Source organism: Konateibacter massiliensis (genome assembly GCF_900184995.1).
GTDB classification, from domain to species: Bacteria; Bacillota; Clostridia; order Lachnospirales; family Lachnospiraceae; genus Lachnotalea; species Lachnotalea massiliensis.
Genome location: NZ_LT860099.1, coordinates 1,450,626 through 1,911,998 on the forward strand (window position 1 = coordinate 1,450,626; position 461,373 = coordinate 1,911,998).

Annotated in this window: 421 protein-coding genes, 1 tRNA gene, 1 other RNA gene, 1 riboswitch and 2 other annotated features (2 of these 426 running past the window's edge); of the genes, 42 read left to right on the top strand and 381 right to left on the bottom strand. The window is 40.8% G+C overall.

Annotation, left to right across the window (positions count from 1 at the left end):
• From CTY48_RS12510 to rho, 12 genes are all read right to left on the bottom strand, one after another.
• Window positions 1-201, bottom strand: partial view of a hypothetical protein gene (locus CTY48_RS12510; protein ID WP_143452724.1) — the 5' portion only. It extends 423 nt beyond the left edge of the window; 201 of the gene's 624 nt are visible here — the first part of the coding sequence; the start codon lies at window positions 199-201; its stop codon lies off the left edge, out of view.
• Between the two features lie 229 nt (window positions 202-430).
• A complete protein-coding gene (locus CTY48_RS12515) occupies window positions 431-1,192 on the bottom strand; it encodes a hypothetical protein (protein WP_099468819.1) in 762 nt (253 codons plus the stop codon).
• 25 nt (window positions 1,193-1,217) lie between these two features.
• Complete coding sequence (locus tag CTY48_RS12520; protein ID WP_099468820.1) at window positions 1,218-2,312, bottom strand: hypothetical protein; 1,095 nt, start codon at window positions 2,310-2,312, stop codon at window positions 1,218-1,220.
• Window positions 2,313-2,450: 138 nt separating this feature from the next.
• On the bottom strand, window positions 2,451-2,822 hold the full coding sequence (locus CTY48_RS12525; protein WP_099468821.1) for a hypothetical protein: 372 nt from the start codon (window positions 2,820-2,822) through the stop codon (window positions 2,451-2,453).
• Window positions 2,823-3,406: 584 nt separating this feature from the next.
• Window positions 3,407-3,958: a GNAT family N-acetyltransferase gene (locus tag CTY48_RS12535; protein WP_099468823.1), complete on the bottom strand. Its 552-nt coding sequence runs from the start codon at window positions 3,956-3,958 to the stop codon at window positions 3,407-3,409.
• A gap of 24 nt (window positions 3,959-3,982) precedes the next feature.
• Window positions 3,983-4,804 (bottom strand): HAD family hydrolase, encoded by an 822-nt coding sequence (locus CTY48_RS12540; protein WP_099468824.1) that lies wholly within the window; start codon window positions 4,802-4,804, stop codon window positions 3,983-3,985.
• A gap of 21 nt (window positions 4,805-4,825) precedes the next feature.
• Window positions 4,826-5,683 (bottom strand): metallophosphoesterase family protein, encoded by an 858-nt coding sequence (locus CTY48_RS12545; RefSeq protein ID WP_099468825.1) that lies wholly within the window; start codon window positions 5,681-5,683, stop codon window positions 4,826-4,828.
• A gap of 288 nt (window positions 5,684-5,971) precedes the next feature.
• The gene (gene prfA / locus CTY48_RS12550; protein ID WP_099468826.1) at window positions 5,972-7,048 is read right to left on the bottom strand and encodes a peptide chain release factor 1; all 1,077 of its coding nucleotides are present in this window, start codon (window positions 7,046-7,048) and stop codon (window positions 5,972-5,974) included.
• A 67-nt stretch (window positions 7,049-7,115) separates the two neighbouring features.
• The gene (prmC, locus tag CTY48_RS12555) at window positions 7,116-7,943 is read right to left on the bottom strand and encodes a peptide chain release factor N(5)-glutamine methyltransferase (protein WP_099468827.1); all 828 of its coding nucleotides are present in this window, start codon (window positions 7,941-7,943) and stop codon (window positions 7,116-7,118) included.
• A gap of 15 nt (window positions 7,944-7,958) precedes the next feature.
• Window positions 7,959-8,912 (bottom strand): DUF1385 domain-containing protein, encoded by a 954-nt coding sequence (locus CTY48_RS12560; RefSeq protein WP_099468828.1) that lies wholly within the window; start codon window positions 8,910-8,912, stop codon window positions 7,959-7,961.
• 193 nt (window positions 8,913-9,105) lie between these two features.
• Window positions 9,106-9,315 (bottom strand): 50S ribosomal protein L31, encoded by a 210-nt coding sequence (gene rpmE, locus CTY48_RS12565; RefSeq protein WP_099468829.1) that lies wholly within the window; start codon window positions 9,313-9,315, stop codon window positions 9,106-9,108.
• 114 nt (window positions 9,316-9,429) lie between these two features.
• Entirely contained in the window at window positions 9,430-10,827 is a 1,398-nt protein-coding gene (gene rho / locus CTY48_RS12570) for a transcription termination factor Rho (protein ID WP_099470152.1), read from the bottom strand.
• Window positions 10,828-11,130: 303 nt separating this feature from the next.
• Between rho and CTY48_RS12575 the strand changes: the two genes are divergently transcribed.
• From CTY48_RS12575 to CTY48_RS12585, 3 genes are all read left to right on the top strand, one after another.
• Window positions 11,131-12,870: an Rqc2 family fibronectin-binding protein gene (locus CTY48_RS12575; protein WP_099468830.1), complete on the top strand. Its 1,740-nt coding sequence runs from the start codon at window positions 11,131-11,133 to the stop codon at window positions 12,868-12,870.
• Window positions 12,871-12,960: 90 nt separating this feature from the next.
• Window positions 12,961-13,158: a binding site (T-box leader), on the top strand.
• 90 nt (window positions 13,159-13,248) lie between these two features.
• On the top strand, window positions 13,249-15,210 hold the full coding sequence (gene thrS, locus CTY48_RS12580) for a threonine--tRNA ligase (RefSeq protein ID WP_099468831.1): 1,962 nt from the start codon (window positions 13,249-13,251) through the stop codon (window positions 15,208-15,210).
• A gap of 80 nt (window positions 15,211-15,290) precedes the next feature.
• On the top strand, window positions 15,291-15,605 hold the full coding sequence (locus tag CTY48_RS12585) for a DUF1540 domain-containing protein (RefSeq protein WP_099468832.1): 315 nt from the start codon (window positions 15,291-15,293) through the stop codon (window positions 15,603-15,605).
• Window positions 15,606-15,639: 34 nt separating this feature from the next.
• Here CTY48_RS12585 and CTY48_RS12590 read toward each other — a convergent pair whose 3' ends face one another.
• The 69 genes from CTY48_RS12590 to mtaB form a co-directional block, all read right to left on the bottom strand.
• Window positions 15,640-16,827 (bottom strand): CapA family protein, encoded by a 1,188-nt coding sequence (locus tag CTY48_RS12590; RefSeq protein ID WP_099468833.1) that lies wholly within the window; start codon window positions 16,825-16,827, stop codon window positions 15,640-15,642.
• Window positions 16,828-17,023: 196 nt separating this feature from the next.
• Window positions 17,024-17,614, bottom strand: coding sequence for a zinc dependent phospholipase C family protein (locus CTY48_RS12595; protein ID WP_099468834.1), 591 nt, complete (start codon window positions 17,612-17,614; stop codon window positions 17,024-17,026).
• A gap of 270 nt (window positions 17,615-17,884) precedes the next feature.
• Complete coding sequence (gene rpoD, locus CTY48_RS12600) at window positions 17,885-18,997, bottom strand: RNA polymerase sigma factor RpoD (RefSeq protein ID WP_099468835.1); 1,113 nt, start codon at window positions 18,995-18,997, stop codon at window positions 17,885-17,887.
• Window positions 18,998-19,105: 108 nt separating this feature from the next.
• The gene (holA, locus tag CTY48_RS12605; RefSeq protein ID WP_099468836.1) at window positions 19,106-20,083 is read right to left on the bottom strand and encodes a DNA polymerase III subunit delta; all 978 of its coding nucleotides are present in this window, start codon (window positions 20,081-20,083) and stop codon (window positions 19,106-19,108) included.
• Window positions 20,084-20,857: 774 nt separating this feature from the next.
• Window positions 20,858-25,324 carry a PolC-type DNA polymerase III gene (locus CTY48_RS12610; RefSeq protein WP_099468837.1) on the bottom strand — a complete coding sequence of 1,489 codons (4,467 nt, stop codon included), beginning with the start codon at window positions 25,322-25,324 and terminating at the stop codon, window positions 20,858-20,860.
• On the bottom strand, window positions 25,325-26,383 hold the full coding sequence (gene ispG / locus CTY48_RS12615; protein ID WP_099468838.1) for a flavodoxin-dependent (E)-4-hydroxy-3-methylbut-2-enyl-diphosphate synthase: 1,059 nt from the start codon (window positions 26,381-26,383) through the stop codon (window positions 25,325-25,327). It abuts the gene before it with no gap.
• 192 nt (window positions 26,384-26,575) lie between these two features.
• Window positions 26,576-27,604: an RIP metalloprotease RseP gene (gene rseP / locus CTY48_RS12620; protein ID WP_099468839.1), complete on the bottom strand. Its 1,029-nt coding sequence runs from the start codon at window positions 27,602-27,604 to the stop codon at window positions 26,576-26,578.
• Window position 27,605: 1 nt separating this feature from the next.
• On the bottom strand, window positions 27,606-28,748 hold the full coding sequence (gene dxr, locus CTY48_RS12625; protein ID WP_099468840.1) for a 1-deoxy-D-xylulose-5-phosphate reductoisomerase: 1,143 nt from the start codon (window positions 28,746-28,748) through the stop codon (window positions 27,606-27,608).
• A 21-nt stretch (window positions 28,749-28,769) separates the two neighbouring features.
• Window positions 28,770-29,570, bottom strand: coding sequence for a phosphatidate cytidylyltransferase (locus CTY48_RS12630; protein ID WP_099468841.1), 801 nt, complete (start codon window positions 29,568-29,570; stop codon window positions 28,770-28,772).
• A 3-nt stretch (window positions 29,571-29,573) separates the two neighbouring features.
• The gene (locus CTY48_RS12635; RefSeq protein WP_099468842.1) at window positions 29,574-30,281 is read right to left on the bottom strand and encodes an isoprenyl transferase; all 708 of its coding nucleotides are present in this window, start codon (window positions 30,279-30,281) and stop codon (window positions 29,574-29,576) included.
• Window positions 30,282-30,376: 95 nt separating this feature from the next.
• Window positions 30,377-30,931 (bottom strand): ribosome recycling factor, encoded by a 555-nt coding sequence (gene frr, locus CTY48_RS12640; RefSeq protein ID WP_099468843.1) that lies wholly within the window; start codon window positions 30,929-30,931, stop codon window positions 30,377-30,379.
• Window positions 30,932-30,943: 12 nt separating this feature from the next.
• Window positions 30,944-31,639, bottom strand: a complete 696-nt coding sequence (pyrH, locus tag CTY48_RS12645; RefSeq protein ID WP_099468844.1) for a UMP kinase — start codon at window positions 31,637-31,639, stop codon at window positions 30,944-30,946.
• A 13-nt stretch (window positions 31,640-31,652) separates the two neighbouring features.
• Complete coding sequence (locus tag CTY48_RS12650; RefSeq protein WP_099468845.1) at window positions 31,653-32,438, bottom strand: bactofilin family protein; 786 nt, start codon at window positions 32,436-32,438, stop codon at window positions 31,653-31,655.
• 16 nt (window positions 32,439-32,454) lie between these two features.
• A complete protein-coding gene (locus tag CTY48_RS12655) occupies window positions 32,455-33,414 on the bottom strand; it encodes a polysaccharide deacetylase family protein (protein WP_099468846.1) in 960 nt (319 codons plus the stop codon).
• A 240-nt stretch (window positions 33,415-33,654) separates the two neighbouring features.
• Window positions 33,655-34,578, bottom strand: coding sequence for a translation elongation factor Ts (gene tsf, locus CTY48_RS12660; RefSeq protein ID WP_099468847.1), 924 nt, complete (start codon window positions 34,576-34,578; stop codon window positions 33,655-33,657).
• A 128-nt stretch (window positions 34,579-34,706) separates the two neighbouring features.
• Window positions 34,707-35,447 (bottom strand): 30S ribosomal protein S2, encoded by a 741-nt coding sequence (rpsB, locus tag CTY48_RS12665; protein ID WP_099470153.1) that lies wholly within the window; start codon window positions 35,445-35,447, stop codon window positions 34,707-34,709.
• A gap of 140 nt (window positions 35,448-35,587) precedes the next feature.
• A complete protein-coding gene (locus tag CTY48_RS12670; RefSeq protein ID WP_099468848.1) occupies window positions 35,588-36,172 on the bottom strand; it encodes a hypothetical protein in 585 nt (194 codons plus the stop codon).
• Window positions 36,172-37,050, bottom strand: coding sequence for a DUF6115 domain-containing protein (locus tag CTY48_RS12675; RefSeq protein ID WP_099468849.1), 879 nt, complete (start codon window positions 37,048-37,050; stop codon window positions 36,172-36,174). The genes CTY48_RS12670 and CTY48_RS12675 overlap by 1 nt, the downstream gene beginning before the upstream one ends.
• A 9-nt stretch (window positions 37,051-37,059) precedes the next feature.
• Window positions 37,060-37,374 carry a hypothetical protein gene (locus CTY48_RS12680; protein WP_099468850.1) on the bottom strand — a complete coding sequence of 105 codons (315 nt, stop codon included), beginning with the start codon at window positions 37,372-37,374 and terminating at the stop codon, window positions 37,060-37,062.
• Between the two features lie 99 nt (window positions 37,375-37,473).
• A complete protein-coding gene (locus tag CTY48_RS12685; protein WP_099468851.1) occupies window positions 37,474-39,063 on the bottom strand; it encodes a FapA family protein in 1,590 nt (529 codons plus the stop codon).
• A gap of 22 nt (window positions 39,064-39,085) precedes the next feature.
• The gene (locus CTY48_RS12690) at window positions 39,086-39,853 is read right to left on the bottom strand and encodes a FliA/WhiG family RNA polymerase sigma factor (RefSeq protein WP_099468852.1); all 768 of its coding nucleotides are present in this window, start codon (window positions 39,851-39,853) and stop codon (window positions 39,086-39,088) included.
• Window positions 39,854-39,878: 25 nt separating this feature from the next.
• On the bottom strand, window positions 39,879-40,145 hold the full coding sequence (locus CTY48_RS12695; RefSeq protein ID WP_099468853.1) for a hypothetical protein: 267 nt from the start codon (window positions 40,143-40,145) through the stop codon (window positions 39,879-39,881).
• Between the two features lie 100 nt (window positions 40,146-40,245).
• Window positions 40,246-40,731: a chemotaxis protein CheD gene (locus CTY48_RS12700; protein WP_099468854.1), complete on the bottom strand. Its 486-nt coding sequence runs from the start codon at window positions 40,729-40,731 to the stop codon at window positions 40,246-40,248.
• A 19-nt stretch (window positions 40,732-40,750) separates the two neighbouring features.
• The gene (locus tag CTY48_RS12705) at window positions 40,751-41,365 is read right to left on the bottom strand and encodes a chemotaxis protein CheC (protein ID WP_099468855.1); all 615 of its coding nucleotides are present in this window, start codon (window positions 41,363-41,365) and stop codon (window positions 40,751-40,753) included.
• Window positions 41,366-41,378: 13 nt separating this feature from the next.
• Window positions 41,379-41,843 carry a chemotaxis protein CheW gene (locus CTY48_RS12710; RefSeq protein WP_456298590.1) on the bottom strand — a complete coding sequence of 155 codons (465 nt, stop codon included), beginning with the start codon at window positions 41,841-41,843 and terminating at the stop codon, window positions 41,379-41,381.
• A 4-nt stretch (window positions 41,844-41,847) separates the two neighbouring features.
• On the bottom strand, window positions 41,848-43,959 hold the full coding sequence (locus tag CTY48_RS12715) for a chemotaxis protein CheA (protein ID WP_099468857.1): 2,112 nt from the start codon (window positions 43,957-43,959) through the stop codon (window positions 41,848-41,850).
• Window position 43,960: 1 nt separating this feature from the next.
• Window positions 43,961-45,055: a protein-glutamate methylesterase/protein-glutamine glutaminase gene (locus CTY48_RS12720; RefSeq protein ID WP_099470154.1), complete on the bottom strand. Its 1,095-nt coding sequence runs from the start codon at window positions 45,053-45,055 to the stop codon at window positions 43,961-43,963.
• A gap of 5 nt (window positions 45,056-45,060) precedes the next feature.
• Window positions 45,061-45,789: a flagellar brake protein gene (locus tag CTY48_RS12725; RefSeq protein WP_099468858.1), complete on the bottom strand. Its 729-nt coding sequence runs from the start codon at window positions 45,787-45,789 to the stop codon at window positions 45,061-45,063.
• A gap of 11 nt (window positions 45,790-45,800) precedes the next feature.
• Window positions 45,801-46,682, bottom strand: coding sequence for a MinD/ParA family protein (locus CTY48_RS12730; protein WP_099468859.1), 882 nt, complete (start codon window positions 46,680-46,682; stop codon window positions 45,801-45,803).
• A gap of 3 nt (window positions 46,683-46,685) precedes the next feature.
• A complete protein-coding gene (flhF, locus tag CTY48_RS12735) occupies window positions 46,686-47,900 on the bottom strand; it encodes a flagellar biosynthesis protein FlhF (protein WP_099468860.1) in 1,215 nt (404 codons plus the stop codon).
• Window positions 47,900-49,933, bottom strand: coding sequence for a flagellar biosynthesis protein FlhA (gene flhA, locus CTY48_RS12740; protein WP_099468861.1), 2,034 nt, complete (start codon window positions 49,931-49,933; stop codon window positions 47,900-47,902). The genes flhF and flhA overlap by 1 nt, the downstream gene beginning before the upstream one ends.
• Window positions 49,934-49,973: 40 nt before the next feature.
• On the bottom strand, window positions 49,974-51,080 hold the full coding sequence (flhB, locus tag CTY48_RS12745) for a flagellar biosynthesis protein FlhB (RefSeq protein ID WP_099468862.1): 1,107 nt from the start codon (window positions 51,078-51,080) through the stop codon (window positions 49,974-49,976).
• Window position 51,081: 1 nt separating this feature from the next.
• Window positions 51,082-51,861, bottom strand: a complete 780-nt coding sequence (gene fliR, locus CTY48_RS12750; protein WP_099468863.1) for a flagellar biosynthetic protein FliR — start codon at window positions 51,859-51,861, stop codon at window positions 51,082-51,084.
• Between the two features lie 4 nt (window positions 51,862-51,865).
• Window positions 51,866-52,138 carry a flagellar biosynthesis protein FliQ gene (gene fliQ, locus CTY48_RS12755; RefSeq protein ID WP_331463175.1) on the bottom strand — a complete coding sequence of 91 codons (273 nt, stop codon included), beginning with the start codon at window positions 52,136-52,138 and terminating at the stop codon, window positions 51,866-51,868.
• A 20-nt stretch (window positions 52,139-52,158) separates the two neighbouring features.
• Entirely contained in the window at window positions 52,159-53,007 is an 849-nt protein-coding gene (fliP, locus tag CTY48_RS12760; protein WP_099468864.1) for a flagellar type III secretion system pore protein FliP, read from the bottom strand.
• A gap of 13 nt (window positions 53,008-53,020) precedes the next feature.
• Window positions 53,021-53,389, bottom strand: a complete 369-nt coding sequence (locus CTY48_RS12765; protein ID WP_099468865.1) for a flagellar biosynthetic protein FliO — start codon at window positions 53,387-53,389, stop codon at window positions 53,021-53,023.
• 130 nt (window positions 53,390-53,519) lie between these two features.
• Window positions 53,520-53,882 (bottom strand): response regulator, encoded by a 363-nt coding sequence (locus CTY48_RS12770; RefSeq protein WP_099468866.1) that lies wholly within the window; start codon window positions 53,880-53,882, stop codon window positions 53,520-53,522.
• Between the two features lie 40 nt (window positions 53,883-53,922).
• Window positions 53,923-55,098, bottom strand: a complete 1,176-nt coding sequence (gene fliY / locus CTY48_RS12775) for a flagellar motor switch phosphatase FliY (RefSeq protein ID WP_099468867.1) — start codon at window positions 55,096-55,098, stop codon at window positions 53,923-53,925.
• Between the two features lie 4 nt (window positions 55,099-55,102).
• Complete coding sequence (fliM, locus tag CTY48_RS12780) at window positions 55,103-56,083, bottom strand: flagellar motor switch protein FliM (RefSeq protein ID WP_099468868.1); 981 nt, start codon at window positions 56,081-56,083, stop codon at window positions 55,103-55,105.
• Window positions 56,084-56,123: 40 nt separating this feature from the next.
• Complete coding sequence (locus CTY48_RS12785; protein ID WP_099468869.1) at window positions 56,124-56,639, bottom strand: flagellar basal body-associated FliL family protein; 516 nt, start codon at window positions 56,637-56,639, stop codon at window positions 56,124-56,126.
• A gap of 139 nt (window positions 56,640-56,778) precedes the next feature.
• Window positions 56,779-56,967 carry a flagellar FlbD family protein gene (locus tag CTY48_RS12790; RefSeq protein ID WP_099468870.1) on the bottom strand — a complete coding sequence of 63 codons (189 nt, stop codon included), beginning with the start codon at window positions 56,965-56,967 and terminating at the stop codon, window positions 56,779-56,781.
• A 164-nt stretch (window positions 56,968-57,131) separates the two neighbouring features.
• Entirely contained in the window at window positions 57,132-58,532 is a 1,401-nt protein-coding gene (locus CTY48_RS12795; RefSeq protein WP_099468871.1) for a flagellar hook protein FlgE, read from the bottom strand.
• 87 nt (window positions 58,533-58,619) lie between these two features.
• Window positions 58,620-59,027 (bottom strand): TIGR02530 family flagellar biosynthesis protein, encoded by a 408-nt coding sequence (locus CTY48_RS12800; protein ID WP_180272724.1) that lies wholly within the window; start codon window positions 59,025-59,027, stop codon window positions 58,620-58,622.
• A 25-nt stretch (window positions 59,028-59,052) separates the two neighbouring features.
• Window positions 59,053-59,586: a flagellar hook assembly protein FlgD gene (locus tag CTY48_RS12805; RefSeq protein WP_099468872.1), complete on the bottom strand. Its 534-nt coding sequence runs from the start codon at window positions 59,584-59,586 to the stop codon at window positions 59,053-59,055.
• 14 nt (window positions 59,587-59,600) lie between these two features.
• A complete protein-coding gene (locus CTY48_RS12810; protein WP_099468873.1) occupies window positions 59,601-61,124 on the bottom strand; it encodes a flagellar hook-length control protein FliK in 1,524 nt (507 codons plus the stop codon).
• Window positions 61,125-61,176: 52 nt separating this feature from the next.
• Window positions 61,177-61,971, bottom strand: a complete 795-nt coding sequence (locus CTY48_RS12815; protein WP_236354920.1) for a MotE family protein — start codon at window positions 61,969-61,971, stop codon at window positions 61,177-61,179.
• A 17-nt stretch (window positions 61,972-61,988) separates the two neighbouring features.
• The gene (fliJ, locus tag CTY48_RS12820) at window positions 61,989-62,432 is read right to left on the bottom strand and encodes a flagellar export protein FliJ (RefSeq protein ID WP_099468875.1); all 444 of its coding nucleotides are present in this window, start codon (window positions 62,430-62,432) and stop codon (window positions 61,989-61,991) included.
• Between the two features lie 11 nt (window positions 62,433-62,443).
• On the bottom strand, window positions 62,444-63,757 hold the full coding sequence (gene fliI, locus CTY48_RS12825) for a flagellar protein export ATPase FliI (protein WP_099468876.1): 1,314 nt from the start codon (window positions 63,755-63,757) through the stop codon (window positions 62,444-62,446).
• 13 nt (window positions 63,758-63,770) lie between these two features.
• Window positions 63,771-64,574, bottom strand: coding sequence for a FliH/SctL family protein (locus CTY48_RS12830; RefSeq protein ID WP_099468877.1), 804 nt, complete (start codon window positions 64,572-64,574; stop codon window positions 63,771-63,773).
• Entirely contained in the window at window positions 64,567-65,577 is a 1,011-nt protein-coding gene (fliG, locus tag CTY48_RS12835) for a flagellar motor switch protein FliG (protein ID WP_099468878.1), read from the bottom strand. The genes CTY48_RS12830 and fliG overlap by 8 nt, the downstream gene beginning before the upstream one ends.
• 6 nt (window positions 65,578-65,583) lie before the next feature.
• Entirely contained in the window at window positions 65,584-67,185 is a 1,602-nt protein-coding gene (locus tag CTY48_RS12840; RefSeq protein ID WP_099468879.1) for a flagellar M-ring protein FliF C-terminal domain-containing protein, read from the bottom strand.
• 70 nt (window positions 67,186-67,255) lie between these two features.
• A complete protein-coding gene (fliE, locus tag CTY48_RS12845) occupies window positions 67,256-67,570 on the bottom strand; it encodes a flagellar hook-basal body complex protein FliE (RefSeq protein ID WP_099468880.1) in 315 nt (104 codons plus the stop codon).
• Window positions 67,571-67,582: 12 nt separating this feature from the next.
• Window positions 67,583-68,023 carry a flagellar basal body rod protein FlgC gene (gene flgC, locus CTY48_RS12850; protein WP_099468881.1) on the bottom strand — a complete coding sequence of 147 codons (441 nt, stop codon included), beginning with the start codon at window positions 68,021-68,023 and terminating at the stop codon, window positions 67,583-67,585.
• 15 nt (window positions 68,024-68,038) lie between these two features.
• Complete coding sequence (gene flgB / locus CTY48_RS12855) at window positions 68,039-68,428, bottom strand: flagellar basal body rod protein FlgB (protein WP_099468882.1); 390 nt, start codon at window positions 68,426-68,428, stop codon at window positions 68,039-68,041.
• 337 nt (window positions 68,429-68,765) lie between these two features.
• On the bottom strand, window positions 68,766-69,554 hold the full coding sequence (gene codY, locus CTY48_RS12860; protein WP_099468883.1) for a GTP-sensing pleiotropic transcriptional regulator CodY: 789 nt from the start codon (window positions 69,552-69,554) through the stop codon (window positions 68,766-68,768).
• Window positions 69,555-69,699: 145 nt separating this feature from the next.
• A complete protein-coding gene (gene topA / locus CTY48_RS12865; RefSeq protein WP_099468884.1) occupies window positions 69,700-71,775 on the bottom strand; it encodes a type I DNA topoisomerase in 2,076 nt (691 codons plus the stop codon).
• 24 nt (window positions 71,776-71,799) lie between these two features.
• Window positions 71,800-72,894 carry a DNA-processing protein DprA gene (gene dprA / locus CTY48_RS12870; RefSeq protein ID WP_099468885.1) on the bottom strand — a complete coding sequence of 365 codons (1,095 nt, stop codon included), beginning with the start codon at window positions 72,892-72,894 and terminating at the stop codon, window positions 71,800-71,802.
• A gap of 9 nt (window positions 72,895-72,903) precedes the next feature.
• The gene (locus CTY48_RS12875) at window positions 72,904-74,451 is read right to left on the bottom strand and encodes a YifB family Mg chelatase-like AAA ATPase (protein WP_099468886.1); all 1,548 of its coding nucleotides are present in this window, start codon (window positions 74,449-74,451) and stop codon (window positions 72,904-72,906) included.
• A gap of 97 nt (window positions 74,452-74,548) precedes the next feature.
• Window positions 74,549-75,187: an RNA polymerase sporulation sigma factor SigK gene (gene sigK / locus CTY48_RS12880; protein ID WP_099470157.1), complete on the bottom strand. Its 639-nt coding sequence runs from the start codon at window positions 75,185-75,187 to the stop codon at window positions 74,549-74,551.
• A gap of 88 nt (window positions 75,188-75,275) precedes the next feature.
• Complete coding sequence (locus CTY48_RS12885; RefSeq protein ID WP_099468887.1) at window positions 75,276-76,502, bottom strand: peptidase U32 family protein; 1,227 nt, start codon at window positions 76,500-76,502, stop codon at window positions 75,276-75,278.
• Window positions 76,499-77,152: an O-methyltransferase gene (locus CTY48_RS12890; protein ID WP_099468888.1), complete on the bottom strand. Its 654-nt coding sequence runs from the start codon at window positions 77,150-77,152 to the stop codon at window positions 76,499-76,501. Before CTY48_RS12890 ends, CTY48_RS12885 begins: the two co-directional genes overlap by 4 nt.
• The gene (locus CTY48_RS12895) at window positions 77,149-77,541 is read right to left on the bottom strand and encodes an endolytic transglycosylase MltG (protein WP_099468889.1); all 393 of its coding nucleotides are present in this window, start codon (window positions 77,539-77,541) and stop codon (window positions 77,149-77,151) included. Before CTY48_RS12895 ends, CTY48_RS12890 begins: the two co-directional genes overlap by 4 nt.
• A gap of 21 nt (window positions 77,542-77,562) precedes the next feature.
• Window positions 77,563-77,961 (bottom strand): YlbF family regulator, encoded by a 399-nt coding sequence (locus CTY48_RS12900; RefSeq protein ID WP_099468890.1) that lies wholly within the window; start codon window positions 77,959-77,961, stop codon window positions 77,563-77,565.
• Window positions 77,907-79,571: a ribonuclease J gene (locus CTY48_RS12905; protein WP_099468891.1), complete on the bottom strand. Its 1,665-nt coding sequence runs from the start codon at window positions 79,569-79,571 to the stop codon at window positions 77,907-77,909. Before CTY48_RS12905 ends, CTY48_RS12900 begins: the two co-directional genes overlap by 55 nt.
• Before the next feature lie 37 nt (window positions 79,572-79,608).
• Window positions 79,609-80,073 carry a Fur family transcriptional regulator gene (locus CTY48_RS12910; protein WP_099468892.1) on the bottom strand — a complete coding sequence of 155 codons (465 nt, stop codon included), beginning with the start codon at window positions 80,071-80,073 and terminating at the stop codon, window positions 79,609-79,611.
• A 62-nt stretch (window positions 80,074-80,135) separates the two neighbouring features.
• A complete protein-coding gene (locus tag CTY48_RS12915; RefSeq protein WP_099468893.1) occupies window positions 80,136-80,390 on the bottom strand; it encodes a DUF1292 domain-containing protein in 255 nt (84 codons plus the stop codon).
• A 35-nt stretch (window positions 80,391-80,425) separates the two neighbouring features.
• On the bottom strand, window positions 80,426-80,860 hold the full coding sequence (ruvX, locus tag CTY48_RS12920) for a Holliday junction resolvase RuvX (protein ID WP_099468894.1): 435 nt from the start codon (window positions 80,858-80,860) through the stop codon (window positions 80,426-80,428).
• A 7-nt stretch (window positions 80,861-80,867) separates the two neighbouring features.
• Window positions 80,868-81,131, bottom strand: a complete 264-nt coding sequence (locus CTY48_RS12925; protein ID WP_099468895.1) for an IreB family regulatory phosphoprotein — start codon at window positions 81,129-81,131, stop codon at window positions 80,868-80,870.
• 63 nt (window positions 81,132-81,194) lie between these two features.
• Window positions 81,195-82,508, bottom strand: coding sequence for a tRNA (N(6)-L-threonylcarbamoyladenosine(37)-C(2))-methylthiotransferase MtaB (gene mtaB, locus CTY48_RS12930; protein ID WP_099468896.1), 1,314 nt, complete (start codon window positions 82,506-82,508; stop codon window positions 81,195-81,197).
• A 252-nt stretch (window positions 82,509-82,760) separates the two neighbouring features.
• Between mtaB and CTY48_RS12935 the strand changes: the two genes are divergently transcribed.
• The gene (locus CTY48_RS12935; protein ID WP_099468897.1) at window positions 82,761-82,991 is read left to right on the top strand and encodes an HPr family phosphocarrier protein; all 231 of its coding nucleotides are present in this window, start codon (window positions 82,761-82,763) and stop codon (window positions 82,989-82,991) included.
• A 209-nt stretch (window positions 82,992-83,200) separates the two neighbouring features.
• Here the strand turns inward: CTY48_RS12935 and thiI are convergent, their stop codons facing one another.
• The 13 genes from thiI to CTY48_RS13000 all read right to left on the bottom strand — a co-directional run bounded on the left by thiI (window position 83,201) and on the right by CTY48_RS13000 (window position 102,207).
• Window positions 83,201-84,379: a tRNA uracil 4-sulfurtransferase ThiI gene (gene thiI / locus CTY48_RS12940; protein ID WP_099468898.1), complete on the bottom strand. Its 1,179-nt coding sequence runs from the start codon at window positions 84,377-84,379 to the stop codon at window positions 83,201-83,203.
• A 14-nt stretch (window positions 84,380-84,393) separates the two neighbouring features.
• Window positions 84,394-85,548 carry a cysteine desulfurase family protein gene (locus CTY48_RS12945; protein ID WP_099468899.1) on the bottom strand — a complete coding sequence of 385 codons (1,155 nt, stop codon included), beginning with the start codon at window positions 85,546-85,548 and terminating at the stop codon, window positions 84,394-84,396.
• A 15-nt stretch (window positions 85,549-85,563) separates the two neighbouring features.
• The gene (locus CTY48_RS12950) at window positions 85,564-86,301 is read right to left on the bottom strand and encodes a 16S rRNA (uracil(1498)-N(3))-methyltransferase (protein ID WP_099468900.1); all 738 of its coding nucleotides are present in this window, start codon (window positions 86,299-86,301) and stop codon (window positions 85,564-85,566) included.
• A gap of 7 nt (window positions 86,302-86,308) precedes the next feature.
• The gene (gene prmA, locus CTY48_RS12955; RefSeq protein ID WP_099468901.1) at window positions 86,309-87,262 is read right to left on the bottom strand and encodes a 50S ribosomal protein L11 methyltransferase; all 954 of its coding nucleotides are present in this window, start codon (window positions 87,260-87,262) and stop codon (window positions 86,309-86,311) included.
• Window positions 87,263-87,279: 17 nt separating this feature from the next.
• On the bottom strand, window positions 87,280-89,589 hold the full coding sequence (locus CTY48_RS12960) for a cyclic nucleotide-binding domain-containing protein (RefSeq protein ID WP_180272725.1): 2,310 nt from the start codon (window positions 89,587-89,589) through the stop codon (window positions 87,280-87,282).
• 168 nt (window positions 89,590-89,757) lie between these two features.
• Window positions 89,758-91,923, bottom strand: coding sequence for a 1,3-beta-galactosyl-N-acetylhexosamine phosphorylase (gene gnpA, locus CTY48_RS12965; RefSeq protein ID WP_099468903.1), 2,166 nt, complete (start codon window positions 91,921-91,923; stop codon window positions 89,758-89,760).
• 186 nt (window positions 91,924-92,109) lie between these two features.
• Window positions 92,110-93,291 (bottom strand): molecular chaperone DnaJ, encoded by a 1,182-nt coding sequence (dnaJ, locus tag CTY48_RS12970; RefSeq protein ID WP_099468904.1) that lies wholly within the window; start codon window positions 93,289-93,291, stop codon window positions 92,110-92,112.
• 117 nt (window positions 93,292-93,408) lie between these two features.
• A complete protein-coding gene (gene dnaK / locus CTY48_RS12975) occupies window positions 93,409-95,268 on the bottom strand; it encodes a molecular chaperone DnaK (RefSeq protein ID WP_099468905.1) in 1,860 nt (619 codons plus the stop codon).
• 12 nt (window positions 95,269-95,280) lie between these two features.
• The gene (grpE, locus tag CTY48_RS12980) at window positions 95,281-95,931 is read right to left on the bottom strand and encodes a nucleotide exchange factor GrpE (protein WP_236354922.1); all 651 of its coding nucleotides are present in this window, start codon (window positions 95,929-95,931) and stop codon (window positions 95,281-95,283) included.
• A gap of 17 nt (window positions 95,932-95,948) precedes the next feature.
• The gene (hrcA, locus tag CTY48_RS12985; RefSeq protein WP_099470159.1) at window positions 95,949-96,986 is read right to left on the bottom strand and encodes a heat-inducible transcriptional repressor HrcA; all 1,038 of its coding nucleotides are present in this window, start codon (window positions 96,984-96,986) and stop codon (window positions 95,949-95,951) included.
• A gap of 133 nt (window positions 96,987-97,119) precedes the next feature.
• Entirely contained in the window at window positions 97,120-98,496 is a 1,377-nt protein-coding gene (locus CTY48_RS12990) for an ATP-binding protein (protein WP_099468906.1), read from the bottom strand.
• The gene (locus CTY48_RS12995; protein WP_099468907.1) at window positions 98,493-99,200 is read right to left on the bottom strand and encodes a LytR/AlgR family response regulator transcription factor; all 708 of its coding nucleotides are present in this window, start codon (window positions 99,198-99,200) and stop codon (window positions 98,493-98,495) included. The genes CTY48_RS12990 and CTY48_RS12995 overlap by 4 nt, the downstream gene beginning before the upstream one ends.
• Window positions 99,201-99,324: 124 nt before the next feature.
• Window positions 99,325-102,207 carry a glycoside hydrolase family 3 protein gene (locus tag CTY48_RS13000; RefSeq protein ID WP_099468908.1) on the bottom strand — a complete coding sequence of 961 codons (2,883 nt, stop codon included), beginning with the start codon at window positions 102,205-102,207 and terminating at the stop codon, window positions 99,325-99,327.
• A 227-nt stretch (window positions 102,208-102,434) separates the two neighbouring features.
• On the opposite strand from CTY48_RS13000, the gene CTY48_RS13005 reads away from it, so the two are divergent.
• Window positions 102,435-103,760, top strand: a complete 1,326-nt coding sequence (locus CTY48_RS13005; RefSeq protein WP_099468909.1) for an HlyC/CorC family transporter — start codon at window positions 102,435-102,437, stop codon at window positions 103,758-103,760.
• Window positions 103,761-103,847: 87 nt separating this feature from the next.
• Here the strand turns inward: CTY48_RS13005 and CTY48_RS13010 are convergent, their stop codons facing one another.
• The 4 genes from CTY48_RS13010 to CTY48_RS13025 form a co-directional block, all read right to left on the bottom strand.
• Window positions 103,848-104,693 carry an RNA polymerase sigma factor region1.1 domain-containing protein gene (locus CTY48_RS13010; RefSeq protein WP_099468910.1) on the bottom strand — a complete coding sequence of 282 codons (846 nt, stop codon included), beginning with the start codon at window positions 104,691-104,693 and terminating at the stop codon, window positions 103,848-103,850.
• Between the two features lie 115 nt (window positions 104,694-104,808).
• Window positions 104,809-106,380 carry a DUF4153 domain-containing protein gene (locus tag CTY48_RS13015; RefSeq protein ID WP_180272726.1) on the bottom strand — a complete coding sequence of 524 codons (1,572 nt, stop codon included), beginning with the start codon at window positions 106,378-106,380 and terminating at the stop codon, window positions 104,809-104,811.
• The gene (locus CTY48_RS13020; protein WP_099468912.1) at window positions 106,364-106,594 is read right to left on the bottom strand and encodes a helix-turn-helix domain-containing protein; all 231 of its coding nucleotides are present in this window, start codon (window positions 106,592-106,594) and stop codon (window positions 106,364-106,366) included. Before CTY48_RS13020 ends, CTY48_RS13015 begins: the two co-directional genes overlap by 17 nt.
• A 9-nt stretch (window positions 106,595-106,603) precedes the next feature.
• Entirely contained in the window at window positions 106,604-107,050 is a 447-nt protein-coding gene (locus CTY48_RS13025; protein ID WP_099468913.1) for a DUF2975 domain-containing protein, read from the bottom strand.
• A gap of 316 nt (window positions 107,051-107,366) precedes the next feature.
• Between CTY48_RS13025 and CTY48_RS13030 the strand changes: the two genes are divergently transcribed.
• The gene (locus tag CTY48_RS13030; RefSeq protein WP_099468914.1) at window positions 107,367-108,188 is read left to right on the top strand and encodes a helix-turn-helix domain-containing protein; all 822 of its coding nucleotides are present in this window, start codon (window positions 107,367-107,369) and stop codon (window positions 108,186-108,188) included.
• Window positions 108,189-108,268: 80 nt separating this feature from the next.
• On the opposite strand, the gene CTY48_RS13035 is transcribed toward CTY48_RS13030, so the two are convergent.
• The 8 genes from CTY48_RS13035 to CTY48_RS13070 form a co-directional block, all read right to left on the bottom strand.
• A complete protein-coding gene (locus tag CTY48_RS13035; RefSeq protein ID WP_099468915.1) occupies window positions 108,269-114,301 on the bottom strand; it encodes an immunoglobulin-like domain-containing protein in 6,033 nt (2,010 codons plus the stop codon).
• 43 nt (window positions 114,302-114,344) lie between these two features.
• Window positions 114,345-117,218 carry a LamG-like jellyroll fold domain-containing protein gene (locus CTY48_RS13040; RefSeq protein ID WP_099468916.1) on the bottom strand — a complete coding sequence of 958 codons (2,874 nt, stop codon included), beginning with the start codon at window positions 117,216-117,218 and terminating at the stop codon, window positions 114,345-114,347.
• 20 nt (window positions 117,219-117,238) lie between these two features.
• Window positions 117,239-119,434 carry a family 43 glycosylhydrolase gene (locus CTY48_RS13045; protein WP_099468917.1) on the bottom strand — a complete coding sequence of 732 codons (2,196 nt, stop codon included), beginning with the start codon at window positions 119,432-119,434 and terminating at the stop codon, window positions 117,239-117,241.
• 40 nt (window positions 119,435-119,474) lie between these two features.
• Entirely contained in the window at window positions 119,475-124,601 is a 5,127-nt protein-coding gene (locus CTY48_RS13050) for a family 43 glycosylhydrolase (RefSeq protein WP_180272727.1), read from the bottom strand.
• 479 nt (window positions 124,602-125,080) lie between these two features.
• Window positions 125,081-125,701, bottom strand: coding sequence for a superoxide dismutase (locus tag CTY48_RS13055; protein ID WP_099468919.1), 621 nt, complete (start codon window positions 125,699-125,701; stop codon window positions 125,081-125,083).
• A gap of 204 nt (window positions 125,702-125,905) precedes the next feature.
• Window positions 125,906-126,403 carry a DNA-deoxyinosine glycosylase gene (locus CTY48_RS13060; RefSeq protein WP_099468920.1) on the bottom strand — a complete coding sequence of 166 codons (498 nt, stop codon included), beginning with the start codon at window positions 126,401-126,403 and terminating at the stop codon, window positions 125,906-125,908.
• Window positions 126,404-126,434: 31 nt separating this feature from the next.
• Window positions 126,435-126,617 carry a DUF6472 family protein gene (locus CTY48_RS13065; protein WP_099468921.1) on the bottom strand — a complete coding sequence of 61 codons (183 nt, stop codon included), beginning with the start codon at window positions 126,615-126,617 and terminating at the stop codon, window positions 126,435-126,437.
• 1 nt (window position 126,618) lies between these two features.
• A complete protein-coding gene (locus CTY48_RS13070) occupies window positions 126,619-127,401 on the bottom strand; it encodes a pseudouridine synthase (RefSeq protein ID WP_331463178.1) in 783 nt (260 codons plus the stop codon).
• Window positions 127,402-127,578: 177 nt separating this feature from the next.
• Between CTY48_RS13070 and CTY48_RS19725 the strand changes: the two genes are divergently transcribed.
• Complete coding sequence (locus CTY48_RS19725; protein WP_180272728.1) at window positions 127,579-127,746, top strand: hypothetical protein; 168 nt, start codon at window positions 127,579-127,581, stop codon at window positions 127,744-127,746.
• Window positions 127,747-127,800: 54 nt separating this feature from the next.
• Here CTY48_RS19725 and CTY48_RS13075 read toward each other — a convergent pair whose 3' ends face one another.
• From CTY48_RS13075 to CTY48_RS13125, 11 genes are all read right to left on the bottom strand, one after another.
• Window positions 127,801-128,346 (bottom strand): glutathione peroxidase, encoded by a 546-nt coding sequence (locus CTY48_RS13075; RefSeq protein WP_099468923.1) that lies wholly within the window; start codon window positions 128,344-128,346, stop codon window positions 127,801-127,803.
• A 15-nt stretch (window positions 128,347-128,361) separates the two neighbouring features.
• Window positions 128,362-128,835: a glutathione peroxidase gene (locus CTY48_RS13080; protein ID WP_099468924.1), complete on the bottom strand. Its 474-nt coding sequence runs from the start codon at window positions 128,833-128,835 to the stop codon at window positions 128,362-128,364.
• 96 nt (window positions 128,836-128,931) lie between these two features.
• A complete protein-coding gene (locus tag CTY48_RS13085) occupies window positions 128,932-129,747 on the bottom strand; it encodes an AAA family ATPase (RefSeq protein WP_099468925.1) in 816 nt (271 codons plus the stop codon).
• Window positions 129,748-129,756: 9 nt separating this feature from the next.
• Complete coding sequence (locus CTY48_RS13090) at window positions 129,757-130,098, bottom strand: arsenate reductase family protein (protein ID WP_099468926.1); 342 nt, start codon at window positions 130,096-130,098, stop codon at window positions 129,757-129,759.
• A 92-nt stretch (window positions 130,099-130,190) separates the two neighbouring features.
• Window positions 130,191-131,924 (bottom strand): S8 family peptidase, encoded by a 1,734-nt coding sequence (locus CTY48_RS13095; RefSeq protein ID WP_099468927.1) that lies wholly within the window; start codon window positions 131,922-131,924, stop codon window positions 130,191-130,193.
• Between the two features lie 195 nt (window positions 131,925-132,119).
• Window positions 132,120-132,761, bottom strand: coding sequence for a deoxyribose-phosphate aldolase (gene deoC / locus CTY48_RS13100; RefSeq protein ID WP_099468928.1), 642 nt, complete (start codon window positions 132,759-132,761; stop codon window positions 132,120-132,122).
• A gap of 1 nt (window position 132,762) precedes the next feature.
• Window positions 132,763-134,049 (bottom strand): amidohydrolase family protein, encoded by a 1,287-nt coding sequence (locus CTY48_RS13105; RefSeq protein WP_099468929.1) that lies wholly within the window; start codon window positions 134,047-134,049, stop codon window positions 132,763-132,765.
• Between the two features lie 9 nt (window positions 134,050-134,058).
• Window positions 134,059-135,012, bottom strand: coding sequence for an ABC transporter permease (locus tag CTY48_RS13110; RefSeq protein WP_099468930.1), 954 nt, complete (start codon window positions 135,010-135,012; stop codon window positions 134,059-134,061).
• Window positions 135,009-136,094 carry an ABC transporter permease gene (locus CTY48_RS13115; RefSeq protein WP_099468931.1) on the bottom strand — a complete coding sequence of 362 codons (1,086 nt, stop codon included), beginning with the start codon at window positions 136,092-136,094 and terminating at the stop codon, window positions 135,009-135,011. Before CTY48_RS13115 ends, CTY48_RS13110 begins: the two co-directional genes overlap by 4 nt.
• Window positions 136,087-137,628: an ABC transporter ATP-binding protein gene (locus CTY48_RS13120; protein WP_099468932.1), complete on the bottom strand. Its 1,542-nt coding sequence runs from the start codon at window positions 137,626-137,628 to the stop codon at window positions 136,087-136,089. The genes CTY48_RS13115 and CTY48_RS13120 overlap by 8 nt, the downstream gene beginning before the upstream one ends.
• A 109-nt stretch (window positions 137,629-137,737) precedes the next feature.
• On the bottom strand, window positions 137,738-138,907 hold the full coding sequence (locus CTY48_RS13125; RefSeq protein ID WP_099468933.1) for a BMP family lipoprotein: 1,170 nt from the start codon (window positions 138,905-138,907) through the stop codon (window positions 137,738-137,740).
• 365 nt (window positions 138,908-139,272) lie between these two features.
• Between CTY48_RS13125 and CTY48_RS13130 the strand changes: the two genes are divergently transcribed.
• Together CTY48_RS13130 and CTY48_RS13135 are read left to right on the top strand one after the other, a co-directional pair.
• On the top strand, window positions 139,273-140,058 hold the full coding sequence (locus tag CTY48_RS13130; protein WP_099468934.1) for a DeoR/GlpR family DNA-binding transcription regulator: 786 nt from the start codon (window positions 139,273-139,275) through the stop codon (window positions 140,056-140,058).
• A gap of 121 nt (window positions 140,059-140,179) precedes the next feature.
• On the top strand, window positions 140,180-141,733 hold the full coding sequence (locus CTY48_RS13135; RefSeq protein WP_099468935.1) for an ABC-F family ATP-binding cassette domain-containing protein: 1,554 nt from the start codon (window positions 140,180-140,182) through the stop codon (window positions 141,731-141,733).
• 167 nt (window positions 141,734-141,900) lie between these two features.
• On the opposite strand, the gene CTY48_RS13140 is transcribed toward CTY48_RS13135, so the two are convergent.
• Entirely contained in the window at window positions 141,901-142,479 is a 579-nt protein-coding gene (locus CTY48_RS13140; RefSeq protein ID WP_099468936.1) for a flavin reductase family protein, read from the bottom strand.
• Between the two features lie 221 nt (window positions 142,480-142,700).
• Between CTY48_RS13140 and CTY48_RS13145 the strand changes: the two genes are divergently transcribed.
• The gene (locus tag CTY48_RS13145) at window positions 142,701-143,027 is read left to right on the top strand and encodes a winged helix-turn-helix transcriptional regulator (protein WP_099468937.1); all 327 of its coding nucleotides are present in this window, start codon (window positions 142,701-142,703) and stop codon (window positions 143,025-143,027) included.
• 79 nt (window positions 143,028-143,106) lie between these two features.
• Here CTY48_RS13145 and CTY48_RS13150 read toward each other — a convergent pair whose 3' ends face one another.
• The 7 genes from CTY48_RS13150 to CTY48_RS13180 form a co-directional block, all read right to left on the bottom strand.
• Entirely contained in the window at window positions 143,107-145,269 is a 2,163-nt protein-coding gene (locus CTY48_RS13150; RefSeq protein ID WP_099468938.1) for a methyl-accepting chemotaxis protein, read from the bottom strand.
• 448 nt (window positions 145,270-145,717) lie between these two features.
• Window positions 145,718-145,939, bottom strand: a complete 222-nt coding sequence (locus tag CTY48_RS13155; RefSeq protein ID WP_099468939.1) for a YdbC family protein — start codon at window positions 145,937-145,939, stop codon at window positions 145,718-145,720.
• A gap of 18 nt (window positions 145,940-145,957) precedes the next feature.
• Entirely contained in the window at window positions 145,958-147,760 is a 1,803-nt protein-coding gene (locus tag CTY48_RS13160; RefSeq protein WP_099468940.1) for an Ig-like domain-containing protein, read from the bottom strand.
• A 160-nt stretch (window positions 147,761-147,920) separates the two neighbouring features.
• On the bottom strand, window positions 147,921-151,988 hold the full coding sequence (locus CTY48_RS13165; RefSeq protein WP_099468941.1) for an autotransporter outer membrane beta-barrel domain-containing protein: 4,068 nt from the start codon (window positions 151,986-151,988) through the stop codon (window positions 147,921-147,923).
• 13 nt (window positions 151,989-152,001) lie between these two features.
• Window positions 152,002-152,190 carry a hypothetical protein gene (locus CTY48_RS13170; RefSeq protein WP_099468942.1) on the bottom strand — a complete coding sequence of 63 codons (189 nt, stop codon included), beginning with the start codon at window positions 152,188-152,190 and terminating at the stop codon, window positions 152,002-152,004.
• A 77-nt stretch (window positions 152,191-152,267) separates the two neighbouring features.
• Entirely contained in the window at window positions 152,268-152,591 is a 324-nt protein-coding gene (locus tag CTY48_RS13175) for a hypothetical protein (RefSeq protein ID WP_099468943.1), read from the bottom strand.
• 490 nt (window positions 152,592-153,081) lie between these two features.
• On the bottom strand, window positions 153,082-153,576 hold the full coding sequence (locus CTY48_RS13180) for a flavodoxin family protein (protein ID WP_099468944.1): 495 nt from the start codon (window positions 153,574-153,576) through the stop codon (window positions 153,082-153,084).
• A gap of 333 nt (window positions 153,577-153,909) precedes the next feature.
• Between CTY48_RS13180 and asnB the strand changes: the two genes are divergently transcribed.
• Window positions 153,910-155,757 carry an asparagine synthase (glutamine-hydrolyzing) gene (asnB, locus tag CTY48_RS13185; RefSeq protein WP_099468945.1) on the top strand — a complete coding sequence of 616 codons (1,848 nt, stop codon included), beginning with the start codon at window positions 153,910-153,912 and terminating at the stop codon, window positions 155,755-155,757.
• A gap of 162 nt (window positions 155,758-155,919) precedes the next feature.
• On the opposite strand, the gene CTY48_RS13190 is transcribed toward asnB, so the two are convergent.
• The 7 genes from CTY48_RS13190 to CTY48_RS13220 form a co-directional block, all read right to left on the bottom strand.
• A complete protein-coding gene (locus CTY48_RS13190) occupies window positions 155,920-157,023 on the bottom strand; it encodes an SLC13 family permease (RefSeq protein WP_099468946.1) in 1,104 nt (367 codons plus the stop codon).
• Between the two features lie 51 nt (window positions 157,024-157,074).
• Window positions 157,075-158,121, bottom strand: coding sequence for a dipeptidase (locus CTY48_RS13195; RefSeq protein ID WP_099468947.1), 1,047 nt, complete (start codon window positions 158,119-158,121; stop codon window positions 157,075-157,077).
• 143 nt (window positions 158,122-158,264) lie between these two features.
• Window positions 158,265-159,647: a methyl-accepting chemotaxis protein gene (locus tag CTY48_RS13200; protein WP_236354924.1), complete on the bottom strand. Its 1,383-nt coding sequence runs from the start codon at window positions 159,645-159,647 to the stop codon at window positions 158,265-158,267.
• 287 nt (window positions 159,648-159,934) lie between these two features.
• Complete coding sequence (locus CTY48_RS13205) at window positions 159,935-160,837, bottom strand: ROK family protein (protein ID WP_099468948.1); 903 nt, start codon at window positions 160,835-160,837, stop codon at window positions 159,935-159,937.
• Between the two features lie 4 nt (window positions 160,838-160,841).
• Window positions 160,842-161,714 (bottom strand): carbohydrate ABC transporter permease, encoded by an 873-nt coding sequence (locus CTY48_RS13210; protein ID WP_099468949.1) that lies wholly within the window; start codon window positions 161,712-161,714, stop codon window positions 160,842-160,844.
• Window positions 161,714-162,619: a carbohydrate ABC transporter permease gene (locus tag CTY48_RS13215; protein ID WP_236354926.1), complete on the bottom strand. Its 906-nt coding sequence runs from the start codon at window positions 162,617-162,619 to the stop codon at window positions 161,714-161,716. The genes CTY48_RS13210 and CTY48_RS13215 overlap by 1 nt, the downstream gene beginning before the upstream one ends.
• A gap of 62 nt (window positions 162,620-162,681) precedes the next feature.
• Complete coding sequence (locus tag CTY48_RS13220; RefSeq protein ID WP_099468950.1) at window positions 162,682-164,043, bottom strand: ABC transporter substrate-binding protein; 1,362 nt, start codon at window positions 164,041-164,043, stop codon at window positions 162,682-162,684.
• Window positions 164,044-164,210: 167 nt separating this feature from the next.
• Here CTY48_RS13220 and CTY48_RS13225 point away from each other — a divergent pair, with 167 nt between their 5' ends.
• The 4 genes from CTY48_RS13225 (at window position 164,211) to CTY48_RS13240 (ending at window position 169,111) form a co-directional block, all read left to right on the top strand.
• Window positions 164,211-165,947 (top strand): sensor histidine kinase, encoded by a 1,737-nt coding sequence (locus CTY48_RS13225; protein WP_180272729.1) that lies wholly within the window; start codon window positions 164,211-164,213, stop codon window positions 165,945-165,947.
• 78 nt (window positions 165,948-166,025) lie between these two features.
• Window positions 166,026-167,588, top strand: coding sequence for a response regulator (locus CTY48_RS13230; RefSeq protein ID WP_099468952.1), 1,563 nt, complete (start codon window positions 166,026-166,028; stop codon window positions 167,586-167,588).
• A gap of 38 nt (window positions 167,589-167,626) precedes the next feature.
• Window positions 167,627-168,388, top strand: a complete 762-nt coding sequence (locus tag CTY48_RS13235; protein WP_099468953.1) for a Fic family protein — start codon at window positions 167,627-167,629, stop codon at window positions 168,386-168,388.
• 48 nt (window positions 168,389-168,436) lie between these two features.
• Window positions 168,437-169,111 carry a Crp/Fnr family transcriptional regulator gene (locus CTY48_RS13240; RefSeq protein ID WP_099468954.1) on the top strand — a complete coding sequence of 225 codons (675 nt, stop codon included), beginning with the start codon at window positions 168,437-168,439 and terminating at the stop codon, window positions 169,109-169,111.
• Between the two features lie 95 nt (window positions 169,112-169,206).
• Here the strand turns inward: CTY48_RS13240 and CTY48_RS13245 are convergent, their stop codons facing one another.
• Entirely contained in the window at window positions 169,207-171,438 is a 2,232-nt protein-coding gene (locus CTY48_RS13245) for a glycosyl hydrolase (RefSeq protein WP_180272730.1), read from the bottom strand.
• Between the two features lie 362 nt (window positions 171,439-171,800).
• On the opposite strand from CTY48_RS13245, the gene CTY48_RS13250 reads away from it, so the two are divergent.
• Window positions 171,801-172,214, top strand: a complete 414-nt coding sequence (locus CTY48_RS13250) for a DUF3788 domain-containing protein (RefSeq protein ID WP_099468956.1) — start codon at window positions 171,801-171,803, stop codon at window positions 172,212-172,214.
• A gap of 37 nt (window positions 172,215-172,251) precedes the next feature.
• On the opposite strand, the gene CTY48_RS20010 is transcribed toward CTY48_RS13250, so the two are convergent.
• The 9 genes from CTY48_RS20010 to CTY48_RS13295 form a co-directional block, all read right to left on the bottom strand.
• Entirely contained in the window at window positions 172,252-173,628 is a 1,377-nt protein-coding gene (locus CTY48_RS20010) for a redoxin domain-containing protein (protein ID WP_099468957.1), read from the bottom strand.
• Window positions 173,629-173,876: 248 nt separating this feature from the next.
• On the bottom strand, window positions 173,877-174,188 hold the full coding sequence (gene trxA, locus CTY48_RS13260) for a thioredoxin (protein ID WP_099468958.1): 312 nt from the start codon (window positions 174,186-174,188) through the stop codon (window positions 173,877-173,879).
• 133 nt (window positions 174,189-174,321) lie between these two features.
• The gene (locus CTY48_RS13265) at window positions 174,322-174,870 is read right to left on the bottom strand and encodes a folate family ECF transporter S component (RefSeq protein WP_099468959.1); all 549 of its coding nucleotides are present in this window, start codon (window positions 174,868-174,870) and stop codon (window positions 174,322-174,324) included.
• Window positions 174,871-174,956: 86 nt separating this feature from the next.
• Window positions 174,957-175,055: riboswitch (THF riboswitch) on the bottom strand.
• Window positions 175,056-175,134: 79 nt separating this feature from the next.
• Window positions 175,135-176,259 carry a diguanylate cyclase gene (locus CTY48_RS13270; protein ID WP_099468960.1) on the bottom strand — a complete coding sequence of 375 codons (1,125 nt, stop codon included), beginning with the start codon at window positions 176,257-176,259 and terminating at the stop codon, window positions 175,135-175,137.
• Window positions 176,260-176,414: 155 nt separating this feature from the next.
• A complete protein-coding gene (locus tag CTY48_RS13275; RefSeq protein WP_099468961.1) occupies window positions 176,415-176,738 on the bottom strand; it encodes a rhodanese-like domain-containing protein in 324 nt (107 codons plus the stop codon).
• Window positions 176,739-176,867: 129 nt separating this feature from the next.
• Window positions 176,868-179,066: a transglycosylase domain-containing protein gene (locus CTY48_RS13280; RefSeq protein WP_099468962.1), complete on the bottom strand. Its 2,199-nt coding sequence runs from the start codon at window positions 179,064-179,066 to the stop codon at window positions 176,868-176,870.
• 51 nt (window positions 179,067-179,117) lie between these two features.
• Window positions 179,118-180,254, bottom strand: coding sequence for a tocopherol cyclase family protein (locus tag CTY48_RS13285; protein WP_236354927.1), 1,137 nt, complete (start codon window positions 180,252-180,254; stop codon window positions 179,118-179,120).
• A 77-nt stretch (window positions 180,255-180,331) separates the two neighbouring features.
• On the bottom strand, window positions 180,332-181,309 hold the full coding sequence (locus tag CTY48_RS13290; RefSeq protein ID WP_099468964.1) for a tRNA dihydrouridine synthase: 978 nt from the start codon (window positions 181,307-181,309) through the stop codon (window positions 180,332-180,334).
• Between the two features lie 355 nt (window positions 181,310-181,664).
• Window positions 181,665-182,180 carry a C-GCAxxG-C-C family protein gene (locus tag CTY48_RS13295; RefSeq protein WP_099468965.1) on the bottom strand — a complete coding sequence of 172 codons (516 nt, stop codon included), beginning with the start codon at window positions 182,178-182,180 and terminating at the stop codon, window positions 181,665-181,667.
• 225 nt (window positions 182,181-182,405) lie between these two features.
• Between CTY48_RS13295 and CTY48_RS13300 the strand changes: the two genes are divergently transcribed.
• Both CTY48_RS13300 and CTY48_RS13305 read left to right on the top strand, forming a co-directional pair.
• On the top strand, window positions 182,406-183,647 hold the full coding sequence (locus CTY48_RS13300) for an ammonium transporter (RefSeq protein WP_099468966.1): 1,242 nt from the start codon (window positions 182,406-182,408) through the stop codon (window positions 183,645-183,647).
• Between the two features lie 16 nt (window positions 183,648-183,663).
• A complete protein-coding gene (locus tag CTY48_RS13305) occupies window positions 183,664-184,008 on the top strand; it encodes a P-II family nitrogen regulator (protein ID WP_099470162.1) in 345 nt (114 codons plus the stop codon).
• A gap of 131 nt (window positions 184,009-184,139) precedes the next feature.
• Here CTY48_RS13305 and CTY48_RS13310 read toward each other — a convergent pair whose 3' ends face one another.
• The 12 genes from CTY48_RS13310 to CTY48_RS13365 form a co-directional block, all read right to left on the bottom strand.
• Window positions 184,140-184,961 (bottom strand): formylglycine-generating enzyme family protein, encoded by an 822-nt coding sequence (locus CTY48_RS13310; protein ID WP_099468967.1) that lies wholly within the window; start codon window positions 184,959-184,961, stop codon window positions 184,140-184,142.
• A 6-nt stretch (window positions 184,962-184,967) separates the two neighbouring features.
• A complete protein-coding gene (locus CTY48_RS13315) occupies window positions 184,968-186,233 on the bottom strand; it encodes a right-handed parallel beta-helix repeat-containing protein (protein ID WP_236354929.1) in 1,266 nt (421 codons plus the stop codon).
• A 324-nt stretch (window positions 186,234-186,557) separates the two neighbouring features.
• A complete protein-coding gene (locus CTY48_RS13320; protein ID WP_099468968.1) occupies window positions 186,558-188,252 on the bottom strand; it encodes a [FeFe] hydrogenase, group A in 1,695 nt (564 codons plus the stop codon).
• A 14-nt stretch (window positions 188,253-188,266) separates the two neighbouring features.
• Window positions 188,267-190,138 (bottom strand): NADH-quinone oxidoreductase subunit NuoF, encoded by a 1,872-nt coding sequence (nuoF, locus tag CTY48_RS13325; RefSeq protein WP_099468969.1) that lies wholly within the window; start codon window positions 190,136-190,138, stop codon window positions 188,267-188,269.
• Entirely contained in the window at window positions 190,135-190,614 is a 480-nt protein-coding gene (locus tag CTY48_RS13330; protein WP_099468970.1) for a complex I 24 kDa subunit family protein, read from the bottom strand. Before CTY48_RS13330 ends, nuoF begins: the two co-directional genes overlap by 4 nt.
• Before the next feature lie 234 nt (window positions 190,615-190,848).
• Window positions 190,849-191,136 carry a DUF2325 domain-containing protein gene (locus tag CTY48_RS13335; protein ID WP_099468971.1) on the bottom strand — a complete coding sequence of 96 codons (288 nt, stop codon included), beginning with the start codon at window positions 191,134-191,136 and terminating at the stop codon, window positions 190,849-190,851.
• A gap of 61 nt (window positions 191,137-191,197) precedes the next feature.
• A complete protein-coding gene (locus tag CTY48_RS13340) occupies window positions 191,198-191,629 on the bottom strand; it encodes a flavodoxin (RefSeq protein ID WP_099468972.1) in 432 nt (143 codons plus the stop codon).
• Entirely contained in the window at window positions 191,626-192,246 is a 621-nt protein-coding gene (locus tag CTY48_RS13345; RefSeq protein WP_099468973.1) for a DUF3793 family protein, read from the bottom strand. The genes CTY48_RS13340 and CTY48_RS13345 overlap by 4 nt, the downstream gene beginning before the upstream one ends.
• 198 nt (window positions 192,247-192,444) lie before the next feature.
• The gene (locus tag CTY48_RS13350) at window positions 192,445-192,933 is read right to left on the bottom strand and encodes a transcriptional repressor (protein WP_099468974.1); all 489 of its coding nucleotides are present in this window, start codon (window positions 192,931-192,933) and stop codon (window positions 192,445-192,447) included.
• A 32-nt stretch (window positions 192,934-192,965) separates the two neighbouring features.
• Entirely contained in the window at window positions 192,966-195,158 is a 2,193-nt protein-coding gene (gene feoB / locus CTY48_RS13355; protein WP_099468975.1) for a ferrous iron transport protein B, read from the bottom strand.
• A 93-nt stretch (window positions 195,159-195,251) separates the two neighbouring features.
• Complete coding sequence (locus CTY48_RS13360; RefSeq protein ID WP_099468976.1) at window positions 195,252-195,473, bottom strand: FeoA family protein; 222 nt, start codon at window positions 195,471-195,473, stop codon at window positions 195,252-195,254.
• 44 nt (window positions 195,474-195,517) lie between these two features.
• The gene (locus CTY48_RS13365) at window positions 195,518-195,727 is read right to left on the bottom strand and encodes a FeoA family protein (protein WP_099468977.1); all 210 of its coding nucleotides are present in this window, start codon (window positions 195,725-195,727) and stop codon (window positions 195,518-195,520) included.
• 179 nt (window positions 195,728-195,906) lie between these two features.
• On the opposite strand from CTY48_RS13365, the gene CTY48_RS13370 reads away from it, so the two are divergent.
• Window positions 195,907-196,269: a metal-dependent transcriptional regulator gene (locus CTY48_RS13370; RefSeq protein ID WP_099468978.1), complete on the top strand. Its 363-nt coding sequence runs from the start codon at window positions 195,907-195,909 to the stop codon at window positions 196,267-196,269.
• 98 nt (window positions 196,270-196,367) lie between these two features.
• Here CTY48_RS13370 and CTY48_RS13375 read toward each other — a convergent pair whose 3' ends face one another.
• From CTY48_RS13375 to CTY48_RS13400, 7 genes are all read right to left on the bottom strand, one after another.
• On the bottom strand, window positions 196,368-198,446 hold the full coding sequence (locus CTY48_RS13375) for a heavy metal translocating P-type ATPase (RefSeq protein ID WP_099468979.1): 2,079 nt from the start codon (window positions 198,444-198,446) through the stop codon (window positions 196,368-196,370).
• A 95-nt stretch (window positions 198,447-198,541) separates the two neighbouring features.
• Window positions 198,542-198,820 (bottom strand): DUF6110 family protein, encoded by a 279-nt coding sequence (locus tag CTY48_RS13380; protein WP_099468980.1) that lies wholly within the window; start codon window positions 198,818-198,820, stop codon window positions 198,542-198,544.
• Window positions 198,821-198,838: 18 nt separating this feature from the next.
• Complete coding sequence (locus CTY48_RS20095) at window positions 198,839-198,919, bottom strand: DUF6219 family protein (RefSeq protein ID WP_408609854.1); 81 nt, start codon at window positions 198,917-198,919, stop codon at window positions 198,839-198,841.
• Window positions 198,920-199,030: 111 nt separating this feature from the next.
• On the bottom strand, window positions 199,031-199,831 hold the full coding sequence (locus CTY48_RS13385; protein WP_099468981.1) for an ABC transporter ATP-binding protein: 801 nt from the start codon (window positions 199,829-199,831) through the stop codon (window positions 199,031-199,033).
• A gap of 13 nt (window positions 199,832-199,844) precedes the next feature.
• On the bottom strand, window positions 199,845-200,972 hold the full coding sequence (locus CTY48_RS13390) for a taurine ABC transporter substrate-binding protein (protein ID WP_099468982.1): 1,128 nt from the start codon (window positions 200,970-200,972) through the stop codon (window positions 199,845-199,847).
• Window positions 200,973-200,995: 23 nt separating this feature from the next.
• Window positions 200,996-201,631: an ABC transporter permease gene (locus tag CTY48_RS13395; protein ID WP_236354931.1), complete on the bottom strand. Its 636-nt coding sequence runs from the start codon at window positions 201,629-201,631 to the stop codon at window positions 200,996-200,998.
• A 381-nt stretch (window positions 201,632-202,012) separates the two neighbouring features.
• Window positions 202,013-202,912, bottom strand: a complete 900-nt coding sequence (locus CTY48_RS13400; RefSeq protein ID WP_099468984.1) for a LysR family transcriptional regulator — start codon at window positions 202,910-202,912, stop codon at window positions 202,013-202,015.
• A gap of 261 nt (window positions 202,913-203,173) precedes the next feature.
• Here CTY48_RS13400 and CTY48_RS13405 point away from each other — a divergent pair, with 261 nt between their 5' ends.
• Window positions 203,174-205,228 carry an alkaline phosphatase family protein gene (locus CTY48_RS13405; protein ID WP_099468985.1) on the top strand — a complete coding sequence of 685 codons (2,055 nt, stop codon included), beginning with the start codon at window positions 203,174-203,176 and terminating at the stop codon, window positions 205,226-205,228.
• A gap of 103 nt (window positions 205,229-205,331) precedes the next feature.
• Here the strand turns inward: CTY48_RS13405 and eno are convergent, their stop codons facing one another.
• The 6 genes from eno to CTY48_RS13435 form a co-directional block, all read right to left on the bottom strand.
• On the bottom strand, window positions 205,332-206,624 hold the full coding sequence (eno, locus tag CTY48_RS13410) for a phosphopyruvate hydratase (RefSeq protein ID WP_099468986.1): 1,293 nt from the start codon (window positions 206,622-206,624) through the stop codon (window positions 205,332-205,334).
• Window positions 206,625-206,777: 153 nt separating this feature from the next.
• Entirely contained in the window at window positions 206,778-207,290 is a 513-nt protein-coding gene (locus CTY48_RS13415) for a ferritin (protein WP_099468987.1), read from the bottom strand.
• Between the two features lie 35 nt (window positions 207,291-207,325).
• The gene (gene rbr, locus CTY48_RS13420; protein ID WP_099468988.1) at window positions 207,326-207,865 is read right to left on the bottom strand and encodes a rubrerythrin; all 540 of its coding nucleotides are present in this window, start codon (window positions 207,863-207,865) and stop codon (window positions 207,326-207,328) included.
• 160 nt (window positions 207,866-208,025) lie between these two features.
• Complete coding sequence (locus CTY48_RS13425) at window positions 208,026-208,796, bottom strand: HD domain-containing protein (RefSeq protein ID WP_099468989.1); 771 nt, start codon at window positions 208,794-208,796, stop codon at window positions 208,026-208,028.
• A gap of 28 nt (window positions 208,797-208,824) precedes the next feature.
• Complete coding sequence (gene dtd / locus CTY48_RS13430; protein WP_099468990.1) at window positions 208,825-209,259, bottom strand: D-aminoacyl-tRNA deacylase; 435 nt, start codon at window positions 209,257-209,259, stop codon at window positions 208,825-208,827.
• A 17-nt stretch (window positions 209,260-209,276) separates the two neighbouring features.
• Window positions 209,277-209,855, bottom strand: a complete 579-nt coding sequence (locus tag CTY48_RS13435) for a TetR/AcrR family transcriptional regulator (RefSeq protein ID WP_099468991.1) — start codon at window positions 209,853-209,855, stop codon at window positions 209,277-209,279.
• Between the two features lie 304 nt (window positions 209,856-210,159).
• On the opposite strand from CTY48_RS13435, the gene CTY48_RS13440 reads away from it, so the two are divergent.
• Window positions 210,160-212,055 (top strand): heavy metal translocating P-type ATPase, encoded by a 1,896-nt coding sequence (locus tag CTY48_RS13440; protein WP_099468992.1) that lies wholly within the window; start codon window positions 210,160-210,162, stop codon window positions 212,053-212,055.
• A 20-nt stretch (window positions 212,056-212,075) separates the two neighbouring features.
• Here the strand turns inward: CTY48_RS13440 and CTY48_RS13445 are convergent, their stop codons facing one another.
• Window positions 212,076-212,678 (bottom strand): hypothetical protein, encoded by a 603-nt coding sequence (locus tag CTY48_RS13445; RefSeq protein WP_099468993.1) that lies wholly within the window; start codon window positions 212,676-212,678, stop codon window positions 212,076-212,078.
• Between the two features lie 261 nt (window positions 212,679-212,939).
• Here CTY48_RS13445 and CTY48_RS13450 point away from each other — a divergent pair, with 261 nt between their 5' ends.
• Entirely contained in the window at window positions 212,940-213,950 is a 1,011-nt protein-coding gene (locus tag CTY48_RS13450; protein WP_099468994.1) for a glycoside hydrolase family 5 protein, read from the top strand.
• 162 nt (window positions 213,951-214,112) lie between these two features.
• Here CTY48_RS13450 and CTY48_RS13455 read toward each other — a convergent pair whose 3' ends face one another.
• The 7 genes from CTY48_RS13455 to CTY48_RS13485 form a co-directional block, all read right to left on the bottom strand.
• Window positions 214,113-215,333 carry an alginate O-acetyltransferase AlgX-related protein gene (locus CTY48_RS13455; RefSeq protein ID WP_099468995.1) on the bottom strand — a complete coding sequence of 407 codons (1,221 nt, stop codon included), beginning with the start codon at window positions 215,331-215,333 and terminating at the stop codon, window positions 214,113-214,115.
• 15 nt (window positions 215,334-215,348) lie between these two features.
• Window positions 215,349-216,833 carry an MBOAT family O-acyltransferase gene (locus tag CTY48_RS13460; RefSeq protein ID WP_099468996.1) on the bottom strand — a complete coding sequence of 495 codons (1,485 nt, stop codon included), beginning with the start codon at window positions 216,831-216,833 and terminating at the stop codon, window positions 215,349-215,351.
• The gene (locus CTY48_RS13465) at window positions 216,830-217,993 is read right to left on the bottom strand and encodes a hypothetical protein (RefSeq protein WP_099468997.1); all 1,164 of its coding nucleotides are present in this window, start codon (window positions 217,991-217,993) and stop codon (window positions 216,830-216,832) included. The genes CTY48_RS13460 and CTY48_RS13465 overlap by 4 nt, the downstream gene beginning before the upstream one ends.
• 15 nt (window positions 217,994-218,008) lie before the next feature.
• Window positions 218,009-220,288 (bottom strand): glycosyltransferase family 2 protein, encoded by a 2,280-nt coding sequence (locus tag CTY48_RS13470; protein WP_099468998.1) that lies wholly within the window; start codon window positions 220,286-220,288, stop codon window positions 218,009-218,011.
• 364 nt (window positions 220,289-220,652) lie between these two features.
• On the bottom strand, window positions 220,653-221,987 hold the full coding sequence (gene gdhA, locus CTY48_RS13475) for an NADP-specific glutamate dehydrogenase (RefSeq protein ID WP_099468999.1): 1,335 nt from the start codon (window positions 221,985-221,987) through the stop codon (window positions 220,653-220,655).
• Window positions 221,988-222,147: 160 nt separating this feature from the next.
• The gene (locus CTY48_RS13480) at window positions 222,148-224,019 is read right to left on the bottom strand and encodes a heavy metal translocating P-type ATPase (protein ID WP_099469000.1); all 1,872 of its coding nucleotides are present in this window, start codon (window positions 224,017-224,019) and stop codon (window positions 222,148-222,150) included.
• Window positions 224,020-224,098: 79 nt separating this feature from the next.
• On the bottom strand, window positions 224,099-226,018 hold the full coding sequence (locus tag CTY48_RS13485) for a glycoside hydrolase family 127 protein (RefSeq protein ID WP_099469001.1): 1,920 nt from the start codon (window positions 226,016-226,018) through the stop codon (window positions 224,099-224,101).
• A 140-nt stretch (window positions 226,019-226,158) separates the two neighbouring features.
• On the opposite strand from CTY48_RS13485, the gene CTY48_RS13490 reads away from it, so the two are divergent.
• Window positions 226,159-227,022, top strand: a complete 864-nt coding sequence (locus tag CTY48_RS13490) for an AraC family transcriptional regulator (RefSeq protein ID WP_099469002.1) — start codon at window positions 226,159-226,161, stop codon at window positions 227,020-227,022.
• Between the two features lie 84 nt (window positions 227,023-227,106).
• Here CTY48_RS13490 and CTY48_RS13495 read toward each other — a convergent pair whose 3' ends face one another.
• The 19 genes from CTY48_RS13495 to CTY48_RS13585 all read right to left on the bottom strand — a co-directional run bounded on the left by CTY48_RS13495 (window position 227,107) and on the right by CTY48_RS13585 (window position 246,090).
• Window positions 227,107-227,382 carry a metal-sensing transcriptional repressor gene (locus CTY48_RS13495; RefSeq protein ID WP_099469003.1) on the bottom strand — a complete coding sequence of 92 codons (276 nt, stop codon included), beginning with the start codon at window positions 227,380-227,382 and terminating at the stop codon, window positions 227,107-227,109.
• 85 nt (window positions 227,383-227,467) lie between these two features.
• Window positions 227,468-228,673 (bottom strand): DUF438 domain-containing protein, encoded by a 1,206-nt coding sequence (locus CTY48_RS13500; RefSeq protein ID WP_099469004.1) that lies wholly within the window; start codon window positions 228,671-228,673, stop codon window positions 227,468-227,470.
• A 10-nt stretch (window positions 228,674-228,683) separates the two neighbouring features.
• Window positions 228,684-228,911 (bottom strand): DUF1858 domain-containing protein, encoded by a 228-nt coding sequence (locus CTY48_RS13505; protein WP_099469005.1) that lies wholly within the window; start codon window positions 228,909-228,911, stop codon window positions 228,684-228,686.
• A gap of 179 nt (window positions 228,912-229,090) precedes the next feature.
• On the bottom strand, window positions 229,091-230,233 hold the full coding sequence (locus tag CTY48_RS13510; RefSeq protein ID WP_331463179.1) for a 5-methyltetrahydropteroyltriglutamate--homocysteine S-methyltransferase: 1,143 nt from the start codon (window positions 230,231-230,233) through the stop codon (window positions 229,091-229,093).
• A 118-nt stretch (window positions 230,234-230,351) separates the two neighbouring features.
• On the bottom strand, window positions 230,352-231,695 hold the full coding sequence (locus CTY48_RS13515; RefSeq protein ID WP_099469006.1) for a hemolysin family protein: 1,344 nt from the start codon (window positions 231,693-231,695) through the stop codon (window positions 230,352-230,354).
• A 92-nt stretch (window positions 231,696-231,787) separates the two neighbouring features.
• Window positions 231,788-232,777, bottom strand: a complete 990-nt coding sequence (locus CTY48_RS13520; RefSeq protein WP_099469007.1) for a Gfo/Idh/MocA family protein — start codon at window positions 232,775-232,777, stop codon at window positions 231,788-231,790.
• Window positions 232,778-232,814: 37 nt separating this feature from the next.
• Window positions 232,815-233,357 (bottom strand): hypothetical protein, encoded by a 543-nt coding sequence (locus tag CTY48_RS13525; RefSeq protein WP_099469008.1) that lies wholly within the window; start codon window positions 233,355-233,357, stop codon window positions 232,815-232,817.
• An 89-nt stretch (window positions 233,358-233,446) separates the two neighbouring features.
• The gene (gene rplT / locus CTY48_RS13530) at window positions 233,447-233,803 is read right to left on the bottom strand and encodes a 50S ribosomal protein L20 (RefSeq protein ID WP_099469009.1); all 357 of its coding nucleotides are present in this window, start codon (window positions 233,801-233,803) and stop codon (window positions 233,447-233,449) included.
• 32 nt (window positions 233,804-233,835) lie between these two features.
• Window positions 233,836-234,033, bottom strand: a complete 198-nt coding sequence (gene rpmI, locus CTY48_RS13535) for a 50S ribosomal protein L35 (protein ID WP_099469010.1) — start codon at window positions 234,031-234,033, stop codon at window positions 233,836-233,838.
• Between the two features lie 82 nt (window positions 234,034-234,115).
• The gene (gene infC, locus CTY48_RS13540) at window positions 234,116-234,610 is read right to left on the bottom strand and encodes a translation initiation factor IF-3 (protein WP_099469011.1); all 495 of its coding nucleotides are present in this window, start codon (window positions 234,608-234,610) and stop codon (window positions 234,116-234,118) included.
• Window positions 234,611-234,837: 227 nt separating this feature from the next.
• Window positions 234,838-236,004, bottom strand: a complete 1,167-nt coding sequence (locus CTY48_RS13545; RefSeq protein ID WP_236354933.1) for a DEAD/DEAH box helicase — start codon at window positions 236,002-236,004, stop codon at window positions 234,838-234,840.
• A 99-nt stretch (window positions 236,005-236,103) separates the two neighbouring features.
• On the bottom strand, window positions 236,104-236,604 hold the full coding sequence (locus tag CTY48_RS13550) for an SEC-C metal-binding domain-containing protein (protein WP_099469013.1): 501 nt from the start codon (window positions 236,602-236,604) through the stop codon (window positions 236,104-236,106).
• A gap of 235 nt (window positions 236,605-236,839) precedes the next feature.
• Window positions 236,840-238,438, bottom strand: coding sequence for an O-antigen ligase family protein (locus tag CTY48_RS13555; RefSeq protein WP_099469014.1), 1,599 nt, complete (start codon window positions 238,436-238,438; stop codon window positions 236,840-236,842).
• 43 nt (window positions 238,439-238,481) lie between these two features.
• Window positions 238,482-240,509, bottom strand: a complete 2,028-nt coding sequence (locus tag CTY48_RS13560) for an Ig-like domain-containing protein (RefSeq protein ID WP_099469015.1) — start codon at window positions 240,507-240,509, stop codon at window positions 238,482-238,484.
• Window positions 240,510-240,837: 328 nt separating this feature from the next.
• A complete protein-coding gene (locus CTY48_RS13565) occupies window positions 240,838-241,167 on the bottom strand; it encodes a helix-turn-helix domain-containing protein (RefSeq protein WP_180272731.1) in 330 nt (109 codons plus the stop codon).
• Between the two features lie 169 nt (window positions 241,168-241,336).
• A complete protein-coding gene (locus CTY48_RS13570; RefSeq protein ID WP_099469017.1) occupies window positions 241,337-241,678 on the bottom strand; it encodes a hydrogenase maturation nickel metallochaperone HypA/HybF in 342 nt (113 codons plus the stop codon).
• 3 nt (window positions 241,679-241,681) lie between these two features.
• The gene (locus CTY48_RS13575) at window positions 241,682-244,411 is read right to left on the bottom strand and encodes an FAD-dependent oxidoreductase (RefSeq protein WP_331463180.1); all 2,730 of its coding nucleotides are present in this window, start codon (window positions 244,409-244,411) and stop codon (window positions 241,682-241,684) included.
• A 4-nt stretch (window positions 244,412-244,415) separates the two neighbouring features.
• Window positions 244,416-245,078, bottom strand: a complete 663-nt coding sequence (gene hypB / locus CTY48_RS13580; protein WP_099470166.1) for a hydrogenase nickel incorporation protein HypB — start codon at window positions 245,076-245,078, stop codon at window positions 244,416-244,418.
• A 25-nt stretch (window positions 245,079-245,103) separates the two neighbouring features.
• A complete protein-coding gene (locus tag CTY48_RS13585; RefSeq protein WP_099469018.1) occupies window positions 245,104-246,090 on the bottom strand; it encodes a DUF5692 family protein in 987 nt (328 codons plus the stop codon).
• Between the two features lie 395 nt (window positions 246,091-246,485).
• On the opposite strand from CTY48_RS13585, the gene CTY48_RS13590 reads away from it, so the two are divergent.
• Entirely contained in the window at window positions 246,486-247,196 is a 711-nt protein-coding gene (locus tag CTY48_RS13590) for a FadR/GntR family transcriptional regulator (protein ID WP_099469019.1), read from the top strand.
• A gap of 61 nt (window positions 247,197-247,257) precedes the next feature.
• Here the strand turns inward: CTY48_RS13590 and CTY48_RS13595 are convergent, their stop codons facing one another.
• From CTY48_RS13595 to CTY48_RS13640, 10 genes are all read right to left on the bottom strand, one after another.
• The gene (locus tag CTY48_RS13595; protein ID WP_099469020.1) at window positions 247,258-247,878 is read right to left on the bottom strand and encodes an ABC transporter ATP-binding protein; all 621 of its coding nucleotides are present in this window, start codon (window positions 247,876-247,878) and stop codon (window positions 247,258-247,260) included.
• Complete coding sequence (locus CTY48_RS13600; RefSeq protein ID WP_099469021.1) at window positions 247,868-248,788, bottom strand: oligopeptide/dipeptide ABC transporter ATP-binding protein; 921 nt, start codon at window positions 248,786-248,788, stop codon at window positions 247,868-247,870. Before CTY48_RS13600 ends, CTY48_RS13595 begins: the two co-directional genes overlap by 11 nt.
• A gap of 12 nt (window positions 248,789-248,800) precedes the next feature.
• Window positions 248,801-249,643: an ABC transporter permease gene (locus tag CTY48_RS13605; protein ID WP_236354935.1), complete on the bottom strand. Its 843-nt coding sequence runs from the start codon at window positions 249,641-249,643 to the stop codon at window positions 248,801-248,803.
• On the bottom strand, window positions 249,640-250,626 hold the full coding sequence (locus CTY48_RS13610; protein ID WP_180272732.1) for an ABC transporter permease: 987 nt from the start codon (window positions 250,624-250,626) through the stop codon (window positions 249,640-249,642). The genes CTY48_RS13605 and CTY48_RS13610 overlap by 4 nt, the downstream gene beginning before the upstream one ends.
• Window positions 250,627-250,631: 5 nt before the next feature.
• On the bottom strand, window positions 250,632-252,275 hold the full coding sequence (locus tag CTY48_RS13615) for an ABC transporter substrate-binding protein (protein WP_236354938.1): 1,644 nt from the start codon (window positions 252,273-252,275) through the stop codon (window positions 250,632-250,634).
• A 350-nt stretch (window positions 252,276-252,625) separates the two neighbouring features.
• The gene (locus tag CTY48_RS13620) at window positions 252,626-253,168 is read right to left on the bottom strand and encodes a DUF5626 family protein (RefSeq protein WP_099469022.1); all 543 of its coding nucleotides are present in this window, start codon (window positions 253,166-253,168) and stop codon (window positions 252,626-252,628) included.
• 131 nt (window positions 253,169-253,299) lie between these two features.
• Entirely contained in the window at window positions 253,300-253,725 is a 426-nt protein-coding gene (locus tag CTY48_RS13625) for a helix-turn-helix domain-containing protein (RefSeq protein WP_099469023.1), read from the bottom strand.
• Between the two features lie 259 nt (window positions 253,726-253,984).
• The gene (locus CTY48_RS13630) at window positions 253,985-254,410 is read right to left on the bottom strand and encodes an aspartate carbamoyltransferase regulatory subunit (RefSeq protein ID WP_099469024.1); all 426 of its coding nucleotides are present in this window, start codon (window positions 254,408-254,410) and stop codon (window positions 253,985-253,987) included.
• Window positions 254,411-254,433: 23 nt separating this feature from the next.
• Window positions 254,434-255,354: an aspartate carbamoyltransferase gene (gene pyrB, locus CTY48_RS13635; protein ID WP_099469025.1), complete on the bottom strand. Its 921-nt coding sequence runs from the start codon at window positions 255,352-255,354 to the stop codon at window positions 254,434-254,436.
• 11 nt (window positions 255,355-255,365) lie between these two features.
• Window positions 255,366-255,899, bottom strand: a complete 534-nt coding sequence (locus CTY48_RS13640; RefSeq protein ID WP_099469026.1) for a nitroreductase family protein — start codon at window positions 255,897-255,899, stop codon at window positions 255,366-255,368.
• Window positions 255,900-256,175: 276 nt separating this feature from the next.
• Here CTY48_RS13640 and CTY48_RS13645 point away from each other — a divergent pair, with 276 nt between their 5' ends.
• Entirely contained in the window at window positions 256,176-256,574 is a 399-nt protein-coding gene (locus CTY48_RS13645; RefSeq protein WP_099469027.1) for a putative ABC transporter permease, read from the top strand.
• Between the two features lie 41 nt (window positions 256,575-256,615).
• Here the strand turns inward: CTY48_RS13645 and CTY48_RS13650 are convergent, their stop codons facing one another.
• The 16 genes from CTY48_RS13650 to CTY48_RS13725 all read right to left on the bottom strand — a co-directional run bounded on the left by CTY48_RS13650 (window position 256,616) and on the right by CTY48_RS13725 (window position 273,231).
• Window positions 256,616-257,680 carry a C40 family peptidase gene (locus CTY48_RS13650; RefSeq protein WP_099469028.1) on the bottom strand — a complete coding sequence of 355 codons (1,065 nt, stop codon included), beginning with the start codon at window positions 257,678-257,680 and terminating at the stop codon, window positions 256,616-256,618.
• 142 nt (window positions 257,681-257,822) lie between these two features.
• Window positions 257,823-258,752: a bifunctional riboflavin kinase/FAD synthetase gene (locus CTY48_RS13655; protein ID WP_099469029.1), complete on the bottom strand. Its 930-nt coding sequence runs from the start codon at window positions 258,750-258,752 to the stop codon at window positions 257,823-257,825.
• Window positions 258,753-258,757: 5 nt separating this feature from the next.
• Window positions 258,758-259,663 (bottom strand): tRNA pseudouridine(55) synthase TruB, encoded by a 906-nt coding sequence (gene truB / locus CTY48_RS13660; protein ID WP_099469030.1) that lies wholly within the window; start codon window positions 259,661-259,663, stop codon window positions 258,758-258,760.
• A gap of 55 nt (window positions 259,664-259,718) precedes the next feature.
• Window positions 259,719-260,672: a DHH family phosphoesterase gene (locus CTY48_RS13665; RefSeq protein ID WP_334293747.1), complete on the bottom strand. Its 954-nt coding sequence runs from the start codon at window positions 260,670-260,672 to the stop codon at window positions 259,719-259,721.
• A 61-nt stretch (window positions 260,673-260,733) separates the two neighbouring features.
• Complete coding sequence (gene rbfA / locus CTY48_RS13670; protein ID WP_099469031.1) at window positions 260,734-261,084, bottom strand: 30S ribosome-binding factor RbfA; 351 nt, start codon at window positions 261,082-261,084, stop codon at window positions 260,734-260,736.
• A 22-nt stretch (window positions 261,085-261,106) separates the two neighbouring features.
• The gene (gene infB, locus CTY48_RS13675) at window positions 261,107-263,683 is read right to left on the bottom strand and encodes a translation initiation factor IF-2 (protein ID WP_099469032.1); all 2,577 of its coding nucleotides are present in this window, start codon (window positions 263,681-263,683) and stop codon (window positions 261,107-261,109) included.
• Window positions 263,684-263,695: 12 nt separating this feature from the next.
• On the bottom strand, window positions 263,696-264,010 hold the full coding sequence (locus CTY48_RS13680; RefSeq protein ID WP_099469033.1) for a L7Ae/L30e/S12e/Gadd45 family ribosomal protein: 315 nt from the start codon (window positions 264,008-264,010) through the stop codon (window positions 263,696-263,698).
• Window positions 264,000-264,278, bottom strand: a complete 279-nt coding sequence (gene rnpM / locus CTY48_RS13685; protein WP_099469034.1) for an RNase P modulator RnpM — start codon at window positions 264,276-264,278, stop codon at window positions 264,000-264,002. Before rnpM ends, CTY48_RS13680 begins: the two co-directional genes overlap by 11 nt.
• Before the next feature lie 32 nt (window positions 264,279-264,310).
• Entirely contained in the window at window positions 264,311-265,387 is a 1,077-nt protein-coding gene (gene nusA, locus CTY48_RS13690; RefSeq protein WP_099469035.1) for a transcription termination factor NusA, read from the bottom strand.
• Between the two features lie 26 nt (window positions 265,388-265,413).
• Window positions 265,414-265,881 (bottom strand): ribosome maturation factor RimP, encoded by a 468-nt coding sequence (rimP, locus tag CTY48_RS13695; RefSeq protein WP_099469036.1) that lies wholly within the window; start codon window positions 265,879-265,881, stop codon window positions 265,414-265,416.
• Between the two features lie 257 nt (window positions 265,882-266,138).
• Window positions 266,139-266,210: transfer RNA gene (locus CTY48_RS13700), tRNA-Glu, on the bottom strand.
• A 168-nt stretch (window positions 266,211-266,378) separates the two neighbouring features.
• A complete protein-coding gene (locus tag CTY48_RS13705; RefSeq protein ID WP_099469037.1) occupies window positions 266,379-268,133 on the bottom strand; it encodes a glycoside hydrolase family 13 protein in 1,755 nt (584 codons plus the stop codon).
• The gene (locus CTY48_RS13710; RefSeq protein ID WP_099469038.1) at window positions 268,133-268,975 is read right to left on the bottom strand and encodes a sugar ABC transporter permease; all 843 of its coding nucleotides are present in this window, start codon (window positions 268,973-268,975) and stop codon (window positions 268,133-268,135) included. The genes CTY48_RS13705 and CTY48_RS13710 overlap by 1 nt, the downstream gene beginning before the upstream one ends.
• Complete coding sequence (locus tag CTY48_RS13715) at window positions 268,972-269,862, bottom strand: carbohydrate ABC transporter permease (protein WP_099469039.1); 891 nt, start codon at window positions 269,860-269,862, stop codon at window positions 268,972-268,974. Before CTY48_RS13715 ends, CTY48_RS13710 begins: the two co-directional genes overlap by 4 nt.
• 95 nt (window positions 269,863-269,957) lie before the next feature.
• A complete protein-coding gene (locus CTY48_RS13720; RefSeq protein WP_099469040.1) occupies window positions 269,958-271,205 on the bottom strand; it encodes an extracellular solute-binding protein in 1,248 nt (415 codons plus the stop codon).
• Window positions 271,206-271,245: 40 nt separating this feature from the next.
• Window positions 271,246-273,231 (bottom strand): alpha-amylase family glycosyl hydrolase, encoded by a 1,986-nt coding sequence (locus tag CTY48_RS13725; RefSeq protein WP_236354940.1) that lies wholly within the window; start codon window positions 273,229-273,231, stop codon window positions 271,246-271,248.
• 185 nt (window positions 273,232-273,416) lie between these two features.
• On the opposite strand from CTY48_RS13725, the gene CTY48_RS13730 reads away from it, so the two are divergent.
• Window positions 273,417-274,436: a LacI family DNA-binding transcriptional regulator gene (locus CTY48_RS13730; RefSeq protein ID WP_180272733.1), complete on the top strand. Its 1,020-nt coding sequence runs from the start codon at window positions 273,417-273,419 to the stop codon at window positions 274,434-274,436.
• 69 nt (window positions 274,437-274,505) lie between these two features.
• Here CTY48_RS13730 and CTY48_RS13735 read toward each other — a convergent pair whose 3' ends face one another.
• The 28 genes from CTY48_RS13735 to CTY48_RS13865 all read right to left on the bottom strand — a co-directional run bounded on the left by CTY48_RS13735 (window position 274,506) and on the right by CTY48_RS13865 (window position 302,372).
• A complete protein-coding gene (locus tag CTY48_RS13735) occupies window positions 274,506-275,474 on the bottom strand; it encodes an effector binding domain-containing protein (RefSeq protein WP_099469042.1) in 969 nt (322 codons plus the stop codon).
• Between the two features lie 43 nt (window positions 275,475-275,517).
• Complete coding sequence (locus CTY48_RS13740) at window positions 275,518-276,255, bottom strand: aminoglycoside phosphotransferase family protein (protein ID WP_099469043.1); 738 nt, start codon at window positions 276,253-276,255, stop codon at window positions 275,518-275,520.
• An 89-nt stretch (window positions 276,256-276,344) separates the two neighbouring features.
• Window positions 276,345-277,076, bottom strand: a complete 732-nt coding sequence (locus CTY48_RS13745; protein ID WP_099469044.1) for an amino acid ABC transporter ATP-binding protein — start codon at window positions 277,074-277,076, stop codon at window positions 276,345-276,347.
• Window positions 277,066-277,722 (bottom strand): amino acid ABC transporter permease, encoded by a 657-nt coding sequence (locus CTY48_RS13750; RefSeq protein WP_099469045.1) that lies wholly within the window; start codon window positions 277,720-277,722, stop codon window positions 277,066-277,068. Before CTY48_RS13750 ends, CTY48_RS13745 begins: the two co-directional genes overlap by 11 nt.
• Before the next feature lie 132 nt (window positions 277,723-277,854).
• Window positions 277,855-278,643, bottom strand: coding sequence for a transporter substrate-binding domain-containing protein (locus CTY48_RS13755; protein WP_099469046.1), 789 nt, complete (start codon window positions 278,641-278,643; stop codon window positions 277,855-277,857).
• 26 nt (window positions 278,644-278,669) lie between these two features.
• Window positions 278,670-279,014: RNase P RNA component class A (gene rnpB, locus CTY48_RS13760), an RNA gene on the bottom strand.
• A 53-nt stretch (window positions 279,015-279,067) separates the two neighbouring features.
• Window positions 279,068-279,991, bottom strand: a complete 924-nt coding sequence (locus CTY48_RS13765) for a ketopantoate reductase family protein (protein ID WP_099469047.1) — start codon at window positions 279,989-279,991, stop codon at window positions 279,068-279,070.
• 39 nt (window positions 279,992-280,030) lie between these two features.
• Window positions 280,031-281,698, bottom strand: coding sequence for a nucleoside kinase (locus CTY48_RS13770; RefSeq protein ID WP_099469048.1), 1,668 nt, complete (start codon window positions 281,696-281,698; stop codon window positions 280,031-280,033).
• 21 nt (window positions 281,699-281,719) lie between these two features.
• Window positions 281,720-282,490 (bottom strand): Nif3-like dinuclear metal center hexameric protein, encoded by a 771-nt coding sequence (locus CTY48_RS13775; protein WP_099469049.1) that lies wholly within the window; start codon window positions 282,488-282,490, stop codon window positions 281,720-281,722.
• A complete protein-coding gene (locus CTY48_RS13780; RefSeq protein WP_099469050.1) occupies window positions 282,480-283,178 on the bottom strand; it encodes a tRNA (adenine(22)-N(1))-methyltransferase in 699 nt (232 codons plus the stop codon). The genes CTY48_RS13775 and CTY48_RS13780 overlap by 11 nt, the downstream gene beginning before the upstream one ends.
• Window positions 283,179-283,214: 36 nt before the next feature.
• Window positions 283,215-284,318 carry an RNA polymerase sigma factor RpoD gene (gene rpoD / locus CTY48_RS13785; RefSeq protein WP_099469051.1) on the bottom strand — a complete coding sequence of 368 codons (1,104 nt, stop codon included), beginning with the start codon at window positions 284,316-284,318 and terminating at the stop codon, window positions 283,215-283,217.
• Between the two features lie 36 nt (window positions 284,319-284,354).
• The gene (gene dnaG / locus CTY48_RS13790) at window positions 284,355-286,133 is read right to left on the bottom strand and encodes a DNA primase (protein ID WP_099469052.1); all 1,779 of its coding nucleotides are present in this window, start codon (window positions 286,131-286,133) and stop codon (window positions 284,355-284,357) included.
• A gap of 29 nt (window positions 286,134-286,162) precedes the next feature.
• Window positions 286,163-287,173 (bottom strand): deoxyguanosinetriphosphate triphosphohydrolase, encoded by a 1,011-nt coding sequence (locus CTY48_RS13795; protein ID WP_099469053.1) that lies wholly within the window; start codon window positions 287,171-287,173, stop codon window positions 286,163-286,165.
• 198 nt (window positions 287,174-287,371) lie between these two features.
• Window positions 287,372-287,494 (bottom strand): hypothetical protein, encoded by a 123-nt coding sequence (locus CTY48_RS19980; RefSeq protein ID WP_268876715.1) that lies wholly within the window; start codon window positions 287,492-287,494, stop codon window positions 287,372-287,374.
• Between the two features lie 266 nt (window positions 287,495-287,760).
• Window positions 287,761-289,206: a glycogen synthase GlgA gene (glgA, locus tag CTY48_RS13800; RefSeq protein WP_099469054.1), complete on the bottom strand. Its 1,446-nt coding sequence runs from the start codon at window positions 289,204-289,206 to the stop codon at window positions 287,761-287,763.
• A 136-nt stretch (window positions 289,207-289,342) separates the two neighbouring features.
• Window positions 289,343-290,155, bottom strand: coding sequence for a sporulation transcription factor Spo0A (spo0A, locus tag CTY48_RS13805; protein ID WP_099469055.1), 813 nt, complete (start codon window positions 290,153-290,155; stop codon window positions 289,343-289,345).
• Between the two features lie 251 nt (window positions 290,156-290,406).
• Window positions 290,407-291,696, bottom strand: coding sequence for a SpoIVB peptidase (gene spoIVB, locus CTY48_RS13810; RefSeq protein WP_180272734.1), 1,290 nt, complete (start codon window positions 291,694-291,696; stop codon window positions 290,407-290,409).
• Between the two features lie 346 nt (window positions 291,697-292,042).
• Window positions 292,043-293,749, bottom strand: a complete 1,707-nt coding sequence (gene recN / locus CTY48_RS13815; protein WP_099469057.1) for a DNA repair protein RecN — start codon at window positions 293,747-293,749, stop codon at window positions 292,043-292,045.
• A gap of 236 nt (window positions 293,750-293,985) precedes the next feature.
• Window positions 293,986-294,438 (bottom strand): arginine repressor, encoded by a 453-nt coding sequence (gene argR / locus CTY48_RS13820; RefSeq protein WP_099469058.1) that lies wholly within the window; start codon window positions 294,436-294,438, stop codon window positions 293,986-293,988.
• A gap of 16 nt (window positions 294,439-294,454) precedes the next feature.
• The gene (locus CTY48_RS13825; protein WP_099469059.1) at window positions 294,455-295,321 is read right to left on the bottom strand and encodes an NAD(+)/NADH kinase; all 867 of its coding nucleotides are present in this window, start codon (window positions 295,319-295,321) and stop codon (window positions 294,455-294,457) included.
• 11 nt (window positions 295,322-295,332) lie between these two features.
• Entirely contained in the window at window positions 295,333-296,136 is an 804-nt protein-coding gene (locus tag CTY48_RS13830; RefSeq protein WP_099469060.1) for a TlyA family RNA methyltransferase, read from the bottom strand.
• A gap of 24 nt (window positions 296,137-296,160) precedes the next feature.
• Window positions 296,161-298,035, bottom strand: coding sequence for a 1-deoxy-D-xylulose-5-phosphate synthase (gene dxs, locus CTY48_RS13835; protein ID WP_099469061.1), 1,875 nt, complete (start codon window positions 298,033-298,035; stop codon window positions 296,161-296,163).
• A 13-nt stretch (window positions 298,036-298,048) separates the two neighbouring features.
• Window positions 298,049-298,936, bottom strand: a complete 888-nt coding sequence (locus tag CTY48_RS13840) for a polyprenyl synthetase family protein (protein ID WP_099469062.1) — start codon at window positions 298,934-298,936, stop codon at window positions 298,049-298,051.
• Entirely contained in the window at window positions 298,926-299,135 is a 210-nt protein-coding gene (gene xseB, locus CTY48_RS13845; protein ID WP_099469063.1) for an exodeoxyribonuclease VII small subunit, read from the bottom strand. The genes CTY48_RS13840 and xseB overlap by 11 nt, the downstream gene beginning before the upstream one ends.
• Window position 299,136: 1 nt before the next feature.
• Window positions 299,137-300,366 carry an exodeoxyribonuclease VII large subunit gene (gene xseA / locus CTY48_RS13850; RefSeq protein WP_099469064.1) on the bottom strand — a complete coding sequence of 410 codons (1,230 nt, stop codon included), beginning with the start codon at window positions 300,364-300,366 and terminating at the stop codon, window positions 299,137-299,139.
• Between the two features lie 9 nt (window positions 300,367-300,375).
• Window positions 300,376-300,777 carry a transcription antitermination factor NusB gene (nusB, locus tag CTY48_RS13855; protein WP_099469065.1) on the bottom strand — a complete coding sequence of 134 codons (402 nt, stop codon included), beginning with the start codon at window positions 300,775-300,777 and terminating at the stop codon, window positions 300,376-300,378.
• 225 nt (window positions 300,778-301,002) lie between these two features.
• Complete coding sequence (locus CTY48_RS13860; protein WP_099469066.1) at window positions 301,003-301,386, bottom strand: Asp23/Gls24 family envelope stress response protein; 384 nt, start codon at window positions 301,384-301,386, stop codon at window positions 301,003-301,005.
• Between the two features lie 356 nt (window positions 301,387-301,742).
• Complete coding sequence (locus tag CTY48_RS13865) at window positions 301,743-302,372, bottom strand: single-stranded DNA-binding protein (protein WP_099469067.1); 630 nt, start codon at window positions 302,370-302,372, stop codon at window positions 301,743-301,745.
• Window positions 302,373-302,585: 213 nt separating this feature from the next.
• Between CTY48_RS13865 and typA the strand changes: the two genes are divergently transcribed.
• Window positions 302,586-304,412 carry a translational GTPase TypA gene (gene typA / locus CTY48_RS13870; RefSeq protein ID WP_099469068.1) on the top strand — a complete coding sequence of 609 codons (1,827 nt, stop codon included), beginning with the start codon at window positions 302,586-302,588 and terminating at the stop codon, window positions 304,410-304,412.
• A 129-nt stretch (window positions 304,413-304,541) separates the two neighbouring features.
• On the opposite strand, the gene CTY48_RS13875 is transcribed toward typA, so the two are convergent.
• The 6 genes from CTY48_RS13875 to CTY48_RS13900 form a co-directional block, all read right to left on the bottom strand.
• A complete protein-coding gene (locus CTY48_RS13875; RefSeq protein ID WP_099469069.1) occupies window positions 304,542-305,570 on the bottom strand; it encodes a LacI family DNA-binding transcriptional regulator in 1,029 nt (342 codons plus the stop codon).
• Window positions 305,571-305,649: 79 nt separating this feature from the next.
• The gene (malQ, locus tag CTY48_RS13880) at window positions 305,650-307,131 is read right to left on the bottom strand and encodes a 4-alpha-glucanotransferase (protein WP_099469070.1); all 1,482 of its coding nucleotides are present in this window, start codon (window positions 307,129-307,131) and stop codon (window positions 305,650-305,652) included.
• A 13-nt stretch (window positions 307,132-307,144) separates the two neighbouring features.
• The gene (locus CTY48_RS13885) at window positions 307,145-307,984 is read right to left on the bottom strand and encodes a carbohydrate ABC transporter permease (protein ID WP_099469071.1); all 840 of its coding nucleotides are present in this window, start codon (window positions 307,982-307,984) and stop codon (window positions 307,145-307,147) included.
• Window positions 307,984-308,829 (bottom strand): carbohydrate ABC transporter permease, encoded by an 846-nt coding sequence (locus tag CTY48_RS13890; RefSeq protein WP_099469072.1) that lies wholly within the window; start codon window positions 308,827-308,829, stop codon window positions 307,984-307,986. Before CTY48_RS13890 ends, CTY48_RS13885 begins: the two co-directional genes overlap by 1 nt.
• 83 nt (window positions 308,830-308,912) lie before the next feature.
• Window positions 308,913-310,352 carry an ABC transporter substrate-binding protein gene (locus tag CTY48_RS13895; RefSeq protein WP_099469073.1) on the bottom strand — a complete coding sequence of 480 codons (1,440 nt, stop codon included), beginning with the start codon at window positions 310,350-310,352 and terminating at the stop codon, window positions 308,913-308,915.
• A 334-nt stretch (window positions 310,353-310,686) separates the two neighbouring features.
• Window positions 310,687-312,498 (bottom strand): methyl-accepting chemotaxis protein, encoded by a 1,812-nt coding sequence (locus CTY48_RS13900; protein WP_099469074.1) that lies wholly within the window; start codon window positions 312,496-312,498, stop codon window positions 310,687-310,689.
• 208 nt (window positions 312,499-312,706) lie between these two features.
• Between CTY48_RS13900 and CTY48_RS13905 the strand changes: the two genes are divergently transcribed.
• Window positions 312,707-313,294: a TetR/AcrR family transcriptional regulator gene (locus CTY48_RS13905; protein WP_099469075.1), complete on the top strand. Its 588-nt coding sequence runs from the start codon at window positions 312,707-312,709 to the stop codon at window positions 313,292-313,294.
• A complete protein-coding gene (locus CTY48_RS13910; protein ID WP_099469076.1) occupies window positions 313,291-313,896 on the top strand; it encodes a hypothetical protein in 606 nt (201 codons plus the stop codon). The genes CTY48_RS13905 and CTY48_RS13910 overlap by 4 nt, the downstream gene beginning before the upstream one ends.
• A 93-nt stretch (window positions 313,897-313,989) precedes the next feature.
• On the opposite strand, the gene xylB is transcribed toward CTY48_RS13910, so the two are convergent.
• Both xylB and CTY48_RS13920 read right to left on the bottom strand, forming a co-directional pair.
• Window positions 313,990-315,459 (bottom strand): xylulokinase, encoded by a 1,470-nt coding sequence (xylB, locus tag CTY48_RS13915; RefSeq protein WP_099469077.1) that lies wholly within the window; start codon window positions 315,457-315,459, stop codon window positions 313,990-313,992.
• A 9-nt stretch (window positions 315,460-315,468) separates the two neighbouring features.
• Window positions 315,469-316,941 carry an L-fucose/L-arabinose isomerase family protein gene (locus tag CTY48_RS13920; protein WP_099469078.1) on the bottom strand — a complete coding sequence of 491 codons (1,473 nt, stop codon included), beginning with the start codon at window positions 316,939-316,941 and terminating at the stop codon, window positions 315,469-315,471.
• Between the two features lie 127 nt (window positions 316,942-317,068).
• Here CTY48_RS13920 and CTY48_RS13925 point away from each other — a divergent pair, with 127 nt between their 5' ends.
• The 3 genes from CTY48_RS13925 (at window position 317,069) to CTY48_RS13935 (ending at window position 322,055) form a co-directional block, all read left to right on the top strand.
• Entirely contained in the window at window positions 317,069-318,205 is a 1,137-nt protein-coding gene (locus CTY48_RS13925) for an ROK family transcriptional regulator (protein WP_099469079.1), read from the top strand.
• 240 nt (window positions 318,206-318,445) lie between these two features.
• Window positions 318,446-321,070, top strand: coding sequence for a bifunctional acetaldehyde-CoA/alcohol dehydrogenase (gene adhE, locus CTY48_RS13930; protein WP_099469080.1), 2,625 nt, complete (start codon window positions 318,446-318,448; stop codon window positions 321,068-321,070).
• Window positions 321,071-321,305: 235 nt separating this feature from the next.
• Window positions 321,306-322,055, top strand: a complete 750-nt coding sequence (locus CTY48_RS13935) for a phosphotransferase (RefSeq protein WP_099469081.1) — start codon at window positions 321,306-321,308, stop codon at window positions 322,053-322,055.
• An 82-nt stretch (window positions 322,056-322,137) separates the two neighbouring features.
• Here CTY48_RS13935 and CTY48_RS13940 read toward each other — a convergent pair whose 3' ends face one another.
• The 5 genes from CTY48_RS13940 to CTY48_RS13960 all read right to left on the bottom strand — a co-directional run bounded on the left by CTY48_RS13940 (window position 322,138) and on the right by CTY48_RS13960 (window position 328,517).
• Window positions 322,138-323,898: a DUF2264 domain-containing protein gene (locus CTY48_RS13940; RefSeq protein ID WP_099469082.1), complete on the bottom strand. Its 1,761-nt coding sequence runs from the start codon at window positions 323,896-323,898 to the stop codon at window positions 322,138-322,140.
• Between the two features lie 72 nt (window positions 323,899-323,970).
• On the bottom strand, window positions 323,971-325,131 hold the full coding sequence (locus CTY48_RS13945; RefSeq protein WP_099469083.1) for a glycoside hydrolase family 88 protein: 1,161 nt from the start codon (window positions 325,129-325,131) through the stop codon (window positions 323,971-323,973).
• Window positions 325,132-325,153: 22 nt separating this feature from the next.
• Window positions 325,154-325,915 (bottom strand): carbohydrate ABC transporter permease, encoded by a 762-nt coding sequence (locus CTY48_RS13950; protein ID WP_099470172.1) that lies wholly within the window; start codon window positions 325,913-325,915, stop codon window positions 325,154-325,156.
• An 89-nt stretch (window positions 325,916-326,004) separates the two neighbouring features.
• Entirely contained in the window at window positions 326,005-326,916 is a 912-nt protein-coding gene (locus CTY48_RS13955; protein ID WP_099469084.1) for a carbohydrate ABC transporter permease, read from the bottom strand.
• Between the two features lie 224 nt (window positions 326,917-327,140).
• Window positions 327,141-328,517, bottom strand: coding sequence for an ABC transporter substrate-binding protein (locus CTY48_RS13960; protein ID WP_099469085.1), 1,377 nt, complete (start codon window positions 328,515-328,517; stop codon window positions 327,141-327,143).
• Window positions 328,518-328,751: 234 nt separating this feature from the next.
• On the opposite strand from CTY48_RS13960, the gene CTY48_RS13965 reads away from it, so the two are divergent.
• Genes CTY48_RS13965 through CTY48_RS13975 form a run of 3 tightly spaced genes read left to right on the top strand, consistent with a single transcriptional unit; the run spans window position 328,752 to window position 333,973 of the window.
• The gene (locus CTY48_RS13965; RefSeq protein WP_099469086.1) at window positions 328,752-330,557 is read left to right on the top strand and encodes a sensor histidine kinase; all 1,806 of its coding nucleotides are present in this window, start codon (window positions 328,752-328,754) and stop codon (window positions 330,555-330,557) included.
• On the top strand, window positions 330,558-332,159 hold the full coding sequence (locus tag CTY48_RS13970; protein ID WP_099469087.1) for a response regulator: 1,602 nt from the start codon (window positions 330,558-330,560) through the stop codon (window positions 332,157-332,159).
• Between the two features lie 17 nt (window positions 332,160-332,176).
• The gene (locus CTY48_RS13975) at window positions 332,177-333,973 is read left to right on the top strand and encodes a heparinase II/III domain-containing protein (RefSeq protein WP_099469088.1); all 1,797 of its coding nucleotides are present in this window, start codon (window positions 332,177-332,179) and stop codon (window positions 333,971-333,973) included.
• Between the two features lie 133 nt (window positions 333,974-334,106).
• Here CTY48_RS13975 and CTY48_RS13980 read toward each other — a convergent pair whose 3' ends face one another.
• From CTY48_RS13980 to kduI, 3 genes are all read right to left on the bottom strand, one after another.
• Window positions 334,107-336,737 (bottom strand): cation-translocating P-type ATPase, encoded by a 2,631-nt coding sequence (locus CTY48_RS13980; RefSeq protein ID WP_099469089.1) that lies wholly within the window; start codon window positions 336,735-336,737, stop codon window positions 334,107-334,109.
• A 309-nt stretch (window positions 336,738-337,046) separates the two neighbouring features.
• Window positions 337,047-337,850, bottom strand: coding sequence for a gluconate 5-dehydrogenase (locus CTY48_RS13985; RefSeq protein ID WP_099469090.1), 804 nt, complete (start codon window positions 337,848-337,850; stop codon window positions 337,047-337,049).
• Window positions 337,851-337,959: 109 nt separating this feature from the next.
• Window positions 337,960-338,787, bottom strand: coding sequence for a 5-dehydro-4-deoxy-D-glucuronate isomerase (gene kduI / locus CTY48_RS13990; protein ID WP_099469091.1), 828 nt, complete (start codon window positions 338,785-338,787; stop codon window positions 337,960-337,962).
• A gap of 214 nt (window positions 338,788-339,001) precedes the next feature.
• Between kduI and CTY48_RS13995 the strand changes: the two genes are divergently transcribed.
• Window positions 339,002-339,862: a helix-turn-helix domain-containing protein gene (locus CTY48_RS13995; RefSeq protein WP_099469092.1), complete on the top strand. Its 861-nt coding sequence runs from the start codon at window positions 339,002-339,004 to the stop codon at window positions 339,860-339,862.
• Window positions 339,863-339,970: 108 nt separating this feature from the next.
• On the opposite strand, the gene CTY48_RS14000 is transcribed toward CTY48_RS13995, so the two are convergent.
• The 42 genes from CTY48_RS14000 to CTY48_RS14205 all read right to left on the bottom strand — a co-directional run bounded on the left by CTY48_RS14000 (window position 339,971) and on the right by CTY48_RS14205 (window position 367,376).
• Window positions 339,971-340,513 carry a bL17 family ribosomal protein gene (locus CTY48_RS14000; RefSeq protein WP_099469093.1) on the bottom strand — a complete coding sequence of 181 codons (543 nt, stop codon included), beginning with the start codon at window positions 340,511-340,513 and terminating at the stop codon, window positions 339,971-339,973.
• Between the two features lie 108 nt (window positions 340,514-340,621).
• Window positions 340,622-341,581 (bottom strand): DNA-directed RNA polymerase subunit alpha, encoded by a 960-nt coding sequence (locus tag CTY48_RS14005; protein ID WP_099469094.1) that lies wholly within the window; start codon window positions 341,579-341,581, stop codon window positions 340,622-340,624.
• A 166-nt stretch (window positions 341,582-341,747) separates the two neighbouring features.
• A complete protein-coding gene (gene rpsD, locus CTY48_RS14010) occupies window positions 341,748-342,341 on the bottom strand; it encodes a 30S ribosomal protein S4 (RefSeq protein ID WP_099469095.1) in 594 nt (197 codons plus the stop codon).
• Between the two features lie 17 nt (window positions 342,342-342,358).
• Window positions 342,359-342,754: a 30S ribosomal protein S11 gene (gene rpsK, locus CTY48_RS14015; protein WP_027296203.1), complete on the bottom strand. Its 396-nt coding sequence runs from the start codon at window positions 342,752-342,754 to the stop codon at window positions 342,359-342,361.
• 27 nt (window positions 342,755-342,781) lie between these two features.
• The gene (gene rpsM / locus CTY48_RS14020) at window positions 342,782-343,150 is read right to left on the bottom strand and encodes a 30S ribosomal protein S13 (protein ID WP_099469096.1); all 369 of its coding nucleotides are present in this window, start codon (window positions 343,148-343,150) and stop codon (window positions 342,782-342,784) included.
• 405 nt (window positions 343,151-343,555) lie between these two features.
• Window positions 343,556-343,669: a 50S ribosomal protein L36 gene (rpmJ, locus tag CTY48_RS14025; protein ID WP_003497809.1), complete on the bottom strand. Its 114-nt coding sequence runs from the start codon at window positions 343,667-343,669 to the stop codon at window positions 343,556-343,558.
• A gap of 122 nt (window positions 343,670-343,791) precedes the next feature.
• On the bottom strand, window positions 343,792-344,010 hold the full coding sequence (gene infA / locus CTY48_RS14030; RefSeq protein WP_099470173.1) for a translation initiation factor IF-1: 219 nt from the start codon (window positions 344,008-344,010) through the stop codon (window positions 343,792-343,794).
• Between the two features lie 50 nt (window positions 344,011-344,060).
• The gene (locus CTY48_RS14035; RefSeq protein WP_099469097.1) at window positions 344,061-344,345 is read right to left on the bottom strand and encodes a KOW domain-containing RNA-binding protein; all 285 of its coding nucleotides are present in this window, start codon (window positions 344,343-344,345) and stop codon (window positions 344,061-344,063) included.
• A 41-nt stretch (window positions 344,346-344,386) separates the two neighbouring features.
• Window positions 344,387-345,151 carry a type I methionyl aminopeptidase gene (map, locus tag CTY48_RS14040; RefSeq protein ID WP_099469098.1) on the bottom strand — a complete coding sequence of 255 codons (765 nt, stop codon included), beginning with the start codon at window positions 345,149-345,151 and terminating at the stop codon, window positions 344,387-344,389.
• Window positions 345,152-345,154: 3 nt separating this feature from the next.
• Window positions 345,155-345,799 (bottom strand): adenylate kinase, encoded by a 645-nt coding sequence (locus CTY48_RS14045; protein ID WP_099469099.1) that lies wholly within the window; start codon window positions 345,797-345,799, stop codon window positions 345,155-345,157.
• Window positions 345,800-345,971: 172 nt separating this feature from the next.
• Window positions 345,972-347,291, bottom strand: a complete 1,320-nt coding sequence (gene secY / locus CTY48_RS14050; RefSeq protein ID WP_099469100.1) for a preprotein translocase subunit SecY — start codon at window positions 347,289-347,291, stop codon at window positions 345,972-345,974.
• A 2-nt stretch (window positions 347,292-347,293) separates the two neighbouring features.
• Window positions 347,294-347,734, bottom strand: coding sequence for a 50S ribosomal protein L15 (gene rplO / locus CTY48_RS14055; protein ID WP_099469101.1), 441 nt, complete (start codon window positions 347,732-347,734; stop codon window positions 347,294-347,296).
• Window positions 347,735-347,757: 23 nt separating this feature from the next.
• Window positions 347,758-347,940 carry a 50S ribosomal protein L30 gene (gene rpmD / locus CTY48_RS14060; RefSeq protein WP_099469102.1) on the bottom strand — a complete coding sequence of 61 codons (183 nt, stop codon included), beginning with the start codon at window positions 347,938-347,940 and terminating at the stop codon, window positions 347,758-347,760.
• A gap of 14 nt (window positions 347,941-347,954) precedes the next feature.
• On the bottom strand, window positions 347,955-348,464 hold the full coding sequence (rpsE, locus tag CTY48_RS14065; protein WP_099469103.1) for a 30S ribosomal protein S5: 510 nt from the start codon (window positions 348,462-348,464) through the stop codon (window positions 347,955-347,957).
• A 15-nt stretch (window positions 348,465-348,479) separates the two neighbouring features.
• Window positions 348,480-348,848, bottom strand: a complete 369-nt coding sequence (rplR, locus tag CTY48_RS14070; RefSeq protein WP_099469104.1) for a 50S ribosomal protein L18 — start codon at window positions 348,846-348,848, stop codon at window positions 348,480-348,482.
• A 17-nt stretch (window positions 348,849-348,865) separates the two neighbouring features.
• Window positions 348,866-349,405 (bottom strand): 50S ribosomal protein L6, encoded by a 540-nt coding sequence (rplF, locus tag CTY48_RS14075; protein ID WP_099469105.1) that lies wholly within the window; start codon window positions 349,403-349,405, stop codon window positions 348,866-348,868.
• Window positions 349,406-349,651: 246 nt separating this feature from the next.
• A complete protein-coding gene (rpsH, locus tag CTY48_RS14080) occupies window positions 349,652-350,053 on the bottom strand; it encodes a 30S ribosomal protein S8 (protein ID WP_099469106.1) in 402 nt (133 codons plus the stop codon).
• 24 nt (window positions 350,054-350,077) lie between these two features.
• Window positions 350,078-350,263 carry a type Z 30S ribosomal protein S14 gene (locus CTY48_RS14085; RefSeq protein ID WP_094377154.1) on the bottom strand — a complete coding sequence of 62 codons (186 nt, stop codon included), beginning with the start codon at window positions 350,261-350,263 and terminating at the stop codon, window positions 350,078-350,080.
• 16 nt (window positions 350,264-350,279) lie between these two features.
• Entirely contained in the window at window positions 350,280-350,819 is a 540-nt protein-coding gene (gene rplE, locus CTY48_RS14090; protein ID WP_099469107.1) for a 50S ribosomal protein L5, read from the bottom strand.
• 23 nt (window positions 350,820-350,842) lie between these two features.
• On the bottom strand, window positions 350,843-351,154 hold the full coding sequence (gene rplX, locus CTY48_RS14095) for a 50S ribosomal protein L24 (protein WP_099469108.1): 312 nt from the start codon (window positions 351,152-351,154) through the stop codon (window positions 350,843-350,845).
• 12 nt (window positions 351,155-351,166) lie between these two features.
• Complete coding sequence (gene rplN / locus CTY48_RS14100; RefSeq protein WP_099469109.1) at window positions 351,167-351,535, bottom strand: 50S ribosomal protein L14; 369 nt, start codon at window positions 351,533-351,535, stop codon at window positions 351,167-351,169.
• Between the two features lie 33 nt (window positions 351,536-351,568).
• Entirely contained in the window at window positions 351,569-351,823 is a 255-nt protein-coding gene (gene rpsQ, locus CTY48_RS14105) for a 30S ribosomal protein S17 (protein WP_099469110.1), read from the bottom strand.
• Window positions 351,824-351,864: 41 nt separating this feature from the next.
• Window positions 351,865-352,065: a 50S ribosomal protein L29 gene (gene rpmC / locus CTY48_RS14110; protein WP_099469111.1), complete on the bottom strand. Its 201-nt coding sequence runs from the start codon at window positions 352,063-352,065 to the stop codon at window positions 351,865-351,867.
• On the bottom strand, window positions 352,055-352,492 hold the full coding sequence (gene rplP / locus CTY48_RS14115; RefSeq protein WP_099469112.1) for a 50S ribosomal protein L16: 438 nt from the start codon (window positions 352,490-352,492) through the stop codon (window positions 352,055-352,057). The genes rpmC and rplP overlap by 11 nt, the downstream gene beginning before the upstream one ends.
• Entirely contained in the window at window positions 352,492-353,148 is a 657-nt protein-coding gene (rpsC, locus tag CTY48_RS14120; protein WP_099469113.1) for a 30S ribosomal protein S3, read from the bottom strand. Before rpsC ends, rplP begins: the two co-directional genes overlap by 1 nt.
• A gap of 11 nt (window positions 353,149-353,159) precedes the next feature.
• Complete coding sequence (gene rplV / locus CTY48_RS14125; RefSeq protein WP_099469114.1) at window positions 353,160-353,549, bottom strand: 50S ribosomal protein L22; 390 nt, start codon at window positions 353,547-353,549, stop codon at window positions 353,160-353,162.
• A 29-nt stretch (window positions 353,550-353,578) separates the two neighbouring features.
• The gene (gene rpsS, locus CTY48_RS14130) at window positions 353,579-353,860 is read right to left on the bottom strand and encodes a 30S ribosomal protein S19 (protein WP_099469115.1); all 282 of its coding nucleotides are present in this window, start codon (window positions 353,858-353,860) and stop codon (window positions 353,579-353,581) included.
• Window positions 353,861-353,896: 36 nt separating this feature from the next.
• Window positions 353,897-354,745, bottom strand: coding sequence for a 50S ribosomal protein L2 (rplB, locus tag CTY48_RS14135; protein ID WP_099469116.1), 849 nt, complete (start codon window positions 354,743-354,745; stop codon window positions 353,897-353,899).
• A gap of 71 nt (window positions 354,746-354,816) precedes the next feature.
• Window positions 354,817-355,116 carry a 50S ribosomal protein L23 gene (gene rplW, locus CTY48_RS14140; protein ID WP_099469117.1) on the bottom strand — a complete coding sequence of 100 codons (300 nt, stop codon included), beginning with the start codon at window positions 355,114-355,116 and terminating at the stop codon, window positions 354,817-354,819.
• Complete coding sequence (gene rplD / locus CTY48_RS14145; RefSeq protein WP_099469118.1) at window positions 355,116-355,736, bottom strand: 50S ribosomal protein L4; 621 nt, start codon at window positions 355,734-355,736, stop codon at window positions 355,116-355,118. Before rplD ends, rplW begins: the two co-directional genes overlap by 1 nt.
• 28 nt (window positions 355,737-355,764) lie before the next feature.
• A complete protein-coding gene (gene rplC / locus CTY48_RS14150; RefSeq protein ID WP_099469119.1) occupies window positions 355,765-356,445 on the bottom strand; it encodes a 50S ribosomal protein L3 in 681 nt (226 codons plus the stop codon).
• 112 nt (window positions 356,446-356,557) lie between these two features.
• The gene (gene rpsJ, locus CTY48_RS14155) at window positions 356,558-356,875 is read right to left on the bottom strand and encodes a 30S ribosomal protein S10 (RefSeq protein ID WP_094377168.1); all 318 of its coding nucleotides are present in this window, start codon (window positions 356,873-356,875) and stop codon (window positions 356,558-356,560) included.
• Window positions 356,876-357,363: 488 nt separating this feature from the next.
• Complete coding sequence (locus CTY48_RS14160) at window positions 357,364-357,921, bottom strand: hypothetical protein (protein ID WP_099469120.1); 558 nt, start codon at window positions 357,919-357,921, stop codon at window positions 357,364-357,366.
• 5 nt (window positions 357,922-357,926) lie between these two features.
• A complete protein-coding gene (locus CTY48_RS14165; RefSeq protein WP_099469121.1) occupies window positions 357,927-359,489 on the bottom strand; it encodes an ArnT family glycosyltransferase in 1,563 nt (520 codons plus the stop codon).
• 19 nt (window positions 359,490-359,508) lie between these two features.
• The gene (locus tag CTY48_RS14170; RefSeq protein WP_099469122.1) at window positions 359,509-360,369 is read right to left on the bottom strand and encodes a class I SAM-dependent methyltransferase; all 861 of its coding nucleotides are present in this window, start codon (window positions 360,367-360,369) and stop codon (window positions 359,509-359,511) included.
• A 5-nt stretch (window positions 360,370-360,374) separates the two neighbouring features.
• Window positions 360,375-361,616, bottom strand: a complete 1,242-nt coding sequence (locus CTY48_RS14175; RefSeq protein WP_099469123.1) for a S41 family peptidase — start codon at window positions 361,614-361,616, stop codon at window positions 360,375-360,377.
• Between the two features lie 23 nt (window positions 361,617-361,639).
• A complete protein-coding gene (locus CTY48_RS14180) occupies window positions 361,640-362,905 on the bottom strand; it encodes a murein hydrolase activator EnvC family protein (protein WP_099469124.1) in 1,266 nt (421 codons plus the stop codon).
• An 8-nt stretch (window positions 362,906-362,913) separates the two neighbouring features.
• Window positions 362,914-363,822, bottom strand: coding sequence for a permease-like cell division protein FtsX (gene ftsX, locus CTY48_RS14185; protein ID WP_099469125.1), 909 nt, complete (start codon window positions 363,820-363,822; stop codon window positions 362,914-362,916).
• Window positions 363,812-364,498: a cell division ATP-binding protein FtsE gene (ftsE, locus tag CTY48_RS14190; protein WP_099469126.1), complete on the bottom strand. Its 687-nt coding sequence runs from the start codon at window positions 364,496-364,498 to the stop codon at window positions 363,812-363,814. Before ftsE ends, ftsX begins: the two co-directional genes overlap by 11 nt.
• A gap of 29 nt (window positions 364,499-364,527) precedes the next feature.
• Window positions 364,528-365,613: a PucR family transcriptional regulator gene (locus tag CTY48_RS14195; protein WP_099469127.1), complete on the bottom strand. Its 1,086-nt coding sequence runs from the start codon at window positions 365,611-365,613 to the stop codon at window positions 364,528-364,530.
• 222 nt (window positions 365,614-365,835) lie between these two features.
• The gene (locus CTY48_RS14200) at window positions 365,836-366,696 is read right to left on the bottom strand and encodes a YitT family protein (RefSeq protein ID WP_099469128.1); all 861 of its coding nucleotides are present in this window, start codon (window positions 366,694-366,696) and stop codon (window positions 365,836-365,838) included.
• Between the two features lie 2 nt (window positions 366,697-366,698).
• A complete protein-coding gene (locus tag CTY48_RS14205) occupies window positions 366,699-367,376 on the bottom strand; it encodes a WecB/TagA/CpsF family glycosyltransferase (protein ID WP_099469129.1) in 678 nt (225 codons plus the stop codon).
• A 253-nt stretch (window positions 367,377-367,629) separates the two neighbouring features.
• Here CTY48_RS14205 and CTY48_RS14210 point away from each other — a divergent pair, with 253 nt between their 5' ends.
• The gene (locus tag CTY48_RS14210; protein ID WP_099469130.1) at window positions 367,630-367,821 is read left to right on the top strand and encodes a YjfB family protein; all 192 of its coding nucleotides are present in this window, start codon (window positions 367,630-367,632) and stop codon (window positions 367,819-367,821) included.
• 17 nt (window positions 367,822-367,838) lie between these two features.
• Here the strand turns inward: CTY48_RS14210 and CTY48_RS14215 are convergent, their stop codons facing one another.
• The 12 genes from CTY48_RS14215 to CTY48_RS14270 form a co-directional block, all read right to left on the bottom strand.
• Window positions 367,839-368,867, bottom strand: coding sequence for a CPBP family intramembrane glutamic endopeptidase (locus CTY48_RS14215; protein ID WP_099469131.1), 1,029 nt, complete (start codon window positions 368,865-368,867; stop codon window positions 367,839-367,841).
• 103 nt (window positions 368,868-368,970) lie between these two features.
• On the bottom strand, window positions 368,971-369,204 hold the full coding sequence (locus CTY48_RS14220; RefSeq protein WP_099469132.1) for a polya polymerase: 234 nt from the start codon (window positions 369,202-369,204) through the stop codon (window positions 368,971-368,973).
• 226 nt (window positions 369,205-369,430) lie between these two features.
• Window positions 369,431-369,805 carry a RidA family protein gene (locus CTY48_RS14225; protein WP_099469133.1) on the bottom strand — a complete coding sequence of 125 codons (375 nt, stop codon included), beginning with the start codon at window positions 369,803-369,805 and terminating at the stop codon, window positions 369,431-369,433.
• A 66-nt stretch (window positions 369,806-369,871) separates the two neighbouring features.
• Window positions 369,872-371,662, bottom strand: a complete 1,791-nt coding sequence (locus CTY48_RS14230; protein WP_099469134.1) for a glycosyltransferase family protein — start codon at window positions 371,660-371,662, stop codon at window positions 369,872-369,874.
• On the bottom strand, window positions 371,659-372,729 hold the full coding sequence (locus CTY48_RS14235) for an acyltransferase family protein (protein WP_099469135.1): 1,071 nt from the start codon (window positions 372,727-372,729) through the stop codon (window positions 371,659-371,661). The genes CTY48_RS14230 and CTY48_RS14235 overlap by 4 nt, the downstream gene beginning before the upstream one ends.
• A gap of 11 nt (window positions 372,730-372,740) precedes the next feature.
• On the bottom strand, window positions 372,741-373,907 hold the full coding sequence (locus CTY48_RS14240) for an acyltransferase family protein (protein WP_099469136.1): 1,167 nt from the start codon (window positions 373,905-373,907) through the stop codon (window positions 372,741-372,743).
• On the bottom strand, window positions 373,908-375,128 hold the full coding sequence (locus CTY48_RS14245; RefSeq protein ID WP_099469137.1) for a hypothetical protein: 1,221 nt from the start codon (window positions 375,126-375,128) through the stop codon (window positions 373,908-373,910).
• A complete protein-coding gene (locus CTY48_RS14250; protein ID WP_143452725.1) occupies window positions 375,121-376,308 on the bottom strand; it encodes a hypothetical protein in 1,188 nt (395 codons plus the stop codon). The genes CTY48_RS14245 and CTY48_RS14250 overlap by 8 nt, the downstream gene beginning before the upstream one ends.
• 23 nt (window positions 376,309-376,331) lie before the next feature.
• Window positions 376,332-376,730 (bottom strand): DUF2304 domain-containing protein, encoded by a 399-nt coding sequence (locus CTY48_RS14255; protein ID WP_099469139.1) that lies wholly within the window; start codon window positions 376,728-376,730, stop codon window positions 376,332-376,334.
• 23 nt (window positions 376,731-376,753) lie between these two features.
• Window positions 376,754-377,440, bottom strand: a complete 687-nt coding sequence (locus CTY48_RS14260) for a glycosyltransferase family 2 protein (protein WP_099469140.1) — start codon at window positions 377,438-377,440, stop codon at window positions 376,754-376,756.
• A 31-nt stretch (window positions 377,441-377,471) separates the two neighbouring features.
• Complete coding sequence (locus CTY48_RS14265; protein WP_099469141.1) at window positions 377,472-378,215, bottom strand: glycosyltransferase family 2 protein; 744 nt, start codon at window positions 378,213-378,215, stop codon at window positions 377,472-377,474.
• Window positions 378,216-378,218: 3 nt separating this feature from the next.
• Window positions 378,219-379,421: a glycosyltransferase gene (locus CTY48_RS14270; RefSeq protein WP_099469142.1), complete on the bottom strand. Its 1,203-nt coding sequence runs from the start codon at window positions 379,419-379,421 to the stop codon at window positions 378,219-378,221.
• 113 nt (window positions 379,422-379,534) lie between these two features.
• Between CTY48_RS14270 and CTY48_RS14275 the strand changes: the two genes are divergently transcribed.
• Entirely contained in the window at window positions 379,535-380,311 is a 777-nt protein-coding gene (locus tag CTY48_RS14275; protein WP_099469143.1) for an O-fucosyltransferase family protein, read from the top strand.
• 53 nt (window positions 380,312-380,364) lie between these two features.
• Here CTY48_RS14275 and CTY48_RS14280 read toward each other — a convergent pair whose 3' ends face one another.
• From CTY48_RS14280 to CTY48_RS14495, 44 genes are all read right to left on the bottom strand, one after another.
• A complete protein-coding gene (locus tag CTY48_RS14280) occupies window positions 380,365-381,405 on the bottom strand; it encodes a glycosyltransferase family 2 protein (RefSeq protein ID WP_099469144.1) in 1,041 nt (346 codons plus the stop codon).
• A gap of 12 nt (window positions 381,406-381,417) precedes the next feature.
• Window positions 381,418-382,425: a glycosyltransferase family 2 protein gene (locus CTY48_RS14285; RefSeq protein WP_180272735.1), complete on the bottom strand. Its 1,008-nt coding sequence runs from the start codon at window positions 382,423-382,425 to the stop codon at window positions 381,418-381,420.
• Window positions 382,426-382,530: 105 nt separating this feature from the next.
• The gene (locus CTY48_RS14290; protein ID WP_099469146.1) at window positions 382,531-383,562 is read right to left on the bottom strand and encodes a glycosyltransferase family 2 protein; all 1,032 of its coding nucleotides are present in this window, start codon (window positions 383,560-383,562) and stop codon (window positions 382,531-382,533) included.
• 9 nt (window positions 383,563-383,571) lie between these two features.
• Window positions 383,572-384,114 carry an acyltransferase gene (locus CTY48_RS14295; protein WP_236354944.1) on the bottom strand — a complete coding sequence of 181 codons (543 nt, stop codon included), beginning with the start codon at window positions 384,112-384,114 and terminating at the stop codon, window positions 383,572-383,574.
• Between the two features lie 25 nt (window positions 384,115-384,139).
• Window positions 384,140-385,675, bottom strand: coding sequence for a lipopolysaccharide biosynthesis protein (locus tag CTY48_RS14300; protein WP_099469147.1), 1,536 nt, complete (start codon window positions 385,673-385,675; stop codon window positions 384,140-384,142).
• Window positions 385,676-385,732: 57 nt separating this feature from the next.
• Entirely contained in the window at window positions 385,733-387,778 is a 2,046-nt protein-coding gene (locus CTY48_RS14305; protein WP_099469148.1) for a DUF2142 domain-containing protein, read from the bottom strand.
• Complete coding sequence (locus CTY48_RS14310) at window positions 387,766-388,434, bottom strand: hypothetical protein (RefSeq protein ID WP_180272736.1); 669 nt, start codon at window positions 388,432-388,434, stop codon at window positions 387,766-387,768. Before CTY48_RS14310 ends, CTY48_RS14305 begins: the two co-directional genes overlap by 13 nt.
• On the bottom strand, window positions 388,427-388,690 hold the full coding sequence (locus tag CTY48_RS14315; RefSeq protein WP_099469150.1) for an HPr family phosphocarrier protein: 264 nt from the start codon (window positions 388,688-388,690) through the stop codon (window positions 388,427-388,429). Before CTY48_RS14315 ends, CTY48_RS14310 begins: the two co-directional genes overlap by 8 nt.
• 204 nt (window positions 388,691-388,894) lie before the next feature.
• Window positions 388,895-390,244, bottom strand: coding sequence for a phosphoglucosamine mutase (gene glmM, locus CTY48_RS14320; protein ID WP_099469151.1), 1,350 nt, complete (start codon window positions 390,242-390,244; stop codon window positions 388,895-388,897).
• 19 nt (window positions 390,245-390,263) lie between these two features.
• Window positions 390,264-391,547: a CdaR family protein gene (locus CTY48_RS14325; protein WP_099469152.1), complete on the bottom strand. Its 1,284-nt coding sequence runs from the start codon at window positions 391,545-391,547 to the stop codon at window positions 390,264-390,266.
• Window positions 391,525-392,406 carry a diadenylate cyclase CdaA gene (cdaA, locus tag CTY48_RS14330; RefSeq protein ID WP_099469153.1) on the bottom strand — a complete coding sequence of 294 codons (882 nt, stop codon included), beginning with the start codon at window positions 392,404-392,406 and terminating at the stop codon, window positions 391,525-391,527. The genes CTY48_RS14325 and cdaA overlap by 23 nt, the downstream gene beginning before the upstream one ends.
• A gap of 20 nt (window positions 392,407-392,426) precedes the next feature.
• Window positions 392,427-393,428, bottom strand: a complete 1,002-nt coding sequence (locus CTY48_RS14335) for a hypothetical protein (RefSeq protein WP_099469154.1) — start codon at window positions 393,426-393,428, stop codon at window positions 392,427-392,429.
• A complete protein-coding gene (locus tag CTY48_RS14340; RefSeq protein WP_099469155.1) occupies window positions 393,406-393,861 on the bottom strand; it encodes a hypothetical protein in 456 nt (151 codons plus the stop codon). The genes CTY48_RS14335 and CTY48_RS14340 overlap by 23 nt, the downstream gene beginning before the upstream one ends.
• A 122-nt stretch (window positions 393,862-393,983) precedes the next feature.
• Window positions 393,984-394,397: a flagellar protein gene (locus CTY48_RS14345; protein WP_099469156.1), complete on the bottom strand. Its 414-nt coding sequence runs from the start codon at window positions 394,395-394,397 to the stop codon at window positions 393,984-393,986.
• Between the two features lie 12 nt (window positions 394,398-394,409).
• Entirely contained in the window at window positions 394,410-395,144 is a 735-nt protein-coding gene (locus tag CTY48_RS14350; protein ID WP_099469157.1) for a ComF family protein, read from the bottom strand.
• Between the two features lie 36 nt (window positions 395,145-395,180).
• Complete coding sequence (recD2, locus tag CTY48_RS14355) at window positions 395,181-397,394, bottom strand: SF1B family DNA helicase RecD2 (RefSeq protein WP_099469158.1); 2,214 nt, start codon at window positions 397,392-397,394, stop codon at window positions 395,181-395,183.
• 117 nt (window positions 397,395-397,511) lie between these two features.
• Window positions 397,512-397,847, bottom strand: coding sequence for a rod-binding protein (locus CTY48_RS14360; RefSeq protein WP_099469159.1), 336 nt, complete (start codon window positions 397,845-397,847; stop codon window positions 397,512-397,514).
• Window positions 397,848-397,865: 18 nt separating this feature from the next.
• The gene (flgG, locus tag CTY48_RS14365) at window positions 397,866-398,678 is read right to left on the bottom strand and encodes a flagellar basal-body rod protein FlgG (RefSeq protein WP_099469160.1); all 813 of its coding nucleotides are present in this window, start codon (window positions 398,676-398,678) and stop codon (window positions 397,866-397,868) included.
• A gap of 39 nt (window positions 398,679-398,717) precedes the next feature.
• Window positions 398,718-399,491, bottom strand: coding sequence for a flagellar hook-basal body protein (locus CTY48_RS14370; RefSeq protein WP_099469161.1), 774 nt, complete (start codon window positions 399,489-399,491; stop codon window positions 398,718-398,720).
• Between the two features lie 14 nt (window positions 399,492-399,505).
• Window positions 399,506-400,498 carry a rod shape-determining protein gene (mreB, locus tag CTY48_RS14375; protein WP_099469162.1) on the bottom strand — a complete coding sequence of 331 codons (993 nt, stop codon included), beginning with the start codon at window positions 400,496-400,498 and terminating at the stop codon, window positions 399,506-399,508.
• A 555-nt stretch (window positions 400,499-401,053) separates the two neighbouring features.
• A complete protein-coding gene (gene uvrA / locus CTY48_RS14380) occupies window positions 401,054-403,888 on the bottom strand; it encodes an excinuclease ABC subunit UvrA (protein ID WP_099469163.1) in 2,835 nt (944 codons plus the stop codon).
• 377 nt (window positions 403,889-404,265) lie between these two features.
• Complete coding sequence (locus CTY48_RS14385; protein ID WP_099469164.1) at window positions 404,266-405,204, bottom strand: glycerophosphodiester phosphodiesterase family protein; 939 nt, start codon at window positions 405,202-405,204, stop codon at window positions 404,266-404,268.
• A gap of 60 nt (window positions 405,205-405,264) precedes the next feature.
• Window positions 405,265-406,677 carry a sensor histidine kinase gene (locus CTY48_RS14390; protein ID WP_143452726.1) on the bottom strand — a complete coding sequence of 471 codons (1,413 nt, stop codon included), beginning with the start codon at window positions 406,675-406,677 and terminating at the stop codon, window positions 405,265-405,267.
• The gene (locus CTY48_RS14395) at window positions 406,664-407,338 is read right to left on the bottom strand and encodes a response regulator transcription factor (protein WP_099469166.1); all 675 of its coding nucleotides are present in this window, start codon (window positions 407,336-407,338) and stop codon (window positions 406,664-406,666) included. Before CTY48_RS14395 ends, CTY48_RS14390 begins: the two co-directional genes overlap by 14 nt.
• A 272-nt stretch (window positions 407,339-407,610) precedes the next feature.
• Window positions 407,611-409,593 carry an excinuclease ABC subunit UvrB gene (gene uvrB / locus CTY48_RS14400; protein ID WP_099469167.1) on the bottom strand — a complete coding sequence of 661 codons (1,983 nt, stop codon included), beginning with the start codon at window positions 409,591-409,593 and terminating at the stop codon, window positions 407,611-407,613.
• A gap of 226 nt (window positions 409,594-409,819) precedes the next feature.
• Window positions 409,820-411,265, bottom strand: a complete 1,446-nt coding sequence (locus tag CTY48_RS14405; protein WP_099469168.1) for a purple acid phosphatase family protein — start codon at window positions 411,263-411,265, stop codon at window positions 409,820-409,822.
• A gap of 142 nt (window positions 411,266-411,407) precedes the next feature.
• The gene (locus tag CTY48_RS14410; protein WP_099469169.1) at window positions 411,408-412,034 is read right to left on the bottom strand and encodes a nitroreductase family protein; all 627 of its coding nucleotides are present in this window, start codon (window positions 412,032-412,034) and stop codon (window positions 411,408-411,410) included.
• Between the two features lie 201 nt (window positions 412,035-412,235).
• Window positions 412,236-413,429 (bottom strand): elongation factor Tu, encoded by a 1,194-nt coding sequence (tuf, locus tag CTY48_RS14415; protein ID WP_099469170.1) that lies wholly within the window; start codon window positions 413,427-413,429, stop codon window positions 412,236-412,238.
• Window positions 413,430-413,595: 166 nt separating this feature from the next.
• Window positions 413,596-415,713 carry an elongation factor G gene (gene fusA / locus CTY48_RS14420; RefSeq protein ID WP_099469171.1) on the bottom strand — a complete coding sequence of 706 codons (2,118 nt, stop codon included), beginning with the start codon at window positions 415,711-415,713 and terminating at the stop codon, window positions 413,596-413,598.
• A 137-nt stretch (window positions 415,714-415,850) separates the two neighbouring features.
• On the bottom strand, window positions 415,851-416,321 hold the full coding sequence (gene rpsG / locus CTY48_RS14425) for a 30S ribosomal protein S7 (RefSeq protein WP_180272737.1): 471 nt from the start codon (window positions 416,319-416,321) through the stop codon (window positions 415,851-415,853).
• A gap of 178 nt (window positions 416,322-416,499) precedes the next feature.
• On the bottom strand, window positions 416,500-416,919 hold the full coding sequence (gene rpsL / locus CTY48_RS14430) for a 30S ribosomal protein S12 (protein ID WP_099469173.1): 420 nt from the start codon (window positions 416,917-416,919) through the stop codon (window positions 416,500-416,502).
• 149 nt (window positions 416,920-417,068) lie between these two features.
• Entirely contained in the window at window positions 417,069-418,052 is a 984-nt protein-coding gene (locus tag CTY48_RS14435) for a hypothetical protein (protein WP_099469174.1), read from the bottom strand.
• A 146-nt stretch (window positions 418,053-418,198) separates the two neighbouring features.
• The gene (locus tag CTY48_RS14440) at window positions 418,199-419,227 is read right to left on the bottom strand and encodes a sugar kinase (RefSeq protein ID WP_099469175.1); all 1,029 of its coding nucleotides are present in this window, start codon (window positions 419,225-419,227) and stop codon (window positions 418,199-418,201) included.
• 247 nt (window positions 419,228-419,474) lie between these two features.
• Window positions 419,475-421,169, bottom strand: a complete 1,695-nt coding sequence (locus tag CTY48_RS14445; protein ID WP_099469176.1) for a peptide ABC transporter substrate-binding protein — start codon at window positions 421,167-421,169, stop codon at window positions 419,475-419,477.
• A gap of 72 nt (window positions 421,170-421,241) precedes the next feature.
• Window positions 421,242-422,234 (bottom strand): ABC transporter ATP-binding protein, encoded by a 993-nt coding sequence (locus CTY48_RS14450; protein ID WP_099469177.1) that lies wholly within the window; start codon window positions 422,232-422,234, stop codon window positions 421,242-421,244.
• Window positions 422,231-423,229, bottom strand: a complete 999-nt coding sequence (locus CTY48_RS14455) for an ABC transporter ATP-binding protein (protein WP_099469178.1) — start codon at window positions 423,227-423,229, stop codon at window positions 422,231-422,233. The genes CTY48_RS14450 and CTY48_RS14455 overlap by 4 nt, the downstream gene beginning before the upstream one ends.
• Before the next feature lie 14 nt (window positions 423,230-423,243).
• Window positions 423,244-424,290, bottom strand: a complete 1,047-nt coding sequence (locus tag CTY48_RS14460; RefSeq protein ID WP_099469179.1) for an ABC transporter permease — start codon at window positions 424,288-424,290, stop codon at window positions 423,244-423,246.
• 22 nt (window positions 424,291-424,312) lie between these two features.
• Complete coding sequence (locus tag CTY48_RS14465; RefSeq protein ID WP_099469180.1) at window positions 424,313-425,230, bottom strand: ABC transporter permease; 918 nt, start codon at window positions 425,228-425,230, stop codon at window positions 424,313-424,315.
• 556 nt (window positions 425,231-425,786) lie between these two features.
• The gene (gene rpoC, locus CTY48_RS14470) at window positions 425,787-429,488 is read right to left on the bottom strand and encodes a DNA-directed RNA polymerase subunit beta' (RefSeq protein ID WP_099469181.1); all 3,702 of its coding nucleotides are present in this window, start codon (window positions 429,486-429,488) and stop codon (window positions 425,787-425,789) included.
• A 16-nt stretch (window positions 429,489-429,504) separates the two neighbouring features.
• On the bottom strand, window positions 429,505-433,359 hold the full coding sequence (gene rpoB, locus CTY48_RS14475; protein WP_099469182.1) for a DNA-directed RNA polymerase subunit beta: 3,855 nt from the start codon (window positions 433,357-433,359) through the stop codon (window positions 429,505-429,507).
• A gap of 186 nt (window positions 433,360-433,545) precedes the next feature.
• The gene (gene rplL, locus CTY48_RS14480) at window positions 433,546-433,920 is read right to left on the bottom strand and encodes a 50S ribosomal protein L7/L12 (protein ID WP_099469183.1); all 375 of its coding nucleotides are present in this window, start codon (window positions 433,918-433,920) and stop codon (window positions 433,546-433,548) included.
• Window positions 433,921-433,959: 39 nt separating this feature from the next.
• Window positions 433,960-434,448, bottom strand: a complete 489-nt coding sequence (gene rplJ, locus CTY48_RS14485; protein ID WP_099469184.1) for a 50S ribosomal protein L10 — start codon at window positions 434,446-434,448, stop codon at window positions 433,960-433,962.
• Window positions 434,449-434,482: 34 nt separating this feature from the next.
• Window positions 434,483-434,619, bottom strand: a sequence feature (ribosomal protein L10 leader region).
• A gap of 25 nt (window positions 434,620-434,644) precedes the next feature.
• Window positions 434,645-435,838, bottom strand: coding sequence for a hypothetical protein (locus CTY48_RS14490; protein WP_099469185.1), 1,194 nt, complete (start codon window positions 435,836-435,838; stop codon window positions 434,645-434,647).
• A 1-nt stretch (window position 435,839) separates the two neighbouring features.
• Window positions 435,840-437,030, bottom strand: coding sequence for a glycosyltransferase 87 family protein (locus tag CTY48_RS14495; RefSeq protein ID WP_099469186.1), 1,191 nt, complete (start codon window positions 437,028-437,030; stop codon window positions 435,840-435,842).
• Between the two features lie 241 nt (window positions 437,031-437,271).
• Between CTY48_RS14495 and CTY48_RS14500 the strand changes: the two genes are divergently transcribed.
• The gene (locus tag CTY48_RS14500; protein WP_099469187.1) at window positions 437,272-438,870 is read left to right on the top strand and encodes an ArnT family glycosyltransferase; all 1,599 of its coding nucleotides are present in this window, start codon (window positions 437,272-437,274) and stop codon (window positions 438,868-438,870) included.
• A 9-nt stretch (window positions 438,871-438,879) separates the two neighbouring features.
• Window positions 438,880-440,955 (top strand): glycosyltransferase family 39 protein, encoded by a 2,076-nt coding sequence (locus CTY48_RS14505; protein WP_099469188.1) that lies wholly within the window; start codon window positions 438,880-438,882, stop codon window positions 440,953-440,955.
• Between the two features lie 118 nt (window positions 440,956-441,073).
• Here the strand turns inward: CTY48_RS14505 and rplA are convergent, their stop codons facing one another.
• From rplA to CTY48_RS14540, 7 genes are all read right to left on the bottom strand, one after another.
• Complete coding sequence (rplA, locus tag CTY48_RS14510; RefSeq protein WP_099469189.1) at window positions 441,074-441,766, bottom strand: 50S ribosomal protein L1; 693 nt, start codon at window positions 441,764-441,766, stop codon at window positions 441,074-441,076.
• 65 nt (window positions 441,767-441,831) lie between these two features.
• Complete coding sequence (gene rplK / locus CTY48_RS14515) at window positions 441,832-442,257, bottom strand: 50S ribosomal protein L11 (protein WP_099469190.1); 426 nt, start codon at window positions 442,255-442,257, stop codon at window positions 441,832-441,834.
• A gap of 100 nt (window positions 442,258-442,357) precedes the next feature.
• Window positions 442,358-442,873: a transcription termination/antitermination protein NusG gene (nusG, locus tag CTY48_RS14520; RefSeq protein WP_099469191.1), complete on the bottom strand. Its 516-nt coding sequence runs from the start codon at window positions 442,871-442,873 to the stop codon at window positions 442,358-442,360.
• A 56-nt stretch (window positions 442,874-442,929) separates the two neighbouring features.
• Window positions 442,930-443,136: a preprotein translocase subunit SecE gene (secE, locus tag CTY48_RS14525; protein WP_099469192.1), complete on the bottom strand. Its 207-nt coding sequence runs from the start codon at window positions 443,134-443,136 to the stop codon at window positions 442,930-442,932.
• 26 nt (window positions 443,137-443,162) lie between these two features.
• A complete protein-coding gene (gene rpmG / locus CTY48_RS14530; RefSeq protein WP_094377599.1) occupies window positions 443,163-443,312 on the bottom strand; it encodes a 50S ribosomal protein L33 in 150 nt (49 codons plus the stop codon).
• A gap of 226 nt (window positions 443,313-443,538) precedes the next feature.
• Window positions 443,539-443,982 carry a hypothetical protein gene (locus tag CTY48_RS14535; protein ID WP_099469193.1) on the bottom strand — a complete coding sequence of 148 codons (444 nt, stop codon included), beginning with the start codon at window positions 443,980-443,982 and terminating at the stop codon, window positions 443,539-443,541.
• 115 nt (window positions 443,983-444,097) lie between these two features.
• Window positions 444,098-445,834, bottom strand: coding sequence for a flagellin N-terminal helical domain-containing protein (locus tag CTY48_RS14540; protein WP_099469194.1), 1,737 nt, complete (start codon window positions 445,832-445,834; stop codon window positions 444,098-444,100).
• Window positions 445,835-446,133: 299 nt separating this feature from the next.
• Here CTY48_RS14540 and fliD (CTY48_RS14545) point away from each other — a divergent pair, with 299 nt between their 5' ends.
• Both fliD (CTY48_RS14545) and CTY48_RS19505 read left to right on the top strand, forming a co-directional pair.
• A complete protein-coding gene (fliD, locus tag CTY48_RS14545) occupies window positions 446,134-447,435 on the top strand; it encodes a flagellar filament capping protein FliD (RefSeq protein ID WP_180272738.1) in 1,302 nt (433 codons plus the stop codon).
• 180 nt (window positions 447,436-447,615) lie between these two features.
• Window positions 447,616-447,831 (top strand): hypothetical protein, encoded by a 216-nt coding sequence (locus CTY48_RS19505; RefSeq protein WP_143452728.1) that lies wholly within the window; start codon window positions 447,616-447,618, stop codon window positions 447,829-447,831.
• 55 nt (window positions 447,832-447,886) lie between these two features.
• On the opposite strand, the gene CTY48_RS14550 is transcribed toward CTY48_RS19505, so the two are convergent.
• From CTY48_RS14550 to flgK (CTY48_RS14605), 12 genes are all read right to left on the bottom strand, one after another.
• The gene (locus tag CTY48_RS14550; protein ID WP_099469196.1) at window positions 447,887-449,518 is read right to left on the bottom strand and encodes a CgeB family protein; all 1,632 of its coding nucleotides are present in this window, start codon (window positions 449,516-449,518) and stop codon (window positions 447,887-447,889) included.
• A gap of 13 nt (window positions 449,519-449,531) precedes the next feature.
• Entirely contained in the window at window positions 449,532-451,160 is a 1,629-nt protein-coding gene (locus CTY48_RS14555; protein ID WP_099469197.1) for a CgeB family protein, read from the bottom strand.
• Window positions 451,161-451,255: 95 nt separating this feature from the next.
• Window positions 451,256-452,065, bottom strand: coding sequence for a flagellin N-terminal helical domain-containing protein (locus CTY48_RS14560; RefSeq protein ID WP_099469198.1), 810 nt, complete (start codon window positions 452,063-452,065; stop codon window positions 451,256-451,258).
• Window positions 452,066-452,273: 208 nt separating this feature from the next.
• Entirely contained in the window at window positions 452,274-452,756 is a 483-nt protein-coding gene (locus tag CTY48_RS14565) for a flagellin biosynthesis protein FlgN (RefSeq protein ID WP_099469199.1), read from the bottom strand.
• 21 nt (window positions 452,757-452,777) lie between these two features.
• Window positions 452,778-453,149 (bottom strand): flagellar export chaperone FliS, encoded by a 372-nt coding sequence (gene fliS, locus CTY48_RS14570; RefSeq protein WP_099469200.1) that lies wholly within the window; start codon window positions 453,147-453,149, stop codon window positions 452,778-452,780.
• Window positions 453,150-453,169: 20 nt separating this feature from the next.
• Complete coding sequence (gene fliD / locus CTY48_RS14575; protein ID WP_099469201.1) at window positions 453,170-454,708, bottom strand: flagellar filament capping protein FliD; 1,539 nt, start codon at window positions 454,706-454,708, stop codon at window positions 453,170-453,172.
• A gap of 12 nt (window positions 454,709-454,720) precedes the next feature.
• Entirely contained in the window at window positions 454,721-455,137 is a 417-nt protein-coding gene (locus CTY48_RS14580) for a flagellar protein FlaG (protein WP_099469202.1), read from the bottom strand.
• Between the two features lie 102 nt (window positions 455,138-455,239).
• Entirely contained in the window at window positions 455,240-455,461 is a 222-nt protein-coding gene (csrA, locus tag CTY48_RS14585) for a carbon storage regulator CsrA (protein ID WP_099469203.1), read from the bottom strand.
• Between the two features lies 1 nt (window position 455,462).
• Complete coding sequence (gene fliW, locus CTY48_RS14590) at window positions 455,463-455,927, bottom strand: flagellar assembly protein FliW (RefSeq protein WP_099469204.1); 465 nt, start codon at window positions 455,925-455,927, stop codon at window positions 455,463-455,465.
• A 95-nt stretch (window positions 455,928-456,022) separates the two neighbouring features.
• On the bottom strand, window positions 456,023-457,741 hold the full coding sequence (locus CTY48_RS14595) for a flagellin N-terminal helical domain-containing protein (RefSeq protein WP_099469205.1): 1,719 nt from the start codon (window positions 457,739-457,741) through the stop codon (window positions 456,023-456,025).
• Window positions 457,742-457,754: 13 nt separating this feature from the next.
• Window positions 457,755-459,809, bottom strand: a complete 2,055-nt coding sequence (gene flgK, locus CTY48_RS14600; protein WP_099469206.1) for a flagellar hook-associated protein FlgK — start codon at window positions 459,807-459,809, stop codon at window positions 457,755-457,757.
• A gap of 16 nt (window positions 459,810-459,825) precedes the next feature.
• A protein-coding gene (flgK, locus tag CTY48_RS14605) for a flagellar hook-associated protein FlgK (protein WP_099469207.1) crosses the window boundary here: on the bottom strand, window positions 459,826-461,373 show its 3' portion. It continues 267 nt past the right edge of the window; only the last 1,548 of its 1,815 coding nucleotides appear in the window; the start codon falls outside the window, past its right edge — the gene reads right to left on this strand; it ends in the stop codon at window positions 459,826-459,828.

Consider the following 461,373-nt stretch of genomic DNA (forward strand, 5'->3'; position numbering starts at 1 on the left):
AGTTCCAATCACTTTTCCCCATTGTAATTGAACTGTAACTCTTGGTAAAATAACAGCAATGCTGCTTATAAACACAAAAATGGTATATAAAAAAGAAGCAAACACGATATATAAGGTCTGTCCAAGTCCCCATGCCACTCTACCGCTTCGAAGTACAACCGATACATATAGCTTGTCAATAAAAGGTGCATTGCAAAACAATAATAGAACTCCAAAGTAAAGTAACACCTTCAAAAGCCCCATACTAACTATATAATCCGAATAAATAGACGTAAATATCCAAATTGAAATAGGTTCACGAATTAATTTGGAAAACGAGTAAATATCTCTTGTATAATAAAATAGCAATATCAAAACCGAAAAAAAGAGTAGTATAACTGTACGATCTTTTTTCCACTGTCTGAACCGAAGACAACAGCAAAAAACAGCTTTATTTATAGTTTTCATGCTCAATTCTCCTTTTTAGACCTATATAAAATCCCACAGACAGCATCAACGTGAAAATTAAAAAAATAATACTTTTTCTTGCAATATTTAAAAGACCGACTTCTTGTATTTCCGATAGATTGGAAGACATAAGCCCTAAAAAAAACAAACCGTTTTCTCCGGTATTAAAGGTCAATGCACTGAATAAATAATTTCCTAAAAAAGGAATTGTATAAACAATCAACTTATCCGGCACAAAAGCGGAAAAAAATAATCCAAGGGTAGTCAGAAAAACACTTCCTAAGCTAAAAGGAAGTATAATATAAATCAAACTCCCTATACCCCCTTGATAGCCGCTAATCGTTATTCCATCACCTGCAACATACATGGGTATAAACTGTGATAAAATCAATGAGAACATCAAAATTCCAGTCATTACAGTTAAAAAAACTCCGATTCCATTGACAAACACCTTTGTAAATGCATACTTTTTTAACGAAGCTCTTGTTCCTATAAAGTGATAATAATTATTTTGGCAATCGTCACAGAAACTTCCCGAATAGATAAAAGCAACTGCCAGAAGAATTAAGGACTTAAAACGGTCAAAATTTACCATTTGCTCTACAACCGATAATACGGAATATACTCCATAACGATTGTTTATTATGTCTCTCCACGAACCAATAGGATATAAGCAGCAAGCAACTAGCACAAGACAAATCCAGACCCATATATGCCCTGAGCCAAAGCAACGCATCAGCTCCATTTGAAATGTCCCTCCTTTTTTCATCTTAACTTAACACCTCACCTGTAACTGCATTGATTATCGTATACTCAACAACTGCTGTGCTATCATCTTCTGCCGTTTCTAAAGCATCTTCACCAATCACAGTTTGAAATTTCCATGCCGGCATGAGTATTATCGTTTCGTCTTTTGCAACAACAGGAATATAGATATATTCAACATGATTGATGCAGGTTGATGTCGTAATAAAACGATTTTCATACATTTGAATTACTTTTTCCAACGCTTCTGCCATAGTTATAACTGTTACGTTTTCCCGCTCTACTTCTTCGCCTATTAAGGCAGCTACATTCATATAAATAAGTCCGTTTTTATTCAGAATGCTCCAAGCATATCCAAAATCATTTTCTTCTACTTTTCCGTCTGTTGAATAAGAAATATTATAAATCGGAACTTCATCCAAGCTTGACTGATTAATAAGTACATACGCTTCTTGTTCTTCTTCCCAATCTCTAAACCGTCCATTTGGCAAAGAACCCATTTTTCTTAATTCTTCATATGTTTCGTCCGGAAGCAAAACCTGTTCTAATTGATTTAGTCCGTCCTTATCAAGAGCATAATATTCTGTCAACACCATAGAAATACCCAACTTATCCATGTAAGCATCATTTATCTCTTTCACATATTCCAACTCCAGTGATAATAAATCTTCTTTTGGAAAATAGTCTCTTAAATCATTTCGTACAACCCCCGGAGCTATAGCATTATCCCTATTCACCAAAAATAAATAATTTTCATAATCCGGCAAATATACATATGTGAACGTATTATCATTTTTTCTAAGTTCGAATTTATCATTATAAATACTAAATCCGGAATTATTTGTCCACATACGTTTTTGTACATTATTATCTGGAAAAAATGCACTCTGTACCAATTCCTCCGTAAATCTTTTTCTTTCTACTGTAATCTGACTATACTCCTCTACCTTTTTTTCATAATTCACATCTACCGACAAATAGTCATTGATTTCTTTCTGCACTTGTTGTACTTCTTCTGATTTCGCCGTAGAATTATTGCAGCCAGATAGTAGAATAGTTCCGCAGCATAGTAAACACATATAGATTTTTATTTTATCCATATTTACCTACCCTCTCCCCAAAAACATTTCTTCTCATGCCATACTATAAGTTCTAGTACTAAATGATATACTTCCATTTAGTACTAGATTATAGCATATCTTTAATACATAATAATTTATTCTATTTCTGAATATGGATTATGGAGTGGTCCAAACTCCATTCGCATATACTCCCGTTGCATTAGGAGATCCCTTTAAATAAAGATATCCTTCGTAAAAAGTAGTAAACCTACACGATTTGCTTGTACCAAGTGTTTTAACACCTGTTATCGCTGAATAGTCAGTAGCCACAAGAGTCATATTAATATTCTTTGTGCTAGATAAGTTTGATTCTTGAGCAACAACAGTTACCGTCGGAATAAGATTGTTCTTATATCCTTTAGCACTGTATTGCGCATTACTTGAATAAGAAAAATTAAAATTAAATGTGGCTTCTGCATAGCTGGTAATTCCTATTGCTCCTGTCATTAACATCGCCGCTATTACACTAACTATTATTTTTTGTTTCATAACTCACCCTCCTAAATTTTGTAATGTTTTTTCTTCTAACACTTTTTAAATTGTTCCGACCATAATTAATTTTATATCTTCATTGGTATCACCTCCCTTTATATAGCAAAACAAATTGGCTTACTCAATTATTTTTAGAAATTGATCTATACGATTCCTATATTCCATATATAAAATAAAGGCAATATCATATTTGAATATAACATTTTGTTTTGCTTTTATTTATACATTCCTTTTAATTATCAGTCTTATGTCGCACTATTCGTCTAATATCACTACTACTAACTAATATCCGCTTTACTTTTTCTATAATATATCAATTGTATGTACTTTTCAATATTTAACACCTGAATGGATGATTTGAGAGCACAAATGGACAATCTTATTAAAAAAGACAAAAAGAAAGAAAAGAAGGGAAAGAGAAACGAAAAAAATATATCTAAAATTTTATTAATGCTTGTAAATTCAAGAGGCATCTTCAATTTCCTCATTCCCAGTAATACTATATGCATACGCATAGAGTTCAATTTCATATCAAATACCGACTACACGCAATACTTCATTAAACCACCATTATTTAAATCTTAACACTCCGACTTCAAAATAGAATAATAACTCGTATCACAAATTCCTTGGTTATTCCTATCAGACTGGCGCAATATACCTTCAAAGGTCATTCCGCACTTTTTCATTACCGAACCGGAATTTTGATTATTTGTATCGTGCTTTGCTTCAATTCGGTTTGCTCCTACCTGCTCAAACAAAAATGTAATAACTGCCTGCAATGCTTCGGATGTTATTCCCTGATTCCACCATTTCTTACCGATACAATATCCTATTTGCACCTTGTCAACAGCTTCATTTTGCTCTACAATGCCAATACTTCCAATTGGATTATCTGTCTCATTTTTTAATGTAATTGCCCAATTATATGTATTTTGATTATTATATTCTTTTTCCCACACCTCAATCAACTGTTTTGTTCCCTCAGCCGAACCATGTGACGGCCACGTCAAAAACTTTGTAACTTCATCATCTGATGCCCAATTTCGATACATCCTCTCTGCATCCTCCACGCAAAATCTGCGAAGTATCAATCTGTCTGTAGTCAGTTCTACTGTTCCGCAATGTTTCATTCTAGCACTCCTTTACAAATTTTATTAAATAGTTACATTATCCCTTAACCACTCTGCGACGCCGTCCTCTTCATTACTTCCGATTACTCCGGTGGCAAGTGCTTTCAGCTCGTCAACGGCATTCTCCACAGCATAGCACTCATCTGATAGTTCAAACATCGGTATATCATTGATTGCATCTCCAAAAGATACGACCCTTTCACATCCCATTATTTCTTTTAATTTCTTGATTGCCTCCGCTTTTGTTGCTTTTGCCGGCATAATATCACACCAATATTCGGGGCGGTATAATTCTTGTTGGATTGTACAGCGAAATCGCTCATCCTTTGAAAATATTTCATAAATCGGAAGCAGTTCCTCTTTCTCTCCTATGCAGGTGAAATAAAACATATCTCCCATATAAAGCTGCGTACTGTTACTTAAAGGACGTAATCTTCTGTCATTTTTTCGCAAACTCAAATATCTTTTTATCCCGTCATTTTCTCTGCTTGTCAGCCAAGATACCTTTTCCTCGTTGTCAACATAAGCATATACCAGCGGGCTGATATCATACTTTTGTAAAACCGTTATGACTTTTTCTGTATCTTCTTTCGAAAATTTAGAGGATAACAAAATCTCATCTGTTGAAGGATTTATAATAAATGCGCCATTATATGAAACAACCGGTATATTAGCTGATAATCCTTTCGTAACTACGGACGCAGATACAAGAGAGCGAGCAGTGGCATATGTAAACGTCATCCCTTTTCCTACGAGCTTATTGATGATATCAAGACTTTTTTGGCTAATTCTATCCTGCCTGTTTAACAATGTACCATCTAAATCTGTTACATAAAGTGTTTTCACTGACTATTCCCCTCTTTCCATTTATTTAATCATTTCCTTCACTGCTTGTGCCCAATACTTCTCCGGAATATTTGGCCAGTTACAGCTTCCATTCTCCTGAGCGCACCGTGCCATGGCTTTTGCTAAGACGTTGGAATGCGGGATATCCCCATTTTGCAATAAATTTTCAGATACTTTACACCAATAGGGAGCACTCTCACACAGCCCAGATTCGTGCAAATCCGATATTACCTTTGCAACATCATAAGGGAGACTGACAAACTCTTCCTTCCATTCGCCGTTTTCAGCATGCAACAATAAAAATTGTGCTTTTCCTTCACTATACAAAGGAACACCAGCCGCTCCCGGATTCAACACAACCTTCCCTTCCTGTTCAATTTTTGTCTGAATATGAGTATGCCCGCATAAAATAAGCGACGCTTTCTCTTTCTTCATAACTTCAAAAGTTTTTTCATCATCAGGCAGCAGTTTTTCATTTACTTGATTGGGAGAGCCATGACAGATCGTCATCAATGGCATACTTTCAATTTGAATTTCTTGCTTATGAGATAATCTTCCAAAAAAACTTATATCTCTTTCTGTCAAATTGTTATATGTATAGAGTAATGCCCCTGTTGTAGAGTCCTTCTCTTTCCATCCCTTTTTGCCGCCAGCAATATAATCCAGCCAGTAATCTTCTTTATTCCCCTTAACAAAATAACATGCATATTGCGAATTTAGGCTATATATCATTTCCATTGTCCTCTGCGGATACGCCAATTCTCCAACGTAATCTCCCAAAAACAGAAATGTATCGGCACCTCTTTCCAGCGCATATCCAATACATTTTTCTAAGGCAATATAATTTCCATGTATATCTGACAATACCGCAATAACCATTTCATATTCTCCCCGAATTTTTATTTATTTTAGTCAATCGCTATGCAAAGTATATCACAAACATCTACGCCCTACAACGTCATATTCTTGCTTATACTCTGTGCTATGTCTTACCTTTAATTAAGAAATTGTGAGGGCTGCTCACACTTCGCGCCTGAGCGGGTTACGAAGCAACAACTTCGTCTCCGTGAGGTGCGTATAAATAAAAAGCGTTCTACCAATACACAGTAGAACGCTTTTCATAACTTTAATTATAATTAAAAAATAAATCTAAAATTTTTAACGAATTTACATCTCTTCATTCAGCTTACTCAACCGTGCTGCCTGATCCGCCGCAATCAAACTGTCAATAACCTCAAACAAATCTCCATCCATCACAGCATCCAATCTGTGAAGTGTCAGCTTGATTCTATGGTCGGTCAATCTTCCCTGCGGGAAGTTGTAGGTTCTAATCTTTTCGGAACGGTCTCCTGTTCCTACCTGACTTCTTCTTGACTCTGCCTCGGCATCGTTTCTCTTTTGAAGCTCTATCTCATACAATCTGGAACGAAGTATCTTTAATGCCTTATCTTTATTTTTAAGCTGTGACTTCTCATCCTGACATGAAATTACGATACCGGACGGAATATGGGTCAGACGAACTGCTGAGTCCGTCGTATTAACGGACTGTCCGCCGTTTCCAGAGGAACGGAATACGTCAAATTTACAGTCATTCATATTCAAATCAAAATCCACTTCCTCGGCTTCCGGCATAATCGCAACCGTAATTGTTGAAGTATGGATACGTCCTCCTGACTCTGTCTCAGGAACACGCTGCACGCGGTGTACACCGCTTTCGTATTTGAGTTTGGAATAGGCTCCCTGACCGTTAATCATGAAAACCACTTCCTTAAAGCCGCCGATACCGTTCTCATTTAAGCTCATCATTTCGGTTTTCCAACGGTTTCTTTCCGCAAATCTGGCATACAGACGATACACCTCTGCCGCAAACAATGCTGCTTCATCTCCACCTGCGCCTGCACGGATTTCCACGATAACATTCTTCTCATCATTCGGGTCTTTTGGAAGTAAAAGAATTTTAAGCTCTTGCTCGAGCTCCTCGATACGTGCTTTGGAGTCATTTAACTCCTCCTTCGCAAGTTCTCTCATCTCCTCATCGCTTTCTTCTTCAAGTATGAGCAAGCTGTCCTCTACGTTCTGCTTTGCAGCCTTGTATTCCTTATATGCATCTACAATCGGTGTTAACTCGCTTTGTTCCTTCATCAGCTTGCGAAAACGGTTTTGATCATCCGCCACGCCAGGTTCATTTAATTCGCTCATGATTTCCTCAAAGCGGATCAACAAATCTTCTAATCTGTCAAACATTTTATTTCCTCCATCATTATAACATTTATCATCTTCTTTTTATTATCTAGTCATCGCGGCAGCACAGCTATGTATTTCCCACCACAACTCTGTCAAGTCCTGCCAAATCCTTTATAACCGCAACATCTTGAAACCCTACTTCCCGCATAAGAGCCGAAACCTCTTCTCCCTGGTCGTGACCTATCTCAAAACAGAGAAAACCACCCTGTTTTAGATAGCCTCGCGCTTTTTGAATGATTTCCCGGTAAAAATACAAGCCGTCCTCTTTTCCGTCAAGGGCAAGCATGGGTTCATGCTCCTTTACTTCCTCCATCAGACCGCCGATTACCTCTGTCGGAATGTACGGCGGATTTGATACGATAATATCAAAAGCCCCTTGAATTTCGGCAAACATATCACTTTTCACAAATGACACATCTGTGTCATTTCTCTTTGCATTTTCCTTAGCAACCTCAAGCGCTTTATCGGAAATATCACTTCCAAAGGCAGTTATATCAGATTTCTGATGCTTCAGACTGATGATAATACACCCTGAACCGGTGCACATATCCAGAACCGTCATGCCTGATTTTAGACGTTTTTGCACCTCTTCGACCAACACTTCCGTATCCTGTCTCGGAATAAGGACATTTTCATTTACCTGAAAGGTCAGTCCCATAAATTCCTGCTCTTTTGTAATATGCTGCAGCGGAATGTGGTTGCCGCGAAGCTGTAGGCAAGCCATGTAATCTTTTTCCTGATCTGCCTCCAATTCCTCCTGCTGATGAAGAAGAAAATAGGATCTGTCCGCCTTTATCGTGTACTCCAGCAAATACCACGCATCAAGCTGATAGTCCAAAATATTTTTATCTTTCAAATAATTCTTTCCATAATCAAATGCTTCCTGCAAAGTCATATCAGCTTCCCCTATCTATTCATTTACAAGCTGGGAAACTTCTTCCTCTGCATCCTGCGCAAGATATTCTTTCCAGTCAAACACTGCCTCCACCGATGCAATTGCAACCTCAATCATATCGTCGTCAGGCTCTCTCGTTGTGAGATTTTGAAGCCATAAACCTGGTTTACTGAGTATCTCAACAATTTTATTCTCACTTCTGCCCGCAAGTCTGATAAATTCATAAGCCACGCCCGCGATAACCGGTACTAACAATATTCTCACAATAACCCGAAGCGCCGGTGAATCGACTCTGATAAACAGAAAGAAAATAATACTAATCACAATAACAATCAATAGAAAGCTTGTTCCACAGCGTTTGTGCTGCTTGGAGCTCTTTCTGACATTTTCCACGTTAAGCTCCAAACCGTGCTCAATGCAGTTGATACATTTATGCTCGGCACCATGGTACATAAACACCCTCTGTATATCCTTCATAAGAGAAATCAGACAAATATATCCAATAAATAACAGTAGTCTGACCACACCCTCAATTGCCGCAATTGCCATGTCTGACAAAATAACTGCCCGAAACAGGTCAGAGATAAAATAAGGAAGCACCATAAACAACGCAATGGCAATAACAATGGAAAAGCAAACGGTGAGGCCCATAATAAATTTTTCCGTCTTATCCTTCAATACCTTTTCAAGAAACTGATCCGCCTTGCTCGTTGTCTCTTCTTCCTCCTCAAAAAAGCTCGCTGAAAAAGTAAGTGACTGCATACCAAGCACCATAGAATCGATAAAGCTAAATACACCTCTCAAAATTGGTATCTTCTTTAGCTTTTCACTTTTGACAACACTCTTAAATTCCTTTGTTGACACCTCTATTGTCTGATCCGATTTTCTGACAGCCACTGCATATTTATCGGCATTTTTCATCATAACGCCTTCCATAACAGCCTGCCCGCCAATTCCCGATGACTTCATTAAATTCTCCTTCCTATGGTAAAATAAAGTGTGAGCGTTGCTCACACTTCGCGCCCGAGCGGGTTGCGTAGCAACTACTTCCTATCCGCGAGGTGCGCATAAATAGTTTTTTGTATCATAGGAAATTCAAAAGAGTTTCCTATGATACAAAAAAGGTTGAGATACATCGACCCCAACCTTACCTGCTCAAATCCTATTTGTCTTCGTTCATACCATACTTACGATTGAACTTATCAATACGTCCGCGAGCAGCAGCAGCTTTCTGCTGTCCAGTATAGAATGGATGGCACTTTGAACAAATTTCAACGTGAATTTCACCCTTTGTTGAACCGGTTACGAATGCGTTTCCGCAGTTACAAGTAACCTCTGCTTGATTATATTCTGGATGTATTCCTTCTCTCATCTTATTCACCTCTTTATAAAGTAATCATATAAAAACCAACACAGTTGGTCTCATTTCTCATAAACAGCTTATTCATTGTACCATATGTCTGTGGCCAATGCAAGTACTTTATTCTTAATTTAATTTTGTTTTTTTAACCATTTGAACAAACTCATCATTATTCTTGGTTCTCACAAATAAATCAAGAATCTTCTCTACGGCATCATCGGTACGCATTCCGTTTAGAGCACGTCTCATAATGTAAACAGCTTCCTGCTCTTCTCGATTGAGAAGCAAATCCTCTCTTCTCGTTCCTGATTTCGGAATATCAATCGCAGGGAATACTCTCTTCTCAGAAAGCTTACGGTCTAATACAAGTTCCATATTACCCGTACCCTTAAATTCCTCGTACACAACGTCGTCCATCTTACTTCCCGTGTCAACCAATGCCGTTGCAAGAATGGTAAGGCTTCCGCCCTCTCTCATATTTCTCGCCGCACCAAAAAACCGCTTTGGCATATGTAACGCCGCCGGGTCCAAACCACCCGATAAGGTTCTTCCGCTTGGCGGTACCGTAAGGTTGTAGGCTCTCGCCAGTCTTGTAATACTATCTAACAGGATTGTCACATCTTTTTTATGTTCAACAAGTCTCTTGGCTCTTTCGAGTACCATTTCAGACACTCTCTTATGATGTTCCGGCAATTCATCGAAGGTAGAGTAAATTACTTCCACATTATCCCCTTCAATTGACTCCTTAATATCCGTTACTTCCTCCGGTCTTTCATCAATAAGCAGTATAATCATATGCATGTCTTTATTATTTGCAATAATGGATTTTGCCATCTGCTTTAACAGCGTGGTTTTACCCGCCTTCGGAGGTGATACAATCATACCTCTCTGACCTTTTCCCACAGGAGATATCAAATCAACAATTCTCATCGCTGTTCCGTTTGAGCTTGTTTCCAGTCTCAGGCGCTGATTTGGGAAAATTGGCGTCATATCCTCAAAGTTTCTTCTTTTCGCAGCTTCCGCAGGATGGAAACCATTGATGGATTTTACAAACAGCAGAGCACTGAATTTTTCTGCCTGCGTTTTTACTCTTGTATTTCCTTCTATAATATCGCCCGTCTTCAATCCGAAACGGCGGATTTGGGAAGGTGCCACGTAAACATCATTTTCGCCCGGCAGATAGTTTGCACAACGAATAAATCCATAGCCATCCGGTAATACCTCAAGAATTCCTTTTGCACAAATTCCACTGTCCAGTTTATCTGTGTCTGTTTCAGAACATCTTCCTTCCGGCCTGCATTCTGGTCTGCTTCCTTCCATTTTGTTTCTTTCCGTTCTGGAAGCATCTTCCTTCTTTGCACTTTCCTCTTCTCTTTGCTGCTTTGCACTCACTTCTTTTTCATCCTGCTCCAGCATCACTTCAACCAATTCACTCTTTTTCAATGTGGAAATATTCTTCATTCCACGTGCCTTTGCCACATCCCTCAATGCAGTTACAGACAATGATTCATACTTTTCTCTCATAGAGTCTCCTTCTTTCGAGTTTCTACCCATTATTGCTCCTCCAAATATATTCAATTCCAATGTACACTATCGTTTGGTTGGATTTTTTATATCAGACTTGATGATGATTTAACTATAACATTTACATTATACACTAAATTTTTAAAAATAGAAACAAATTTTATTTAATTCTCGTTCTATCGGGCACATTATGAATGGTATGACTGAACTTTAAATGCCCGGCATCAAAATAGCAATTGTCAAGTTTTCATAATCATATTATACTTAAGAGTATGACGCAACAAAACCAAAAGGAGATATATCATGGCATTTGACGGAATTGCAATTGCAAACCTTGTTTATGAACTAAGTGAAAAACTACCAAACGGCAGAATATATAAAATAGCACAGCCTGAAACAGATGAATTAATTCTTACCTTAAAAACAACCACTGGGCAGTATCGTTTACTCATTTCTGCCAGCGCCAGTCTGCCGCTTATGTATTTGACGGAAAATAATAAGCCAAGCCCTATGACTGCGCCTAACTTCTGTATGCTTCTTCGAAAGCACCTCAGTAACGGCAGAATTACCTCTATCACCCAGCCGGGTCTGGAGCGAATCGTCCGTTTTGAGATTGAGCATTTGAATGAATTAGGTGATTTATGTAAAAAATATCTGATTGTAGAAATCATGGGAAAACACAGTAACATTATTTTTTGTGACGATAACAATATGATTATTGACAGCATCAAGCATGTCTCGGCTAATATGAGTTCCGTCCGTGAAGTTCTGCCCGGAAGAGATTATTTTATCCCGCAGACACAGGATAAAAAGGAGCCTTTTTCTGTCACACGAGAGGAATTTTGTAAAATTCTCCTTGCAAAGCCTATGGCGGTTTCCAAGGCAATTTACACCTCATTTACAGGTATCAGCCCTGCTGCTGCCGAGGAAGTATGCTACCGGGCATCTCTTGATTCCTCAAAACCTGCCAATGTTTTGGTGGAAAATGAAGCGGTCCATTTATATACTATTTTTTCAAATCTGATGTACGACATTCAAAATCATGATTTTAAGCCGAATATTATTTATAAAGAGAACGAGCCTATTGAATTTTCCAGTATTTTGCTCTCCCACTATGAGGATATGAACGCCGTCTCCTACGAAAGTATCAGTGCCGTGCTGGAAACCTATTACGCTTCCAAAAATGCGATAACAAGGATCCGCCAGAAGTCCTATGATATCCGCCATGTCGTTCAAGTTGCCTTGGAGCGCAGTGTTAAAAAATACGATTTACAGCTCAAGCAGCTTCAAGATACCGAAAAGCGTGATAAATACAAGGTATACGGCGAACTTCTCAACACCTACGGCTATAATCTGGAGGAGGGTGCCAAGGAATTAGAGGCACTTAACTACTATACAAATGAAATGATTAAAATTCCTCTTGATACACAGCTTACGGCGAAGGAAAATGCCAAAAAATATTTTGACAAATACAACAAATTAAAGCGTACCTTTGAGGCACTTACAACACTCATTGAGGAGACAAAAGGTGAAATTGACCATTTGGAATCCATCAGCACTGCCCTTGACATAGCACTGACCGAGGATGACTTGGTACAGTTGAAGGAAGAATTGATGGAATACGGTTATATCAAGCGAAAAGGCTTTAATAAAAAGGTTAAGAGTAAAAGCAAGCCATTTCACTATATTTCCAGCGATGGCTATCACATTTATGTCGGTAAAAATAATTTTCAGAACGAGGAGCTTACCTTTAAATTTGCCACCGGAAATGACTGGTGGTTCCACGCAAAAGGTATGCCAGGCTCTCATGTTATTCTAAAGACAACCGGTGATGAGGTGCCTGACAGAACGTTCGAGGAAGCGGGACGTCTCGCTGCCTACTACTCCAAGGGAAGAGGTTCTGACCGTGTAGAGATTGATTATATTGAGAAAAAGCATGTAAAAAAACCAAATGGTTCAAAGCCCGGCTTTGTCGTATATTACACAAACTACTCGCTCTTAATCGACTCCGATATCACAGGAATTACACTTGTAAGCGATTGACACCCTAATCATGATAGGATTTTCCTATTATGTAAAAATTTATAATTGACAAACGATTTTGGAATGCTATAATAAGAATTAAACTATTTAATTAACACGTTGACGAGACGAGTAAAATGTCTAGGATTACAGAGAGAGATGCAGTTTGCTGGAAGCATCTTATGACGAAGCATTTGAAAACTACCTCCGAGTGGCTCTAATCCAGCCCGGTGATTCCGTTATCATCTGATTGAGCGGCGTTTTTTTAACGCAATAAGGGTGGAACCGCGAGTACAGCTCGTCCCTTCTGTAATAATATGCAGAAGAGACGAGCTTTTTTGTATGCTAAGAAATTCTTCTGCTCCACTTTATAACATAGAATGCGAAAGGAGTTTTATTATGAAAATCACACTAAAAGACGGTTCTTTTAAAGAATACGCAAATTCCATGTCCGTTATCGATATCGCTTTCGATATCAGCGAAGGGCTTGCCAGAATGGCATGTGCCGGAGAAATCAACGGTAAAACAGTGGATTTAAGAACAATTGTAAATGAGGACTGCGAGTTAAGCATTTTAACTTTCAACGATGAAAAGGGAAAAGCGGCATACCGCCATACTACCTCCCATGTTTTGGCTGAGGCTGTAAAAAAACTTTACCCTGATGCCAAGCTTGCCATCGGGCCTTCCATTGATACGGGCTTTTATTATGACTTTGAATCTAAGCCATTCACAAGAGAAGACTTGGACGCTATTGAAAAAGAGATGAAAGCCATTATCAAAAAGGGCGATAACTTGGAGAAATTTACACTTCCAAGAGAGGAAGCCATCGCACTGATGAAAGAGAGACAGGAGCCATATAAAGTAGAGTTAATCGAAGATTTGCCGGAGGGCGAAGTTATCTCCTTCTACAAGCAGGGTGATTTTGTGGACCTTTGTGCCGGTCCTCATCTGATGAGCACAAAAGCAATCAAGGCCTTTAAGCTTATCTCCGCTTCCGGTGCTTACTGGAGAGGCAATGAAAAAAATAAAATGCTTACCAGAATATACGGTACAGCATTTGCCAAAAAATCAGACTTAGACGAATATCTCGTTCATCTGGAGGATATCAAAAAGCGTGACCATAACAAGCTTGGACGTGAGATGGAGCTTTTTGCAACGGTTGATGTAATCGGACAGGGACTTCCTCTCCTGCTTCCAAAGGGTGCTAAGATGATACAGGTTCTTCAACGATGGATTGAGGATGAGGAAGAAAAAAGAGGATATCTGAGAACAAAAACTCCTCTTATGGCAAAGAGCGACCTGTATAAAATCTCCGGTCACTGGGATCATTATAAGGAAGGTATGTTTGTCCTTGGTGACGAGGAAAAAGATAAAGAAGTATTTGCACTTCGCCCTATGACATGTCCATTCCAGTATTATGTATACAAAAATAGTCAGAAATCTTACCGCGATTTACCGCTTCGCTACGGTGAGACATCTACACTTTTTAGAAATGAAGATTCCGGCGAAATGCACGGATTGACTCGTGTTCGCCAGTTTACAATTTCAGAGGGACATCTTATTGTAAGACCGGACCAGATGGATGAGGAATTTAAAGGTTGTCTTGATTTAGCAAGATACTGCTTCCAGACTTTGGGACTTTCAGATGAGGTAACTTATCGCTTGTCTAAATGGGACCCGAACAATCGTGAAAAATATATTGGTGATGCCGAAGTCTGGGAAGAGACACAGAGTAGAATCCGCAATATTTTGATTGAGCTTGGAATTGAATTTACAGAGGAAGAAGGCGAAGCTGCTTTCTACGGTCCTAAAGTGGATATTCAGGCGAAAAATGTGTATGGCAAAGAGGATACCATGATTACCATCCAATGGGATGCTTTGATTGCAGAACAGTTTGATATGTATTATATCGACCAGAATGGTGACAAGGTTCGTCCTTTCATCATCCACAGAACATCTCTTGGTTGCTATGAGAGAACCCTTGCATGGTTAATTGAAAAATATTCCGGTTTATTCCCGACATGGTTATGTCCGGAACAGGTTCGTGTTCTTCCGATTTCAGAAAAATATCATGACTATGCACATCAAGTAGAAAAAGAATTAAAAGAAAACGGAATTCTTGCTACTGTTGATGAGCGAGCTGAGAAAATCGGTTACAAAATCAGAGAAACAAGATTAGATCGTGTACCTTACATGCTTGTAGTCGGACAGAAAGAAGAGGAAGACGGTTTGGTATCTGTCAGAAGCCGTTTTGCTGGCGATGAAGGTCAAAAAACACTTGATGAATTTATTAATGCAATCTGCAAGGAAATCAGAACGAAAGAAATTCGTGAGGTTACCGTGACAGAGGAAAGCAAGTAAGCACTCGCATAATTTCCGTGAAAACGGTGCATAATATCTCCGTATAGCATTTATTTTATCCTAAATAAGGAGGTATTATTATGACACTATTAGATTGTAATGTTACCGATTGTCATTATAATGACAGCAAACTATGCAGCAGAAATAACATTGTGGTAGGCGGCGAAGAGGCCTGTTCCTCCGATTGCACCTGCTGTGACAGCTTCATGCTTAGGAGCACAGACTCCTTCAGCAACCAGACCGGCGAGGCAACCCGGCCAACAAGTGTCACATGTGAGGCAATTCACTGTGTCTATAATGAAAGTAACCTATGCGTAGCAGATCAAATCGGCATTAACGGCCACGGCGCCAACGCAGCAGAGCAGACCCAGTGTGCAACCTTTAAACCACGCTAAAATCAAAAAAGAATGTGCTTTTGCACATTCTTTTTTATTCCTTTTGTGAAATAACTCCCTCACTGTCAATCACCGCATTTTCTGATATATCCGTCAAATACTGATAAATCTCCTGTGAATTGGAGGCTTTGTTTAATACATAGCTCGCGTCTGTCGCACAGGCTTCCACCTGCAATGCTACATTATTGTCTGCTCCTATCTCCAGCTTTAATAACACTGTTTTGGGAATCTGGTTTCCAAATATAAAATTCCCCAAACTATATACAATAGGCTTTCCTTCATAATATTCAATTCCCTGAAGTACATGAGGGTGGGCACCAATGATAACATCTGCTCCTGCATCAATATACTGCTTGGCAAGTTCCCTCTGATAATCCTCCGGATACTCACTCTTTTCAACACCCCAGTGCACATAGACAATTACTGTGTCACAAGCGGCATCTGCCTTTTTAATTTCCTCAATTAAATCCGTGGGATCATACGTCGTAAAAACTCCCGCTGATGTTCCTGCTGTCCAGTCAGATACAGGAATAACCCGGCTTGCTGCCAGAATTCCGACCTTTTTTCCGTTTAACTCGAATTCCTTCAGTGCCTTTGCCTCATCCTTATTGTTTCCGGCACCGACATATTGAATCCCTGCATTATCAAGCGTCTCAAATGTATCAATTAAGGCTTCCCGCCCATAGTCAAGTACATGATTATTTGCCAGTGTAACAAGGTCTATTCCCAAGTCCTGAAACACATTAACCCTTGCTGGGTCTATACGAAACGTAAATTGCTTGTCCTCCATCGCAGTTCCCCTGCTGCTGAAAGGAAATTCCTCATTCACCACCGTTAAATCCGCACCGGTCATTTCCTCTGCTATCTCTGAGGAAACCATTCCGGTGATCCCGCGGTTATCATATTGGGACAACAAATATCCGGTGAGCAGAATATCTCCCGTAAAAACCAGCTTTGCCGTCTGTTCCGGTTCTTCTTCCACAATCTCTGGCGGCTCTGTGCTTTCTTGCTCCTGCTGCACAGGCGGCACAACTTCATTTTCTTTGGCAGGCTTCTCCTCCGCCGTGTTGTTCTCTTGGGTTACCTCCGTAGAAACAGCCGGAATCTTCTGATTTTTTATGTAATCCAATATATTGCTGCGATATTTTATACAGCCGATAATAAGCACAATAAACAATATTCCAATACTTATTTCCAGCGCATGTATCAACACCTTTTTCATAATGAAACTGTTTCCTTTCTGTTTACTACTTTTATTATACTTTGATATTCCTATTCTGTAAATGAGGCTTTTTTCTTACATTAAAATGAATACCCCTTTAGAATCCAAAAACGCTACCCCCATTCATTTATATGATAGAGACAGCGTTCTTATGTTTATAGAACAAAGAATGTGCAAAGCACATTCTCCGTATTTCTTATGCCGCAAAATGATATGCTTTTATGTTCATCTGCTTTTCCAACAAGTATACAATTGATGCTACTACCTGAAGTGCCATGTTGACAATGTATTGGCAATCCTCCTGAACGGAGCGCTTAAATTTCAAATATTCTTCATGTGCCTTCGCAATAAACTGAAAAAGTGCTTCCAGTGATTCCACCCGAACGAATGTCACACTATTTCTCTCTGCCTCACCGCTTTTGATATACTCTCTTAAACGGTACTTCAAATGCTTCTCATAAATACAGTGGTCCTTCAAAGAGCCTTCATAAGTATCATTGTGGGGAAACGTAAAATAATCTGCAATATAATGAATAATCTGTCCTAAATTTCTCCAAAATGCTCTTTTGTTATTTATGTTATTGTCATTTGCTATCGTCAGCTTTTGCATGTCCTCTTTCAGCTTCTCAAATGTAGTATTATACTCATGCTTTGTCGTTAAAAAGGTTGGCTTACAATCCGGAAGTATGTTTCCTAAATAGAAAGCCTTCTTGTGTTTTGCTAAATCTTGGATGTCAACGCTGTTTACAATATAACCAGCTAAAGAAATATGGGATTTTTTTCTCACTTTATTCTCCTTATACAATCGAAAAAAACGTGTCCTAAGTACTAGTATTACTCAACAATCCCATTCTATTCTTTCTTCTAGGAAATAGCAAGCACTTTTATGTTAATATTTTATGAATTTTACGTGTCTTTTTATATACTGGGAAATTCCTCTGAATTTTCCAGTATATAGAAAAACACTTCGTGCTAAAATGCGCACTTCACGGAATGGAAGCCGTTGCTAGGCAACCCGCTCGGGCGCCGAGAATGTGCTTTGCACATTCTTTTTAGACTATTCTAAAAACTCTTTTAACTTGCGGCTTCTATTTGGATGACGCAGCTTACGAAGTGCCTTGGCTTCAATCTGCCTAATTCTTTCTCTTGTAACATTGAACTCTTTTCCTACTTCCTCCAATGTTCTTGGCGTTCCGTCCTCCAGACCAAAGCGAAGCTTAATCACTTCTCTCTCTCTGTCATTCAGTGTGGAAAGCGCCTCGGAAAGCTCCTGCTTCAGCATCGTAAAGGCTGCCGAATCTGCCGGAGACAATGCATTGTCGTCTTCGATAAAATCTCCAAGATGGCTGTCTTCCTCCTCACCGATTGGTGTCTCTAGGGATACCGGGTCTCTTGAAATTTTAAGAACCTCTTCCACCTTTGCTACCGGAATATCCATTCTCTGTGCAATTTCATCACTGGTTGGTTCACGTCCTAATTCCTGCATTAAGACTCTTGAGGTACGAAGTGTTTTATTGATTGTCTCAACCATATGCACCGGAACACGAATTGTTTTGGCAAAGTCTGCGATTCCTCTTGTGATTGCCTGTCTAATCCACCATGTTGCATACGTACTGAATTTATAGCCCTTCTGGTAGTCGAACTTGTCTACCGCCTTCATCAAGCCGATATTTCCCTCCTGAATCAAATCCAGAAAAGAAAGACCTCTTCCCACATACTTTTTAGCGATGCTGACTACAAGTCTTAAGTTTGACTCGATAAGCTTTTTCTTCGCCTCATCATCACCCTCGCTCATCCTTTTGGCAAGACTGATTTCATCCTCCACGGAGAGCAGAGAAATATTTCCGATTTCTTTCAGGTACATTCTGACCGGGTCTTCAGTACTTACCCCTTCTAATACATCCGTTTCATCTATAATCTCGACTTCTTCGTCATCTTCTTCAGAAAGGATGAACGGATCTTCCTCCTCTTCCTCCGAAACCTTTGCCGTCAATACGTCTACATTCTGCTTTTCAAAATATTCCAACACCCAATCAAGCTTCTCAGGTGTCAGCTCTATTCCTTCAAATGCATCGTTAATTTCCTCCAGCTCCAGCATATTATTGTTTGCTTTTGCTGTCTTTAATAAATTTTCCATAACCTTTGTAAATTTTGCTACTGCTTCATCCATTTATTTCACCCTTTTATTCCATATAATTTCGACTTATTTTGACAAACGACAACATTATAGCATACTTTCCAGCCGTTGAATACTGAAATTATTAAAAAATTTCTAAAATCAACCGCTAAAAGCAACAATCAAAAGTTCTAAGCTCATTACATCATTCATTCTGCCTGTTTTTACTGATTCCTCGGAGTCTGCACAGGCGTTCAGTGCCGACTTCAGCCAATCCACCGTAAACCTTGCTGACTGTGCCACATATTTGTTTACAACAAAACCGGGCAGTCCAACCTTTTTTGCAATGTCACCTGATGAAAAGCCCAAACGTTTTAGATCTTTAATTTGCAACAGCAAATTAAATTGTCTTGTAACCAGAAAAAGAATTCTCATCGGAGGCTCCTTCAGCGCCAGCAAATCATAGTAAAGATTAAGCGCCTGCTTTTGCTTTTTGTCCGCCACCGCACTCACCATATCAAATATATTATTTGTAATTCTCGTTGTGCATATGGTTTCAACATCTGTCTCCGTTATGCTTTCTCTCTCTCCCACATAGCAAATCAGCTTCTCAAGCTCCTTATAAATGTTGTCCATATCCGTGCCTGTCTTTGATAAAAAGAGCTGCATTGCACTCTGTGTGATTTTCTTTTCTTCTTTTCCAAGTAACCCCAATATCCATTTTGTCAGGCTGCTTTCCTCCTGATAATTTAACTCCACTGCTCTTCCTTTGTCTTTTACCCTTTTAAAAAGTCTTCCTCGCTTATCCACCTCGTTTTCAACAAATACAAAGCATGTTGTCTCTGATGGACTTTCTAGATAGTCCGCCAGCTCGTCACATTTTTCTTTAAAGAATCCACTGTTCTCAATCATAATTACTCTTTTTTCCGCAAAAAAGGGCATGGTCTCTGCTAAATCTATTAATTCATTAGGATTAATTCCCTTGCCTTCATAATAACTGTAGTTCATGGTATCATCTGAAGCAACTAATGTTGATTTCAGCTTATTCTTGTACAATCGCTTTAAATATGATTCTTCACCATAAAGCAAATACATATTCTTAAAATTATTATTTTTCAAATCTTCATTTAAAGTTTTCATCTAATACCTCCGCCACTCTTCTACATTTTAATGCAGAATTTGACTCTTTGTCAACTACCCGAACAGAAATCCTCGTAACAAAATCGTTTCACAACTTTTACTATGTATTCATAGTTCGTTCATATTTTCTCCATATTCATTTTTTATAATCTAAAACATAGTAATAAAACTTTTTCATATTCAACCGCCAACCTAGTTGGCAAAATTCTCCCTTTTATTATAGTAACAAAACAATAGCGAGCCGCTGGATACCCACCAGCGGTTATTGTTTTGTCTTTTTTCAATACCGACGGTAATATCTGACTTTTGCTATATAATAAATTTTATTTACACTTTTGTTGATTCTTTTATTATATTTTTTAATTTTTTGTTTACTTTTTCCTCTTTTTATTTTATAATTTTAGTAAGTTTCAAGTAATTCAGCATAATACTGGAGGGGAATTATATGAATGAGAGCGAACAGATCGCGAAATTGCAATCCGAACTAAGGAATCTGGAATATGAATGTGAAATGTGGCGAAAAACTTCTAACCAGTTAACAGAGACATTAAATAAACTAATATCTACATTTATATTTAACAAGGATAAAGCCTGATTGTAAAAATCGGCTTTATTTTTGTCAATGACAAAATGTGCGTTGCATGGTCTCTGATAAGAAAGTGTGAGTATTGCTCACACTTCGCGCCCGATCAGGCTGCGAAGCAACAACTTCTACTCGCACTTTCTTAGCAGAATTGCACCCTCGGTGCTTTTAACATCCACTTCTCACTTCTTCTACAAATCAAATAATGACAACTGATTCGATTCCGGCAAATCTTCCAACAATCCCAAATCCGCCATTAGGTCAATTACAGTTTTACTCACCTTTGTTCTCTGACGGAAGTCGTCCTTTGACAGGAACTTACCGTCCTTTGCAGCTTCCACTACCGCATCTGCCGCCTTATCGCCCAGTCCTTCTATTGTGCTTAAGGACGGCATCAATTTCCCGCTCACCAGCTCAAAGCGGTGTGCTTTCGCACTGTAAATGTCAATCGGCTCAAACTCAAAACCTCTTGCGTACATTTCCTGCACAATTCGCATATCCTTTAAGGTATCCTGCTCTTTTTTGGTGAGCGTGTCCGCTCTCTTTTTGTAATCATTTAAATAGTATTCCAGCTTATCCTTACCCTGACACATCAGTTCATAGGTGAAGCCTGACGCACGGATACTAAAATATGCTGCATAATAAGCAAGCGGATAAAATACTTTAAAATAGGCAATTCTCCATGCCATCATAACATATGCCGCAGCATGTGCTTTCGGAAACATATATTTTATCTTTTTACAAGACCATATGTACCAATCGGGAACATTGTTTTCGAGCATCGCCTCTTCCCATTCCGGCTTTAGCCCCTTTCCCTTACGCACACTCTCCATTATGGTAAAAGAAAGCTCACTCTCCACTCCCTGATTAATCAGGTAGGTCATGATATCATCTCGCGTACAAATAGCGGTTGAAATTGTCGCCTTCCCATCCTGGATTAAGGTCTGTGCGTTTCCAAGCCAAACGTCCGTACCATGAGATAGTCCTGAAATACGAACCAGATCAGAAAAAGATTTTGGCTTTGTATCAATTAACATCTGGATAACGAAGTCCGTACCAAACTCCGGAATTCCGAGAGCCCCCAAAGGGCAGCCGCCGATATCCTCCGGCGATATATTGAGCGCCTTTGTGCTGCTAAACAGCGACATAACCTCTTTGTTGTCAAGAGGAATGGAAAGTGCATCAACTCCCGTAATATCCTCAAGCATACGAATCATCGTCGGATCGTCGTGTCCCAGAATATCAAGCTTTAACAGGTTGTGGTCAATGGAGTGGTAATCAAAGTGTGTCGTTATCGTATCGGTGCTCATATCGTTTGCAGGACGCTGCACCGGGGTGAAGGAATAGATTTCCTCCCCATGAGGTAAAACGATAATTCCTCCCGGATGCTGTCCGGTTGTTCTTCTGACACCTACACAGCCGCCTACAATTCTTACAATCTCGCAGGTTCTCTTTCTGATGCCGCGCTCCTCATAGTAGTTTTTTACATAACCAAACGCCGTTTTATCGGCTAATGTACCAATCGTTCCGGCACGGAAGGTCTGACCCTTTCCGAAAATAACCTCTGTATAGCGATGGGCATTGCTTTGATAATCACCCGAGAAGTTTAAGTCGATATCCGGCTCTTTATTTCCCTTAAATCCAAGAAACGTTTCAAACGGGATATCAAAGCCTTCTTTTTTAAGCGGCTCACCGCATTCCGGGCATGCCTTGTCCGGCATATCACAGCCTGCACCGCCTGAATACTTCCTCACCTCATCGGAGTCAAAATCACTGTAATGGCATTTCGCACAGTAATAGTGCGGGCGCAGCGGATTTACCTCCGTGATTCCAGACATCGTCGCTACAAAGGAGGAGCCTACCGATCCTCGCGAGCCTACCAGATATCCATCATCATTTGACTTCCACACCAACTTCTGCGCAATAATATACATAACGGCAAAACCATTGGAAATAATAGAGTTAAGTTCTCTTTCAAGTCGTTCTGTAACAACCTCCGGAAGTACCTCTCCATATATCTCATGTGCCTTGTCATAGCAGATATCTCGAAGTGTCTGGTCCGAATTTTCAATGACCGGAGCACACTTATCCGGTCGTACCGGCGATATTTTCTCTACCATATCCGCTATTTTGTTTGTATTTGTGATGACAACCTCTTCCGCCTTCTTGCTTCCCAGATAATCGAACTCCTTCAGCATCTCCTCCGTCGTTCTAAAATAGAGAGGCGCCTGATCATCCGCATCCTTAAAGCCCTTTCCTGCCATAATAATACGTCTGTATACCTCATCCTCCGGATCTAGGAAGTGAACATCGCAGGTCGCCACTACAGGCTTTTTAAACTGCTCTCCAAGCTCCACAATTTTACGGTTTATATTTTTTAAATCTTCCTCCGAATTAATCTGAGAAAACCTGTCCTCTCTTAGCATAAACTGGTTGTTGCCCAGCGGCTGGATTTCCAGATAATCATAAAAACGGGCAAGCCTTGCGATTTCCTCCTCCGGCTCACTTCGAAGCACCGCTTGATAAAGCTCTCCTGCCTCGCAGGCAGAGCCGATGATAAGCCCTTCTCTGTGCCTTAAAAACTCGCTCTTTGGTATTCTCGGTCTTCTGCTGTAATAATTGATATGAGAATACGAGATAAGCTTATAGAGGTTCATTCTTCCCACATCATTCTTTGCAAGAATAATTGCATGATAGGTCGGCAGCTTCTTTATCGTCTCAACGGACATTCCGCCTGAGTGGTTGATGCCTGCCAAGTCCTGTATATCCCTCTCTCTCAGCATTTCAATAAACTTCATAAAAATTTCTGCAGTACAGCCCGCATCGTCAACCGCCCTGTGATGATTTTCCAGAGATATTCCGAGTGCCTTCGCAACGGTATCCAGCTTGTAACGATTTAAGCTTGGCAGTAAAAATCTTGCCATCGCCACTGTATCTGCCACCGTGTAATCACATTCCAGTCCAAGTCTTGTGCAATTTACTTTGATAAAACTCATGTCAAAGCCGGCATTGTGTGCCACCATAACCGCACCCTCGCAAAACTCCATAAATTCCGGCAGCACTGTTTCGATAAGAGGCTCATTGATAACCATACCATCCGTGATACCCGTCAGCTTCTCAATTTCAAATGGGATCGGTACCTGTGGATTTACAAAGCTGCTAAATTTTTCAGCAATCTCTCCGTTTACCACCTTCACGGCACCGATTTCTATGATACGGTTTTTCACAGGGCTAAAGCCTGTCGTCTCAATGTCAAACACCACAAAGGTATCGTTTAAGGTCTGTCCTTTCTCATTTTGGACGATTTCTTTTAAATCGTCTACCAGATATGCCTCAACGCCGTAAATCACCTTAAAATCGTCATTTTTGTCCACAACATGATGCGCATCGGTAAATGCCTGTACAACCCCGTGGTCCGTGATTGCCACAGCCTTATGCCCCCACTTTTTCGCACGCTTAATGATGTCTTTTACCTCGGAAACGCCGTCCATATCACTCATCTTTGTATGGCAGTGAAGTTCCACCCTCTTTTCCGGATTCGTATCCATTCTGGAGGTTGTAAAATCCGGTATTTTCTTCATTCCGACAATAGAGGCAATCGTCAGTTCACTATCAAAGCGATCTACCGTTGTGATACCCTTTATCTTTAAGAATACACCGGCTTTTAATTCACCTAAAAGCTCGTCTTTTTGCTCATTTTTAATAAAGATTTTTACTGTCATTGTATCGGTGAAATCCGTTATATTAAACATAACGATTGTCTTCTCATTTCGGATTTCCCTTGTATCCACAGACAATACCTGTCCCCTGATGACAACCTCTCCGATTTCTCCTACAATACTCTCGATGGTAACCTCGCCCTCTTCGAAATCTCTTCCGTAGATGACATCCGGATTCTCACTCTTCTTATACTGCCCATAGCCACCCTTTTGGAAGCCCCTCTTCTCTCCGGCGCCTTTCCATTCCTTTGGCTTTTGTGCCGGCTGTTCCGGCTTTTTCACTTCTCTTTTCTCTGTCGGATTGCTATCGTCCTGAGGAATTTCCGGCTCATAGCCGCCATCCTCATCGTCACGTTTTATAGAAGACTGGCTTACAATATAGGCAATTTCCTGCTCGATTTTTCTCTCACTCATCGCTCTTGCCTTGCTCGCCTTTGGCTCCTCATATTCAACGTCAATCTGTATTTTAAAACCACAGCGCTCATTGAAAATTTTATCTAAGACCCGCACAAGCTCATCCGTCTTACTTCTGGCAACCACGGAATCCTCCAGCTTTAGTTTCAGGATTTTTTCGTCGATAAACTCGTATTTCGCCATATTAAACAGATTATATTCCAGCATACTATATTCCTTCAACTCGTTTAATATGCTGCCACGATAGGCATTCATGAGCTTAGAAGGGGTATACTGCTCCGAGAGCTGAAAGGTTTCCAGTATTTTAATTGTCATCTCCACATTTGGAAACAACTGACTTTTTATTTGCCTCTCGATGCCGAATATATCCTTTTTTTCAATCAATCTCTTACTGTTTAAGTAGATGCGGATAAAATCTTTTTTGCTGTTGGAGGAAATCTTTGATATTTCCACTTCCTCCATCAGGCTTTTCAGACCGTTATCCAGCTCTAAATTTGTAAATGCTTCAAAAAACAGTTTACCCATTTATGATTCACTCCAATTAAGTAATTCTTCTCTTAATGTGCTAAGTAATTGATCCTCCGGTACTTTTTTGACAATTTCTCCATGCTTAATGAGAAGTCCTTCTCCAACTCCTCCGGCGACTCCGATATGTGCCTCTCTTGCCTCTCCCGGTCCGTTTACAGCACAGCCCATGACCGCTACTTTAATGTCCAAAGGAATGTCTGCAACCATGTTTTCAACGTCAGTGGCAAGCTTTATGAGGTCTATCTTGGTTCGACCGCAAGTCGGGCAGGAAACAACTTCAATTCCGCCTTTTCGAAGTCCCAGCGTCTTTAAAATAAGTTTTGCAGATTTTATCTCCTCAATCGGATCTCCTGTCAACGATACACGGATAGTATCCCCGATGCCCTGATGCAAAATAATGCCAAGCCCCACAGAGGATTTGATATTTCCGGACAAAACCGTGCCTGATTCCGTAATGCCGACATGAAGCGGATAGTTCGTCTCTCTTGCAATGAGTTCATGTGCCTTGATGCACATAAGTACATCAGAGGATTTGATACTGATAACCAAATTGTCATAGCCCAAATCTTCAATCATTTTCACCTTATTTAAAGCGCTTTCCACAATTCCCTCTGCGGTAACGCCCTTATATTTCTCCAGCAAGTCCTTCTCAAGAGAACCGCTGTTTACACCGACACGGATTGGGATGTTTCTCTCCTTTGCCGTCTCTACCACAGCCTTCACCTTTTCAATACCGCCGATGTTTCCCGGATTAATACGGATTTTGTCTGCCCCGTTTTCCATCGCCTCGATGGCAAGACGATAGTCAAAATGGATGTCCGCAACAAGCGGAATGATAATCTGCTTTTTTATTTCTTTGATTGCAGCTGCCGCCTTTTTGTCCGGAACCGCGCAGCGGATAATATCACAGCCTGCATTGGTGAGTGCCTGAATCTGCTTTACCGTCGCTTCCACATCATCGGTTCTTGTGTTGGTCATAGATTGGACTAATACCGGATTCCCACCGCCAATCACCTTATTTCCTATCTGAATTACCTTTGTATTTTCTCTAAACATTGTTGCCTCCTGCAAAATTCCTTATAAGAAAGTGTGAGCTTGGCTCACACTTCGCGCCCGAGCGGGTTGCGAAGCAACAACTTCCACTCCGCGAGGTGCGCAAAAATAGTTATTGTACCATAGGAAAGTTCGGAGAACTTTCCTATGGTACAATAAAAAGCCCGCTCACAGCGAACTTTTTATTATAAACATCTAAAACAACCGTTGTATATCATTGAACATGACAAATATCATAAGCGCCATCAAAAGCATAAGCCCGACAAAATGTACCATGCCCTCTTTTTCCTGATTAATCGCTTTTCCCCGGATTGCTTCAATAAATAAGAATACCAGTCGTCCTCCGTCCAGTGCCGGAAGTGGGAGCAAGTTCATAACTCCTAGATTGGCACTTAGCCAGATGGATATATTAAGCATATTGAGCCACACATAAAAGGCCCCGTCTGTTTTGCTCGTCTCGTAGGTGTCACCAATCATGTTTACCATTCCCACAGGACCTGCCACATCGTCTTTGGTGACCTTTCCCTCAAATATCATACCAAGACTCTTAATCGTAAGATTAATCCAGTATTTTACCTCGTAGGCACTATATTTAATAATCGTGAGAGCATTTCCCTTGGTTCTCTCTCCTGCTCCCTGAAAGCCATATAAATAGCTCCCATTTTCTTCATTTAGCTTCGGAACCAATGTGACTGTACTTTTCACACCGTCTCTCTCATACGTTATGTCTGCTGTCTTTCCTTGATTAAGCTGTACATAGACTGAAATTTCTCTGTACAGATTAATTTTTTCATTGTTTATCGCAACAATTGTATCTCCTGTCTGTATGCCTGCTTCCTGAGCCGGATATCCGTCCATAACCCGTACAATCGGAGCATCATATCCGATGCTGCCCACGATAAAGAGTGACAGAATGAATGCTAAAATAAAATTAAAGATAGGACCTGCCGCAATAACGGCAATTCTTGCCCAAACCGGTTTTTTGCCAAAGGCGCGGTCATCATCACTTGATTCATCCTCTCCAAGCATCATACACGAACCGCCAAAAGGCAATATCTTTAGAGAATACCTTGTCTCGCCTCTCACAAAGCTCACGAGTCTCGGCCCCATACCGACCGAAAATTCTGTTACACAAATACCGTTTTTCTTCGCCAGAAGAAAGTGCCCCAGCTCATGTATTACAATAATTAAGCTAAATATCAATAACGCTAACACTATTTTCAAACTAACACCTGCTTTCAATTAACTCATATATTGATTTTTCAATTTCAATAATTTGGTCTACAGTAGGATTTTTCACTATTTTATGTTCCCTCATGCACGTTTCAATTATGTCTGCAATGTCTAAATATTTTATTCTTTTCCCCAAGAAGAGGCTGATCGCCTTTTCATTTGCCGCATTGAAAACAGTCGGCATAGATTCCCCTATACTGCCGGCTTCATACGCCAAACAAAGACCCTTAAAGGTTTCTATATCCGGATTTTCAAATGTAATGCTGCCCAATTTGGCAAAATCCAGTCTCTCACCTGGCATTGTTCTTCTCTCTGGATAAAAAAGTGCATATTGTATCGGAAGCTTCATATCCGGCAATCCAAGCTGTGCTATAATACTGCCGTCCACATACTCTACCATAGAGTGTATGATGCTCTGTGGCTGTACTACAACCTGTATCTGCTCCATTTTCACATCAAAAAGCCATTTTGCTTCGATTACTTCTAAACCTTTGTTGACCAAGGTTGAGGAATCAATGGTAATCTTTTTTCCCATCGCCCAATTCGGATGTTTTAAGGCATCCTCAAGCGTTACCTTCTCTAAATCTTTCAGCTTCCTGCCGCGGAACGGACCGCCCGAAGCTGTCAAAAGAATTTTACTGATCTCTTTTGGATTCTCTCCGTTTAAGGATTGAAAAATCGCACTGTGTTCACTATCCACAGGTAATATTTTTACACCGTATTCCTTTGCCAGAGGCATAATGATATGTCCTGCCGTGACAAGTGTTTCTTTGTTGGCAAGTGCAATATCTTTTCCTGCCTTTATTGCTGCAACGGTCGGGCGAATTCCAATCATGCCGACGACCGCCGTGACAACGATATTTACTTCCTCCAATTCAGAAATTTCAATGAGTCCGTCCATACCGCTCACTACTTTTGTATCGGTATCCTTTATTGCCAAGGCAAGCTCTCTTGCCTTTTCCTCTTCCCAAACAGCAGCATATTTCGGTTTAAATTCCCTAATCTGCTCCTCCAAAAGCCGGATATTGGAGCCTGCCGCAAGTGCGGTTACACTTAAATCTAAGTTTTCTCTAACCACCTCTAAGGTCTGTGTTCCAATCGATCCCGTACTTCCTAAAATTGCCAGTTTCTTCATGTCTTCCTCCAATTTATCAGACTACAGCATCACAACTGCTAAAAGATAAATGACCGGAGCGGTAAAGATAACGCTGTCAAAGCGGTCCAAAATGCCGCCATGTCCCGGTATCAATGTTCCGTAATCTTTGATGTCATGGTTTCTCTTAATGGCACTTGCCGCCAAATCTCCTATTTGGGAAATTACTCCGCCCGCTGCACCGATTATCGCATACCACAAAATAATATTATCTTTATTCGGCAAAAATCTGCCGATCACAAATGCATAAATCGCTCCGATAAGAGCCGCACCCGCAACGCCTCCGATACCGCCCTCCACAGATTTCTTCGGGCTTAGCTTCGGTGCCATCTTGTGCTTGCCAATCAGCATTCCCACACAATAAGCGCAGGTGTCACAGCCCCATGAACAGATAAAGATAAGCCATACGATAAAGGCTCCCGTCTCCAACTGTCTCGTCTGATATATATAGGATAACATAATTGACACATAGAATAAACCAAAAAATGTTACCATAATATCTTCCGATTTGAATTTGGGGAATAACAGTACATATTCCATCATAAGCAAAATCAAAAATGCCATAACAAAGTACATCAAATACTCTTTTAATTCCAATCGGAGCATGATATAATAGCCGATTGTTGCGGCATAGCCGGTTATACCTAATATTTTTTTGTCAAGCTTTACAATTTTATATAATTCCGATAAACCGATTAAGGATATGATCAAAGTTGTTCCAAATAAAATATCTCCTCCGCTGATTATCGTAAGCAGCGCAATGATAATTAAAATAATGCCGCTTAACAATCTGGTCTTAAACATAAGTTATTCTCCCTTCACGCCTCCGTAACGTCTGTCTCTACTATTATATTGCTCAATTGCCTTGACCAATTCTTCTTTTGTAAAATCAGGCCACAGCACGTCTGTAATATAAAATTCCGCATATGCAAGCTGCCACAGTAAAAAATTCGACAGCCGAAGCTCTCCGCTTGTTCTTATCAGTAAATCAGGTTCCGGTATATCTTTTGTATCTAAATATTGTGCAAAAACTTCTTCATCTATCTCATCTATCGTCAGCTTATTTTCATCTTTATCTTGTATTATTTTCTTAACCGCACGGAGCATCTCGTTTCGGGAACCATAGTTAATTGCTACCTGAAAACTCAATCCGTCGTTGTTTTTCGAAGATTCCTCTAAGTTTGCTATACTCTTTTGCAAATCGTCATCCAGTCTCGTTTTATCACCAATTACTCTGACCTTCATATTATTTTTGGCTGCGGTTTTTGTACACGTCTTCATGTAATTTCGAAGAAGTGTCATCAACGCATCCACCTCACCCTTTGGACGATTCCAGTTCTCCGTAGAAAACGCATAGACTGTCAAATATTTGACACCCATTTTATAGGCATCCTCACAAATCTTTTCTACCGTCTTTGCCCCCTGCGTATGTCCGTAATTTCTCGGCATCCCTTTCTTGGCAGCCCATCTGCCGTTGCCATCCAAAATAATGGCAATATGTTGTGGAATATTCATAAAGAACCCCTTTCCATCTTATCCTATTGCTAAAGAAAAAAGGAGGGGCCTTAATCTGGTCAGTGCAACCGACAAGAGACCCTCCATTAAATTGTTTATACAGTCAGTATTTCTTTTGATTTTGCTTCGACGGATTTATCAACCTCTGCGATATACTTGTCTGTTAATTTTTGTGTTTCATCCTCTAACTGTTTAATTTCATCTTCTGAAATATCATTTGATTTACTTAACTTTTTAAATGCATCATTGGCGTCTCTTCGAACATTACGAATGGCAACTTTCGCAGCCTCGCCCTTTTTCTTTACATCCTTTACCAATTCTTTTCTTCTGTCCTCGGTAAGTTCAGGGAATACCAGGCGAATTGTCTTTCCATCATTCGTAGGATTAAGTCCCAAATCAGACGTTAAAATTGCCTTTTCAATTTCCTTTAACATGCTTCCTTCCCAAGGCTGAATCTGAATCATTCTCGCCTCCGGAACATTTACATTCGCCACCTGCTGAATTGGTGTAGGTGTTCCATAGTAATCTACTTTTAATCTATCTAATATATGCGGATTAGCACGTCCGGCTCTGATTGAAGCGAAATCTCCCGCCAGATTATCCATCGTCTTTTCCATCTTATCGTTATATTGATTTAATCTCTCATCCATCTTAATTCCTCCTTATACGGTTACTCTCGTTCCGCTAAATTTTCCCTTTACTGTATTCACAATGCTGTTTTCCTCACCAAGAGCAAATACAAGCATTGGAATTTTATTTTCCTTACACATAATAGAAGCTGTCATATCAACCACAGCCAAACTCTTCTCTATTACTTCCTCAATGGAAATTTCATCGTATTTTACCGCATTGGGATTTATCTTAGGGTCACTGTCATATACACCGTCCACTGCTTTTGCAAGCAAGATACAGTCTGCCTCAATCTCAACTGCACGTAAAACAGTACTGGTGTCCGTGGAAAAATAAGGATGTCCTGTTCCGCCGGCAAAAAATACTACCATATCCTTTTCAAAATACTTCATGGCTCTGTCCTTGGAAAACAGTTTACTGAATGTACTACACTCAAAAGGAGTTAAAATCTGTGTTTTCATTCCTTCTGTACGGAATATCTCCGATACATAAATACAGTTCATCACTGTGGCAAGCATACCAATCTGATCCGCCTTGGTTCTGTCAATATTCTCGCTCGTTCTTCCTCGCCAGAAATTTCCGCCGCCGATTACAATCCCCACCTGAATTCCTGAATCCACAAGTGATTTCACCTGTTTTGCAACCATCACAACCGTTGCCTCGTCAAATCCGGTTTTTTTCTCACCTGCCAGCGCTTCTCCACTCAGTTTCAATAAAACTCTTTTCATATCGCACCTCTAATTATTTATTCTGCTCAAAAAAGTCCTTTGCATTAACATCTGCATATGTCTGTGAAACAAAACCTTCAATTACTGCACCATTGTTAATCTGAACAGATTTAGAATGGATATCTCCCATAACAATTGCTGTAGAATCAATAACTACCGGTCCCTTAACATCAATATCACCTTTGACAGCACCTGCAATTACCGCTGATGTCGCAGTTATGTTACCGATAATAATGGAGCCTACTCCTACTTTAGCGGTACCTTCACTCACTACTTCACCGTTAATCTTAGCTTCATCTGCAAAAAATTCACTTGCTTTGGAATTTCCGGTTACTGTTCCTGTCACAATAAGCTTACCGCTACAAGCAACATTTCCGACTACTGTACCAACAATTTCCAGTGAGCCGTCTGACTCAATATCACCGTTGATGGTTGTTCCTTTTGTGATAACTGCCGCCTCATCTGATACTGACTTTTCTTCGCTCTTTGTCTCTTCTGCAGGCTCTAAATTCACAGTTTCCGCCACTATGTCTTCAGCTGCTTCCTCTTCCTCTGCTTCTATCGCCTTTTCCAGTTCTTCTTCCAGCGCTGCATCCTCTGCGAATTTTTCCTCTTCTTCATCACTGCTGCCAACTGCTTTTAACAAGTTATCAAAATCATCTAAATCTATACTGTCATCAGAATCATCCAATAATCCCTCATTTGTATCTGCCTCTTCTGTATCTAATAATTCTTCCTCCGGTAATAAATCACTTACAGCCTCTGATAAATCTTCCTTAAACTCTTTAAAAAAACTCATCCTGTAGTCCTCCATTCTAATTGTTTATTGGTTCCGCCTCAATCTGCTGGATGTGCGGAACATTTTCATCCAGCGGTTTCATTTCAATACCTAACCCCTGAAGACCTTCAATAATTCTGCTTAAGGCTTCAACTGATGTGGTTTTCTCCGTATCATCATGCATCAGGATGACAGAAGTTTCATAGCTCTCCACATTATTAAGTACATTGTCCACTAATGTATCAACATCCACGTTCTGACTCGTTGCGTCCCCACTTGCAATATTCCAGTCAAAATATGTAATGTTTTCACTGTTCAGATATCGAATAAATTCTGTCATATCAATATTGCTGACTAAGTTACCGCTTCCTCCCGGAAAGCGATACAGCGTAGGGCGCACACCCGTTGTCTCATATAACATATCACTCAATTTCTTCTCATCATTTGCAAAGGATTCCACCGAATTATAGATGTCACTATAGCGGTGGGAATAGGAATGCATACCAAGTGTATGTCCTTCCTCCACAATTCTTTTGTAAAGCTCTTTTGCCTCTTCCGTGTCATTCCCCACGACAAAAAAAGTAGCCTTTATATCATATTCTTTTAATATATCAAGTATTTGCGCGGTATTCTCACTCGGTCCGTCATCAAACGTCAGATAGGCAGTTGTCTTTTCCGGTTCTCTTACTGCACTTTCAACATTCTCGTTTGTATTTTCTGCTGTCTGCGCTTCCTTGGGAAGCTCCGTCGCATAGACACCGTCTGCTAAATTTGTCGGCTCGCTTGTCTCACCTGACTCCACTTTCGCCTGAAAAAGCTGGTTCAGCTCATTTACCTGTTTTTCCAAAGAAGTTATTTTAACCATTAAAAATAGACTTAAAACAGTAGGAAACAAAAGTAAGACAATTGCACTTCCTATAATCAAATTTTTCAGTCGTTTTACTCTCGCCTTTCTTCGGCGGCTTTTTTCCTCAATCGACATTATAACGTCACTCATGGTATTCCCCCAGACATTCTTTCACCATTTTATTGCTTATTTATTATTGTATTACATTTTTACAAAAAGGGTATTAAATTTTTATTAAATCGACAATTTTTTTCTAAAATTTAATTCCTTTTCTTAAATGTTATACTGGTGCTGTCTTGCCGAGCGCTTCGATTTATAAATGTTTCTGTATTTTTATATGGAAAAACGGCTTTGCAAAAAAACTTTCGCAAAGTCGTCCTTTTCCATTTATTACTGACCCATCTGCTTTGCTACTTCTTCTGCAAAGTTTTCTTCCTTCTTTTCAATTCCTTCACCGGTCTCAAAACGTACAAAGCGCTTTACGCTTAAGTTAGCGCCTGCTTCCTTCGCTACCTGAGCAATATACTTAGAAACTGTTAGGTCTCCGTCTTTTACATAAGCCTGATCTAATAAGCACACTTCTTTTAATTCTTTGTTCAAACGGCCGATAATCATTTTTTCAATGATATCATCGTTCTTGTCCGGATTCTCATTCTTAGCCTGTGCTTTTAAAATTTCTTTCTCATGCTCCATATATTCAGCAGAAACTTCGTCTCTGGAAACATATTTTGGCGCAAGAGCTGCAATCTGCATTGCTACGTTTCCTAATGCAGCCTTAACTTCGTCATTTACAACATCTGTTTCAGCCTCAACCAAAACGCCGATTCTTCCGCCGCCGTGGATATAAGAAGCAACACAGCCCTTTTCAGCAGAAATCTTCTCAAATCTTCTGATGTTTAAGTTCTCACCGATTACTGCAATCTTCTCATTCAATACTTCTTTTACTGTTTTTGAAGTATCTGCCAACCATGCTTCCGCTAAGAAAGCATCGATATCTGCTGCCGTTGTATTTAACGCCTGATTAGAAACATCCACTACAAAAGTCTGGAACTCTATATTTTTTGCAACAAAGTCTGTCTCACTGTTTACTTCAACGATAGCTGCCTCTTTGTCTTCTTTGATAATCGCACTTACAAGACCTTCTGCCGCAACTCTTCCTGCTTTCTTCTCAGCCTTTGCCTGTCCATTTTTTCTTAAATATTCAACAGCTGCTTCCATATCGCCGTTTGTCTCATTCAGTGCTTTTTTGCAATCCATCATACCAGCACCTGTTGCTTCTCTTAAATCTTTTACCATTGCTGCTGTAATAGCCATTCTATTCATACCTCCGATTAATTTATTGGTGTTCCTATCTTAAAAATGCTCCAACCTGATTATACAGGTTGAAGCATTCTATACTTAATCTCAATTGCCAAAGACTATTTCCCGGCTAGATTGATAACTTAAGCTTCAACTGCTGCTTCTTCCTCTGCCTCTGCAACAACTTCCTCTGTAACCTGGCTTCCCTGGTTTGCCTCGATAACAGCATCTGCCATTTTGGAAACGATAAGTTTTACTGCTCTGATCGCATCATCATTTCCCGGAATAACATAATCTAATTCCTCTGGATCGCAGTTTGTATCTGCAATACCAATCAATGGAATACCTAAAGTATGAGCTTCCTGAATACAAATTCTTTCCTTTTTCGGATCTACTACGAAAATTGCATCCGGAATTCTCTTCATATTTTTAATTCCGCCAAGATTCTTTTCAAGCTTCTCTAATTCTTTCTTTAATTCAATTACTTCTTTTTTAGGAAGAACATCAAAAGTTCCATCTTCCTGCATTGTTATAATCTCTTTTAATCTCTCAATTCTCTTCTGAACTGTCTTGAAGTTAGTAAGCATTCCGCCTAACCATCTCTCATTTACAAAGTACATTCCGCAACGCTCTGCCTCAGATTTGATAGCATCCTGTGCCTGCTTCTTTGTTCCAACAAAAAGAATCGTTCCGCCGTCTGCAACTACGTCTGCAATTGCCTTGTAAGCTTCGTCTACTTTACCAACAGACTTCTGTAAGTCGATAATGTAGATTCCGTTTCTCTCTGTGTAGATGTACTCTGCCATCTTAGGGTTCCATCTTCTTGTCTGATGTCCGAAATGAACACCTGCTTCAAGTAACTGTTTCATTGAAATAACACTCATTTTATTACCTCCGTGGTTGTTTTCTTCCGCATACTTCATATCTTCAAGCTACCTTTCGGCACCGGCTTAAAAATCGGCATACGTGTTTTTTTACCATCATGTATTATAGCATAAAGACTTGCCATAGGCAAGACCTTTTTCTATCTTCCTGTTAATTTTCCAAGTATCGTATCGTAACTCTCTCCCGACTTCACTTCATATTCACCGACCTGTATGTTATTTACATTGCCGGTTTCTACAATATAATTATTAAAATCGCCTGCATCGGGAATAATTCCTTTTTCCTGCAGAAGTTTTGACACCGCCTCTGCACTCATACCTTGTATCACGCTGAATTTGAGTGTCGTCTCATTTTCTGAGCCTTCTGTGTAGGTCTCCTCCGTCGTCACTCCGTCACTCTCCGTTGTGGTGGTAACCGGCTCGTTCGGCTCCTCATTTTGAGTCTGCTCTTCCTCCGGTGTGTTTTCATCGGCCGCCTGGCTGTCATCTATTTCTCCCGCCTCTTGTAACTGGCTCTCCAGATCAGTTATGCTGCTTTTTGCATTTGACAGTTCCTTTTTCACGGAATTATAGTCATCTTCACTCACCATTCCAAGCTCCTGCGCCCGTATGATAATCTGTTCTGTTGTCATTTCTTTTTTGCCTGAACCATTTGCAATTCCGGCAAGCAATGCGGTTACAACAATTCCAATACCAAGTCCTCTTAAATAGTATTTGAATTTCATCATCTTCCCCCTTTAAACAGGTCAATGACCAATTGCACTTCGCCAACACCAAGTCCCAATGTCTTTGCAATTTCTAAAGCGCTTTGTCCTTCCTGGCTCATGTCTAATATTTTATAATTATAATTGGAAACATCCATTTTTGTTTCCTCTTCTTCTCTGTAGATGAAGCCCTCGAGCAAATCTTCCACATCACTCTCCGCTGCCTCATCCTCTTCCTCGACAAAATCTTTTTCCGGCAACTCTTCTTTTTCAGAATCTGTCCCATAATAATAGCCCTCTGTCGTTTCCTCCATATCCTTTGAAAACTGCAGTGCCATCTGCTCAATATTTTTAATCTGCTTCTCCAGCAGTTCAATTGCCTTCGTGCTTTCCTCCATGCGCTCCAGAGAGCCTTCCTGGCTATTTCTGTATTCATTCAGAAAGCTGATTTGAGACTCCATTTTTTCCGTTAGCATCTGTGCCTCAGCCAGCTTTTTATTTATGCTCTTATTCGCCTTTGTGATAAGCTCAGCCGTATCTTTTATCTCTTTGTTCTTATCGTTTAGCATTCCATATAAAAACATAACCTCATTATGATTTTTATGAATTGATTCCATCACGGTATCGGAATACTCATTAATTGCCATTATCTTTTCATTCGATAACTTTTCCATGGAGCGTTTGACACTGACGGTCGAATCCTCCGCTGCTTCATTTACCATTTCAACGATATCATCGTTCATATTATCTATCTGTGTCTGCAGCAGTGACTTTAATTCCTTTTCATCGATAGCCGCCTTCAACTGTTCTCTGGTGGCCGTTATTTTCTCCGATACCATAAAACTGCCGCCAAACAGAATCAGTCCTATTATTACTAAAAATATCTCAAATACTGTCATTTTTGCCTCCTAAATACTAACATCAAATCCGCGGCTTTTCTCGTTCTTTTTACCGCTTTCCTGCTCCTTTTTACTGCCTTTTTTCTGATTGGGATTGGAAAAATAAGAACCGTTTCCCTTTTCCTTTGCATCATATTTCTTCTGGTAGTTATCACTGTCATCAGCAGTTCGAACCGCCTTTTGATGATGGTCAATCTCTTTCTTTGCATGGTCATGAAAATTATTCTGATTTACCATGTGTTTATTGTCTTCATTTTGTTTGATTGCCCCTATATCTTGTGCTCTTGATATTGCTCCATTGATTTCAAACGGTCTTATTGACATATTTAAACTCTCCTTTCCCCGGGAAAAGAATGTGCTAAAGCACATTCTCACACCAAACGCAGTCGGTGCAGCCAATCTATCCCCTCGCACAAACGGCGATTATAACATTAGCATTTTTACCTCTCCCTGCTCTCTTACAAATTGACAATGATCTCTCTCATCTCTGACATACAGGGCACAGTCGGAAATTGTCAGCTTCACATCGGCATATACTCTCTCCAATACTTTTATTCTCGCATTGCTTGCCATCTCAAAGGTAGCGTTCATATCATCTATCTCTGCCTGGCTGTTATCCAACTGTTTTCGCAGCTCTTTGTATTCGTCTGATATCTGCTTAATATAGGCAGTCTGCTCTTTCGTCAGCCTTTGCCCCTGACTGACCTTTTTCATATAATTTGTGATAATCGGCTCTATCACATTTATTTTTTTCCTGGTTTCATCTATTTCCTTAAGCAAAGTCTGCTGTCTTTCCTTGAGTGCCGGATCAATACCAACCTCAACTTTTGTATCAGCCCCCATTGGAGAGCCTATTGTGCGAGCTGTAACTCCCACAAGAGAAATTACGCTGCCGCCGGCAATAAAGCCTTTCTTGCCTTGAACGACAATCTCTCCTTTTGCAGATACCTTGCTGTGCAAAATGGATTCTGTCTGAACAAAGCCCTCTGCCTCCACATGAGCGCTTTCAATAAACTTTGTAATAACGTTGCCGCCTGCTTTTAAAATGCCATGGTGCCTTCCCTGAATACCACGCTCCACAACAATATTTCCGCCAGCTATCAACACAGCGCCTTCCACAACGCCATGTACTTGGATATTTCCCTTTGCAACAATTTCAAAGCCGCTCAATACATTTCCTTTTACAATGACATCTCCCTCAAAAGAAATATTTCCCGTGGAGGTATCTACGTTTGCCACTTCATAGACATTCGAAACAAACACCTTCCCCTCTACCAGTGAAGCATGTCCGTCCACCGTTGACGTGATGGTACATTTGTCTTCGGAAAGCTCTATATTTTTACCGAATCTCAATTTTAATTTATTATAATTAGGCTGCCTGATTATTTCGCCAAGCACATTTAGACCCGGCTTTCCCGGATCCTCTGGTGTCAGTGTCGCAAGTGCCTGTCCCTTATGGATATGTCCGATATTGTCAAGACGGTGAAAATCAACCGTTCCATCTTGATTCATCTTAGGTTTAACCGTCAGGTTCGTGTTGAAATGATACGTTATGACAGCATCCTGTCCCAATGTTACCGGTATCCCCTTTGCTACCACATAATTGCAGCAATATTGTTTTACCGCTAATATTTTCTCAATTACTTCCCGTTCAACACCTACTTTAACGCCCTTCAATGTAAGTGTGCTGACAATTTCGTCATACTCCACATTTTTTCCCTTATCGGAAGGGGAATAAAAGCGAATAATCGCCTGCATTTTATCTTGGCTGATGCTGATTGCTATTTGTTCTGAAGTAGGAAGAAGTGCATCGTCATTTAACTTTATTGTCGTTTCTTCCTTTAAATCCTGGATTGCGGTGTTTACTTCTTTAATATCATATTCGTAAACTCTCACCATGTTTAAATACTCATTGATATCATTAATACTAATTGCTTTGCCGCCGTCTGTCGGCGGAATCAGTTTTAAATAGGTACCCTCTGTTTTACCTATTAATTGAAAATAACCATTCATGCTACTTCTCCCTTTTAATGTACTAAATATCTGTTAGTATCTCAAAATATTTCCCCAATTTCACTTTCATCTTCTGTATTGCTTTCGTATGCAACTGTGATATCCTTGATTCTGACACTTCCAATATTCTGCTGATTTCCTTTAATGTCAGCTCTTCATAATAATACAACAAAACAACTTTCTTTTCCTTTTCCGTCAATTCCTCCAGTGCTTCTTTCAGCATTTGCTTTACTTCATCATTTTCAACCGTTTTTTCCGGCATCTCAAAGCTAGTTCTATCTTTATTTTCAAAGGAAGTTTCACTTCCCTGTTCCAAAAATTCATCCAGAGAAACCATGTTTGTAACTTTTGTTTTATTTCTCCAGTCATCTAATTCGTCCCCACTTATTCCGATGACCGCGGCAATTTCCTCATCCGTCGCTTCTCTGTTTGTCCGCTGCTCAATCTCCTGCATCGCCATTTCAATTTTTTTCTGCTTTTGTCTGACGGTACGCGGTATCCAATCCATCTTTCTTATTTGGTCCAAAATTGCTCCTCTGATGCGAAGACTGGCATATGTCTCAAATTTGACCATTTTAGCAGAATCAAATTTATCAATCGCATCAATCAAACCAAATATTCCATACCCCACCAAATCATCATATTCCACACAATGACCCAGGTACATGCTCAATCTTCCTGCCACTATTTTAACAAGCGGAGCGTATTCAATTATTATCTTTTCTCTAATTTCCGGCGCCTTGTCCTTTGCATAACTCTCCCATAGCTTTAATTTCCCTGCTTCGTCCATTTATACGCCTCCCAGTCACTATTCTCTATATATCTTGCTCCGGCTGCTCTTCCTTTTCCCCATCAGCTTCTTCCGTTGCCGTTTCTTCGCCTTCTTCCTCTTTTGGTTTCGGGAAACAAATTTTTATAATAACAGTACGCGCAATCAATCCGATTATATAAAAAGAAACCAGCACAATTAAAAGTGCCGTCAGCGCATATATATTATCAAATCCCTTTACAAAAGAAATAACACAGGTAATCAGACCCGCAGTTAACATAATAATGATTGGTAATAATTTTATCCTCTTCATTTTACCACCTTTTCATAAAATACGGAAAAATAGAATCATCATTTATCAATGACATTCTATCTTTCTACATTTTATATTCAGTTCCTTCAAATAGTATCCTTTATATCACTTTTCTCTCTTTTCCAACCGACTTAATAACAAACTCTCCCGTTTCTGTATAAAATTCTACGGTTCGTCCATAATTTAGTCCCGTATCTTCTGCCAATAGACGAATTCCCAATTCCTTCAGTTTCAGTTTCGATGCCTCTACATTTCTTGCACCGATACGAACCATATCTGACTGACCGTTAAAAGCAAACATTTGGGCTCCCCCTGCTATTTTAGCAACCATTCTGTTCTTGCTAGCCCCCGACTTCGTCATCAAATCAATTAAATCCGCAATTCCCGTATCAGCAAATTTTGCCCGGTTAGAATTGTTTCTGATTTGTGTACTGTCAGGCAGCATAACATGCGCCAATCCGCCGATTTTACTGGTCGGATCATAGAGTGCTATTCCCACGCAGGAGCCCAATCCCAACGTTGTAATTGCATTGGGATATGGGCATACCTTTAAGTCAGCCATACCCACTTTAATCATTTCATCCATATGTATATTACCACCCGTACTATAATCCTAATGAAGCGAGAATTTTATCGTATGATGCTAATTCAGGGATTAATATGAAATATCCGTTAATCAGAACTTCATCCCCAAACTGCGTTTCAATTAGCAGTGCCTTGTCTCCAAGCTTTCCAAATTCAATTGCCGGAACACTCAATATTGCAGCCGCCATATCAATGCTCATATAAGGTATTGATGCCGCAATTGTCAGACTTGTCAATGTCGATAAGGAAGACAGATAAGCACCTGTAATGATGTTTCCGATTTCCTGTAATGCCGACAAATCCATATCATCAAATTCCCGTTCTTCATTCACAGGTCTTCCCATTAACTGATTTACAAGACAGGTTGCAGCGGTTTTCTCCACCATAAACATCATACTGCCTTCAATATCTCCTTCCAGCATCAAATAAATGCCGACTACAAGTTCTTCTTCATCACAAATAGACGGAGCCAGTTTATCAAAGCCTACCAAATCAACCTTTGGAACCTTCATATCAAGCTTCATATTAAGCAGCTGGGACAATGCTGTTGTTGCATTGCCCGCGCCTATATTACCCAATTCTTTTAATACATCATAATGAACCGAATCTATTTCATCCAAATTAATTTTTGACATTATGTTTACCACCCTACACTAATTCTTTTTCTGAGATTACACCATTGATATCCAACAGAGAAATTAATTCGCCGTCATGCTTGCCAATACCATTGATATAAGAAATTCTCTCGTCCTTGGAATCATATGCCATCTTCTCAATCTCAGCATTTTCCAGAGTTACTACTTCTCTTACTTCGTCTACGATAATACCGATTAATGCCTGTTCCATTTTTAAAATAATAATACGGCTGCTATTACTGAACTGGTCGTCCTCCAGCTGCATTTTTAATCTTATGCTCATAACCGGTACAATGACACCTCTTAAGTTGATAACACCTTTAAAATAATGCTGTGCCTTTGGCACTCTGATAATTTTCTGCATACGAACAATATTGTCAACATAACTGATATCAATTCCGTATTGCTCGTTTCCGATTTTTACAACAATATATTGAGTTGAACTAAATTCTACTTTATTTTCTTCCACTGTCGGCACCTCCTTATACTAATGTATTCACATCAAGAATCAATGCGATTTCGCCGTCACCAAGTATCGTTGCTCCGCTGATTACTTTATCAATGTTGATATATTTGCCCAGCGACTTAATAACGATTTCCTGCTGTCCCATCAGGTTATCAACCACAAGACCAGCCAGTCTATCGCCCTTCTTCACGATAACTACCGTTAAGTTTTCCGGCTCTTCTTCATTCTTCTCGATTCCAAGTACCTGATCCAAACGGATAAGCGGTATAACTGTCTCTCGAATATGTATCACTTCTTTTGCTTCAACATATTTTATGTCATGAATTGAAATATCTTCGATTGTCTGTATGCTTCCGAGTGCTATCGCATACTTCTCATCTCCAAGTTCAACCATAAGTGCCTGAATAATGGCAAGCGTCAACGGAAGTCTGATTGTCCATGTACTTCCTTCTCCGAGCTTACTCTTTACCTCAACATCTCCGCCAAGAGCTTCAATCTTGGATTTTACAACGTCAAGCCCAACGCCTCGTCCCGATACGTCTGAGATAACCTTCGCTGTTGAGAAGCTTGGCAGGAATAGTAAGTCGATGATATCTTTATCATTCATGGACTCTGCCTGCTCCGGTGTGATTGTTCCTCTATCCAAAGCTTTTCTTCTGACAGCAGAAACATCAATACCGTTACCGTCATCTCTAACTTCGATGATTACGTTATTTCCTTCCTGATATGCATCCAAGAAAATCGAGCCAACTGCCGGCTTTCCTCTCTCTTTTCTCACTTCCGCTGACTCAAGACCGTGGTCTGCAGAGTTACGAAGCAAATGCATAAGAGGATCACCGATTTCATCGATTACTGTTCTGTCAAGTTCTGTATCCTCACCTGACATATACAGTTCCATTTTCTTATTTAGTTTTTTATTTAAATCACGAATCATACGAGGGAAACGATTTACCACGCTCTCAATCGGCACCATTCGTGTTTTCATAACTGATTCATGGAGATTTGTCGTTACTCTCTCCAGATATTCAATCTGCTCATGGAAGCCTTGAGAACTCTCGCCCGCTTCACTGGAGCTTACAGATACCAATCCGTTTTTCGCAATAATCAGCTCACTCACCAGATTCATCAAAACATCCAGCTTCTCAATGTCCACTCGCACTGTACGGTTTACCACAGGCTTCTGTGTTGACGAATTGCCGTTTGCCTTACCAGCTGACTGAGCCTTTGGTGCCTCTTTAGGAGCAGATACATTTCCGGAAGACTTTTCAGTTTCCTCTGTGTGCTCGTCCTGATTCTCATCATCATCTTTATCCATACCTAATATGCTTTCATAGGTAAATTCTTCACCAATTACTGTATCAATTTCAGATACATTTTTTATAACAGCCTCTACGGTCTGATAAGACTCTTTGGAAATAATATACATACTAAAATGGAAGTCAAATCTTTCATCTTCAATATCCTGAACACTTGGGATGGATTTGATTGTCTCACCTACATCCTCAACGCCCTTAAACACAAGAAACGCTCTGGCCGCTTTCAATATACAGGTTTCCTGAATATACACCGTCATACCATACACATGTAAGCCTTCTTCAAAAGCTTCACTGATTGCATGCTGTTCCTGTGGTTCCAGTTTGATATCCTTATAATGTGCTATAAATTTGGAAGACGTCTGCGCAGCCGAAGGCTCTGATACAGCTTGTTTGTTTTCAATCGGTGCTGCCTCAGCGGCTGCTCCGGTCTCTACACTTAAAATCGCATTCAGCTTTGTGATAATCGGCTCGTTATCGTTTGTTCCTTCTCCCGCTGTCTGCTGAATGGTCTCAAGATAGCCTTCCAAAGCATCCAAGCACTGGAACAACACATCAACCAATCCTGCGCTTACTCTCATTTTGCCGTTGCGGATTTCAGAGAATATATTCTCCATATCATGGGTCAGTCTCTGCATTCTCTTGTAACCCATTGTTCCTGCCATTCCCTTCAAGGAATGTGCCGCTCTGAATATTTCATTAATCACATCTTCATTGTCCGGTTCTTTTTCCAGAATCAATAACTGCTCATTTAAGCTTTGCAAATGCTCTTTTGTTTCATCGATAAAAATCTCTAAATATTGACTAACATCCATATTATCGTACTCCTACATTCTTCGTTATGGTCTGCGAAACCTGGTTGAGAGGAACGACTTCATCCACCAATCCGGTTTCAGCAATGGTCTTAGGCATTCCATATACCACGCATGTCTTTTCATCTTGTGCAATTACATAGACCGGTTTACTGTTGCTTAACATTTTGATACCGCTTGTACCATCAGCTCCCATGCCCGTCAAAACAACACATACCACTTCATCATAAGAGGATTCCGCCAGCGATTCATACATCAAATTCGCACACGGTCTTAATCCGCCAATCGGTTCTTCTTTTGTAAGCTTTATCTTATGATTTACGCCGTCCCTTATCGCCTTCATATGAAATCCACCGGGTGCAATATATACCCAGCCTTTTTCAATGATATCACCCTCGGCAGCTTCTTTTACTCTGATTCGACTCATCTCATCAAGGCGTTGTGCCAGTGAATTTGTAAAGCCCGCAGGCATATGCTGCACAAGCAATACGGCGGCATCTAAATCGGCAGGCAGTGCCGGTATGACGTACTGTAAAGACTTTGGTCCGCCTGTTGAGCATGCCAGGGCAACCACTTTATTGGTCGCTGTCTTAGGCTTTGGAATGCGTTTTATTTCCCGCTTTCCTTCTTTGACCGACTGTTCACTCATCTTCTGAGAAAACAGCGTCCCTAGCGTATCTTCCGTCTTCCTCTCTGGCATCACATTTGCAGCTACCTCAATTGCAGACATCAGTCGGTCTTTAAAGTCATTCCCTTTTGCTTCAATAAAGTTTTCCGGCTTTGTTACGAAATCAAAAGCACCCAGCTCCAAAGCAAGAATTGTCTCTTTTGCACCTTCTTTTGCCAAGGTACTCACCATGATAATCTTTGTCCTGATTTTGTACCTCTGCAACTGCTCAAGCAACTCTAACCCTGTCATTTTAGGCATATTAATGTCACATACAACCACATCATATTTTTTGTCCAACAACAATTCAAAAGCCTCTGCACCATTTTTTGCAGTGTCTGTAACTTTAAAATTATTATTTAAACCTATTATATCACATATAATCCTTCTCATGAGTGCAGAGTCATCAACTACTAAAATATTTTTTTGCATATTCATCAACTCTTTCTATTTTTTCGTACTTTTCGCTCTTCTTCAAAAATATATCGCACAATTTCTTCTTTTTCGTCGGTTCTCATGCTGATATATTTTGCTCTATTTTCATATTGTCCGCTTCGATTCAATATTTTATCCGAAGAAATGACTTTTACCGTAGTCGAAAACTGTTTCATTATGTGTTTTACTATAATTGTAAATGTAATAATGGCATAGGATCCCTCTTCAAACCTTTCGCCTCCGGTAAACCTTATCCCTCCGCCGCTGATATCCACGATAAAGCCTTCCTGCCATTCTAGTTTTTGTCCCCGCAGTTCTTCCATAATTTGTGGGTCTTCAATCTGGCATTCCGTTTCATTTATCTTTGCATATTTCATATCAATGATGCAATTCAGGCGATAAAATTCTCTTCTTTGATTTTTTAGTATCGGCTGGCTCAACTCAAATATAACAGTAAAGAGATTGCCTTCCTTTTTTCTCTCAACAACCTTACCCTTAGACTGATAAAGTCCATTCTCTGTGTAGAAAAATATTTCCAAAGACACTTCTGTCGGAAGCAGCACAAGGTTTCCGCCTTCAATCGGCATTGCCAACTTAATTGTTTTTTCATCAATTTCATCAATTATTTTACTTTTGTAGGTTCTATATTCTTTTTCTGTCGTATCCGTAATCTGTCTGTTTTTTACAATTCTCAATTCAACTTTATTTCCGATACTAATTATATCTGACATAACAACCACTCCTATCTGGATAATCTGGATTTAAGTAGTTCATTAAACATACCGGCAATTCCTTTTTTGCTTTTTGGTTCCATAATATCATTCACCATCAATCTCGCAAGTTCCTCATATGCCTTGGAAGCCTTCGAATTTGGATGCAACAATGAAACCGGTTTCTGCTTAATAATTGCCTTTTGAACATTTTCATCCTGCGGCACAACGCCAAGCAGACTTATGTTCAGGTTTAAAAATTTTTTCACTACTGCATTTAACTTGCTATAACTAGTTATTCCTTCTTGATAGGAACTAGCCCTATTTGACAATACCTTAATTTTCGTTTCGTCAGGATGAAATCTAGGATTATTATTTAAAACCTTTAGCAGAGCGTAGGCATCTGTCATGGATGTAGGTTCCGGTGTAATAACAAGAAATACCTCCCTGCTCACCAAAATAAACTCCAATACCGCATCAGAAATACCTGCTCCTGTATCGATAATAATATAGTCTGCAAGTCCATCAAGCTCTGCCAGGTTATGAACCAGCATATCAATCTGCCTTCGATTTAAATTAGCAAGCTTGCTTATTCCCGACCCTCCCGATACAAATCCAACGTCCTCAGGTCCCAGTGTAATAATTTCCTTTATGTTTTTCCCTTTGAAAATCAAATCCTCCAAATTATATTTTGGAATACTGCCAAACATAACTTCAACATTGGCCAATCCAAAATCTGCATCAAATATAATAACCCGCTTACCAAGCCGCCTCAACTGAACCGCCAGATTAACAGAAGAATTACTTTTTCCTACACCGCCCTTCCCACTCGTTACGGTTATAACTCTTGCTGACTGGTCCATTCTCTGACTCGACAATTTAATAATATTTCTTAGCTGCTGGGCTTGGTCCATATTTTACTGACCTCCCAGCAATTGCTTCACCAGGCTCTGCGCATCAAATATTTCAATATCATCCGGTACATTCTGTCCAGATGTCACATAAGCCAGTTCTTTTCCTGAATACATCTTAATATTCAAAATATTTCCTAAACTTGTTGTTTCATCCAATTTAGTAAATATAATACTATAATCTACCATATTGTTGTAAGTGTCAACAATTTTAATCAAATCTTTATACTTTGTTGCCGCACTGATTACAAGATAAATCTCTTTCTCTACCTCATCACCAAGGCAATCAACCAACTGCTTGATATCATCGGTCTGCTCTTTATTCTTATGAGAATGTCCTGCCGTATCAACCAAAATAAAATCATAGTCTTTATAACGCTCGAAAGAAGCTTCCAGTTCATCAGATGAATATATGATGTCAAAGGGAACTCCTAAAATATTGGCATAAGTCCTAAGCTGTTCTGCCGCAGCAATACGATAGGTATCCGCCGTGAGCATTGCAATCTTCTTATTGCCTTCCACATGAAATTTTGATGCTATCTTTGCCAGTGTAGTCGTCTTTCCCACTCCGGTAGGTCCGATAAAAAACACTACCTTTGGCTTCTTTTTTGCCTCGCTGATAAGCTTTGCCTGACCAAGTTTTAAAATCATGCGCTGGTAAATATTTGCGAGCACATGGTCGATTGTCAGATCTTTATTTTTAATCAATTCAATTTCACCTATGAATTGATTAATATACTTTTCGTCTACCTCCATATCAAGCAGCGTTTTATAAATCAGCTGTGAAAATACTGCCGTCTCACTCTTTTCTTCCGGCTCCTTCGGCTTTTCTTTCTCCGCTGGCTTTGTCTCAATCTGCTTTTCTAAAAGAAGTTGTAAATCAGAGAGTCTTTTTTCAATCGCTGAAGTATCTTCCCTTTTGCTTTTTACAGGGGGGTCTTTCTTTACCGGCTCCATCATGTCCAACTCCTCCTCGACAAGGATATCAAAACTGCTTTTGGTTGAGGCCGGAGAAGCCGCCGGTTTTTCCGGCTTTTTCTCTTCTTTTTTCCCCTCTTCCAATGCCACGGTAACTTCCACGGTTGTAGGCTTGAAGAGCTTGAAAACTCCTCTTTGCTTCATTGTCTTCACATTTAATACAACCGCATCGTTCCCAAGCTCTTCCTTCGCCTGTAAGACAGCTTCCATCTCAGTTGCACCTTGATATTTTTTAATTATCACTATACTGTCACCATCCCTACTGACTGTAATTCAATATTTGATTCAATTTCATTGTAGGATACTACAACCAAATCTTTAAAATAATCTTGTGTAAGCTTCTTAAAATACATTCTCACGATAGGTGATGTAATAATAATTGCGCTTTTTCCAAGATTTTGTAACTTATTCATTTCCGCTTCCACAGAAGCAATAATCGTCTTTGTTTTTTCCGGCTCCAATGTCAGAAAAGCTCCCTGTTCGGTCTGCTTTACCGATCCCATGATATCCTGCTCCACCTTTGGATCCAGTGTGATAACCTGCGTCGCTTCTCCCTGTTCAAAATACTTCGCAGAGATTGCTCTCTTTAGACTTTGGCGCGCATACTCAGTCAAAATATCCGGATCTCTCGTCGTTGATGAGTAGTCCGCCAGCGTTTCACATATGGTAAGTAGGTCTCGGATTGAGATGCCTTCTTTTAACAGGTTCTGTAAAACCTTCTGCACTTCTCCGATGCCAAGCTGCTTTGGTATAAGCTCCTCAATAAGTGTTGAATTGTTCTCTTTCACATTGTTGATAAGATTCTGAACATCCTGTCTTGTGAGAAGCTCATCAATATGGTTTCGAATAATCTCCGTTAAGTGTGTTGCAATGATAGACGGCGGATCTACTACGGTATAACCCATACTTTCCGCGCGCTCTCTCTGGCTCTCTGTAATCCAGATTGCCGGAAGATGGAAGGATGGCTCGAAGGTAGGAATACCTGTAATCTCCTCCTCTACATAGCCCGGATTCATCGCCATATAATGGTCAAACAGTATTTCACCCTCACTTACCTGAACACCTTTTATCTTAATGATATATTGATTCGGATTTAACTGAATATTATCTCTTAAACGAATAATCGGAACAACCGTACCTAATTCAAGTGCAATTTGGCGTCGTATCATAACAACACGGTCTAGCAAATCACCGCCCTGGTTTACATCGGCAAGTGGGATGATACCGTAGCCAAATTCCAATTCAATCGGATCTACATGGAGAAGAGATACCACATTTTCAGGTCTTCTGATTTCATCCGCAACCGATTCTCCTGCATCCACTTCTTCCTCAATCGCTTCAACACCAATCTGTCTGGACATCGCCGCACCCGTAAGGATAAATACAAGTCCGAGAAGTCCGAACACCAAAATATTCAGCGGGGTTGCTACACCAAGTAACAGTAACGTAGCTCCAACCATATAAAGCACCTTCGGTATCGAAAACAACTGCTTTACAAGCACATCGCCAAAGTCTGCCTCTTTCGAGGTTTTTGTAACCAGAATACCGGTTGACAGCGATATCATAATGGATGGTATCTGACTTACAAGACCATCACCGATTGTCAATATAATATATTTATTTAACGCCTCGTTGAGATCCATACCCTGTCTTAGCATACCCATGGCAAGACCACCTACGATATTTATCACAACAATAATAAGACCTGCTATCGCATCTCCTTTTACGTACTTTGTCGCACCATCCATGGCTCCAAAGAAAGCAGATTCCTGCTGTATCTTTTCTCTTCTTTCTACTGCCTGTTTATCATTTATAGCGCCTGTATTCAAATCGGCGTCAATCGCCATCTGCTTACCCGGCATAGCATCGAGCGTAAATCTTGCGGTTACTTCCGCAACTCTTTCAGAACCCTTATTAATTACAATAAACTGCACAAGTATTAAAATAACAAATACAATTGCACCGATAATCAAATCTCCGCCACCAACAAATTCTCCGAAGGTCTGAACAACATTACCCGGATCACCTGATGAAAGGATAAGCTTTGTCGTAGAAACGTTCAAAGATATTCTAAAAATTGTCGTAAATAACAATATCGTTGGAAAAGATGACATATTTAATACCTCTTTTGTAAAAAGAGCATTAAATAAAATGGTTAAGGTTATTGCTATATTACATGCTAACATGATATCAAGTAAGAAAGCAGGCATGGGAATAATCAAAAACACAATTGCTGCTAATAAAAATGCTCCTACGCCTATATCTGTCTTCTTCATGTTTTACCTCCTCTACATGTTATTCCTATTATATACAAATTTAACTATGTTTTAAACTATAAACATACGCTAAAACTTCAGCCACTGCCTGATACAACTCAGGCGGTATCTGCTCACCCACATCTACATTATAGTATAACATTCTCGCCAACGGCTTATTTTCTACAATTTCAATATGATATTCTTTTGCGTTTTCCCTGATTTTCTGCGCCAAATAGTCCTCGCCCTTCGCAACGACAATCGGTGCACTTGCGTTTTCAGCATCATATTTCACCGCCACCGCAAAGTGGGTAGGGTTTGTGATAACAACATCTGCGGTAGAGAGAGACTGCATCATTCTTCTTCTGGAAGCTTCCTGCATTTTGCTTCTTATCTTTCCTTTTATCTCCGGATTACCTTCCGCATTTTTATATTCATCTTTAATTTCCTGCTTGGTCATTTTCATGTCAGTCGTAAATTTATATTTTTGATAAATGTAATCTGCCAAGCCTACAATCATATAGACTGCACTCAGTTTTATACCCAAATCTATTATAATTTCTCCGATATATGTCAAGGCCAGCTTAAGCGGTATATCATATAACCGGAAAATGATTTCCTGCTCTGATTTCAAGGTGGAATATGCAACATAAGCAATAATCCCTATTTTAAATACACTTTTGAAAAGTTCAAAGATAGCCCTTGTCGAAACAATCTTTTTTAATCCATTGATGGGACTAAATTTATTTAACTTCGGTTGCAGGGGTTTCATAGTCGGCTTCCATTTTACCTGAGCCAAGTCCGCTATCAGACTAATCATAAATCCCACAAGAAATATGGGTGCCACCATCTGAAGCATAATAAACATTGTCTCATTCACAATACGGGTATACATCCTTGTTTCCATCATTTGATCCTTATTCAGAACCATTTCAGGTATCAGATTATAGATAGCGGAAAAAGACTCCAGAAACTTAGTTCCCAAAGTTCCTATCCATATTTTAAGAATAATAAAAAATCCAAACAGCATAAGTGCACTGTTTATTTCATTACTCTTTGCAACCTGCCCTTCTTTTCTGGCATCTTCCAGCTTCTTCGCAGTAGCCGGTTCCGTTTTTTCCCCGCCGGGTCCATCTTTTGCAAAATACTGAAGATTATATTTTATCATACTAATACATTCCTTGTATCATGGACACTATCATTTTTTTCATTTCCGTAAAAATGTAATTTGCCACATTATTAAACATTCCTATTGTAAGAAAAATCGTAATCAGTCCCATCATGATTTTTAATTGAATACCAATTACAAACATATTCATCTGCGGTGCAACCTTTGCCAATACACCAAGAACGACATTTGTTACCAAAATAACCGCAAATATCGGCAATACAATCCGAAATCCTATAATTAGATAATCTGCCATGTACGCAAGAAAGCTGTCATATAGACGGTCCATATTAAACTGAACATTTCCCAAAGGAACCAGTTGATATGCATCTACAACTGCTCTAAGCAGATAATGCGGCATATCGGAGCATACCATAACAAGCATAAATATATAGTTATAAAAGCTACCACTGATGGATGTTTCTTCCTTACTGATAGGGTCAAGCACACTTACCATCGAAAAACCGATGTCCATGTCAATCATTCTTCCGGCAAAAGCAATAATAGAATAACAAATACTGGCAGACAGTCCTAACAAAAGTCCTGCTATCCCCTCTCTGAGAACAATCGCTCCATACTCTATCACCGTGGAATATGCCAATGCCCCCCGCGGTAATACCGGATAGACAACTAAGGTTATAAAAAATGCCAGTCCCGCTCTCACTCTTCTAGGTACATTGCTGATCGAAAAATAAGGTGCTATAAAAATAAATGCACTAATTCGAACAAATACCAGCATTAACTGTTCTAATTCCCCCTGCGTAAACTGTATATCAACCATAACGCTAACCTACGTATATGCTGAAATTAGACCAAAGGCGGATCATAAATTCTACAATATTATTTAAAATCCAGCCTCCGAAAACCATTATCGCAAGAAAAATACAAATAATCTTAGGAACAAAGGTCAAGGTCTGCTCTTGAATGGATGTAGCCGTCTGAACAATACTGATAACCAGCCCGACAATCAAGGATACAAGCAGCAAGGGAGCCGACGAAATAATAATTGTATATACTGTGTCTTTTGCTATATCTATAACAATTTCTGAAGTAATCAAATTCCTTTCGCTCCTTTATATCAATAAAATGTCTTGACCAAATTGCCGATAATCAGATTCCAACCGTCCGCTAAGATAAACAGCAATAGTTTAAACGGCATGGAAATTGTAGTCGGCGGCAGCATCATCATACCCATCGACATCAAGGTAGATGCAACTACCATATCAATGATAATAAACGGGATATAAATTAAAAATCCCATAATAAAAGCAGAACGCAACTCGCTTATAATAAAACTAGGTATCAAAACAGTAATCGGAACATCATTCTGACTTTCTATCGTTGTGTTAACCTGAGCAATATCCAAAAATAATTGGATATCCCTTGTCTGGGTCTGCTCAAACATAAACTCCCGCAAAGGTTCAAGCCCTATCTCCAATGCCTGCTCCTGCGTAATCTCGCCTGCATCTAACGGCTTAATTGCCGTATCATTGATTTGCGTAAAAATCGGCCCCATAATAAACAAGGTTAAGAACAATGCCAGTCCCACCAACACCTGATTAGGAGGTGCTGTCTGTGTAGCGAGCGCAGCTCTTGTAAAATGGAGTACAATAATAATTCTGGTAAAAGACGTAAGCATAATCAAAATAGAAGGTGCCAGCGAAATAATCGTCAAAAACAGTAATATTTTAATGCTTGCCGAAAGTCCGCCTTCTCCGTCCGTATTATAATTGATGCTCAATCCACCTACTGTATTGCTTGGACTCAAGGTGTCCGGATTGGAACCTCCCGTCCCCTCCGTGAGCCCTTCTGTTGTTGTTCCTGTTGCATAAGCAGTGTTTGGCGCAAAACTAACCATTAATAAAATTCCCAAAAATATACCTAACAGTTTATATCTATTTCTCTTTACTCTTCTTTTTAATGTCATTTGCCCAACCCGCCTACTTCTTGTGTTTTAACTCTTTTATTTTGTTTAATATTTCGTTAAAGCTCTCTTTCGGAGCATCCCCTTGCCCCATTAAATCAAGCTGCTCTTCCTCTATCTCGGTCAGCATCGTAATACTGTCCTTACCTATAGCAATCACCAAATATTTTTCTCCGGTTCTGATAATCTGAATATATTTGTTCGTTGTAACCTTAAAGGTTTCAATCACCTCTATGTTTTTGTTATAAGTCCTCGTCTTCTGTATTTGAGATATCCATTTCGTTGTGTAATAGGACAGACCCAACACAATAACAAAGATAACCGCAACTGTAAAGAGCTGCCATATACTCTCCAAACCGGAGCCTTGCGAAACTGCTATATACATAATGTCCTCCAAGAGAATAAATTAAGCGTGTAACTGTAAAAGTGCTAAACAGCCACAAAATTAATCACTTACAATAATAGAAAGCTCGCTACGCTCACTTTCTATTATCTAATCATTCCTATATTCTTTGTTAACCTACTACCTTTTTCACAGCCTCTAATACACGATCTGCCTGGAAAGGCTTAACAATAAAATCTTTTGCTCCTGACTGAATTGATTCAATGACCATAGCCTGCTGTCCCATTGCTGAACACATAATAACAAGTGCCTTCGGATCTCCTGCTACAATTTTCTTTAATGCCTGAATTCCGTCCATCTCCGGCATTGTAATATCCATCAATACCAAGTCCGGTTTTGTTTCATTGTATTTTTCCACCGCTTTTGCTCCATTTTCAGCCTCACCAATTACATTATAACCATTTTTAGTTAAAATGTCCTTTATCATCATTCTCATAAATGCTGCATCATCGCAAATTAAAATATTTTTAGCCATGTTTTCAACTCCTATTTTTCTTCGATATTATTGATTTGTTTTATTTAACAATTTCGGTTATTCTCACACCAAAACTCTCTTCAATTACTACAACTTCACCTTTTGCTACATACTTGCCATTTACCAATACATCAATTGGTTCACCTGCAATTTTATTTAATTCAATAATAGTTCCCGGTGAAAATTCCAATATTTCCTGGATTGATTTGCTTGTACGTCCCAACTCTACGGTCACCTGTAACGGCACATCCATGATAAGACCAATGTTCTCGCTTCCACTTACAAAACCTGTGTTTGTAAACGGCTGGAACTGTGCAGGTTGGATATTTTGGGCAGGCTGCATATATGGCTGTGGCGCGTAAGGCTGCGCCTGCATATAAGGCTGCTGCATATACGGTTGCTGCATTGACATTCCCTCCATGTTCATCATCTGCTGCGGCTGTGAATACATCTGCTGCTCCATCGGCTGCTGTTGTTGTATTTGCTGCGGTGCCGGCTGTGGTGCTTCTTCTACCGGCTGCTTTTGTACTTCCATTCCACCGTTTGAACCGATAAACTTTTCATACAATTCTTTCGCAAACTCAACTGGATATAACTGCATGATGCTGCTATCCACTAACCCCTCAATTTCCATTTTAAAAGCAACTTTAATGAAAGTTCCTGATAAAAATGACGCTATCTCCTCCTCATTGACAGTTTCATTCAAATCTACTACTGTCGCCACAGGCGGGCTGATATCTACCACCTTATTCAACATAGAGGATAAGGATGTTGCTGATGATCCCATCATCTGGTTCATCGCTTCACAAATTGCACTGACATGAAGCTCCCCAAGCTCTCCCTCTACATTAGTACCATCACCGCCCATCATAAGGTCTGTGATAACTTTTACATCTCTCTCTTTTAGAATTAGAATATTTTTTCCATCCAATCCGTCCTTATAAGAAATTTGTATAAAAACACAAGGCCTGTCATAATCCTTCGCTATATCGTCCCATGTTGCATATGTAACAACCGGCGTTGTGATGGTAACTTTGGTATTTACAAGTGAAAATAAGGTTGTTGCCGCAGTCCCCATACTGATGTTTGCAATTTCACCTACAGCGTCCTTCTCAGCATCTGTAAGTAATTCCGCAGAACTGCTTTCACTGCTTATCTCTTCTGCTGTACCATTTAACAATGCATTAATTTCTTCCTGTGATAACATTCCGTCCATTACTTCACTGCTCCTCTCTTATTATTGATGTAACTCTTACCGCGTAGGCATCTCCAGATGAACCGGGCAGGGCAGTAAATTTTTTAATATTCCCTACAAATACATCTAACTCTTGATCAACTTTTGAATCTAATTTTATTATATCACCAATTTGCAGATTGACAAAATCGTTTACTGCTATTGAACTTGTTCCAAGAACAGTGCGAACTGGTATGTTAGCCCGACCAATTAAGCTTTGAATTGCTTCTTCATAGCTTTCCTCATCATCTCTTTGCATTGTTGAGTACCAATATTTTGTATTCAACTTATCCATAACATCTTCCAACGTGATGAACGGCAAACATATATTCATTAGACCTTCTATATCACCGATACGGATGTTCAGTGTAACAATCGCTATCATCTCACTCGGCGAAATAACCTGTGCAAACTGTGAATTCGTCTCAATTCTTTCCAGTCTTGGCTCAATTGCCACTACATTCTGCCACGGCTCTCTGAGCAAATTCGTACAGATTACCATAATTCTTTCTATTACTGACAACTCAATCTCTGAATAGTCTCTATTCTTCTCAAGCGGTCGTCCATATCCTCCGAGCATACGGTCTACAATCGCATAGCCTAAGTTAGACGCCAGCTCCAAAATAATATTCCCCGTCAACGGAGCAAAATTAACAACTCCAAGAATAACCGGATTGGATAATGCGTTGGTAAATTCAGAATAGGTAACCGCTTCCGAATTCATAACTTCCACTTGTATATTTTTTCTCAAATATCCCGGCAAATTAGTTGAAAGCAATCTACCATAATGTTCAAATATAATTTCCAACGTTCTCAGGTGTTCCTTTGAGAATTTTGACGGTCTGGCAAAGTCATAATTTCTTACCTGCTTTTCCTCGGGACCATTCATTTCCTCAACATCTATTTCACCAGAATTCAAAGCATTGAGCAAATTATCAATCTCGCTTTGGGACAATACTTCTCCCATTTTACTCACCTCCTAGATTGCTCTATTTATTGTATCATTCTTATTGTAATACAATATCTCTGAATGCTACATCTATGAAAAGATCTGCATCAAACATTTCGTTTAACCGCTGTTCGATGCTATCCAACACACCTGCTCTGTCTGTCTGTATTTGCTCCATTGTATAACTGGAAACTACATCAATAATCTTGCTCTTAATCAAACTCTCCTTTGCAGCTACTGACTCGCCGTACTCTGCATACTCATCACTCTTACTATTCATAGACAAAGTGATAGAAAAGACTGCAAAATGATCCCCTCCATCTGTATCCTTCTTTAAATTCACGGTTATTGTGTCTGCAATATCGTATGTTTCAATCTGTTCAATCGGAATAATCTCCCCGCCCGCTTGTGCTTTCTTTGCCTGCAGTTCCAGATTAAGTGCTGTACTTACCTGTGTTATCAAAGTGTTTGTCTTGTTTGCAGATGGAACCACACTAAACATCATAATAGCAGTTAATACCAAATTCACAATTACCAATGCTAAAATCACAATACTAAAAATGTTTTTCTTCATTACTCTGCTCCTTTATTAGTCATTCTATAAACTCTCTCTTTTTCTAATATTAATTAAATTTCTTTGAGAAATTAATTTTCAAAATCATCCAGATACGACAAAACGTTGCATCTTTCTCTGTAAAAAATCACGAAACCTATTATATTCCTGCAAAAATCTCCTTTTTATATGATATTACTAAATTTTTAATCTCTTGTCTACTTTCTTTTACAACAATCTTTTTTGATGTCGTAAACGTAATCACGGTATCAGGGGTTTCTTCCACCGTTTCAATCAAATCCGCATTGATTAAAATTTTTATATCATTGAGTTTCGTAACCTCTATCATATTTACTGTTCCCCTCCCTGAGTTTTGAAATTTATCCTGCCTCTGCTATTCCACGTCAGAAGTGCTCTTTACTTCTAAATAATATAACAAAATTAAATATTTCCAAAATGCCCTTAATATTCCTATCGCGCTTAAGAGCATTTTGGAAAATAAGTTTACATCAATTAGCTTCTCTTCAGATTAACCAACTCTTCAATCAGAGTATCTGATACTGTTATAATTCTTGAGTTTGCCTGGAAACCTCTCTGTGTTGTTATCATTTCTGTAAATTCATTAGAAAGGTCTACGTTTGACATTTCAAGTACGCCTGTCGCCATACTGCCGCCGTCACCGGATACATCAACACCGATGCCATCGAAATCACCGGAGTTCAATGTAGAAGAGTAAAGGTTCTCACCTTCCTTTGCAAGACCGGACGGATTTGAGAACTGTGCAACTGCAATCTGCCCTAACAGTTTGTTGTCACCGTTGCTGTATGTTCCGTAAATCTTACCATACTTATCAATTGAGATACCTGTCATTTTTCCAAGAAGTCTTCCTTTTCCGTCTGCGTCGGCATCACCCGGTGTCATAGCCGCTGTCATAACACCGCTGTTTCCTGCTACCTTACTGCTTGATAAGTCAATAGAAATAGTAGAGAATTTTACTGCATCAGTGGTTCCTGTAAACGAAAGATCTGTTGCTGTTGCTGTAGTAGAACCATCAACAGACTTCAATTTACCAGTTGCCAAATCATACTCAACTAAAATTGCATTATTTATAGTTGTGCCATCATCAAGCGTGATTGTACTGCCGAATGTCGCTCCTGAAGATGTTGTCACGTCCGTACTTGTTGAGTCTGCAATCGAATCAAGTGCCAGATAGAACACATTTTCACCCAGTACAGTACCATCATCCAATGTTAGGCTTTCTGCATTATGCAACGAGAAATTTGCAGTGTATTTGTATCCCACTGAATCATAGAAAGATAAGTTCATTACAGAACCGTTAGCGGAATTTAAATCAGTGTTATCTGTATCAATAATACCGCTAAGTTGTGCCTTTGAAGTAGCCTCCGGGCTTGAAGTTAAGTTATCGGTTGCCATTACTTTTAATGGAGAAACAGTTCCTTTAACAATATCTCCGGTTGCAGCACTTACCTGCCAACCCATAACATTGTAACCTGTTGTAGACATTACTAAGTTACCGGAAGCATCAACTGTAAAGTTACCTGCTTTTGTAAAGTAGTTCTGTGTTCCGTCATTTACGATAAAGAAGCTATCGCCTGTAATCTTAATATCAAACGGGTTGTTTGTTGTCTGTGTAGCACCTGCTGTTGTGATTGAAGTGCTTATTGCACCTGTTGTAACACCAAGACCAATCTGCTTTGCGTTTGTACCACCTACGCCTGTTGTTGCGTTTGGTCCTGAAGCCGACTGGGTTGTCTGATACATAACATCCTGAAAAGTTACTGTCTGTGCCTTATAAGCTACTGTATTAACGTTCGCAATATTATTACCTATTACGTCCATCTTGGTCTGGTGTGTTTTAAGTCCTGCTACACCAGAGTAAAGTGATCTCATCATAATTAAATGACCTCCTAAGTATTTTTTGTCTGAAACAGCATGTCTTATCTGTCATTCAAAGACATTAAGCCTCCATACGGGTCCGGCTTACATAATTACTGCCCCATCAATATTGGTATAAACATTTTCTGCAGAATCGCTTTGATCCATCGCCGTGATTACTGTATTGTTCTTCACATTAACAATAAATGCGAGGTTATCAACCAGTACAAGTGATTCGTTGATTCCCTTCTCATTGGCCTGTTTGGTTCCACTTAGCAGCCTTGTCATCTGTTCTTCCGATATATCGATATTTCTCGATGCCAGTCTTTCGTTTGCATGCTTTGAGAATTTGAGCTCAGAAGCTGCTTCCGACTTATCAGTCTGTTTTTGCTTTAATATCTCTTGGAAGGATTGTGCCTGGCCTGCTTCGTCAGTCCTGTTAACAACATTTTTGTTCAGGTACTTCCCTGTAACCTGCTCAATGGAAGTGAATTGAGTATTATTCAGCTTCATAATTACCTCCATTTTGACTCACACCTTATTCTTCTGTAGTTGTTGTATCGGTTGAGTCTGTCGTTGTATCAGTTGTTGTGTCTGTTGTCGTATCAGTTGAATCCGAAATACCATTGATGTATTCCTTATAGTAATCATCGTCGAGCACTGTATTTAAGTCATCCAAAGAATAGTAAGCGCCATTGATATACAAATAAGGCTTTCCGTTTTCTATTACAACTGCGTCAACATATCCTGCGATATAATAAGTATCTCCTGTTGAGCTTGATGTCGGAGCCATGATAACCGGTTTTCCAACTAACGCTGATGCCTGATTCTTATTAAATGTACTCTCAAGGTTCTGTGTTGCCTCCAACTGTGAAAAAGTCGCTAACTGTGCAATATACTCTGTATTGGATGTCGGCTCCAACGGATCCTGATACTTCATCTGTGCTACCAAAAGCTGTAAGAACGCCTGCTTATCCAAAGTGGAATTGCTTGTTGACGTTGTCGATGTACTTGATACACTAGATGCACTTTCTACTAATTGTCCATCTGATACCTGTTGTACTAATGCCATAATTTCACCTCCTGTTACGCTGAGTAATTGATTGAATTTCCATTTCCAATCATCATTTCAGCAATTAATGCCTCATCGGCTGTTAAATCCTCCAGTGATTCAGGTTCATTGTAATTGAACTGTCTTCTGGTATTCTTTTGTTCCTGCTCATAAGGTTCCTTGTTTTGGTTCTGATTGCCTTCTTCCAGATTTCTCTCGAATTCATGGCTCTTTACTGTAACCTCAACCTCACTTACCTTAATTCCCTGATTGTTCATATTTTCTCTAAGTTGAACAATCTGGCTTTCCAGAGCTTCTTTAACCGCTTGATTCTGCGCTGTAATATGAGCTGTTACAATACCCTCTTTTGATGCGAGCTGAATGGTAAGCTTGCCAAGATGCTCCGGATTTAATTGAAATTCCAATCTGGTTGTATCAAGGCTTGTGGATAGCTTTATCTGGTTTTGTATCTGTTTCATGAGGCTTTCGGTATCTACCTTAGCAGTTGCTCCCGCCTTTGCATCTGCCAGAGCCGCTTCACTTACATTGCTCTGCGTGGCTTCCGGCTGAGCCTTATCAAAAACATATTTCTGATAATTCTCCACTCCGTCATCTTGGGCTTCCGGCTTTTTAGGTTCTGCTGCTATAACCGCTTTTTGCTCCTCGGTCTGTGCTTCACTATTGTTGCCGTTATTTTGTGTTTGAGCTGTCGTTGTCGCCGCCTTCGCATTTCCTGCTTCATTTGAAGCGGCAGATGTTACATTTTGGTCAGTTTTTTCCTGTTTTACAACAATCTCATCGCTCTTCACACCTAAATTCGTTAAAGCGTTTTCCAGCGGCTTTGCTGTCTTATCTGTAACAACTGTTGTCTCTTCCGTCACCTGTCCTACTTGCGTCTGCACTACGGCTGCATTTGATTTTGCCTCTTTTGCCTGAACAAGCAGCGCATTAAGCTCTTCGTCCGTAATGCCCAAATCAGCAAGAATACTTTCCTTCACACCGCCTATCAGTGCCAAGCTGTCATTAAACTGCTGATACAGTCCTTCACTTGTGATTAGTGTTGAAATATCTGCACTTCCGGATATGGCTGTCAAAAGCTTTGCCAGATTAGTCTGGTCTAAGCAATCCAAGAAGTTCAAACCTAAACTCTGCATTGCAAGTTCCAAATCTTCCTCAGAAATCTGAAGTGTATCCAAAAGAATGTTTTTGATCTTTTCGGAAGCTTCATCTAATTTGCTCTCTGAGTCAAGTTTTTCTCCCACAAGGCTCTCATCCTTTACCGAAGTAACCTGCGTTTCATCCGTCTCCGTATGGTCCACACCATCGCTTGCAGACTCAAGTTTTTCTTTCCAATCGGTATTTACATCTTTTTTCGAAGCTGCCTGCCCACTCTTTGTCTGCTCTAAAGAATCGACCGTGTTTTTTTGCCCCGTATCTGTCAGATTGTCAATGATGTCACTAAAATTAGTCTGTGGCTGGCTTGAACTCTCTGTTTTGATACTAAGACTATTTGAAACAGTGCTCACCAAACCCGTCGTGTCCATAAAAGATGTCTTCATTTTCCTCCTCCTTTCTTTCGTATTTTTAACTCAGGCCAAGGCCTTTCGTTATTTATTCTTTAGGTGCCATGATTTTCGTGATCTTCGCCGCTATAGCGGGATCCATCGCACCGAGAATACTGCCTCTTGCGTCAGCGCTCATATTGCTTAGTATTTCAGATACTAAGTCCAGATTATTTGTCATTGTCTCAAATATACCCGCTGCCTGAGCCGGTTTCATCTCGCTGTACGTCTTTGCATAGTCCTTAACTTCTTCAGAATAAGAAGTCTGCTGTACCACCTGCTTGTATAATAACTCTGCATTTTCCGGAGAAATGCTTTCGTAATATGCTTTATATTGAGACGGATCCGGCGCATTTTCATTGAACACAACATCCTCGTCAAACTGTGCCTTCAACTGCTGATACTGGGTCTGCTGGTCTTCAAACACCTTCAACCGATCAATTTCTGCATTTAATTCAGAAACCGTCTCGTTATTTGCCGCTATCTGCTCCTGTGCAGTACTTAATTGCTGCTCCAGACTCTTAATCTGCTCTACCGCCTCTGCCAGCGTATCATACGGATAATCTCCATCCGCTGCAGCATCCGGCGTCTCTGTCTCCGGTAAAACAGCACTGATTACCGGCACATCCTTCAAAAGAGGAGACAATACCGTAGAACCGAATCCACCGATATCCAATTTTATTAAAACTGCAAAAATCCCAAGCCATACGGCTATGATAAACACGACGATGATTGCTGCTCCAATTTTGCCGCCTACGGTTTCTTCTTTTTCTAATTCTAAAACCCCTTGTTCCTTGGCCGCTTTTCTTTCTTTTCTGCTAAGTTTTACTTTTTTTTCTGCCACTTTATACACCTACCCATCTATCTAGCCTTACCATATGTATAGCTTACTAATTCATCTATTTCCTTGCTTTCCTGCTGGTTGACTTCCTTCTTGAAATCTTCAAAGGCATTTTCTTTTAGCTTTTCATGGATTTTTCTGTCATTCATAACCTCATAAAGCTTTATTCTTGCCTGTTCCAAGTTTCTTTCTGCGAGCGTCACCTGAAGAATTTGCTTTTTCACATCTTCTTTTGCTTTCTCAATGGCTGCTTTGCATATCTTAATCTCTAAGACATCAAGCCTGGCACTCACCAAGCCTCTCATCTGATCCTCATAAGCCGCCTGCCTCGCAATAAGACTTCTGAGCTTTTGTTTTTCTTCATTCAGCTTTGCCGCTGCGTTGGCATAATTGGTCTTTGCCTGATTTTCTAATTTATATTTAATTTCAAGAATATTTTCCATTTTATATATAAATTTAGACATATGTGCACCCGCTATTCCTCAAAGATATTACCTAACATTTCTACAATTTCATCAAAGCCATATTTTGTCTCTACATCCTGCATCAGAAACGTGTTTACTTCGTCAATCTTGCTGATTGCATAATCAATATTGCGGTTCGAGCCACTTTTATATGCGCCAATGTTAATCAGGTCTTCCGCCTCGTTGTAGGTTGCCAGCACATTTTTTAATTTACCTGCAACCATCTTGTGCTCCTTGTCCGCAATCTGGGACATAACACGCGAAATACTCTGTAATACATCGATTGCCGGATAGTGGTTTTTATGTACTAGTTTTCTGGACAGCATAATATGTCCATCCAGTATACTTCTTGCAGTATCGGTAATCGGCTCATTAAAATCGTCACCATCCACCAATACCGTATACAATCCCGTTATTGAGCCCACATCAGAGTTTCCTGCCCTTTCAAGAAGCTTTGGCATCTCTGCATATACGCTCGGCGGATACCCTCTTGTAACAGGGGGCTCGCCGGATGCAAGTCCGATTTCTCTCTGTGCCATAGAAAATCGGGTTAGGCTGTCCATCATGAGCAGCACATCTTTTCCCTGATCTCTGAAATATTCTGCAATAGCGGTAGCGGTCTTTGCCGCTTTATTTCTGATCAATGCCGGTTTATCCGAGGTTGCAACGACAACAACGGAGCGTTTTAGTCCTTCTTCCCCCAAGTCGCGCTCGATAAATTCCCTTACCTCTCGCCCACGCTCTCCTATCAGAGCAATGACATTGATATCTGCCTTTGTATTTCTCGCAAACATGCCGAGCAGCGTACTCTTACCAACACCGCTTCCTGCGAAAATACCAATTCTTTGTCCTTTTCCGACGGTAATCAAACCATCTACAGCTTTTACACCCAAAGGAAGCACTTCTCCAATAATTTCACGTTCCATAGGGTCCGGCGGCATCGCCTCAACCGGATATGTCGCCTCCGTTACAATTTCAGACATGTCAACCGGTCTTCCGAGTCCGTCAAGTGTTTTTCCCAGAAGCTCTTTTCCAACCGGAACAGACAGCGGGTGCCCGATATTTTCAACCATACACCCAAGTCCGATACCTTCCACATTTTCAAAAGGCATAAGCAATATTTTTTTATCCTTAAACCCTACAACCTCAGCCAGTATACTCTTATTCTGGTCACCATCTGCAATGATTCTGCACAAATCATTAAGCTTTGCATCCGGACCTACCGACTCAATCGTCAGCCCGACAATCTTGACTACCCGCCCCAGCTTTTTATAAAAGGTATCGTCTGTTAAGTTGTAGTATTTTTTTAAATTAATTGCTGCCATCAATTGCCACCTTTTACTCCTGTGATAATATCTTTAACGTCTTGATTAAGTTATCAAGCTGAACATCCAAACTGCAATCAAATACCCCGCCGTCTGTTTCTACCAGACATTGGTTTTTAGATAAGCTGATGTCCTCCATGATATTAAGGGAAGAAGCACCAATAACCGACTTATCCAAAACCTCCTTGTATTTTACAACAAAGGGATAATCATTTTTCGAAACCTTAATCACAAAATCTTTACTGCTCTGAATTTGTCCCAGTGCAATTTTAAGAAGATGAACAATCATATTTCGATTATCTTCAAATTTAATCTTAAATACATTTTGCACTACTGTAGTAATCGCATCTACAAGCATCGGCTCCATTTTGTTCAACTCTTCCTGATATTCCTGGAATTGTTTTTTCCTTGCAGCCTCCAGTTCTTGCTTTTGGACTTCCACATCGACAAGCGCCTGTGCATATCCTTCATCATACCCGGCTTTGCTTCCTTCCTGATATGCGGACTGCTTTATTGCCTCCGCCTGCTTTCTTGCATCCTGAAGCATTTGTTCTGCATTTGCTCTTGCTTCCTCTAATATTTCTTCCGGAGTAACCTCCGGTTCTTCTATTATTTCTTCTGCTTCTTCCGTAATCGCCACTTCTCTTGCAGCAAGTCCTACCTTAAAACCATCACCGTCTAAGCCATCTTCACTTTGTTCAGAATTCTTTGTCACATTTTGAAGCTTGCTCAGCTTCTCAGCAATAAGCTCATTGTAGTCGATTATCTTTTTTTCTTCATCACACTGAACCGTGTTATACTTAAACAAATTAGACAACTATCTCGTCACCTCCGCCTCGTGAAATAACAATTTCTGCGGAATCTTCCAGTTTTCTAATAATATTAACAATCTTCTGCTGCGCCTCTTCAACATCCTTCATACGCACAGGTCCCATAAATTCCATGTCTTCCTTTATCATTGCAGACAGACGCTTGGACAAGTTATTGAAGATTGCAGTCTGAACCTCTTCGTTTGCGCCCTTAAGAGCAACCGCAAGGTCATTGTTGTCAACATCTCGAAGCACTCTCTGAATCGCCCTGTCATCAAGAGAAAGAATATCTTCAAATACGAACATTTTCTTCCTGATTTCATCTGCCAATTCTGGCTCGTCAATTTCAAGAGTTTCCATAATATGTTTTTCTGTACCTCTATCTACCGTATTCAAGATTTCTACGATAGCATCCACACCACCGACAATTGTGTAATCCTGATTTACTAAGGATGCTAATTTTCTCTCCAACACTCTCTCTACCTCTTTAATTACATCCGGTGAAGTACGATCCATCTGCGCAATACGCTTTGCAACATCTGCCTGCTTATCCGGTGCCAGTGAACCGATTACTGCGGACGCCTGGCCGGAGGACAGATAGGATAAAATCAATGCGATTGTCTGCGGATGTTCATCCTGTATAAAGTTAAGCAGCTGAGATGCGTCAGCCCTCTTAACAAATTCGAACGGTCTAACCTGCAAGGAAGCGGTCAGCTTGCTGATAACATCAACTGCTTTTTCAGAACCAAGGGCTTTTTCAAGCAGCTCTTTTGCATATCCGATACCGCCTTCTGCGATATACTGCTGTGCCAGACACACTTCGTAAAACTCATCTATCACTTTCTCCTTGAGAGAAGGCGAAACACTTCTTGTATTCGCGATCTCCAAGGTTAATTCTTCTATCTCGTCTTCTTTTAAGTGTTTAAATATAACAGAGGACTTTTCCGGTCCAAGGGCAATCAAAAGTATTGCTGCCTTCTCTAATCCACTCATTTCTTCTGTTTTAGCCATACTTTATCACTCCCAATCTTCATTCAGCCAATTACGCAGCAATTGCGCCACTGCGGCTGGATTTTCATCAACAAATTTTTCAATAAGTTTTCTTGCATCCGATTTCTCATTGAAGTCAATATCATCAAGAGGTGTCGTTGTCTCTTTTGTTGACGCAAGCAAAGCTTCCACGGATAATTCCGGTTCTGTCTCCAATACCTCAATCGGTCTTGTACTCTTAAATATTACAAATCCAAGCAAACCAAGAATTAATAGGATAAGAGCAATCATCAGATAATCTGACCAGCTTCTTCCGGAACCCGTTGACGGCTGGAAAAGCGGAACATCATAGGCAACAATCGAAATATTTGCTTCTGCTATTCCCGTCGCTGTTGACACCATTGTGTAGAAATCCTGATCTACTGTCGTCTTCGTCTTCACATCATTCGCCGCCATAAATTCAGCAAATGTAGTCCCATCTAACTTGCCTTGTGCTTTCATATCATCTTCATTGTAGACAATATAATTTGTAGCCACAACCGAGACGGACGAACTATCATAATTCACACTGCCCGGTGCATATTGGGTATTTGTAACCTTCTGATTAGGAGTGTAATCCCTCGAAGTTTGTGTTGTTGCACTTGTGGATGTATCGCTTCCTTCAATCACATATGTAGTATTTGAATTGGAGTCCGTTCCAGGTACACCTGCTGTTCCGCCGCTTGTCTCATTTTCATATATCTCTTCATGGCTCAGCAGTCCCTGCTCCTGCCCTTCTGCCGGCGTATAAGTCTGCTCTGTTTCACTTACCACATCAAAGCTGATATCAAGATTTGGTGCCACCTCAATATTGTCATATACGTTCGTGCCAAGCATAACATCTTTTACTTGCTTTTTAACAACTGCCTCTGCCTGATTTTTTACTTCAAACTGGCTTCCTGCATTTCCCACCGTACTGTCTTCGTCTCCGCCGGAGAATAATAATTTACCGTTAGAATCAATGATAACAATACTTTCCGTTGTCTTGTTTCCAACTCCGGTTGCAACATATTTCGCCATTACGGTCGGTGCGTCGCTCGACAATTCACTGCTTAATGTCAATAATACGCTTGCATAAGTATCCTGCTCCTGCGTGATTATTGTTCCGTCATTTTCAGGTATTGTCAGGCTTACAGACGCTTCCTTTACGCCATCCATCGTCTCAAGCGTTTTTTCCAGCTTTGACTCTAAGTATAATTTATATTTTTTTTCTTTGTCTGCTTCTGTTGTGCTGAAACCACCGCTTAAGGCATCCGTAATCGAATAGCCGTCTGCCGGTATACTGTTTTCACCTAACAAAATTGTTGCATTTGCAATATCTTTCTTATTTACAGATATAACCTTTCCGTCTGAAGAAATCTCCATCGAAATCCCTTCACTCTCCAGGATATCCTTCACCTCCGCAGCTTCCTTGGTAGATTCCGCAGTAATCAATGTAACCATTGTCGGTCTTGTGAGAACAAATCCTAAAATTATCAAAGTAAATATTACAATTGCACTGACGCTAATGATTGTAGCTTTCTGTTTAGCAGTATACTTATTCCAAAATGCCACTACTTTGTTTAGTATACCTTTCAGTCTTTCTTCCATCAGTTATCTCCTAACCCTTTTTATGTAGAAATATAGCTTGCAAAGAGCTATTATATATTTCCCCTCAATCTTATATTTGAATATTCATTATCTCTTTGTAGGCTTCAATAAACCTATCTCTAACTGCAATGGTATACTGCATTGCAGTTGACGCCTTACTTTGTGCAATTGTCAAATCATGTGTGTTATCACTATACCCCAATGCCACATTTAATTTCTCTGCATTATAATCCTGCTGTAATTGGTTTGTCTCGTTAATCAAATCTACTGCTGACTGCAAAAATGTGCCAAAATTATTATTGTCTGTATTTGAAACAGTACCGCTAAGCGCTGTATTTTTCACCAAATCTGAATTAATACTGCTGATTGCTGCTATATTACTCATTTTCTATCCTCCTTATTTTCCTATTTCAAGCCCCTTTAATGCAATGCTTTTACTCGTATTAAAAGCAGTTACATTTGCCTCATATGCCCTGCTTGCATCGATCATGTTAGTCATTTCCGTAACGGTGTTCACGTTAGGATATGACACATATCCATCTTCATCTGCATCCGGGTGGGATGGATCATATTTTTTTACGAAATCACTTGTGGTATCTTCTGAGATAGAACTAACCTTTACACCGCTTCCTGTGTACTGGCTATGAGCGTTAGATAAAATATTTGAGAACGCCGTACTCTTTTTTTCTTCGAACGTAACCACCTTTCTGCGATAAGGAGTTCCGTCCTCCGTCCTTGTTGTACTTGAATTTGCGATATTTTGAGATATAACATCCAGTCTGAGTCTCTCCGCCGTCATACCGGATGCATTAATATCAAATGAACTAAAAATAGACATATTTTTCCTCCCCCGTTATTTCATTACGTTTTGCAACGACTTAAAATCATTATTGATGATATCTGTCAGCATATTATACTTAATCTGGTTCGCCGCCAGCTCTACATTCTCTGTACTGATATCCACGTTGTTACCATCTACCCTATATGAGTACCCCGCCGAATCTGTGTAAATCTGTGCATCCAAGTTATCTATGGACACATTGGCAACCTTTTTACTCAACGAAACCGACCGTGCCCCGGTCAACTCACGTTCCAAAACATCTTCAAATTTTACATCCTGCCTCTTATAATTTGGTGTTGTTGCATTTGCTATGTTATTTGCTATAACGTCATTTCGTATCCAAGCAGCATCCGCCGCCTTATCCAAAATGTTTATATAATTAAACGCATCTGAACCAATCATATTTTTCACTCCTTCTACACTTTATTATCACATACGAATCACAATCTTACTTAATTATAAAATATCCTGCAAATTTTACAAGCTAAAAATGTGTTTTTTTTTATTTTTTTCGAATATTTCAGCTAATTTTCAACGTTTTTCATGACTTAAGTACCAACGTTTTATTTATTTTCTCGACTTTATAAACTAATTGTAAACAGATGTAATATTTTCGTAACATTTGACGACAAATGGAATTTACTGCCATAGTACAAAACTAGGAACTTCTTCCTATTATAATATCAGACTATATATATAAATAAAAAAGGCATATGCTTTTTCTGCATACGCCTTATTATTATGCTTTTTTCATTTTATTTTTCTTAATCTCTTCCAACTCATCAAAAATCACATCATTCAAAACCTTAATATAGGTTCCCTTCATTCCTGATGATCTAGATTCAATTACGCCTGCACTTTCGAACTTGCGAAGTGCGTTGACAATAACCGATCTTGTAATGCCGACTCTGTCTGCAATCTTGCTTGCAACAAGAATGCCTTCCTTGCCGTCGAGTTCATCAAAGATGTGGGTGATTGCTTCCAGCTCTGAGAATGAAAGTGTGCTGATTGCCGATTTTACAATCTGTACCTTTCTCGTCTCTTCCGCATTCTCCTCGTTCACAGAACGCATCATTTCCAATCCGACAACTGTTGTTCCATACTCACTTAAGATAATATCATCAATTTCATAGCTTGCATCACTCTTGTAAATAAATAACGTTCCTAAACGTTCTCCTGCAATATCAATCGGTGTTATAATTGCCTCATATTTCTTCACATCATCAAACACAAACCCCAAGGTCTCCAGATTGACATTTTCCTTCGTCGATAAAACTCCGAGAAGCCTTTCATTTAAAAGCGGATCAATATAGCCTCCTACTTCATCTTCAATGAGTTCTTTAATTTCATCTACACCATCGCAGATACTAATCCCTAGTACTTTTCCTTTTTTGCTGATAACGAGAATATTTGACTTTAAGATTTCTGTTAAGACATCGCAAATATCATTAAATACCACTTTTGAAGTACTGTTGTTATGCAAAAGCTTATTTATCTTTCTCGTTTTGTCTAATAATTGTACGCTCACCTTTTTGTGCCTCCTTTGCTTTTATAAGCAATGAAATAATTATATATCTTATTCAATTGTCATTAATTTTTATTCAATTTTTGTCTATTTCTTATTTTATCACACACATTATGCAAAAGCAATCCTCATTGCAAAACTTTCACACTTATTCCTCTTTTTTCTTCTCTTCCACATATCCGCACTGCTCGTCAATACATACCAGCTTGTTTCCCTTTTCTACCATGATACCGCCGCATTGCTTACAGCTGATTTTAGACGGTTTCTGCCATGACATGAAATCACAAGCCGGATTATCCTCGCAGCCATAATACTTTCTTCCCTTTTTCGTCTTTCGAAGTACGATATCCTTGCCGCATTTCGGGCAAGATACACCTATCTTCTCCAGATATGGCTTTGTATTTCTGCAGTCAGGGAAGCCAGGACATGCAAGAAACCTTCCGTGAGGACCATATTTAATTACCATGTTTCTGCCGCACATTTCACAGATTACATCGGTAACTTCATCTTCTATTTTATATTCTCCAAGTTCCTTTTCCGCATTCAAAACAGCCTCATCTAAATCCGGATAAAAATTACTGATTACGGTCTTCCAATCTACGCTGCCCTCTTCCACCTTATCCAGAAGCATTTCAAAATTAGCCGTAAAGTTTACATCCACAATACTTGGAAATGCTGCTTTCATAATGGAGTTAACAACCTCGCCCAGCTCTGTCACATAGAGATTTTTATTCTCCTTGGCAACATATCGTCTGGCAATGATTGTCGTTATCGTAGGCGCATAAGTACTCGGTCTTCCGATGCCAAGCTCTTCCAATGTCTTTACCAATGCTGCTTCCGTATAATGAGCCGGCGGCTGTGTGAAGTGCTGTTTTGAATCGTACTCTTTCAAGGAAATAGCCGTACTTTCATCCACGTTATTTAACAGTACATTGCTTTCCTCTTTTTCATCCTCTTCCTGAATATAAACCGACATAAAGCCTTCAAATGCTATTTTTGAGGTCGCTACTGTAAACACATACCCATTCCCCTCAATTTTGATTGTGATTGTCTCATATTTTGCCGCCTGCATTCTGCTCGCAGTAAACCTCTTCCATATAAGCTGATACAATCTAAACTGGTCTCTAGATAAGGAATCCTTAATATCATTCGGAAGTCTTGTAATCTCCGTAGGACGGATTGCTTCGTGGGCGTCCTGTATTTTCTTCCCCTTCTGGGTACTCTTCTCTTCTTTTGCCGCGTATTCTTCTCCATAGGTTTCTCTGATGTATTCTCTTGCCGTTTTGTCGGCTTCATCGGCAATTCTGGTGGAGTCCGTACGCAGGTATGTAATAATACCAACTGTACCGCTGCCTTTGATATCGACACCTTCATACAGCTGCTGCGCCAGTCGCATCGTTTTTTGCGTGGAAAAATTAAGCTTTTTGGAAGCCTCCTGCTGCAAGGTACTGGTTGTAAACGGCAAAGGAGCCTTTTTGATTCTCTCTCCCTTTTTCACACTTGCAATCTTAAACTTGGCATTTTCCAGCTTCTTTAGTATTTCATCCAACTCTTCTTTCGAATTAATGTTGATTTTTCCGTTACTGTCCCCGTAAAATTTCGCAGTCAAAGGCTTCTTTTCACCCTTCAACTTAAAATCAGCCTCCAAAGACCAGTATTCCTCCGGTATAAATGCATTGATTTCTTCTTCTCTGTCGCAGATAATTCGAAGAGCCACCGACTGAACTCTTCCTGCACTCAAGCCCCTCTTTACCTTTGCCCACAAAAGCGGGCTGATACGGTATCCCACAATTCGATCCAGCATTCTTCTCGCCTGCTGCGCATCTACCAAGTCCATATCAATATCACGTGCCTCTTTAATCGATGCCTTCACTGCATTCTGAGTAATCTCATTGAAGCTGATACGATACATTTTATCGTCAGACAGCTTTAATGCCTTAGACAGATGCCATGAAATCGCCTCCCCCTCACGGTCGGGGTCCGTTGCGAGATAAACCTTATCTGCTTTCTTTGCCTCCTTTCTGAGGTTTGCTAATATATCACCCTTCCCACGTATTGTAATATATTTTGGCTCATAATCATGCTCCACATCAATGCCCAACTGGCTCTTCGGCAAATCTCTTACATGCCCGTTTGATGCCGCTACCTGATAATTTGCTCCCAAAAACTTCTTTATTGTCTTAACCTTTGCAGGTGATTCCACAATAACTAAATACTTAGCCATAATATACTTCCTCCATTAACCTACTTATGGTTGCTGCTCTATTCTCACATAATAATTTTTTGACGTTTCTCTAATTAACCCTTTTATTTCCAAGTCCACTAATGTCATCATAATCTCCGAATATGTTAAATCAACGCTGTATAAAATTTCTTCCAGACTTTTGGGGTTCAAATCTAGACCACTATACAACATATTTTCTTTTCTTTCAAGTAAATTATTACTTTTTTTTAATAACTTTTCATTTTTTTCATATTTTATCCCCAATTCTTCCATGACCTGAAACGGTGAATATAAAATCGACGCACCTTGGCTGATAAGCCAGTTACAGCCCTTGCTCAGCTCATCTGTCACCCTCCCGGAGACAGCAAAAACATCCCTTCCCTGCTCGAGTGCAAAGTCCGCTGTGATAAGCGATCCGCTCTTCTCTCGCGCTTCCACTACTATTATAATATCTGCCAGTCCGCTTATGATTCGATTTCTTTCCGGAAAAAACATCGGGCGAGGCTGAGTTTGAACCCCGTATTCCGATATCACCCCTCCCCTTTGAAGCATCTCCTCATAAAGCTGCTTATTCTCCCTCGGATATACCACATTTACACCACAGCCGAGAACCCCTACTGTCTCACCGCCTGCTAAAAGTGCTCCTCGATGTCCATATTCATCAATCCCCCTTGCCAGTCCGCTTATAATGAGAATATCATTTCGTGCCATCTCCCTCGCAAACGACAATGCAATTTCTTTCCCGTAATTACTGCAATTTCTTGCGCCGACAATTGCTACTGACGGCTTGTCTTGCGGCAAATTCCCTTTTATATATAAACATATCGGATAATCAGGAATACTCCGAAGCCTTGCCGGATACTTCGGATGATTGCAACTGATAAACTTTATTTTTTGTTCTTGCAATTTATGATAATTCTCCAGAATTTCACCGCTGTCTTTTGCAATAATCAAAGCATTTTGCTCCTCTTCGGTCAGAATACTTATATTTCTTATCTCCTTCTTGGCCATCTCATAAATATGCTTGGGAGATTGATACAGTGCTATTAATTTTTTAAGCTTTCTCCGATAAATACCCGGTATCTGGCAGAGCCAATAAAAACTTTCTTCCTCTGTCATACTTTTTCCTCATCTTTTCCAATATTTTTTATCCATCGTTTTATAGCAGAGTGCTTCCCCAATATGGGAGATCTCAATCTCCTTCGCACCTTCAAGATCAGCAATGGTACGTGCCACCTTTAATATTCTATGATAGACGCGAGCACTTAAATCCAGCTTGTTAAAAATTTTCTTTGCATACGCCTGCACCTCTTTTGACAATCTGCAATACTCATGTATCTGAGCTCCTGTCAGATTGGAGTTGAAAAATATATCCGTTCCTTCATACCTCTTTGCCTGCCTTTGATGTGCCCTTATGACTCTCTCCCGAATTGTTTTAGAGCTTTCATTTTGCCCTCCGCCCTTTGATATCGGAATCAGCTCCTCGTATTTCATCTGCGGCATTTCAATACAAATATCAATTCTGTCCAAAAAAGGGCCGCTTATTCGGTTTAAATAGTGAAGTACATTGGTCTCGGTACAGCGACATTTATTCATATCAGGATAGTATCCGCAGGCGCACGGATTCATTGCGGCTGCAAGCATGACATTCGAAGGGAACTGGTAACTGCGGGTTGCTTTTGAAATGTTTACCCGCTTGTCCTCCAATGGCTGTCTCAAACTTTCCAGCACGGATTTGTTAAATTCAGGCAGCTCGTCCAAGAAGAGTATACCCCTGTGGGAAAGGCTTACCTCACCCGGTTTTACAGATGCACTGCCGCCTATGAGAGCCGTCTTTGTAATTGTATGATGCGGATTTCGAAACGGCCTTTGTATAACTAAGGGAAATTCATGATTTAAATCACCGGATATACTTAAGATTTTTGTAATTTCGATGCTCTCCTCCAAAGAGATAGGAGGAAGAATGGTGGGAAGACGTTTTGCAAGCATAGTTTTGCCCGAGCCGGGAGGCCCTATGTACAGAATATTGTGCATTCCGGCAGAGGCAATCTCGCTCGCCCGCTTCGCAGGTATCTGACCGTTTATCTCTCGAAAGTCTATTGTATACAATTCATTTTGCTTGTGAAATATCTCTTCTATATTGATTGATTCTTTTTCAAATTTTTTCTGATTTTTCATAAAGGCAATGAAATCTCCTAGTGTTTCTACCCCGATTACCTCTAATTCTTTTACAACCGCCGCCTCCTTTGCGTTTGCTTTCGGCACAATAAATCTCTTACATTCATACCTCTGTGCCGCAAACGCCATCGGAAGCACCCCTTTTACAGGCTTTATCTCTCCATTTAAGCTCATCTCGCCTACAATTAGAATATTCTCTAGGTTTCCTCCGTCAATAACTCCCAGTGCCGCAAGAAGCGCCCCTGCAATCGCTAAATCAAAGAGGGACCCTGACTTTCTCAAGTCTGCCGGAGACAGATTAATCGTTATCCGCTTAGGCGGCATTTGAATTCCGGTATTTCGAATTGCCGCCCGTACTCTTTCCTTTGCTTCCTTCACTTCACCGGATAAGTAACCTACCATTTCAAATTGAGGCATACCATTGCTCACATCTGCCTCCACGTAAACAAGATTGCTCTCCATACCAGTCACGCATGCTGACATAACCGTACTAAACATAGTGTATACTCCTTCCTTTATTCAACTGTATCTTGGAAATTCAAGCAGCGAACGCCGCCCTTTCAACGAAACCAGACTGGTTTCTATATGCATATAATCATAGCATATAATTGTATTTTTCAAAAGCCTTTTTTATTTGATTCAGCGCATTTTTTTCAATTCTCGAAACATAGGAGCGGGATATTCCTAAATACTTGGCAATTTCATGTTGCGTGTACTCTTTATTATTGTATAAGCCATATCGAAGTTCGACAACGAGCTTTTCTCTCGGTTTCAAACTGTTCTCAACGATCTTATATAAAATTTCAATATCCTGTTTTAAATCCACCTCGTCATATACACTGAGTGAATTTGCTTCCACGACATCTAAGAGACTGATTTCATCGCCCTCTTTACTCATCCCAATCGGCTCATAGAGCGAAACGTCCTTGGCTGTTTTTTTCTTTGTTCGAAGGAGCATGAGAAGCTCGTTATCAATACACCTTGCTGCATATGTGGCAAGACGGTTTCCCTTCGCATTATCAAACGTAGAAACCGCTTTGATAAGCCCAATCGTGCCGATTGAAATCATGTCCTCTATTTCCTCTTCCATAAAGCTGTATTTCTTGACAATATGTGCAACTAACCTCAAATTTCTTTCAATAAGAATATTTCTTGCCTCTATGTCCCCTTCCTTTACTCGTTCCAAATACTGTTTTTCTTCATCTGCACTCAATGGCATGGGAAAGGTTCTCAACTGAAGCACCTCGGGCATTCTTTGTTATATTCTATGTTTCATGCCCGGCCTTTGTGCCTTTCCATAAAAAAAGAATAGAGCCTAGACTCTATTCTTCCTTTACTCTCAAAATATCAAATTCATCAAGCTCTATGCCTAAATCAATAAAAAGAACCTGCTTTGGATGAGGTGCACTTTCTACTTCCTGCCCTTCCTCATCTACCATTCGCTTTACAACCACACTGATGTTCTCGCCGTTTGGTTTCATAACCTCAATCGAATCGCCTACACTGAATTTATTGCGTTGCTCAATCCGATAAAGCCCCTGCTCGTTCTTCTGCCCTACAATACCGAGATAAGTATATTCTTTTACATAGACATTGTTGTCGTAAATCTGCGTCTCCTCTGTCGGTTTTCCAAAGAAAAAGCCTGTTGTAAACTTTCGGTAAGTACACTTTCCAATTTCCTCTAGATACCAAGGCATGTTTTCCTTGTATTTATCAGGGGACTCCAGATAGTCATCAATTGCTTTTCGATATGTTCTTGCAACCGTTGCCACATAGAGAGCTGTTTTCATTCTGCCCTCGATTTTGAGGCTGTCAATTCCCGCACTCAACATCTCGGGAATATGCTCTATCATACACAAATCCTTTGAATTAAAAATGTAGGTTCCCCTGTCATCTTCATAGACAGGGAAGTATTCTCCCGGTCTTTTTTCCTCCACAACGGAATATTTCCAGCGGCACGGATGAGTACATTCTCCTCGGTTTGCATCTCTGCCTGTAAAAAAACTGCTTAACAGACATCTGCCTGAGTAGGAAATACACATTGCTCCGTGAATAAAGCTTTCAATCTCCATATCCTCCGGAATATTCTCTCGTATCTCCTTGATTTCCGCAAGTGAAAGCTCTCTCGCACTCACAACGCGCTTTGCACCAAGCTTATTCCAGAACTGATATGTTTTGTAATTTGTATTGTTCGCCTGCGTACTGATATGGATTTCCATATCAGGCAATACCTCTTGAGCGATAGAAAAAATACCCGGATCCGAAATAATAACCGCATCAGGCTTCATTTCTCCTAACTCCTTAAAATATTCTTCCACGCCCTCTAAATCTGTATTATGACCTATGATATTCGCTGTCACATATACCTTTACATTGTGTGCATGAGCAAATTCAATTCCCGCTCTCATGTCTTCCTTGGAAAAGTTCTTTGCCTTGGCACGAAGTCCAAAAGCTTCCCCGCCGATATAAACGGCATCTGCCCCAAACGTTACAGCTATTTTCAGTACCTCAAGGCTGCTTGCAGGTACAAGTAATTCTGGATGTTTCATCTTTGCCTCTTTCTAAATACACTAATTGTGACTCCATCACCGATCGGCAATATCGTCGTATCAAAATCTTCGGAATGGGTCAATTCATATAAATATTCCCGCATTCTTGTGTGAATGGTTCTATTTCTTCTTGTCACAGCATAACGGGACTCTATAATATCTCCGTCCTGCATCACATTATCAGAAATCAGAACACCACCGTCTGCAAGAAGTCTTTTTACCTCGGGGAGAAAATTAATATACTGCGCCTTCGCTGCATCCATAAAAATCATGTCGTACTGCCCGTTTAAGGAAGACATAATTTCTTGTGCATCCCCTTCCAGAAGTGTTATCTTATCCGTCATATTTGCCCGTTTAAAATTCTCTTTCGCAATCGGAATCCGCTTCTCATATTTTTCTATTGTTGTAATATTGCAGGAAGCGTCCGTGTATTCTCCCATGAGAATTGCCGAAAAACCGACCGCAGTCCCAACCTCTAGGATGTTCTTTGGATTTTTCATCGCCAACAGCACCTTTAAAAGGCTTTGCATTTCTTTTCTTATAATCGGCACATAACTTTTGATTGCCTCTTGTTCTATCTCATCAAGCAAAGGCGTATTTCCCGAATCCAGCGAGTTAATATACGCCCTTATTCTCTCGTCTACTATCACTGGTCTTCCTCTTCTTCGCTCTCCTCAGGCTCCGTTGTAATGGTCTGGATAATCTGCTCCACCGTCATCGACGTATTAAGCGTATATCTTCCCGCAATTACATCACCACTGACACCCGTTAGCTTCATCTGCACATAAAACACCTTCGCATCATGAATCAAGCCTTTTTCCTCCAGCAGTTCTCCCAATTCATAGGTAGAAAGACCGCTATCGATTGACACGTTAATATCTCTGCCCGGCTCTGACGACATCGGCTGCTCTGCAAAGACGGAAAAGCCAAAGGAATAAGCCTTTAGGCCACCATTATAAATCAATATAATAATCAATGCCGCAAAAATAACTTCTATTGATACACTTATGATTGTCCCTGCTACCTTCTTTGCACTCATTTCCACACCGCCTTATTGCCGTCAAAACTTAAGCTCCAAATCTACAAGTTTCACTATGGTCATATTAATTTCCTGTATCATTTTACACAGTTTCAGCTCTGCCGCCAAAAAGTCCATCACCTTCTCGTCCTTTTTCATATCGGCAAATTCCTGCTCCAACATATCTAGTTCATCAAAATAGTCCTCGGTATCCGTGTAGCTTTGCAGTTGAAAACTTCGCAAGCGATACTCATTCAACCGTATCGCAAGCTCCGTGTTTCCATGAATGGCTTCTTTCGCCTCATTATACGCCCTGTATTCTTCACTTTTTACAATCGCGTCTGCCAAGCTGTCGGTACATTGTAAAACTTGATTCATCACATCACCTATACTTCCATGATAATCGGTAAAATCATCGGATTTCTCTTTGTCTTCTTCCATATATAATCACTCAAAGAATCCTTAACCGTATTCTTTATCTTGCCCCAGTCTGAGACATTTTTACTGATACAGCTGTCAAGCGCGTCACTCACTACCTGTCTTGCTTCTTCCATAAGTCCTTCTGATTCTCTTACATACACAAAGCCTCTGGATACAATATCCGGTCCCGCCAGCACCTGATTGCTGTATCTCTCCAAGGTCAATACTACAATCATAATGCCATCCTCTGCCAGGTGCTGTCTGTCACGAAGTACAATATTTCCGACATCGCCTACGCCAAGTCCGTCCACAAAAATTGCTCCCGTCTGAACTTTTCCTGTTACGCCAACGGTTTCTTCATTAAGCTCTAATACATCTCCTGACTGCAGGATAAAAACATTTTCCTTCGGTATTCCAATGCTCTTTGCCACTTCGGCATGAGCCTGTAAATGTCTGTATTCACCATGAACCGGAATCGCATATTTCGGGCGTACAAGGGAGTAAATCAGCTTTATTTCCTCCTGACACGCATGTCCTGAAACGTGGGTATCCTGAAAGATTACCTTGGCTCCGCTTCTGGATAACTCATTGATTACCTTCGATACTGCCTTCTCATTACCCGGAATAGGGTTAGAGCTGAAAATTACGGTATCTCCCGGCTTAATTGCAACTTTTTTATGAATATGCGCTGCTATTCTGGAAAGCGCTGCCATTGACTCACCCTGACTACCAGTTGTGACAAGCACCGTCTGCTCATCAGGATAATTTTTCATCTGTTCAATATCAATTAAAGTGTTGTCCGGAATATTAATATAGCCAAGCTCTGTTGCAATGCCGATGATGCTTACCATACTTCTTCCCTCTACAACAACTTTTCTGCCATATTTATATGCAGAGTTAATAATCTGCTGCACTCTGTCTACGTTAGACGCAAAGGTAGCTACAATAATTCTGGAATTTTTATTTTCTGCAAAAATATTATCAAATGTCTTTCCTACTGTCTTCTCAGACATAGTAAAGCCAGGTCTCTCCGCGTTGGTACTGTCGCACATCAGTGCAAGCACACCTTTTTTACCGATTTCTCCAAATCTCTGTAAATCAATTACATCACCAAAAACAGGTGTGTAATCTACTTTAAAGTCACCTGTGTGAACAACCGTTCCTGCCGGTGAATAAATTGCAAGAGCTGAAGCATCCGCAATACTATGATTTGTCTTGATAAACTCAATACGGAACGCGCCCAGATTGATAGACTGTCCGTGTTTTACCACTTTTCTTCTTGTGGACTTCATAAGTCCGTGCTCTTTCAGCTTATTTTCAATAATTCCCATCGTCAACTTCGTCGTATAAATCGGAATATTAATATTCTTCAATACATACGGCAATGCACCGATATGATCCTCGTGTCCGTGCGTGATGACAAAGCCTTTCACCTTATCAATGTTGTCCTTTAAATAGGTCACATCTGGTATTACCAAGTCAATTCCGAGCATATCATCCTCCGGAAATGACAGACCGCAGTCCACAACAATAATACTGTCCTCGAATTCAAAGGCAGTAATGTTCATTCCTATTTGCTCTAATCCGCCCAACGGAATGATTTTCAATTTTGAGTTGTTAATGTTTTTCAATCAATTATACCTCCAAGTATTTAAATTTTTCCGCACATTATTCTGATTCGTTTTTCTCTGCCAGACAATCCTTGCAATGTCCATAAAGCTTTACTTCATGATCCAATACCTGAAAGGAAACAGAATCCATGATTCTCGCCTCCAACTCGTCCAATAAATCATCTTCAAAGGAAAGTACTTTCCCGCACTTGACACAGATAAGATGATGATGATGGTGTTTATTCGAATCGTCGCCATGACTGTTTATCTCATAACGAACAAAACCATCATCTAAATTGATACGGTCAATCAAGTGAAGCTCTAGTAAAAGCTGAATTGTTCTATATACTGTGGCTAATCCGATTTCCGGAAAATCCACTTTTATTAATTCGTATATTTCTTCTGCCGTTAAATGCTTGTCAGGTGAATTGGATAATACTTCAAGAACCCTAACTCTTTGTGTTGTCACTTTTAAGCCTTTTTGTCTTAGTAATTCCTTGAACCCATCCTTGTCAACTGACATTAATTTCACCTCTCATAACTAGAATAAAATGCTATATCAATCAGCCATAGGCTGTATTTACCTTAGTTTTGTAGTTCAATGTCCTCTAATATCTCCGAGAAAATCTTGGAAACATATTCCAATTCCTCATCTTCATCCACAATTTCGTAGACTGCCTCTTCATCCTCCGCGTTCGACAGATCTTTTAAAATCAGGGCGTCTGCATCACCCTCCTCTTCCTCCGTTACGAGGATATAATTAATCCCGTTTATTTTTGTCTCTTCAAGAACAAAAAATTCAACGGTCTCATCATCTATCATAAATTCAATTTTTTCCATTCTTTCCTCCAATTATGCCAAAACCAGTATTTTTCCTAATTCTGCTTTTGGTTAGACAAAAAATCCAGATAGCCTTGCAAAATAAAGACTGCCGCAAGCTTATCCACATAGAGTTTCCTGTCTTCTCTTCTTATCTCGCCCTCTGCCATCGTTCTGTCCGCTTCCACTGTTGTCAGCCGTTCATCCCACATTGTGACCGGAAGCCCTGTCCGTTTTTCCAGTATTTCCTTAAATTCAAGAGACTTCTGTGCCCTGTCTCCGATGGTATTATTCATATTCTTAGGGAAACCGAGTACGATTTCCTCCACTTCATATTCCTGTATCAATTCTTCCAGACGCGCCAGTGTTTGTCTCAGTTTGTTCTCTGCTTTTCTTCGCACAATTTCAATTCCTTGAGCTGTATAGCCCAAAGAATCACTGATTGCAACACCAACCGTCTTAGAGCCGTAATCCAAGCCCATTATCCGCATAGTTCACCTATTCCCATTTGTTCGTCTTAATGTATTCTCTTAAGACCTCTTCCACAAGCTCGTCACGTTCTACCTTCATAATTAGATTTCTGGCATTGCGATGACTCGTAATATAAGTCGGATCGCCTGACATAATATACCCGACAATCTGGTTCACAGGATTATAACCCTTTTCGACCAATGCCTGATACACGATGTCAAGAACTTCCTTTACCTGTACTACCGGTTCCGCCTGTACTTTAAAATATTGTGTATTATTCATATCCTGCATACTACCACGCCCTTAATTCGTTATATTCCTATTCTAATATAATTTGTCATAAAATTCAATGAATTATTTAATATTTTTCATTTCCGCCAGTATAACATTATGCCCTATCCGCTCTGCGCCTACACATTGCACGATTTTATTCTCCAGATTTTCATCAGAAGACACGGCACATTTTATATATTCCTTGCTGTGTCCGACATAATATTCCACACCGTCAATCGTAGTCTTTTCTTCTATGAGTACCTCTAAGTCTCTTCCAATCTGTTTATTCAGATATTCCTTGGACTGTTCTTTTGTTATAGTTAAAAGCTGCTCGCTTCGTGTGCCCTTAATTTGCTCGTCCACCTGGTTTTCCATTGCTGCCGCCTTTGTACCCTGACGCTTTGAATATTTAAAGACATGCATTTCAAAGAAATTAACCTTCTTCACATATTCCTTTGTCACCGCAAATTCTTCCTCTGTTTCCCCCGGAAATCCGACGATAACATCGGTTGTGATTGCAGGCATATCAAAATATTTGCGAAGCAGACAGCATTTCTCATAATATTCCTCTGCGCTGTATCTTCTGTTCATGCGTTTCAATGTCTCATCACAGCCACTTTGCAGGGAAAGATGAAAATGAGGACAGATTTTCTCCATCTCTGAAAGGGTTTTCGCAAATTTTTCTGTTATAATACGAGGCTCCAGAGAACCCAGACGGATACGCTTGATTCCATCCACTTGATTCACTGCAACGATAAGGGATAATAAATCCTCTCCCTCCAAATCGACACCATAGGAGCTTAAGTGAATTCCGGTCAGAACAACCTCCTGAAAACCTTTCTGTGCCAGCTTTTCCACTTCTTTTATGACATGGTCTATCTGCCTGCTTCTCACTCTTCCTCTCGCAAACGGAATGATGCAATAGCTGCAAAACTGGTTACAGCCGTCCTGTACCTTAATGATAGCTCTCGTGTGCTCCAAAGAGCTTTCCAATTCCAGTTCTTCATATTCTGCCGTGTGATTGATGTCAATCACATATTCTAACTCTTTGTTGCTCTCAAATTCATTCAGAATCGTAACAATATCCTTCTTTTTATTATTTCCGACAATAATATCCACGCAGTTATCCAGCTCGACCTGCTCTTTGGAGGCTTGGGCATAGCACCCGGTTGCCACCACGACAGCGTCCGGATTCATCTTCTTCGCCTTGTGGAGCATCTGTCTTGACTTTCTGTCTGCTATATTTGTAACCGTGCAGGTGTTAATGATATATACATCTGCTTTATCTGTAAAATCCACAATCTCATAGCCGTTCTGCTGAAGCATCTGCTGCATAGCTTCCGTTTCATAGGCATTCACCTTACAGCCCAGATTGTGTAGTGCCGCTTTCTTCATAAAGTTCTCCTTTTCATAATCTTATACAAATTTACTTTTGTCCCATTGTACGCTTTGTCCAACAACTGTGATTTATTTGTAAATTGCTTGTGAAGTCTGTTTCAAACTTATCGCGATTGCACATATTACCACTTTATTTTTGTTCAAAACATGAAAATTCCGTCAAATCTAATCTTTCTGGTAATTGCATCTTGACTTTTATTTTCCATAAATGTAAGATAAGTATATCAAAACACAAGGGAGGTTTTAAAGATGAAAACAGTTCAAATTTCTTTAAATTCTATCGATAAAGTAAAATCATTTGTTAACGAAATCACTAAATTTGATTATGATTTTGACTTAGTTTCAGGAAGATATGTAATTGATGCGAAATCTATCATGGGCATTTTCAGTTTGGATTTATCAAAGCCAATCGACTTAAATATTCATGCTGAGGACGAAATTGAAACTATATTAGCAGTGCTTAAGCCTTATTTAATCTAATCACAGCTTATTCGTCAACAATATGGTATAGAAACCAATCAATTGGTTTTCTATTTTTAAAATTTAAAAATGGATTTCAAAGCAGTTGCCCAACAAAGCAACTGCTTTTTTATATCATTATGCACACGAATGCAAATGGAAGATGTCACTACGCAATCCGTTCGTGTGCGAAGTGTGAGCAAAGCTCACACTTTGTTCTATTCTCTCATCTATTCACAAATAATAACTTCGTCTGTTGCAAGTGCCGTCGCTACCAGCTCTTCAATTTTTTCTTCCAGATTTCTCTCGGAACGCTTGATAATATTAATATTAGGCTTCGTAACCGGATGCTTTGCCACAAATATCGTACAGCAGTCCTCATAAGGAAGAATGGATGTCTCAAACGTGTTAATCCTCTGCGCAATATCTACGATATCCTGTTTGTCGAAGCTGATAACCGGACGCATAACCGGCATTGTACACACTTCGTTTGTCGCAGCAAGACTCTGTAACGTCTGGCTTGCCACCTGACCGATGCTCTCTCCTGTAATCAGTGCCAAGGAGCCAGTCTCCTTTGCGATATGTTCTGCGATTTTCATCATATATCTTCGCATAATGATGGTCAGCTCATCATGCGGGCATTTTTCATAAATATAGAGCTGAATATCTGTAAAATTAATAACATGCAAATGAATCGGACCGGAATATACCGCTACCAGCTTTGCAAGATCAACCACCTTCTGCTTCGCTCTCTCGCTTGTGTAAGGAGGAGCATGGAAATATACCGCATCAATCTTAACGCCTCGTTTTGACACCATATAGCCTGCCACAGGGCTGTCAATTCCACCGGAGAGTAAAAGCATTGCTTTTCCGTTCGTTCCGACCGGCATACCGCCTGCTCCCGGTATCACTTGGGAGTAGATGTAAATCTTTTCTCTTATCTCAATATTTAAAAGAATATCAGGCTTATGGACATCCACCTTCACATTCGGGAATGCCTGCAAAATCTTTTCTCCTATACTGTAATTAATCTGCATGGAATCAAGTGGATAGTTTTTTCTGGCACGTCTGGCGTTCACCTTAAATGTCATGTCAAGTGTCGGATGTGCCTCCTTAAAATATTCAACAACGGACTCGGCAAGCTTATCAAAGCCCTCATCCTCCACATGGACAACCGGGCATATCCCGACAATACCAAACACCTTTTGCAAAGATGCAATTGTCTCCTCATAATCATATTCGCTTAGAACTTCCACATACATTCTTCCCTGTTGCTTGGATACCTCAAATTTGCCCTCCACCTTTTTTAGAGCATGCTTAATCTGTTTTACGAGCGCATCCTCAAAAATATAGCGGTTTTTGCCTTTGATACCGATTTCTCCGTATTTGATTAAAAATGATTTAAACATCCGTTTCCTCCAGACTACTGTCTTTTATATAATCTTAATTTTGGTAAAATATTGTTCAGTTCTTCTATGCAATAACTCAATTCTTCCTTTGTCGTCTCAGAAGACAGGCTAAATCGAACCGTGGAATCCAGCAGTTCTTTCTTCACACCGATTGCCTTTAAAACAGAGCTCACAGCAGGCTTATTAGAGGCACATGCCGAGCCTGCCGACACATAAATCCCCCGGCTCTCTAAAGCGTGCAGTAAGACCTCACTTCTTACCTGTTCAAAGCTTGCACTCACAATATGAGGTGCGCTTTCCATTCCAATCTTACCGTTTATCGTGACACCTTCTATTTTGCTTATCGCATCTACAAAATACTGTTTTAGCTCATACAGCCTGTCAATCTTTTCCGTGAGATTTTCATAGCTGATTTCAACTGCCTTTCCGATGCCTGCTGCACCCGGTACATTTTCCGTTCCGGAGCGCATGCCTCTCTGCTGGCCGCCGCCGAACATAATCGGCTTTATTTTCACCTTTTCGCCGATATAGCAGATGCCGACTCCCTTCGGACCGTTTATCTTATGTCCGCTGACGGAAAGCATATCAATATTTTGTTTTTTCGGATATATTTTATATTTGCCGAATGCCTGTATCGCATCTACATGATACAGCGTATTCGGATTTTTTTCCTTAATAATCGTTCCAATTTCCCCAATCGGCTGAACCGAGCCGATTTCATTGTTCACATACATGACAGAGACAAGTATAGTCTCCTCACAAAGTGCCTCGCGCAATGCCTCAAGCAAAATCACACCGTCCTTGTCAACCGGGAGATAGGTCACACGAAAGCCCTGCTCCTCCAAATATTTCATTGCATTCAGAACAGATGGGTGCTCTATGGATGACGTAATAAGGTGCTTTCCTGCACGCATATTCGCCATGGCACTTCCGATAATGGCAAGATTGTTTGATTCCGTCCCGCCGGATGTAAAAAACAATTCCTTCTCATTCACTTTCATATTAGCAGCGATAGTTTCCTTCGCCCTTTTTATATAACGTTCCGCTTCCACTCCCTTTGTGTGCATGGAGGAAGGGTTTCCGTAATCGGCTGTCATAGCCGATACCACAATATCCCTTACCTCATCAAAACACCTCGTGGTAGCTGAATTATCCAAATAACATTCCAAAGCTTTTCTCCAATTCTAACTTTCAAGCTGAAACATAATAACAGACAGAGCCGTAAGCCCTGCTGTCTCAGTTCTCAGTATTCTCTTACCTAATGTAATCGTCTTCATATCAAGCGCAAGTGCACTTGCAATCTCCCTTTCATCAAAGCCACCCTCCGGACCGATAAAAATCCCGATGGAGGCGTTTGGACGTATCGAGGATATCAGGCTTTTCGTCTCCGCCATTTTATCCGCATTCTCATACGGTATTAAATTATACTCAAAATCCTTGGCATATTCAAGAGCTTCTTTCCAAGTCATCAAAAAATTTACTTTTGGTATGATAATCCGCTTGGATTGCTTTGCCGCACTCTCCGCAATCGCCTGCCACCGTTTTATTTTGCTCTCCGCCTTTTTCGGCTCCAGCTTTGCAACGGAATTTTTCATCGCAACCGGGATGATTTCATATACGCCAAGCTCCACCGCCTTCTGAATGATGAGCTCCATTTTATCGGATTTAGGCAATCCTTGAAATAAATAGATTTTAGAGGGAAGTTCCCTTCCCTCTTTCTCTACGGATAAGATTCTGGCTCGCACCTCGTCTTTTCCGATTTCCTCTATCTCACAAAAATAGTCCTTGTCAACTCCGTTGCTGATTAAAACCTCTTCCCCGTTCTTCATACGAAGCACGTTTTTAATATGGTTTACATCGCTTCCGGTTATCCTGATACAGGACTCTTCTATCTGTTCTTTATTCACAAAAAAATGATGCATCTCACACCTATCTTTTCTTGGCTGTCACGGATACCCATTCGCCCTGGTGAGTTACCTCAACAACCTCAAAATCGTTTTCTTTTATCGCTGTCACTACTTCCTCTTCTTTTTTATCAATGATGCCTGAGGTGATATAAAAGCCGCCTGTCTTTAAATTCTGCTTGATAACGGGTGTAAGCGGAATCAATACATCTGCCAGTATGTTAGCAACGACGATATCATATTTCTCAATGCCCGCCTGCACCTGTAATTCTTCGTCCTCCAGCAAATTTCCCGACTGTACCGTGAATTTCTCCTCCGGCACATTGTTTACCTCGGCATTTTCTCTGGATGCACTGATGGCATTCGGGTCAATATCAAGTCCGAAGGCGCTCTTAGCACCTAACTTAACGGAAACAATCGATAAAATACCGCTTCCGCAGCCTACATCAAATATCTTTGTCTCATCTGTGATATATTTCTTAAGCTGTCTGATGCAAAGCTGTGTCGTCTCATGCATTCCGGTTCCGAAGGCTGTTCCCGGATCAATCTGAATCATAAGCTTTTCACGATCCTCGGGCTTTACCTCCTCCCATGACGGCTTAATCAAAATATCATCCACAGTAAACTGCTTAAAATACTGCTTCCAGTTGTTAATCCAGTCCTTATCCTCCGTTTGGGATTCCGTTATCGTGCCTTCCCCGATATCCATAAAGCTGCGAAGCTGTGAAAGCTCCTCCTTCACATTTTCCAGGAGTTCTTTCGAATCCACCTCGCTGTCGATATAGAAGCTTAGATAGGCAATGTTGTCATTCTCGTCTATATCCGGCAGAATGTCCACAAACATCTGCTTTTTATCCTCCTCTGACAAAGGAACCTTATCCTCTATTTCCACACCCTCCACTCCTAAATCCATAAGAGTGCTGCTTATAACATCCTCCGCCTCGGTAATCGTCTTGATTGTGTATTTATTCCACTTCATGTTTTACCTCTTTTTTTCTATTTCTTATAAAATTCCAGCGTATCTTCCAATTCCTTCGTTATAGTTCCGCCGCTTCTTCTGATTGATGTATACGCGTTTTCTGTTTTCTTAATCAGGGCCGCGCGCTGTAGCTCATATTTATCCATCAATTTTGCAAAGGCAGGGAAGTTTGTCAGCTCTGTTCTGACTTTCTTCGGGAACGGACAATACGTCATCAAAATCCCTCTCGCAAACTCATTTAATCTGGAAGCGCCCTTTGATTCGAATCGCATCCACTGAATATAATCCTGTGCAAAGAACTCACGATAGTTGTTTCTAACCTTTGAGAGATCGCTGCGAATTTTATCTTTTGCCTGTATGGACAAATCTCTGTTTTTCTTATAAAACTGAATATAATCATAGTATTCAGCGGTCAGGGATTTCTCCGTGATATCGCTCCAATATACACCCTGAATATTTCTGCAAATCTCCCATCTGTAATAGCCCATTACGCTAATCAAAAGCTCCTCCGGTGTATCCTTGCTTAAAACCGGCAGTATAAATCGCGCCGGCGTATCTTTTTTAAGTCCTGAAGTCTCCTGCCACATACTGCCCTTCAGTCCTGAATTCGGCATCAAAATCGTGATTGGAAGCACCCTTTTCTCAATGTATTCCTTGGATATTCCCTTACTCGAATCATGGTATAACATCTTTCTGTAAAACAGGGAGTAATCAATTGCCTGCAAATTTTCATAAGCCTTTACAACTTCTGATTTCTGGCGCAGAAGCTTGTTCATGTCGCCGCCCAGCGAATCCTTGTGCAAAATCGGGCAGAAGGTCAATACCTTACCGCTTGTAATTTTGTTTGCCACACGGAACATATTGCTGATTTCAAATTGCACCTTGCCCTTCATATCGCTTAAATATGCCTTTTCTTCTGCTTCCGATACGTGCTGCGTCCTCTTTCTGTCTCGAAGCATTCCAAGATAATCCAAATCAAATTCATTTTTAGAAGGCTCTGCTTTTCCACGATAAATCTCTTGAAGCCACTCTCTGATTGTGTAAATCGGATATTCGCTTGGTTCCTCTTCCTTCTTGAAGTAAAGAAGCTGGAGAAGCTGCATTTCAGTTAAAAATCTCTCATCCACAAAACCATAATTTAAAAACAAATCAATAACCGGCTCTGCAAGCTGAGTTTCCTCTGCTTTGAAAAATACCAGTTCATACAGCTCGTAGAAAAACTTTGTGATTGCTTTTCGAAGCTTGTCCGTCTCATCTGTCAGTGCAGACTTATCCGGCAGGGAATTATAAACGGTCAGATACTGTTTAAATTTATCCCCCTTCTCTTTTTCAATGCCGGAAAATTCTAAGATAGTATCCAGCGAATCTTTCGTAAGCACCTTTGCACGTTTGATTTGATCAACCGTATAGTGTCTTGTCAAATCTGCCTGCTCATCATCAAATTCGGAGCCGACTTTAATTTTTGTTTTAAAATGTCCGAGCAAAATCGGAAGTACAGACTGCTCAATATATCTCTCACCGCTTACGAATGCAGAAACCTGCTTAATTCTATCATATACCATTGCAATATCGCCGTTTGAATCGTTAATCATAAAGGCAAGCTCTGCAAGTCTCATGAATATGTTATCCTCGTCCTTGGCAAACAATGCATTTTTTACCTCATTCACATAGGCGATAATTGTTTCATATGCTTCTTCCATCTCAACAACGTATTCCTGCGTTCTCTTGATTTCCGCCGTCATAATATATTCATTGGCAGCATAGAATTTTTTCTTTAGGTCCAAGGATATCAAATCTAAATTTATATAATACTCCAAGTCCGCATTCACATTTATGCTGCTTTCATCAAATTCCTCTATATTTTCAATTCTCTTAATCTGTGCCGGCTCTTTGCGATAGCCCTCACAAATCTCCTTGTATTCTCTGTATTCCTTCTGGATAAAGCCGTAAAGCCTGCTGCTTAATCCTCTCAAGCTTTCAAACTCTCCGGTGAGACTTATCATCTGTTTGCTGAGAGAGCTGACTACGATTCCCGGATAAGAAGCATCCTTTGCAAATATGTTGCACAGCTCCTCCGTCGTCTCAACCGTAAAATAGCAGATTAACGTCTCCTCATCTGCCACATAATTATATAGATATCTTCCTGTTCCCATCTCCAAAACGCCTATGACATTTCCCGCCATAAGCACGTTTTCGCCGTATTTCCCCTTCGCCTTTACGCTTCCTGTGACAATGATGCTAACTTCCTTTATCGCATCGCCTTCCTGATAAATAACTGCTCCTGCTGCCAATTTTCTTGTCATCATTGGTTGTTCTGATCTCCCCATGTCCGTCATCCTTTCCGCATCGCTACGTCCTTGTATTTGTTGTTCTCTATTCTTATGTGAAGTAATTTCTATAAAATGTGCCTTGATACAAAAGCCCATATCAGAATCGATATGGGCTTATTATAGCATTTATTAAATAGTTTAACAATAGTTCAAATGCCCCGCTTTTTAGAGCTGAATCATTTTTGTATCGTATGCGTCGATATCTATTTCTACTTTTCCATTATCTGTCATAATAACCGGGCGCTGCTTTGTATCACTGTTGTTAATAACCACAAGAGTATTGCTTTCCGGATAGTAAGCACATTCCGTCATAGGAGAATCCGTCAGATAATTCTGCTCTAAATTCTCTTTGCAAGCATACAGAATGATTTCATACAGCATCCTTGTATTTGCAAGGTTTGTCTCAAAGGAAGACAGATAGATTCCTCTTCCCTTTCCGAAATCATAGGAGGTGAGAGTCGGAACACCGTTTTCCTCTGCCAATACATCTGCCTTACCGTCTGTCAGATAAATGTGGTCTTTTCCTTTTATCATGCTATCTGCCGGAAGCAAACCTTCTACCGATTTTACTTCATAGCTCCATTTGCCGTGGCATACTCTTTCGCCATTATCCTTGTCCACACCGAATACATGGGCCATTCTAAAGAAGTTGTCATATCCCTCCACTGCGGAAGGCTCGTTGACACCGATTAAAACACCACCCTCATGTACCCACTTGGTAAGTACCTCCACAACCTGCTCATCCTTCCAGTTGTCGCCGCCGCTCCATGCGGAACCTGCATAGCCCGCATTTATCACAACATCCACGTCCTTTAATACACCGTTTTTTACATCCGCAAAACTGATATAGGAAACATCAAACGGGCTGCCCGATAAACTCTCGTTAATATGAATCAAATCATGCATATAGGTCTCGTGGAAATGCCCGGACAGCGTCCATGAACGAAGGCTTCCCCATGCAGTCAGAACCGCAACCCTTGGTTTCAATACCATAGGCTTTCCTGACTTGTGAAACTCCTTAATCTGTCTGAACTCGTCTGACACCTTTTCAATATAGTCACAGAAATCAGGGTATGGCTCAACAAGGTGCAAGTAACCGCCAAGTCCAATTCTGTCAACCGGTTCACGAAGAAGTGCTCTTCTTATACTGTTCCAGAATTTCTTTGCCTCAAGAGTCGGGTCGCCGCCCTCCATAAAGGTCGGTGCTCCGCCAAGCCCTACCGGGAATAAATACGGATGAAGTCTCAGCTCATGAGTCGGTGCATCCACACCTGCACAAAGTCTCGCTTCATAGCCTGAGAATACACACTTGATAATTCCGTCAAAGCCAAATTCCTTGAAACGCTTGCTGTAAGGCTCCACACCTACCCAGCTGTCATCGTAGAATACATAAGCCTGTTTTCCATATTCATGAACCATATCCACCAGCTTTTTGCCAAATTTAATGACAAAGTCATGAATAAAGTCCATCCAGTCAAGCTTGTGCTGATCTGCCGGCATATGAGTCACATGAAGATTTCCTTTGTTGATAAAATCCTCTGCAGTCAGAGAATAGCCATATTCCTGAGCAAATTCATCAAGAGCAAGCGGGCTTACCGTAAAATCATAGGAACCCCAGTCCGAAAACAGATGACGGTTTCTCTCGCTGCTTCCCCAAATCCACACAAAGTTGTAGAACATGGAGGTAAAGCGCACTACCGTTGTATCCGGGTGGGTCTTGCACCAGTTTTCCATCCACTCAAGCATATACTCCTGTGTCTCTTTATGTCTTGGGTCAAGTTGCATCAAATGCTCTTTTTCCCAATTGTTTGTCGTATGGTTGTACATGGAAATTTCTTCCCAGATACGGTATGCGAGAAAGCTCACGGTATATTTATGCCAAGGTGTGATTCCTTTAACTGTCACACTTTCGTCTGCCTCAGAAAAGCTCCATTTTTCTCTCGGAACCTCTGTATTTGTAGTGCGGTCATATACCTGCCAGTACTTTAAAGAAGCCTCGGACGCATTCACTCTAAACTGCTCCTCAAAAAAGTCCTCCATCAAATAAAAGGTTACGCTTGTATCATCTGCCACCTTTGGATTTGTCATCAAAAATGACTGTTGAAGCTTATCTAAATTCTTCTTTGCCCATTCATTGTGGTCACGAATAATACATATGGTGGAGTAAATACCATATCCGGCATTTAAAATCTCATCTGACAATACGGTTCCGTCGCTGTCTCGAATTACGTCGGCTCCCCATTTCTCAGCCATTTTTAATGTCAATTCCTCATATCCTGACTCTCCCGGCAAAGTGAAGCTGCCTGTACTCTTGCAATTTGTTTCACTCATCGTCGCACTACCTCTCTTTAACTAAAATATTTTATATAAATCTAAATCATCATAGATATTATCTCTATAAATGCAGCTAATGTCAAACCCTTTTTGCGAATTTCGGTATAATTTTAAATAGAACCTGCCCAAGGCAGGTTCTATTCTTATTCATGACAAGCGAAGCTGTTTACAGCTTCATCTTGTTTAATCCTCAAAATTTTCTTTTATTTTATCCACAAAGCTCTTTTTCTTCTTTCCGCCGCCGGATGTCGTACCTGCTGTACCACTGCTCAGCGTACTGCCGCTCAATGAGTCAAATTTACGCAGCAATTCTTTTTGCTCCTCGGAAAGCTTATCCGGCACCTGAACAACCAAGGTAACATAGTGATCACCTCGCAGTGCCTTGTTTCGAAGGGAAGGCACACCTTTTCCTTTCAGTCTTACCTTTGTATCCGTCTGGGTTCCCGGCTTCACTTCGTAAAGCACTTCGCCGTCCACCGTATTAATCTTCACCTCACCGCCGATAGCCGCCTGAGCAAATGAAATCGGGGCGGTCGAGAAAATATTGTATTCCTGACGCTGGAAAATCGGGTGTCTTGCAACCGCAACCTCAACAAGCAAATCACCTCTTGGACCACCGTTGATGCCCGGCTCACCTTTTTCACGGATACGAATACTCTGTCCGTTATCGATACCCGCCGGTATGGATACCTCGATTGTCTTTCTCGCAGCAATATAACCGCTTCCGTGGCAATCCGTACACTTCTCTTTTACAACCTTACCGCTTCCCTGACAATCCGGACAGGTCGTCACATTACGAACCGTTCCAAAGAGTGATTGGGATGTGTAAACAATCTGTCCCTTTCCGCTACACTTCGGACAGGTCTGAGCGCTTGTTCCCGGTTTTGCTCCTGAACCGCTGCACGTCTGACAAGTTTCCTTTATACTGACACTAACATTTTTCTCACAGCCAAAAACTGCTTCTTCAAAGGTGATATTCAGTCTTGTCCTGACATTCTCGCCCTTCATCGGACCATTATTCGGTCTCCTGCTTCTACTTTGGCCACCGAAAATATCTCCAAAAATATCCCCGAAAATATCTCCCATATCGCCGCTGAAATCAAAGCCGCCAAAGCCGCCGGCGCCACCTGCTCCTCCGTCAAATGCGGCATGACCAAACTGGTCATACTGACGGCGTTTATCCGCATCACTCAAGACCGTATATGCCTCGGAAGCTTCTTTAAATTTTTTCTCCGCTTCCACGTCTCCCGGATTCATATCAGGATGATATTTCTTTGCCAGCTTTCTATATGCACTCTTTATCGTTGCATCATCTGCACCTTTTTCGACGCCGAGGACTTCATAATAATCTCTCTTGTCTGCCATATTAACCTCCATCTTACCTATGTAATAGGCATATTACTAAAACACAAACATATAATATACACCATTAGGGACACATTGTAAAGAATATGTCCCTAATGAAAACTCTATTGAGTTATATTAAACCTCTTTATAATCACCGTCGATTACATCATCGTCTGCCTGATAATCCTGCTGACCAGCTCCGCCCATATCAGGACCCGCTGCGCCTGCTCCTTGAGCCTGCTCATATACCTTTGCGAAAAGCTGCTGAGCGCTTGTCATCAGTTTTTCTTTTGCAGCCTTGATTTCTTCAACCTGAGCCTCTGACATATCCTCTGGATTTGATTTTTCAATCAGCTCTTTTAATGCTGCAAGATCTGCCTGCACTGCTGTCTTATCATTTCCGTCTAATTTATCTCCAACTTCATCCAATGCCTTTTCTGTCTGGAATACCATAGAATCTGCATCGTTTCTTGCATCGATCGCATCCTTACGTTTCTTATCCTGTGCCTCGAATTCAGCTGCTTCCTTCACTGCCTTTTCGATATCACCGTCAGACATATTAGAGCCTGCTGTAATTGTAATATGCTGTTCCTTACCGGTTCCTAAGTCCTTAGCAGAAACATTAACAATACCGTTTGCATCGATATCAAAGGTTACTTCAATCTGAGGAACACCTCTTCTTGCAGGTGGGATACCATCCAGTCTGAACTGTCCGAGAGACTTATTGTCTTTCGCAAACTGTCTTTCACCCTGTACTACATTGATATCAACCGCTGTCTGATTATCCGCTGCCGTTGAGAATACCTGGCTCTTCTTTGTAGGAATTGTAGTATTTCTCTCGATCAGCTTTGTTGCGATACCACCCATTGTCTCGATGGAAAGTGACAACGGTGTTACGTCTAACAGAAGGATTTCGCCTGCGCCTGCATCTCCGGCAAGCTTACCGCCCTGAATGGAAGCACCAAGTGCAACACACTCGTCTGGGTTCAATGTCTTGGATGGCTCCTGTCCTGTCAACTGCTTTACTTTATCCTGAACAGCCGGTGTACGTGTGGAACCACCAACCAATAATACCTTGCTAATCTCGGAAGCTGAAAGTCCGGCATCGCTCAATGCGTTCTGAACCGGTTTTGCTGTTCTTTCTACTAAATCATGTGTCAACTCATCGAATTTAGCTCTTGTTAAATTCATATCAAAGTGCTTTGGACCGTCTGCTGTTGCAGTGATGAAAGGCAGGTTGATGTTCGTTGTCGTAGCGGAGGATAATTCCTTCTTCGCCTTTTCTGCTGCTTCTTTCAATCTCTGAAGTGCCATCTTATCGGTTGATAAGTCTACACCCTCCTGTTTCTTGAACTCTGCAAGCATATAATCTGTTATCTTCTGGTCAAAATCATCTCCACCTAATTTGTTATCACCGGAGGTAGCCAAAACTTCGATAACGCCATCGCCGATTTCGATAATAGATACGTCGAATGTACCGCCGCCTAAGTCATAAACCATAACCTTCTGCTCTTTTTCATTGTCAAGGCCGTAAGCAAGTGCTGCTGCCGTAGGCTCATTGATGATACGCTTTACATCAAGTCCTGCAATCTTACCAGCATCCTTTGTTGCCTGTCTCTGTGCATCGTTAAAGTAAGCAGGTACTGTGATAACAGCCTCTGTCACTTTCTCGCCTAAATAGTTTTCTGCATCTGCTTTTAATTTCTGAAGCACCATAGCAGAGATTTCCTGTGGTGAATATTTTTTATCATCAATTGTAACTCTGTAATCGGTTCCCATATGTCTCTTGATAGAAGAGATTGTCTTGTCAGCATTCGTAACTGCCTGACGTTTTGCAGGTTCACCTACTAATCTTTCGCCTGTCTTTGAAAATGCTACTACAGACGGAGTTGTTCTAAAGCCTTCTGCGTTTGAAATAACGGTTGGCTTTCCGCCTTCCATAACTGCCACGCAAGAGTTTGTTGTTCCTAAGTCAATTCCTATTATTTTTCCCATGATCGTTGCCTCCTAATTTGCTACTTTTACCATGCTATATCTAACTACATTGTCTCTATACAGGTATCCCTTTTGTAACTCCTCAGATACCACATTTTCACCTAATTCTTCATTTTCCTCATGCATAACCGCATTGTGAATATTAGGGTCGAACTCTTTTCCTACGGCCTCAATCTGCTTGACGCCGATTTCTTCCAGTGAGCTTATCAGCTGCTTATATACCATATCCATACCTTCTACAAACGGGGTGTTCTTCTCTTCCTCGCTGACAGCCTTCAATCCTCTTTCAAAATTGTCCACTGTCAAAAGTATTTTTTCAATCACTGATTTTGCTCCAACCTCAAACATCTGCTCTTTTTCCTTATCAGTACGTTTTCGGAAGTTTTCGAATTCTGCCATCGTTCTTTTTAACCGATCGGTTAATTCTTCGATTTGCTCATCCTTTTTGTCTTTCTTTTCTTTCTTTTTGCCAAAGAAGCCTTTTTTCTCAGCCGGCTCTTCACCGTCCTCCGGTTCCTCACCGTCTGTCGCCTCTTCCTCTGTTTCTTCAACAGCATCGGTTGTTTCTTCTATAGATTGTTCCACATCCGTCTCTATCGTATCCGTATCGACCGTATCTTCCTCTATATTCAAATCTTCCTTTTGCATTTCATTATCCGCCAAATTTTCTTACCGCCTTTCTAAGTCTTTTTAAACATTCCATCAAGCTGCTTCATCAGTATTTTCAGACTGTCCAACACCTTTTCATAATCCATTCGCTTCGGACCGATAATTCCTATCGTACCCTTCACGCCTTCATCAAGCTCATAGGTTGCAGTTACAACACTGCAATCCTTCATTGTCTGTATCGGTGTCTCACTTCCTATATAAACCTGAATTCCATTGTCATTCCCCTCTGCCAGCGTCTCCGTGACCAGGTTGACAAGCTGCTGCTTTTCCTCAAGGGCAGATATCAATTCACTTGCCTTCTCCGAATCGCTAAGTTCAGGATATTTAAAAATGTTGGTTGCTCCGCTTGTGTAAATCTCCAAATCCTCGTCTGATTTAATCGCCTCTGCAACAGCATCCAGCACACTGTTTACAATGTCACTGTGTATGCCTGCTTTCTCCTTTAGTTGGGAAATTACACCCAAGTTGATTTCATCTATCGATAATCCATTTAAATTGGAATTGAGAAGTATATTAAGCTTTAGTATTGTTTCATTATCCAATGTTTCGCAAGAGTCAATAATTTTATTCTTGATAATGTTACCCTCAACTACCACAACCGCTAAGATGTGTTCGTCATCTACCTGCGAAAGCTGAATAAATTTAAGCTTATTTTTCTGATATCTCGGAGAAGAAATCATCGTGGCATAGTTCGTGTTGGCTGCCAAGAGCTTCACTACCTGTTTTAGAATTAATTCCATCTTATCGGCTTTCTCAACCATAAGACCTTTAATCTCCGAAACTTCCCTGTCCTTTTCCTCCAAAATCTGGTCTACATATAACCGATAACCCTTGTCTGTCGGAATACGTCCTGCTGAGGTGTGAGGCTGAATGATATATCCCAGTTCTTCTAAGTCAGACATTTCATTTCGAATTGTCGCAGAGCTTAAATTCAAATCGGAATACTTGGATATAGTTCTTGAACCGACCGGCTCACCGGTATCCAAATAGTTTCTTATGATGGCATGTAATATTTTTGCCTTTCTCTCGTCTAACTCCAACCTCGTCACTCCTTTCAAATAAGATGTCTGTCACCAGTTTTTGGAGTTTGTTAGCACTCATTGATGTAGAGTGCTAACATCCATGTACCTAACATATCACCTTGCATTATTTTTGTCAATAGTATTTTATAATTTTCTTCATTTAATTCAAAGCCTTTTTCTCCTTAAGCAGTCTTGTAAACTCCGCCGGAATCGGTATCACAATCTGAAGCAGAAAAATATGATTCTCCAGACTGCTGTACAAGGTACCGCCGTATTTCTCCGCAAGATGCTTCATACTCTTCATTCCAAAGCCATGATAATCCTGATTTTTCTTGGTTGTTACCGGCAGACCGTCCACAATCTCCATATCTCCTTCATAGTAATTATTGGTTTGAATACAAAGGAAGTTTTCATTTGCTGAAATCGTGAAGCTAATCACTCTTTTTTCCCTATCCTTATGTCTGCTTACCGACTCAATCGCGTTGTCCAATGCATTTCCAAGGAGCGCATAAATATCCAGCGTACTCATAAAATCTAACTGTCCGGCATCCACAAAGCAAGACAGGTTAATATGATGCTTCTCACAGTAAAGGCTTTTTTCGGATAATATGGTATTCAGCACTTCATTTTCGGTTTTTATCACCTTGTCATATATCATAATAGAGTCCTCGACCTCTGTTATGTATTTGTCCCATTCCTCATCTTTGGCGTTCTTTAAGGCTTGAAGCTGATGCTTTAAATCGTGACATTTTCGGTTGATGATATCAATATTTTCCTTTGACAGATTGTACTGCTTCTGTCTTTCATAGAGAAGCTGTTTTACAATCTCCTTTTCTTTATTCAAGGTACTGACACGGAAAATATTGTACTGCACCACAAGCACAAGCGTACAGTTAAAGAAATCATAAATTGCCCCCTGATAATTCACATTACTATAATCGGTTGTCCCGTTTAAAAATATAGTCTGCCCCAAAAAGGAGGAGAAAAGTAATACAATAAGCATCAAAAGAAAATAGAGAAATGTTTGAATATTATCTTCAAATAAGATTCCCCCGCAGGCTTTTAATTTGTTTGCAAAAATCTGCGCAATCAGATAATACCAGAAGAGGCATGTCCCCGCACAAACCAGAATATAAAGCCATAAGCTGTCTGTCAGCTCCGTCCAGATTCCTCTGGCAATCACTTCATTCACCACGATATATTCGATATGCTGTACGGAATATCCCGCTATCCCCATAAACAAAGTATCGCATAACGTTATTTCGTAGCATATATAAATATAAATCAGCGTCAAAAGTGCAAGAAAAATATACCACGAAACAGACACTACATGGATAATAAGCGGAAGAGAAAAACTTTCTGCATATTCACGAATACCGATATAAACGACAGACAATAAAATAAGCAATGCGGTTCCTGCTATTTGCTTGAGCCAAAATTGTTTCTTTCGTTTTGCAAAGTTCCATACAAAGACCTGCTCCGCCAAAAGAAGCTCCAGGATAAAACGTATTTCTTCAAACACATCAAGGGCACTCATCTGCTCATACCTCCCATAAATTTTGTAAATTCCTTTAAAAATTCAGCCTTCTTACTTCTGCTGATTTGCAGCTCTTCCTTCCCTACCTTTATGACACTGCCGTTTACCGATTTTACATATTTCATATTGACCAGATAGCAATGATTGCTTCTGGAAAAATGATATTCCTTCAGCATCTCCTCTACCTCCTTCAGCACACCGCGGGCCGTGTAAGTTCCGTTTATTGTATGATATATCAAATAATGCCGGATTACTTCAATATAATAAATATCCGATACATATAAATGTACCTGCCCCTCCGCCGTTTGAATGGTCAGCTTCTTATCCTGATCTCTTGTAATATAGCGCATTGCCTTTTGCATTTTTAAGGTAAATTCTGCATAAGACAGGGGCTTTAGCACGAAATCAAGGGCTTCCACTTCATAACCGGCAATCGCATATTGTGCCATATTTGTAATAAACAACAGCACGACACTTCTGTCCATCCGCCTCAGTTCCCTTGCCGTCTCAATTCCGTTTAAGGCGGGCATCTCAATATCTAAAAATACCAAATCATAATCCTTACTGTAATCGTTTAAAAAATCATTCGGATTATGAAACACCGATACCTCTATCTCATTTCCGTTTTCCCTTTCAAACTGTCTGACATAGCTTTCGAATAAGTCCGTTGTCTTTACTTCATCATCAACAATGGCAAGCTTCATATCGTCTCTCCTTACAAAGTTCCTTAAAACTTACTTTTACACAGCAAAGGCCTCCGCAGCCCTTTCGGGCTGCCGAGGTCTAAACATTTAATTACTTCTTATTATACACCTATGTGTATGATTTTTACACTATCTCTACTTTTGATTTATTATCATTTCTTCTTATCAATTTTCTTGTTACAACGATAAGTGTGAGTACCACTGCAACGCCAACAACGATATCCATTGCAATTAATCCCTTTTTCCAGAGAGGCGTTACGGCAACCAATTTGCTGTCTGCCGATAATCCGTTCATTGCGTTGCTGTTTGTAATTGCGTATGCAACGTTTTTGGCAGCTCTTTGCATATTATTCAGCACCGTCGGGGTCATCTCCTCATCGGCAAGCTTCCAAAGCTCTGCGTCCGTGTTTAACCAAAGATCGGTTCCTGCCTCCAAGCCTTCTCTGAGGTCCTCATAAGCAAATACGGAGAAGGATGCCTGGTCTGTCACGACCATTCCCTTGAAGCCCCATTCATCTCTCAATGTTGCTGTCATAAGACCGTAATGTCCGCCAGTCCAGCGTGCTCCAATTCGATTCATGCTCGCCATCATGCCAAGTGCATTTCCTTCACGAACCGCAGTCTCAAACGGGCGTAAATAAATCTCACGAACGGATTGTTCATTTGCAAACATCGCTCCGCCGACACGGTTGCCTTCCTGATCATTCACTGCAAAATGCTTTACGGTAACTACAGCACCTTTTGACTGTGCTCCGCGAACCGTACTCGCTGCCATTTTTCCTGAAATATAGCTGTCCTCTGAGTAATATTCAAAGTTTCTTCCGCTGTATGGAGAACGGTGAATATTTGCTGCCGGTGCATACCAAACCTCCACGTCAAGTGCGAGGCTGTCCTCACCTATGCCTTTTCCGAATTCCTCTGACAATTCCACATTCCATGTAGATGCCAATACAATCTCCGGCGGATAAGCTGTTCCGCTTTCACCGCCTACCAATGTGGATGAAATTCCTGCCGGACCATCCTTGTCTACGGTCGCCGGAAGCTGAATGGATTCTACATTAACCGTAGAATATCCACCTATTCTCACCAAGCTGTCCAGTTCCGCAACTGACATTTGCTCAATCAGGGTACCCCACAGCATATCCTCATAATCCGTTCCGATCAGCGTAGCTGCATTTAATTTGCCAAGCTCCTCATTGATTGTACCGGTTACTGGAGCCTCTGCATTTTCATCCTCTGTATAGGAGATTTTCAAATCAGCCAACAATTCGTCTGATGCTGTCAACGCTCCGTCTGCATAGGTAGCAGGCCATGTACCAGCCCAGTTGCTTCTGCTTAAATATTGTAATTCTGAATCGTAATAACTCATATCTGTCTTTTCAAACTGATTGGTTATCTCATTTCCTGTAGTCTGGGATACCGCATATGTTTCTGAATCCAGACTGTCTACCGTTACCATTGATGTAAAATCAGCATTTCCGTCATAATCCATACTATCTGCTGTTGTTTTTCCTTTTGCCGCAAGAATATTGTTCAGTGCCTCATGTGCATCGTTACCTGCCGTGAAATAATAATCCCCTGCATCCACAATATAGGTGCCGTATCCCTTGGCATCATATGCCTTCATCTCTTCCTTATCAACTGTAACCGTCACTGTCTCACTTTTGCCCGGTTCCAGATTTGAGGTCTTGGTAAAGCCTACTAATTCAACAGAAGCCTTCTCAATGCCGTTCTCTTTATCATAGTCTGTATACGGAGACTGCATATAAATCTGTACAATGTCTTTTCCGGCAGCTGCCCCTTCATTTGTTACTGTGACAGATATTTCGTAAGTACTATCTGTCTCCTTCACCTCATAACCTGACCATGCAAAATCTGTATAGGACAAGCCATATCCAAACGGATACTGTACTGCTGTCTGGTAGTCATAATTTGACTTATCTTCGTTTCCTAGTACAACATCCTCATATCTTGTCTCATAATATAAATAGCCTACATAAATGCCTTCTCCATATACCATATACGCATTGCCTCGGTCAACGGTACTGTTTGTGATGGTATAGTTTCCAAAGTTCATCATGCTCGGTGCGCTTAAAGAGTCATAAGCATAGGTGTCTACCAATGCACCGGACGGATTTACTTCACCGTTTAGCGCCTGTGCAACCGCATAAGCACCTGTCTCACCTAAAGCGCCAATCCACATACAGGAATTAACATCATATTCCTCCAAAAATCCAAGCTCCATCGGATTCTGTGTATTTAGCAGCACGATAACCTTATCAAAGTTATCAACCGCCATCTGAAGCATTGCTTTCTCATTATCATCCGGCTCTAAATACAAATATCCGTTCTCTCCCGGTGTGCTGGAAAGGTCTGAGCTTTCTCCTCCGGAGCGTCCGATTACAACAACTGCTGCATCGTTATATTCCTGAAAGCTTTCTTTCACCGCATCGGTATAAACATCCTGCGGCACTTCATTTACGGCAAAGGAACCCATTCCGTACACGTCAGGTGTCGCTTTTCTGTAAGAGGAGCCTTCCCCTGTCTCATAAAAATTCCACAGTGTCTCATTAATCTCAAAGCCTGCACTTTCAAATGCTGTTTTTAAGTTTATCGCCTTTGACGCATCCACAGAGCCTGCTCCTCCGCCGCCATAAACAGGATCTACACTATCCTGACCAATCAAGCTGATTTTGGTGTTTGAGCTTAACGGAAGTGTATTTCCTTCATTTTTTAAGAGTACAATTCCTTCCGCTTCAATTCTTGTTCCAAGCTCCTGCAAATAGGCAGTACGCTCTTCATCGCTTAAAAAATCGCTTGTGAAGTAGTCTGTTGCCTCTTCTTCTGTCGATACAATTTTCTGGGTTGACTGATTGAAATGCACCGAAATAAGATTTTGATATTTCAAAGCGTAGTAATTTCCAATCACCAGACTGACAACAATAACCGCGCATATGATATATGCGATGGCTGCCGTCACTTTAGAAATAGCCTTCTTTTCTTTCATGATACCCTCCTGGTTTTCATTTTATTAATCTTTACAGGGAGAGAATAACATATTTGCCCGATTGGTTGGATTTTTAGGCATATCTGGTACTTTTTATAACACAAGTTGAGCGCAGGCTGTTATCTTATTTTGCTCCCTCGGTATTTCAAACCTTGACAATGTTATCGGTTATACTGTATATTTTAACTTATATGTGAGGTGTATTAATTAAGAAGGAGTTGGTTTTATTGGATTCAGGTGAGGTCACACAGTTATTTCTTTTATTGTTTCTTATATTATTGTCCGCATTTTTTTCTTCTGCGGAGGGTGCGTTTACTTCGGTAAATAAAGCTTGGGTTAAGAGCTTAGCAGAGGACAAGAACAAACGGGCAGAGAAGATATTAAAAATAATTGATGACTCGGGCAAAATGCTCAGTGCAATACTAATCGGCAATGACGCTGTCAATCTCGCTGCCGCTGCACTTACGGTTCTCTTTTCCATCAGCGTATGGGGAAATACTGTTGCAGGTATTGCAGCTATCTTTATTATAATTATATTAATTCTTGTTTTCGGAGAAATTATACCGAAAACACTTGCAAGAGCATATGCCGAAAAGGTTGCTTTTGCCTATGCAAATACTATTTATTTGCTTTTGCTTATTTTTCGTCCGGTTATTTTCTTGGCAAGTGCAATTTCCTTTGCGGTGCTGAAAATCTTCCGCGTCAACGCCACGATCAAAACAAAGGTGATTACAGAGGATGAGCTTCGTTCCATCGTTGATGTCAGCCATGAAGACGGGGTACTGGAGCGGGAAGAGCGGCAGATGATATATAATGTGGTTGATTTTGGTGATTCTCTGGCAAGAGACATTATGGTTCCAAGAATTGATATCACGTTTTTGGATGTTGACTGTACTTACTCGGAATTGATTGAGATATACAAGGAAGTGAAGTTCACAAGACTTCCTGTTTACGAGGATACAACCGACAATGTAATCGGTATCATCAACGTAAAGGATTTGCTTTTATACAATCCGCAGGAAGAATTTTGTATCCGTGATTTTTTACGCGAGCCTTACTTTACATATGAATATAAAAAGACGTCTGAGCTTATGATGGAAATGCGGAAAAGCTCCATTAATTTCGCAATTGTTCTTGACGAGTATGGTGCTACGGCAGGGCTTGTCACATTAGAGGACTTGCTGGAGGAAATCGTCGGTGAAATCCGAGATGAGTATGACACAGACGAGGAGGACCTAATTCAGCAGATTAGCGACAGGGAGTATGTAATTGAAGCCTCCATGAAGCTGGACGACATTAATGATTTATTAAATTTTGATATTATTTCGGAGGATTATGACTCCATCGGCGGTATTTTAATTGAGCTGCTTGACCATCTCCCTGAGACGGGCGAGGAAGCTGTCACGGAAAACGGAATCCGTCTTGTTGCGGAAAAGGTAGAGAAACAGCGCATCGAAAAGGTTCGCCTTTATCTGCCGGAGGCTTTTTCAACAATCAGCACGATGAGCTTCCCTGATGGGGACGAGGCTGACTTCGATGAAAAAACGGAATAAGGTGCACTTTGGCACATTTATATACAAAAAAGAAGAAGTTGAAAGTTTTGATTGCTTTCAGCTTCTTCTTTTTTGTATAAAAGGTTCTTATTCTCGTTCTTTTTTATCTTCATTTTCCAAAACAACAATTTCACCATCGGACACACGGATGATATCTGCGATTTCCTCCTCAGACATCTCCATATATTTTGCAAGCTCTTCCACACTTGCCCTTCTTCCAAGTTCCTCACCCAGATTTTTGGCGCCTTCGTTTAGGTAGTTCACTCTGTTCACAATCTGCTTACCTGCGCTCACAAGTGAATCTGCCTCCTCAACGGCATTTTGAAGTGCTGTGACAATTCCGTTTTCCAGTGCGGCTTCCACCCGTGTCTCTGCAATCTCTTCCATCGTATCGAGGGTGAGCATCAAGCCGATATTTCCCTCTTGAATTAAATCACTTAAGGCGACTCCTTGGTTTACATAATTTTTCGCAAGCGCCACCACTCTTGAAAGGTAAATCTCAATCAATCTGCTTTTTGCGAGGGGATTGTCCTGAAGCACCTGACCATACAGCTCTTTTTTCTCACTCTCGCTTGCCGGAGAAATACTTTCCAATTCCTCCAGATACATATCAAGATACTTACTGTCCTCGCCTTGCACCTTTATCTTGGACTCTGACGCCTGAATCTCACTCTTTTCTTCAGTGCCTTCTTCCTCCTGCGCCTCTTCCTTTGTCTGAGTCTCAAACAGCTTTGCCGTCTCGCCCTTTTCATGACCCTCAACTGTAATCTTATTCGCTTCCAGATAGCCATATACCAGCTCCATCTGCTCCTCTGTCAGTGAAGCCGTTTTAAAAAATTCCTTTATTTCCTCAACCGTCAGTTTATTTCCCTTTGTCTCCGCTACCGTTCCAATCTCAGAAAGCATTTCCCTAAATATAATTTTATCATTCATTCCGAAACTAATTTCTCCTTTAACCTATGCATTTCTTGTTTTTGTCCTATTAGCATATCACAAAGCAAGAGATAACACAACTTATCGTTTTGACAGAGCTTTTGACACCTGAAATCTACTTAAGATACTCCTTTGCAATATTTCCCGCTATATATCTGGATATATTAAAGGTACGTGGTGTAAGCTTTTCTGATTTTTCCTTTATTTTATTAAAATATGCCCTTATACTGTCCTCGTCTTCGCCATAGGAGGTCAGAGTTTCTCCTTCATAGGATGCAAGCGCTTTCGCGGCATCTGCCGACAAGGAGGTGAGATAATAAAAGTCTCTGACTCCGCCGTAATCCATGCTGAACTCTTCTTTCTCTGCCTTTTCTATCGCATTTATGTTATAGCTTGCAATCAGATAATCAGGGTGACTAAACGCAAACACAATGTACGCTGCTGTCACGACCGTCAGACAATACCGAAACAGCGGAAAGCTTTCGCGGTATATGCATACCATAATTCCTGCCATCAGCAGGGCTATCACCAGAAGTGACCAAAGTACAAAAAGTCTTAAAAAAGTAAAATGGTATATCTGGACATAGAGCAGCATACGGTACACGCTGGATGCAACCATAATATAAGTACATACGGATATCAGAGTGAGAAGCCCTTTTAGTGCCTTGCTCTCCTTAAAAAACGCCATACAGCACAAAACAATGAGAATATTGATAGCACATACAAACAACAGTTGAAAAAATCCTTCTCTCGCGTATTGCGCATAAGAATAATGTTCCGGCAGTTTCATACTAGCCGCAAATAATCCCATAATCTGTACGGCACAGAACATAACATAGACCACGCTGATAACTCCTAAAAACGTGTTCGCAATAAGCGGTTCCAAAATTCTTTGATCCTTCACCTCTTCTTTGATGTTTTTCTTCGCCGCTCCGTTTATAAAGCAGTAAATACCGATATAGGCAAACAGTGCGGTAAGACATATCGAAAAGATATTCTGAAACACCTTTAATCCATCTATCATATCGGCAAAAATATTAGCAAAAATCGCATCTGCACTCAAAAGCAGCGCCATAATAAGAAGGGTAAGCGGTACGGCAATCCCAAGTCCAATCAAAATATATTTTATCTTTCCGTCTTCTTTTTTTTGCTTCTCCTTTACTGCCCTTGCCGCGTCCGCAAAAGGAAAAGGAATTGCCGCAATGCTCTCTAAGCCTAATACTGCAAATGACGCCAGATATTTTCCGATTGTCCATTTGGAATCCTCATAGAGCTGATGCAGGATAAAAATAACAAGAAGTACAAATATCGCTGTCTTGCTTAATATATTTATCTTCCAATCGTCCGTCAGGAAAATCGAGAGACCGAGCAGCAGAATGGAAACCATATAAAAGTAGGAGCCTTTTTTTAGCTCAAAGCCTAGCTTTCTTAAAAAAATAATATAGTAGGAAATCGTCCCCACCTGTAAAAGCGGCAGGGTAATACCGTCAGCGTTTTTGTACACGCAAAAGGTGTAAAAGACTGCATACAAAATACTTGCCAAACCAAAAAATTGATAATTTTCCTTTATTAACTTTCGTTCCTTTGATTCAATGTCCTCTGTTGTCATATAGGTTCTTGGTGTTAAAACTTTATTTTCTTCTTCCATCATTTTTTCCTCCATTTCAGAGCTATTCACGCTCTTCATTCTCCCCGTCATCCTCCACATATTGCAGAATATCCCCCGGCTGACAGTCAAGTGTCTTGCATATTGCCTCCAGAGTGGACAACCGGATCGCTTTTGCTTTGTTATTTTTTAAAATGGAGAGGTTTGCCATTGTTATGTTTACCTCGCTGGCAAGCTCCGTCAAGCCCATTTTCCGCTGTGCCATAACCACGTCTAAATTTATTATAATAGCCATAGACTCCTCCTAAATCGTTAAGTCATTTTCCAATTTGTACGTTACCGCCTTATCAAACACAAGGGATAATACCTTGCTGAACAGCCCCGCTATGATAAACACCAAAATGACCACGAGCACCGCAGGTGTCAGATATAAAAACAAGCGAAAACAGGTGATAAATGCAATGGAAAAGCTGTAGCTTCCCATTCGTTTTAAGCTGATCACATTTGCTCGTGTAAAACAGTCGTCCTTTAGCACGGATTGAAACATTTTCCGCAGCTCCCATATAATCAGAACCGCAAATATTCCTGATAAGAAAAACAGAATACACAGCTCAATATAATTTTCCGCAAAATATTTATTGTAATTTCCGTAAAATTTGATACTGATCGGAAGGGTAACGCAGACAAACATGCCCCCGAAAAACATTGCATCCAATAACAGTTTTGTTAAAATAGTTATTTTATCCTTCATGATAACCTTGCCTCTTTTCTTTCATATCTTTTTCATTACTATAGCACAGATATTTTTGCAATTCAATATATTTTTATCGTTTTACGATAATTTTATGTTGCAAAAAGATATATTATGAATATCTTTTCCCAAAAGTCATCTCATCCATTATAGTAATATTCTAGGGTGTATGATAAAATAAAAATTAGGATTAAAAGCGAAAACAATCACTCTACCATAGGTTTACTTTATGTTATTCAACCTATGGTCGGTGGAAAAGCTTTACTTATTCACTTATAATAAAGAATAAGAAAAACAATCTGAAAAGGAGTTATTTATGGATAATAAAAAAATGGGGAAATTTATTGCTGAATTGAGAAAAGCGAAGTCGATGACACAAAAAGATTTGGCTTCTAAACTGAATGTTACAGACAAGGCTGTTTCTAAATGGGAGCGCGGATTAAGCTACCCGGATATCTCACTCTTACCAGACCTTGCCAATATACTTGGTGTAACCGCAAGCGAGTTATTGAATGGTGAAAAAAGCAATTCTGTTTCCGAAAATACTACAGTAAGTATTGATAACGCTTTGCACTATGCAGACAAAGCTGTGAAAAGCAAAGTGAAAAATCTACAGGTTATAGGTGCGGCAGCCTTCTCTTTCTTGCTTTTGGCTGGTATTATAGTATGTTCTATCTGTGACATGGCAATTTCGGGTGGTTTTACATGGTCACTCTTCCCAATTAGCTCCATTCTTTTTACATGGCTGGTCTTCTTTCCGGTCATTCGATTTGGAAAAAAAGGAATCGTGGGAACTATGATCGCATTAACTATTTTAATCATTCCCTTTTTATATGTGATTGATAATCTTGTCAAAGACAATCCATTTATAATGCCTATCGGCATAAGAATGGCAGCTATTTCTCTTGTATTTTTATGGAGTGTTTTTTTACTTTTTAAAATATTAAAAGACCAAAAATTGATGGCAGCGGCAATATCTTTTCTGATTGGTATCCCTGTATGCTTTTTCATCAGTTTTAGTCTTTCCCGCATAATAGATGAACCGCTCATTGATACATGGGATGTCTTAACTTATTCTATTCTGGCGATTCTTTCCATTGTATTCTTTCTGCTTAATCTTAAGGCACAAAAAAAGTAATGCTTTAGAAAAATATAACTTTGTAAATGAATATGCGCTGATGTACTGTTTTGGCACATCAACGCATATTCTTACTGCTCCTATTTTACCGTAATCTTAATCTTTTGACTCTTTCCATTAAAGGTTTTAACAGTAATCGTTGCAGTTCCCTTTTTTATTGCTTTTATTTTACCGGAAGCAGATACGGTTGCCACCTTCTTATTGCTGGAAGTGTAAGTAATTTTATTACTTGCCGAATTCTTTGATAACTTTACCTTTACCTGGAAGGTCTTTCCCTTCTTCAACGTCTTATTCGTTGCATTCAGACTGATCTTGGAAGGTGCCACCTTAACCGTAACCGTGCAAGTGGCTGTCTTTCCGTTTCCTGTTGTCGCGGTTATCTTAACCTTTCCCGTTTTCTTTGCCGTTATTTTTCCATTCGCAGATACGGTTGCTATCTTTGAATTACTCGTCTTCCAAGTAACCTTCTTCGTTTCTGCATTTGCATTGGAAGGGGTCACCTCTGCTGTCAAGGTATAGCTTTCTTTTACACCAAGCGTTAGCTTTTTCGTATTTAGTGTTACTTTTGCTGCAAGCGGTTCAAATAATGCGGTTACCGTCTTTCCTGCGGTTACCTTGGTATCCGTTCTTGATGCCGTTGTTACGCCGTCACTCCACTTCACAAATCGGTAGCCTGTTGCCGGAACTGCTGTTACAGTTGTTGCATTTTTACCCGCTGCTACACTCTGCTGTGTCTGTCCGCTGATACTTCCGCCTGTAGAAGCAAGATATTTTAAGGTATAGAATGTATTTGCCTTTACTGTAACGATTGCTTTCACCGTCTTACTAACCAATTCTTCCGAATAGGTCATTTTTAAAATCGGCGAGCCGTCTGCTGCCCAGTGTACTCTCTTAATTCTTGCATCACGGCATGGATCATACAGTGAGTTCTGACTTGCCCACTGGCATTGCTTCTTATAACACGCTTCACCTCTGGCATGATATACGAAAATCACATTTCCGTCTTCATCCACTGTAAATGAATTATGTCCCGGACCGTATTCACCTGCTACATCAGCAGAGGTTAATATCGGATAACTCTGTTTTACCCAAGAATTCACATCCAGTAAATCTGCGTCTGCATCCGCGGTCAAAAGTCCGATGCAATATTCTACTCCGGTTCCCGATGCTGAGAATGTGCAATATATTTTTCCGTCGTGAATCAGAACAGATGGACCTTCATTTACATTTTCATTAATACGCTCCCAGCTATATTCAGGAATGCTTATTTTAACACTGTCTGAAACACATTTCCACGGCTGATCCGGATCTATCTCTGCTATAAACAGAGAAGAATATCCGTCTGTCTGTGCCCACATCACATAATGATGTCCGTTATTCTCAAAATAGGTCATATCAAGAGAGAAACCTGTAAATGCCTGTGTATCTGTGCTTTTTGCCTGCATCTGCCCCATGGCTTCCCAAGAAGCAGGGTTCATGATATCTGCTGCGTTATTGCATCTTAATACATGCGGACGGATACTCCATACACTGCCAGAGCTTATACTTGATGTATAGAAAATATAATAAACTCCGTTGATATAGTGGAATTCCGGTGCCCATATATAGCGGTATTCCGTAGAGGAATTGTCACAATCCCAAATCGTAACTTCTGTTGCATTCTGTAATCCCTCAATCGTCGTAGCTCTTCTTAAAATAACTTTATCGTATCCATTTGTATCTGAAGAACCGTTCATCGGATAGGATGCCGTAAAGTAGTAGTAGCCATCCTCACCTTGAAAAATACACGGGTCTGCGCGATGCTCAATAAATGGATTCGCATATTCTGTCTGTTTAATTGTTCCTGTTATTTCATACGTTCCGCCCTTACTCAAATCTACATTGGAAAGATTCCAGCTTACATTCATATCTGTGGTAGAACCATCGCTGTAATTAGCCGTAACTTTTTTCGGTAGAAGCGATTTGATATCTGCCCCCGCATCTGCTGTTACAGTTACCGGTTCAATTCCGGTATTTTTAACAACACCCAGCTTATTCACAACACGGTCGTATTCTGTTTTGCTGACATTAAGTACACCACCTGCTGTTGCCCCATCCGGCCAGCTTCCGGTCTTCTCCACTGTTGTCGGTGTATAAGCGGCAGTGGTTGTTGCAAGAACTGTCTCAAAGTCTTTTGTCGTAGTTGCATAGGTATTTGTTGCGTCTCCCCAATAAATGGTATAAATACCTGTTTCATCATCATAGCTGCACTGTGGAGCTGTTGTAACGGCAGCACTTACTGCAAGCTTACGCTCATTTGTAAAATGAATCAAATCCGTTGAGTCAAATACATAAATATAGCTGGAGCTGGTAGAATTGCGGGCAATCATACCATATGTACCGTCTGCTTTTCGGAAAATATAAGGTGATGCAAGACCATTTGGACTCGAGTTCTTTGATCCGCCTGCATTGTTGGCAAAGCAAATACCTGTGTTGGAATTTAATGCCGTATAGTCAACATTATCTGCGCTGTATGCAAGATGGAGACTCATTCCTAATGATGTTGTTTCAGTACTGTTGGTATATGCCATCAGATATCCATAATCCTCAGCACGGACCGTAATCGAAAAGTCTTTTTTCGCATCTAATTTTACCGTTCCGTTATTATATGAAATTGACGCCGATACGGTAAGTGTCACATCCTCTTCCCCAGAAGCCGGACGTTTTACCATTGTTCCGTCATTTGCAAGAACCTTCGTATTGCTGCTCTTCCATGCAATTGCAATCGGTGTTTCACCGATATTACCAGCTGTTGCAGGTAATGCAATACTGTCTGTAGTGCTTGACTTTACATGTAATGCCGCAACTGCTTCGTTAAAAAGATTTGTTATATTTGCCGCAACAACGGTAACTGTAAATTCTTTTGTAACAGTCAAATCACCTGACGATAACGTTGCTGTCATTGTAACATTGACATTTTTATCAGTTGCCGGTCTTGTTACCTTACCGTCATTCGTAATAATCTCTGTATTGCTGCTGCCCCACGTAATCTGTGAGCCCTTTGAACCGGTTGCCGGAAGCTCTAAATCAGAAGTAACCGCACTGGTATCCCCCAACGTTAATGCTTCTTTGTCTATAGCCAGAATACCGTTGTTATACTCTTTTGTAATCGCATCCTGTGACAACGCCGCATCATATACCTTTACATTCCGGACGCCGCCTTTATAAAACTTATCGTTATACCCGGAACGTCCAAGTGCTGCAACCAATCCCGTACCAAAATCAGTCGTCGTATTGGTCTTGCTTGCAGTAGATACTTTTACACCATTATAATACCCGGTAATGCTGTCTGCCGTAATTACCGTCGTATACATTCCCCAGCCAGCGTCTGTTTTTGTGGTAGATGCCGCTGTTTCTGTATTATACGGTGCAGAAGCATTATTGGACTTCGTCCATACCGACTTAAAATATCCACTTGGTGAAGCAGGATTCAACAACCAGTAATTCAATGGAAAGGTAGATGTACCCTCGCCATAATATTTGGTTTTGCTGCCAAAAAACATCGCACTGTAATCTCCCGAGCCTGTTTCGTTCTTTAACCATAACGAAATGGTCAATGCATCATGACCTTCAAACACCGTACCAGGTATCGATACATACGCGGCAGTAGACCCGGCTGCTCCGCCCGGAAGTGTCAGCACATTATCTGCTATAGCTGCACCGTTTCCTTTAATCGTTGCTGTCTTGCCATTGCCGGAAACATCTTCAATCGTCGACCCGTCTGTGGTTCCGCTGACTTTTTCATCGGAAAAATCATATTCTGCCAAAAGATTTCCTTCATCCTGTGTTTCGTCAGGAGTTTCCTTAGAATATGCACTCATTAAAGTGTTGTATTCTTCTTTGGTAATATTCAATACCGTACCATGACGCGGCTTTGACGGAAGACTGGCAGTAATTTTCGCAAAAACTGCATTTGATAAACTGTCCGTCGTTAACGGATAGTAACCACCGCTTCCGTAGTTATCCAGGAGAAGACACCATTTATCTGAGTTGCTGTCATCCTGATTGAATTTAAAGCAAGTCGGCCCTTCCACACCGCTTTGTGATTTTAATGAAGCAGAAGTCACATTCTCCCATGTTCCAAGAAGTGTCTTTGATCTCTGTAAGAACGTTGTGGCTGCGCTTACTGATTCACCATCAACGGTTCCGGAGCCTTCATTTTTTGAGAAACGATAGATATATCCGTCATTTCCATTGACAACTGTCGTATCAATTGTCGATACACTTCTGTCAATCCATACCTGCGGCTCTGTAAAGGTGTAAAAATCTCTTGTTTTACAATAATAAATCCTCTGTTTTGCATAGCTGTCATCGGCAACCTTTGATGCCCAGAATACAACATATTCACCTGTCAGTTCATCATAAAAAGCTTCCGGTGCCCAGGTACAGCCTGCATTAATACCGGCACTGACAGTCACCATACGCTGAGCGGACCAATTGACTAAATCTTCGGATTCCCAAACCATAATTGACTGGCTTCCGTTTTGCTGAGCAGTTGTCCAATTTCCGTCTTTTGCAATGCAAAGGTCCGTTGCTATCAGATAGAATTTGTCCCCTTCTGCTGACCTGATGATAAACGGATCACGCAGACCTGTTGTTCCCAGTGTGGATTCTAATACAGGCTCTTCCTCATTGAGTTCTTCCCAATCTGTTCCATTCTGACTGGATGCAAAATAAATCTGTTCCTCACCGGAGCCATTGCCTATAAAATACGCAAATAAGTAATCTGTTGTATCTGCAACTTCTGCCTTTGCTTTTACTGTCAGTTCAAATTCTTTTGTCAAAGTACTCCCGTCCAATGTAAGTACGGCTGTCAGAACAACATTCGTATCTTGATCCTGCCTTGTCACTACACCTGCCGGTTTCGTGTCATAACCTTCGTTTTCTTTGCTTTCAACAGAAACCACCTCATCATTTGAGGACTCCCATGTGATAACGGAACCATTTTCTCCTGTTGTCGGAAGCGTAATATTTCCTCTGATATCATCTGCGTTTGGAATAGTCAGCGTATTATAATCTTCCCCAAAGGGACTGATAACGGTTATGGAATAATCCTTTGTAAATATGGTCTCATCTTCATAGGTTCCGGTTGCTGTAATGGTTATGGTTACCGGATCGGAACCCGTATAATGATAGGTACCGTCATCGTCAATTACCGTCGTATCCGAAGAAGACCATGTCAGTGAAACTCCGTTTATCTCAGACGGAAATGAAAGGCTCTTTGTAACTGCATCTGCACTGCTGTTATCACTTAAGATTGTATCAAGCAAACCTGAAGTCACAATACTGCCAAGAGCCGCCGAATAGTTCTGATTAATCTGTTCTAAGGTCAAGGCTGTGCTGTAAATCTTAAAATCAGACAGTGTACCTTTGTATGCTGCATCAGGGCTATATAAGGATTTACCAATGTAACCGATACAGCTGTCTGTACTGTTCGCACTTAAAATATCCTGTATCTTATAGCCGGATGCGGTTACCTCTGATGCCTCACCATTTAAGTAATAAGTGACGTTTCCGTTATCAAATACAACATCTACCACATTTTTGTAAGTTGTAGACGGAGTCAATAATTTTGTTTTAGGTACACGAAGCTCTGTGGAACTGTTTTTGATAGCCGCCAGAATACTGTTTGCATAATTGCCGTCACTGGATATCGGCGAAACAAACAAATAGTTTGCTACATTTGGCCAAGTTCCAACCGTTGTGCCAAGTGTAAGCAGCCATGCGCTTGACTTTGTATTATCCTGAAAGGTTGCTTCGATTGTAAATGTTTCCCCTGTGATTGTACCGGATGGAATCTCCACATATTTAGACGAAGAGCCGTCAAAATTTAATACATTCCCAGAATCATCCGTTGTAAAATCCGAATCGGTAAACCCTTTTAAAGCGGCATTGTGCTCATTTCCCGTTAAGTCCGTCAGTTTTCCGTCCGCATGGCTCATGTCATAATGCACAACTAAATCATCTGTTATCGCTGCAGCCTTTGCTTCTATTAACGTTAACCCCTGAAACAGGGTTAACGTCATAGTAAAACTCAATATGGCTGCTAAAATTCTTTTTCCATATTTAATCATACTGTTCTCCTTTTTTATTATCCGCGTCTTTATTTTGGTTGTTTTATTTGACCGTAATCGTTTTTTGGATTGTTACGCCGCCAACCTTAGCAGTGACAACTACCTTCCCCTTTTTCTTTGCTGTCAGCTTCCCTTTTGAATTGATGGATGCAATTTCTTTTTTGTTTACGGACCATTTTACTTTCCCTGAAATGCCCGTCACTTTCAGAGTTGTTGATTCTTTGACTTTCAGCGTACTGTTTCCGGAAATGCTTCCTACCTGAAAGGTCAGATTCTTTGTAATGCTTTTGCCTCCGGCTTTTATTTTTACCGTTACGGTGCCCTTGCCGTCCTTTTTCGCAGTCACCTTGCCAGAATCTGATACCGATACCGCGCCTGCAGCAGTATAAGTGACAACTGCCCCTGCATTCTTTACTTTGTCCGGATAGGAAACCTTAATCTGTGTTGTTTTTCCTTTTGCAAGACCCGTTACAGTTGACGTTACGGTAACCCCAGACATATCGGTATCCACGGATACTAAGGTCTGATATTTCATTGCAAATCCGTCGTATTTTGACGTCACAGTTGCCGTTACATATGTATATCCTGCCTTTAATCCGGTTACTGCTCCGTTTTTGTATATTGCAACTGAGGTATTGCCGGAGGCATAGGATACGGTTACCATATCTTTAATTTCATCCGGAAGTGTAAATAACTTGGCTGTTTCATTTACAGAAACCGTCTTAGAAGCCGCAATGCCAGACTCCTTAATATACGCAAATGGATCCAGATATACTGCGCCATACTCCAGATTTTTAATTGCTCTTGTAATCGCTGTTACCAAAGCATCCACTTCTGTCTGAACCGTTACAGCCGGCGCCTTGTCAATTACCTTTTTCAAAGCTGCTCTTGAATCATCCGTATAATATGTATTATTGTAATATCCTGCAGCTTCTGCCAATACACTCTCCAACTTTGTCTTATCCAATGCCTTTACGGTTATTGTGAAGCTTTTTGATGCTGTTAACACCCCGGATGTAACAGTTGCGGTCAATGTTACAGTTTGATCTTTTATACCGTTTTGTACAATACCTCTATTGCTGACTACATCCGTATTGCTCGAATCCCATATTATATCCATTTCATTCAAAGTACTTGACAAACTTAAATTGTAACGTACTTCTTCAGCGGAAGTGTTTCTGCTTCCGATAATATTTGATTCCGTCAGATTTTCATTTAAATCCTCCTGAAGCTTTTCTTGATAAGCCGGATCCGATAACTGCACTTCTTCATCTGTCATTGCCTTGTTATAAATACGGAATGCAGAAATTTTTCCTACAAAATTCGTATCAACTGACCAACAGGATTTTCCGATATAGCCCAAAATCTCATTGACACATCCGCCCGCAATAACATCGTTTTCAATGCTGTAGCCGGAATCTAATTGTCCGCCGACTTTTACACCATCAATATATAATTTGATCGTACCCTCATCAAATACCATATCAATCGTATAAAACTCATCATTGTTATTCTGAATTCCTGTTGAAAACAACTGTTCTGTGCTGCTGTTTTTAATTCCGGCTCTTACCTGTCCGCTTCCATAGCTGAAATACGGGCAATAGAACATGTAGTTTGTTCCTGCTGTTTTCGGATTAGAACCAAAACAGAATAACCAAGAAGTTCCTCCCGCATCTGTACTTCTCGAATAAGTAGCTTCTATCGTAAATTTTTCCTTATCAGACAATGCATCCATAATGCCCATAGGAAGATCCAAATAACTGCTTGAATCTGTGATATTCATAACATTCTTACCATCTTCTGTGGTAAATGTAACATAGCTGGAATTATGAATTGTTGCATTATTACCATGTCCTGATATGTCTACCAATTCGTCGCCTACAGCCTTTGAAAAATCATAATCTACTGCCAAATCCTCATTTACATTCTCAATGCTTTTTACCGTTACCGTCGTCTCGGCTGTTTTGGTTGTTGCTCCTACTGTTACTGTGGTTGTAATTGCCGTTTGACCAACTGATACACCTGTTATGTTTCCTTCGGAATCTACCTTTGCAATAGAAGTATCCTCCGATTCATAAGATACACTTGCTGTGGTAACGAAAGACGGAAGTGTCACATTTATTTTAGAGGAATTGCCTTCAAATACACTTATGCCCGCCGTAGCAGTAAAACCTTGGGAAGCAAACACTTCTTCTGCGGACTTTTCACATAGAGCACGTACCTCTTCTTCTGTTAATGCAGAATCATAAACGGATACATCATCCACCAAACCGGAAAATTCAGCATCCCAGTAGGAAACACCGAGCCAGATACTCTGATTTGCACCATTTAATGCGTTTACGGCATTTCCTGTTCCGATCAGGGTGCCGTCAACATAAGCACTCAACGTATCTCCTGTCTGTGTCAAAGTCAGCATACTCCATGTACTTGCCGGCAGACTCACTGTCGATACCGTTTTCCATGAATATTTTGTTCCGCTGTCACTGGTCCCATTCGTCCATACCTTACAACTGCTGCTGTTACTTTCTCCCGATACTGCCACCCACTTCTCCGGATTATGATATCCTAAAAATACAACCGGCGAATTTGTTGCTACGGTACTGCTTGGATTTACCCACATAGAAATTGAATAGTTGTCACCAAGGTTCGTCTGGTTTAAATGGAGTCCATAATTTCCAAGCTGAATGGCCTGATCCTCCTCTTTGCCTGATTTACCGGTTCCGTATGTTACCTCTCCGCTATAATTTCCTAATCCCGTCACTACCGCTGCTGCATCATCAAGTGTTCCGTCAAATCCGTAAGTTGCTACAGGTGTGGGCACTTCCATCGCCTGTATAAGTAATTGGTCATTTATAAAAACCATTGTAAAAAGCATAGCTGCCGCCATAAAACCACTGAAAAACTTTTTAAATTTCATTGCCTTTTCCCCCTCTGCTATTAAATCTTTTTAATAGTCATAGTTTTACTGCTATAACCGGTTTTACTGGTTAATAATTTCTTCATGGTTTTATATTTGGAAGAAGATACTTTGAATACGGCAGCTTTATTGATTCCTTTAAAAGCATTTGAACCAATGCTCTTAATATTATCGCCGATTGTAATCGTCTTTAATTTTTTCATATCTTCAAAGGCACCACTTCCTATGGCAGTCACATTAAATGTATATCCGTCTATTTCCACGGTCTTCGGTATTGTGATAGATTTCAATGTATCCGATTTTGCCCCGGCAACCGTAACTGTACCGCCTTTTTCAGCCGACTTCGTAACCTCGTATTTCAGATTCCCCACCTGATATATTCCGTTTTTGATTGGGATTTCAGTCTGTGCAGCGGATGGCTTGCTCTGAACCGTAACACTGATATCTGCGGTCTTTGTAATCCCTTTTTCTGTATACGATACAGTCAAAGTCTTTATACCCGCTTTACTCATATCAATACTTGACGCATTGCTTATATATCCTTTTAGAACCGATTCACTGGTGCCGTCATCATAATTGATAGTCAAACGGATATCATTATCTTTCAAAGTATCGCCCGCATAATAGCTTCTGGTTGTCTTTCTTGCCTTCACTGATGTGATATCTGCCGATTTAGCAACCGTAAATGTGCAATCCTTGTTGTTCGGATTCTGGCTCAATATAAGTTTTCCCTTTGCAGAAGTCAGATAATAACCCGGATAAGCAACACTTTCAAAAGTTACACCGCTTCCTGAAAATCCCTCTAAAGTACGGAAGGTCATTTTGTTGGAATCTGCTGTAATTCCGGAGGAATTTGCCGAACGATAATCCTGTGTCAAAATAATATTATAGGAAGAATCTACCGACAAATAAAGCCCCGGCTTATTGTATGACTCGATTGATACATATGCCTCGTTTGCCTTATCGGCTTTACCCGGAACAATTTCCCACATCGCATCGCTTTTATCCGCGCTGCTGCTTGTCAAAACAGATTTTGTAATCGGATAAGCCGAATCACTCAAAGAGTTGGCGAAATTTTCATGCGCAACCAGTTCATTGTCGGAATTTAAAATCTGATTGCTTGTTCCCGTCAGACCGGTTGCAGTTTCCTGAATATAATTGACACTTCCGTCATCTGCAAATGTCATTTCTTCTATACTTGCAACTCTGCGGTATCCGCTTCCCCAAGGCAACGATCCGTTATGATACATAAAATATGTTTTTCCGTCAAAGTCAAATACAGCCATATGATTGGTATTTGAAGTCGCTGACGGCTCCATAATCCGACCGCCAAATGTCCACGTTCCGTTTGTAAGATCGTCTGTCGTGGCATACGCCATCTCTTCTCTCCAATTCATCGCATAAAAAAGATAATACTTCCCATAGTAATTGCCGCTTTCATCCTGTCTGTGATATAACCACGGTGCTTCTGTATATGTACCGGACATTCCTGTAATTGACTGCTGCCAGAGATCTTCATCTAACGTAATCTTACTGTCCCCATTTTGGTCTTTCACTGAAATCATATCCTGATTCAATTCACACATGAACAGATGTGTATTTCCCCATGCCAGATAAATATGTTCTTCACCGTTGTCATCGGTATCTTTCCATACAGTCGGATCAATATCTTGCCACTGAAAAGAATTCCTATTCGTTTGCGAACCCGCAATCAATGCACTTCCGATATCCACAAATGTTCCTGTCGGACTGTCGGATACAGCAACGCCAATCGCCTTATCATAATTGTCTTTCGTGTTTGCGGCGCAATAATACATATAGTATTTTCCGTTTTGTTTCGTGACCTGTCCTGCCCATGCAGTATCAGTAGTTCCCCAGCTTACATTTTTCATATCCATTACAACGCCATGATAGGTCCAATTTTTCATATCCTGCGTAGAATAACATAAATAATTCGGCATTACATATCCGTCATTCGTAGAAGCATCATGCCCCACATAGAGGTATACCGTATCGCCATCTACGAGGACGGACGAATCACCTCCATATATTACATTGCCGTTTGCATCAAAACCGGCAACCGGATTGCCAAGTTCACTTTTTGAAATCACGGTTTCCTTTATTGTTGTATCCCCCGATACAGCTTGTGATACTATCCCTTCCAATCCTACTACCATGGAAAGCGCCAATACACTTAATAAAAATTTCTTTTTCATACTATTGCATCCTTTCCTTCCGCTACACCATATTAAAAGTCTATTTTACAGTAATCTTAATCTTTTGGCTCTTTCCGTTAAAGGCTTTAACGGTAATCGTTGTCGTTCCTTTCTTTATTGCTTTTATCTTACCGGAAGCAGATACGGTTGCCACCTTTTTATTACTGGAGGTATATGTAATCTTATTACTTGCCGAATTCTTGGATAAGGTTACTTTTATCTGGAAGGTCTTTCCCTTCTTCAACGTCTTATTCGTTGCATTCAGACTAATCTTGGAAGGTGCTGTCTTAACCGTAACCGTGCAAGTGGCTGTTTTTCCATTTCCTGTTGTTGCAGTTATCTTAACCTTTCCCGTTTTCTTTGCCGTTATTTTTCCATTCGCAGATACGGTTGCTATCTTTGAATTACTCGTCTTCCAAGTAACCTTCTTCGTTTCTGCACTTGCATTGGAAGGGGTCACCTCTGCCGTCAAGCTATAGGTTTCTTTTACACCAAGCGTTATCTTTTTCGTATTTAGTGTTACTTTCGCTGCAAGCGGTTCAAATAATGCGGTTACCGTCTTTCCTGCCGTCACATTAGTATCCGTTCTTGATGCCGTTGTCACACCGTCACTCCACTTTATGAACTTGTATCCTGCATCCGGTACTGCGGTAACTGCCGCTGCGCTTCCTCCATATTTTACTGTCTGCAAAGCCGTACCGGTAATCTTTCCGCCGCTGCCAGCCTGATAGGTAAGTGTATAAGTGAGCTTTTCAAATAGGGCGGTCAGCGTCTTTTCTGCCGTCACATTGGTATCTTTTCTGGTTGCTGTCGTTACGCCGTCACTCCACTTTGTGAACCGATACCCTGCATCCGGTACTGCGGTAACTGCTGACGAATTTCCTCCGATCGTTACCTCCTGTATCGCTGTGCCTGAAATTCTGCCTCCGGTTCCTGCCTGATAATTTAATGTCACAGTAAGCTTAACCGGAGTCGTAATTCCTTCCAGCGTCGGTGTTACCACATTCATCAATCCGGTAGCTTCATCAAATGTCAATTGATCGATACAGGTTTCTCTGTGATATCCAAAACCGGACGTTATCTGTCCAAGAGGTGTCAGGAATCTGTGATATGCAATGTAATATTCCTCTTTTCCCGGTACCTTTACAATAGAATGATGCCCCGTTCCCAGAATATCCTTTGATGTATCTTTGGCGAGAAGTGTATACCGATACGTGATTGGTCCATATAAGCTTGCGGAGGTACCATAATTTACTTTATAATTCTCGCTTCCCGTATCATCACAGGACCAGGTAAAATGATATAACCCATTTCTTTTTGTAACTATAATTGATTCTCTAAAACTGGTTGCTCCCGTAATGTTTTTCATAGTTCCGGAAACATAGCTCATCATATCATCACCCAACTGTACAATAGCCGCTGAACCATTACCAAATAACAGATAAGATGTTCCGTTATCATCCGTAAAGGCAGACGGATCTATCGCCTGTCCCATCGTGATTCCCTCAGTTGTACAATTTTCCATTGTTATCAGCGGCTTACTTGCTACGGTAAACGGTCCTGTCGGACAGTCTGCTACTGCAACACCAATCGCTTTTTTATTAGTGGACGTGTCATTACCGCAGAAATAGAAATAATATTTTCCGTTCTTTTCTTCGATACTAGGTGCCCATGCACTTCCATTTGACCAAGGTACACTTGCAATCTGTACTCCCTTGCTGTTTATTCCTGCCTCTTCATCCGTATTTGCCGCCAGATCGAGTATAACGCCTTCATCCTCCCAGTTTACAAGATCATCTGAGGAGAATACATGAAACTTGGTTCCGCTCCAGCCGGAATATCCGTCTGTTGTAGGATATATGTAATATTTTCCATTAAATACGTCAATATCCGGATCTGCATATTCCCCGCCTAAAACCGGATTGTTGCACACAACCGTCTTTATGGTCCAAGTCTTAACACTCTCGCCTAAAGTAGTTTGAATTTTGATATCCTTTGTCAAATCATACGTATCCTTTAAGCCTTCCGTAATCTTTGCACCTTCAACGAGATTAAAATCCAGTGAGATATCTGTCAAATCTCCGCCCGTATTATTTTTACTTACATATATGGTATCCGTATGATTGGCTGTATCCAGCTTTTCCGTTATAATTGTCGCTTCATCCGAGGTCACTCCCTTTAATGCGTCCAGAGTGATTCCCTGCTTCTCTGCAATTTCTAACTCGCTCAGCACCCGGTTGTATACGGCTACATTGTCATAATAACCTTTAAAATAAGCATCACTGCTGTAAAAAGACTTGCCAAGGTAAGCAAGAAGATTACTGCCCAAATCGATTATTGAATTTTTCATATCACTTACTGTACCGATTTGAATACCGTCTTGATACAAGGACATAGTGTCTTCGTTAACCACAACCGTATAATGGACCCATTTGTCTGCAATAGAAGCCGTTGTTGCCGTTGCTGCCTCTTCCTCACCATAAGATGCCGTTGTGATTGCCAGTCTTGCCGCTGTATCTCTCAAACGCAGAAACAGGTATTTTGTACTATTCTTCCCTATTGCAAAATTAAAGAAATTACCGCTTACTGTTACTGCTTTCATATCAAAAGAAACTGTAAATTTATTTCTTCCGTCAAAGAAGCCTGTCGGAAACCCTGCATATGTACCGGATGTTCCGTCCAGATATAACACATTTCCTTTTTCAGAATCGGTTGTATACGCAGCACTTCCATAGAGCGTACCATTGTAATGGTTCCCTGACTGATCCTGAATGGTAGAGTTGGAAACAGTCTCATTGAAGTCATAAAGCAATACCGGGTCCTCCTGCTCTTGCTCTGTATTTTCCTCCGCCGTATTTCCCCATTTTGCCATGATAGCCTGATATTCTTTCGTCGTAATTCCTACGATACTGCCATGACGCTTTTTCAAAGTACCAAAATTATAATCATCTGAATCATAGATTTTCCATGTACTTCCTGTCGTATCTGAAATATCCGTTGTTGAAATAGGAATATACCCTACTCCGCCATAATTATCTACAAACAGTCCCCAGCGGTCTTCATTGTTAAATTTAAACAACTCAGGGCCTTCTACTACACCGCCTGTCAAGGTTATCCCTTTCTCTGCAAAGAAAGCAGAATATCCCTCCATTCCGGCACTTAATGATTTTAACGTAGAAATCTTCGTCCAGTTACCAAGAACAGAATCACTGGTTTCTATAGTGATTTCTCCGTCGGCAGATACGCGGTAATATTTATCGTTTACTTTTACCATCGAGGTATCGATACAATGTTGGCTGCCTCCACGGTCAATATACTTCTCTGCCTTCGTAAAGTTCACAAAATCTCTGGTCTTGGAATAATACACAATCTGATGTGTACCCGAAGCTCCCTGTGCCCCTGTCATCGAAGCCCAAAATACAACGTATTCACCGGTTTTTTCATCATAAATAGCTTCCGGAGCCCATACACAACCGATATTTTCATAACCGCTTATTCCCACATCCACAAGTCTTGGGCTGCTCCAGTTGACAAGGTCATCGGATTCCCATATGACAAGATTCAGACTTCCTCCATACTGTGCTTTTGTCCATCCCGTCGTCTCTACTTTCAAATCGGTTGCCAGCATATAAAAGTGATCTCCTTGTGCAGAGCGGAAAATATACGGGTCACGTACACCTTGGTCTCCTATATTGGAGGTAAGAACAGGGGAACCTTCATTCAAATCCGTAAAATGCAATTCATCTGTTCCGGCTGCAAAGTAAATCTGCTCCTCTGTATTACTCGGAAAATAAGCAAACAGATAGTTTTCCAAATCTTTTTCCTCTGCTTTGGCAGCCACCGTGACATGAAATTCTTTTTTTGCAACAGTCTCTCCCTTTTGGATTGTTGCAGTAAGTGTCACCTCTTGAACCGTATCCCCTCTTGTCACAACACCCGCAGGCATAGGATCATAATTTTCATTTGCTGCTTCCTCATCACTTATGACATTCGGATCGGAGCTTCCCCAAGTAATGACAGCTCCATAATCATTTTCCGTAGGAAGTGTGATATTTCCTTTGATATTCTCTGTCTGTGTCAGACTTAAAGCCTCTTTTACCCATTCAACCGCCGCTCCGTCCGTTTCCTGCCGCAATACGGTAACTTCAAACATAATTTCTTTTGTACTGGAACCAACACGCAACGTTGCTGTAAGTGTCACCGTACCATTCTCATCTCCCGAAGGACGTGTTACTTTTCCGTCAGTTGTAATCAAACTTTCGTCCGAAGAAGCCCAGCTTACGGAAGTGCCATTTGAGGTTGCTGCCAAAAGTGTCATGTCACCAGAAACGGTAAGTGCATGATTGTCTCCCAGAGCTCCCATCGCAGAAATTAATTGGCTGCTTGCTGTTTCCAGAGTTTCCTGCTTACATACTTCGCCTGTTGTATCAAATGCCTCTGCCACTTCCTCCCCGGTTAATGCGTGATCGTAGATTGTCAATTCATCAATATAACCATTATAATATTCCCCGCTTCCCCAGTTTCCCTTACCAATCTGAAGCACACTGCTGCTTCCAAGTATGTCGGAAAGCTTATAGGAGCTTCCCAAAGTTTCCTGCAAAACGCCGTTAATATAAAGTGTTGTACTGCTTTCCTCCACAACAACGGTTACATATTTCCAACTGCCAGAAAGCGTAGACTGTGTAATCACACTCGGTCTTGAACCGCTATTGTTATAGCGTTCTACCTGCACAGCCGATGCATTATCCAATATTCCTAAATAATGCTCACTTTTATAAGTCTGGGCATTGGTGTTAGGTGCTGCAAAAATACTCCAGTTAGCACCAGATTTCTCCGATTTACTATAATAGGAAATCGTAATGTCATTCTTGCCTGTCAAAAGGCTTGTTCCATCTTCTGCTTTCACATTAAGCCAAGAACCTGTCCCGGTAAGCCGCACAGACTGTCCGGATACGGCATCAGTCTCCAGTGAGATACCTGCTCCATTCTTTGCTGCCACTGCTCCCCCTCCTGTAAAGCCATCTGTGTCATCATCAAATGTAAAATGTGCAAGGATCCCCTCTGAAGCTTGTACTATACCTGGCATTCCCAATGATGTTACCGGAAAAGTGGTTATTGACATACAAACAGCCACTAACCAGGCAAGCCTTTTTTTTACCTTTTTCATATCCATAAAAACTCCTTTCATTCATGCATAGCTATCCCCCTACACTTCATGCTTGAATAATCTTCTATACCCTTTAAAATTCAATAACTATGTATCCTGCTACAAATAAAAAAATGCATATGACCCGGATGATAACACAATCTTAATTAAATGTATTTTAGAAAATTGAAAGTTTCATTGTCTATCCATTTGGCTGAACATGAAACATTGGGTCGTATGCAACTAGATGATTGCCATGCATTAAATTTTCAAAGTACGCGGTCTACATCATTTATGAAGTAAGAAGTTTAAGCTCGTGACATTTGTATAATATAATCAAACATACTAATAAACAATATGATTTTTTATGAATTTTGTTGGATTTTTTATTTGATTTTTATATTTTTATAAGAAATAACAAAAAAACAACTGGTTTGTATCAAATTTAAGAGATACAAACCAGTTATTTTATGCTAAAGTCATTTTATTCTATTTTTACTTTATCTCCTTCGATTGGCATAATTATCAGCAACCTTATTCCAATCTACTACCTCAAAGAAGGCTTTGATATAATCCGCACGTAAGTTTTTATATTTTAAATAGTATGCGTGCTCCCAAACATCAATTCCGAAAATAGGCTGCCAAATGCCTTCTGTCTCCAGTAAAGGATTGTCTTGGTTCGGACTTGCCATAATCTGCAAGGAGCCATCCCCATTCGCCGCCAGCCATGCCCAGCCTGAACCGAACTGCCCTATTGCCGCTTTACTGATCTGCTCTTTAAAATCGGAAAAGCCTGAAAAGGTTTCTTTGATCTTATCTCCTAATTCACCTGCTGGCTCTCCGCCACCTTCCGGTGAAAGATGTCCGAAATACAGGTTATGGTTATAAAAACCGCCTCCGTTGTTTCGTATTGCCGCTTTCAGTTCTTCCGGAATGTCCTTCTTCCAATTGGATAACACATCCTCAATTGCTTTTCCTGTAATTCCTGCCTTCTCTGCAGCGTCATTTAGATTTTTTGTATAAGTTGCATGATGTTTGGTATAGTGAGTCTCCATTGTCAATGCGTCAATATGAGGCTCCAATGCGTCTAATTTATATGATAATTTTACTTGTTCAAACATAATAATTCTCCTTTCAATGCCGATATTGTTATTCTATGCTTACTTGTGTTAGCTTTAACTAACTTCATAGTTAGATTATATCATAATTTTTAGAGATGTCAACCAGTTAATGTAAATTTATTTTCAATTTCATGTTAATATTTTAATTATTATACAATTGCCTTATTTTACAATTAAATTTAGTTAATATTTTCACAAGAATCTTCAGTTCCAATTTTTTATTCTCTTCCACTCCCCAATCAGTCTCTCCAAGTTATAAGCCGCATTGGCAGGACTGGTGGAGGGGAGTTCTATAATGTCTCTTCCCGTTCTTTCCTTTGCAAATTTGCCATACAGTTTTCCCGCTGTCTTCCCGTTGGCATAAATGGCTTTAATATTGCTTTGTCCCAGTATAAGGTTGATATCAGCCGGCTCCACATTTTTGATGCTGCTGTCACTTGATCCGATAATATCGCAGCTTTGGATTACATCCCATATGGCAATCCGGCTGCGAAGCAGCATCTCCTTCTTCTCTTCAATTGTATGTGGAAGCTCCCACTCAAAAATCTCCGCGATGACCTTCCAAAACCTGTTTTGCGGATGTCCATAGTAAAAACCGTTCTCTCTCGACTTCACCGACGGAAGACTTCCCAAAATTAAAATCTCGGAATTCTCATCAAACACAGGCAAAAAGGTGTGTTCTATTCTGCGATATTCTCCCATTCTTTATACTCCTTCCTACAAGCTGCTTCCTTTACATCTGCTTTTTCACAATCTGGTATTCATTACCCATTCGAAAATAAGGGCAGTTTCGAAAGCTGCCGCGCAAAAACCTGCCGTACTCATCCTCATCCAGATTCACTTCACACTCGTAATAATCCTCTTCTTCATTGTAGATATAGTTTATACAATACTCACAATTTGATTTGTCTGACATGTTATCCTTCCTCTCCAAGCAGCCCGCTTATCTCCGCCTTCGTCAAAAGCCTGTATTCTCCTTGCTTTAAGTCTGTATCCAAAGAAACAGTGCCGATTGACACTCGCTTTAAATAAATGACATAGCAGCCTACCGCCTTTAGCATTCTCTTTACCTGATGCTTGCAGCCCTCCGATATCGTAAGGTACCCCGCCACAACCGGCTGTATATCTCTATTTTTCTTTACCTTCTCATATTTATTTCCCGAAATCTCCTGAACTAATTCAGAAAATAAGCCCTGCTTTATAAGCTCCACTTCTGCCTCTTTCGTATAAAACTCTTTGTTTTCCAGAAAAAGTCCTTCCTGAAGCATTTTTACTTTTTCCTCGGTCAGTTCACCAAATGCCCAGAAAAAATATTTTTTGTTCACATGGTGCTCCGGATACATCAATGCATGGTTGAACTCTCCGTCGTTTGTGACAAACAAAAGTCCCTCTGTATCCTTGTCAAGCCGCCCCACCGGAAAAAGACCGTTATTATCCAGCTCCGCAAAATAATCCATCACGGTTTTTTCTTTCGCATCTTTTCTTGCGGTAATGCAGCCTGCGGGCTTATGAAACATATAGTAAACCTTTTCTCCATGTTTCACCGGCACTCCCATATATGCAATCTTATCGTTCTCTTCATCAATCTCAGCCGCAGGCACCAGCTCTGTTCTTCCGTTTACAGACACCTTGCCGTCTTTTATAAAAAGCCGTACCTCCTTTCGTCTTCCGATGGAGGATTCTGATAAAAATTTATCCAATCTCATATTTATTTATAAGGCGGTTTCTGCCTTTTCCTTCTTAATTTTTCTGCCCTCCCATCATACCACAAATACTAAGCCCATAAAAGACCCCGCTAAGGATTTCAATACAGACTGAATATCTTTTCAAAAACTTACCATACTATTTTTATCAATCACCCGAAAGGAGACAAAGAAATGGCAAAGGCAGGTATGAAGCGACCAAGTCCGAGCGAACCTCATGGAACAGAGAGCAATCACAAAATGCATCTTCCCAAAAATGAAGTTCCGCCTGTACCTGAAATTCAAGGAAAGGCAAAAAGCGGACACGAGAAAGCAAATCCGATACAGAAAATTTATCCATAATACAAAACGGTCAAGCCTTCTTCGAAAAGACTTGACCGTTTTATATTATTCTATTTAAAGTAATTCTTTTACTTTATCATCGATTTTACTGATATCCGTGGTCGGCTCATAGCGTTCTACTACACTTCCGCTTCGGTCAATTAAAAACTTGGTAAAGTTCCATTTGATATCCGGTCGATTTTTATAATCCGGATTTTCTCGTTCAAACTTGCTCTCCAATATCTGTGTCAATGGATGCTCCTTGTCAAAGCCCTTGAAATCCTTTTGACTCGTCAGATATTTGTACAGTGGGCTTGCATTTTCACCATTCACATCAATCTTTGAAAAAATCGGGAATGTAATTCCAAACTTAGCATCACAAAAGCTCACAATCTCTTCGTTGGTGCCGGGTGCCTGATTGCCGAACTGGTTACATGGGAAATCAAGTATCACAAAGCCCTCCTCTTTATATTTTTCATATAAATCCTGGAGTTCATCGTACTGCGGTGTAAAACCGCATCTTGTTGCGGAATTGATGATAAGTACCACCTTTCCTTCATACTCTGACAATGATACCGGCTCTTCGTACACATTCAATACATCAAAATCGTAAATTTTCATCTTTCATTCCTCCTGTTAAATTAATTTTTTAATGGATTCTTCTATTTTTTCCGGCGCTGTAGTCGGAGCAAAACGTTCCACTACTTTTCCGTCTTTATCAACTAAAAACTTTGTAAAATTCCATTTAATCTTGCTGCCCATAATGCCCTTTTGCTGAGATTTCAAATATTGAAACAGCGGCTCTTCATTCTCACCGTTGACATCTACCTTTGCAAATAGCGGAAACGTTGTGTTGTATTTCAACTGGCAAAAGCTGTGGATCTCCTCCTCTGTCCCCGGCGCCTGATTTGCAAACTGATTGCAAGGAAAGTCCAGTACAACAAACCCCTGCTCCTTATACTTGTCATAGAGCTTCTGAAGTCCCTCATACTGAGGTGTAAAGCCACATCCTGTCGCTGTGTTGACAACCAAGACAACCTTTCCTTTGTAATCACTCATACTCACAGTTTCTCCTGCGGCATTTTTCACATCAAAATCAAATATATTCATCGTTTTCCCTCCGTTTGGTTCTTTTAAATTGTTCTTGATTATATTTTACACAATTTAATTAGGTATGTCAATTATAAATTTTAATTTTTTTAAGTTTTATTCGAATTCCGTTTCATGCTTCTTGAAAAAGTCATAGAAATATCTCACATTTTCCAGCTCGGACCACTTTGCCTCCGGCATATCCTCAGAATCCAAATTATATATTTTGGCATTCAGCGTTCCAAGCATAAAAGGTGAATGAGTCGCAATGATAAACTGGCAATTCAAAAGCCTTGCAAGCTTATTGATTTCCTCTGCCAGACGCACTTGATTTGCCGGGGATAAAGACACCTCCGGTTCATCCAAAAGATAGAGTGCATCCGGCTCCAGATAATCCATCAACATCTGCATAGTCGTCTCTCCGTTTGAGTACTTTTCCTGCCCAAATTTAATGTATCCCAATTGCTCTGCCGTCTTATCTGATTTCTTCAAGGCTTCTATCATTTCTTTTGGCATTCCCCGCCGGACATGCTCATAGATATAGCCCTCCTCCAAGACCGCTTCCTGCTCTATCTTCTTTATCTCATAGAGAATATCTTCACTTTTGATGTATCTGCTTCTCCCCGGCAGGCATCGCAAAGCGTTTCCCTCTTCATCCTCCCCCAGCCCGTACCTGCATTCCGATACATATTGCATAAAGTATTGAATCATACCGAATTTGTTGTTTGTGGCATGCTCTTTTCCCTCTACCTCTAAGGTGTTTGCTATTATATTGAGCAAGGTGGACTTTCCGCTTCCGTTATCACCGTATAATACTGTGATAGGAGAAAATACGACCAGTCTTTCATCTTTTTTAGCAAATACGTTGTATGGGTAGATGTTTGGGTTTTTTACTTTTTTGCCTGACAGCAAAAAACTGCTTAAGTATATCATAATAATCTGCTACTCCCATTCCTTCCAAATATCAGGTCGATATCCAACAGTCGCTTTCTTCCCGTTTCTCACAATCGGAGTCAGCAAAACCTGCTGATTTTCTAATACTTTTTCGTCCTTATCCTCATCTGCAATATATTGTATTAATGCAAGAGCGTCTTTGTCTTTGCAGTTTGAATTCAGTATCTTATCCAATCCTCCCGCTGCCTGTTTCACACTGATATATTCTCCCTTGCTTAACCCCTTTTGCTTTATATCAATAAATTGGTATTTAACACCCCGCTCTTTAAAATATCTCTGTGCTTTTTTCGTGTCAAAGCACTTGGTTGTTCCGAATATTTGAATGTTCATCTTTTGTCCTTTCTAATTTTATTCTTTCTATTGATTATTATATACTTTCCTAAAAGTGTCAACGTAATTGATGGTTTTATATCTCTTGAAGTTTATAGCGGCAATGAATCCCTTACACACAAAGCCCCCCAGCCGACCAATGGGCTAGGATACTCCGTCACTCCCGGTATCGGCCTTGCTCCCTTTATCAGATATGCCTTCACCTTTTCCCCATACAAAAACGGATCATTTCCGTCTATAATGCCCCATTCCATCATCATCGCGCACCCTCCTGTCACAAAAGGTGTTGCCATTGAGGTTCCCGAAAACACTCCATATCCCCCATTCACTGCAGCCGAGGTGATATCAACTCCCGGGGCAGCGATATCCGGTTTCACAATTCTCACATCATTTGCATATCCTCTTCCTGAAAATGCGGCGTAGCTCCCAACCATTGTATTATATGCTCCCACTGAGATTGCCCTTATTGATGTGGAGGGAATTGTGAGTGTAATATCTGCATTTGGTCTTAAAAAATTTGTTCCGACATTCAATGCACCCTCACTAGGAAGCCACATATTGTAATTTCCCGCCACAATTCTTCGTGGGACAAGGCTGATCGTCCATATGCCGTCCGCTATATAATCTCCTCGAGGTATAAAATCAATATAAATTTCCTGAGCCGTGCTGTAAGGGCTTGGTTCTCCGTAATAAAGCAACAGCTGGGTATTTTCCAAAACAAAGCGCTGCGGACCTAGAATCTGCTGTATTGGACCGACCGTCGTACCTCCCGGTGACCTTATCATGATATCTACATCATCCGAATACGACTTCCATATTTGGAGATTCAGTGTTGTCTCATATTCTGAGACGGCAATTTCCACCGCTTCTATCACGCCCTCTATGAGCATTCCCGACGTGTGACCAGCAGCGGCTCCCTCATTTCCCGTACCGATGCAAATACATGTTTTCCATACATTTGCTGCAAGATTAATATAAGTTTCGAGCAAGGAGGTTCCGTCATGGGAGCCGTATGTATTGCCAAAGCTTAGATTCAAAGAAACGGGCATCTGATATTCCAATGCCTTTCTAATCACATAGTCAATCGCCTGCATAAGCTCCGTCGTTCTCGGAAAAGAGTCTGTGCGGGGTGTTCCAAGTTTCACCACAATCATTCTACTCTGAGAGGCAACACCTCGATATAAGCCGTTTGATGCTCTTCCGTTTCCCGCTGCAATTCCTGAAACAGCCGTGCCATGTCCACTCAAATCTCTGCTTGGCACAATTGCCATCTGTTCCTGCAGCGTTGGGGCACGAAGCGCCTCATTGATTTGTTCCTCTGTATACTCCGTGCCAATGCTATACCCTGCCGGAGGATTTCCGGGAATTGTCTGATCCCACAAATTTAAAAGTCTTGTGGTTCCGTTTGGATTTCTAAAATCCGGATGACTGTAATCGATTCCCGAGTCGACCACTGCTACCAAAATCCCCTGCCCAAACAGGTTATATTCCGAGCCTTGAAGGGCATTCATACATGACGCCGCCCTTCCTCTGTTAACAGCAAAGAAAAGGCGTTTGGGTTTTTCAATATATTCAATTTCAGGGAAATTGGGCAGCTCCCGCAACACGCTTTCCGTCACTGTTAAAATAGCGTACTGGTTCATAAGGGTGACGACGTTAATCGCCTCCGATTGCAGCCGCCCAATGTCTCCTGAGTATTTTACAATTACGTCCCATGTGCGCTCCAGCTCATTGTAACCTACATTCAAATTCAAGGATTTTTCTCTTTCCCGTTCTGTGGCGTCGAGTGCGAGGTTTAAAAGATTTTCAATTTTTTGATTTGTCATAAAAAACCTTTTTTATTATCATATGCACTACTCTAAAATCTTAACTCCATTTCTCAACAGTATCGTATTATAAAACTATAAAATATTAATCATTTGATATAACCAAAAAGAAACTTCCTATCTTTCATTCAACATAGGAAGTTTCTTTTTTATTCATGACAAGTGAAACTGCTCGCAGCTTCATCTTGTTTTCAACTATTTTATAATATCTACCGTAGCACTCGTTCCGAGTCTGTTTGCTCCGGCTTCCGCCATCGCTTCGGCTGTTTTTCTGTCACGGATACCGCCGGAAGCCTTTACACCGATTTCAGCTCCTACTGTCTCTCGCATCAGCTTTACATCCGCTGTCGTCGCTCCGCCTGTACTAAAGCCGGTCGAGGTCTTTACAAAATCAGCTTCTGCCTTTTTGGAAAGCTCACACGCTTTCACCTTTTCTTCGTCTGTGAGCAGGCAAGCTTCAATGATAACCTTTAAAATTGCCTTATCCTTACATGCTTCCTTTACTTTTCTGATGTCTTCGTAAACCACATCATATTCCTTATCCTTCAAGGCACCTACGTTGATTACCATATCAATCTCTTCTGCTCCGTCCTCGATTGCTGCCTCTGTCTCAAAGCATTTTGCTCTTGTCGACATCATTCCGAGAGGAAAGCCTACAACACTGCAAACCTTCACATCACTGCCTTTTAGTTTTTCTGCCACAAAAGCGGTGTAGTATGAGTTCACGCACACCGATGCAAAATCATGTTCCAATGCCTCTTCACATATTTTTGTAACTTGTGCTTTCGTCGCATCTGCTTTTAAAATTGTATGATCAAAATATTTTGCTGTTAACATATTAACTCCTTTCGTTTTTCATATCATTCACGATTTTTTCAACCCGCTCATAGAGAGCAAGAGGCTCTTCTCCTATATAGAACCTGCCGTCCTCATAAAGAATTTTACCATTTACCATCGTCATCTTTACATTCTGCTTGCTGCCGCTGTAAACGATGTTTTTTGTGATATTGTGAATCGGTCTCATATTTGGCTGACTTAAGTCTATCATAATAATGTCCGCAAGCTTGCCTTCCGCCAAAATATCGCATTCATCAAGCCCCATTGCTTTTGCACCACCGACTGTCGCCATATAAAGCACGTCGTTGCCATCCATCGCAGCCGCATCCATTTGTTTTAACTTCTGTAGTCCTGTCACGAGAAACATTTCCCGAAACATATCCAGACAGTTATTGCTCGCCGGTCCGTCCGTTCCGATTGCAAGGTTAATACCCAGCTCCTTCATCTGTACAAGTGGGGCAATTCCACTCGCCAGCTTTACATTAGAGCCCGGGTTAGTCACAACCGACATCCCTCGCTCCTTAAATATAGCCATGTCCTCTTCCGTCATATGGATGCAGTGATAACCGCCTCCTCCATATTCAAACATACCGAGGCTGTCCAAGAATGCGGTCGGTGTCATCTGATACCGTTCCAGACACTCCGCCACTTCCTTTTTGCTCTCCGAGTTATGTGTGTAGACAGGAGCCTTATATTTTTTGGCAAGTGCCGCTATACCCTCCAGACGTTCTCTGTCTGTCGTGTATTCCGCATGGAAGCCCAACTGATAGTCAATCAGCTCATGATAACTTTGGTAAGTCTTATAATACTCCTCCATAAGCTCCACAGACTGGGTAAAATTGTTCATTGAGCCCACCATTACCGTACGGAAGCCACAGTCTACCGATGCCTTTGCAATTGGCTCCGGAGACAGGTACATATCAAAGTTGGCGGTGATACCGCTTGTCAGATACTCCATAATGGCAAGCTTGCTAAAATCATAGATGTGCTCGTGATTTAGCTTTGCCTCCATCGGAAACACCTGATTGTGAAGCCAGTCCAAAAGCGGCATGTCATCCGCATAGGACCGTAAAAAAGTCATTCCTGAGTGGGTGTGAGCATTCTTAAAGCCCGGCATAAGCAGGTTTTTGGAAACATCAATCTCCCTGTCCCACACTATCTCCTTAGAAGGCTTTGAGGAATTTGAGCCTACATAGCTTATTTTATTTCCTTCCACCCACAGCTCCCCCTCGATAACGGAGAAATCCGCCATCGTGAGGATTCTGGCATTATAAAATCTAATATTCATATGCTGCCCCTATCTGGCACCCTTGTCATATGGAATACCCTCTGCGCGCGGTGCCTGAGAATTTTTCGATGTAAATACAAGTACAATTAAGGTCATAATATATGGTATCATTTTGTAAATATAGCTTGGTACCCCAAGGGAAGCTAAAATCGGAATTCCTGAATAGGAAGCCGCTATCGTCTTCATCAATCCAAAGAAAACAGAAGCAAATAAAATTCTGATTGGGTGCCACTGTCCGAATATCAATACTGCCAGTGCCAAGAAACCATAGCCCGCAACGGTTGCATTAAAGTTTGTAGAAGTCGGAACGACAAATACTAAACCACCGATACCGCCAAGCGCACCGGATATCAGAACACCTGCATACTGCATTTTATATACGTTGATACCGACAGAGTCCGCCGCCTGTGGATGCTCTCCGCATGCACGAAGGCGAAGTCCGAATTTCGTTTTATATAGCACAACCGTAGATACAATCAAAATCAAAAATCCGATATAGGTTGTGATATAAGTATTTTTAAAGAACAAGTTTCCGATAACCGGAATGCTTCCAAGCCCCGGAACTGACTCAATACGGAACGTATTGGTAAACTGGATCTGCTGTACTCCCTGTAAAATTCTTGCAAAGAAAATTGCAAAAGCAGGAGCAAAAAGATTTAATGCCGTACCGCTTATCGTCTGGTCTGCCTTCATGTTGATGGAGGCAAAGGCATGGAATAAGGAAAACAGCATACCCGCAGCCGCAGCCACCAAAACTGCAAGAATAAGCTGAGTCTGACCGCTTAAGAAGCCCTGTGTCTGATTAATAAACAGAATACTCACAAAGGCACCCATAATCATAATACCTTCTAAAGCGATATTGATAATACCGGAGCGTTCCGAAAACATTCCGCCAAGTGCAACGATAAGCAGCGGAATCGTAAAAAACATGGTCTGCTGAAATATGGAAAACACTATATTCATGCTTTTTTACCTCCATTTCTCTTTTTGTCAAAACGTCCCATCAGTGTCTTGATGATAAGTGCAAAGGCACTGAAATAAATAATAACCGCTACGATGATATCAATGATTTCTGTGGAAAACTCAAACAGCTGCAAGTAAAAACCTCCTGCTGTGATATACGCGATAAACAAGCCTGCAAGCAAAATTCCAAAAGGACTTGATAAACCGAGTAAAGCAACAGAGATGCCGGTAAAGCCTTCTGATGCCAGCACATCGACAATTTCAATATGCTTTCCTGAGCCGGCAAGATATACAAGCCCGCCTGCAAGTCCTGAAAGAGCACCTGCGATTGCCATTGATAAAATAATGTTTCTCTTTTCATTCATACCCGCGTATTTACTGGCATCCCTGTTAAAGCCTGCCGCTTTCAGCTCAAAGCCGAAGGTTGTCTTATTCAACAGAAAATGGATGACAATGACAACCAGCACCGCAATAAAGAACCCGCCGTTAATACTGGAGCCCGGGAAAATGATATTCAATCCCATTTTAGGGATTTGTGCCGCCTTATCAACTGATATGGACTGGTTTCTGAGACTGTCAAACAGAGCCTTGCTGCCCTTTACCGTAAAGTTTACCAGATACATACCGATATAATTCATCATGATACACGCAATTACAACATTTACGTTAAAATATGCATTCAGCGCTCCCGGAACCAATGCCCACAGAGCACCTGCCACCATACTTACAAGCACTGCCACAAGCCACTGTGCATTTCCGAGAAAATCTCCTCGTATTCCCACTACAACAGCGGCAAAAGCACCTACAATAAACTGTCCCGGTGTACCAATGTTAAATAGTCCTGTCCGAAACGCAAAGCCTACTGAGAGACCGGTCAGAATAATCGGTGTCGCATAGTAAAATACTTGTCCCACTCCCTTTAAGCCATGCGTAAAAGAGCCTGTCAATATTGTCAAAAAGCCCGGCAATGCCTGAGAGGGATTACTGAATATCAAAATAATAAATCCAAATAATAATCCGACGATAACAGCAAAAACAGAGGACGTCAGTCCTACCAGTTTTTTATTCTTTGCCTCATTCATGCTGCTTTCCCTCCTCTTTCTTTGAGCCTGCCATATAAAGTCCCAATTCCTGAATCGTGACCTGCTTCGGATCCAAATCCGCCACAATCTCGCCTTCATAAATAACTAAAATTCGGTCACTTAAATTCATTACCTCATCTAACTCAAGTGAGATAAGCAAAACTGCCCTGCCCTTATCTCGCTGTTCAATGATCTGCTTATGTATAAATTCAATCGCACCTACGTCCAAACCACGCGTAGGCTGTACAGCAATCAAAATATCAGGGTTTTTATCAATCTCTCTCGCAATAATTGCCTTCTGCTGATTTCCGCCGGACATACTTCTGGCACTTGTAATACTTCCCTGTCCGCTTCGTATATCGAATTTTTCAATCAGCTTGTTTGCATATTCTTCTATTTTGTTGAATTTAAGAAAACCACGCTTCTGAAATTCCGGGGAAAAATACTGCTGTAAAACCAGATTTTCTCCCAATGTATAATCAAGAACCAAGCCATGCTTATGTCTGTCTTCCGGAATATGGGACAGACCATGCGTGTTTTTATAGCGGATACTCTTTTTCGTCATATCCTCGCCGTTTAACACAATCTTTCCTGCATCCATTCCCGTGATTCCCGTGATTGCCTGAATGAGCTCACTCTGTCCGTTTCCGTCAATTCCGGCAATACATACAACTTCCCCTCTTCTTACTTGGAAAGTCACGTCATTTACGACACTTTTTGTATGTCCTTCTTTTTTGGATTTGACCGTGAGTCCGCTGATATCAAGCACCACCTCACCCGGCTTTGCTTCCTTTTTTTCTATTTTTAAATTAATTTTACGGCCCACCATCATCTCTGACATGGCTTCCTTGTCCGTATCCTTTACCTCAACCGTTCCGATGTATTTTCCACGGCGAAGTACCGTGCATCGGTCCGCAACCGCCTTAATCTCATTGAGTTTATGTGTGATAAAGATGATTGACTTTCCTTCCTTTGTCAAGTTCCTCATGATGTTCATCAATTCATCTATCTCTTGAGGTGTAAGAACTGCTGTCGGCTCATCAAAAATCAGTATTTCATTATCTCTATACAGCATCTTCAATATCTCCACGCGTTGCTGCATTCCAACCGTGATATCCGAAATAAGGGCGTCCGGCTCCACAAAAAGATTGTACTTTTCACTCAGCTCTACAACCTTCTTTCTTGCCTCCTTCATTTCCATTAAACCATATTTTACGCTTTCCATTCCCAGAACAATGTTCTGCAATACCGTAAAATTATGCACCAGCTTAAAATGCTGATGAACCATTCCGATTCCCAAATCATTTGCATCTAATGGGCTGTTAATTTTCACTTCATTACCCTTTACCTTAATAACACCTTTTTCCGGCTGGTAAAGTCCGAATAATACACTCATCAGGGTAGATTTTCCTGCACCGTTCTCACCTAAGAGTGCATGGATTTCACCTTTTTTAATTTGAAGTGTAATATCATCGTTGGCAATAATTCCAGGAAATTCTTTCGTTATACCGAGCATCTCAATAATGTATTCCATCTGTTCACCTCAATGTTATTTTTAAAAAGGGAATGCCAAATAGCATCCCCTTCTATTGTTACCTAAAATGCTTGTTCAAACATTTTGTCTTCTATTGCAATACACCTAATTATTCTACAACTGAATACTTTACTGCCTTAAGTCCTAAATCATCAACTGTTAAAGTAGAATCGTTTTTGATTTCGATTTCACCGGCTGCAAGCTTTCCGAAAATAGTATCGTAGTCATCTGATGAGAAAGTAGTAAACTTAGAAGTATCCATAGGAAGACCTACACCGTCATTTGCTGCGCTGAACGTAGTTGTCTGTCCGCCGGCAAAAGCACCGTCATATTCAGACTTAATTCCGTCATACACAGATACGGATAATTTCTTCATTGCGGAAGTGATTACGGTAGCTGATTCAGGAGACTGGTCAACGTCAACACCGATTACAACCTTACCGCTTGCCTCTGCTGCTGCCATTACAGAGTTACCAACTCCGCCACCGCAACCAAAGATTACTTCAGTACCTGCACCATACCAGGAAGCTGCCAATGCCTGAACCTCAGGAGTTGCATCAAATCCACCTGTATAGTTGTAAGAAACTTCAACAGAGTCAATTCCCATTTCATTTGCTGCATATTCAGCACCCTGAAGGAATCCGTAACCATAACGAATAACTGCCGGAACTGCCATACCACCCATGAAACCAAGCTTTGTATAGCCTTCTTTTACTGCTGCATAACCTGCTAAGAAACCTGGCTGATCTTCCTGGAATAAAATAGCCATTGTGTTATCTGCTGTCTTATACTCAGAATAATCTGCATTGTGTGGTTCACCATCTAATAAGATGAATTTTACATCCGGATTTAAGTCCTGTTCAATGAAAACTGCCTCTTCAAATAAGTATCCAGGGCAAACTACGATTTTTGCACCGCCTTCAATTGCAAGCTCAATTGTCTCTGCATAGGAATCGGTTGTCTTTTCTGCCGGCTGGTAGTATTTATATGTCTTTCCGCTTTCTTCTGCGTACTGAACTACACCTTCCCAAGCGCCCTGATTAAAGGATTTGTCATCGATTGTTCCGATGTCTGTAACAAGTGCAAGCTCATAGCCTTCTGCTGATGCCTCGCTCTGTGCAGCTGTATCATCTGTTGCTTCTGCTGCATCTGTTGTCTCAGTTGTCGTTGCAGTTGAATCCTTTGCAGGCTCAGTTGTTGTAGTGTTTGAGCTGCCGCAGCCTGCTAGAGAAGCTACCATACAGCCTGCTAAAACCAATGATAAAAGTTTCTTTTTCATAATAAAATATTCCTCCTTAATAGTGTGGGTCGATAAACGACATTTTTATAAATTAATCTCCAAGTCACTTGTACTCAGATTTAACCTATCTCTTCTATGCCGTCCGTGGCATAAAATTGGCTATCTTTAAGTTACCTTATATCTTAAAAATAGCCACGTTGCTATACAAAATCTTACGTCTTGTCATAAAATATTATTTTTCTTTATTTTAACATTGTATCGGTATATAGTCAATACTTTTGTTAATGTATGTGAACATTCTAACATTGTAATTGCGTTTTTTGTTCAAAAATGTTAAAATATTCACATCAAGTTATGATTATACAGCTTTTCAAACCCACTTCAGAAAGAAAGCGGTGACTGTTATGAGTAAAAAATATGAACGCATGAATCACTTAATCAAAACTCTTAAAGATATGCAGGGGGCCTCGGTAAAGGAGCTTGCTGCTAAATTTAATGTGTCCGAAATGACAATTCGAAGAGATCTTGATACCTTGGTCAGTCAGAATATTGTCAGAAATCAGTATGGCGCTTTCTTTTACAATAAGGAAATTTCCGGTGCCGCAGACCTTCCTGAAGATTATTATGCATTGGACAATGCCGTTACTTCCCGCATTGAGGAAAAAAAGCGTATCGGAACCTTTGCCGCTTCCCTGATACAGGAAAATGATATTTTAATCATTGATACCGGCTCTACTACCGAATTTCTTGCAAGGGCGATTCCCTCCGACATAAGGACCACCGTTCTTTGCTACAACCGCAACATTCTAAATCATCTTGTCAATAAAGAGAACTGCTCCATTATTTTTGCAGGCGGCTATTATCATGCCAACACAGAGATGTTTGAGAGTGCGGAAGGTCTTTCCCTTATCAGCAGCACCCGCGCAAACAAAGTATTTATCTCTGCCGCAGGCGTTCACGAGGCATTGGGTGTGACCTGCGCAAACAACTATGAAATTGCGACAAAAAAGGCAATTTTTAAATCGGGTGTCGAAAAAATACTTCTCATGGATTCCGGTAAATTTTCCATCGTGAAATCCTCCTATTTTGCAGACCTTGAGGATTTTGACGTAATCATAACAGACAGCGGCATTTCGTCCGAATGGATCAAACTTATCCGCTCCAAACATATTCCGCTTCATATCGTATAACAATTCAGCCATACTTGTATAAAGCTTTTAGAAATTCAGTTGAAAAACCTTCTCACATATATTATAATCTTTAACTAGCCAAAGAATTTGAACGCCCAGTGAATGAAGGAGAATACAACACATGAGCATATTAAATGTTGAGAACTTAAGTCATGGCTTTGGAGACAGAGCCATTTTTAATAATGTATCTTTTCGCCTCTTAAAAGGGGAACATATCGGATTAATCGGTGCAAACGGTGAGGGAAAATCAACCTTTATGAATATCATAACCGGAAAACTTATGCCTGATGACGGAAAGGTAGAGTGGTCAAAAAATGTGCGTGTCGGCTATCTCGACCAGCACACGGCACTGGAAAAAGGAATGACCATCCGTGACGTACTAAAATCTGCTTTTGCCTTTTTGTTTGAAATGGAAGCCACAATGAATTCCATCTGTGACAATATGGGTGATGCCTCCGAGGAAGAGCTTTCCCAGATGATGGAGGAACTTGGTGTCATTCAGGATTTACTCATGGCACATGACTTTTATGTTATCGATACAAAAATAGATGAAATCAGCCGTGCTTTTGACCTTGATGAGCTCGGACTCGACCGTGATGTAACGGATTTAAGCGGTGGTCAGAGAACAAAGGTACTGCTCGCCAAACTTTTATTAGAAAAGCCTGACATCTTGCTTCTGGACGAGCCGACCAACTACCTTGACGTGACTCATATCGAATGGCTGAAACGCTACTTGCAGGAATATGAAAATGCCTTTATTCTTATTTCCCATGATATCCCGTTTTTGAACAGTGTTGTCAACCTCATTTATCATATGGATAAGCAGGAATTAAACCGCTATGTGGGCGATTATGATAAGTTTCAGGAAGTCTATGCCATCAAAAAGGCACAGCTTGAAGCGGCATATAACCGTCAGCAGCAGGAAATTGCCGATTTGGAGGATTTTGTTGCCAGAAACAAAGCGCGCGTTTCGACCCGTAATATGGCGATGTCCCGCCAGAAAAAGCTGGATAAAATGGACAAGATTGAGCTTGTCCGCGAAAAGCCAAAGCCGGAATTCCACTTCTTGAACGCTCGTGCTGCCGGCAAATATATTTTTGAGACAAAGGATTTGGTCATCGGCTACGATGAACCGCTCTCAAAACCTCTCAATCTCGCAATGGAGAGAGGGCAGAAAATTGTCCTGACCGGTGCAAACGGTATCGGAAAAACAACCCTTTTAAAAAGTATCCTCGGTCTGATACCGCCGATAAGCGGAAAGGCTTCTCTCGGTGATTATTTGTATATCGGTTACTTTGAACAAGAGATGTCCGCCGGAAACTCTTCTACCTGTATTGAGGAAATATGGAAGGAATTCCCTTCCTTTACCCAGTATCAGGTTCGCTCTGCCCTTGCAAAATGCGGTTTAACCACACAGCATATCGAAAGTCTTGTCCGCGTCCTAAGCGGCGGTGAGCAGGCTAAAGTCCGTCTGTGCAAGCTGTTAAACAAGGAAACGAATATCCTGCTTTTGGACGAGCCTACCAACCACTTAGATGTCGATGCAAAGGATGAATTGAAGCGTGCATTAATGGAATATAAGGGAAGCATTCTCCTTATCTGCCATGAACCTGAGTTTTACGAAGGACTTGCAACCGATGTATGGGATTGCTCCAAGTGGAGTTTAAAAATATAATTTAGTTACCCGTTCAGAGCCAAGCAAATTTGATAAGGAGTATGCTTAGGAATTCTCGCATTCCTAAGCATACCCTTTATTAAATTTATTTGGCGGATACGCCACATCTCGAAAACACGTAATGTTTTCGAGATGTGGCTCTGAACAGTTATCTCTCTCAACTACTTTCAACTTTCCAATTCTTGAATTTGGACAAAATCTTTTCCATAGTTCCAGCACTTTCCTATTACCTTTCCGGTAGATAAATATTGGGCATTCTGAAACTCAAATAAAACCGGACTTATTTTTTCATAATCAACTTTCCCTTTTTCATTCAAATATTCTTCCTGCACATAGGTGTGAATCGGTTTAAGAATATAGTTGTTAAATGAACCAACTTCAAATACATCCACAACCTTACACTCCATAGCAAGGGGGGCTTTATCAATAATTGGTGCTGCTTTTAATTCCCCAAAATGGTATTTAAAAACATCAGATTTATCCGTTTTTGCTCCTTTTGCAATTCCACAATAATCTGCTGCTTCTAGCATATCCTGATTAACCAAGTTCACTGAAACCGCATGGTTATTTTTTATTCCCTGATTTGATAGTTCATGGTTTTTATCTACACTAATTAGTAAAATTCCGTGGTCCACGACACCAACATGCGCAATCGTCAGCCAGTTTACTCTGCCATCCACCACAGTTCCGCAAACAGTCACTGGGGTTGGATATAATCCCATGACTGAACCAATATTTTTTTGCATAATAAAATCTCCTTCTTTTTTCTAAATTTTTATGTACATATCCATCTTTTGCAATTCAATATATTATTGTCAACTAAAATATGCTTTTCTATATTCCTCCTCATAATAGTTTTGTTGTATTAAGAATCGATTCATGCTATTATAGTAACACATATTTTTGTTTTAACAAGAATGCACCTTTTTGATATGTAGTACCCCAAAAGATAGCGAGGAGATAAATAATGATAAAAAGTGAAACATATAGTTGTCCTGTAGATGCTGCAATAAGTATCATAGGTGGAAAATATAAGGTTGTTATTTTATATCACTTAGCCGATGGAACTTTAAGATTTAATGAATTGCAGAAACTAATTCCAAATGCCACATCAAAAATGCTGACCCAACAGTTAAGAGAGCTTGAAAGAAGTGGTTTAATCTCACGTACAGTCTATCCTGTTGTTCCTCCGAAAACCGAATATAACTTAACAGATTTTGGCAAAACCCTTATGCCGGTATTAGAAGAATTGTGTAAATGGGGCAAAACTTATATATTTGAAGACAAAGAGTAAAATAAAAAAATCGGCTCTACAATACACAAGGACAGGACTCGAAATAACGGTCCTGTCCTTGTGTAACTATCAATATATTTTATATTTTAAAACTCTCTACAATTCCTCCCAAATCCTCCGTGGAATATTCCAGACTTTCAATGACCTTTGAAAGTTTTTCGGTTTGTCTGTTGATATAGGACACCAGCTCCAGTACTTCCTTGCTGCTTTGCTCGCCCACCTTCGAATTTTCTTCATTTTGTTTTCCCATGACAATGATATTCTCTCTCACTTCATTCATCATGCCTGACTGCTCTGACATCATCTCTAAAATATAGGAAATTGTCTTTGAGATATCCATAATCAGCCCCACTGCTTTCATACTTTCCGTTGAATTTTCAATACTTGTTTTTACCTTTTCCTCAATTGCAGAAATACTTACATTTGTCTCATTAATCTCATTTTGAATTGCATAAATTAACTTGGTAATCAGCATTGTCGCGCTGTTTGTCTCTTCTGACAAGCCTTTAATTTCTCCTGCCACCACAGCAAAGCCTTTGCCTACTTCCCCTGCTCTTGCCGCTTCAATTGTGGCATTCAAGGCAAGAAGGCTCGTCTGCTTGCTGATACCGTTTATTGTGCTGATAATCTGCGTAATTTCCTTTGATTGGGTTTCCAGAGAAGAAATGCTTTTAATTGCCTTTACCATTGCTTTTTCAAGCTCTGCATTTACCTGTTTGGCTTCCTCCTGAACCTTTGCGGGATCATTTTTAAAGACAGTGGCAGACATCGTCTTTTCTTTCATGTTGTCTACCAAATGGTTCAATTCCTCATTTTGCTCCAAACTGTCGGCAATTTTATTTACTTCTTGCTGCGTCTTATAAAACAAAATATTTTGCTCCATTGAATTGTTGGACAAAGTGTTCACCATGTCTTCTATCGTTCTCATGCTCTGTTGAATTTTTTGGTTGGAGCTGGATACTGTTTTCACTGTCTTTTGCGAGGTTTTTAGTGAGCTTTTCACTCTTTTTATCATATTCATCTGGTTGCTGATAAACTTGTTAAACCAGCGTATCAACTGCCCTATCTCATTTGTGGTTTCCATCGGCAGACGTTTTGTCAAGTCTCCTTCTCCCTCTGCTATATTCCAAAGAGTGTTTGTCACATTGTTAAGAGGATTAACAATTGTTTTTTTGCAAATAAAATATGTTACAAAAATAGTATATGCCACAATGAATAAATCCGAAGCTATCTGGTTTCTCAGTATGCCCTGCAATGCATACTGAATTGGGAATGCGGATGCCGCCAAAATTCCAAAGTAGAGAGGCAGTCTGCGGCTTAAATGAGAATAATGGTAAATGTCCTCAATATCCCCTTCACACATCATTCCCCAAACCTCATCCGAATACGGAGGTTCTATCGTGGTTCCCTTTCCTCCTACCATGATATGGCGATAATCCGGGTATCCTGGCCAGCAATCCATATTTTCTCCGTTTGTTATTGTGTTTTGTACACCGGTATGCAACCTCCCCGTCGCCGGGTCCGTAAATACGATTTCCAGCTCCGTGTGCTCCTTTATCTTTACAAAGCCCCAATGCTTTGTTTTAATTCCATCCTTCAAATTATCACCAAGCGAAAATGTCTGATCCTCAAACCGGCTTCTGGATATCGCAGTTCCCTGTTCTATTCCTCTGTTGTTTTTAATCATAAACAGGTAGTTATCGCCGGAATCTTTATAAATATGGGTATCCTCCTCCTGTATCACATTACTCATATCATCATTTAACACACGGGCAAACAATATTTGCATTTCTCCATTTAGCTCAAGAGGCATTGAAAAAAGCAGCGTTACCTCGTCAAAAAAAGGCTTATCCGACAAATCCAAGTCTAACGTTTTTCTATCACAATAAGGTCCATACATATAGTTTTCATTTTTTAATCCTTTTTCAATGTTTGGAAACGCGGATAAATCTTCTCCGACATGTCTCGCGAAGGATGACACAGACACCCTCCCCTTTTTATCTGCCAGAAACACTTCAACCATTGTCTGTGAGCGTTTTTGTGCATCATTTATAATCTCCTGTATTACCTCTTTTGTCCCCTGTGAGGAAATTAAATTTCTTTTTATGATATCAAGCTGCAGCCAGCAGTCCTGAAACCAGTTTTCCAATGCCGCCTTTCGCCCATTTGAAATACCTTCAAAAATCTGTTCTGCCTGTGCTCTCATACCCCGGTTATTAGCATACCTTATTTTTTCTCTCATAGTTTTGTCTCCTGTGTGTTATCTTTTTTGTAATTGCTTATGTAATAAAGGATTTGCCACCGCACATCCTCGCATCGAAGTTTGCCAGCGCAACCGGCATCTTCTTTTCACGAAGCGTGCATAATATTTTTTGCATCATAGAAAACTTGTAGAACTTTCCTAATAATGCAAGACAAGAACGTGTGAGCTTACTCACACTTCGCGCCCGAGCGGGTTGCGATGCAGCTCCTTTCTTTCCGCGAGGTGCGCATAATAATTTTTATATCATAGGAAATTTGTAAAACTTCGTATAATATAAAAAAGGACAAAGAATGCCTGTATGACATCTTTGTCCTTTTATTGGGTTATATTATATTGCAATTCATAAAATATTACAAGCGTTTTTTACCAAAAAATACGCTTCTCTCAGTCTTCCACACTTAAATGCATCTTGGCATGTTATTTCTACTTATACCAGGCTCTCCAAAACTTTCTTAAGCTGACCGACTTCCTCCTCTGACAAGGTTACGCCCTTTCCCATCTTTTCATGCTCCGGTGCCCAATCTCTAATATCATACTTTGGTGCCGCCCCATTCCACGAAATTTTATTCAGTTCTTTTCTCCAGCCTTTTGCATTTTCGGAAAGAACTCCGATTTCTTCTACGATCTCATATTTAAATTCTGTTGGCATTGTTTTATTCCTCTTTCTCTACTTCACCGTTACCTTGCAGGTTGCCTTCTTCCCACTGGCACTGGTTACAGTGATTGTCACTTTCCCTTTTTTCTTTGCTTTGATTTTACCGTTTTTATCAATTGTCGCTACCTTAGTGTTGCTGCTCTTATAGGTAAGCTTATCAGTCGCGCTGATTGGGTTCCTCGTAACAGCAAGTTTTGCTGTTTTTCCCTTGTTTAGAGTGATTTTATTTGTCCCCACTATTAATTTTTTAGTCTTAACTTGAGAATTTACCACTCTTATCTTGCAAGTTGCGGTTGCCCCACTTTTCATGGTTACCGTAACTGTTACATAGCTTTTTTTAGCCTTAATACCTTTTAATACAATTGTCTGACCACTCAGGGACGCTTTTAATACCTTTGTGTTACTGCTCTTTACGCTGGCAATTTTATCACCAGCAAGCTGGTTTGTCTTAAGTTTTAATGTCTTTATTGTTTTCCCTTTTTGGAGGTCAAATTTGGTGGCATTTAGGGTAATTTTTCCTGTCTTAGATTCCGGCGTGGCTGGAGTTGTTGGACTGGTTGGATTGGTCGGCGTACTCGGCGTTGTTGGGTTACTTGGTGTGGCAGGGGTTGTTGGCGTCCCTGAATCTACCGTTTTCTCTAATACATTCGCGGAAAAGGTTTGAGAACGGCGGCTTGTTACGCCTCCAATCGTTGAGACCGTGGAATACGTCACTCTTACAGAGCCATTGGAAACTCCTGTAAGAACTCCTTCTTCATTGATTGTTACATTATTCCCGTCTACACTCCATGAACCTGTGTACGTTGCGTCACTTGGCAATACAGAAGCATTGAGCTGCACGCTTTGTCCTTTGTAAAGATATAAAAAACCATCGAAGAGGTCTACGTTAATCCCTTCATTTGTCAAATTAATAGATTGATTAACGATTGGTGTAGAGTAACCCTCCACGGTAATATTTACGGTTTCTACTGGCTTTCGATTTTCTACTACTTTTATAGTTAATGTATCCTCAGTATTTCCGATAATGTGTTCATTTAAAATTCCTGCCTTTACAGCTATTTCTCCAACCTTTAAGCCTGTCAGTTTCCAACCTCCAGTTACCTCTTCAACTGAAACGTAACCGTTACTTCCGCTAAAGTAATCAATTTCATAATACTGATTAAGATTGTCTGGTGTTATCTTAATATCACTCTTGCTGACCATATAGCTTTCACCTACATTGAGTGCTATCTGATTATTTTCAATTCCTGTAAAGCTGACAGTTGGAGTATATTCTTCTTGGTAGTAGTATTTAACATCCGTTTCATAAACGTTTAAATATTCTTCCGCTACACTACCTGGAACAATATAAACAGTCATAGATATATTTGTTTCTCCCTCAAATATTCTATATGGAGCCTCTAATCCGAATTCTGTTACACTTGCTGGTATTATGACACTTGAAGCACTGCAAGCATAAAACGCATCTTCCTCAATTATCTTGCAGCCATCCTTAACTACAATTTTCTCCATATTCATACAAGCTGCAAAAGCACTTCTTCCTATAACATCTACCGTTTCTGGTATAATAACCGACTTTATATTCTGATTATAGTTAAAGGCACTTCTTCCTATCTTTGTAACCACATACCCATCACCAACTATACTTGGAATTTCAAGTTCTGCATCTAATCCAATATAACCGGTTATGGTTGCTTCATTTTCATTTAGGGTATAAGTATATTCCTCCGTAGCCGCTTTTACGTCAGTATGAAAGATAATAATGGCTCCCAGCATAAGTAGCATGATTCCTAATTTTTTTGTGATTATTTTCATCTATATCCCCCCCCTTATATCCCCTTTTTTCATTATATCATGCTACTTATACTTTTGCCTACAAAATAAAATACATCCCATCCTTAAATTTGATTATGAAGTTAGTTTCTTTTTTCAAACACTTTCTTTCTCATCCTCTTTTTTTAAGCTACCTTTTGGGTCAATCTTCATCTTCTACATAAACAATATTACTGTCTTTCTTTAGTAGCTTTTCATAATCTCTCTTTTCAATCCGAACAAGCAAATCACACTCCTCATGAAACTTCTTAAATACTTTTGAAAATACCAGTTTATAGCTATTCGTTTCTGCTTTCATATAAATGAACTTTGATATTTTCACTACATATTTATCTTTTACTTTTAAGGCTCTTGTCCTTCCCAAAAGCCTCCATTCCCCTTCTCCATTCTTATTGTACACCTTCACATTAGGAAGCAATAAGAAAAGAATAATGAGAAATAATCCGGTGCCTCCAAGAATGGCTCCGATTGGAAACCTCTTATCTGTCCTTAGAGTCTCTCCGGTGTTTTCCGGTATTGTTTTTACTTCTTTAGCCGGTTCTTCCTTTATTTCCTCTTTCGACTCTTCTATCCGTTCTTCTTCAGTTAAAGTAACAGGAGTCGGTCGCGGCGATATTGGAGTTTTTGGGGTATGCGGTACTACTGCTGATTCTTCTGTTGGATTACTCGGCTCTTCCGGAGTTGCCGGGGTTGTCTCTTTTTCATAGACCGAAATCGGTGTGTTTGTATAAACGGTATCTTCATTTTCGGTATAGGATAAATCAATTTTATCCTGAGATAGCGGAAGCTTCGTTCCGTTTAAGATTATATAATCCTTAATGTTTTCTTTTCTGGAATTATCGTTGTAAATTGCATCAACCACCATTCCCTTTTTCTTAAAGTTTTCCTTCCTTTGGTATTTTACTTGATTGGGCGGAACCACAACTTCAATTGCCTTTAAGCGTTTTGCCTCTGCCTCGGAAATACTTTGTATGGTTACATTTCCCGCATGATCCTTTATTGTTACCTGGTACTCACCATTTGTTAAAATATGATAATCTGACGCAAATAACTTTTGTGACTTGGCATAAGGATAACTGCCTGCTACCGTCTCATTATTCTCAATTTGAATGGTTACCGTATCGATTCCACTTAGCTGGTCACTCCCCTGTAAACTTAATAGCCGATATCCTTCACTATCCCAATCACTTGCCGGGGTAGCAACAAGAACCGGAAGCTCCTTATCAATTTTAGTAACCTTCACAACTTCTGTTATGGTGTTTCCTGCCTCATCAGTAGCTGTTATACGAAACTCCTGATTCTTAGTTGCGTCAAAAGTAAAGCTATATTCCCCACTTCCGCTATCTAAAATTTCCTGTTCCATTCCATCCAGCGTCATTGTTGCAATTTTCGTATCCGCATCGGTCGCGACTATCGTAAGTGTAGCATCTGTATTCTGCCATATAGTAGGATTTCCTTCTACCCGGATAGTTGGCATACTTCCGTCTAAATTCTTAACTTCGATTGTATCATTCGAGTATGCCGTATTCTGAACTAAGTCTGCCCCCTTTAAGCGATATATACCATTTCCACGGACCGTAAATGCAATGACTACCTTCGTTTGCCCCTGCTCCCTTACTTCCTCTTCGCCTGATTGCTCTTCTACCTCCTTAAGAGCATCTTGATTGGAAGAATGTGTAGAAATTGGAGCTACTGTTGCTACAATAACCCGCTTCCTTGCAACTTTATTCAAAAGCAGAGTATCTTCCTCTGTTTCTTGATTATCTTCTTGCTCCTGCTCAATGATTTTATACTCCGTATTAGTATCCTGCCATTCACCATTTTCATCTAACCTCTGTAGAATTGCTTCTGCAAAACCACTTTGCTTATCCTCAATTAGGGCTTGTATGATATAGCCTTTTGAAGAGCTGATATACCCCTCATCAGAGGATATTGCTTTAATTTCCAAATCTGGAGCTGCTGGGTCTACATTATCTACATCCAAAGCTTCCTCTTCTTTCATTTTTAACGTATTACCAGCTTGGTCTTCAATTTTGGTTAAATAAAAATTATTTTTATGCGTATGATACATTGCCTTTTCAATAGTTGTTTCTCCAGCGTATTCTTCTACTTTTATATCTTCGTATCTGTCTGTCTCCGCATTGTGCTCCTGTACCGCTACTGTACTAAGCCCAGATATCTCATCAGAGCCATAACTGGTCACTTCAATTCCGGTCGGCTCGTTTACCCACTGTATTGTGTTCCTCCCAATTCCAATAGTATCCGCATCCGGCAAATCCGGGTCACAATTAGTAACATATAAAACATCCGTAATAGTCGTTACAAGACCAACTCGATCCTTTACCACAATGCGATAGTATCCGTTATCTGTTACTGAAATCTCGTAATTTGCTTGGTTTACTTGTTCTTGATGCTCCGCACCACCCAAAAGAATAATTCCGAAAACCTTCACCCAGTTATATTTATTATCTTCACCCTTTTTCCAAACAACCCCATTTTCATACGTCTTCCAATCAACCTGAGTAATATTCGCCGTATACTGCAAATCTATTGTATCAATTCCACTATAAGTATCCTTTGCCCCCAGCGTAATTGTCACAGGGTCTTTTGTCCATTCCGTTGTATTTGGTATCATAGACAACTCGGTTGGTGCTGATTTATCCATTTTTATCGTCACATCTTTTGCATCAGTATTCCCGGCATAATCGGTCGCATAGGCATTGTAATTATTTTCTCCTTCTGTTGTTACATCAACATTTACTTTACTGCCTAATGTTTCATTCCCATTTACGGTAATAGACTTGATTTCTGAGCCTCCCGCGTCCGTTGCCGTAAATTCAAGTAATGAGTCTCCCTTATACCAGCCGCTTTCCTTTAAATCTCCTGTAATCGTATAATTTAATTCTGGTGCCTCCGAGTCAATATTGGTGATATTTAAGGCTGGTGTTGCGGCTGTATATCCCACATTATCCGTTGCGGTTACACGCCAATATCCATTTCTTTCTATATCAGTTGTGAATGTGCCCGCACTTGAAAATGTCTGATAGCTGCCCCAAGTTGAACCATCCGCAGAGTATTCAAGCTTTAGAGAGGAAGTAGCAATTCCTGAATAAGCATCGCTGCCTTTTATGGTAAGGGTAACTTGCTTTACCCAGCTTGTTGTATCTCCTTTTATCAATGCCACAACCGGAGCCGATGCATCTATTTTTAACGAAATACTGCCGGAGCTTTGGTTTCCTACCGAATCGCTAGCAGAATAATTGTATGTAGTCTCCCCTTCTGGTACTGTAACTGACGCGCCGGTTGTAATTGGTGTCGCATTATATTTAAGCCAACTTAATCCGCTTTGCGAATCACTCGCTGTAAATTTGAGAGTCGTGGAGCCTTTATACCATCCATTTGCCAGTTTGGTCTGTGACGGTGTGGCACTAATCGTCGGTGCAGTAGCATCAACGCTAATTGTCACGCTTTTAACATCTGAAGTTAATCCCATTTTATCTACTGCCTGGTAAGTATAAGTTGTCTTTCCCGCTCCCGGAGTAACGACGTAGTTATTTGCCTGTTCTTTTCCATCGACTAGGATATAATCAATACCACTGCCCGAATCATTTCCGGTAAAGGTTATCTTTGCACCGGAGGCATACCAACTATTTGCAGTAGTACCGGTAATCGTATGTGAAACGGTTGGTTTTGTGCTATCAACATCATCTGCCGTTGGTCCTGTGTAACCAATATAGTCACCGATTCTTTCGTTTGTTGCAACTGTTCTTCCATGTACAATATAATTTGTTTCTTTTGGGATATTGGCAACACCTAATGTTATTTCCCATGAATCACCGGAACAGTCAAAACCTGATCCTACATTCCAGCCATCACCGGTTGTGGAACCTGAAAATGTTTTCAATAGATTCTTTGGATAAACAACCGGAATATAATAATCATCCGTTCCGCTTTTTGTAATTCCGCCGACGAAAGCTACATCATCGACACCTGAGTTATCGTTTGGATCTTCAATATTGGTCCATCTGATTTTGACAACAGCATCACTGCTGTAGCAGCCTCCGTTTTTTGTCCCAGATAACAACGTAACGTTTAATGTTCCGTTTCCATATACCTTATCCCATTGTGCACTTACTGAAATTGGCACAATAAAGGCAAATAAAATTATTATTAAAAATATATGCGTCCTTATGTTTTTTCTTTTTTTCATTTCATCCCCCACTTTAAAATGGTAAGTATCTAAATATAATCCCTTGGATTATTGGATTTAATAATGTTACCGTACCGATGCTCATGATAATTACAGCAAGTAACCACATAATTATTTTTCCAACCCGATAAAGTAAATCCATCATTCCCTCAAATAGCTTACCAATCACTCTTAGCCTCATTATTTTCGTTGTTCCCTTCATCCTCTACAACCTTTTTCTCCCCCTTTTACAAAATATTGTTTTTTCCTTGCATCCACAATCTTTCACCCTATCTTTACTCACCCTCCTATCAACCGACGAAACATTGCTAATGCCGGCTCTCTCAATTCTCCATTCAACAGCGTGTTACAACCGACCGTGACAAGCACGCACAAAACAATCCAGCCGCATAACCGTACAATTCGGTATATTCCGTCTGACGTTACCTCCAAAAGCTTGGCAAAAGGCGATATTTTTTTGATGACAACTGTCTTTTCTCCTTCGTTGTCTTGTATCCTTTTCACAATAAAATCAAGCCGCTTCCTGTCCATGCGCTTTTTGACAAGTCGTTTATTGCAGCCCCTCTTTTTTCGTTTGGGCCTGCAATTAATAATTTCTCCCAATCAATCACTCCTTTTTCTGATTAAGGCAAACTTAACCAATGAATCGCTATTTAGTTTTAATTTTTATTTGGGTAATCTACGCGAAAATGCGTAATACTTGAAAGCTGAGAACCAGCTAGCTTTATATTAGCAGTCTTTTGTTTTAAAATCAACTAATTTTTTTAGAATTTTTTTTTTGCAGACCTATTTTTTGCAGACAAGATAAAACTTTAAATAGCTTTACTTGTCACAAATTGTAACAGTTCAACCATGCCATTCATAATGTGCCAGATATATAAATATATCAAATATCTTACTACATGATCAGCACATTATGAATGTAAGGCATCCGCCCTATAGAAATGATTATACAAAACGCCCTTAGAGTGCAAGCACTCACGGTCATTTTCTATAATCATTTCTGCATGGCTGAACTGTTACCGCAAATTCGTCAAAAAAAGATGCACCTCTTTGCATTCCTGCGTCAAGTGTGCATCTTTTTTAACGAATATTATTGGTTAATTTTGTTTAAAATATTATAACAGAAAGTATCAATCTGGAGTTGGTTTTCATTCGTCCTATTCTTACCCGGATCAGTGAGCGCCAAGGTCGCCAGAATTTCGCAGTCTCCTATCTCCTTTTTAAGCTTGTCAAAGCATTTTTCTGCATCATTTCCCATCTGACAAGCGAAAAGAGCAACCTTTTTTCCTGCGAGATTATGCTCTGCCAAAAAAGTCTTGATTGGAGGAGTGAAACTGCTTGCCCAAACCGGAGTGCCGATGATGACAACATCGTATTCATCTTCCTTGAAGTCATATGACTCCAGCTTTGGTTTTTCCCCAAATGTGACACTTTTTCCGCCCCAGAAAAATTTACTTATCTTTCCTGTCGGATAGTCCTTTTTGGGAATAAGACGGAGTTCCTCTGCTCCTGTCTGTTTACTTATTTTTTCTGCCACAAATTTAGTATTTCCTTCCAATGAAAAATAAACAATAGCTGCCTTCATTTTCTACCTCCAATATTTTTACTTACGCGACCAATATATAAATTCCTTTGTAACCCATATATTCCCACTTGGGATGCTATAATTGTTATTCATTGAATTGCTTTGCAATTCATACCATATCCCATTCGGGGTTATCATGTCTATCAACATTATACTAAATTACTTCGTAATTTATTTGCATCCCCATCCGGGATGGTATAATTGTCTACGACAATTATACCATACTACTGATTTTATTTCACAAAATTAATTGCATAAACATAATATGAAACATAATACGTTATAGAAGACATTACTTTATGTCGGAACAATAAATTATAAAGGGGACATAATATGTGCGGTATTGCAGGTTTTTCCAATCCATATGAGCATTATTCCAATTCTTCCAATTATTATAAAGAAATACTAAACCGAATGAATCTGGTGCAGAAGCACCGGGGACCGGACGATGAGGGCATTTATCTTTCAGACACCTTTGCCCTTGCCCATGTCCGGCTGTCGATTATTGATTTGGCTGGTGGTCATCAGCCTATGACACGTACTTATTATCATGAAAATTATACCATTATATATAACGGAGAGCTTTATAATACCGAGGAGCTCCGAAACGACTTAAAATCCAAAGGGCATGACTTTTTGACTACCTGTGATACAGAGGTTATTTTAGTCGGCTTTTTGGAATATGGACCTGATTTTGTCAAACAGCTAAACGGCATTTTTGCATTTGCAATCAGTGATGAGAGGACCAATGAGCTATACCTGTTTCGGGATCGCTTCGGAATTAAGCCGCTTTTTTATTCCATTATTGACAACACGCTTATTTTTTCCTCGGAAATAAAGGGCATTTTTGAACATCCTTTGGCGACGCCTGAGGTGGATATCGAGGGCTTAAATGAAATATTTAGCATCGGCCCGGCAAAAACGCCCGGCAAAGGTGTTTTTAAACATATCAAAGAGGTACTTCCCGGTTATTATTGCCACTATGGCAAGGAAGGTTTTTGTATGGAGTGCTACTGGAAGCTTGAGGCATGTGAGCACACCGATTCGTATGAGGAAACCGTTGCCAAAACTTCCTTTCTGGTTCAGGATTCCATCAAACGACAGATGGTTTCCGATATTCCAATCTGCACCTTTTTATCAGGCGGCATCGACAGCAGCTTGGTTTCTGCCATTTGTGCAAAAGAGCTTAAGAAAAAGAATAAGCAGCTATCCACCTTTTCTTTTGATTTTGCGAACAACAGCCGCTATTTTAAATCCAATGCCTTTCAGCCTTCCGAGGATAGACCTTGGGCGGAAAAAATGGTGAAATTCTTGGATACGAAACATATTTTTCTGGAATGTGACAAGTTAAGTCTTGCAGACAGACTAACGGATTCGGTGCGGGCACACGATTTGCCTTCAATGGCAGACGTGGATTCCTCTATGCTCTATTTTTGTTCTTTGGTAAAGGAACACAATGCAGTGACGCTGACCGGGGAATGCGCCGACGAGATATTTGGGGGATATCCGTGGTTTCATAAAAAAGAGTGCTTTGAAGCCAATACTTTCCCTTGGACGATGAATCTGGAACCGCGAAAAGCATTGCTGAGAGATGATTTTATTGAAGCCCTTCATATGGAGGATTATGTACGTGCCACCTACGAAAAATCTGTCAGTGAAACACCAAAGCTTTACAATGAGGATAAGACAGAGACGCGCAGACGTGAAATCTCCTATTTGAATATAAGATGGTTTATGCAGACGCTCCTCACCCGAATGGACCGCTGCAGCATGTATTCCGGCTTGGAGGCAAGAGTTCCTTTTGCCGACCACCGCCTTGCAGAGTATGTGTTTAACGTACCTTGGTCAATGAAATATCATAATGAGGTCGTAAAAAGCCTGCTGCGGGAAGCTTCCGAGGGGCTTTTGCCAAATGAAGTTCTCTATCGCAAAAAGTCGCCGTATCCGAAAACCTATGATCCCGGCTATGAAAGTCTGCTTGCCAAAAAACTGATTGAGGTTATTGAGGAGCCCTCCTCACCGATTCTGCAATTTATAGATAAGGCAAAGGTGTACTTTTTTATTAACACACCTTCTGATTACGGCTCGCCTTGGTATGGGCAGCTTATGGCTGCGCCTCAGCTCATCGCATATATGCTGATGATCAACGACTGGCTGCTGCACTATAAAATTAAAGTGTAAGCTCTGCTTACACTTTGCGCCCGAGTGGGTTGCGAAGCAACTCTTTCCCCCTCCACGAGGTGCGCATAACATTTTATATCATAGAAATCTTCTATGATATAAAATTAAAGTGTGAGCCCTGCTCACACTTTGCGCCCGAGTGGGTTGCGAAGCAAACACATTCTACCTCACAATCGGTACCGCCGTCAGTAACGCCACCAAGAAAAATACATTTGTCAGCGTAAACACGCCGATATATCGTTTTGTATCCGAATGTTGAATATTCACATAGTAGCGGTAGGAAATTAAGCTTGCCATAGAAGCAATTAAGGTCCCAAGACCTCCGATATTCAGACCTAACAGCAACTCGGAATAATTGTTTGTAAAGCCGGATAAAAGCATGGCTGACGGCACATTGCTGATAACCTGACTGGATAAAACAGCAAAAAGGATTGTATTTCCCTTTATAATTCCCTGAATGGAGCTTCGAACAAGCTCCATATGCTGAATATTTCCAATAAAAATAAAAAAGGCGGTAAAGGTAAATAAAAGACTGTAATCCGCCTTCATTACTAAATTTTTATCGCTTAGAAAAACTGCTGCCAGCACAATCCAAAGTAATACAGCATAATTTAATAAATGCAGCACTGCCCCGATACAAAGCAGAAACAACACCGCATATAACAGCAGCCGCTTTTTGTCCGAGACCTTATGTATCTCCATATTTGTCTCGATTTTTTTATTATTTCTTGTAATAATCCAAATGACAATCAATAAAAGTACATAGGAAATCACCGTAATCGGAAGCATAACCTTCACAAATTTTGCTATGGACATCTCGGAGATTGTATAAATATATAAATTCTGCGGATTTCCAATTGGTGTCAGCATACTTCCCAAATTAGCGGCAACTGTCTCAAGTACAATCAGACTAATCAGTTTGTCCCTCTTTTTGAGGTTTAGCAAGAGAAGAATCGTAAACGGAATAAATGTGATAAGCGCAACATCATTTGTAATCAGCATACTGGTGAAAAAGCACAGTGATACCATCATACTATATAACTGCCTGTCATTCTTAATAAATTTCAGCATATATCCCGCTAAAAATTCAAACATACCGATAGACTGCAAACCGCCCACAACAAGCATCAGGCAAAAAAGCAAAATCAGTACGCCAAAGTCGATATAGTCGATATATGCCGCGGACGGCTTCACAATAAACACAGATAAAGCTGCCAGCAAAATGGCAGCGGTTAATACAGGTTCTTTTTTGATAAATTCTTTCATTTCCTCTTATGTCCTCTAATCTATCTTTTATCCGGTGCTTTACTACCCCGCCTAGTACGGAAGCACCTTTCTAAAATAATCCACAAAGTTTCTGCCAATTATCTTTTTCACCGTCTCCTCCGAATAACCCATCTGTAAAAATTTGGAACTGACTTGTATCAGCTCTCCATGATTTCGTATGCAGTCAAGCGGCTCTTCCAGTCTGTCGGTCTTTAAAACGGCACGCTCATAGGCTTCGCATAAATCCAGACCATAACCAACGTGCTCCTCCCCTGCAATCTCCATGATGTGTCTTGTGTGCTGGCACATCTTATCAATCGGGTGATTTGCGGGATCAGCACCCACAATATCTTTGTATGCATTTAAGCCGATTACACCTCCGCTTTTTGCAAGCCTTTTTATCTGCCCATCGGTAAGGTTTCGATAGCTATCATGTATATTTCTGGCATTGGAGTGAGTTGCGGCAAAGGGTTTCATCGTGCAGGCAGCCACATCCTCAAATCCGTCGTCATTTAAATGGCTTACATCAAGGAACATAGACAGCTTCTCCATCATCTGTATTGTCTCAATTCCAAGCTTAGACAGTCCCCCTCTGATATCCTCATACTGGCTTGCCTTACAACAGCCTTCACCAAGATAATTTCGCCTGCTCCATGTCAAGCTTGCGCCCCTAATACCCATCTCGTAAAAGGCACGCAGCATGCTGCAATCGCTTGTAACAATGTCAAGCCCTTCAAAATACAAGAGAATTCCGATTTTATTGCCGTTTATTACCGCCTCTAGGTCGCTCTTATTTTTGATCAGGCAGACTTCATCTCGAAGCTCCTCTATCTCCTTAAGTAACGCACTAATTTGGTAGAGAGTAAGCTCAAGCCCTCTTGCCGGAAGCTGTTTTGTCTCAACGAAAATAGAGGAAGCAATCACATTGATACCTGCTCTTTTCAGATTTTCCAGATAATGCTTTTCTATCACATGCCTCTCTCCGTTTTGATGCCTCTGATAAATCTCAGCCGCCAAATCCAGATGAGCGTCTACCACAGGATTTTCCTGATGAAGATAATACGCCCTCTCCTCATATTCATTCCGAAACAATGCCATATTTTTTTCAATCCTTCCTAGAATACCACAAAATAGTGAAAAGTGTTATACTTTTATTCTATTTTTATTCCGGTCGGCTTATGCACTTGCTTTGAAATAGAATCTGAAAAGCCAAGCACCTCTTTTCGGTACTTGGCTTATTTTTACAGCTTAAACTGCTCCATCGAAGCCGCCAGCTCATTGGTCATATTATTTTGTTCATCCATTGATTTGGATACCTGCTCCATCGTCTCCCCGATAAATGACAGACTTGAATTGATTTCCTCGGAGTAGGAAGAAGTCTTCTCCGCGGTATCTACAACAGACTCAACCGCTTTGTTAATCTCCTCCAGAGAAGAATTGATTAAATTGGTCGATCCGTTGATTTTGGTTGACAGCTTGTAGATTAATTCCGCATCATTTTGATAATTCTCTCCGGTTTTAAGGAGCAATTCATAATCGGACATAACATCCTCATCAATATAGCTTAAAATATCCTGAGAGCTCCTTGTCAGGTTATCAAATACTTCCCTTGTCTGTGAAATCAAGGCCTCTACATTGGAGATAGCATCTGCTGACTGGTCTGCCAGCTTTCTTACCTCCTCGGCAACAACCAGGAAGCCCTTGCCATGCTCACCCGCTCTTGCCGCCTCAATCGAGGCATTCAACGAAAGCAGATTCGTCTGGGAGGCAATCTCATTAATTGTATCAGCAAAGGTTGTAATTTCCTCCACAACCTTTCCTGCCTCAATCGCCTGGAGAATTTTTTCCTGCTTCTCCTGATAGGTTGTTTTTGCATGATTCATGGAGTCTGCAACCGTGTTCTTCATCTGGTTTGCGCGAATCTCCATCTCCTTTGCCGCTTTCAAGGAAGTGTCAACCTCCGTGAGAAGCGTATTCTTTATCTCTACAATCTTCTCAATGTTCTCACTTGCCCGCTGTGTGGAAAATGTAAGTTCATTTGCATCCTCTGCCAGCATGGTAGATGTCGACTGAATTGCCGTAATATTGCTCGTGGAATTCTGTGTTGCCGCCAACAGTTCAGTGCTGGAATCTTCAATTGTCACCGAAATCTCCTCCACATTTGAAAGCAGCTTTTTCATATTGGCGTTTGCCTTGTCAAGTGAATCGCCTAATTTAGCAAGCTCATCATTTCCAATAAAATTTAATTCATAAGACAAATCTCCCTTTGCAAACTTCTCTGCGTAAATATATATTTTCTTTAATCGGTTTGAAATCAAAAGATTGAACAAGATTGTGATAATGATAACTGTGATGATAATATTTAAACCTGAGTTAATATAAATTCCGACGCTGCCGTCAAAAACCTTCGTATCCATTCCTACCCTTTTCAGTCCGGCGAGACTCTGACTCATTGCAAAGTTAACCGCTTGACCAATCTGTGCAGTAAAAAGCTGTACCACCACAATCGCTATGATAAATTTGGTTCGAATGGAGTTCAGCCGTGAACGGGATAATTTTTTTCTAATAAAGCTCATATGATATTCTTTTATCTTCTCCTTGGATAAATCTGAAAATTTGTCCATGAATTTCATCCTCCTTGTATGTTTGACCAAGATGTCAAAAGGTGCTCTGCACCTCAATCAATTTTATGATGCCGGGACCAAAAGGTATTTTGATCTTTTGATCCTTGTATCATATTATAATATAGCTCCCAAGCCGTAGCAAGCTAGGAATTATGAACATTCTGTGATAATCGCACCTTGCGCCGGGTGAATTGCAAAACAGCCTCTTCCTCTTTGTAATAGATTTTCCTAAAACAATACAAAAGCACCGGCTATCATTCTCACTGAAATAATAACCGGTACTCCTCTTATTTCTCACTATCTAAATAATGCTTTAACGCACCAATCAGGTTTGCATCATTATCATAATGGCATCTCACAACCTTTGCCTTTGACGGCACCTTCACCGGAAATACGTCGTAAATATAGTCTACCTTTTCCTGTATCATGGAAATCAGCAAATCCTGCTTGCTGATACCTCCGCCGATGGCAAACAATTCCGGATCTAAGATTGCCTGCAAATTAAAAATCTCCTTTGCAATATCCGTTGTAAATCTGTCAAGTGCCTTTAAAATCAATCTATCACCGGCATTTGCCATCTCAAAAATCTTTATACCGTCCATTTCCTCCGGCTCAACCTGCTTGGCACGTGCCGCCATTTGGCATAGCCTTTTGTTGCCGTTTCTCATTCCCCATATATTTTCAAGGCTCTCATAATCATTTCCAAACAGTACAAAGCTAAATTCCCCTGCTGCAAAATGCTTTCCTTTATAAATCTTTCCGTCCTTGATAATACCTCCGCCAATTCCGGTTCCAAGTAAAATCACGACCCCGTCACTGCAATCTTTCAGACTTCCGTTCCATGCCTCCGCAAGAGCTGCACAGTTGCCGTCATTTTCCACCGTGACTCTGACCTTGCATTTTTCCGTGAGCAGCTTGGCGACAGGCGTCTGCTCTATAAAGCCGAAGGAACCTCCAGTTATGGCAATTCCCTTATCACTGTCGATAACGCCTGGCTGGGAAATGGCAATTCCCTCCGCTCTGCCCTGAAAGCCCTCGTATATGCCTGCCAGTCTGCCAATATAACCATCCACTCCATTTTCATAGGAAGTCTTTATTTTTCCTTTCTCCAAAGTTTCTGCATGGCTTGTCATAAGAGCGTATTTTATCTCCGTTCCGCCAACGTCAATAACCAAATATTCCTTTTCCATAATTCTACCCCTTTACTGCCCCTGCTGCTATTCCGTTTATAAACTGCTTCTGGAGTACGGCAAATATAATGATAAGCGGCAGTGCACACAGTACACAGGCGGCAAATAATACATTCCACTGTGCCGGGTTTTCTCTGTCTCCTAAAAACTGTATCATGCCGACCGGCAAGGAGTACTGGGAGGATTTTGAGATAAATACCATCGGGAAAAAGTAATCATTCCAAATCCAAAGTCCCTGTGTGATAATCGTTGATACCGTTGCTGGCTTTAACAACGGAAATACAATCCGTGTAAATCTCGTCCAAAGACTTGCACCGTCAAGGTAAGCAGATTCTTCTATCTCAATCGGCACACTCTTCATAAAGCCCGCATAGAGAAACGTGGAAAACGGCAAACTACAAGTGATAAACATAATCATTGGTGTAAATCTTGTGTTCGGAATATTCAGGCGGCCAAACATCTGCGCCACCGGGACAATTACCATCTGTGCCGGAATTACAAGTCCTGCAATAAAGAAGTAATATAATCCCTTACTAAACGGACGTTTGATTCTCGTAATCGGGTAAGCTGCCATTGTAGCGATGCAGACAACAATAAGAACCGACCCGCCTGTTGTCATAAAGCTGTTTAAAAACTGCATCGGATAATTCATTTGGTTAAATGCCGTGATATAGCTGCTTAGTGTCAACTGGCTGAACAGGATAAGCGGCGATTTCATGTTTGAGGCTTCACGAAGGGAGCTTGATACCACGATGACAAGCGGTGCAACGATAATGATACAAAATAAAATCAATATGATGTAAACTGCCAAAATACTTGGGGAGAGTTTTTCATATTTTTCTACTTCCCGGTCTGTCTTTTTTTTGAAAAATGCCATTATAGCTCCACCTCCCTCTTATTCATAAAAATCAGCATAAATATCGTAATTAAAATAATGACGATAAAGGATATAACCGAAAATGCACTTGCTTTTCCCATCATCTGGTCGGTAAAAGCAATTTTATATATCGTAAACATTAATGTATTTGTTGATTTGCCCGGACCTCCATTTGTCATGATAAAGGAGTAGTCAAATGCCTTTAGTCCCGCAATCACGTTCAAAATTACGTTAATCGTAATAGTCGATGAGATAAGGGGAAGCTTTACCTTTCTGATCAGCTGCCATTCATTACAGCCATCAATCTTCCCTGCCTCCAGCAAGCTTTCATCCACAGTCTGCAAGCCCGCAAGATAAATAATCATAGTAGTACCAAAGCTCTTCCATATTTCGACAATCGCAATCGCATACAGTGCGGTTTTATAATTGCCAAGCAGATTAAGCTTTGAGCCGTCCAAGCCGACAAGATCCATAAGTGAGGAAAGCATACCTGCATCCGGCATATAGACATAGGACCAGATAAAACCAACTACAATCGCACTGAAAAGTGCCGGCAGATAGGCACATGTTCTAAAAAATGCCTTTCCTCTGATTTTGATATTTAAAACCATCGCAACACTGATTCCTAAAAGGTTGCTTCCAATTACAATGATAATCGCATAAATCAAAGTATTTTTGATGGAATTTACCATCGTTCCTTCTTTGAATAGGGTTACATAATTCTTAACCCCGACAAAATCGTAATTATAATTAATACCATTGAAATTCGTTATACTGTAATAAAATAATTGTAAAACCGGGTAAACCCAAAACACACAAAATAGCAACAGTGCCGGAAGGGCAAACACATACATGCGGTTCGGAAATACAAGAGAAATATTTTTACTTTTTTTCTTTCTATTCACACTTTTCACCTCTTTTTTGAAGGAATGGACAAATTGCCCATTCCTTCTTTACTTTCAGCATATTACTCGGTATAAAGCTCTTGGAATTTCAGCTGCATTCCCTCCACAATATCCGAAACTGTTGTACCCTGACCACCGATTGCTTCGCTGAACAGAGCCTCCATCTCGCTCTCTGTACCTGCCGGCCAGCCCTGATTACACCAGTAGAAGGATTTTCCTTCATTGTATAAATCAACGAACGTCTGGAACAGCGGATTTACCTGGTCGGAGCCATAACCATAGGTTGCAACAATATTGCCTGCATCTACATAAGCCTTCCAAATATCTGATTCACCATCAAACCAAAGCTCTAATATTGCTTTCGCTTCATCAATATGCTTAGATCCGGAATAGATACCCGGTCCGCCGCCAATTGCCACAGAAGCATATAAATCTTCTCCTGCATCGTTACCCGGAAGCGGGAAATAGCCTCTTTCAAACTCCACAGTACCTGATGCCTGAATAGCTGCTGCATTGAAGGAGCCGTCAAAGGTCATAGCTGCCTCTCCATCCACAAATTTCTGGATAGCCTGCTGTGCTCCGATTCCCAAAGAGGAATTCTGGATATAACCCTTGTCATATAATGTCTTATACATCTCAAGTACCTTATCCCATGTTCCCTCATCGGTGAATTTTGTCTCACCTGTTCTGAGCTGGTCATCAAATGCTGCATTGTCTGCATAAACCTGATTTGCTGCAATCTGATATAAACCAAACTGCATAACATACATATCTTTGTCACCCATTACAATCGGCTGGATACCTGCATCCTGCAATACCTGACAGCAGTTTAGGAATTCATCCCAATTAGTCGGCACGGAAAGTCCGTTTGCCTCAAACATATCTTTATTATAGTAAGTTCCAAGCATTGTTGCACCGCTTCCGATACCATAAACATCGTTACCGTAGCGGTATGACTCTCTTGCCGCTTCCCCGCCAAGCTCAACTGCCTTTAATTCAGTCAACGGCTCTAGATAGCCAGCCTGTGCAAGACTGATAATTGAGTTTGCTCCTGCATACTTAGGCTGTAACAAAATGATATCAGGCGCTTCACCTGAAGCAAGCTTTGTCTTTAATGCCGTATAATACTGGTCATCCGGTAATTTTGTTACCTCCAATGTGATGTTTGGAAATGCCTCTTGTACAAGCTTCGGCAGTACCTGTGTCTCAAAATCATTTTCTGTTGCTGTTCCCGAATACATCATTGTAATTGTGATGTTGTCCGTTGTCAACGTGCCATCACTTGATGTTGTGGCTTCCTCGGTAGTCGTTGTCGCTGCATCACCCGAGCTGCTCTCCTCAGCAGTTTTCTGACTGCAGGCTGTCAATGATGACAAAATCATTGTTCCTGCTAAAACTAAAGCACCAATCTTTTTCAGTTTCATTGTAATCCTCCCTTTTCAAAAACAAATTGATTTTCTTTACATTTATAATATTATCATAGTTATAGTATACTTTTGTTCGCACTAATGGTATACTATTGTTAGATTGTAACTGTTCAGTACCTTCACAGTTACGTTAACTTTAATGATTGCCGGTGCGGAGGTGCATGATGAAGCTAAAAACAAAATTTCTCATTATATTTTTACTGATTTCCAATATTCCTATCCTTATCATCACAAGCTATACCTACAATAAGTATACGGAATTAATTCATGCCCAGACAACACAGGTTTCCGAGAATGTCTTTAACAATGCGAAGGAGTTTGCGAACTCCTCCATCGCAAATATCAATCATATCGCAGAAATCTTCTCCTTTTACTCAGGCAGCAATGATACTATTATAGAGGATTTGAAAAAATACGCCAAGTCCGATGACGATTATACGCCATACGATTTATTTCAAAGCAACAACAACCTAAAGTTTATCTGTCAGAATTTAATTTACTCCTCCTCTTATATAAACGGAATCTTTGTTTTTACTCCAAGCGGCGCCATACTTGGCTACGGTTATGGCGGCGGCATTGACATTCGGCCGGACTACCTTCCTTTTGACGATGAATGGTATCAAAACACAGTTGCGCTGAAAGGTAAGACATATGTGGACGGAGTGACAAAAAAGGACTTTCTCTTGCGCGGCGAGCCTTCTATTTCGTTTTCACGAGCGCTCTATGATGTATATACACACGAATTTTTAGGTGTTTTGTTTATTGACTGCTCCGAGGGAGTTTTTGATTTATCGTCCGTCAACACACTGCCGAGCCTGATGCTTTTGTCTATTCAGGATGAGAACGGTTATATTTTATATACGAATGTAGATGATCTCGTAGACAATTTTACGTCGAAAACCACACAAAAGAAATCCGTCTCTCTCGACATTGACGGACTTACCTTACATTCAGCCGTCAATTACACGCATCTATATCAGCAATTTAACTATACAAGAACGCTCATTATCGTGATTGGTATTATCTGCGCGGTCGTGTTTTTTGTTATTTCCATCCTGCTCTCTCACTCACTGACCCAGCCAATCACCTACCTAAGCAATAAGATGAGCAACCGATTGGGGCACAACAAGGTAAATCGGGAAAAATATTTAATCCGAACCGACGAAATCGGTATTCTTGCCAATGAGTATAACCATATGATTGATGAATTGGATACCTTCATTAAGAATGAATATCAAAATAAGCTTATCACCTTGGATTCTCAGATGAAGTCCTTGGAAGCGCAGATTAATTCTCACTTTTTGTACAATACATTGGAGTCCATCAACAGCATTGCAGAAATTGAGGAAGTCGAGAGCATCGCCGTTATGTCTCTTGCCCTCGGAAATATGTTCCGTTACAGCATTAAGACCCAAAGTGAACTGGTTACCATTGAGGATGAGTTAAACCATGTAAGAGACTATGTGGCAATCCAGAAAATCCGCTTCGACAATAAATTTGACTTAGTCATTGATTTGCCGGAAGGAATGCCCTCTCTTCGGGTTCTGAAGCTGATTATGCAGCCCATTGTTGAAAATGCTCTCTACCACGGACTTAATTACTGTAACCTTGGCAGTTATATTAAGATACACGGATATGTTAAGGAATCAAATATTTATATTGACATATGCGACGACGGTGCCGGAATGAGCCGGGAACAGGTGCTGGACCTGGAAAACAGTTTTCAGGAAACAGCGCAGTTTACCGAATTAGGACACCGCAACAAACAGAGTATCGGATTGAAAAATATTCACACAAGAATCGCCCTCTATTACGGTCAGGGCTATGGCTTGTCTGTCCAGAGTACACCGGGCGAGGGGACCATTATTACGATTAAACTGCCCTTATTATTCCGTTCCTGAAAGTTTTAATTTATATGATACCAAGGTCAAAAGGTCATGTGACCCCAACACCTTTATGCAAGCACGAGGAGGTATAAAATGTACACATATATTGTTGTAGATGATGAAAGTTTAATAAGAAAGGGTACAATCAAAAAATTGGAGGCATTGCAGGAGACAGTTTGCTGTATCGGTGAAGCCTCCAACGGAACAGAAGCGCTTGCCCTAATTGAGAATACAAATCCTGATATTATTATTACCGATATGAATATGCCGATTATGGACGGCACACAGTTTCTCCCTCTTTTGACCGAGCTCTATCCTCAAAAGCGTCTTATCATCATAAGCGGTTACAAGGACTTTGAATATACAAAGCATGCTATTTCGGCAAAAGCTGTGGATTATATTCTAAAGCCGTTTAGCAAGGAAGAAATTCAAAAAACCGTCCTAAAAGCGGTGAAGCAGATTGCCGACAATGATGAACTCCAAAATAAAATTGATTTAAGCGAATCGGAAAAGGAAAGGGCACGCTATGAATATGATATCCAGATGTTAAAAAACATCGTACTTGGCTACCATACTGCCACGACTTCCATAAGCTCAAGCCGCCTGAAATTTGTGGAGAAAACCCATGATTTGGTTTTAATCGCCATACGTTCCTCCACCCCGCTTGCGGAGGAAACACTGCAAAACTTTCTTTCAGAAAATGGCTTCGGCGATTTGGCGATTTATCTCCAGCATATCCACTGTGACAACCTTGGCTTTCTCATTCTTTTTATGCCTGAGCAGGCAGCCATTTCCGTCAACGATCTGTGCAAGCAGGTGGTAAACAGTCTTTCCTCTCATTTAAGCACGTTAAACATCGATTCCTTTTTCGGTATCAGTAACACCCATTCCGAATTGACGAGTCTGAACACTGCATTTGGGGAGGCCGTCGATGCATTAAATTCCAGAGAAATATGCTCCAGCCAGCAGTATACCTTTTACAGCTATGTATCAAATGAGCCGCTTAGCATGAACTGGGACAGATATGAGGAGTTCTTATTCCGTATTGAATCAGGGATGACGGAACAGGTAAAATTACTATTAGATGACCTATTTCACTATTTTGAAAGTTTAAGGCACTGTACGCTTTCCGACGTAAAATACTATTGCTTTCAACTGGCAGACAGTGCTAAACTGATTATGTCGGAATATTTAGAACAGGTGAACACTGGAAGCGTCTCGGGAAGTATGCAGAATATATTAAATACGATTTTTTCTCTTGAGGAAATCAAGCAGTACTACGCTCAATTTTTTGCCAATATCACCGATATCCTTAAGGCAAAGAGTGTTTATGCCTCAAATGACGTGATTGAAAAAATGCAAATTTATGCAAGGCGCAATTACTATAAAAATTTAAATGTAGAGTTTCTTTCCTCTCTTTTTTACATGAGCCGCAGCTACTGCTCTCATTTGTTTAAGGAAAAGACCGGGGAAAACTTCGTAGACTTTGTCAATCAAATCCGCATCGAGAAAGCAAAAGAGCTTTTAAGAAACACAGACAAAAAAATGTATCAAATCAGCAAATCTGTCGGCTATGACAATGTTAAGTATTTCTTTCGTATTTTCAAAAAAATAGAAGGCATCACACCGGAGCAGTACAGAAAAGGAGAAAGCTGAACTGTGACAACTGAATCTGAATACTATGAGGTGATATCATGCAAACAATAAAAGATTCCATAAAGCAGGCAGATGCCTGCAAAGAAAAACGTTCTTCACTCTCCTTGCCAGAGGAGAAGAAAAAGGAAATAGAAGGCTATTTTCATCTTCATACTACCTATAGCAGCAACACTCTGGATGGAAATTCCCTCACACTGGAGGAGACAAAGGAGGTACTGGAAACAGGACGCCCTTGCAAAGGAAAATCTTCAAAAGACTGCTATGAAGCACTTGGACATGGAGCCGCCTACGATTTTATGCTCTCGCTGGCAAGCCAGCCTGATTTACCGATTACAAAGGAAAATATATTAAAGCTTCACGAACTCTTTTATGAGAAAATTGATTCGGAAAATGCCGGAAAACTTAGAACAGCTCCCCGCCAGATTGCGGGAACCCGTTATCTTCCGCCTCCTCCTGAAGAGCTGGAGCATTTGATGGAACATTTGGCAGATCAGTTGGATTCCTCCAAGTACTCCCTCCATCCGTTGGAGCTTGCCGCGCTGTCTCACAAGCGGCTCCTTGATATTCATCCCTTTGCTCACGGAAACGGAAGGGTTGCAAGGCTTCTTATGAACCTCATCCTTGTAAATACCGGGTACGGCGTGACTTTGATTCCGCTTAGCCTTCGTGATGAATACATTTCTGCACTTGCTACATCCAGAAAACTTTATAATCCTGATCCGATTACCAAGATGATTGCAGAATGTGTGGTAGAGACAAATAAGGAATATTGCCGGCTTCTAGGCAATACAGATAAGTAACTGTGAAGGTAGTAAACCGTCACATATCATTTAAAAAAGGAGGCTGCTATGCTTGATAACGAAGCATTTAACTATGTAACATCCCGTCTGGATTTTTGGGATAAGTTAAACGAAGAAGAAAAAAATATTCTCCAGAACAATACAACAAATGTCGTATTTTCAAAAGGCAGTAAATTATATAGCACAAACAATGAATGTCTGGGCGTTCTTCTCGTACATTCGGGAGAATTACGAGTTTATATTTTGTCTGAGGATGGACGCGACATCACGCTGTACCGGATATTGGAGGGAGAACTTTGTGTTCTGTCCGCCTCCTGTGTCCTAAACAGCATAACCTTTGATGTGGAAATTGAGGCAGAACAGGATACGGAAGCGTACCTGATCAATATCGGTGCGTTCAGCAAACTGACAAGTCAAAATGTCTATGTAGAAAACTTTGCTTACAAAAATGCCATTGAACGTTTTTCCGATGTGATGTGGTCTATGGAACAGATTTTATTTATGAAATTTGACAGGCGTCTTGCTATCTTTTTACTTGATGAGATGGCAAAGACGAACTCCTCCGATTTAACGATTACGCAGGAGCAGATTGCAAAATATGTGGGCAGTGCAAGAGAGGTGGTCTCTCGTATGCTAAAGGTATTCCAGTCACAAGGGATCTTAGAACAGTCACGCGGATCAATCCGTATTCTTGACCGAGATAAGCTGATGGCACTTATTTAAAACGCAAATGCCCCAACTCCTCAAACTGAGGGGCTGGGGCATAATTTAATATCATGCACACCTCGCGAAAGGAATGTAGCTGCTTTTTTCTTCTATCAGTCACTTACCACTATCATTCCATAATTACAAGGTAAATCAAGCTCAATCACATATCCATCCGCCTCTTTGCTTACCACCTTTGCTGTCTGAATCTCTCCCGTAAAAGTATTCCAAATCTCCGGCACGCTTTTTGCCGTTTCCACCTTCACTTCTATCTGATCCGGCTTATCACTGTAATTCATAAATAGTGTATGGCGCTTCCCTTCCTTCAAATACCGATTAAACAGTACACCGGAAAGGTCCTCGCCTCCGTGAAGATATGGATCAATCAAGTAATCTTCATAAGCAGGATGATTATTAATTGTTCCCTTCGTTCCTTTTGTGATGGCAATCGGATGCGGAATCTGCTCATTCAGCACATCGCAGATTTTCTCCTTCTCCTGTGCCGGGATTACCTTCAGACAGCCAAGCTTCTCTATTCTCTCAAAGATTTGTCGCAGTTCTTCATCTTCGTCTTTTTTCATCGCATATACCGGAGTGGTATCAACCGCTACAATTTTGCCGCCCGCCAGCGCATACGCTTCACATAGCTTCGCCATTTCCAGCGGCAGCACCTCGCACATCGGAAGCAACAGCGCAGAAAACGTCTGTCCGTTTAATTTATTGACAATCTTTGAATTTCTTATCTCAAAATTTTCCACTGCATCCTTGTGTATCAGGTCAAAATCCATATTTTCAGAGGACAGCCTATTCAACAATAGCTGCATTTCCCTATCTATATATTTTGCCTGCTCATCCTTTAAGAAAGCACCGTGGAAAAAGGCATGTGTGTAATGCTGATTTGGCAGATAATGCAGCCAAAAACTCTCCATCGGATGATACACGAGAATATCCGCCTCGTTAATGCCGTCTGTCAGCGCATAGTTTAAGCGCCTTATCATATCATTTCCTTCGGACATCTGATTCCACCCTTGCCACTGGAAAAACTGTGAAGGCGGCCAGTCATTTTTTCGATTTCCCCGGTCGGAATAGAAAAATCCGTGATTGATAATGGTATGCATGCCTTGCTGGAACATCCATGTCACAATGCGGCTGTACTCCTCAAAAGTCATATCCCAGCCACAGCCCGCAAACACCTCCACCGCCGTCCTCGTCTTTCCGTAAGAATGTGCACCGCAGGAAGTAAATTTAATATTCAAACTTCCGATACCTTTTCCTAAATGGTCGGCACCGCATATATCCTGATGCCGGTTCTGGCGCATGTAATCACCGCTGTATCTGGCATGCCCAAACAGCGTCTCCTCGCCCAAGAGATGGGCAAACAATTTCAGATTATGCTCTTTGCACCACGCTTGAATCTCTCCAAAATAATTTTTCTGAAACAGTGACGCCAGAACGTCAAAATAATCACAGCGCACGCGTCCGGCTTCTTCTCCCGGAATAATGAGCTGATAGATATTTTTTCGAATATCATATCCCTTCTGTGCCCAAAACTCATCTGAAAAGCTTCGGCTCCACGCAATCGGGTTGCACATTCTCGTCTCATCATTGAATACAGTGGTAATTGCCCCTCCGAAATCATCCTTAAAATACTTATAATATTCATCGTAGGTCGATTTCAAAAACTGTTTTGTGGCTTCCTTATCGAGATAGTTTACCTGTTCATTTCCGCCTGTTTCGTAAGAATCCGTGTGAACCTTTGTGATATAGGCAACTGCATCCTTCTCAGACTGAAATTCAAGCTCCGGCCCGAACATATCATAGATGAAATAGTTTGAAAGCTCATATGGAGCATTTGTTTCCTTCTCAACAATTGTGATGTTATATGCCAGCTTTGTTTTATCCGTTTCTTCTTTGACTTCAAAAAGCCCTGTGCCCTCAAACTTCCTTACCTGACTGCGAAATACTTGGTTTTTTGGTATTTCTACCGCCTCAATCGTCACATACTGCTCACGGTTCCTTTCATCCAGCGTTATTGTCTGATTGCAGGTCCCCGCAGGCCAGTCAATCTCATCGTAGAGCCACATTTTCTCGCCATGCTCCTTTTTATAGTCCAGCACAGTTTTGATATTGTCAAACCACTCCTCATCCAAATATCCGCCAATATAGCCCTCTCCGCCATTTGTACGTGCATGCGGGTTTGTGCATTTCACACCGATATCCGTCTGTAATTTTAACTGTCTTTGCAGCTCCTCTTTCTCCAGTTTATCATTCCAGAACCAGAGAGGTGTCTCCGCCTCATCCAGTGAGCGTTCTTGTTTTGGATTTTTCCAGATTTCTTTTTCCATTTCGTACCCTCCCATAACTTGATAACTTAATTTTAACACATGCATAGTGTATTTTTGTTTGATAATATGGTGTATTTTTGTTTGATTCTAGAATTAAGTTATCAAAAGTACAAAAAGGGGTATTCTCTAAAAGATAAATAAATTTTATTTTTGGGAAAATAAGTATCAGTCAGGATTACCTAAGTGAAAGCAACGCTGATTGTCCATATCGATTAGAAATAGGAAAACCCTGCTGCATCTGCTATAATACAATCAACACCTGTACATAATCGGGAAAGTCTGCTTCACAGGAAACGTAAAGAGTGGATTGACAATCTATTCCTTCCCGTCTGGAAAACAAATAATATATGGAGGACAGAAAAATGCTGGAAAAGATACCAAATGAAACTGAAATGATAACATTAGTTAGTCAGCCCCTATATGATGTATGGACAACTCTATGCGCCATGATTGATGAGCGATATGACATGGAGCATCTTTGGAACAAAGGCGGTAAGTCATGGACGTATGAATATAAATACCGCAGAGGCGGCAAAACATTATGCACACTATATGCAAAGGAAAATTGTATCGGACTACTGATTATTTTTGGAAAAGAGGAACGGGCAAAATTTGAGGCAGACAGAGTGAATTATTCCAAAAGCCTGCAAAGGGTTTATGACGAAGCCCACACCTACCACGACGGAAAATGGGTAATGTTTGAGCCTGTCGATACTTCCCTGTTTGACGATTTTATCAGGTTGCTGCAAATCAAAAGAAAGCCTAACAAAAAATAAGAAAGCGTGAGCTCTGCTCACGCTTTCTTATCTTCTATCACTCCGTAGAATCCAACACCTGATTAATCACACTGATCATAATATCCTTCGTCATCATCCCCGGTACATAGCCTGCCACATTTCCTTCCTTGTCAATCATGAAAGTAGTAGGGAATGCCGAGATATAGTATGATTGGAACAGTTCACCTGTCTCATCAAATACCGTTGGGAACGTATAGCCGTTCTCCTCCAAAAAGGCAGTGATTTCTTCCTTGCTCTCGTCCTGATTATTCGGATACTCCTCCGTCTTTGGATTGGTCACGCCAAGGAAAACCACATCCTCCTCATTTAGATTGTACTCCTGATACAGCTCCTCAATATGCGGCATCTCCTTCTGGCACGGCGGACACCATGTTGCCCAGAAGTTTAAGAACACCACCTTGCCCTTGTAATCGGACAGTGTATGTACCGTTCCATACTGATCTGTCAGGGTAAAATCAATAGCAGGAAGCGTCTTGCTCTCTGCAGAGGTATCTGTCTCGTCTGTACTATTCGCATCGGCAGAATTCGTCTCATCTGCAGCATCTTGATTTGCTGCACCCGATTTATCCGTACCCTCTTGCCCAGAGGCTTCTTCCTCACCTGTGTTAACTGCGTTTTCGCTGCTCTTTTCACTCTCCGTGGTGCTTTCCTGCGTTATACTGATGGAATTTAAGTAGCTGGAAATTCCGTTCATCCATCCGGTGAAGGTCATAATTCCCATAATAACCAAAATAACACCTGCTGCTTTAATCGTATATTTCAGCAGCTTCTGCTTTTCTTTTAAAAAGCTGAGTGCCTGAGTCGTAAACAGTCCCAAAACTAAAAACGGAATCAAAAATCCCAAGGCATATACAAATACAAGCAGATTTCCTGCCAAGTTTGTGCTTGCAGAGGAAGCCAAAATAAGAACGGAGGACAATGCCGGTCCGATACAAGGTGTCCATGCAAAGCTGAACGTAAAGCCCATCACCAGGGCAAGAAAAGGATTCATCGGCTTTTCTCCAAAATTAAACCGAAACTTTCTCTCCTTCTGCAAAAAGGAAAAATCAAAAATTCCAAGCTGAAAAAGTCCCAAGAAAACAATAATGATACCGCCGATTCTGGTAAACAGAAGCTTATGACCGCTAAAGAAGCTGCCAAGTGCCGTAAAGGACATTCCCAATATAAAAAAGGCAAAGGAAATCCCTAAAACAAAAAATAAGGTATGAATAAACACCTGTTTCCTCGCATAGGTGACATTCCCGTTCTCATCTGTTTTCTTGGCGCTTCCAGCCAGTATACTCATATAAACAGGGATAAGGGGAATCACGCAGGGAGAAAAAAAGGATAAGATTCCTTCAAAAAAAACAAGAATAAAGCTGATACTATTTGACGCTACAATATTTCCAAGCATTCCAATCTCCTTCCATTGCTAGACTATTACTACCATTATACTAATTTTACGCATTTTATCTGTGACTTTATCACAGATAAAAATGTGCCTTGGCACATTTTGGCGCCGAATGCAGTCACACAGTGGCATCTTCCTCTTGCATTTGTGTGCATAATATTTTTTATATCATAGGAAATTCTTTTGAATCTCTTATAATAAAAAAAATGCTCCTCCACAAAGGAGAAGCATTCCGATACATGTATTTTGACTTACTGAAGCATGTCCAAAATAGCCTGCTTAGACTGAACACCTACTACGCTCTTTTCCACTTTTCCGCCTTTGATTACAAGTAAAGTCGGAATACTCATTACGTTGTATTTCTGTGCCAAATCCTGCTCTTCATCTACGTTTATCTTGCCAACCTTAGCGTTTGCTCCAACTTCCTCTGCAACTTCATCTACAACCGGTCCTACCATTCTGCATGGTCCGCACCAAGCTGCCCAGAAATCCAATAATACAGGTTTGTCAGACTGCATAACTTCTGCTTCAAAATTGTCTTTTGTTATTTTTAATACGCTCATATTTTATTCTCCTTCGTTCTTCTTAATTTTTAATTACAGTTTTACTTTTCTATACTCTGATTATACACAATTTAATTTTTTATTTCTGTGATTAAGTCACATAAAATTAAATTGTATCATATTTAATACGATATTACTTCATATTAGGCTTAATAAGCTTGACTACATACGTCAGTATAATAAATAAAATAATAGTATCTACCGGCCACATAATCAGGTTCTTAAGAATACGTGCCGGAAGAAGGATCATAAATCCTTTTCCGTACAACATCGAAAGCCACAGGGTGTTTAAGCCGCAATCAATTACAACCTTTTCCACTAATCCCGCAAAGGCAATTCTGGAAAGCTTCACCGGCTTTTTATAGAGAATAATACCGTAGAGAGCTCCTCTTAAAATAGCACTTAACGTAAAGCCCACAAAAAACGGACCGGTCGGCTTTATGATATAATTTAATATATCAAGCATCCCCCCGAAAATGCCCCCGACAACAGGACCAAACATCAATTCCACCGCTCTGTTAGGTATTCCCGAAAATCCAATTTTTATGTACGGTCCGATTGTAATCGTCGTCACATAACCGAGAATAATTGCCAGTGCCGCCATCAGGCCGCAAAATACCACGTTTCTTGTCTCCTTGAATTCATACAAGGATGATTTACTTAGCTGTAATAGCTTGTTCATAATTTTACCTCCTTTGGTGCAGTAATTTCCTAATACTACATAAAAAAGGTACGAACAAACCACGTTATTCACTAACCTCACTATGTAGCAGCGGGATGCGAACTCTGTACCGCAAGCTTTCGCTTTTCGTCCAAATGACAACTCCCTGTTCATATGGCACTTAACGCACAAAATCCTACTCTGCTTTGTTTGAATAGTTACACTTTAATTTCACTATCATTCTATCTAATCTTTGCGAAAATAGCAAGAAAAACCTTTCTTTTGTCATTCTTTGTTTTCATACACTGTAATTTTGTCCTTTACAATCTTTGATTGATACAGAGCCTCATCCGTCTGAACGATCAGCACTGAAGGTGCAATATCCTTCGTCTGCTTTGCTATTCCGATACTCAGTGTAAGCGGCACCCTGTCTCTCCCCTCAAATTGCAGCTCCTCATAGCTCTTTTGTATCTGCTTACATATTTCGACAACACCCTCAACCGTATGATTTCGAAATACAACTCCAAACTCATCACCGCCATATCGAAACGGGATCGCATCTTCACAGTTTTTCTTTAGAATTCTGCCTATCTCAATCAGACAATAATCTCCCATAACATGCCCCAGCGTGTCATTTAAAAGTTTAAAATTATCAAGATCAATCATCGCAAAAATATTGTCGACTTTCATCTTGTCATCTTCCATATCTTTTATCGTATTTTTGAAAGCAACCCTGTTGTAAACTCCGGTCAGTCCGTCAATCTGCAAGCGCTGTTCCAGCTCATAGCGTTCCATTTCCTTTATTTTGCTCGCTGCATTTTTTTCTTTTTCAAACTGCACTATAAGAGCACAGATAACAGACACTACAACTAAGACAATCAATGACGTAATAAAATTTCCCAGTTGAATTCCATTTGACAAAATACTTACCTTATCCTCATCCCATTTTATAAATAGCTCTGCAATCAAAAACATAATAAGGCTAAAAATAGAAGTATTTACGGTCAGATAACCGTTTGCGTATATAACCGTGAGCAAAATAGGTAAGAAAAATACAAAGTACAGAGAGGTAAAGATACCGTGCGCTACAAACACAACAAAAGCTATCCCCACATACACCAAGGATAGAGTATAAATTTTCTTATATTGAGACACTTTTTCTGATGTCAGCACTTTATAAACAATTCTTACCATAATCAAATTGAGGCCCGACGGAATTATAAGGTATTTAATCCAAAACACCAGCATTGTCGTACTGATTTCTTTTGTATAGTACATCAGGAAGCCCAAGGCAATCTCCGTAAAAAACGTCAGAATTACCGTTCCTACTATCGCTTTAAAATGAAGCCACATCCATTTTCTATCTATTTTTTCATATTCCCTTTTTACTGTTTTATAAAACTCTTCCATCCTTTTGCTCCTTTTACATTACGTCATCCCTATCTAAGCTTACCTATTTCGCTAAAAGTGATTCTTATTATACATAAGATGGCAAAAGTTGTAAATCCAAAAGCATAAAAAATCTGACAGAAACAGCCTTCCTTTCTGTCAGATTTTTCTCTTCTCTATTTTCTTTTTGTTCCTACATAAGAGCCCATTCCGCCTCCCACATTAATTACTTCATAGCCCTGCTTTTTCAGCTGACGGCATGCATTGCTGCTTCTTCCGCCCGATTGGCACATAATATAATAGGTCTTGTCCTTAATTAAGTATTTCTCCGGCGCGGCAAGCAGCTTTCCCATCGGGATATTCTTTGCCGTCCGAAGCGTACCGCTCTTGTATTCATAAGGCTCACGGATATCAATCAACTCCACCTTGCCAAGCAGATCGTCCATATCATTTACATGAATCGCCTGACTGTCGTTCATCTTTAAAAAATCAAATAACATTTTAATTCCTCCATTCGTATATTTTTGTTTCGTTTACGCATCAATCTATTATGCGTGTATTATAACAAACGGAGAAAATTTTATTTGTGACTTTATCACATATCAGTTTCAAGCACCTTTGACATACCTTTAATTCGTAACCGCACTGTAAGCCTCGTTTACCTTCTGTGCCATTTCATCCCGCAATACTTCACTTGTAATTTGATTTACCTTTATCATTGCGTTATCATACATGGAGTTAGCGTAAGCCGGCCAGTTCGGATCCTCTTTGTTGATGGCATTCATATTGTTGATGATTTCCTGCACAGAGTTTGCCACCGCTAAATCGTTGTCTGTTGCTCCATCATAATTTGACATCTCTTCTTCACTCGGAACAAAGGTACCTTCAAAACTCTTTGCCGGCAAATCTGCAATAAACTCCTTCATCGCCTGATTCCAAATTTTTAGCGGATAGGAGGAGCCATATAAGCTGTTCATCGCCTGCGGATTATCATAGCCTACCCATACCGAAATCGTATAATATGGTGTTACACCGCTAAACCAGCCATCCTTGTTGTCATTTGTCGTACCCGTCTTTCCTGCTGCCTCTATATTACCGGACCAGCCTGATGATTTCGCCGTTCCTCTCGTCAGAACCCCCTTCAAAACATCAATCATGCCGACAGCAGCATTTTCCTCATATACCCGCTTCGTCACTGTGTTGTCCTCATATATCTCATTTCCATCCTTGTCAATAATGGATAGGATACAGGTCGGCTCTGTGTATTCCCCTTGGTTTACCAGTGCACTGTAAGCACTTGCCATCTCAACCGTAGATACACCGTAAGTTAAACCTCCTAGTGCAGCAGATTCGTAAAAATCGTTGGGAACTATTTTTGCAAAATTCATATTCTGTAAATAAGTCAATGCCTTCTTCGGCGTAATTTCAAGCATAAGTCCCCAGGCTGCACCGTTTTTGGACTGCTCCACTGCCTCTCTAAATACAATCGGACTTCCCGTGACGGTTCCCGATGCCTTCCATGTGTCAATGCTAATATCGGTAATCGTACTGTCAGGGTTATAACCCATTTCCAGTGCCGGTGTATAGACAATAAGCGGTTTAATTGAACTTCCCGGTTGGCGGTAGCTTTGGTAGGCACGGTTTAAATAGGTCGCCACATCCTGTGAACGCCCTCCGATAATCGCCACTACCTTGTGCGTATCGTTGTCAATCGCAGTTGCGCTGCTTTGAAGTGCATAGATTCCGTTATCGCCTGTCTCCTCGCTAAAGCTCAATTCAGAATCAATAGCATTCTGCAAAGCCGCCTGTTTTTCGGAATTCAAGGATGTATAAATCTTATATCCATTCTTATACCAGTCACTTCTGGCTGTCTCATAGCTCTCATTATATTCATCTAAATATGTCTCATAGGCATCCATCGTGTCGAATGCATATTGGAATTCAAATCCGTTTTTCGCCATAAAATAGCGCGTCACGGCATCAATTGCATAACTCGCCGCATAATCATTCGTCTCGATGTTTTGTCCGCTCGTATCAAGCACAATCTCTTCTGCGACTGCCTCCTCGCACTCTGCTTGTGTGATATAATCCATCTCCTCCATGTCTTCGAGGATTTTATCCCGTCTTGTCAATGCATTCTCAGGATTTTTAACCGGATCATAGTAGCTTGGAGAGTTCGGAATGGCACAAAGATAGGCAATCTGGCTCACCGTCAGCTCAGAAGCTGATTTGTTAAAATAGCCCTTTGCCGCCGCTTCAATTCCGTAATAACCGTTTGAATAGTAAATATTATTTACATAAAATTCCATAATCTGCTTTTTGCTGTATTCTTTATTCAATTCCAATGCATAGCAGATTTCTTTTATCTTTCGCTCTACCGTAACTTCACTCGAGATATAAACCTGACGTACCAACTGCTGTGTAATTGTGCTGGCACCATGTTTTTCTTCTCCTCCGGTTCTGACATAGTTATAGAGCACACGAACAATACCTTTCAAATCCACACCGATATTCGTCCAGAAGGTTCTGTCCTCAATCGCAATAAACGCTTCCACTGCTTCAGTCGGTATTTCATCGTAGCTTAAGTAATTCGTATCTTTCTCATTTTTAATTTTTTTGATGACATTGCCCTCGTCATCATAAATATATCCGGTGAGAGAAGAATAAAATGCCTCATCTCCCATTGCTTCTATATTTTCCTTCGCTTCTGCCGTGTACTTTTCGTATTTAGGAAAAAGAGCGATAAACGGCACCAATACACCGATAAAAATTAATACCGTACCGATAAAAAAGCCCCTTTTAAAAGCCCGCATGTATGTTTTCTTCATTTCTTATACCCTTTCATTAAAACTATAAATTTAAAGCTGTTTTCAACTTTTTCAATTATTATATTCACCATATTCACAGCCGGTATTTCGAAACTCAATCTCATCAACCAATACTTTGAAATCCTTTACCTTCTTATAAAGCTTCATCTTTCCAACACCGGTTCCGCCGTTCCACAGTTTGTTGTGGAGCTTCTTCCCGTTTGGCGCTTCATAGTTAATCCAAAGCATCTCATCCCTCTTGCATTTCAGAGTCAAATACAAAATCGAATCCTTATTCCTCGCAACGAGCTTCCACTTATTGTAAATTTCGCCTTCTTCAAATTTAAAATCAACACTGGCACCGGTCCAAAACTTGGAAAAGTTGTATTCATACATCTTTCCCTCGTAATACAGCCCGCCAAGGAGCTTTCTCTCCAAACTAATTCCAAAGGCCTTCGGTCTTCCTCCGCCAAACTCTACAGCCGAATTTGTAAGCTCTCTTCCCGTAATCAGGCTTTTCATATTGCAGCTGCTAATCCAAAGCCATGGCGACGTAAAGTCCTTGCCCCAGTTTTTATCCGCATATCCATAGGATTTTTCTGCAATCACATCATAGATATCTCCATCTGCCTCCACAGTTCCGCTGTACTCCGTTTTAATGCCCTCCGCATGCCAAAACATCTCAAAGGCATTCAGCTTTCGCAGGAGCTTTGATGCACCGTATCCTACATTATATGTTATTTTTTTGTCAATCTTTAAATCCCATTTCATATTGCCGGCATCGCACATGTACTCCGGATGTTTCTTTTCATCCTCCTCGCTCACCTCGCAATAGCCCTCCATATGCGTTTCCGTCAGCGTGCATTCTCCGATTTGAATATCTAACTTATTTTCCACATAGGTAAAATCGGTTATCGGATAAAAATTGTGTATCTGCTTTGCGTCTTTTCCCCAGCTTCCCACCTTAACAAGCGCATAGGATGGTTTTCTGCCATGTTCCCGGCTGTCCGGGTGCTGACCCAAAACAGGATAGTTCTCTCCGAGTGCAGGATTGCAAATAAAATATTCAATAAAAAAAGCTTTTGCCTCGCCGGTTTTCCTGCTGCAGCCGGTAAAACTATGCCACCACCAGTCATATCCTTCTTTGCTCAATCGCCCCTGTAACATATAACTGTTACGGCTTTTATCACTAACATTCATTTCACTCATCCTTTCTACTCTTCCGCCTTCGGCTTCCTAGCATATTCGCTGAAATACTGTTTTGTGGCTTATCACTCTTTATTCCTCTATCGCAACTCCAATTCTTCAAATATACGATTGACAACCGCCTCATATTCATATGCTTTCTGAGATTTTTTTATCTTCTTTATGTACTTCTCATGATTCGAGAACATATGGATAAAATAATGCCAAAACTCCTTCATCTTGAATAGGACATTGGTATCCCCCGAAAGGATTTCCTTATAATCCGCATATATCGTATCATGAAATTCCCTTAGCCGTCTCCTGTCTACCCGCTCTCCTTTTCCAAAACAGTCAGTTACATCCTGCCCTTTCGGGTTCGACATAATATCCTGAATCAGCATCGGATTGAACAATAATCCTCTTCCAAGCATGACAGCCTCTACCTTCGGAAACCTATCCGCCAACTCCCAATATGCCGCAGCCGTATGGATATCTCCGTTGTAGCAAATCGGATTTTTGCTTAAGTTAAGTGCCTCCGAAAAAATATCAAGATTCGGTTTATTATTATAAAAATCACTCTGTACCCGCGGATGAATAATCAACTCTTTCAGCGGATATTTATTATATATTTCTATCAATTCGTAAAATTCTTCCGGCTCATCCTTGCCGATTCTTGTCTTAATGGAAATGTCTGTCACCCTGTTTTCAAATATTTCCTCCAAAAATGCATCAAGCTCTTTTGGCATTGCCAGAAAACCAGAGCCTCTGCCCTTTGCAACCACCGTTTTGGACGGACACCCCAAATTCAGATTAACTTCCTCGTAACCTAATTCCTTCAACATTCCCGCCGTGTGAGTAAACTCCCTCGCACGGTTTGTCATAATCTGAGGAACAAGATAAATCTCCTTGTTATGCTCCGGCAAAACATCGACCAGCTCACGGCTCTTAAAGCTGTCACTCATCGTTGCATTGATAAACGGCGAAAAATACTTATCGATTTTTCCTCCAAAAAAGGTATGATATGCGTTTCTGTAAATATATCGTGTTAAGCCCTCCATCGGGGCAAAGTAAAACTTCATGTTTTGAATTTCTCCTGTCTCTTGTCAAAAACAAAAATACTTCTATATCGGGTAAAACCAAATACTCGCTTTGCTCGTGCTTGGTTTTCTTCCGATATACGCTGTCAGAAGCTAAAACGCTTCTGACATCACTCGAAAGCTCCGCTTCCTCGTTAACATATCGGGTAAAACCAAATACTCACTTCGTTCGTGCTTGGTTTTCTTCCGATATACGCTGTCAGAAGCTAAAACGCTTCTGACATCACTCGGAAACTCCGTTTCCTCGTTAACATATCGGGTAAAACCAAATACTCACTTCGTTCGTGCTTGGTTTTCTTCCGATATGTTACATTATATCACTTTGGGGGGCGCAAGGCTAGGAAAAAGTATGTGCCTGCATGTATTCCTCCAGTATTTGGGCGGCTATTTCTACGAGTTCTGCGCATGGTCTTTTCTTGTAGTACTCGGCAGTTCGAAGCTCTGGCTGCGGACTGTCCTTTTTCTTATCAAGTCCCAGTAATTCCCTGCAAACAATCGAGCCGTTCTTCTCTTCAAACTTCTTTGCCAGATATTGAATCCGCTTATAATGCTCTGTCTTGGCGTTGTGGTCCTTTGGGTCAGTATAGCCATACAGCATTCCGGCTGCCATAAACATTCCGGATACGGCGCCGCACACCTCACGAAGCCTCCCCATACCCCCGCCAAATGAGGAGGCAAGCTTCAATGCCAAATCGGGCTCGATACCATATTCTTCACCAAATGCCAAAAAAACGGACTGAGAACAATTATAGCCCTCCTCAAAGTACTGTCTTGCTATTTTTCCGTGTTTTCTCTCTCTTGCTTCTTCCACCGTCTTTGCCTCACTCTCTTTCTTATAGGATTTACTCCTCATTATACTTCATTTGAAGCTCATGTCAATTAATCTACGATTTTTTAAAAATAACTTAAAAGAAATTTAAAAAATAAAAATTTTTAAATTTGTGGTTGACAAATTTCATTCGAGTGTATATTATAGGGTATAGCAAAGACGCTTGGAAAAATCCACGCGTCTTTTTTTTCGTTTTTATGCATAAAAACACAGCTCTCAAATACTTTAATATGAATTGGAGGTTATCTTATGAATTCTGGAGATACAGCTTTTATGATAATTGCTACTGCATTTGTATTTTTTATGACCCCGGGACTTGCTTTCTTTTATGGCGGTTTGGAACGTAGAAAAAATGTGTTAAACACGATGATGTCCTCATTTTTTATTATGGGCATCGCATCTGTTTTGTGGGTGTTAATCGGTTATTCCCTCAGTTTTTCAGGAAACAATCTGGGAATTATCGGCGACCTGAAATGGTTTGCCCTCAATGGGGTGGATGGCGAGGTCGGACCTTATGCCGCTACAATCCCTCATCTTAACTTTGCAGCATTTCAGATGATGTTTGCCATTATCACACCGGCGCTCATCACAGGCTCTGTTGCCGGACGTATGAATTTTAAGGCATTGTTCCTTTTTGTAATCGCATGGTCCTTTGTTGTTTACTACCCATTGGCACATATGGTATGGGGTACTGACGGCTTCCTCGGCGCAGTGCTTGGCTCCGTTGATTTCGCAGGCGGTAATGTTGTTCACATCAGCTCCGGCGTGAGCGGTTTGGTGCTTTCCATCATACTTGGTCAGAGACGCGGCTACGACAAGCTTTCTTACCGTATCCATAATGTACCGTTTGTCCTCTTAGGCGCTTCTATTCTATGGTTTGGCTGGTTCGGCTTCAATGCCGGAAGTGCTCTTGCAGCAGACGGCTTGGCAGTACACGCTCTTATGACAACAAACACCTCCGCTGCTATGGCAATGCTTTCTTGGATGCTCATTGATATGATAAAGCAAGGAAAACCTACCGTTGTTGGTGCCGCTACAGGTGCTGTACTCGGTCTCGTTGCCATCACACCGGGTGCCGGCTTCGTTCCGATCTGGGCTGCCTTTATCATTGGTGCTGTTGTAAGCCCGCTTGCTTACTTTACCGTATCCGTTGTGAAAAAACGTATCGGCTTTGACGATGCACTGGACGCTTTTGGCTGCCATGGTATCGGCGGTATCTGGGGTGGTCTTGCAACCGGATTATTTGCAAAAACCTCCATCAACGGTGTTGCACGCTGGGACGGCTTGGTTTATGGAGATTACCATCTTTTCCTTGCACAGGCAGTCAGCATTTTAATCACAATTGTAATTGCTGTTGTCGGAACCGTTATTTGTGCATACCTTGTAAAAATATTTGTTCCGCTTCGTGTAAATGAAGATGATGAGAAGAAGGGTCTTGATATCACACAGCATGGGGAAAGTGCTTACCCTTCCTTCAATGGATTGGATTAGGAGAGGAGACATGGCTATGATAAAAATAGATGCAATCGTGAGAGAAGAAAAATACGAGGAAATAAAAGACGCTTTGAGCGAAATCAATGTTCACGGTATTACTGTTTCTCAAGTTATGGGCTGCGGTGTTCAGAAGGGCTATTCCAGCATTATAAGAGGAACAAAGGTGGATATCAACATGCTTCCGAAAATCAAATTTGAAATTGTCGTTTCTTCGGAGGAATGGGTTGAAAAGGTCGTTGACGTGATAAGAAACAGCGCTTACACCGGAAACAACGGCGACGGTAAAATATTTGTCTATGAATTAAAAGACGCTGTCCGCATTCGTACGAACCAACATGGTCCGGCAGCAATTTACTAATATCCTATTAGTTTTCCGCAGGTTCATAAAGTGTAATACACTTTATTTACCATAAATCATACGTTATATTCCTTATAGAAAAAAAGCAGGCCCTAATCCCCTGCTTTTTTTCTGCATCTAAATTAATTGCCTTAGTACATCACACATCGAAATCCGATTCCGTCATTTTCTATCTCCTCACCGCTGGCGTTTCGATATGCAGACCTGGCATTGTCGGGAAAATCTCCCCAGCCTCCCCCTCTTATAATACGAGATGCACCGTCTTTTGCTCCCTGCGGATCTTTGCTTGCGGTACCGGAATAGGAATCTGCGTACCAGTCCAAGCACCATTCCTGTACATTTCCGTACATGTCATACACGCCCCACGGATTGGGCTTCTTTAACCCCACCGGATGAGTCGTTCCCTGTGCGTTGCTGTCAATCCAGCCGTATTCACCCGCACTCTCCTCACTCGCTCCAAAAAACCATTTGGTATCACTTCCCGACCTGCATGCATATTCCCACTGTGCCTCCGTCGGGAGGGTTATATTTCTTTGAGCCAGCTCACTAAGTTTCTCTGTAAATGCAACGCTGTCTGTCCAACTCACTGTATCAACCGGATTATCCGTCCCTTCAAAATGACTGGGGTTATCTCCCATCACCAGATTCCATTGTTTTTGTGTCACCTCATATTTTCCGATATAAAAGGCTTCTGTGATTGTCACCTTGTGTCTCGACTGCTCATCCTCGTCGCCTTCGCCTTCGTAGGATCCCATAAAAAAGCTGCCCGCCTCTATCAAAACAAACTCCATCGATACCCCGGCTGAAAGTTCAATGCGTATTTCCTCCGGCAACGCATTCTCTGCCTTTCTTTCATAGATAAATACCGATGCCCCCACAATGCAGGCAAGACATATTGCCCCGGAAATGACGATGTGTTTTTTCCTTATTCTTCTTTTTCTTGTATGCTTCATCTTATTCTAATTAAAGCAGCCCAAGCCCGTTAAATCACTGCCGCTTGCCAGTTTCATAAATGTAATCGTAGGTAAAACACCGTTTGTTCCCCTCGCATTTGTCATCTGGCTGGCATCAAGGCTTTGGAAGTCATCGCTTGACACACTTACTCCGCTCTTCGTCCATGAATTATTTGTCACATTGGCAGCCGGAAGATTTGCCTCTTCAATAATAATGCCCTTGTATGCGATATTATAGTGCAGTACTTCTCTCGTTCCTGCAATGTCCGTAGAATCCGTTGCACTTACACGCTCCAGCATGTTGAAATTTCCGTGAGAATTGTTGTATGCTGTATTGTAAGTCCACGTAGCTGCCTGTCCCGGCTGATGATTCGCATAAAAACCATGCCCCGCATTGTTTGCCGCCAAGCAATATTTTACAGTATGTACCGGCACGGTAGAAGGAACGGTTCCTGTGCCGTAACCTCCTATTTTAAAGCCGTTGGAATCTCCTCCTGCATTCATATTGTAAGCCCAGCATGTATCAAAGGTGTTGGAGCCCTTTGAGGTGATACAGTCGAATCCGTCATCGCTGCAATTCCATGCACGGCACTGCGTAAAGGTAACTCCGTTTCCGTGCGCACCAAAGCCGTCTGTATTTCCGATTGAGGTTGATGTTGCTCCGATATTGTTATAGGCATCACACTTGATACACTGCCCGGTTCCGTTATTTACAAAATAAAATCCATTTGCTTCATTATTATAGCAATATACCTGATTGAAGGTGGCATTTCCCTCTATTCGGAAGCATTCTGACTGCTTTTGGCTTCCCACCTTTACATTTGTTACATACATGCATAAAAAAGTAACATTTGTTACACCACTGGCAACTCGAAATGCCGCAACCCTCTTTGATGTGGAAACATTAGAGAAGTCAAAAATCGGAGGATTTTGGGAAGAATATGCCCGATAGGTGATGCCGCTCTTGGTGATATCGTGGACATAATTATAGTTACTGTCCGAGCTTGCAATCGTAAAGTCACTGTAAGTGCCGCCCAGCATATAAACGGTATCGCCGCTGGATGCGACTGACTGTGCCTTCGTGATGCTCTTATATGGCGAAGCATATGTTCCTGCGTTACTGTCACTGCCACTCGGTGAGATATAGTAATCTGCGGCTTCTGCCCGCATGCCGGCCCCCAGCAAACAAATCACCCCCAGCACTGTAAAAACAATCCATTTCTTCATTCCCTGAAAACCAATTGTTTTGTGAATCTCTGCGCCATTTTGCATACCTTTTTCCCCTTTCTTTGTAAATCCTTGTTTTGTGCTTGCTCCATTTTCATCGTATCCAATCCTTGTCCCATTTACAATCTTTTTTGTTCGCACTTTTTTACAAAAAAGCGGACAATTCCTGTTATAAGAAAGTGTGAGCCTTGCTCACACTTCGCGCCCGAGCGGGTTGCGTAGCAACTACTTCCACTCCGCAAGGTGCGCATAAATAGTTTTTATATCATAGGAAATTCGAAGGAATTTCCTATGATATAAAAAAATACCTGCAACAGCAGTCAGCTTCTAAAAGCTTTCTCTGTTACAGGTATTTTAAGCATACATCTATTATTTCACTACGAAATGTCTGTGGAACAGCTTATGTTCTTTTCCTTTTATCGAGGTCTGGTACATATGAAGCAATACCGGATTCTCATCTGGATAACGAATGTTAGACATTGCATCTGTCTTATAAAGTCCTTCCATACGTTTCTTCTTTGTTCTTGCTCCGGCAAACGGAGGCTGGCCTCCGCCCATGATACAGCCTCTTCGGCAAGCCATCACTTCAACAAAATCATAGCTTACTTCTCCAGCCTTTATTCTGTCAAGCAGTCTGCCTGCATCGGCAAGTCCGTGAACAACGGCAATTTTTACTTCTCTCTCTCCCAAAGTAATCGTTGCTTCCTTCACTGCATCTTCACCGCGCACTCCCGTGTAGCTGATTTCTTTTATATTCTGATAACTCTTCTCCTTGGCAAGTCGACGAAGAACAGCTTCTGCCACACCACCGGTTGTTCCGAATATCGTTCCACCGCCGGAGGCTACCGCAAACGGCATATCCGCTGCCTCAGCTTCCAATGCCCCAAATCGGATACCTACCTGCTTAATCATACGGATTACTTCCTGTGTTGTGATAACATAGTCCGTATCCTGCATTCCGTCGGTAAAGTTATCCGGTCTTAAAATCTCACCCTTTTTCGCCGTACAAGGCATGATGGATACTACGATTGTCTTCTTATTTTCCTTCTCATCCTTCTCCTTAAAGTGGTCCTTGATCAGTGGTGAGAACATACCCTGCGGAGAGCGGCAGGTGGATACATTATCTGTAAACTCCGGATATTTGTTTTCACAGTATTTTACCCAGCCCGGACAACAGGAGGTAAAGAGCGGTAATTTTTCGTCCTTTTCCAGACGCTCTGCAAATTCTTTCGCTTCCTCCATTACAGTCAAATCAGCTGCAAAGCTTGTATCATAAATCTCATCAAATCCCATGATGCGAAGTGCTGTCACTAATTTTCCAAAGCTGTTTTCACCCTTCGGAATATTGAAGCTGTCACCTACGGCAACTCGAACTGCCGGTGCCACCTGCGCTACCACACGCACATTCGGGTCGCTGATTGCATTCCAAACCTCTGTTACGTTCGTGCGAACGGAGATTGCCGCTGTCGGACAGACAACCGCACATTGACCGCAGCCTACGCAATCTGTCTCTGACAATGTTCTGTTGAAAGCAGGCATAACCTGAGTTTCAGAACCTCTGAATGCGAAGTCGATTGCCCCGATTCCTTGAATTTCATCGCAGGTACGCACACAGTCACCGCACAGAATGCACTTGTTCGGGTCACGCACGATAGAAGGTGAACTCATATCCAAAGGTATCTGCTTTTTATTATTTAAGAAACGAACCGCATGTACGCCGACACGGTATGCCAAATCCTGTAAGGAACAGGCACCGTTTTTCTGACAGGTTGTACAGTCTCTGCAGTGAGAGGAAAGAAGCAGCTCGATAATCAGGCGGCGGTAGGACTGGATTTTCTTTGTATTCGTGTAAATTACCATTCCCGCTCTCGGCTGTTCGGAACAGGAGGCAAAAATACGTCCTCTGTCATCTTCTACTACACACATTCTGCAAGCTCCATAGATGGAAAGCTCTGAGTGATAACAAAACGTAGGCAAATCAATTCCCGCTTTACGAATCAAGGAAAGAATATTTTTTTCGCCCTCGATAGGTACACGTTTCGTATCTATTGTTATATAATCCATAGTCAACCTTCCTCCTAGTTTTCTGTATAAATTGCATCAAACGGACAGTTTTCAATACAAGCACCGCATTTGATACATGTGTCAATATCAATGATAAATGGTTCCTTTACTTTTCCGCTGATTGCATTTACCGGACAGTTGCGCGCACACTTGGAACATCCCTTACATGTTTCCGGATTGATGATGTAACGCACCATTGCCTGACAGTTGCCCGTCTTACAGCGTTTGTCTACTACATGATCCTCGTATTCCTTGCGGAAATTCTTCAAGGTACTGAGTACCGGCAATGCCGCACTCTTTCCTAAGCCACACAGAGACGTTGCCGTAATCGCTTCACCAAGTTCCTCCAACGTATCCAAATCCTCCAAGGTTCCGTTTCCTGCCACAATGCGCTCTAAGATTTCCAGCATTCGTTTTGTTCCCTCACGGCAAGGTACGCATTTACCACAGCTTTCGTTCTGGGTAAAGTTCATAAAGAAACGTGCAACCTCAACCATACAGGTTCCTTCGTCCATAACTACGAGACCGCCGGAGCCAATCATTGCACCGAGCTTTGACAAGGAGTCAAAATCCAGCTTTACATCAAGATTATCTAACACAAGACAGCCGCCGGACGGTCCACCGATTTGTACTGCCTTGAAGTTTGCATCATTTTTTACACCGCCGCCGATATCGTATACGATTTCACGCAGAGTCGTTCCCATCGGAACCTCAATCAGACCGGTGTTATTTACGCTTCCCGTGATGGCAAATGCCTTTGTTCCCGGGCTGTTCTCCGTTCCGATTTCGTGATACCAGCCTGCTCCGTTTTGAATAATCATTGGAACATTGGCGTAGGTCTCTACGTTATTTAAAACGGTAGGCTTTCCAAAAAGTCCCTGTTCTACGGTTCTAGGCGGCTTTGTACGAGGCATACCTCTCTCGCCCTCAATGGAGGCGGTCAGAGCACTACCCTCACCACAGACAAAGGCACCCGCTCCGCGGTTGATGTGGATACGGAAGTTAAAACCGGAGCCTAAAATATTTTCACCCAGCAATCCGCTGTTTTCTGCTTCTTCTATTGCGATTTTCAAACGCTTGATTGCCAGCGGATATTCCGCACGCACATAGATATAACCTTCCTGAGCACCTACCGCATATGCGGCAATCGCCATACCTTCAAGCATCTTATGAGGGTCACCCTCCATAACGCTTCGATCCATGAATGCACCCGGATCGCCCTCATCACCGTTACAGACAACGTAGCGAATTTTCTCCTGCTGTCTTGCTACCTGCTTCCACTTATAGCCTGTCTGGAAGCCGCCGCCCCCGCGTCCGCGAAGGTTTGATTCACTTATTTCATTTACGATATCCTCCGGCTTCATCTCAAACAGAGCCTTTTCCAAAGCGCTGTAACCGCCTGCTGCTATATATTCTCCAATATCCTCTGCATTGATATGTCCGCAGTTTTTCAGGACATGTCTTGTCTGCTTTGCATAGAACGGAATGCTTTCCTGTTCTTTGTATACGTTTCCGTCCTGCTGGTACATCAAATGTTCTACCGGTTCACCCTTCAGAACAGTCGTGTTAAAAATCTCCTCGCAATCTTCTTCCTTCACTTTTATGTAAAGATAATTCCAAGGCTCAATTCTCACCAACGGTCCCATTTCACAGAAGCCATGGCATCCGCTTGGGTGAACGCCGACATGTGCTGCTTCCTCGGCAAATTCCAGTGTAACGCCTTCTACCCCTTTTGCCATCTCTTTCAGCTTGTTGTAAATTTTTCCTGAACCACCTGCAAGACATCCTGTTCCGGCACAAATTAAAATACGGCAATTTTCTTTTTTCATCTTATTTATTGCCTGTATTCTTTCCTTCTGAAGGTCTTCTCTTGTCTCTAATTTCATGCCTCTGCCCCCCTCAGTTCTCCGATCAGCTCGCTTACTTTTTCTGGTGTCATCGCCGGATATACCTCGTCATTGACAGTAAGCACAGGGGCTAGTCCACATGCTCCCAGACAGGATACGGTTTCCAGTGTAAACAGCATGTCCTCTGTTGTATGTTTTTCTTTTGTCAGGTTTAGCTCTTTATACAGTCTGTCCAAAATCAATGAAGATTTTCTAACATGACAGGCTGTGCCATCACAGACACGGATTACATATTTTCCCTTTGCCTCAAATGAAAAATTTTCGTAAAACGTTGCGACACTGTAAGCCTTTGCCTCGTTAATTCCCAATTGTTTCGCAACATAACTTAACAATTCGGCTGGTAGATATCGATAAAAAGTCTGAATATCCTGAATAATCGGAATCAGTGCTCTCTGTGTTCTACCGTGTTGTGCAATAATTTCATCTGCTTTGCCATAATACGATTGTTCCAACATTTTATACCTTCCTTCCCAAAATATATGTATATTCTACTATATTATTAAGAAGAAATAAAGTCTATTTTGTTAAAAATATATCAATTTTTCTCTTTTTTTCGCCGATATTCTATATTATTTTACTAGGAATAGTGTGTTAGGAACAACTACCTTCACTCTACGAGTTTACATAACAAAGGCACTCATTTCTAAACAAATGAGTGCCTAAAATTCTATCTTTTTATTCAACTTGTCTTACTCCGCCTTACAGAGTGTCTCTAATATATCATTCAAAGCATTGCCGCTGCTGGAATGGCAGCGTACTACATCAGTATTTTTCTTTTCCGCTTCCGCCAATGCGGAGCGTACCATTTTATGGGAAACCGTATTGGTAAACAAAATAATGACATCGGGACTTCCAATCTGCTCCCCAAATTTTCCTGACATCTTTGTGAAAATTTTAGCTTTACACTTGTACTCTTTGCAAATCTTTTTATACTGACAGACCATACGGTCGTGCCCTCCGATAATTACAACGCTCATAAATACCCCTTTCTATCTATCTTTTGTTTTGCCGCCGCCTTTCGGCAGCGGTCAAATTGTGTTACAGCGCTGCCAGTTCTTTTCCGAGCTCGCCGCACTGTGCCAGCACATCATCTCCCGGGTCATTATTGCATATCAGCCCTTTTCCACCTACAAGGATGGCACCGGCTTCCTTCATTCTTGCTTCCCAGTCTCTCATCCATTCTCCGTCACCCCAGTCATAGGAGCCAAATAGCGCCACATGCTTGCCGGATACGAACTTGGTCACCTCTTCCACAAACGGTTCCATCTCGTCTTCCTCAAGCACTTCTGAGCCCATTGCCGGACATCCCAGTGCAAATACCTGCGCTTCCTTTAAGGCATCCGCTGAAGCTCGTGATACTTCCAAAACCTCAACCTCTTTACCAGCCAAAGTTACTCCCTGACCGATTGCATTTGCCATTGCTTCTGTATTACCTGTCTGTGACCAAAAAATTACACTAATTTTACTCATCCTCTTATCCTCCTAGAATAGTTATAAGCCGAACCATATCCAATTATGTCCAGTATGCTTGCCCCCTGTGAAACCAAGCGTATCATCGTTTCCTTTGCCTCATTGAATTGCTCAAATATCTTTTGTTTCTCCGCTGCATTTTCATACACCTTCCAATAGCCGACCAGCAAAGGTTTTTGTCCCTTGTTTACAATAAAGCCATAGACATCCTCAACCGGATAGCCAAGTGCTAACCCAAGCTCATGAGGGAATGTATCTCCTCCTCCCATGTACTGCTCGTACTTTAATCTGAGTGCTATAAGAAATCCGTATAAGTCACAATACCCATAGCCAAGCAGCTTCAGCAGCTCTCTTGCTTCCTTTTGAAGAAGATACTCTGTCAATTCCGTCTCGCGGTATAATAAAAAGGTTATCTTTTCTTCTCTTTTGCATAGGATAGAAAATGAAATTCCACTGTCCTGAAACAGTTCTATGACATGTTTTGCATTGCTCCTATGAACAATCAGCAAATTGGATATCTTGATACCGCTCAGTAAGGGAGCGCACTGGATGGCTATCTGTATTTCCAAATCTCTCATATTCATATTTTTGATTATCTGCAATACATCGTGGCTCATTTTTCCTCCTCTGGTTAGTTATACCTAACTTACGTTTATATTATCTAATTATATTGATTTTGTCAATATAATTAATGATTTCATTTTATCAATAAGCATTATTTCTCGATAAAAAAAAGTGATACTAGGATTTCATTCCCAATATCACTTTTTCTATTCATAACAAGCAAATTTGCCTGCAATTTTATTTGTATTCAACTACTTGCATACTTCCCCAGCACAATCGCATTGTCTTACTATGACATTTTGAATATTCTGGTTATCCAGATAGCCACACACTCTTAAGCCTTCTTTAATCACGCTGTTCCAGCTCTTGGCTGAAAAATGATATACCGTGCTGTCATCCAGCTCAATCGTGCACACATCCTCCAGCTCACATTTGTCAGAGCATGCAACTTTATACATGTTTTTCCGGCTGATAGCCCCGATTTCCTCTAATTTATTAATCATGCGATATACCGTCGCACTTCCGATGTTTCTGTCGATGCTGGACGCCTTATAATAAATTTCTTTACAGCTTGAGCACTCATTTTCGAGAATAACCCCCAGTAGCAAAAGTCTTTGCTTGGTTATTCTGCAGCCGTTTTCCTTCAGCCGCTCTATGATAATATCCCGCTGCATTTGGGTTCTTAAATAGCTATCGCTGTCTTGCCTTACCTTACCTGCACTATTTTTATTCCGGGCCATAAATTCCTCCCATCTATCAACCAGCGTGTACGCTATTTGGCTTTCGCCGTTTTTTTCATATCAACTTTTAGTGTCTTACTCTGGCTGTACGGTCTGAACAGTAGGTAAACAAAACCAATAATCAATAAGAATGCAACTACGGTTCCGATACCGAATGCTCCGGTTGTCACAAGTGTTCCGATTTGGAATACACACAAGGACACCACATATGCCAGCAATGTCTGGTATCCGACTGCAAACCAGAACCATTTTGTATTGTTCATTTCTCTCTTAATCGCGCCCATCGCCGCAAAACAAGGTGCACAAAGAAGATTAAACACAAGGAAGGAATATGCCGCAATCGTTGTTAAGCTTGCTGCAAGGCTTCCCCATATTTCGGTTCCGTCCTCTGCCACTTCCGCAAAACCAAACAAAACACCAAATGTTCCGACTACGTTCTCTTTGGCAATCAGTCCCGTTACCGCTGCCACTGCAAACTTCCAGTCGCCCCAGCCAAGAGGTACAAAAATCCAAGCGATTGCTCCGCCAATTTTCGCCAAAATACTATGATCTAACTCTAAAGTATCCAACATTCTAAACTGTCCGTCCACAAAACCAAAGCTCATCATGAACCACAACGCAATTGTGGAAAGAAGGATGATAGTACCTGCCTTCTTAATAAAGGACCAGCCTCTCTCCCACATACTTCTTAAAATATTTCCTACTGTAGGCATATGATAAGCCGGAAGCTCCATAACAAACGGTGCCGGATCTCCTGCAAACATCTTTGTTTTCTTCAAGATAATACCGGAGCAGATAATTGCCGCAATACCGACAAAATATGCACTCGGTGCAACCCAAGGTGCTCCGCCAAACAATGCTCCTGCGATTAATGCGATAATAGGGAGTTTCGCACCGCAAGGGATAAAGGTTGTCGTCATAATTGTCATTTTTCTGTCACGGTCGCTTTCGATTGTTCTGGAAGCCATAATTCCAGGAACACCACAACCGCTTCCGATTAACATAGGAATAAAGGATTTTCCGGAAAGTCCGAACTTACGGAAAACTCTATCCATAATAAACGCAACTCGCGCCATATAGCCGCAAGCCTCCAAAAATGCAAGGAAGATAAACAGCACAAGCATCTGAGGAACGAAGCCCAGTACCGCTCCGACACCGGCTACAATACCATCTAAAATCAAACTGTTCAGCCAGTCTGCTGTACCGATTGCAGATAAAATATAGTCAAAAATAGCAGGGATACCCGGTATAAAGAGAGCTTCGATACCGAATAAGTGCCAGCCATCACCAAACACGCCGTCATTTGCCCAGTCTGTCGCCCATGTACCGACTGTCGTCACGGATACATAGTATACGCAGAACATAATAACTGCAAAAATCGGAAGTGCAAGCCATCTATTTGTCACAATCTGGTCAATCTTATCAGATGGGGTCAGATTTCTTGACTTACTCTTTGTCACACACTCGTTAATGATAGAGGAAATATAGGTATATCTCTCATTTGTGATGATGCTTTCCGTATCATCGTCAAACTCTGTTTCAAGTTTCTGGATATCTGCTTCCACATCCGGAATGCTCTTCATCTGACTCTGAATCTTGTCATCCTTTTCCAAAAGCTTGATTGCAAAAAATCTCTTTTGCTCCTGTGGAATATCATTTCCTAATTTATTCTCAACGCTTTGAATTACCGTTTCAACGCCCTGTGCAAACTCATGAACCGGAACCGCTGCGTTTTTACTCTGCGCAAGCTTTACCGCTTTTTCCGCTGCTGCCTTAATTCCCGTACCCTTTAAGGCGGAAATCTCCACTACTTCACAGCCCAAACGTTTACTAAGCTTATCAATATGTATTTTCTCTCCGTTTTTTTCCAGAATGTCCATCATGTTGACTGCCATGATAACCGGAATACCAAGCTCCATCAGTTGGGTGGAAAGATACAGGTTTCTCTCGATATTTGTACCGTCCACAATATTTAAAATAGCATCCGGTCTCTCGCCAATGAGATAGTTTCTCGCTACCACTTCTTCCAGCGTATAAGGAGATAAAGAATAAATTCCGGGTAAATCCATGATGATAACCTCTTTATTACCCTTTAGCTTTCCTTCCTTTTTTTCAACGGTTACGCCCGGCCAGTTACCAACGAATTGATTGGATCCTGTCAACGCGTTAAATAATGTTGTTTTTCCGCAGTTTGGATTACCTGCAAGTGCGATTTTTATTGACATCTCAAAACTCCTTCTGCTCTATGGCTATTGTTCTCTCCAAATTACTCATATTCTTGTCATTTTGGTTAGTCCAGACTAACCCCTTAACAAAAATTATTCCACTTCGATCATCTCTGCGTCAGCTTTTCTAAGAGATAATTCATATCCTCTTACTGTCACTTCAACCGGATCTCCAAGTGGGGCCACTTTTCTTACAAAGACTTCTACGCCTTTTGTAATTCCCATATCCATAATTCGTCTTTTCACAGGTCCTTCGCCTGTTAATTTTTTAACCTTTACCGTCTCGCCGATGGTTACTTCTTTTAATGTTCTCATAAAGGCTCCCTTCCTTCTTTATTGGTTCTGTCAATCATTCCGCTTTAAACAAGTATCTTGTTTGCCATGTCTTTACCAATTGCAACTCTGGAATCCTTCACATTAACAATCATATTTCCGCCTATTTCGGAAATAACCGTCACAGTTCCCCCTGTCACAAATCCAAGGTTCTCCAAAAATCTTCTTGTTTCTTCTTTTCCGCCAACCTTTTTTATAACGCTCGGTTCTCCTGCTTTTACCATTGTTAAAGGCATAGTATCATCCTCTTTCTCTTTTAAAGTTGATAATGATTATCATTTTCCTACTATTTAGTATATTCTAACTAGCATTAGTTGTCAAGAACTTTGTATAAAATTTGAAATAATTTTACTTTTATGATATACTTGAAAAGGTTACTCGAAACAAAGTTTATGATGAGATTTGGGGTATTAATATGATTAATGAATCTGCTGAAAATTATTTAGAAACGATTTTAGTATTAAGCAAGCAGCTGCCTGTTGTTCGCGCTGTTGATGTTTCCAATGAACTTGGCTTTAAAAAATCAAGTGTGAGCATCGCGATGAAAAACCTCCGTGAAAAGAATCACATCACGGTTACCGATGCAGGATTTATTTACTTAACGGATTCAGGAAAAGAGATTGCCGAAATGATTTATGAACGCCATCAGTTCCTTTCCGCCTGGCTGATTAAGCTTGGTGTGGATGAGACAATTGCTTTGGATGATGCTTGTAAAATTGAACATGTGATTAGCAAGGAAAGCTTTGAGGCAATCAAAACGTATGTTAAATTGAATTAAACAAGATGAAGCTAAAAACAACTTCATTTACCATGAATAAAAAACCAAGTATCTCTCCTTTTTAGGAAGACACTTGGTTTTTTATGCGTTCTCTATTCTTATTCTGTCAACAGATTTTTCATGCTGTTTACGCTGACTACCAGCGTAGACGTATTGTGAAGCAATGCCGATGCAGTCGGTTGGATAAGTCCGGTAACTCCGAGAAGAATCAGACCAGAGTTAAAGCCTACAATGAAACGATAGTTGCTGCTAATCCTCTTCATCAACGAGTCACTGATCAACTTTAACGTGACAATCTCAAACAGATTATCCGCACTTATCGTGATATCTGCTACCTCTCTTGCAATCTCTGCCCCATCACTTATAGCAATTCCCACATCCGCCGCCGCGAGCGCCGGAGAATCGTTGATACCGTCTCCAACCATAATGACTTTTCTGCCCTTGGCGCATTCTTCTTCTATAAATTTCGCTTTATGCTCCGGCAGTACCTCAGAATAATATTCGTCCACTCCCACACGCTCGGCTATCGCCCTTGCAGTCCTCTCGCTGTCTCCCGTCATCATGACGATTTTGCGGATGCCTGCCTTTCGAAGAGAGTTAACCACTGCCTCTGCCTCCTCGCGAAGCGGATCTTCTATACAGATGACCGCCGCAAGTTTATTCTCAATTGCCAGATAGAGATGAGAGTGCTCTTTGGGCAATTCCTGAAACTTCTCTTCCATTCCTTCCGGTATCGTGCATTTCTCATCCTCAAATACAAAATGGTAGCTTCCGATTACCGTTTTCTTTTCATAGAGTGTCGTAGATATTCCATGTGCCACAATATATTCCACTTTGGAATGCATTTCCTCATGCTCTAAATTCTTTTCCTTCGCCGCATGTACAACTGCCTTTGCAACAGAATGAGGGAAATGTTCCTCAATGCAGGCGGCAATACGAAGCAGCTCATCCGGCTCCTCACCGTTAAAGGAGATAACTGATACAACAGAAGGCTTTGCCTTTGTGAGCGTTCCCGTCTTATCAAATACAATCGTATCCGCTTCCGCAACATATTCCAAATATTTTCCGCCCTTCACCGTAATGTGATAGAGACTTGCCTCGCGAATCGCAGAGAGTACGGAGATCGGCATGGCAAGCTTTAAGGCGCAGGAAAAATCCACCATTAAAATAGACAATGCCTTTGTCACATTTCTTGTCAGCAGATAACAAAGTCCCGTGCCGAGTAATGTATAAGGAACAAGCCTGTCCGCAAGATGCTCTGCCTTGCTCTCAAGCGATGATTTTAATTTCTCTGACTCTTCAATCATGGTGACAATCTTTTCAAATTTGCTGGAGCCGCCGACCTCCTCAATCTGAATGGTCAGCTCTCCTTCCTCTACAACTGTTCCTGCATAGACAAAGCCGTCCTTACTTTTTCTTGCCGGAAGAGACTCACCTGTCAGGGAAACCTGATTAATCATGGCTTCTCCTTCCACTACCTTGCCGTCAAACGGAATCAGATTGCCCATATGGACAACGACCTTGTCTCCGACACGAATATCAGTATATGGCACGAGCACTTCTTTCCCGTCAGCTAAAAGCCATACCCTTTCTACGTTTAAGGACATACTTCTAGCCAAATCATCGACCGATTTCTTATGTGTCCATTCCTCCAAAAGCTCCCCGACACCAAGCAAGAACATAATCGAAGCTGCCGTTTCCAAGTCACCTCGCACAACCGATACGCCGATTGCCGTTGCATCCAGAACCGCAACCTCCATCTTTCCTTTGGCAAGAGATTTTACACCCTGATAAATATATTTCAAAGCGTTCACCGTGGTATAGAGCGTTCTGATCGGCGCCGGTACAAACAGCTTTCGGCCAAAACGCATCAATACCTTAAAAATAAGCTTTTCCTGATATTGCGCATTTAAGGCTCTTCCCGAATTTTCAATAAGCCCTGCCGGCGCCTGTACGTTCTCATATTGAAACTCCTTCAATGCCGTTATAACCTGCTCTCTGTCTCCGACATAGTTGATTACAGCGTCTCCGGTCCGCTCGTACACCTTGACAAAGGTTACAAACTTCATGTTGTGCATATAGTAAAGCAGCGTATCAGCTTCTTGAAAGGTCATTTTTTCTTGGACCGCATGAATACGAAGGCGCCCCTTTATTTCGTGTTTTATAATAAATCTCATGGCTTTCTCCTTTCAAAACAGAATATATTGTATAATAAGAAATTCCTATCATACAACAAACACCTGCAACCATGCAGGTGTTATTCGCCGCTCAATTATTCTGCTGTATCGCTGTCTCCCTGAATTTCCTGCTCTGCAGCTCTCTCTTCATTAATCTGCTTTGCTTCCGCAAGAATATCCTCAGCATTTTCCTGAATGTCGTTGGAGACCTTCATCACACATTCCTTCGCTCTGAGTGCTGCCGCTGTCGTATTGGTATAGAATTTCTTTGCATCCTTGCTGGATAAAACCTTGATACCAGCCGTTCCAAATAACACACCTGCTGCAAAAATTCCTGTCTTCTTCCAATCAATGCATTTTAAACAATCCAACATATTCATTCCTCCGTTATCTTATTTGTGTTTATACCCGGTATAAAACGTCATAACAAGGCAAAAAAGCATAGCCGTTGACCAAAATTTATGTTTTTTCATCCCAAAACGCCTCCTTAGTGACAATTTATATTATTATACCACATCTTGCAACAAACTTTCCATCTGTTCCTATTCATTTTTGTAATATTTTCGATAATTTTTAGAATTAATTTATTGTTGGTCGTTTATCAGCTTTAATATATAGTTTCTCTTTTGATGGAAGCTCTCCGTATATCTTGCATCGTCAGTACTGTCTTCCATGTAGGACTTTGTAAAATCCACTTCAAAATCTGCCACTATTTTTCCCGGATGCTTAGACATTACAAGAATACGGGTTCCCAAAGCGAGTGCTTCGTCCACATCATGTGTGATAAAAAATATTGTTTTTCCTGAAATCCACCATATCTTTCGAATCAGACTCTGCATCTGCTCTCTTGTCAGAGCATCCAATGCACCAAACGGCTCATCCATCAGCAAGATTTCCGGATTATTGATTAAGGCACTGGCAATGGCTGCCCTCTGCTTCATGCCTCCGGATAATTCATACACCTTTTTATCCGCAAACTCTGTCAATCCGACTTCCTCCAAATATTCCTCCACCGCTTTGGTTATTTCGTTTTTGGGCACCTTCTGCATTTTCGGACCAAATGCAATGTTCTGGCGAACCGAAAACCATTCGTAGAGAGGCGGCTGCTGGAACACAACACCCCTGTGAGAATCGACTCCTTTTATTTCGTTCTGGTTTAACTTCACGGTTCCGGTCGTCGGGGTGATAAAGCCTGCCAGTATATTTAAAAGCGTACTCTTTCCACAGCCGCTCGGTCCCATGACGCAGACAAACTGTCCGGAATAAATGTTAACATTAATATTTTCAATTGCAGGGACGTTTCCTTCTCCCTCGTCATAGAACAAAGAAACCTCTTCCATTGATAGCAGTTCATTGTTTGTTTCAAAAAAGTTTTCGACGCTCATACTCATCCCTCTTTTATTCGTTGGATTTTAATGCTGCCTCCACATAGGACGGATCAATTGCAGCTTCAAAGGCTGACAATTCAGGAGAAGTACCGATATTTCCCTGTTCCTTGTGAAAATCAGAAATTGTCTTCAATGTCTCTGCAAGCTTTCCTTTGCCGGCTGAGGTACCAAGGTAGTCGTCGGTCAACTGTTCTTCACCAGATACCCATATATTATCATTGACCTGCCCCCTCGCATTTTCCTCCGTTGCACCTTCCCACTCTGCCACATCGGCTACAGACTGGTCTGCGTTGTTTTGAATTGCGCTATATACGTTGAGCAATGCTTTTACATACTGGTTTACTAATGTAGGGTATTTTTCTGCAAATTCTGTTCTTGCCACTGCGATTTCCGGAATGCTGATTCCCTGCTCTGCAAGCTCACCGTCGTTTGTGAGGATTGTGCCGTCCTTTAACACCTCATCAAGTGCCGGACTCCAAATGTAGGTTGCATCGATATCGCCTCTCGTCCAAGCTGCCGCAATATCTGCACCTCCCATGTCAAGCAAGGTAACGTCAGACGCGGTAAGTCCTGCAATCTCCAGCGCTTTTAACAGAGCATAATGTGCGGTTGTTCCAAATGGAACACCTATTGTCTTGCCCTTTAACTCTTCCACTGAACTGACCCCAGCATCATTTTTAACGGCGAGTGCCTCAATATTTCCACCGGAAAGGTAGCTGACAAAAACAGCCTTGTAATCAATTCCGTTTGCAAGTCCAAGCGCAATCGGGGAAGAGCCAAACGATGCCACATCCACATCACCTGCTACCACCGCATTGTTGATATCTGTTCCCGCGGAATAGTTTACCGCATTTACCTTGACATCAATGCCCTCCAGAAAATTTTGCTGGATTAAGATTGCTGATTCTGGTCCTCCCTCAATGATTCCCACATTGATTACGTCAGGATAAGTTTCGCCTGTAATCGGGTCAACGTTTGCATCCGCTGATGTATCTGCTTTGCTTTCTGCCGATGCCTCTGTCGCTGTTTGTTCGGCAGAAGTGGCTGCCTCCTTGGTACCGCATGCCGCCAGCTGGCTTCCTGCTGCCAGTATCAATCCGGTTATTAATAATGTTTTCACTTTTTTCATTGCTCTCATAATGTTTCCTCCTCTAATTTCCGTTAATTTTTGCCCTTCCAAAATACAATTCTTTTCTCTAGATAAAGTAAAACTTTATCCAATAGAATTCCCGTGATACCCATAATAATAATGCCTACGAATATAACATCACTCCTCAAATATTTGCTTGCGTCCAGTACCATCCAGCCAATTCCTGTTGTGGCGGCTACCATCTCTGCGGCGACCGAGGTTGCGTAGGCAATACTCATAGCATTTCTGAGCCCTACAAAGATATCCGGCAGTGCCGCAGGAAATATAACGTAACAAAATATCTGGCTCTTGTCGGCGCCTAATGTTCTGGCACGGTTTAGATAATCCTGCTTCACTCTCGTCACACCTGCCACACAAGAAAGGTAAATCGGTGCAAATGCCCCTAAATACAGCAATACAATCTTGGAACTGTCTCCGATACCCATCCACAATATGATGATTGTGTAGTAGCCAAGCGGCGGAAGCGGTCTGATAAATGCGATAACCGGCTCAAACACGGCTCTTATCTTTTCCGAATAGCCGCTGAACAGTCCTAATGGAATTGCCGTGACTACCGCTATCAGATAGGCGATGAACAATCTTCTAAGACTTGCAAACAGATGCTCCCACAATGCATAGCCCTTATATCCGTTTTGAAGTAAATCCACAAATGTATTCCACACCTGAAGCGGTGTCGGAAACAGAATACCGGATATTTTGTCATTCCATGTGGCGATGACCCAGAAAATAAAAATGACAACGCCTGTCAGAATGCTGATGCCGAAGTTTCTTTGCTTATGTTTAATAGCTCTCCCTCCTTTTCATAGTATACTAGTATGATTAGTATGATTTGATGTGAGTACTTTAAACCAATTTTATTCAAAATGGAACCCTCCATTGTTGCTTATGGGGTATTTAATTTTTTCATATGCCAGGAAATCAAACTGCAATTTCCTGGCATATGAAAAATATTATGCACACCTCGCAAAATAAAAGTTATTGCTGCGCAACTTGCTCGGGTGCGGAGTGTGAGCAAAGCTCACACCATTTTAAATCCTCTCCGTCATACCTTTTATCACGTTCAGTACAAGATGGTCAATCTTCTTTGCCTTGTATTTTAAGCTCTCGACATATCCCACCTCAAAGCTTAGGTCTTGGTCAGATATCGGAATTCTGTGTATCCTTCCGCTTTGAATATAGAAATCATGTTCCGACATATGCTTCGGAAAAAGAGCCACATAATCATTTTGCGTAATCATGCTTTTAATAGAATCCAAATTGTCGGTCCTGAAAATAATATTCGGAAACTTATTCGCTCCCAATATATTTGTGAGTCCGCCGTTGTACTTTTTGAATTCATCCTGATAGGCAATATAGGGCAGCTTCCTAAACTCTTCACAGGAAATGCTGTCCGCCTCCCAATAAGGAGAGTTCTTTCCCACGTAAAGCATATATTCATCCCGAAACAGAGGGGTATATTTTAAATCTGTATTTCTCTCCAGTCCGTCATAGTGAATGAGTATCCCAAAACCTGAAATGCCGGACGATACGTTATGTGCCACACGGTCGCTTTCTGAGGTTGTCACGGAAAGCAAAATATCTGCCGCAGCTTCATTTAAATATTGCAGCGTCTTCGGAATAATCCAGTCACAAATACAAGGAATACAGGTTATATTTACTTCACCCGTGTTTTTCTGCTCTTTGACCAATCCCGTTATCTCGTCGAGCGATTTGAATATCTCCTCAGTCTTTTCAAGTATCCTCTCACCCGTGGCGGTAGGGGTTACGCCGGTATTCGTCCTCCTTAAAAGATCGATTCCCAGCTCCTTTTCCAGATTGCTGATGGCGTAGCTGACAGAGGACTGCGACATATAATTTTTTTCCGCCGCAATGGATATGGAATTGTATTTTACCGCTTCCTTAAAGTAATATAGCTGTTCAAACTTCAAAATATACGCCTCCTTTTATACTATTCATATATGTTTAGTATAGTATAGTTTTACATACGCGTTTCGTCAAGCAGCTTTTTATATTTTTTGCAGGACAGCACACTGGATTATCATAGTTTTTGATACCCCATATCTGCAATTAACGCTATTCAATCTTGGTGAAATCATATATAATCTATTTCATATCTGAATTGTATGAATTAAATAACAGTTAACATATACTGTAGGGTTGCAAATTAAAATAATAAAGGAGCTTATGAAATGAAAAGACAACCAAGCACTCAAAAATTAATTGTATTAGGCATCGACGGCATGGACCCGCTTACAACCAAACGATTGGTGGACGCCGGGCGATTGCCTCATATTAAGAAGTTTCTGGAAAGGGGGGCTGCCAGAGAAAATCTGGATATGCTGGGGGCACACCCTACCATCACACCGCCTTGCTGGACCACCCTTGCCACCGGAGCCTATCCGGGAACACACGGCATCACCTGCTACTGGCGGCAGTCTCCGGACAGCCTTGATGCGGTTGTCTATAATATGGACTCCAGAAATTGTAAAGCGGAGCCGGTCTGGAATACCACAGTGGAAGCCGGTTTAAAAACACTTATCTGGCACTGGCCGGGTTCTTCATGGCCTCCAACCTCCAAAAACCAGCTTCTGAGCGTTGTGGACGGCACGCAGCCCGGCTCTGTCAATATGGGTGTGGCACAGATGGATTGGGAAAAGGTAATTTATGCTTCTTCCGATATAAAAAATATTAAGTTCATCCCTCACACGCAGAAGGCTGCCGGAGTCGGCTGTAACATTACCGATATGAAGGAGGCTCTGTCCATCGATGATGCGGAAGAGGATTTGATGATGGAGCTTTGGTGGGGAGATGAGGCGCGAAAAGGCGGTGAAATCCGAACCTACATTAAGGATTTAGGCGACACCGAAATGATGATTGGGGCAAAGGTTGCCTACGATATGATTTTCTCTCCGATTACTCCGGCATCAGGCTGGAAAGCTGCACCGGAAGGCGCTTTGGAATTTACCATTCTCGTCTCAGCCGGTAAGGAAACACGCTACGGACTGATTACCAAAAATCAAGACAGCATCTACGATACCGTCAGTCTGTACCGCTCCAAGGAGGATAAAGAGCCGTTTGCTCTTATCCCACAGGGCAAAATGGTGACCGGAAGCATCGACAACACAACCAAAAACAACGTCACCAAGCCTTGCCACCGCTCCTACAAGATTTTGGAGCTAAGTCCCGACGGAACGACACTTCGGCTCTGGATCAGCAATGCTTTGGACACGACCAACAACATGCTCTGGCATCCTGCCTCCCTGCACGAGAATATCGTGGAGAAAGTGGGACACATCCCTCCTGTCAGCCTGATTGGAGGAGAAGATTTTGAATTGGTAGAGCAGATTTTTGAACCTTCTTGGGATATTTACAGTCAGTGGCAGGCAGATTGCCTCATTCATCTGTTAGATGAGGAAAATTATGACGTTGTTTTAAGCCATCTCCACAATGTAGACTGTGCCGGTCATCAGATTTGGCACTTAGGCAAAACCTTGGAGCCTTGGAAGCACACAAACGAGAAGCTATATCAGGGCTTAATTGAACGCTTTTATGAGCAGACCGACCGATATCTGGGCAGATTTCTGCCATATCTGGATAAGGGCTATACTGTTTTAATCGTCTCCGATCACGGGCTTTTAGTCGGCGAAAACGTACCGCCAATTCTTGGGGAGTATGCGGGACTCAACACAAAGGTCATGGAGGATTTGGGATATACCGTCTTAAAGAAGGATGCCGACGGCAATAAGTTAGATGAGATTGACTGGGAAAAGACACGAGCGGTTCAGATTCGAAGCAATTATATTTATGTCAATTTAAAAGGCAGGGATAAACACGGAATTGTGGACCCGGCGGACAAATATAATTTGGAGGAACAAATCATATCTGACTTGTATCGTTACAGAGATGAGGCTACCGGAAAGCGCGTTGTCGGTATTGCACTTCGCAATAAGGATGCTGTGCTGCTCGGCACAAACGGCGAAGAATGCGGCGATATTTTCTTTACGATTGAGGAGGGCTTCAACCGCCTCCATGGGGACGGTCTCACCACCGCCCAAGGGTATTTCAACACCTCCGTATCACCGGTCTTTATTGCTGCCGGAGCAGGAATCAAACATGATTTTATAACAGAACGTGTTATCCGACAGGTGGATGTCACACCTACGATATCAGCGCTGCTTGGCACGAGAATGCCTGACCAATGCGAAGGGGCACCGATTTATCAGATTTTGTCGGATGCGTTTTGATAAGTTAATAATAAAATCACTTCTTCAATTTGGCAAATATCAAAATAAGCAAATCTCCTTTTGTCGGAGATTTGCTTATTTTATATTACTTATAATATTTGCATTATTTAATATTAAATGCTCCAAAGCCCGGATAAACGCTTCCTGCTCCAAGCTCCTCTTCGATGCGAAGAAGCTGGTTGTATTTTGCCACACGCTCGCTTCTGCTTGGTGCACCGGTCTTAATCTGGCATGTATTTAACGCAACTGCCAAATCTGCAATTGTGGTGTCCTCTGTCTCGCCGGAACGGTGTGAGGAAATTGCTGTGTATCCAGCCTTATGCGCCATCTTAATTGCTTCTAATGTCTCGGATACGGAACCGATTTGATTTAACTTAATCAAAATGGAATTACCGCAGCCTGAATCGATACCTTTTTTCAGACGCTCTGTGTTTGTTACGAACAAGTCATCGCCTACAAGCTGAACTTTATCGCCAAGCTCTTTCGTCATGAGCTGCCAGCCTTCCCAATCTTCCTCATCAAGACCATCCTCGATGGAGTAAATCGGATATTTCTCACAAAGATCTTTCCAATGTGCTACAAGCTCTGCGGAAGTAAATTTCTTCTTGGTCTTCGGAAGAAAATATTCTCCCTTTGTGCCGCTCTTCCACTCACTGGAAGCTGCGTCCATCGCAAGCACGAAATCCTTGCCCGGCTCATAGCCTGCAAGCTTCACTGCCTCTAAAATATAGTCAATTGCTTCCTCGTCGCTTGCGAGATCCGGTGCGAAGCCACCTTCATCACCAACGGAGGTAGCAAGTCCTTTCGATTTCAATAATCCTGCCAGCGCATGGAATACCTCAGTACACCAGCGTAAGCCTTCCTTAAAGCTCTCTGCTCCTACCGGCATAATCATAAATTCCTGAACATCCACTGTGTTTGCCGCATGTGCACCACCATTTAAGATATTCATCATCGGAACCGGAAGTCTGTTTCCGTTCACACCACCTAAGAAACGATATAACGGAATGTCCATTGAGGTTGCTGCTGCTCTTGATACTGCAATTGACACTGCAAGTATCGCATTTGCACCTAACTTAGACTTGTCCTTTGTTCCGTCCAAATCAATCATAATTTTGTCAACTAAATAGATATCAGAAGCATCTACTCCAACGAGTGCATCATTGATAGCTGTATTGATGTTCTCTACTGCCTTTCCTACACCTTTACCGCCAAATCTTCCTTTATCTCCATCTCTTAATTCCAAAGCCTCAAATTCGCCTGTTGAAGCACCGCTTGGTGCAGCTCCTCTTGCAATCGTACCGTCAGCCAAATGTACCTCAGCCTCCACAGTAGGATTTCCTCTCGAATCAATAATTTCTCTTCCTATTACTTTTTCAATTTCTAAATAATTCATTAACGACACCCTTTCTTTGGATTTCATTCCGCCCTAATGTGTCAATTAGGGCGAAAAGAATCTAAAATGATTTATTCACGAAGTTAGCTTGAACTAACTAGTTAAAATTTAGCACATCTTTTGTGAAAAAGCAACATTTATATTTTATTTATCTTACAGTACTAAGGAAGGTGCCGTGTATACACGTGCTGCCAACTCCGAATCCAAAAGATACAGACTCTTTGGATCGCTTCCAAACAAGTCATATTTTTTAATAATATCCTCTGTATTCTTCTCCTCCTCGTTCTGTTCCTTCACAAACCAATCCAAAAACTGCATTGTTCTGAAATCCTTCAGCTCATAAGCAGTTCCGTAAATGTCATGGATTTTTTCTGTCACCTTGAGCTCATGCTCCAAAGCTGCCACTGTAGGCTGACGAAAATCTGTGTAGGTGACATTCGGTGCTTTTATGTCGCTTAATTTTACCTGCGCACTGTTGTTTAACAGATAGGTCATAAACAGCATTGCATGGTCACGCTCTTCCTGCGTCTGGATTCTGAACCAGTTTGCAAAGCCATCCAGATTATTATCTGCATAATAATTAGAAATATCCAAATAAATGTATGCCGAATATAATTCGAAATTTATTTGCGCTGTTATTTTATCTACAATTTCTTGGCTAAGCATATACACTGCCTCCCATTCTTTTTATCAACTGCCTCTTAATAGTTTTCAGCTTTAATCTGGAAATATGACTTTGGATGGTCACATACCGGACAGACTTCAGGAGCTTTTTTGCCGACTACAATATGTCCACAATTTGCGCACTGCCAAATCATCTCGCCGTCTCTTGAGAATACAATGCCTTCTTCGATGTTAGCCAGAAGTCTTCTGTATCTTTCCTCATGCTCTTTTTCGATTTTTCCCACTGCTTCAAATAAATATGCAATTCTGTCATAGCCTTCTTCTTTTGCTTCCTTGGCAAAAGTTGCATACATATCAGTCCACTCATAGTTTTCGCCGTCTGCCGCATCATTCAAGTTTGCAATTGTGTCCGGAATTCCGTCCTTTAAAAGCTTAAACCATATTTTCGCATGCTCTTTCTCGTTATTTGCTGTTTCTTCAAATAATGCAGCAATCTGAACATAGCCCTCTTTTTTAGCCTTTGATGCGTAATAGGTATACTTATTACGTGCTTGTGATTCTCCTGCAAAAGCAGCCATTAAATTTGCTTCGGTCTTACTACCTTTTAATTCCTTCATTTTACCACTCCTGTTCTTCACATTTTATTTGTCAGTTACTTTTCCGTTTTAAACAGAATTTACCAAATTTTCACAAATAACTGTATTAATTTGGATACTTTTTATTCTAACATTTTATTGAATGTTTTTCAACAAGCAACACCTACGATTTTTTCCGACCTTACCCCGCAAAACGAATATACTCTGTCATCTCTTTCTCCAGCTTTTCAAACTGCTGCTTTGCAATCTCATTTTCCACCTTAAAGTGTAAAAGCTGCCTCAAATATCCCTGCTCCTCCGCAATTTTAAGACTGATGGGATAAACCAGCTCAAAAACGAGAGAGATATGTCCCACCACATAGTCGAGCGGACTTTTTTTCAGCTTGTGCTCCACTGCCCTGTGGCTCATGTAGCCATCCATAACATCCGCTGTTACAACAGAATTTCTGATTTCCTCTTCACTAAAATCATATACCGTCTCCAAAGGTATCTCAACATTCACCTTTAAAATATCTATTTTATCCGCATCACGAATCAGATTGCAAAACAGCATTGTTCTTTCATCAAAATCCTGCGGCAATAGGTAGGCATTGTGATACCAGATTGCTTTTCTGATGATAGTATCATACCGCTCGTCTTCTATAAACCTGCGGATAAGTCCGTCCTCAAACAGCAGCTTTACTCCATATTGGGCATGATTAATAGATTTTGCATCCATGAAGGTGCCATAATTTTTAAGTTGCTCAAATCTTCCGATATCATGCAGCATCCCGATCAGCCATGCAAGCTCAATCTCTTCCTCACTCATCTCAAGAGATACCGCGATTCTTTTACAGAGGGCTGCCACGCGGTAGGTATGATCAATCTTCAGCTTGATTCTTGGGTCCTCGTCATTATAATTTTTCACATATTCCTGAAATGTTTTTCGCACGTTTTCTTTCTCAATCAGCATTTGTATCACCTCATTTACTTTTCAAAATCTAATCCAACAAAATTGTGAAAGGTCCGTCGTTGAGCAGCTCGACCTTCATCTCTGCCCCGAACACGCCATGCTCCACAACCTCAACCTGTTTCCTGCACTCCGCGATAATATATTCATAAAGCTCTTCTGCAAGCTCCGGATTTCCTGCACCTATAAAAGAGGGGCGGTTTCCCTTCCGGCAATCTGCATAAAGGGTAAATTGGGATACAATCAACAATTCGCCTCCTATATCCTTTAACGCGAGATTTGTCTTTCCATTTTCATCCTCAAAGATACGAAGACCTATCATCTTCTTTACAAGGCGGTCTGCCTCCTCCTTTGTATCCTCATTTCCCACTCCGACAAAAACCAAGAAGCCCTTTTTAATCGAGCCTGTTACCTCTCCCTCAACTGTTACCTTTGCATGCTCTACACGCTGTATTACAAATTTCATTTTTTACCTCACTTTTCCTATCCATAAAACTGAGGAAGCACCGGTGCTATCACTGCCTCGAAGTAACCGGAAATCTCCTCCGGCGACTGCCTCATCTTGTTTTTTATCCACCACTGTACCAATACAACAAAGCTTCCCGAAATATGTTCTACAAGAAAATCATAGGGAATTGCTGCTTTTTCCTCCTCTACTCCATCCAACATGCTGGATGTAATGAGCTCGTTTAAATACTGCTTAAAATAAAAGAGGAACAGCTCATTGCTCTCACTGTTTAAAAGCCCTATAATATTCCTTTTATTATCCCTTAGATGATAGAGAATATGTGTGAGCATAGAGCTGCTGTCCTTCGCTGTCAGCGAAAAATCATGAGTCGTCTCCATATCCAGACTCTTCGAAAAAATATGCTCAAACAACTCGGTACACATTTCCTTCAGCAAATCATCCTTTGTCTCAAAATGAGCGTAAAAGGTGCTTCTTCCGACGTTTGCCTTTTCTATAATTTCCTGAATCGTTATTTTACTGTATCGCTTCGCAGAAAGGAGACTCCCAAAAGCCTCAAAAATCGCCTCCCTCGTTTTCTGCTGTCGTCTGTCCATACTCTCCTCCTAATCAGATAAATAAGTGTGAGTTCTACTCACACTTCGCGCCCGAGCGGGTTGCGTCGCAACTGCTTCCTATCCGCGAGGTGCGCATAAACAGTTTGTTCTAAATATAGGAAATTGCAAAACAATTTTCTATATTTAGAACAAATTTATAGAATTGTTCAGTAACATACATTCCGCAAGAACTGTCCGTTGTATCCTTGCTCATCTTTATATTATAATTTTATCGAACAAAGTGTTCATAAACTAAATTGTATCCCAGTATGTTAAAAATTTCAAGTAGTTTGGAGGTATTGATATGTTAAAACAGTTGAGTGATAGTTTCTCCGGTATGAAGCTGACGCTTCTCTCTGCCGTTTTTTTAATTTGCAGTATTATTTTGATGATTGGAAAAATTTCATTGCCTTTTGACCCTGCGTGGGGAGCCGTGATAATTTCCGGTTATCCGCTGCTCTACCTTGCTATGACAAGGCTCATCCGTCAAAAATGGATTTCTTCCGCACTTTTGATTTCCATCGCCATGCTTGCCTCTCTCGCCATCGGCGAGATATTTGCAGCCGGTGAGGTGGCATTTATTATGGCAATCGGAGCAATCTTGGAAGACAAGACAGTAATCCGTGCCCAAAAGGGGCTTTACAGCTTGATTTCCCTGACCCCGAAGGAAGCAAGAAAAATAACCGTTCAAAACGAACAGGCCACACAGGAAATGATTCCCGTGTCCCAGATTGCGCTGGATGATATTCTTCGCATTCTGCCCGGCGAAACTATTCCGACGGACGGAATTATCTTATCCGGCAACAGCTCCATTGACCAGTCGATTATGACTGGGGAATCTCTTCCGGTCGATAAGGAGGCGGGGGACAGCGTTTTTTGCGGCACATTAAATTCTTTTGGCACAATCGATATCCGCGCAACCCATGTAGGGGAGGATACATCACTGCAAAAGCTGATCCGGCTTGTGCAGGAGGCAGAGGATAAAAAAGCTCCCATGCAGCGCATCGCAGATAAATGGGCGGTATATCTCGTTCCCATCGCCTTGCTTATCGCAGTCGGCACCTTTGTCGTCATGCAGCTTTTAGGCTATGATTTGATGATTTCCTTAAACCGCCTTGTCACGGTTCTTGTTGTATTTTGTCCCTGTGCATTGGCACTTGCAACCCCCACAGCCATTATGGCAGCCATCGGTCAGGCGACAAAGCACGGTGTTATTATCAAATCCGGTGAGGCATTGGAATTGATGGGAAAGGCAGATGTCATTGCCTTCGATAAGACGGGCACCTTGACAGAGGGCAGGCTGACCGTGAGCGACATTATTTCCTTTGACCCGGAATTCTCTGAGGACGAATTGTTGCTGCTTTGTATGTCTGTGGAAGAAAAAAGTGAGCACCCGCTCGCCAAAGCCATCGTTGCGCATGGCATGTCAAAGGGCGTACGCTCAAAAGAGGTGACTGATTTTCAAATGTTTCCTGGACAGGGCGTCCGCGCAAACTTTTCACAACTGCTTCTGCAATGCGGAAGTGAAGCCTATCTGGAAAAATGTGATATTAAAATACAGGAAGGTTTCAGACCGGAGCTTGAAAAACTGCGGCTTGCCGGAAAGGCAGCTATTTTCATTGCTATTGAGCAACGCTGCATCGGCGTGATTGCATTGACTGATGTCCTTAGAGAACATGCAAAAGATGTGATACAAAAGCTGAAACAAATGAATTTGGATATTATTCTCCTGACCGGCGACCATATCCAGTCAGCAGGCTATATGGCAAATCAGGCGGGAATTGCACATATGAAAGCAGGGCTTCTTCCTGCCGGGAAAGTCGAACAGATACAAGACATGCAGGAGAAGGGCAAAACTGTCTGCATGATTGGTGACGGTATCAACGATGCGCCTGCCCTCAAAGCGAGCGATGTGAGCATTGTCATGGGCGGCATGGGAAGCGACATCACGATTGAAGCCTCCGACATTGCCCTGATGAGCAGTGATATCACCAGAATCCCTTATTTAAAGCGTCTCGCCAATTCAACGGTAAAAACCATACGAGGAAATATTATTGCCTCCATGTGTATCAATGCCATTGCCATCACACTCTCCGTGCTTGGACTATTAAATCCGGTAACCGGCGCTTTGGTTCACAATGCCGGTTCCGTACTTGTTGTGCTAAACGCAGCCCTGTTATATGACCGTAAGTTTCTATGACAGGGCGGGTTGTAAAGCAACTACTTCCTATCCGGAAGGTGCGCATACAAATTCAACAGCAAATCATTGCTGAATTCAAGCTTTGCCATTATCATCTGCTTTTCGTGTTGTTCCGCTTCAAGCTCCGCCTGCAAAGCTGCAATTTTGACTCTTAGCTCTTCAAATTCACCAGCCTCCATCGGCACGATTTCTTCAGCCTGCAGCACTAGCTCCTCTGAAGCCGCAATATAAGCGGCAGCTTCCATAACAGGCTCATTTTTACTTGCCTGCTTTTTATTATGATTGTTCTGGTTCTCGTTTAGAGAAGGCAAATACCCTTCTGATAATGCTACTACCTTGCTCTCCTTTCGCATATAGCTTCCCTCCGGAAGCTTCATCTGTTCCTTGACAGACAGGTTTTTGACATTTTCAATTGCAATATTGCCTGCCGGAAAGGCTATTGGCAATTTTGCCTGTCCTTTTGCCTTTAAGATACGGTTTTCCCTCTCAAGCTGTTCAATCTGCTCCTCCATCTGCTTGACTCTCTGTTCATTTTCCTCTAATAAGTCATCCACATATTGAAGAACATCCTGCTTGTTATAGCCGCCCCAAAATTGGCTTTTTAAAATAACTTCTTCATTCACCGTTGTTTTCCTCTCTTTCGTCTGCGTTTTTCGTTTTATTTCATTGTCTCTTTTTATTTTTTCCTATATAATGATTAGGGGTAAAAGCCCTATTTTATATCATAGGAAAGTTCTCCGAACTTCCCATTGATATAAAAAGGCACTTCGTGCCTGAATGCGCACCTCGCGGATTGAAAGTAGTTGCTGCGCAACCCACTCGGGCGCGGAGTGTGAGCAAAGCTCACACTTTGTTCTACGATTGAATTTGAAACGGAGGTTTCTATGAAACATACAATATTTATCTGTTTATCTGTTATCGCACTGACTTTTCTTCTGTCCGGCTGCTCGGATGATACATCGTCCTCTGTGCCGCCGGATCTGAGTAAATGTCTGAATATAGGCAATGCTCTGGAAGCGCCAAAAGACCAGCCCTGGGACGTTCCTATGAATATTTCTTACTTCAAGGTAATCAAGGAAGCTGGCTTTCAAACAGTCAGACTTCCCGTCCGCTTCTCCGACTATGTTGATAAAAGCAGTACGGACTATATTTTGGATGAAACCTTTATGACCCAGATAGACGCCTACATTGATGAGGCACTCGCACAAAACTTAACATTGATACTGGACCTACATCATTTTACCGAACTTATGGAAAATCCTGATAGCAATAGAGACTGCCTGATTGCCATCTGGGAGCAGCTTGCCACACGCTATAAGGATTATCCTGCCACCCTCGTCTTTGAGCTTGTAAATGAGCCTCAGGGCAGCTTAGACAGCAATCAGTGGAACAGTATGCTGGCTGATTTGGTAAAAGCCATCCGCGCCGTTGACAAAACACACTACCTCATTGTCGGAGGAGTTAATTATAACTCTATCGATTCCCTTAGCACCTTAGTGCTCCCTGCTGACAAACGACTTATCGCAACCGTGCATTACTATGAGCCAAACGAGGTAGCCTTTCAAGGAAACGAGTACCACGAAGGCTTTCAGAATTTAAGCGGCATCACTTGGGAAGGAACCGCAGAGGAGGTTTCCTATCTGCAAAACAGACTGCAAACTGCAAAGAGCTGGGCAGATCAAAATAATGTTCCTCTTTTCCTCGGTGAATTCGGCATCAGCAAAACCGCACCGGCAAGCACACGCGTAAACTGGACAGCAGCTGTTGTGCGAGAGGCTGAAGCCCTCGATATAGACTGGGGCTATTGGGAATTTGCCTCTGGCTTTGGGATTTATGACTTGTCCGCCTCCGCTTGGGATGAGGACATGGTAAATGCCCTTTTGCCGCAGCAGTAAGTCGCGAGGATGTGCCAAGGCACATCCTTTTCTATCATAGAAAAATCTATGATAGAAAAACTATTATGCGCACTCCCGCAAAAGGAAGATGTCGGTTTCACCGACTGCGCTCGGCGCAAGGATGTGCCAAGGCACATCCTTTTCTATATACAAGCCGCCACTTTACTCCTCGTAGAAGGGGAAAAATTCCTCTGTCAGGTTTTGCGGGGTATAGCTTACAAAAATATAGTCAAAATCATATTCCTCGATAACCTCATCAATGTCACCGGCATAATATCTCGGATCTATCATATAAACCTTGGAACAGCCCAGCGAAAAGAAGGACGCTACCGGCACCATAAGCGAATCTTTGATAAACAATACCTTCGGTCCATCCGTATTATTAAAATTGCTGACCTCCACAAAACCCGGATTTCCATTCATATATGTAAAATATTTATCGTTTGTCGCATCGTAAATATCGCCTTCTCCCGATAACAGGGAAGTGAATGCAAGTGACTGTTCGAATCTTCCCTCTGCCTTTGTCTCCACAGAGCCGCTTTGGGCATAGAAGTAAAAGTTTGTATCAAATTTCGGATAGATAAACGTAAAATCCTCAACCTTTGAATAGAGCTTTCCTTCCTTTCGACCCATTGAGCCGATATAGGAATCTTCATAGGTAATCTGATTATAATTTTCTAAATTGGTATACTGCTCCTTATTCGCAAATTCCAAGCCATAATCTTGTTCCAGCACATCTACAAATTTTGTGAACGCCCAAAATGCCGTCTCAATCTTCCAGTGGTGGTCCGTCTGATAAAAACTCTCCGGCACATATCTTCCGTCTTCCTTCATAAGCTGTCTGAAATCCAGTGTATCAACACCTCGCTCGGCAAGTGCAGACAAAAAGTTATCGGCAGTCTCATTTGCATAATTGTAGGGAATGCCTTTTTCAAACTCTGTCACACCCGTGATGTATTTATCCGGAGTCATCACATACATCACCTTGCTGCCCGTCGCCTCTGCCGCTTCCTTCAGCCTCTCCATTCGATCAACAAGAGTATCGACCTCATTTGGTCCCGAAGTAAAATAGGTATAATGAAGGCTTCCGTCCTTCGCCTTCACAACCTCAAAATTATTGATTTCCTTCTTGCCTAAAAGTTCCTGCAAATAGCCATAGCTCTCAATATAAGCGTATTTATCATACACCTCGTCCGTTATTGTGCTGTTTGCCGCCGCAATAAACTCCGGCAGCGCTGTAAATCTATCATCGCTTTCTGCCCAAACCACCGCGCTTTCCTTTAATGTTTGGTAGGCGGTTTTCCAATTCAGGAAGGACAGAGTAAACAAAATAACAACAAATAAAACTGCTGTAATTCCTTTTTTAGCAAAAAAACGTTTCACGATAAGCCCTCCTTCTTAGAATTGAAAATAGATAAACGGATTATAGCTTCCCTTTACCATATAGGTAATACAGATTAAAAACAATATAATCATGCCGATGGGATACAACACACTAATGAGTCTGACAAGCGGTGCTTCCTCGTAAAGGGTATGTCCCTTATCCCCCTGCTGCATGTCCACACTTTTTCGCACCATAATTCCCTTTGCCATAAACTGATTTAAAAAAGAAGCAACCGGCAGACTGAAAATAAATGCTGCAAGAAAGAAAACTCCAAATTCCTTTAAAAACAAAAGCGTATAATCGCTGTATATACCGTTTGAAATAAAGTTAAACATGCATGTGATATAACTTCCTGCCTCCTGAAGCGAATCCGCCCTAAAAATGACCCAGCCGATTATAATAACCAGCATCGCATAGATATGGCGCACTGCATTCGGAATGTTGCGCTTGTCAAACTGAAACATTTTTTCAAGTGCAATAAACACAAAGTTAATCACTCCCCATACTAAAAACGTCCAATTTGCCCCGTGCCATACACCCGTTGCAATCCAAACAACTGCGAGATTTCGAATGAGCAAATCCTTGTTGACTACTCTCGAACCGCCAAGCGGGAAATACAAATATTCGCGGAACCACATTCCAAGTGAAATATGCCACCTTCTCCAAAATTCACTGATGGATTTTGAAATATACGGATAATTGAAGTTTTTATCCAGCTTAAAGCCAAACATAAGCCCCAGCCCGATTGCCATATCGGAATAACCCGAAAAGTCAAAATAAATCTGGAACGTATAAGCAATCGCTCCGAGCCATGCAAGGCTTACCGGAATATTGCCCATATTGTGTATCTCGAATATGCGGTCCACAACAATTGCCATATTGTTGGCAAGCAATACCTTTTTCCCAAGTCCTACGATAAAAAAGCACACTCCCGAGGAAAACTTTTTCAAGCTCTCCCTTCTTTCCGTAATCTGCGGCTCAAAGGTCTCATATTTCATAACAGGCCCTTGTGTCAGCTTTGGGAAAAAGGATAAATACAGCGCAAAATGAAGCGGGTTTTTCTGCATCTTTACATCTCTTCTATAAACATCAACAACGTAGGATATTGCCTGAAAGGTAAAAAATGATATACCGATTGGTAGAGCAATATTGATAATATCGGTCTTTCCTCCTGTCGCATAACTTATGTTCTTCGTGATAAAGGTCAAATATTTAAAAATAACAAGCACAGATAAATTAAATGCAACCGCCGTGACAAGCCAAAAGGTCGAAAGACCTTTTCTCTTCTTTGCCTGACCGATGAATAAGCCTAATATGTAGTTTACTGCAATTGCTGCAAGCAACAGCAGAATATACTTTGGTTCTCCCCATGCATAAAAAAACAAACTGCAAACAATCAATATCAGATTCTTTATCGTTCTTGAAAAAAAGAATACATAATACAATAGGAGTACTGCGGGAAGAAAATAAAATAGAAATGGTAAGCTTGAAAATGTCATAGTCCCTTCTCGTCCTCCTCATGAAATATTTGATAAAGCTTTTTCTTCATTTTCTCATAATTTGTCTTTGCCTCGGAAAACCAGACTGAAAAAACTGCTAAAAAGAATAAAGCAAGCACAAAACCCAATATACGAAAGAAAATAACCGAGTTATTTAATGTTGTATATGCAGTTGATGTGATTTTCTCTACGTCCCCTGCACTCGGAACACCCACGGCTGCAACATCTGTACTGACATGCTCCAAAGAAATCACCAGTTTTCCTGCATTCACACTCTGCTCTGTTTTTGCATAGATGGTAATCTCAGGTTCTGTACAGCCGCTTTGTATCTCCAAGGCACCATCGGCACTCAATGTAACTCCGTCAATATCCTCCTCCATAAAAAAGGATAAATCCGCATCTTGCAGCTGACCCTCTAAGTCCGCAGTCGTTCCTTCATACTGCCAAAGAACAGATCCGGTGCTTGGAAGCAACACTGTTTTTTCCCCGGAAAGTGTAATCAAAAAACAGCTCTCCCGCATCAGCTCAACACTTCCTTCCAAAAAGGCAATGTTGCCGATCGAGTAAGAAACCTGCTGTTCCTTCTCCACAACCGTTGTGATTCCCCATGATTGAATGGTTTTCAGGGAAACATTCTCTCCCTCCTCATCAAACAACTGGGTAAACGGAACATAGATTGTTCCGCTAAAATGAGCCGGTATGGCGATTGTTCCGTACTCCGCGGATAAAACCTCCGTCTTTTTCGTCTCATCATTTTCAGCTACCGCAAAGGATTTTTCAAGCATCATCACGCTGGTATCTGCGTCAACTGTCAAGGTTAAATTAATTTTCACATCATTATCACTGTTATTCACATAGTGAAAACGTATTCCGTCAAACGTTCCGATGTTTCTCTTTTTATAATCATAAATATAAACAGAATAGTAATCCTCATCCAATCCTGTTGTGTCTGCCGTCACATCAACCTGATATTCCTCTCCCTTGCCGCTCGTCTCCTTCGTCACAACGGCACCGTCGCTCCATTCCTTCAGTCCGCTTTCGGTCGGTGTGATTGTCGTTTCATCCGCACTGCTTATGGCAAACACCGTCTGTGGAACAGACATAAGCAAACAAAGTTCCAACAAAAGTATAATAAAATAACCTCTTATGTTTTTTCTCATTTTCCTACCTGTCTCCTATAAATAATTCAGTTCATCAAAGCTCTCGTACTTTTTCAGTGTCCTGTCAATTCGTTTACGGTAAGAAAGCTTTTCTTCCTTGTCGGTCTCATAATCGCCCATCCAATTCTTCAACACAGAGCGAAATTCTGCATTTTGAATAACCTCATCTGTATTTTGTATCCGGTAACAGCTCCCATATTTAAAGCTTCTCTCCTCCAATATACACTGGATTGTTACACTGCCCTCCACGATGGTAAGCTCCTTCGGCACTGCCTCCCCACGCAGAAAACAGATTGTCAGAAACTCATAGTTAAAATCTCTCAGTAAAAGAGTTCTCCCCTCCGCTGTCTTGACACGGCTATACAGATTAATGCGCGGAAGCTTTCTGCTGAAATAATCTCGTCCTCCGGCTCTTCGGCTGATGTTAATCATAATATCATCCACGGTACTGAGGCTCGCCTCGATTTCCTTCGGAAGGGAAGGCTCTCTGTCATACACAATCTGCAGCATCTCAAGGTTGTTCTCCTCGCTGATATCCGTCAGCTCAAAGCCATACCTCCACTTATCCTTGGCACTCATAACATTGGCAACCCTTGCCTGAAAACTTGTTTCATAGAGCTCTGTCGCAAGCTTTATCGTAACCTCTTCCTGCGGTGATATCCATTCCGGAAAATCAAGTGTCACTGCAATACCTTTTTCCGAAATATTATCTGTCTTGGTGCGGACAACATGGTCTCCATAAATAATCAGGCAGTCTACCTCCACATCAAAGCGCTCAAACTGGCGGTGCGGACGTCGTCCAAACATGAAGAACAATGCCATCATAAGATTGAACAGATTAACCAGCAGCCAGAACATAATAACGATGAACACAGGTGTCCCCCGCTCAAAGGTTTCCACGACGCATCTTCCAAGTCCCCACACACTTAAGCCCAGCAAAATAAGAAGAACAATCGAGTTTTTAAAGCTGTACCAAATGCCGTTTCCTTCCAGCTTCTGCTTCGAATCCTTCTTTGTCACGACGAATTTACTCTGTGATATGCCAAAGGTCTCCAGTAAAACCGCCGGCAAAAGACTTGGAAAAAGTATGGTTTCATAAATATTGGTAAGCCGCGTATTGCGGATATTTCCTGATAAAAGCCGAAGTGTTGTGTTATTGAGCAAATACATCGGAAGCCAGAACAAAAGAACCTCACCCAACGTACACTTTACAACAATCACATTGAACACTGCATATAAAATAGGTGACATCAGATAAATAAGGCGCTTTAGGGAGCCATACCAATAGGTGATAGAAGTCAGATAGCTCATCTTCTGCTTAAAATTAAGTCCCTTTCGAAACAGGATATTTACCTTTCGTCCCGTCTGGATACAGCCTCTTGCCCAACGCTGTCTCTGTTTAATCAGACTCTTTAAATCCTCCGGCGCCATACCGCATGCATAGGACTCACTGATGGCATAGCACTGATAGCCCTTGCTCTGAATGACCATACCGGTTGCAAAATCCTCGGTGATAACACCCGTGTAAAAGCCTCCCGCATCCTCGAGTGCCTCACGGGATAAAATTGTGTTTGTTCCGCCGTAAATAACGGTATTGCTGGCATTACGCATTACCTGAACGTCGCGGTAGAAATAATCCTGCTCATTCGGAATACGGTCCTCCGAATACAGGTTATATTGAAACAAGTCTGGATTGTAAAAGGTCTGAGGTGTCTGTAAAAAACCTATTTTTTCCTCTCCCAGGAAATAAGGCATACAGTTCATCAAAAAGTTATGTCTTGGCATCATGTCGGCATCAAAGGTAACAATAAAAGGTGAACTTGTCACACTCATTGCATGATTTAGGTTACCCGCCTTAGCAAATTCATGAGTATCCCGGACTAAGTGCGTAATACCCATCTTTTCTGCTAAAACACCCATTTCATCGCGATGTCCGTCATCGCATAAATAAATATGTACTTTGGATTTATCAGGATAGTCCATATGCAGGCATGCATTTATGGTCTTATATAGAAGTTCAGGCGGCTCATTGTAGGTGGAGATAAAAATGTCCACATCGGGATATTGAGAGTTATCCACTTTGGGTTTCTCCGGCACCTGGATATTGGTGAGTTGTCCGAAATGAATCAGCATCTCAAACAATCCGATAATCTCAACAATAAGCAGGCTTAAACCGCATATAGTTGAAAAAATGCCATATTCAAACGGAATGGTTCGAAGGATTCTCCATAGAATATAAATAATAGAACTGAATATTGTAAAAAACACGAGTGCTTTTCTAGTTATTGGCTTCATCTTTTTCTTTTCCCCCTATTCGTATTTTATATTGCGACCAAAATAAAATCCCCATTTTATATCCGCCGCAGCAAATTTATCCTTAAAGTAACATCAATGTATATGTACTGGTATTTTTTTACAAACTGCATGGTCCATTATATCTTCTTTCCATTGGTATTGCAAATAATTTTATACATCTTTTTGTTGTTTCTTTTGACTTTTTACTCCTATTTACGCCTTTTTATTTATTTTTTATATTTATTTTATACCCACTTTATATTTCAAGCTTTATTTTGTTCTTTTTCCCTTCTCTCATATAAAAAAAACCTCGGATAAACCGAGGCTTTTTTTTATGTCAATATTATTTCAAAACTAGTTTTAATTAGCAAACGCCCTGCGCAATCATAGCATCCGCAACCTTCATAAAGCCTGCGATATTAGCACCTATTACATAGTTTCCTTCTACGCCGTACTCTTTTGCTGCCTCGTCCAGATTGTGGAAGATATTTACCATAATCTGCTTTAATTTTGCATCTACTTCTTCAAATGTCCAGCTTAATCTCTCGCTGTTCTGTGTCATCTCAAGCGCTGATGTTGCAACACCACCTGCATTTGCAGCCTTACCTGGCGCAAATAAAACACCGTTTTTCTGTAAGTACTCAGTTGCCTCTAAGGTTGTAGGCATATTAGCACCTTCAGCCACCGCAAGACAGCCATTTGCTACTAAAGCCTTTGCATCGTCTAAGTTCAGCTCGTTCTGTGTTGCACAAGGAAGTGCGATGTCACATTTCACTGTCCATACGCCTGTTCCTTCATGGTACTCAGCACTTTTTCTAGCCGCTGCATACTCGGTAAGTCTTGCACGTCTTACTTCCTTAATTTCTTTTAATAAATCGATATCAATTCCCTCTGAATCATAAATCCATCCGGTTGAATCAGATACCGTCACTACCTTTGCCTTTAACTCGTGTGCCTTCTTAGCTGCATAGATTGCAACATTACCGGAACCTGAAATTGCAACGGTCTTTCCTGCAATGTCAATCTTGTTTGCCTTTAACATTTCATCTGTTAAATATAACAAACCAAAGCCTGTTGCCTCTGTTCTTGCTAAAGAACCGCCGTAGGATAAGCCTTTTCCTGTCAAAACGCCTTCGTATGCGCCGCGGATTCTCTTATACTGTCCAAACATATAGCCGATTTCTCTTCCGCCTGTTCCGATATCTCCGGCAGGAACATCAGTGTCAGCTCCGATATATTTGTATAACTCTGTGATAAAGCTCTGGCAAAATGCCATAACCTCTCTGTCAGATTTTCCCTTAGGATCGAAATCGGAACCGCCTTTTCCGCCGCCGATTGGAAGTCCTGTCAAGGAGTTTTTAAACACCTGCTCAAATCCCAAAAATTTGATAATACCGATGTTTACAGATGGATGTAATCTAAGTCCGCCCTTGTAAGGTCCGATGGAACTGTTAAACTGAACACGGTATCCTGTGTTTACCTGAACCTGTCCCTTATCATCTACCCAAGGAACTCTGAATTTAATCTGTCTTTCCGGATTGCAGAGTCTCTCTAAAAGTGCTTCTCTTCTATACACCTCTTCGTTTCTCTCTACTACCACTCTCAATGATTCCAATACTTCTTTGACTGCCTGATGAAATTCTGCTTCACCTGGGTTTTGCTTTACAATTAGCTCAATGACTTCGTCAACATATGACATACGTTTTTCCTCCTTATTAGCAAGACAATCTACAGCTGCGGCGATTCTAACGCCCTAATCCAAAAACGATTATAACGCTTTAGCGTAACAGAGTCAATATATTATATCAATTTCTTGTCTAAAATTATATCAATATTTAATATTCCCTTCCTATTGTTTTCTATGATGCCTCTCTCCATTTTAATAACAATGAAGAATTGATGATGACAAAGACAGAGCCTGCATTATGTACCAGTGCTCCTAAAACAGGATTTAAAATGCCTGTAATTGCCAGCACAATCGCGGCAAAGTTTAAAAGCATGGAGAATGCAAGATTATATTTAATCTTTTTCATCATTTTCTTGGAGAGACTCAGAAGGTGCGAAAGCTCTCCCATATCATCATTGACCAGTGCAATATCCGCAGCCTCAACTGCAATATCACTTCCGATTCCTCCCATTGCAATTCCTACATAAGCACGCTTTAGCGCCGGAGCGTCATTGATTCCGTCTCCTATCATACACACCTTTTTGCCCTGCTCCTCATAGTAATCAATCCATTTTAATTTGTCCTCCGGCAGGCAGTCTGCATACACCTCTTTGATATTTAGCTGCCCTGCAATATTTTTTGCCGCATTTTCATGGTCTCCGGTGAGCAAGACAGGCTGGATTTTCTTTTCCTTAATTTTTGCTATCGTATCTGCCGCCTCTTCCCGCATCGTATCCGTCAACGCAATAAAACCTGCGTATTTGCTTTCAACGGAAATATAAATAATGGTACATCCACGATTTACATATTTCTCAGCTTCTGTTTGATTGCTTTCTTCCATTAAAATACTGTTTTCTAAAAGAAGCTCCTTGTTTCCGGCAAAAATCTCTTTGCCCTCCACAATGCCCCATACACCTCTTCCCGGCAGCATACGAAATTCGGTGGCTGTTTTATCTTCCTGTACTTCTTCCTTCTTATAGCACTGTACAACCGACTTTCCAAGCGGATGCTCCGACCTTGCCTCCACACCGGCAGCATACGCATACAACAATTCTCTCGGAATTTCTTCAAGACAGCTCTGAACCGCTGCAACCTCCGGCTTTCCGTAGGTCAGCGTGCCTGTTTTGTCAAAGGTGATTCTTGACACATCTGCCAGTCTCTCAAGGGCGTCGCCCTCTTTTACCAAAAACCCGTGCTTAGTGGCATTTCCAATCGCTGCCATAATCGCTGTCGGGGTCGCGAGCACCAACGCACATGGGCAAAAGACAACCAAAATGGTCACCGCGCGGATGATCTCTTCCGTAAACAGCCACGTAAGTGCCGCCGCACTAAGTGCTATCACGACAATCCATGTCGCCCAACGATCCGCAAGCCCAACAATCTTAGCCTTTCCTGCATCCGCTGACTGTACAAGACGTATCATTCTTTGAATGGAACTGTCATCTCCAACCTTCGTGGCTTCCATGTCAAAGGAGCCAAATTGGTTTACCGTACCGCTTGATACCTCGTCCCCGACGTGTTTATCAACCGGAAGCGCCTCTCCTGTCATAACCGCCTGATTGACAGAGGTATGACCTGATTGGATGATTCCGTCCACCGGAATCGTCTCACCCGGCAAAATACGGAGCAAATCTCCAACCTTGACTTGCTCTGCCGCAATCACTGTCTCCGCTGCTCCATTTATGACTCGCGCTGTTCTGGGCGTTAAATGCACGAGCTTCTCAATACCTGCCCTCGCTTTTGCAACTGTGGCATCCTCAAGCAAGGCACCAAGCTGCATAATAAATGCGATTTCTCCTGCCGCAAAATGTTCACCGATTAAAACCGAGGCAATTAAGGCAAGTGATACAAGCACATCTGCTTTGATATCAAATTCCGTCACCAGCCCGATAACTGCCTCCAATATAATTGGCAATCCGCATAAAATAATGGCAATCCATGCACTGTCAAAGGGCAATGGATTTATGCCCGCAATGCTTAATATCAGCGCAAATCCTCCTAATGCCAGACAGACAATATCCTTTTTCATGCCGCCCCACTCTAAAAATTGTTCTAATTTCTCCATGTTTATCCTCCTTATACCCATGGGGGTATAAGGATATAATACCCATAGGGGTATGAGTTGTCAAGTTCTTTTTCATACTCTATAAAATTTCCGGCAGCCATACCCGCATCTCATTCAGTCCTCTGTTTCCCCACGCATAATAAGGAATCAGCGTTATCTTGCATTCTTCACCTGCCGGTGCCTCATAGGAATAGAGCTCCTTGCCGGATGAAAGCCTTTCTCCCTCTATGACAATTTTTTCAATGTCTCCCAAGTCATCGGACTCTATGGTCTCTGTCTTTGTGTTTTTCTTCACCCGCAAGCCCAAAATATCGGCATCATTATCTGCACCTTCCGCACAATAGATAAAAGGTCCTTTGGAAAAAGCAACTTTGCCGCTGTCTGCGCTTACATTGCTTTTCGCATAAATGTGTTTTACACTCATGTCAAAGTTCACCGTTATCTTATCCTCCACCGTAAATTTACCGGTCACATAGGCATAACCGTCCTTCACCTCGTACTCTGCCTTTTGTCCGTTTTGCATGATACATGTTTCCTTGCTCCATGCAGGCATTCTGATTGCAATGGTCATATCCATTGCCTCTCTCTCCGGCTCAAAGCGATACGTCACCGTATCTCCGTATGGAAAGCTTGCCTCTGTCACTATTTTTCCATGAAGCTCCTCGGTTAAGTCAAGTGTTCCGCCCATAAATAAGTGATTGTACGCAACTTTGTTTTCTGCTGTCCATGCATATCTTCCAAGAGAAGAGATAAGGCGTGCCACATTCGGCGGACAGCATGCACATGCAAACCACTTTGGGCGTGTAGGCTTCACATGCATAAGATTGACCGCCTCTCCCGAAATCCCCGGTATTACCTCAAGCGGATTGACATAGAAGAAACGCTGCCCATCCAACTGCATTCCCGCTAAGACACAATTATAGAGCGCTCTCTCCATCACATCCGCATATTTGCTATTCATTTCTAGCTCAAGCATTTTCCTTGCAAAGAAAATCAAACCGATGGAAGCACAAGTTTCCCCATACACGCTGTCGTTCGGCAAATGATAGTCCTTTGTAAATGCCTCTCCTTCGTATGCCGAGCCAATCGCCCCTGTCACATACATTTTACTGTCCGTAATGTTATCCCAAAGCGTCTTGCAGGCATTTTTTAATGTTTCATCCTGCTCCACCTTTGCAACTTCTGCCATTCCGGTGTAGAGGTAAACCGCACGAACCGCATGACCTACCGCCTTTGTCTGCTCTCGCACCGGTGCATGACTCTGCGTATACTCTGGGTTTTCTCCCTTGCTTCCCCATACTGTCCAGCCCCTCGCCTGACTCTCCTTTGCAAAATATTGACTGTCTACTCCTCGCACATCGATAAAATGCTTGGCAAGCTCTTTGTATTTCTCATTTCCCGTATACTCATACATTCTCATCAAGGCAAGCTCCACCTCAGGGTGCCCCGGATAGCCTTTTGCTTTTTCTTCAACGAAGTGCTTATAAATATGGTCTGCCATTTTGCACATAATATCTAACAACTTCGTCTTTCCGGTATTATCTGCGTAGGCAACCGCCGCCTCCATCATATGTCCCGCACAGTAAAGCTCATGTGCCTCCTCCAGATTGGTCCATCTTTTGCCCGGCTCCTTCACCGTAAAATAAGTATTTAAATAGCCATCCTCCTGCTGGGTGCTTCCAATCAGCTCAATCACCTCATCCATGCGGCTCTCCAGCTCCTTATCAGGATATTTTACAAGTGAATACGCAGCGGCTTCCAGCCATTTTGCCACATCGCTGTCCTGAAAAACCATGCCGTAAAACTCCTCCTCGCATTTCCCGTCCTTTCGCATTTTGGCTGCACTTTTAAAATTCTCAATCGCATGGCTCTTTTCCGCATCCGTAATCTCATCCTTTAGCACTTTTTCCTGATAAGGAATCACTACCTCTTTCACAAGTTTTTCATATCCGCCAAAGAATTTATCCTCGATGGTAAAACGTTTCATACAGTCTTTCATTTCTTTTTCCTCCCATTCATATTAGGTGTTTAAAACAGATAGACATTTCTTTCAAAAAGTCTTATGATATAGAAACAGTATGCTTTATTAGCGTACTATTTTCAACTTCCAGAACAATATAAAAGGTGGTGAAAACTTATATGCGTTATTTTATTACAGATGCTCATTTTCCTATCTCCTACATTACCTGCGGCAATTTAATCAGCCGTGAAAACTTCTGCCACAACCGGCGTACATTGGAGGAGCACGTCTTGATTTTGGTAAACGAAGGAACTCTATATATTGCACAATCCGGTGTAAAATATGAGGTCGGTGCAAAACAGTATATTTTCTTAAAGGCGGGGGAAGAACATTACGGCTACCAGCCCTCAAAAGGTACTCTTTCCTATTATTGGGTTCATTTTACGACAAAGGAGCCGGTCTTGGTACAATCCGATATCACACCTGACTTTTTGGAAAGAAATGCTTTTGCAGATGAAATTTATCTTATGCCGGAATGGGGCAGACTTTCTCTGACAAAACGTGTTTTTGTGCTGTTTAACCAGCTTCTTGACCTTTCTCGGCAGGAACAGCTTTATTCAAGCCGGATGACAGACTATGCCCTAAGTCTTCTTATCTTGGAAATATCACAGGAATTTATGGATATGAAGGATCACAAAAGTCAGAATATTCCGCCCAATATAAGCCGGATTATGGAATGGATAAAGGCAAACTATTTCAAGTCTGTGACCATCGCACAAATTGCAAAAGATACGGGCTATAACCCTGATTATCTATCTTCATTGTTCAAAAGAACAACAGGAATAACCCTGACACGCTATATCAACAAAATACGGATTGAAGCAGCCAAATCGCTTCTTGCAAGCTATCATATTTCCATCAAGGAAGCCGCTTATTCCTGCGGATTTTTAGACGAAAAATATTTTATGAAGGTTTTCAAACAAATTGAGGGAATGACACCTTCCCAATATAAAAAGGCTTTTACCAAAAAGAAAATCAACTAGAGAAAAGCCCAAATTCATAGAATTTTCCTATGATATATCAAAAACCCGGACAGGCATATCTGCTATACCATATCCGGGTTTTTCCTATTTCATATTTGCAAACCGCTCTACCGCTTTGGTAAAGCTTTCAATCGTCTTTTCCGCATCTCCGTGCTCAATTCCGTCACGGACACAGTGGTTGATATGTCCCTCCAAAACCACCTGTCCAACCCGATGAAGGGCTGATTTGGCAGCATTGATTTGGGATAGCACATCCTCGCATGGAACATCCTCGTCCACCATTCTGTCAATTGCCTGAACCTGTCCGATAATCTTATTTAAGCGGCGATGCAGGTTGTCTGCATCCATACATTGTCTCACTTCTCGCACCTCCTTATACCTATAAGGGTATGTGCTTATTATGATTTAGATTGCATCGATTGTCAAGCTTTGAGAATTTGATACTCTACTCCGATACCAATCTCTTCTCGCCTGTAATCTCCTGTATCGGCTGAATATCCTGCGTCACTTCGAGAACACCTAAGTATTCTCCTGCCTCGTTTCTCACAGCATAGTAGCGGATAAAAACGTATTTTCCTCCCATCTTAATCCAGAAGTCTTCTTGATCTTTCTTTCCGTCCTTAAAGTCTTGTACAATGTTTTCTACGATGTGCACACTTGCAGGCGGATGGCAGTTTGATACGTTTCTTCCGATAATCGCCCTTGTTCTAGGAAATGTTCTCTCTTTTCCCTCCGAGAAAAACTTAACCTCATCGTTTTTATCCACAAAGGTAATGTCAAACGGCAGTGTATTCAGCATACATACGAGTTCTTCCAAATTAAATACACCAGAAGGAAGCTTTATGATGCCTTCCTTTACTTCCGGTTCTTCCTGCTCTATCTTTGGCTCATCCTTCTTTGTCTTGTCCGGCTTCCATACCGGCACATTTTCGATGAGATAGCCAAGCTCCGCACTCTCGATTCCGATTGACTCCCATTCGTCCTGTGTAAGCTGCTCCAAAAGCATTGGAACCATGATTTTTTCCTCTTTAAAAATCATCTCCGCCGCTTTATTGAGTGCTTCCTCCGCCTTCGGAAGCAAAACATCAGCCGGTGCATTCTGTACAACCAAGCTCTTTACTTCCTTTATCTGAGCTCTTATTTCATCGTCCACACCCCACATTACCTTCGGCGGTGCCGTGATGCCGTACTTTTCCATATACGGGAAAAAGAGATTTTCTTTTCTCTGGTAATGCAGCGCAATCTTCTCAAGCTTTTCGATTCCGGCAAGCAACGCTTCCTTTTTCTCTGCTTTTACAAGGTTTGGCTTGATTTCTTCCTCCATGATACGCTCCAAATATCTGTTTTCCGCCTCGAGCGTATGAACAGGATGTCCCGGAATTTTAGCCGGATCCTGCGGATGGTGGATTTCCGCAATCGATCCCTTAAATACAGCGGCATGTACGTCACAGAGTTTTTGAACCTCCTCAACCGGAAGTCCACCCTCCATCAATGCCGTTTCCGCATCCGTTATTTCCGTAGCAGATACTCCGTCAAAAGCTTCTTCAAACAGCTTCTTCACCTCTTCTACTGATTTGCCTTCATGGAGCTGCTTAAGAATGTCCTTGATTACCTGCTGCCGCATTTCACGGTTATTAATAAATTCGCTCATGGTTTCCTCCTTAATTCTGAATTTGATAGCCCTTTTCAGATAATGTTTTTTCGATTAGTGCCATATCAATCTTCTTCATCGCCGCACCCTTTGGTATTGTCATGAACCTGCCCGCTGTATTCAGCATTCCCGGCTTTGTAATATCTTTAAAGCCAAGTTCAGACAGGATATCCACTATCTCCGGGTATTCCTTGGTCAACTCATAAACTGATTTGTTTAAATCCAATGTTTTTTCCATTCGCATACCTCCTTATCATTCCAAATTATGGGGAAAATATAAATAAAAAGTGTAGATCTTTCTATAATATAAAATAGCATTTTGGTTAGTTGTATCTAATCAAAATGCTATCATAAATGTGATATACTGTCAATCGGAAACGCTTATAATACTATATTGGCATTTCAATAAGCGATGTTTTAGCCCCAAACTTCCTCCGCAATTTCCTTAATAAATCTTATCTTCTCCCACTGCTCTTCCTCGGTCAATATATTTCCTTCTTCAGTGGAAGCAAAACCACACTGCGGGCTTAGGCAGATATGATCTTGCGGAATGTAGCTTGTTGCCTCCTTTAATCTGGAAATAATCTGCTTTCTGCTCTCCAAATTTCCGATTTTAGAGGAAACAAGTCCAAGTACCACAAGTTTATCGTCCGCCACCTCTTTTAACGGTGTGAAGTCTCCTGCGCGCTCTGTATCGTATTCCAGATAGTAAGCCGATACATTCTCCTTGCCGAACAGTGTCTTTGCAACAGGCTCATAACCGCCGGAGGTCGCCCAGGTCGAATGATAATTTCCACGGCAAACGTGAGTTGTCACAATCAAATCGCTTGGCAAATTCTCAATTGCAGAATTATTTAGGTCAAGATACAGCTTCTTGATTTGTTCCACATCATATCCTTCCCCTGCCATAACCGACCAGAAATTCTTGTCGCAGAGCATTCCCCACGTACAGTCATCAAGCTGAATATTTCTGCAGCCCAGCTCATAAAATGCAAGAATTGCCTCGCGATATGCCTTTCCGATGTCCGCAAAAAGCTCCTCCTGATCCGAATAATATTTTGCAATCTCCTTCGCATTTTCTTCACGGACAAGCTCTGCGTAAAACTGTGCCGGTGCCGGAATCGTCTGTCTTGCCACAACATCATCCCCCGCAATCTCCTTTAAAAAGCGATAATGCGCAAGAAACGGGTGTCCGTTGAAACGAACCTTGCCTGAGAGCCTTGCTGAGTCGGCTCTTGTCTCCTCACCGTGGAAGAAATATCCATGCTCCATAATGACATGCTCCACTCCCTCAAAGCCCCAGAAAAAGTCCAGATGCCAGTAGCTTCTTCGAAACTCTCCGTCCGTAACCGCCTTTAAGCCTACCTCTTTTTGCTTGGCAACGAGCTTTTTAATCTCTTCATCCTCTACCTTTGTCAGCTCCTCACTCGTTATCTTTCCGTTTGCCAAATCCTCCCTTGCATCCTTCAGTCTTTGCGGGCGTAAAAAACTTCCCACAATATCATATCGAAACGGAACCTTCGTTCTTTTTTGTGTATTTTCAAAAATAGTACTCATCATCAATTCCTCCTTGCTATTTCAATGTTTTCATCAGTATAGCACGAGTCTGTCCGATAGGATAATACCTAAAAAATATGATGAGCCATAGTTTTAAACTATAGCTCATCAATTTGCTTCCTTATTCTTCTATATCTGCCGGAGGCTCTTCCTCCTGTGGGAAATATAACTTAATTTTATCGATTCGTTTTTCTTTTACACTTACCAGCTCAAAAACTAGGTTCTTGTACTTAATTCTTCTTGTATCCCCATCCTTCGGGATAAAGCCCAGCTCATCAATCATAAAGCCGGATATGGTATCATAGTATTCCGAGTCAATTTCCAAATCAAATCTATCATTAATATCATCCACTGACACAAGTCCGTCAATCAGATAAGTATAGTCATCAATCTTGTTGATTTGCGGGCCATTTTCATCATATTCATCTGCGATGTCGCCCATTACCTCTTCCACTAAGTCTTCAATCGTTACAACTCCTGAAAATTCTCCATATTCATTAATCAGAATAGCAAAATATTTTTTCTCATGCTGCATTTCCCGGAAAAGCTCATCAATGTTCTTATTTTCGGGTACAAGATAAGGCTCATGTAAAATTTTTCCTATATCAATATGTTCAAAGCCTACTCGCTTTGCTTCTCTTAAAATATCTTTAATATATAATACACCGACAATATTGTCGACTTCCTCTTCATAAACAGGTATTCTGGAATATTTCATTTCAAATAATTCATCAAAATACTCTTCCTTTGGTTCTGAAATATCAATGGCAAACACATTGATTCGCGGTGTCATAATTTCTCTTGCAAGCTTATTATCAAATTCAAATATTGAATTAATCATGTCATGCTCGATGTTATTGAATACACCTTGCTCTTTGCCTTGTTCAATCATTGATTGAATTTCTTCTTTTGATACCCTTTCTTCCAGATTCTCTGCATTCATGCCAAAAATTTTCAGGGTTATATTCGTAACAAAAGTAAGCAGCCTGATAAATGGTGATGCTCCCTTTGATACTAACACAACAGTTCCTACACAGAACATACTAAATGTCTCCGCCTTTTGAAGCGCCACTCTCTTCGGTACAAGCTCGCCGTACACCAAAGTGAAGAAAGAGAGTATTACCGTTACAAGCACAAAGGAAATCTGTGATGTGTAAGGTATTTTCAAAAACTCTAAGGCTTTTGCTAAATGCGCCGATATACCGGTTGCCGCTGAAGCACTGGCAAAGAATCCGGATAAGGTGATTGCAACCTGTATTGTCGACAGAAGTTTCGTCGGTTCTCCCAGCAATTTCAAAATCTGCTGTGCCTTCTTGTTTCCGTCCTCTGCTAGGTTAGAAATTTTTGTCTTGTTCACTGATACCAAAGCCATTTCTGCTCCGGCAAAAAATGCATTAATCAATGTTAATACAACCAATACTAAAATCTGCATAATCATATTAGTCGCGTCAGGGTCTGGGTCCATAATTTTAAATCCTCCATATAATAATTTTGTGCAATAGTATATCACAAATCATGAAAAAAATCAATTTTTTTCCAAAATCTTTCAAATAGCCTTTAAATTTTTTCGTCTGCCGGAAATACTATGCCCGCCTTCTCTCTTGCAATTGTCTGAATCTCACTTACCAGAAGGCTGTGCTTTAGCATCTCATTGCATTTTTCCATATTATTCCCATTTATCATCGCTTCAAACTCCAAAAATTCATTTACCATGCGGTGCTCGTAATCATTCTCATTGATGAGAGTGCTTGTTCCGTCATTTCCAAAAATCTCAAAGCCCTTACACACATTAGCAGGTGTATTCTGGTGAATACAGCCCTTATCGCCCTGAATATTATTGGCAATCGGCGCCTTGCAATCCTTTGCCCCAACCAAAGTGCACTGAAACGTTCCATAATCCAAGATGAGAATTCCGGAGGTATCGATTCCTCTTTCCATATTCGGGTAATATGCCACTTCCTTTGGCCGTCCAAACAGTCCCGCCACATAGTGAATATTATAGCTGTTGATATCCATAAGCGCTCCGCCGGAAAATTCCGGATTGAAAGCAGGCAGAACATTTCCCTTTTTAAACTCGTCATATCTCCTTGAATACTGAGAATAATTGCACTGTACAATTTTGATATCACCAAGCGTCGGAAGCAGCTCCTTCACCTTTTTATAGTTTGGCAGATAGCAGGTCGTGATTGCCTCAAGAAGAAACAATTGTTTTTCCTTTGCCAATTCACTAAGGACAAGCGCTTCCTTATAGTTGGAAACAAACGGTTTCTCCACAATAACATGCTTGCCCGCCTCCAGCGCTTCCTTGCTGAATTGGAAATGCAGATGATTCGGCGCTCCGATATAAACCGTGTCAAAGTCGCCCTTTAAAAATTCCTCATAGTTTGTATAACAAGCCGGAATGTGATACTGCTCTGCAAGCTCCTGCACCTTTGCCTCTGAATTTTTTGTCCCGCTGATTGCCATCAGCTGCGTATCCTTTAAGTGCGGTGTGATACTCAAAAAATCCATTACAATCATTCCGGTTCCTACGATTCCTAATTTCATGCTATCACCTTTTTACCTTTCTATCTTATGAATGTTATTATACTTTTTGACACGGGGAATAGAAATCTAAAATAACCGGTTTTCCATTGTTTTGGTTAATTTTAAATCTTTTTTCAGAATAATATTCCATTTCAAAAAACCCGTGTGAACAATCGTATTGATACCCCTGTTCCGCTCTGGCTTTTGCAAGAGTACTCGAGGCATCTGCAAATAAATCTCCCCCATTATCTTCATCACATTCTTGTATCCATGCAATAGCCATTTCGCATGGAGCAATGTCTCTGTACTCATATCCATCAGGTACCTGTGTATTCGGCTTAAATAGTACCCCTGAAAGATAGGTATAAGAACAGTCACCCGGTTGAAAATCCCCTTGCCAGCCTACTGTATCAAGATTTAACGTATATTTGTCTGGTAAGTTCAACAAAAAATCGTTATGCCCATCGTTTTTCATCATTTCCAATAGATCCGTTATCGTAGGGTCATCTATTGTTGTTGGTTCTTTCACATTAATACTTTTTCCTATCACTCTTGCACCTGAAAATTGAATTACCTCAAATTTAACAAGTTTTACCCCCATATACACCCTCCTTGTATAAATAATCTGTGCTACCAAAAAAGTCCTTGAAAACGCAAGTTTCCAAGGACCAAATTTCTGTTTATATCCTATTAAGCTAACTTGCTTTTTGCAAGCTCTGCAAGTGTTGCAAAGCCCTCTGCATCGTTGATTGCCATATCGGATAACATTTTTCTATTCATTTCAACTCCAGCTAATTTTAAACCATACATAAATTTGCTGTAGGATAAGCCATTGATTCTAGCTGCTGCATTGATACGAGCAATCCATAACTGTCTGAACTGTCTCTTTCTCTGCTTTCTGCCTGCGTATGAGCTTGTTAATGCTCTCATAACTGACTGTTTTGCTACTCTATACTGTTTTGATCTAGCTCCTCTGTAACCTTTAGCTAGCTTTAATACTCTGTTATGCTTCTTCTTAGCGTTCATTCCGCCTTTAATTCTTGCCATTTGTCGATTTCCTCCTTTACTCTATTTTAATCCTATAAATAAGGTAAGATTTTCTTTATGTTCTTTACGTTGGTTGCATCTGTCATTGTTGCTTTTCTAAGATTTCTCTTTCTCTTTGCAGACTTCTTTGTCAGGATGTGGCTCTTATATGCCTTCATTCTCTTTAATTTTCCTGTACCTGTTTTTTTGAAACGCTTAGCTGCTGCTCTGCTAGTTTTTATTTTTGGCATGATATTTCCTCCTTAATTGTCATAGTTAAAATCTATATTATTGTCACTCGGTGACGATAATCCATTGTTTTCTTACAGTTGCTTATCGCTTTTCCGTCAAAAACATCATCATGCTTCTGCCTTCTAATTTAGCTGGCTTCTCAACAACTGCAATATCGGATAACTTCTCCGCAAAATCATCTAAAATATGCTTACTTGCACCCATATGAGCCATTTCACGACCTCTGAAACGTAAGGTTACCTTAACCTTATCACCTTTTTCAATAAACTTTCTGGCCGCATTTACCTTTGTATTCAGGTCATTTCCGTCAATGTTTGGTGATAAACGTACTTCCTTAATATCTATGGTTTTCTGCTTTTTCTTCGCTTCTTTTTCTTTTCTTGCGAGTTCGTATCTGTACTTACCATAGTCAATAATCTTACATACCGGCGGTTTTGCTGTCGGAGCAATCTTAACTAAGTCAAGCTCTGCTTCTTTTGCAAGCTGCATTGCTTCCTTTGCTGACATAACTCCTAACTGTTCTCCGTTTTCCCCGATCAAACGAATTTCTTTGTCTCTAATCTGTTCGTTAATCATTAATTCGCTAATAACTGTGCACCTCCATGAATTTGCAGCAAGTTTGCTTGCCGTCACATAAAAAAATGAATAGCTAAACAGCTATCCACTTATTTTAAGAGCATTAATAAACTACATTAACTTTCAAATATTAACCGTTAGTCACCATTGTGCTAAGGTGAGAGTGGATACTCTGCTTTCTTTTATTTTCACAACATTAGTAATGTTACCATATTCCACTGTCGAAGTCAACTATTTTTTGAAATTTTCTGCTTAGTGCTGTGACTTTTTATCTTCCCATAGTCTATCGTATATGGCTCTATTTTAATTCCAAATTCCTTTTCATACTTGCGTACAAGCGGAAGCTCTTTTTCCGTCACGATAAGCACGCTCATTCCCTCTTGGCCGTTTCTTCCCGTTCTCCCGGCGCGGTGCAGATAGTCGTTCGAATTTTCCGGAATACTGATATGAAAAATAGTATCGATTTCCTCAAAATGAAGCCCTCTCGCTGCAATGTCCGTTGCAATTAAAAGCTGAAGCTTGTTTGCCTTGAATGCGTCAATTACTTTTTTTCTGTCTTTTTTGATGTTGGAGCCGTGGATGCAATCCGCATTGTAGTGGTGGTATTGAAGCTTCTCCGTCAGCTCCTCAATGTCCGACACCTTGTTGATGAATACCATCGCTTTCTTGGGCTTCATGCTGTTTGCAAGCTTTCGAAGCATCTCAAGCTTGTCCCTTCTATCCACAACAAAATAAATATGCTTAATATTTTTCGGAATGGAAACCTTCTTACTCTTTCCAAGCTGAATAAGAAGCGGCTCTTTTAAAATTGTGCTTCCCGTCTCAATCGCTGCTTTTGACATGCTCGCGGAAAACATTACAATTTGAGTATCGCGCATGCAGCACTTAACCACCGCTTTTACTCCCTCTATATTATTTCTGTCCAGCATTTTATCGGCTTCGTCGATGACAATTGTTTTCACTGTGTGAGCTGTTATTTTTTTCTTCTTAATTAATTCAAGAATTCTTCCTGTCGTACCGATGACAATCTGCGGCTTCTCCTTCAGCTTTTCAATCTGTCTTGCAACGTTTACATCGCCTACAATTGTTGCCGCCGAAATGTTATAGCCTGAATTTTTTGACAGTGTCTGCACTTGTCTGCTTACCTGCATCGCAAGCTCATGGGTCGGCACAAGAACAATTGCCTGCAAGCCTTTTTCCACCTGTATAAGCTTCTTATAAATAGGAAGCAGGTATGCCAATGTTTTTCCCGAACCCGTTTCAGACTGAACAATAAGGTCTTTCTTTTCATCTGCCTCAAACACCTTCTGCTGCACTTCACTTGCAGTTACAATTTTTTCTTTCTTTAGGGCAACTATCACTGCCTGATCTAATCCAAATTCTTTGAAATCCATTCTTTCCTCCATAATGAAAATTTTACGATATAAAAAGGACCTGTCCCTTTCGATAAGTAAGTGGACCAAGCCCTTTCGATGTCATATTAAATCCGCAGATTATTTACCGCAGCATTTCTTATACTTTTTACCGCTTCCGCAAGGACATGGATCGTTTCTTCCCACTTTAGCACCTTTTACAACTGTACCGGAAACCTTCTGTGCCTTGTATAACTCTTTACGTTTCTCCGGTGTTAAAAGAGCATCCCACTCAGGAAGGTCATACAACCATTCTGCCTTCGCTTCCACCATGTTATAGTATAATTTTTCACAATCATACTCCAAGCTTACCTTCGTATCCTCTGTCATCTCTTCGATTGGATTTTCCGCCTTTAAGCTTTCGTTGATTCCGTCCAGGAAACCAACTATTGTCATAATATCTGTGTTATATTTCTCAGCTAATTCTTTTACTGTTCCTTCTACAACATCTGCAGGATTTGCCAAAAGCTGTTTGTAGATGCCCTGCTCTATTTTAAAATAATCACCCCATAGCTGATCACTTTCTTGCTGGCTCATATCCTGTGAATATGCTGTTTCTCTCCAAGTTTGTAATAATCCCATTTTTTTACCATCCTTTATCTTTATACCTTACTGTAATTACGATAGCTATAGTATAGTATACTTTTATATTTTTTTCAATTTTTTTTTATTTTTGATGAATAAGATCTGTTTTTTGAGCAATACTATAATTAATCTTACTGATATACAAAATTATATCAAAAAAGATTATTGCGTATGCTCTTGGTGATTATCAAATCCCCCTTTGTTAATCACCACACCAAAGAAGAAGAAATACTTATCCTCCCCTTTTGTATCCCCCTTGCGGCAAAGGCGTCGCGAGGGGGATATTTGTTTTCCTAACCTTATTTTCCATAACCCCCAAGAATATAAAGAGCAATGGTGTCGTAAACACCTGTGGATTATTTACCAAAGCTTGTAACATATATGCCACGATGCCGGCGCACCCAATTACTGCTGCCGGTTGTATGTTTCTCTGCCTGATACAAGAAACCATGAGTGAAATTTGCATTCCCATATAGGATACCATTCCGAGTATTCCGGTTGTCGCCAAAAACTGCAAGGGTTCATTGTGTGCATCCCAAAAAACAGTTGTAAATGAACTTCTAATTTCTGCTCCATAATTCTCTTCCATTGATTGCTGAAAGCTGTTTGGTCCATATCCAAATATTTGCTGTAAGAAAGGCATATCCTTAAAATTTATAAGAGTACGCTTCCATATATAACCACGATTGGTTCCAAACGAATCTTCCAATGGAAAAATAACTGCCGCTATCACTGCCATAGAAATAATCACAGCACCTAGCAAAATTTTATTTCCATAGCGGTTTAAGTATTTTACATATTTGCTGTGCAGCAGTAGCCAAAAAACCACTAATGCCGCTAACTCTAAGAAAAGTATCTTCCAGCTTATCATAGTATATTGCAAAAAATGTATTCTCAAATCACTTATCCATAAGTTCTTTATTCCGGTAAGCTGATTCAATACCTCTGTTATTTTCACAAGAAAACTCCCACAAAAGAAACCAATACAAAGCTCCCACCATTTTTGAAGTTTTGAGGTATCATGCATCGAAACAGCAAGGAATACAAGATAGGCCGGACCTACTGCCAACAGCCAGCTATCTGCCCTTGTTGCTATACAAGAATAAATTCCCATCACGATCGCCACAAAATAACATATTCTTGACAATTTTTCTTTGGCAAGATAATAGAAACCCATCATTAGAGTTGTTACAACTCCCGCATATTCTGCACACATATTGATGTTTCCAAGAGTACCAATAAATATTTTATGCTGAGCAGCTTTCAAGTGATCATACATATGAAGCAAGTCAATTCCGCAGAAATTCAAGATAATAAGCATGAATACAATGTAATTTGCAATCAAGAATACCCACAAGACCAACTGACTCGATTTATAAAATCTGGACACCATAAAATAGACGCCGATACATAACAAAAGAAAAAGTCCACCCAGCCTTCTTCTTTCATTCCCCCAGAACGCCTCACTCCCTATCGGGCTTAGCAGGCATGAAATAATGACTGTCACAAAAAAAATGATTGCAAATGCATCTGTCAGACTTATTCTTAATTTTCTATTTCCTTCCTTTCTCTCCCAAAAGAAAGACGGAACTACAAAAACAATTCCTATTGCAAGAAATCCTATTGTCAAGCTCTGAAAAAGAGCATTTTTAACAATTAATATATCCAAATAATAGTTTCGGTAATATAAAGGAAATATCCCTATCATAATAACTAAAAAAATGATTGTAATTCCTTCCATCATCAGCTTAAATAAATTTACCCTTTTTTCCTTTTTCGCCATTTCTTCCTCGTTTTCCATTCTCTGTATATAGATATAGGGAAACTGCATATGCAATTCCCCTATATCTGTGTTTCTTCATATATTCTATGATTTATTTCTTTACTGTTACTTTAAAGGTTGCCTTTGCACCACTCTTCATCGTTACTGTGATTGTAGCTGTGCCTTTTTTCTTACCGGTCACTACACCATTTTTATTCACAGATGCCACCTTAGAGTTAGAAGATTTAAAACTCTTTACAGAATCTGTTGCAGGATACATTGACTTAATTGCAATTGTAGTTGTCTTTCCAACTTTTACAGTTGCGCTTGACTTCTTTAATTTTACAGTAGGATTCTTTACTGTTATTTTTGCTGTAACTTTCTTTCCGTTAGAAGTCTTAGCTGTAATGGTTGCTGTTCCTGCTGATTTTGCAGTTACTTTACCCTTATTATTTACAGTTGCTACCTTTGTATTAGATGATGTCCATGTAATCTTCTCAGTAGCAGTAATCGGGTTTCTTGCTACACTTAATGTAGTAGTCTTTCCCTTCTGAAGTGTTACTTTCTTCTCGCTTATAGAAAGACTCTTTGTCGTAACAGCCTTTTTCTGAACAGTGATTGTAGCACTTGCTGTTGCACCGCTCTTCATGGTTACTGTGATTGTAGTCTTACCAGCCGTCTTAGTTGCTGTTATTTTTCCGCTGCTATTTACAGTCGCTACTTTTGTATTGGATGATGTCCAGCTTGCCACTGTATCATTTGAAGGAAATTTAGTTGCTACCTTTAATGCTGTTGTACTCTTTCCTGCCTGTAAAGTTGCAGACTTAGCATTCAATGTGACACTTGCTACCGTCACTGTAGCAGTCGCTGTTTTTCCATTTGCTGTTGTTGCGGTAATCGTTGCTGTTCCTGATGCTTTTCCTGTCACTACACCAGCTGCATTTACAGTTGCTACTTTTGCATCAGATGTTGCAAAAGTTACAGTCTTATTACTTGCTGTAGCCGGTGCAACGGTTGCTGTCAAAGTAGTTGTCTTTCCTACTGCTATTGTCACTGCTTTAGAAGATAGTGCCACACCCGTTACATCTGTTGTTACGGTTACCTGAGAGGTTGCTGTTTTTCCATTTACTGTTGTTGCTGTAATGGTTGCTGTTCCGTTTGCCTTCGCTGTTACAATACCGTTAGCTGCTACGGTAGCTACGTTGTCGTTAGATGAAGCCCATGTTAAAGACTTGTCTGTTGCATCAGCAGGTGCTACTGTCGCTGTTAAGACTTCACTCTGGCCTGCTTTTAATGCAAGACTTGCCGGCTTTACTGTTACGCCGGTTACTTCTACAACCGGTATCGGAGCTGCAACTACTGTTACTACACAGGTTGCTGTCAATTCTCCGTTGGACGCTACCGCTGCTGTAATCGTTGCGGTTCCAACAGCTACTGCTGTTACCTTTCCATCCACTACCGTTGCTACTGCTTCATCAGAAGTTGACCAAATTACAGCTTGCTCTGCTTCTGCCGGTAATACGGTTGCTGTTAGTGTGAATTCTGAGCCTACCTCTAATTCCTTGTCAACCTCACTTAATTCTATACCTTCTGCGGGTGTTGCCTCTTTCGGAGCTTCTGTAACTGTTACTACACAGGTTGCTGCCAATTCTCCGTTAGACGCTACCGTTGCTGTAATCGTTGCTGTTCCAGCAGACACTGCTGTTACTTTTCCACCCACTACTGTTGCTACTGCTTCATTAGAAGTTGACCAAGTTACATCCTGCACTGCGCCTGACGGTAATACTGTTGCTATTAATGTAAACTCTGAGCCTACCTCTAAGCTCTTTTCGCTCTGATCTAACGATACATTTTCTGCTTTTGTTCCCTGTCCTGGTGTCGCTTCACCTTGTCCCGGTGTCGCTTCTCCCTGTCCTGGTGTTGCTTCTCCTTGCCCCGGTGTCGCTTCTCCCTGTCCTGGTGTTGCTTCTCCCTGTCCCGGTGTCGCTTCCCCTTGTCCTGGGGTCGCTCCTTCCTGTCCAATCAAAACATTTGGTGCTGCTGAAACATTCATTCCTGCTGAAGATATGCTTAAGCACATCGCAAGTATTACTGCAAGCACTCTTTTTAGGCTAACCTTTTTCAATTTTAATTCTGTCATCCTATTTTGTTCCTCCTTCTTTGGCTTATAAATTTTTTATAGTTACAATATGTTTTCCCTGCATAAACACATCAATATTCTAATGTATAAAGGAAAATCAATTGTTATCTATCACCTATCCGCTAGTCTCAATAACTTTTACTGATATTTATTACTTCTATATATCTTCTTGCTTTTCCAATTATAACCTAATTAGTTATTATTTTCAACACCTAATAGGTTATTTTTATAAAGTTAAAAATTAAAACCACAAAAAATAAGCCACTTACAAATTTTTATTTTGTAAATGACTTATCTTCATTCATAATTAAATTTTCTATTCCCCGTTTTAATAATTAACCAGATTTCTCAAATCCTCCATCAATCTGATTAACGCTTCCTTTTTGTCATCTGGGCAAGCTGCATATAGCTCCCTTAATTCTACCGGAATGTTATCTTCATCGGAAACTCCATTAACGGTATAATCAAGGCTTAAGCCAAGTATTTTACACGCTCTCACAAGATTTTCGATTGATAACCCTGTGATGCCACGCTCTACCTCGCTGTAATGCTTGACCGAAATATTTAACTTTTCTGCCATCTGTTCTTGCGTAAATTTAAATTTATTTCTCTGTAGCTTTAAACGTTTGCCTATTTCCACCTTATAATTATCACTCATACAGTTCACCTTTTCATAACCTTTTGAGTTAATTATAGCCAAACCAGCATAGTTTAAAAACAAAGTTAATCGTTCTGTAATTCTAAACGTATTAGGTTTATAGAGCAAATTCACTTGGCTTGTCATCCTTAGATACTATCGCTCAAAAACCTTCCCTTTTTTCATCCGCTCAACACGCCCTGATTTCTTTTAGGTAAAACTCTCTGCCACTGATTATCTCAAACGCTTCACCCTTGCACTCCGGACACACTTTTGCGTGTTCCAGTAATGGATATACTTTTCCGCAATCCCCGCAAATTCCATTGGCTGTGAGTATTTCTACTTCTAATTTGGTGTTTTCAAGCACGGTACCATCTACCGCGGCGGGAAAGCAGGCATGAAGATACCTTGGAACTACCGAAGATAGTTCTCCTACTTGCAGGACAATGGCCTCCACTTCCGAGAGTTGGTTTGTTTCCACCACTCTCAACACCTGTTCAACAATATGATACATGATACCTAGTTCGTGCATCGCTTATTTTTTCCCTCCAAGTACTTGTTTGGCGGTTATCTTTACTTTACGCTTAATTACATGAGGTAAAATTGCCTTTTTCATGCCTAAGAATTCTACGCCTTTACCGTCATAAACACGTTCCAGGGTGATTGCTCCAAACTTACATTTTGTCGCACACATACCGCAGCCTACACACATGTATTCATCCACTACGGTAGCACCGCAGCCAAGACACCTCTCCGTTTCCTTTTTCATCTGTTCCTCGGTAAGTGCTGTTCGAATGTCACGGAATGTTTTCTTGGCTTCCTGACCGTCAATCCTTGCCGCTCTCTGTCTAGGAGTTGTATCAAAGCTATCGATAATAACTGCTCTCTTATCTAATTCGATATACTGGCGACGGCTGCGTCCAATCAATAAATCCTGTCCGACCTGGACAAAACGATGAATCGAGATAGCTGCCTGTTTTCCTGCTGCAATGGCATCAATTGCAAAACGAGGTCCGGTCACCGCATCTCCGCCTGCAAACACATCCGGCTGATTCGTCTGATAGGTTGTTTCATCTACCTGAATTGTATTATTCGGATTTAAAACTGCCTGACTGTTCTCCAACATACCGCACCAGTCAATAGACTGACCTACTGATAATAAAACATAGTCTGCTTCTGCGATTATCGTATCGTTTTCATCATACTTAGGACTAAAACGCCCACTTTCATCAAAAACACTGATACAGCGCATCAATTCAATTCCGGTTACCCTGCCGTTCTCTCCGATAATACGCTTTGGTCCCCAAGAATTATTGATTGTGATATCTTCACTCTCAGCCACTTCAATTTCTTCGTCAAGAGCCGGCATTTGTTCTCTGTTTTCCAAACAGAACATGCTGACTTTTTTCCCGCCGGCACGAACTGCCACACGAGCTACGTCGATCGCTACATTACCACCGCCGATAACTACTACATTACCGGAAACGGTTTCTTTTTCATTCTGGTTGACACGAGAGAGGAATTCTATTCCGGAAATCACGCCTTCATAGTCTTCTCCTTCTATGCCTATTTTCCTGCCCTTCTGCGCTCCGACTGCCAGATAGAAGGCCGCATATCCGTCTGCTCTTAACTGATCCAGAGTGATATCTTTTCCTACTTCTATACCGGTTTTAAAGGTAACGCCCAACTCTCTTAAAATATCGATTTCTGCTTCCACAATCTTTTTCTCGAGAACGAAAGAAGGAATTCCAAGGGTCAGCATTCCACCGACAACCTTTTCTTTTTCAAATACCGTCACATCATATCCATCGATAGCCAGATAGTATGCGCAGGACAATCCGGCAGGACCCGCTCCCACAACGGCAATCTTTTTATCGCTGTAATTATGACGCTTCTTAGGAATAAACCGAGTCTCTTTGCTCAAATCCTGATCTGCAATAAAGCGTTTGATGTCATCAATTGCGATAGGCTCATCCAGATTCCCTCTGGTACAGGCATCTTCACAACGCTTGTTACAGACATATCCACAGACTGCCGGAAATGGGTTTTCCATTTTAATCAGTTCAAGAGCCTCTGTATACTTGCCCTGAGCTGCCAATTTTATGTATCCCTGCACCGCAATGTGAGCCGGACAATTGGTTTTACAAGGAGCCGTACCGGTATCCACAACTTCTTCACGGTTGGTACGGTAATCCGCATTCCAGTCTTCTTGCATCCACGCATTGTTTCTTGGAGTATAGGTCGTCGTGATATCTTCTGTAACAGCTTGGCTGGAGCAAAGCTTCTGTCCCAGCTTCATGGCATTCATAGGACAATTTTCCACGCACTGGCCGCACGCAACGCATTTTTCCTTATCCACCTTTGAAACATAGTTGGAACGTACCATATCCGTATTCTTATACATCGTTCCGGAACGAAGGGACAGACAGGAGCATCCACAGCAGTTACAGATAGCATGAGTTTTACCGGACCCGTCAATATTCGGAATTTGGTGCATCAGACCATTTTCCTCCGCACGCTTAATGATTTCAAAGGCTTCATCTCTGGTAATTTCCCTTCCGCGTCCTGTGCGGATATAGTATTCTGCTGCATGCCCCATCTGGATACACATATCTTCTTTCAGATGACCGCAGCCCTCTCCCATCGCTTCTCTGTCTGTACGGCAAGAGCAAGGAGAACAGGAAAAAATTGTATTATCATTCAAATATTTAGAAACTTCTTCATAGCTTGCCCTGCGGCTGTTGCCTTCGATAGCCGACTCAATAGGGATTACCCTCATCAGACCAATTCCCGGCGGAAACATACCTGCACTCATAGGCCCGCGGACTCTTCCGTATGCCTCCATGGCATAGGCTACAACCGGATATTTCTTCACAACCTCAAGATTGTTTACAATCATCTCCATAATACCTGGAATCCAGCTCTCTGCATGCCAGAAGGTATCCTCTCCATCGATAACATTTACAAAACAAGTGCCGTACACTGCCAGCTTCATCATCTGCTCATGGCAGTATTCTTCGGATTTCCCCATAATCTGGGCTACTTCCTTGGCAGTTCTCTTCGTATAGTATCCCATGGCTAAGCCTACTTCAGCCATGTCATCATCAATACCTGCCTCCAAAATAACATATTCCGGATCGTCCCACTGATATCCGTTCTTTTTTGGATCCTTTCGGCCCAGCATATTTGCCAGAGCCATCACCTTTTCATTGTACTTACATTCATAACCTTCCGGAAAATACATCTTCGTAATTTCTTGCTCCACAGCTCTACTCTCCTTTAACCTCTGTATACAACCACTCCGTCCACGCTTCCACACCTTCTCCTGTTTTAGCGGAAATCGGGAATATGGCAATATTGGGGTTTATTTTTTTGACTCTTTCCACGCACAGATCCAGATTAAAATCAAACACTTCCATGGTATCTATTTTGTTGATAATCAAAGCATCCGATATCTGAAACATCAATGGATATTTCAATGGCTTATCATCTCCCTCAGGAACGCTTAGTATCATTGCATTTTTCGTGGAGCCCGTATCAAATTCAGCTGGACAGACCAGATTTCCCACGTTTTCCAGAATTACCAAATCGGTTCCCTTGGCATCCAGTCCTTGAAGTCCCTGTCTGGTCATATCGGCATCCAAATGGCACATTCCGCCTGTATGTAACTGAATTACCTTTACGCCAGTTTCGGAAATTGTTCTTGCATCTACATCAGAATCGATATCTGCCTCCATAACCGCAATGCTAAGTTTGTCTTTCAAACGATTGATTGTATTTACCAAGGTAGTCGTCTTTCCTGCCCCCGGCGAACTCATCAGGTTCAGTAAAAAAGTATTCTCGCTTTTTAACTGGTCCCTGAGGAGCTGTGCATCTTTGTTGTTATCTTCAAATATACTTTCCTTGATTTCCAAAATTCGAATTTCTTTCACTCTTGTTCCCATGCCTTTCCCTACTTTATTCCGCCAATGCTGATATTGTCTGATATTCTTTTAAGTCTGTATACAACTCACCCTTATAAGGATTGCGTTTTGTCTTTTTCCACTTATAAATCATATAAACCACTACAGCAATGTTAACTGCCAATGATAAAAAGCTAACGATAAAGTATATGGTAGGATTATAGGTAGAGTTTACACGCCATTTTCCAAAATCTTGGAATAACGGGAAGGTCTGTGCAAACATACACCACAGTGCCAATGTCTGAGCGCGGTGCTGCAGCCATGCTCCCTTACCAACTGTAAATGCACACAAGGTCGGTGCCAACAGCAGTGCAAATCCACAGTACCATGAATGATGAGGCAGACAGTTATATGTATAAGCGAAGTTCCATAAATCATATGCAAGAATGTAGAACCACAGCATATCCGGCCAAATCATATCGCGGCTGCCATCGTTTTTGGTCTTTTTCCTAATCTTAATACCAAACCAGCCTGTAATAATCACAATATTCAAGATTCCGGCAATTCCATTCATATAGTTCCAAGAGCCGCCCATCAGCATGACAGGTGCATCAGCGGTCATATCCTGAGCCATTACAGCATACTTGCTGCCCACTTCAAAATCACGTACCACCGCTTCTAAAATGTTGATCGCCAGTATCAACGGTGGGAAGCAAAGGGCTATCTTATTGTCAGCCAATGCCCATTCCTTACCTGTTTTCTTGTTGGTTCCGCGTACATGGCGGATACACCAGAAACCGATACAACCGGCTGTTGCCGAATACACCTTCGCCAAATGAAACCAGTCTGTGTATGTCGTTTCTTTCAGTACCGTAAACCACAGCACCGAAAGTACGGCTGGTAATACCACAAAACCCAAAATTCCAGCTACTTTAAATCTGCGGGTAACTTCGTTCAGCAAAAACAGAATGACAAATACACCAATCCACACCAGCCAAACACTTAGAAACCCTGCACCCTCCTCATAATTAAACTGAAACATAACCTTTTCCTCCTTTTAGGAAATATATTTTTTATTCTGGTCATACCAGTGGTACAATTATAATTTTATTCTATAAAATTTCATTTGGATTGTCAAGCATTTATCAAACTTGTTATAAATTTGTCGTAACAGTTCAGCCCTGCAGAAATGATTATGCAAAATGGCCGTGAGTGCTTGTACTCTAAGGGTCTTTTGTATAATTATTTCTATGGACTGAACTGTTACAATTTGTCTATTTAGGCATATTCTATTGATTTTTATTTGATAGTATGATATTTTGTAACTGTTTAGAGTCACGCAGTGTTTTCGTGATTGACTCTGAACAGCTACGATATTTTTTGTTATCTGATCATACCAGTTTTGGGAATTATATTGGACTTCAGAAAGGAATACAAATGGACTTTACCAAATTAAAGGCCCCTACATTAAAAGAACTTTTTGTCAGGGAATTTGAGACTATGATTCTTTCCGGAAAATTGAAAATTGGTGAGAAACTTCCACCCGAACGCGTTCTGGCTGAACAGATGCAGGTCAGTCGCGCTGTGGTAAACAGTGGAATTGCCGAACTTTCCAGGAAAGGTTTTTTAAAAGTAAAACCCCGTTCCGGCGTATTTGTAATGGATTATCGCCGCTATGGTACTGTAGAGACACTTCTCTCCATCATGAATTATAACGGCGGACATCTGCGCCCGGACGAGATTCGCTCTATCTTGGAAATTAAGATGATTGTAGATAAACTGGCCGTAGAATTGTCAGTGGACCGACATACCGACGAGGATATTGCTTCCCTAGAACGCTATTTAGATAAGATGCAGCGTCAAAACGATAACAGTTCAAAAGCTGCTGATGCCGCCTTCTCTTTTTACCATGAGTTGGCCATGACCAGCCAAAATACGTTGCTTCCCTTAATTTATCGCTCTTTCCGTGTTCCCGTTACCCATCTCTGGATTAGATTCATCCAAAAATATGGAAATGAAGTTGTCTGCAACAGTGCACGGAAAATCTTAAACGAGGTGAAAAATCACGATAAAGCTGCAGCCGTGGCATCCGTGGAGAAAGCAATCTCTGCTTCCATCTCCGGCTCCAAGGAAATATACGAGGTTTAAACTTTTGTCATTGCTATCATACAGCCAAAAAGTGCCGCTGGAATTTACCAGCGGCACTTTTTTACTTCTCTCTCACGTTTGCAATTTCTTCAAATCTCACTACTCTGGAACATATACGCTCAGCCAGCTCAGGGCTGTGTGTTACAACCAGAAGTCCCAAACCTCTTTTTTCAATTATATTCAGCATCATATGCCAAATCTGTGCCTGCGTTATTACATCCAGCATGGTACTCATTTCATCCGCAATGATAAACTGCGTTTGCGGGCCTAACGCTCTTGCCACACAAAAACGCTGCATTTCTCCCCCTGACAATTCGTTGGGATAACGTGTCAGCCATTGTTTTTCAATTCCGATTTCTTCTAAGAAAACCTCGTCAGGGCTCCACGCCTCTGTTAGCGTTTTCTGCATCTTCCATCTTGGATTAATCGCTTTTTCAGGGTGCTGATAAATCAGCTGCACAGGGCAATACCCCCCTTTCGGAAGGGCTTTTCCATTAAAAAGCACGCTGCCGGAAGAAGGTGTCAAATAACCTGCCAAAATCTGAGACAAGGTGCTTTTGCCGCAGCCCGAAGGGCCAATCAGCGCCACCCGTTCCCCTGCTTTAACATCAAAATTCACCTGATTTAACACCATATTATGTTTTGTATATTGAAAACTGATATCTTTTGCTTCAAGTAGCATGAATACAGCACACCTCTCCTCCTCGTAGCGGGCGCATAGAAGGACTTTGTTCACAATCCGTCGTTCTTTTGGAACATCTTGGGGCAAACAGGCATCCTTCCGGCAGCTCCCCCGCATATGGCTGCGAGCCTTCCATAGGTTGAAATCCGTTTTGCGGCATAGCCCTCCATAATGCCTTGGTATACGGGTGGCGCAAAGCATCCATTCCTGCTCTGAAATCTTCTGCCGCAGCTATCTCAACCGTTGTCCCCGCATAAAAAACAGCGATTCGGTCTGCATAAGCCAACGCAAGATCAATATCATGGGTAATCAGCATAACCCCACGCCCTTCATCCGCAAGTGAGCGAAAGTGTCCCATAGCTGTCTGTGCAATTTCCTTGCTCAAACCGGGTGTTGGTTCATCCGCTATAATCAGCTTTGCATCGCCGATTACAGCAGTGGATACCAGAACACGTCTCGCCATTCCTCCGGAAAGCTGAAACGGATACATTTTTTTCACCGTATCTGCCAGTCCATATTTCTTAAATACAGCTTCCTGCTTGTCCTTGCTCCCGCCGTTACCTACTACTTGCTTACCTACCTGCATAAGCGGGTCCAGGTACCCGACCGATTGCGGAACAAGTGCGATTTCTTTTCCCCGAAGCAGTTGCTGTTGTTCTCTGGTAAGTTTTTCACCGCAATACAGCATTTCTCCATTTACCCTTGCATTGTCCGGCAAAATCCCCAATATAGCATGAGCCAGCAGACTTTTCCCGGCTCCGGATGAGCCGACAACGGCAAGAATTTCTCCTTCTTTAACAGCTACACTTAAATTACTGATTACACTCATTTCCTTTTGTTCTAATCCCTGCCCGTACATAAGAAACGAAACCGACAGATCCCGAACATCAAGTATATTGGCTGTACTCATCTTAATTCCCCCTTACTCCTGTGCACTGGCAGGGTCCAGAAGCAGTTTAATCTGCTCACCCAGTTTGTCAAACAACATTACAACGATAACCAGCATTGCTCCCGGAAATAAGACCAGCCACCACATTCCGGTGGCAATATGTTTGAGTGCCTCCGATAAAATAATCCCCATAGCAGGCGCATCCACCGGGAGCCCGAATCCCAAGAAAGTCAATCCAGCTTCGTGTAGGATGGCATGAGGAAACAGTAAAATTAACCCAATTATGAATTGAGGCAGAACATGGGGAACAATATGACGCAATGCAACCTGTACCTTACTGACACCAAATTTTCTGGAGGTTTTAACATATTGTGCGTTTCTGACCTGCATGACCTCACCTCGAATTACACGAGTCAGATTGGGCCAGTGTGTTAAGGCAACACCTATGACAACACCTTTCAGCCCTCCTCCCAGCATAAAGGAAATCAGCATAAGCAAAATCAGATGCGGAACCCCCATGAACAAATCCACGAAATAGGAAACTGCCTTATCTACCCATCCCCCCGCGGTTGCCGCAAGCAATCCCAGCGCAAGCGCCATAAGAGCACTGACCGTTGCTGCCAGCGTACCGATGAGAATACTGGTGGACAGACCTTTCACCGAACGATAAAACATATCTCGTCCCAGATAATCCGTTCCAAAGGGATGTTGGAGGGACGGAACCAGCTTTTTCGCGGAGTAGTCAGGCGCATAGAGTTCCGGGTTCATAACAATTCCGGCTACAGAAATGATTACAAGCAGCAATACAATGGCACATGCCAAGACCACGGTCTTTGTTCTCCGATTCATTTTGTACTTAATTCTGCAATATTTCATCCTAGTTTTCCTCCCTCTCGAATCTGAGGATCCAGTATTCCGTAAAGAAGGTTTGCAATCAAATTGCCGGCAAATACAAATATAACAGAACATAGTGCTATACCGAGCAGTAAGGGAACATCCCCCTTTAAACCGGCGGCACTTACAGCGCTGCCCAATCCGGGGTAGGAAAATACATTCTCTGCAAGCACACTTCCTCCAAACAGCTCACTGAACGATGCAAACTGCAGCGTTACGGCAGGAATAGCAATATTTCTTAGTCCATGCCTTTTTATTATGCTCCATTTACTTTCCCCGCGTGCCCTGGCAAATAGCACATAATCTGTTTTTAAAATATCGATAATCTTTTGTCTGGTATGTAATGCTATACTGGAAATTCCGGTAATACTCAGCGTGAAGGCAGGCAATATCAGATGATGAAGCCGCTCTAAGAAAGTCACCTCACTCGATAGCTTTCCGATGGGTACGGACAGCCCGATGGGAAACCAACCCAGTTTTACGGAAAACAGCATCAAAAGCAATAACCCAATCCAGAACGTGGGTGTGGAGGACAGTACAAAACAAAAGGTTTTCACACACTTATCAAAAAAACTCCCCTGCGTCGCTCCGGATATAACACCCAGAAAAAATCCAAGCACGCCGGATATCAGCCACGCCACCGCCATCAACGTAAGTGAAGCAAGAAAACGACTGCCTAAAATCTGCGCCACCGGCATTTGATAGGTAATAGAAGTTCCCATATCTCCATGCATCAGGTTAGAGAGCCATGTAACGTAACGTTCGACCGGCGTCTTATTCAGCCCCCAATGTTTGGCGACATTTTCTCTTTGTTCCTGAGATACATTGGATTCGGCACCTACATATGCATCCACCGGATCAATGGGAGAAGAAATAACTAATAAAAATGTAACAATGCTAACCCCGACTAATAAGAGTATCATCCGAAACATAGTATTGATTACATGCTTTAAAAGTGGATTCATTGAATTTATCTCCAGTCTTTTGTAAATGTCCATTCATTTAAGTTCTGAATAACCGGTGCTCCGTGGCCATGAGGATGAATTCTTTGTGTGCCAAGGTCTAAACCGTCTCGTACAAAATATGTATGATCAATATTGACCAGCCAGATATAAGGAAAGTCAACATTTGCTCCAGTATCACCGTCATACTGCGCTTTTTTACAGAGCTCAATCGCCTCATCCTCTGAAGTAGCTGCAATCATTGCCTCCAGATATTGGTCGACCGTAGAATTGAAATACATAGCAGAATTACTTAAATTTACCACATCAACTCCTGAAAAAGAAGAATGAAACGCATTGTAAACGTCGATGAAGCTGTAATCTCCGGTGCCGATACAAGTTGGCACATTTCTGACAATCTGCTTGCAGGTTGTCCAGTCAAGAGCGTCGGCAATTATATTGATTCCAAGAGGCTTCGCGCTTTCACTGAGAGCAACTGCTAAATTATAGCGTTGTAAATCATCGGTGCGGCCGGTGATATGGAATTCACACTTAAGTCCATTCTTTTCACGGATACCGTCGCCGTCCGTATCCACCCATCCTGCTTCTTCCAACAGGGCTTTTGCCTCTTCAACCTGCCCATCCGTGAGTCCTGGCTCCTCATTTGCCCATGGCAAGCCTTCGAAGCGTACCCAACTAGGGGTCCCGATTCCATTGAGGGCATTATCAATAATTTCCTGACGGCTGATGCCGATATTCAATGCTCTTCTGACCGCAGGATCTGAAGTAACGTCATTACCGACCGTTTCACCTGCCGCATTTACAGTTTCCGGAATGCAAGGTAAATTAAATCCCCGGTTATCGGAAGTTTTGATTGTTTCAATATGCATACCTTCAACAGGCTCTTTTGCATATTCCGGATTTACCATAACCAAATCCAACTGACCGGACTTTGCGGCAGCAAGTGCCGTCTCCTCATCAATACTCAAGAAAGTAATTTGCTTAAACTGCGATTTCGTTCCGTAGTAATATTCATTTGGTTCTACAATAAGCTGCTGCCCCACGTCCAACTGCTTTACCTTGAAAGGTCCGGTTCCAATCGGATTCGATGCATAGGTATCGTTATATGCATGTTCCGGTACAATTCCAAGTAATGCTACCGTGCGGGTAAATGGAGAATACGCCTTATTCAAGGTAAACTGTACCTGATTGCCGTCAATAACTTCCGCTTTCTCGAGCATTGTCAAATCCACGCTGGAACCGCTGTTCTTAGCCGTATTAAATGTAAATACCACATCTTCCGGCTTCAGTCCCTGCCCGTCAGAAAACTTGACGTCGTCTCTAATCGTAAACGTATAAATCAGTCCATCCTCACTTACTTGATAGTCTGTGGCTAAGTCGCATTCTGTCTTTACGTCTGTGGTTATTTTCAAAAGCGAGGTATGAAACAAACCATATCCATAAGTACCGTAACCCATGCATGGGTCAAAATTACCGTCATCAAAACCACTGCCAACCGAAATGGTAAGAGAATCTTGTATCTCTGAAGAGGAAGCCTCAGTTGCTGATGTAACGGATGCCTCTTTTTTATTTGTATTGCTTGTGCAACCTGTCAATGTGGTTAATGCTACTGTTGATAGAAATAATAGCATCGTTAGTTTTTTTGTATTCATACACCCTCCATATTTTGTTTTACTTTTTGAAATCAAATGGTTATAATTTCAAACAGGTTTCATTATACATGACATAAATGTTCAATACAAGCCCTATATTTCTTGCCCCAATTTCCGCCCCAGCTTCTTCTAAACACAGCACAATACAAAATCTATTTTTTTTTAAATCACCATTATATAAAAAAAGCTGATAACACATTACTTATATTTACTACTAATAAAAAATGACTCAGAAGCGAGTCATTTTTTATTGTACTATATTTTTTATAATATTAAAAACTACTTTCCATTATATGTATAATAATCTTATGTCATAATCTATCCGATGATTTCTTAATTTTATTATTGTATTACATCTGATAGGATACATTAATATCATTGTCGGAACCGGTAACGGTTCCCTTTAACCAGCATGTACCAGTGAAAATACCACCATATCCGGTTACATCAAATTCTAATTTCCCATAGCTTGAACTTCTAGTCAAAGAAGTATTGTCATATGTACCGCCTATTACTAAAATCCATTTATCATACACGGAAGTACACTTATTTCCACTTACATCCATGTAAAAATAACAATTTAATACTCCGGACGTATAGGACACTTTCCATGAGGTGGTAGATGCTGCAGCTTTTAAGAGTAAGCCAGATGTTGTGCTTTTTTCTACCTGCTCAATGGAAATAGTATACTCCTCTCCATTCTTATCAATACCCGTATAGGATTGATTTGGATTTTCTTTAAGATTCTCAAAACTGATTGTCCCAGCGGCTGTTACACCAGTCGTATCTGAAACATCTGTTGGTTCGGCTGCGAAAGCAGGTAAAGCTGAAAATGCAAAAATAGCCATTGTAGATACTAAACCTAAAATTTTTCTCTTAATACTTTTTGTCATAATTCTTTTCCTCCTTCAATGTAGATAGTTTTGATAGTTTTTATATAAGCAAAATAATAGATTATTAACACATAAAAATCACCCCCCTTACAAAGTGTTTTATATATTAGTTCATTCTCCCCACATACACGTTACCTTTTATTAAAAAAATAAATTATTAAATGTACAATAAGTGTAATTGCTAAGATTATTCCAAAAAAATTAATAATCAATAGTACGGTCATTTGACTATTCGTAAAGCCGCTTATTAACAGAGATATTATAATGGAAGCAAAAAGTATTATTATCCATACAATATTATTTTTGTATTTTACTTTCTTTGTTGTTTCCTTAACTAAGGGTACTTCTTTTAAATTATCGATATTATCATCTAATAAAAAATCAATAGAAACCCCTAGGATTTTGCTAAGCTGAATTACATTATCGGTATCAGGTAATGATTCATTTAATTCCCATTTTGAGATGGCCTGACGAGAAACTGTAATTTTTGATGCCAGCTCTTCTTGAGACATTTTTTTCTCTTTTCTCAAATATTGTAATTTTTCTCCAAACGTCATATGATTAACTCCTTTTTTTGATAACTAAATTATAGTAAATGTAGCAGTTGCACACCACCATTTCTATATGGAATTTACGCAACTACAAGTTGCAACTATCATTTACAGACAGTATTCTCGATTTTCTTATCGCAGGTATCCGGAATTTCAAGATTATTCTATTATATTTTAAAATAGCAGACTCCTATCTAGGAATCTGCATAAAAGTAATCTTATAAACTTATTTCTTTACGGACTAACATCTTTGGATGTGTTTTACCTACCGCTCATACTTCTCCTCACAATACTTACACCGGTAAACTTCCTTCTCTTTATCCGTCAATATGAAAACCTGCTCCAATTCCTGCTCGATTGAGGTAATGCAGCGAGGGTTTTTGCATCTAATCACATTCACAACCTCATTCGGAAGTTTCAGTTCTCTTTTTTCCACTATCTTAGCATCCTGAATAATATTCACTGTGATGCAGTGGTCGATAAAGCCGAGGATATCCAAATCAAGCATATCAATGCTGCATTCCACCTTCAGAATGTCCTTCTTTCCCATCTTATTGCTTCTTGCATTCTTGATGATAGCGACACAGCAATCCAGCTTATCCAGATTTAAATTATGGTAAATCTCCATACTCTTTCCTGCCTGAATATGGTCAAGTACAAATCCTTCATTAATACTTCCTACATTTAACATAGCTTCTCCTTCTCTGTGCTCGTCTAATCCACACTGATTTCCAATAAGATCAAGATAAGTGCCATTCTGGCATATACGCCGTATTGTACCTGCCTAAAGTAAGCGGCTCTCGGGTCGTTATCCACCTCCACAGATATCTCGTTTACTCTTGGAAGCGGATGAAGCACAAGCATATCCTCTTTTGCCAAATCCATCTTCTTCATATCGAGAATGTAGCGGTCCTTCAAACGTACATAGTCCTCCTCATTGAAAAAGCGCTCCCGCTGTACTCTTGTCATATAGAGTAAGTCAAGCTCCGGCATTACCTCCTCGAGACGCTCCACTTCCTTAAACTTAATGTTATTTTGAACCAGAACATCCTCTCGGATATAGTCAGGGATTTTTAATTCTTCCGGTGAAATGAGAACGAAGGTGATATTTGTATAGCGAACCAGTGCATCAATTAAGGAATGTACGGTTCGTCCGAATTTCAGGTCACCGCAGAGTCCGATTGTCAGGTTAGAGAGGCGTCCCTTTAAGGAGCGTATCGTAAGTAAATCCGTTATCGTCTGGGTCGGATGCTGATGCCCTCCGTCTCCCGCGTTGATAACCGGTATAGAAGACTTTGTCGCAGCTACGAGCGGAGCCCCCTCCTTCGGATGCCGCATCGCACAGATATCTGCATAGCAGGAAATCATTCGAATGGTATCGGACACACTCTCGCCCTTTGCGGCGGAGCTTGAGGAGGCAGAAGAAAAGCCTAGCACGTTTCCGCCTAAGTTCATCATGGCCGCCTCAAAGCTAAGTCTCGTTCTCGTGCTTGGCTCGTAAAAAAGAGTCGCAAGCTTTTTGCCGTTGCAGGCGTGCTTATATTTATCCGGATTATTTTCAATATCATTTGCAAGGTCAAGAAGCTGCTCAAGCTCCTCAACAGAAAAATCCAACGGGCTCATTAAATGTCTCATCAAGCTTCCTCCTATTTATACTCTAACAAATCCTCAACAGTTTTTCTTTTTGGTGCGTTTGGATGTTCCGTTTCATATCCGATGGCAATCAAAGCTGCAACCGCTCTATCCTCTGAGAGGTCGATTACCCTTGCAATCTCATCCTCATCGAATATTCCCATGATAACGGAGCCTACTCCCAGCTCATGTGCCGCAAGGCAAAAGGTCTGGCTTGCCACTCCTGCATCAAACATCTGCCAACTTCCTTCTTTTTTCGTTGTATAAGAACCATCTCTCTCAAAACCGCTGCGGTTTTTAATATAGGTCACAACGACTAGTGTCTGCGTACCTGCAAGAATTCTTTTGTTGCCTTCGCTTACATATTCCATAATATTCTGTTTTATTTCATTGTCTTCAACTACAACATAGCGGGAAATTTGAGTATTTTTCCAGGAAGGGGAAAAAGAAGCTGCTTCTACGATTTGTTCAAGAATGGGGTGACTCACTTTCTGGTCGGTAAATTCACGGACACTTCTTCGAGATTTGATGCATTCGATTGTATTCATCAGTAATTCCTCCTATTCATATATAAATTGTTATTTTGATATTGATTAAGCTGTCAAATGGGTTTTTGGCACCTTAATTTTGGCTCTCTAAAACTTCTCGTCTTATTCTATACTAAACCTTTCACAAATTCAACCATTCTAACTAAGAAAAGACCTATTATTTAATTTAATAACAAAAGTAATTGGCTGCTTATAATCTGAGTTCGGTATACTTTTGGTTATTGCGGGTAAAATAAAACTATGTGAAACCATAATTGATATGAGGAGTCGTTGGCTTTGAAGAAAAACTTTATTCTATGCGGAATATGCGGCTGGTGCATTGAGATACTGTGGACCTCCTTTGAAAAATTCAGGAGGCGCGAGATGAAGCTTGTAGGAAATACCTCTATCTGGATGTTTCCCATCTATGGTATGGCTTCCTTCCTCTCACCTATTTGCCGTTTCCTGAAAAATTCCAATATTTTTATCCGCGGGCTTGTATATATGTCATTTATTTTTACAGGGGAATATCTGACCGGCTATTTTTTAAAAAAGCACAATGTATGCCCGTGGGATTACAGTAAATCCAAATATAACATCAACGGACTTGTTCGTCTTGACTACGCCCCGCTTTGGTTTATTGTCGGATTGTTTTTTGAAAAATTAGTCAACCGCGGTGCAAAAAGGAACACCTAAAAAGTAATCTATACTTTTTGGTGTTCCATAATAGTCTAAATTTAATTGCTTAAAAATCTTCTTGCACGAATCGGTGTTCTGTAGTTCATGTTTGAAATCTTGATACCGGTTCTTGCTGAACTGGCATGAATTACTTGTCCGCCGCCAATATACATTGCAACATGGTTTACAGAGCTTCCGTTGCCATAGAAAATTAAATCTCCCGGCAATACACTGCTTAAATCAACCGATGAACCCATCTGTGACTGGGAAGAGGATGAATGAGGCAATGATACACCATATTTTGCAAGAATAGATAATACAAATCCTGAGCAATCTGCTCCGTTTGTCAAGCTCGTTCCGCCCCAAACATAAGGATTACCAAGGAACTGCTTTGCATACTCAACAATAGATACACGAACGTCTGAAACGCCCTCGCCATATTTTAATTCAGTAGCTGTAACAGCCTTTGGAAGCTCATAAGAAATATCTACGAACTCCTTGGAAATAAAGCCTTCATCGGAATCGACGGTAACCTTAACCCATTCGCCGTTATCTTCCAGCACTTCTAATTCTTCTTCAATCGGAATAAGAGTAAGAACCTTTGCATCTGTACTTGGCTCCATACGCACCTTCAATGTGGTGGTATTTACCGTAGCCATCACTGTCTTTACTTCCTCAGCCTTTGCGTTAGCTTCTTCTCCTGTCAGCAAATACTCTGCTTTTACATAACCGGTTACTTTACCGGATTTAATCTGATACCATGCACCGTCCTCTGAAACCTCAAGAACTTCACTTCCTGCATTCTTCGGAAGCTTTCCTACAATTTCAGAATCCTCACTTGCTTCTTCTCTGATATTTAGGTATGTGTCTACATTTGCCACACCTAAATTCGTATATCCCTTTACAACAGATACAATCTCTTTCTCTTCCTTGGTCAATGCTGCGATGTCTGACGCTACCGTCTCGCTATCCTCTGCACTTATATAATAATTATCTAAAGCTGCCGTCACTCCGGCAGTTGAAATATTTCCTAATCCTGACGCATATACACTAAAGTCAAACCCAGTTGCCAACACTGCACTCAATACACAAATACTAGCTGCTTTAATTACTGTCTTCTTCATTAAAAACCTCCGCTATACTCCATCCAGCCCATCAATATAATTTAAAATTAATAGTTACAAATTTTCTATATATCTTCATTAAAATTTCATCAAATAGTTGTTACATAATTATTAAATTTATTACAGGCATATTATAACAATATTATAGCGGATTGTCAATAAAGTATTTCCGAACAATTAAAATATCTTGTTCCATTTTTTCTTTCAGTGTCTCAACAGAGTCAAATTTCAGCTCCGGTCTCTCATACCAAAGCAAGTCAATCTCTATTATTTTTCCGTATAAATCATCTTCATAATCAAAGATATAGGTTTCCACTCCCCGAAGCAGTTCCTCGCTGACAGTAGGTTTGCTGCCGATATTCGTAACACCCTTATAGCATTTTCCGTCAATGACGATTTGAGTGGCATACACACCGTAAGGAGGCAAAAGCTTTTCCTCCGGCGGAACAAGATTCGTCGTCGGCATACCGAGCGTTCTCCCCAGTTTTTTACCATGAACCACCTCTCCGATAACCGGGTACGGGTATCCCAGCATATCGCGTGCTTCCTCTATTTTTCCGGCTTCGATAGACTTCCTGATTCGGGTGCTGCTTATCTCACTGCCTTCATATGTAAGTTTATCGACTACCTCTACCTCAAAACCGTATTCTTTTCCAAACTGCTGAAGCATCCGGTAACTGCCCTTTGCCTGATAGCCAAAGGTACAGTCGGGGCCAACCGCAATATAGCCGACTTTCAGCCGTTTTACCAGTATTTCTTCAATGAAAGCCTCCGCCTCCATATGGGCAAACTCTTTTGTAAACTCACACTCTATGACATAATCGAGTGAATATTGACCCAATATTTTTTTCCGCTCCTCTTTTGTCAAAAGGACAGCAATATCGAACTCACGCAAAAAAGCCCCCACCGGCTTGTCAAAGGTAAACAAAACGGATTGGAAGCCCTCTTTCTTTTTTTCTGTTACTTTATGAATCAATTTCTGGTGACCTGCATGCACACCATCAAATTTGCCAAGAGTAATCGCTGATTTTCCCTCTAGCATAATATCTTCAATTTTATTTCTATATTCCATGATGACTATTCTCCCAAAAACATTTTTAACGGAGCAAATCGCTTATTCTTTTCATCGTACTCGTATACACCGACAAACGTCTCTGCCTCGTCATAAACGCGTATTTTACTATCGTTCAGGGAAAAAACTTCTGAATTTTTAATGCATTCCTTTTGAAACGGATTTCCGTTGTAAATCAGCTTGTTATATTTCTCATCTATAATAGCCTTTGGATATGCACGAAACGCATAATCAATTGGTATAATTTTCTCGTTTAATAAATCTTTTTCTTTTAATACAACAATTTCATCAATTTTCAGGCTATCCGCTATAAGAAGTCCGTTTGCCTTTGTGCGAAGCAGCTCTTCCATACAGCCAAGGCACCCCAGTTTTTCCCCGATATCGTGACACAGGGTTCTGATGTAGGTTCCCTTGGAGCAGGAAACTTCAATCACCACTCGTGGAAGCTCTATCTTTTCTATCCGTATATGATAGATTTTAATCGGGCGTGCTTCACGTTCAATGACTTTACCTTCTCTTGCCAGCTCGTAAAGCTTTTTCCCGTTGACCTTAAGCGCGGAATACATAGGAGGTATCTGGTTGTAATCACCGACAAAGCTGTCAATAGCCTGCCTTACCTCTTCCTCCGTACATCCGACCTCACGCTGCTCGAGTATTGTTCCCGAAGTATCCTGCGTGTCAGTCGACTGCCCAAGCAAAAGTGTGGCACGGTAGGTTTTATCCTTATCCTCCAGCATATCACACAGCTTTGTGCCTTTGCCAAGGCAAATCGGCAGTACACCCTCAGCATCCGGATCTAAGGTGCCGGTATGTCCGATTTTTTTCTGCTTTAGGATTCCGCGCAGCTTCGCCACCACATCATGGGAAGTATAGCCCTTTTCCTTGTAAACATTTAAAATTCCATTATACATTGGTTAACCTCAACCGTATTATTTTTCTTAAACTGTCTGTAATTGCTCAACAGCTTTACCGCTGCAACTGCTCTTCAATATGTAAGGTTAGATTGTTCACTACGTCGTGAAGTGTTCCTGCCATCGCGCAGCCCGCTGCCTTCTTGTGACCGCCCCCGCCAAAATAGCTTGCAATCTTACTAACATCCACAAGATCGGAGGAGCGAAGACTTGCCTTATACTCATGGTTACCTGTCTCATATAGGAAGATGGCGCATTCGCATCCTTCCGTCACGCGAAGCTGGCTGACAATTCCCTCCAAATCCTTCGAGGTTACACCGTAAAACAACATGTCTGCCTTTCGAAGTGCACTCATAATCACTTTTCCGTCGAGCAGAAGAATGCTTTCCAGCAATGCTCTTCCTAATATTTGATTTTGAACATAAGTCTTCTTATAGAAGGTTTCTTCTATGATTCTGGAAAAGTCAATTCCCTTTGCGATAAGCTTTCCTGCGATATTCATCGTAAGCTCTGAGGTATTCGAGTATTGGAACACTCCCGTATCGTGGACAATGCCGGTATATAATGCCTCCGCAACTGCGTTGCTCACCTCATCTTCCTCGAGAAGTGTGTATACAAGTTCACAGGTGGAGCTTGCGTCTGTCACAATATGATTGATATTGGCATAGCCTTTGTTGCTTATGTGGTGATCAATGCATATTGTCTTCTTCGCACTGTCAAAATATTTTACTGCCAAGCCAAGTCGTTCCTTATCGCCGCTGTCGAGAGCGATGAATAAATCGTATTCTTTTTCCTTTTGGTACAGACTGTCAATCTTGTCCGCATTTTTTATAAAGTGAAAAACCTCTGAAATCTCTTCCAGATAAATATCAACCTCGATATCTTTGTGGCACTCCCTGATATAATTGTATACACCAAGGCAGGAGCCTGCGCAATCGCCGTCCGGTCTGACATGACCTGCGATTGCAACAGTTTTTATTCCTTCAAGCTGGTATGCTAACTTATCCATCATCATTCCACTCTTCCTCCCGGTAACGCTACATTTCAAACTGTAACCCCCGCAACACCTGCTATTTGTTTACGTCATCAATCAGCTTTGACATATTGATTCCGTACTCAATTGACTGATCTAAAATAAACTTAATTTCCGGAGTATTTCTCAAATTTATGGTTTTGGCAAGCTGGGTTCTGATGAAGCCCTCGGCGCTCCTTAATCCGGCAAGCGTATTCTTCTGGGATTCCTCATCCCCCAATACGCTGATATATGCCTTGCAGCTCTTTAAATCAGGCGCAACCTCCACCGCAACAACAGAAGTCATCGGGTTGATACGAGGGTCCTTCATTTCTCCGCGTATGATGTTACTCAGCTCACGCATTACCTCTCCGTTGATTCTTGTATTTTTAATGCTGTTTTTTCTCATACACTATCACTCACTTTCACTGCTATCTAGGAACTTCTACCATTGTGTAAGCTTCCACAATGTCTCCCTCTTTTAAGTCGTTGTATTTTTCCATTACAAGACCACATTCATAGCCTGCCTTTACTTCCTTTACATCATCCTTAAATCTCTTTAATGAAGCAAGCTGTCCTTCGTAAATCAGAACGCCGTCACGGGTTACTCTTACGCTGCATCCTCTCTGGAACATACCGTCCAGTATATAGGAGCCCGCAATCGTTCCGATTCCGGATGCCTTAAAGGTCTGTCTTACCTCCGCATGACCGGTTACCTTTTCTTCAAAGATAGGGTCAAGCATACCCTTCATGGCAGCTTCCACGTCCTCAATCGCATCATAGATGACACGGTATAGTCTCAAATCTACCTTTTCACGGTCTGCAATTGATTTTGCTGTTACGTCCGGTCTTACGTTAAATCCGATGATAATTGCATTGGAAGCGGATGCCAATATAACGTCTGATTCGTTAATCGCACCTACGCCACCGTGGATAATCTTTACGACAACCTCCTCATTGGAAAGCTTTAACAAGCTCTGCTTGATTGCTTCCACAGATCCCTGAACATCTGCTTTCACGATAATTCCAAGTTCTTTTACGCTTCCCGCCTGTATCTGAGTGAATAAGTCATCCAAAGATAATTTTGCCTTTGTATCATCAAGCATTCTCTCTCTTCCCTCAGAGATAAAGGTTTCCGCAAAGCTTCTTGCCTCTTTCTCATTGTCGGTAGATACTAAGATTTCACCTGCATTCGGCACATCATTCAAGCCTAAGATTTCAACCGGAGTAGACGGAAGTGCTTCCTTTACACGCCTCCCCTTGTCATCCATCATAGCACGAACTTTACCATGACAAGAGCCTACTGCAATCGCATCACCTATATGAAGTGTTCCCTTCTGTACGAGAATGGTTGCAACGGTTCCCTTTCCTTTATCAAGTTTTGCTTCAATGACAATACCTCTGGCATTTCTCTTCGGATTTGCCTTAAGCTCCAGAATATCTGCTGTCAAAAGAATCATTTCCAGAAGCTCGTCGATACCTTCTTTCGTATGAGCGGAAACCGGTACGAAGATGGTGCTTCCACCCCAGTCCTCGGATATCAACTCATGCTCTGCCAATTCTTTTTTTACTTTATCCAAGTTTGCACTTGGCTTATCAATTTTATTGATGGCAACGATGATTTCAATTCCTGCTGCCCTCGCATGGTTAATCGCTTCTACCGTCTGAGGCATTACACCGTCATCAGCCGCTACAACAAGAATTGCGATATCGGTTGAGTTGGCGCCACGCATTCTCATTGCGGTAAACGCTTCATGTCCAGGTGTATCCAAAAATGTAATCTTTTGAGTATCTGACACATTGACAACATATGCACCGATGTGCTGTGTAATTCCGCCTGCTTCCTTCTCAATTACCTTTGTCTGTCTGATTGCATCAAGAAGTGAGGTTTTACCATGGTCTACGTGTCCCATAACACAAACAACCGGCGGTCTTGCCACTAATTTGCTCTCGTCTTCCTCATCTTCCTTCAGAAGCTCTGCAATAACATCAATTTTTACTTCCGCTTCCGCAATAAAGTTATACTCTAATGCAATTTCCTCAGCCGTGTCAAAATCAACCTCCTGATTAATGGTAACAACGGTTCCCTGTAAGAATAATTTCTTTACAATGGCTGACGGCTGCTGCTTCATCTTTTCAGCAAGTGCTTTGATGGTAATTACCTCCGGTAAGGTGATTGTCTTGATTTCATCTTCCTTCTTCTCCACTACCGGTGCAACCGGCTTTTCCTGCTGGAAGTTATTTCTCTGCTTGAAATTGGAATTGTTTCTATTGTTCTGATTTCCCTTATTTCTTGCGTTATTATTCTGCCCATTTCCCTGCGCATTATTTCTATTGTTCTGGTTATTGTTTCTGTTGTTTGGTCCGTTATTTCTATCTCTTTGTGTATTATTATTGATTGGTCCGTTGTTTCTGTTACTTTGTCCCTGTGCATTGTCCCTGTTACTTTGTCCCTGCACATTCGGCTGTACGTTCGTTCTGTTGTTCTGTCCCTGCTGTACATTAGCCTGGTTGGTATTTCTGTTATTTGTATTCGGTCTCTGTCCCTGATTCACATTTGTATTATTTCTATCATTGGAAGGAGTGTTCTGACCCGGTCTTACATTCTGATTAGGTCTTGTATTCTGATTCGGTCTTGCATTCTGGTTTGGTCTTGCGTTCTGATTTGGCCTTGTATTCTGATTCGCTCCGCTATTTCCACCGTTTCCTTGTGGTCTGTTCGCGCCCTTATTGGAAGAAAAATTATTCTTGCCGGCATTCGCTCTGCTATTTTGCGGATTATACACCTGTGTAATGTTGGAAGGCTTCTTTACCTCGGCTTCATTCGCCTTAATTTCCGGAGCACTCTCGCTCTTTTTTCCTCCGGTAAACGCTGCCTCCACCATCGCAACGGCGTCGTCATTTAATGTACTCATGTGGTTTTTAACTTCTATGTTTTTATCTTTCAACAAATTAACTATCTCTTTACTTTCTTTATTTAACTTTTTCGCCAGTTCATGTACTCTCATACTTACTACCTCCTAATTACTTTGATTTGTTTCCAGTTGCTTCACTATAGCCTTCGCGAATCCTTCGTCAAGTACAGCCAAAGAAGCTCTCACTTCTTTTCCCATCGCATGACCTAAAGAGTCCTTAGCACCAAAAAAGTATAAAGGCACTTTATAGTAAGTACACATATTGCTAAACATTTTTTTGGTATTATCAGATGCATCCCCTGCGATAATAACTAATGATGCACCACCTGATTTGACTGCCTTTTCAGTTGAAAACTCTCCGCTTGCTATTTTTCCTGCTCTTGTTGCCAGTCCAATTAGAGAAAATATCTTATTTTGCATCCAGTCTATCCAACTCCTCTTCAAGGCTATTATAAATTTCCAGTGGTATTGTGCATTTTAATGACCGCTCTAAGCCCTTATTTTTTTTCGCTTTCAAAAAGCACTCCTTCGAAAAACAGATATATGCACCACGGCCATTTTTCTTGCCCGTCGTGTCTATCACGATTTCGTCCTCTGAAGTCTTTAAAACACGAATCATCTCTTTTTTATTTTTCATTTCATTACACCCGGTGCATTTTCGCATGGGTATCTTTTTTATTGTACTCACTCTATCACTTCCCTAGGTGTTATTGTTATTTTTTATTCTTCTTCCATTACCTCAAAGTTTTCGCCTGCCTCTTTTGCCTGCGTCTCACTCTTGATATCTATCTTAAAGCCTGTTAATCTTGCCGCTAATCTTGCATTTTGACCTTCTTTACCGATTGCCAGTGACAACTGATAATCCGGTACCACTACGCTTGCAGTCTTTGCATCCGCATCTGCTATAACGGATACTACCTTAGCAGGGCTAAGTGCATTTTCAATTAATATCGCCGGATTTTCACTCCAGTTGATGATATCAATTTTCTCGCCTCTAAGCTCGCTCACAATCGCATTTACTCTCGCACCGTTTTGTCCTACGCATGCTCCTACCGGATCTACATCAGGATTGTGGGACCACACAGCAATTTTCGTTCTGGAACCTGCTTCTCTGGAAATACTCTTAATTTCAACCGTTCCGTCCTTTACCTCTGTCACTTCTGCTTCAAACAATCTCTTCACCAGCTCAGGGTGTGTTCGAGACACCAAAACCTTAGGACCTTTTGTTGCATCCTTTACTTCCAAGATATATACTTTAATTCTCTCTGCCGGTCCGAATACCTCGCCCTTTACCTGCTCATTTTCATTCAGCATGGCATCTACTTTACCTAAATTAATACTAACATTCTTGCCAACATATCTTTGAACGATACCGGTCACGACATCTTTTTCTTTTTCGTAATATTGGTTAAACAAAACTTTTCTTTCTTCTTCACGAATTTTTTGAAGAATTACGTTTTTCGCATTTTGTGTTGCAATTCGACCAAATTCTTTGGATTTAATCTCCACATTGACAATATCACCAAGCTCATACTTGCTGTCAATTAATTTTGCATTGGCAAGACTTATCTCTGTTACATTGTCTTCAACTTCTTCCACTACTACCTTTTCTGCATATACGGAAAAATTGCAGTTATCTCTGTTGATATTTACCTTCACGTTATCTGCTTTTCCAAAGTGGTTTTTACAAGCTGTAATAAGGGAATTCTCAATCGCATCAAGTAAGGTATCCTTGCTGATGTCTTTTTCCTTTTCCAGTATATTTAACGCTTCTAACAGTTCATTATTGTTGTTCATCTTCTTATCCTCCTAATCTAATCCTTCTAAAAATCAAATGCGAGTCTGATCAATGCAATATCAGTCCTTGCTATGTTCATCTCTGTTTCATCCTCAAACACTAAGGTTACACTATATTTATCATAGGCTTTTAATATTCCTATAAATTCCTTCTGCTTATCAATTGCTTTGTATGTTCTGACTTCCACTTCTTCTCCGAGGCTTCTCTCAAAATCTCTTTCCTTCTTAAGTGGTCTGCCAAGCCCAGGTGAGCTGACTTCAAGTATATATGCAGTGTCAATAAAGTCTTTGTTGTCAAGCACCTCTCCCCACGCACGGCTTACGATTTCGCAGTCGTCCACGGTAATGCCGCCTTCTTTGTCAATGTAAGCTCTCAAATACCAGTTTGAGCCTTCTTTTACATATTCTACATCAACAAGTTCAAAACTATTCTCTTCTATAATCGGAAGAATCATTTCCTCTGCCCTTTTTTCATACTCTTCTCTTTTTGACATTATACATCGCCTTTCCGTCACCATTAAATAAGAGTGGACTTACGCCCACTCTTGCTTTCATCAACTTATATCAATTGTTATTATAGCACCTTATTTTATCAATTACAAGGGGTTTTGGTTTTTTTTCACATTTCTGGTTACAAAGTAGGAGAATGTGAAATTAGAGGTAATTTCCTATACCATAAAAAAAATACCTAAAACCTACGTAACGTAAATTCTAAGTATTCTCGGGTTGGGCTGTTCTATTGAACAGTTAGTAGCCCGTAGGGGAATCGAACCCCTGTTTCTGCCGTGAGAGGGCAGCGTCTTAACCGCTTGACCAACGAGCCATTTGCTTGTCTCCGAAGAGCACTTGTATATAATATAATAAAACTTTATAAAAAGCAAGCACTTTTTTTATTTTTTTTTAGAAATTTGATTACAGCTTGGACATGCGCGGTAAATCTAGGCTTACATGGCCAAACTGTAACTTATTTTTCTGTATCAGAAAATTCCTGCTACATAAAAATCACTTTATACCCCAGCGGCTCCAGCAAATCTTTTCTTTTGGAGGATGCAAGAATCTCTTCTCCCTCCCAAGCTTCATATTCCTGCGCCGTCTGTGAAATATTAAAAAGAATAAGAAGCCTTCCTTTTGCGCTCTTTCTGACAAACGCAAATATATTTTGGTTGGTTTGTTCCCATAATACCTCATAGGATGTATTCTCATCAATGTATTCTTTTCTTATCTCGATTAAACGTTGAACAAATACACACAGCTTAGGATTTTGTCCCCAAACCATAGGGTTTCGATACTCATTTTCCGTAATTCCGCAAATCCCTTGTTCGTCTCCGTAAAACAAGCTAGGTACTCCTTCAAAAAGCATAAGAAGAATACATGCCAGCTTCCACTTACCTTCATCCCCTCTGCAAAGAGATAAAAATCTAGGTACATCATGACTGTCCAAAAGATTCAACTGTCCCCTTACAATGTTGGTCGGGTAGCGAAGTCTCATCTGCTCTAGCTGCTCTGCCAATGCTAAGCCATTGTTATTGTCATTGATTAGATAATCACGGCAAATTCTTCGAAATTCATAATTCATTGTGGAATCAAACGCATCTCCTCTTAACCATGTCTGCGCATTTTCCCAAACCTCTCCAATCAGTATGGCTTCCTTATTTTCCTTCTTTACCGCTTTTCTGAATACCCTCCAAAAATCCCGGTCGATTTCGTTTGCAACATCCAGTCTCCATCCGTCTACCTGATACTCTCTGAGCCAATATGCTCCTACCTCGGCAAAATACTTTTGAACCTCTTCGTTGGAGGTATTGAGCTTTGGCATTTTAGGCTCATAAGCAAAGCAGGCATATCCGGGTATTTCCTTTCCTGACTGCGGTCTGATAACCGGAAGTTCTAATTCGTAAAACCAATCAAAATATTTTGATTCCCTTCCTTTTTCTATGACATCCTCAAAAGCAAAAAACTGCCAGCTGCTATGATTAAATACCCCGTCTATAACAATTCTCATCTTTCTTTTATGAATTTCATTCACCAGATTTTTAAACTCTTCATCCGTGCCTAAACACGGATCAATATGATAATAATCAAGGGTATCGTACTTGTGGTATTCTCCGGCGGTAAATATCGGGTTCAAATAGATACAGGTAAAACCAATTTCTTGTATATAATCAAGATTTTCTAAGATCCCGTTTATCGTTCCTCCCAATCTTGACTTGCATACTGTTCCGTTTTCTAACACAATCTCTTTTTTGTCTTTTGGCGGTATCTTTTTTCCGCTTGCAAAGCTGTCCGGAAATATATTATAGACAACTGCATTTTTAAACCACCCCGGCACATCCGGTATCTCGTTTTTCAATATGTAAGGATATTGATAATACTCGCTCCTTCCCTCCAAAATCACCCCGTCCAGATTGAAATCTGCCTGTTCCTTTGTAAAGCGGTCGGAATAAAAATAAGTCCATTCCAATTCGTTTTCCAATTTAAAATAATAGCAGACACGTTTATACGGAGTTGTAAAGGAAACCTCATAGTAGTCAAAATACTCGTCTCTTGCGATAACGTCCATCGGCACCTGTTGAAACATAACCGGTGTGGTGTTGCTCGCTCTGTCTCCATAATACAAAATACAAGAAGATAAGTTTTCTTTCTCTGTTCGTATTCTGATTGTTAATTTATTTTCTGAATGGGCAAACGCATATTGCGATAACGGAATATGCAATATCGCTTTCCTATTTATGTTTTTATTTTTCATTATCCTTTGACACCTCCTGCTGTCAGTCCTGATACCATGTATTTTTGAATGCAGAAAAATAGTATCAGTATCGGAATGGATGTTAGTATGGATGCCGCTGAAAATAACGGCCAACTCCTGCTGTAATCATTTGATTGAAGCTGATATAACCCTCCTGCAAGCGTGTAACTGTCTTCCCTCATCAAAAAAGTGGTTGCAAAAAGGTACTCATTCCACACAAAAATCAATACCATAACTGCCGTAACTATAATGGCAGGTCTGGCAAGAGGTAAAATTATTTTCTGTATAATCTGTCCCGGGCTTGCACCGTCTATCTTTGCTGATTCTTCTATTTCTATCGGAATGGTATCAAAATACCCCTTCATATTCCAAATTCCAAATATACACATGCTTCCCGCATAAATCAGTATTAATCCTATGTAGCTGTTTATCAGATACATACTTTTAAATAAATAAAAGATAGCAAACATACTTAAAATTTGAGGAAATGCATTGAGCACAATTAACAGTTTTAAAATTTTCTCTCTTCCCTGAAATCGAAAACGAGAAAAGGAATAAGCTGCCGTTACCGAAGTCCCCATGGCAATCACCATTGTTCCTACGCTTAGAATAGCTGAATTCTTAAGCCATATCAGAAACGGTTCCTCCGTCAGTATCGCCTTATAATTTTTAATCGTTATATTTTCATACCAAATCAAATCACTTTTAAACGCCGTACTCCCATTGCTGATAGAAAGGAAAAATGCATAGCCAATCGGTATCAACACAAGTATGCACAACAAAATGAAAAAAAGATTTAAAATAGTAAGCCCTGCCATTTGTTTTACTTTTCTTATTTTCATATATTCTCCTCCTTAATACCGCGATTGATAAACAAAGAAAAGAAAATAATAAAGCAAAATATTACCATGGAAACTGCCGAGGAAAGCCCATAATTATTTGACACAAATGCATTCTGATATGCGTATGTAATTACAGTTTGCAGAGTAGCTCCTGTAAGAGAGCCCTTTTGCATGGTAAGCAGATATATAATATCAAATTGCTTAAATGTAGTGAATGTCGTCATAATAATGGCAGGTGCCAAAATCGGCCAAATGCAGGGTATCGTAATATATACATTTTTTGCCCACCAGCCGGCTCCATCCAGCTTTGCACTTTCATAATAACTTTGTTCCACACTTTGCAATGCTCCGTCCATCATCATAATGAGAAAAGGTAATGCCATCCATAAATTTAATACCATACAGGAGAAAAAAGCCGAAACATTTTCGGATAGAAACTCCACCTTGGGAAACCCCATTGCTGTAATAAATTGGTTTAAAAGCCCGTATTCCGTATTATACATACCAACTCTCCACAGAAGAATTGATATATATGCAGGCATTGCCCACGGAAACATCAGCAATGTCTTATACAGCCTTGCCAACTTCAGTCCCTTTATGTTTAAGCCCAGCGCTATAAAAAATGCAATTACAATCTGCAAAACCATATTGAGAGCCGTCCATATAATTGTGGTAAGCAATGCAGACAAAAATCCAGAATCAAGTTTTGTAAGTGCGCGGGAATAATTATCAAGGGCTATAAAACCATAATTATTCCAATGATATAGATTCATATTGGTAAAAGAAATATATAAGGTAAAAATAATCGGAAAAACGACTACCATACCAATTAATAAAAAAGAGGGAAAACTATATCCCCATGGAAGAAATCTGTTTTTCTTTCTCATATGATGTCAACTCCTATTTGTCTTTCAACTCATCAGCCCCCGCATCCCTCTTTCCTGAGGGATGCGGCTGCTTTTTGCACTGAATACAGACCGTTTTACTGCATATCACTGATTGCAGTTTCTGCTTGTGCCTGGTACTCTTTTGCTGCCTCCTGTACATCCTGACCCGATTTATTGACTGCCGCCAGAAGAGATTCGGAAGGTCCCCACATCACACTCATCTCCGGAACATTTGGCATCGGTTGAGCGGTTTCTGCCGTTCTCTTCATCGCAACTATCATTTCATCCTTTGCCACCTCTGTATAATCATAAGATATCTGGTTGGCAGGTGCACATCCTGATTCGAGTGCCAGTTCAATTCCTATCTGCGGTTTTGCAATCTCTCTTAATACTTTTCCCAGTGCATCCTTCTTATTTTCAGCGGCATATTTCATCACTCCTATGCCCTGCACTCCCGAATACGGAGACAAAGCGTTGCCATTTGGCAATGTAAAATCGGATAATGATTTTATTCCAAGATTAATTTCCGCTTCCTTGATACCTGAAATCAACCAAGGTCCTCCGATAATTGCCGCTGCTTTTCCTTCATTAAACAGTGTTGTTACCGTATTGTAATCTCCGTCAGCCTCCAAGGCTGCAAATTTTTTATTATATTCAATTGCCTCTATTGTTTTTTCATCATCTAATCCCGGCTTAGACTGTTCATTTATAATGTATCCGCCAAATCCGTTGATAAACGGCGCAACATTATAAGCTGTGGAATGCTGGTTCACCAAAGCGTATGTTCCCGCCGAGGTATCCGTGTTGCTCTCCATATACTCGTAAAGCTCTTCGGTTGTAGACGGTACTTCTCCTTGCCATAAATCTTTATTGTACAAAAACAGCAGTGTTTCAAAGTATACCGGCAAAAGATACTGTGTATCCTTGTAAACACCTGCCCGAAGTGTCATCGGAAGCATATCGGCATAATCGCTCTCGTCAAGTACATCCGTTATAGGTGCTAAAATCCCCATTTCAGCAAATGTACCCAGTGAGTCATGGGCATACAGATACATATCCGGCCCGTTTGCCTCATCGTTTCCATATAACTTCATCTGATCGGTCAATCCGGTCTTTCTCTCAAATTTAACGGAAATACCCTCACTGTTTAATGCTTCATTTACACCATCTTCCAATATCTCCATGATGGCATCATTTCCGTCATGCCAAACGACTACCTCCGTCTGACTATTACCGCTTTCTTGCGTTGTTGCTGCCGAAAGACTTTCTTTTTCACTCCCGCATCCGGCTAAACTCATTACAGCCATAGCCGCACTCAAAACCAATGCAATTTTTTTCTTCATCTTTTTTCACCTTTCATTAAAATTCTTTCATCCTTAACTTTTACCAATCAATACTGATTTCTCCTACCCCTGATGAAGGTACGGTATAACTGTGATTATTACCGCTTTGCCATACTACATTACCGGCTCCGTCCTTCTTGATTGCTTTAAACTCAATTTGTTTTCCTACCGGTAGAGATACTGTCAAATTCCAATTCGGGTAATTCGGGCAAGTTGCAGGTCCTACCGCCGCACTCGGACTCCAATTGCCAAGCTCTGCGCAGTTACCTGTAATATAAACGTTTTGTCCCCAAGTCGTCGTTGCATTTTTAATTGTAAATGTTACCGACACCGTTTCCGGATTCTCCGCCTCTTCATCTACCGCATAAATCTTAGCTTGATTACCTGCTAGGGTAATGCTCACCTTCTTATCTGCTGATACCGTAATCTTATCATTCGGATTCATAACATTTACCAGCGTAGTTCCCGGTGTAATACTGCTCTCGGCACGTATGGACATCGTCACGGTTTCCGTATCGGAAGAATTATGGAAGGCACAGATTAACTCCTGACCTTTATTTTCCCCGCTGTCCATCCTTCTGGAAAACGCATAAGTATGCGTCGCAGTCCACATTTCTCTCTGGGTTCCGTATCTCAGTGCCTCATATTCCTGTCTCAGCTCGTTCAAGTCTGCAATCAACTGATATGTATTTGTCGAAGTATCAAAATAATCCTTTATTACATTGCCGTTTTCATCCTTTGTCACCATTGACCAGCGATTCCATGTATCGGCAATACCGCTGATTGACGCTCCATTGGCATTTCCCCGGTTTTGCTCTGTTCCCTGAAAAACAACCGGAACTCCTCTTGCCGCAAATATAAAAGTCAGCGCATTGTGCAGCTTTGCAACATCGCCGCCTGCTTCGGTGAGAAAACGGTTTCTGTCATGGTTATCAATAAACGTAACCATTTCGTTTACATTTGTTCCGTAAAGATTATCCTGATCAAAAATTGACTGAATTGAAATTTCGGAAGTATTATTAAAATTCTGTCCGTATGCAAAATCATTTACAATGGCTTGGAACAAAGGAAAATCAAGCATTCCTGTTTCTGCATCGTCCCCCACCCAGTCTTTTATAAAATCCACATCCATGTCAAAGTTTTCACCGAAGGTAGTTACCCCCAAGTATTCCTCAAGCTCATGAATATCGGATGGCTTCATGCATTTCGCCGCATCAACTCTGGCTGCATCTGCTCCTGTATAGGTGAACCATTCTTTAATTGAGTCAAATACTGCCTGCTTTGCCTCCGGATTATCAAAGTCAATATCATCTAAGCCTCCCAAATCGCCTTCCTCCAGCATCTGAGTACTGGCACTTGTATGAGGATGCTCCAAATCAAAATTAATATCTCCTTTGTTGTGATACCATAAAACATTGTTAAACGGAGATGCCGGCTCTACCTGAGAACCTTCTTTCAGTCCCGTATTTGAAATATAATGAGCTGAGCTGCCGGTTCCCTGCAGGTAGTCTCCGATATGGTTTGGAACCACATCTAAAATTACCTTTATTTCATTATCATGGCAAACATCCACCAATTCCTTTAATTTTTCCTTACTCTCGTTCGGATCACTCGTTCCAAAGTATCGGCTGGCACGATTTGGATCATAGACATTGTAGCCATGATAGGCAGTTGGCCATTGCTTTCCGCTTGAATCCGGAACTCCCCATAGCTGCGGATCGGATACAGGAGATATCCAAATTGCAGTGTATCCCATATCTTTTATGTAGGAAATTTTATCTATGATACCCTGCCAATCACCCCCATGCATGTATCGAAAATCATCCTGCGAATTTTCCGTATAGCGAAAAGCCTCACCTGTTGCATTATTTGATGAATCTCCGTCATAAAAACGATCTACCATAATCTGATAAATTGACTCCCCCTGAAGACTATCTGCTGCATTGACCTTCATCTGAGGCAATAACGTTAATGTCATGACAATACAAAGAAATAAACTTCCTGATTTTTTCATTAATTTTTTCAACTCTTATCCCTCTCCTTCTCATAAGAAAATCATAGGTTTACTTTTTTTCTTAAAACACCGGTATTTATATGCAAATTATAACAATAAATCACTCCGTAGCAAATGTTTTCTATACATATTGCTTGATTTTTTTAGGTAATCGTTATACTATACCCATAAGAATTGAAGAGAGAAAGGGATTTCATATGGCTGTTACGATAAAAGATGTTGCAAAGGAAGCCGGGGTTTCCGCTGCAACGGTTTCGAAGATACTAAACAATAAGCCTTATATTTCAGAACAGACAAGACGGCATGTAAAAGAAGTGATGGAACGGCTTGACTATCATCCGAATGCACAAGCCAGCAATTTTAAGCATAAACGTTCGAATAACATTATATTTCTTGCAGTCACCGAATTACATACGGCTTTCCATAATCCTCATATGTTCGAAATACTATGCGGTGCGGAAAGCGTAATAAGAAAAAAGAATTATAATTTATCTTTTGTCGGTGTCTCAAGTCAAGAGGAGGCTTATACTACCATAAGAGAAATTGTAGGACGAAATACGGCGGACGGATTGCTGATACATGGTTCTGCGACGTCAAGACAATTGGTGGAATTCTTTGTGAAAAATAATTTTCCTCATATTATTATCGGAAGACCTCCTTTTGCCAGTACCTCCTGCTGGATTGATATAAACAATCGAGTGTCCGGGCAAATGGCAATGGAATATTTAGAAGAGTGCGGATATTCAAAAATTGCCTTTATAGGAGGTCCTAAAAGTGATGAAATATCAAGGCACCGGCTGCAAGGCTTTGTATCCTATATGAACATCAACGGCCTTTCCATAGAGGATGAATTTATTAAATACGGAAAATATACAAAGGAAAGCGGATTTTCTATGATGGAAGAACTGTTGCGCTATCCTTCTCTTCCGGATGCTATTATATGCGAAAACAATCAAATTGCAATGGGGGCGGTTAAGGCTATCACAAAAAATAATTTGTCTATACCAGAGGATATCGGTCTTATTACGTTTGATGACTATCCCTTATCGCAAATTATAGACCCGCCTCTGACAGTCATTGATATCGATGTCTATGAGATGGGCAATCAGGCGGCGGACATACTGCTTCGCAAGATTAAAAATCCTGCTCTCCAGGTGCAGTCTTTTACTACGCTTCCCAGACTGATTGTCCGTTCTTCCACCATGAAAAAAGTGTGAGCTGTGCTCACACTTTCTTGATGGGTTGCGTAGTGACATCTTCCGCTTGCATTCGTGCGCATAAGCAGTTTATTTTCTCTTGATCGGAATTAATAAGTCTAACTGTATAAAGTCACTTATTTCGCCATTATAAAGAGAAAAGGCGTTAATATGTTCCTCCAGACACCCTCCCATTTCAAGGGGTTCTCTCCAGTCAATGTCGTATTCTTTTGAAGCCTTCATTTGATCCATAAATAACTTCCATTCATGAAAATCTCCCATTTTAATGCAATGAGCCGCGTATAATCCGCCTTCAAATTCCTTTTTAACAAGTGGCAGCTTAACATCCATTTCCTTAGGCACCGATACCCAGAACTCATATCCATAGTTCTCACATTCCTCATTTGGTGACGGATTATTAAATCCATAAACTCGAAAATCAGGCTTAACAACTGTCAAGTTGTTCTCTTTGATAAATGCAGCTAATCGATTGCCGGATTCCTCTTCCGGATTTTCACCGATATACTGACTTGCTGCTACCGTAGTTGGCGGAAGATATAAGATTCTGATATCCATCTTGCTTTCAATCTTCTCATTTGCGTTATTGAGTGCGGACATTGCACACTCCTCCTTTAAACTAGATTTTGGAAGAAGAAGAGTATTTGTAATTTCTATCAAGTCCTGATCTTTTATTATATCCAAACGTATATGTTTTTCCAGGCTTGCATTAAGTCTTATTGTAAAGGCATTTAATATATCACGTACAATTTTAAGTGCATGGATGTCTTCATCCAGTTCCGCCATCTTTTGGAGTAAAATACGCAATGTCTCTTGCTGGCAATCATCGTTAAGTATGACTGCAATCTGCTTTAAAGGGATATGGAGCTTTCGCAAAATAATAATCTGCTGTAATCGGCTGATTGCAGTTTCATCATAAACCCTATATGCGTAATCCTCTTTCTTTGCACTTTCTATCAAGCCTATTTTTTCATAATACCTTAACATACGCGTTGATATATGAAACACTTTTGATACTTCAGATACAGTCATCAATTCCATTTACTCATCTCCTTTAAACTGATTGTAAAGGGCGACACAGTGTTCAAGTCAATACATTATTAAATAATATAAGCTGATTGATTTTCTCGCTGCTTCGTTCCGATAGCCGATGAAGCGCCATGACATAAATCGCCTTTTGCAAATCTGTTGTATCAAACTCACCATGTGCTTTTATCATATTTAAATATTTTTTAGACAACCGATTTGCATATTCGTACAAGATAACATAGGTCCTTGCAAAATCATAAATCGGATTACCAATTTTAGCATTTACCCAGTCAATGATACAATAGCCGTCTTCTGTATACATCAGATTTAGAAAATGATAATCAAGATGGCAAAGAATATCATCGTCAGCTATATCTGATATATATTCGATGGCACGCTCTTTTTGAGCGTCCTCCACGTTAAGCATTTCTATCGACTTCAACAAAAATGGATTAAGTCTCGGCAAATTCGTAACCCCTTTTTGATGAATTTTAAAAAAAATAGAAAATAAATCTTCAAGACCATTTTTATACTTTTCTTTACGAACTCTATCCGCAAGTGTTATTCCACTTATATAATCCATTTTTATGCTATGAGAAATTTCAGATGAATAATATTTAACCGTTGGCAGCCTTAGTTGATTGATTGTAGTTTGAATTTTCATTTCATATGCAATCCAATCCTCTGGATAGTCTTTATCAAAGCACTTATAGGCAAAACCATTCCAAAGATACACCTTAGCCATTTTACCTTGTCCAATTAATACTCTTTCTTTTTTAAATTGTTGTTCCATAGTCCCCCCTCAAATACCATCTTCCCATCATAGAAAACAGATAGGGTAATCGCACTAAGTGAGGCTGCCCTATCTGTTTTCTATCAAAATTATAATACCTTATTCAAAAAGTCAATTGTACGTGCATTTTTCGGATTACTGAATATATCTGCAGGTTTTCCTTCTTCCACAATATAGCCGCCGTCCATAAATATTACACGGTCGGAAACCTCTCTGGCAAATCCCATCTCATGTGTCACAACTACCATCGTCATTCCGTCTACTGCAAGCTGCTTCATAACCTCAAGCACTTCTCCGACCATTTCCGGGTCCAAGGCACTTGTCGGTTCGTCAAAGAGCATAATATCAGGATTCATCGCCAAAGCTCTTGCTATTGCAACACGCTGCTTTTGACCTCCCGATAACTTGGACGGATATACATCTGCCTTATCCTCTAAGCCTACTCGCTTTAGAAGCTCAAAACCTCTCTGTTTTGCCTCTTCCTTGCTGTACTTCTTAAGCTCCACCGGAGCCAGCATGATATTCTGGATTACTGTGAGATTGGGGAAAAGATTAAAGTGTTGGAATACCATTCCGATGTTTTCCCTCACCTTATTAATATCCGTCTGCTTGCTCGTGACATCAAATCCATCCACAATAACCGTGCCGCCTGTAATTTTCTCCAAACGGTTTAAGCATCTTAAAAATGTACTTTTTCCGGAGCCGGAAGGTCCAATCAGGCATACTACCTCACCTTCTTGTATCTCGACATCCATGCCCTTTAAAACATCTAAATGACCAAAGCTTTTTACAAGCCCTTTTACACTGATTTTACTTGCCATATGACATCCTCCTCTCCAAAGCCTTCGCTATTTTAGAAAGAGTTGTTATCACAATTAAATACATAATTGCAATAACTCCCCACATTTTGAAAACTTCAAAGTTTCTGGCAATAATGATACTTCCCGTTTTGGTAAGTTCCGGGAATCCGATAACCGATAAAATGGAGGTATCCTTCAGCGTAATGATAAACTGATTGATAATCGACGGTATCATGACTCTGATTGCCTGTGGAAGCACAACCTTCCGCATGGAAACTCCGTAAGGAAGTCCGAGACTTCTCGCTGCTTCCATCTGTCCCTTATCAATCGACTGAATACCCGCTCTTACAATTTCCGCCATGTAGGCACCTGCATTTAAGCTCAATGCGATAATACCTGCCACCAAAGCATTCAGCTTGATTCCCGTTGCCATCGGGATACCAAAATAAATGAAAAATGCTAAAACGATAAGCGGAACGCCTCGCACTAGATCTATGTAGATATTGGCAATGACATGCATCCACTTCTTTTTGGATACGTTCAGCATACCAAAAAACAAACCAATCAAAGACGCAAATATCAGAGATAAAAATGTAAGTTCAAGAGTGTTTCCCATCGCCGACAGCAAGGTTACATAATTCTCTTTCAGTAATTCTATTATTGACATATCTTACCCACTTTCTTTCATATCAACATGAAACACATGACCTTTTGACCTTGGTATCATATAAATATACTTAAGTGATAACACGTATGTCTCCACACGTGTTATCCATTTAAATATAATTACATTCGCATATTACTTCGTATACTTATCAATAATTGCGTCGTAAGTTCCGTCTGCCTTTATGTTCTCAAGACCCTTGTTGAACATTTCAAGAAGCTCTGCATTCTCTCCTTTTTTAACGGCAAAGCCATAGGAGCTTCCTGCTTCTCTGATGTCGCCCGGCATCTCAAGCTTCGCACCCTGCTGGATGTTGTAAGCCATTACCGGATAATCCTCAAAGCATGCCACTGTATTTCCTACAATAACATCCTGATACATGGTCGGTGAATCAGAAAACTCTGTAATCTCAAAGCCGTACTGATCTGCGATTGATTTTGCAAAGTCAGCACCGTTTGTACCTGTTTTTACCGCCACCTTCTTGCCTGATAAATCCTCATAGGAAGCCACGTCTGATCCCTGTGCCACACCCATGGTTACATCCGCCTCATAATAAGGGGTTGAAAAATCATAGGTATTTTTTCTTTTATCTGTAATTGACATTCCGGCAATAACACCGTCAGCCTGTCCGGCCTCCACTGCAAGGATTGCCGCGTCAAAGCCTAATGAATTTATTTCATACTCAAAGCCCTGGTCCTTCGCAATCGCTTCCAAAATATCCATGTCAATTCCCACAAAATTATTGCTTGCATCCGTAAATTCAAACGGTGCAAATACGGTATCCGTAGCAATCGTATACTTTTTTGCTGCTGCATCACTTCCCTCAGCCGCAGTTCCTTCCTTTGTCCCACCGGAACACGCTGCTGCTGTAACTGCTAATGCAAGCGTTGTCACCAGTACCAATGCCTTTTTTAATTTTTTCATATTTCTTCCTCCTTCTGTTTTCTTTTTATGTAAGCAGGACTATAAGCCGGGTCATGTCGTGAATGATCATCTATCTAGAATCTATGTTGCCATAGATTTCAAGCGACCTACCTAAAGCCAGCGGGCAACTGTATGCTTATATTCGGTCTTGCTTCGGATGGGGTTTACATATGCCTGTCTTGTTACCAAGCCAGCGGTAGTCTCTTACACTGCCCTTCCAACCTTACCGGTTAAACCGGCGGTATATTTCTGTTGCACTATCCTTGGAGTCACCTCCACCGGACGTTATCCGGCATCCTGCCCTATGAAGCCCGGACTTTCCTCACCTGCGGTCTTTCGACACTTGCAGCCGCGATCATCCATCCTACTTACAAAAAAATATTTTAACATACCGAAGGTTTTTACACAATAGTAAATTAACGTGTCAGCTTTCTTTCAGGTAGATATCCTCCTTGGCTTTCAGCGCCAAATACAAGGTATCATTCACGGGAGTCGGCACTCCCGTCTTCTTTCCATACTCGATAACGGTTCCTGCAAAATAGTCAATTTCTGTTCTTCTCTTTGCCTCAATATCCTGAAGCATTGAGGTTTTTCCCTCCGGAGTAAAGTTTACAATGACCTCCTCAATCTGGTCCACATCCTCCATCGTCAAGTTTACCTTGCAAGCTTCTGCGATAGCAAGCACCTCCAGCATCGCACTGCGAAACAGGGTAAGAAGCTCCTTATTCTGTCCAAAATATTTGAATTTTGCCTCCGCAACCGCCGATGCCTGATTCACGCCTACATTCAGCATCCACTTTCTCCAAAGCATACGCTTCATATCAGGGAAAACCTTCGAACAGATACCGGCATTTCTCAAATACTCGTCCACCTCAGCTACCTCACCGGAGATAACCGTATTATCCTCATAACCAAGCTGAACCACACCGTCATCCGTGTTTACAATTCCGTCCTCTGTCCGAAGCGCATCAATCCCCATCGATAGCCCGAGCAGTGTGCGGGCTGTCGGATATGCCTCCCGAATGCGGTCACTTGCCGTTATTCCGTTTAAAAGCGGAAGCATAATTGTGCCGTCCTTCACCAAATTCTTTACATCTGCAATCGCTTGCTCCAAATCATAGTTTTTTACGGCAAAAATAATCAAATCCATCTTTGTCTCTTCCTCAGAAGAAATCAGCCTCGGCTTAAAAACAATGCCATTTACCCGAAGCCCTTGTTTTTCCAGACGTTCTCTTCGGCTTTTGTTTGCCACCACATAAAATTTATCACCATAGGTGAGATGCAGGTATTTGGCATAAACGCCTCCTACCGCACCGCTCCCGATTAATGCAACCTTTTCCATACTCATACTTATCTGCCTTCCATTTGTACCTTACACCTATAATCTTTATACATTAAAACAACTTCCGCCTACGAATTCACGCAAAATCGAGTTATTTGGAATCTCTTCACTGCCAATCGCCAGAAAATAATCCAAAAACTTCAGCAGTCTTTTCGCTTCCGGATACTCCGGCTCAGTTTTATCAATTCCAAATAAAAGCGGCTCCGCATACAGCTTAAGCACCGCCAGCTCATAAATCAGGGCAGAGTTAAACATGACATCTGCCTCTTCCTGATAAGGGAATATATTTCTTTCTTCACCTCTTCGAACCGAATACCACATATCGATTGTCTGCTTCGCGGAAGTCCCTCTTGTGCGGGCGTCTCTTACCATTCTTCGAATCAATCTTCCGTCCGTACTCGGTATACGGTTATGCTCGTCAATGTTAAGCTGAGTCAGTGCACTGATATAGATTTTAAATTTATTTTCCTTCGGAAGAGAATAGGAAAGCTTGTCATTTAAGCAGTGGATTCCCTCCAAAACAAGAATATCATCCTTGCCAAGCTGCTTAAAGTTTCCTCTGTATTCTCGCTTGCCCGTCTTAAAGTTAAAAGTAGGCAGCTCCACTCGCTCTCCTCTAAGAAGTGCTGACATATCCTTATTAAAAAGCTCTATATCAATGGTTTCCAAGGCTTCAAAGTCATATTTGCCAAATTCATCTTTCTTGACGTCTTCCCGGTTGATAAAGTAGTCATCTACCGCAATCGGGTGAGGCCTTAATCCGTTTACCTCAAGTTGAATGGACAGACGATGTGAAAACGTCGTCTTTCCCGATGAGGACGGCCCTGCAATCATAACAAATTTGACATCCGGTTTGTTTATGACCTGCTGGGCTATCTCTGCTATCTTCTTCTCCTGAAGTGCCTCTTGAAGCAGTATCAGCTTGCTCGCCGTGCTGGATACAATCCTGTCATTTAAGGCTCCGACGCTTCCGATTTCCAGCTTCTCGCCCCATCTCATGGATTCTCTTTGTACCTCAAACAGCTTCTCCTGCGGCTTAAAAGGAGGTACTACTGCCGGAGCCTTACTTGTCGGAAGCTGGAGCACCAAGCCTCCCTTATATAAATACAACTCGTAATATTTAATCATACCGACATTTTGCACCATATAACCGTAAAAATAGTCTTCAAAATTATCTAAGCTGTAAATATTGACTTTCGACGGTCTTCGATATCGGAATAATCTCTCTTTTTCTAACATTTCATACTTATTAAACAATTTAATCGCATCTTCCGTATGAATGGTTCTCTTTAAGATTGGCAGCTTCTGTGCAGAAATCTCCTGCATTTTCGCCTTTATCTTGCCGACAAATTCCTCATCCAGCACAATATCTCCGGTTATTGTAAAATAATAGCCGCTGCTCACGGAATGGTGAATTCTCATGTCCTTGATATTCCCTTTACCTGCCACCTCATAGGCAGCTTTTAATAAAAGCAGCACCGCACTTCTTCTGTAAGTCATATTGCCGATGGAATCACCTGTCGTGATGAAGGAAATGCTGCATGGCTCCTTCAGTCTCTTGTGAAGCTCTCTTAGCCTGTTTTCTATCATCACAAGGACAATCTCCTGCTCCTTCTTCGGCTGATATTCCTCCGCAATTGTGGTAAATGCAGTGCCATAAGGATATTCTCTCTCTTCTCCCTCAACGTTCACTTTTATCATTTCATTTTCCATCGTGCTGCCTCCTTTACTAAGCTATATAATTTGAAAAGGGTCACTTCTTTCTTCCGCATATACGTTTATTCCTGCAAATTTATTCCGAATAAATTCCTCCATATATTTGACAAAAATATGCTCAATTCCGTAATGCCCCGCATCGATTATGACAAGGTTTGACGCCGCCGCATCAATACCCTCGTGGTGGTCGATATCACCGGTAATCATAACCTGCACCTCTGCGCGGATTGCACTCTGAATGTAGCTTTTTCCTGAGCCCGGCATAACTGCCACTCTTTTTATTTTCTGGTCAGAATCGCCGAACACCTTTACATGATTAAGAGAAAATACCTCTTTTACATATTCACATAATTCATATATCTCCATCTCACGCGGGAGGAGTCCAATCTTTCCAATGCCGTGCGCCTCATCTGTCTTTTCCAGTATTTCCTGATTGGCAAGTTTTAAATAATCGGCCGCCAAATCAGCCATCACCGTGACATCAAAATTTGTGTGCATCGCATAATAATTTATATCATTTTGAATAAGGCTTCGGATTCTTCGTCCGATAAACTCTTCATCTGTAATGTTCTTTACACCTTTAAAAATTAGGGGATGGTGGGTCAGAAGCAAATCTGCTTTTTTATTTATCGCATCATTCACCACGTTATCTGTCGCATCCAACGCAATGTAGACACAATTAATCTCTTTTTTCGCAGAACCGATTTGAAGTCCTACGTTATCCCATGCTTCCGCCAAATTTGAAGGTGACAGCTCTTCCAATATCTCTATTAAGGAATTACACTTCATAATATGTCAGAGCCTCCTTTATATATTCTAATTCTTTTTCCACTTCGGCAAGTCTTAATCCTTCCTTTTGCTTTGGATGACTTGCAAGTGTCTCAAAAATATTTGTGTAGGTCACAAACTCTTTCTCCAAAAATATCTTCAACACCGGATTTTTATTTTCCAACAGCTTTTTTCCGTATTTGTAAAATACAGTTTTCTCATAAGAAGGAGTTTTTTCTTTTATCACTTTCATCATCGGATAGAATTTATCATCCTCCAATATCATATTTTCTTCCACAATCGCATATCCACGGTCAATTAAAAACCTCCTGACCAGTTCAATTTCCGATTGAGGCTGTAATATCAATTCCCGAAAATCCTCCAGCTTTTTCTCTCCGTCTGTTATGATTTTTATGACGAGTCCGCCTCCCATTCCGGCTATGACAAGGGTATCTCCTTCCCCCTCCTGCAATGCTGTCACTCCGTCCGAAAGTCTCGTTGTTATGTAACTTTCCAGCTTATGCTCTGCAATATGCTCCTTTGCCCTCTCGATAGGTCCTTTGTTGATATCCATCGCAATTGCGGATGGTATTTTTTCTGTTTTAATCAAATAAATCGGCAGATATCCGTGGTCGGTTCCCACATCCACCAGACGGTTCCCTCTGCTTACCATGTCTGCCACAGCAGACAGTCTGTTTGATAACTGCATTTTGCCTCCATATATCCATTTGTATTATCGTGCAGACTATTCCAAATAATCCTTCAATTTCCGGCTCCGGCTTGGATGTCTTAATTTTCTGAGTGCCTTTGCCTCAATCTGTCTGATTCTTTCTCTAGTCACATTAAATTCTTTTCCTACTTCCTCCAAAGTCCTGGCACGTCCATCATCCAAGCCAAAACGAAGACGTAACACCTTCTGTTCCCGCTCTGTCAGCGTATCCAGCACTTCCATAAGCTGTTCCTTCAAAAGAGTGAACGCTGCCGCCTCGGAAGGAACCGGAATGTTATCATCCTGAATAAAATCTCCAAGATGACTGTCCTCCTCCTCACCAATCGGGGTTTCCAAGGAAACAGGCTCCTGGGAAATCTTTAAGATTTCTCTCACGCGTTCCACCGGAATATCCATCTCCTTTGCAATCTCTTCCGGCAGCGGCTCACGCCCCATATCCTGAAGAAGCTGTCTTGACACACGGATTAATTTGTTGATTGTCTCAACCATATGAACAGGAATTCGTATTGTTCTTGCCTGATCAGCAATTGCTCTTGTGATAGCTTGTCTAATCCACCAAGTGGCATAAGTACTGAATTTATAGCCCTTCGTGTAATCAAATTTTTCTACCGCCTTAATAAGTCCCAGATTTCCTTCCTGAATTAGGTCGAGAAAGAGCATTCCACGCCCTACATAGCGCTTCGCAATGCTTACTACAAGTCGAAGATTAGCCTCAGCAAGCCTTTTTTTTGCTTCCTCGTCGCCTTTCTCCATTCTTTTAGCAAGCTCGATTTCTTCCTCGCCGCTCAGAAGCGGAACCTTTCCAATTTCCTTCAAGTACATTCTGACCGGATCATCAATTGAAATTCCATCCGGCACAGACAAATCCAGAACATCCAGCTCTGTATCTTCTTCCTCTTCAAGCAGGAGGGGCTCCTCTTCCTCCTCTTCTGTCATTTGAAGTACGTCAACATTATTTTTCTCAAGCACATCCAAAACCTTTTCAAACTCTTCACTAGACAGCTCTACATCAGAGAAAAAATCATTGATTTCCCTATATTCCAGAACATTTTTTTTCTTCTTGGAAAGCTCCAGAAGCTCTCTCATCATGTCACTTAAATTCAATACGTTTTCCTGCATAGTATTCACCCTTCCATAATCTTTTATATTTTAGCCCTAATCTAAGGAAATATGCAATGTTCGAAGTTTTTCAATCATTTTCTTTCCCTCTGTCAGTTTTTGCATTTCTGCAATAATATCACCAGAGTTCATATTGGAACTTTTATAAATCAAACTGTTTTCCTTCACTCTCACAAGCGTTTCCTGCAAAGCCTTTTCCTTATCACCTTTTGTTTCTACTGCCTTCGGCTTTGTGTTAAACAACGCCGCCACCTGCTTATGCTCTTCCTCATCTGTAAAATGATTGATAATTTTTGCAGGGTTTACCTCATCTTTTTCAAGCTGCTCGAATAAAATAGCTGCCACCGTATAATACAACTGCTCCGTAAAATCATCCGGTCCGATATACTGCTTAATTTTATCGTACAAGCCCTCTTCTTCTATCAAATACGTAATTAAAATTCTCTGGGATTCCCTCATTCCCCCGTCCTTTGGCTTCGTATTGCCTGCTGCCTGCTTCGGCTTCTCGCGCACCGGCATTCCGCCTAGCTTGATTGCAACACTTGTCACAAGACGTCTTAAATTCTCATATCCCGTATTGTACTTCTCCGCAACCGCCTGAATGTAATTTTCCCTCGTCAGCTCCTCCTGAAATTCCAAAATCTTCTTCGCAATCTCATGAAAAAACTTTGTCTTACTCTCGGGATCTTTCATATCAAAGCCCTGCTCCAAAATTTCAAGCTCAAACATAAAACTGTTTGTCGCCTTCTCAATTCTTTCCTCGTATGCCTCTGCACCAAGGTTCTTAATAAATTCATCGGGGTCCTTATACGGCCGCATATCAATAATCTTGACTGTAAGCCCGACCTCCTTCAAAATCGGGATGGCACGCACTGCCGCATTCCTTCCCGCTCCGTCACTGTCGTAGGTGATGTACACCTGCTCCGTGTAGCGCTTCATCAGATTGGCATGTCCCGGTGTCAGTGCCGTTCCAAGGGAGGCAACCGCATTCGTAAAACCTGCCTGATGAAGCGCAATCACATCCATATATCCTTCGCAGAGCAAAAGATAGCTCTTTCTCGCAGTTCGCGCAAAATTAAGCCCGTACAGATTCCTGCTTTTGTCAAACGCTCTCGTCTCGGGAGAGTTTAAGTATTTGGGACTTCCATCTCCCATGACTCTGCCGCCAAAACCAATCACCTTGCTGTTTACGTCCATAATCGGAAAAATAACCCTGTTCCAAAACTTATCGTAAAAGCCTCGCTTTTCATCTATATTAAACAAGCCTGTCTCTTTCAATATCTCATCGGAATAACCCTTGTCCTTAAAAAACCGATACAAATTATCACTATACTTGCTTGAATATCCAAGACCAAACCGCTTGATGGTATCCTCGGTCAGTTCACGTTTGGTCAAATACTCATGCGCTGTTTTTCCTGCATTCTGTTTTAACTGGTAATAAAAATATTGTGCCGCCTGCTTATTGATATCCAATATTGTGGTTTTTAAATCCGCCTGCCGTTTTGCTTCCTCGGAGTATTCTATCTCCGGCAGATCAACACCCGCGCGTTCCGCCAAAAATTTCAGTGACTCCTGAAAGGTATAATTTTCATATTCCATAACGAACGTAAAGACATTTCCGCCCGCTCCGCACCCAAAGCAATAGTACATCTGCTTGCCCGGGGATACCGAAAAGGACGGTGATTTCTCATTGTGGAAGGGGCAAAGCCCGAAATAAGAGCTTCCCTTTCTCTGCAGTCTTACATAAGAAGACACCACATCCACTATATCATTTTTCGCTCTGACTTCCTCTACTAAATCTTCTGGATAAAACATAATCCTGCCTCCAACAATCTATCTAAATCTTAATACACATTCCATGATTTTGGCATAAAATACTGGGCAAATTTCGACATCGCATACTGGTCTGTCATGCCCGCAATATAGTCACACACCACGCGCTCTATATCCTCATTCTTTTTCTCTATCATATCAATGTATTCCTGTGACATATCCTCATTGTGCTTCATATAATGCTCAAACAATGCGACAAGCATCGCCTTTGCCTTCGTCTCTTCGCCCTTTGCCTCCGGATTTTTATAGACGTTCGCAAACATAAAAGCACGAAGCTCCCTCATCGCCTCTCCGACCTTATCCGACATGATAATATCCGGCTTTCCCTCGCTGTTTTTCACAATGTCGTGGATAATCGTATTCAGTCTCTCCCGCACGGAAAATCCAAGAATTTTGCGGTACTCTAAAGGCAAATCATCCTCCGTCAATATTCTTCCTCTGATGGCATCATCGATATCATGGTTGATATAGGCAATTTTATCCGCTAATCTGACAACTTTTCCCTCCAGCGTAGAAGGATTTCCTGCTGTGCCGTGGTTTAAAATTCCGTCTCTCACCTCTACAGTCAGATTTAGACCTCTTCCGCCCTTCTCCAGCTTTTCTACAATTCTGATACTCTGCTCGTAATGTTTAAACCCGTGGCTGCATACAGAATCCAGTGCTGCCTCTCCGGCATGTCCAAATGGGGTATGTCCCAAATCATGTCCGAGAGCAATCGCCTCCACAAGCTCTTCGTTTAGCCTCAGTGCTTTTGCAATCGTTCTTGCCGTCTGGGAAACCTCCAGTGTATGGGTCAGCCTCGTCCGGTAATGATCACCCTCAGGCGATAAAAATACCTGTGTTTTCTGCTTGAGACGTCGAAAAGACTTGCAGTGCAATATCCTGTCCCTGTCTCTCTGATAAACAGGACGGATATCGCAAGCTACCTCCTCGATATCTCGTCCTTTTGAATTTTTGCTAAGTGCCGCATATTTACTTAGGTAATCAGCTTCCCATTGTTCCAAATTTTCTCTTATTGTCATGGTTTATCACCTTTCCTTTAACATCACAGCTTAACATGCTTCAATTATCTCTCTATTATATATATTCTACAAAGATTTGCAAAATCCTTTTTCATATCACAGGAAATTTCGCAGAAATTTCCTGTGATATGAAAACTATTTATGTGCACGAATGTGAACGGAAGATGTCACTACGTGACTATATTCAGCGCAATAAAATTATTTTGTTTCTTTTGTTTTCTTGCTCTCTGACTTGTTTTCTTCTTCCTTTAGCTTTTTTATATGCTCCTGTGCTCTTTTCTTTAGATCTACAGGCTTTCCGTTTCTATCTGTATAATCCATTTTATATGCCGCCTTTCTTATAGCATTTTCTATATTATCGAATATATGTTTTGATAGGTATTCTTCTTATTATAGTTTAATTGTCTAATTACGTCAACTGACATAGACTGTGTCTTCACATAAGTATGCATAACAAAGGTGTGAGCGAGTTAGCTAGTTGCGCATAAATATTGTTTCCTATAATATAAAATAAGAGAAACATACAACACCCTTGTATGTCCCTCTCATCTTCCCGAAAATCGCTTTACTGTCTCGGATTTTATTCCTTACGCAGAAGTCATATCATCATACAACTTCTCATATTCTTTCGCAGAGGTCTTCCATGAAAAATCCTTCTCCATTCCTCTGTCAATCATCTTGTTCCATTCTCGTTTTCTGTTATAATAAACCCGCATTGCATATTTAATTGTAGCAAGCATCTCATGTGCGTTGTAATTCTGGAAGCTAAAGCCGGTGCCTGTACTTTCATACTCATTGTACGGCTCGACGGTATCCTTCAAGCCTCCTGTCTCTCTTACAATCGGTACGGTTCCGTAGCGCAGACTCATCAACTGGCTCAATCCGCAAGGCTCAAACAACGACGGCATCAAGAAAGCGTCACACGATGCATATATTTTATGGGACATAGCTTCTGAGTAAAAAATATTTGCCGATACCTTGTCAAAATATTTCCAGTCATAATGCCGGAACATATTTTCATATTTCGGATCTCCCGTTCCCAATACGACTAATTGAATATCGAGAGAACAAAGATCTTCCATCATATATGCAATCAAATCAAAGCCTTTTTGATCTGTAAGTCTCGAAACAATTCCAATCATGAACTTCTTGGAGTTTACCTCCAATCCGAGTTCTTCCTGCAATGCCAGTTTATTTTTAATCTTTTCTCTTCTAAAATTCTTTAAATTATACTTCTTCGCAATATAGCTGTCTGTCTCCGGATTGTACTCTTCATAGTCAATTCCGTTTACAATTCCATGCAAAACATTTGAGCGAGCGTTGATCAGACCATCTAAATGCTCCCCATAAAAATTTGTCTTAATTTCCTCCGCATAGGTATTGCTCACCGTTGTAATCATGTCCGCATAAACCAAACCGCCTTTGAGCAGGTTGGCATCCCCATATGCCTCCAATTTGTCCGGTGTGAAGTAATACATGGACAAGCCTGTGATATCTCTTGTCGCCTTTAAATCCCATATTCCTTGGAATTTTAAATTATGAATCGTCATAATTGTTTTTATATTTGAATAAAATTCATCCTTGTAAAACCGGTCTTTCAAATAAACAGGTATCAATCCCGTCTGCCAATCATGGCAATGTATGATGTCTGGCCGAAAGTCAATCAGCGGCAATGCAGAAAGAGCTGCCTTAGAAAAAAAGGAAAACTTCTCAATGTCGGTAAACATTTCTCCATAGGGTTTGTCGCCGGACAGATAATACTCATTATCAATAAAGTATATTTTTACACCGTCATATTCCGTTTCCAATACCCCCACATATTGGGTCCTCCATGCTAAATCCATATAAAAATGGGTTACATAGCTTAGGCTGTTTATATACTTTTCCGCTATACATATGTATTTCGGTATAATTACTCTTACATCGTACTCTGTTTTATCAAAATATTTCGGCAGCGAACCTACAACATCCGCTAAACCTCCGGTTTTAATAAAGGGGACTGCTTCTGAAGCCACAAACAAAATATTCTTCATAATAATACCTCCAAGCCCTGATTAATAAATACATTATATTGAATTACTCCATAATTCAATCTTATATCCCATTCGGAGTTATAATGCTAGTCATAGTATAACATAAATCAAGGGCTCATTAAAGTATTAAAGCTGTCTAATTTGGGAAGTTGTCCTTCTTTTTATATTCCAGTCTTATTTTGTCAGCTATTAAGGCAACAAATTCTGAATTTGTCGGTTTTCCTTTTCCTGTATTAATGGTATAGCCAAACAAGGAATCAATCGTATCCATTTTTCCTCTGCTCCACGCTACCTCAATCGCATGACGGATTGCCCGTTCTACACGGCTTGGCGTAGTCTGATGCATTTTCGCAATCGTAGGATAGAGTATTTTTGTGATGGAATTAAGCATTTCCATATCATTTACTGACATAATAATAGCATCTCTTAAGTATTGATACCCTTTGATATGTGCAGGAACACCGATTTCATGTATCACATTTGTAACGTCTGACTCCAGATTTCTTGTCACATAATCCCGTTTATTTTCATAAGCATTTACTTTTCTGACTTCCTGTACATGCTTCGGTGCAACATTTTTGGCATTCTTGATTCGATTCAAAACAATTGTATTGTCAAAAGGCTTCATGATATAATAATCAGCCCCTAAATTAAACGCATCCTCGGTAATCCTTTCCTGTCCTACTGCCGTAATCACAATAAAGGCAGGGCGTTTTTTCATTGTTGAATCTCTGTTTACTTTGTCCATCAGACTTAATCCGTCCATTTTAGGCATAATAATATCCAACAATACTACATCCGGTTCTCTCTCCTTGATAATATGGTAGGCTTCTTCCCCATTTCTAGCCTTTCCGACTACCTCAAGCTCCTCATCACTGCTGATAATCTCATCGAGCAGATCCACAACTCTCGAATTATCATCCGCGATCGCAACGTTTAATTTACCCATCAAAAACTCCTCCTTAGATATTTCTTTCCCTTATTGTTGTTTTTTCGAAAAATTACTTGGTACCGTTTTCATTTTTTGTCAAAAAACTAATTGTATTATATAAATATTAATATTGTTTCGCAACTCATATTTGTCGCACTATTCGACAGCTTATTAATACGAATTACAAAGTAATTCGTATCGTATCCCATTCGGGGTGATATAATGTCTACGACATTATATCACAAATCCCCCTTTCATGAAAGACCTCGTTATGGATTTAGGTCTTTTGCCTGCAGCATATTTTCAATAAATATTCCAAATCCTTTTGTCGAGTCTTGTATAAACACATGGGTTACGGCGCCTATGATTTTATTGTCCTGTATAATCGGACTGCCGCTCATTCCCTGCACAATTCCTCCTGTCACACGCAGTAAGTCCTCATCCGTCACCTTCAAAACAATACCTTTATTCACATTGTTCTCCCCCGTATTGACCTCAACGATTTCTACCGCGTAGTCCTTTACGACTCCTTCCACATCACAGCGAATACTCGCCGGACCAAGCTTTACCTCCTGCTTTAAGCCTACCTCCATTGCACTGTCTTTGTCATATTCCCCCAGTATTCTTTCCGATATGCCAAAAATCCCCTCTGTCGTATTGCTTTTGATATCACCTAATATATTGCTTGAATCGTAATCGATTGTTCCTGTCAGCTCTCCCGGACTTCCTTTTTCCCCCCGGATAATGGAGACAATATTTGTCTCATAAAGATTTCCTGTTTTTAATTCCATCAGTGTGCTCGTATCCACATCATTTATCCCATGTCCAAGCGCTCCGAACTCTCCGTCCGCATTGATAAAGGTGAGTGTTCCTATTCCTTGCGTATTGTCTCTGACCCAAATTCCCAGCTTATATTCGTCAGGAGTTGTCTGTGCCGGTTCAATTTTCACATCAATCAGTTCTCCGTTTCTTCGAATATTTAGTATGATGCTGTCGGCTCCGTACTCATTTACCATATCAATCAATTGGCTTTTACTCCCTATTTCGACACCATTTACCCCAACAATATAGTCTCCTGATTTGACAAGCTTATATGCCGGTTCATAATTCAGCCCGTCCACCGCACTCACTACACTTGTTCCGATTACAAGAACTCCGTCAGTCTGGATATAAATTCCGATAGGAATACCGCAGGGAATGACATATTCCTTTTCGATTACGTCAATTTTGACATCTTTCACGCTGATTAGCCCAAACAGCTTGCATGCCATGATAAAACTCCCGCTGCTGCCAGACTTTAATGTAAATGGCTTTTGCATGTCGATTTTGATCTGATTCGCTGGAATATCAGATTCCGCCATCTCCGACACTTCTACAGCACTCTTGATAAAACCATTTACAGGCAATCCAAAATTAAACTGTTGCTCCTCATTTGCAACAATATTTATCTCATCCGGCAGCGCTTTTTTAATGGAATGATATGCTACACCGGTTAAAAATGTAAAGAACAGAAGTATAACCGCTATAAATATTTTGTCCACACATTTGTTATTCTTCATGGTACCCTCCATTAAACTTTATAAATGAAATATTGCCTTATGAGAAATTCGAAAAACTTCCCATATATAAAGTGTGAGCTCGCTCACACTTTGCGCCCGAGCGGGTTGCGAAGCAACACTTCCACTCTGCGAGGTGCGCATAAATAGCTTTTTATATTTAGGAAATCAGAAGAAATTTTCTAAATATAAAAAAAAGGATATAAACTCTATATATCCTTTTTTAGTATTTGTTATTATAAAGTTTTCACACTAGGCATTTTTTGGGTAGCATCTAACTTTCAACGCCACAAGGTGCTTTTGGTGGATAAAATCACAGAAAATCCAAGTTCTTCCAGAAAAGATGCTTCTATGACGCCGAAGGCTGAAGTGTAACATTTTTTGTACGAGTTGCCAATTCTTTCATTTCCTTTGCATTTTGAAGCACAGTATCCGTTATTTTGGCTCCTCCGAGTATTCTTGCTAATTCCTGTATAATTTCGTTTTCATCTAATTTGCGTATCAAGGTAACTGTCTTGTTTTCCTTTACCTGCTTTTCGATTACATAATGGCTGTCTGCCATCGCTGCTATCTGTGGAAGATGCGTAATGCAAAGCACCTGCTGTGTTCTTCCGATAACTGCCATTTTTTCAGAAACCATCTGCGCTGTTCTTCCGCTTATTCCGACATCAATCTCGTCAAAAATAAGTGTTCCCGTCTCATCCTTATTGGATAAAACAGTCTTGATTGCAAGCATAATTCTCGACAATTCACCGCCGGAAGCCACCTTGCCAAGCGGACGAATTGCCTCACCCGGATTTGTGGATATCATAAATTCAATCTCATCATATCCGTTTTGGGTATAATGGCTTGTTTTAGAAAATTGAATTTCAAAATCTACATTCAAGAAATTAAGGTCAATCAGATTTGCTTTTATTTTGTCGACAAGCTCTTTTGCATGTTTTTGTCGAACAGTCGAAAGTAAGCCGGAGAATTTCTCTAAATTTTCTTCTGCCTGCGCAAGCTCTTCTTCAAGTCCCCGGATATAGTCTTCATATTCGGACAACTGGGAAAGTCTGTTTTCCTGCTTCTTCTTATAGTCTAAAATATCCTCAATGGTCTTTCCGTATTTTGCCTTCAAATGATTAATCAGATTCAGACGACTCGTCGTCTCGCTAAACTCTTCATCCGAAAATTCCATCTCCATCATATAGTCTGCAACTTCTCGGTTAAAATCATTCAGCAATGCATCAATTTCATTTAATTGTCCACAAAGCTCTTCGATTTTTTTATCATAATCCACAATTTGAGAAAATTCCTTCAATGCTCTGCCGATATTTTCTCCTGCTGCCGCTTCCTCCTCATATCCTGTCTTAGCATGTATATGGGATATACCTTCGACTATTTTTTTGGAATTTGACATTTTTCTATGTAATTCTTCAAGCTCCTCATCTTCACCGACTTTAAGCGCAGCTTCTTCTATCTCATCCAGTTCAAATTCAATAAAAGAAAGCTCTCTCTTTCGCTGTTCCTCATCAAGAGATGATTCCTTTCGTTGCTTTTTCAGTTTTTCGTAGCTGTGATATGCCTCCGCTATCTGCTGCTTGATTGGCTGGATTTCCGCCTTCGCAAACTCATCCAAAATAATCAGATGGTTCTTATTATATAGAAGAGATTGATGTTCGTGCTGACCGTGAATATCAATGAGTATTTCCGCAACACTCTTCACCGTATTAATCGGAACCGTCTCACCGTTTATTTTACTGATACTCTTTCCGTTCATCAGCTTTCTTGTTATGATAATCTGCCCGTCCTCCGGCACTTCTATTTCAAGCTCCGCAATCTGGTTTGCCTGCTTTTTTGTATCTAGCTGAAACACAAGCTCCACAAGGGCAAATTCTTTGTCTTCTCTTATGATTTCTTTGGATGCCTTCGCTCCCAGCGCAAGATTAATTGAGCCGATGATAATAGATTTTCCCGCACCGGTTTCACCGGAAAGGATATTCAGCCCCTCCGTGAAATCCACCTCACATTCGTCAATCAATGCTAAATTTTTAACATGTAAACTAAGTAACATAATGTCCACTCCTCGTCTAAAGTATCCATTTCCTACAGTCTCTTTATTTGTGACAATTCAGCCATGCAGAAATGATTATATCAAATGATCGTGAGTGCTTGCACTCTAAGAGCATTTGATATAATCATTTCTATAGGGCGGACGCCCTACATGAATAATGTGCCAATTGTGTAATAAGATATTTGATATGTTTGTACATCTGGCACATTATGAATGGCATGGCTGAAGTGTTACCTTTATTTACCTATTATTTTTCTCATTTTATCCATAAGCGACAAAATTTCCTCGTCGCTTCTCGTTGCACAAAATATCGTATCATCTCCCGCGATACAGCCAAGCACCTCTTTAAACTGCATTGCGTCAAGCGCTGCCGCCACTGCCATAGCCATACCGGAAACTGTTTTGATAACCAAAATATTGGAAGCTTTTGTCATGCCCACAAAGCCGTCCTGCAAAACCCGGATGTACTTTTCGCTCATCCAGCCTTCCTGACTCTGGAGCACCACATATTTCTGCTTGTTTCCATCCGTTGATACCTTTGTCAGCTTAAGCTCCCTGATATCTCGTGAAACCGTTGCCTGTGTCACGTTAAAGCCCGCCTCATTGAGCTTTTCCGCCAGCTCCTCCTGTGTTTCAATATCATATTTACTAATTAATTCTACAATTTTGGTATGACGTTCTATCTTCATATAACCTCTCCTTTTCCTATTTGGAATCTCCCATTTTATTTCGCAATGCTTCTAAAAAGCTGACATTGCTCAGCTTGATAATCTGCGTAATCTTTGTCGATTTTGTAATTTCAATATAATCACTTGTCTCCATCTTCACACTTGTGTCACCGTCAAACGTGGCTACCACTTTTTCTACATCAATCTTCCTGCCCGGTCCAATCTTAATAACCACCTTATCACTTGCGGGCAAAACAATACTCTTTGCATTTAAGGTATGCGCGCAAATTGGCGTTACCACGAGTATATCTGCCTTCGGATCGATAATCGGTCCCCCAGCGGATAAATTATAGCCCGTTGAGCCTGTTGGGGTGGATATAATCATGCCGTCTGCACTGTAAGAAACCAAATATTCATCATTTACATAAATATCATAATCCAGAATTCGAAGCCTTCCATCTCTATTGATGACGATGTCATTCAGTGCTCTGTTTTTAAACAAAGACTTTCCATCTTGAAACATCTCACCCTTTAGCATCAGACGTTTCTCCAGCACATACTCGTCTGCCATAAGCTTATCGAGCGCCGGATAAATATTGTTCTGTTCAATTTCTGCCAGATATCCCAATGTTCCCAAATTGATTCCCACGAGAGGAATATTCTTCGTGGCGATATCTCTTGCCGCCTGTATCAGAGTTCCGTCCCCGCCCAAAACCATGACGCAGTCTACATCGCTTGGAATCAGCCCTGCGTCGGTAAACATATAATCCTTTGACTGAGGTTTTAAGCTTTCCTCCTGAATAATACATTCCCTGCCATTTGCCGCAAGATAGTCCCGAATGGATTTGGTAAGCCGCAGTCCCTCATCTTTTTGATAGTTTGTAATTATGTAAAATTTATTCAAGACAATACCTCCTAGAGAGTTTCATGCGCCATGTCAACGACTAATGCCGCGTCCACCGTCATTTCTTCATGCAATGTGCCGTCTGTATGATTTTGCAGATAGAGCAGATATTCAATATTTCCCTCTGGCCCTTTGATTGGGGAAAATTCCAGATATAAAATCTTAAAGCCGATGCTGATGGCATATTCCATCACCTTTTCAATCACTTCAAGATGCACACTCTTTTCCCGCACAACACCTTTCTTGCCTACCTTTTCTCTTCCCGCCTCAAACTGAGGCTTAATGAGACATACAATCTGTCCGTTATCCGCCAAAAGATTTTTTACCGGAAGCAATACCTTCGTCAGAGAAATAAATGAAACATCAATCGAAGAGAAGTCAATCTTTTCCGGAATATGCTCCTCGGTTACATAGCGTATATTTGTCTTTTCCATGCAGACCACACGCTCATCCTGTCTGAGTTTCCAATCAAGCTGGCCGTGTCCCACATCGACCGCGTAAACCTTCACTGCGCCGTTTTGGAGCATACAGTCTGTGAAGCCTCCTGTTGAGGAGCCGACGTCCATACAAATTTTATTCTCAACACTCACGCCGAAGTTCAAAATTGCTTTCTCAAGCTTCAAGCCACCACGGCTCACATATTTCAGCGTATTCCCTTTTACGGAAATATCCGCCTTCTCGTCAAACATCGTGCCTGCCTTATCTTCTCGCTCTCCATTCACAAACACATTGCCCGACATGATAATCGCCTTTGCCTTCTCTCTGGAAGCCGCCAGACCTCTGTTCACTAATAAAACATCCAAGCGCTCTTTCATTGCCTTATCACCATAACTGCCTTCCTATTTATCCATGCATTTAATATAAGCAGAAATGATTTTTTTCAAGATTGAATCTTCATCTATTCCCACTTCTTTTTTTAATATTTCCACATTGCCATGCTCCACATATTCATCGGGAATGGCAATAATCAGAACATTTGCTTTCATCTGACATTCTGATACAAATTGCAGAACCTTTTCGCCAAAGCCGCCGTTTTTCACATTTTCTTCCAATGTGACAATCAGCTTATGATCCTTTTCAAGCTCCAAAATTCCTGCTTCATCAATCGGCTTTATAAATCTTGCATTGATAAGACTGCAATTGTACCCGATATCTTTTAAATGCTCCCGCACCTTCTCGGCAGTCTTCACCATACTTCCTGCCGCTACAAGTGCAATGTCTGATTCATCGAAAATAATCTCGCTTTTGCCATATTCCACGGGTGCCCTGTATTCACGCAGCCCGTCATATGCTTCTCCTCTTGGATAGCGTACTGCAATCGGAGCGTCAAAGTCAACCGCAAACTTCATCATATCAGACAGCTCCCACTTATTTTTAGGAGCTAGGATGTTCATGTTTGGTATGCTTGTCAGATAGGAAATATCAAATAACCCCTGATGCGTCTCTCCGTCACTTCCCACAAGCCCTGCACGGTCAATCGCAAACACGACATGCAGGTTTTGGATACAGACATCATGAAGTATCTGATCATAAGCTCTCTGTAAAAACGAAGAATACACTGCAAATACAGGCTTTAGACCGCCTGCTGCAAGTCCCGCCGCAAAGGTAACCGCATGCTCCTCCGCAATTCCGACATCGAAGAAACGCTCCGGAAACATATTCCGAAAACGTTTTAATCCGGTTCCATCCGGCATTGCAGCCGTAATCGCAACAACCTTCTCGTCCCTGTCTCCTAATTTTCTCATAACGGTCGAAAAAATGTCAGAGTAATGTGCCTTTGTCCGCTTGCTGGACGGAAGCCCTGTCTCTATCTCAAAAGGCTCTGCTCCGTGAAATCTCGCCGGATGGCGCTCGGCGGGAGCATAACCATTTCCTTTATTCGTCTTAACGTGAATGATAACCGCCTCATTCAGTTTTTTTGCCTCATTAAACACCTTGACCATCCGGTCAATGTTATGCCCATCCACCGGTCCAAGGTAGGTAATGCCCATATTTTCAAACAGCATGCCGGGTATGACAAGCTGTTTAATACCATTTTTCGTCTTTCGGATCTGCCCTACCATCTTTTCACCGTACACCGGTATTTTGGACAGCGTGTCCGCAACTCCTGTCTTAAAATCGGTGTAGGCATCCGCCGTTCTGATATTGCTCAAATACTGGGATATCGCCCCTACGTTCTCCGAAATCGACATATTATTGTCATTTAACACAATGATAAAATTGCGCTTTAAATGTGCGGCATTGTTCAATGCCTCATATGCCATGCCTCCGGTCAATGCTCCGTCTCCGATTACCGCAACGACATAATTGTCCTTATTTAAAATCCGGCTTGACTCCGCCAACCCTAGTGCCGCAGAGATAGAAGTAGAGCTATGCCCTGTGTCAAAGCTGTCACATTCACTCTCGTTTCGTTTGGGGAAGCCGCTCATTCCGCCATATTTTCGCAGCTCATCAAAGCCAGCCTTTCTTCCCGTCAGTATCTTGTGCGTGTAGGATTGATGCCCCACATCCCAGACTATCTTGTCATTCGGAAGCTGAAAAGATAAATGAAGTGCCATTGTAAGCTCCACAACCCCCAGATTGGAGGCGAGATGCCCGCCTGTCACACTAATCTTATTAATTAAAAATTCTCTTATCTCCTCCGTCAGTAAATCAAGCTCTGCCGGTGTCAGTTTTTTGATATCATTTTCGTGATTCATTTTCTCTAATATCATACGACATTATCCTCTATTTTTCTCTGGTAATTAACATGTCAATTAAGTTATTTAAAAACACATTTTCATGCCCCAGACCGTTTAGCAATAAAAGTGCCTGTTTGGAAATTTCCTCCACGTCCTGTTTCGCTTTTTCAAGCCCTTCAAGACTTACATAAGTGATCTTGTTATTCTTCTCATCACTGTTAATCGGCTTTCCAAGCACCTCCATCGTGCTCGTTACATCTAATATATCATCCTGTATCTGAAAAGCAAGTCCCACACTTGCCGCTATTTTCTCTATGACTGCTACCTCTTTATCGTCCGCACCTGCCAATATTGCACCAATCATCATAGAGCCCTCCATAAGAGCGCCCGTCTTTAACCGGTAAATAAAATCCAGCATATCTTTCTCAATCGGCTTTCCGTCATTCTCTATGTCCACAGTCTGACCGCCTATCATGCCGTAAATCCCTGCTTTCATCGCCAAAATCTGAAGTGCTTTTCCGATTCGTTCGTATTCTTCTCCTGTTTGAAACGCCTGTGTCGCCGTCTCAAATGCAAGGTTTAACAGACCATCACCTGCCAGTATACCCATCGCTTCGCCATATACGGCGTGGGTCGTCTTCCTGCCCCTTCTGTACTCATCATTGTCCATAGCCGGCAAATCGTCATGTACAAGCGAATAGGTATGTATCATCTCCATAGCAGCCATAAACGGCTTAATCACATCTTTGCTGCCGCCAAACAGACGATAGGTTTCCTGCATCAGCATCGGACGTATCCGCTTTCCTCCTGCCAGTATACTATAGTTTACCGCAGATAAAACCGTCTTTTGAAAGCCCTCTTCCTTCGGCAGATAGCTTTTTATAATTGCTTCAATTTCTTCTACGTGTTGTTGTAATTCTTCTTTAAAATTCATTTAACTCACCATTATCATCAATTTGCAGCATTTGCTTTTCTACTGTATCAATTTTATCGTTGCAGTATTTTAACAAATCAATCCCCTTATGATACATCTGAAAAGAATTTTCTAACGTGATATCCCTGTCCTCCAGCTTTTCTAATATTTCATCTAAGCTCTCAAACGCTTCTTCAATTGTAAGACTTTTCTTTGCCATCTCACTCTCTCCTTTGACCCTCGGTAAAGCTCTTATCACTCTTCGTCTCTTTTACCTCGCTCACGATGATGCCGTTTGCCACCGTGATTTCCAAGCAATCGCCCTTCTTTACCTTGTCTATGTCATTTACAGTATTCCCTTTATTGTCGGCCACATAAGCATATCCCTGGTTTAATTTATTTACGGGTGACAATCCGTTTAATTTTTCCATATATATTTCCAACTGAAAACGCTTTGCTTTCAGTATATTTTCCATTTTCATGCGAAGCCTGTTCTCAAGCTCCATCGTCAACTGACGCTTTTCCCTTATCTGGTTTGCAGGGCTTAAAAGCTCCAATCGAAGCCGCAGCCGCTCTACCTTGTTTCGATATTCGTTAAGCCGCCTCTCAAACGAGGTGTCAAAGCTCCTCCGATACCGGAACAGGTCCTCAATAAAGGAATCATATTCAAACACAGCAAGCTCTGCCGCTGCCGAAGGGGTCGGTGCCCTCAAATCGGCAACATAATCCGCAATCGTCACATCTGTTTCATGACCCACCGCCGATATAATCGGGGTTTTGCATTCAAAAATGGTTCTTGCGACTGCCTCCTCGTTAAATGCCCACAAATCCTCAATAGAGCCGCCGCCTCTTCCGGCTATAATTACATCCACACCTGCCTGATCAAGCACCTCAATGCCCTTTATAATGCTGGCCGCCGCTCCTTCTCCCTGCACAAGCGCAGGATATAGGATAAGCTGAACATACGGATTTCTTCGGCTTGCAATATTCATAATATCTCTGACCGCCGCCCCCGTAGGAGCTGTCACAATACCGACTTTCCTGACAAATCTGGGAATAGACTGCTTATACTCCTGAGCAAACATTCCCATCTCTTCCAACCCTCTTTTTAATTTTTCATATTTTTCATAAAGGAGACCGGCACCATCCAAAATAATCTCTTTTGCATACATCTGATATTTGCCGTCTCTCTCATAGACGTTTACGCTGCCCAGTGCTACGACGGTCTGCCCCTCCTTCATCTGGAAGGCAAGCCCTTTCCGCTGTCCGGCAAACATAACACAGGCAAGTGTCCCTGTCTCATCCTTCAGGGTAAAATAAATATGTCCTGTGGAATGATATTTACAGTTGGATACCTCGCCCTTAATATAAATTTTACTCAGGGCAAAATCCTGTGTAAACATATTTTTGATGTACGAATTGACCTGACCTACACTGTATACATTATGCATAACAATCTCCTAAGCAAGCTTTGCCAAAATACCGTTTATAAAAGCAGGAGTCTCATCTCCTCCAAATTTCTTCGCAAGCTCAACCGCTTCATTAATCGCAACATTTACCGGTACCTCTTCATCAAACTTCATCTCATATACTGCCAGACGAATCAGGGTCAAATCAACCTTACCCATACGGTTTGTCTTCCAGCCCTCTGCCACCGCATTGATGGAAGCATCGATTTCCTCCAGCTTCTCAACAACATCAGCGTATTTTTTCTCGATATATGCCTTGTCCTTTTCTTCTATAATAATCATTTCGATATCCTCAAAGAACATCTTGACCTGTTCCGGCATCTGCTCGCCCTCATGAAACTCTATTCTAAATAAAAGTTCAAATATGTGCTCTCTTAATTCCCTTCTTTTCACTTTTGCACCGTGTCCTTCCTTATTTTAATAAAATGTGCCTTGGCACATTTTGTGCCGAGCGCAGTCGGCTCAGCCGACATCTACTTTTTGCGCGAGTGCACATGCTTTTCTTTTATACAGCACGATTTTATCGCTGTATAAAAGGGGATGTCTAGCTTAAGACATCCCCTATACGTATAATCTACAGCGAAACTATACCGTTTCACCTGTCATGAATAAAAAGATTTATCTTGTTCTCTCCATATTAACTCCGGCTATTCTGATATTAACCTCCATAACATTCAGCCCTGTCATATTCTCAATCGCTGTCTTTACCTTCTCCTGCACAACCTCTGAAGTCTTTGGTATGCTATAACCATAATCCAAATTCAGTGCAAGTTCAACTGTCACTGTGTCATCAATCACTTCCACCCGAACTCCCTTAGAAAGATTTTTCATTCCAAGTTTGCTGATTAGCTCGTTCGTAATATTACCTGCCATCGACGCCACGCCTTCTACCTCAGTCGCTGCCAATCCGGCGATAATTGCTACTACTTCATCCGCAATCTGAACTTCCCCGATGGTACTGTTTGCCTGTATTGTATGAGTATTTCTAACGTTTTCTTCCATTTTATCACAGCCTCCTAAAACCTTTATTAAAATAGCGTTTCGCCGCTTGATTTTCTTCTGATACACGCTGCTTCGAAACTTCGTTTCTCGCATCGCTCACTCAAAGCCTACGGCTTTTCGTTAACTTATCAAGAAAATCAAATGTCGGCTTCGCCACCGCTTGATTTTCTTCTGATAAGTTACATTATAACCAATTTTATGGTGTTTTGCAAACTAATAATGTATTATTTCTTATTTATTATTTTTACGCGGGAATTTTGAAGTGCCATTACTCCGGTGGGAGCAATGGCACGTTTGAATTTATGATAATTGAAGCTGCTTACAGCTTTATCATGTTTTATGAACGAATTAGACTATTAATTTTTGACATATTCAAGCTTGCTCACTGAGATTTCGTAAGCAACTCTCTTCTCTGAATTGGCTTCATCTATTTTTTTTGTGTATTCGCGGCTTTGGATTCTACCCCAAACCTGCGCATGACCGCCTATTTCAAAGGTGGAAGCAAATCTTGCATTTCTTCCCCAGCAGATGCATGGGATGTAGTCTGATTTGCCATATGGTCTGTTTACCGCAATCAGGAGATCTGCTATCTCTCTTCCAAGCGGCGTTTTACGGTATACCGGCGCCTTGCAGATATAACCGTCCAAGAAAATTTGGTTTGTTTTGATGCTGTCCTCCACGTCTTCAACAAACTCAATTTCTCTCGCAAATACTGATAATACTAATCTGTTTTTCTTTTCTTCATGCCTGTTATAGGAACGAAACTGTCCCTGCACGCAAATTGTTTGTCCTCGGTAATCATCTTTGATATCCAAAAGCCTCTCTGATACCATGAGTGGGATTACGTCCGCAGAATCACTCAGTCTTTTGACCAAAATATCCAGCATGTAAAAACCCTCCCCGAACACCTCATGACTGAATGTGAAGCCCGATACTATCTCCCCAATTACCGAAACCTGATTGTTTTCAATTACCTTATCCGCCATTATTAACTTTCTCCCTTCTTTTTAACGAAGTATCTCTTCTCGTATATTATCCATAAATATATTTATTCTCATTATTTCCGATTTAGAACGAAATATCAATAATTTTTTTATTTTGTATAAAAAACGTTTTAAAAATGCTTGTAATCTCACGAAAATATGATAAACTGTTAAAGTTGCCATTAGTGCGAGTTTAGAAAGAAGGATTAACGATTTATGAATCAAAAGAGAGAAAATGTTAGAAATATAGCAATTATTGCCCATGTTGACCACGGCAAGACAACTTTGGTAGATGAGCTTTTAAAGCAAAGCGGAACCTTCCGTGCCAACCAGACGGTTGCTGAGCGTGTTATGGACTCAAATGATATCGAGCGTGAGCGCGGAATTACCATTTTAGCCAAAAACACTGCTGTTTATTATAAAGATACGAAAATTAATATCATCGATACACCGGGACATGCTGATTTCGGCGGCGAGGTAGAACGTGTCCTCAAAATGGTAAATGGTGTTATTTTGGTTGTAGATGCCTATGAAGGTGCAATGCCTCAGACAAAATTTGTGCTTCGTAAAGCGCTTGAGCTTGATTTGCACGTTATTGTGTGTATCAATAAAATTGACAAGCCAGAAGGCAGACCGGACGAAGTAATCGACGAGATTTTAGAATTATTTATGGATTTGGATGCTTCCGATGAGCAGCTTGACTGCCCGTTTATCTTTGCATCAGCAAAATCTGGTTTTGCAATCAAGGATTTAAATGACGAACGCAAGGATATGTTTCCTTTGTTTGAGACAATTTTAGACTATATTCCTGCCCCTGAGGGTGACCCTGAAGCAGAGGCACAGGTATTAATCAGCACAATCGACTACAATGAATATGTAGGCCGTATCGGTATCGGTAAAGTGGATAACGGAACAATCAAAGTAAATCAGGAAGCTATCGTGGTAAACCATCATGATCCTGAAAAACAAAAGAAGGTTCGTATCAGTAAATTATATGAATTTGACGGCTTAAATAAGGCGGAAGTTCAGGAAGCTACTATTGGTGCTATCGTTGCTATTTCCGGTATTGCGGATATCCACATCGGAGATACCATTTGTTCTATAAACAATCCGGTTCCGATTCCGTTCCAGAAGATTTCGGAACCTACGATTGCAATGCAGTTCCTTGTAAATGACAGCCCGCTTGCCGGACGAGAAGGTAAATTCGTCACCTCAAGACATCTGCGTGACAGATTGTTTAAGGAATTAAATACCGATGTAAGTTTAAGAGTAGAGGAAAATGAAAGTGCCGATAGTTTTAAAGTATCAGGCCGTGGAGAACTTCATTTATCCGTATTAATTGAAAATATGCGTCGTGAGGGCTATGAATTTGCTGTTAGTAAAGCAGAAGTTCTTTACCAAACCGACGAACATGGTAAAAAGCTTGAGCCTTTGGAGATAGCGTATATTGACGTTCCTGAAGAATTTTCCGGAACTGTTATTGATAAGTTAAGTCAAAGAAAAGGTGAACTTCGTGCTATGGGTGCTGCAAACGGCGGTTACACAAGACTTGAGTTCTTAATCCCTTCCCGTGGTTTAATCGGATACCGCGGTGAGTTTATGACAGATACAAAAGGAAACGGTATTTTAAACACTGTATTTGACAGCTATGGCTCTTACCGTGGCGAGATTCAATATAGAAAATTAGGTTCATTAATTGCTTATGAAGCTGGCGAATCCATTACTTACGGCTTATACAGTGCACAGGAGCGTGGAACATTATTCATCGGAGCCGGTGAAAAAGTCTATGCCGGAATGGTTATTGGACAAAATGGTAAAGCGGAAGACATTGATCTTAATGTGTGTAAAACAAAGAAACTTACCAATACTCGTTCTTCAGGCGCTGATGACGCATTGCGTTTAACAACTCCTAAAGTATTGAGTCTTGAGGAAGCCCTTGATTTTATTGATGTGGATGAACTTCTTGAGATTACCCCGAAAAGCCTTCGTATTCGTAAGAAATTCTTAGATGCTAATATGAGAAGACGCGCTTCCAGAAACTAGGAAGTCTGAAATATCAAAAAGGAATTTGGCTGAACAAACTGCCAAATTCCTTTTTGATTCATGACGAGTGATTTCCTTAAATAGATAAAAACTGCCACTTCTCTTCAAGAAGGTGCAGTTTTTGTCATCTTATATTTTTCGTGTCGATTCCTCAACAACCAGCTCAGCCTTAAAAATCTTGCTGGTTGGCGTAATCTTCTTGTGAATCAGGTCAAAAAGCATATTGATGGACTCATATGCCATCTCCTCCACCGGCTGGCGGATTGTCGTGATAGACGGATTGTAATAGTTTCCCATTTCCAGACCGTCATAGCCTGCAACGGAATAATCTTCCGGTATTTTCTTTCCCGCCTCCGTAATGGCGCGGCATGCTCCGATTGCCAAGCTGTCTGAGATAGCGTAAAGCGCCGTAAATTCCTCTTTTGATGCCAGCAGGTCTCTTGTCACCTCATAGCCGTTTTTCATCGTATACGTCTCAATATCCTCCCGCATGAAGCGGACCAAATTGGGATTGTATTCGATGTTATTGTCGCTTAATGCCTTTTTGTAGCCCTCCAGACGAAGCTTACCGATACTTGCGTCATCCATCGATGCCGAGATAATCGCAATCTTTTTGTGACCGCTCTGAATCAGATACTCCGTCATCTTATAGCTTTCCTTAAAGTCATCCACCGCCACAGCCGCAAAGTTCTGGTTTGCAATCGTCTCCGTCACTCCGATTGTACTGAGTACAAAGGGCACCTCAACCTGCTCAAGCTTTTGCGCCGTGTGGGAAAAATGACCTCCCAAAAAGATGATACCGCGGAGTCTTTTTTCCTTTACAAGCTCAATCGCCACATCGATTTCGTCTTCCTGCTCCTCTACTCTGTGAAGAACAAAGGAATATTTCTTTTTCTGGATCGCTGATTCAAATATTTTAATCATGCTGCTAAAGAAGGGGTTACTGATACCCTTAATCAACACTGCAATCGTTCTGGAGTCAGAGCGTTTCAAATTCCTTGCACTGTTGTTGGGTATATAATTATTCTCCTTTATAATCTGCATAATCTTAGTTTTTGTCTCTTCGTTTATGTCAGGATGATTGTTGATAGCTCTTGAAACGGTGCTGATACCAACACCACACATCTTAGCTATATCCTTGATTGTAATCGTTTCCATATTTTTTCCCTTTTCTATTATTCACCTGTGTGAATTATAGCAATTAAGTTCGAAAAATGCAACTAAAACCGTTTTAGCCTTACAGTCTGCCGTATAACTTTGTCATACGGTGAATTCTTTTTACAATTTTTTCATCAAAATCCGTTTCCTTTAATCTCCACTTCCAGTTTTCCCCTAAAGTAGACGGAGTATTAATCCTTGCTTCACTGCCAAGCCCAAGATAATCCTGAAGCGGAACGATACAGGTCTTTGCCACACTTCCCATTGCCAGGCGGATAAAGTCCCAAGGAATCTCTTCTGGCTTCGTGTCGGCATTGTTTAAATAATCAACGGACAATTTCTTGTCTGCCTTAGAAATCGTATCATACCAGCCAAGTATCGTGTCATTGTCATGCGTTCCCGTATATACAATGCAATTGCTGTTGTAGTTATGAGGAAGATAGTCGCTCTCCTCACGTGAGTCAAAAGCAAACTGAAGCACCTTCATACCCGGATAGCCCGTAGCCTTTAAAAGTGCCCTCACACTGTCTGTCAGGAAGCCCAAATCCTCTGCAATGATATCCATATCACCAAGCTCTTTGTTGAGTGCCTCAAACAGCTTAACACCCGGGCCCTTCTTCCACTCTCCCTTGATGGCATTTTTTGCACCGTAAGGAATGCTGTAATATTCATCAAAACCTCTGAAATGGTCTACTCTCACGACATCATAGAGCTTAAAGCAGTATTGTATTCTCTGAATCCACCATGTAAAGCCGGTCTTTTTGTGGTAATCCCAATCATAAAGCGGATTTCCCCATAGCTGTCCGTCTTTTGAAAAAGCATCCGGCGGACATCCTGACACCGCAAGCGGCGTATTGTCTCTGTCAAACTGGAACAGACTTCTGTTTGACCAGCAGTCCGCGCTGTCAAATGCCACATAAATCGGAATATCACCGATAATCTTGATGCCTTTTTTATTTGCATAAGTTTTCAAACGGTTCCACTGTGTAAAGAACAAATACTGGATGAACTGATAAAATTCAACTTCTGCCGCCAGCTTTTCCGCATATGCCGCCATTGCATCCTTTTCTCTGAGTTTAATATCTTTTTCCCACTCAATCCAGCTAATTCCCTGAAAATAATCCTTAAGTGCCATATACAAGGCGTAATCCTCGAGCCAATATTCATTTTCTTTTACATATTTGATAAAATCATTATCTTTTGCAATATCACTCACACTATGCGCCTTTTTTAACAACTCAAATCTTGCGAGGTAAAGCTTTCCGTAATCGATATATCTTTCATTATCCCCAAAATCACAGGAATCACACTCTTTTTTTGTCAGATAACCTTTTTTTATCAGCTCATTTAAGTCGATAAAATAAGGGTTTCCCGCAAAGGTTGAAAATGATTGATAAGGTGAATCTCCATACCCGGTAGGGCCTAAAGGCAATAGCTGCCAATACTTTTGTCCTGCCTTTTCCAATTTATCTACAAAAGAGTAAGCCTCCTTTGAAAAGCAACCGATCCCGTATTCTGACGGCAGACTCGCAATCGGTAATAATATTCCACTTGCTCTCATAGTTCCTCCAATCCTATCCCTTAACTGCTCCGGAGATAACACCCTTTACAATGTATTTTTGGCATGTCAGATAAAATATGATAATCGGAATTATCGCAAGTACAAGCATTGCCATCATTGCTCCCATATCAACTGCACCATAGCCGCCTCTCAAATATTGAATCGCAACAGGAATTGTCTTATAGTTGCTTCCAATTAAGAGGTATGGAAGTAAGTAATCGTTCCAAATCCACATGGTATTTAAGATTGCGACGGTGATCGCCGTAGGCTTCAATATGGGAAGTACTACCCTGAAAAACGTGTGTATCGGAGTACATCCATCAATCATCGCCGCCTCCTCAATCTCAAGAGGCATTGATTTTACAAAACCACTGAACATGAATACGGAAAGTCCCGCACCAAAGCCCAAATATACTACTATAATACCGATTGGATTGTCCAGATGCAAGATATTTGCTATTTTTACCATTGGAAACATAACCATCTGGAACGGTACAATCATGGAAAATGCAAACATAAAGTAGAGAGCCGTTGTAAATTTTGACTTTACTCTCGTAATCCACCAACCGGTCATGGACGTAAATAACACAATCGCTGCTACCGAAAATATTGTAATAAATAGTGACCAGCCAAACGCCTTAATAAATCCGATTTTTACAATTCCCGCCACATAGTTATCAAGTCCTACAAAAGTTCCCGACGTAGGAAGCTGGAAAGGTGCATCACTGATATATAACTTTCCCTTAAAGGAGTTGTAAAATACAATGAGAATAGGTGCTAAAAATGCAAGGGATAAAAAGGTCAGCAAAGCTGTCAATCCGTAATTATTTTTCGTTCTTATACTAGTATCCATTAGCTTTCAACCTCCCTCTTTCTTGTTAGTACAAGCTGAGTAATTGCAATTGCTGCAACCACCATAAAGAATACAACCGCCTTCGCCTGACCAACTCCTTCAAAACCTGTTCTGCCATAGAAGGTATTGTAAATATCGAGCGCCAGCATCGTCGTTTTTTTGGACGGGGCACCGGCTGTCAACGCAAGGTTCTGGTCGAAAAGCTTAAAGGAATTTGAAAGTGTCAAAAACAGACAGATTGTGATGGATGGCATTACCATCGGTATCGTAATCTTAAACAGAGTCTGTATCTTATTTGCGCCATCTATTTTTGCTGCCTCAATCAAATCACCTGAAACATTTTGTATTCCTGCTATATAGATAATCATCATGTAGCCGATTAATTGCCAATTCATTAGAATAACTAAGCCCCAAAAGCCATATTTCTCACTAAACGTCAATGTAACCTGAAATTTATATAAAACGCCGTTAATAATCAACTGCCATATATATCCCAATACAATACCGCCAATCAAGTTTGGCATGAAAAATACTGTTCGATAACCATTCGTTCCCTTGATTTCTTTTGTCAAAAGCAAGGCAAGTAAAAAAGCAAATACATTGATTGTAACTACTGCAATCACGGTAAATCTAACCGTAAACCATAAAGCATTTATGAATTCTGCATTCGTGCTAAATGCCTTTATATAGTTGTCAAATCCGACAAATTTTGCATTTGTGACAGTTGTAAATTCACAAAAAGATAAATACACACCTAAAATAAATGGCACTATAAAAGCAATGGTAAAAGCGATTAATGTGGGTAGTGCAAAAATCGGAAAATATTTTTTTAATGTCTTTTCCATAAAATCTCTCCTATCTAAGTCTAAATGGTGAGCCGAGCAAGGCTCTGACCCACCATTATAGTAAATATGATATCACTCATATATTATTTTGCTGCTGCTCTTTCTGATGCCCAAGAATCTTTTACAACTGTAACTACATTATCCCATGTGTTGCTTCCCTGTGCATACTCTAACAGTGCACTTCCGAAGTAGTTTTTGAACTCTTCACTTGGGAATGCTGCAAATGTCCACGCTACTGATGTTGTGCCGTTTTCCATCCATGAAAGCACTTCTCTTGCTAACGGATCAGATGGTTTTTCATCATCAGCAAAAGTAGTAAATGGTGCAATAAATCCTAAATCGTTTGCCACAAAGCTCTTTCCTGTCTCACTTGAGAATAACCAGTTCAAGAAATCAATGGAAGCCTGCTGCTTCTCTGGAGATACCTGGCTGTTGATTGCAAAATAGTTCTCTGTACCAACGCAAAGTCCCTGATTCTCTTCCCCTGCAACACCTGTGTAGATAGGTAAGTATTTGATGCTTTCTGCCTTTACGATGTTTCCGTCAACTCCGTTAATCTGAGACCAAGCCCAGTTACCGTTCTGAACCATTGCACATTTTCCTAAAGCAAATTCTGCCATGGAATCATCTACTGTCTTAGCTCCCAACAGGGTAGGTGCAACAGTTGAGTTGTTGATGTATAAATCAAAAATGTTCTTGTAGTTATCTGCATATTTGAATTCGATTTCATCTGCTGCAAGTCCTGCCAAAACACTGTTCTCGAAATCTTTGTTATCTGCAAATTCATAATACAGCGGTAAGTTAGCTAAGTGTGTCTGCCATCTCCACTGGTTACCCTCTGCTAAAGAGGTATTTGCAAAAACTCCGTCAATACCTAAGTCTGCTGCATGTGCTGTCATATCTTCTACAACTGCCTTTAATGTAGCAAAATCTTTAATCTCTGTCGCTGCGGAAATGCTCACTGCCTTATCGGACAGTGCAAAATATTTCTGCATAATCTCATCGTTATAGATGATACCATATCCCTCTACTGCATATGGAATACCGTATACTCCGTCACCTTCTGTAACTGCAAGACTCTTATCTGACAAGCTGCTATATAAATCAGTAGCGCTTAAATCTGCACAGTAATCTTTCCATGACTCATATCCTACCGGTCCGTTAATCTGGAAAATAGTCGGTGCATCTGATTTTGCAATCTCAGATTTCAATGTTGTCTCGTAGGTTCCGCTCGCTGCTGTTACAACCTTTACCTTAACTCCGGTCTCTGCCTCGTATCTGGTTGCAATTTGATCATATACGTCCGCGATTTCAGGCTTAAAATTCAGGAAATAGATTTCTCCGGCTGCCGCTGTAGCTGCCTCATCCTTCGTCTCATCTGCCGCTGGTTCGCTTGTAGATTCCGTTGTTGTCGCGTCACTTGTGCTTGTGGATTCATTTGCCGAACTTCCACAGCCTGCAAGCAAAGCTGCCATCATAGTTGCTGACATGGCAAGTGCTGTTAATTTCTTAAACTTCTTCATATTTGTTTACCCTCTCTCTCTCGATTGATTGCTCTGCGTCAAGTCCCTTACTTAACGCCGAAAACTATGTAGAAACATTACTCAGATTTACCGTATCTGCTAGTATGGTAACGCTTTCGGTAGCGTTATCGGTAACGTTTTCGGTAACCTTGAATTAATATTACCATAACTATGTTTTGATTGCAATAGTCTTTGCATAATTTATATCTTTTATCCAGAAATTGCATTTCATTTTTATGCAATTTATACAAAAAAGTACTTGCGGGATTTAAAATAGAAAATCCTGCAAGTACTTTCCTCTTCTCTTTAGAAACGTTTCTTCACCGCCTGTTTACTATCTAATCCGGAACCGGTTGATAATGGCGTTTAAATCCTGCACCATACCATGAAGATTTGAGATATTTGCCGATACCTCTGCCAAAATGGTAGACTGCTCTTCTGCATTGGCTGAAATTTCTTCTGTGGAAGCTGTATTTTCGATGGATACATCTGCTACCTCCTGCAATAGCTCAATCACATTGTTTTTCTTGCGGTTGGTTTCCATATTCCCACGAACTATTTCTTTGATGCCCTCTCTCTGCTGCTGCAAGCCTTCCCCAATCTTCTCAATGACATACTCTGCCTGCTGGACTGTTTCATCAATTTTTTCAACACCTGATTTATTAATTCCGATGAAATGTACCGCTTCTTCTGACTGGCTCTGCATCTGAGCAATTTTGCCCCTAATATTGTCCGCCGCTGCTGCCGTCTCATTGGCAAGCGCTCTTATTTCTTCTGCCACTACCGCAAAGCCCACCCCGTGCTCTCCTGCTCTGGCTGCTTCAATGCTGGCATTCAGTGCTAAAAGATTTGTCTGGCTTGCAACATTTGTTATCAGTGATGTTATTTCTCCTATGTCCCCAGATGTATCGGCAATGTTCATTATTATTTTCTCTATCTCGGCAGAATTTTCCTGATTTTTCAAATTCGCTGCCTTTAGGTGGGAGACTGATGTTATTCCCTCTTCCTTATACTTTAAATTGCTTTCTGCCACAGATTCAATTCTTCGGCCTTCCTCCGCCGCATATTTTATGTCCTCACCCAAAGATGTGACACTCTGAACGGTATCAAGCGTTTTGGTATTCTGGATTTCTATTTGAGCTGCCATATTAGTAATTGCTGTTGTTACTTCCTCCGTACTCTTAGATACTATATTGGAAGACTGATTTAAATCTGTTGCAAATTGATTGAGCTGTTGGCTGGATGTCGTCATTGACTGTACAATTTCGTTGAAGCTATCCAGCAAACGATTTACGGAATCTGCCAGCAGCTTTGTCTCATCCTTTGACTTTACCACAATTTTTTCCTGTACCAAATCTCCCTCTGATACCTTATGTAAGGTGCGCGCAATCAGTTTAATCGGCTTTGTTATCCGGTATGCCAGGACAGCTACCAAACCCATCGCAAAAAACATGATAACCGGTATTGCTATTAAATTATTTTTTAGGATGGCACTGCTGCCGCTGTAAAAATCTCTGTCATATATCACAGCGCAAACAGTCCAGTCCCAGTATGGAAAATATCTAGAAACAACTGTTTTGCTGTCTTCTATACTGCTACTCTCGCTACTCAGAGAATAATTAATAATTCCTCCGCCTGCTTTCGCCAATTCGACTAGCTTTTGAACAATATAATCCCCCTCTGTAGATTTTAATTCGTTGATATTACCTTCTAAAAAAGGATGCGATACAATATCTCCTTGGGAATTTACAATAAAAAAGTAGCCTGACTCTCCTAAATCCAAGATATGCTGTGCATTTTCAGAGGACTCTGTCGCCGAAGCCACAGCATCCGTCTGATCTGTTGTTGCTGCTGATGTGGCGTCAGCTTTTATCTCTGCCGAAATCTCATTTAATGACTCAATGGACTGAATGGATGCACTCTTTGCATTTTCCTCGGTCATCCAGCCCTCCTGTATGTAAACATAATTGCGGTTCACCTCCGACATGGCTGTTTCCACCGCATTTTCAAGTATGATTTTACTCGATTTTTCAATTTCATTTCTGGATACAATGTAATTAAAAACCGAAATGCCAATCAATACGATAACAATAATAAATGCTACCAATACTCCAATCTTTTTTCCGATTTGGTCAAACTTAAACATCTTAACTTTTTCCTTTTTATCTATGGTATCTTTTTATTGTATCATAGGTACCATTTTGTAATTCTTAATTATTTATAAAATATTTTCTTCTTTATTTACTTTTGAGGCAAGCAAGAAATGAAATATGTCAGTTAGAAAAGTTATTTATATATTGACTTATTGAACGCTGTTCAGTATAATTTATTTGAACAGTGTTCAGGAGGTTAATATGAAAAAGACACCAAACATGAAAGAAAACATCATCGAAGTAGCAACCGAATTAATTGAACAAAACGATGGGGAAATCAAGAATATTACTACCCGCATGATTGCGGAAAAAGCCGGTATCGGATTGGGGCTAGTCAATTATCACTTCAAAAGTAAGGAAAATCTGATTACCATTTGTGTCCAGCGAATTATCGGAAAGGTAGTCGCAGGCTTTCATATGGAAAAGGAATATACCACGGATCAGGAACGCCTGACTGCCTGGGCGACCTATGTTTTTGATTTTCTTTTTGAGCATCCTGCAATTTCCCGCATCTCTATTTTAGGGGACTTCGAACATTATACTTTGGGCTGCAACTCTCTGTCCACGCAGAGGGGCTTTATGCTTGCACTTACAAAGGATATTGAGGAGAAAGACAAACCGCTATTCTCCTTTGTTCTTACATCTGCCATGCAGACAGCTTTTCTAAGCGGCACTGCTGCTAAGAGTCTGCTCTGCTATGATTTTACGCAGCAGGCAGACCGGGCTGCTTATATAAAAACATTGGTCAATCTTCTCTTTGAGGGAATGAGGAAGGAGCACTCTTTATGAACAGAAAAATAGGAATGACCGCATCCATTGTCAATGTGATTGCGGTCGGAGGATTCGCATTATCAATGCTGCTTGGAAATTCTTTTACCAGCTATTTGACTTCAATCTTCATTGCGTTCAGCTTTGTCATTATGATGTGTACATTTTCTTTTTATACAAAAGAAGAAGCTAAGGTGGCTGGAAGCTCGGCTGTAGGTTTTGCGGTTATGTATGCAGCCATCAACTCTTTTATTTATTTCACACAGATAACAACCGTAAGGGCTGGCGGTCTGTCAGAACAGGCATCCGCTATCTTGGATTTTGAGCAGTTTGGATTATTTTTTAATTGCGACATGTTAGGCTACGCTTTGATGTCGCTAGCTACCTTTTTTGCAGGTCTGACTATCGACGCTGCCTCCAAATCCGATAAATGGCTGAAAGCACTCTTGTTAATACACGGCGTCTTTTTTATTTCCTGTTTTATCATGCCACTGCTTGGATTGTTTCATGCAGGCATGGAGGGAGGTGCGCAGATAGGAACCTCTGTCTTAATCTTTTGGTGTGTATATTTTATACCGATTGGAGTGCTGTCATTTTGGCATTTTTCTGGATGTGAGAAATAAATTTATATGATATGAAAAACGCCGAAAACCTGCAAGAACAATTACTCTTGCAGGTTTTTGGCATTTACTCTTTACTATCCAGCTTTAACTTTCCTACTTCAAAACATCAAACAGTCCCTTCACCGTAGGATAAATCTGTTTGAATTTATGATACTTCTCGTCATACTTTGAGACAAGCTCCGGTGTCGGCTCAATCGTATCGACTACCTTTACGATTTTTTCTGCCGCTTCCTCCACAGAAGCATATTCTTTGTTTGCCACTGCCGCAAGCATGGCACTTCCGAGTGCAGGTCCTTCTTCGCTCTCAATGACATCTACCTTGAGATTTAGCACATTGGCAATGATTTTTTTCCAGAGCGGACTTTTTGCACCGCCGCCGCAGATTTTTGTTCTCTCGATTTGAATGCCGAGTGACTTGGCAACCTCAAACGAATCGCGGATTGCAAAGGCAACACCTTCCAGTACCGCCTGCGTCATATCAGCTCTTGTCGTGTCCATCGTCATGCCGATAAACGTTCCTCGCGCGTCCGGATTATTGTGCGGGGAGCGCTCTCCCATCAAGTACGGAAGGAAGTACACTTGATTTTCACCAAGCTTTGTAATCTCTGCCTGCTCCTTCGCATATTCCTTTGTCCCGATGATGCCGTCCATCCACCACTTGTTGCAGGACGCCGCACTCAGCATACAGCCCATCAGATGATAATTTCCGTCCGCATGGGCAAACGCATGCAATGCATTGTTTGCATCTACGCCAAAAGCCTTGCTGGAAATAAATATGGTTCCGGATGTTCCGAGTGAAATGTTACATCTTCCGTCGCCGACCGTTCCGGTTCCGACAGCCGCTGCCGCATTGTCACCTGCTCCGGCAACAATTTTACAGTTTTCCGGCAAGCCAAGCTCCTTTGCAATTTCAGGCTTTAGGGTTCCTACCGCGTCATAGCTTTCAAAGAGCTTTGGCATTTGCTCCTCTGTAACGGAGCAGATTTCAAGCATTTCGTTCGACCAACATTTATTTTTTACATCCATCAAAAGCATGCCGGAGGCATCTGAGTAATCACTGCAATGAACACCGGAAAGCATATACGCAATGTAATCCTTCGGAAGCATAATTTTGCTTATTTTTTCAAAATTCTCCGGCTCATTTGCCTTCACCCACAGAAGCTTTGGTGCCGTAAAGCCCGCAAAGGCAATATTTGCCGTGTACGCGGAAAGCTTCTCTTTTCCAATCACTTCATTTAGGTAGTTCGTCTCTTTTCCTGTTCTTCCGTCATTCCAAAGAATTGCAGGGCGAATCACATTATCCTCACCGTCTAAAATCACAAGTCCATGCATCTGTCCGCCAAAGCTGATTCCAGCCACCTGACTTTTGTCAACCTGAGCTGTCAATTCCTTAATTCCCTCTGTAACACCCTTCCACCAGTCTTCCGGCTTTTGCTCAGACCAGCCCGGGTTTGGAAAATAAAGAGGATATTCTTTTGATACCACATTTTTGATTGTTCCATCTGCTTCCATTAAGATAAGCTTAACTGCAGAGGTTCCTAAATCTACTCCGATATATAACATAGCTACCTCCTATGCGAATGGGTTTTCTGTTTTATAAAGCATCGTTTTTGGTTGATTAAAGCCGATTTCTTCTACCTCTACACCGATGTATTTGAATACCTCATACAGTGCCTTTCCGTAATGTCCGAAGGCAACAGCACCATGGTGAGGATAGTTTCCTTCAATCAATACGTGACGGTAAAATCTTCCCATTTCAGGAATTGCAAATACACCGATACCTCCGAAGGAACGGGTTGCAACCGGCAATACCTCACCGTGGGCAATGTAGCCGCGAAGCTTTGCATCTGCAGTACTCTGCAATCTGAAAAAGGTGATTTCTCCCGGCATGATATCTCCCTCGAGCGTTCCCTGTGTCACTTCCTCCGGCAAACTTCTTGCCATGATAAGCTGATATTTCATAGAACAGAAAGATAATTTGCCCGAAGCTGTGTTTCCGCAGTGGAAGCCCATAAAAGTATCCTGTAAGGTGTAGTCGTATTTTCCTTTGATTTCTGAATTGTACATATCCTTTGGAACTGTGTTGTTGATATCAAGCAGAGTAACCGTATCGTCCGATACCACTGTTCCGATAAACTCGCTTAGTGCACCGTAAATATCTACCTCACAGGATACCGGAATTCCCATAGCTGTCAGACGGCTGTTTACATAACAAGGCACAAAACCAAACTGTGTCTGGAAAGCTGGCCAGCATTTTCCTGCAATCGCAACATAATCCCTGGAGCCTTTGTGTGCCTCCACCCAATCCAATAAGGTAATCTCATACTGTGCAAGCTTTGGAAGAATTTCCGGCTTCATGTTGCCCTCGCCAAGCTCCTCCTCCATGCTCTTTACCACTGCCGGAATACGCTCATCCCCTGCGTGCTTGTTAAACGCTTCAAACAAGTCAAGCTCTGAGTTTTCCTCTATCTCAACGCCGAGGTTATATAACTGCTTAATCGGTGCGTTACAGGCAAGGAAGTCCTGCGGACGTGGTCCGAAGCTGATGATTTTTAAGTTGTTCAGTCCGATTATTGCCTTTGCAATCGGCTCAAACTCCTCAATCATTTTTGCAACGTCCTCTGCGTCGCCCACCGGATATTCCGGTATGTATGCTTTGATATTTCTAAGCTTTAAGTTATAGCTGGCATTTAACATTCCGCAGTATGCATCGCCACGCCCCTGAATCAAGTTGTCGCCTGTCTCTTCCGCTGCTGCCGCAAACATAACCGGTCCGTCAAAATACTTTGCCAAAAGAGTTTCGGGTGTCTCCGGTCCGAAGTTTCCGAGGTAAACAACAAGTGCATTACAGCCTGCTTCGTTCACATCCGCCAGCGCCTTTTTCATGTCCGTCTCACTCTCCACCACGACTGGACATTCATAGATAATTCCCCTTTTGCCATACTCTGCTGCCACTGCCTTTCTTCTTCCCTCTGACAATGTCATCGGAAAACAGTCACGGCTTACTGCTACAATTCCCAATTTTAATTCCGGCATATTCTTCATTTTTCCTTCTCCTTTTCGTGTGCGAAAACTTTATTCCTTGGTATTAGTTTACTCACTAAACTAATTGTGATATAATTATAATACGAAAGCGCTATACAGTCAAGATATATAAGAAGGAGAACTCGACATGATAACAGGAAGTAAGGAACTAATCCGCGATATCAACACCTCGCTGGTCACAAACTTAATTATAGAAAAAGGACCGATTTCGCGCGCCGCTATCGCAAAAGAACTGGGACTCACGAAGGCAACCATCTCTGCGATTGTTCAGAATCTTTTGGAGCGTAAACTTGTGGAAGAAATCGGAACGGCAAATGTCACCTCGGGCCGAAAACCTGTGCTTTTGACCTTCTGCTATGACTGTGCCTATGCCGTTTCAGTCGATGTTTCCTCCAGCCATATCAGCGTACTGTCTGCCCATTTAGGCGGCGGCGACTGCTCTTTGAAGCAATATCCTTCTTCTAATAAGAAGAAAGATATTATTCCTCTTCTGATTCAGTATATTGAAAAGCAGATTGCAGCCGTGGCTCAGTCACATTATGGCATTGTCGGTATCACCATCGGCATTCACGGTATTACCAATCACAACAAAGTAGTCTTTACCCCTTATTCTCCCTACACAGACATTGACTTTGCCACGGAGCTTGCAGATTATTTTCACGTTCCGGTTCTTGTAGAAAATGAAGCAAATCTCTCTGTCCTTGGCGAATATACCTTCCATTATCCGATCAAAAATATGGTCGGTATCAGCGTTCATTCAGGTATCGGTCTCGGCATTATGATAGATGGCAGCCTCTATCACGGATTAAACGGCTATGCCGGTGAGTTCGGCCATTCTATTATTGAGGTAGACGGTCTTTTGTGCCCTTGCGGTAACCACGGTTGTTTTGAGCAGTACGCCTCAGAGCGTGCACTTTTATCAAAACTTGCCGCTGAAAAAGGACTTTCAATGATTACAGCGGACGATTTCGTTAAACTTTATACAAACAAAGAGGAATATTCTGTCGAAATCATAAAACTGTTTGTTAAATATATGTCCATCGGAATTCGAAATATTATCAATACGCTGAATCCGGAGCTCATTGTAATTAACAGCTCTTTCACAATGAACTTTCCTCATATTATAGAGGAGATTCAATCCTGCCTGACAAGTAACATTCATAAATCTTGTCCGATTGTACCCTCAAAGCTTCAGGATATGTCTATTTTACTGGGCGGAATCTGCATGAGCCGCAATGCGTTTCTAGCTGATATGTATCGTTAATCTTGCCTCTCAGCCTCCATACATACTCTCCTTGTACTACGGGCATACTAACCTGTATGCTTGTAGGTACTTTCTAACATAAAATTCCTTTTTAAAGTTTATTTTTTGTGTAGTTTTTTTAAGCAGAAATCATTGACACTATTTTAACAATGTTGTATAATGAGTTTGTTAAAAAAATATCAATTTGATTTATTTATTATACTATTAACGGTATGAAATCATTCATGGAGGTTATGACTTATGGCAAAAAAAGAACAAGTATCAAACGAACCTGCAACAAATTTAGTAGACAGCGTTGATGCTCTACTTGCAAAAATGGAACAAATGAGAGAGGCTCAGAAGATATTTGCTACTTATTCTCAGGAGCAGGTGGACAAAATTTTCTTCGCTGCTTCCGTAGCTGCTAACATGCAGAGAATCCCATTGGCAAAAATGGCTGTTGAAGAGACAGGAATGGGTATCGCGGAAGACAAGGTTATCAAAAATCACTATGCTGCTGAATATATTTACAACGCATACAAGGATACAAAGACCTGCGGTGTTATAGAAGAAGATAATGCTTTTGGAATTAAAAAAGTTGCTGAACCAATCGGTTTGATTGCTGCCGTTATTCCGACAACAAACCCAACTTCAACTGCAATTTTCAAAACTTTAATTTCCTTAAAGACAAGAAATGCAATTATTATTTCCCCACATCCTCGTGCAAAGAACTGCACCATTGAGGCTGCAAAAATCGTACTCGAAGCTGCTGTTAAGGCTGGCGCTCCAGAAGGAATTATCGGATGGATTGACGTACCGTCACTGGAACTGACAAACGAAGTTATGAAGAATGCTGATATCATTTTAGCAACAGGCGGTCCTGGAATGGTTAAGGCTGCTTACTCTTCCGGTAAACCGGCTCTTGGTGTTGGTGCTGGTAACACTCCTGTTATCATTGATGATACAGCAGATGTTAAGCTTGCCGTAAGCTCTATCATTCACTCCAAGACATTTGACAACGGTATGATTTGTGCTTCCGAGCAGTCTGTAACTGTACTTGATAAAGTTTATGATGCAGTTAAGAAAGAGTTTGAAGTGAGAGGCTGCTATTTCTTAAAGCCTGCTGAAATTGAAAAGGTAAGAAAAACTATTATTATAAATGGCGCATTAAACGCGAAAATTGTTGGACAGAGTGCTCATACAATTGCAAAGCTTGCCGGCGTAGACGTACCGGTAGCTACTAAGATTATCATCGGTGAAGTTGAATCCGTTGACATCGAGGAAGAATTTGCACATGAGAAGTTATCTCCGGTTCTTGCAATGTACAGAGCAAAAACCTATGATGAGGCAATTGCAAAAGCTGAGCAGCTTGTAGCTGACGGCGGATACGGACATACCGCTTCTCTTTATATCCACACGGCTCAGAAAGAAAAAATGGCTCAGCACGCTGCTGCTATGAAGACTTGCCGTATTTTAGTAAATACTCCTGCTGCACACGGCGGTATCGGTGACCTTTACAACTTTGCATTAGCTCCATCTCTGACACTTGGTTGTGGTTCTTGGGGCGGAAACTCTGTTTCTGAAAACGTTGGTGTAAAGCACTTACTGAATATTAAAACAGTTGCAGAGAGGAGAGAAAATATGCTTTGGTTTAGAGCACCTGAAAAGGTATATTTTAAAAGAGGTTGTATGCCGATTGCACTTGATGAGCTTGGCACAATAATGGGTAAGAAAAGAGCATTTATCGTAACCGATACTTTCCTTTTCAAAAATGGATACACAAAAGCAATTACAGATAAATTAGATGCTATGGGCATCGCACATACTTCTTTTTATGAAGTAGCACCAGACCCAACACTTGCTTGTGCAAAAGAGGGTGCGAAAGCAATGGCTTCTTTTGAACCGGATGTAATTATCGCTCTTGGTGGTGGTTCTGCAATGGATGCTGCAAAGATTATGTGGGTACTTTATGAGCACCCAGAAGCAGACTTTATGAAAATGGCTATGACATTCATGGATATTCGTAAGAGAGTATATACCTTCCCTAAGATGGGCGAAAAAGCTTATTTTGTAGCTATTCCGACTTCTTCAGGAACTGGTTCTGAGGTAACACCATTTGCTGTTATTACCGATGAAGAAACAGGCGTAAAATATCCTCTTGCTGACTATGAATTAATGCCTAACATGGCTATTATTGATACAGACAACGTAATGGACCAGCCAAAAGGCTTAACAAGTGCTTCCGGTATTGACGTTATGACTCATGCAATTGAAGCCTATGTATCTATCTTAGCTTCTGACTATACAGATGGTCTTGCATTAAAGGCGATTAAGAATGTATTTAGTTACTTGCCTTCCGCTTACGAAAACGGTGCAAATGATCCGATTGCAAGAGAAAAAATGGCTGATGCTGCTTGTATGGCAGGTATGGCTTTTGCAAATGCCTTCCTTGGAATTAACCATTCCCTTGCTCATAAGCTAGGTGCTTTCCACCACTTACCACACGGTGTTGCAAATGCTTTGGTTCTTTCTGAAGTAATTCGCTACAATGCGGTAGATATTCCTACTAAAATGGGTTCTTTCTCCCAGTATCAGTATCCGCATGCAAAAGAAAGATATTGTGAAATAGCACGTTTCGTTGGTATTGTTGGAAAGAATGATGATGAAACATTAGAAAAATTCATTCAGGCACTGGAAGACTTAAAGGTGAAGATTGGTATCAAGAAAACAATCAAAGATTATGGTATCGAAGAAAAAGATTTCTTAGCTACTTTGGATGAAATGGTTGAGCAGGCATTTAATGACCAGTGTACCGGTGCAAACCCAAGATATCCGTTGATGAGCGAACTGAAAGAAATTTATTTAAAAACATACTACGGAAAATAAGATTTTAGATTAAAACTTTGTTAAAGAACAAAGCGATGTATAAGATGAATAAAAGGAACTCGCTCGCTATGGGTTCCTTTTATTTATAGACTAGAATTAAGGTGTTTTGTGTTATTTATCTGTATTTTATATCATATTGTATATTTTTTTGTTAAATATATACAATTTCGTTAAATTGTAGTATAATATTTATAAACTAAAACATATTAACATTTATATAAAGGAGGACTTAATTATGACACTTGAACATGTAGTTGCAAAACGAAGTAATAAAACAGTTTACCAATCCGGTGATACCGTTGTAAAGGTATTTGATGAGAATTTTCCAAAGTCTGACATTTTAAATGAAGCACTGAACCAATCTCGAATAGAGGAAACCGGTTTGAACATTCCTAAGGTTTTGGAGGTTTCCAAAATCGACGGTAAATGGGCAATTACAATGGAGTACATCAAAGGTAAAACATTGGCTGAGTTAATAAAGGAAAATCCTGCAAACGTGGATACCTATCTGGAGCAGTTCGTAGACTTACAGTTAGAAATCCACACAAAGAAATCTCCTCTGTTAAATAAACAGAAGGAAAAATTTGCAAGAAAGATCCAGAATTCAAAGCAGATTGACGCTTCCACAAAGTATGAACTTCTCTCAAGACTTGACGGAATGCCAAAGCATACCAAGGTTTGCCATGGAGATTTCAATCCAAGTAACATTATTGTGTCCGACAAAGGTAATTTTGTAATCGACTGGTCTCACGCTACCCAAGGAAATGCCAGCGCAGATGCAGCAAGAAGTTATTTACTCTTCACTCTTCAGGACGCAGAGCTTGCCAAGAAATACATGAAGCTGTTCTGCCAGAAGAGCGATACCGCAATTCAGTATGTACAGCAGTGGCTTCCAATCGTTGCCGCTACTCAGCTTGAAAAGGGCAACCCAGACGAGAAGGAAATGCTGACACAGTGGTTAAACGTAGTAGAATATCAAGGGTAATCGAATAGATACTCCATCATATGAAAAGTGCCCCTCTCCGTTAGGAGGGGGCACTTTTTTCTTCCTTGTTATTGCTCTGTTCTTAGTTTTGCTTTGCCACAACCACAGTCTCCAAGCAACTCTCTCCCTTGGTTATCCTGTATTTTACTGCCGGAATAACAGTCTTTGCATAAATAATGTTCGTATTCGGGTCTGCGTATATGACTTCTCCTGCCACCTCGCCAAATTCCCCTGCCGCTTCTTCATTTCCTTTTGCTGCCTGCATCTGTTTTCCGGACACTTCAATTTTCCCAAAAACCTCACATCTTACACCGTGATATTCGGCTCCTGCCTTCCCCTTATCCGTGTATGTTACAAGCTCCTGCGATGGCTCTGCCGGAACGGAAAATCCACAGTCGTAGGCAATACATGCTATCTCACTCTCTATCTGATGCTTTCTGATATGTCCGTCCTCTGTCGGAATAATCGTGGTTTCCACCGTAATTCCTACATACGGGGACCAGCGTGAAATCACTTGGTCTTCCTTAACCTCAAAGCTCTCGCTGATTCTTCTCACATATACATACCCGTTTATGACAAAGGCAAGCATACTGTCAGGTGCCGCTTCGTGAAGCTCAAAGGAGGATTTGGCAACACTGAAGCCAAACTTCGTATCATAGGCAAACTTGCCGTATTTCGCCTGGGTCTGCCCATGCCCGAAGGGGCTGTATTTTCCGGGTGTGTAGGCAGTTGTGTGTCCCTTGTATGCAGCGATAAGCATATCCGCCTCCTTCAGCAGCTTTCTCTCCTCCAATTTTGGCATCGGTGCCGCCTTTACACTCCAAAATGGGTGATTTTTTGGAAGCATCAAAATAGCAAACGTCTTTAAGCTCCAATACGGAGAACCCGGACCGTTGTACCGCTCACCCATAATTAAGTTCGGGTAGCCATAGCCGATTGTCAATACATGGTCTCTGTCAAAAATCGGGAAAGAGAGCCAATGGTTTAGATGTCTCGCAATCAATCCCTTCATAATCTCCATCGAAACCGGATACACGTCTGCAATCATGCAGGCACACCAAAAGCTCACCTGTGAAAAGCGATAGGTTAAGGAGCGTCCAAACGGCAATGCCGCCCCGTCCTCATCAAACCAGTACAGGAAGGTCTTTCCAAACAGCATCGCCCTTTCCTTATATTTCTCGCTTCTCTCTTTGTCTTCCTCTCCCATCACCTTCGCGTAGAACAGACAATAAAAATGAATGGCAAAGGAGACATAATAATCCTTTTGTTCAGAGTCGCCGTCCTGATACCATCCGTCTCCCAGGTAAAATTCCTCGACCCCGTTTAAATAATATTCAAGCTTTTCTTTATCATAAGGCATTCCAAGCTTTTTCAGCGCAACATTTACCAAGACAGCAAACAAAATCCAGTTGCAGATTGGAAGCTGATATTCATTGATACCGTACAGCCATTTTGCCAGATTTTCTTTTTCCGTCTCGCTCAAAGGGTCCCAAAGCTTTTCAGGGGTGAGAATCAAGCCATATGAGATCGCTGCCATCTCCACAAACTTCTGGTCGAATTTTCTAAATCCTCCCCAGAACTCTTTATGCTTTGGATTTGTTCCGTTGATAAGTCCCTGCCTATAAATCTCCTCAAAATCGACATTGTCTGTGCCGCCTGCCCATAAGGGAACCAGGCCCCAAAGAGGTCTTGAAAAAGCCTCCATAAGGATTGCCGCCTGCTCATAGCTCGTTGCCGTATCTCCTAAATGAAGCCCTGCCTTTCCTTCACTGTAATATAGCTTTAAAGGGTTTACAATACTTAGGAGTAATTCTTCAAAATTCTCTCTGCTCTCTAATCTCATCTCATTTTCCTCCTATCACATAAAACAAGGCTGTCACAAAATGATTTCATTTTGCAGCAGCCCTGTACATTTCTACCAATACAAATCCCAGTCCTTATGCAATCTGGTCAACGCTTCCATATAAAAATAGTCTCCCCACGAATTGCATTCATCTACACCGTAGTGATTGCAGGTGTTGTAAGGGGAATGGTTGGAATAAGTGCTGTGAAGTACCAACCCGTTTGACTCCTCCATGCTCTTCACCGCATAATTCTCCTTTAAAGACTTCATCATACGTCTTGCCAGAGTCGTATAATAGTCTGCCTCTTCTTGCTCCAAATACTTTGCCATTTCAAGCATCCCGCAGGATACAATGGACGCGGAGGAGGAATCTCTTGGCTCACCCGAGCCATCCGTAAACTCCAAATCCCAGTACGGAACCATATCCTCCGGAAGATGCTCCAGATAATACCTTGTCACATTGCGGAAAATATCAATATATTCCTTTTCCCCTGTGTATTTGTATGCGAGTGCACATCCATAGACACCCCAAGCCTGCCCTCTCGCCCAAGCTGACCCGTCGCGGTAGCCCTGACAGGTTGCACCGTGGTGTGGTTCTCCTGTTTTCATATCAAAAAAGAAGGTGTGCCACGTCGAATAGTCCTCACGGATTACATTTGCGATGGCGGTATGAATATGCTTCTCGGCAATTTCGCGGTATTTATTGTCGCCTGTCTCCTCGCTCGCCCAATAAAGCAACGGAAGGTTTAGCAGGCAGTCGATGATAAGCCGATAATTTTCCGGTTCATCCATAGAGCCCCAAGCCTGAATAAATTCACCGATGGGATGATATCTTGTGATAAGCTGGTCTGCCGCCTTGATTGCCGCTTCCCTGCCGTTTTGACTCTGGATAAGCTTATAGCCTGCCACACAGGATGGGGAATATAAAAATCCCATATCGTGATGATCCACTGCTATTTTTTCATTAATGCGATGTAAAAAGCTGTCAATCTGAATTTTTGCTGCTTCCTTCAGCCTTTCATCCTTGCAAAATTCATAGGCAAGCCAGATTTCTCCTGTCCAAAACCCTGTTGTCCAATCATCATTTTCGATTGGCTTATAAAAGCCTCCCTCGCTGTATGCCTTCTGAAACTGTTTCGTAAATTCTCCTAAGTTTTGAATAATCTGCTTTGAGCAAAAGTCAAGTGCCTCTGCAACTTCCTCATCCGTAATCTTTGGTTTATTTTCAAACATCTCTCTGCCTCCTTGCTTTCTCTTATCCCTTAATTCCCGTCGAGGCAATACCCTCCACGAAATACTTCTGCAAGGATAAGAATACGATTAGAACCGGTATCAATACAACAACGGACGCAGCCATAATCAGACCGTATTCTGCAGAATACTGGGTGATAAACATACGAAGTCCTATCTGGATTGTCTTCAACTCATCCTTTGTCAAATAAAGCATCGGTCCCAAGAAGTCATTCCAGGTTCCAACGAAGGTAAAGATGGTCAGCGTGGACAGCGCCGGTTTTGACAGCGGAAGCATAATTTTTCCGTATATCTGGTACTCGCTCATACCGTCAATTCTCGCCGCCTCACACAATTCATCGGGTACACTCTGGTAAAACTGTCTCATCAAAAACACACCGAAGGCGGAGAATGCCTGTAAGCAGATAATCGCTAAATGTGTGTTATTTAACTGGAAAGAACGCATCATCATAAACTGCGGCACCATGTAAACCTGCCAAGGTACTGCTATCGTTCCTATGTAACCTAAGAATAATGCATTTTTTCCTTTGAAGTCAAGCTTTGCAAATGCGTATGCCGCAAAGCTGCTCGTGATAAGCTGTAAAATCGTAACAATAATGGTCAGCTTAGCGGTATTTTTAATAAATACCAAAAGCGGTATCTTGGTCCATATTTTCACATAATTGCTCCACTGTGGCTGACTCGGTATCCATTCAATCGGAAATACGAATACATCCTTATTAAATTTAATAGAAGCGGAAAGCATCCATACAAATGGCAGCAACATAATTAATGTAATAATAATTAATGAGAGATATAAAAATACTCGGTTTATTTTGTTTTTCTTTTTTGTTCCCACGGTTCAATTCCTCCTGTCTAATAATTTACAAATTTCTTTTCGCCCCTAAACTGAATGACTGTAACAATCAATACAAGCAGGAACAGAACCATTGAAATTGCACTCGCGTAGCCCAAATCCCAATTTTTAAATGCCACGTTATAGATATGGTATACGAGCACGAGCGTTGACGTTCCCGGTCCGCCCTGTGTAATCATATAAATCTGGTCGTATACCTTAAAGCTGTTAATCGTAAGCATGATGACAACGAAGAAGGTGGTCGGAGAAAGCATCGGCCATGTAATATTCTTAAATTTCTGCCAGTTGTTTGCTCCGTCAAGTCCTGCTGCCTCATACAGTTCACCTGAGATTCCCTGCAGACCCGCAAGGTAGATTACCATGTAATATCCCATACTCTTCCAAACACTGAATAAAATTACCGTAATCATTGCCCAGTGCTTATCTGCTGCCCATCCCGGAAGGTTTCCTGCTGCAACACCTAATTTGTTCAGCATCATGTTGATCGGACCGCTTGCCGGGTTAAAAATCATGTTCCACACGGCAGCTACCGCAACAAGGGAAGCTACATACGGGAAAAAGCTCACGGTACGGAAAAAGTTTCTTCCCTTTACCTTCTGGTTCAGCACTACCGCCAAAGCAAGTGCACTTATGAGCGTAAGCGGAACCGTTCCGATTACATACGCGATTGTATTAATAAGTGCCGCCTTAAATCTGCTGTCCGTAAATAGTTTTATAAAATTATCAAAGCCCACGAATTGCATTGGGTTATTTCCGTCCCAATCCAAAAATGCCAGTATAAAGGCAAAAATGACCGGCCCCAGGGTAAAAACTGCAAAGCCCAAGAAATTGGGAAGGATAAAGGAATAAGCAACGAGATTTTTTCTCATCTGCTTTGACATCACGATACCGCTTTTTTTCTTTTCATTCATATTTCTCACAAAGCCAATTAAATATGGCTTCTCCTCCTTTAATTTCTCTCTGTATCATCAAGCATTTCTGCATATTTTCTTTTTCACTTATACATCGGTAAACCTGCCTCTTATCACATAACTCCTCTTTTTTACTACGTTCTTCTTATAAATTTGGACGGACAATCTGCCCGTCCAAACAATTGTATTAATCGTATTAATTATTTTAATTTTTAAAACAATTATTAGTTTGCAAGAACAGCCTGAATCTGCTCGTTCATCTCTGCAATACCCTCATCAATTGTAACGTTTCCTGTCATAATGTTGTCATGAGCATCATTTAAGATTGTCTCCATCTCTGAACTCTTCTCATGTACAGGCATCTCTAAGTATGTATTTGCTGTATGCAATGCAACCTTAGAGCTGTCATCTGAAGGATATCCTTCAATAGAAGAAATTGTATTGATAACCTGATCGCTCATAATTGCCGGGAATGTTCCGGTACTAGCAATGATTGCTGCACCCTCTTCACCTGTTACAAATTTAACAAAATCAAGTGCTGCTTCTTTGTTCTCGGAAGCCTTGCTTACTGCCAATGATGTGATGGTTGCTAAAGTAGAGCCCGGTTCAACACCGTCTGCATGAGGATATTTTACAATTCCCCACTCAGTTGCCTGTGACTCACCTGAATCGATTGCTTTGATTAAAGTTGGAATAAACCATGTACCCATGTTCATCATTGCAACATTATTCTGATAAAATGCTGCGGAATAATGTAAGCTTGAAGTCTTTAATGCTGCATAATCCTGAACGATGCCGTCCTTCTGCTCACCTAAAACCATTTCATAGTAAGGCTTTAAGAACTCATAATTGCCATCTACGATTGTATTTTTTCCATCTAAGATACCAAATAACTGAACAGCACTTCTCCATGTATGATAATGTGCACCGTATACTTTTTCAGTTCCTGCTTTATCATTTGCTACTGCTCGTGCCAGCTCATCATATTTCTCAAATGTCATATCGTTTGTCGGATAATCCACTCCTGCTGCATCAAATAAAGCCTTATTGTAGTAGACAACCCAGAAATCACTTCTAAACGGCAATGCATATAACTCGTCATCCACCTTAATCTGGTCGGTAATACCGCTGTATGCGCCCAAATCAATGCCTTCCGCCTGAATGTAGCTATTTAACGGCTCAAGCTGATTTTTGTCAACGAGTGTTGCATATCCCGGAATATCCTTGATTGTTGCAACGTCAATTGTGCTGTCTCCGCCTGTAAGCTGTGTTGCCAATACTGTCATATAATCGGTAGATCCTAAATCGAGTGTCTTGATTGTAACATTTGGATGTGCTGCCTGATATGCATCAATAAGCGGCTGATAGTATGTTGTCTGGTCCAAATCCCACAATGCCCACGTAAGTGTTACTTCCTCCTCTGTTGCAGCATCCGTTGTTTCTGTTGTAGCGGTATCTGCTGCCGCAGTATCAGTTGTTGTGCTCTCTGTGGTCGTTGTCTCGGCACCTTTGTTTGAAGTGCTGGATCCACAGCCAGCCATTGATGTAACCACCATAGCAGCAGCAAGCATCAATGCAGAAAATCTTTTCATGTTTCTCATATTCTTCCTCCTTTAAATTGAATGTGCTTTAAGTATACATAATTTCTTTGAGTAAATACATGTAATCTTTCAAGAAATAATTCACTATTTCCTCTACTTTTTTCCATACCAATCTTCAATTTTTAAAAACCTATAAAATTTTATTATTTTATTTAAAATTTTACGTTCTGCCTATCTTTATTAGGATTTGTAGTATAATTAATATAGAAATTACTCGAGAAGGAGTTTTATACTATGTTCAAAAAACATCTGACTTCCATCAAAGCACGTATTGTTACAATTACGATTACATATGCTTTGCTTATATCAATTTTGATTGTATCTGTATTTTTTTATATCTTTCAGGCATTTTTGCAGGAAAACTTAGTCCGCTCCACAGAATTTAATTTGCAGTTCGTATCGGACTCCGTATCCAATGATGTAAACCAGCTTATCTATTTTGCAAGATGGTGCTGTTCAAACGATGTGATTAACTCCTATCTCACCTTCGATGAGGAGGACGATAAATCCATCTCCTTGTCCACCTTTAACCGTTTGAGCGAGGAGTACCGAAATACCAAAGCATACAAATACATTGAGCGGGTTGTCATCTCCAAAAATAATGGAAAATTCCTGCAGCTTGTATCCACCGTCTCAAGCAGCACAATGGATGCCGCCGCTATTATAAAAGAAAGCAGTTTTTTTAATCCTCTGCTTGAAAACGACGGCTTTCAATGGATTGGCATCGTAGATAATCCTTTTACCTCCTACACCCGGGGAAATTCAAAAATCATTCCGATTGTACGCCCTATTTTAGACAAGCATGGCACTGAGGTTGTCGGCTGGGTCTACTTGGGAATATCCGCCGACATCATTACGGACTATTTTACAGAATATAATTTACCGGAGGGCAGCTCGCTCTATATCACGATAGCGGATAATGTCTACCAAATTAAGGATGATACGATTACATCGGTTGAACCCTTCGCTATAAAAAAGTCTCTGGAAAACGTTGCAAACAGCCGTGACACACTTGTTTACATCGCTGATACAACTGACTCCAAAGACCGCACGATTGTCTCAAGCCCCTCCTTGCTAAAGGGCTGGTATTTATCCCAGAGCATTTCAAAGGCAGAACTATATCAGCAACGACAGTTTTACCATTTCTTTATCTATCTTATTTTACTTCTGCTGATGGGACTTGGTTTTGCTCTGCTGCTCTATTTTAACCGCACGATTAACAAACCGATCGGCAAGATAAGGAAAAAGCTCGCCGCCATCTCTAAGGGAGATTTCACTTATGATTCTTCTATTGAATGGGAGCATGAGCTTGGGGAAATCGGAAGAGGAATCAATCGTCTGTCGCAGGATATCACCGCGCTCATGGATAAGAGGATTGAGGATGAAAAGCAGCAAAAGGACTTGGAATATCAGATTTTGCTGAGCCAGATTAACCCGCATTTTCTCTATAATACACTGAATTCGATTAAATGGATGGCGACGATACAGCAGGCGGAGGGCATCGCAGAGATGACGACGGCACTCGCAAGACTCATGAAGAACATTTCCAAGGGGACGACACAGCTTATCACAATAGAGGAAGAGCTTGCTCTCTTAAAGGACTATTTTCTGATTCAGCAGTATCGTTACGGCGGCGCCGTGACCATGGAGTACAACATCGATGAGGCTGTCTACCCTCATAAAATACTTCGCTTTACTCTGCAGCCTCTTGTTGAAAATGCGCTGTTTCACGGCATTGAGCCAAAGGGCGGAACAGGCAAAATAACAATTACCATAACAACTGACTATGCAGATAAAATTGACATTTTTATTATGGATAACGGTGTCGGCATGACAAAGGAACAGATTGAAAAAAGCCTTTATTTAGAGGTTGACAATATAACCTCCGATTTTTTTAAGAAAATCGGAATCAGCAATGTAAACCGTCGGCTTCAATATGAATTCGGCAGCAGCTACGGAATCACTATAACCAGTAAACCGGGGGAGTATACGAAAATGCATATCAGGCTTCCTTATACGACATCCGAAAGGAGTTTATAAATGATTAATTTATTAATTGTTGATGATGAACCACTTGTGCAAATCGGAATTAAATCTATGCTGAATTGGAGCGATTTTGGCATCAATATATGTGGCACTGCCGGAAATGGGCAGGAAGCGCTCACCTATATTGAGGAATTTGCACCGGAGATTGTTCTGACGGATATCAAAATGCCGGTGATGAACGGTCTGGAGCTTATACAAAAATGTCGTGAACGACACAAGGAGCTGCCTTTGTTTATTATCCTGACCAGCTATGAAGAATTTGCCCTGATTAAGGAGGCAATCAGATATCAGGTTCTCGATTACCTCGTCAAACTTGAGTTAGATGCCAAGATCCTGACTGAGACGATTGAGAAGGCACTCCAAAAGCTCAATCACATTACGAAACTCTCTCATATGGAGGAGCTTAATTTGGAACTGCCAAGCATTGACGTGCTGCGAGATAAATTTTTTATCCGTCTGCTCCACAACCTCTTTTCGGACAAGGAGGAGATTGAGCTTCGTATAAAGGATTTAAACATCAATCTGCATGCGCCTTATTTTGCCGTCAGCTACTGCAAGATAAACGGATTTGACACGGAGGGCATGGCAGCTGCACAGCAGTCAAACCTTTATGACAGCACGCTGCAAATGATGAAGGAAATTGCCCATAAACATATGGAATGTCATCTTATCTCGCTTGATATGAAACACTTTTGCTTTATCTTTTTGCTGCCTAACAATAATTCTGAGGCAACTGAAATGATTTATGATACTCTTCAAAACAGTTCTGAGATGGTTTATAAATATTTTAATGTAACGGTGCATGCAAGCGTCGGACGGGTCTATGATTCTATTCTTATGATTGCGGACTCCTATCAGGACGCCAGACAGATTTCCTCCTATGCAGATGAAGGAAGTCCGATTCTCTTCTTTGATAAGATATTAGATGACGCACCAATCAAAAATGCTTTCAATATCGCTCTTTTTAAGGAAGATATCATCGAGGCGTTTGAGGAGATGAATACGGAGTCTCTGCAACATATCTTTTCACAGCTATGTGATTTGTTTGCTGCCTATCCTGCTGCCTATTTACAGGCAATTGATGCCGCCTGCAATATTTTATACCTTGCCATCTCACTTCTGCCGCAAGGCGAAAATATCGTGTCAGAAATATTTTCGGACACACCGGACGGCTACCGCTGTATTTACCGCTATAAGAGCGTCCCGCAGGTCATTGAATGGCTGACCAGACTTCAAGACGGACTGTGCAATATTTTGCAGGAAAGAAAGTCCTCCTACAAAAACCACATTATCCTCAATGTTCAAAAATATATTAATTCTCACATCGAGGAAAAACTAAGCTTAAATGATATTGCTTTCGTGTTTGGCATCAGCCCGAACTACCTGAGTGCCTTATTTAAAAAGAATTCTGAACTTGGCTTTACGGACTATGTAAACACAACCAAAATTAAGCGGGCAAAGGTGCTTTTGAAGGATTCGAATTTGAAGGTTTACGAGGTAGCAGACCAGTTAGGCTTTGAGAGCGCATTTTATTTCAGCAAGGTATTTAAAAAGGTGGAAGGCATATCACCAAGAGAATTTATCCAGCAAATATAACTAGGAGGAATTGATTCATGTTTTATGAGCTTGCTTTACAATACAACAAACAGCTTACAGAGTTTTCACCTTTTTTAACAGTGAAAAAAAGGCCGGAATGGGAACTACTCTCCCCTGCATTAAAGAAACGTCTGATTCATCTTGGCGAGAAGTATGCGGACTTTTGTTTCGAAGGGTTGCCTGCCACCTCCTTTATGGCTTTTAGCCGCACAGGAAACCGTGTGGATTATGAGGAGATATATTTCAACAAAAGAAGGGCGTTAAATGCTCTTGTCATGGCAGAACGTGTGGAAAACACAGGTCGGTTCATGGACGATATCGTCAATGGCATTTTTTCACTCTGCGAGGAGAGCGGCTGGCAGCTTCCTGCACATAACAGCTATATCAGGGATACACCACAGCTTCTTTTGCCCGATGCTTCCCTTCCTGTTTTAGACTTGTTTGCCTGCGAAACGGGTGCTTTGCTTGCCACCTTATCCTATCTGCTGGCAGATAAGCTCGATGCCTTTAGTCCTGTTATTACAAAACGAATTGCAGATGAGTTGGATAAAAGAATTTTTGCACCGTATTTTACCTGTCATTTTTGGTGGATGGGAAATGGCAAGGAACCAATGTGCAACTGGACTATCTGGTGTACCCAGAACATTTTGATTGCCGCATTTCTCTCTGGCTTATCACCCACCCGAAAACAGGAAGTACTTTTAAAGGCATGCAAGAGTGTTGATTATTTTCTAAAGGATTACGGAGACGACGGCTGCTGTGATGAGGGCGCTCAGTATTACCGCCATGCAGGACTTTGCCTGTTTAATACGATGGAGGTATTAAACTCTGTCAGCGGCGACTATTTTTCAAAACTTTATTTTAATACCAAAATCAGAAATATTGCTTCCTACATTCTAAATGTTCATGTGGATGGAGAATATTATATCAATTTTGCGGACTGCTCTCCGATTGCCGGACGTGCCGGAGTTCGGGAATTTCTTTTTGGAAAGCGCATCCAAAATACTGAGCTTATGAAGTTTGCGGCGCAGGACTACAAGGCAGATGAAAATACGCTTCTGCCGCAGGAAATCAATCTTTTCTACCGCATGCAGGCAGCCGTTACGGCAGAGGAAATTCTCTCCTACGATACAGAGGGGGATATTTTACGCGAGGACATTTATTATGAGAGCGTGGGGATATTTAAGGTACATGATGCTTCTACCTGCCTAGCCGTAAAAGCGGGTGATAATAATGACAGCCACAATCACAATGACACCGGAAGCTTTACCGTCTACAAACGCGGAAGGCCTATGTTGATTGATGTCGGCGTGGAAAGCTACAGCAAAAAAACCTTTTCGCCGGAGCGCTATGAGATATGGACGATGCAGTCCTCCTACCACAACCTGCCGGAAATCGATGGCGTGATGCAGAAAAACGGCGAGAAATACCGGGCGATTGATGTTATGCCCTCCATTGAAGCTGACAAAGCCTCCATCTCAATGGATATAGCTCCTGCTTATCCGCTCAAGAGCTTAAAATACTATAAAAGAAGCGTTTCCCTTATAAGAGATGAAAAAATCGTTGTACAAGACTGCTGGGAGGGTTGTGACAGCGTTGTATTAAACCTGATGACCTATGAAAAACCCGTTGTACAGTCAAATGATTATATTTTAATTGGAGATCTTGGCTCTGTTACAGTTGAAGGTGCCTGTTCAATTGAGGCAGAAGAGATACCTATTACGGATAAGCGGCTTCAAACCGCTTGGAAACATAGTATTTACCGCCTTAGACTTACTGCTGTGGGAGAGTCATTACAGATAGCAATTCAATAAGATAACATACCTTGCCGCGAGGTGAACCTAAAAAACCTGCTGCAGATCAATTTCCGATTTGCAGCAGGTTCTTTTTTTGTAACTCATCTTCTATTTCGCCTTTTATGCGGCGTATGTCATAAAATAATTCTGATTAATTTCCCTGTATCTTCGTCTTCACCCATTTCATTGCCTGAATAATAAACAGGTTTGCAAGTGAAAGTCCATAAATTGTAAACAACAGATTTGAAGTAAGAGGAGCAATCTCAAATACAGAACTCAATGCAGGTATTAAAAGTACGGAATTCAGTAATAAGAAGCCAAGGAAGAACGCACCGAATAAATACTTATTATTCACAATGTCCTTTTTAAACAAAATCGCTCTCTTGGACTTACTGTTAAAACCGTGAACCAGACGAGACAAGCAGAGTGTGGCAAATGCCATCGTGCTTGCTGTCGCTTCTGTACCGTTGTTTAAACCGATGTAGTACGCAGTCATTGTCATCAATCCGATTACAAAACCTTCGGATAAAATTGCAAGTAAAAAGTCTTTCGTCAAGATTGACTCATTTTTAGGTCTCGGCTTCTCCTTCATAACGTCCATAGAGTGAGGGTCTAATCCGAGTGCAATCGCCGGTAAGCTATCTGTCAGCAGGTTGATAAACAACAAATGCACCGGTGCAAACGGTACGGAAAGTCCAACAATGGAGGCATATACAACAGCTAAAATAGCTGCTGTGTTTCCGGATAAGAGGAACTGAATGGACTTCTTAATGTTCTGGTATACGTTTCGTCCGTTTTCCACAGCTTTTACGATAGTCGCAAAGTTGTCGTCCGTCAGTACCATACTCGCTGCGTCTTTCGCTACCTCTGTTCCGGTGATTCCCATCGCAACACCAATATCTGCCTGCTTCAATGCCGGTGCATCATTGACACCATCACCGGTCATAGCAACAATATTTCCTTTGTCCTGCCATGCCTTTACGATTCTAATTTTGTGCTCCGGTGATACTCTGGCATATACCGATACATCCTCAACGAAATCAATGAGCTCTTCATCGGAGAGACCTTCAATCTCAGCACCTTCCACTGCCTTATCGCCTTCACCCAAAATACCAATCTGCTTTGCAATAGCCGCAGCCGTTATCTTGTGATCACCCGTAATCATAATCGGACGAATTCCTGCCATCTTACATTCTGCAACAGCCGCCTGTGATTCTTCTCTCGGCGGGTCCATCATAGAGGTCAGACCCAAGAAGGTCATGCTCTCTTCCTTCACATTACATGCTTGCTCTGCCTCAATTTCCTGATAAGCAAACGCAAGAACACGAAGCCCTTCAGATGAATAGGTGTGATTCATGCGCAATATATTTTCTTTGTCTTCCTCGGTGATGGCACGAACACCATCTTCTACCTCAATGCTTACGGTCTTTTCAAGAATAACGTCTACAGCGCCTTTGGTGATGCTGACTGTCTTTCCCTCTATCTGATGAACCGTAGTCATAAGCTTTCTATCAGAGTCAAACGGTATCTCGCAGATACGAGGGTATTTTTCTCTGACTTCGGTTACGGTTCCTAATTCCTTCACACCCTGACTGTTTCCGCGCTCTGCCAAATCAACGAGTGCGATTTCGGTCGGATCTCCAATTTCAACGCCATCCACATGAGTTGCATCGTTACAGAGCAAGCTGTAGGTCAGCAGTTTTCTTTCAAGCGGCAAATCAAATGTTATATCTTTTACATATTTATTTGCGTTATTTTCAAAAATATTGATAACTGTCATTTTATTCTGGGTCAAGGTACCGGTCTTATCCGAACAAACAACGGATACACTTCCAAGTCCTTCTACCGCCTGCAGCTGTCTGATAATCGCATGTTCCTTTGCCATCTTCTGCGTACCGAACGCAAGAACAATTGTAACGATGGAACTTAATGCCTCTGGAATTGCGGCTACCGCAAGAGCTACCGCAAACATAAATGCATCAATAATAGGGTCTCCCTTTATAACACTCATACCAAAAATCAATGCACAGACAATCAAAATACCGATGGAAAGCTTTTTGCCGAACTGATCTAAGTTTACCTGAAGCGGAGTCTTTCTCTCTGCCGTGTTTTTCAACAGTGTTGCAATCTTACCAACCTCTGTATCCATTCCAATATCTGTAACAAGGAATTTTGCTCTTCCGTAGGTTACAAAGCTTCCGGAATAAACCATGTTGATTCTGTCGCCAAGAGGCACTTCCTCTGCAATCTGAATATCCTGCTTATCCACCGCAAGACTTTCCCCTGTCAGTGCACTCTCATTTACTTTTAAGCTGGCATTTTCAATAATTCTACCGTCCGCACAAATATAGTCACCTGCCTCCAGTAATACAACATCGCCTACCGTTACTTCCCTTGACGGAAGAATAACCGTATCCCCATTTCGAAGAACCTTGGCATGTGGTGCCGATAACTGCTTTAAGCTATTTAATGACTTTTCTGCCTTCTGGTGCTGCACGGTTCCGAGAATGGCATTAATCGTAATAACAATTCCGATTACAAGCGCACTTTCCACATCTCCTAAAAATGCTGAAATAATAGATGCAACAATCAGTATGATAACCAAGAAATCTGCAAACTGCTCTAAAAATATTCGCACAACAGATTTTTTCTCTTTTTCTACCAGCTCATTGAAGCCCTTTTCACTTTGTAATTGCTCTGCTTCCTTTGTTGTTAATCCGCTCCCACCTTTTCCAAGCGTATTTAACACTTCCTCTTTTTCTTTTCGGTAAAACTCACTCATAAGTGACCTCCTCATTTTTTCTGCAACAGGAATTGCACAAATGTCTTTTTTATCATAACCAAATATGCCTTTTTATCATAGGAAATTCATGGAAACTTCCCAGCACATAAAAAAGTAGCAAAACCTATGTTGCACGTTTCTACGTTACAACAAAAGTCTTGCTACTTAGTTACGATACGGATTGCTCACTGGCAATCGTATTGACGACATCGTACATATCTGAAAGGATACTAGCTACTCCCTTTTGTGTGAATATAATATCAAAGTAGCGTTCAAATGTCAAGGGGCAATTCGCCCAAACTTTTCTGCTTATTGAGGCTGTTTTCCGATGTAAGCTAAGATACCGCCGTCTACATAAAGAATATGTCCGTTTACAAAGTTTGAAGCATCAGAAGCTAAGAATACAGCAGGTGCTGCTAAATCTTCTGCCTCTCCCCAACGGTTAGCAGGAGTTTTTGCCAGGATAAACTGGTCAAACGGATGCTTGGAGCCGTCTGGCTGAACTTCTCTAAGTGGAGCTGTCTGAGGTGTTGCAATATATCCAGGTCCGATACCGTTACACTGAATGTTGAATTCACCATACTCAGAGCAGATGTTCTTTGTAAGCATTTTAAGTCCGCCCTTAGCTGCTGCATAAGCAGAAACTGTCTCACGTCCTAATTCACTCATCATAGAGCAGATGTTGATAATTTTTCCGTGTCCTTTTTTAATCATTGACGGAATAACTGCCTTAGAAACGATGAAAGGTGCATTTAAGTCTACATCAATTACCTGTCTGAAATCTGCTGCTGACATATCGCACATAGGGATACGTTTGATGATTCCGGCATTGTTTACCAAAATATCGATAACGCCAACCTCAGCTTCGATTTTTGCTACCATTTCATTTACCTGATCTTCATTTGTTACGTCACATACATAGCCGTGAGCTGTGATTCCTGCCTCTTTATATGCCTCAACACCCTTGTCTACTAATTCCTGCTTAATATCGTTAAATACGATGGTTGCTCCTGCATCTGCGTATGAGCTAGCGATTGCAAAACCAATTCCGTATGAAGCACCGGTTACAAGTGCAATTTTTCCTTCTAATGAAAAGCTATTTAATACTGACATATTCATTCCTCCTATAATCATTTGAATTTTAGTTATTGGTTAATTTGTTTTGAAAAAATATATTTTCCTGTATTTATTGAAAGCAATGCATGCTTTTTCAATCAAATATTTAGCGAATATCTTTCATCGCTACGGCATCCATATCATCAAAGTCCTGATTTTCTCCAACCATTCCCCAGATAAAAGTGTAAGCTCTTGTAGCGGAAGCTGAGTGGATAGACCAGCTTGGAGAGATAACCGCCTCTTCATTTCTCATAACGATGTGTCTTGTCTCTGTCGGCTCGCCCATGTAATGGAATACCAGTGCATCTTCAGGTAATTCAAAGTATAAATATACTTCCATTCTTCTGTCATGAGTGTGGCAAGGCATTGTATTCCAGACACTTCCCGGCTTCAGTGATGTCATACCCATAACAAGCTGACAGCTCTCAACCTGTCCCGGAAGAATGTATTTTCTGATGACTCTGTGGTTTGCTTCTTCCATTGTACCAAGCTCTACGGTTACACAATCCTCTGGCTTGATTAATACGGTCGGATATTCCTTATGTGCCGGTGCACTATTTAAGTAAAATTTAGCCGGATTTTTCTCATCAGCACTCGCAAAGGTAATATCCTTTGAGCCCATTCCGATGTATATTCCGTCTTTATACTCTAATTCATAAACCGTTCCGTCTACTGTGATAGTTCCTTTTCCGCCGATGTTAATAACTCCAAGTTCTCTTCTCTGTAAGAAATATTCTGCCCTGATCTCGTCACCTGCAGTTAACACCAAAGGCTTCACCGGTACAGCAGCTCCTGTAATAATACGGTCAATGTGGCTGTACACTGTCTTGATTTCGCCCGGTACAAAGAGGTTCTGAATCAAAAACTCTTCTCTTAGACGGTCTGTCGTGTAATGTTTTACATCCTTTGGTGATGATGCTGTTCTAAGTTCCATTTTTCTTCTTCCTTTCTTTTCTGTGTTTTGAGATTAATCTATCAAAAGGTGCGCTCTTGATAGATTAATCTTTTGGATACCTCTAGTATAGCATACAAAATTATCAAATTCTTTGCACTTATTGGCTAAAAACTTGAAAATCTTGAACTTATATACTATAATGAACTTATATTTACCATAGCATACAAAAATATTTATGGAAAGGGGAATTATTGTGATAGAATTTACCTCGTGTAGGAAGGCGATTGCAGACTGCCTTCAGAACAAGCGGTTTGCCATTGCACATTTATATAATGAAGAAAAACCGATGGCAATGCATATTCATGACTGCTATGAGATTTATTATTCGATATCGGGCGGCAAGCGCTTTTTGATTGACAATAAATACTATGAAATCAGACCGGGTGATTTGTTTGTTATTAACCAATATGAGAGCCACTATATCGACCAGATTGACTCAATGGTTCATGAGAGGATTATCATATCCATCCACCCGGACTATATGAAGCAGTTATCCACCACAACCACCAATCTGGACTACTGTTTTTCACATCGCTCGAGTGACTTTATTCACCGCATAGAGCTTACCAAGGAACAACAGCAGCGTTTTATCTATTATGTCCATAAAATAGCAAGTCTATCCGGCTTTGGAAGCGATGTCTTGGAGCAGACGGCTTTCAGTGAGCTGCTTGTCATGATTAACAGCCAGTTTCGTGTTCAGTGTGATTTGGAGGAGAGCAAGGACAGCTATCAGTATAACAGTCAGGTAGCAGAGATTTTGGAATATATCAATAAGAATATTAACAATGAACTTACGATAAAGTCACTCGCGGATAACTTTTATCTAAGCGAGTCTTATATATGCAGAATTTTTAAGGCTGAGACGGGTACCACAATCAACAAGTATCTGACTGCAAGAAGAATCAGCATTGCAAAATCACTGCTGGATGTAGGCTTAAGTGTGACCGAAGTATGTGAAAAAAGCGGCTTTCATGATTACAGCAACTTCCTGAAGGCATTTACGAAAGCAGTCGGAATTTCACCGAAAAAATATTCGCAGTATAGTTCGAGCTGATCGAGAAATATGAGTGAATTTTTACCATGACACAAAAAAACCTGCCTTTGAGGGCAGGTTTTTTCTATTCATAATAACTACGAATTCGCTAAGCGAATTTCACACGTATTAGATAATCTCAAGCAATACTTCCATTGCAGCATCACCTTTACGCTGGCCAATCTTAACGATTCTGGTGTAACCACCCTGAGTGGTACGAGCTGCACACTTAGGAGCAACTTCATCAAAGATTTTTGCAACCAGGTCTACTTCTTTTGTGTTCTTTTTCTTTCCAGCTGAAGAGGTAGAAACCTCTGTTACAGGGTAAAGAACTTGAAGCATCTGTCTTCTTGCATGTAAGCGGGAAGGCTTATCTTTCTTAATTGTCTTTTCAACTTCGTCATAAACTGTTACTTTCTTACCGTCTACAACTTCTTTCACTCTCTTGCCATCAGCATCTTTGCGAGCTACTTTAGCCTTTACGGTTACTTCTTCAAAATTATCCTTCTCTTTGATTCCCAATGTGATTAAGTGCTCAGCAATCTTACGGATTTCTTTTGCTTTTGCTTCTGTTGTAACAATTTTGCCGTTGTTTAAAAGGTTAGTAACCTGATTTCTAAGTAATGCTTTTCTCTGACTTGAAGTTCTTCCAAGTTTTCTATATTTTGCCATCTCTAATATACCTCCATTTGTGGAACATTTAGTTATGCTTCTTCGGACTTACTAACTAAATGCTGTTTATCCATAAATTGTAACATTTCTGTGACTTTGTCACGATTTTTATTCGTCGCTCGGATTCAACTGAAGACCAAGCTCCTTTAATTTTGCGAGAACTTCTTCCAATGACTTGCGTCCAAGGTTACGAACCTTCATCATATCTTCGGAAGTTCTGTTTGTCAACTCTTCAACAGTGTTGATGCCTGCTCTCTTCAAGCAGTTATACGAACGAACGGAGAGTTCTAATTCGTCAATATTCATCTCAAGTACTTTTTCTTTTTCATTGTCTTCTTTTTCAATCATTACTTCTGCTGTTTTCGCATTTTCTGATAAGTCAATGAAGAGATTTAAGTGCTCACTTAATACTTTTGCCGCTAAACTTACCGCTTCATCCGGAACTAAAGTTCCGTTTGTGAATACATCTAATGTAAGCTTATCATAATCTGTAATCTGACCTACACGGGTGTTCTGAACCGTTAAGTTTACACGCTCAACAGGAGTGTAGATGGAGTCAATTGCAATTACGCCAATTGGCAAATCATCATTCTTATTCTTGTCAGCGCTGATGTAACCTCTTCCCTTATTAATGGTAAGTTCCATAAATAATTTGCTGTCTGCTCCACCGTTTAAGGTTGCAATTACTAATTCCGGATTAAGAATTTCGATATCTGAGTCAGCCTGAATGTCAGCAGCTGTCACTACACCCTCGCCTTCAAACTCAATGTAAGCGACTTTGGCCTCGTTTGTATCACTGCTATTTTTAATAGCCAGACTCTTAATGTTCATAATAATTTCTGTAACATCCTCTTTAACGCCCGGAATTGAACTAAACTCGTGCAAAACACCTTCAATTTTAACCTGTGTTACAGCCGCTCCGGGTAAAGAAGAAAGCATAATTCTTCTTAAAGAGTTACCAAGAGTAGTACCATAACCTCTCTCGAGTGGTTCTACAACAAATCTACCATATTTTTTGTCTTCTGAAATTTCAGCAATCTCAATTTTTGGTTTTTCGAAATCGAACACTACAAAGCCCCTCCTTTTTGGGTTATATAGTATTGAGGGTGAAAAAAAATAAAATCATTAACCTTAAAGTGCAATGCACTTTAAGGTTACGATGTCTTTTAACCCTGTAAATATGCAAGATAAATCTGCAAACAAATTCACTTGCAATGGATGAAAATGAGCCTTATTATTTAGAATATAACTCGACAATAAGCATCTCATTTACCGGAACATCAATTGCTTCTCTGCTTGGAAGCTCTTTTACTGTTCCTTTCAAGTTTTCCTGATCTACATCAATCCACTCAGGAACTAATCTTGAACCGGTAACCTCTAAGATATCTTTGTATCTCTGAGAACCTTTTGACTTTTCTCTGATTTCAATCGTATCTCCTGCTTTTACTAAATAAGAAGGAATGTTTACTCTCTTGCCGTTTACTAATACGTGCTTGTGGTCAACAATCTGTCTAGCTTCTTTTCTAGTTCTAGCTAATCCCATTCTGAATACTACGTTGTCTAATCTAGTCTCAAGTAAAACCATAAGGTTTTCACCTGTCATACCACGCATTTTATCAGCTTTTTTGTAGTAGTTACGGAAAGGTTTCTCAAGTACACCGTATATAAATTTAGCTTTCTGCTTTTCTCTGAGCTGAAGACCATACTCACTCATCTTCTTGTTTGCTCTTCTAAGTTCTCTATTTGATTTTTTATCTATTCCTAAATAAATTGGTTCTAAACCAAGTGATCTACATCTTTTAAGAACAGGAACTCTATTTACTGCCATTTCAATTACACCTCCTATTAGACTCTTCTGCGTTTTGGTGGACGACATCCGTTATGTGGAACCGGAGTTACGTCTCTGATACTTGTTACTTCAAGACCGCATGCCTGAAGTGCACGAATAGCTGCTTCTCTTCCTGATCCTGGTCCTTTTACCATAACATCAACTGTCTTAAGACCATGTACTAATGCTGCCTTTGTAGCTGTTTCAGCTGCCATCTGAGCTGCATATGGAGTAGATTTCCTTGAACCTCTAAATCCAAGACCACCGGCACTTGCCCATGATAAAGCATTTCCTTCAGCATCTGTCAATGTAACAATTGTATTGTTAAAAGATGACTGAATGTGTGCCTGTCCGCGTTCAACGTTTTTCTTTACACGCTTTTTTGTCACTTTTTTGGTAACTTTTTTAGCCATTTAAACTAACCTACTTTCTTCTTATTCTTATTTCTTTTTATTTGCAACAGTTCTCTTAGGACCTTTTCTTGTTCTTGCGTTAGTCTTTGTTTTCTGACCACGAACAGGAAGTCCTTTTCTATGACGGATTCCTCTGTAGCATCCGATTTCCTGTAATCTCTTGATGTTTAATGCGATTTCTCTTCTTAAATCACCTTCTACTGTCTGACTTTCGTCAATAACAGCAGCGATTCTCTTTACTTCTTCATCTGTTAAATCTCTAACGCGGGTATCAGGATTAACCTTTGCCGCTTCTAAGATTCTGTTTGAGCTTACTCTACCAATTCCGTAGATATAAGTTAAACCGATTTCAACACGTTTTTCTCTTGGTAAATCTACACCAGATATACGAGCCATGTGAATATTCCTCCATTTTCTTCTGAGTAATAACGTTCCCGTAGCCCATTGCTTTGCAATGTCTGAAATGTGTACGTCCGTTTTATTACCGTCATTAATATTGTCCCTAATTGGGATACCGATTGGTATCCAACTACGATTAGATAGATCGCAGTCTTTCCGGTATAAATACCGGTATTAAAAGCAATAACCGTGAGTAATCTCACATTTTAATTGCACATTTGGAATGAAAATCATTCCTAAATCACAGGCAGGCAAGTATGTCTGTAATCTATAATATTAGTCTGAACAACACCACCTGGTGGTTCATCCTACAGCCGCACAAAAAAATAAATTACTCGAAGTAAAATTACTTCTAGTTATGCACAATCCAATTGGATTGTAGACAAACAAAAATAAGTCTGATTAGCCCTGTCTCTGTTTGTGTTTAGGATTTTCGCAAATTACTCGAATGCTTCCTTTTCTCTTAATAATTTTGCATTTTTCGCAAATAGGTTTTACTGATGATCTAACCTTCATGGTAAAATCCTCCTTTCCAGCACAGCCCAATAGCACCTCCTAATGGACGCACTTTTACACGGGCACTTTAAAAAAGTTCGCTTTGTATTATAACACTATATTATATAAATAGCAAGTGTTTTCTATTTATCTCTCCAAATAATTCTTCCTTTTGATAAATCGTAAGGGGAGAGTTCTATCGTAACTTTATCTCCCGGTAAAATACGAATGAAGTTCATTCTCAACTTACCGCTTATATGAGCTAAAACCTTATGACCATTTTCAAGTTCTACTTGAAACATCGCATTTGGCAGCTTTTCAATAACAGTTCCTTCAATTTCGATAACATCTGACTTTGACATCTTTTTTTCGTCTCCTTCCATGGCATATTGAACCATATACATCTATTAGGCTAATCAACCTCATTTATTCTTTTCAAACAATAAAGCTTAATGACCCGTTTTACTTCTTCATTTTGAATTTTGTTGTTCTCTATTAGCTTTTTCTGTAACTCTTCATCGACATGCTTCACGATTTGGATATGCTTTTTATTTTTTCTTTTCGGATTGTCGAAAGTGCGGCTTTTGCCGTTTACTAAATATACATATTCCTTCTCAACCCTGATTATTACATACAGTCCGTCTTTATCGTGACCCGCCTTTGAAGCAGCTAACATACCAACTTCAAATCTCTCCATATATTACTCCTGTATCTGCAATTAGACATTCGCAGCTCATTTTATAGTGTGTTCTCATACATGGTTAATAACTCAGGCTCACCCGTTGTTATTAATACCGTATTTTCATAATGAGCTGATAAAGAACCGTCCTCTGATACTACGGTCCAGTCGTCGTCCAGCCACTCTACATCATAACGACCTATGTTTATCATAGGCTCTATGGCAAGTGTCATGCCCGCCTGGAGCTTTAAGCCTCTTCTTCTCTGTTTGAAATTTGGTATTTGAGGATCCTCATGTAAATTAGAACCAATGCCATGACCTACCAAGTCTCTGACTACTCCGTAGCCAAAGCTTTCCGCATATCTTCCGATAGCTTCCGAAATCTCAAAAAGATGATTACCTTCTTTTGCAAATTTGATCCCTTCGAAAAAGCTTTGTTTTGTCACCTCAATTAACTTTTTGGCCTCTGCACTTATCTCTCCGACCGCGTGCGTTCTCGCCGCATCGGAATGATATCCTTTATAGATTACGCCTGCATCTAAGCTGACAATATCCCCATCTAAAAGAATCCTGTCCTTGGAGGGAATTCCATGCACAACCTCATCATTAACTGAAACGCAAATAGAAGCAGGATATCCGTTATAATTTAAAAAAGAAGGAATGCAGCCGTAGCTTCTTATAATTTCTTCTCCTAAATTGTCAATATCCTTTGTGGATATTCCCGGTTTTACTGCCTTCTCAAGTTCCTTATGAACGATAGCAAGTATTCTGCCCGCTTCTCTCATAAGTTCAATTTCTCTATCAGACTTTATTGTTACTGCCATAACTTATGCTCCTAATATTTCCACAATGGCATCGAATACCTCTGCCATATCTTTTGTACCATCCACGTCAACCAATACATTTTTTGCTGTATAGTAATCAATCAATGGCTGTGTCTGCTCATGGTACACATTTAATCTTTTATTTACCGTATCCGGCGTATCGTCATCTCTAAGTACAATTTTATCCCCACATCTGTCGCAGATTCCTTCGACCTTTGTAGGTATGTATACAGTATGATAGGTCGCTCCGCATGAGAGACATGCTCTGCGGCCGGACATTCTGTTCACGATATTCTCATCCGGAACATCTACATTGATGGCATAGTCAATTTTTTGATCAAGCTCTGCCAACGCTGCATCTAAGCTTTCCGCCTGTGGGATTGTTCTTGGAAATCCATCCAAAACATATCCATTTGCACAATCGGGATTTTTAAATCTGTCCATTACTAAATCTACCGTTAACTCATCCGGAACTAAAAGTCCCTGATCCATGTATGTCTTTGCTTTCTTGCCTAATTCAGTTTCATTCTTAATATTGGCCCTGAAAATATCTCCCGTTGAGATGTGAGGGATATGATATTTATCAGCTATTCTTTTCGCCTGTGTACCTTTGCCCGCTCCCGGAGCTCCTAGCATTATTATTTTCACTAACATTTCCTCCAATCAATTAAATTATTACCATTTAATGGATAATTTATACTTTAGAAAAAATTGCTCATAAATAAAACTAAATTCATTGCATTTCATATATTACAATAGTGCACCACAGTATAAACCGTAGAACACTATTGTAGTTATCCGGAAAATTCACTTCCTATGATTAGTCATTTAAGAAACCTTTATAGTTGCGCACAACCATTTTGGATTCTATTTGTTTCATTGTATCGAGAACAACACCCACAATGATGATAAGTGATGTACCGCCGAATGAAACCGAAGCGCCGAAAATACCGGAAAATGCAATCGGTATAACAGCTACGATAATAAGTCCTACCGCTCCAATAAATATGACATAATTTAAAATTTTATTTAAGTAATCAGTAGTTGGTTTACCTGGGCGGATACCCGGAATAAAACCACCTTGTTTTTTCATGTTGTTTGACACTTCCATCGGATTAAAGGTAATGGATGTGTAAAAATATGCAAAGAATATTACCAATACAATATAAACCAAAAGGCCGATACTGTAAATTGGCTGACTAGGATTAACCCAGTTGGAGGACGTCAATCCTTTCAGGATTTCAGCTCCTATACCGGTTCCCTGGTTCTTACCTATTAAAGAGGCAATCACCACTGGAAACTGTAAAAGTGAAGAAGCAAAAATAATCGGAATAACACCAGCTGTATTCACTTTTAAAGGAATGAAAGTAGATTGTCCGCCAACCATCTTTCTTCCTTGCATTTTCTTAGCATATTGAACAGGAATTCTTCTTTGTCCACCTTGTAACAATACTACAAAAACTATGGTCGCAATTACAACTGCCGCAATAATCAGCAGTGCCATCGCGCCCTTTGCAAGACTTGAACTGGAAGCAACAAACTGCTCGTACAATGAAATAAAATCACTTGGTATACGTGAAATGATATTAATCAAAAGAACAATGGAGATACCGTTTCCCACACCTTTTTCTGTAATTCTTTCACCAATCCACATAAGGAAAGTTGAGCCGGCAGTTAAGGTTACAATAACCATAACCACATTAATAAAGTTATATTCTTCCAACAGACCCTGTCTGCCAAACCCGATTCCCATCGCGCCGCCTTCCAATAAAGCAAGGCCAACTGTCACATAACGGGTAATTTTTTGTATTTTCTTTCTTCCGTCTTCACCATCTTTTTGCATTTCTTCCAACTTAGGAATTGCAATTGTCAAAAGCTGCATAATGATAGAGGAAGTAATGTAAGGTGTAATATTTAATGCAAATACTGACATTTGCAAAAATGATCCTCCGGTAACGGCGTCAAAGAAATTAAACGCGTCACCGGATTGGCTTGCAAACCAATTTGCAAAATAAGTCCTGTCTACTCCGGGAATAGGAAGCTGTGAACCTATTCTTACTACAACTAACATTAAAAACGTATATATAATTCTGTCTCTTATATCTTTAATTTTAAATGCGTTCTGGAGTGTTGCAAGCATTATTAGATCACCTCAGTTTTTCCACCAAGAGCTTCAATTTTTTCTACAGCACCTGCACTAAATGCATTTGCCTGAACAGTAAGCTTCTTAGTTAATTCTCCGTTTCCAAGAATCTTAACACCATCTCTAGGATTCTTTACGATTCCTTTTTCAAGTAAAGTTTCAACTGAAACTACTGCATCATTGTCGAATACTTCAAGAGCACTGATATTGATACCAATGATTTCTTTTGTATTACGGTTAGTAAATCCTCTTTTAGGAATTCTTCTGTATAAAGGCATCTGACCACCTTCGAAACCTGGTCTTGTGCCGCCTGAACGAGCCTTCTGGCCTTTGTGACCTTTACCGGCAGTTTTTCCGTTTCCTGAACCGTGTCCACGACCTCTTCTGAAATTATCACTGTGCTTGGAGCCTTCTGCTGGGCTTAAATTTGATAAGTTCATCCTGACACCTCCTTCTCTATTTATTAAATCTCTTCAACTTTAACTAAATGTCTAACGCGCTGTATCATGCCTCTTGTTGCCTTGTTGTCCGGAAGCTCAACAGTCTTGTTAAGCTTTTTGAGACCCAATGCCACAACAGTAGCCTTCTGCTTAGGAATGGCACCGATTGTAGACTTTACTAAAGTAATTTTTAATTTATCAGCCATTTTGAATACCCTCCTTAGCCTAAAATCTCTTCCACAGTTTTTCCGCGAAGTTTTGCTACCTCTTCTGGAGTTTTCAATTTACTTAATCCTTCAATTGTAGCAAGTACAACATTTTGTTTATTATTGGATCCCAATGATTTTGTACGGATATTCTTGATTCCTGCTAACTCAAGTACGCTACGAGCAGGGCCACCAGCGATAACACCGGTACCTTCTGGTGCTCTTTTCAACAACACTTCTGAGCTGCCGAATTTTCCGATAAAATCATGAGAAATACTGCTGTTATCATCTAAAGTTACGCTGATCAGCTTCTTGGCTGCATCTTCTTTTCCTTTGCGGATAGCTTCAGGAATTTCAGTTGCTTTACCTAAGCCTGCACCAACGTGGCCTTTTCCGTCACCAACTACTACTAATGCTGTAAATCTAAAATTACGTCCGCCTTTAACAACCTTAGTAACACGCTTGATTGATACTACTTTTTCTTCCAGTTCTAATTGACTAGCATCAATGATTGTACGTTTCATCTGTTCTCCTCCTTCTTAGAATTTTAATCCAGCTTCTCTAGCTGCATCTGCTAATGCTTTAACTTTTCCGTGGTATATGAAGCCGCCTCTATCAAAGACAACAGTTGTAATACCTTTGTCTAATGCCTTTTTTGCAATAACAGTACCTAAGTATGCTGCTGCATCAACGTTATTAGTCTTCTCTAATTCAGCCTTTACATCCTTCTGAAGAGTAGATGCTGAAACAAGAGTATTGCCAACTGTATCGTCAATAATTTGAGCATACATATGATTATTACTTCTAAATACAGCTAAACGTGGTCTTTCGGTGGTTCCACTGAAACGATTACGCAATCTTAGATGCTTTTTCTCACGAATTACCGTTTTTGATTTTTTGTTAACCATTTTTTCACACTCCTTAATTATTTCTTACCAGTCTTACCAACTTTACGTCTAATAACTTCATCAGCATATTTAATACCTTTTCCTTTGTAAGGCTCAGGTCTTCTCTTATCTCTGATTTCAGCTGCGTATTGGCCAACTTTTTCTTTGTCGATACCTGTAATTGTAATCTTGTTTCCGTCAACAACGGAATCTAAACCTTCTGGGTCTTCCATCTCTACTGGATGAGAATAACCTAAAGCTAATGTTAATTTCTTGCCTGCTTTCGCTGCTTTATAACCAACACCATTGATTTCAAGAACTTTTGTGTAACCATCTGTTACACCGACAACCATATTAGAGATAAGTGTTCTTGTCAAGCCGTGTAATGATTTCATTTTCTTTAAATCACTTGGTCTTGTTACAATGATTTCTGTACCCTCTAATTTGATATCCATTTCTGCTGGTAACACTCTCTCAAGTGTTCCCTTTGGACCTTTTACAGTCACTTTATTATTTTCTGCAATATCAACAGTAACGCCTGCTGGTACCGCGATTGGCATTCTTCCTATACGTGACATGCCCGTACCTCCTGTATTCTGAATGAATTGAGTTTATTGGTTTTGTTTTTGTTGCTAAATTGCTAAGAATTTAGGTTTGTGGGGAATTCATCTTGGTGCCCGGGGGGGCTGTGAGATGAATTTAGAGTTCCGCTCGGCTAAGACTTTGTCGGCGCCTTACGGCTTGCCATAGTCTAAGTCTCGGGAACGGCTTTCGTACTAAACTCGCTCGGCGTCGTAGACTTGAGCTCGCTAAGTACTCAATGCCTACCACACAAACGCTAATACTTCTCCGCCTACGTTTAACTGTCTAGCTTTTTTATCTGTCACAACACCCTGGTTTGTTGAGATAATTGCAATTCCTAATCCTCCAAGTACTTTTGGAAGCTCTTCTCTGTTTGCGTAAACGCGAAGCCCCGGTTTTGAAATTCTCTTAAGGCCTGTGATGATTTTTTCGTTCTTATCTTTTCCGTATTTCAATGTAACACGGATTGTCTTAAAGTTTCCATCTTCAACGATTTCAAACTTTTTGATATATCCTTCTTCCAAAAGAATTTCAGCAATTGCTACCTTCATTTTTGAAGCAGGAATATCTACTGTATCATGTTTAGCAGTGTTTGCATTACGGATTCTTGTAAGCATATCTGCGATTGGATCACTCATAGTCATTTTAAGGTTGCCTCCTTCCGTTTTTTACCAGCTTGCTTTTTTAACGCCTGGTATTTGTCCTTTATATGCTAATTCACGGAAGCAAATTCTGCAAATTCCGTATTTTCTTAAATATGCATGTGGACGACCACATATTCTGCAACGGCTGTATTCTCTTGTTGAGAATTTCTGCTTACGCTGCTGTTTCACCTTCATTGAAGTCTTAGCCATGAAGTTTCCCTCCTATCTATTTTGTAAACGGCATATTGAATAATGTCAATAATTCACGAGCTTCTTCGTCTGTGTTAGCGGTTGTAACGAAAATTACGTCCATACCTCTAACCTTATCTACCTTGTCATATTCAATTTCAGGGAAAATTAGCTGTTCTTTAATTCCTAGTGAGTAGTTACCTCTGCCATCAAATGCATTAGGGTTTACACCTCTAAAGTCACGTACACGAGGTAATGCTAAATTCACAAGACGATCAAGGAATTCATACATTTTTTCGCCTCTTAATGTTACTTTACATCCGATTGGCATACCTTCTCTGATTTTGAAGTTAGCTACTGATTTCTTTGCTTTTGTAAGAACTACCTTCTGTCCGGTAATAATCTCTAAGTCTTTTACTGCTGAATCTAAAACCTTTGCGTTATCTTTTGCTTCACCAACACCCATGTTAATAACGATTTTATCAAGCTTAGGTACCTGCATCACATTTTTATAACCAAATTTCTTAGTCATAGCATCTACGATTTCATTTTTGTATTGTTCTTTAAGTCTACTCAACGTCTGCGACCTCCTCTCTTATATTAGTCGATAGCTTCGCCTGTTGATTTTGCTACACGAACTTTTTTGTCGCCTTCAATTTTAAAGCCGATTCTTGTAGCCTTTCCTTTATGAACATACATCACATTAGAAAGATCAATAGGAGCTTCTTTTTCAATAATTCCGCCAGCCTGGTTAGCTGCGCTTGGCTTAGAATGCTTTGTCACTTTGTTAATTCCTTCAACAATAGCAGTACTATTTTTGATATTAACAGAAATCACTTTGCCTTCTTTATCTTTATCTTTTCCAGCGATCACTTTAACAGTGTCGCCCTTTTTAATTTTCATCGTTGACATCTTGGCACCTCCTTATAATACTTCGGGAGCTAATGAAACAATTTTCATAAATTGTTTTTCTCTTAACTCTCTAGCTACTGGTCCAAAAATACGTGTTCCTTTTGGGTTTTTGTCATCTTTGATAATTACAGCAGCATTTTCATCGAATTTTATATAAGAACCGTCTTTACGACGAGCACCTTTTACTGTACGCACAACTACGGCTTTAACAACGTCGCCCTTCTTTACAACACCCCCTGGTGTTGCATCTTTAACGCTGGCAACGATGACATCACCTATAGCAGCATATCTTCTAGTAGATCCGCCTAATACTCTAATGCAAAGTAATTCTTTTGCACCTGTATTATCAGCAACTTTAAGTCTACTCTCTTGTTGTATCATCTAGGTTACCTCCTTTAAAATATGTGCAAAATACTATTTTGCTCTTTCAATAACTTCAACAAGTCTCCATCTCTTATCTTTAGATAATGGTCTTGTTTCTGCAATTCTTACTGTATCGCCAATGTTGCATGAGTTTTCCTCATCATGAGCCTTTAACTTAGAAGTTCTCTTCATGATCTTCTTGTAAAGAGGATGCTTAACATGATCTTCAACTGCTACAACAATTGTTTTATCCATTTTATTACTTACAACTTTTCCTGTACGGGTTTTTCTTAAATTTCTTTCCACAACATTAATCTCCTTTCGCCAAGATATATATCAACCAGTAATTATTTAGACATCTCAGTGATGATAGTCTGAATTCTTGCGATATTCTTTCTAACTTCTTTGATTCTGCTAGTATTATCTAACTGATTGGTTGCGTTCTGGAATCTTAAATTGAAAAGTTCCTTTTTAGCAGCTACTAATTCATCGTTTAATTCTGCAGCTGATTTTGCTTTTAAACCTTCTACATACTTATTAATTTTCACTGTTATCACCGCCTTCTAAGTCTGCGCGAGAAACTACTTTACATCTACATGGTAACTTGTGAACTGCAAGACGTAATGCTTCTCTCGCAATTTCTTCAGAAACTCCTGAGATTTCAAACATTACACGGCCTGGCTTAACAACTGCTACCCAGTATTCTAATGAGCCCTTACCGGAACCCATACGTGTTTCAGCTGGTTTTGTGGTTACTGGTTTATCTGGGAAAATCTTAATCCAAACCTTACCACCACGCTTGATATAACGAGTCATAGCAATACGCGCTGCTTCAATCTGGTTTGATCTGATCCAACATGGTTCTAAAGCGACAATACCGTATTCACCATAGGAAATCACATTTCCTCTTAAGGCTTTACCTTTCATGCTTCCACGAAATTGTTTACGACGCTTTACTCTCTTTGGCATTAACATTATTTATCGCTCCCTTCCCTATTTCCTTTAGTTGGAAGTACTTCGCCTTTGTAGATCCATACCTTTACGCCTAATTTGCCGTAAGTAGTATCTGCTTCTGCGAAACCATAATCAATATCTGCTCTCAAAGTCTGCAAAGGAATTGTTCCCTCACTATAAAACTCTGTACGTGCCATATCTGCTCCGCCAAGACGTCCTGAAACTGATGTCTTAATACCTTTAACGCCAGCCTTCATTGTTCTTGACATAGAAGATTTCATTGCTCTTCTGAAAGAAACACGGTTCTCTAACTGTAATGCAATGTTTTCAGCTACTAACTGAGCATCTTTGTCTGGTCTTTTTACTTCTTTGATGTCTACTACTAACTTCTTAGAAGTGAATTTCTGAACTTCTGCTTTAATCTTATCGATTTCAGCTCCGCCTTTACCGATTACAACACCTGGTTTTGCTGTGTAAATAATAACTTTTACTCTATCAGATGCTCTCTCAATTTCAATCTTAGCAACACCTGAGCTATATAATTTATTCTTAAGGTACTTTCTGATATTGTAGTCTTCTACTAAGTAGTCTGCAAAATCAGCTTCAGCGTACCATTTTGAGTCCCAATCCTTGATAACGCCGACTCTTAAGCCATGAGGATTAACTTTCTGTCCCATTCTTTCCCTCCTTATCTTTCATTAAGCACGATAGTGATATGACTGATTCTCTTCTCAATTCTGTATGCTCTACCCTGTGCTCTTGGTCTGATTCTCTTCATTGTAGGACCCTTTTCTGCATAACATTCTGCAACATAAAGGTTTTCTACATTCATTCCATTGTTGTTCTCAGCATTTGCAATCGCTGATTTTAATAATTTCTCTATTAAACTAGAAGCATATCTTGGATTGTAAGCAACAATACCAAGTGCTGTTGTAACGTCTTTGCCTCTGATGGCATCTAAAACAAAGCATGCTTTTTGAACAGATACTCTTGCATAAGATAATTTAGCTTTTGGTCTTGTATCTTTGTTGTTTGCATTTCTTTCTCTTTTTATTTGGGATCTATGTCCTTTTGCCATGATGAAACCTCCTTTCAAATTACATTTATTTAACGAACGCCTGATCTTTTCTCGTCTTTTCCATGTCCTCTGTAAGTTCTGGTTGCAACAAACTCTCCGAGCTTGTGTCCAACCATATCCTCTGTAACATATACCGGCACATGTTTTCTTCCGTCATGAACTGCTATTGTATGTCCAACCATCTGTGGGAAAATAGTAGAACGACGTGACCAAGTTTTAATAACTGACTTGTCGCCTTTTTCGTTCATTCCGTCTATTTTTTTCAATAAACTTGCATCTGCAAATGGTCCTTTTTTAAGTGAGCGAGCCATAGGTTCTAACCTCCTTACGATTTCTACTTTTGGTTACTATTTTGTATTTAAAGTTTTACCGTCTCTTCTTCTTACGATTAACTTATTGGATGCTTTCTTTTTCTTTCTTGTCTTTAAGCCAAGAGCTGGTTTACCCCAAGGTGTAACCGGACCTGAACGACCGATACCAGTTTTACCTTCACCACCACCGTGTGGATGGTCATTCGGGTTCATAACAGATCCACGAACTGTCGGCCTGAAGCCCATGTGACGCTTACGTCCCGCTTTACCAATATTGATAAGGCTGTGGTCACCGTTTCCAATAACACCGATTGTAGCTTTACAAATGATTGGAACCATTCTCATTTCACCTGATGGTAATCTAAGAGTAGCATACTTTCCTTCTTTCGCCATTAACTGAGCGCTAGTTCCAGCAGAACGTACTAACTGTCCGCCTTTACCTGGATACATTTCAATATTGTGTATCTGTGTACCAACCGGGATATTTGATAATGGTAAGCAGTTACCTATTCTGATTTCTGCGTCTTCGCCGCTTACTACTTTCATTCCGTCTGTTAAACCTTCCGGTGCCAAGATATATGCCTTTTCACCATCAGCATAGAAAATCAAAGCGATGTTTGCTGTTCTGTTTGGATCGTACTCGATACCAGCTACTGTACCAACAATTCCTTCTTTTCTTCTCTTAAAATCAATAATTCTATATTTTCTCTTTACACCGCCGCCACGATGTCTAACTGTAATTTTACCCTGACTATTACGACCTGCTGTCTTACTCTTTGATGTAAGCAAGGATTTCTCTGGTGTACTCTTTGTAATTTCAGAGAAGTCTGAACCTGTCATATGTCTTCTGGAAGGTGTATATGGGTTGTATTTTTTAATACCCATTTTAGTCACTCCTTTCAATTTCCGATTATTTGTTGTCACGCTTAATTTGCGTATAGTTTCCTAGATGATTTTTATAATCCTTCAAAAATCTCTATATCTGCACTTTCTGCAGTTAACTGAACGATTGCCTTCTTTGTTTTAGAAGTCTTACCAGATGTTTTACCTCTTCTTTTGGTCTTTCCATCCTGGTTCATCGTGTTTACACTCTTTACCTTTGTTCCTGCAAACATTTTTTCTACAGCTTCTTTAATCTGAGTCTTGTTAGCTTCCGGATGTACTAAGAAAGTATATTTCTTCGCTTCCATTCCCTGCATACTCTTCTCTGTAATAACTGGTTTGAGGATTACATCATAATATTGAACACTTGCCATTATGCATACACCTCCTCGATAGTAGCAACAGCAGCCTTTGTCAAAATAACTGTGTTATATTTCAAAATATCATATACATTGATTGTGTTTGTTAAAGCTGTCTGCACTGTAGGGATATTCTTAGCTGAAAGAACTACGTTTTTGTCGTTTTCATTTAAAACAACTAAAGCCTTTGATACTTTCAGGTTATCCATTACAGCCTGGAATTTCTTTGTCTTGATTTCATCAAATTTGATTTCATCAACAACGATCAATTTGTTTTCATTTACTATTGAAGTCAAAGCTGACTGAAGAGCAATTCTCTTCTCCTTCTTATTCATCTTGAATGAATAATCTCTTGGAGTTGGTGCAAATACAACACCACCGCCAGTCCACTGTGGAGATCTTGTTGAACCCTGTCTTGCATGTCCAGTTCCCTTCTGTCTCCAAGGTTTTCTTCCGCCACCTGAAACTTCTGAGCGAGTTTTCGCCTTCTGTGTTCCCTGACGCTTATTTGCAAGCTGAAGAACTACTGCTCTGTGTAATAAATGTTCATTTACTTCAACACCGAACACAGCATCGTTAAGTTCAATTGTTCCAACTTCCTTGCCTTCCATATTGTAAACAGATACGTTTGCCATCTGTGTTTTCCTCCTTTCTTACCAAGCATTAATTTGCTTTTACGGTCTCTTTAATTGTTACTAAAGATTTTTTAGGTCCAGGTACAGCACCCTTAACTAAAAGTAAGTTATTCTCTGTATCCACTCTTACAATTTCAAGATTCTGGATTGTAATCTTCTTGGATCCCATGTGTCCTGGCATTTTCTTTCCCTTAAATACTTTACTCGGGTCAGAAGCAGCACCATTGGAACCTGCATGACGATGGAATTTAGAACCATGAGCCATAGGTCCTCTGGACTGTCCATGTCTCTTAATAGCACCCTGGAAGCCTTTACCCTTTGAAATTGCAGTAGCATCTACTTTATCTCCTGCTTCGAAAACGTCTGCTTTGATTTCGTCTGCAACTTTATACTCTGCTGCATTCTCAAGCTTGAACTCTCTGACAAATCTCTTGCTTGCCACACCAGCTTTTTCAAAGTGACCTTTTTCTGGCTTATTTACACCATGTCTGTTTCTGATTTCTTTCTTGCCGCTCTTGTCAACAACAGTTGCTTTTTCTTTCTTGTCAACAAAACCAACCTGCACTGCGCTGTATCCGTCGTTTTCAACTGTTTTAACCTGTGTAACTACACATGGTCCAGCCTGCAATACAGTTACCGGAATTAACACGCCATCTTCGTTGAAGATCTGAGTCATTCCTACTTTAGTCGCTAAAATAGCTTTTTTCATTTTCTTACCTCCTGTTTTCTCTACAGCGGATTACCGTTTGGTAATCATCCTAGAACAGTTATATAAGTGGAACTTTCGTTGCTTCTATATTAACCCTTCAGGATACTTCGTCTTATTTTTGTTTCATTTTGATATCGATATAAACACCAGCCGGCATTTCCAATCTGGATAATGCATCAACCGTCTTCTGAGTAGGTGTTACAATATCGATAAGTCTCTTATGAGTTCTCTGCTCGAACTGCTCTCTGGAATCTTTGTACTTGTGAACCGCTCTAAGAATAGTTACTACTTCCTTCTTAGTAGGTAATGGTACAGGTCCACTCACCTGAGATCCGTTCTTCTTCACAGTTTCGATGATCTTTTTAGCTGACTGATCGATTAGCTGATGATCATAAGCCTTCAATGTGATTCTCATTACTTGACTTGCCATAAAAAAAGTCGCCTCCTTTTCGCACTTAATTAATCGAAGTACGACAAGCGGTGACTGTACACTCTTCCGTGTGTATCGCGAGATACATGCACGTTGTTTCCATATTGAATGGACAATTTAGATTATACAGTGACTTGTCGCCAGTTTCTTAACTTGACATTCGCTCCACGGAAAACCTGCCCCAAAGGCAGCAACCTCACGCTTCAACGCTATCAATGTCACAACATTACATAGTATACACGAAACAAAACCCATTTGCAAGGTTTTTTTTATAAAATTTTCGATACAATAAAGCCATGCAAAAATTTTACCTAATCGGTGCGTGGGAGCTCGCTCACAAAGCACCAATTAGGTAAATATTTTTATAGGGCGCAGCCCGAAATGAATAATTTGACGCAGTCAAATTATGAATTGCATGGCTGGACTACAACATTGCATCCCCAGATCATAAATCACATAACCAAGCCATCCATTCCACGACCACCCCTCTACTCCTCCGGCTCAATAAACCGATCATCCACCTTATAAAGCTTACCTACCGCTTTAAAAATCGCAACAAACCCTTCCCCACGCTTTGTAAGCCGATAGCTGTCACCGTCCTGCGTAATATTCCCTGATTCTATCTGCTCCCAAAACCTGCGATCAAGCATCTCATACTTTTCAACAAACACTTCCTGAAATACCCCATCCAACTCTTCCTCGCTATAACTTCTATCCTCCTGCTCCAAATAAGACAACAAAAAAACAGAAAGAGAACGGTCAAGTGATACCACCACCAACGAAAGCCATACCATATTAATACTTATAAATAGTACAAAAGAAATAAAAATATCCTTATAATCAAAGACTGCCTTCTTCCAAAAATGCTTTAAAAGCAACTCCGCCCCAAGCAGGACAATTCCTGTAATAATCAGAATAAAAATGGTCTTATAAAAATAAACTTCAATAAAGTCAAACACGCCGATTTGTATCACCGCGATATATAGCAACCAGCCAAGTAAAAATGCCGTTGCCTGAAACAATATAAATTCCATTAGCTTTTTCATCTATATCACTCTTTCTCTTTACAGGCAACAATAAAGTTTTCAAATTCCGTTATCGTATAGCCTTGTTTTTCAAAATAATCCTGCTCACCAATCCCCCATATATAAACCTTATCGTCTGACAGTGCAGGCAGAGTTTCCTTCTCCTGAAACTCAAACTGTCCAAAGGATGAAGTCTCCAGCCAGATTGCCGGGTAATTCGTATAAACAACGGTATCAACATATTCCGGTGCAGGAATTTGGGAGGCAAACATCACCTGAGAATGAAATGCCTTATCCGTTACACATATCGTATTTTCCGTAAGCTCCATCGCATATTGAACCGCTTGCGTAATCCCCCCATTAAACTCTTTTGAGATTTCTTCCTGATAGCTTGTGTAATAGGCATGTTCAAAAAATCCGAAGCCCACAAGATAAATCAATACAATCACATAAATCAAACGAGGCGTTATATATTGGCATAGCTTATAAATTCCGATTCCCGCGAATGCAATCGCCGGTATATGAAGTAAATTCAACTTATTGATATCACATTTATCCACGACAAGTGCGGCAAAACTTCCTATTATAAATTGAAACACGAAAAATCCAAACGGATTATAAATCTTATTTTTGAAACTCGTCACAAAGCACCATATAGAATAGAACATTCCCACAAAAACAAATACCAGTCCGAATTTATAGTGAAGCCCAAATCCCGGAACCGTATTCCATATGTTTCCGTCGTCCTGTAAAAACATCACCTTATAATAGGTATAAAGCTTTCCCATAAAACCGCCGGATGCCAACTCTCCGCTTCTAAAGTAAGCCACCTTCGGAATAGACAAAAATCCTGTTTTTATCTCCGAAATAAATCCGTAATTTACCAGTAAAAAGAGTAACAGCGGAAGTGCGAACAAAAATACAAGAAATGCCGAAGCTACACTTACAAAAGAAAGGTGTATCTTCTTATAATATATGGCGTAGCCTACCTGAAAGAGTAAAATAAACGGAAGCAGCGTCCATAAAAATGCATAACAATATAATGACAAACCGTAAAAAACGGCTGACCATAATAAATATCGTTCTTTTTCAAGTCCCAAGACAAAGAAATACAGTCCAAACAGTAAAAATGCCGGCGTTGTTGCGGAATCAAGTCCCCACCTAGTCATCACGATGTGCCAAGGGCTGATTGCAAATAAAAGCAATGTAATCAATGCAATCTTATCATTCGTCACCTTCTTCATCAAAAGATATAAAACAAAAAGCGATAAGATACCCAAAATAGCCTGTGACAGACGGATTGTCCACATATTCAAGCCAAACAGCTTAATCCATGGAATACTGAGCCAGCTATACAGCGCACTCATCCCACTTCCCCATGTCGTATTGTATACAGGGAAGTGGTAGCCAAAGCAATCAATTCCATAATTCGCCAGAGAGTAGGCGTCATAAGCACTAAACGCCTCGTCCTGTGAAACTCCTCCCGGATAACTACCCAGGTAAAGGAGTCTTGCCAGACTCCCTATTATCATCAATGCTATCACAACAACAGATTGATGTTCCTTTATTAATTTATTTATCTTTTCCATATTTTTCTCTTTACAATCTTTATTCTGCTTCCCAACGTCCTGATGCACCGCACGGAAGAACCAGACCGCTCTCCGTGACAGGCAGTCCAACCTCCTGTGAATCTACATGACCATGAAACTTTTTAAGTTCCACCGCAAGCATATAGGTCAACACCGCAGGCGCCAGTCCCGTTGTATAGGAATTAATCAGGAAAAATAGAGGCTTATCAGAAAGTACCTGTGCGCACAGTTTCACAAGAGGGTGAATGGCATCTTCAATTTTCCATATCTCCCCTTTCGGACCTCTGCCGTAGGAAGGAGGATCCATGATAATCGCATCATATTGATTGCCCCTTCGGATTTCTCTCTCCACAAACTTTACACAGTCATCCACAATCCAACGGATCGGTGCTTCACCAAGTCCTGACGAAGCGGCATTTTCCTTTGCCCAGGAAACCATTCCCTTGGAGGCGTCCACATGAGTAACAGTAGCACCTGCTTTCGCCGCCGCAAGAGTGGCTCCTCCCGTATAGGCAAATAGATTGAGCACCTTAATCGGGCGATTTGCATTTCTTATTTTTTCACCAAACCAATCCCAGTTGGCTGCCTGCTCTGGAAATAAACCTGTATGTTTAAAGCTAAACGGTTTCAGATTAAAAGTAAGTCCCTTGTAACCAATTGTCCACTGCTGCGGAAGGTCAAAGAACTCCCATTCCCCGCCGCCCTTGGCACTTCGATGGTAATGTCCGTTTTTCTTCTTCCAGCCCTTGTTCGCCTTCGGGGTATCCCATATTACCTGCGGGTCCGGGCGGACTAAGATATATTTTCCCCATCTCTCCAATTTTTCTCCGCTTGCGGTGTCTATTACTTCATAATCTTTCCAACCGTCTGCAATCCACATATCTGTTACCTTCCTAACTTTTGATTGATAATTTCCAAAGCCTTTTGGAGCTGATTGTCTTCATCGTGGGCGATAACCGCCTGTGTCCTTAAGGAATCATCCAGCTCAAGCTCTACATCCGGCTCAATGCCAATACCGTGAATATTGTAGCCGTTTGGCGTGTAGTACTTGGATATGGTAAGCTTCATCGCCGTTCCGTCTCCCAGTTCGATGAGTCTTTGCACAATTCCCTTTCCAAAGGTTTTTGTTCCGACCAATGTACCGATGCCGTAATCTTTTACCGCACCTGCAAATATCTCAGAAGCACTTGCACTGTTTCCATTAATTAAAACCGCAAGCGGCTTATTAAACTGATGTGCCTCATCCGATTTGTACTCATCCTTGTTACCATATTTATCTTCGGTGTAAACAATGAGTCCCTCCGGAAGTATCTGATCTAAAATGCTGTTTACAACATCCAGATTTCCACCCGGATTATCTCGTAGGTCCACAACAAGTCCGTCCACGCCTTGATTATTTAACTCTTCCAAAGCACTTATAAACTGTGATTCCGTAACCGTATCAAACTCCGCAATAGCAATGTAGCCAACGTTACCCTCCAGCACCTCATAGCTAATTGTCGGAACCTCAATCTGACGTCTCTCCACGGTAAGATTCAGCTCATCGCTCTCACCTTCTCTTACAATAGTAAGATCAACAGTCGTTCCTTCTTCACCCTTAATCATCGCAACCACTGTAGAAAGTTCCATACCGGTAACCTCAGTCCCGTCTACTTTATATAAAATATCTCCGGGCAAAATTCCTGCCTCAAAACCCGGTCCATTCTCAAAAGGCTTTACCAATGTAATGATTCCCGTATCGGCATTCTGTGAAACCGTAACACCAATTCCATAGTAAACTCCGTTTGTACTCTCCATCATACTTTTAAACTCATCCTCTGTATAATAGACAGAATATGGATCTCCTAAACCATTTACAAGACCTTTATACATTCCTTCTACCAAATCGGCTTCATCCACATCCTCAAGATAGTACTTATCAATAATCTGTTTGATGACATCGATTTTGGTGCCGGTCAGTGTGCTTCCTACTTCCTCCACCTCACTGCCGGATACGTTTTGAACCAGACTTGCCACCTTTAAATCTGCGCCTGTATATTTGTAAATAAACAATACAAGTGAAATTACAACCACGGCACTAAGTACACCGCCTAAAAAGCCTTTCAAAAATTTCTTATTATCTTCCATGCTGACCTTCCTTATTTTCGTTATTAGCCCACATAATTATGAGGATTTACATAACTCCCGTTTAAACGGACTCCAAAATGCAAATGCGGTCCGGTCGATCTGCCTGTTGAGCCGACTGCTGCAATTGTATCTCCCTTGGACACGTTCTGACCTGCTGTAACATAAAGCTCCGATGCATGCATATAGATGGTATACAAGCCGTCTCCGTGGTCAATCATCACATAATTTCCCATCGAAGAATTATACCCCGCACCGGCCACAGTTCCTTTGTAAGCTGCAACAATCGCACTGCCCGTTGATGCCGCGATATCAATTCCGTTATGAAATTTATTTACACCAAGTACCGGGTGTAAACGATTACCATATTCGCTGCTGATTGTTTTACTGGCGGGACACGGCCATGTGAAAGTTCCTCCATCATAGGTTGTTGTAATATTGACCGATTGACCCGTACCACCTGTATTTTTTTCCTCTTCTTCCAGCCTTTTAATCTCAGCCTTTTTAGCTTCAACAGAAGCTTCCAGTGCAGCTATCACGGCGTTTTGTGCCTTAATATCCTCTTCGTAGTCATCTGCCAGCTCCTGGGCAGATAAAATATTACTTTCGTATGCTGCAATCTGCGTTGATTTTTGATCAATCAACCCCGCTACCTCTGATTGCTTTTCTTCTGTTTCCGCCTTTAACGCAGACAACTCAGCTTTCTCATTTTCAAGCGTCTCCTTCGTATCTGCAATATAAAGCTTCGTTTCCTTAAATTTATCAAGCATTTCTCTGTCATAGTCCGCTATCTTTATAATATATTCAGCGGAATTCAACAACTGTGACAAGGATTTAGACTGTAGAATCATTTCAATATATGCCGTATTTCCGTTTTCATACATATATTTGATTCTTTTCTTCATCGCCTCATACTGCTCGACTTCATCTTCCTCTGCCTGAGCAAGCGCGTCTGTTGTCTCTTCGATTTCCTGCTCCTTTGTCTCCATCTGCTCTACTATCTCTTCTATGCTGTCCAGAATACCAGCAAGCTGATTATCCAGTTCCTTTACATAGTTTTCCATATTATTCTTTTTATCAGAGAGAGAGTCAATCGCTTTCTGCGTATCTGCCAAACCATCCTTTAAATCATCAGTCTCGGAATTTGCATTCTCAAGCTCTTCTTCAAGCTGTTCTTGCTCCCTCTGAGCCTGTTCGGAGCTTTTTGCGGAGGATGCCTGCGCCATTATATTATTTTGAAACACCAGATTAAAAGCAAGTATCAAGGCGGCTATCTTTATATACTTCTTCATAGCAACTCCTATACTCTCAGATGTTTGCGTATTGTGATAAAGCTTCCTAAGAATCCGATACCCACACCGATCAGCAATGCAACCGGGATAAGCGTCTGGAAAACAGTATTAACCGGTAAGAAATTTAAAACTCCCTGAAGAATTTTAAATTTTTCACTTACTAATTGTATGATATTTCGGTACATATAAAAAAGTGCTATCAAAGGAATTGCCGAGCCAACCAGTCCAATCAAAATCCCCTCGACAATAAACGGCGCCTTTACAAAGAAATCCGTCGCTCCGATGAGCTTCATAATGGATATTTCCTCTCGTCTGACCGCAATACCGATTGTGACTGTATTACTGATCAAAAATACGGAAACACCTAATAATATGATAATAATTGCAAGTGATATGTATCCTACCAGTACATTAAAGTTGGCAAGTGTATTCGCTACAATTTCCGAGCGTTTTACCTCACGAACTCCATCTAAAGATTCCAGATAAGTAACCAATGTCTTCTGCATAGAAACATCATTCAAATATATCTCATAACTGGAAGCCTCCGCCAGCGGGTTGTCATCCTGAAAGCTTGACGCCGCATCCTCATCACCGCCAAAGTAATCTTTCTTAAATGCTTCCCACGCTTCATCTGCAGAAACATAATTATATTTTGATACCTCAACGCGTTTTCCAATCTCGTCTCCGATTTCCTTAATCTTGTCATCTGATATTCCTTCATCAAAGAATACGGTAACGGAAACTCCTGTCTCTGCCTGTTTTACAATGTTATTGAAATTCGCCACAATAGCATAGAATAAACCAAAGAGAAAAATACACGCCGCCATCGTTGCAATGGAGGCCAATGAAAACATCTTGTTGCGGACTATATTTTTAAAGCCCTGTTTTAAACTATATGCAATCGAACTAATCCTCATAAATATACCCACCTTTTTGCTCGTCACTTACAATAACGCCCTTGTGCATGGTAATAACACGTTTTTGCATCGCGTCAACAATCTCTCTGTTATGAGTTACTACAAGAACCGTCGTTCCCCTTTGATTTGCCTCTTCCAAAAGCTTCATGATATCCCATGAATTTTTCGGATCAAGATTACCTGTCGGCTCATCTGCTAGCAAAATAGAAGGCTTGTTGACCAAAGCCCTCGCAAGTGCCACTCTCTGTTGTTCTCCTCCGGACAGTTCCCTCGGATTCGCTTTGTATTTCTCCGCAAGACCTACCATAGAAAGCATGGCAGGCACCTGACGCTTTATTGTCTTAGTCGGCACCTGAATTACACGCTGTGCAAATGCCACATTTTCATAGACATTTCGATCTTTCAGCAATCTAAAATCCTGAAAGACAACACCGATGTCCCTCCTGAATTTAGGAACCTGTTTTCTTTTCAGCCGTGCCACATTTTTATTGTTTACCGTAATCTTTCCGGATGTCGGCTCAAGCTCCTTTAGAAGCAACTTGATTAAAGTTGATTTACCGGAGCCGCTTGTTCCGACAATAAAAACAAACTCACCCTTTTCAATTGTAAGACTTATCCCGTTAATTGCCGGCGTACCCGTCGAATAAGTCTTACTCACATTTTCTAATTCTATCATCTAACTTTCCTCTCAAACCTATCACTGCATTAATAATCCAACGTTTCCATATACTTCATATACTTCACTACCATAAGAGCTATCTTAAAAGTTATGGCATCTTCAAACACGCGAAGATCAAGCCCGGTGCTCTTTTGAAGCTTGTCCAGACGATATACCAAAGTATTTCTGTGAATGTAAAGCTGTCTTGAGGTTTCTGATACATTTAGGCTGTTTTCAAAAAACTTATAAATAGTTGTCAGTGTTTCCTCATCAAACTCATCCGGCGATTTTCCGTCGAAGATTTCTTTGATGAACATTTTACAAAGCGGAATTGGCAACTGATAAATCAGTCTTCCTATTCCAAGCGTGCTGTATGCAATAATATCTCTTTCGCTGAAGAATATTCTGCCTACATCAAGTGCCATTTTGGCTTCCTTGTAAGAACGTGACACTTCCTTTATCTCATTTACAATTGTTCCGTAAGCAATGTGAACCTTGCCTCCGTTTGCGCTGAATAAGTCTAAAATGCTTTTTGCCACCTTATCCATCTCGTCATAGCCTTCATTGGCGCCAACCTCTTTTACCACGATAACACTTTTCTCATCCACCGCAGTAATAAAGTCCTTTGTCTTGCCGCCGAAGAGTCCTCTAACAATTTCCAGGCCGTTTAATTCTTTCTCATTGTTCATTTCTACAATAAACACGGCTCTTTTTACATCCGTGTCGATATGCAGCTTCTTTGATCTGTTATAAATATCGACAAGCAGCAAATTGTCAAGCAGCAGGTTTTTAATAAAATTATCCTTATCAAACCTCTCCTTATACGCAATTAACAGATTCTGAATCTGAAATGCAGCAATTTTTCCTACCATATAGCCGTCTTCACTGCCGCCGTTTACCAGAAGAACATATTCCAACTGGTGTTCGTCAAACACTTTAAAAAATTGGTATCCTTGGATAACCTGACTGTCTGCCGGTGACTCCGCAAAAGAAAGTACAACCTCCCCATACCCCTCTGCTTCATGAAAGGTAGTAGCCAATACATTTCCATCCGTGTCCATTATGCACAACTCTACTTTTGTAATTCCTTTTAGCCCTTCAATTGTATTTTGAAGTATTTGATTCGATATCATTACACTCCACTCCTTTAACATTAGTATAATTTTTTAATATACAACTTCCACAACAAATAAATTTTATATTTTTTATTACATAACAGCCTATTTTATATTTTAATGCAAAAGTGCAAAAAAATAAAGAGGAAATACGTGGTTTTTATGCATTTTCTCTCTATTTTTGTCTAAATCCTTATTTTTTCCTATTATGCATAGTTCACAATCATTACTTTTTTCCTATTATTGTCCTAACCGGAACTCAATAAAGCCTTCTCCAAGTACCTCTCTCGCATCGCTTACGATGACAAAAGCACGCGGATCAATCTTAGCAACAATCTCTTTTACCTGCACAATTTCTTTTTTAGACACAACACATAACAGCACTTTCTTTTCTGCCGCAGAGTACATGCCCGTGGCATTAAGCCCCGTTGCCCCTCTTCCGAGGGAGGTCATAATTGCATTCGCCACCTCATCATACTCATCTGTTATAATGTAGGCAAGTTTTGAAAACTTAAGACCTTCAATAATACCGTCTGTCACCCACGACAGTACAACAACAGATATAAGCGCATATAACGCTTTATTCAGACCAAAGATATAAGCTCCTACTAAAATAACCGCTCCGTCTATCACCTGAAGCACCTGCGCTATCGTATAGTGCCTTAAATAGTGTTGGATGTATGCCGCTACCATATCGGTTCCTCCGGTGGTCGCCCTTGCCAGAAAAACCATTCCTGTCCCAATTCCGCATATCACACCACCAAAGATGGCAGCCAATATATAGTCATCTGCCATAATCGTAATTTCCGGCAAAACATAGAGCCATACTGACAGCATCACCGTGGCATACAATGTTCTTGCAATAAAGCGGAACCCCTTTATCTTTATTCCGATTAAAAAAATCGGTATATTCAAAACAATGTTAATGAGCCACAGCGGTATATTACTGAACGCCTTCGCAATAATCGCAATACCTGTAAAGCCTCCCGTAACCATAGCAATCGGGTCGTAAATCGTCTTGATTGCAAAAGCTATCAGACAGGTTCCCACTGTCATCAACAAATAATCAATATAAACCGGTCTGTTTCCGGATACCTCCATACTTAATCACCATTTTCACTCTCGTATTTTTTTACCTTACTCAGTAAAAGTTTCTTTTCAATCAGCCTTTTCAGCCAGCCGCTTTTTGTTTTTGAATCACTCATCTGTAATTCATCGCCAACACCGATCCATACTCTTGCACTTATCTTATTCTTGTTGGCAATCACAAATTTTTCCTGAAAAGGAGAAGGCAGAATCGATATAATCACATCCGGTGCAACACTGTTTAATTCGTTTACAATGGAGTCCCAGTCATCCTCATAACCGTCAATCGCAAATTTGCCTGCTATGTTTAAACCGGTATGGCGTTTTGTAATCGCCTTCATATACCTGTCAACTTCCTGTTCCTTTTCCCCCAGAATAAAAATTGTCTTTTCCTTTTTCACGACATTTTGAAAAAACTGAATAAGAAATTCACCGTCGGAAGCCTCACTAAGCTTCTGCTTGTCTTCCAAGCCAGCCGCTTCTAAGATTTCTGCATCACCTGCAACGGTCAAATCCATTTGTTCAATGTATTCCTTGAATTCATCATCATCCACTGCTCTAAGCAATGTAGGAATTTGTATCACACTAATAGTATTCATACAATCTTGTTCTAAATATTCATCGATCAAGCTCTTACTTTCCAAGGTTAAGTAATTGTCGACCATGATACCTAGTATACGTATCTTATTTTCCATACCTTCACCATATCAGTTCCAATGAATCATTACATTTGGTTCCTGCCACATTTATCCTATCCCTATTTATTTTTATTCAAATTCACTATTACAATTCAATCTAGTATATCAAACTTGGTAATATTTTTCAATTCTTAAATTTTTATTAATTACCCCATGCCTAATTAATTTAAGACTATTGGATCATTGCTTTCTTATTCCCTATATAGTATAGTGGTAATATGTAGTTATATTTTATAAGGAGGTAATTGTTATGGATATTCCTTCCCTCTCAATCGCGTTAAGCCAGAGCAAGGTTATGAGCGATGTCTCTATGGCAATGCTTGGCAAATCGCTTGACATGGTAGAAGATTTATCAGCAAACATGACTGATATGATTGATTCTGCCGCCGCACCGGCTCTCCCTATTGACGGACTCGGTGCTAACATTGACATTACACTCTGATAATCAGAGTGTAATGTTTAATAGTTGCTGTGAACACCGCAGGTGTGAACAGCAATATTTAATGTATTATCCAGCGTATTCTTCTCTATCGGCTCTTCTATATTGTAGTTATCTTCTGAATTTCTCCCTGCTGCCTCTGAATATCCCATATATGCCAGACAAACAATCACTCCGATTATAAGCGGAATACTGATTGCCTTTTTGATGGAGAACTTATCCTCTCCGTTTCGAATCCAGAATACAGCTCTCATGTGCTCTTCCCGCTTGCAATGCTTTATAATCCAGATATAAACACCGATTGCCATCACTGTCGTCACGACCGCAATCATTCCGTAAAGACCAACCACTATCATCAGATACTCCTGTGTTATCTGAGCCTGAAGCTCCTGCGATGTCTGCCCTGATGTAAATGCCATTGCCCACACGCTGCTGCCGTTTATAATAAAGTGCGCTATCATGGTCGTATAAATGCTTCCTGTTGCCTCAATCAATAACGCAAAAATAATACCAATTACAAAAGCATAGGAAAACTGGTTGAAATTCAAATGCATCAGTCCGAATACAATTCCGCTCAATACAACTCCATACAGTACGCTGCTCTTTCGGTAAGTATGAAATAAAACGCCGCGGAATACAAATTCTTCACTGATCGCCGGAAGGATGGCAAGCAAAAATAAATTTACCAAAAAAGGATTTCCCGTCATTTCTGATGTCAGAGTCATTACCTCATTTTCGGCAAAAAGCATAGACAACGCATTTAAAAACGAAACAAGAGGCATTATTAATACCGTAAACAACGCTGTCATCATGATAGTGGACACATCTATTTTCTTAAACCTGATTAGCTTAACTGGGTTTGTCTTCGTTGCAATTAAATAAATAATAACCGGAATCAAAATCAAAAACTGGCTTATGATAAGGCTCTGATTCGACGATAAATTGCTGTTTATTCCCATTATGTGTAATATACTAAACAGTAATGTAGCACTTAGATGAGCAAAAACCATAATAAGAAACAAAATATCTGATTTTAATGTATGTTTCATTCTCAATTCCTCTTTTTTTACTATTTTATATCATCAAAAATTCCAAGGAATTTCCCATGATACTAAAATAGGAAGTTCGGATTGAACTTCCTATCTGTCATTCTTAGCCGTTAATCATAAAAGATACAAGCTTATCAATATCTTCCTTCTCATATGCGATAATCTCTAATTCAGCAATCTCACCATCTGAAAAAATATTTGCCATAGAAACATACTGAGAAAGCTTTGATTTTAAGTTCAATCTGTCACCTTCACCTGTTACTAGCTCTACTCTGCCGACACAACTGTCAACAACCTTAAAAAATTTGTCTACGTCTTTAATATTTTGAACCTTCATAAACACCTCTCCTTCCTGCCACGCTATATAAGCAGATATTATTCGGATTTTGTAACGAAACCGTTACTTGATTTTTCCTACTGTTATTATATCTCAAATACCCATTTATGGAAAGTGCTTTTTTATATCCTAGGATATAAAAAACTATTGATGCGCACCTCGCGGAGTAGAAGTTATTGCTTCTCAACCCACTCGGGCGCGAAGTGTGAGCTTTGCTCACACTTTTTTACTTAATTGCGATTGCTTCCACTTCAAGCAAAACATCTTTGGGAAGTCTCGCTACCTCCACACAGGATCTCGCCGGAAATACACCGGTAAAATACTTCGCGTATATTTCATTGATTTTTCCAAAATCATTCATTTCTTTGATGAAAACAGTTGTCTTTACAACATTTTCCATATTCGTTCCCGAAGCCTGCAATAAATTAGACAGATTTTGAAAAACCTGTGCTGCCTGTGCTTCCACATCCGCGGGAATTTCACCCGTTTCCGGCACTACCGGTATAACACCGGAGGTGTACACCATTTGGTTTACCTCGATTGCCTGTGAGTAAGGGCCGATTGCTGCCGGTGCCTTGTCTGTGCTGATTGCTTTTTTCATGTCTCATCCATCCTTTCATTCTCTATATTGTAACTGTTCAGAGCCAAACAAATTTAATAGTTACCCCTATTTAAATTCCTTCGGTACATAAATCACATACCACCGGTCTTCATATAGCTTCGTATAGTTCTCACTCTCTCCAAGTTCCACGGCTGTGCTGTATTTATCCTTATTCCAAAAGCCGCTCTTGTCCCCCTCCATGTCCGCAAGTACAATGACAGGAAGATTTTTATCTGCTACCGCCTCCGACAGACGGCTGTCAAAGTTCTCCATTGTAAGATATTCAAGGTCTGCCCATGAACTGTCAAAAAACGGCTTCATATCTGTGATCACATAGCCTATATTAAAGCTTCCAAGCTGTAATAATTTATAGTCCTTATACGGTTCCAAAAGGGTCACAAGTCTGTCAATCAGCTCCGCTCTCTCCACCGACGTCTTTAATCCCGCAAACTGCTCCGCTTTGATACCCTGAACCAAATACTTGTTATCGCTCTCGTGGTAAGTGAAGGTTGTCGCATAGTGATAGCCTGCTCCAATCGGGTACATAACAGAAAAACCTACGGTTATAATACTAAGCACCATCGCGGTCGGAAGCACCCACTTGTTTCTCCACTGCAGCTTCCTAAGCTGTGTCAAAGTCTTATATTTTGTCTCCTTGACCGACAGCTCCTTCGCAAATCGTATCAAAACACAGAGGATAATTGCAATCGGAAGTCCCATATACACTCTGTAATACGCCGCTCCCGTGTCTGTTCCAATTGTCAGTACCCCCTCTGCGATAACGGCACTCAGGCATATATCGCTGAACAGAATATCCTTCTTTGCATAGTAAAGTGTGGCTGCTGCTCCAAGTGCAATTGCACCAAATGCGACAAAAACATGGACATCAAGGTAGTCTGCCCGAAGCCCCGCGAGAAGTCCCATGATTGAGATGATTACTGCTCCAACAATGCCCATTACCCGCAATCCCAATCCGGATTGCTGTGTCCCAAAAAACATTTTTCCGACCACTACAATGACAATTGCAACTCCAATCAAAATAGCGCCGAACAGAAGCCAATTTCCTGCTCCCTGAAGCATCCCTCTGTAAAACAGTGAGACAATACGTACCAGTCCATGCGAAGACTCTCCACCGCCTCCTACCGCGGTCAGCATAAGAATATCGTCTGTGAATTTGTCAAAGCCCAATATTCCGATTGCCGCCAAAAGACTTAAAATTCCTCCTATTGCACCGCTGAGAACAAACCACAGACTTTTAAAAATTGCTCTTTTAAACTGAAACTCCGGCACAAAATAATGCCAAAATACCACAACTACAAGCCCAAGCTGCAAAATATTCGGAAGCCTGACAAAGGTGTTGACTGCAAAAATAATACCGCTCACCACAAGCAGTTTATTGCTGTCCTGCTTTAACGCTTTTATCAAAAGAATGATACCGATTGTCTGAAGCAGCATACTGATAGCATTCCAGTTCAGGCAATGCACCCATGTCAAACCGAAAAAACTGCCTGCAAGCACTGCTCCAAGCAACGGAATACGCGGCATATAATCCTTTAGAAACAGATAAATTAAAATGGCAGTCGCCGTATAGCATATCCAGCTTGCCACATTCAGGGCAAGCACCTGATGGCTTGGCATAAGATGATAAATAATTCCTCCTACAACCTCGCCAAATAAATAAAACAGTTCATTTACTTTAACGCTTTTATCAAATATATAGCGGTATTTCGTAAGGTAGGAAGCGGTGTCCTGCACATCAATGCCTTTGGTTATAAACGGGAAAAACCATACCAAAAGAACAATAAATAAAATAATGCAAATTACCTTTTCCAGCCTAATCCATATATCTTTTTTCATTTATTTCTCCTCTTTTGACCATATACGAAGGGCAGGTATCTTTGTATCAGCCCATCTATCGGTACTAATATTACTACAGACAGGAGTATTTTGGCAACCTTTTCTAATATATCATGTGTAAAGCCAATGTAAGTAAATGCATAGCCCACTGCCGCAAACACAATCAAATGAAGGGCAAACACACCGATGCTGTGTCTTCCGATCAGGGCAAGCAGCCTTGCAAAATATCCCAGATAATTTTCAATAAGCTTTGAGACAAACATAACGCATATCGTTCCCAGGCTTCCGACAACCAGATAAAGCAACACTGATTTTCCAAAGTCCCGGATAGACATATTGACGCTTCCGTTCAAATAAGAGGCAGCGATAAAAAGAACGACTATGCCTGCAACGGCAGTCGGTTTCTTATAAATAGCTTCAAAGCGTCCCTCTCTCGCAAGCATTCTCCCTGCATGCAAAAAAGCCACACTGATGAATGCCGTATCAAGACTCCACGGAAGCAGTATACTGGAAAAATATTTTAAAAGAATACCGATTAAAACACTGATACCCAGATAAACAAATTCTTTTTTCTTATTCTGCCCTGCCTTTATCAAAATAAACTGATAAATCACAAGACTCAAAAACAGACCTGTTAAAAACCATAGCGGAGCATTCAGTGACGTCATAAGATTAATGTTTTTTTGCGGCACAGATACCATGACATCCCCTGCATTGGCGTACAGTGCATTTCTGGAATAGAACGCACCGATTACCGGCATAACCGCCTGAAGAAATGGCTGTCCTTGAATCAGGTTTTTAACCGTGAACATCCCTGCTAACACGAATTGAAAGCAGGCATACGGAACCAGCAGACGTCTTGCCTTGCCTTTCACAAAGCGGGCAAGGGGCAATTCTGTATTCTCCTTGAACGTGTAGCCCGAAAGCACAAAAAATACAGGCATATAAAACATTCCGCCTAAAAACGTAACCACTCCCAAATCGAGCATAACATGATTCATCAGCACAACAAATATGCCCATCGCTTTTGCTATATCAATCCAACCAATTCTCTCTTTTGCCTGCATGTCTTCCTCCGTTATTCCTTTCCAGCCAATCCTGCCTGCACCTTCTTCCCAGCAACGTTAGCAAGCTTGTTGCCGAGGGGCTCGATATATTTCGTGACAAGCACTGCCGCGCAAAGAACCATTGCCGCAGTCAGAATAATATTAACCAACATAAGCACATTGTAATCCAACCGTCCGTTTAAGCGAACCAAAAACCATGCGGAAAAAGTTGCAATAATCGGAAAATGTACAAGGTAAATGCCAAAGCTGTGTTTTCCTAAAAATTGTAGTACTTTCCCTTCAAAGAGCTTCTGTGCCATACGGCTGTTCAACAGCACCCAGAACAGCAATGTACAGCCGATTACATAAAAGATAATAACACGCGGCTCACCTAAATAGCGGTAGAAGGTACCGTCCAGATTTGTTCCTCCTGCAGGATATGTTGCAAAAATCATGCCGACTACAGTCGATAAAAACAGAATGAATTTATTCTTGCAAAATTTATTCAGAAATACCGATTCACTGTGCATCAAATCGCACAAAAGCATTCCAATCAGAATACATACATAATCGTTTCGCATGCAGAGTAAAATCAACGCAATATACAAAATATCCCGGTATTTCCATTTCCCCGTCACATACAAAATCAAATAAACAAGGAGGGAGCCTAAAAATTCATATTTTATTATCCAAAGCACATTGTTATAGGTGCTCGCCTGTTGAAAAAAAGCCGTAAAAAAGGCTTCCTTCAACATTCCAAGAAAAAGTGGCTCTGCCGCATTAAAGTTCATAAACCAGTCCTCTGAATGCGAGATAACCGCTGCTGCCCCATTGTGGTATGCTCCTGCCTTCATCAGAATATAGGTGATAAACTCAATAAAAAGAATCGGCACAATCAGTCTAAAATACCGCTTTGCCGCGGAGGTTACGAGATAATTTTTGTCCCGCGTCTGAAAATATCGAATGCATATCACATAGCCGCACAGCAGAAAGAAAATTCGAACCGCCACCTTGCCGTTATATAAGATGTTCAGCGGGGTAACCGCTATCAATGCGTCAAGATTGCCCGGCAGGTTCGCCTCGGCTATCTCTGTGCTATACAGAGCATAATAGAAAGCGTAGCCAAAATGGCAAAGAAATACCATAATTGCTGCCGCTCCCCGAAGTCCTTCCAGATAAGTTAGTCTTTTCTCACCCATTTAAACAGCTCCTAACTCCTTTTTCCCGCTTATATGCCGGTAAATACTGATTCCTACATCGATAATCAAAAACAGAATAACAAAAGAATATAGATAGGTCTGGATAATCACATTGGATGTTCCTTCCTCGACCATGTATTTTGTCAAAAACAGTGTATATGCCGCATAGGATACAATCTCATGCAACAGAGGAATATAAAACTTGTTAAGCCTAAACATAAAATAAACAACTGCAAAAATATCTGCCATATAGCCGTATCTTTCATGCATAAACGGCAGAAAATATACGGTCAGCATGGCAAAAAACAAAAACATCGCAATCAAAAACTCATTTGTAACGCGGTAACTCTCTCTCTTTTTTGCCATCACATACAGGATACACATCAAAATGCCAAGTATTAACACCTTGCCTGCTGTTGAAAACGGTCCGAGGAAGGAGTCTATGCCATAAATATAATATATATTCGGCCAGTTCAGGCTAAGTGCCCACACGTCCGTACCTCCCTGTGCAATATAAACAGTCAGAAGCTCAATAAGAGGACGTCCCGCAATCCATGCCGGAATAATGCCGATCACATACACAAGCGGCATCAAGAAAAAGTGTTTAATCTGCACTTTATTTTTCACCCATAAAATGATAAGCACTGGGAATACAAACAAGGTTTGCAGCTTCAAGGCAAAGGCAATGCTGTAAAAAAGCATGGCACGAAACGGCTTATCCTTTATAAAATAATAAATACAAATTAATAAAAGCATTGTATATATGACATCGCATTGTGTCCAAAGAGCGCTGTTATTCACCACGGTCGGCAGCATAAACACGATCCCGTAAGCTGCGATTGCCCTCGTTTTGCTCTTCGTTCCCTCATACACGATTTTGCCGGCAAAAACAGCCGCTATCACATCAAGGATGCACATTGCCACCTTGTATGTAATCATCGGATTAAAAGGCAGAATTGAGACAAGGTAGAGGAAGTACATAAACGGAGGCGTATAGTCGTAAAAATCAAGCGCCAACGCTCCAAACCCGTGCTCGTAAAACATTTGAAGCCACGGCTCCCAGTAGCCTGTATAATCCTGTGATACAACGTGAATGACTGCTTTTCGAAGCATAACTCCCGCAAACGTGGTTCCCACAAGCAAAAGTATCTGCAAAAAGGTAAGTCTGAATTTCCCTATTTTAAATTCTTTGTCCAATAAATCTCTCAGTAAGTTATCCATTTGCCGCCTCCTTCTTCACTCGCTTCTTAATCTCACCGGTCGTCACATAGGAATAGATATCAAGTCCCGCCAAGATAATCAGACCAAGCTCTACAAATGCATAATAAGGGATTGGACCGGCAAAGGTCTTGGAAAGGTATTCCATATAGGCAGAAAAAGAAAGCATAATATGAATAAGAGGATAATAAAATCTCTTAATTGTTGTGAATGCATATAAAATAGCAAAAATATCTGCTAAAAATCCGTATCTCTCATGCATATGAGGCAGAAAATAAGCAGTCACCATCGCAAAGAAAAAGCCAAGCAGCAAAATAAATTCCTTGCTCATCTCATATTTTCGGTATGCAAGGTAGAATAAAAGCAACATCAAAATGCCAAGTATCAGCCAAATTCCTGCTGACTCATATTCCTGAATAAAAAATCCTGTTCCATAAATCTGATAGATATTCGACCATTTTAAAGAAAGGGAGTAAGCATCCTGCGTTCCCTGTGCCACATAAATATTAATCAGCTCAAGAAGCGGTCTTCCCGCCAGCCAAGCCGGTACAATTCCCGCAATATACATCACGATTATCCATAAAAAATGCTGGAGCTTTAGCTTGTTTTTCGCCCACAATAAGATAAACAGCGGGAATATAAACAACGTCTGCAACTTAAATGCAAACGCAATTCCGTAACAAATCATCGACCAGTTCGGTTTATCCTTGAATATAAAATAAATGCTGAGAAGCACAAAGGTTGTATAAATCACATCACACTGCGCCCATAGCGCACTGTTTGCAATCAAAGTCGGCATAATCATAAAAATGCCGTAAACACCGATTGCCCTCGTCTTGCTCTTTGTCACATCATAAATAATGCCCGCTGCAACTGCCGCTGCAAAAAAATCAATCGCACAGCAAATCCCTTTGTAAGCAAGCATCGGGTCCAAGGGCAGACGGCTGATCACATACAAAATATACATAAAAGGCGGCGCGTAGTCATAAAAGTCTGTTGCCAAAGCACCAAAGCCTCCAGCCTGCAACTCCTTAATCCATGGGCCCCAAAAAATAGTCCAATCATCCGTCACGATGTTTCGCAGGACAAAGCGAATGAGGATACCAGCCGCACTCATGCCTGCAAGCAATAAAATATCTAAAAAGTCAAAGGTTATCTGACCAATTTTTATTTTTTTGTCCATTAATCCTCTTAAAAAATTATCCATTACTGCTCCATATCCTCTTTCGTGCTGTTATTTAAAGTGTCATTCACCATTTTCTCTTGCTTGTCCCTGCTCAGCTTTTCGTCAATCGCTATCTTTTGTGCCAGATCATTCAGCTTGTTTTCGAGCTGGGAATGTTCAATTGTCTGCATAAATGCTTTGATAAGCAAAATAAAGATAATGACAAGAAAGACAAAATTAACAGGTGCCTGCATCCCGATCAAATTCGTCGGTATTGTAACAAGCATTGGAAAAATACTGATTAAGATTAAAAGAAACGATAAGATAATCCAAAAAATCGCATATTCAATTTGCAGCTTGGAGTATCTGATTTTTCTGACGATATATAAAGTCGTCAGCAATGACGCAAGTATTAATATAATTCGAAATGCCAGTGACATATCTGTTCTCCTTTCATCCTAGCTTATTTTCTCTTTCGAAAGCTCTGAATAAACATGATGGAAATCAGCATTCTGAGCATATACAGCATCGAACGGCTGAAATTTAAATAGCTCTCACCGCCTAATCGCTCATCCATCTCCACCTGAACCTCCGAGATTGTGGCTCCCTGCTTTAACAGATAAGAAATCGTATCCGGCTCCGGGCCATAGTTCATATTCAAGGCAAACTCTTTTATCATCTGCTTGTTGAACATTCGCATACCGGAGGTTGGGTCCTTTATCGTTTTTCCTGTCGTCAGCCGCATCGCAATCGATATCATATTGCTGCCTAACATACGCATGGAAACCGGCTTTTTCTTCGTTACAAAGCGCGAACCAATCACGATATCATAGCCCTTTTCGATTTCCTCTAAAATTTTATCAATATATTCTGTTTTGTGCTGTCCGTCCGCGTCAAACTGAATGGCATAGTCATAGCCCTTTAAATAGGCGTATTTAAGCCCTGTCTGAAACGCTCCGGCAAGCCCTAGATTGACCGGAAGATTAATCAGATCAAAGCCGTGTTCCAAGCAAACCTTCGCCGTATTATCCTTTGAGCCGTCATTTACGACCACATAGTCATACTGGCTGTATTTTTCTTTAATCTCATCTACAACTTGAACGATATTCATCTCTTCGTTATAAGCTGGTATAATAATCAGTTTCTTCATAGAAATTCTCCTGTTTTCACATATATAAAGCCTATCTTACAAACTGCAGCAAAACTCTTGCGGTCCTGCAGCAATCCGTAAACCATGCAAACCTGATTTTATTTTCCTTAAGTGCCATATGTCCCTCTTTCAAGGAACGGATATATGCTTTTAAACCGTTTGTGCTAGTTCCCCCGTGGGACATTTTAATCAAAACCTCCGGAATGTAGGACAATATCACCTGCTTATCCTTTAAAATCCGAATCATATACTCATAATCCGCAGACACCTTATAATACGGTTTGTAAACTCCGTATTTTTCATACACCTCTTTTTTCAAATAAAGAGTCGGATGTCCCGGCATCCAGCCGAAACGGATATTCCCTTGTCCCTGCTTCCAGGTGCGGACTACCTTTTCACCTTCCATATAAAGCAGGTCTGCGTGAACACCGTCCGTCTTTTCTTTCTCCATGATGTTCACCATTTGGGAGATTACAGTCGACTTTGTAAACTCATCAAAGCAAGTGCCGATGATATCACCGCTTGACAGCTTTATGCCCTTGTTTATGGCGTCAAAAATACCGTTATCCTTCTCAGACATCCATTTGATAGCTCCTGCCTCCTGCTTGTCCAGCTCCGTCAAATACTCCACAGTGCCGTCGGTGGAGCTTCCGTCCACGATAATATGCTCTATATTTTCGTAATCCTGCTGCTTTACCAGAGCAATGATTCTCTTTAAATTATCTAAGTCGTTGTAAGTTGTCGTTATAATCGACACTTTCGGAGTCGCTGTCATTTCTTATTTATCCTCATATACTTTCCTGTACAAATCCATGTATTCTTCAAATCTGTCATTTTTATTATATTTCTGTGCTTTTTCAAGGCACTTTCCAAATTCTTCTCTGTGGGTACAGACATATTCAATCGCTTCGCAAAGCTCATCTATATCGCCCTTTGGCACAACCCTTCCACATTCCTCATCGACAGACTCCACACTGCCGCCTGTCGCAAATGTAATGACAGGGGTACCGCAGGCAAGTGCCTCCAGGTTCGTCGTCGGAAAATTGTCCTCAAGCGTCGCATTGACATACACGGATGCAAGGGAATAAAGCTGTGCCAGCTCATTGACATTCTGCGTCCTCGTAATGCCCGTTATGTTCGCCGGAAGCTCCTTTTTTTGTTTTTCACTCAACCCTACCAGCATAATCCGGTAATCCTTTGGAAGTCTCTTAGCAAGCTCGATAAAATATTTCAGCCCTTTCCTTGCTTCCCACATATTTGCAACACCGAGTATGATATGCTGTCCGTTGTCATACTGTTTTGTCAGCTCTCCCTCTATCGGCTTAAACTGCTCTAAATCGATTCCGTTATAGATTACCTCGACCGGATAATCTTTTAGGAAAGATTGGTTTACATAATTTTCAAGCCATCTGCTCGGCGTTACAATTGTCATGTTGTTCAACCCGCCAAAGAGCTCCTTTTTTCTTTTATAATTATAAACAGAATTATCATGCAGTAAACCGTAAGGATAAGCACTTTTATACTGCTCACAATGATGACATCCTGTTTTCCACTTATCGCACTGCACATAGTCAAAATAGGCGCAATGTCCCGTAAAGCTCCAGCAATCGTGAAGTGTCCAGATAACCGGCTTATCAAGCCTTTTTAGGTATTCAAAAAAAATCTCGATATTTAGATAGAAGCCATGTACATTATGCAAGTGTATAATATCCGGACTGAATTTGTCAATCTCTTCCACCAACTTTTTCGTGCTGTCGGTTGAGGCAAACCCGTGCGCCCCGGTTGCAAACTGATACAGCACATGACTGTAAAAATCAAGTTTTGAATTGACATGAACTGTTTTAATCCCGTCCGGTGCGCTTCCTCTTCCATAGGCAATCCGACATTCATTTCCACTGTTTTCAATTACGTTATATAAATCCAAGGCAATTCTGCCTACACTTCCCGTACCACATACTGTATTTACTTGAAGTATTTTCACTATTGGCATCTCCAATTCTATTTGATAAAAGCTACTACCATGCAGTCAAAATTTATGGTATAATGCTTTCATTAGATTTTAATTTATCAATCCATTTGAAAGCAGGACATACTATGATAATAATACAACCTTCCGGCGGTTTATGCAATAGAATCAGGGTAATAAATTCCGCATATGAGTTGGCAAAGAAGCGCGGAGACAAGCTAACCGTGCTCTGGCTGAATAACGCCGAGCTCAATTGCCCGTTTGAATCCTTGTTTCAGCCGGTATCCGAAATCAAGATGATTAACATCTATTCAAACTTTAATCTGAAAAAGCTGTTTTTACAGCTTTCCGCAAACCAGCGTTTTGACAATACAGCAATTGAGAATAATAAGAGGGACGGCGTTTTAAACAAAGACTTTTTCGATTCCCTGAAAAAAAATGTTTTTATCTCTACTTGGGAACATTTCTATCCGTCAAGCGACTATCGTTTTTTTCAGGCATCAGACGAGATACAGTCTAGAATTGATAAAATCACCTCTCAATTTGGGAAAAACAGTGTGGGCGTTCACATCAGAAGAACCGACCATACCTGGGCAATTGAGAGCAGCAAAACAAACAACTTTGTCACCGCCATTGAGCAGGAGCTTGCCGTCAATCCTGACGCAAAGTTCTATGTCGCAACCGATGATATAAACGAAGAAAATTTATTGAGAGAAAAATTTCCTGACAGCATTATTTCCAACCAGAATAAAACACTGTCGCGAAACAGCGTTGCAGGCATGCATGATGCCCTGATTGATTTGATTTGTCTGTCCAAAACGACAAAGATTTTCGGAAGCTATTTCAGCTCCTTCACCGATGTTGCGGCAGATATGCATCAGATCGAGAAGATTGTGATTAAATAAAATAATTAAAAAGAATGTGACCTGCACTTACTTGTGCCTTGCCACATTCTTTTTTATCCTTTTATTTTAAAAAATACAAATGTAATGAAAAAACAGCAGCGGTATAGTTTAAATTTAATCAGCTTGATATAAATTTTCTCAGCCAGAGAAAGCCGCGGCATATCATAGGTCCGTATCGCTTCCCTCACCTCCGGCATATTAAATATTTTTTTCAGATTTTTAATAACCGTCCGAAAGCCTGATTTATAATTTTTCATAATCTCACTTTTGATGCCAAGAATGGTAAGGCAGAGAAAATCATTTGTAATCTGGGTAAAGAAGTCATATACATTTTTCTGTATAGAGATATTCAGCAATTGATTCATTGTCTCCGCAATCTTTACCACATAATGCTCATCATGTCTGCCTGTCATGGATTTCTCATTAATCCAATAGTGGTACGGAAAATAGTCCTCTATCATGCATACCCGCTTCGCATCGCAGAGTACCGGAAATGTGAGCTGCAAATCCTCACCGATTGATACGGTGTCGCTGCAATATTTCATATTATCCAATACAATCTGCCGCCTGTAGAGCTTTGTTACTCTAGCTGGCTGTATCGTTCTGCCAAAAAAGCTTCCGTCGCTCAGTAGGGTTGGGTATATTTCCTTTTCAATATCTGCCCTCTCATAAACCTTTCCTGCAAGCTTAGAGCTTTCTGTCTTTGTCTCTGCTGTGCCGTCCTCAAATTCATAGACAAGTCCGCAAATGGTCAAATCGGCATCACTTTCCTTCGCCCGCTCATACAGAGTGGCAAACATATCCTTATCCACCCAGTCATCGCTGTCCACAAACCCCACAAATTCTCCTGTTGCACGATTGACGCCTGTCTTCCATGCAGAGGTGAGACCACCGTTTTCTTTATGTACAACCCAGATACGAGGGTCGCTGTTTGCATATACATCGCACATTTTACCGGAGGAATCCGTGGAGCCATCATCCACAAGAATAATTTCAAGCTCCTCCATCGTCTGCTCCTGTATACTCTTGACACATCGATCCAAATATTGTTCTACGTTATATACCGGCACAATAACGCTTACCTTCGTACTCATAAAAGCCTCTCCTTACTCTTTTTCATAATGCTCCATCATCTTTTCCTTTAAAACAGGTGCCGAGTAGGTCTTTAACAATCTTTTGTAAAGACTTGGTGTCACCTGAAACAGAAAATATCCAATCCTTGTCTTAACAGGCAAACTTCCGTATTTTTTTATCCGTTTTTCTGCCTCTCTCACCTTTCTTTTCAACTCGCTCTGCTCCTGCGCTGAATCTGGCAATAGCTCTCTGCATTGAAAATACAAATCAATCACGCCATCCGCATAGGCTCTGATTGCCGTCGGAAGAATATTATGCAAACCTTTTTCTTCCAAAAAATCAAGACGCTGCTCCACAGACCATGCCCAATCAAGACGGTTTCGGTTAAATTTCTTTCTCGTGATACTCTCCCCATCCACAAAATATCCATATAAAAAGCGGTCTACAAAAACCGTCTGTTTTGCCTCATAATACAACTTATGTGTTGTTGCCTCATCCTCGTGAATCCGGCCCTTGGGATAGCGGATTGAGGTAAACAAGTCTCTTCTATAGAGCTTATTCCAAGCCACCACAAAGAACGCTCCGTCCGGTGAATACATATTTTCTATCGTCTGAATATTTGAATAGACTTGACGCTCGCCTGGTTTATGGCTCTGAGTCATGCAGCCATCTTTTACATATTCATATTTACATATCGCAATATCGCTGTCTGTGTCAGCAACCGCCTTGTAGAGCGTCTCAATAAAGTCCTCCGCTAAAAAATCGTCCGAATCCACAAAGGCGATAAACTCCCCCTTTGCAATCTCAATTCCGGCATTTCTCGCACCTGATAATCCTGCATTTTTCTGATGAATCACCTTGAGTCTCGCATCGCTTTTTGCATATTCATCACAGATATTCGGACAGTTATCCGGTGATTCGTCATCCACCAGAATAATTTCTAAGTTGGAATAGCTCTGCCTTAGAATGGAATCCACACATCTTCTTATATAGTTTTCTACGTTATAAACCGGTACCACAACGCTAATCAGCTTATCCATCGTCATAAACCCTTTCTATTTTCATATCTGTAAACATAGGCAGCCAAGTCCCTCCTGAGTGAGGGATGCGAAGGCTTAATGCGGACTTGTCCGCTTTTTTATGACTTATGCCCGCCCTCTCAGAAGCGCAAGACACCACTTCCGCACATAGATTAGTATATACACAGCATTCTTTTTCTTCCTTAAAAAGAAATAGTTGATTATCGCATAATCAATCTGTAATTTTCCAATACCCTGATTTGCCGCCTGTATATAAGCATCTTGCATATATTTCTCAATCGTATCAAGTTTCTCCTGCTTCGTTAGCGTCTTATCATATGCCATTCCTTCTATCTCATCCAAAAATTCCAGAATAAGCCGCTTATGAATCACAGCGTTTCCTGCCTTGATTTTTTCCTTATCACCAGACTGCCCTGCCTGCAAAAGGAGCTTCTCATAGTTCTCCTTCACCGCCTCACAAAGTTTCACGGCGATTTCGTACTTATCCTTTCGCTTTTTAGTGGAAAGATTGTCCTGACCATTCTTTTGAATGTAAAAATAAAGTGGCTCACTCAGCAAGACAATTTTATCAATCCGCTTCATATAATCAAGATTGAACAGCAAATCCTCCCCCAGACTCAAGTTTTCCTCAAATACATTCTCCACAACTTCTTTCTTAAAAAGCTTATTCCAAGGCATATTCAAATAGCCGCACTCATAGAGCCTCAAGAATTCATCCGGTCTATCCTTTAAAACAAGCACAGATTGCTCGGGCACCTTTATAATATCCCGTTCCAAAAAAAGATGGTGATATCCACAGATTGCCATCTGTGCGCCTGACTTTTCCACATTTCGAAGCAAACACTCACACATATTTTCTGCAATATAATCATCGCTGTCCACAAACTGAATATACTCTCCCTTTGCATGGAAAAGTCCTGTATTTCTGGCTTTGGATACACCCTCATTTTCTTTTTGTATCACCCGAACACGCGAGTCTTTGACTTCATAAGCCCTTCCGATTTCCACCGAAGAATCGGTCGGCCCGTCGATAATCAGCAAAATTTCAATATCAGAATAAGTCTGCGCAAGCAGGCTGTCCACACATTTATGCAACGTTTTCTCACTATTGTAAACCGGAACGATAATACTTATCATTGCTCTCTCCTAACGCATCTCTCTCACTTTTTTACAAACCGCTTCCCTCTTTTGATAATAAAGCGTATCGGCGGGAACCTCTCCCTTCACCACACTTCCGGCGGCTATTACACTGTTGTCACCGATCCGGCTTCCCTTTAAAATAACACAGTTTGCTCCAATCCATACATTTTTTCCGATTACTACCTTTTCCTTAGTAAAACCTTTTAAGGAATTGCGGTAATCATGGTCATGGTCGACAATCACGACATGATTGGCAATCTGACAGCCGTCACCGATGGAAACTTCCTCCATACAAGTAATCGACACGCCATTATTTAAAAAACACTTATCGCCGATATTTAGGCTTCCTTCCTCTGCACGCAGCGTCACGTTCGTCCGGGTCACCAGCTCTTTTCCGATTACGAGCTTTGCTTTTGGCGAGATACGCAGTACAAAACCCTTGTCAAGCGCCTGAACCCAGCTTATAGATAAGCGGTGCCGATATTTTATTTTCCAAAATACAATCTTTGGAAGACTCACAAATGCCCTCCACGCAAGCTCTAACTGCATAGCCGCACCTCCGTTATTTTATCAATCAGCTCTTCTTTATATTTCCAAGAGCATTTTTCACCTTTTCTGCAAGAATTTCCCTCTCCGTTCTTGTCAAAATAATAAAGTAATTTACAACCAGCGCAAGCACACCCGTCGGTATTCCCACCGCAAACAGACGAAACCAACTATCAATGGGGATAAGCATCTTGGACAGCACCCCCAGTATAACAATGCTTCCGATTGAGACAAAGCCAAGCCCGATATCACTGTAAAAACGATACCATTTTACTCCAAGTGATTTTGCCGCAAACATCGGTGTAAACGTCAAGTTTCGAAGCAAACCGATTGCGGTACTCACCCCGGCAACCGCATAGATTCCTAAATTTGTATTTTTTAAAAGAATAAATACAATAAGCGTTGTCATCATACCGGATAGCAGCATGACGATTGCATTTTCCTTCACTCTCTTTGTGATGATGAAAACATGGTAAAGCACCTGTATGCTCATGCTCACATATAGTGTGCCAATCGTTAAAATTGTCAGCTCAAACAGTGCCTTTGTATCCTTCTTCGGCATCCAAAGCTGATAAAATTCCATTCCGTAAGCGGTAAGAAATGCCAATGGAATACTGAGCAAAAAGATAAGCATACGGTTACAGCTTTTTATTACCTGCACCAGCTCCTCCTTATTCCCCTTTGCATAGGCAATCGTAATCTGAGGATTAAAGATACCGATAATACCTCCCATAAAATTACTGCTTATCATCCCAGGAATCGTCTTTGCGATGGCGAGCAGTCCACCTGCTGCCCCCGATATAAAGATATTGGCAATAAGTACATCAAGCTGCTCCAAAAGCACTTGCCCAAGCCTTGTGATGGAATTCCAAAGCCCTAGCGAAACAAGCTCCCATATTTTCCCTACGTCAAAATCCTTTGTGCTGACCTTTATCTCCGGAAGCAACCGTTTTGTAAATTTTCGATTTGCAAATGCCAAAAAGATAGTACACACAATTGATGCCACTCCGGTATACCATAAATACGGTCTGAAAAACACGTAAGAAACGAGCAGGATAGCGGCACGAATCAGCTCTGTCTGAATCATCTTAATCGCAAGTAAGTCTAAACGGTCTTTGGCATAAGTAGCGACACTGAAAATCGACGCAATAATGCTGATAAAAAAATTTAAGAAAATAAAGAAAAACAGCAATTTTACGTCCGCAACCAATCCAGACTCTATATCCAGAAGATTGTCCAGGAATAAAACTAAAATAACAGAAGGGACAACCAAAACCGCACTTATAATAATATTGGAAAAAAAGACCGACGAAAAATATTTGTTAGCCTCCTTGTAATTCTTCTGGTGTATATTAATCGTGATAAATCTACTCGCCATTGTGTTCAACGCAGATACCAATATCTGTGCATAGGACACAAAATCATTCGATATCTTCACATAACTGTATGCCGCCTCCCCAATCTGATTTACAATATAGGGCGTCAGAACAAAACCAATTCCAAGACTCACGAAGATAGAAATCATCTGAGCTGATAAATTTATGACCAATCTTTTTTTATCCATGTATAACTCTCCTTGCTAAAATGCGCAGGGTAAACCTCTATCCCCTGCGCATTGATTTTAGAAACAATGTGGCTTTAAGAAATACACATAGGTTCCGTATAAATTAATAAATATAAGAATTGCAAACACTGCTTTATGAAATACTTCCGTACTTATATTTAGCTTGCATTTATTATTCTTGAACACAAACATAAGTGGCAGGATAAACGGGATATAATATCTTCCCTGCACTCCGCTGATATAATTTGCCCCTACCTTCGTAAAGGTGACATACAAGCCTGTCCAGATAAGGCTTGCCATCCCAAACGCCATCACGCCAAGTAACACCTTCCATTTAGCAGCAAGTACATACTGCCTGTCTTCCTTTGTCTGAAACAAAGAAGCACCCAGAATAAGCAGACTTGTAAGTGCTGCAAATACCGTTGGAAAACGTCCTACATAGCCATATAGCAGCCATGTCGAGGTACCAAGCAGATAGTCGAAGGCTGAGTTTTTAAGGCTGCGAAGTAAAACCTTTGTATAAGCAAGCGGCTGGGAGAGAACATACTTAGCCTGATCCTCAAGATTAGCTCCCTGCGCCCTGATATCGCCAAGATATGCTGTGTTGCTCTGCAAATCAGCCGTTGCACCCGTTGCCTCTATCGGCGACTTATAAATCGTAATGAGAAGCAATCCCACAATGACAACCACTCCCGCACGAAACAGACCGCTCCTTAGCTTGCCGTCAAATTTTTCCTTTGGCAGAAAACAGAGCAGAAGCATCATCACCATGTAAATAGTCTTTGACCAAGTTCCCACAACAAAGCATAAAATCATCGCAAGTGCTGTATACCATTCCAGCTTCTTTTCTTTATCCAGAATTTCATTCAGCCATATTACAAAGCCCAGAAATACCAATGCGGTGATAACCGCATCATAGGCATAGACCGACGCGAGAAACAGCGGTGTCGGAAGCAGCCCGATTATCGCAATGTATATTTTCCCAACCTTGGATATACGGATTGCAAGCGCCATGATGATGGTGTAAAACAATAAATTTCCCAGTTTTCCAAGCATATAGGCGGAGGCAAACGAAAGATTTAATACCCTTGCCATCGCAAGCATAATGGACTGCGGAAGGTATGCTCTCACGTTATACTGCACAAAACGCTGCTGGTTTTTTATATCTGCCACAGAATAGTCATTTCTCTCCTGCGCATATGCCGCTATCAGCTTTTTCTCTTCCAACGTATCAAAGCTTGGCATGATTCTTCCCTTCATCTGAATGGAAGCCTCCGTATATTCAATTGTCTGTCCAAAAGAAGCCCGGTAAGCATTCTCATAATGCACATACTCGTCCCAACTTAACTGATTCGTTCCATCAAATACAATGATAAAAATTCCAAATAAGAGGGAAAATATCGCAAAGGCAATTTCCAGCCTCTTTTGAAATATTCTCCTATTGAAAACCAAGAAGGCAATTGCAAGCATTCCTCCTATCAGAAAGATAACCCTTAAATGGTTAATCTGAAATTCGTTACTGATTGTTATAATCATGCCTTGAGGAGTAAATGCACTGCTTGTCTTAAGATTCACAACCATCTTATCGCCCGTTTCATTTACATTGGTTGTCCCTTGCTTCAGGCGATAATTGAGCGTATCATAAATAGTATCGCTCTCCTTCTCACCATTTACAAGATTTATCTCATAACCTAAATTTGCTTCTGTCGGGTAAGCGATGGAAAACTTTTTTACATAGTATTCCTCTCCCATGTCTATCGTAATGTTGGTCGTGTAAACCTTTCTGGATAATGTGCCATTGTCATCAATTAAGCTAGGATCAACCGTCTCCACATATTCTTCGCCGTTAATTTCTGCCAGCAGCTTTGCATTTTCTTTATTTAACTCAATTTCCTGAATCTCTTCATCCGTGAGAGGAACCAAGGTTTCTCCCTGCTCAATTCCAATCGCTTCACTGCTCTGCCCCAAATCAAAGGCTGCTGTTTTATTTGCATGGAAAATAGAGTGCCAGTTAAAGCCAAGGCACTCTATCAAAAAAGCTAACGCCACAATTCCAAGAACAATAATTCCGTTTTTTACCCATTTCGTACTTATTTTATCCATAATGCTTCGTTCACTTTCTGTTTCTTCTTAGTTCCCAATGTGAAAAATACGGTGACAAAGATAGCCAGAATAACCTTCAAATCAAATACCAGTGGATGGGTATAGTTGATATAAATATAGCTTGACTTGATATTTCCCGTAATTGCATTGCCATCTACACTGGTGCTTGCCTCTTCAACCTCTGTCTGGTTTGCAAGCAATACCGGAACAGTGTCCTCGCTTCCCGTAAAGGAAAAACGAATTGTCAAATCTCCGTTACACTCTTCCATCCCCTTAAAAGGCAGGTAGACAAATTGTTTATCCAAAATATCCACGAGTGGCTGTTCACCTGTTCCAAGAAGGATTGTGCCATCACCGTTGTAAACCTCATATACTATTTTACCGTCTGTAAACTCGGCGCCTTCCTTGGATATCCACACCTGTATTCCCGCCATCGGCTTTGTACCTGTGTTACATTTATATTCCACTACACTTCCCTTATCCAAAGGAAGTGTAAAATCAGAGTTTTCTTCCATATTTACATCAATATCATAAAACGATTCATTCGGAAAAAGATAGCTGCCTATAATTCCAAGAACGGATACCACGATGCAAAAAAGTATAAAAATTCTCCCGTATTTCCCTAATAACCTCTTATATGGCTTCATTCTACTCACCCAATCCGCTCTCCACAGCTTCCACAAGTGCCTTTAACGCTGCTTCCTCGTCCTCACCATCACAAATCAGTTCTATTTCATCTCCGCATTTTACACACGCACCCAATACACTCAATACGCTCTTTGCATTTGCAGTGTTTCCCCAATAGCTGAATGTAATAAGACATTTAAACTGCATTGCTTCCTTACATAAAATTCCTGCCGGTCTTAAATGTAAGCCTGTTGGATTTTTAATAATCACTTTCTGACTCACCATTGCGCCATACCTCCAGTTATAGAATTACTTTGTAATTCGCCATTTATTCCCATTCGGGGTTATAATGTCTAACGACATTATATTGAATTACTTCGTAATTCATTTGTTATTCCCATTCGGGGTTATAATGTCTAACGACATTATAATTGAATTACTTCGTAATTCATTTGTTATTCCCATTCGGGGTTATAATGTCTAACGACATTATAACATTGTTTTTGTTATAAGTTTCGCAAGCTTGGAAGCTTCTTCATCAATTACCTTCTGGTCTTTCCCTTCAATCATAACACGCACGAGCGGTTCTGTGCCGGATGGACGAATCAGTACTCTTCCCTCACCGGCAAACATTTCCTCAATACTTTTGATTGAACCTGCAATTTCAGGATAGTCCATGTATTTGTCCTTTTTGTGGTTCGGAACCTTAGCATTGACTAATGCCTGAGGCATTACCTCCATAACGGATGCAAGCTCGGACAGCGGCTTCTTTGTCTTAACAACAACCTCTAATAAATGAAGGGCACTGATAAGACCGTCACCGGTTGTATTTTCATCCAAGAAAATAATATGTCCCGACTGTTCTCCGCCGAGGTTTGCACCTATCTCTATCATTCTTTCCAAAACATAGCGGTCTCCGACCTTCGTCTGCTCGATATTCACGCCATTTTTCTGTCCCATGAGCATAAAACCTAAGTTGCTCATAACAGTGGCAACTATTGTATCTTTTTTCAGTCTTCCGGTCTCTTTCAAATAGTTACCGCAAATTGCCATCAATTCATCGCCGTCTACAAGCTTTCCGTTTTCATCCACCGCCAGAAGTCTGTCGGCATCCCCGTCAAAAGCAAGTCCAAGTGCCGCTTTCTCATAGACAACTCTCGCCTGCAATTCTTCCATATGGGTTGAACCACAGTTGGCATTAATATTTGTACCGTCGGGCTTTGTATGTATTGCAACAACGTCAGCTCCCATTTCCTTCAGTGTCTCAACTGCTGTATAGTACGCAGCACCTTCCGCACAGTCCGCCACAATACGAATACCTGTCAAATCTACATCTACAACCGATTTTGCAAAATCCACATAAGCTTCCTTTGCATCCTCTCTGTACTCCACTCTTCCTATCTCTGCTCCAATCGGCATACTTACATTATTCATATCATTCCGAATCAGTGCCTCAATTTCATCCTCGAGCGCATCGGACAACTTATAACCCTCTGAGTTAAAAAATTTAATTCCATTAAATTCCATTGGATTGTGGGAAGCAGAAATAACAACGCCCGCATCCACCTTGTATTTTCTCGTCAAATATGCAACCGCCGGAGTAGGAACAACACCTAAATACACTGCATTTGCGCCAACAGAGCAGATGCCTGCCATCAGTGCATTCGCTAGCATTCCCCCTGATATTCTCGTATCACAGCCTACAATAATCGTAGGTTTATGTGCATTCTCCTTTGTCAGAACATAAGCGCCTGCCTGTCCAAGCTTCATGGCAAGATCTATCGTCAATTCGCTGTTTGCAACTCCTCTGACTCCATCTGTTCCAAATAATCTACCCATTTTTTCTCTCCATTTATTTTTAATTAAGATTTGAGGTTTTGCTCGTACCCGTATTGTTTCTTGTCAACACTATATTGACCGCGACCTCATCTGCCAGTTCAGCTTCTATTCCATCTGCGAGTGTCACATCAACAGGTACGGTCTTGGTTCCAGTCTCCCCTATACCTGCCAAATCAATACTTACCGTCAAATCATCTGCTGTAATCTCACTTATCTTGTCCGGCAGCCCTTTTATTGAAACAATAAGATTATCATTGTTTGCAAAATTCATCGTATATTTTGATGAAAGGTTTAAAATCTGTATATTACTCTTTGCTACCTCAATCTCTTTTGTTTCCAGCTTTTCAATAATGGCAGTTACAAGTATAAGTGCCTCGCTGCTGTCTACTAATCTTACGGTGCTTGGCAGTTCCCCGGTTATATCAATGCTCTGCTGGACATTATCTGTCGCATTGCTTATATCCACCACATCATTTTTGATATCCAAAGAAGAAATTGCCGACAAATATTCCGGCTCCCCTGCTATCGTGATTGTATCTGGGGAAGAAACTGTTTCTATATATTGATAGTCTGCTGCGGGTGTTCCCTTTACACTAAAGCTCACACTGATTTCTTTTGTTCTGAGCAAGTCAACCGATACCGCTATATCCTCATTTTTATATTCCAGGCTTGTCGCCTCTATTACATCTCCGTCACTGTCATAAAACTTCGGTGTATAAGTATTATTTATCGTATCAACGCCGCTGATACCGCTTACGTCTATCGTAACTGCAACTCTGCTGATTTTATTTACAACGGAAGCCGCTCCCGTCACCTTCAGTACACTCGGATTCACAGTAATATCACCCACTGCATAGCCCTCCTCCAGTGTACCTGAAATACTCGTACTGATTGCAAACTGCTTTGTGGCAGAATCCTCCACACTAATCTTCAGGGTCCTGGTCTTCGGCGTAATTTCCTTGATTTTATCACTGTTTTTTACCGCCGTCACCTCAATCGGAACGGTATCTATCACTATCATTTCTGCCATGTCCGCAACCGCTTGAAAATCAGATGCTTTCATCTTGGAAAGTGCAGATCTTCTGCCCTTCACCGTTATACCGATAACATCGCTGTTATCAATAATATCATATACCTTTCCCTGGTCCTTGATAATCGATTCATTTTCCACCGTTACCTGAATATTATTGAAAGATTTTGACTCCACAGGGTCAATAATATTTACAACAACCAACCATAGAATAATTGCAAACAGGATCGAAATGATTTTGAGTCCCCAGTTATGAGTTAGATTTCTTTTCATTCTTAACCCTTCCTTTCGTTTTTCTAAATCTTCCGCCCTCTGTACTCTTATCCTGAAAATCAAAGAGTCTTTTCCTCAGATACTCTGCATCCACACTGCGAGTCAGCTCACCGCCCATCGCAATGGATACCTTGCCGGTCTCCTCCGAAACAATAATGGTCATAGAATCGGAAACCTCGCTGATGCCGACACCTGCGCGATGCCTTGTTCCAAGTTCTTTGCTAAGCCCCATATTGTCGGATAAGGGCAAATAACAAGTCGCCGCCGCAACACGATTCCCCCGTACGATAATAGCTCCGTCATGCAACGGAGTATTATGCTCAAATATATTGATTAGTAACTGGCTCGAAATAAGTGAATCTACTGCAATCCCTGTATTTTCATAATCTGCCAGACTAATATCCCGCTCAATCACAATAAGTGCCCCTGTACGGACACTACCCATCTCAAAAACTGCTTTTGTAATTTCATTTACCGTCTTATCACTGAAACGTTCTTCACCGTTTCGCTGTGTATCAATCGGAAAAAGACTTGTCAATATATTCTTTCTTCCAAGCTGTTCAAGTGCCTTACGAAGCTCTGGCTGAAAAATGATAATAACGGCAATAATGCCGACGTTAATTGTCTTACTGGCAATCCACAATATCGTATTCATTTCAAACACGGCTGCAAATAAGATGAAAACCATCAGAAATATAATGCCTTTAAAGAGCATCCATGCCCTTGTATTCTTTACCCACAGCATGATTTCGTAGAGTACAAATGCAATAATAAATATTTCTACAAAATCAGTAATTTTAATATCTGGAAGGGATAATCCATATAAGTAGTTATCTATAAAATTTTGTATCGCGCTCATCTCATCACACCCTTCCGCTTTTATTTCAATTTATCTAATTCTTTCTCCAAGTCTATTTCTTCCGTCATGGAAAGCGCTGTTCTCTTCGTATGTTTTCTCTGCGAATTAATTCGTTTTACTTTCTTTTCTCTTGTTGTGATGCTCACCTTCGGCACCGCTTTTACATAGTAATAATATTCGTCATCCTCAAACTGGACATGCTCCACTCTGGTATAGTCCACATTAAAGGTCATAAATTTCACACCAAATGCGAGAGCAACCGAGAAAATCATCCCGATCAGCATTCCCAAAATACTATAGGAAATGTTCATCATATAATCACATACAAGCATGATAAGTACATTCGTCATCGCACCGAGACCGATTGCAATACTCCAAGAATAATCAACCGACATTCTGCGAATAAAATATACTACTAAGATGGTTACCGTAAATGCCAGAATATAAACTAGCATATCCTTATTATTTATAATGTTATCAATCAGATAGGTATAGGTCTGCAGCATGTCACTTGCTTCTGAATTGTTAATTACGGAAGAGTTCTGCTTTACAGAATACATCAGGTAATACAAAACAACACCGAACGATACCGGAAACGCAGATAAGGGGGTTCCCACCAGCCCTGCCGCCAGAGGAATCACGTAAGGTATCCGAAGCATAAATGCAATCGGAGTCAGCAAAACCAGATAGCTTTCCTTGGGGGAAAAACGGTAATACAATAAAAACATAAGCAGGATTAGTGCCAATGCCACAACTGCGACCGGCAGAGATGCCGCATAAAAATGCGCTATCATAAATATCGCTGCCAATATGAGCACCGCATTAAACGGCAGAAACGTGGATGCCAGAGCAATGATAATAACAAGAACCGGGTTCTTAAGCTTTGTCATAAATCCAATATTAGCATTTATCGTAGTCAAAGTAATAAAGGTCACAATACATTTTATAATCGGCCTAATATAAAAATCATATTTGCCGTAAAGCATTTTAAGCTTTTCTCTAAATTCCAGTAAAACGGTCATGTTCAGTCTTACCTCCTAAGCTTTTTCTACTGTCATTTTTATAGTCTTCTTTTTCATATAATCTGCTCAGCCTTTTCAATTGCCCATAATATTTTTTCACACCCATTTTCGCCCTTTTATAACGTATCATATAGACAAAATAGGCGGCAGTCAAGTATACTGCCATAAAAATAAGATAGTATTTCAATATAGTTCCACTGAATTCAAGCAAATCCATCTTATGAATATTTTCCATTAAAAACTCTGCATGATAGCCCGCCCACATAGCTGCAATAATACAAAATGCAATCGTTGTACTGATAGCAGTTTTTAACATATTTGATGTAACAAAATCAATTCGGAAAAATTTCGAGACCGGTATTTCTTCTTTTCCCTCTCGCGCTTCATACGCTGCCATCCTCGTCATCAATTTAATTCTATCTTCATTTAGCATATGTCACCTCTTATGCGCTTTCTTATAGACATCAGCTTGATTATAACATATTAAATACTTAATGGAAAGTTTTTTATTATCGCAAAACTCCCCACAACTAGCGATAAGTTGCGGGGAGAAGATTATCTTCTATCTAAAAATCGCATTCTTTCTTTTTCTTTCTCTGCCTTTTTCACCTCTGGCATAATTGCTTTCGGCTTCTGAATCGCTTGGTTCATCGAGTTGGCAAGCGTTGCTTTGCATTTTGCACAGTACTTGCCTGTCCGAATCATCGTTCCACAGTTCTCACACTCGATTGCCACCGGTGAATCCTCTGTAAACGTAAGTCTTTCCTCTCTGACCCATTGCTTAATCTGCTGAATGCTCACTTCATTTTCCTCAGAAATCATTCCCATCGTTGCCTTTGGATGTTCTCTTAAATATTCTTTTACTTTCTGGAACTCATCCTCAGCCAGCGCGGCACAGGTAGGACAAATTTGTGGTCCCCCGATATAGTTAAACAACTTTTTACATTTTCGACAATTTCTAACGTCCATTTACTTTCCCTCCTAAATTCCTTCACCAATACTGATTGTAATAAAATATATCTCATAAACACCCATATTTTCAAGTAATTCCGCCACGCTATTTATGGTTGCTCCGGTCGTATAAATATCATCCACCAGTATTACTCTTTTTAATTCTACATCATTGTTCATAGTTTTAAAAGCTTTTTTCAGATTCTTTATTCTTTGTTTATCATTTAAGCCCTTTTGGGGGAGTGTTTTTTTCTCACGTTTTATGCAATCAGAGAGCACCGGAACTCCTAACTGCTTCGACAATTCCCGGCACAAATCTTCTGCCTGGTTAAATCCCCTGCTTCTCATTTTCGACTGATGTATCGGAATAGGAATCAATGCATCCGCATTCCAGCTCTCAATTTTTCTTCTATGCCTCAATACAATTTCGTTGGCATACACCCTCGCATATTCCCTTTTGTTGTTGTACTTAAAATTATAGATGGATTTGCGTATCTCATCTCCGTAAACCCAAAGTGCAAGCCCTCTTGTATAGATATGCTCTCTTTTTGAACAGTCATAGCAGTATTCCTGTTCCTCTGCAAGAAGCTGCTTGCCGCATTTTTTACAGGACGGCTCCTCAATATACTTTATTTTCTTTTTACATTCAGGGCAAACCTCCGCCCTGTCAACCTTTGGTATTCTTCCGCAAATCGGACATGTATGCGGGTATAAAATATTTAGCACGCCCTCCGTTATTTGCACTAGCCATTTGATATCGTTCACATGAAGCCTTTCTCCCCAAATATCTCCACGTCCTTTTTATAACTCTAACTCCAGTACTCGGTCACATAAGCCGGAATACCTTTTTTGTTCACTCTCGTTTCCGATCATAGCTTGGAAGGTGTCTTCACTTCCTACAATGGTAACGCATTTTTTTGCTCTTGTCACTGCCGTATAGAGAAGATTGCGGTTCATCAACATTCTAGGCCCCGTCAAAAGAGGAATAACAACGGCCGGATATTCGCTTCCCTGAGACTTGTGTATTGTGATTGCATATGCCAGCTCAATTTCATCAAGCTGCTTAAAGGAATAAATAACGCTTCTTCCCTCGTCAAACTCTACAACCATCTCTTCCGTAAAATGGTTAATTTCCTTTATGATTCCCATATCACCATTAAAGATACCCATTCCCTTATTCACTGCAATTTTGTATCGGTTTCTAACTTCCCATTCCATCTGGTAATTATTCTTAATCTGCATAATCTTATCGCCTTCGCGAAACAGCCCTTGTCCATATTCTTTTTCCTGCTTGGATGCAGACCTTGGATTCAGGTATTCTTGCAGTATTTCATTCAGCCTTTCTACTCCGAGATTTCCTTTTCGCATAGGTGTGAGGACCTGAATGTCATAGGAGGTTGCCTCTACGTATGGAGGCAGCTTGCTCTGAATCAGCGCAAGGAGAACACGAATGATGACATTTGCATCATCCCTTCTTAAGAAAAAGAAATCCTTGCTCTTATTATCCGCTATAACCCGCTCTCCCTTATTAATCCTATGAGCATTCACAACAATGTCACTTTGTACGGCTTGTCTGAATATTTTATTCAACATAACAACCTGAAACTTTTCAGAGCGAATCATATCCTTCAAAACACTTCCCGGCCCCACGGAGGGAAGCTGGTCCACATCTCCTACCAGAATAAGTCTTGTCCCGACTGATACCGCTTTCAAAAGGGAATGAATCAGATAAATATCCACCATCGACATCTCGTCAATAATGACAACATCCGCTTCCAAAGGATTTTCCTCGTTTCGGTCAAAACCTCCCACGCTGTCTCCCTCGGGTGCCCCTGACACCTCCAGCAGTCTGTGAATGGTCTGTGCCTCATAGCCTGTTGTCTCGGTCATTCTTTTTGCCGCACGCCCTGTTGGCGCCGCCAGATAGATGTTCAATTCTTCCGCTTCAAAATAGCGGATAATCGCATTGATTGTGGTGGTCTTTCCTGTTCCCGGACCTCCCGTCACAATAAGCAAACCATTTCGAACCGCTTCCACAACCGCTTTTTTCTGCAAATCGTCCAGCTCGATATCCGAGGAGAGTTCTATTTTTTTCAACCGTTCATATATATCTTCTTCATCTGCATCCGTTTGTATATTTAAATCATGAAGCATCTTAGCAGTATTTAGCTCCATGTAATAATACCGCGCTGCATAGACATGCCGAACGCTTTCTTTTTCCTTCACAACGAGCTTTTTTTCAATAACCATATCCATGATATATTTGGCAATATGCTGCTGTTCTATATTCAAAAGCTCTGCTGCTCTGTTTAACAGAACGTTTTCCGGCAGATACGTGTGCCCCTCTCCGATTGCCTGTAGCAACACATACAAAATGCCGCTTTTAATGCGAAATTCAGAATCAACGTGAATACCCACTTTTCCGGCTATGTCGTCTGCAATTTTAAATCCAATTCCTGTAATATCATCTGCCAATCTATAGGGATTTTCTTTCACGATAGGATAGATATTCTGACCGTATTGGCTGTAAATTTTTACCGCCAGCGTCGTAGATATTCCATACTGCTGCAAAAAAATCATCGCTTTTCGCAAATCTCTCTTATCCTCTATCTGCTCAGCGATTTCTCTTGCTTTTTTTTCACTGATTCCCTTCACTTCCACCAATCGTTCCGGCTCTTCCTCTATAATCCGGAAAGTATCGGCCTTAAATTTTCTCACAATTCTTGCCGCGAGTGCTACACCGATTCCTTTAATCGCCCCTGAGCCCAAATAACGCTCAATGGCAATCATATCCTGAGGTGCTTTCACCTCATAGTTTTTTATCTGAAACTGTTTTCCGTAGCTGGGGTGGTCGACATAATCCCCCTCCGCTTCTATCAGCTCTCCTTCACCGATATAGTGAAACATTCCTACACAGGTAATCTCCTCACCGTCATTCACAAGCTCAAGAACCGTATAACCGTTATCATTATTTCTATATATGATACGTTCCACATAACCTTCAATCGTTTTCATTCTTTTTCCGCCTATATTTAACGGATATACCTGAAAGCCGATAAGCGGCGTTTCGAAATATATCCGTCAGTTATTTTTACCAGATGTTTTATTTTCTGCTAATCATTCTATTTAATTTTATAGGTTATAATTAATCTTCATCTGATCGTAGAGTGTTTGAGCAATTCCAAGCTCTCCTTTTTCTGTAACCATTGATGCGAACTCCTGCGTCATCGTATCTTCGAAGTAGTCCAATGTACTGACTCCACTCGAATCATCCTCATCATCAGGAACCATTTTTTTCATCTCTTTGAATACCTGCTCCACAAAGTATGTCTCAAACTCCTTGCATACATTCATTAACTCATCATCAGATGCCGTAGCGTAATCTTTGCTTAAGCTATCCTCTACTTTGCTGCTTGAAGCAGTGCTGTTTAAATACTGTGAACCATAGATTGAAGAAATTCCATCCATTTTATCTTCCTCCTAGTGCTATCTCAGGTTGTTCGCCTGCTGCATCATAGTATCTGCTGACTGAATTGCCTTTGAGTTCATTTCATATGCTCTCTGCGCAACAATCAAGTTAACCATCTCATCTGCAATCTCTACATTAGAAGCTTCCAAATATCCTTGAACTACCTTGCTCTTCGTAACATTTGCATTGGTTGCCTCATTGATTGCTGCTCCTGAAGCATCGCTCACCTGATATAAGCTGTCACCCTGTTTTAACAGACCTGCCGGATTACTAAACTGATATAAACCAACCTTAACATTCAAATTGGTTGTTGTTCCATCGGCATTTTTATAAAATAATTGTCCCGATGTATCTACGGTTATATTCGCTGCATTGTAGGTAGCCGGTACTGAAATCACATTTCCTGCACTGTTAAGAACAGGATAACCTTCACTTGTTGCAAGAATAATACCGTTTGCTCCCAAGCCAAACTGGAAGGAACCATTACGGGTATAATATGTATTTCCATCTTCACCTCTCACCGCAAAGAAACCGTCTCCGCTAACAGCCAAATCGGAATTTGTTCCTGTCTCGGTCAAAGCTCCCTGTGTATAATGGGATGTAATGGATGAATTTCTGACACCCAAACCAACCTGTGCACCAATCGGCTTATTCTCCCCGTTTGCAGATGTTGTCTTTGTTTGGATTGTCTGATAAAGCAACGACTTAAACTCTGCTGACTCCGATTTGTAACCTGTTGTATTAACATTTGCTAAATTATTTGCAATTGTATCAACTGCTGTCTGCTGTGCAGTCATACCACTGGCTGCTGTCCATAATGTTCTTAACATTCTCTATACACCTCTCTATTTCTCATATGTACAACCTATTTATAGTTTTCCGACTGTATTAACCGCCTTGTCCAAGGTCCCGTCAATTGTTGTAATTACCTTCTGATTTGTCTCATATGCCCTTGTAATCTGTATCATATTTACCATCTCTGACACAACATTCACATTAGACGCCTCAATAAAACCTTGACGTACCCTTGCCGTGGAAGCCTGTGCGGTTCCGCCTTCCACGAGATTATACATATTTTCTCCATACTTTTCCAAGTAATCATAATTTGTAAAGTCTGTCACTGCCAGTTTATTCACGACAGCTCCGTCCTGATAAATATTACCAAGGGTATCGATGGTTGTTGTTTCATTCAAATTAAGTCGAATCGGATTATTTCCGTTTCCTAATACGAAATCGCCATCCTTCGTCACAAGATACCCTTGTGTATTCACAGTAAAAGAACCGTCACGAGTATATTTTGTAGATGTCTCTCCCGATTTATTTGTAAACGAAATACTAAAAAATCCATTTCCTTCCAATGCAATATCATAAGTATTGCCTGTCTCCTTAAAAGATCCCTGGTCATAGTTTGTATAGGTCTCCCCAATCTGAGCCCCCATACTCATCGTACCAATTCTTTTATTTACATAATAACTGGAAGCATCCTTTATCTTCACACCATATACATCTGCAAAAGATTGTGCTGTTGCCCCTTCCGCCTTGTAACCATAAGTAGATGCATTCGCCATATTATTCGTGATGACATCCATTCGGTTTTGTTCATTAAGCATGCCTGTATAGGCCGTATATAACCCCTTTACCATGTTGTGCCTCCTTCTTATTCGTCTCTCTTTCCGCTTAAGAATTCTACGAATTTTCCTGTTCCAATCGCCACTGCTGTCATCGGGTCCTCTGCCGTAATTGTATTAATTCCTGTTTTTTCTTCAATCAGCTCTTCCAGACCTCTCAAAAGGCTTCCGCCTCCTGTCAGTACAATTCCTCTATCTGCAACGTCAGCCGCCAATTCAGGTGGTGTCTTTTCCAATACACTGTGAACTGCTTCCACAATCTGTGCTGTGGTCTCTCTTAACGCTTCCTCTGTTTCCTCAGAAGTAACATTTACCGTCTTAGGAAGACCAGTTACGAGATTACGTCCTCTTACATCCATAGAATCCACTTCGGCCCTGCGATATGCAGAACCAATTTTAATTTTAATATCCTCAGCTGTTCTCTCACCAATTAACAAATTATGTTTCTTGCGCATATAGCGGACAATCGCTTCGTCAAAATCATCTCCTGCAATTTTAATGGAGGTGCTTACTACTGTTCCTCCAAGAGAAATAACCGCAATATCAGATGTTCCGCCACCGATATCAACAATCATGTTACCGCATGGTCTTGAAATATCAATACCTGCTCCGATTGCTGCTGCGATTGGCTCTTCAATAATAGAAACCTCTCTTGCTCCTGCCTGATAGGTTGCATCTTCCACTGCCTTTTTCTCAACCTCTGTCACTCCGCTTGGGACGCAGACACTGATTCTTGGCTTACGGAAGGTTTTCTTTCCCAATGCCTTCTGAATAAAATACTTCAGCATTTTTTCCGTAACGGTATAATCCGAAATCACACCCTGTCTCAGCGGTCTTACCGCAACGATGTTTCCCGGTGTTCTACCAAGCATAAGGCGAGCTTCCTCACCAATTGCTTTAATCTTATTTGTATCTCTGTCAAATGCCACTACTGACGGCTCTTTTAACACAACACCTTTTCCCTTTATATAGACAAGAATACTTGCTGTTCCTAAATCAATTCCAATATCCGTATTTAACATAATGATCCCCTTTCGAATAGGCTGCTTCTTTCACAATAATAAAATTACTTTTGTCTGTAAAATATAATATAGACTGCTTTATCATTTACCCCCGATATCAATATGGGTTCTCTTCGTTTTCATCAATATCCATAGTATTTCACATACTTATTTACATTATAAACAATAATTAAAATTTTTTAAAGTCTTTTCTTATATTTTTCACTATTTTTCTATTCTAGCCTATGTTTGTGAAGATTCTTTGTTCAAAATTATGCCAAATACTCCTTCCTGCAGAATCTTTACCGTTTTTCACTATTTTTTAAACATTTCGTCAAAAAATGAACACATTTAACCTGTATACTAATCTCATATTAGCAAAGAGCTAATATGATTTTTCATAACTCATGCACAGCAGTTGCCGGTAAAATACTGCTGTGCACTCCCTCAAATATGTTACTCTTCGGAGTGTTATAAGGTGTCAGCGTCATAATGCTGGCACTTTTTTTATATCAATAGGAAAGTTCTCCGAACTTCCTATGATATATATCGGTTGTTTTTTTTATTACTGTATAGTTAGGCTAAATATTTTTTTATATACTTTCCTGTATATGATTTTTTATTTACCGCAACTTCCTCCGGAGTACCGATTGCTACAACCGTTCCGCCGGCATCTCCGCCTTCAGGTCCGATGTCAATGATATGGTCGGCTGTCTTTATCACATCCAGATTATGTTCAATCACCACCACAGAATTGCCTCCCTCAGAAAGTCTTCTTAAAATCTCAATCAACTTATGCACATCCGCAAAGTGCAGACCGGTTGTCGGCTCATCCAGAATATAAATCGTCTTTCCCGTCCCTCTTTTGCTTAGCTCTGTGGCAAGTTTGATTCGCTGTGCCTCTCCGCCGGATAAAGTGGTGGATGGCTGTCCCAGACGAATATAGGAAAGTCCTACATCATTTAGTGTCTCAATTTTTCTGTGAATGGAAGGAATGTTTTCAAAAAATCCCAACGCCTCTTCCACTGTCATATCGAGAACATCATAAATGCTTTTTCCTTTATATTTGACCTCAAGTGTTTCCCGGTTATAACGTTTTCCCTGACACACTTCACAAGGAACATATACGTCAGGTAAAAAGTGCATTTCAATTTTAATGATTCCGTCACCGCTGCACGCCTCACAACGTCCGCCCTTTACATTAAAGCTGAAGCGTCCCTTCTGATACCCTCTTGCCTTGGCATCGGGGGTTGTGGCAAACAAATCTCTTATCTGATCAAAAACACCGGTGTAAGTCGCAGGATTGGAACGAGGCGTTCTTCCGATCGGTGACTGGTCAATATCAATTACCTTATCAAGCTGCTCAATTCCTTCTATCTTCTTGTGCTTACCTGCAATAGTTCTTGCCCTGTTTAGTTTTTTCGCTAACTCCTTATATACAATCTCATTGACAAGTGAGCTTTTTCCGGAACCTGATACACCTGTGACACATGTCATTATACCAAGTGGAATATCCACATCAATATTTTTCAGATTGTTTTCCTGGGCTCCTCTGACTTTCAGGTAGCCGGTTGGCTTTCTTCTCTCTTGCGGAACCGGAATTTTAATCCTTCCGCTTAGATATGCTCCGGTAACAGAGTTTTTATTTTTCATAATTTCAGCCGCAGTTCCCTGTGCTACCAGCTGTCCGCCGTGCTCACCTGCTCCGGGCCCAATGTCAATGACATGATCTGCGGCAAGCATCGTATCCTCATCATGCTCCACAACAAGCAAGCTGTTTCCCAGTTCCTTTAAATGAAGCAAAGTTTTCAGCAGCTTGTCATTGTCTCTCTGGTGAAGCCCGATACTTGGCTCGTCCAAAATATAGGCTACGCCTACCAGGCCGGAACCAATCTGGGTTGCCAGACGGATTCGCTGTGCCTCTCCTCCTGACAGGGAGCCCGTTGCACGCGCAAGTGTCAGATATTCAAGTCCTACATCAATCAGGAATTTAATTCTCGCCTTGATTTCTTTTAATATCTGCTCTCCTATCATCTCCTGCGTCTTCGTCAACTCCATATTGGCAATGAAGTCCTGAAGTTTTTTGATAGACATCGCCGTCACTTCATGAATATTCTTATCACCGACAGTCACTGCAAGCGATCCCTTTTTCAAACGCTGCCCGCCGCACTCCTTACAAGGTGTAATTCGCATATAAGTTTCATACTCCTGCTTTGTGCTCTCCGAAGCAGTCTCGCGGTATCTTCTCTCCACATTTCTAACGAGTCCCTCGAACGCCACATCATAAACGCCTTCGCCTCGCTGTCCCTTGTAATGCACCTTGACCTCTCTGCCGTTCGTTCCGTTGATGAGCATGTCCTGAATATTCTCCGGCAAATCCTCAAACGGTGTATGCAGGTCAAACTTATATTCCTTTGCCAGTGCGTCTAAAATAGCTCTTGTGTAGCTTGATTTGTCCGTACTGGACTGCCAGCCTAAAACAACAATTGCACCGTCAGCAATACTTACACTTTTATCCGGTATCATCAAATCTACATCAAATTCCATCTTATATCCAAGTCCATAGCAAACCGGGCATGCACCGAAAGGATTATTAAAGGAAAAGCTTCTCGGCTCTATCTCATCAATACTAATCCCGCAATCGGGGCAGGAAAAACTTTGGCTGAAATTGATTGGCTCGCTGTCTGTTACATCAACAGTCATCAAGCCTTCTGCCAGCTCGAGCACCGTCTCAATGGAGTCGGTGAGTCGCTTTTCAATGCCTTCCTTTACCACAAGTCTATCCACGATAATCTCAATATTGTGTTTTTTATTTTTATCCAGCTTGATTTCCTCGGTGAGTTCATACAGATTTCCGTCCACACGCACTCGGACATAGCCGCTCTTCTTCGCCTGCTCAAACAGTTTGGTATGCTCACCTTTTCTGCCTCGCACCACCGGGGCAAGAAGCTGTATCTTACTTCTCTCCGGCAAAAGCATAATCTGATCGACCATCTGGTCTACTGTCTGCTTCTTTATTTCCTTCCCGCACTCCGGGCAATGCGGAATACCGATTCTCGCATAGAGAAGTCGGAAATAGTCATAGATTTCCGTTACCGTACCGACTGTGGAACGCGGATTGCGGTTGGTAGATTTCTGATCAATCGAAATAGCCGGGCTTAAGCCTTCAATGCTTTCCACATTCGGCTTTTCCATCTGGCCTAAAAATTGTCTTGCGTAGGAGGACAGTGATTCCATATATCTTCTCTGCCCTTCCGCATATATCGTATCAAAAGCAAGAGAGGATTTTCCCGAGCCGCTCAATCCGGTTAATACAACCAGCTCGTTGCGCGGGATGTCGATATCCAGATTCTTTAAATTATGCTCGTTCGCTCCTCTTATTTTTATATATTGTCTGTTGTTCTTTGCCATCTTACACCTCTTTATTTAACTTTTATAGGTGAAACCAAATACTCGCTTCGCGAGTGCTTGGTTTCCTGCTGATACTCGAAAACTCCGTTTTCTCATTAACATATCAGGTGAAACCAAATACTCGCTTCGCGAGTGCTTGGTTTCCTGCTGATATGTTACATTATACCACCAATTGTTTATTTTGCAAACATTTGTTCTTTTAATATTTAAAAATAGAATAAAGAATGTGTAAAGCACATTCTCTGTGCGGAACGGGCTGAGCAGCAACGACTTCCTCTTCGCACGGTGTGCATAGTATTTTTGATATCAAAGGAAATTTCCTTTGATATCAAAAACGGAAGCCTACACGTTTATAGTATAGCTTCCGCCCAATATAATCATTCTGATTTTCTTTTTTTCAATTTTATTTTTATCAAGAATATAGTTAAAACAAAAATTATCACGGCACCGAGTATGGCACTGATTTTTATTGTACCTTTTATATACTGTTTTATCGGATTAATAAAGTTTGTATAAACTCCGCTTACTCCTGCTTCTTGAAGCTTCTTCCATCTCGACAGACTATCCACCGTATGTGTGTATGTAGTGATTCCACTTTTCTCTAACTTACTCACATTTTCTTTTGTTGCATATGCCTTAGGCAGTGTTACAACCTTGATATTGTTTTCCAAGCACCATTCAAGAATATTATCTATTCCGTTTTCTTTTAACTCACTTTTTATATTATATAAGGTAAAAATATAGTTTTTAAAATCAAAACTTTTCTGAATTTCCTCATAGTTTTCATAAGTGTAAAACTGAATGACAAACTGTCTGCTTGCTTGTGTATATCCAAGACTTTTCGACGTATCCTCAATCACTTGCAGCATATCATATATGCCTGTCTCATACTCTTTGGTATCCGTTACAAAATAAACATCCGGATGCTCCATCGCAAATTGAATAATTTCTTCTATTCCGACAGGAGTATACGTTCCGTATACCTTTGTTTCCATAAACTCTTCATAGGTTGGTATATTCTCATCCGAAAAGTTATCACCAAGATCATCACTCCACTCATGGCGAGCCACAAGTCTTTTGTCCTTCGTAAATGATAAATCTACCTCCAGCACTCGAAATCCTTTTGAATAGGAATATTCCATCGCTTCCATTGAATTAGTATAAGCCTTATCATCTATCCCTCCAAGTGCATGAGCTATATAATGATATTTCTTATAGTACGGCTGCTGATATCGGTACACAAGCAGTAACGTTATAAATATAAAAATTCCGATTACCGAAACAATTATGTACTTTTTCTTTGGCTTATAGTTCATGGCTTCCTCCTCGTACGAAGCCTACTATAAATGCCCTATATGTAATTTATGTGTAATAGATTATCTCGGTATCCAGAAAGAAAATTCAACTCCCCCATTTTTATTCTCAACATGAACACTTCCTTCATGCAATGAAATATTCGCTTTTACAATTGTAAGCCCCACTCCGTAATTATTGCTTTCCCTTACTCTGGATTTTTCCATCTTATAAAATACCTTCCAAATATTCTCTATCTCGCCCTCCGGAATGTGCTTCCCCGAATTATATACTCTAAACCAAAAACCCTCCTCATCATTTTCAAATGAGACTTTAATTGTCCCCTCATCCTCTGTGTGACGAATTGCATTCTCCATATAATTAAACGCCGCTCTTTCCACCAGATGATAATCGCCTGAAATAAGGAGATTTTCATCTCCTTCTATTTGAAAACGAAGTCCGCGTTTTCTGATTTGTTCTGTAAAGCACATTTCTATGCTGTCAATCAACTGCTTTGCCTGAAAAACAGTCTTATTAATCTCACGCCCTACTTCCTCCATAACCGAAAGCTCCAGCATTTCTTTTACAAGATAATTCATTTTATTGCACTCTTCAATAATAACATTACAATACTTTTCCATTTTTTCCGGTGTTTCTGCCACTGCAAATTTCAAGCCTTCTGCATATCCCTTCACCGCGGCAATCGGAGTTTTTAACTCATGAGACATATCTCTCACAAGTTCTTTTCTGTCATCAATATCTTGTTTTAACCCCTCAATACTTACGTTCAATTTGTCCGAAATTTCATTGATTGTATTTGCCAGTGTTCCCAACTCATTTTTAGATTTTATCTCTAGTTTTTCATCAAAATTAAGCCTTGCAATTTTTTTTGCATGCTCATTAATTTCCAGTATCGGTTTTGTTACACCTCTTGAGAAATAAAAAATAAATACGGAACCAAGAACAATCAAAATAAGCGCTGTTCCCTCTACAAGTTTATTTGCCGTGGTTATATTTTCATAGACACTCTGGATTGACCTCGTCAATATAATATATACCTCTTCGTCTCCGTCTAAGAGCTTGGTAACACACACTAACCTTATAATATTGTTCTCATCATTACTTCTCTCCGAATAGTAAACTCCGTCCGTCTCCATCGCTTTTTGACCTGCGTTGATTGCATTCACTGCCCACTCAGAAAGTGTTGTACTTTTACTCCTTTCAGGCTTAGAGGTATATAAAAGATTGGAATCCTTATCTGCAATGCGTACCCATATGCCCCATGTTCCGTCAATCATTTCAATATAGTCCTGCAAAGAAGCCTTATCCGTTTGATATTCTTTTGCAATTTCTTCACTGGTACTCTTCATGCGTTTTTTGCTTTGGTGCATATAATATTCTTTAAAAAGCGAAACATTGATAATAACATTTCCCGCCACAAGAATAAGCATGAACAGCATAAACGCCAAAAACAAACTTTTTCTAATTGACCTCAAAATAATATCCCTGCCCTCTCACAGTTTTAATATAATCTTGACATACTCCCAGCTTGGCCCGAAGCATTTTAATATGAGTATCCACAGTTCTCTCATTTCCCTCGTAATCAAATCCCCATATTGTCGTAACAATTTGATCTCTATTTAATACAACCTCTTTATTTTTTACAAGATAAAGCAGAAGCTGATATTCTTTGTTGTTTAAACGCACAAACTGATTATTTACAAATACCTTCCGTCTCAGCTGATCGATGGACAAATTCCCTATCTCCAATCTCTCTGTCTGCTCGATGTTATTTCTTCTGAACTGTGCATTCACCCTGGCAACAAGGACTTCATAGCTAAATGGCTTTGCAATATAATCATCTGCACCGCTTGTGAGGCCTTCCACCTCATCCTTATTTTCACACAATGCTGTGAGCATAATAATCGGTGTATTCGAATACTCTCTTATTTCACGCAGAACTTTCCAGCCATCCGTTTTGGGCATTAAAACATCTAAGATAACTAAATCAATGTCCTCCGTTTCAAAGAAAAGGTTCAATGCCTGTTCCCCATCACTTACAGTCAACACACTGTATCCTTCTTTTTCTAAAATATCTTGAAGTAAGTCTCTTAAAACCATTTCATCATCTGCAATCAGAATTGTTCCCTTGCTCATGTGCCCTCCATTCTTACCCTCTGCTTTTGTAATTTGTAACTGTTCAGAGCCAAGCAAATTCGATAAAGAGTATGCATTAGGAATGCTCGCATTCCTAATGCATATCTTTATCAAATTTATTTGGCGGATACGCCACATCTCGAAAACACTGCGTGTTTTCAAGATTGGCTCTGAATCGTTACTGTAATTTTAAAAATAAGCATAAATTCACATTTTATATTATTACATCGCATTGTGTATTGAATGTGTAAAACAAAGTATTTATTCTGTAATTATTCTAATGCCAATAACATCTGCTTCAATTCGGTCATCTTGTCTCTGAGCTCTGCCGCTGCCTCGAAGTTCAACTCTGCTGCCGCCTTCTTCATCTGCTTTGTCAGCTTATTAACCAGCTTCTCAAGCTCTTCCTTACTCATGGACTCCGGATCCTTCGCCATTTTCAGCTCCTCTTTTGCGACCGCTTTTGAAATGCTGATTAACTCACGCACCGCCTTTTGAATGGTCTGAGGAGTAATTCCATGTTCCTTATTATACTGCTCCTGAATTTCCCTTCTTCGGTTCGTCTCACTGATGGCAGTATTCATAGAATCGGTAATATGGTCCGCATACATGATAACTCTGCCTTCTGCATTTCTGGCTGCACGTCCTACTGTCTGTATCAGAGAAGTCGCGGAACGCAAAAAGCCTTCTTTATCCGCATCTAAAATAGCAACAAGCGTAATCTCCGGAATATCAAGTCCTTCTCGCAACAGGTTGATTCCGACCAGCACATCAAACACATCCAGACGCATATCCCTTATAATTTCGGAACGCTCCAGCGTGTCAATATCGGAATGCAAGTACTTTACCCTGATGCCGACCTCTCTCATATAATCCGTCAAATCCTCCGCCATTTTTTTCGTCAGAGTCGTGATGAGTATTTTATTTTTCTTCTTTACTTCCTTATTCACTTCGCCAATCAGGTCATCAATCTGTCCCTCAATCGGCCTTACATCAATCTTAGGATCGAGAAGTCCGGTTGGGCGGATAATCTGTTCGGTTCTGAAAAGCTCATGTTCCTTCTCATATACCGATGGCGTCGCTGATACAAACAGCATCTGGTTAATTTTTTCTTCAAACTCACTAAAATTCAGTGGACGGTTGTCCTTAGCGGACGGCAGACGAAAACCATAATCCACCAGAGTTGTTTTTCTGGACTGGTCTCCCGCATACATTCCTCGGACCTGAGGAATCGTAATATGTGACTCATCCACAATAATAAGAAAATCATCCCGGAAATAATCAATCAGCGTGTGAGGCGGCTGGCCCGGCGCCAAGCCCGACATTTGTCTGGAATAATTCTCAATCCCCGAACAAAAGCCTGTCTCCCGAAGCATCTCAATATCAAAATTTGTTCTCTCTGAGATTCTCTGCGCCTCCAGCAGCTTGTCCTGACTTTTAAAATATTTGACCCGTTCCTCAAGCTCCTCTTCAATTTCCTTCGTCGCTATCTTAATCTTTTCCTGCGGTACTACATAATGGGATGCCGGAAATATACCGATATGCTCAAGCGTACCTTTTATCTCACCTGTCAGTACATCAATTTCTGTAATCCGGTCAACCTCGTCCCCGAAAAATTCGATTCGCACTGCCAAATCGCTGTAATCTGCCGGAATAACCTCTAATACATCACCTCGCACACGGAACGTACCTCGTTTGAAATCCATCTCATTTCTCGTATACTGTATATCAATCAATTTGCGAATCACTTCATCTCTATCCTTAATCATACCCGGTCTCAAAGAAATCATCATCTTCTCATAATCGACCGGAGAACCAAGTCCGTAGATGCAGGAAACACTGGAAACAATAATAACATCTTTCCGCTCAATCAGTGATGCCGTAGCAGATAACCTTAATTTATCAATCTCGTCATTGATTGCCGAATCTTTGGCAATATAAGTATCTGTGGAAGGTACATAGGCTTCCGGCTGATAGTAATCATAGTATGACACAAAATATTCCACCGCATTCTCCGGAAAAAATTCTTTAAACTCACCATAGAGCTGTGCCGCCAAGGTCTTGTTATGTGCAATAATCAGCGTTGGCTTCTGAATTTCCTGAATAATATTTGCCATCGTGAAGGTCTTACCTGAGCCTGTAACACCCAAAAGTGTCTGAAACTGATTTCCCTCTCTAAATCCGTTTACAAGCTGTCTGATAGCCTCAGGCTGGTCACCGGTGGGCTGATATTCTGAATGTAATTTGAACTCCATTTTATTTTACCTCCAAAATGATTGATAACATTGATTAAGGTGCCATTCTAATCAACATTGTAATTTACAATACTCCGTTTTCTTCTGTTACGTTACATTTTATCATACTCATCACGAAATGTATATATCAAGCCGAACTTTTGTTCTGTTTTTCAACTAGCAGTCATTAGATAAAAATGAACCCGCCGCACCGGATTATCCGGCACGTTGAGCTCATTTTGTATTACTACTCTTTTATAATCGAAAACTCATCATAAACTTCCCATGTATCGGTATTGTATGTGGTCACTTTAAAGCTTGTCGGTGTCACATCAATTCTGGATGCCTGCGGATGTCCGGATGCTTCCGTTTTAACTGCATTGGGATTTCCGATTGATTCATGAAACAGATTTCCGCTGCTGGAACTTAATGTAAAATAAACAATTCCGTCAGGATTTGTCACTGAGCTTCCATCTGTCTTCTGAGATATGGAGGTTCCCTTCATCACATGAGTTCTGGAAAACAATTGATCATGTCCGTTAAGCACAACATCCACACCTGCTTCTTCCAAAAACGGAATAAGTTCCTGCACTGATGCGGCATCATTTTGATTTTTTTCTACCGCACTAAAAGGAGGAAAATGGAAAACTGCAACCTTCCATGTTGCGTCTGGATACTGTGCTGACGCCTCTTCCACAAACTTCTTGTGATAGTCATCGTAATCACTTCCGTTATTGCTGTTAATCATTAAAAACAGTACTCCGTTGTAGCTAAAGTAATAATCATCATTCGTGACATCTGCATCCGGCTCAATTTTATTAAAGTTCGGCAGATTAAAATGTTCCTTGAAATGGCTTCCGCCTACATCATGATTTCCAATAGTCGGGGCAAATGCCAGTGAATAAAGTCCCACATGATTCAGCAATGACGCATAGTCATCATTGCTATCGTTGATTCCGACCTGGTCTCCGGTGCTTAATAAAAATGCCACATCCTGAATCTGTTCTTTTATTTTATTGATGGTGTTATCAAAAATCCCCATCTGGTCAAGCCCTTCATCATCCGTACCAATTCCCATTTCCGGGTCACCGACAGCGGCAAAGCTAAAGCTTGTATCAAAGGAGGAGGTCTTGTATGTATAAATCGGCGACCATCCCTCACTGTTGCCAACTACATAATAGTAGGTCGTGCTTGGTTTCAAGTTGGATACCGTAGCCTTGTTTACATAATATCCTTCCTCTGTCTTTGATTCCTTTGTCTTTGCGGCTGTTGAATTGGAGGTGTAAAATAAATTGCTCTCCATCGTGGAAGCCTCCTGCATCAATACCATTCCATCGCTTGCACTCTTCGAATACCATACAAAGTTTCTCTCGGCTTCTGTCTTGCCTACCTCAACGGAAAGATACTTTAATCCGGTTTTTTCAACGACCTCATTTGCGACAGCAGGCACTGTGATAATCTCTCCCGATCCTACCGCTAAAGTCTCCTCTGCTGCTGGCACTTCAGCTTCCGCTGCCGGTTTCTGCACAGTTGCCTCGGCTTGTTCTTCAACAGATGTATTTTCCTCTGTCGTCTGCTCTTTTGCCTGTTCAACAGGCTGTTCTATATTCACATCGTCTGCCTTTTGTGAACAGCCCACCATGAAAGTCAATAAAAAACAGAGCAGTATTGCTGTTAATCCTATTCTTTTCATAATACTTATCTCCTTTTTTAATTTACCATATATATAATATATGATATCTTGTACCAAAATATAAACTCGGTATCATTATATAATACCATAAAAATACTATCAATATACTTAAGAGATTATTACGAAATATGAAAAGTGATTTTTACCAGCAATTTATATGTATCCTATCTTCTATCGAATAATCTTTCTGAATGCTATACACAGCATCATCTGCTGGTTTTCCGATAGCAATATAACAAGGCATCTCATAATCATCCGGGAAATTCAAAACACTTTTTACATATTCATTTTCGTCACCTAAAGGTATACGTAATGCACACGCATACTCCTCTGCTGCAGCCGCCAAAAATATATTCTCAATACAACACCAAATAGAAGCAAAACCATTAAGAGCCGATAAATCTTTAGGCTGCAACAAATTCTTTTTTTGCTTAAATAACGGAATTACTATGCAGCTTGCATTGAGGAGCATTTGATACTGCTTAGGAATTGCATCCTTATACATATTTTGTTGACATTCATCGTTTAATCTCCATGACTTCATTATGAAGTCCACACGTTTAGCTGATACTTTTTTCGGAATCTTTTTGATCAACTGTTTCATATTAGCTTTATCATCTATTACTATAAAATGCCAATCTCTCATATGATCATTTGTCGGAGCTTTCATCCCTGCCTCAATAATTCTATAGATAGTATCCCTATCAATAGGTTCATCCTTGAAATCTCTTATCGTTCTTCTATTATTTACTACGCTATAAAAATCCATAAATAAATCCTCCCCTCAAACATGATAATTCGTTCAATTTAGAATGTTTCTATTTAGAACTATATTAACACTGCTATTATATAATGTCAACAAGATGACGCCGTTTACAGCTTCACTCATCATAAATCAAAAAACCGCAACCCCTTATATAATAAGGGATTACGGTTTTCATTTTAATTAATATAATTTAAAAGCTATTAATTAAGCAATAACAGTAGCAACACGACCTGAACCTACCGTACGTCCACCTTCACGGATAGCGAATGTAAGACCCTGATCCATAGCGATTGGATGAATAAGTTCGATTGTCATTTCTACGTTATCACCAGGCATACACATTTCAACACCTGCTGGTAAGTTACAGATACCTGTTACGTCAGTTGTTCTGAAGTAGAACTGAGGTCTGTAGTTGTTGAAGAAAGGAGTATGACGTCCACCTTCATCTTTTGTTAAAACGTAAACCTGAGCTGTAAATTTTGTATGGCATTTGATTGAACCTGGTTTAGCAAGAACCTGTCCTCTTTCGATTTCGTCTCTCTGAACACCACGAAGTAATGCACCGATGTTATCACCAGCCTGAGCATCATCAAGAAGCTTTCTGAACATTTCGATACCTGTTACAACAACTTTACGTGTCTCTTCTTTGATACCAACGATTTCAACTTCATCTGATACGTGAAGCATACCGCGCTCTACTCTACCTGTAGCAACTGTACCACGTCCTGTGATAGAGAAGATATCCTCGATTGGCATTAAGAAAGGCTGATCTGTTGCTCTAACTGGATCTGGAATCCATGTATCTACTGCTTCCATTAATTCCATAATCTTATCGCCCCATTCTCCGTTAGGATCTTCAAGAGCTTTAAGAGCTGAACCCTGGATAACTGGTGTGTCATCGCCTGGGAAATCATACTCGCTTAATAAGTCTCTGATTTCCATCTCTACTAATTCAAGTAACTCAGCGTCATCAACCATATCACACTTGTTCATGAATACTACGATGTAAGGAACACCAACCTGTCTTGAAAGAAGGATATGCTCTTTTGTCTGAGCCATAACACCGTCTGTAGCAGCAACAACAAGGATAGCACCATCCATCTGTGCAGCACCAGTGATCATGTTCTTAACGTAGTCAGCATGTCCTGGGCAGTCAACGTGAGCATAGTGTCTGTTTTCTGTTGAATACTCAACGTGAGAAGTAGAAATTGTGATACCTCTTTCTCTCTCCTCTGGAGCCTTATCGATGTTAGCAAAATCAACTGCTGCGTTTCCTGCAACTCTTACTGATAAAGTCTTTGTAATTGCAGCTGTTAAAGTTGTCTTACCATGATCAACGTGACCAATGGTTCCGATGTTACAATGCGTTTTATTTCTCTCAAATTTAGATTTAGCCATTTTTAAAATGTCCTCCTTATAAATATATGTGCCCTTTTGGGCATTATTTTTTAGTTTTAATCTATCAACAAATAGGCTATCTTAAATTATATTTCAAATTCAAGATATTTTCAAGCCTATTTTATTAATTTTACACAGTTATTTCTAGCTTTGACAAATCCTGCTATTATTTTACACGATTCGAAATAATTTTTTCCTGAACTGACTTCGGAACCTGCTCATATTTATCAAAGAACATTGAGTAGTTTCCACGTCCCTGAGTCTTGGAACGTAAGTCTGTCGCGTATCCGAACATCTCTGACAATGGAACGAAAGCCTTGATCAGCTTTCCGCCGCCGATGTCTTCCATACCTTCAATACGTCCACGGCGGGAATTGATATCACCAATTACATCACCCATGTACTCTTCCGGCATAGTTACTTCTACTCTCATGATTGGCTCAAGAATTACTGCTCCACCCTTGTTCATTGCATCCTTGAATGCTAAGGAACCGGCAATGTGGAATGCCATCTCACTTGAATCGACTTCATGGTAGGAACCGTCATAAACAACAGCTTTGATACCTAATACAGGGAAGCCTGCAAGGATACCAGCCTTAGATGCCTCTTCGATACCTTCACCAACTGCTGGGATGTATTCCTTCGGAATAGAACCACCAACAACCTCAGATTCAAACTTGAATACTTCTTCTGCGTTTGCATCCATAGGCTCAAAACGAACCTTACAATGTCCGTACTGTCCACGTCCACCAGACTGTTTTGCATACTTACTGTCTACTTCAACAATCTTTGTAAAGCTTTCCTTGTAAGCAACCTGAGGAGCACCTACGTTAGCCTCTACCTTGAACTCACGAAGAAGTCTGTCTACGATAATTTCAAGATGCAGCTCACCCATACCTGCAATGATAGTCTGTCCTGTTTCCTGATCTGTATGAGCTCTGAAAGTAGGATCTTCCTCTGCAAGTTTTGCTAAGGCTTCACCCATCTTGCCCTGACCAGCTTTTGTCTTAGGCTCAATAGCCAATTCGATAACTGGTTCTGGGAATTCCATGGACTCAAGGATAACTGGATGCTGCTCATCACAAATTGTATCACCGGTAGTCGTAAACTTAAAGCCTACAGCCGCCGCGATATCTCCTGAATATACTTTACTCAGTTCTTCTCTCTTGTTAGCATGCATCTGAAGAATACGTCCAACACGCTCTTTCTTGCCCTTTGTTGCATTTAATACATAAGAACCTGAGTTCAATGTACCGGAGTAAACTCTAAAGAATGCAAGCTTACCAACAAATGGATCAGCCATAATCTTAAATGCCAAAGCAGAGAAAGGCTCTTCATCTGATGAATGTCTTACTACTTCATTTCCGTCCATATCAGTACCATCAATAGCAGGGATGTCTGTAGGTGCCGGCATAAACATAAGAATTGCATCAAGAAGTTTTTGAACACCTTTATTTTTGTAAGCAGAACCACAGCAAACAGGGATTGCTTTACATTCGCAAGTACCCTTTCTTAATGTTGCCTTTAATTCTTCTTCAGAAGGTTCTTCTCCTTCTAAATACATCATCATTAAGTCATCGTCTAACTCACAGATTTTTTCAACTAATTCTGCTCTGTATAACTCTGCATCATCTTTCATGTCATCCGGTATTGAAGTTACGCTAATATCATCACCTTTGTCATCATTGTAGATATAAGCCTTCATTTCAAACAAATCAATGATTCCTTTGAATTCATCTTCTTTACCGATTGGCAGCTGAATAACGATTGTGTTCTTGCCTAATCTTGTTTTAATCTGTTCCACTACACTGTAAAAATTTGCACCTAAAATGTCCATCTTATTAACAAATGCCATTCTTGGTACATTATAAGTGTCAGCCTGACGCCATACATTTTCAGACTGAGGTTCTACTCCACCTTTTGCACAGAATACACCTACTGCGCCGTCAAGTACACGGAGTGATCTCTCAACCTCAACTGTAAAGTCAACGTGTCCCGGTGTATCAATGATATTAATACGATGCTCTAAAGCGCCCGGCATAGCCTGTGCTTCCTGTTGCATTGTCCAGTGACATGTTGTAGCGGCTGAAGTAATGGTAATACCTCTTTCCTGTTCCTGCTCCATCCAGTCCATAGTTGCAGTACCTTCATGAGTATCACCAATTTTATAGTTAACACCGGTATAATAAAGAATACGTTCTGTTGTTGTAGTCTTTCCGGCATCAATATGGGCCATAATACCGATGTTTCTAGTTCGCTCTAATGGATATTCTCTTCCAGCCAACGGATTTTCCTCCTTACTTCTTCTTAAAAATTGTTTCAAACAAGTGAAGCAATCATTACTTCACTTGTTCTTATCACAAAGAGTGCATTTACACTCTTATTTTATACAAAAATTGTATAATGTTTTTGGAAAAAAGATTAGAATCTGTAATGTGCAAAAGCCTTATTTGCCTCTGCCATTTTGTGCATATCTTCTTTCTTCTTAACAGATGCTCCAGTGTTGTTAGCAGCATCTAAGATTTCATTTGCCAATCTTTCTTCCTGAGTCTTCTCACCTCTTGCGCGTGAGTAAGTTGTAATCCAACGAAGCGCTAACGCTTGTCTTCTGTCAGGTCTTACTTCGATTGGTACCTGATAAGTTGCTCCACCGATACGTCTTGCCTTTACTTCAAGTACTGGCATGATGTTATTCATAGCTTCTTCAAAAACATCAAGAGCTGGTCTCTCTGTCTTTCCTGCAACTCTTTCAAAAGCTCCGTATACAATTTTCTGCGCTACACCTCTCTTACCATCTAACATAATGTTATTGATAAGCTTGGTAACTACTTTGTTATTGTATAATGGATCTGCTAATACGTCTCTTTTTTGAGTATGTCCTTTACGTGGCACGGTACTTCCCTCCTTAATTCATGCTTGTTATTCAACAAGGTTTTTAATTAAATCATCGGTACTCACATGTGTCGTTCTACTGTGTTCGCGCTCGGTACTTCTATATATATATCCTGCAACCTACAGGGTAATGCTAGAATGCCGGCACTTAATAGTTCTGTTTGTGATTACAATAATTCTATTTAGCGGCTTTTGGTCTCTTAGCTCCGTATTTGGAACGAGCCTGTCTTCTGTTAGCAACACCTGCTGTATCAAGTGTACCTCTAACGATATGATATCTTGTACCTGGTAAATCTTTTACTCTACCACCTCTGATAAGTACAACACTATGCTCCTGAAGGTTATGTCCTTCACCTGGAATATAGCTTGTTACTTCGATACCATTTGACAAACGAACTCTGGCAATCTTTCTAAGAGCTGAGTTAGGTTTCTTAGGAGTAGCTGTCTTAACTGCTGTACAAACACCTCTTTTTTGTGGTGCTGAAATATCAGTGGACTTCTTTCTCAAAGAGTTGTAACCCTTCTGAAGAGCCGGTGCTGTTGATTTCTTTTCTGATGTCTGTCTTCCTTTTCTTACTAACTGATTAAATGTTGGCATTCTTTTCACCTCCTGTGATTTTCTTCTGCGGTTGCTGTTTATTCAGCTTAAATGCGCGCATAAAGAAACCACTTTATGCATGCTAATCTAGTATAAAGTTTTCTTTGCCCGCTGTCAAGTTATTTATTTTAAAAACAATAAATTTTTCATCAGTTATTTGCTAGTTCCTCAAATATTTCTAACACATTTTTGTCAAAATTAATTTCTTCTTTTCTGATCTTGTCCCTATAATGTTCGAATTGTTTTGTATGCTCATCAAAATTCTGAAAAATATCCTTTATCAACTCAATAATTTGGGGGGCACTCTGAGCGATATCTTCAAATTTATATTCCTCCGGTATTGAAACATCCTCATAATATGCCGCACTGCCCGCCTTATTTGTTATAATACAGCATCCCCTGAGAGCTGCTTCGCGAGGAATTCTATCTTTACCCGGATGATTTCCAAAATCAACATAAACCTTTGAAGCATCCATTAAGTTAGCCACTTGCTTAGGAGTCATATTCTGGATAGGCAACCATGTTATGCCAGAAGCTTGTCCTATTAAATACAAGACCTTTTCCAGACCCTTCTTGGGGTTAAATAAACAATAATTATTTCTGACAGACGCTTTCTTTTCTTCCTCAAAATCCATTCTTAAATAATCGGACAGGTAATAAATCTTATTTTCCTCTATATTCAGCCGTTTCATTACAAAGTCCTTCGCATAATAGGACTGAACAAAGTGCAAAAGTTCTTCATCCCCAAGTCCAAATACATCAATAAATTCTTCATTCCTTAAATCCTTTTGATACATAAGTTGAATGTTATCATAGTAATTGTCTACGCTTAACCACCATATTATCTTTTTACTTTGCGGTAGATAAAAAATCAATTCTACTGCCACTTCAGGCATAATTACAATTGCCTCTTCATCATTTGCTTCCTCAAGGGATAATGTATAAAGATTGTTATAAACTTCATAATTTGGATGTACCGGCTCCGTAGTTTCCACATTCTCTGCTTTATTAGCATAGTAAAGCATCTTAGCATTATAACCAAATTTATTTAGCTTAAAACAAAGCTGATGCAATAATTCCGGCCCACCGCTTGCAATACAAGATGGTGCTGCAACAAATATTCGCTTTTTCATAATATTCACCTTTCTCCTTTACAAACAAAATAAGGCCGCAAGCAGCTTCTCTTGTCATGCATAAAATCAATAAGCATATCATTCGATATGCTTATTGATTTTATTATACCATAAATACTAAGGTTGCTACTGTTTATTATAAAAAATTAACGATTCATCTCACTCTGTTCACCGATGTTCTTATGGCTGTCAATAATTTTATTCAGCTCCTTCAAATCGGTGGACGGCAAATCTCCTGATATCGTGTTCTTTACCGCACTTGCGGCGTTGCCGTATTCGAGTGCCTTCTGGCAGTCATCATATTGAAGCAGACCATACAGCGCTCCCGCAACATAGGCGTCACCGCTTCCGATACGGTCTACAACTTCTATGTTTTCATACGCAGGCTCTTCATAGTACTTATCCGCCTTTGCATCATAGATTGTGGATGAGAAGTTATGTTTCTTAGGGCTGATTACCTTTCGCTCGGTAGATGCCACCACAGATATATTGTAATCTTTCGTAAATTCCTTCATCATTGCCTTTAAATCGCCTGATTTTTTAAACGTTCTCCTCGCAGTCTCTTCCGAAACAAACAGGATATCTACATACGGAAGTACTTCTTCAATATATTCCTTTGCTTCAGCTTCTGTCCATAGGTTTGCACGAAAATTGACATCAAAGGAAATCATTGCCCCTGCTTTCTTAAATCTCTTAATCATTTCCAATGCCACATCTCTCGACTGTTGGGATAATGCAAGGGTAATTCCGCTTGTGTGGAACAGTCTTGTGCTTTCATATGCACTGTCCGGTATCTCTTCCAATCGAATCGAGTTGATCGAGGTATATTTTCTGTCATACACAACCGATGCCTTTCGCGGATAAGCTCCGTTTTCATAATAATAGATGCCAAGACGCGCTTCCTTGCTCTCATCATAAATAAGATAATCATCACTCACATCACAGAAACGGATTCTGTTTTTTGCATATGTTCCGATTTCGGTCGCCGGTATCTTGGAAATAATACCTGTCCTAAGCCCTAGAAGTGAAATTCCTGAAACAACATTAAGCTCTGCTCCGCCCACACATTTTTGAAAGGAGTCCCCTCTGACAATTCTCTCGTTATCCGGTGCTGATAATCTTAGTAAAATCTCTCCCAATGCCAATGCATCAAATTCCTTTTCTTTTGAACTCATAAAATCTCTCCTTCTCCCAAAGCAAATATTGCGGTACAATTCGCACATGCTTCGTTTCATATTGCGGAACTCGTTTTGTAATATGATACTTATAATAAAATTATAAAATGTTATACCGCATATGTCAAGGAACAAAAAATTAACAATCTTTCCTATCTATAAGAAAGTGTGAGGTGTGCATGATATAAAAAAGGGACAAGACCCCTGAGGAATCTTGCCCACTCTTTTTATATCAACTATATTTTAATTATTCTGCAATATCTGCATACATGAAGTACCAGTATCCATAAGCTGAATGCCACATTCCTGTGATATTTGAGCTCTGTAACCAGAAGTCATTATAATATGCAATCGGAATGCATCCCGCATCGTTCATGATAGTATCTTCTGCTGTATGAAGTGCTGCTGATCTCTCTGCAGGATCTAATGCTATCGCTGCTGCATCAAATGCTGCATCAAAGTCTGCACTTACATAGTTACCATCGTTATTTCCGTTTGTACTGTAGAAAACATTAAGCATGTTAGACGGATCGCTGTAATCTCCAACCCAGCCGTTACGTGCGACTTCATAGTCACCGGAACGACGCATCGGTGTAAAGCTTGACCACTCAACGATATTTACTTCAAGAGTAACTCCAAGCTCAGCCCAAGCCTGCTGTAAATACTCAGCTACTACTTTATGATATGCTGTATCATTTGTTGTATAAGTGATAGTTGGGAAACCTTCGCCGTTTGGATATCCAGCATCTGCAAGAATCTGCTTCGCCTGCTCAAGGTTTGCATCAAAATTTGCTGTATCAATATATGGCTTTCCGCCATTTGCGTTCTCACTGAAATCGCCGCCTGCCGGATCACTCCAGCCCGGTCCGAATAAGCTGCCTGCTGCTGTGTAAGTTCCCTGCATCAATGTGCCTGCAACATACTCACGATCAATTGCAAGACTTAAAGCCTTACGAACTTCAGCATTGTCAAATGGTGCTACCTCAGCGTTTAAGTTTACATAGTAGGTTCCGATAATCGGCTCTACATGGAATTCCTCATTTCCTTCAAGGCTTGGGATTTCTTCTGTAGGAACGTCTTTAATCATGGAAACATCACCTGTTTGGTATGCACTGTAAGCTGCATTACTGTCTTCCATTAAAACGAATTTAACTGCATCTAATTTAACTGCATCAGCATTCCAATAGTTAGGGTTCTTGCTGAATGTGATATGAGAACCTGGTACCCACTCAGTCACATATAATGGACCGTTTGAAACATAAGTTTCAGGAGCGGTTGCCCATGCATCACCGTTTGTCTCAATTGTAGCCTGCTGAACAGGGCTTAATGTTGCAAATGCTGCAATACTGTCAAAGTAAGGGCAAGCTGCTGAAAGCTCTACTACAAAAGTCTTGTCATCCGGAGCTGATACTGCTAATGCATCAAGATCTCCATTGATTGCTTCTTCATAACCCTTTACCATGCTAAGAACTGTCTCAGCATAAGGAGCTGCAACAAGTGGATCACATACACGTTTCCAGCTATAAACGAAATCGTTTGCTGTCAAGTCTGTGCCGTCTGACCATTTTAATCCGTCACGAAGGTGGAATGTCCATGTGAGACCATCTTCTGATGTCTCCCAAGTCTCAGCCTGGCCCGGTGCAATGTTTCCGTCCTGATCTACTGTAAGTAAGCACTCAAAAGCATGTAAAATCATATTTCCGCCGTCAACTGCGGAATTCAATGCCGGGTCAATTGTCTCTGGATCCGGTCCAATCTGAACTGATAACACTTTTCCGCCTGTTGCAGCAGTGTCCTCCGCCTGAGCGTCCTGATTACCAGTAGTTGTCTCTGTCGTTGTGCTTCCGTTTTCTGCTGTGGTGCCGTTACTTGAAGAACCACAAGCTGTTAAGCCGGCTACCATTGTCATAGCCAATGCAACTGCTAAAAACTTTTTTTTCATAAATACGCCTCCTAAAATTTTATTTTTTATCTATGCATAACTACCTCTCGGTAGGAATTGCTGAGATTAATACTACGAATTAATTTTATCAATGTGATGACAGGCAGCATAATGGCCTTTGCTTATTTCCTTCCATACCGGCGTCGATGCTGCACACTCCTCAGTCGCATATGGACATCTTGTTCTGAAATGACATCCGGATGGCGGGTTCATCGGACTCGGCACATCACCGGTTAACATAATACGTTTGCTGGCTCTTGCCGTCTTAGGATCCGCTATCGGAATAGCTGAAATCAAGCTCTTCGTATATGGGTGAAGGCTATTCTTAATCAACTCATGGCTGTCTGCAAGTTCAACCATTTTACCCAGATACATAACACCGATACGGTTTGATATATGTCTCACGATAGATAAATCATGGGCAATAAACAGATAGGTCAATCCCATTTCTGCCTGTAAATCTTCAAACATATTGACAACCTGTGCCTGAATGGAAACATCCAATGCAGAAATCGGTTCATCACAAACAAGGAACTGCGGTTTTACCGCCAACGCTCTCGCAATACCGACACGCTGTCTCTGTCCGCCCGAAAACTCATGCGGGTAACGGTTTGCATGCTCGGAGTTCAATCCGACGCGCTGTAATATCTCAATGATACGGTCATAGCGGTCCTGCTTTGACTGAGCAAGCTTATGAATGTCAATCGCTTCCCCTACGATATCACCTACTGTCATTCTTGGGTCCAAGCTTGCATACGGATCCTGAAAAACAATCTGCATTTTCTTTCTATATGGCAGCATATTTGGTGCTATTTTATTTTCACTGTCAAAAATGACATCATTCTCAAACGTAATCTTACCTGCGGTCGGCTCGTATAAGCGCAGTACACTTCTTCCTGTTGTTGTCTTACCACAGCCGGATTCTCCAACAAGTCCAAGTGTCTCTCCCTTATCAATCGTAAAGGATACATCATCCACAGCTTTTAAATATTTTTTATTTTTTCCGATACCACCTACCGGAAAATACTGCTTTAAATTTTCTACCTGAATTAATTTTTCACTCATTGCTGCTTTCCTCCTTCAAATTCCTTTTTTTGATTCAGCCAGCACTGAGTATAATGCTCATCATCAAAAGTTGTAACAGGAGGCATTTCACGCAGACATACTTTCATACAGCTATTACATCTCGGTGCAAACGCACAGCCCTTAGGCGGATTTAACATATCAATCGGCGTGCCTTCAATCGGAACAAGCCTCTCATATTCCTCTGTATCCAAACGAGGTACACTCTTTAACAATCCCTTAGTATATTCATGCTTCGGCTCATAAAAGATTTGATCTGTTGTGCCGTATTCGATAATTTTTCCTGCATACATAACTGCAATTTTCTCACACATGCTTGCCACAATACCCAAATCATGTGTAATCATAATGATAGCCATGCCTAACTTACTCTTCAACTCCATCATAAGCTCAAGAATCTGTGCCTGAATTGTCACGTCGAGAGCGGTTGTCGGCTCATCTGCAATCAGAAGCTTAGGCTCACATGCAAGTGCAATCGCAATCATAACACGCTGGCGCATACCGCCTGACAGCTCATGAGGATACTGCTTTAAGCGGCGTTCTGGCTCATTGATACCAACCAGCTCCAAAAGTTCTTTCGCTCTTTCTTTCGCCTGCTTTTTATCTTTATCGGTGTGCAAACGCACTACCTCTTCTATCTGATTTCCAATCGTCCATACCGGATTTAAGCTGGTCATAGGGTCCTGAAAAATGATAGAAACCTCGTTGCCTCGGATTTTTCTCATTTCTCTTTCCGTCATGTCATTGATACGATGACCGTTAAAGTCCAACGTTCCACCAATCAATTTACCCGGATGCGCGGTAAGCCCCATAAGGGAATACGCCGTTACCGACTTACCGGAACCACTCTCTCCAACTATACCAAGTATCTCTCCCTCTTTTAATTGAATGGAGACTCCATTTAAGGATTTTACTTCTCCTGCCTGTGTAAAAAAAGAAAGACGCTCATCTTTTATATCAACTAGGTATTCTGCCATAATTATCACCCCTTCTAATTCTTCAACTTAGGATCAAATGCATCTCTTAATCCATCGCCAAGCAAGTTAAAGCTTAAAATAATCAAACTGATCAAAATTGCAGGGATAAATAAAAGATATGGATAAGTATTCAGTCCATTGATTGCCTCACTTGCCAAACTTCCCAAAGAAGGAAGCGGAACCGCTACTCCGAGTCCTAAAAAGCTCAAAAAGCTCTCTGTAAAAATAGACGCCGGAATCTGAAGTGTTGTTGTAACAATCAATGTTCCAATACAGTTTGTCAACAAATGTTTTTTAATAATTCTTCCGTTTTTTGCACCCAATGCTCTGGCAGCGGTTACATAATCGCTTTCCTTCAACATCAATATCTGGCTTCGCACCATACGTGCCATACTAACCCAGTATAACAATGCAAATACAACGAAAATACTGATAAGGTTTACACCGAGTGTGTTAACCCAGCCAAAGCCCGGAAGCTTCATCAATGTCTCAAGAGGTGCCTTCAATGCAAAGGATAATAAAACGATTAACAAAACGTCCGGAATCGTGTATATAACATCGACGATACGCATCATAATCAAATCTACCCAGCCGCCAAAGAATGCGGCTACGGCTCCATATACGGAACCGATTACAAGAATAATAGCAGTTGCTACAAGTCCTACAATAAGTGAAATACGGCTTCCCATCATAACACGGATTGCATAATCTCGTCCCATCTTATCTGTTCCGAGAATATGAGGAAAGACCTTCTCTCCTGCATCAATCTGTGCCTGCTCCTGCGCGGAGTACTGCATAGGGCTTAAACTATTTGCACCCTTAATCTGGGTCTTATAGGAATATGGATAAAAGCTCGGTACAATAAACGAGCAAAACATAATAAGCACAATTACTACAATACTAGCCATTGCAATTTTATTTTTTACTAATCTCCTAAAGCCGTCTTTCCAAAAGCCAACGCTCTCACGCATAACGACTAAACTTTCTTTTTCTGCCTCTGAAGCCGGAAGAAAGTCATCTGGATTTATTTTTAACTGAAAACTAACTGGATTCTCTTTCATGTCTGATTTCTTCTTCCTTTCCTTAGTCTAGCTTAATTCTTGGATCTACAAGCTTATATAAAATATCAACAACTACATTCATAATTACCATTATCGTCGCAAGGAAAATTGTCGTACCCATAATAAGAGTGTAATCACGGCTTGTGATAGATCCTATAAATTCACTACCAAGTCCTGGAATTGTAAATATTTTTTCTACAATAAAACTTCCTGTTAATGTGTATGCTGTCATCGGTCCTACATATGTGATAACCGGCAAAATCGCATTACGGAGAGCATGTTTAAATACACCGACTAACTGGTTAAGTCCCTTTGCACGCGCGGTTCTCATATAATCCTGTCCCAAAACATCAAGCATGGAGGAGCGCATCAAACGCATAATATATGCGGTAGGATAAAGTGACAATGAAATCACCGGCATAACATAGTGCTTCCACGAGGTTAATCCAAATGTTGGAAACCATTTAAGCTTAACTCCCAAAAAGTACATCATAATTGTACAGATAACGAAACTTGGCACCGCGATACCGCATGTTGCGATTACACTTACCAGATTATCTAAAAACTTGCCTCGATTTAAAGCTGCAATACAGCCAAGCGGAATTCCTACAAGCAGGGATACGATAATTGCCACACCACCAACTCTTGCGGAAACCGGAAATTTCATAGTAATGATACCCATTACGGTACGACCACGCTGCTTTAAGCTATCGCCAAAGTCACCGTGAACAGCATCCTTTATGTATGTAATATATTGTTCATACAGCGGCTTGTCTAAACCATACTTAGCCTCCAAAGCTGCCTGTGCCTGCGGACTGATTGCCTTCTCAGATAAAAACGGTCCACCCGGTACCAGATTCATTAAGAAAAAGGTAATAGTAGCTACAATCCATATTGTAACCACTGCCATAAAAATTCGTTTTATAACATATTTTATCATCTCATCGACTCCTTAATATTATAGTCCTCAAAAAAAACAATGGTGTCCCCATCTTCGTATAACACCATTGTTAATTACTATAGATTTAGATAATAGCAGTTTTACACGCATTTGTCAAATTTTAATGCCCTGAAATTATTGGTAAAACGGCATTTTGGGTGTCATAAAAATGCACTTACTTTCATATTTATTCAACTTTCTCTATGTACCGTTTTAAAGCACAAAAGTAGTACTTTTGTTTTACAACTTTTATCTTCACAAAAATAAGCCTTAAAATTATAAATTCTCAAATGATAGAATAAAAATACACTTTTATTTTTTAATAAAATATTTTATTTTCTTTAAGTTTTTTTAATTATTTTCTTAACTATACAAGAAAGTGTGAGTTCTGCTCACACTTCGCGCCCGAGTGGGTTGCGTAGCAACTACTTTCACTCTGCGAGGTGCGCATAATATTTTGATATCATAAATTGCTTTGCAATTTCCTATGATATCAAAATAAGGTCTCTGCGTATTTGTAACACGCAAAGACCTTATGACAAAACAATTCTTTTCTCTACTCTTCCTCAGATATTGCAATAAATTTCTTATCGTCAAAATCCTCAGAAATATCTAAGTCTTCAGAAAACAGAAGTTCTTCTTCTTCGTTCACATCCGTGTCAAGCTTTACAGAGCGATAACGCTTCATACCTGTTCCTGCCGGAATCAGTTTACCAATGATAACGTTCTCTTTCAGACCAATCAACGGATCAATCTTTCCTTTGATTGCAGCCTCTGTAAGAACCTTTGTTGTCTCCTGGAAGGATGCTGCCGACAGGAAGGAGTTCGTTGCAAGAGAAGCCTTTGTGATACCAAGCATAACCTGCTTTCCTTCTACAAGCTCTTTTCCGTCTGCTGCCAGTTCTTCATTGATATCATCGAAGTCCAATGTATCTACCAATGTTCCCGGTAACAGTTCAGAATCACCGTTGTTCTCAACCCTTATCTTCTTTAGCATCTGACGCACAATTACCTCAATATGCTTATCGTTAATCTCAACACCTTGCAGGCGGTAAACTCTTTGTACTTCCTGGATCATGTAATCCTGAACAGCACGCACACCCTTAATCTTAAGAATATCGTGTGGATTTACACTACCTTCTGTCAACTCATCACCGGCTTCTAAAACCTGACCGTCCTGAATTTTAATTCTGGAACCGTATGGTATCAGATAAGCCTTTGACTCTCCTGTTTCATTGTTTGTGATAACAACTTCACGTTTTTTCTTTGTATCCTGTATAACAGCAGTTCCGCCAAATTCTGCAATAATTGCAAGTCCCTTCGGCTTTCTTGCCTCAAAAAGCTCCTCAACACGAGGAAGACCCTGTGTGATATCGTCTCCGGCAACACCGCCCGTATGGAAGGTACGCATTGTAAGCTGTGTACCCGGCTCACCGATTGACTGAGCTGCAATAATACCTACTGATTCACCAACCTGTACCGGCTCGCCTGTCGCCATGTTGGCGCCATAGCATTTTGCACAGATACCGATATGGGAGCGGCAGGACAGAACCGTTCTGATCTTAATCTTTTCAAGTGTGTTGCCCTTCTGGTCAACGCCCTTTGCCATAATCATAGCAGCACGCTTCGGTGTTACCATATGATTTGCTTTTACTAACATATTGCCTTCTGCATCATAGATGTTTTCAGCAAGATATCTACCTGTAATTCTCTCCTGAAGGCTTTCAATCTCTTCTTTTCCATCAGTGAAGGCAGATACCACCATACCCGGAATCTCCTTGCCTTCGCAGCAGTCTGTTTCTCTTACAATCAAGTCCTGTGATACGTCAACAAGACGTCTTGTCAAATAGCCGGAATCGGCTGTACGAAGTGCTGTATCAGAAAGACCCTTACGCGCTCCATGAGCTGACATAAAGTATTCCAATACGTCAAGTCCTTCACGGAAGTTTGATTTGATAGGCAGCTCGATTGTACGGCCTGTTGTATCAGCCATCAATCCACGCATACCTGCAAGCTGCTTAATCTGCTTGTCGGAACCACGGGCACCAGAATCAGCCATCATAAAGATGTTATTGTACTTATCAAGTCCTGATAACAGCTTATCTGTCAATATATCATCCGTTGTCTTCCAAGTCTCAACAACTTCCTTGTATCTCTCTTCCTCTGTGATAAGACCACGTTTGTAGTTCTTTGTGATTTTATCAACTGTATTCTGTGCTTCCTTAATCAGCTCTGGCTTTTCAGGCGGCACTGTCATATCGGAAATGGAAACTGTCATCGCTGCCTTTGTTGAGAATTTGTATCCCATCGCCTTGATATCATCAAGTACTTCAGCAGTTTTTGTTGCTCCATGCGTATTAATTACTTTTTCCAGAATCTGCTTCAAGCCCTTTTTACCAACATGGAAGTCGATTTCAAGCTTCATATCATTTTCCGGATTTGTACGGTCTATAAATCCTAAATCCTGTGAAATAATTTCGTTGAAAATAAAGCGTCCCATCGTTGATTCCACATTACCGGTCTTGTAGCTTCCGTCTGATGTTTTTCTAGTCATTCTGACTGTAATTCTAGAATGAAGTGTTATTGCACCATTCTCATATGCCAGAATTGCTTCATTAACATTTTTAAAGAACTTTCCTTCACCAAGTGCTCCCGGTCTTTCCTGTGTCAGATAATAGATACCAAGTACCATATCCTGTGAAGGAACGGCAACCGGACCACCATCGGACGGTTTTAACAGGTTGTTTGGTGATAAAAGTAAAAATCTACATTCTGCCTGTGCTTCTACTGACAATGGCAAATGCACCGCCATCTGGTCACCGTCGAAATCGGCGTTGAACGCAGTACACACCAACGGATGAAGCTTAATCGCCTTACCTTCTACAAGGATAGGCTCAAATGCCTGAATACCCAATCTATGAAGGGTAGGAGCACGGTTTAACATAACCGGATGCTCTTTGATTACATCTTCCAGTACATCCCATACCTCAGGCTGTAATCTCTCCACCATCTTCTTTGCATTTTTAATATTATGAGAAGTGCCGTTTGCTACAAGCTCCTTCATAACGAAAGGTTTGAACAATTCAATTGCCATTTCCTTCGGAAGACCGCACTGGTAAATCTTAAGCTCCGGTCCTACGACGATAACGGAACGTCCTGAATAATCAACACGCTTACCAAGTAAGTTCTGACGGAAACGTCCTGATTTACCCTTTAACATATCGGACAGAGATTTTAATGCTCTGTTACCCGGGCCTGTTACAGGGCGGCCACGTCTGCCGTTATCAATCAAAGCATCTACCGCTTCCTGAAGCATTCTCTTTTCATTTCTTACGATAATGTCCGGAGCACCAAGGTCAAGCAGTCTCTTCAAACGGTTATTTCTGTTAATAATTCTTCTGTATAAATCATTTAAATCGGAAGTTGCAAAACGTCCGCCGTCCAACTGAACCATCGGGCGTAAATCCGGCGGAATAACAGGAACTACATCCATTATCATCCATTCCGGCTTGTTGCCTGATTCTCGAAACGCCTCCACAACCTCTAATCTCTTAATGATTCTGGCACGTTTTTGACCGGTTGCTTCCTTTAATCCACGCTTTAAGTCAGTTGATTCTTTTTCAAGATCAATCGCCTGTAAAAGCTCTTGGATTGCCTCAGCTCCCATTCCAACTCTTATCTGATTGCCATATTTTTCTTTTACATCCTGATATTCTTTCTCTGTCAATACCTGTTTGTACTGTAGTTCAGTCTGTCCTTTATCCAATACGATATAGGAGGCAAAATATAACACCTTCTCCAGTACTCTCGGTGATAAATCAAGAATAAGTCCCATACGACTCGGGATACCCTTGAAGTACCAGATATGTGATACAGGCGCAGCAAGTTCAATACGGCCCATACGCTCTCTACGAACGTTTGCCTTTGTCACCTCAACTCCACATCTATCACAAATGACACCTTTATATCTAATCTTCTTATATTTACCGCAATGACATTCCCAGTCTTTGCTAGGTCCGAAGATTTTTTCACAGAACAATCCGTCTTTTTCAGGCTTCAGTGTTCTGTAGTTGATGGTTTCCGGTTTTTTTACAACACCGTCTTCCTCAAACCACTTTTTCCATGCTTCACTATTTTTATCAGCAGGCTCCGGCATCCTGTGTGACCAGGAACGGATTTTCTCCGGTGATGCCAAGCCGATTTTGATTGCATCAAAAGTCATCGGCTGATAAGTTTCGTTATTCATTGTTTCTGGCATTATATGGCGCTCCTCTCTACATATCGTCAAAAGCATTATCGAAGGCTAACTCGTCTTCCATTTCTTCTTCTTCGTCTTCCTCTTCCTCAACATCAACAAGTTCATTGCTGTCCTCGTCAAATTCCTGGCTGGTGAAGCCCATGCTGCCGAAAGACTCAGAATCCGGTACATACCCTCTCTCCTCATCCAGAACAAAGTTCATGTCCGTATCGCCATAATCAGTATTTTCCATAATTTCCACTTCTGTCTGGTCTTCTTTCAGAACTCTTACATCAAGTCCTAATGACTGAAGCTCCTTCAAAAGTACCTTAAAGGATTCCGGAATTCCCGGTTCAGGGATATTTTCACCCTTAATAATGGCTTTATAAGTCTCAACACGACCGTTTACATCATCTGATTTCACGGTTAAGATTTCCTGTAAGGTATAGGATGCACCATAAGCCTCGAGCGCCCAAACCTCCATCTCTCCGAATCGCTGTCCACCAAACTGTGCTTTACCTCCAAGAGGCTGCTGGGTAACAAGTGAGTAAGGACCGGTAGATCTCGCATGAATCTTATCATCAACCAAATGGTGAAGTTTCAGATAATGCATGTGTCCGATTGTTACTGAACTGTCAAAATACTCTCCGCTTCTTCCGTCACGCAGGCGAACCTTTCCGTCTCTTGTAAGCGGAACACCCTTCCACAGCTTTCTGTGTTCTCTATTCTTATCCAAATACTCAAGAACCTCCGGCAATAATTCCTCGCCGTGCTTTGCAACGAACTCTTCCCATTCAAGGTTTACATAATCATTCGCCAAATCAAGAGTATCCATAATATCATCTTCTCGCGCACCGTCAAATACAGGTGTTGCAATGTTAAAGCCTAATGCTTTGGAAGCCAAACTTAAATGGATTTCCAATACCTGTCCGATGTTCATACGGGAAGGTACGCCAAGCGGGTTAAGCACGATGTCCAAAGGACGACCGTTTGGCAGGAACGGCATATCTTCTACCGGCAATACGCGGGAAACTACACCCTTATTACCGTGACGTCCAGCCATCTTATCTCCAACTGAAATCTTTCTCTTCTGAGCAATGTAAATACGAACTGCCTGATTTACTCCAGGAGACAATTCATCCCCGTTTTCTCTTGTAAATACCTTAGCATCTACAACAATACCGTATTCACCGTGAGGTACCTTCAAGGAAGTATCACGAACCTCTCTCGCCTTTTCGCCAAAGATAGCACGAAGAAGTCTTTCTTCTGCCGTAAGCTCTGTCTCTCCCTTTGGTGTTACCTTACCAACTAAGATATCACCTGCACGAACTTCCGCACCGATACGCACAATACCTCTTTCATCCAAATCCTTGAGAGCATCGTCACCTACACCCGGAACGTCTCTTGTGATTTCTTCAGGTCCGAGCTTCGTATCTCTTGCTTCTGCTTCGTATTCTTCTATATGAACAGACGTATAAACGTCTTCCTGTACAAGTCTTTCACTTAAAAGGATAGCATCCTCATAATTGTAGCCTTCCCATGTCATAAAGCCGATCAACGGATTCTTTCCTAATGCGATTTCTCCGTTTGCTGTGGATGGTCCATCCGCGATTACCTGTCCCTTTTCCACATGCTCGCCCTTAAACACGATTGGCTTCTGGTTGTAGCAGTTACTCTGGTTACTTCTGATAAACTTAGTCAGACGATATACATCTCTTGTTCCATCATCATTTTTCATTGTGATTTCTTTTGATGTGGAACGCTCAATCGTACCTGACTTTTTCGCAACGACACAAACACCTGAATCGACTGCCGCCTTCTCTTCCATACCCGTACCGACTACCGCAGCTTCTGTTGTCAAAAGCGGCACCGCCTGACGCTGCATGTTTGATCCCATGAGGGCACGGTTAGCATCGTCGTTCTCAAGGAAAGGAATGAGTGCTGTAGCAACAGAGAATACCATCTTAGGCGATACATCCATATATTCAAACAAGTGTCTTTCATATTCCTGTGTTTCATCTCTGTAACGACCGGATACACTGTTGTTCATGAAATGTCCCTGCTCATCCAACGGCTCATTTGCCTGTGCTACGTGGATATCATCTTCCTCATCCGCTGTCATATAAACTACTTCTTCTGTGACAATCGGATTCTTGATGTCTGTTCTGTCTATTTTTCTATACGGCGCCTCAATAAAACCATATTCATTGATGCGTGCATAGGTTGCCAGCGAGTTAATCAAGCCGATGTTAGGACCTTCGGGTGTCTCGATCGGACACATTCTTCCATAATGGGAATAGTGAACATCTCGAACCTCGAATCCGGCTCTATCTCTTGACAAACCACCAGGACCAAGTGCTGATAAACGTCTCTTATGAGTCAGCTCACTGAGCGGATTATTCTGATCCATGAACTGGGAAAGCTGTGAGGAACCAAAGAATTCCTTCACCGCAGCAGTTACCGGTTTGATGTTAATCAAGGACTGTGGAGATACACCCTCCAGATCCTGTGTGGTCATTCTTTCTCTGACTACACGCTCCAGTCTTGATAAACCAATGCGGTACTGATTCTGCAACAATTCACCAACCGCACGGATACGTCTGTTTCCTAAGTGGTCAATGTCATCATCTTTGCCAATTCCATATTCCAAATGAATATTATAATTAATGGAAGCTAAAATATCTTCTTTTGTGATATGCTTCGGTATCAGCTCCGGAATGCTCTTTACAATCGCTTCCTCGATATCTTTGCTATCACTATTTTCTTCCAGTATTTTTTGAAGCACCGGATAGTATACTAACTCTGTAACACCTAATTCTTTCGGATTGACATCCACAAAGTTTGTGATATCAACCATCATATTGGAAAGAACCTTAACATTTCTCTCCTCTGTCTGAATCAAAACGTAAGGAACCGCAGCATTCTGAATGGAATCTGCCAGTTCTGCCGTAACAGTAGTGCCTGCTTCCGCAAGAATTTCACCGGTCGTTACGTCAACCACATCTTCTGCCAAAATGTGATTTTTGATACGGTTTTTAAATGCAAGCTTTTTGTTAAATTTATATCGTCCAACCTTCGCGAGATCATATCTTCTCGGATCAAAGAACATACTTGTGATTAAGCTCTCTGCGCTGTCAACTGATAACGGCTCACCCGGACGAATCTTTTTGTATAATTCCAAAAGACCTTCCTGATAGCTCTCTGCCGTATCCTTTGCAAGACTTGCCATAATTTTAGGTTCTTCGCCAAACAGGTCAATAATTTCCGGATTGGTGCCTAAACCTAACGCTCTGATTAATACGGTAATCGGAACTTTTCTTGTTCTGTCTACACGAACATAAAACACATCATTGGAATCAGTCTCATACTCAAGCCATGCACCTCTGTTCGGGATTACGGTCGATGAATATAATTTCTTACCAATTTTATCGTGTGCGACTGCATAGTAGATTCCAGGAGAACGAACCAACTGACTAACGATAACACGCTCAGCACCATTAATTACGAAGGTACCGGTTGCTGTCATTAACGGCAGGTCGCCCATAAAAATCTCATGTTCGTTAATTTCATCTTTTTCCTTGTTATAAAGACGAACGCGTACTTTAAGAGGAGCTGCATAGGTTGCATCTCTCTCCTTGCATTCTTCTATTGAATATTTCACATCGTCTTCACACAGCACAAAATCTACGAATTCAAGACTTAAATGTCCACTGTAATCCGCAATCGGAGATATATCCGCAAAAACTTCCTTTAAGCCTTCGTCAAGAAACCACTGATAGGAATCTTTCTGAACTTCAATTAAATTAGGCATTTCTAATACTTCTTTCTGCCTTGAATAACTCATACGGACGCTTTTGCCACTTTTAACAGGACGGATTCTATTTTTCTCCATTTGACGTTTCACCCCTTGTTCTTGATAAGTTGTTATTTATTTTCAATTTCGCCTAAATAGGCATACGATGCCACAATAGTGCATTTTCCATAATAACATAATTGAAAATGTGTGTCAAGCACTTTTTCTTTAGATGTCAAAAGACCCCCGACATATTCGGGAGTCTTTCGTATAAGTATCACTCTATTATTTAAGAGTAACTTTAGCGCCTTCTGCCTCAAGTTTAGCCTTGATGTCATCAGCTTCTGCTTTGGAAGCAGCTTCTTTAACAACCTTAGGAGCTCCGTCAACTACTTCTTTAGCTTCTTTCAAGCCTAAGCCTGTAGCTTCACGAACAACCTTGATAACCTTAACTTTGTTTGGTCCAACTTCTGTTAATTCTATGTCGAACTCTGTTTTCTCTTCTGCTGCTTCTGCTGCTCCGCCTGCTGCTGCAACTACAACACCTGCTGCTGCGGATACACCGAATTCCTCTTCACATGCTTTTACTAAGTCGTTTAATTCTAATACTGTTAACTCTTTGATTGCATCAATAAGTTCTGCTGTTGATAATTTTGCCATTTTATTTACCTCCGATTATTTTCTTTTTATAGTTTGTTATTACGCTTCTTTTGCTTCTGCGATCTGATTAATAACGCGAGCAAAGTTTGTGATAGGTGATTGGATACTTCCAAGTAATTTGGAAAGAAGTTCTTCTCTTGAAGGAATTGTAGCAATCTTGTTCATCCCCGCGCCATCATAGTAGTTATCTTCTACGATACCGGCTACGATTTCCAATGCAGGAGCTTCCTTCTGGAATTTAGCGATAATTCTTGCCGGAGCAGTCGCATCTGTCTTAGAAATTGCGATTGCATTCGGTCCTTCTAAATGCTGACCTAATACTTCACACGCTGTTCCCTCAAACGCCAATTTCATCATGGTGTTCTTGCAAACCTTGTAAGTAATGCCTGCTTCTCTTAACTGTTTACGAAGCTTTGTGTCCTGCTCAACAGTGATTCCGCGGTAGTTAATTAACACAACTGTCTGTGCGTCCTTAATGTTCTCTGAAATCTCTGCTACGACCGGTTTCTTCTCTTCTATCTTTGCCATTAGCCTTGCACCTCCTTATAATATTAAGCTTGTGCTGCCTGAAAAAAAATCTCTTCGTCCGAGGACAAAGAGATTATATAAAGTCACTTTCATTATATAAGCATCCTCGGTAGGCATTTTCTCTTTACGCCTTGCGGCACCTACTGTCTTCGGCAGTCAATTGCTTTTTATATAATATCAGCCACTTGCTTGTTTGTCAAGCACTTTCTAAACTTTTTTGATTTTTCCCTACATATTTGTAAATCCACATTCCCAAATCAAAAATCAGGAAAAGACTGGCAAAGGTATAAATGATAACCGGAACATTGACATAAGCCGACAAAATAACAGAGTATGCGCTAAAGGATACCAACACCTGAATAAGCGGAATGTAAAATTTCTTTACATATATAAATGCAAAAATAACAGAAACCACATCTGCCACATAGGCATAACGCTCGTGCATAAAAGGTAAAAATGCCATGGATATCAGCACAAATATAAGGAAGAGACACACAACAAATTCCTTTGATACCTCCACTCTGTTTCTGGCTATATAATACATAAGCACCATCATGAAGCCAAGTGTGAGCCAGATTGCAGCTTTGGAGTAGACGTCAATAAATTCTGTCGTTCCTGTCACCTGATAAATATTCGGGTATCCGAGACTTAGCTGAGGTGACTGCTCCGCCTGAACCGCATAAATCATCAGCAGCTCCTTTAACGGTCTTCCCGCTATCCACGCCGGAAGTATTCCGATAACATACATAAGCGGCATAAACAGGAAATGCTTTAAATCTATTTTTTTCAGTGCCCATAGCACGATGAGCGCCGGAAATACAAAGAGAGATTGAAGCTTTAACGCAAACGCGATGCCGTAGAAAAACATTCCCTTTGCAGGTCTGTTGTTCATCAGATGATAAATCGCCGCCAAAATCGCCGTCGTATAAATAACATCACACTGTCCCCATAGCGAACTGTTGTTTGCAACGGTAGGCAACAGCATCATAATGCTGTAAATTCCGATTGCCTTTGTACGATTTTTCGTAATGTCATAAATAATAACACCGCTCATGATGGACATCACAATATCAAACGCAACCGAGACAAGCTTGATACTATATAACAGATTAACCGGCAGATAGCTTAACATCAAAACAACAAATACATAGGCTGGCGTATAATCGTAAAAGTTGCCTGACAGACCCTTGAAGCCGCCCATCTCTTTCATCTGGGCAATCCACGGCTCCCAGCTTGCATAATAATCCCATGTCTCGTTATCTCGCATGCAATAGCGCATCATAAGAGTTACATAAGTAATACCCGCAAAAAGCAAAATATGCAAAAAGGTCAGCTTCATTTTTCCTATTTTAAACTCTTTGTGGAGCAAATTAATTAAATACTCATCCATTTTAGACCTCCTCACAGCTTATGCTGTTTTCATTCACATATTGATAGATATAAATGCCAAAATCCAGAATAAGGAATAACAACATAAAGGAATAAAGCCAAAACGGCACCATTCTATTGTCAGACAGACAGGATTGATATGCCCCGTAGGATACAATCAAATGTATAATCGGTATGTAAAGCTTTTTCAAATTCACTATTCCGATGATAATTGCCAGCATACCGGCAACATAGCCATATCTCTCATGCATATACGGCAAAAAGTAAACCGTAACCATAGCGATATAAAGAAATATATCTACCATATGGGAATCGCTTACCTTATATATCTTATAGGCAAGATAGAACATAACACACATCACAATACCTACCGCAAACCACATCGCAGCCGGACCATAGTAATCATAATACGGCTCAATTCCAATCAGCTCATATACGCCCGGCCAGTTCATTTCCAGATAAACCTGCTCCTTTGCCTGCGTCATGTAAATACCGATTGTGTCCCCAAAGCTCTTCCCCGCCAGTACAGCAGGAAGAAGGCTGATAAAATAGATAACCGGAAGCCACAAAAAATGAACTATCTTTATTTTTCTCTTTGACCAAAGTATAATGTATGCCGGCAAAAGAAAGATTGCCTGCATTTTAAAAGCGAACGCTATGCCAAACAGTATCATGGAAGGCAAAGACTTCTTCTTTATGAGACAATAGAGCGAAAGAATGAGGAAGGTCGCATAAATCGCATCACACTGTCCCCAAAAAGCACTGTTTACTACTACCGTCGGAAATATCCATGCAGCGGCATATGCAAACATGGTACGCAGCTTACTATTCGTAAGCTCCAGCACAATGAGTGCCACACCTGCCGCCATCGCAATATCAAATATACAAGAAACCAGTTTTATCCCCGTCAGCGGATTGATATTGGAGACCGCAATAAAATACAAAATCACCATATAGGGGGGATTATAGTTATAAAAGTCACCTCGCAGAGCACCGAAACCGCCCGCCTTCAATTCATTGATCCACGGCTCTAAAAACACAGTAAAATCACCGGTCACCGTTGATTTTACGCTAATTCGCATCATCAAGCCGGTAATTGCCATTCCGAACAGGAATATAATGTCCAAGACGGTAAACTCTACGTTTTTAATCTTAAACTTTGAATAAATCATATTTCTTAAAAATGTATCCATACTTTCCTCCATCATTCGTTTTCCCAACAAAATGCCTGCTTTGCAACTAAGCTGGCGGGCATACGGTGTTATTATATAACACATTCTCTTTATTTTATATTAAATTTTCTTTAATTTTTTGTTACAACTCTGTATCACATACTTTTTTGTGATATGATAATCGAGGAAAATATTTACTATAATAATTGAGGTATCAAGCATATTTCAATGCTTTAATCCTATAAATATGAGGAGAGTTACAATGAGCGAAACAAAATTCAAACTTTTTCAGAATGCTTTAAACAATTTACGCACTTCAAACAATTATTACAAAATACTGTTAGCCGTCATTTTTTTGATTGGCTTTTTTGTCCGTTTTTATCACCTCGGCTCCCTGCCAACCGGCATTAATCAGGACGAAGCATATGCGGGTTATGAGGCTTATTCCCTCTTAAACTACGGCATGGACTCCCATGGCTATGCCAATCCGGTCTATTTTGTTTCATGGGGGAGCGGCATGAATGTTTTATACAGCTATCTTACCATTCCGTTTTTACTTTTGACCGGCAATCACTTGACCGCTTTTGCGATCCGGCTTCCGCAGGCTTTTTTTGCCTGCCTTTCTATTGTTGCCTTTTATTATTTATTAAAAACACTCTACGCTGAAAAAGGAAAAATATTGCTCGGTACCTTTTTGTTTGCAATCATGCCTTGGCACATTATGCTTGCACATTGGGGGCTCGAATCAAACCTTGCACCGGCATTTCTGCTCTTCGGGCTTCTGTTTTTTATAAAAGCATCTGAAAACTCGAAGTATTATATGCTATCGGCACTCTTTTATGGGTTGTCCCTTTATGCCTACGCACCGCTTTGGCTGGCTGTACCGGTTATTTTGCTGCTGCAGTTTTCCTATTGTTTCTATTGTAAGAAATTTAAATGGGACAGATTTTTTGCAATCGCTCTTGTACTGCTGTTTCTCATTGCGGTGCCCCTTATGCTGTTTCTTCTTATTAATTATGGTTTTCTGCCCGAAATCAGGACCGGATTTTTTTCCGTCCCTAAGCTTTTGGCATACCGCGGAGGCGAGATTTCCATTCACAATATTAAGACATCACTTTATTCCTTTTATACTTTATTCACCGCACAAGATGACGGGCTCATCTGGAACTCCACATCAGAATTCGGGATTTACTACAAATTCAGCCTGATATTTGTTGTCCTCGGACTGTACTCCATCGGCAAAACTGCTGTTTTAAAAATAAAGAGCAGAAGCTGGCATCCGTTTACCTTTGTTTTCATCAATATTTTGGTCAGCGTTTTATTCGGACTGCTGATCAGCAATATCAATGTAAACAAAATCAACATGATACATGTTTCCCTTATCCTCTGTTGTATACAAGGTATCGTGACCGCCTCAGGCTTTTTTAGAAAATCGATTTATCCTTATGCTATTTTTGCCTATGCAATGAGCTTTATTGCGTTTCTATCATTTTATTTCTACCAGTATAACAATTATATTCAAGAGCCGTTTCAATACGGCGTGACAGAAGCCGTGCAGGCCACCTCAGAAAAATCCGGCTCTACCATCTATGTGCAGCCTGATATTTTCTATTCCACCGTGCTCTTTGCATCAGAACTTCCGGTTACCGAATATCTGAAGACGGTCGTATACGATCCGAACCTGCCGGAAGACTTTACACCGCTCTCCTTTGACCGCTTTGTATTCGGCTATGATGTGAATGAGCTTGACGAGGATTGTATCTACATTATCAACAACGACAAAATAAATATTTTTACAGAAAACGGCTTTACAATTGAGACATACGGAAATTACTCAGTTGCTTCTTATGTAAACCAGTAGGAGAACATCATGAGACATCTTAAATTAAATCAATTACTTTATTATTTTATTATTACGCTACTTTCCTTTTTGGTTTGCTGCATCACCCTAATGGCAGTCAATTTAAAAAGTACCGGATTTTTCAGTACTTTTTTATACGGCTACAAGCTTCCTGTTTTTCTCCTCGCCTGTGCCTCTTTTTTATTTATTTTACTTTACTTCCTGTGCAAGCCATTGTTTCAGCTCAGCGAAAAGCAGATGAAGCTTTTATCGGGTGGTATCCTTCTTCTTATTTTTGTACTGCAGGTCATTTTTGTTCTGAAAATGAAAGCCTCTCTGCGCTATGATACTCTGAAGGTATTTGACGAGGCTATCGCCCTCTTAAATGGCGAAACTCTCTCTCCCGATTACTCTTCGGGATACTTTGCAAAGTATCCCAACAACATACCGATTTGCATTGCTACTGCCCTGCTTTTAAAGCTGCCAAAGCTTTTTGGGGTTCCGGCACAATCCTATATGCTCTATGTTCAGTTGGTCAATGCAATGCTGATGAGTATTTCCTATCTTTTCTCCTATAAGCTCTTATGCAGAGCCACAAGCCCAAAAATAGGAAGTGTCTTTCTTTTCCTTGTACTGTTCAACCCTCTTACTTATTTGATTGCACCCTTTTATTATACACATACCTTTTCGATGGCGTTTTCGACCGGAGCAATCTACTTTTTTGTACGATGTATGCAGGAAAAAGAGAATACCAGGAAGCGTTTCTTATTCGCATTTTTGACAGGACTGCTGATCGCTGTGGGCTTTAAGATACGTGCTACCGTGCTTATTATTGCAATTGCTATTTTGGTCTACCTTCTCTTGAATATAAAGCGTTTAAGCAGAAGGTCTTTACTCACCTTTGCTGCCTTTGCCGCTGCTGCTTTAATGGGACTTGGAGGCTATGCCCTAGTTGAAAAAAATTATGTAAAATTTAATTACTATGATACAGGATATCCTGCAACACATTGGGTTATGCTCGGGCTGCAAAGCACGGGCGGCTACAATGCTGCGGACGATGCCTATACAGAAAGCTTTCACACAAGGAAAGAAAAAACTGAGGCTACCGAGGTTGCTATCATTCATCGTATTACGTCATTGCATGTACACGGTCTGCTTGACCTCTGGAAACATAAGATGGCTCTGACTTGGAGTGACGGTATTGATGATTTTATAGACAATATCAGTATGACCCAGAACTACGGTATCAAAAATGATTTGATTTCCGGCAATCAAAATGATATTTTAGTTACCTACTGTCATGTTTATCACTTTTTCGTCCTTGCCCTTCTTTTTATCGGCACCCTGACACTTTTTATACAAAAGTCGGAGCATTATCTGCTTATTGTCAGTCTCAACCTGTTGGGCGGTATCCTTTTCCATATTTGTTGGGAAGCAGGTGAGGTGTACAACATCTCTTTTTCCTGCTCGATGCTTGTACTTGCTGCCTATGGTTTCTGCTACTGCTTTGAAAAGTTAGACACTCAGAAGCTCGGACGCTGGAGTGTTGTTTTTGTGTCGGCTTCCGGCCTGCTTACACTCCTGTGCCTTGTGTATACAGGAAGCAGGCTTACCACAATGCCAATCACGCATTACGAATATGCCGCTAGGCAAGATTTAGCAGAGCCAGACAGTTTAGATAGCTCTTATGGGCTTATAGACGATACTCTGACACAGACCTTTACCCCAAATCGCTCCTTTAATCAAATCGGCGTAAAAATCAGAAATAGCTTGGGAAGCCAAAACTGCTCCTCGTATAAATTTCAGCTATTAAACAGTGACGGAAATATTTTATATGAGACAACGATATTGGGAATGAAGACTGCTGATAAGGATTATTACCGGGTTGATTTTAACACGATTGTTCCAAGAGAAAACGAAGTTTTTCAGATTAAGATTATTCCTGATATTGTAAGTGATGTACATTATCTTACTTTCCAGTTCTATGATACAGGAAATTATGACATATACGCAGGCGGCGTGTTGTATCGAAACAACTCTCCTACCGATGGTGATTTGACATTCTACGCGCTCAATCAATTTGAGAGTTCTTTTTTAAAGAAGTAAAGCCTCTTCACCTTGTAAAACATTCCGTAACAAAAGAAATATCCTAGGAAATTCGGAGAGCTTTCCTAGGATATACAAAATAAAAGCTGACCAAAGGTCAGCTTTTATTTTGTATTTATTATACTAATTTAGCAGTATTAATTCTTACACCAGGTCCCATTGTAGAAGTAACAGTAACACTCTTTAAGTACTGTCCCTTTACTGTACTTGGTTTTGCCTTGATGATAGCATCAAGAAGCGCATGGAAGTTGTCCGCTAATTGTTCTTCTGAGAAAGAAGCTTTTCCAATTGGCACATGGATAATGTTTGTTTTATCTAGTCTATACTCAACTTTACCAGCTTTGATGTCGTTTACTGCTTTGGTTACATCCATAGTAACTGTACCAGCTTTTGGGTTTGGCATTAAGCCCTTAGGTCCGAGAACGCGTCCCAAACGACCAACAACACCCATCATATCCGGAGTAGCAACTACTACGTCGAAATCAAACCATCCTTCATTCTGGATTTTAGGAATTAATTCCTCTCCGCCTACGAACTCAGCTCCTGCTGCTTCTGCCTCAGTTGCCTTGTCTCCCTTTGCGAATACCAAAATTTTCACAGTCTTACCAGTTCCGTGTGGTAATACAACCGCACCACGGATCTGCTGATCTGCGTGACGTCCATCACAACCAGTTCTAATGTGAGCTTCAACTGTTTCATCAAATTTAGCTCCAGCAGTCTTCTTTACAACCGTAATAGCGTCTGCTGTATCATAAAGATTTGCGCGGTCTACTAATTTAGCAGCCTCAACGTATCTTTTTCCTCTTTTCATTTAAATAACCTCCTAGTGGTATTATCGGGAGTTAACCCTCCCACAAATATATTGTCAACGTTTACTTATTCTTCTACTGTGATACCCATAGAACGTGCTGTACCAGCGATCATGCTGATTGCAGCTTCAATGCTTGCTGCATTTAAATCAGGCATTTTCAACTCAGCAATTTTCTGAACTTCTGCCTTAGAAATCTTAGCAACCTTTGTCTTATTCGGAACACCGGAACCAGATTTAAGGTTACAAGCCTTCTTTAATAATACTGCTGCCGGAGGAGTCTTTGTAATAAAGCTAAAGCTTCTGTCAGCATATACAGTAATAACAACAGGAATGATTAAGTCTCCCTGATCAGCTGTCTTTGCATTAAATTCTTTTGTAAACTGAACAATATTTACACCGTGCTGTCCAAGTGCTGGACCAACCGGTGGAGCTGGTGTAGCTTTACCAGCAGGAATTTGTAATTTGATATAACCTGATACTTTTTTTGCCATAATGGCACCTCCTAAAATCTTCTCAATTTTGTCTGCTAAGTTTTTTAGCATTACAATATTGAAAGTATTGTGGTAATTACGGGGGATTCCCTTCCACTTGTTACATTCTCTTCACTTCTGCGAAACTTATTTCTACCGGCGTTTCGCGACCGAATAGTTCAACATTGATTATTACAATCTGCTTATGAGGATTCATAGCCTGAATAACGCCAACTGTATCCTTCCACACACCTCCGGTAACAACAATGCTGTCACCTTCCACAAAGTCTACAACCAAGTCTTCAGATTTGATTCCCAATGGTTTCATCTCAGCTTCAGTAAGTGGTACAGGCTTAGATCCCGGACCTACAAAACCTGTAACTCCTCTGGTATTTCTTACTACATACCAGGTATCGTCATTCATAAACATATTGATAAGTACATACCCTGGAAAAAGCTTTTTTTGAACGTTTTTCTTTGCACCGTTCTTAAGCTCAACTACATCTTGCATCGGTACTCTTACTTCGAGTATCTGTTCTTCCAGATGTCTGTTCTCAATCGTTTTTTCAATGTTGGCTTTTACTTTGTTTTCATAACCTGAATAGGTATGCACAACATACCAATTTGCTTCTGACATAAAATCACCTTTGCCTTAAATAAGATTCTTTTCCTTCTTAACTTGGAAATCTAACGTTATTTTACTAATAAATCAACGCCGTATTTGATTATTGTATCTAATAATGAAATAATCAAACCTAAAATAAGTGATATAGCTACTACAGCCGTTGTCTGTTTTGCAAGTGATTTTTGATCTGGCCAAATAATCTTATTAAACTCAAGTTTAAGACCTTTATACCAATCTTTCTTTGGAGCCTTGTCTGCGTTTGCATTTTCTCCCATTTCATTCACTCCTTTAGCTAATCAGTTTATTTTGTTTCTTTGTGTAATGTGTGTGATTTACAGAATTTACAATATTTCTTTGTTTCCATTCTGTCAGGATGAGCTTTCTTATCCTTTGTCATGTTGTAATTACGTTGTTTACATTCCGTACATGCCAATGTTATCTTTACGCGCACAACTTCCACCTCCGCTTATTAAAAATATTTCACTGCTAATTGTAAGCACTGATATTTAGGCATAAAAAAAAGACCTACTTCCATCGCTAGTCTAATATATCATAATAATCCGCTATCGTCAACTGTTTTTTCTGCTGCTTCCGTAGCATTCATGATGCTTCAAAACCGTTATGCAATATTTCACGCCTGCCAGTCATTAGACCGGCAAGCGGAGTTTAATTGTCATTTACGATATTTTTTGCAGCTTTTCAGAGTGTTCAGCTACTACACGCTTCAGCAAATCAACATCATCGATTGTTGCATCCATTTTATCTGCATAATTTCTGTAACGCAAATATGTATCCGTGTAGCATGCTTCGATGTTATCCAAACGAGGTAAGAGTACATTTTCCTGGAAGAGCTCCATATTATGCATTCTTTTTTCTATCGTCTGCATTTTATTATCCATGGACTGCATTTTGTTTTCTAGGGATTGCATTTTACCTTCCAATCCCTGCATTTTGCTATCCATTCTGTCTTCCAATGCCTGCATTCTGTTGTCCATTCTGTTTTCTAACGCCTGCATTCTGTTATTCATCATTTGCATTTCATTTTTAATAGGCTGCAATTCAGCCTTTAGTTTTGTATCCATCATTCCGGATATTGCCAGCAGCAATTCATTATCCGTCACGTTTTCACCCCCACCTCTTTGGTCTCACCGTCTCTTCTTCATGAAAATATTTTAGCATAGCCAAGATGCAAAGTCCATTTTATTCTTTTAAAATATAAATACTTTTTCGTACTAATTAGCGCTCAAGCAGTTTTAACACACCCGCAAGGCTATTCTGACCCTGTGCCTGAATTGCCTGTGCCGCTTCCGATAAAATCCGGTTCTTGGAATAGTCCATCATCTCCGCTGCCACATCAGCATCTCTGATTTGAGATTCGCTGCTCTGAACATTTTCGGAGGTGTTTAAGTTGTTTGCGTGAGCATACTCCAAGCGGTTCTGCTGTGCTCCCAATTTCCCGCGCATTTGCGAGACGCGATAAATTGCCTTCTGAATGCTTGTGATTGCCTCTCCTGCTGTTTGAAAGCTGTCTGCTTGAATCCTATCAATGCCAAGCGTTTCGCTGTCCATCTCATCAATCGTAATCAATATCGCTTCACCTGCATTTGCACCTGCCTGAATCCAAATATTATTCTCTGCATCATGTTCTACAATATATCTGTCATCATAAACAATATCCACTCCGTCTAGATTAGTATCTGTTGCCGTTGCAGCAATACCGTATTGAAGCGAATAGGAGGTGCTTGTTCCGTCGGCAAGCATATCCCCTGTCCATATCATACTGTATCCCAAATCAGCCCCTCGCGTGGATGCACCAAGATTGGATGTCAGATTGCTGTAGTAGCTCCATTCTCGAATACTGTAATAATGCCCGACCGAAATGGTATCCGGTTTATTCGAACCGTCAATCACAATCCGTTCCGAGAAAGCCAGTGCCTGCTCACTGTTCACAATGGAGAAGCTATCCGGTATCGTGTTATATACATCGGCAAGTCCAAGACTGGTATAGCCTGGATCTGTCGAATAAACACAGTATCGTTCCATCAGGTCACCGTCTGTAAAGTACTGCTCAACCCGGTCATTGTTATTATATGCAGTGTCGACATGAAACATAAAATCCACTGTGGCATCACTTCCTGAGTTATTGATAACCTCATAAGAAATATTATAATATTGCTCCGTATCTGATACATTTTTCTCCTGAAGCTGAATTATCTGTCTGACGCTGATCCCTATATCCGGCGCTGTCAAAAGTCTGCTCCATGTCTGGGTTGACCCATCGTAAGTATAATCCGATACCTCCATACTTGACAGCTCAATCACCTGAGAATTATTGATACGAATGGATGAACAAGAGGTTCCTCCACTCCCATAAATTAAATTCCAAGAAAGCGCTCCATATTCCGACGTTGGAGACGTTCCGGCGGACAGGGCAAGCTCACGTCCTGTTCCACCTGCCGTGATAGGCGAGTTCCCAAGCGATACACCTCCAAGTGAAATCTCAGAAAACGGGATATCATCATAGCTATAATTACCATCGCCTACTGTCATATCCGTTCCCATAAAAAGAGGCTTTTTATTAAACTGCGTGTTCGTCGCAATGTGGTCAATCTCCTGTACCAGCTGATCAATTTCATTTTGGATGGTGGCTCTGTCACTCTCTTCATTTACATCATTCGCAGCCTTGACCGCCAGCTCGTCCATCCTCTGCAGCATCGCATGAACTTCATTTAGGGCACCATCTGCCACCTGAAGCAGAGAGATTCCCTGCTGAACATTTTCTGCCCCCTGATCCAGACCTCGTATCTGGCTTCTCATTTTCTCAGAAATAGCAAGTCCTGCTGCATTATCCGCGGCTCGGTTAATTTTATATCCCGAAGAGAGCTTTTCAGCGGTATCAGACTTTGTATTATTTACTCTTTTTAGATTCAAATTAGTATTTTGCAGCATAAGGCTGATTACGTTGCCCGCCATGTTGAATACTCTCCTTATAATATATGATATGTGGCAAGTTTCCTATAATAAAAGAAGTACCTTCTTACTATGTGGTGAAATTTAGCAAAATTCCCCATATATGAAACATGATACCATTTATCCTGATAGGAATCCATGGTATCACTTGTAAAATTTTTATTAAAACGCTTAATACAGTGTCTTTTTCCATTTTTATATTTTCCTTAATGACAAGCCTCTAAAAATATATTATAATGGTAGTATATACCTATTTGACAGTTGATTGTTGCATTACGTACTTTATGAAAGGAGACCTCGTTATGCTCTACGATTTTTATAACTACTACTCAAACTCAAATACAAACAAATCCGTAAGCAGGTATGACGCTCACAAGAAAAGTGAGTTAAAAAGCCTGTACAGCGCCATTGTCAGGTTAAACAGAGAATCTCCCCTCTATCTTATCAACATGAATGATGAGCTGCAAAACAATCTGATTGACATTAAAGAACATGCACGTACCTTGAAGAATGCAATATCTGCTATTTCGGAAAACGAAGATGATGTTACCTCTAGAATGTTCAATGATAAAATCTTAACCTCCAGCAATGAGGAAATCATCAGCGCACATTATCTCGGCTCTCAGGAGGATATTGAGAGTGCCCCTGTTTTTGATGTCGAAGTGGAACAGCTTGCTTCAAATCAAATTAATACAGGTGACTTTGTTTACTCTGACAGCAGTAGTATGTTTGCGGGCACCCACTCCTTTCAGGTAAATATTGCAAATATGAACTATGAATTTCAGTTTATTGTAAAGGATACCGATACGAATAAGGATATCTTAAAAAGGGTTTCCGGCATGATTAATCGTGCCGATATCGGAGTATCTGCCTCTATTGAGTTCAATGAAAGCGGTGACAAATCACGGATTATCCTAAAATCCACTGCGACAGGAAGCAATGATTTGAACAATGCAATTTTTAGAATTTCTGATTATCATTCTGAGCATCTGTCCGGTTCCGTGGAATATTATGGGCTAAATCAGGTTTCACAGCCACCAAATGATTCTAAATTTTATATAAATGAAATCCCACGCACCTCTTCCTCCAATATTTTTACAGTAAATAAGGTGTATGAATTGAGTCTCCATCAGACCACAAACTCTGGGGAAAATGTGAGGATTTCTTTCCAGAATAACAAGCAGTCTACCTATGATAAAATCAGCGCATTTACCGAGGCTTATAATCAGTTTATTGACCTTGCAAAGGATACCAGTTCTTCTACCAAGAAAAGCTCTAAGCTTTTAGCCGATATCGGTAATATTGCAAATTGCTATAAAAACGAGTTAGATTCAATGGGCCTTATCGTTCAGGAAGACAGCTCCATTATGGTTGACCACGATTTACTTGTCAAGACAATTGATGAGGAAGAAGCTGGTGACGGCACTTTTGCTTCCCTGCGAAGCTTTCGAAATCCATTGAATCGAAAAATTGACAACATCTTATTAAACCCAGTTGAGTATGTTTCCAAGACTATTGTGTCTTATCCGAATATACCGCAGGCTCATGTTAATGCGTATGCCGTTTCCTTGTACAGCGGATTGATGTTTAACAATTATTGTTAATATGTAACTGTTCAGAGCCCAGCAAATTTGATAAAGATATGTTTAGAATGCTTGCATTCTTAAGCATGTTCTTTATCAAATTTATTTGGCGGATACGCCACATCTTGAAAACACTATGTGTTTTCAAGATTGGCTCTGAACAGTTACGCTAGTATAACTAATATAATTGGGGGAGGATTTATGCTTAGAATATACGTATGCTTTAGATGTGGTTCTACTAGAATTGTATCCAACGACCATGACAGCTCCTGTCTAAGGTGTGACATTCCTATGTCTTTAGCTCCTATTACCTATGAGGAGTTTGTCAATCTTGACGGTCCGGAAAGGGAAATTTTGATTGGTAACTGGATGTTAGAAGAGTCCAAAGAACCCACAAATACCAAGAATGTAAATTAAAATAAATTTATATTCTTGGTATTTGTATAATTACGATGTAACGTCGCCGACACATCTACTTTACTGTAACTAAAATTAACTCACAATTATCGCCTGATAATTTCTGCACATTATATTTCTTATCTCTGCTTAATATCTCCATATACTCAGATGTATAATCCATCAGTAATACCTTTGCAAATTGTTGTAAACGTATAATTAATTGAGGTATTTCCTCTTTTTCAAAAAATTTAAGCAAATCAAGTATTACTACCATATCAAACTGCTTCGGTTTCATTTCTGCAAGTTGATGTACCGCCTTATAGACACTCTCTTCCAGTTTTCCGACCCACGGATAGCCTAGCTCAACACCCTCAATTACATATTTTTGTTTCAACTTTGCTTCATTTGGCTGATATAATGCTCGCTGACGATATAAAAAGCATCCTACATCCAGAACTTTCTTCATTTTAACTGTTTCTAACGTTTTCAAAAGAAGCTCGCATTTTCCCCTGTTTTCATCGGTGTAATCGCCATGAAGGAGACTCTCATCGTCCCAGACCATCATAACAATATCTTCCAAACGCTTTTCAATCGTGTAATGCTCTTTTACTTTCTTATAACCATTTTCCGCAATTTGCTTTCTCTCTTCCTCATGCTCAAGATAATAAGCAACCTTCTGTATCAAATCATCCAGACTCTCATAGATAACCAAATCCTCTCCCGGCACAAAGTATTCTAGCAACTCACTCTGATAATTGGTGAGAACAAAACCTCCATTCCCCATAATATCATAAATTCTAAGCGGTATTCCGGTCTCGATTGTCTTAATCGTCATATTAATATTAATCTTACTGGACTTGAATATTTTAGGCATTTCCTCCCTAGAGTCTGCAGGACCTTTATTGTTAACATGCGGCATAGAAGACGTGTCACTGAGTGTCCAGAGGTCAAAATTAAAGTTTTTAGCAAGTGTATCGACAAACTTATGTCTTTCCACCTCCGCACACTTCTTTCCGACAAATTCAGTCTCCACAACATCTCTTCTCGGAACTGCATAGTCCTCTCCCAATTCATTCCATTTTGCATATTGATAAAATTCTTCTGCCAGCTTGTCCGTGATAAGATTTCTCATTAAATTATATCCATAGATATTTACCTGTGCCTGTATCACAGCGTCCAGATATCCTCTCAAATAATCCGGAAGCTCTATCTTATCATAAGCATGTTTGTCCTCGTATAAGGAGCCTACAAACGACACCTCTGATGAAAAGCGCTTTTTATCCTCCTCACTTACAGAAACTTTATCCCAGAAGCGCACATTTGTCCCCAGCGGCATATAATAAATCCGTTCAGACTTATCACGAAAATTCTCATATAAGGTATAGTCAAAAATAAAAATATAATTACACTCATTTGATACCGTATCAGAATTTAATTGAAAGCACGGGCTGTCCACCAACCATGAGATGTACTTGATATGGTGTACATTGCAGACTCTTGATATAATCGGCATAAAATTAGTCGAAAACACGCAATCATATTTTGTCTGCAACAGCTCCTCCGACAAGAGCTTTAAATACTCTACATCATAGTCCCTATTTTCAATTTTCTTCTTAAAGTATTTCACTTCATGCCCTAGCGCCATCAGACTCAGTGCCAAATCAGGCTCATATATATTTCCCCAGGAGCACACTAATATTTTCATATTTCATCCCTTCCTATTTCAATACCGTAATTAATAAAAACTCACAGCCTCCGGCTGAGAGCTTCTGACACTTATTGTCCGCAATGCCTGTCAATACCTTCACGTATTCTTCCTTATAGTCGATGAGCAACACCCTCGCCAGCTTTCTGAACTGTTCCAGAAAAATCGGCAAATCCTTAACGTCTAAATACTTCAATACATCAACAATGATTACCGTATCATAAAATTGCTCCGGCAGGCAGCTCATCTCGTATATATTGTTATAGATAGAACTGTCTTTTGACTTTTCTAATGAATCGATTATTGCTACTCCATCTATTTGGTAATCATTTAAATCGTCTGGTTTTCTTACATCTGAGTAACCCAAAAACAAACCTGCATCTAAAATACGATGCATCTGAAGCTGTCCAAACATCGACACTAATACGGTATATTTTTCTCGACTTTTTAAACGCTCAGCATCATAAACTTCAGCCTCATCCTGCCATACGATTTTAATCATTTCCTCAAGTCGTTTCTTATACGTATGCAGTTCCTTAACCTTCTTGTAGCCATTTTCCGCAATACGCTTACGCTCTTCCTCATGTTCCAGATAATAAGCTATCTTCTCTAATAGGTCATTCATATTCTCATAAATAACCAAATCCTCACCCGGCACAAAATATTCCGGCAGCTCACTTCTGAAATTAGTCAGAACAAAACCATGATTTCCCATTATATCGTAGATACGAAGCGGAATCCCTGTCTCAATCGTCTTATTTGTTATATTAAGATTAATCTTACTATATCTGAAAATTCGAGGCGTTATCGTTCTCGGATCTGCCGTTCCCTTATTATTTACATGAGGCATCGAAGCCGTACTGCTTGTCGTGTATAAATCAAGGTTAAAATGCTTTGCAACTTCCCCTATAATTCTATGTCTCTCCAACATACTGCACTTAGGTCCAAGGTATTGCGTTGTCACAATATCTCTCTTAGAGCACTCATATCCCGGTATCTCGTCAGCAATGCGAGTGCACCCCCAAAATTCTTCAATCACCTCATCTGGAATCGTCTCATCAAGAAAATTATAACTCCAGATATCAGATTGTGCTTCAATCATTCCATCCATATATCCTCGCAGATAATCTGGCATTTCAACCTCATCATACTTATTCTTATTTTCATACAAAGACCCTACGAAAGAAACATCTGCCCTCAATACCTCTTCCTCCTTTTCGGAATAGGAAATTGCATCCCAAGGCTCTATGTGAGTCCCCAAAGGCATATAGTAAACATTCTCTGATTTATTCTGAAATTTTTTATATAAGTTATAATCAAAAATAAAAACATAATTGCATTCATTGCCAAGCACCGTTGAATTTAATTTGAAAGACGGACTGTCCACCGTCCACGAAATATATTTGGTGTGATGTATTTTGCAGACATTTGAAACAAGAGGGGAAAAATTGATTGTAAATACACCGTTATATTTGATTCGCAGCAATTCCTCTGATAATTGCTTTAAATGCACTGTGCTAAACTCTCGCCCTATTCGCTCGACCCCTGTATCAAGCACATGGACCTCATGCCCCATAGTCTCCAATGCGAGTGCCAAATCAACCTCGCCCACCACATCAGTCTTACACACTAATATTCTCATAAAAACCCTTTCTTAGCTACATCTGACTGTTTTTCCACAATATTGTTTCAAAAAAATAAAGCTGGCATACACCAGCTTTATTTATTTAACTTAAATTACTGAAGAAGTGATAAAACACCCTGTGTCTGTGAATTAGCCTGAGCTAACATAGACTGGCCAGCCTGCATAAGAATGTTATTCTTGCTGTACTTAACCATTTCAGAAGCCATATCAACGTCTCTGATTCTTGACTCAGCAGCCTGAGTATTCTCTGAAGAAGAATCTAAGTTAGAGATTGTGTACTCTAATCTGTTCTGAAGAGCACCAATGTCTGAACGCTGCTCAGATACTGTCTTGATTGCTGCCTGAATAGAATCAATTGCATCGTTAGCATCGTCATGAGTTGTTACATTCAAAGCATTTACAGAAAGTGTAGTAGCATCTGTATCAACTAATGCTAAGCCGATGCTCTGTCCTGAGTTTGCTCCAACCTGTAATGACAATGTAGAGTCAGTTGTGAATAAGTCTTTCTCATTGAACTGTGTTGATTCTGCAATTCTTGAAATCTCGCTTGCTAACTGATCAACCTCAGACTGGATAGCTGCTCTATCTTCAGACTGGTTTGTATCATTGGCAGCCTTAACTGCTAACTCATTCATTCTCTGTAACATAGAGTGAATTTCGTTCAATGCACCTTCTGCTGTCTGGATTAAAGAGATACCATCAGCTGCATTGTCAGATGCCTGATCAAGTCCTCTAATCTGGCTTCTCATCTTCTCAGAAATAGAAAGTCCTGCTGCATCATCTGCTGCACGGTTGATTCTGTAACCTGAAGATAACTTCTCTGTTGATTTAGCAAGAGCTCCAGTTGTAACGCCTAACTGTCTGTTTGTGTTTGCTGCTGTCATATTGTGCTGTACTACCATAGTAAATTCCTCCTTGAATTTGATGCAACATCCATGTTGCATATTATTATGTATTATGCAAATTACTATTATGCTAAGTAATTAGCTATAGTAATCTTACACCGTTAGTGATTTTTCGTCAAGAATTATTTCTTCCTTAACTACTTGTATATTATATCGGTATGTCCTTTTGAAAACTTTATACCTATTTGAAACTTTTTTTATTTTTTTACTTTTTTTTGTCGAGAAACTGAGGCTGAATATAATTGGTCTGCTGCATCGTGTTATAGTATTGGCTTGTCACTTTTTTGTTTGCCTTAAAAGATTTTACTTCCTGCTTAAACAAGGCAAACTGTTGGGAGATAACCTGACGGTTTTTCTCCTCGCCGTTTTGCACCTCCACACTTTTATCCGTAATCAGTGCAATGTAATGCTGCATTTCCTTTATCTCATCCTTATGTGCTTCTGCATTGTTTACAATCTCGGGCTGAATGCGGTTATACAAAGCTTGGAATCCATCATCCAATAAATTGAGTTCATCAATCAACAGCTGTTTTTCGTCAAGGCTCGCTTCGTATTCCACCATATTCTTCTTTATATTTACAATAATCTCAGCCTGTTTTTCATTTACAGCTATGATTTTATCCAGAATTGTCGTTTTCTTCTGTAAGCTGTCTATCATAATCTTTATATAATTAACATTCTGTTCCATCTGTCACCTCTGACCGCAAAACTATTTTGCCAGTTTCATTACCTCTTTCCATGTATCACGCATTGTTCGCAGGTGCTCGAGTGCTTCCTCTAGAATTTCTTTATCCTTATGTATGTTCGCATCCAACAGTCTCTGATTGACGTAGGCATAGACATTGTCAAAATCCTGTGCAACCGGATATTTAAAGTCCAGACTCGCACGAAGCTCTGTGATAATCGCACGGCACTTCTTAATATTATTGTTTGCTTTTTCTATATTGTCCTGTTCAATACCCAGAATTGCGATGTTGCAAAACTTGATAGCACCTTCATAAAGCATAAGAGTTAAATCAGCCGGTGTCGAAGTCTGAACCTGGTTCGTTTTATATGTAGCATAAGCATTTGGTAAAGCCATAACATTTTCCTCCTAAACAATCAACTGCTTCCTAATAAACTCGTCAGAGAAGAACTACTGGACTGCAGCTTAGCAAGAGCGGTTTCCATCGCGGTGAACTGGCTGTAATATCTGTCCTCCATCGCTGTAAATTTATCCTCCAGCTCTTCTATTTTATCCTCATAATCCTCAATGTCGCTTGCCATTCTCTTGTCTTCATATACCGTGTATACACTTCTGATGCCGGTAATGGATTTCATCTTCTCTGTCATCTTACTATACAGTGTATTTGAAAGAGACGTAAAGAAGCTTGTAACCGTCTCCGGATCTGACGCAAGTGCCGCCATAAGCTTATCATCATTTCCCGATACAGTGGAGTCTGTTGAATCTCCATCGATATGGTAAGCACCTCTCTCGTTGGCACTGGTCGAGAAATAGGAACCTGTTGAAATACCGAAGCTTGCAAGTGTATAACGTGTACCGTTTACCGTAACAGCGGAGGACATAGCAGTTTTGATTGCACTCGTCACATCGCTTAATGTGCTGTCTCTTCTCAATAAGGCATCCTTAATCTTTGTCTCCCATTTTTCAATCTGATCGTCGCTCATTGCCGCTCTCTCTTCATCCGTCAACGGCTCATAGCCCTTGGCGCTGTCCGCATTGTAAAGACTGTCCATCTCGTTCACAAGCGCGTTATATTGGGTAAGAAAATCCTTAATCTTGTTATAAACCCCGCTGTAATCGGCGGATGTTGTGATAGATACCGTTTTATCAACCGTATTGCCGTCTGAGTCTGTTGTCGTTCCTGTCACGCCTGTTGCTGTAATCGTAAGCCCGTTGATATTGAAGGTATTTGTGCTGGAACTAAACGATGCTCCGTTCAATGTGATTTTTGCATCCTGTCCGTCTATCTTGACTGCTCCCGAAGAGGTGCTAAGTCCCAGGGCATTCAACGCATTTGCTCCATCGCCACTTGAACTAATTGTAAAATCAGCACTTTCACCGCTTGTTTTGGAATTTACGAATATTCTCTTGTTCGTAGCATCAAAGCTGGCATTTACACCTGCAGACTTAAGCTGTGATATCACACTCGCAATCGTCGTATCATCTGTCACTGCAATTGATGTTGTTTTGGAACCCACCTTAATGTCAATTGTTCCTGAACCGGATGCAGAATAACCGGTCAGTTCACTCAACTTCGTACTTGTGCTGAGAGTGGAGCTAGAATCTGAGGTCGATATCTGCGCACCTGTCATATAACCGGATTTCGCCATCTGCTTTACCGCCAGCTCCTGTGTTCCGTTTACTGCCGATGTGCTTGCCGTAATAGTTGCAACCGTGGAATCAGAAATACTGGTTGCCTTATCCGCATAAAAGTTTGAGAAACGCATCTCGCTTAAAGTACCTGTGTACAAAGCATAAATCTTTGCATTCAGAGTCTTCCATGCATCCACTTTCCATTCCAGAGAGGTCTTTTTCTTCTCCACCGCTTCAATTTTTGTTCTTTGCGCTTTCATTAACTGTGATACAAGGGCTTCTGTATCCAGACCGGAATACATACCCGTCATTCTTATTGCCATATTGTTTTCCTCCTATAGCTTCTCATCCACTAACAATCCTGCCACTTCCCAAACCTTGGCAATCATCTCAAGTGTTTTCTCCGGCGGAATTTCCTTTAGTACTTCCTTCGAATCTTTATCAACAATCTTAATTGTAACCCTGTTTGTCGCCTCATGGATGCCAAAAACAGCCTCCGTATTTTTGTTCAGCTTTGCATTTATTTCGCTGATTGACTTTTTCATGTCACTGTTCGGCTTGTCAATCTCACTACTGCCTTCCGCAGCGAAATTAATCATTTCCGCCTCTGAAGCCGCTGCAACCGAAGAGCCTGCCGTTTTCTCATTTACAGTCACTGTTGATTTCTCGCTTACTGCTGGCTGAACCGGCTTAATATTAACTTGAGTACTACTTCCCTGGTACCCCTTGCTGTTAACTGAATCGAGTTCCATATCATCACCTCCGTGTGATTTATGACTAATAATCTGTTATTAACTTTCATTATTAATTATATCGGCATTTTTTGTCTATTCTTAATAGCGGGGAGAAAAATATTATTTTTGGAATAACTTGTTCAATTCTTCCAATCCGGCTGCTTCCACAGATTTTTTGTTTTCTTCCTGAATCTGAAGATATATTTCCTTACGGTAAATCGCCACGTCCTTTGGTGCGGAAATTCCAATTTTGACCTGGTCTCCCTTGATTTCCAGTACGGTTATCTCTATATTGTTATTTACCACAATTGCTTCGTTCTTTTTTCTGGAGAGGGCAAGCATCTTATTCACCCACCTTTTCTTGTTTTGTCTGTAAAATATTATAAATCGGAAACTTTACAAGATAATCTTCGTTTTCCACCGCAATCTGACAGCCTTTTCTTGTCTCCGCATTGATGATAATAGGTGCTTTCAGATTTGATGTCATATCCTCCAATTTTGCAGGTATTGTCACCGTAACCAAAACAAGCATCTCTTCCGGCTGCAGCTCCCCAAGAGGGGCAATCAAGTCATCATTTACAACCGGATTATAATCCGGCTTCACAATCAGCGGATTGATAACCGGCAGCGCAATTCCCGGCTCTTCAACGGATTGAAGCCACGAAATTCCAATCTCGTCTTTTTTTTCTTCATCGTGTATAATAAGAAAATTTTTCATGTCGGGAAAACCAATAATCCCATTTTCAAAATAAATCTTTTTTTCCTCGTTTACTCCAATAGTGCCAAACAATCTTGTCTGTATCGTCATACCCTTCTCCTTTTCGAAATCCGTTTTACCTATAATAAGTATTATAGCATTTCATCTTCAAAATAAAAAGATAAAATGCTGTTATACTTTGTCATCTATAGGAAATCCAACAAGGTCTGCTTGATTATTTTACTGGATGCCGTGAGTGCGGCATTGTATGCCAGACTCGCTGCTTCCTGCTCAATCAAAACATCTGACAGCTCAACGCCGATGTTCTCCTCTGATAAGGTCTGTAGGTTCGTCTGCTGCTTTAATGCACGCTCCTCAATCAGAGCAAGGCGGCTCAACTTACTTCCCACTGCTGTAGAAGCATTGGATATATCCGCTGCATATCCCGCAAAATTCGTAATACTATCCTCTGCAAGCTTCTGAAGCTTGTCCTCTGCATAGGTGCATTCCTTTTCCACAGCATCAAGCATCGACTGGATATACTCTGTCTTGTCTGCATATTGGGAATCACTTAACATAGCTTCAAGCTTTTCTTTCTTTGTCTCTGCCGCAATTGACGCTTCCAACGCTGCAATCAAGTCATCTACGTCTCTTCCGATTGACTGGTCAAATACATTCTTTGCCTCGGTATTTACTGTAATCGTCTGGTTAAAGTTAACCGTGTATTCGATGTTCTGTGCTACGCCTTCATTCACGTACTCTGCACCTGTCTCCAGATTTGTACAGTCAAAATAATGCTCCGGTCTCAACTCGCCTGCATTAAAACCTGTTTTCTCATAGGTAAAGCTGATTGCATCTTCGCCACAGCTTTGAAGTGACTGATATACTCCGGCACCCAAGATAAGTTCTCCGGTCTCTTTAATAAAAGTAATCCCGCCGGCAGCCGTATTCAAATACGTAGCGTCTTCTGAACCCGTCTCCAAGTTTACTGCAGTTACCGGAATGGTGGCAGTTGCCGTAACTTTATTTCCGTCTACGGAATAGTTAAAGGTTCCTACCGTCGTTCCTAATGAATCGGTGATTGTGACAAGACCTGATGCATCTGTCGTAGCCGTATAAGGATCTCCTGATGTATCATTTCCTGTAACAGTGGCAGTTCCGTCTGCTTTCACCGTCACCTTTACACTTCCGGTAGCTGAACCTGTCACCGCAACAGTCAAACTCGTGCTGAGTGTACCGGAAGAAGAATAGGACACACTTGTCGGTCCGCTTGTATTTTCTGATAAATCACTGTAAGAAAGGCGCAAACGATACAAAGTGTTGTTTTCAATTGTATTTGCATCATATTCTGTTGCTGTCGAAGTTAATATATCGTCAGCGTTTACATCCACCGCACCGGATACATAGCTAATCTTTTCCACATCACTTCCGGAAAACTTCTCCGTAATACGGTAGCTCGCCGTAGTGCTTGCTGTTTGAAAGGAGAGTGACATATTCGTCTTATATCCGGTCAACAAACTTCTGCCTGATACGTCGGCATTACCCTCATCATAAATCTGCTCACGAAGAGACTGATACTCATTGAGCAGCGTTTTTTTCTCATCCAGTGAATACTGACCGGAGGAAAGCTTAGATGCAAGCTCCTGAATTTTACTTACGCAGCTTTCAATATTTTCAAGTGCTGTCTGTGTACTTTCCAGCCAAGATTCTGCATCCGGTATGTTTTTTGAATAATACTGATTAATAGAACTTAAGCTGCTCTTCAAACGCAGTGCACGGATTGCTACAACAGGATCTTCCGAGGCTCTCGTTATCTTCTGCTGAGTAGAAACCTGTGTGGAAATCTTATCATATAGTATCTTATTTGTATTTAAATTATTCAACGAATTATTCGTCATTATCTTATTGGTAATTCTGATACCCATCTGTTAAACCTCCTTATACCCCTGTCTCATTAATTAACTTGTCATATATTTCATTCATAACAGAAAGTAACTTAGCAGACAGATTATAAGCTTCCTGATATTTTACAAGGTTAACGCCCTCTTCGTCGCTGTCTACACCCGATACCGAAAGTCTCTGATTGCTGACAGATTGTAAAAGAGTACTATATTTCTTGGCAAACGTTGTTGCCTTCTCACCATCTACCGAGCTGTCAGATGTGAGGCAAACCAAGAACTGCGTTGCATTTCCACCTCTAAAGGACAGCGTAGCCGTATCACTTTGAACTTTAGCCAATGCAGTCAGAACATCTCCGCCTGTCGGGCTGTTCACATAATCAGTTGTTGTTCCAAGTAAATCCGGATTCGACAACATGGCGCTTGATACCTTTAAGTTTCCTGCTGTTAATCTATAATAGCTGTCATTGCTGTCGGTTCTCACCAACGAGTAATTATCTGCATCTTTTCCTACAAGTGAACTACTTACTTCTCCTTTAATCTGATATGTGTAAGTATTTGTTGCCTGATTATAAGTGTAGCTTTCATAATCATATTCTACACCATTGATATAGACACTGCCCGTCGCCTGCGGTGTAGCTGTCTCATCGTTATTTGACGCAATTTGTACGGCTGTCGTGTTTGTAGCACTGTCATATGCCGCCACATCAGTTACCGCACCGGATAAGGCAAAGTCAAATTCACTTCCCGTAACAGAGGTTCCTGTATAGAGAATACCGCCTACATTGCCGGAAGAATTAAAGCCGGTTACCAGAACACTATTAACCGCTTCCGCAAAGCTTCTTGCAAATTCATTAATCTGAGACATATAATAAGGAATTCCACAGTAGTCTACGCTTTTTCCGACAGAAGCATTTTTCCCAACCAAATCCGCAGGTACGGAATCCGGGTCGCTCATCGTAAATGTATATTCATATTGACCGGTAGCCTCATTATAAGTAGCCGAGAAGGAATCATAGCTGTATTCCTTTGTTCCCAGTTTGATTGTTCCTGCATCATTTAAGTTAATCTGGTTTAAATTTGCATAAGTGGTGCTGGTAATCGTTACAGTCGCAATTCCGGTACCTGCGGCATTGGTTGTTGTACTTGCAATCTTTCCGCTGAAGTTATTTCCGTTATTACCATCTCTTAAATCAATAAGTGCTTTCAATTTACCGCTGGAACCAGACGCCAAAACATTGAACTGATTTCCGTTTTCCCACTTGATATCATAAAGTCCGTCCACATCAGACTGATTTACTTTTTCCTCACGCGCCACACAAGTCAACTGATTGTAGCCGTCGTTGTCAACCAACGTCTGACCGCAGATTGTAACCCTATAGTCCGTCGCCCCTGTTTTGTAACCAAGAGAGCTTTTGATATCTGTCTCTGTTACCTCCACCGGAACAATTTCAGACAGCTCATCAATCAAAAGCGCTCTCTGGTCTCTCAGGGAATTCGCATTTCCGCCTGCAAGCTCAGATATGTTAATCTGCTGGTTTAAGCTGTATATTTCCTGCGCAATACTATTAATCTTGTCAATATATGTCTTTACCTCTTCGTTCAAATCCTCCTGAATCTTCTCAAGATTGGTGGACAAATCATTGAAGTAGTCTGCCAGAGTCTGCGCATCGTTTACGAACTGTGTCAATGTGGTTGTTTCAGGATTCTTTGCCGCTTCATTCAAAGTGTTAAAGAACGTGGACAACGCACTTGTATAGCCGGAGGTCTTATCTGTCTCCTTAAACACATATTCAAGCTGTTCCATATAATAATTCTTTGTACTATATTCACCGTAGCCTGTATTGGTGTTCCAGTATTTTTTGTCGTAGTAGCTGTCTCTGATCTGAATAATGTCCGTCGCCACTACACCGGTACCAATCTGTCCGTATGTGGTGTAAGACCTGAGCGCCTCAGATGCACTCTGCTTTACCTGCTGTCTTGTATATCCGTTTGTCTCTATATTGGCAATGTTATTGCCCGTTGTATTAATCGCTGCCTGATATGTATATAAACCAGAAGTAGCTACCGTTAATCCTAAAAATGTTGATGGCATTTATTTTCCCCTCCTATCAGCTTGCTAATGACACAATGATGTGTTCCAACATCTCGCTGACTACATTCATATAACGAGAAGCTGCATTGTATGCATTTTGATATTTAATCATGTTACTAAGCTCTTCGTCAGATGAAACACCGATTACCATCTGTCTGTCATCGTCAAACCCTGTCGCCGTTGTCTCCAGTGAATCGGAAATACTCTTATAGACAGAGCCCAGATTTCCGACTGATGTGTAGAGCTTAGAGTAGTAATCCTGAAATGTAGCTTTTGACGTTGCATTCGGATTGAGCGCCACAAGCTTCTCACTCCAAACATTGTACAATGCCTGTCCCTTTTCAAAATCAACCGAGCCGTTTGCAGTATAAAGCGGTAATTTTCCTACATCGGTTAAAACTTCTGAATTAACTTCCAAGTTATCCAGTGTGTACAGCGTCTTCGGGTTGCTAGGATCTTCTTCATTGTAAACATAAAGCTTCTCCCCCGCAGCGTTTGTATACACGGTATAGCGTTCTGTTCCTGCTCTGGAAAACAGCTCTGTTCCGATTGTTCCGTCAGCTGATTGTCCGCAGTTTTCCTGATCAAGCACCTTGTAAGTGCCCGCCGCAAGAACATTACCGTCCGCGTCGGTCCATGTCTCGGTTGCATCCACTGTCTGCGATATGTTCGGAGACAAAATATCATTAATCGCCGTTACAATTGTATGTATCAACTGGTCAAATTCTGCCATTGTATTTGTCATACCAGACATTGCCGTAAAGGTGTTGTAATAATTTGTTGCAGCTGCATAGGCTTTCTTTCCGTCCGTGTAAACCGCCTCACTTGCGTCGCAAGCATTCCCGTATTTATCCCAGCTGCCTGTTGCCCAAGTTCCGTCTGAATTCTGATAACTGGACGAAACCGGTATCTTCGTATAAGTAGCTACGTCGCTTCCTCTTTGTAAAACAAGCGCCTTTAATTTTCCGACATCCGTGTCTGTATCCGTTGAAATTGCACGACTCATATCAAAGACCGCAGCGTTTTTATAGCTGACCCATGTAGGAGTAGCAAAACCAGTCTCTCCATCCACCGTATAACCTAATTCTGCCAGATAGCCCTCACCCACCAACTGATTGCTTTCCGCTCTCACCGTAACAATTCCGTTGGAATCTTCTGAGTAGCTGATATTAATCAGTCCGGCAAGCTCATCCAGAGCAAGGTTTCTTGTATCGCGAAGGTCATTTGCATTCTCTACACCCCCGGATTCTATCCCGGATATTTGTTTATTTAATTCGTAAATCGTGCTGGCAAGCTCATTAATCCTGTCAACCGTATCGATAATCTGATCATTCAAACTGTTTTGATATTCTTTTAATAAATCATATACATTCTGCGCATCCTCCAAAAAGGAAACTGACCTCTGTTTTAACAAGGTCTGATAGGATGTATCATCCGGCTGCCCCGCTAACTGATTGAATGCCTCGTTCAGGTTGTCCAACGAATCGCTGAACTCCGAACCTCCTAATGTTCCCAATATGGATTCAATTTCATAATAAGCACTATAGCCTACAGCATAAAAATT

What these genes read in the sequence shown, in the direction of transcription:
- CTY48_RS12515 (WP_099468819.1), bottom strand. Translation starts at nt 1,192, where the DNA reads ATGGAGCTGATGCGTTGCTTTGGCTCAGGGCATATATGGGTCTGGATT.
- CTY48_RS12520 (WP_099468820.1), bottom strand. Translation starts at nt 2,312, where the DNA reads ATGGATAAAATAAAAATCTATATGTGTTTACTATGCTGCGGAACTATT.
- CTY48_RS12525 (WP_099468821.1), bottom strand. Translation starts at nt 2,822, where the DNA reads ATGAAACAAAAAATAATAGTTAGTGTAATAGCGGCGATGTTAATGACA.
- CTY48_RS12535 (WP_099468823.1), bottom strand. Translation starts at nt 3,958, where the DNA reads ATGAAACATTGCGGAACAGTAGAACTGACTACAGACAGATTGATACTT.
- CTY48_RS12545 (WP_099468825.1), bottom strand. Translation starts at nt 5,683, where the DNA reads ATGGTTATTGCGGTATTGTCAGATATACATGGAAATTATATTGCCTTA.
- prfA (WP_099468826.1), bottom strand. Translation starts at nt 7,048, where the DNA reads ATGTTTGACAGATTAGAAGATTTGTTGATCCGCTTTGAGGAAATCATG.
- prmC (WP_099468827.1), bottom strand. Translation starts at nt 7,943, where the DNA reads ATGACTTTGCAGGAAGCATTTGATTATGGAAAGAATTATTTGAAAGAT.
- CTY48_RS12560 (WP_099468828.1), bottom strand. Translation starts at nt 8,912, where the DNA reads ATGAAGTCATCGGGAATTGGCGGGCAGGCTGTTATGGAAGGCGTTATG.
- rpmE (WP_099468829.1), bottom strand. Translation starts at nt 9,315, where the DNA reads ATGAGAGAAGGAATACATCCAGAATATAATCAAGCAGAGGTTACTTGT.
- rho (WP_099470152.1), bottom strand. Translation starts at nt 10,827, where the DNA reads ATGAGAGAAAAGTATGAATCATTGTCTGTAACTGCATTGAGGGATGTG.
- CTY48_RS12575 (WP_099468830.1), top strand. Translation starts at nt 11,131, where the DNA reads ATGGCATTTGACGGAATTGCAATTGCAAACCTTGTTTATGAACTAAGT.
- thrS (WP_099468831.1), top strand. Translation starts at nt 13,249, where the DNA reads ATGAAAATCACACTAAAAGACGGTTCTTTTAAAGAATACGCAAATTCC.
- CTY48_RS12585 (WP_099468832.1), top strand. Translation starts at nt 15,291, where the DNA reads ATGACACTATTAGATTGTAATGTTACCGATTGTCATTATAATGACAGC.
- CTY48_RS12590 (WP_099468833.1), bottom strand. Translation starts at nt 16,827, where the DNA reads ATGAAAAAGGTGTTGATACATGCGCTGGAAATAAGTATTGGAATATTG.
- rpoD (WP_099468835.1), bottom strand. Translation starts at nt 18,997, where the DNA reads ATGGATGAAGCAGTAGCAAAATTTACAAAGGTTATGGAAAATTTATTA.
- holA (WP_099468836.1), bottom strand. Translation starts at nt 20,083, where the DNA reads ATGAAAACTTTAAATGAAGATTTGAAAAATAATAATTTTAAGAATATG.
- CTY48_RS12610 (WP_099468837.1), bottom strand. Translation starts at nt 25,324, where the DNA reads ATGGGTAAACTGTTTTTTGAAGCATTTACAAATTTAGAGCTGGATAAC.
- ispG (WP_099468838.1), bottom strand. Translation starts at nt 26,383, where the DNA reads ATGTTTAGAGAAAATACAAAGGTAATTCAGATAGGAAATAAGGTGATT.
- dxr (WP_099468840.1), bottom strand. Translation starts at nt 28,748, where the DNA reads ATGAAGAAACTGGCAATTTTAGGAAGTACGGGATCGATTGGAACACAG.
- CTY48_RS12630 (WP_099468841.1), bottom strand. Translation starts at nt 29,570, where the DNA reads ATGTTTAAGACCAGATTGTTAAGCGGCATTATTTTAATTATCATTGCG.
- CTY48_RS12635 (WP_099468842.1), bottom strand. Translation starts at nt 30,281, where the DNA reads ATGAATATTCCACAACATATTGCCATTATTTTGGATGGCAACGGCAGA.
- frr (WP_099468843.1), bottom strand. Translation starts at nt 30,931, where the DNA reads ATGGATGAGAGATTAAATCAATATAACGATAAGATGGAAAAGACGATG.
- pyrH (WP_099468844.1), bottom strand. Translation starts at nt 31,639, where the DNA reads ATGAAAAGAGTTTTATTGAAACTGAGTGGAGAAGCGCTGGCAGGTGAG.
- CTY48_RS12650 (WP_099468845.1), bottom strand. Translation starts at nt 32,438, where the DNA reads ATGAGTTTTTTTAAAGAGTTTAAGGAAGATTTATCAGAGGCTGTAAGT.
- CTY48_RS12655 (WP_099468846.1), bottom strand. Translation starts at nt 33,414, where the DNA reads ATGAGTGACGTTATAATGTCGATTGAGGAAAAAAGCCGCCGAAGAAAG.
- tsf (WP_099468847.1), bottom strand. Translation starts at nt 34,578, where the DNA reads ATGGCTATTACAGCAGCAATGGTAAAAGATTTAAGAGAAGCAACAGGT.
- rpsB (WP_099470153.1), bottom strand. Translation starts at nt 35,447, where the DNA reads ATGAGTGTTATTTCAATGAAACAGTTACTTGAAGCAGGTGTTCATTTC.
- CTY48_RS12670 (WP_099468848.1), bottom strand. Translation starts at nt 36,172, where the DNA reads ATGAAATTCAAATACTATTTAAGAGGACTTGGTATTGGAATTGTTGTA.
- CTY48_RS12675 (WP_099468849.1), bottom strand. Translation starts at nt 37,050, where the DNA reads ATGACAGTATTTGAGATATTTTTAGTAATAATAGGACTGATTCTGTTT.
- CTY48_RS12680 (WP_099468850.1), bottom strand. Translation starts at nt 37,374, where the DNA reads ATGTCAATAAGACCGTTTGAAATCAATGGAGCAATATCAAGAGCACAA.
- CTY48_RS12685 (WP_099468851.1), bottom strand. Translation starts at nt 39,063, where the DNA reads ATGAATGGTTATTTTCAATTAATAGGTAAAACAGAGGGTACCTATTTA.
- CTY48_RS12690 (WP_099468852.1), bottom strand. Translation starts at nt 39,853, where the DNA reads ATGGACGAAGCAGGGAAATTAAAGCTATGGGAGAGTTATGCAAAGGAC.
- CTY48_RS12695 (WP_099468853.1), bottom strand. Translation starts at nt 40,145, where the DNA reads ATGAAGAGGATAAAATTATTACCAATCATTATTATGTTAACTGCGGGT.
- CTY48_RS12700 (WP_099468854.1), bottom strand. Translation starts at nt 40,731, where the DNA reads ATGGATGAAATGATTAAAGTGGGTATGGCTGACTTAAAGGTATGCCCA.
- CTY48_RS12705 (WP_099468855.1), bottom strand. Translation starts at nt 41,365, where the DNA reads ATGTCAAAAATTAATTTGGATGAAATAGATTCGGTTCATTATGATGTA.
- CTY48_RS12715 (WP_099468857.1), bottom strand. Translation starts at nt 43,959, where the DNA reads ATGGATGTTAGTCAATATTTAGAGATTTTTATCGATGAAACAAAAGAG.
- CTY48_RS12720 (WP_099470154.1), bottom strand. Translation starts at nt 45,055, where the DNA reads ATGCAAAAAAATATTTTAGTAGTTGATGACTCTGCACTCATGAGAAGG.
- CTY48_RS12725 (WP_099468858.1), bottom strand. Translation starts at nt 45,789, where the DNA reads ATGTCAGATATAATTAGTATCGGAAATAAAGTTGAATTGAGAATTGTA.
- CTY48_RS12730 (WP_099468859.1), bottom strand. Translation starts at nt 46,682, where the DNA reads ATGGACCAAGCCCAGCAGCTAAGAAATATTATTAAATTGTCGAGTCAG.
- flhA (WP_099468861.1), bottom strand. Translation starts at nt 49,933, where the DNA reads ATGAAGAAGACAGATATAGGCGTAGGAGCATTTTTATTAGCAGCAATT.
- flhB (WP_099468862.1), bottom strand. Translation starts at nt 51,080, where the DNA reads ATGATAAAATATAATCTTCAGTATTTTGCAAAAGATGGACCCGGCGGG.
- fliR (WP_099468863.1), bottom strand. Translation starts at nt 51,861, where the DNA reads ATGGTTGATATACAGTTTACGCAGGGGGAATTAGAACAGTTAATGCTG.
- fliP (WP_099468864.1), bottom strand. Translation starts at nt 53,007, where the DNA reads ATGACATTAAAAAGAAGAGTAAAGAGAAATAGATATAAACTGTTAGGT.
- CTY48_RS12765 (WP_099468865.1), bottom strand. Translation starts at nt 53,389, where the DNA reads ATGTATATAGCAGTTTCGCAAGGCTCCGGTTTGGAGAGTATATGGCAG.
- CTY48_RS12770 (WP_099468866.1), bottom strand. Translation starts at nt 53,882, where the DNA reads ATGGCTAAAAATATTTTAATTTGCGATGATGCAGCATTTATGAGAATG.
- fliY (WP_099468867.1), bottom strand. Translation starts at nt 55,098, where the DNA reads ATGGACGGAATGTTATCACAGGAAGAAATTAATGCATTGTTAAATGGT.
- fliM (WP_099468868.1), bottom strand. Translation starts at nt 56,083, where the DNA reads ATGGGAGAAGTATTGTCCCAAAGCGAGATTGATAATTTGCTCAATGCT.
- CTY48_RS12785 (WP_099468869.1), bottom strand. Translation starts at nt 56,639, where the DNA reads ATGAAGAAAAACATTTTTAGTATTGTGATTTTAGCATTGGTAATTGTG.
- CTY48_RS12790 (WP_099468870.1), bottom strand. Translation starts at nt 56,967, where the DNA reads ATGATAGAGGTTACGAAACTCAATGATATAAAAATTTTAATCAATGCG.
- CTY48_RS12795 (WP_099468871.1), bottom strand. Translation starts at nt 58,532, where the DNA reads ATGATGAGATCACTTTACTCTGGTGTAGCAGGACTTAAAACACACCAG.
- CTY48_RS12800 (WP_180272724.1), bottom strand. Translation starts at nt 59,027, where the DNA reads ATGAAGCTGAATAATACTCAATTCACTTCCATTGAGCAGGTTACAGGG.
- CTY48_RS12805 (WP_099468872.1), bottom strand. Translation starts at nt 59,586, where the DNA reads ATGGCATTAGTACAACAGGTATCAGATGGACAATTAGTAGAAAGTGCA.
- CTY48_RS12810 (WP_099468873.1), bottom strand. Translation starts at nt 61,124, where the DNA reads ATGAAGACATCTTTTATGGACACGACGGGTTTGGTGAGCACTGTTTCA.
- fliJ (WP_099468875.1), bottom strand. Translation starts at nt 62,432, where the DNA reads ATGTCTAAATTTATATATAAAATGGAAAATATTCTTGAAATTAAATAT.
- fliI (WP_099468876.1), bottom strand. Translation starts at nt 63,757, where the DNA reads ATGGCAGCAATTAATTTAAAAAAATACTACAACTTAACAGACGATACC.
- fliG (WP_099468878.1), bottom strand. Translation starts at nt 65,577, where the DNA reads ATGGCTAAAACAGAAGAAATGAGTGGATTAGAGAAGGCAGCAATACTT.
- CTY48_RS12840 (WP_099468879.1), bottom strand. Translation starts at nt 67,185, where the DNA reads ATGGAAGAAAGACTGAAAGGTATACTAAACAAAGTAGTGGCATTTTGG.
- fliE (WP_099468880.1), bottom strand. Translation starts at nt 67,570, where the DNA reads ATGAGTAATATAGCAGCAATCAGCAGTATTAATTCAGATTTGGTGAAA.
- flgC (WP_099468881.1), bottom strand. Translation starts at nt 68,023, where the DNA reads ATGTCTATTTTTAGTTCATTTGATATTAATGCATCCGGTATGACGGCG.
- flgB (WP_099468882.1), bottom strand. Translation starts at nt 68,428, where the DNA reads ATGATTGGTTCAGATGCGTTTAATTATATAAACATTTTGGATAAGGCG.
- topA (WP_099468884.1), bottom strand. Translation starts at nt 71,775, where the DNA reads ATGGCTAAGTATTTAGTTATTGTGGAATCACCTGCAAAGGTTAAGACA.
- dprA (WP_099468885.1), bottom strand. Translation starts at nt 72,894, where the DNA reads ATGACAGAGGAAGAAAGTTTTTATTGGCTCTGCCAGATACCGGGTATT.
- CTY48_RS12875 (WP_099468886.1), bottom strand. Translation starts at nt 74,451, where the DNA reads ATGTTTAGTACGGTTATGTCAGCATGCGTGACTGGTATGGAGAGCAAT.
- CTY48_RS12885 (WP_099468887.1), bottom strand. Translation starts at nt 76,502, where the DNA reads ATGAAACATCCAGAATTACTTGTACCTGCAAGCAGCCTTGAGGTACTG.
- CTY48_RS12895 (WP_099468889.1), bottom strand. Translation starts at nt 77,541, where the DNA reads ATGAGTGCAAAGAAGGTAGCAGGGACAATCATAAGTGTATCAATAGAA.
- CTY48_RS12900 (WP_099468890.1), bottom strand. Translation starts at nt 77,961, where the DNA reads ATGGAAGAAGACAAAGAGAAATCCGATGATTTTACCGATTATCATGGA.
- CTY48_RS12910 (WP_099468892.1), bottom strand. Translation starts at nt 80,073, where the DNA reads ATGTCAGTTGACAAGGATGGGTTCAAGGAATTACTAAGACAAAAAGGC.
- CTY48_RS12915 (WP_099468893.1), bottom strand. Translation starts at nt 80,390, where the DNA reads ATGGAAAAAATTGAATTTATGATAGATGATGAGACCGTTGAATTTTTT.
- ruvX (WP_099468894.1), bottom strand. Translation starts at nt 80,860, where the DNA reads ATGCGGATAATGGGCTTGGATTACGGCTCTAAGACGGTTGGTGTTGCA.
- CTY48_RS12925 (WP_099468895.1), bottom strand. Translation starts at nt 81,131, where the DNA reads ATGCAGGATATGAATAATACACAATATTTTAAAGTACAGGCGGAACCG.
- mtaB (WP_099468896.1), bottom strand. Translation starts at nt 82,508, where the DNA reads ATGAAGAAAGCGGCACTACACAATCTGGGCTGTAAGGTGAATGCCTAT.
- CTY48_RS12935 (WP_099468897.1), top strand. Translation starts at nt 82,761, where the DNA reads ATGAAAACAGTTCAAATTTCTTTAAATTCTATCGATAAAGTAAAATCA.
- thiI (WP_099468898.1), bottom strand. Translation starts at nt 84,379, where the DNA reads ATGTTTAAATCATTTTTAATCAAATACGGAGAAATCGGTATCAAAGGC.
- CTY48_RS12950 (WP_099468900.1), bottom strand. Translation starts at nt 86,301, where the DNA reads ATGCATCATTTTTTTGTGAATAAAGAACAGATAGAAGAGTCCTGTATC.
- prmA (WP_099468901.1), bottom strand. Translation starts at nt 87,262, where the DNA reads ATGAAGTGGAATAAATACACAATCAAGACGATTACCGAGGCGGAGGAT.
- CTY48_RS12960 (WP_180272725.1), bottom strand. Translation starts at nt 89,589, where the DNA reads ATGGGGAGATCAGAACAACCAATGATGACAAGAAAATTGGCAGCAGGA.
- gnpA (WP_099468903.1), bottom strand. Translation starts at nt 91,923, where the DNA reads ATGAGTGAAACAAATTGCAAGAGTACAGGCAGCTTCACTTTGCCGGGA.
- dnaJ (WP_099468904.1), bottom strand. Translation starts at nt 93,291, where the DNA reads ATGGCAGACAAGAGAGATTATTATGAAGTCCTCGGCGTCGAAAAAGGT.
- dnaK (WP_099468905.1), bottom strand. Translation starts at nt 95,268, where the DNA reads ATGGGAAAAATAATAGGAATTGACTTAGGAACAACAAACTCTTGCGTG.
- CTY48_RS12990 (WP_099468906.1), bottom strand. Translation starts at nt 98,496, where the DNA reads ATGAGTGCCCTTGATGTGTTTGAAGAAATACGTTTTATCCTGGAGCTT.
- CTY48_RS12995 (WP_099468907.1), bottom strand. Translation starts at nt 99,200, where the DNA reads ATGAAGCTTGCCATTGTTGATGATGAAGTAAAGACAACGGACTTATTC.
- CTY48_RS13000 (WP_099468908.1), bottom strand. Translation starts at nt 102,207, where the DNA reads ATGAAAGAAAAGAAGGCTATTTCTAAAGTGACGGCAGCCATCGCATAT.
- CTY48_RS13010 (WP_099468910.1), bottom strand. Translation starts at nt 104,693, where the DNA reads ATGAATGATAAAATTATATTTAGGGAAATGCTTTCTGAGATTGGAACG.
- CTY48_RS13015 (WP_180272726.1), bottom strand. Translation starts at nt 106,380, where the DNA reads ATGAAGAGCGTGAATAGCTCTGAAATGGAGGAAAAAATGATGGAAGAA.
- CTY48_RS13020 (WP_099468912.1), bottom strand. Translation starts at nt 106,594, where the DNA reads ATGGCTATTATAATAAATTTAGACGTGGTTATGGCACAGCGGAAAATG.
- CTY48_RS13025 (WP_099468913.1), bottom strand. Translation starts at nt 107,050, where the DNA reads ATGAAGGATAAAATAACTATTTTAACAAAACTGTTATTGGATGCAATG.
- CTY48_RS13030 (WP_099468914.1), top strand. Translation starts at nt 107,367, where the DNA reads ATGGATAATAAAAAAATGGGGAAATTTATTGCTGAATTGAGAAAAGCG.
- CTY48_RS13035 (WP_099468915.1), bottom strand. Translation starts at nt 114,301, where the DNA reads ATGATTAAATATGGAAAAAGAATTTTAGCAGCCATATTGAGTTTTACT.
- CTY48_RS13040 (WP_099468916.1), bottom strand. Translation starts at nt 117,218, where the DNA reads ATGAAATTTAAAAAGTTTTTCAGTGGTTTTATGGCGGCAGCTATGCTT.
- CTY48_RS13045 (WP_099468917.1), bottom strand. Translation starts at nt 119,434, where the DNA reads ATGAAAAAGAAATTTTTATTAAGTGTATTGGCGCTTTCCATGGTAGTA.
- CTY48_RS13050 (WP_180272727.1), bottom strand. Translation starts at nt 124,601, where the DNA reads ATGAAAAAGGTAAAAAAAAGGCTTGCCTGGTTAGTGGCTGTTTGTATG.
- CTY48_RS13055 (WP_099468919.1), bottom strand. Translation starts at nt 125,701, where the DNA reads ATGTTTGAACAAGTAAAATTATCATATAAATTAGACGCATTGGAGCCT.
- CTY48_RS13060 (WP_099468920.1), bottom strand. Translation starts at nt 126,403, where the DNA reads ATGGGAGAATATCGCAGAATAGAACACACCTTTTTGCCTGTGTTTGAT.
- CTY48_RS13065 (WP_099468921.1), bottom strand. Translation starts at nt 126,617, where the DNA reads ATGTCAGACAAATCAAATTGTGAGTATTGTATAAACTATATCTACAAT.
- CTY48_RS19725 (WP_180272728.1), top strand. Translation starts at nt 127,579, where the DNA reads ATGGCAAAGGCAGGTATGAAGCGACCAAGTCCGAGCGAACCTCATGGA.
- CTY48_RS13075 (WP_099468923.1), bottom strand. Translation starts at nt 128,346, where the DNA reads ATGAAAATTTACGATTTTGATGTATTGAATGTGTACGAAGAGCCGGTA.
- CTY48_RS13080 (WP_099468924.1), bottom strand. Translation starts at nt 128,835, where the DNA reads ATGAATATATTTGATTTTGATGTGAAAAATGCCGCAGGAGAAACTGTG.
- CTY48_RS13085 (WP_099468925.1), bottom strand. Translation starts at nt 129,747, where the DNA reads ATGATATACTTAAGCAGTTTTTTGCTGTCAGGCAAAAAAGTAAAAAAC.
- CTY48_RS13090 (WP_099468926.1), bottom strand. Translation starts at nt 130,098, where the DNA reads ATGAACATTCAAATATTCGGAACAACCAAGTGCTTTGACACGAAAAAA.
- CTY48_RS13095 (WP_099468927.1), bottom strand. Translation starts at nt 131,924, where the DNA reads ATGACAAATCAAAAAATTGAAAATCTTTTAAACCTCGCACTCGACGCC.
- deoC (WP_099468928.1), bottom strand. Translation starts at nt 132,761, where the DNA reads ATGTTAACAGCAAAATATTTTGATCATACAATTTTAAAAGCAGATGCG.
- CTY48_RS13105 (WP_099468929.1), bottom strand. Translation starts at nt 134,049, where the DNA reads ATGAATATTAGATTTTATAATGCCAGAATCCTCACGATGGCGGATTTC.
- CTY48_RS13110 (WP_099468930.1), bottom strand. Translation starts at nt 135,012, where the DNA reads ATGAATATAGTGTTTTCCATATTTCAGCAGACCATGTTTTTTACGATT.
- CTY48_RS13115 (WP_099468931.1), bottom strand. Translation starts at nt 136,094, where the DNA reads ATGAATGAGGCAAAGAATAAAAAACTGGTAGGACTGACGTCCTCTGTT.
- CTY48_RS13120 (WP_099468932.1), bottom strand. Translation starts at nt 137,628, where the DNA reads ATGGAATACATTATTGAGATGCTCGGTATAACGAAAGAATTTCCTGGA.
- CTY48_RS13125 (WP_099468933.1), bottom strand. Translation starts at nt 138,907, where the DNA reads ATGAAAAAGAAACTTTTATCATTGGTTTTAGCAGGCTGTATGGTAGCT.
- CTY48_RS13130 (WP_099468934.1), top strand. Translation starts at nt 139,273, where the DNA reads ATGAGTAAAAAATATGAACGCATGAATCACTTAATCAAAACTCTTAAA.
- CTY48_RS13135 (WP_099468935.1), top strand. Translation starts at nt 140,180, where the DNA reads ATGAGCATATTAAATGTTGAGAACTTAAGTCATGGCTTTGGAGACAGA.
- CTY48_RS13140 (WP_099468936.1), bottom strand. Translation starts at nt 142,479, where the DNA reads ATGCAAAAAAATATTGGTTCAGTCATGGGATTATATCCAACCCCAGTG.
- CTY48_RS13145 (WP_099468937.1), top strand. Translation starts at nt 142,701, where the DNA reads ATGATAAAAAGTGAAACATATAGTTGTCCTGTAGATGCTGCAATAAGT.
- CTY48_RS13150 (WP_099468938.1), bottom strand. Translation starts at nt 145,269, where the DNA reads ATGAGAGAAAAAATAAGGTATGCTAATAACCGGGGTATGAGAGCACAG.
- CTY48_RS13155 (WP_099468939.1), bottom strand. Translation starts at nt 145,939, where the DNA reads ATGCCAACAGAATTTAAATATGAGATCGTAGAAGAAATCGGAGTTCTT.
- CTY48_RS13160 (WP_099468940.1), bottom strand. Translation starts at nt 147,760, where the DNA reads ATGAAAATAATCACAAAAAAATTAGGAATCATGCTACTTATGCTGGGA.
- CTY48_RS13165 (WP_099468941.1), bottom strand. Translation starts at nt 151,988, where the DNA reads ATGAAAAAAAGAAAAAACATAAGGACGCATATATTTTTAATAATAATT.
- CTY48_RS13170 (WP_099468942.1), bottom strand. Translation starts at nt 152,190, where the DNA reads ATGAAGGGAACAACGAAAATAATGAGGCTAAGAGTGATTGGTAAGCTA.
- CTY48_RS13180 (WP_099468944.1), bottom strand. Translation starts at nt 153,576, where the DNA reads ATGAAGGCAGCTATTGTTTATTTTTCATTGGAAGGAAATACTAAATTT.
- asnB (WP_099468945.1), top strand. Translation starts at nt 153,910, where the DNA reads ATGTGCGGTATTGCAGGTTTTTCCAATCCATATGAGCATTATTCCAAT.
- CTY48_RS13190 (WP_099468946.1), bottom strand. Translation starts at nt 157,023, where the DNA reads ATGAAAGAATTTATCAAAAAAGAACCTGTATTAACCGCTGCCATTTTG.
- CTY48_RS13195 (WP_099468947.1), bottom strand. Translation starts at nt 158,121, where the DNA reads ATGGCATTGTTTCGGAATGAATATGAGGAGAGGGCGTATTATCTTCAT.
- CTY48_RS13200 (WP_236354924.1), bottom strand. Translation starts at nt 159,647, where the DNA reads ATGGACAAATTTTCAGATTTATCCAAGGAGAAGATAAAAGAATATCAT.
- CTY48_RS13205 (WP_099468948.1), bottom strand. Translation starts at nt 160,837, where the DNA reads ATGGAAAAGGAATATTTGGTTATTGACGTTGGCGGAACGGAGATAAAA.
- CTY48_RS13210 (WP_099468949.1), bottom strand. Translation starts at nt 161,714, where the DNA reads ATGGCATTTTTCAAAAAAAAGACAGACCGGGAAGTAGAAAAATATGAA.
- CTY48_RS13220 (WP_099468950.1), bottom strand. Translation starts at nt 164,043, where the DNA reads ATGAAACTGAAAAAGATTGGTGCTTTAGTTTTAGCAGGAACAATGATT.
- CTY48_RS13225 (WP_180272729.1), top strand. Translation starts at nt 164,211, where the DNA reads ATGAAGCTAAAAACAAAATTTCTCATTATATTTTTACTGATTTCCAAT.
- CTY48_RS13230 (WP_099468952.1), top strand. Translation starts at nt 166,026, where the DNA reads ATGTACACATATATTGTTGTAGATGATGAAAGTTTAATAAGAAAGGGT.
- CTY48_RS13235 (WP_099468953.1), top strand. Translation starts at nt 167,627, where the DNA reads ATGCAAACAATAAAAGATTCCATAAAGCAGGCAGATGCCTGCAAAGAA.
- CTY48_RS13240 (WP_099468954.1), top strand. Translation starts at nt 168,437, where the DNA reads ATGCTTGATAACGAAGCATTTAACTATGTAACATCCCGTCTGGATTTT.
- CTY48_RS13245 (WP_180272730.1), bottom strand. Translation starts at nt 171,438, where the DNA reads ATGGAAAAAGAAATCTGGAAAAATCCAAAACAAGAACGCTCACTGGAT.
- CTY48_RS13250 (WP_099468956.1), top strand. Translation starts at nt 171,801, where the DNA reads ATGCTGGAAAAGATACCAAATGAAACTGAAATGATAACATTAGTTAGT.
- CTY48_RS20010 (WP_099468957.1), bottom strand. Translation starts at nt 173,628, where the DNA reads ATGCTTGGAAATATTGTAGCGTCAAATAGTATCAGCTTTATTCTTGTT.
- trxA (WP_099468958.1), bottom strand. Translation starts at nt 174,188, where the DNA reads ATGAGCGTATTAAAAATAACAAAAGACAATTTTGAAGCAGAAGTTATG.
- CTY48_RS13265 (WP_099468959.1), bottom strand. Translation starts at nt 174,870, where the DNA reads ATGAACAAGCTATTACAGCTAAGTAAATCATCCTTGTATGAATTCAAG.
- CTY48_RS13270 (WP_099468960.1), bottom strand. Translation starts at nt 176,259, where the DNA reads ATGGAAGAGTTTTATAAAACAGTAAAAAGGGAATATGAAAAAATAGAT.
- CTY48_RS13275 (WP_099468961.1), bottom strand. Translation starts at nt 176,738, where the DNA reads ATGTTATTTGATTTTTTAAAGATGAACGACAGTCAGGCGATTCATGTA.
- CTY48_RS13280 (WP_099468962.1), bottom strand. Translation starts at nt 179,066, where the DNA reads ATGAAGAAAACATACATGCGGGCTTTTAAAAGGGGCTTTTTTATCGGT.
- CTY48_RS13285 (WP_236354927.1), bottom strand. Translation starts at nt 180,254, where the DNA reads ATGAGTGAAATGAATGTTAGTGATAAAAGCCGTAACAGTTATATGTTA.
- CTY48_RS13290 (WP_099468964.1), bottom strand. Translation starts at nt 181,309, where the DNA reads ATGAAGTTTTACTTTGCCCCGATGGAGGGCTTAACACGATATATTTAC.
- CTY48_RS13295 (WP_099468965.1), bottom strand. Translation starts at nt 182,180, where the DNA reads ATGAGGAGTAAATCCTATAAGAAAGAGAGTGAGGCAAAGACGGTGGAA.
- CTY48_RS13300 (WP_099468966.1), top strand. Translation starts at nt 182,406, where the DNA reads ATGAATTCTGGAGATACAGCTTTTATGATAATTGCTACTGCATTTGTA.
- CTY48_RS13305 (WP_099470162.1), top strand. Translation starts at nt 183,664, where the DNA reads ATGATAAAAATAGATGCAATCGTGAGAGAAGAAAAATACGAGGAAATA.
- CTY48_RS13310 (WP_099468967.1), bottom strand. Translation starts at nt 184,961, where the DNA reads ATGAAGCATACAAGAAAAAGAAGAATAAGGAAAAAACACATCGTCATT.
- CTY48_RS13315 (WP_236354929.1), bottom strand. Translation starts at nt 186,233, where the DNA reads ATGCAAAATGGCGCAGAGATTCACAAAACAATTGGTTTTCAGGGAATG.
- CTY48_RS13320 (WP_099468968.1), bottom strand. Translation starts at nt 188,252, where the DNA reads ATGGATTATATAACAATAGATACGAAACGTGTACCTATCGAGGGCGAA.
- nuoF (WP_099468969.1), bottom strand. Translation starts at nt 190,138, where the DNA reads ATGAAATTAGAGACAAGAGAAGACCTTCAGAAGGAAAGAATACAGGCA.
- CTY48_RS13330 (WP_099468970.1), bottom strand. Translation starts at nt 190,614, where the DNA reads ATGTTGGAACAATCGTATTATGGCAAAGCAGATGAAATTATTGCACAA.
- CTY48_RS13335 (WP_099468971.1), bottom strand. Translation starts at nt 191,136, where the DNA reads ATGAGCGTTGTAATTATCGGAGGGCACGACCGTATGGTCTGTCAGTAT.
- CTY48_RS13340 (WP_099468972.1), bottom strand. Translation starts at nt 191,629, where the DNA reads ATGAGTAAAATTAGTGTAATTTTTTGGTCACAGACAGGTAATACAGAA.
- CTY48_RS13345 (WP_099468973.1), bottom strand. Translation starts at nt 192,246, where the DNA reads ATGAGCCACGATGTATTGCAGATAATCAAAAATATGAATATGAGAGAT.
- CTY48_RS13350 (WP_099468974.1), bottom strand. Translation starts at nt 192,933, where the DNA reads ATGGCCCGGAATAAAAATAGTGCAGGTAAGGTAAGGCAAGACAGCGAT.
- feoB (WP_099468975.1), bottom strand. Translation starts at nt 195,158, where the DNA reads ATGTCAATAAAAATCGCACTTGCAGGTAATCCAAACTGCGGAAAAACA.
- CTY48_RS13360 (WP_099468976.1), bottom strand. Translation starts at nt 195,473, where the DNA reads ATGAGAACATTAAAAGAAGTAACCATCGGCGAGACGGTAAAGGTTAAA.
- CTY48_RS13365 (WP_099468977.1), bottom strand. Translation starts at nt 195,727, where the DNA reads ATGCCTTTAACAATGGTAAAAGCAGGAGAACCGAGCGTTATAAAAAAG.
- CTY48_RS13370 (WP_099468978.1), top strand. Translation starts at nt 195,907, where the DNA reads ATGATTAATGAATCTGCTGAAAATTATTTAGAAACGATTTTAGTATTA.
- CTY48_RS13375 (WP_099468979.1), bottom strand. Translation starts at nt 198,446, where the DNA reads ATGAGATTTATTATAAAACACGAAATAAAGGGGCGCCTTCGTATTCAT.
- CTY48_RS13380 (WP_099468980.1), bottom strand. Translation starts at nt 198,820, where the DNA reads ATGTTGGATTGTTTAAAATGCATTGATTGGAAGAAGACAGGAATTTTT.
- CTY48_RS20095 (WP_408609854.1), bottom strand. Translation starts at nt 198,919, where the DNA reads ATGAAAAAACATAAATTTTGGTCAACGGCTATGCTTTTTTGCCTTGTT.
- CTY48_RS13385 (WP_099468981.1), bottom strand. Translation starts at nt 199,831, where the DNA reads ATGAGCGTCGAAAACTTTTTTGAAACAAACAATGAACTGCTATCAATG.
- CTY48_RS13390 (WP_099468982.1), bottom strand. Translation starts at nt 200,972, where the DNA reads ATGAGAGCAATGAAAAAAGTGAAAACATTATTAATAACCGGATTGATA.
- CTY48_RS13405 (WP_099468985.1), top strand. Translation starts at nt 203,174, where the DNA reads ATGAAAAGACAACCAAGCACTCAAAAATTAATTGTATTAGGCATCGAC.
- eno (WP_099468986.1), bottom strand. Translation starts at nt 206,624, where the DNA reads ATGAATTATTTAGAAATTGAAAAAGTAATAGGAAGAGAAATTATTGAT.
- CTY48_RS13415 (WP_099468987.1), bottom strand. Translation starts at nt 207,290, where the DNA reads ATGCTTAGCCAAGAAATTGTAGATAAAATAACAGCGCAAATAAATTTC.
- rbr (WP_099468988.1), bottom strand. Translation starts at nt 207,865, where the DNA reads ATGAAGGAATTAAAAGGTAGTAAGACCGAAGCAAATTTAATGGCTGCT.
- CTY48_RS13425 (WP_099468989.1), bottom strand. Translation starts at nt 208,796, where the DNA reads ATGCTGATTGAGAAAGAAAACGTGCGAAAAACATTTCAGGAATATGTG.
- dtd (WP_099468990.1), bottom strand. Translation starts at nt 209,259, where the DNA reads ATGAAATTTGTAATACAGCGTGTAGAGCATGCAAAGGTAACAGTTGAG.
- CTY48_RS13435 (WP_099468991.1), bottom strand. Translation starts at nt 209,855, where the DNA reads ATGGACAGACGACAGCAGAAAACGAGGGAGGCGATTTTTGAGGCTTTT.
- CTY48_RS13440 (WP_099468992.1), top strand. Translation starts at nt 210,160, where the DNA reads ATGTTAAAACAGTTGAGTGATAGTTTCTCCGGTATGAAGCTGACGCTT.
- CTY48_RS13450 (WP_099468994.1), top strand. Translation starts at nt 212,940, where the DNA reads ATGAAACATACAATATTTATCTGTTTATCTGTTATCGCACTGACTTTT.
- CTY48_RS13460 (WP_099468996.1), bottom strand. Translation starts at nt 216,833, where the DNA reads ATGACATTTTCAAGCTTACCATTTCTATTTTATTTTCTTCCCGCAGTA.
- CTY48_RS13465 (WP_099468997.1), bottom strand. Translation starts at nt 217,993, where the DNA reads ATGAGAAAAAACATAAGAGGTTATTTTATTATACTTTTGTTGGAACTT.
- CTY48_RS13470 (WP_099468998.1), bottom strand. Translation starts at nt 220,288, where the DNA reads ATGAAGCCAATAACTAGAAAAGCACTCGTGTTTTTTACAATATTCAGT.
- gdhA (WP_099468999.1), bottom strand. Translation starts at nt 221,987, where the DNA reads ATGTCATATGTTGACGAAGTCATTGAGCTAATTGTAAAGCAAAACCCA.
- CTY48_RS13480 (WP_099469000.1), bottom strand. Translation starts at nt 224,019, where the DNA reads ATGGAGAAATTAGAACAATTTTTAGAGTGGGGCGGCATGAAAAAGGAT.
- CTY48_RS13485 (WP_099469001.1), bottom strand. Translation starts at nt 226,018, where the DNA reads ATGAAAGACTGTATGAAACGTTTTACCATCGAGGATAAATTCTTTGGC.
- CTY48_RS13490 (WP_099469002.1), top strand. Translation starts at nt 226,159, where the DNA reads ATGCGTTATTTTATTACAGATGCTCATTTTCCTATCTCCTACATTACC.
- CTY48_RS13500 (WP_099469004.1), bottom strand. Translation starts at nt 228,673, where the DNA reads ATGAGCGAATTTATTAATAACCGTGAAATGCGGCAGCAGGTAATCAAG.
- CTY48_RS13505 (WP_099469005.1), bottom strand. Translation starts at nt 228,911, where the DNA reads ATGGAAAAAACATTGGATTTAAACAAATCAGTTTATGAGTTGACCAAG.
- CTY48_RS13510 (WP_331463179.1), bottom strand. Translation starts at nt 230,233, where the DNA reads ATGATGAGTACTATTTTTGAAAATACACAAAAAAGAACGAAGGTTCCG.
- CTY48_RS13515 (WP_099469006.1), bottom strand. Translation starts at nt 231,695, where the DNA reads ATGGACCCAGACCCTGACGCGACTAATATGATTATGCAGATTTTAGTA.
- CTY48_RS13520 (WP_099469007.1), bottom strand. Translation starts at nt 232,777, where the DNA reads ATGAAATTAGGAATCGTAGGAACCGGAATGATTGTAATGGATTTTTTG.
- CTY48_RS13525 (WP_099469008.1), bottom strand. Translation starts at nt 233,357, where the DNA reads ATGGGGGTAAAACTTGTTAAATTTGAGGTAATTCAATTTTCAGGTGCA.
- rplT (WP_099469009.1), bottom strand. Translation starts at nt 233,803, where the DNA reads ATGGCAAGAATTAAAGGCGGAATGAACGCTAAGAAGAAGCATAACAGA.
- rpmI (WP_099469010.1), bottom strand. Translation starts at nt 234,033, where the DNA reads ATGCCAAAAATAAAAACTAGCAGAGCAGCAGCTAAGCGTTTCAAAAAA.
- infC (WP_099469011.1), bottom strand. Translation starts at nt 234,610, where the DNA reads ATGATTAACGAACAGATTAGAGACAAAGAAATTCGTTTGATCGGGGAA.
- CTY48_RS13545 (WP_236354933.1), bottom strand. Translation starts at nt 236,004, where the DNA reads ATGGATTTCAAAGAATTTGGATTAGATCAGGCAGTGATAGTTGCCCTA.
- CTY48_RS13550 (WP_099469013.1), bottom strand. Translation starts at nt 236,604, where the DNA reads ATGGGATTATTACAAACTTGGAGAGAAACAGCATATTCACAGGATATG.
- CTY48_RS13555 (WP_099469014.1), bottom strand. Translation starts at nt 238,438, where the DNA reads ATGCAGTTTCCCTATATCTATATACAGAGAATGGAAAACGAGGAAGAA.
- CTY48_RS13560 (WP_099469015.1), bottom strand. Translation starts at nt 240,509, where the DNA reads ATGACAGAATTAAAATTGAAAAAGGTTAGCCTAAAAAGAGTGCTTGCA.
- CTY48_RS13565 (WP_180272731.1), bottom strand. Translation starts at nt 241,167, where the DNA reads ATGAGTGATAATTATAAGGTGGAAATAGGCAAACGTTTAAAGCTACAG.
- CTY48_RS13570 (WP_099469017.1), bottom strand. Translation starts at nt 241,678, where the DNA reads ATGCACGAACTAGGTATCATGTATCATATTGTTGAACAGGTGTTGAGA.
- CTY48_RS13585 (WP_099469018.1), bottom strand. Translation starts at nt 246,090, where the DNA reads ATGTTTCAGTTTAATTATGAGGAGGGTGCAGGGTTTCTAAGTGTTTGG.
- CTY48_RS13590 (WP_099469019.1), top strand. Translation starts at nt 246,486, where the DNA reads ATGGACTTTACCAAATTAAAGGCCCCTACATTAAAAGAACTTTTTGTC.
- CTY48_RS13595 (WP_099469020.1), bottom strand. Translation starts at nt 247,878, where the DNA reads ATGCTACTTGAAGCAAAAGATATCAGTTTTCAATATACAAAACATAAT.
- CTY48_RS13600 (WP_099469021.1), bottom strand. Translation starts at nt 248,788, where the DNA reads ATGAGTACAGCCAATATACTTGATGTTCGGGATCTGTCGGTTTCGTTT.
- CTY48_RS13605 (WP_236354935.1), bottom strand. Translation starts at nt 249,643, where the DNA reads ATGAAATATTGCAGAATTAAGTACAAAATGAATCGGAGAACAAAGACC.
- CTY48_RS13610 (WP_180272732.1), bottom strand. Translation starts at nt 250,626, where the DNA reads ATGAATCCACTTTTAAAGCATGTAATCAATACTATGTTTCGGATGATA.
- CTY48_RS13615 (WP_236354938.1), bottom strand. Translation starts at nt 252,275, where the DNA reads ATGAATACAAAAAAACTAACGATGCTATTATTTCTATCAACAGTAGCA.
- CTY48_RS13620 (WP_099469022.1), bottom strand. Translation starts at nt 253,168, where the DNA reads ATGACAAAAAGTATTAAGAGAAAAATTTTAGGTTTAGTATCTACAATG.
- CTY48_RS13625 (WP_099469023.1), bottom strand. Translation starts at nt 253,725, where the DNA reads ATGACGTTTGGAGAAAAATTACAATATTTGAGAAAAGAGAAAAAAATG.
- CTY48_RS13630 (WP_099469024.1), bottom strand. Translation starts at nt 254,410, where the DNA reads ATGTTAAATGTAGGAAGTATTAATGAAGGATTTGTACTTGACCATATT.
- pyrB (WP_099469025.1), bottom strand. Translation starts at nt 255,354, where the DNA reads ATGAGACATTTAATGAGCCCGTTGGATTTTTCTGTTGAGGAGCTTGAG.
- CTY48_RS13640 (WP_099469026.1), bottom strand. Translation starts at nt 255,899, where the DNA reads ATGAATACAATCGAATGCATCAAATCTCGAAGAAGTGTCCGTGAATTT.
- CTY48_RS13650 (WP_099469028.1), bottom strand. Translation starts at nt 257,680, where the DNA reads ATGAAGAAGACAGTAATTAAAGCAGCTAGTATTTGTGTATTGAGTGCA.
- CTY48_RS13655 (WP_099469029.1), bottom strand. Translation starts at nt 258,752, where the DNA reads ATGGAATATAGAAATAAAATTGAAGATATTATGCTAGAGGGAAAATCA.
- truB (WP_099469030.1), bottom strand. Translation starts at nt 259,663, where the DNA reads ATGTATAATGGAATTTTAAATGTTTACAAGGAAAAGGGCTATACTTCC.
- CTY48_RS13665 (WP_334293747.1), bottom strand. Translation starts at nt 260,672, where the DNA reads ATGGATAAGTTAGCATACCAGCTTGAAGGAATAAAAACTGTTGCAATC.
- rbfA (WP_099469031.1), bottom strand. Translation starts at nt 261,084, where the DNA reads ATGAGAAAAAACAGCATTAAAAATACAAGAATCAACGGAGAGGTAATG.
- infB (WP_099469032.1), bottom strand. Translation starts at nt 263,683, where the DNA reads ATGAGAGTACATGAACTGGCGAAAAAGTTAAATAAAGAAAGTAAAGAG.
- CTY48_RS13680 (WP_099469033.1), bottom strand. Translation starts at nt 264,010, where the DNA reads ATGCAAAATAAGATATTTTCTCTAATTGGACTGGCAACAAGAGCAGGA.
- nusA (WP_099469035.1), bottom strand. Translation starts at nt 265,387, where the DNA reads ATGAACAACAATAATGAACTGTTAGAAGCGTTAAATATACTGGAAAAG.
- rimP (WP_099469036.1), bottom strand. Translation starts at nt 265,881, where the DNA reads ATGTCAAAAAGAGAAGAGTATGAAAAAAGGGCAGAGGAAATGATTCTT.
- CTY48_RS13705 (WP_099469037.1), bottom strand. Translation starts at nt 268,133, where the DNA reads ATGAAAAATAAAAACATAAATAGGAAAGCGATATTGCATATTCCGTTA.
- CTY48_RS13710 (WP_099469038.1), bottom strand. Translation starts at nt 268,975, where the DNA reads ATGAAAATAAGAAAAGTAAAACAAATGGCAGGGCTTACTATTTTAAAT.
- CTY48_RS13715 (WP_099469039.1), bottom strand. Translation starts at nt 269,862, where the DNA reads ATGAGAAAGAAAAACAGATTTCTTCCATGGGGATATAGTTTTCCCTCT.
- CTY48_RS13720 (WP_099469040.1), bottom strand. Translation starts at nt 271,205, where the DNA reads ATGAAGAAAAAAATTGCATTGGTTTTGAGTGCGGCTATGGCTGTAATG.
- CTY48_RS13730 (WP_180272733.1), top strand. Translation starts at nt 273,417, where the DNA reads ATGGCTGTTACGATAAAAGATGTTGCAAAGGAAGCCGGGGTTTCCGCT.
- CTY48_RS13735 (WP_099469042.1), bottom strand. Translation starts at nt 275,474, where the DNA reads ATGGAATTGATGACTGTATCTGAAGTATCAAAAGTGTTTCATATATCA.
- CTY48_RS13740 (WP_099469043.1), bottom strand. Translation starts at nt 276,255, where the DNA reads ATGGAACAACAATTTAAAAAAGAAAGAGTATTAATTGGACAAGGTAAA.
- CTY48_RS13745 (WP_099469044.1), bottom strand. Translation starts at nt 277,076, where the DNA reads ATGGCAAGTAAAATCAGTGTAAAAGGGCTTGTAAAAAGCTTTGGTCAT.
- CTY48_RS13750 (WP_099469045.1), bottom strand. Translation starts at nt 277,722, where the DNA reads ATGTCAATAATAGAATTACTGAAAGAGAATTATGTAACCTTGCTGTCG.
- CTY48_RS13755 (WP_099469046.1), bottom strand. Translation starts at nt 278,643, where the DNA reads ATGAAAAAATTAAAAAAGGCATTGGTACTGGTGACAACGCTTGCATTA.
- CTY48_RS13765 (WP_099469047.1), bottom strand. Translation starts at nt 279,991, where the DNA reads ATGAGTATGGAAAAGGTTGCATTAATCGGGAGCGGTGCGGTAGGAGGC.
- CTY48_RS13770 (WP_099469048.1), bottom strand. Translation starts at nt 281,698, where the DNA reads ATGGAAAATGAAATGATAAAAGTGAACGTTGAGGGAGAAGAGAGAGAA.
- CTY48_RS13775 (WP_099469049.1), bottom strand. Translation starts at nt 282,490, where the DNA reads ATGAAGTGTAATTCCTTAATAGAGATATTGGAAGAGCTGTCACCTTCA.
- CTY48_RS13780 (WP_099469050.1), bottom strand. Translation starts at nt 283,178, where the DNA reads ATGCAGTTATCAAACAGACTGTCTGCTGTGGCAGACATGGTAAGCAGA.
- rpoD (WP_099469051.1), bottom strand. Translation starts at nt 284,318, where the DNA reads ATGCAGGAAAACGTATTGAATTTAAGTGACATGATGAGAGAGCTTCTG.
- dnaG (WP_099469052.1), bottom strand. Translation starts at nt 286,133, where the DNA reads ATGTTTTATCCAGAAGATTTAGTAGAGGAAGTCAGAGCGAAAAATGAT.
- CTY48_RS13795 (WP_099469053.1), bottom strand. Translation starts at nt 287,173, where the DNA reads ATGACAATAAGAGAAAATTTGGAACAATGGGAAGCTGATTACCTAAGT.
- CTY48_RS19980 (WP_268876715.1), bottom strand. Translation starts at nt 287,494, where the DNA reads ATGGATTATACAGATAGAAACGGAAAGCCTGTAGATCTAAAGAAAAGA.
- glgA (WP_099469054.1), bottom strand. Translation starts at nt 289,206, where the DNA reads ATGAAGAATATTTTGTTTGTGGCTTCAGAAGCAGTCCCCTTTATTAAA.
- spo0A (WP_099469055.1), bottom strand. Translation starts at nt 290,155, where the DNA reads ATGGGTAAATTAAACGTTGCGATCGCGGATGATAATTCGAGAGTTGTG.
- spoIVB (WP_180272734.1), bottom strand. Translation starts at nt 291,696, where the DNA reads ATGAAGAATAACAAATGTGTGGACAAAATATTTATAGCGGTTATACTT.
- recN (WP_099469057.1), bottom strand. Translation starts at nt 293,749, where the DNA reads ATGTTACTTAGTTTACATGTTAAAAATTTAGCATTGATTGACGAATGT.
- argR (WP_099469058.1), bottom strand. Translation starts at nt 294,438, where the DNA reads ATGAAGATAGAACGTCATACCAAAATTGTAGAATTAATTAGTAAATAT.
- CTY48_RS13830 (WP_099469060.1), bottom strand. Translation starts at nt 296,136, where the DNA reads ATGAAAGAGCGCTTGGATGTTTTATTAGTGAACAGAGGTCTGGCGGCT.
- dxs (WP_099469061.1), bottom strand. Translation starts at nt 298,035, where the DNA reads ATGATATTAGAGAAAATGAATCACGAAAATGATATCAAAAAACTGACA.
- CTY48_RS13840 (WP_099469062.1), bottom strand. Translation starts at nt 298,936, where the DNA reads ATGAATTTTAAAGAAGAATTACAACAACACGTAGAAGAAATTGAAGCA.
- xseB (WP_099469063.1), bottom strand. Translation starts at nt 299,135, where the DNA reads ATGGCAAAGAAAAGTCTTACAATTGAAGAAGCGTTTGAGAGCTTAGAT.
- xseA (WP_099469064.1), bottom strand. Translation starts at nt 300,366, where the DNA reads ATGCATAATGTATACAGTGTAGGTCAGGTCAATTCGTACATCAAAAAT.
- CTY48_RS13860 (WP_099469066.1), bottom strand. Translation starts at nt 301,386, where the DNA reads ATGGAAGAAAACGTTAGAAATACTCATACAATACAGGCAAACAGTACC.
- CTY48_RS13865 (WP_099469067.1), bottom strand. Translation starts at nt 302,372, where the DNA reads ATGGCGGATAAGGTAATTGAAAACAATCAGGTTTCGGTAATTGGGGAG.
- typA (WP_099469068.1), top strand. Translation starts at nt 302,586, where the DNA reads ATGAATCAAAAGAGAGAAAATGTTAGAAATATAGCAATTATTGCCCAT.
- CTY48_RS13875 (WP_099469069.1), bottom strand. Translation starts at nt 305,570, where the DNA reads ATGGAAACGATTACAATCAAGGATATAGCTAAGATGTGTGGTGTTGGT.
- malQ (WP_099469070.1), bottom strand. Translation starts at nt 307,131, where the DNA reads ATGAGAGCAAGTGGAATATTATTACCGATTGCGAGTCTGCCGTCAGAA.
- CTY48_RS13885 (WP_099469071.1), bottom strand. Translation starts at nt 307,984, where the DNA reads ATGGATACTAGTATAAGAACGAAAAATAATTACGGATTGACAGCTTTG.
- CTY48_RS13890 (WP_099469072.1), bottom strand. Translation starts at nt 308,829, where the DNA reads ATGGAAAAGACATTAAAAAAATATTTTCCGATTTTTGCACTACCCACA.
- CTY48_RS13895 (WP_099469073.1), bottom strand. Translation starts at nt 310,352, where the DNA reads ATGAAGAAGTTTAAGAAATTAACAGCACTTGCCATGTCAGCAACTATG.
- CTY48_RS13900 (WP_099469074.1), bottom strand. Translation starts at nt 312,498, where the DNA reads ATGTTTAAGTTTGACCAAATCGGAAAAAAGATTGGAGTATTGGTAGCA.
- CTY48_RS13905 (WP_099469075.1), top strand. Translation starts at nt 312,707, where the DNA reads ATGAAAAAGACACCAAACATGAAAGAAAACATCATCGAAGTAGCAACC.
- CTY48_RS13910 (WP_099469076.1), top strand. Translation starts at nt 313,291, where the DNA reads ATGAACAGAAAAATAGGAATGACCGCATCCATTGTCAATGTGATTGCG.
- xylB (WP_099469077.1), bottom strand. Translation starts at nt 315,459, where the DNA reads ATGTTATATATCGGAGTAGATTTAGGAACCTCTGCAGTTAAGCTTATC.
- CTY48_RS13920 (WP_099469078.1), bottom strand. Translation starts at nt 316,941, where the DNA reads ATGAAGAATATGCCGGAATTAAAATTGGGAATTGTAGCAGTAAGCCGT.
- CTY48_RS13925 (WP_099469079.1), top strand. Translation starts at nt 317,069, where the DNA reads ATGATAACAGGAAGTAAGGAACTAATCCGCGATATCAACACCTCGCTG.
- adhE (WP_099469080.1), top strand. Translation starts at nt 318,446, where the DNA reads ATGGCAAAAAAAGAACAAGTATCAAACGAACCTGCAACAAATTTAGTA.
- CTY48_RS13935 (WP_099469081.1), top strand. Translation starts at nt 321,306, where the DNA reads ATGACACTTGAACATGTAGTTGCAAAACGAAGTAATAAAACAGTTTAC.
- CTY48_RS13940 (WP_099469082.1), bottom strand. Translation starts at nt 323,898, where the DNA reads ATGAGATTAGAGAGCAGAGAGAATTTTGAAGAATTACTCCTAAGTATT.
- CTY48_RS13945 (WP_099469083.1), bottom strand. Translation starts at nt 325,131, where the DNA reads ATGTTTGAAAATAAACCAAAGATTACGGATGAGGAAGTTGCAGAGGCA.
- CTY48_RS13950 (WP_099470172.1), bottom strand. Translation starts at nt 325,915, where the DNA reads ATGTTGCTGCCATTTGTATGGATGCTTTCCGCTTCTATTAAATTTAAT.
- CTY48_RS13955 (WP_099469084.1), bottom strand. Translation starts at nt 326,916, where the DNA reads ATGAATGAAAAGAAAAAAAGCGGTATCGTGATGTCAAAGCAGATGAGA.
- CTY48_RS13960 (WP_099469085.1), bottom strand. Translation starts at nt 328,517, where the DNA reads ATGAGAAACATGAAAAGATTTTCTGCATTGATGCTTGCTGCTGCTATG.
- CTY48_RS13965 (WP_099469086.1), top strand. Translation starts at nt 328,752, where the DNA reads ATGTTCAAAAAACATCTGACTTCCATCAAAGCACGTATTGTTACAATT.
- CTY48_RS13970 (WP_099469087.1), top strand. Translation starts at nt 330,558, where the DNA reads ATGATTAATTTATTAATTGTTGATGATGAACCACTTGTGCAAATCGGA.
- CTY48_RS13975 (WP_099469088.1), top strand. Translation starts at nt 332,177, where the DNA reads ATGTTTTATGAGCTTGCTTTACAATACAACAAACAGCTTACAGAGTTT.
- CTY48_RS13980 (WP_099469089.1), bottom strand. Translation starts at nt 336,737, where the DNA reads ATGAGTGAGTTTTACCGAAAAGAAAAAGAGGAAGTGTTAAATACGCTT.
- CTY48_RS13985 (WP_099469090.1), bottom strand. Translation starts at nt 337,850, where the DNA reads ATGTCAGTATTAAATAGCTTTTCATTAGAAGGAAAAATTGCACTTGTA.
- kduI (WP_099469091.1), bottom strand. Translation starts at nt 338,787, where the DNA reads ATGGAACTTAGAACAGCATCATCACCAAAGGATGTAAAACATTACACG.
- CTY48_RS14000 (WP_099469093.1), bottom strand. Translation starts at nt 340,513, where the DNA reads ATGGCAAAATATAGAAAACTTGGAAGAACTTCAAGTCAGAGAAAAGCA.
- rpsD (WP_099469095.1), bottom strand. Translation starts at nt 342,341, where the DNA reads ATGGCAGTAAATAGAGTTCCTGTTCTTAAAAGATGTAGATCACTTGGT.
- rpsK (WP_027296203.1), bottom strand. Translation starts at nt 342,754, where the DNA reads ATGGCTAAAAAAGTTACCAAAAAAGTGACAAAAAAGCGTGTAAAGAAA.
- rpsM (WP_099469096.1), bottom strand. Translation starts at nt 343,150, where the DNA reads ATGGCTCGTATATCTGGTGTAGATTTACCAAGAGAAAAACGTGTTGAA.
- rpmJ (WP_003497809.1), bottom strand. Translation starts at nt 343,669, where the DNA reads ATGAAGGTTAGATCATCAGTAAAACCTATTTGCGAAAAATGCAAAATT.
- infA (WP_099470173.1), bottom strand. Translation starts at nt 344,010, where the DNA reads ATGTCAAAGTCAGATGTTATCGAAATTGAAGGAACTGTTATTGAAAAG.
- CTY48_RS14035 (WP_099469097.1), bottom strand. Translation starts at nt 344,345, where the DNA reads ATGGAGAGATTTGAAGTTGGTATGTTAGCTGCTTCAAAGGCGGGTCAC.
- map (WP_099469098.1), bottom strand. Translation starts at nt 345,151, where the DNA reads ATGGCAGTAACAATAAAGTCTGATAGAGAAATTGAACTTATGAGAGAA.
- secY (WP_099469100.1), bottom strand. Translation starts at nt 347,291, where the DNA reads ATGCTTGCAACACTCCAGAACGCATTTAAAATTAAAGATATAAGAGAC.
- rplO (WP_099469101.1), bottom strand. Translation starts at nt 347,734, where the DNA reads ATGAACTTATCAAATTTAAGCCCAGCAGAAGGCTCCAAGCACAGTGAT.
- rpmD (WP_099469102.1), bottom strand. Translation starts at nt 347,940, where the DNA reads ATGGCTGATAAATTAAAAATTACTTTAGTAAAGTCTACAATCGGTGCC.
- rpsE (WP_099469103.1), bottom strand. Translation starts at nt 348,464, where the DNA reads ATGAAACGTACAATCATTGATGCTAGTCAATTAGAACTGGAAGAAAAA.
- rplR (WP_099469104.1), bottom strand. Translation starts at nt 348,848, where the DNA reads ATGGTTAACAAAAAATCAAAAACGGTAATTCGTGAGAAAAAGCATCTA.
- rplF (WP_099469105.1), bottom strand. Translation starts at nt 349,405, where the DNA reads ATGTCACGTATAGGAAGAATGCCAATCGCGGTACCAGCAGGCGTTACT.
- rpsH (WP_099469106.1), bottom strand. Translation starts at nt 350,053, where the DNA reads ATGACTATGAGTGATCCAATCGCAGATATGCTTACAAGAATCCGTAAT.
- CTY48_RS14085 (WP_094377154.1), bottom strand. Translation starts at nt 350,263, where the DNA reads ATGGCTAAGACTTCAATGAAGGTGAAACAGCAGCGTAAGCAGAAATTC.
- rplX (WP_099469108.1), bottom strand. Translation starts at nt 351,154, where the DNA reads ATGTCAACGATGAAAATTAAAAAGGGCGACACTGTTAAAGTGATCGCT.
- rplN (WP_099469109.1), bottom strand. Translation starts at nt 351,535, where the DNA reads ATGATACAACAAGAGAGTAGACTTAAAGTTGCTGATAATACAGGTGCA.
- rplP (WP_099469112.1), bottom strand. Translation starts at nt 352,492, where the DNA reads ATGTTAATGCCAAAGAGAGTAAAGCGTCGTAAACAATTTCGTGGAAGC.
- rpsC (WP_099469113.1), bottom strand. Translation starts at nt 353,148, where the DNA reads ATGGGACAGAAAGTTAATCCTCATGGCTTAAGAGTCGGCGTTATCAAG.
- rplV (WP_099469114.1), bottom strand. Translation starts at nt 353,549, where the DNA reads ATGGCAAAAGGACATAGATCCCAAATAAAAAGAGAAAGAAATGCAAAC.
- rpsS (WP_099469115.1), bottom strand. Translation starts at nt 353,860, where the DNA reads ATGGCTCGCTCACTTAAAAAAGGACCATTTGCAGATGCAAGTTTATTG.
- rplB (WP_099469116.1), bottom strand. Translation starts at nt 354,745, where the DNA reads ATGGGTATTAAAAAATACAACCCATATACACCTTCCAGAAGACATATG.
- rplW (WP_099469117.1), bottom strand. Translation starts at nt 355,116, where the DNA reads ATGGCAAGTGTTCAATATTATGATGTAATCCTCAAACCAGTTATTACA.
- rplD (WP_099469118.1), bottom strand. Translation starts at nt 355,736, where the DNA reads ATGGCAAACGTATCTGTTTACAATATGGAAGGCAAGGAAGTTGGAACA.
- rplC (WP_099469119.1), bottom strand. Translation starts at nt 356,445, where the DNA reads ATGAAAAAAGCTATTTTAGCGACTAAAGTAGGAATGACTCAGATCTTC.
- rpsJ (WP_094377168.1), bottom strand. Translation starts at nt 356,875, where the DNA reads ATGGCAAGTCAAGTAATGAGAATCACATTGAAGGCTTATGATCATCAG.
- CTY48_RS14160 (WP_099469120.1), bottom strand. Translation starts at nt 357,921, where the DNA reads ATGAAAAAGCTAATGGAATTTATATTGTTTCAGGCAACGGCATTTTTA.
- CTY48_RS14165 (WP_099469121.1), bottom strand. Translation starts at nt 359,489, where the DNA reads ATGGAAAAGATAAATAAATTAATAAAGGAACATCAATCTGTTGTTGTG.
- CTY48_RS14170 (WP_099469122.1), bottom strand. Translation starts at nt 360,369, where the DNA reads ATGTGGATTGCAGACGGTTGGAAAGATTATGAAGTAATAGACACCGCA.
- CTY48_RS14175 (WP_099469123.1), bottom strand. Translation starts at nt 361,616, where the DNA reads ATGGAAGATAATAAGAAATTTTTGAAAGGCTTTTTAGGCGGTGTACTT.
- CTY48_RS14180 (WP_099469124.1), bottom strand. Translation starts at nt 362,905, where the DNA reads ATGAAGAAGTATATAAAGATAGCCGCCTTGATACTTGCTTTTAATCTG.
- ftsX (WP_099469125.1), bottom strand. Translation starts at nt 363,822, where the DNA reads ATGAGGATTAGTTCGATTGCATATAGTTTAAAACAGGGCTTTAAAAAT.
- ftsE (WP_099469126.1), bottom strand. Translation starts at nt 364,498, where the DNA reads ATGATAGAATTAGAAAATGTGAGTAAGACTTATTCGACGGGTACGCCG.
- CTY48_RS14195 (WP_099469127.1), bottom strand. Translation starts at nt 365,613, where the DNA reads ATGATATCGAATCAAATACTTCAAAATACAATTGAAGGGCTAAAAGGA.
- CTY48_RS14200 (WP_099469128.1), bottom strand. Translation starts at nt 366,696, where the DNA reads ATGGAGGTATCCGGAAACAGACCGGTTTATATTGATTATTTGTTGATG.
- CTY48_RS14205 (WP_099469129.1), bottom strand. Translation starts at nt 367,376, where the DNA reads ATGGAAAATAAGATACGTATACTAGGTATCATGGTCGACAATTACTTA.
- CTY48_RS14210 (WP_099469130.1), top strand. Translation starts at nt 367,630, where the DNA reads ATGGATATTCCTTCCCTCTCAATCGCGTTAAGCCAGAGCAAGGTTATG.
- CTY48_RS14215 (WP_099469131.1), bottom strand. Translation starts at nt 368,867, where the DNA reads ATGAAACATACATTAAAATCAGATATTTTGTTTCTTATTATGGTTTTT.
- CTY48_RS14220 (WP_099469132.1), bottom strand. Translation starts at nt 369,204, where the DNA reads ATGAAGGTTCAAAATATTAAAGACGTAGACAAATTTTTTAAGGTTGTT.
- CTY48_RS14225 (WP_099469133.1), bottom strand. Translation starts at nt 369,805, where the DNA reads ATGAAAAAAGCAATCAGCACAGACAAGGCACCGGCAGCAATCGGCCCT.
- CTY48_RS14230 (WP_099469134.1), bottom strand. Translation starts at nt 371,662, where the DNA reads ATGAAAAAAGATATATGGATTAGGCTGGAAAAGGTAATTTGCATTATT.
- CTY48_RS14235 (WP_099469135.1), bottom strand. Translation starts at nt 372,729, where the DNA reads ATGCAGGCAAAAGAGAGAATTGGTTGGATTGATATAGCAAAAGCGATG.
- CTY48_RS14240 (WP_099469136.1), bottom strand. Translation starts at nt 373,907, where the DNA reads ATGGGTGAGAAAAGACTAACTTATCTGGAAGGACTTCGGGGAGCGGCA.
- CTY48_RS14245 (WP_099469137.1), bottom strand. Translation starts at nt 375,128, where the DNA reads ATGGATAACTTACTGAGAGATTTATTGGACAAAGAATTTAAAATAGGG.
- CTY48_RS14250 (WP_143452725.1), bottom strand. Translation starts at nt 376,308, where the DNA reads ATGGACAAAAAAATAAAAATTGGTCAGATAACCTTTGACTTTTTAGAT.
- CTY48_RS14255 (WP_099469139.1), bottom strand. Translation starts at nt 376,730, where the DNA reads ATGTCACTGGCATTTCGAATTATATTAATACTTGCGTCATTGCTGACG.
- CTY48_RS14260 (WP_099469140.1), bottom strand. Translation starts at nt 377,440, where the DNA reads ATGAAGAAACTGATTATTATACCAGCTTATAACGAAGAGATGAATATC.
- CTY48_RS14265 (WP_099469141.1), bottom strand. Translation starts at nt 378,215, where the DNA reads ATGACAGCGACTCCGAAAGTGTCGATTATAACGACAACTTACAACGAC.
- CTY48_RS14275 (WP_099469143.1), top strand. Translation starts at nt 379,535, where the DNA reads ATGATAATAATACAACCTTCCGGCGGTTTATGCAATAGAATCAGGGTA.
- CTY48_RS14280 (WP_099469144.1), bottom strand. Translation starts at nt 381,405, where the DNA reads ATGAGTACGAAGGTAAGCGTTATTGTGCCGGTATATAACGTAGAACAA.
- CTY48_RS14285 (WP_180272735.1), bottom strand. Translation starts at nt 382,425, where the DNA reads ATGGATAAGCTGATTAGCGTTGTGGTACCGGTTTATAACGTAGAAAAC.
- CTY48_RS14290 (WP_099469146.1), bottom strand. Translation starts at nt 383,562, where the DNA reads ATGATAAGTATTATCGTTCCGGTTTACAATAGTGAGAAAACGTTGCAT.
- CTY48_RS14295 (WP_236354944.1), bottom strand. Translation starts at nt 384,114, where the DNA reads ATGCAGTTAGAGCTTGCGTGGAGGGCATTTGTGAGTCTTCCAAAGATT.
- CTY48_RS14300 (WP_099469147.1), bottom strand. Translation starts at nt 385,675, where the DNA reads ATGGATAAAAAAAGATTGGTCATAAATTTATCAGCTCAGATGATTTCT.
- CTY48_RS14305 (WP_099469148.1), bottom strand. Translation starts at nt 387,778, where the DNA reads ATGGATAAAATAAGTACGAAATGGGTAAAAAACGGAATTATTGTTCTT.
- CTY48_RS14315 (WP_099469150.1), bottom strand. Translation starts at nt 388,690, where the DNA reads ATGGTGAGTCAGAAAGTGATTATTAAAAATCCAACAGGCTTACATTTA.
- glmM (WP_099469151.1), bottom strand. Translation starts at nt 390,244, where the DNA reads ATGGGTAGATTATTTGGAACAGATGGAGTCAGAGGAGTTGCAAACAGC.
- CTY48_RS14325 (WP_099469152.1), bottom strand. Translation starts at nt 391,547, where the DNA reads ATGAAAAGAAATCTAACTCATAACTGGGGACTCAAAATCATTTCGATC.
- cdaA (WP_099469153.1), bottom strand. Translation starts at nt 392,406, where the DNA reads ATGAGCGCGATACAAAATTTTATAGATAACTACTTATATGGATTATCC.
- CTY48_RS14335 (WP_099469154.1), bottom strand. Translation starts at nt 393,428, where the DNA reads ATGACCGTTTTACTGGAATTTAGAGAAAAGCTTAAAATGCTTTACGGC.
- CTY48_RS14340 (WP_099469155.1), bottom strand. Translation starts at nt 393,861, where the DNA reads ATGCTAAATGAAGATAGAATTAAATTGATGACGAGGATGGCAGCGTAT.
- CTY48_RS14345 (WP_099469156.1), bottom strand. Translation starts at nt 394,397, where the DNA reads ATGGACGTTAGAAATTGTCGAAAATGTAAAAAGTTGTTTAACTATATC.
- recD2 (WP_099469158.1), bottom strand. Translation starts at nt 397,394, where the DNA reads ATGAAAACGATTGAAGGTTATGTGGAACGTATCATATATAGAAATAAT.
- CTY48_RS14360 (WP_099469159.1), bottom strand. Translation starts at nt 397,847, where the DNA reads ATGGATGGAATTTCTTCAATCTATGGTTCACAGTATTTAAACAGCACT.
- flgG (WP_099469160.1), bottom strand. Translation starts at nt 398,678, where the DNA reads ATGTTAAGAACATTATGGACAGCAGCCAGTGGTATGACTGCACAGCAG.
- CTY48_RS14370 (WP_099469161.1), bottom strand. Translation starts at nt 399,491, where the DNA reads ATGGTAAAGGGGTTATATACGGCCTATACAGGCATGCTTAATGAACAA.
- mreB (WP_099469162.1), bottom strand. Translation starts at nt 400,498, where the DNA reads ATGTTAAATACGGATATTGGAATTGATTTAGGAACAGCAAGTATTCTT.
- uvrA (WP_099469163.1), bottom strand. Translation starts at nt 403,888, where the DNA reads ATGGCAAAGAACAACAGACAATATATAAAAATAAGAGGAGCGAACGAG.
- CTY48_RS14385 (WP_099469164.1), bottom strand. Translation starts at nt 405,204, where the DNA reads ATGAACTATAAGCCAAAGAAAAAGTACATAATTGTTTCGGTAATCGGA.
- CTY48_RS14395 (WP_099469166.1), bottom strand. Translation starts at nt 407,338, where the DNA reads ATGAGCAAGGGAACAATTCTGATTGCAGATGATGAAATGGTTTTAAGA.
- uvrB (WP_099469167.1), bottom strand. Translation starts at nt 409,593, where the DNA reads ATGGAGTTCAAATTACATTCAGAATATCAGCCCACCGGTGACCAGCCT.
- CTY48_RS14405 (WP_099469168.1), bottom strand. Translation starts at nt 411,265, where the DNA reads ATGAAAAGAATAGGATTAACAGCAATACTGCTCTGTTTTTTATTGACT.
- CTY48_RS14410 (WP_099469169.1), bottom strand. Translation starts at nt 412,034, where the DNA reads ATGGATTTTTATAGCGTAGTAAATAATAGAAGAACGATAAGAGATTTC.
- tuf (WP_099469170.1), bottom strand. Translation starts at nt 413,429, where the DNA reads ATGGCTAAATCTAAATTTGAGAGAAATAAAACGCATTGTAACATCGGA.
- rpsL (WP_099469173.1), bottom strand. Translation starts at nt 416,919, where the DNA reads ATGCCAACATTTAATCAGTTAGTAAGAAAAGGAAGACAGACATCAGAA.
- CTY48_RS14435 (WP_099469174.1), bottom strand. Translation starts at nt 418,052, where the DNA reads ATGAAAAAGCGAATATTTGTTGCAGCACCATCTTGTATTGCAAGCGGT.
- CTY48_RS14440 (WP_099469175.1), bottom strand. Translation starts at nt 419,227, where the DNA reads ATGAGTTCAAAAGAAAAGGAATTTGATGCATTGGCATTGGGAGAGATT.
- CTY48_RS14445 (WP_099469176.1), bottom strand. Translation starts at nt 421,169, where the DNA reads ATGAAAAAAAAGTTTTTAGCAGTTGCATTGGCTATGACAATGGTAGCC.
- CTY48_RS14450 (WP_099469177.1), bottom strand. Translation starts at nt 422,234, where the DNA reads ATGAGTGAAAAATTAATTCAGGTAGAAAATTTAAAGCAGTATTTTCCG.
- CTY48_RS14455 (WP_099469178.1), bottom strand. Translation starts at nt 423,229, where the DNA reads ATGGCAGAATACCTAGTTGATATAAAAGATGAGCGTCTTTCTTTTTTT.
- CTY48_RS14460 (WP_099469179.1), bottom strand. Translation starts at nt 424,290, where the DNA reads ATGAAAGAGAATCCAGTTAGTTTTCAGTTAAAAATAAATCCAGATGAC.
- CTY48_RS14465 (WP_099469180.1), bottom strand. Translation starts at nt 425,230, where the DNA reads ATGATAAAATATGTTATAAAACGAATTTTTATGGCAGTGGTTACAATA.
- rpoC (WP_099469181.1), bottom strand. Translation starts at nt 429,488, where the DNA reads ATGCCAGAAACAATGAATAACGAAACTTATCAGCCGATGACTTTTGAT.
- rpoB (WP_099469182.1), bottom strand. Translation starts at nt 433,359, where the DNA reads ATGGAGAAAAATAGAATCCGTCCTGTTAAAAGTGGCAAAAGCGTCCGT.
- rplL (WP_099469183.1), bottom strand. Translation starts at nt 433,920, where the DNA reads ATGGCAAAATTATCAACAGCAGAACTTATTGATGCAATCAAAGAGTTA.
- rplJ (WP_099469184.1), bottom strand. Translation starts at nt 434,448, where the DNA reads ATGGCAAAGATAGAAGAGAAGAAACCGGTCGTAGCAGAGATTTCAGAG.
- CTY48_RS14490 (WP_099469185.1), bottom strand. Translation starts at nt 435,838, where the DNA reads ATGGATGAGTATTTAATTAATTTGCTCCACAAAGAGTTTAAAATAGGA.
- CTY48_RS14495 (WP_099469186.1), bottom strand. Translation starts at nt 437,030, where the DNA reads ATGGATACATTTTTAAGAAATATGATTTATTCAAAGTTTAAGATTAAA.
- CTY48_RS14500 (WP_099469187.1), top strand. Translation starts at nt 437,272, where the DNA reads ATGAGCGAAACAAAATTCAAACTTTTTCAGAATGCTTTAAACAATTTA.
- CTY48_RS14505 (WP_099469188.1), top strand. Translation starts at nt 438,880, where the DNA reads ATGAGACATCTTAAATTAAATCAATTACTTTATTATTTTATTATTACG.
- rplA (WP_099469189.1), bottom strand. Translation starts at nt 441,766, where the DNA reads ATGAAAAGAGGAAAAAGATACGTTGAGGCTGCTAAATTAGTAGACCGC.
- rplK (WP_099469190.1), bottom strand. Translation starts at nt 442,257, where the DNA reads ATGGCAAAAAAAGTATCAGGTTATATCAAATTACAAATTCCTGCTGGT.
- nusG (WP_099469191.1), bottom strand. Translation starts at nt 442,873, where the DNA reads ATGTCAGAAGCAAATTGGTATGTTGTGCATACCTATTCAGGTTATGAA.
- secE (WP_099469192.1), bottom strand. Translation starts at nt 443,136, where the DNA reads ATGGGAGAAAATGCAAACGCAGACAAGGCTCCAAAGAAAGATTGGTAT.
- CTY48_RS14540 (WP_099469194.1), bottom strand. Translation starts at nt 445,834, where the DNA reads ATGGCGGGCAACGTAATCAGCCTTATGCTGCAAAATACTAATTTGAAT.
- fliD (WP_180272738.1), top strand. Translation starts at nt 446,134, where the DNA reads ATGCTCTACGATTTTTATAACTACTACTCAAACTCAAATACAAACAAA.
- CTY48_RS19505 (WP_143452728.1), top strand. Translation starts at nt 447,616, where the DNA reads ATGCTTAGAATATACGTATGCTTTAGATGTGGTTCTACTAGAATTGTA.
- CTY48_RS14550 (WP_099469196.1), bottom strand. Translation starts at nt 449,518, where the DNA reads ATGAAAATATTAGTGTGCTCCTGGGGAAATATATATGAGCCTGATTTG.
- CTY48_RS14555 (WP_099469197.1), bottom strand. Translation starts at nt 451,160, where the DNA reads ATGAGAATATTAGTGTGTAAGACTGATGTGGTGGGCGAGGTTGATTTG.
- CTY48_RS14560 (WP_099469198.1), bottom strand. Translation starts at nt 452,065, where the DNA reads ATGGTAGTACAGCACAATATGACAGCAGCAAACACAAACAGACAGTTA.
- CTY48_RS14565 (WP_099469199.1), bottom strand. Translation starts at nt 452,756, where the DNA reads ATGGAACAGAATGTTAATTATATAAAGATTATGATAGACAGCTTACAG.
- fliS (WP_099469200.1), bottom strand. Translation starts at nt 453,149, where the DNA reads ATGGCTTTACCAAATGCTTATGCTACATATAAAACGAACCAGGTTCAG.
- fliD (WP_099469201.1), bottom strand. Translation starts at nt 454,708, where the DNA reads ATGGCAATAAGAATGACGGGTATGTATTCCGGTCTGGATACAGAAGCC.
- CTY48_RS14580 (WP_099469202.1), bottom strand. Translation starts at nt 455,137, where the DNA reads ATGGAACTCGATTCAGTTAACAGCAAGGGGTACCAGGGAAGTAGTACT.
- csrA (WP_099469203.1), bottom strand. Translation starts at nt 455,461, where the DNA reads ATGCTTGCCCTCTCCAGAAAAAAGAACGAAGCAATTGTGGTAAATAAC.
- fliW (WP_099469204.1), bottom strand. Translation starts at nt 455,927, where the DNA reads ATGACGATACAGACAAGATTGTTTGGCACTATTGGAGTAAACGAGGAA.
- CTY48_RS14595 (WP_099469205.1), bottom strand. Translation starts at nt 457,741, where the DNA reads ATGGGTATCAGAATTACCAATAAGATAATGACGAATAATTCGTTGAAT.
- flgK (WP_099469206.1), bottom strand. Translation starts at nt 459,809, where the DNA reads ATGCCATCAACATTTTTAGGATTAACGGTAGCTACTTCTGGTTTATAT.